The sequence below is a fragment of the Caballeronia sp. LZ034LL genome, from assembly GCF_031451215.1.
In the GTDB taxonomy this organism is placed as follows: Bacteria; Pseudomonadota; Gammaproteobacteria; order Burkholderiales; family Burkholderiaceae; genus Caballeronia.
Genome location: NZ_JARUXR010000001.1, coordinates 1 through 456,962 on the forward strand (window position 1 = coordinate 1; position 456,962 = coordinate 456,962).

The window sequence follows — 456,962 nt, forward strand, 5'->3', positions numbered from 1 at the left end:
TCCGGTCCGTTCGGTCACGTTCCCGAAACGGCCGGTCACGTTGCCGAAATCGCCGGTCACGATCCCGAAACGGCCGGTCACCTTCGTCCGAAATACGCAGTTCACGCCGATCCTGCGGCGCCAGGGGCGTCCCGTGCTGGACGGCGGCATGGTCGACAACGTGCCCGTCTCCGCGCTCGATGCCGCGCCGGGTCTCGTCCTCGTCATGGTCACGCGGCTCTATCCGCGCGAGCGCATGTTCGTCGTGCCGCATGGCGCGCAACGGCGCGTCTATATTCAGCCGTCGCGCAAGGTGCCGATTTCAAGCTGGGACTATACGAGTCCGTCCCAGATGCAACATGCTTACGACCTGGGCCGCGCCGACGCCGATGACTTTCTCGAACGCCTGCCGCGTCTCATGGAAACCGCATCGCAACCTGTCTGAGCATGAGGAGCACATCGTGGCGAAGCAGCACACGTATGAACTGACCGTCGACTGGACGGGCAACCTGGGTTCGGGCACCTCCGCCTACGACGCCTATTCGCGCGATCACCTCGTGCGCGTCGGCAGCAAGACGGCGATAGAAGGTTCGAGCGATCCCGCCTTCCGCGGCAATCCCGCGCGTCACAATCCGGAGGAGTTGTTCGTGGCGTCGCTGTCGTCGTGCCACATGCTCTGGTATCTGCATCTGTGCGCGACGAATGGCATCGTCGTGACCGGCTACGTCGATGAAGCCGTCGGCACCATGCAGGAGGAAGCGCAGGGCCACGGCCGCTTCGTCGATGTGTTGCTGCGCCCGCGCGTGACCATCGGCGCGGGCGGCGACCCGGCTCTCGCGGCGCGTCTGCATGAAGAGGCGCATCGCTATTGCTTCATCGCCAACTCGGTGAACTGTCCGGTACGTTGCGAACCGGACATCGACATCTCGACGCTATAACGTCGTTACCACGCCGCTCTAGCGCCGCCGCGCGTGCTGCAACGCTTCCTTGTTGGAGACGCTCGACGTGTCGCCCGCATCGAACGCGAGGATGTTCTTGAACGCGGCGCTGAAGTACAACTCGTAGCTCTCGCGCTCCACATACCCGATGTGCGGCGTGCAGATCACGTTCTCCAGCCGCAGCAGGCCATAGCCTTGCAGGATCGGCTCGCTCTCGAAGACATCCACCGCCACCATGCCCGGCCGGTTGTGATGCAGCGCATTCAGCAGCGCGTTGTCTTCCAGCAGTTCGGCGCGGCTCGTGTTGACGAACAGCGCCGTGGGCTTCATGCGCATCAGATCGTCTTGCTTGACCATGCCGGTGGTCTCTTCGGACAGACGCAGGTGCAGCGTCAGCACGTCGCTTTGTTCGAAGAGCGCTTCGCGGCTCTCGGCGACCGCATGACCATCTTCACGCGCGGCAGTCTGCGAATGCTCGCGGCCATACACGAGCACGTTCATGCCGAACGCCTTGCCATAGCCCGCCACCAGCTTGCCGATCTTGCCGTAGCCCCAGATGCCCAGGGTCTGGCCGCGCAACACCTGACCAAGACCGAAGTTCGGCGGCAGCGCCGAAGTCTTCAGCCCGGATTGCTGCCATGCGCCCTGTTTGAGATTGGCGACGTACTGCGGAATGCGTCGCTGCGCTGCCATGATGAGCGCCCACGTGAGCTCGGCCGGCGCGACCGGCGAACCCGTGCCCTCGAGCACCGCGATGCCGCGTTCGGTACAGGCATCGATATCGATGTGCCCGCCGCCCGCGCGTCCGGTCTGGCTGATCATGCGCAGTTTCGGGCACTTGTCGAGCAGTTGCGAACTGATGCGCGTGCGTTCGCGAATCAGCACCAGGGCGTCGACTTCCGAGAGTCTGCTGGCCAACTGTCCGAGTCCGCGCACCGTGTTATTGAAGACTTTTACCTCATGGTCATCGAGCAGATGGAAGCAATCGAGCTTCCGGACGGCGTCCTGGTAGTCGTCGAGGATGGCGATTTTCATGGGCATTGGTTGGCTTTTGTTAGGCATCAAACGTGCTGTATTTCGGGCAAGCGCGAGAATAGAGCACTTGAATTCGGGTTAATACCGACAAATTGTGCTCCGAAGGCCCTGCTGCGATGCATCACGGCACCCGCGCGATGCGATGTTATGCTTGACTCCCACATTTCAGGAGCCCTGTATCTCAGCGCCAAAAGAAAGAACTTCAGCGCAACTTGCGGAAACCACGGTAATCCGCGACGAGACCGGCCACTTAGTATCTCTTTTTAACAGTTTGTTCCTTCGCGACGCAAGCCGTGGAGCAGTACGGCACTTATGCTGAAGGATTCATGCCCGTGACGCCGCAACGGCTGGCGAACCGCATTTCGTGCGATGAATCCATCCATCGCGACCGCACGAAAACGCCCGGCGGTTCGACTCGCAAGCCTCTCGCACGCAGCGTCTGAGGGCCCAGGTTTTCATTGCAGAGAACGGAGACAAGCTCGATGAACCAGCCCGCAGTAGTCGAAGATCACAATAACAAGTCCGTCGAAGTTGACGCGCCGGCGCATGTCCGGCACCGCAAGCTCATCGAATGGGTGCAGCGCATCGCGGCCGTGACGAAGCCGGACCGTATCGAATGGTGCGACGGCTCGCAGGAAGAATACGACCGGCTCTGCCAGCAGATGGTCGATGCCGGCACGATGAAGAAGCTCAACCCGGAGAAGCGCCCCAACTCCTTCCTCGCGTGCTCGGATCCGTCCGACGTGGCGCGCGTCGAGGACCGCACGTTCATCTGCTCGCAGCGTCGTGAAGACGCCGGCCCCACGAACAACTGGATCGATCCGCAGGAAATGCGCGTCACGCTCGACGGCCTGTTCGACGGCTGCATGCGCGGCCGCACGATGTACGTCGTGCCGTTCTCGATGGGCCCGCTCGGCTCGCCGATCGCGCATATCGGCGTGGAGTTGTCGGACAGTCCGTACGTCGTGACGAACATGCGCATCATGACGCGCATGGGCCGCGCGGTGTACGACGTGCTCGGCGAGGAAGGCGAGTTCGTGCCGTGCGTGCATTCGGTGGGCGCGCCGCTGGCGGACGGCCGCAACGACGTGCCCTGGCCGTGCAACGATACGAAGTACATCGTTCACTTCCCGGAAACGCGCGAGATCTGGAGCTTCGGTTCGGGCTACGGCGGCAATGCGCTGCTCGGCAAGAAGTGCTTCGCGCTGCGCATCGCCTCGACGATGGGCCGCGACGAAGGCTGGCTCGCCGAACACATGCTGATCCTCGGCGTGACGTCGCCGCAGGGGCGCAAGTATCACGTTGCGGCGGCGTTTCCGTCGGCATGTGGCAAGACCAACTTCGCGATGCTGATTCCGCCGAGCGACCTGAATGGCTGGAAGGTGACGACCATCGGCGACGACATCGCGTGGATCAAGCCGGGCCGCGACGGCCGCCTGTACGCGATCAACCCGGAGGCGGGCTACTTCGGCGTCGCGCCGGGCACGAGCGAGAAGACCAACTTCAACGCGATGGCCACGCTGAAGGAGAACGTGATCTTCACGAACGTCGCGCTCACCGATGACGGCGATGTCTGGTGGGAAGGCATGACAGATACGCCGCCCGCACATCTGATCGACTGGCAGGGCCGCGACTGGACGCCGGCGATCGCGAAGGAAACGGGCGCAAAGGCTGCGCATCCGAATGCGCGTTTCACGGCGCCGGCGTCGCAGTGTCCGTCGATCGACGCGGACTGGGAGAATCCGGCCGGCGTGCCGATCGACGCGTTCATCTTCGGCGGCCGCCGTTCCAACACGGTGCCGCTGGTGACGGAAGCACGCGACTGGAACGAAGGCGTCTACATGGCCGCGACGATGGGCTCCGAAACCACGGCGGCCGCGGCGGGGCAGCAGGGCGTCGTGCGCCGCGACCCGTTCGCGATGCTGCCGTTCTGCGGCTACAACATGGCGGACTATTTCGGCCACTGGCTCAAGATGGGCGAGCGCCTGGACGCGATGAACGCGAAAGTGCCGAAGTTCTTCTGCGTGAACTGGTTCCGCAAGGGCGACGACGGCAAGTTCGTGTGGCCGGGTTTCGGCGAAAACATGCGCGTGCTGAACTGGATGATTGGCCGGATTGAAGGCACGGCGCAGGGCGAGGAGCACGCGTTCGGTATTTCGCCGCGTTACGAGGACATCGACTGGGGCGCGCTCGGTTTCTCGCGCGAGCAGTTCGAACAGGTCATTTCGGTCAATGACACGGCCTGGCGCGACGAACTTGCCCTGCACGACGAGCTGTTCACGAAGTTGCAGCAGGGTCTTCCGGGCGCCTTGCCGCAGGCCAAGGCGGGGATGGAGAAGCGTCTGGCGGCGTGAATCGGTTTGATCTGCGGGATGATGCGGCGAGGTTAAGTGCTGGATTGGTAACGCCGGTCAAATCAATCCCCAATATCGGGCCCGCTGCGTCGGGCCCGTTTTCTGCGCATCTACACTGTCAAAAACGGGTTTGCCAGCCCGGCCAAAATTCCGCTTACAGGAATCCAGCCGATCAAGCGTTGTGTGATCCGCAACAATCGGTGATCTTTCATCTGCGTAACAGCCTCCGCCGACCGTTTTTTTTCGACTTTTTCCGGTTTCCCGGCAACTTCTGCACGAAACGCCCAGTCCTAGGATAATCCTGAATTGCGTTGCAGCAGAATTCAAGCCGCATGGCGGCAGGAGTTGTCTTATGGATCATTTGCAGTCGATGAGAGTGTTCGTCCGCGTCGCCGATCTGGGGAGTTTTGCCCGGGCCGCGAGCGCGATGGACATCTCCAATGCAGTGGCGACGCGTCACGTTGCGGACCTCGAAGGCCGCCTCGGCACGCGTCTTCTGAATCGCACGACGCGCAGTCTCTCGCTCACCGAGTCCGGTCAGGTTTATCTGGAGCGGGCGCGGCAAATTCTCGACGAGCTCGAAGACGTCGAACAAATGGTGGTGGCGCGCAATCACGAACCGCTCGGTTCGCTGCGCATCGTCGCGCCGGTCGTCTTCGGCTTGCACAATCTCGCGCCGGTGTTGCAGACCTACGCCCAGCGCTATCCGAAAGTCATTCCGGACGTGACGCTGGTGGACCGTCAGGTCGATCTGGTTGAAGAAGGTTTCGATGTCGGCATCGTCATCGCGCGGCAGGTGAAGAGCGCGAGCGTCGTCACGCGGCGCCTGACGACGGGTTGCATGACCGTCTGCGCGACGCCCGCGTACCTGGAGAAACACGGTACGCCGACGCGCCCCGAGCATCTGCTCGAACATCCGTGCCTGAGCCTGCCTTCGGAATACTGGGGCGACGAGCGCGTGTTCACGGGTCCGGAAGGCGAGGTGCGCGTGCGGCCGCAGAACGTGATCATCGCGAACAATACGGAGATGCTGAGACAGTTCGCGCTGCTCGGCATGGGCATCGCGATCCTGCCGAGCTATCTGATCGGCAACGACACGACGCGCGGCCAGCTCGTGCGCCTGCTCGGCGACCATCAGTTGCCGCAGGTCGAGATCAATGTCGCGTATCCGAGCCGCCGTCACTTGCCGGCGAAGGTGCGTACCTTCATCGATCATCTGGTCGAGCATTTCAGCCAGACGCCGAATCACCAGCTCGGCGAGCAATGGATTCGCGACGGCCGTGGCCAGCCGGTCGCGCCAGCGGCTCAGTCGCACTACGAGCACGCCGACGACGAACCGGCCCCGCCTCCGCGTTCACGTCCGATCGATGGCGAACTGGGGCCCAAGCTCACCAAGCCCTCACGGACGCGGGGGCGGGTGCCGGCGGCATCGCCGTTCTGAAAAGCTCGCGCCTGGCGCGGATGAAAAAACAAAACCCCCGCGAAGAGGCTTCGCGGGGGGGTTTTGTTTGAAGCTGTCTAAATCAACCGGCTGAGCAGCCGAATGCAATCAGCTCGTCTTGCGCGCCGTGGTCTTCTTCGCGGCAGCTTTCTTCGCGGGCGCCTTCTTGGCGGCGGCCGGCTTGGCGCGCGTGGTCTTGGCGGCCACGGCGACATCGCTGTCGCCGGCATCGTCGCCGCTGTCCGCCTGCGCTTCCGCCGAAGCCGCGCCGCGCTTGGCTGCGGCCGACTTCGCCGCCGGCTTGCCTTCCTTCTTCTCGAATTCGAAGCCGATCTTGCCGTCCGGCTGCTTGACGAGAAACGCCTTGAAGTTACGTCCGGTACGCGACGACTTGAAGCCCGTCAGCAGATCCGTGCGGCCTTCGCCGAGCAGCTTCTGCATCTGCTCGCGCGCGATCTCCTGTTGCAGGATGACCTTGCCCGAACGGAAGTCGCAGGTCTTCGGATTCGCGACCGAGTTCTCGCAGACATAGCTCATGCCGTGCTCGAACACGCGCGACCGGCACTTCGGACACGCGCCGACCGGCGTCTGCTCGGAGAAATCGGGCGGTTCGCCGTCTTCGCCGCCGCTGTCCTGGCCGAAGTCGAATTCGAGCTTGTAGTTCTTGATCTCGTCGTCGAGCGCGAGTTTGAGAATGGCCGAGAACGGCCGGCCCATCTTGCTGCGGAAACCCGACAGCGGCCCGATGGTCTTCTCGCGCAACAACTCCTCGACTTCCGGAATCTCGAACTGCCGGCCGCCCGGAATCTTCGAGATGGAAAATTCGCACTTGGTGCAGGCGAAGCGGCGATAGTTCTCCTTCACCTGCGAGCCGCAGTGCGGGCAGGGCGTTTCGAGCGTCGCGTAATCGCCGGGGATCGTGTCGGAATCGTATTCCTTTGCCCGCTTGACGATGGTCTGCGTCATGCGCGCGATTTCCTGCATGAAGGCATCGCGATGCAGGTTGCCACGCTCCATTTGCGAGAGCTTGTGCTCCCATTGGCCGGTCAGCTCGGGCGCGGTGAGTTCCTCGACGCCGAGACCGCGCAGCAGCGTCATCAGCTGGAACGCCTTGGCGGTCGGAATCAGCTCGCGGCCTTCGCGCACCATGTACTTTTCGCCGAGCAGCCCTTCGATGATCGCCGCGCGCGTGGCCGGCGTGCCGAGCCCCTTCGCGGCCATCGCATCGCGCAGTTCCTCGTCCTCGACGAGCTTGCCCGCGCCTTCCATGGCCGAGAGCAGCGACGCTTCGTTATAGCGCGCCGGCGGCTTGGTCACGAGGCCGTGAGCGGCGACCTTCTCGACATCGACCTTCTCGTCCTTCTGCACCGGCACGAGATTGCCGTCCTCGCCCGCGGCTTCGCGGCCGTAGATCTGCAGCCAGCCCGGCTCGACCAGCACCTTGCCTTCGGTCTTGAAGTGATGCCCGGCGACCTCGGTGATACGCGTGGTCACGAGGAATTCCGCCGCCGGGAAGAACACCGCCAGGAAGCGCTTGACCACCAGGTCGTACAGCTTCTGCTCCGGCTCGGACAGCGCCTTCGGCGCCTGGAGCGTCGGGATGATGGCGAAGTGATCGCTGATCTTCGAGTTGTCGAAGATGCGCTTGTTCGGCTTCACCCAGCCCTTGTCCAGCACCTGCTTGGCGAACGGCAGATAGTTATTGCTGTCCTTGAGCATGGTCATGGTGTCCTTGACCGTGCTCAGGTAATCCTCGGGCAGCGCGCGTGCATCGGTACGCGGATAGGTGAGGACCTTGTGCTTTTCGTACAGCGCCTGCGCGAGACCGAGCGTGTTCTTCGCCGAGAAGCCGAAGCGGCTGTTGGCTTCGCGCTGCAGGCTCGTCAGGTCGAACAGCAGCGGCGACATCTGCGTGGACGGCTTCGATTCTTCCGTGACGGTGCCGGTCTTGCCGCGGCAGGCGGCCACGACTGATTCCGCCGCCGCGAGGCTCCACAGGCGCGAATCGCGCTGCTCGGGATCGTTCTCGACGCGCTTGAACTTCGGATCGAACCAGCGGCCTTCATACAGGCCCTTCGCGGCGATGAACTCGGCGCGCACTTCCCAATAGTCGCGCGGGACGAAACGACGGATTTTCTCTTCGCGTTCGACGACGATCGACAAGGTTGGCGTCTGAACGCGTCCGACGGTCGTCAGGAAGAAACCGCCGCCCTTGCTGTTGAACGCGGTCATCGCGCGCGTGCCGTTGATGCCGACCAGCCAGTCCGCTTCGGAGCGACAGCGGGCGGCGTCGGCGAGCGGTTGCATATCGGCGTCGCTGCGCAGGTTCGCGAAACCTTCGCGGATCGCGGCGGGCGTCATCGATTGCAGCCAGAGCCGCTGGACCGGATGCTTGGCCTTCGCGTGCTGCGCGATCAGGCGGAAGATCAGTTCGCCCTCGCGCCCCGCGTCACATGCGTTGATGAGACGGTCGACGTCCTTGCGCTTCATCAGCTTGGTCAGCACCTTGAGGCGCGACTCGCTTTTGGCGATTGGATTCAGGTCGAAATGCGGCGGAATGACCGGCAGATTGGCAAAGCTCCACTTGCCGCGCTTGACGTCGTATTCCTCGGGCGCGGCGATCTCCAGCAAGTGGCCGACGGCCGACGAGAGCACGTAGTCGTCGCTCTCGTAGTACTCGTCATGCTTGGTGAAGCCGCCCAGCGCCCGCGCGATGTCGTTCGCGACGGAGGGCTTCTCAGCGATGATCAGGGCTTTGGACATGACTCAATTAATTTGGTAACTGGCAGCGGCCCAGTTTGGGCTGCTTCAACGACCGCTTTATAGCACAGGCTTTGCGCGGTGGGCGCCGAAGCGCGATGGCGGCGTTGCAGCCGGCTGCCTGAAAAGGTGGATTGAACATGGCGCTGCGCGCAATTCATGCCCGCTTTTTGTCCGCTGCCTGTCCCTTTTTACGCGTTCGCTTCAAGTCCCGCGCCGGGCCGGGCGACGGTCACGCCATGGCAAGCGTGGGCCGCAGCTTGGGCGCGCCCGCCATATCGGGCAGCGCGGTGAGATCGGTCAGCAGACGCTGGACGATCGACGCTTGCGGCAGCACGGTTCCGAAGAAACGGGTCGTGACCGAATCTTCGATCAGAATCGTCGGAAAATTTTCCACGTCGAGGTCGTCGAGAAGGTCGGCATGATTTTCAATGTCGATCCACGCGAAACAGATTTCGGGATGGGCGTCGGCCAGCGCGTTGAAACCATCCAGATACTCGCGGCACGTCCCGCACCATTCGGCGCACAGGCAGGCGACGAACAGCGTGCCGGGCTCGGCGATGCGCTCAGCGATGCGCTCGGCATCGGTATCGAGATTCAGCGCGGGCATGGTTTCAACGAAATCCTCTTGTTCGACGGCGGGGGACGGCGCATTTTTTCGCGAATGTAGCATGACGCCGCGTTACGGTCGCTCTACTGCCATATAGCGGCCGCCCGGCAGCGGCGCCACGTGGCCGCTCATTTCGAGTTGCAGCAGCATGCCTTGCAACGCCGCGCCGTCGAACTGGGTGCGCGCTGCGAGTATTTCAAGGGTTGCCGGGGCGTGGCCCAAGGCAGCGAGTACGCGCGCGGCCTGTTCGCCGGGAGCGTTCTCCAGAGGCAAGCGCGCCGAAGCCCACGACGCGCTGACCGGCTTCGGTGCCGTGCGGCGGCTTGCAGCAGCGGTGCCTGGCGTCGGAAAGCCGAATTCCTCGAGGATCTCCTCCGGCGTTTCCACGAGCTTGGCGCCTTGCTTGATCAGCCGGTGGCATCCCTGGGCCAGCGGCGCGTGAATGGACCCGGGAAGCGCGAAGACGTCGCGCCCCATTTCGTTGGCGAGGCGGGCCGTGATGAGCGAGCCGGAGCGCATCGCAGCCTCGACGATCAGCACGCCGCCCGACAGCCCCGCAATCAACCGGTTGCGTTGCGGGAAGTTGGCGGACCGGGCGGGCGTACCGAGCGGCCATTCGGACAGGATGGCGCCGTCCCGGGCGATCTCGTGCGCGAGCGCGTGGTGCGCAGCCGGATAGACGAGATCGGCGCCTGTGCCGATCACGGCGATGGTGCCGGCGGCGCTGCCCAGCGCGCCGCGATGCGCTGCGGCATCGATCCCGAGCGCCAGTCCGGAAATCACGGCGAGCCCTGCGCCCGAGAGCGCGTGCGCGAACCGGCGCGCGTCTTCGAGACCTTGCGGCGTGGCATGCCGGCTGCCGACGATGGCCACCGCGCGCGCTTGAAGCCGCTCGAGCCGGCCTTTTGCGTACAGCAGCGCGGGCGGATCGGGCATGTTGAGCAGGGCTTGCGGATAGTCGCTGTCGGCGAGCGTCAGGATGCGGTTGCCGGGCTCGGCCGCCCACGCCAGCGCTCCTTCAATATAGTGGCCGAACGATGTCCCTTCGATTTCGGCCGGCGGCGCCAGCACGGCTTCGGCGGCGCCCGGGCCGGCGACCTGCGCGAGCGACGCGAAACTCTCCTCCAGCACTTCGCACGGCCCGCCGAAAGCCGCGAGCAACAGACGCAGAGCGAGTGGCCGCAATCCGCGGGCATGCGCGAGCCGCAGCCACGCGCGAAGTTCTTCGGCGGCGGGCGTCGAGGCGCTGGCCTCGGTCGGCGGGGCGACGGTCGTCATGTTAAGATTTTTGATCCGAAAGACATTGAAAGACGTCGCCTGGCCTTTTGCTCAGGCCTGATGCGACGCGTACGGGCCGCTTGCCGGCGGCGTTGAATCCAGCAGATTCACCCGCATATTTTTGGCAGGCCGCCCCTTCCCCGCAACCTGGCCGAATGGCCGATTTACACGCGTCGCGGCGCGCGTAGACAATCCGAATCATGGCTCTGCTCAAGATACTCAACTACCCGGACAAGCGCCTGAACAAGGTGGCGAAGCCTGTCGCCGTCGTGGACGACCGCATCCGCAAGCTCGTCGCCGACATGGCCGAGACCATGTACGCCGCACCGGGCGTCGGCCTTGCCGCCACCCAGGTAGATGTGCATGAGCGCGTGATCGTGATCGACACCTCGGACGCGCATGACGAGCTGATGGTCTTCATCAATCCGGAAATCGTCTGGTCGAGCGAGGGCAAGAAAGAGTGGGAAGAAGGGTGTCTGTCGGTGCCGGGCATCTATGACTTCGTGGAGCGGCCGGACAAGGTGCGCGTGAAGGCGCTCAACGAAAAGGGCGAGACCTTCGAGATCGATTGCGAGGGGCTGCTTGCCGTGTGCATCCAGCACGAAATGGATCACTTGGCGGGTCATGTGTTCGTCGAATACCTGTCTACGCTCAAGCAGACGCGCATTCGCGGCAAGATGAAGAAGCTGGAAAAGGCGCTGTAATCCATGAGCCAGTCGCTGCGTGTGGTTTTCGCCGGTACGCCCGAGTTCGCTGCCGCTGCGCTGGCGGCCATTCATGCAGCGGGCTTTGCCGTGCCTCTGGTGCTGACGCAGCCGGACCGGCCAGCGGGACGCGGCATGAAGCTGACTGCCAGCCCGGTCAAGCGTTTTGCCGTCGAGCACGACCTGGCCGTCGCGCAACCCGCTTCGCTGCGCCGCGCGGGCAAGTATCCGCAGGAAGCCGCCGAAGCCATCGATCTGTTGAAGGCCACGCCGCATGACGTGATGGTGGTCGCCGCCTACGGCCTGATCCTGCCGCAGGAAGTGCTCGACATTGCGCCGCGCGGCGCGATCAACATCCACGCGTCGCTGCTGCCGCGCTGGCGGGGCGCGGCGCCGATCCACCGGGCCATCGAGGCGGGCGACGCCGAAACCGGCATCACGCTGATGCAGATGGACGCCGGCCTCGACACGGGCGCGATGATCCGCGAAGGGCGCACGGCCATTCTTCCCGACGATTCCACCGCGTCGCTGCACGACCGGCTCGCGCAGATGGGCGCGGAACTGATCGTGGCGGCGCTGCGCGACCTGGAACGCGACGGCGCGCTGCCGTCCACGCCCCAGCCGGAAGAGGGCGTCACGTATGCCGAGAAGATCGCCAAGAACGAAGCGGCGCTCGACTGGCGACGCTCCGCCTCGGAACTCGGGCGCCAGATCCGCGCGCTCGATCCCTTCCCCGGCGCGTTCGGCACGCTGGACGGCGCGGCGATCAAGATCTGGGCGGCTCAGCCCGTCGAGTCTGCCGCGGTTCAGGGCGACGCCGGCACGATCGCGGAAGTCGGTCCGGACGGCATTGTCGTGACGTGCGGCAGCGGGGCGCTCAAGCTCATGCAACTGCAAAAGCCGGGAGGCAAACGTCTGCCCGTGCGCGAGTTTCTTGCCGGCGCACCGCTGGTGAAGGGGCAGCGTTTCACGCTGATCTGAAGGACGTTCAAACAGGCGCGGCGCTAAAATAAAGGGCTGTCAACACGCGTCTGTCTGTCTGGAGTTCCCGATGCTCGGCATTACCGGTTTCACCTTCTTCCTCATCGCTGTTTTCCTGCTGAACGTCACGCCGGGTCCCGACACGGCTTACATCGTCGGGCGGAGCGTCGCGCAGGGGCGCGGCGCGGGCGTCGTGTCGGCGCTCGGCATTTCCGCGGGCTGCATCGTGCACACGCTCGCCACCGCGTTCGGCCTGACGGCGATTCTCGCGGCATCGGCTACGGCTTTCACCGTCGTCAAGATTGCCGGCGCGATTTATCTGATTTATCTCGGCGTCCGTTTGCTGTTCGCGAAGCACGAGGACACGGCCGCATCCCCCGATCCGGAAGCGCCCCAAAAGTCCGCGCCGAAGCCGCTGCACCGCTTGTTCGCGCAAGGCTTCATCACCAACGTGCTGAATCCTAAAGTCGTGCTGTTCTTCGTCTCGTTCTTTCCGCAATTCGTTGCCGCCGATAGTCAGCACAAGACGCTCGCCTTCCTGACGCTCGGCATGGTGTTCATTGCCATGAGCACGGTCTGGAACAGCTTCGTTGCCTGGATTGCAGGCAGCGTGACTGAACGTTTCGCCGGCAAGACGGGTGTGCGCAAATGGCTCGACCGCACGGTCGGCGGCGCCTTTGTCGGGCTGGGCATCAAGCTCGCGACATCGCATCGATAAATCTCGCCCGGCCAATTGAATTATCGACGAACACCCCTATCTAACATTTTGCTTACAATCACTGTTCCGGCCGTCTGGGCCGGGAGCACCGCGCCTCGTGCGCACCGTACATAGGGAGAGGAGTTCCGCATATGTTCAACTGGGTCAAAACCGCGATGCTGATGGCTGCGATCACGGCCCTCTTCGCCGTGATCGGCGGCGTGATCGGCGGGTCGAAGGGCATGATGCTCGCGCTGCTCATCGCGCTGGGCATGAATTTCTTTTCATACTGGTTCTCGGACAAGATGGTCTTGCGCATGTACAACGCGCAGGAGGTGGACGAGACCACCGCGCCGCAGTTCTATCGCATGGTGCGGGAACTGGCCACGCGGGCGCAGCTGCCGATGCCGCGCGTCTACCTCATCAACGAAGACGCGCCGAATGCGTTCGCGACGGGCCGCAATCCGGAGCACGCGGCGGTGGCGGCGACCACGGGCATTCTGCGCGTGCTGTCCGAGCGTGAAATGCGCGGCGTGATGGCGCACGAACTGGCGCACGTGAAGCACCGCGACATCCTGATCTCGACCATCTCGGCCACCATGGCCGGCGCCATTTCCGCGCTCGCCAACTTCGCGATGTTCTTCGGCGGACGTGACTCGGAAGGCCGGCCGTCGAATCCCATCGCGAGCATTCTGGTGGCGATCCTCGCGCCGATCGCGGGCGCCATGATCCAGATGGCCATCTCGCGGGCGCGGGAATTCGAAGCGGATCGCGGCGGCGCCGAGATTTCGGGCGATCCGCAGTCGCTCGCGAGCGCGCTCGAGAAGATCCACGCGTATGCGTCCGGCGTGCCGTTCCCGGCGGCGGAAGCGCATCCGGCCACCGCGCAGATGATGATCATGAATCCGCTCTCGGGCGGCGGCATCGCCAATCTGTTCTCGACGCACCCGGCCACCGAAGAGCGCGTCGCGCGCTTGATGGAAATGGCGCGCACGGGCCGCTTCTGACGCTTCCAGGCGTGTGACGAAGGCCGTTCCGGTCATGCCGGAACGGCCTTTTTTTGCGCGTCGAATACGTCTTGCCGCCGCGGCTCCGGGCGCCCGAATCCTGCACGTTACAATCCCCGTTCCACGCAAGCTGTCCGCTTGCCGTCCGATCGTTTCCGTTTCCTCATGACCGAACAGCCTTCCCGCCGGCCCGCCGCCGCGCACGCACGCCTGAGCGCGCTTCGCCTTGCGCCCGATTCACTCGGGTTCGCGCTCGATTGCGCGGCGCAGGCCGTCGGCGCGGTGCGTGCGGGCTCAGCATTGCCGGCGGCGTTGCAGACGGTCATCGCGGCATCGAAGCAGGCGAGCGCGCGCGGCGCGGTGCAGGACATCGCGTATCGCACGATGCGCCGCCTCGCTCTCGCCGACGCCCTGCTGCGCAAGCTCGTGAAGAAGGCGCCGCCGCCGCACGTCGGCAACGTGCTGTGTTGCGCGTTCACGCTGCTCGCCGATGACGAAGCCCACGCCGCCTACGCGCCCTTCACCGTGGTCGATCAGGCGGTGGGCGCGATCGCGGCGCGCCGCGAATTCGCCTTCGCGAAGGGCCTGGTGAACGCAGTGCTGCGCAGCTTCCTGCGCGAGCGCGACGCGTTGATCGACGAAGCGCGCACGCAACCCGTCGCGCGCTGGAACTATCCGCAGTGGTGGATCGACGCGGTGCAGCGCGCGCAGCCCGAGGCCTGGGAGCACATTCTCGAAGCGGGCAATCATCAGGGGCCGCTGACCTTGCGCGTGAACGCGCGCCGGGCGAGCGTCGAAGCGTACCTGTCGCGCTTGCACGAAGCCCATCTCGAAGCCGATGTCGCCGGCCCGCACGCGGTGCGGCTGAGAACGCCGCTTGCCGTGGACCGCATTCCCGGTTTCGACGAGGGCGTCGTCTCGGTGCAGGACGCGGGCGCGCAAGTCGCCGCGCAACTGCTCGGCGTGCAGGACAGCATGCGGGTGCTCGATGCCTGCGCGGCGCCCGGCGGCAAGACGGGTCATATTCTCGAGCTGGCGAATGTCGATCTGATCGCGCTGGAGAGCGACGCCGAGCGGGCCAGGCGCATCGGAGAGAATCTCGTGCGTCTGAAACTCGAAGCGCACATCCAGACCGGCGACGCCGGCGAACCCGCGCACTGGTTCGACGGCAAGCCGTTCGACCGCATTCTCGCCGACGTCCCCTGTTCGGCCTCGGGCATCGTGCGTCGTCATCCGGACATTCGCTGGCTGCGGCGCGAGTCGGACATTGCCGCGCTCGTCGCCGAACAGCGGCGCATCCTGTCCGCGCTGTGGCCGTTGCTGGCGAAGGGCGGCGAGCTGCTCTACGTGACGTGCTCGATCTTCCCCGAGGAAGGCGAAGAGCAGGCCCGCTGGTTTGGAACGGTCCATGAAGATGCGGTACGATTGGACGCGCCGGGGCAATTGCTGCCGACAGCGGCGCACGCAAGCGCGGGCGCGGCGCACGGTTTACCGGACGGTACAAATCTCGCAGGCTCTGTTCCGGTCGAGGCGCCAGGCGCCGGTTCATCGTCCGGTCGGCACGCGGCGGCCATCGCGGATCACGACGGATTCTTCTACGCGCGCTTTCAGAAACGGTGACGATCAAACGCTTCCTTCCGCTCAGGCTCGCGGCTGTCATCTGGACTGCGCTGGCGTTCTGGCTGAGTTTCGCCGCGCCCGATGCCGCCCACGCCGAAACCATCGGCGTGCAGCGTGCATCGTTGCAGGCGGACAGCAACGGCTGGAGCCTCGACGCGCATTTCGACTTCGACCTCAACAGCAGCCTCGAAGAAGCCGTGAACCGCAGCGTGCCGCTCTATTTCACGATCGACTTCAATTTGTCGCGGCCGCGCTGGTACTGGTTCGACGAAGAGCCGGTCAACGTCTCGCAGAGCATTCGCCTGTCCTTCCAGCCGCTGACCAACGAATATCGGGTGTCCACGGGCGGCTTGCAGTTGCGTTTCGCGTCGCTCGACGAAGCCCTCGCGGTCATCAAGCATGTCACGTCGTGGCATGTGATCGACCGCAATCAGGTGCATGGCGGAGAAACCTATACCGCATCGGTGCGCATGCAACTCGACATCGCGCTGATGCCCAAGCCGTTCCAGATCGACGCAGTGAACAACCGCGACTGGAACCTCGCTTCCGACTGGAAGCGCTTCACCTTTACGGCGGCAGAACGTGCGAAATAGATTTCGACGCGGCCGCACGGACATGAAGAGTTTCGTTGTCCGCTTGCTGGTCTCCACGGTGGCGATCACGGCAGTGCTCCTGCTCGTGATGCTCGCGCTCGCGAGCGCGAACACGGAGTTCTTCGACCGCTACTACGGCTGGCTGTATGCGGCCAACGTCGCGGTGGCGATCGTCTTCATGCTGATCGTCATTGCCCTGTTCATCATCATCGTGACGCGGGTGAGACAGGGGCGCTTCGGCACACGGCTGCTGGCCAAGCTCGCGTTCATCTTCGCGCTCGTCGGCGTGGTGCCGGGCGCGATCATCTACGTGGTGTCGTATCAGTTCGTCTCGCGCAGCATCGAGTCGTGGTTCGACGTCAATGTGGAAACGGCCCTCACGTCGGGTCTGACGCTCGGGCGCGGCATGCTTGAAACCTCGCTCGCCGACTTCAAGAACCGCGGCCGGCAAATGAGCGAGCAGCTCGCGAGCGCGGATCCGTCGAGTCTTACGCTCGCGCTGCTGCGTCTGCGTGACCAGTACGGCGTGCAGGATGCGGTGGTGTTCGAGCGTCCGCGCGATCAGTACAACCGCGAGGACCTGTCGGTGAATGGCGGCTCGTCGCGCGTGGCGGGCTTGCGCACGGTCGCGCAGGCTTCGGGCAACTACTACGCGCTGCTGCCCGCCAACGAGCCCACCGGCACGATGCTCAAGCAGGCGCAGGATCATCCGTATGGCGCGATCGAAGGCGAGATCGACGGCGATCCAAGCTCGAACGGGCCAAAGGGCGCGCTGCGGCTACGCGTGGTCACGAAGATTCCCGATCCGTCCACCACCACGGAATTCCAGCACGTCGACCGCTTCCTGCAGATCGAGCAGCCCGTGAGCCAGGAGCTCGCGCGCAACGCGGATGCCGTGCAGCGCGCGTATCGCGAGTATCAGGAGAAGCGTCTCGGGCGCACCGGCCTGCGCAAGATGTATATCGGCACGCTGACGCTCGCGTTGTTCCTCGCCACCTTCATTGCGATGATGCTGGCGCTCGCGCTCGGCAATCAGCTCGCGCGGCCGCTGTTCCTGCTGGCGCAGGGCACGAAGGAGGTTGCGGAAGGCGACTACACGCCGAAGCGGGAAATCAATTCGCGCGATGAACTCGGCTTCCTCACGCAGTCCTTCAACGCGATGACGCGCCAGCTGTCCGAGGCGCGCGCGGCGGTCGAGAACAATCGCGTTGCGCTGGAACATTCGAAGGCTTATCTCGAAAGTATTCTCGCGAACCTGACAGCGGGCGTGTTCGTGTTCGATCGCCAGTTCCGTCTCACCACCGCGAATCGCGGCGCGGAACGCATCTTCCGCCAGCAGTTCGGCGCGCTGCTGAATCATCCGCTCGACCAGATCGGCGTGCTGGCCGAATTCGGCGCGATGGTCAGGAAGGCCTTCGCCGAACGCGATGCGGCGGCGGGCGGCAGCGATCATCGGATCGGCGACCGTGGCCACTGGCAGCAGCAGGTGGCGGTGACGGTGCCGGGCGAGAACGATCCGCTCACGCTGCTGGTGCGCGGCACGCAGTTGCTGGGGGTGACCGAGAGCGATTCCGACGACGCGGAAACCACCGGCTACGTGGTCGTGTTCGATGACATCTCCGATGTCATCTCCGCGCAGCGTTCGGTGGCGTGGGGCGAAGTCGCGCGGCGGCTCGCGCACGAGATCAAGAATCCGCTCACGCCCATTCAGCTCTCGGCCGAGCGTTTGCAGATGAAGCTCGCCGACAAGCTCGCGCAGCCGGATGCCGAGGTGCTGAAGCGCGCGTCGACCACCATCGTCAATCAGGTGCAGGCGATGAAACAGATGGTCGACGACTTCCGCGAATACGCGCGCACGCCGCCCGCGGTGCTCGGCAACCTGCAACTGAACGATCTCGTCGCCGAGGTGCTGACCTTGTATGGCATCGAAGACGGCAAGACGCCGATCAAGGTCGACCTCACGAAGCTGCCGGTGATCCGCGGCGATGCCACGCAGATCCGCCAGGTGATTCACAACCTGCTGCAGAACGCACAGGATGCGGTGGCGGACGTCGCGGAGCCGCGCGTGCTGCTGGAAACGAGAACAGTAGAATATGGCGAGCCCGATGCCTCCGGACATGCGCGTGTCGCGGTCCGCCTGACGGTATCGGACAATGGTCCGGGCTTTCCGGCGCGCATTCTGTCGCGCGCGTTCGAGCCTTACGTGACAACGAAGGCGAAAGGCACGGGCCTGGGACTTGCAACGGTGAAGAAGATCGTCGATGAGCACGGCGCGCGCATCGACATACGCAACCGCTCGAAGGCAGCGGATGTGGTTGAAGGCGCGCAGATATCGATCCTGTTTCTCCAGCTGGCGGATGATACCGCGGCGCCCGGCGCCACGGCATCGGGCGGCGGAGCGGCGGCGAGTCACGGAACGACAAAAGCAACAGTGCAGACAAGGGCAGCGTAAATGGCAACCATCCTGGTGGTAGACGATGAAATGGGGATCCGGGAACTGCTTTCGGAGATCCTGAGCGACGAGGGCCATGTCGTGGACGTGGCGGAAAACGCGCAGCACGCGCGCGACTACCGTCTGCAACAGACGCCCGATCTCGTGCTGCTCGACATCTGGATGCCCGATACCGACGGCGTCACCCTGCTCAAGGAGTGGGCCGCGCAGGGCAAGCTCACGATGCCGGTAATCATGATGTCGGGTCACGCGACCATCGACACGGCGGTCGAGGCGACGAAGATCGGCGCGCTCAATTTCCTGGAGAAGCCGATCGCGCTGCAGAAGCTGCTGAAGGCGGTCGAGCAGGGTCTGGCTCACGGCACGGCGCCGGCGCCGGCCGCGGTTCCGGCGAAGCCGCCGGCGGGCGCGGGCGCAGCGGGCGTGCCGGTGGCCGCGGCGCTGCCGAGCGCCTCGGGCACGGGCGCGGGTCTGTCGAGCGAGTCCGCAGCGGGCGCGGCGCAAGGGCAGGCGGGACAAACGGCATCCATCTCGTTCGACATCCCGTTGCGCGATGCCCGCGATGCCTTCGAACGCGCTTACTTCGAGTATCACCTCGCGCGCGAGAACGGCAGCATGACGCGCGTAGCGGAGAAGACCGGGCTGGAGCGCACGCACTTGTATCGCAAGCTGAAGCAACTGGGCGTGGACCTCGGCAAGAACAAGAACGAAGTCTGATTCCGCTGGCTTCGTCGTGTGCGCCGTGCATTCCGACGCCTCTTTGCACCGCAGCGAGCAAAAAGTTGCGTCAGGGGGCTTGAGGCGTGTGTCGGATGCTGCTATAGTTTCACCTCTTCGTTGGCCCGGTAGCTCAGTTGGTAGAGCAGCGGATTGAAAATCCGCGTGTCGATGGTTCGATTCCGTCCCAGGCCACCAGAATGCTAAAAGCCCGAGAGTCTTATCGCTCTCGGGCTTTTTCTTTGTGGCGTGTCGCAAGATGGTCCTCGATCGGATCCAGCGCGGTTGCTTTATCCGGCCCCGCGCCCAGCTCGGCGAATCCCTGCCTCGCGTGCTAAAATTCGCGCCGAATTAAGGACTTGCCTCGTCCTCGGACCCGCAAGTCCTTTTCTTTTCGACGCTCCGAGCCGGTCGCACCGTGCATCTCGCGGTATCACGCGAGCTTTCCCGTTCCGCTATCGACGGCATAAAAGGGCGTGCAGGTCCGGGCGCAGGTCGCCGGCCTATACTGGACGCGCGGGGCGTCGCCGCCCGTGCCGCTCATCGCGAATTCCGGTCATTCCGACTTCCTGACGGCGCGCGACGCCATTCTCATACACGCAGTACGGAGTTTTCACGGTGACTCGGACAGACGCTAAAGACAGTGCGCTCGTGCTGTTCTCGGGCGGCCAGGATTCGGCCACGTGCCTGGCCTGGGCGCTCGAACGCTACAGAACGGTCGAAACGCTGGGCTTCGATTACGGGCAGCGGCATCGCGTCGAACTGGAGTGCCGCGACGGTTTCCGCGCCGCGATCGCGCGCGAGTTTCCGCAGTGGAGCGAGCGTCTCGGCGAAGATCACATGGTCGATCTCTCGGTGCTCGGCGCGATCAGCGAAACCGCAATGACGCGCGAGATCGAGATCGAGGCCACCGCGAACGGCCTGCCGAACACCTTCGTGCCGGGCCGCAATCTGCTGTTCATGACGATTGCTGCGGCGCTGGCGTATCGGCGTGGATTGAAGGTGCTGGTCGGCGGCATGTGCGAGACGGATTTCTCGGGCTATCCCGATTGCCGCGACGACACCATGAAAGCGCTGCAGGTCGCGCTCAACCTGGGCATGGAGACGCGTTACGCGCTGGAGACGCCGCTCATGTGGCTCGACAAGGCCGACACCTGGCGTCTCGCGGAAACGCTCGGCGGCGAAGCGCTGGTCGAACTGGTGCGCGTCGAAACGCATACCTGCTACGTGGGCGAGCGCGCGGAACTGCATGACTGGGGCTTCGGCTGCGGCCAGTGTCCGGCCTGCAAGCTGCGCAAGCGGGGTTACGAGGCGTATCGCGCGGGCGAGCAGGTCACCGAAGCGCCGGTCTGATTTTTTATTCGAGGTTCACAGGGCAGTCATGACGTACGCGGTCAAGGAAATCTTCTACACGTTGCAGGGCGAAGGCGCCAACGCCGGGCGTCCGGCCGTGTTCTGCCGTTTCGCGGGCTGCAACTTGTGGTCGGGGCGCGAGGAAGATCGCGCGGAAGCCGTCTGCCAGTTTTGCGACACGGATTTCGTCGGCACCGACGGCGAGAATGGCGGCAAGTACCGCACGCCCGCCGACCTCGTCGCGAAGATCGCCTCGCTGTGGCCGGAAGGCGCGCAACACAAGTTCGTCGTGTGCACCGGCGGCGAGCCGATGCTGCAGATCGACGCGCCCTTCGTCGACGCGCTGCATGAAGCCGGTTTCGAGATGGCGATCGAGACGAACGGCTCGCTGCCCGTGCTGGAGAGCATCGACTGGATTTGCGTGAGCCCGAAGGCGGACGCGCCGCTCGTCGTGACGAAGGGCAACGAACTGAAGGTCGTGGTGCCGCAGGACAACCAGCGTCTTGCCGACTACGAGAAGCTCGACTTCGACTACTTCCTCGTCCAGCCGATGGACGGTCCGTCGCGCGACCTGAACACGCGGCTGGCAATCGACTGGTGCAAGCGTCATCCGAAATGGCGGCTGTCGATGCAGACCCACAAATACCTGAACATCCCCTGAAACGCCGTGCAGACGATCACCCGAAAACTCGAATTCGACGCGGGCCACCGCATTCCCGATCACCGCAGCCAGTGCCGTAATCTGCATGGCCATCGCTACGTGCTCGAAATCACGCTGCAAGGCGATCTCGTCGACGTGGAAGGCGCGCCGGACCGCGGCATGGTGATGGACTTCGCCGACGTCAAGGCGCTCGCGATGGAGCATCTCGTCAACCAGTGGGACCATGCGTTCATCGTCTATTCGGGCGATACCAAGGTGCGCGAGTTCCTGCAAACGCTGACGGATCACAAGACGGTCGTGCTGGACCGCATTCCGACGGTGGAGAACCTGGCGGCCGTCGCGTTCGACATCCTCGCCAACGTCTACGACGCGCATTACGGCGTCAATCTGAAGCTGAAGCGCCTGCGCCTGTACGAGACGCCGAACTGCTGGGCCGACGTCGAGCGCAGCTGAAGCGTCGCGCCGTCGCGGGCGAGAGCACGTCCGACGCCCGCGCTTGTGTCACGGTATGATCGTCCGGTAAGTCGCCACCCTCCACGGCGACACGACACGGAGCGCACGCATGCCGTCACTTCTTCCGTCGTTTCTCTCCCTGCGGCCGCGCGCGGCGTCTCTCTCACTCCACGAGGGAGCCGCGCGATGAGCACCCTCACGAATCCCATCAAGCAGCGGCTCGCCGAGCCGGGTCCCCTGTTCGGCCTGTGGCTGTCGCTCGGCAGCGCCGATGGCGCCGAAGCGCTCGCGCACGCGGGCTTCGACTGGCTCTGCATCGACATGGAGCACTCACCGAACGATAGCGTCGACGTGGTCGCGCAACTCCGCGCGATCGCCGCCGCGCATCTGCCGAGCGAACCGATCGTGCGCGTGCCGTCCGGCGAAGGCTGGCTCGTGAAGCGCGCGCTCGATGCCGGCGCGCGCACGCTGATGTTCCCCAACGTGCAATCGGCGGAAGAAGCGGCGCGCATCGTGCGCCTCACGCAATATCCGACCGAGGCGGCGCTCGACGGCCTGCGCGGCGTCGCGGGCGCGGTGCGCGCCGCGGCCTTCGGCATGCGGCGCGATTACGTGACCACGGCCAACGCGCAGATCGTGACCATCGTGCAGATCGAATCGGTGGCGGCGCTCGACGCCGTCGATGAGATCGCGGCGACGCCGGGCGTCGACTGTCTGTTTATCGGGCCGGCCGATCTGGCGGCGAGTCTCGGCCATCTCGGCGACGGCAGGCATCCCGACGTGCAGGCCGCGATCACGAAGATCGCCGACGCGGCGCAGCGCGCGGGCATCGCGAGCGGCATCTTCGCGATGGATGCCGCCAGCGCAAAGCAGTACGCGCAGGCGGGTATCAAGCTGGTGGCGATCGGCGCCGACGTGATGTGGCTGTTGAAGGCGACGCGCCAGGCGTTGCAGGAGGCGAGATCATGAACACTGCGCGGGCGTGGGTGATCGCGGCGATGAGTCTGTCGCTGGCGGCAGGGTGGGCGCATGCCGACACCGCGCCCAAGCCGACCGATCTCGCCACGCAGAACGCCGTCGCCGATTACAACGCCGGCAATCTGGTGGCGGCGCGATCGGAATTCCGGCGCGCGGCGCAGAAAGGCAGCCGTCTCGCCGAGTTCAATTACGCGATGATGCTGCTCAACGGCGAAGGCGGCCCGGCGGATGTGCCCGAAGGCAAGAAGTGGCTGCGGCGCGCGGCGGACGCCAACATGACGCACGCGCAATACGTGTACGGCAAGATGTACGACGATGGCCAGTTCGTCGAGAAGGATCCGGCGGAAGCGCATCGCTGGTTCCTGCGCGCGGCGAATCAGGGGCACGTGCAGGCGGAACTGGCGCTCGCCAACCAGTTTCTCGATGGCCGCGGCACCCCGCGCGACAACACGCAGGCGTTCACCTGGTACAAGAAGGCCGCGCAGGGCGGCGACATGACGGCGCAGTACGTGGCGGGATCGTTCTATGAACGCGGCGGCGATGGCGTCGAACGCAATTTGAACGTAGCACGGGCCTACTACGCGGCGGCGGCGGCACAGGGCGATCCGGCCGCGAAGCTCAAGTATCTGCAACTGAGCGCCGAACTCGAACAGCAAAAACCGCAATAAGGCGCGGCGCGGACTAGCTCTGCATCAACCGCTTCTGCCGCGCGACGCTCATGATCAGTCCGACCGCCACGCCGAGCGTCGCGAGCGCCGTTCCGCCGTAACTCATGAACGGCAGCGGCACGCCGACCACGGGCAGGATCCCGCTCACCATGCCGATGTTCACGAACGCGTAGGTAAAGAACGCGAGCGTGAGCGATCCGGCCAGCAAGCGCCCGAAGAAAGTCGCGCCGTTCGCCGCGATGAACAGCCCGCGCGCGACCAGCGCCATGTAGAGGAAGAGCAGCACGAGCCCGCCCGCGAGCCCGAACTCCTCGGAGAACACGGCGAAGATGAAGTCGGTGTGCTTCTCGGGAATGAACTCCAGGTGGGCCTGCGTGCCCTGCAGCCAGCCCTTGCCTAGCGTGCCGCCCGAGCCGATGGCAATGACCGCCTGAATGGTGTGGAAGCCCTTGCCGAGCGGGTCGGAAGTCGGATCGAGCAGCGTGCAGATGCGGTGCTTCTGATAGTCGTGCATCATCGGCCAGTTGACGTCCGGCTGGCAGATGCGGTCCTGGAACACCGCGACGCACGCGATCACCACGACACCCGCCGCGAGCACCGGCAGGATCAGCTTGAAGCTGAGACCCGCGAAATAGATGACGAACACGCCCGCCGCGAACACGAGCACCGCCGTGCCGAGGTCGGGCTGCTTGGCGATCAGGGCGACCGGCAGCATCAGGATCACGAAGCCGACCACGTAGTCCCACCAGCGGATGTTGCTCTCGCGTTTCTGGTAGTACCAGGCGAGCATCAGCGGCATCGCGATCTTCATGATCTCCGACGGCTGGATCACCACGCCGACATTGAGCCAGCGTTTCGCGCCCTTGCGCGTGAGTCCGAAGGTGGCGACCGCGATCAGCAGCGCGACGCCGACCGTATAGAGCGGCACGGCGAAGCGCATCAGCGTTTGCGGCGGGATATTGGCGAGCACCCACATCAGACCGAAGGTCAGCATGATGTTGCGCAGCTGGTCTTCCACGCGCCCGGGCACGTCGAGACTCGCGCTGTACAGCGTCACGATGCCGACGCACAGCAGCAGGAACACGATGAGCGCGAGCGGTTTGTCGAAACCCGCGAACATGCGCTTGGCGCGGTCGAGCCACTCGCGCTTGTCGAATTGCATGTGCAGTTGCATGACGGTTTCCTTTATTCGTCGATGCCGCCGGTCGGCGCAAGCACGCGCACGCCGTCGTTTTCGTTGCCGCGCACCATCGAGGGCGCGCTTTCCGCCGGGCGTTTCTTCGGCGCGGGCGTGCGGCCGGGCGCGGACGCGGGCAGGGCGGCGGCGGACGCGGCGCGCGGCTTCTGCGCTTTCGCCGCGGAGGCGGGCTGCGCCGGCGCCGAAGCCGCCTTCGCGACAGCGGGATTCGAGGCCGCCTGCGGCGAAAATGCCGGCGACGACTTCGCCACCGATGCGGGCAACGCGGCCGCGGCAGGCGACTCGGTGCCGCCGATCATCGGCAGGCCGGCATCGGTCGTGGCGGACGCCGCGGCGGCCACGGCAGCCGCTTCGGCGCCCGGCTTGAGGCGGTCGACGAGATAGTAGTCGAGCACCTTGCGCGCGATCGGCCCCGCTGATTCCGCGCCCCAGCCGCCGTTCTCGACGATCAGCGCAAGCGCGATCGTCGGATGGTCCGCCGGTGCGAACGCGGTGAACAGCGCGTGGTCGCGCAGATGTTCGGCGAGCGCGTGTCCCTTGTAGTTCGAGCCTTGCAGCGAATAGACCTGCGCCGTGCCGGTCTTGCCCGCGGCCTGATACGGCGCGCCCGCGAACACTTTCGCTGCCGTGCCGTTGTTGACGACGCCTTCCAGCGCGCGCTTGATGAAGTCGATGTCCTTCTGCTGCACGTTGATCTTGTTGCTCGGATCGCGCACGACGACGCGCATGGCCTTGCTGATCGGATTCTCGATGTCGCGCACAAGGTGCGGCTTCATCACGACGCCGTTGTTGGCCAGCGTGGCCATCGCGTGCGCGAGTTGCAGAATGGTGAACGAGTTGTAGCCCTGGCCGATGCCCAGGCTGATGGTTTCGCCCTCATACCAGCGCTGCTGTTCCGGCCGGCGATACGCCTTGCGCTTCCATTCGGTGGACGGCAGGATGCCGCGCGCCTCGCCCGCGATGTCGATGCCCGTGATCTGCCCGAAGCCCCACGGCTTCATGAAGTTGGCCATCGCGTTGACGCCGAGGTCGTGGGCCAGCATGTAGAAGTAGGTGTCGTTGGATACGACGATCGCGCGGTTCATGTCCACCCAGCCCTGACCCGAACGCACGTCGTTGCGGAAGGTGTGGCCGCCGAAGGTGTACGAGCCTGGATCCTGGAAGCCCCAGCCCGGCGTGCGCTTGTGCAGCGTGAGCGCGGCCAGCGCCATGAACGGCTTGTAGGTGGAGCCCGGCGGATAGGTGCCGTGCAGCGGGCGGTTCAGCAGCGGGTGATCCGGCGAGTTGTTGAGCGCGTCCCAGGTCTGCTGGTCGATGCCGTCGACGAAGGAATTCGGATCGAAGCTCGGCGCCGAGACGAACGCGAGCACGTCGCCGGTGGACGGCTCGATTGCGACGAGCGCGCCGCGCTTGCCCGCGAAGGCCTGCTCGGCCACCTGCTGCAAGCCGATGTCCAGCGACAGCACGAGATTGTTGCCGGGCGTGGCCTGCGTGCGCGACATCGTGCGCACCGGACGGCCGCCGGCCGTCACTTCCACTTCCTCGAAGCCGGTCAGGCCGTGCAGTTCGGTTTCGTAACTCTGCTCGACGCCGATCTTGCCGACGTAATCCGTGCCCTTGTAGTTGTTGGCGTCGAGGCGCGGATCGTAGTGGTCGGAGTTTTCGTCGTTGGCGTCGCTGGCGTCGTCGATGCGTTCCTGATCGCGCTGCGAAATGCGCCCGATGTAACCGATCACGTGCGCCGCCGTCATGCCGAGCGGATATTGCCGGAACAGCCGCGCGCGCACTTCGACGCCCGGGAAGCGGAAGCGCTGCGCGGTGAACTTGGCGACTTCGTCGTCGGTGAGGCGCGTGCGGATCGGCAAGCTTTCGAAGTTCTTCGAGTCTTCCAGCAGCTTCTTGAAGCGCCGGCGGTCGCGCGAGTCGATCGGGATGACTTGCGCAAGCTCGTCGATCACTTCGTCGAGCGTGCCGTTGATCTTCGATGGCGTGATTTCGAGCGTGTACGCCGAATAGTTCTTCGCCAGGATTACGCCGTTGCGGTCGGTGATGATGCCGCGATTCGGGACGATCGGCGCCACCGAGATGCGGTTCTCGTTCGCCTGCAACGAATACTTGCTGAAGTGCCAGACCTGCAGATACAGGAAACGCAAGCCGATCAGCCCGAAGCAGACGAACACGAACAGGCCCGCCGCCGCGACGCGGAGGCGGAACCTGGACAACTGCTGCTCGGTGTTCTTGATTTCGGTCATGCGCGTTGTGTGCTTCTCGTGTGCTTCTCGTGCGATTTGTTTCGCTCGGGTCTCGCGATTCAAGTGTAGTCCGCGCGCGGGCGCTGCATCGGCTGGCGCTCGATTGCGGCGGAGGGCCGGGTCAGATCGGGCGGGTGTCGTCCGGATCGGCGGCGCGGCGCTGCGGCATCAGCAGGAAGAAGCTCGCGACCGGCCACAGCAGCGCTTCCACGAACCCGTTGATCAGATAGCTCCAGCCCGGAAAGGCGGCGCCCGTCATCAGGCGGATCACGAACGGCACCAGATGCGCGCCGACCAGCAAAGGCGCCACGACGAACATCTGCACCGGCAGCGCCATCCACAGCACGCGGCGGTGAATGGTGATCGCGCCGTAGGACAGCAGCGTGTAGGCGAGCGCGTGCTCGCCCAGCAGGTTGGCGTTGTGGACGTCCATCAGGATGCCCAGCATGAATGCGATGCCCATGCCGACCTTGCGCGGCTGATGCACGTTCCAGAACAACAGCACGAGCGCGACGAAGTCCGGCACGCCGATCAGGCGTCCCCACGGCATCAGGTTCAGCAGGAAGGCGGCGGCCAGGCTGAAGGTGATGAAGTACGGATTGACCGGTTGCAGGATGTATTGCGGGCGGTTCATCGCGCGGCTCCCGATGACGCGGGCTTGGGCATGTGCGCTTTCTTCGACGGCCGCGCCGCCGGAGTCGATGCCGCCTTCGGCGCGGCGGCCTTCGCCACGGGTTTTTCAGCCGGCTTCTCGGCGGGTTTATCCGCCGCTGCGGGCGCGGAGCCCGCCGCCGGCGCCGATGCGCCGCTGGCCCCGGCTGCCACCGCCGCCGCCGCCGCCGATTTTGCCGCGGGCTTCTTCTTGCCCTTGTTTTCCTTCGCTTCCTTGGCGGCCGCCGCGGCTTCCACTTCGACCGGATTCGGCGGCTCGTTACGGTTGTAGTGCAGCACGAGCAGCTGGCGCGCGCCGCGCACCGCCGCCACCGGCACGCAGACCACGCGTGCGAACGCCGTGTCGGCCTGCTTGTCGACGCGCAGCACCTTCGCGACCGGCAGCCCCGGCGGATAGATGCCGTCGAGGCCGCTGGTCACGAGGTCGTCGCCGGCTTGCACGTCGGCGCTGATGGGCACGAAGCGCAGGTCGAGCGTGTCGCCCTTCGGCGTGCCGTAGATGACGCTGCGCAAGCCCGTGCGGGCGATCTGCACCGGCACGGCCTGATCCTTGTCCGTGAGCAAGGTGACTTCCGACTGCAACGGGAACACGCGCGTCACCTGACCGATCACGCCGTCTTCAGTGACCACCGGCGCGCCGTCCTGGATGTTCTGCTGCGAACCCTTGCCGATCACGACCTTCTGCGTGAAGGGATCGCGCGTGTCGTACTGGATCTCGGCGGGGGTTTCGTCGGTCGAGGCACGCGACTGCAGGTTCAGCAGCGCGCGCAGATGCGCGTTCTCGACGGCGAGTTGCGCCGCGTCGCCGGCCTTCACGGAGAGTTCGAGGTTCTTGTCGGCGAGCTTCTTGTTCTCGCTGCGCAGCGTGGCGCTGGTCACGGCGAGATCCGCCGCGCCCATGAAGATGTCGCGCGGCACGAGCGCGGCGCGCTGCAGCGGATAGAGACCCGCGCCGAGCATGCCGCGCACGATTTCCAGCGTGCTGAAACGCGCGTCCGAGACGAGCAATGCGATCGCGAGGACCACAAAGAAGATCAGGCGCGCGAGCGCGGAAGGGCCTTGCTTGAAAAGGGGCGGCGGACTGTATTCCATGGTCGGCGCCGAGGGCGTGAACGGATGGATCGATGCTGCAGGCTTGGCCGCTCGAAGCGGGGCCTGCCCTACGCGGGTTCGACAACGGCCCGGACGCCTGCCGGGCCGTGTTCGCGTCGCGTTACGCGGGACATTGTAGTGGCCGTGCCGGAGGCCGCGCAGATTGTCCGCGGACGGGTGTCCGCGCGGGTATCAGCGGGCGTTGCGGCGCTGCCACGGAGCGGCACGGAGCAGCTTACTCGTAGGAGAAGATGCTGCCGAGCTTGTCCATGCGCTCGAGCGCCATGCCCGAGCCGCGCACCACGCAGGTCAGCGGGTCTTCGGCGACGAGCACCGGCAGGCCGGTTTCCTCGGCGAGCAGGCGGTCGAGGTCGCGCAGGAGGGCGCCGCCGCCCGTCAGCATCATGCCGCGCTCGGCGATGTCCGCGCCGAGTTCCGGCGGCGTCTGTTCCAGCGCGATCTTCACCGACGACACGATCTGGTTCAGCGGATCCGTCAGCGCTTCGAGAATTTCATTGCTCGAAATAGTGAAGCTGCGCGGAATGCCTTCCGAGAGGTTGCGGCCCTTGACTTCCATTTCCTTGACTTCGGAGCCGGGGAAGGCCGAACCGATTTCCTTCTTGATGGCTTCGGCGGTTTGTTCGCCGATCAGCATGCCGTAGTTGCGGCGGATGTAGTTGACGATGGCTTCGTCGAACTTGTCGCCGCCCACGCGCACCGAGCCCTTGTACACGATGCCGCCCAGCGAGATGACGCCGACTTCCGTCGTGCCGCCGCCGATGTCGACGACCATGGAGCCGGTGGCTTCCGACACGGGCAGGCCCGCGCCGATGGCCGCGGCCATGGGTTCTTCGATCAGGTACACCTGGGAGGCGCCGGCGCCGTGCGCGGCTTCCTTGATGGCGCGGCGCTCGACCTGGGTGGAGCCGCACGGCACGCAGATGATGATGCGCGGCGACGGCGAGAACATGCGGGATTCGTGCGCGGTCTTGATGAACTGCTTGATCATCTGCTCGGTGACGGTGAAGTCGGCGATCACGCCGTCCTTCATCGGCCGGATGGCTTCGATGTTGCCGGGCACCTTGCCGAGCATCTGCTTGGCTTCCTTGCCGACCGCCTGGATGGTCTTCTTGCCGTTGGGACCGCCTTCCTGGCGAATGGAAACGACCGAGGGCTCGTCGAGGACGATGCCTTTGCCGCGCATGTAGATCAGCGTGTTGGCGGTGCCGAGGTCAATCGCCAGGTCGTTGGAGAAATAGCTGCGCAAAAAACCGAACATTCAAAAATCCTGTCTCGCTGGGGATGGCCGTTCGTCGCTCGGAGCGCCGGAAACGGCAGCGGAAAAGTAACGGTTTGCGGGGCGGCGAACCGACGCCGCAAGCTGCAAAACCGGGAGAAAATCTACCGCAGAACGGATGGTCCGATGCAAACGTTTCTCGCAAGGGACGAATCCAGGGAGAAAGCCGCTGACAGGCCGATCCAGAGGTGAGTCGAACGTGTAATGATACCTTATAATTTGGGGGCATCTACAGGAAATGGATGGCATCCGCCGTCATCCCAAAGCCTGCTTCCGAGGGCTCCTTCCAGATTCGTAACTGGCTGACGCAGCTAGAGTTTTCGCAACTGGGGCTGTCCACGCTTTTCTCCGGTGATCCCATGTCTTTGACCCTGACCGACGTAAAACGCATCGCGCATCTGGCGCGGCTCGAACTGCCCGACCACGAAGCCGAACCCACACTCGCGCGGCTCAATGACTTCTTCGGCCTCGTCGAGCAGATGCAGGCCGTCGATACGACCGGCATCGAACCGCTCGCGCATCCGATCGAACAGATCGAGGAAGTCGCGCTGCGTCTGCGCGACGACGCTGTCTCAGAGCGCGTTGATCGCCAAGAGTTCCAGCGTTCCGCGCCTGCCGTGCAGGACGGCCTGTATCTCGTGCCCAAGGTGATCGAATAAGTCATCGGCCGCCGGCGCCCTGCGCCGGACTGGGCGACACAGCGACATCGCGCGCGGCCACACCAGGACCGCGCCCATCAGGGAACTGCAATGCATCAAAAAAGCTTGACCGAATTGCGCGCCGCGCTCGACTCGAAGGACATCTCCGCAGTCGAGCTGGCGCAAACGTATCTGCAGCGCATCGAGGCCGCGAAGGACCTGAATGCGTTCATCGGCGTGGATCGCGAACTCACGCTCGAACAGGCGAAGGCCGCCGACGCGCTCATCGCCCAGGGCAATGCCGGCGCGCTGACCGGCGTGCCGGTGGCGCACAAGGACGTGTTCGTCACGCGCGGCTGGGCGTCCACGGCCGGCTCGCGCATGCTGGAAAACTACGCGAGCCCGTTCGACGCCACCGTGGTCGCGCGCCTGATGCAGGCCGGCATGGTCACGCTCGGCAAGACCAACATGGACGAGTTCGCGATGGGCTCGTCGAACGAGAACTCGTACTTCGGCGCGGTCAAGAACCCGTGGGACACGAAGGCCGTGCCGGGCGGCTCGTCGGGCGGCTCGGCGGCGGCCGTGGCCGCGCGTCTCGCGCCCGCCGCAACCGGCACCGATACCGGCGGCTCCATCCGCCAGCCCGCGTCGTTCTCGGGCATCACCGGCATCAAGCCCACCTATGGCCGCGTGTCGCGCTACGGCATGATCGCGTTCGCGTCCTCGCTGGATCAGGGCGGCCCGATGGCGCAGAGCGCCGCCGACTGCGCGCTCCTGCTCAACGCGATGTCCGGCTTCGACGAACGCGATTCCACCAGCCTCGAACGCGAGACCGAGGACTACACGCGCCATCTCGGCACGAGCTGGAACGGTTCGGACGATGCGAGCCAGCCGCTCAAGGGCCTGCGCATCGGCTTGCCGAAAGAGTATTTCGGCGCGGGCCTGGCCGACGACGTGCGCGCCTCCATTGACGCCGCGCTGAAGCAATACGAAGCGCTCGGCGCCACGCTCGTCGACGTCTCGCTGCCGAAGACCGAGCTCTCCATTCCCGTGTACTACATCATCGCGCCGGCGGAAGCGTCGTCGAACCTGTCGCGTTTCGATGGCGTGCGCTACGGGCATCGCGCGGCCGATTACCGCGACCTGCTCGACATGTACAAGAAGTCGCGCGCCGAAGGCTTCGGGCCGGAAGTGAAGCGCCGCATCCTGGTGGGCGCCTACGTGCTGTCGCATGGCTACTACGACGCGTACTACCTGCAGGCGCAGAAGATCCGCCGCATCATCGCGCGCGACTTCCAGGAAGCGTTCACGAAGTGCGACGTCATCATGGGGCCGGTGGCGCCGTCGGTGGCGTGGAATCTCGGCGAAAAGGCCGACGATCCCGTGCAGATGTATCTCGCCGATATCTACACGCTGTCCGTGAGTCTCGCGGGCCTGCCCGGCATGAGCGTGCCGTGCGGCTTCGGCGCGGGCGCGAACGCGCAGCGCCCGGTCGGCCTGCAGATCATCGGCAACTATTTCAACGAAGCCCGGATGCTCCAGGTCGCCGACGCGTATCAGCGCGCGACCGACTGGCACCGTAAGGCACCATCGGCAGCGGGAGTCTGATCATGCAGTGGGAAGTCGTCATCGGTCTGGAAACGCACGCGCAGCTTTCCACCGTCTCCAAGATTTTTTCCGGCACGGCCACGCAGTTCGGCGCGGCGCCGAATACGCAGGCCAGCCCCGTCGATCTCGCGCTGCCCGGCGTGCTGCCGGTGATGAACCGCGGCGCCGTGGAGCGCGCGATCCGCTTCGGCCTCGCCATCGGCGCGCACATCGCGCCGCGCAGCGTCTTTGCGCGCAAGAACTACTTCTATCCGGACCTGCCGAAGGGCTATCAGATCAGCCAGTACGAGATTCCGGTCGTGCAGGGCGGACAACTCACCATCCAGGTTCCGGCCAACGAAAAGGCCGGCAAGGAAGCCTATTCGAAGACCGTCAACCTGACGCGCGCGCATCTGGAAGAGGACGCGGGCAAGTCGCTGCACGAAGACTTCGCGGGCATGACGGGCATCGACCTGAACCGCGCGGGCACGCCGCTGCTCGAGATCGTCACCGAACCCGAAATGCGCAGCGCCGCGGAAGCGGTCGCGTATGCGAAGGCGCTGCACGGTCTAGTGATGTGGCTCGGCATCTGCGACGGCAACATGCAGGAAGGCTCGTTCCGCTGCGACGCGAACGTCTCGGTCCGGCCGGTGGGCCAAGCCGAGTTCGGCACGCGCGCCGAGATCAAGAACCTGAACTCGTTCCGCTTTCTCGAAGAAGCCATCCAGTATGAAGTGCGCCGCCAGATCGAACTGATCGAGGACGGCGGCACGGTGGTCCAGGAGACGCGTCTGTACGACCCGGACAAGCGCGAAACGCGCTCGATGCGCAGCAAGGAAGACGCGCACGATTACCGCTATTTCCCGGACCCGGACCTGATGCCGCTGGTGATCGACGCGTCGTGGATCGACCGCGTGAAGGGCGAGATGCCGGAGCTGCCGGCGGGCATGCAGCAGCGTTTCGTTGAATCCTACGGCCTCACGCCGTACGACGCGGGCGTGCTGACGGCATCGAAGGCGATGGCGTCGTACTTCGAGGCGCTCGTGCAGAAGGCCGGCGCGAGCCAGGCGAAGATCGCCGCGAACTGGATCATGGGCGATGTGTCGGCCCAGCTGAACCGCGAGTCGCTGGAGATCGGCGAGTCGCCGGTGTCGAGCGCGCAACTGGCGCTGATCATTCAGCGCATCGCGGACGGCACCATCTCGAACAAGATCGGCAAGGACATCTTCCTGTCGATCTGGGAAGAGAAGGCCACCGACGAAGGCGCGGCGGACCGCATCATCGAGGCGAAGGGGCTGAAGCAGATATCGGACACCGGCGCGCTCGGAGCGATCATCGACGACGTGCTTGCGGCGAACCAGAAGTCGGTCGAGGAATACCGCGCCGGCAAGGAAAAGGCGTTCAACGCGCTGATCGGCCAGGCGATGAAGGCGACAAAGGGCAAAGCCAACCCACAGCAAGTCAACGAATTGCTGAAGAAGAAGCTATCCTGAGCCTCCGAATCACGCATGAACGGGCTGCTGCCGGTTAAGCCTGGCCGCAGCCCGTTTTCATTGGCGACGCCAAAGAACAGACATGGCAAAGAAACCTGAACTGGACGACTTCCGCATCCCTTTCTTCGACGCGGACAAGAAGCTGAAGCCCTTCGACCTGAGCGCGGTCGATCCCGCCGCGAAGCCGTTTTCGCTCGGCTCGAAGGACGCGGACCGCGAGCGGCTCGCGGCGATCGGCGCGCAGCTCGACGACTTGCAGGAAAAGCTCCACGCGCAGCGTCGTCAACGTGTGCTGCTCGTGTTGCAAGGCATGGACACGAGCGGCAAGGACGGCACCGTGCGCGCGGTGTTCCACGACGTCGATCCGCTCGGCTTGCGCATCGTGCCGTTTCGCGCGCCGTCGGAACGCGAAGCCGCGCACGACTTCCTGTGGCGCGTCCATGCGCAGGCGCCGATGGCCGGCGAGTTCGCGGTCTTCAACCGCAGCCACTACGAAGACGTGCTCGTGCCACGCGTGCTGAAGACCATCGACGCCGACGAATGCGAGCGCCGTTATCGCCATATGCGCGACTTCGAGGCGCTGCTCGCGGACAGCGGCACGACCATCGTGAAATGCTTCCTGCATATTTCGAAGGACGAGCAGCGCGAACGGCTGCAGGCGCGCATCGACGATCCGACCAAGCACTGGAAGTTCGACGTTTCCGACCTCGAAGCGCGCAAGCAATGGGACGCGTATCAGGACGCCTACGCCGCCGCGCTCGGCGCGACCTCGACGGAAGAAGCGCCGTGGTACATCATTCCGGCCGACTCGAAGACGCATCGCAACCTGATGGTGGCGGAACTGCTGCTGCGCACGATGCAGGGCATGAAGCTGGAATTCCCGGCGGCGAAGGAATCGCTGAAGGGCGTGAAGGTCGAGTGAGCCGAGCCCAGGAAACAAACTCAAATAAAGGAAGCGTATGTTCCGCGTGATCACCGCCAATCTCAACGGCATCCGTTCGGCCGCGAAGAAAGGCTTTTTCGACTGGTTCGGCGAGCAGAAATCCGACGTCGTGTGCGTGCAGGAAATCAAGTGCTCGCAGGACGACCTGACGCCGGAATTCCTCGCGCCGCACGGCTTTCAAGGCTACTTCCAGCATGCGGAGAAGAAGGGCTACAGCGGCGCGGGCCTGTACACGCGCCATGAACCGGATGACGTGATCATCGGCTTCGGCTCGGCGGAATTCGATCCGGAAGGGCGCTATGTGGAAGCGCGCTTCGGCAAGCTCTCGGTCGTCTCCGTGTACGTGCCGTCCGGCTCCAGCGGCGACGAGCGCCAGCAGGCGAAGTATCGTTTCATGGACGAGTTCATGCCGCATCTCACCGCGCTTTCGCAAGAGCGCGAAGTGATCGTGTGCGGCGACGTGAACATCGTCCACAAGGAAATCGACATCAAAAACTGGAAGAGCAACCAGAAGAATTCAGGCTGCCTGCCCGAAGAGCGTGCGTGGCTCACGAAGCTCTTCGACGACGTCGGCTATGTCGATGTGTTCCGCACGCTCGACACGCGCCCCGAGCAGTACACGTGGTGGAGCAATCGCGGCCAGGCGTATGCGAAGAACGTCGGGTGGCGTATCGACTATCAGATCGCGACGCAGGAAGTGGCCGCCACGGCGAAGCAGACCTCGGTCTTCCGCGACATCAAGTTCAGCGATCACGCGCCGCTGACCGTCGATTACGACTGGAAGCTGGGCAAGAAGAAGTAGTGCGGGGGGGCTCGGCGGCGCTCAGCGGCCGGACTTCTTGAACCGCCCCAGCCCCGCATAGTTCGGCAACTGGTCGATGGTCTTGCCGACCGCCTTCGCATACAGCGGCATCATGTCCGGCATGCGCTTGAGCAGATCCTGCCTGCGGTCCGGCCCGTAGGGATGCAGCCAGATGAAGCCGTCGTCGCTGCGGCGCGTGCCGGTATCGATCTTGTTCCACAGTGTGACGGCCGCGCGCGGATCGTAGCCCGCGCGCGATGCAATCTCGCTGCCGATCACATCGGCTTCGGTTTCATCGGCGGGGGAATAGCGCATCGACATCAGCTGGTCGCCGATATCCGGCTGCTGCGACCCATAGTTCGACAGACCCAGATACTGCGGCATCGATCCTGCGCCCAGTTGCGCGGCCTGCTGCCTGCCGAGCCGCTCGCGCGCGTGCTCGCGCAGCGCGTGGGCGATGTCGTGGCCGATCATCATGCCGATCTCGTTGTCGTTCAGATGAAGCCTGTCGATCAGCCCGCTATACACGATGATCTTGCCGCCCGGCAGACACACCATGCGCTCGTCGGACGACTTGATGACGTTGATTTCCCACTTCCAGTTCTTCGCGCGGTCGTTCCACTTGAGCGCGAACGGAATTTCGTGATTTGCGATGTCGCGCACGCGCTTGACCAGCGGATTCGTGTCCGGCAGAAGCGTCTTGTCACGCTGGGCGTCGTGGATGACCTGCGCGTATTCCTGCGCGGATTGTGCTTCGAGCGTCGCGGGCGGAATCAGATTGCGAAACAGTGCGGTATTGCCGAAACGAATCTGGTTGTTCGGCGCGGTGTACGGCGCCGGCACGCTCTTCTCGTCCTGAGCGTGCGCGGACATGGGCGCGCAGCTCGCCCATGCCAGTACGCAAAGCAAGGCTCGGCGCGAGTAAGACACCATCATCGTTGAGTTCTCCAGGGCGCGATTTTGGGCAACAGTAACATGCCCGGCAGCGACAGCGCGACGCAGATCAGGAAGTACGGAAACCAGCCGGCCTCGCTCACGAGATAGCCGCTGCCCGCCGCGGCAAAGGTGCGCGGCACGGCCGCGAGGCTCGTGAAAAGCGCGAATTGCGTCGCGGTGTAGCGCGGGTCCGTGGTGCTCGCAATGTACGCGGTGAAGGTGGCGAGCGTGAGTCCGGTCGCGAAGGTTTCGAAGCCGTACAGCACGGCGAGCGCCAGCGGCGAAGGACCGATCTTCGCGAGCCACGCGAAGCCGAGCGTCGCGACGATCTGCAATGCGCCGAAGATCCACAGCCCGCGCGCGATGCCGATCTTCACCAGCGCAATGCCGCCGAGCAGGCCGCCCGCGATGCTCGCCCAGAACGCGACCGCCTTGGCGATCACGCCGATCTGCGTGAGCGAGAAGCCGATGTCGAGAAAGAACTTGGTGGCGAGCGCAGTCGCCATGGTGTCGCCGAGCTTGTACAGGAAGATGAAGCCGAGCACGAGCAGGGCGGCGCGCCAGCCGTCGCGCGTGACGAATTCGTGAAACGGCTCGACGATCGCTTCGCGCAGGCTCTTTGGCGGCGTGCCGTGGATCTGTGGCTCCTTGACGACGAGCGTCATGATGAGCCCCGGCAGCATGAACGCGGCGGTGATGATGAACACGGTCTTCCACGGCAGGAAACCCGCGAGGATCAGCGACAGCGAGCCGGGCACCAGCCCCGCGACCTTGTAGGCGTTGACATGAACAGCATTGCCGAGGCCTTGCTCGGTGTCGGCGAGCAGTTCGCGCCGGTAGGCATCGATGACGATGTCCTGGCTCGCGCCGAAGAACGCCACCAGCGCGGCCACTGCCGCGACGGACCAGATGTTCTGTTCCGGCGAGAAGAACCCGAACGAGCCGATCGCCAGCATGACGAGCACTTGCGTGACGAACATCCAGCCGCGCCGCCGGCCCGGACGCCAGCCCGGAAAGCGCGGGACGAAGCGGTCCATCAGCGGCGACCAGACGAACTTCCACGTGTACGGCAGACCGATCAGCGCGAACAGGCCGATCTCCTTCACATTGACGTGAGCGGTGGTGAGCCAGGCCTGCAACAGGCTGAACAGCGTGAACAGCGGCAATCCGGACGTGAAGCCGAGAAAGACGCAGATGAGGATGCGCGTGTTGAGAAACGCGCGCCAGCCTGGATGTTCTTCGTGAGCGGTTAGAGCGGGCGCCTCGTGTGGCGTATCGGGCATGTCGTGGTCGGGCAGTGGTCGATGCGTGAGCGCACCGGCGGCTTTTACCGGCGCTTCACGCGATAGACCGCAAGACTACCACGCCAGTTCGCGCCCCAACGGACCACCTGCCCGCCATGCAGCACCACGCGATCCAGGATCTCGATGCCCACTTCCGGCGCCAGCGCCTCGAAGTCCTCGATGGTCAGCACGCGCACATTCGGCGTGTTGTGCCATTGATAGGGCAGCGAGCGCGACACCGGCATGCGTCCCTGCAGCACCGAAAGCCGGTGCTGCCAGTAACCGAAATTCGGAAACGACACGATGCATTGACGCCCGACGCGCACCGTTTCACGCAGGATCGCGGCCGTCTGGTGAATGGTCTGCAAGGTCTGCGAGAGGACCGCGAAGTCGAAGCTGTCGTCCTCGAAGAGCCGCAGGCCGTCTTCGAGATTCTGCTGGATCACGTTCACGCCCTTCTGCGCGCACGCGAGCACGCCGGCATCGTTGATCTCGATGCCATAGCCCGTCACGTCGAGTTCCTCGCCAAGCAGCGAGAGCAACGAGCCGTCGCCACAGCCGAGATCGAGCACGGTGGAGCGCGGCTCCACCCAGCGCGCGATGGCGCGAAAATCCGAGCGCAGCGCGAGCGAATCGAGTGTGTTCTGGTTCATGCGCCGATCTCCGTGGCAATGCGCTCGTAATAGGCGCGCATCAGGTTGTGATAGCGCGCGTCGTCGAGCAGGAAGGCGTCGTGGCCGTGCGGCGCGTCGATTTCGGCGTAGCTCACCGTGCGCTTGTTGTCGAGCAGCGCCTTGACGATCTCGCGCGAGCGCGCCGGCGCAAAACGCCAGTCGGTCGTGAAGCTCGTGACGAGGTACTTGGCCTGCGTGTTGGCCAGCGCCTTTGTGAGATCGCCATCGAAAGCCTTCGCGGGATCGAAATAATCCAGCGCGCGTGTGATCAGCAGATAGGTGTTCGCGTCGAAGTATTCCGCGAACTTGTCCGCCTGATAGCGCAGATACGACTCCACTTCGAACTCGACGTCGAAGTTGAAGTTGTAGGCGTCGAGCGCACCTTCGGCTCGCCGCAGCGCGCGGCCGAATTTCACGGCCATGTCGTCGTCGGAGAGATAGGTGATGTGGCCGATCATGCGTGCGACTCTCAGGCCGCGGCGCGGCTTCACGTCGTGCGCGTAGTAGTCGCCGCCGTGGAAGTCGGGATCGGAGAGGATCGCGGAGCGCGCTGTTTCGTTGAACGCGATGTTCTGCGCGGAGAGCTTCGGCGTCGAAGCCACGACGATGCAATGCCCGAGCCGCTCCGGATACATCATGCTCCACGCCATCGCCTGCATGCCACCGAGACTGCCGCCCATCACGGCCGCGAAACGCTCGATGCCGAAGCGGTCGGCCACGCGGGCCTGCGCATGCACCCAGTCTTCTACGGTGATGACCGGAAAGCGCGCGCCGTAGGGTTTGCCGGTGGCGTGATCGAGGCTCATCGGGCCGGTCGAGCCGAAGCACGAGCCGAGATTGTTCACGCCGATGACGAAGAAGCGGTTCGTGTCGAGCGGTTTGCCCGGCCCGACCATGTTGTCCCACCAGCCGACGTTCTTCGGCTCGCCGGCATACACGCCCGCGACGTGATGCGAGGCATTGAGCGCATGACACACGAGCACGGCATTCGAGCGCGCGGCGTTGAGTTCGCCATAGGTTTCGACGACCAGTTCATAGTCGGCGAGCGACGAGCCGTTCTGCATGGCAAGCGGCTCGGTGAAGCGCAGGGTCTGGGGCGTGACGATGCCGATCGATTCCATTCATTCCGCCTTGTTCGAGCGGCTAAACGGGTGTCGGCGATGCGCGGGGGAAAGCGTGCGCGGCTGACGACCTCTTTAGCCGCATTTATAGTGAACCTCGCGATGATGCCCTGTGAGGTTCGCGCGCCCGCAATCGAGTCAGCAAATCGGCGCGTGTGAGTGATACGAGAAATCTCGTTAGCGAGGAAGTATAGCGGAAAACGTCATAAGGCCGCCGGGGCGGCGCTTGGGCCCATGAGTCCCGTTCAGCGCATCGCGCCGTTGCGCATGCCGAGCGTCAGTGCGCGCAGCGAACGCACCGTGCGGTCCACGTAATGCGGCCGTCCGATGCCCGGCAGGCGCGTCGACAAACCGCCGCTCGAGGTCTTCGCCACCGGCAGGTGCCCGACGATCCACACCGTGCGGATGCCGAGCCGCCGGTAACTCTTCAGATGGCCGCGCGTGTCCTCGACCAGGATCGCGTCGCGCAGATGCACGTGGGCGCGGCGCATTTCCCGGCGCAGCATCGTCGCGTCGGGCTTGGCGCGCCAGCGCTCGCCTTCGCGCATGTCCTCGATGGCGATCACGCGCTCGAACAGCCGGCCGATGCCCAGTTCCGCCATGACCGCGCGCGCATAGAGCGTCGGCGCGTTGGTGAGCACGATCTTGCGGCCGGGCAACGCGCGCAGCATGCGCGTGAGGCCGCGCTCGGCGCGCACCATCGAAGGCAGGTCGGGGAAGGTGTGCACCACGCGCAGGAAGTCGGCGGGATCGACGCCATGATGCTTGACGAGACCCAGCAGCGTCGCGCCGTAGCGCACCGTGTAGCCGACGCGCAGCCGGTTGGCTTCGTCGATGTCCACGCCCAGCCGGTCGATGATGTACTGCGTCATGCCGCGGTTGATCGCCGGAAAGATGGCGTGCGAAGCGTGATGGAGCGTGTTGTCGAGGTCGAAGAGCCAGACGGGGCCGCGCGTTTTCACGTGACGACGGCGAGCGGGACGTTGCGGGGTCATGGTGGGGTGCCGGGCGCCAAAGAAAACGCCCGCGCGGGGGCGGGCGTCGGGAGGGATGCGGTGCGGCTCAATGCGAGCGGATCATCGTGCCGAACGGCTGTTCGGTCAGGATTTCGAGCAGCACCGAATGTTCGATACGGCCGTCGATGATGTGCACCGAGCGCACGCCGCTCTTCGCGGCGTCGAGCGCGGAGGAGATCTTCGGCAGCATGCCGCCGGAGATGGTGCCGTCCGCGAACAGCGAGTCGATCTCGCGTGCGGACAGGTCCGTGAGCAGGTTGCCTTCCTTGTCCATCACGCCGGGGATGTTCGTCATCATGACGAGCTTTTCGGCGTTGAGCACGACGGCGAGCTTGCCCGCGACGAGGTCCGCGTTAATGTTGTACGAGAGGCCGTCTTCGCCGAAGCCGATGGGCGAGATGACCGGAATGAACGCGTCGTCCTGGAGCGCCTTCACGACGGCCGGGTTGATCGCCTCGACTTCGCCCACCTGGCCGATGTCGATGAACTGGCCCGGATTATCGCGATCCGGCATCATCAGCTTGCGTGCATGGATCAGGGCGCCGTCCTTGCCGGTCAGGCCCACCGCGTGTCCGCCGAAGTGATTGATCAGCGTGACGATGTCCTGCTGCACTTCGCCGCCGAGCACCCATTCGACCACTTCCATGGTTTCTTCATCCGTGACGCGCATGCCCTGGATGAAGGTGCCCTGCTTGCCGATCTTCTTCAGCGCCTGGTCGATCTGCGGACCGCCGCCGTGCACGATCACCGGATTGATGCCGACCAGCTTCAGCAGGATCACGTCGCGCGCGAAGCCCTGCTTGAGACGTTCCTCGGTCATGGCGTTGCCGCCGTATTTGATCACGACCGTCTTGCCGTGATACTGACGGATGTAGGGCAGCGCCTCGGCCAGGATTTCGGCCTTCAGGGTCGGGGCGATTTGCGTGAGGTCGGGAAGCTCGGACATGGCGGCAAATGAGGCGAGGAGCGTTTAAACACGCGGAATTGTACAGGACTGACGCGACGCAGCAGGACGAATTGCCGCGTGCCGCCTCAGCGTCTCCGGCGGGCTGCCGGGCATGCGATCATCGTTCAGGCAGAACCGTGACGAGATGATGAACATGGCTTCCGAAAAGATCGCCGCGCAGGCGCCGCCAGTCACGCCGGCCGGCGCACAGACCTGCGCCCTGTGTGGCGCGGCGTTCCGCTGCGGCGTGCTGGCCGGCGACACGGCCTGCTGGTGCGCGGCGCTTCCGGCACTGCCGCCCGACCGGCTGCAGGCGGGCGCTACGTGCCTGTGTCCGTCGTGTCTTGCGGCTGCGATCGAGCGTGCCGGTCTTCCCGGTTAGCAGAACGCATGCCGTGCCGCCCGGGTGCGACAAATCGCGCCAGATGCCGCTGCAAGCCTGATGCAAGCGGGATAATGTCGCCAGGGCGCGCGTCAGCGCCCGGCGTTCCGCCACGCGTCGACGGATACTCAATCAGATGCATCGCATAACCACCACCGGACGGGTCAATCTCGGTCATCTCTTCTGGCTTCGCTCGCTCGCGATCATCGGCCAGCTGACGAGCATCGCCGTCGTGCAGATCTTCTACGGCGCGAAACTGCCGCTGCCGGCCATGCTGCTCGTCATCGCGCTCGAAATGGTGTTCAACGGCCTCACGTGGCTGCGGGTCTCGCGGGCGCGGCCGGAAACCAACATGGAGCTGTTCGGGCAGATGTGCGTCGATCTCGGCGCGCTCTCCGCCCTGCTGTTTCTCTCGGGCGGCGCGACTAATCCGTTCGTCACGCTCTATCTGCCGTCGCTGGCGATTGCCGCCGCGATCCTGCCGTGGGTCATGATGACCTGCCTCGCGCTGTTCGCCGTCGCCTGCTACGCGCTGCTCAGCTACAACTACGTGCCGCTCAATATCGAGAACCCGGCCAACCTGTTCGACTACTTCCGCATGGGGCTGTGGGTCAATTTCATGGTGAGCGTCGGGCTGATCGGCTGGTTCGTCGCGCGCATGTCGCGGGCGCTGCGCGTGCGCGACGCCGCCCTCGCCGATGCCCAGCAGCGCCACTTGCGCGACGAACGGGCCGTGGCGCTCGGCGTCCAGGCCGCCACGGTGGCGCACGAAATGGGCACGCCGCTGTCGACCATCGCGATGCTGTCCGAGGAACTGCGCGATTCCGCCGCCCACGACCGCAACCTCGCGCCCTACGCCGCAGATTTCGAACTGCTCGAACAGCAGATGGCGCTGTGCACGTCGGCGCTCGCGCGCCTGCGCAGCCGCGCGACCGGACCGTCCAGCCGCCAGGCGCTGGACGAGTGGCTCGCCAGCTTCATCGAGCAATGGCGGCTGCGGCATCCGCAGGTGAAGTTCGCGCAGGTTGGCGCAGCGCCGGCGGAGGCGTCGATCGACGACCCGGTGGCCGTCGGCCAGATCCTCACCATCCTGCTCGACAACGCGGCGCGCGCGAGCAGCGAATCGGTGACCTTGCAGGCGAGCGCCGAAACCATCGATGCCGCGCCGTGCGTGCGTTTCGACGTCGCCGATCGCGGCCCCGGCATTCCGCCCGCGTTGCGCGTGGCGCTCGGCGCGGCGCCGGTGGACAGCACGCAGGGCGGACATGGCGTCGGCCTGTATCTGGCGTTCGCGGCGGCGGCGCGGCTGGGCGGATCGATCGAACTGCACGATGGCGAGCCGCACGGCACGCGCGCGGTGCTGCGCCTGCCGAATCGCGGCGCGGCGGCGCAGGCGGGACGAACTGAACGAAGCAAGGCGGCCTGAACTCGAATCGGGACGCTACGGGTGAATCACGGAGAAAACAGCATGAGCGATACCAACTTTCTGATCATCGACGACGACGAAGTCTTTGCCGGCATCCTCGCCCGCGGGCTGACGCGGCGCGGCTACACCGCGCATCAGGCGCACGACGCGGACGAAGCGCTGAAGCTCGCGAACCAGCACAAGTTCGGGCAGATCACGGTGGACCTGCATCTCGGCAACGATTCCGGCCTGCGGCTGGTGGCGCCGCTGCGCGATCTGCAACCCGACGCGCGCATTCTCGTGCTGACCGGTTACGCGAGCATCGCGACGGCGGTGCAGGCCGTGAAGGACGGTGCGGACAACTATCTGGCGAAGCCGGCAAACGTCGAAACGATTCTCGCGGCGCTTCACGAGCAGGCCAGCGAGCAGACGGCCGAGGAAGCCATCGAGAATCCGACGCTGCTGTCTGTGGCGCGGCTCGAATGGGAGCACATCCAGCGGGCGCTGGCCGAGAACAACGGCAACATCTCCGCGACGGCACGCGCGCTCAACATGCATCGGCGCACGCTGCAGCGCAAGCTGGCGAAGAAGCCGGTACGGCAGTAAGCGGTTTGGAGGGCAAGACTGTGGCGGTCTCACGCCACAGTCAAAGCGCGAACCGACCGCTCAAAAAAAAACGCCCAAGCTGGGGAAGCCATGGGCGGGAATCGGAGAGTTGCAACGACACCATGCGCGAACGGAATGTGCCAACTTCGTGCACGAACATCGACACACGCGCACAAACAGCATACGTGCCGCGTTTCCCCCTCCCTATCAGAGAACTCTTAATCAAGGGAAGGCCTCGACTTAACCGCTGCGATCAGATCGCAGCTGCCTGAAATCCCTGCTGCTGGGTCACTTGATTACAGGCGCCTTCCAGCGCGTATTTCGCCCGCGTTATCTCCTGCATACACGCTCAAGAACGTCCGACGCCCAGCCGTAACCACGCTGTGCGCGGACCGGCGTTCGCGCTGCGCTGTCCATGGACGCCGTCCGTGGAGCGTGCAAGAGGAGACATCGATGAAATGGTTTGACCGCCTGTCCGTGCTCAACAAGCTGTTGCTGTCATTCGCCGTGGTGATCCTGTTCACTGCATGCGTGGGCGCCACCGGCGTGGTGTCGCTCGCGAAGATGAACGGGTTGATCGGCGACATCGGCGAACGTCAACTGGACGGGCTGTATTGGGTCGAGGAAATCAACAAGCACAAGCTCGACACGGACCTCGCCGCCGCGAACCTGACTTTCGCCGACGACGCCGGCAAGACCAAACTCAAGGAAGGCATGTCGACGTCGCTCGACGACATGCACCGCGCCTTCGAACGCGTGCGCCCGACGATTCTCTCCGCCGAAGGCACGGCGCTCTACGATGCCGCGCATCAGTCGGTGTCGGCGTGGGAGGACATCGTGCTGATGCAGATGGGCAAAAAGCCCCTGCCGATCGACGTCGACCAGATGGGCCTCATTGGCCGCGCGATCGCGTCGAGCGAGAAAGCGCGCGCTTCGCTGGAGCAGCTCGCCGACTTCAAGCGCAAGCGCGCGACCGAAGCGCGCCAGCATGCGGCGTCGGAGTACGAGACGATGCGCGCCGTTATGTTGGCGCTGGTGATCGGCGCGATGGCCGCGGGCGCGTTGCTCGCGGTGCTGATCGGCCGGCGCCTGGCGGCGCAGCTCGGCGGCGAGCCCGGCTATGCGGCGGACATCGCCGACCGCATCGCGCGCGGCGACCTGACCACGCGTGTCGCCACGCGTCCCGGCGACGAGCGCAGCATGCTCGCGAGCCTCGGCAACATGAGCACAAAGCTGGCGGACATCGTCGGCGGAATTCGTCATTCGAGCGATTCGATCCTGCATGCGTCGCGCGAGATCGCGCAGGGCAACACGGATCTGTCGCAGCGCACCGAGGAACAGGCGGCGTCGCTCGCGGAAACGGCGTCGAGCATGGAGCAGCTCACGCAGACGGTGCGCCAGAACGCCGATCACGCGGACGAAGCCAGCGGTCTCGCTCGCGGCGCATCCGACATCTCGGCACGCGGCAGCGAACTCGTCGGCGACGTGGCCGGCACCATGCGCGAACTGGCCGCCGGGTCCAGGCGCATGACGGACATCATCGGCGTGATCGAGGGCATTGCGTTCCAGACCAATATCCTCCCGCTGAACGCGGCGGTGGAAGCGGCGCGCGCCGGAGAGGAAGGGCGCGGCTTCGCGGTGGTCGCGGGCGAAGTGCGGGCGCTCGCGCAGCGCAGCGCGACCTCGGCGAAGGAAATCAAGGAGCTGATCGAGGCGTCCACGGCGCGTGTCGACAGCGGCGCGGCGCTCGCCGAACGCGCCGGCACGACGATGGCTGAAGTCACCCACGCCGTGCAGCGCGTGACGGACATCATGGCGCAGATTTCGTCGGCGTCGCACGAGCAGAGTTCGGGCATCGAGCAGGTCAACCTGGCCGTCGCGCAGATGGACCAGGTGACGCAGCAGAACGCGGCGCTGGTCGAAGAGGCCGCCGCGGCCGCCGGCGCGATGGCCGATCAGGCCGAGCAGCTGAAGCACGCGGTGGCCGTGTTCACGTTGCAGCACGCCTGAGCGGGCGGGCGCGTGGCGGGCAGGCGACGCCCAAACGGCCGTATCATCGGCTCGCTTGCCACCCGACAGCCCGCTCCGTACACTCGCGCCTGATTTTTCATCAGAGCGCCGCACGGACGGCGCTTCATCGCCGCACAGGAGGCCCGCCCATGTCCGATTCCTTCTTCCCCCGCTGGCCGGTCCAGCCCGATGCCCGCGAGGGCCGCGTGGTGGCGCCCGACGAGCGTCTGCCCTGGCCGCAGATGATCGCGATGGGCGTGCAGCACGTCGTCGCGATGTTCGGCTCGACCGTGCTCGCGCCGCTCCTGATGGGCTTCGATCCCAATCTGTGCATCTTCATGTCGGGCATCGGCACGCTGCTGTTCTTCGTGCTCGTCGGCGGCCGCGTGCCGAGCTACCTCGGTTCGAGCTTCGCGTTCATCGGACTCGTGATCGCGGTGACGGGCTACGGCGGACACGGGCCGAACCTCAACATTCCGGTGGCGCTGGGCGGCATCATCGCGTGCGGCGTGGCTTACGCGATCATCGGCGTGATCGTCGCGGCAGTCGGCACGAAGTGGATCGAGGCCTTGATGCCGCCGGTGGTGACGGGCTCCATCGTCTGCGTGATCGGGCTGAATCTCGCGCCGATCGCCGTCAAGGGCGTGATGGGCAGCAGCTTCGAATCGTGGATGGCGCTGGTCACCGTGCTGTGCGTCGGCGCGGTCGCGGTGTTCGCGCGCGGCATGGCGCAGCGCCTCCTGATCCTGATCGGCCTCGCCATCGCGTATCTCATCTATGCGGCGCTGACCAACGGCATGGGCATGGGCAAGCCGATCGACTTCGCGGTGGTCGCGAATGCCGCCTGGTTCGGCATGCCGCACTTCACCGCGCCCGTGTTCGAAGCGCCCGCGATGACCCTGCTCGCGCCCGTCGCGATCATCCTGGTCGCGGAGAATCTCGGCCATATCAAGGCGGTCGGCGCGATGACCGGCAAGAGCCTCGACAAGTACATCGGCCGGGCGTTCATCGGCGACGGTCTCGCGACCATCGTCTCGGGCTTTGCGGGCGGCACCGGCGTGACGACGTATGCCGAGAACATCGGCGTGATGGCGGTCACCAAGATCTACTCGACGCTCGTGTTCGTGATCGCCGCGTTGTTCGCGATCGTGCTCGGGTTCTCGCCGAAGTTCGGCGCGCTGATCCAGACGATTCCGGGTCCGGTGCTGGGCGGCGTGTCGATCGTCGTGTTCGGGCTGATCGCGGTGACGGGCGCGCGCATCTGGGTCGTCAACAAGGTCGACTTCTCCGACAACCGCAATCTGATCGTCGCGGCGGTCACGCTCGTGCTCGGCACCGGCGATTTCACGCTGAAGCTCGGCGGCTTCGCGCTCGGCGGGATCGGGACCGCGACGTTCGGCGCGATCATTTTCTATGCGCTGCTGCGGCGGCGTGGGGCGGGGGTGGTCTGAAGCAGGTCGCTTGCCGGTCTGCGTATCCGCGCGGCCCGGCGGCATTTACCCCGCCGTCCCCCGCTTCCGGTTGACGATCGCCGTCTCCGACAGATCCACTTCCCGCAGCAGCTTGTTCAAGGTCTCGTCGTTGATGTCCTGCACGGCGCGCAGCCTGAGCAGCTCGGCCCGCTCCGCGCGCAGCGCCGCCATCTTCAGCCGCGTCTCCATCATCTCGCTCTTCTTCGCGGCCACGCGCGGCGCTTCGTCTTCGCCGAGCGACTCCAGCCTGCGCCGGTACATGCCCATCACGCGCGCCGTGGAATCGGCGCAGCGCGCGGAAGCGGCCGCATCCATTTCCTCGACCATTTCGTCATGACTTTCGTCGATGGCGTGAATCGCCGCCTGCGCCGCGCGGCGGCGCGCCATGCGTTCCTCCGCCGCGTGCGGATTACGCTCGCGCTCGATGCCGTTCAGCATGATCGGCAGACCGACCACCGCGATCAGCAGTGACACCAGAATCACCGCCGACGCAATGAAGATCGCCAGATCGCGCCCGGCGAGCGGCGCGCCGTTGTCGAGCGTCACCGGCAGCGAGAGCACGCCCGCGAGCGTCACTGCGCCGCGCACGCCGCTGATGGTCGTCAGCGCGAGCGTCCGAAAACCCGGCTCGGCGCTTTCCAGTCCCTGCTTCGCGGTCCGGCGCGCCGCGAGCCAGCGCAGCGAATACACCCACACGAAGCGCAGCGCATACAGCGCGACCAGGGTAGCGACCACATAACCGAGCAGCAGGCCGACCTGCGCGTTGCCGTCGCGATGCGCCTCGATCAGCGCCCGCCCGAGGATGTGCGGGAACTGCAACCCGAGCAGGATGAAGACCATGCCGTTGAAGACGAACTCGATCATCGTCCAGGTGCTGGTCATGCGCACCCGCACTGCGCTCGGGATGCTGGGGCGCAGGCTCTGGATGTTCATCACCATGCCCGCCGATACCGCCGCCAGGATGCCCGAGCAGCCCGCGCGCTCGGCGACCACATAGGCGGCGAACGGAATCAGGATGGTCAGGATGACGCCGGCGGCGGGGTCGTCGTCCTCGGAGAACTTGAGCAGACGCGCGGGAATCTCGGTCACGGCCCAGCTGATCACGGCGCCGATCGACAGCCCGCCCGCCGCGATGATGAAGAAGCTGATGGTGGCGTCGCGCATCGAGAACATGCCGGTCAGCGCGGCGGCGATCGCGAATTTCAGCGCGACGAGGCCGGACGCGTCGTTCATCAGCGCCTCGCCCTCGAGGATGTTCATGAGGCCCGCCGGAATGCGCTTGCGTCCGGCAATGCCCGTCAGCGCGACGGCGTCGGTCGGCGAGAGCACGGCGGCGAGCGCGAAGGCGACGGGCAGCGGCATCGACGGAATCATGGCGTGCAGGAAATAGCCGAGCACGCCGACGGTGAGGAACACGAGCCCGAGCGCCAGCATCAGGATCGCGCGGCGCTGCATATAGAGCTCGCGTTTCGGGATGCGCCAGCCGTCCGCGAACAGCAGCGGCGGGATGAACAGCAGCATGAACAGATCGGGATCGAACGTGACGTGCAGCCCGAACTTCGGCCAGGCGAGACACGCGCCGATCGCGATCTGGATCAGCGGCAGCGGCAGCTTGACCGGCAGCAGGCTCAGGCCGAGGCCCGAAAGCGCCACGGCCAGCAGCAGGATGAGGACGGTAAAGACGATTTCCATATGTGCGCTACAGCACGACGCCTGCGCCCGGCGGGCGCCCGCGGCGTCTAGCATTGTCGGGATGAGCCGAAAGTTTAGCCCGTGCGTGCGCTGCCAGCAGCGAAGGGGGCGCTCCGGCTTTTGCACCGATGCGGTGCGTTTGCACGACAAATCGCCTGCCGGCGGTGCATCCTGACGGCAAAAGCACGACGAAACCGGCCGCGGCCCGAGCATGGAGCTTGCTTTAACGAAAGCCACGGGACACCGAGACTCCCGACGAGATCATCGAGGGCTGTTCTTATGAAGACGTTACGGGACGGATCCGGCACGGGTCCGGCGGCAGCAACGACGCAAGGCACGCGCAGGTCGAGCGCGCTTCGCCGAACGCAGCAGGCGAGGGTATCGACATGGTGATCGCAAACCCCGAGAAGTCGACGATTTCCGCGCGCAGTTTTGAACTGGGCGTGATGTCGGGTTTCGACCGCTATTCGGTCGAACATGGCGACTGGACGCTCTCCAGCGTGTTCCAGCCGGTCTTCAGCCTGTCGCACATGCGCGCGGTCGGCTATGAAGGCTTGCTGCGCGCGCACGACAGCTTCGACCGACCGGTGTCGCCGCTCGACGTGTTCGGCCAGGCATCGCGCGTCGGCGAGGCGCTGCAGATCGACCGGCTCGCGCAGGCCCTGCACCTCGAGAACTTCAAGATGCTCGGCGCCCAGACCGAATGGCTGTTCCTCAACGTGCATCCCGGCGCGCTGACCGAGCCGTACCACGCCGCCGCGCTGATGGCGAACCTCAAGCGCCTGCACATCGAGCCGCGCCGCGTGGTGCTGGAAGTGCTGGAGCAGAGCGCGGAAGACATCGAGCGGCTCGCGCTCGCCGTGCAGCAGTTCCGCGAGCAGGGTTTCCTGATCGCGCTCGACGACTTCGGCGCCGGACACACCAACATTGAGCGCATCTGGCAACTCGATCCGGACATCGTCAAGCTCGACCGCGTGATGCTGTCGCACGCGGGCCATAACGTGCACGCGCCGCTGTCGCCGCGTTCGATCAAGCAGCGGCAGAACATGGAAGCGGTGCTGTCGGGCATCGTGTCGCTGCTGCACGAGGCGGGCAAGCTCGTGCTGATCGAAGGGGTCGAGACCGAGCATGAAGCGCAGCTCGCGCTCGCCAGCGGCGCGGACTTCGTGCAGGGCTTTTTCTTCGCGCGGCCGCATCCCGGGCTCGCGGACGGCGTCCACGCGCAGACGGTGATCGGCGAGCTGACAGAACGCTATCGCTTGCAGACGGAAGCGCGGGAACGGCGCGTCGCCACGCGGCTGCAACCGTATATCCGCGCCTTCGAGCGCGCGGCCGAACGGCTCGCGGCGGGCGAACCGCTCGACGAAGTCTGCTGGAACTTCCTGGCGCTCGACAACGCCGCGCGCTGTTTCCTGCTCGACCAGAACGGCAAGCAGAGCGGCCGCAACGTCGTGCTGCGCGCGGACCGCGCGGCGCACGAGGCGCGCTTCCTGCCGTTGATCGACGCGCAGGGCGCCAACTGGCTGCGCCGTCCGTACTTCCGGGCGGCGCTCGGCGACCCGGAGCGGGTCCACGTGACGAAGCCGTATCTGTCGATCAACGAGGCGATGCCGTGCGTCACGCTGTCGGTGGAGACACGTTCAGGAGGGCGGCGCTGCGTGCTGTGCGGCGACATCGACTGGCTGCCCGACGATCTCGCCGACTGAACCCGCGCCTTGCTTCGCTTACTTCGCCACCACGACTGGAATGCCCTTGAGCGACGCCGCGCCTTTCATCGTATCGAGGGCGGCGCGCACGGCGTCGCCCGTCACCGCCTCGATGCCGATGCGCGCCGCCACGTCGCGCTCGCTGCGCTTGACCATCGCGACGTTGGCCAGCTTCACGTGACCATAGCCGCGCACGCGTTCGTACAGTGACGCGAGGGCTTGCACGTCCTGGGCGTTCGCCGCATCGAGCCGGGCGAGCGCGCGCGTCATGGTGATCTCGAAGTCGTCGGCCAGACGGCGTTCCATGCTGCGTTCGAGCGTCCGTCCGAACACATCGAGCGGCGTGCCGCGCAGCATGCGCAGCTTCGCGAGTCCGCCGAAGACCGGCCACATCCACTGGCCGAACACTTTCTTCTTGGGCACGCCGCCATGCGCCGCGTGCGACAGCGCCGGCGGCGCGAGATTGAATTTGACGGTGTAGTTTTCGCCCGCCGTGCCTTCGAACTGCGCGGCCAGCGCGGCGCGGAACGACGGATCCGCATGCAGGCGCGCCACCTCGTATTCGTCCTTCACCGCGAGCAGCTTGTAGAACGAGATCGCGATGGCGCGCGCCAGCGCTTCGTTGCCCGCCGCCGCGTTCACCAGCTTGCGGAAACGCGCGACGGTTTTCGCGCCGCCGTAGGCGAGCAAGCGTTCTTCGCGATCGCGGATGAGTTCCGGCAGCGACATCTGTTCCATCGTCACGTGCGGGGCGCTCACCTGCGCCGTCAAGGCTTCGAGCGCCGTTGCGTCCGCGGCGGCCAGGCGGCCGATGGCAAACGCCAGCTTGTTCGCGCCGACCGCGACATTGTTCAGTTCGAGGGCGCGCATCAGCGCCGCGAGCGAGAGCGGCACGAGGCCGAGCTGCCATGCAAAGCCCAGCATCAGGATGTTCGCGCCGATGGTGTCGCCCAGGAAGCGCTGCGCCAGCGCCTGTGCATCGCAACTGCGCATGGCGTCGTGCGCGCCGGGACCGGCCGCGTGACGCAGCTTGTCGAGCAGGGCATCCGCGTGAAGGCTGGCCTCGGGGTTCTGCACGAACGTGGCGTTCGGAATCGCGTGCGTGTTCACGACGATCTTCGTGCGATCGTGCCGCACTGTCTGCAAGGCCTCCGGGCTCGCGCCGACCACGAGATCGCAGGCGAGCAGCAAGTCGGCCTGCTGGGTGTCGATACGCACCTGGTTGAGCAGTGCATCGGTGGCGGCGAAGCGCACGAACGACAACACCGAGCCGCCCTTCTGCGCAAAGCCCATGAAGTCGAGCACCGACGCGCTCTTGCCTTCCAGATGCGCCGCCATGCTGATCAGCGCGCCGACCGTCACGACGCCCGTGCCGCCGACGCCCGTCACGAGAATGTCGTAGGGCGCGTCGTCGAGCCGGGTTGCGGGCGGCGTCAACGCATCGACGCGGCGCGCGAGTTCCGCCGGATCGAAAGCGTGGCCTTCGGCCTTCTTCAGCTTCGCGCCTTCGAGCGTGACGAAGCTCGGACAGAAGCCGTTCACGCACGAATAATCCTTGTTGCACGACGACTGGTCGATGCGGCGCTTGCGTCCCAGCTCCGTCTCGACCGGCTCCACCGAAAGACAATTCGACTGCACGCCGCAATCGCCGCAGCCTTCGCAAACGGCCTGGTTGATGAACAGGCGCTTGTCCGGGTCGGGAAATTCGCCTTTCTTGCGGCGGCGACGCTTCTCCGCCGCGCAGGTCTGGTCGTAGATCAGCACGGTCACGCCGGGCGTGTCGCGCAGGCGGCGCTGGACCTCGTCGAGCTGGCCGCGGTGATGAAACGTCGTGCCGCGCGGAAACTGGTCCTCGTGGCCTTGGTACTTCTCCGGTTCGTCGCTCACGACCACCAGCAGCGCAATGCCTTCCGCTTCCACCTGACGCGCGATCTGCGGCACGGAAATGCTGCCGTCGACCGGCTGGCCGCCGGTCATCGCGACGGCGTCGTTGTAGAGGATCTTGTAGGTGATGTTGGCCTTCGCCGCCACCGCCTGACGGATCGCGAGAATGCCCGAATGGAAGTAGGTGCCGTCGCCGAGGTTCTGGAACACGTGCGGCGTTTTGGTGAACATCGAGTGCGACGCCCAGTCGACGCCTTCGCCGCCCATCTGGATCAGGCCGGTCGTGTCGCGCTCCATCCACGACGCCATGAAGTGACAGCCGATGCCCGCATGCGCAATCGATCCTTCCGGCACCTTCGTCGACGTGTTGTGCGGGCAGCCCGAGCAGAAGTAGGGCGTGCGCTTCACGGCGTCGGCGACGTTCGAGAGAATTTGCGGCGCAACCAGATCGACCACCTTGTCGCGGCGATCCAGCGCGGGCTTGTGATGCGCAAGCCATTGCGCGAACACCGGCAGCACACGCGATGGCCGCAGTTCGCCGAGCGCGCTCAGCAGCGCCGCGCCGTCTCGCGCATGCTTGCCGATCACCACCGGGCGCGCGCCGTCGGTGCGGTTGTACAGATGTTCCTTGATCTGCTGCTCGACGACCGGTCCTTTTTCCTCGATCACGAGCACTTCGCTCAGGCCGTCGACGAACTGTTCGAGGCGCGTCGTTTCCAGCGGATACGACAGCCCGACCTTGTAGATGCGCACGCCGGCGGCGTCGAGATCGGCGACGGTCAGGTCCAGGCGGCGCAAGGCTTCCATCAGGTCGAGATGCGCCTTGCCACAGGTGACGATGCCCACGTTGGCGCGCGGACTTGGCGCGATCCACTTGTCGATGCTGTTCGTGCGCGCGAAGTGGCGCACGGCGTCGAGCTTGGCGGCGAGGCGCGCTTCGATCGTCAGGCTCGGCAGGTCCGGCCAGCGGTTGTGCAGGCCGCCGGCGGGCGGGGTGAAGTCGCCGGGCGCGGTCCAGTCGCGGCGGACGGCGTCGAGATCGACGGTCGAACCGGACTCCACCGTCTCCGAAATCGCCTTGAAGCCGACCCACGCGCCTGAGAAGCGCGACAGCGCCCAGCCGTACAGGCCGAATTCCAGCATGTCCGCGACGTTCGACGGATTCACCACCGGCATGTGCCACGAGATCATTGTCTGGTCGCTCTGATGCGGCATCGACGACGACACGCAGCCGTGATCGTCGCCCGCCACGACCAGCACGCCGCCATGCGGCGACGAGCCGTAGGCGTTGCCGTGCTTGAGGGCGTCGCCGCCGCGATCGACGCCCGGTCCCTTGCCGTACCACATCGCGAACACGCCATCGACGGTGCGTTCCGGGTCGGATTCCACGCGCTGCGTGCCGAGCACCGCGGTGCCGCCGAGTTCCTCGTTGATGGCGGGCAGAAAACGTACGTCGTGCGACGCGAGCAGTTTCTTCGCCTTCCACAGTTGCTGGTCCACCATGCCGAGCGGCGAGCCGCGATAGCCGCTGATGAAGCCGGCGGTATTCAGGTTCGCCGCGCGGTCCTGTTCGCGCTGCATCAACACGAGGCGCACGAGGGCCTGCGTGCCGGTCAGGAAGATGCGGCCGTGCGTGGCGCTCAGGTTGTCGCCGAGTTGATAGTCCGACAGCACGGGAGCAAGGCAGGCATCGGCGGGGACGCGAGCGTTCATGGAATCTCCGGTCTCGTTTTGGTATGTGGGGCAATGCGTCATTCTTTGCCGCCGAAAGCGGAATGTTTTTGCGCACTGACCGGGTTTCGGCTGGAATCGAGAAGCAGATGGATCAATTGCCGCCGATCCGAGAGAAATCTTCTCGATCTGGCGCGCGTGCGCGTTAACCCGGATCGTTCAGACCACGTCGGATGGAGTTTTGGGACTAACCTGAACGACACTGAAACCAGAGAAGAAGACGAGACCGATGAAGCTCTACTACTGGCCGAAGACGCGCGCCTTTCGCGCGCTGTGGATGCTCGAGGAAATGCGTGTGCCGTACGAACTCGAGTACGTGAACATTCGCGCGGGTGCGCAGAACGGCGCTGACTTCAACCGCGTCAATCCGATGTCGAAACTGCCGGCGCTCGAGGACGGCGGCGTGCGCGTGGCGGAATCGGGCGCGGTGCTGCTGTATCTGGCGGATCGCTATCCGGACAGCGGGCTGGGCGTGCCCGTCGACGATCCGGCGCGCGGCCGTTTCCTGCAATGGATGTTCTTCACCGGCTCCTGCCTGGAGCCCGCGATGGCCGAGCGCATGACCGGCGCGCCGGGCAACACGGTGAGTTTCGGCTGGGGCGATCTGGCGCGGGTCGAGCACGCGATCGAAAGCGCGCTGGAGGAGGGGCCGTGGCTGCTCGGCGAGCAGTTCACCGCCGCCGATGTGCTCGCGGCGAGCACGCTGCAGATTGCGCTGGTCGCGAAGCTGATTCCGCCGGAGGGCGTGCTGTTCGAGTACGTCGAGCGCTCGCTGGCGCGCGAGGGGCATGAGCGTGCATTGGCGATCGACCGTCGCGAGGCCGCACGGCTCGCGCCCGCCACGCAGGCGGGCGTGGCCCATGCGTCACGCTGAGCGGGATCAGGGAAAGGCGCGCGGCTTCGGAATGCCCGCGCCGGCTTCGATATCCGCCACGCCGCGCTGATGCGCAAGCTCGACGGCTTCGGCGCGATCAACCAGCCCTTCGTCGCCGCCGACCGTCTGCCACGCCTGCACCGCCTTGTCGTGATGGCGGATTTCGTATTCCGCGTCCCAGCGCGAGCCTTGCAGCTCGACCGGTCTTACGTGGATCGCATAGACGCCGTAAAGGAAGATCTGCTCCGGCATGGTGTCCTCCATTGCAGTCGGCAGCGCCCACGAGGCGATGAGCCAGGCGCCGCCTGGCCGTTATAGTTCGATTGCCCCGAGGATGCGGTGCGCGAGCGCGCGCGCTTCGTTGAGCGCTTCTTCTTCGTTGCTGGAGGCGGCGTCCACTTCGTAGACCTTCGCCTCGGTGTCCTCGCCGTCGTCGCGCGTGAGCGAAACGAGGCCCTGGAACTGACCGTCGTCGATGGCGCGCACGCCGATCTTCGCGGTGTAGATGCCTTTCGTGTAGGTGGTGTCTTCCATGGTGGATACGCCTCCGGGCAAGGACGAATCCATGCTAGCACGCGGATATGCGACGCGTATGACGCCGTCCTGCCGCTTTATTTCAGCAGCGCTTCGACTTCCTCCAGCGAGGGCGAATGCGCGCCCGAATGACGACAGGCCGCCGCACCCGCCGCGAGCGCGAACTTCAGATGCTCCGGCCAGTCGCCATGGCGCGCCATCAGGCTGTAGAGCAATCCGCCGACGGACGCATCGCCGGCCCCGACCGTATCCGCCACTTCCACGCTCGGCGGACGCGCGCTGAATTGCTCGTCGCCGGCGTAGAGCGTGGCCTGCGCGGAGCCGCGCGTGACGAGAACGGTGGCTTGCGGATTCATCGCGCGGATCGCGGCAAGCGCGTCCGGCTCGGATTTGTCCTTGAACAGCATGTGCAGGTCTTCGTCCGACACCTTGATGAGGTCGGCGAGACCGGCCATGTTGCGCAGGATCGGCTCGTAGCCGTGCTCCATCAGATTGCGGTAGTTCGGGTCGAAGCTGATCTTCACGCCGTGCTCGCGCAACTGCCGGGCGAGCGCCGCCAGCGTGGCGCCGAGCGGCTGGCGCACGAGGCTGATGCAGCCGAAGTGCGCCCACTTCACCCGCTCCATCCAGCCTTGCGGCAGCCGCGACGGATCGAAGGCGAGATCGGCGCCGTTCTCGCCCATGAAGTAATAGGTAGGCGGCTGTGTCTTGTGGACGATGGCCAGCAGCGGCGGGCGCTCGACGCGCTGCATGAAGCGCATGTCGAGCCCCGACGCGACGCTGGCTTCCCACAGGTCGTCAGAAAAGTTGTCGGTGCCGAGCGAGCCCGCGCAGGCGGTCGGCAGGCCGAGGCGCGCGACCGCGCGGGCCACGTTCCAGCCCGCGCCGCCCGGACGCGAGAGCCAGCTCGACACGTCCGTGCGGATCATGTCGGTGAGGATGTCGCCCGCGGAGACGAATTGCGGAAAGGTGCTGTGCTCGCTTGCCATCGATTTCACCGTGAATGTTGTGACGGGGCGAGCGCGTTCAGCACTTCGTAGCACGCGCCCATGGTGTGATAGTCGGTCTTGCCCGCGGGACTTTTTTCGTCGCCGTACTTGCGGTTGTCGCAGGTCAGGATGCGATACCACGCGCCGTATTCGTGATCGACGAAATGCGCCCAGCTGTAGCGCCAGAGTTCGTCGTAGCAGTCCCAGAAACGCTCGCGGCCCAAGCGGGCGCCGAGCAGCGCCGCCGCCGCGAAGCTCTCCGCCTGGACCCAGAAATACTTGTCGTGGTCGCAGATCGTGTCGTCGGGACCAAAGCCGTAATACAGGCCGCCGTGCCGGCTGTCCCACGCGCGGTTGAAACCGGCGTCGAACAGTTCCACTGCACGCGGCGCGAGCCACGGCAGCGCGCGATGCCGCTCCAGGATCAGCAGCAGCTTCGCCCATTCGGTTTGGTGACCGGGCTGGAAGCCCCACGGACGGAAGATGTTCGAACTGTCCGACTCGTTGTAGTGCCAGTCCACCGACCAGTCGGGCCGGAAGTGCTCCCACACGAGCCCGTTCGACAGCCGGGCCTGGCGCAGCGTGATGTTGCCCGCGATCTTCTCGGCGCGGTCGAGGTAGACCACATGGCCGGTTGCCTCGTAGGCGGCCAGCAGCGCCTCAGTCGCGTGCATGTTGGCGTTCTGCCCGCGATAGTCGGAAAGACGCCAGTCAGGCGTGGCTTCGTCGGCGTACAGGCCGGCGTCGGCGTCCCAGAAACGGCGCTCCATCAGCGCGAAGGTTTCCTCGATCATCGGCCGGGCTTCGTCGATGCCCGCCATCGCCGCGTGCGCGCACGCGAGCAGCACGAAAGCCATGCCGTAGCAGTGCCGCGTGCCGTCGAGGGTGCGTTTCTGGCCGTCGCGCCACTCGATTTCCCAGTCGTAGCCTTCCAGCGCCGCGTCCCAGTGCGCCGCGCGCAGGAAGTCGAACGCGTGCCGCGCGTCGTCCTGATAGCGGGCGTCGCCGAACTGCCGGTACGCCATCGCGTAGTTGAAGACGAAACGCGTGCTGCTGACGAGGTGGCGCGTCGTGTGGTTGTAGACGCTGCCGTCGTCCTTGAAGAAGTGGAAGAAGCCGCCGGACGGGTCGCGGGCGTGGGGCGCGTAGAACGCGAGCGTGTCGCGCACGTGCGCGAGCAGGAAGTCGTGGCTGCGAAAGTCGATCGCGCGTTCTGCCGGCGCTGCTTCCGCGAGGGCGGGTGAGGCAGTCATGTTCATGGCGTGCTGATGTCCTGGTTCGCGTGCTGTCTTGATGCCGGTTTCCCCTGAGGGCCCGCGCCGGAGCTGGCGCGCGGGATGAAGTCGACTGCCACGAGCGTATCGGCCTGATTCGGCGGCCCCGACGTGTCCTCCAGCAGCAGTTCGACGCCGCGGCGCCCGAGCGCTTCCTTGTCGATGGCGACGGTCGAGAGCGGCGGCGTGCTCTGCGCGGCGGCGGGAATGTCGTCGAAACCCACGAACGCGATGTCTTCCGGCACGCGCAAGCCATGAGCGAGACAAACCCGCATCGCGGCGAGGGCCGCTGCATCGTTATAGGCGAAAACGGCGTCGGGCAGCGGCGCGGATTGCGCGCGTGCATCGGCGATCAGGCGTTCCATGGCGTCGGCGGCGGCGAGATCCGCCGGCAGGCCGGGCTGCGTCATGATTTCGAGCATCGGATCGAACAGGAGGCCGGCGTCGAAATACGCCTTGCGATAGCCCAGCGCGCGCTGCGCGATGCTGTGATGCGCGAGCGAGCCGCCAATGAACGCGATGCGCCGCCGTCCGGACGCGAACAGATGCTGCATTGCGAGCGAGGCGCCGCGGGCGTTGTCGATGTTGACGGAGCGGAAACCCGGCGCGCGCAGGTCGATGAGCACGGTCGGGCGCGCGAGGGCGTGCAGGTGCGCGAGCAATTCCGGCTCGACGAAACCCGCGACCGCGATGGCGTCGGGCGCATGGAGCCGCATTTGTTGCGCGAGATCCTGAGTGGGGCCGGCGGTGAGCACGGACGGCACCAGTCGGCGTTCGCGGCAGGCTTCCTCGAAGCCGTTCAGCACGTGCGAGAAGAACGGGCTGACGGCGAAGTTGTTGTGTTGCCGGTGCAGCAGGAAGGTCACGCGACGAATGCGCGTGCGCAATTGCGCGGAGTCATAGCCCAGTTGCTGCGCCACTTCGACGACGCGTACGCGCGTGGCCTCGGAGAGCCCGGGTTGATTCTTCAGCGCGCGCGAAACAGTGCCGATCGAGACGCTGGCGGCGCGTGCGACATCGCGAATGGTGGTGGCCATCGTAGTGTTCCTGTCTCCGCTATGACCGGCGCCGCTTCGTGTATGCGGTGTTTATCGCGACTGCCGGTTTATTCTGGTCTTGGCGATTGTATAGTAAAAATCGCGGAGGAAAACCCGAATCAAGCTAGGAGAAAACCACGATCACCCTGATGTATAAGCGATTCGTTGCAGTTTCTTTGTTTAGTAAAACCACAAAACATTACTCGAGACCTTCGCGTTCATGGACGGATCGGGCGTCCCGCGTCCAGACGTCGAGTACCAGGTCGTCGTCCTGATAGCGGCAAAGATGCGGCAGGTTCAGGCGGTCGCGCAGCGTGGCGTGCACGTCGTCGCCATTGCGCGGCCAGCCCGCGATGTTCTTGCGCCAGTGACACGCGACAACCGCGCCGGAAGCGGACAGGCGTTCGTGCAGGAAGTCGGCGACGCGCAGCAACTGCGGCTCGTCCAGGTAATAGCCGATCTCGCTCATCACGACGAGATCCATCGAGCCGGAAGGCCAGACGTCCGGCCAGTGCATCTGCTCGACGCTCACGTTCGCCAGGCGCGAGATGCGCTGGCGCGTGAGTTCCACGGCTTGTTCCGCGATGTCGGCGGCAAGAAGTTCGCCGCAGCGCGAGGCGAGCAGCGCGGTCAGTTCGCCGTTGCCGCAGCCCGGTTCGAAGGCACGCGCGTAATACTCATCGGGCAGCGCCGCGAGCGTGAGCGCCCGCTTGCGCCGTTCGTACCAGCGCTCTCTGATTTTCCAGGGGTCTTCGCTCTCCTGATACAGGGTGTCGAAGTGCTGCTTGCTCTCATGGCCGGGCGCGCTCATATGAGGACGACCTCGAAAGACCGAGTGAGCCGCGCCAGGACATGGTCGGGCAGGACCGGTGTGCGGCCCATGGCGGCATCGGGCTCGATCTGGCTGCGGAACGCCTGCACGGCCCGCAGCTTCCGCGCATGAGTTGCTTCGTCGAGCACGATCCGGCGCGCCCGGCTCCAGGGCACGCGCGTGTCGTCGGGCGACGCCCAGTGCCAGGTCCACAGCGGCACCTCGACACAGCGCAGCTCGAGCGCACCGGCTGCCGCGTGCACGGCACGCCCGGCGGCTTCGTGATCGGGATGGCCGTCGTTGCGCCAGGTGGTGAACACCACGTCGCCGGATTGCAGAAGCCGCGACAGGCGCTCCGCCAGCACCGGTTCGAACTGCCTGGCGCCGCCGTCCTGCAGTCCGAGCCGGACAACCTGCACTTGACGCAGATGCAGACGTTGCAGCGCGTCCTTGGTTTCCTGCGGACGTTCGCGTGCGAGCCGCTCGGCGGGCCAGCCGTGCGAATCGGGATGGCTGGCGGTGCCGTCGGTGACGGCGACGATCAGGATGCTCCGGCCGAGTTGCGACAGCCGCGCAAGCAGGCCGCCGGTGCCGAGGACTTCGTCGTCCGGATGAGGCGCGACGATGACTGCGCGCCCGCCAAACGGCACGAGCTCCGCTGGATCGACCTCCGGTAGCGCACTCAGGCGCGCCCAGCCTTGCCATGCGGATTCGGGCGTGCCGTGGCCGAAAATGGCGCGGTCGTTGTCGCGGGTGTCGTGTTCGGTTTCGGCCGGCGCTGTCGTGGTCACACTTGCCATGAAATCACTTCCTCCTCGATGACGCATTCAGCGAGCGCGGCTTCGTCGCGCTCTGCGTGGCTTTGTCGAATGAATACCGGTAGATCCGCCATCAGCAGCGCGAAGTGCGGGTCGCGACACAGCGGCCCGGCGCCCAGCGCACGGCCCGCGCGCTCGACGACGGACGCCGCCGCGCGTTCCGCAGCAAGCCGGGCGCGCATCGCGTGTGCCATGGCGTGCGCATGCGGTTCGTGATCGATGTACTTTGCGGTCTCGCGCAGCAGGGCGGCCGTTGCGCTGAGCGTCGTATCGATGGCGCCGAGATGGGCGAGCTTGTGAGGCGCGGGGCGCTTGCGCACGTCGCGCGCGACGAACTGCGCGATGGCCGCCGCAGCACCGAACCAGCATGCGGCAATGCCCGCGCCGCCCTGCCAGAAACCGGGACGCTCCAGATACGCGCGCGCGCCGCCGATGCGCCGCGCAGGAACGCGCTCGAAGCTCACTTCGACGCTCGCGCTGGCCCGCATGCCGACGGCGCTCCAGCCGGAGTCGGTGACCGTCACACCGGGATGATCGAGCGCGACGGCGGCGAGAATCGGCTCCCCCGCCTCGTTCCAGGCGGTCACGAGCGCGTGCGTTACGGATGCCGCCCCCGAGCACCAGGCCTTCGTGCCCTGCAACAGCACGGATTCGGCGCTTGCTTCGCCGAGGGCTGAGAGCCGTGCATCCGGTGGCTCGGCCGCCCACACGGCCCAGGCATTGCCTGCTTCGGGTTCGTGGTTATCGAGTTCGGCGAGGATGGCGACTGCATCCGTGTGGCCTTCGTACAGCTTGACGACCGAGAGGTCGAAGCCGGCAACTGCGCCAAGCGCGCGCCACCGCGCCGCGGTCTCACCTCGACCGGGCAGAGCCGGGCGGTCGAGCCGCGCGTCGATCAGTGCGCGCAGTGCCATGCCTGTGGCCTCGGCGCTGCCGCGTTCGAACGGCAGCGTGGCAAGGAACGCGCGCAAGGCGCCCGCTTCTGCGCGAGGCGTGCCGACTGTGTCTGCCCGATTCATTGTCTGCGCCCTGACTGGTACGGCGCGCGTGTTGTTTGCATGGTTCCCTCGTGGCTTCTGCTGCGTGTCTTGAACAGAAGTGTGGCAAGGGACATGCCCGGCCGCCATTCAGCCGGAAGGCATAGGCAAAAGCGCCGGACGTCGGTCAGCGAAGGTGTGCAGATGTTTGATGAAGCGCCGACGTTTCGGCCTATGCCATCCGGCCGAATCGACAGCGATGCGCGGCCGGCGTCAAATGACACAAAGGCCGCACGGGGCGGCCTTCGTCAGGAATGGAGCGGGGAATGGAACAGTTCAGCGTTGCGCGGGCGCTCCGGCGCTTTCGCTCTTGCGCACGGGTTCGGCGACGGTCTTGCGGGCGCCCCAGCGTTGCGCGAGCACGGCACAGACCATCAACTGGATCTGGTGGAACAGCATCAGCGGCAGGACCACCGCACCCACGGCGTGCGAAGCGAAGATTACTTTTGCCATCGGAATGCCTGAGGCAAGGCTCTTTTTCGAGCCGCAGAAAATGATGGTGATCTGGTCCGCCCGGCTGAAGCCCAACCGCTTCGCCGTGAATGCCGTGATGAAGAGCGCCGCCGCCAGCAGCAGGATGTTCACGGCCACGAGACCCGCGAGCGTGCCGAGCGAGATCGAATGCCAGATGCCTTCGTTGACGGCCTCGCTGAAGGCCACGTAGACCACCAGCAGGATCGAGCCCTGATCGACGAACTTGAGAATGGCGCGATGCGCGTCCACCCATCTGCCGATGGCCGGGCGCAGCAATTGTCCTGCGATGAACGGCACCAGCAGTTGCAGCGTGATATTGCCGACCGTGTGCCATGGCGAGCCTGTCGTTGCGCCGTGATTGCTCACCACGAGTCCGACGAGCGCAGGCGTGATGAAAATGCCGAGCAGGCTCGAGGCCGACGCACTGCATACGGCTGCCGGCACGTTGCCCTTGGCCATCGAAGTGAACGCAATGGAGGACTGCACCGTGGAGGGCAAGGTGCACAGGAACAGGATGCCGGTGTAGAGCGCGGGCGTGACGAGCGGCGTCAGCACCGGTTTGAGTACGAGTCCGAGCAGGGGAAACAGCGCGAAGGTGCTGAGCAGGACGACGACGTGGAGCCGCCAGTGCGTTGCGCCCGCGACGATGGCCTCGCGCGAGAGTTTTGCGCCGTGCAGGAAGAACAGCAATCCAATGGCGACGTTGGTGATCCAGTTGAACGCAACCGCTGCGCCGCCGCGGCACGGCAGGAGGCTGGCGAGAATGACGGGGCCGACGAGCGCCAGCGTGAAGTTGTCGGGAAGGAGTTTGGGCCGTGCCATTCAGAATTCTCGCGCGTGGGGAAGCCGGTCGGTCATGCGTCGCGGTTCCAGCGCCGTATTAGTGAAAACCATGATTTTCGCCCGGAGAGGATTGAAATGGCAAATTCATTTCCTGGACTCATTGATGCATGCAGCGCATGAAACGCCGTTGTTCACCGCTGCGGTGTAAGCGCAGCGGGTGGGCTAACGCGTCACTTCTAAGCACTAAAAAACCAGCGATTTTCCTCACATGATTAAGCGTCCAAAACGGCCGGTCGGAAGGAAAAACTCTGACGTAACATGGTGTTACAACCATCGAGCGGACATAACACTTTTTGGCTCGACTGCCGTCGCGGCGCCCAATAAATTGTTGAATACACCGGTTTGCAGGTCATGCCCATCCGTTTTCAACGGCATGAACTGACCGCTCCGACCAAAGCCGGTGGTTCGCTGAATGGGCACGTTCGAGGCGCAAGCATCGAGCCACCATCCACCTGTTTGCGAACGAGGATATCGGTCGGACCTTGGCTGTTTCGACATGACGCTCACAGGCTTTCGCAACACGACCCGGCTTTTCGCAACCGCTGCGCTCGGCGCACTCGCGGTGGCGGGTTCGCTCGCGCTCGCGGGGCCGCGTGTCGAATGGCTGTCGCCCGCGGTGTTCGACAACTCTGCCGCCAGCAGGCAATCGTTGCACTACACGCCTGTCTCGTCGAAAGACGGCCTGACGCCCGTCAGCGCCGAAGTCCGCACGGTCCCGCAGGTGGATCAGGCGGCTCCGCTGCACGGCGCCGGATCCATCCGCGCCGACATCACCCGCTACAACGAAGAGCGCAGCCTGCCGCGCCCGCCCGGACGTCCGTCGGATGCCGGCCGCGCGCCCGCCAACGGCAATTTCCGCAACTGATCGCTTGACGCTTCTTCACGCGTCCTTGAACCGGCACGTCGGGTGCGCTCGTCCGCGCGCGGAACGACAAAAAAATTGTCCGTCCAGTTCCGCTGTCATATTGACGCAATCTCGCCACAGTTAAGCGTCCGCTTTCTCATAAATATTTCCCTCCTTTATCCGCGCAAGGACAATGCGCCCTGCGCGGATGAATGTCGCATTTCAGTACTTCGCCAGGCTTGTTTTCCCTCGATCAGGCGCGCCCCACTTGGCCGCGCGCCGACATGATCCGCGAGCCCCGTGCGGCTGCGGCGTATGCACCTCGCATGCGTCCCGGTTGCGCACGGCATGAAGTATCCGAATCGCTATACCCGCAATAACCAAAAACATTTTTGACCGGAAAAATGGTCCGTAAAGATGGTGCCGCTCCACACGCGATGCCTCTCTCGCCCATTCACCGTCAACCGGTCAGACGAGGCGAGTGCAACGCTCCTCGCCCGCCAAGTATTCAATTTTCGACAAAGACAGGAGAGTTCATGAAGCCAACCGTCAACCGTGCGCCGAAGACTACGGTGAAAACAACGGTCAAGGCCACAGTGGTCGCCGCAGCGATGCTCGGCATGTTCGCGGCGGGATCCGCGCAGGCGCAGTCGAGTGTTTCGCTCTACGGCCAGGTCGACGAATGGGTCGGCGCCACCAAGTTTCCGGGCAGCGATCGCGCATGGAATGTGAGCGGCGGCGGCATGTCGACGTCGTACTGGGGCATGAAGGGCGCCGAGGATCTCGGCGGCGGCTACAAGGCCATCTTCACGTTGGAAAGCTTCTTCCGCGCGCAAAACGGCCAGTACGGCCGCTTCCAGGGCGACACCTTCTTCGCGCGTAACTCCTACGTCGGCATTCAAGGCCCGATCGGCACGTTCACGGCCGGCCGCCTGACCACGCAGCTCTTCGTCTCGACGATTCTGTTCAACCCGTTCGTCGATTCGTACGTGTTCTCGCCGATGGTCTATCACGTGTTCCTGGGCCAGGGCACGTTCCCGACCTACACGACGGACCAGGGTGTCACGGGCGACTCGGGCTGGAACAACGCGGTGCAGTACACGTCGCCTGACTTCAACGGCCTGTCGGGCAGCGTGATGTACGCGTTCGGCAACAACGCCGGCGATGGCCGCTCCAAGAAGTACAGCGCGCAGTTTCTGTATTTCCACGGCCCGTTCGCGGCCACCGGCGTCTACCAGTACGTCAACTTCAACAACGCGCCGGGCGACCTGCCGACTTCCAACGCCTTCACGATTCCCGGCTTCAAGAGCCAGAGCGTGGGCCAGCTGGGCGCGTCGTTCGACATGAAGTTCGTCAAGTTCTTCGCGCAGTACATGTACACGAAGAACGACATCGACGTCGGCACCTTCCACGTGAACACGGGGCAAGGCGGCGTGACCGTGCCGCTCGGCCCGGGCACGGTGATGGCGTCGTACGCGTACTCGCGCAGCAACGGTGGCCTCGACCAGACGCACAAGAGCTGGGCGCTCGGCTACGACTATCCGCTGTCGAAGCGCACCGATGTCTACGCGGCCTACCTGAACGACAAGTACACCGGCATCTCGTCGGGCGATACCTTCGGCGTCGGCATCCGCGCGAAGTTCTGACACGCGCGTTTTTCGCCTCGTCAAACGAAACACCGCGCCTCGTGGGCGGTGTTTCGTTTCCAGCAGCCGGGATCGAAACCGGAAGGCGCAACTCAGCCGATCGCCAGGCGCGCTTTGGCGTCGTCGTATTCGCTCTTCAGCCGGGCGACCAGCTCCGCGACGCTCGGCACGTCGCTCATCAGCCCGACGCCCTGTCCCGCGCCCCAGATGTCCTTCCACGCCTTCGCCTTGGGATCGGCAAAATTCATCGCGGTTTTGTCGGAGACGGGCAGCGCGTCGGGATCCAGTCCCGCGTTGACGATGCTCTCGCGAATGTAGTTGCCGTGCACGCCAGTGAAGAGATTCGTGTAGATGATATCGGCGGCATTCGCCTCGACGATCGCGCGCTTGTAGCTTTCCTGCGCATGCGCCTCCTGCGTCGCGATGAAGCGCGTGCCCATGTACGCGAGATCGGCGCCCATGGCCTGCGCCGCCAGAATCGAGCCGCCGTTGGCAATGGCGCCCGACAGCACGATGGGACCGTCGAACATGCGTCGCACTTCGCCGACGAGCGCAAACGGAGACGTCGTGCCCGCGTGTCCGCCCGCGCCGGCCGCGACGAGGATCAGCCCGTCGACGCCGGCTTCGAGCGCCTTCTGCGCGTGCCTGATATTGATGACGTCATGCAGGACGATGCCGCCATACGAGTGCACAGCGTCAATCATTTCCTTGACCGGCGCGCGCAGGCTCGTGATGAAGATCGGCACCTTGTGCTCGACGCATACGCGCACGTCCTGTTCGAGCCGTGCATTCGACTGATGCACGATCTGGTTCACCGCAACCGGCCCGATGACCGCGTCGGGATGGGCTGCCTTGTGCTCGGCGAGCGACGCCTGGATCTGCGTGAGCCATTCGTCGAGCATTTCGGCGGGACGGGCATTGAGCGCCGGGAATGATCCGACGATGCCGGCCTTGCATTGCGCCAGCACCAGTTCCGGATAACTGACGATGAACATGGGCGAACCGACGACCGGCAAGGCAAGGTGCTGCAGGATGGCGGGCAGGGCCATGGCACGAGTCTCCAGAAAGGGGCGCGAGCGGTGTTGAGTGATTTTACGAGCAAGGGTGGCGTTGCGGCACGCACGATCAAGTGCTGCGAACGGTCGTTCGATTGTAAATGAAGCAGGCTGCGTGACTACTCGGGGCGTTCCCGAAGAAGTCTTCGGTTTTCGGCTTTCATGGCGCTGCCGCCATCAGCCGCGGAGGCCCCGCGCCTACAATGTTCCGCAACGCCACGAGCCCACAACAACCATGTCTTTCGCAGACTACGAAACGTTCAGCGTTGCTGCAGGAGACGTCGATATCGTCGGAATGAAGGGCGGCGACGGTCCTCCGCTGCTGCTGTTGCACGGCCATCCGCAAACCCACGAGATCTGGCATCGATGTGCCGATGAACTGGCCCGCCATTTCACGGTGATCGCCACCGATCTGCGCGGTTATGGCGCATCGGGCAAGCCGCCGAGCGACGCGCGGCACACGCCCTATTCGAAACGCGCGATGGCCGCCGATCAGGTCGCGGTGATGCGCCATTTCGGCTTGGAACGTTTCCTGGTGTGCGCGCACGATCGCGGCGCGCGGGTCGCGCATCGCATGGCGATGGATTTTCCCGACGCCGTCGACCGGCTGATGCTGCTGGACATCGCGCCGACGCTCGCCATGTATGAAGCCACCGATCGCGCCTTCGCGACCGCGTACTTCCACTGGTTCTTTCTGATTCAGCCGGCGCCGTTGCCGGAGTTGCTGATCGGCGGCAATCCCGACGCCTATATCGAGCGCGTGATGGGCAACCGTCACGCAGGCCTCGCGCCGTTCGCGCCGCACGCGCTGCAGGCGTATCGCGATGCGCTGGCCTCGCCGGGCGCGATCTTCGGCATGTGCGAGGACTATCGCGCGGCGGCGGGCATCGACCTCGAACACGATCGCGCCGATCTCGAGCGCGGCCTGAAAATCGGCTGTCCATTGCGCGTGCTGTGGGGGCAGGAAGGCGTGATCGCCCAATGCTTCGATGCGCTTGCCGAATGGCGGCGCGTCGCACGCGACGTGAGCGGCCGCGCCTTGCCGTGCGGGCACTATATTCCCGAGGAACAGCCGGACGCGTTGCTCGCCGAGATGCTCGCGTTCTTCGCCGCCGAATCCGCCTGAAACGCGCAACGGAACCTCGTCTTACACGGGGTCAGGTGAGCGAAAAAGTTCTGTAGGGAAAGCACCGATGCACGTGAAAATGTGTCGCGCTACGATACGCTGGACGTTGATCACGTCCCTATGATTCCGCCGCTTGCCGTAGCTGACAAGCGGCTTTCTTTTTGAGCGCGTGATCTTGGCAATGCGCCTGTTCAGGCCGCCGACACACACTCGCCGCTCACCTTCACCGCACCGCTGCGCGCCAGTTCCCCGACGACCTTTTCAATCAGCGCCCGCAGTTGCGCGGCAGGCGCGAGCGCTTCGGCGGCGGCGCGCATCGCGCGGGCCTCCGCGGTCATCGCGACGATGGCGTCGAGCGTCATCGTGCGGACTTCCATCAGCCGGAACACGATCAGCACCTTGAGCGCGTTCTTCGCATTGCGCGCCGGGTCGGCTTGCAGATAATCGAGTCGCGACACGGCCGTGTCGAGCGCGCGCGCGACGTCCGTGAACGGCGCACCATGGCCCGGAATCACGACATCGATATCGAGCGTAGCGATCAGATCCAGCACCGCGCGCGCTTCCACGAAACCGCTCTCGCCTTCCAGTTCCGGAAAGATCACGCCGAAGCCGTTTTCCCACAACGCGTCGGCGCTGATCAGCACGCGCATTTCAGGGCAATACAGCATCAGCGAATGCGGATCGTGACCCGGCGCGCCGAGCGCGTTCCACGCGAAGCCGCCAAGTTCCAGCGTCGCGCCCTGTGCGAGCGTGCCGCTCAGGACGAAGCGCTCGCAATGCTGGCCGGTCGCGCGAAAGGACAGCGCCTCTTCGTCCCAGGCGCGCACGGCCTGCGCGTCGCCGGCGGGCACCAGCGTGTCGCACGCGTAGGTCCGTTGCAGCAGCGCGTTGCCGCCGCAGTGATCCGAATGGAGATGCGTATTGACGATCAGGTCGAGCGGACGCGCGCCCAGCGTCTGCTGCACCAGCGCGAGCGTCTGCGGCGCGTGCGCGGCATAGCCGGTATCGACGATGGCCGTGCCTGCGGCGCTCGCGAACAGCACGTTGTTCGACGAGAGCCAGCCCCGTTCGAACACCGTCATGGCTTCACGCAGCGGCTGCGGCAATGGGTTCATGTCGCGCGCTCCAGCGGCATCACGACGATGGTCGCGGTCGCCTCGATGACCGTCTCGCCGGACTGGTTGCGCGCGCCGCCTTCGAGCTTCACGAGGTCGCCGTTGAGGCTGGCTTTCCATTTCGCCTCGACGACCTGCCAGCGCATCGTCAGCGTGTCGTTCGCCTTCACCGCGCGCCTGAGGCGGATGCCGAACTCCAGGCCGAGCGGCTGCGCGAAGGTCGAGAAATGCGCGGCGATCAAGGCCATCAGATGCGCGGTCGGCTGCGTCCCCGACGCGATCAGCGAGCCGAAACGGCTGGCGCGCGCGTAGGCGTCGTCGTGATGCAGCGGGTTCGTGTCGTTGACGAGCGTGGCGAACTGCCGGATGGAGTCGGGCGGCAGCACGAGCCCGGTTTCGAACGAGGCGCCGATCGTTACGACCCGCGCACCCTGGCGACGGCTCTCCACGCGCGCCAGCACCGCGCGTTTCTCGCTGTCGTCGCACGACGCCCACGCGGCGATCTCGTCGATCGTGCGCAGGCAGCCTTCGCAGAAACCCGTTTCCGGGTTCATGCGGCAGACGTCCACGCACGGCGACGCCACGTCGCTCATGATTCCGCGGTTTCGCGCAGGGCGACGTCGGCCACCGGCGCGCCGGTCAGCTCGATCAGTTCCTGCGGCGACAGATTGAATACCGCATGCGGATGACCGGCAGCGGCCCACAGGCTGTCGAGCGCGAGCAGGTCGGCGTCGATCAGCGTGACGGGCTCGACCGCATGGCCGATCGGACAGACGCCGCCGATCGCGTAGCCGGTCTTCTCGCGCACGAACTTCGCGTCCGCGCGCGCCAGCTCGCCGACGCGCGCGGCCACCTTCGCTTCATCCACGCGATTCGCGCCGCTCGCGATCACCAGCACGGGCGCATCGTCCTTGCGCCGGCGAAACAGAATCGACTTGGCGATCTGCGCGACCGAGCAGCCGAGCCCGGCCGCCGCTTCGGCCGAGGTCTTGCCGGTCTCGGGCAGCATCACGACATCATGCGGATGGCCGCGTTCCTTGAGCAACAGCGCGACGCGGCGCGCGGATTCAGGCAATTGATCGATCATTGAGGTTTCCTGGGGGTTCCTGGAAATCAGGCACAGGCTGCGGCGCCGTCGCGTTTTTTGGTGAGGAGCGCACGGCCCGCGCGCGAAGAACTGGTCTTGCCGATCGCGCGTGAAATGAAGTCGCCGATCTCGATGAGTTCATCGAGGTCGATGCCCGTCTCGATGCCCAGGCCGTTCAGCAGATACACGACGTCTTCCGTCGCGACGTTGCCGGTCGCGCCCTTCGCGTACGGACAGCCGCCCAATCCCGCTACCGACGCGTGAAAGATCTCGATGCCTTCGAGCAGCGACGCATAGACATTGCCGACGGCCTGACCGTAGGTATCGTGGAAATGGCCGGACAAGCGTTCGCGCGGAAATGCCTTCGATGCCGCCGCCATCACTTCGCGCGTGCGCTTCGCCGTGCCGACGCCGATGGTATCGGCGATATCGATTTCGTCGCAGCCGAGCGCCTTAAAGCGCTCGACCACGTCCACGACGGACGCGACGCTCACTTCACCCTGATACGGACAGCCGAGCGCGCACGAGACGCTGCCGCGCAGGCGGATGCCGGCGTCCTTCGCGGCCCGCGCGACCGGTTCGAAGCGCGCGACGCTTTCCGCGATGCTGCAATTGATGTTCTTCTGCGAGAAGGCTTCGCTGGCCGCGCCGAAGATCACGATTTCGTCGGCTTTCGCTTCGAGCGCGCCTTCGAAGCCGCGCATGTTCGGCGTGAGCACGGAGTAGATCGTGCCCGGACGACGCTCGATGCCGGACATGACGGCGTTGGCATCGCCCATCTGCGGCACCCATTTCGGCGACACGAACGAGGTGGCCTCGACATTCACGATACCCGCCCGCGCGAGCCGGTTGACGAGCTCGATCTTGGTCTCGGTGGGCACGAACTCCTTCTCGTTCTGTAGGCCGTCGCGCGGCCCGACTTCGACGATCTTCACTTTGGCTGGAATCATGTCTGTCTCCTCCCTGGATAGGCGAATAGGCGATTGAGTGTCGGTCGGTGTCGTTCAGTAACCGCGCGTGATATCGACAATGCCGCTGATCGGTTCGCCGCGTGCCAGCGCCCGGATCTTGCCGGCGATCTGCACGATGCTCTCGTTCCGCAGCGTCTCCGCCGCAATGTGCGGCGTGACCGACACGCGCGGATGCGTCCAGTACGGATGATCCTGCGGCAGCGGCTCGGTGTGGAACACGTCGAGCGTCGCGGCGGCGACCTGGCCGCTGTCGAGTGCGGCGAGCAGGTCGGCATCGACGAGATGCGGGCCGCGCGCCAGGTTCACCACATAGGCGCCGCGCGCGAGCCTGCCGAACGTGCGAGTGTTCAGGATACCCTCGGTGTCCGGCGTGTGTGGCAACAGGTTGATGAGCACCTTCACGCCGTCGAGGAACGCGTCGAACTGCTCGTGCCCCGCATGGACCTGCACGCCATCGATGTCCTTGGGCGAACGGCTGTAGCCGCGTACCGGCACGCCGAGCGCGAGCAGCCGCCGGGCGACTTCCGCACCCAGCACGCCGAGACCCAGCACACCAACCGTGAACGATTCGCGCGCGTGCTGCTCCAGTTTCTTCCAGCGGCCTTCGCGCTGCAGCAGATCATATTCGTCGAAGCGGCGCAGATAGCGCAGCACGCAGTAGACCGCGTATTCGATCATCTGCTGCGCCATGCCGGTGTCTTCGAGACGCACGAGTTGCGCGTTCGGCGGCAGTGTGCCGGGCTGCTGGCGCTCCACGTCGAGGATCGCATCGACACCCGCGCCGAGGTTGAACACGGCCTTCAAATCCGGCCGGTTCGCGAACAACTCGCGCGGCGCTTTCCAGACGATGGCGTAATCCGCAGGCGCGGTATCGCCCGGTTGCCAGAGGCGCAGGTCGGCGTCAGGCAACTCGCGCTGCAGGCCGCCGAGCCATGCATCGACGTCCGTGCCTTGTTCGTAGAAGATGATTTTCATATCGCTCGAAGACGGGTGGGTGCATTTCGTGACATTTTATGCGAGGCCGCCCGGTTCGACGCCGATAAAGAAACAAGCCGGCCCATGGCGGGCCGGCCTGCTCGTGTGCTCGAAAGCGTCCGCGATCGGAAACCGAAGACGCGTTTGAACGAACTCAGAAGTTCACGGGAAGCGCTGCCGACAAGTCGGTCGATCCGGAGTAGCTCTCGGTAATGAGATGCAGGGGGTTACCGTTGGTCGCGAGGTTTTCCACCTCGATGCCCATGTCGCCCGCCGCGAACGACACAGCTGACGCCGCGATGCCGGCGTAGGTCTTCTTGCTCACGTCGTACTTGACGTCTGCCAGCGTGATGACGGTATCGCGATTGATTGCATCGACCAGGCGACCGGCGCCCGGACCGTCCGAATCGTCCCAGGTTTCGATGTAGCGGAAGTCATCGGTGTCCATGTTTCTTTCGAAGATGAGGGAAACAGGCTTGTCGCCGAGGAAGGCCGGAACACTGTAAGTGCCGAACCTGGCCTTTCTGCCGCCATCGACGCGTTCTTCTTCCGACGTCTTGAAGATGGGAACGAGATGTCCGTTCAGGAATAGCCATCCGCGGTCCATCGACGCGGAGATGCCATGGGAGGAGGGGCCCATGTCGATGGGCTGAGTCGCGGTGATGCGGATGATGTTGCGGTCCTCGGGATCGCGCGCTGTCAGCGCGAGCATGGCGAACTGCACGCCGAACGTGCTCTTGACCGACGCATTCAGAACGGTGGCGGTCGAACGGCTGATATCCACGCTGAGCACGTCCGGTTGCTCGGACGGATACGCAATGTAGTGACGAAGGAAGGACTTGTATTCCTCCGGGAAGTCCATGGCTGCAAACTTTGCTTCGTAAATCGTGTCGTTGATCTGCCGCAGCGGAAAGTAGATGTTCATGCCCGCGGCGAGCGCTGCCTGCGCGCCATTGGCGCGATACATGACCGCCTGCCTGACGGCGGCCGACAGCATGCGGCTCGCCTCCGGAACGATGTTGTTCGACGCGAGCCGGTCGGCGAACACGCCGAGGTCCACGGCCTCAATGGCGTTGTCCTGCCGGGTCGTGTCTCCGCCGAAGCTCGGCGTCAACGCGCGCTGTTCGGCCACGGCGACCCAGTTTGCCGGCGATTTCTGCACGTAGGCGCTCAGCGCCGTAGAGAAGGACTTCAGCGCACTGTCGACGGCGTTCATGCGGCTCAGATCGACCACGGAGAACGTGAGGAATTCGTCCTCGGCGGTGGCGTAGCCTTCTGCGCGTTGCTGCGCGGAGGACCGCTGCTGGAAGGCCACATAGCTGTCGGCGATGATGCGGCCCAATTGCTCGCTGCTCATCCCGGGATTCCGGGCGAGCGCGGACAGCACGGCCTGGTAATCCCAGCCCGAGCCGGGTTCGAGTTCCTCGGACGCGGCGAGATACCTGGCATAAGGCGCGAGTGCGTGGGCGACCTCGGTGCTGGCCATCAGGCATGCGTCGAAGCCGATCATGTCGAAATGAATGCCGGTGCGCGCACGCGCTTGTTCAAGCGCCGAGCGCATGACCGGCAATGACATGGTCTTGTACTTGTCGAAGTTCTCGTCGACGCCGAAGCCCGCGTAGCCGGCGCCGTGATCCCAGAAGATCAGGTGATAGGAGTTCGCGGGAAAGCTTGCTTTGGTCCAGACGATGAAATCGGTCAGCGTGTCCGCTTCCGTCATGTCTTTCTTGCCCAGATCCGCCAGCAACTCCAGTTTGCCGTTGCGCAGCGTGTAGCGCCGCAGGGTGCGCCAGTCGGATACGGGGTCGTTGGGGTCGGCCTTGTCGGCGCCGCCGGTCGTGATGATGACATTGACGTCGTCCGAGGACGTCGCCGCCATCATCTGCTTCAGATTGGCCGTGGCCGCCGCGCCCTTCGATTCAAGATCCGAGCCGTCCAGATAGATCATGACGGTGGTCGCGGCCACTTTTGCGTTCGGCCCGTTGCCTTTGTTGTCGACGGCCGGGTTATTGCCGTTGCTGTCGCCGCAGGCAGACAGCAACAGGGTGATCAGCAGGACGAGCAGCCATCCTGCAAGGTTATTTTTTCTCATCAATCCTCCTTTCATAAAAACTCGAATGCCCTTTCGCAGGGCATACAGCTTTTATCAGGAGGGATTTAACGCGATGAATCGGAATTCACTGAATGCGCCCCGCTCGGGGCGCGTTTTCGGAGATATGCATGGATGCGCTATCTACCCATGCCGAATCAGGAAATTCTCATTGCCGATGAGGGCGGGCCATGTATCAGCCCGCATCACCGTTATCGATGCAGGCACGGCGCTTAGTGCGCATTACTGCGCATGCACGGACATGCCGTCGCACGCATGCTTCTCTTGCGGCGCCGCCACCTCCCGATGTGCCTCCGCGCGCATGCCCAGTCGCTCGATCAGCTTGCGGTCGGCTTCCGCCTGCGGATTGCTCGTCGTCAGAAGCTGATCGCCGTAGAAGATCGAATTCGCGCCTGCTGCGAAGCACAGTGCCTGCAAGGCTTCGTCCATTTGTTCGCGGCCGGCGGAAAGGCGCACCATCGCCTTCGGCATCGTGATGCGCGCAACCGCGATCGTGCGCACGAACTCGAACGGATCCAGCGCTTCGGTGCCGGTGAGCGGCGTGCCCGCGACCTGCACGAGATTGTTGATCGGCACGGATTCCGGATACGGGCTCAGATTGGCGAGCTGCGAGATCAGCCCCGCGCGTTCGCGGCGCGATTCACCCATGCCCACGATGCCGCCGCAGCACACGTTGATGCCCGCGTCGCGCACGTGTTCGAGGGTATCGAGGCGGTCCTGATAGGTACGCGTGGAAATGATCTGGCCGTAGAACTCGGGCGACGTATCGAGGTTGTGGTTGTAGTAATCGAGGCCGGCGTCGCGCAGACCTTGCGCCTGATGCGCTTCCAGCATGCCGAGCGTCACGCAGGTTTCGAGGCCCATCGCCTTCACGCCGCGGATCATGTCCTTGATCGGTTCGAGATGGCGGTCCTTCGGATTGCGCCACGCGGCGCCCATGCAGAAACGCGTTGCGCCGTTGGACTTCGCGATTTCGGCCGACTTCAGCACCTCGTCGACATCCATCAGCTTCTCGGCCTTGAGGCCGGTGTCGTGATGCACCGACTGCGGGCAATAGGCGCAGTCTTCCTCGCAGCCGCCGGTCTTGATCGACAGCAGCGTGGACAGCTGCACGGCGTTCGGATCGAAGTGTTCGCGATGCACGGTCTGCGCGCGATACAGCAGGTCGTTGAACGGCAGGTCGTACAGCGCGACAACATCGGCGACGCGCCAGCGTTGCAGCGGTTGCGGAGTGAGCGTGGCGGTCGTCTCGGTGGCGGTGTGTTGGGTCATGAGATCAATCCTTGTGTTGAAGCGGGTGTGTCAGGGCGCTGATGTCGAGCGCAGCGGCGGCGCGGGCGGCATCGGCTGGCATGAGATGCGGAATCACGCCGAGCAGCGGCGCATGCAGGCGTTGTTTCAGCGTGGCGATGTTTTCGTCGGGGTAGAGCATGTCCGGGTCCACGCGGTTCGCGACCCAGCCGGCGAGCGTCAGGCCGCGCGCAACGATGGCTTCGGCGGTCAGCAGCGCATGGCTGATGCAGCCGAGCCGCATGCCGACGACGAGCACCACCGGCAGATTCAGCGCGACGGCGAGATCGGCGGTGTCATGCGTATCGTCGAGCGGCACCCGAAAGCCGCCGACGCCCTCCACCACGACGACATCCGCCTGCGTCAGCGCGAAGCGATGCGCCTCGACGATCCGCCCGATATCCAGCGCGATGCCTTCGCGCGCGGCGGCGATATGCGGCGCGATCGGCTCGCGCATCATGAACGGCGTGCGGATCTCGTTCGGCAACGCGACGTTCGCGGCGGCGTCCAGTTGATCGGCGTCTTCGTTGTGCAACACGCCGTCGCGCAGGACGGCGCCCGAAGCGATCGGCTTCATCGCGGCGGCGCGCAGTCCGGCGCGCGCGAAGCCGTGCAGCAGCGCGGCGGAGACGAGCGTCTTGCCGATCTCCGTGTCGGTTCCGGCGACGAAATAGGATAAGGCGGTCATAGCGTGGTCAAGGCGTGGTCGAGGCGCGCGACATCGTCCTCGCTGTGCGCGGCGGACAGTGAAATGCGTAGGCGCGAGGTGCCGGCGGGCACGGTCGGCGGACGGATCGCGGGCACCCAGAGACCGTGGCGGTCCAGCGCGGCGGCAAGCTCGAGGGTTTCGTCATTGCCGCCGATCACGAGCGGCTGAACGGCCGTATGGGAATCGACCGGCAGCCAGCGCGTGCGTGTCAGCATTGCGCGCGTGGTGTCGATGAGCGCGGCGAGATGCGCGCGGCGCGCGTCGCCTTCCTCGCCCGCGATGATCTTCACGCTCGCCGACACCGCATGCGCGACCGCCGGCGGCGACGCGGTCGTGAAGATGTACGGACGCGCGCGCTGCACGAGCCATTCGATCACCGTTTCGTGCGCGGCGACGAACGCGCCGGAGACGCCCGCCGCCTTGCCGAGCGTGCCGACATGGACGAGATGCGGCGAGCGGAGCGCGAGTGCCGCCAGCGCGCCGCGGCCTTGCGGGCCGAGCACGCCGAAGCCGTGCGCATCGTCGACGATGAGCCACGCGCCGTAGCGTTCCGCCAGCTCGACGAGACGCGCGAGCGGGGCGATGTCGCCGTCCATGCTGAACACGGTGTCGGTCACGATGAGCCGGGTCGCGGCTTCGTCGCGCGAGGCGTCGAGCATGGCGTCGAGCGCTTCCGTGTCGGCGTGCGGATAGATCTGTGTCTGCGCGCGCGCCAGCCGCACGCCGTCGATCAGCGACGCGTGGTTCAGCGCGTCCGAGAACACCAGCGTGCCGCGTCCGGCGAGCGCGGTGACGATCGCGAGATTGGCCATGTAGCCGGTGCTGAAGTACAGCGCGCGGGGATTGTCGACGAAGCCGCCCGAGAACTCGGCGAGCTCGTCCTCCAGGCGCGCGTGCGCCCGGGAGTGGCCGCCGAGCAGATGCGAGCCGCCGCTGCCCGCGCCATAGAGCGACGCGCCTTCCGCCAGCGCCGCCCGCAGCGCTTCATGCGCGGCGAGACCGAGATAGTCGTTGCTCGCAAATCCGATGATGTCGCGGCCATCCACGTTCAGATGCGCCGAGCACGCGCCGTCGATGATCTTGCGACGGCGCCGCAGACCGTGTGCGTCAATATCGGCGAGGCCTTGGTTCAGCGTGTGATAAAGCACCTGCGAGGTGTCCTTCATGCGGCCTCTCCGGCCAGCGTGGCTTCGAGCGTTTCGCGTGTGCGGCGTGCGAGCAGCAGCAACTCGTCATCGCTCAGGATGTACGGCGGCATCAGATAGACCGTCTTGCCGATCGGCCGCATCAGCAGTTCGCGCTGCAAGCCTTGCGCGAAGAAACGGCGCGAGAACGTGGGGTCGTTGGTGCTTACGTCGAATGCGAAGATCGTGCCGCGCTCGCGCAGTTTGCTCACGCGCGGATGCGCGGCGAGCGGCTGCAAGGCTTCGCGCAGCAGCGCCGACTTGCGGCGGTTCTCCGTCAATACGGCGTCGCGCTCGAACAGGTCCAGCGTCGCAAGTGCCGCGCGGCAGGCGAGCGGATTGCCCGTGTATGAATGCGAATGCAGGAAGCCGCGCGTGACGTCGTCGTCGTAGAAGGCGGCGTAGATCTCGTCGCGGGTCAGCACGATTGACAGCGGCAGGTAACCGCCGCTTATGCCCTTCGACAGGCAGATGAAATCCGGCCATATGCCGGCCTGCTCGCACGCGAAGAAAGTGCCGGTGCGGCCGCAGCCGACGGCGATTTCATCGGCGATCAGATGCACGTCGAAGGCGTTGCACAGCGCGCGCAGGCGCGTGAGATAGGACGCGTCGTACATCCCCATGCCGGCGGCGCACTGCACGAGCGGCTCGACGATCACCGCCGCCAGCTGCGGCGCGCGCTGCTCGAAGAGCGCGCGCATGGCGTCGAGCGCCGCGTCTTCGCCGACCGCCGCCGGCGACGCCACCACGTGCGCGTGGCGGATCAGCGGGTCGTAGGCGTCCTTGAAGAGAGCGACATCGGTCACGCCGAGCGCGCCGATGGTTTCGCCGTGATAGCTGTTCGCCAGACACGCGAACTCGCGTTTCTCGTCCCGGCCGCGATTGCGCCAGGCATGAAAGCTCATCTTCAGCGCGATCTCGACGGCCGAGGCGCCGTCCGATGCAAAGAAGGCGTGGCCGAGCGTGTGCTGCGTCAGCGCCGAGAGACGCTCGGCCAGTTCGATGGCGGGCTCATGCGTGCAGCCGGCGAGCATCGCGTGTTCGAGCGTGTCGAGTTGCTCCTTGAGCGCCCGGTTGATGTCGTCGTTCGCGTGGCCGAAGAGATTGACCCACCACGAACTGATCGCGTCGAGATAGCGCGTGCCCTGCGGATCGTAGAGCCACGCGCCCTTGCCGCGCGCGATCGGTACGAGCGGCACGCGCTCGTGATGTTTCATCTGGGTGCACGGATGCCACACGGCTGCGAGCGAGCGGGCAACCCAGTCCTGATTGGCTTCGATAGTCAAAAACAGCTCCAGGGCCCGCGCGCGCAGCGGGCCGGATACGTCGCGCAGGCGTCGGGCGCCTGCATGGCGGTTGAATGGCGGTTGAATTGCGGGGGAAACTGCGCCCGTCAATTATCGCTAAAAGCGCCGCCACCTTCCGTAATCGGAAGGTTTTTGGGCCGCGCAGCTGCGCGCAATGGAAATGCAAGAAAGCGCTATGGCCCGTAACTTCGCCGATATCGTCGCCTAAGCGGACGATCGGGCGCTGAAGATGTGAAAACGCCGGCACTGAGGCCGGCGTTCGAAAGACAGCAAAAGCAGTGGAGCTTCAGCGCGATGCGGTTTGCGTCTGGGCCTGCTGATCGTTCCAGACCACGCGGTTGTTCACCGCGTACAGCTTGCACGGGTCGGCGCTTTGCCGTTCGCAGCTTGCGATGGCCACGGCCATCGGGTCGTCGCCGCCTTCGGCCCACGACCACGCGCCGGAATCCGACACGGCGAACGCGCGGCTCGAGTACTGCGACAGGAAATTGCGATAGCCGGCACGGCCGTTTTCGTCGATGAACGGCACGGACTGCACCGAGTCGAGGTTGGCGAAGTCGCTGGCCTTCGGCATGCTCGGCTCCGACACCTGATACTGCACGGCGGTCGGCATGCCGATCTGCGTCAGGAAGGCCTTCACGCGCGGCCACCAGATCTGCACGCCGTCGCGGTCGCCGACCAGACGATGCGCGTCGTTCTTGTAGTTGCCGAAATCGATCAGGCTGGCGCGCGCGCCGTGCGACGTGAAGGCCGTGAACATCTGCGCCGAGAGATCGCCTTGCCAGACCGAGTCGTTGTCGCCGTAGAGCCACAGCGACGGCAGGCGCACGTTCTGGCCGTAGTCGCCGAACGCGCTGACGAGATTTTTCTGCCAGCCTTCGCATTCGTCCTGGCGCAGGCCACCGGAAAAGTTGATGAGGCCGCGCACGCCCGGGGCGGCGATGGCGTCGCGCGCGCCGTAGGCGATGGTCGTCAGGCCGCCGTGCGAGGTGCCCGCCACGACGATATGCGTCTTGTCGACATACGACTGCGCGCTCATGTAGGCGACTGTCGCGGCGACGTCCTCGGCTTGCGCGAAGCCGTTTGCTTCGACGTCGCAGCCATGGCCCGCGTAGGTGCCGTCCGAACCCGCGAAGCCGCGGCGGTTCGGCACGACCACGACATAGCCGTGACGCACGAATTCACGGGCCAGCGCGACCGGCCGGTTGCGCGGCTGCGCGTGCGAGTCGCCAGGAAGCTTGCCGTGATTGAAGACGATCATCGGGAACGGGCCCGCGCCGTCCGGCTTGAACACGGTGGTCTGGAGCGCGATGTCGGCTTCGGGGATGTCGATGACGGCTTCGTTCAGGCCGCTTGCGGCGGCGGGAAGGCCGGCATCGAGGGAATCGGGAATCTGCGGAAGCGCCTGGCCGAACGCGGGAGCCTGGAGACCTTCGGACTGACGCACCCCGCCGATGGGTTCGGCGCGCGCGCCGGATGTGACGAACGACGTCGCGAGCGAGCACACCACGCTGCATCCGACTAACCAGGTTCTGATCGCCATCCGTGAACTCCGACCGCACTTTCCAAAGAGACATTGATACGGCTTGGCCCCAACGTGCGTTTTGAAGTCACAAACCTGTCGCGCTGCTCTGCGTGAGCAGTATCGGTTGCGGTATCCGGGAGTCATGCCCTGAACAGGCATGACAAATGGCTTCAAAACAGGACTTCAGTACGGGGCTTCGCTGCGAGCGCCGGGCGCGAGAATGACTGCGCCCTGACCTGAGCAGATTAACTGTTCAAAATTGCGCTGCACAATAAGCGTTACCCCGTAACTGTTTAATCTGAAAGGATTATCAGGAAATAAATACCGTGGTATGGCGCACATTTCTTAAAGGCATATTTACTTTTCACTGACCTGGCCGTCGACGTAAATCCAGTCGCCGGCACTGTTCCGCTCGAAGCGGCTAGCCTCATGAAGACGATGCGCCCGGCCACCGGTCTTGTAGCGCGCGACGAACTCCACTTCCGCGTGCGCTTCGTCGATCTGCTGGTGGCGTCTGATCTGCAAGCCGAGCCAGCGGGTGTGGGTGGTGTCGGAGGCATCGAGGTCGGGCGGGCAGGTTGAAGCGGCCCAGGTCGCGCGCAGCCAGGCCGTGTTGCCGAGCACGTAGGCGGTGTAGCGCGAACGCATCAGTTCCAGTGCGGTGGCGGGCTTTTCTCCGCGTTCGATGAAGCGGCCGCAGCAGGTTTCGTAACGCGGCGCGGGCGCGTTCGATCGAGCATTTGGCGCCGCGCCGCCGCAGGGACATTCCACGGGGGCAATCATTCGACCCCCGGCATCGCGACGTAGCGCGGCTGCGCGCGCACGCGTTCAAGCCACGCGCGGATGGCCGGATAGCGCGACAGGTCCACGTTCGCTTCATCGGCGACATGCGTGTAGGCATAAAGCGCGATATCGGCGACCGTGTAGCGCTCGCCGACGAAGAACGTCCGCGTCGCGAGATGCTGTTCCATCACGTCGAGCGCGCGGTAGGAGCCGGCGATCCGGTCCGGAAGGCGCGCGTCGTCGGGCTGCTTCAGGAATTGCAGGATGAAGCGAGCGACCGCGATGTACGGCTCATGGCTGTATTGCTCGAAGAACATCCACTGCAAGGCCTGCGCGCGTTGCAGACGGTCATCGGGCAGGAGCGGCGTGCCATCGGCGAGATAGCACAGGATGGCGTTCGATTCGGACAGGATCGTGTGTTCGTCGATGACGAGCACCGGCACCTTGCCGTTCGGATTGAGCTTGCGAAACGCCTCGGTGCGGGTCGCGCCGTGCATCATGTCGACTTCATGCCAGACGTAGGGCAGGCCCAGTTGTTCGAGCGCGAGGCGCACCTTGTGGCAATTGCCGGACGGCGAGACGCCGTGTACTTGATAGGTCACGAGCGGGTTCCTTTCATTACCTTCGAATTCGTCTGATCACCACTCGAGCTTCGTGCCGTCGTACTGGACGAAGGTTCCGTTGAACTGATCGCGCATGGCGCCGGCTTCGGCGATCACGGCGCGCATGCCGGACACGCTGTGCGCGACGTCGATCGCCGCGCTCGATCCGCCCATCTCCGTGCGCACCCAGCCGGGATGCAGCGCGATGCAGGTCGAATGCCGCGATTCGAGCGACGCCGTCTTCAGTGCCGAATTGAGCGCCGCCTTGCTCGCGCGATACAGCCAGCCAGTCGTCCCGCTCGCCTCGCCGATGCTGCCCATCTTGCTCGACACGACCGCGAGCACGCCATGGGCGGCGTCGGTGAGCGGCAGGAGCACGGGGATCAACTGCATCGGGCCAAGGACGTTGGTGTGCATGACCTGATCGAAGTCGTCGGCGCTGATCGTCTCGACGCCTTCGCTGCGCGGTCCGTAGACGCCCGAGACGAGGATCGCGACATCGATGCGCTCTTCGTCGAGTTGCCACGCCAGCGCGCCGATCTGCTCGGGCTGGGTGACGTCGACGGAGAAGGTTTGCGCGCCGAGTGCGTCGAGGGCGGAGAGCGCGGCCTTGTCGCGGGCGGTGGCGAGTACGCGCCAGCCGTCGCGGCAATACTCGCGCGCGAATTCGTGGCCGAGGCCGCGGGAAGCGCCGACGATCAGGACGGTTTTCATGGGCGAAGTTTTCCTTGGAGAGTTGATTTTCGGAATATAGCGCGTGAGAAGCGCTTGCGCTTCGGCTAGGATGCGTCGGGGGATGAACGGGGCGGAACCTGGCCGTTCGGATGACTAGTCATGCTGATTGATTTCGCGAAAGATGAATCGTCCGGGGCCGCTTTGGAAGGAGGAAGGTGATGGATAGAGTGGAATTCAAGGTTGTGAAGAGTGAGTGGCCGGCTCACATCAGGAAGGAATGGGTCGAGGAGTTGCGCGCGGAGGTCAAAGCCGAGCGCGAAGCGCTGGCATTGGCTCGGAAAATTCTGGGCAAGGAGGATCCGCCGGATCTGAATGAGCGCTTCATCGACCATCTCATGAATTTTCCCGAGATCGATTGTGAAGACGACATCTTCGCGCGGTATCCGAATGAACTGTCCGTGGTTGCCACGGAAGGAGGAAAGTAATGGATAGAGTGGAATTCAAGGTTGTGCAGCATGAGTGGCCGTCCTGGCTCAGCAAGGAATGGGTTGAGGAACTTCGCGAGCGCGGGAAGGCAAGGCGTGAAGCGCTGGCATTGGCTCGGAAAATTCTGGGAAAGGAGGATCCGCCGGATCTGAACGCGCGCTTCATCGACGCGCTGTTGAATTTTCCCGAGATCGATTGTGAGGACGACATCTTTGCAAGACATCCCGGCCGGGGAGACTCGGATGTATCTGGCTGACACGAACGTCATCAGTGAGACCAGACGACTGCATCGCGCGAACAAAGGCGTTCGCGCGTTCTTCCGGCAGGCCAAGGTGGACCGCCGCGACATTCACTTGTCGTCCATTACTGTTGGAGAGCTTCGCCGCGGCGTCGAGCAGCTTCGTCGGCGCCGCGACGCTGCACAGGCCGAGAGAATTGAAGCTTGGTTGAAGGGCGTTCTGGCCGAGTACGACGGCAAGATTCTGCCGGTCGACAGGCGGATTGGTGAACTGTGGGGCACGCTTCGCGCACCGCACCCCGAGCCCGCGCTGGACAAGCTCATTGCGGCCACGGCCATTACTCACGGCCTCACCGTCGTCACACGCAACGTCCGGGACTTCGAGCGAACGGGCGTCGAGATGATCAACCCCTTCGACGACTGACGCGACCGCGGCCGGTCCGGCCCCCACTCCAACCAGACCGGCCCGCGACACTCAAACCATCTCCACGCCCATCGCCGTCGCTTCCCCGCCGCCGATGCACAGACTCGCCACCCCGCGCTTCAACCCGCGCGCCTTCAACGCGCCGAGCAGCGTCACCAGAATCCGCGCCCCGGACGCACCGATCGGATGCCCGAGCGCACACGCTCCGCCATTCACATTCACCTTGTCGTGCGGCAGATCGTGCTCGCGCATCGCGGCCATCGTCACCACGGCAAAGGCTTCGTTGATCTCATAAAGATCCACGTCCCCCGCGCGCCAGCCGTTCTTCTCGAACAGCGCGCGAATGGCCCCGACGGGCGCCGTCGTGAACAGCGCCGGCTGTTGCGCGAACGTGCTGTGCCCGACGACCCGCGCGAGCGGCGTGACGCCCAGCCGCTTCGCCGTCGATTCACGCATCATCACGAGCGCCGCCGCGCCATCCGAGATCGACGACGAATTGGCCGCCGTCACCGTGCCGTCCTTCGCGAACGCCGGCTTGAGCGACGGGATCTTCTCCACGTTCGCCTTGAACGGCTGCTCGTCGCGCTCGATCACCACGTCGCCCTTCCTGCCCTGCACCGTCACCGGCGCGATCTCCCAGCCGAACGAACCGTCTTCGTTCGCCCGCCGCGCGCGGCTCAGCGACTCGATCGCGAACGCATCCTGTGACTCGCGCGAGAACGCATACGACGACGCACATTGCTCCGCGAAGGTGCCCATCAGGCGGCCTTTCTCATACGCGTCCTCGAGTCCGTCGAGGAACATGTGATCCAGCACCTGGCCGTGTCCCATGCGCATGCCGCCGCGCGCCTTCGGCAGCAGATAGGGCGCGTTGGTCATGCTCTCCATCCCGCCCGCGACGATTACCTCGGCCGAGCCCGCCAGCAGCATGTCGTGCGCGAACATCGCGGCGCGCATGCCCGAGCCGCACATCTTGTTGATGGTCGTGCAGCCGGTGGCGAGCGGCAGGCCGGCGCCGAGCGTCGCCTGGCGCGCGGGCGCCTGTCCCTGTCCGGCGGGCAGCACGCAGCCCATGATCGCTTCCTGGATCTGCTCGGGGGCGATGCCGGCACGCTCGCGCGCCGCGGCGATCGCCGCCGCGCCCAGCTGCGCCGCCGTCAGCGACGCGAATTCGCCCTGAAACGCGGCCATCGGCGTACGCGCCGCTGCCACGATGACGACCGGATCAACTACCGGATCGACTGCCGGATCCCTGCGTGTCTCACTCATGTTTAAGCTCCTTGATGACGCCTTGAATGACGGCGGGAACGTCGCCCAGACGCGCGGCCTGCGCCGCATCGGACGCGAGGACGTCGTTCTCCGCGGAATGCGCGCCGCTGCGGCTCATCGCGGCGATGCACGACTGATACACCGGATCGACCTCGGCCGGCGCGCTGATCATCATGCCCATGTTGCGCAGCCGGCCGTCGTGCACGCCGTAGGTCCAGCCATGCACGGTGAGCGTCTGGCCGCGCGCCCATGCATCGCCGACGATGGTCGTGCGGCACACGTTGATGGCCTGCTCGATCGTGTTCAATTCCACCAGCCGGCGATGCCGCGCCTCGCCCATCGGCCATTCGTCGAGCAGCGCGGCGTGTTTCTCGCGCACGTCCTCGACGTGACGCAGCCAGTTGTCGGCGAGGCCCACGCGCCGGCCCACCAGCGCCGCGCCCACGCCCGAGCAGCCGTAGTGGCCGACGACCATGATGTGCTTCACCTTCAGCACGTCGACGGCGAACTGGATCACCGACAGGGCATTGAGATCCGAGTGCACCACCACGTTCGCGATGTTCCGGTGCACGAACACCTCGCCCGGCGGCAAGCCGATGATCTGGTTGGCCGGCACGCGCGAGTCCGAGCAGCCGATCCACAGATACTCGGGCGCCTGCTGGTGCGCGAGGCGCTGGAAGAACTCGGCGTCTTCGGCCAGCTTGCGCTCGACCCAGTTCTGGTTGTTCGAGAACAGATGGGCGAGGGGATTGGAAGCGTCGTGGTCGTCAGTGTGATTCATGTTCGATAGTCGATGCAGGGATGCGCGGCCGTCAGGCGCCGGGCGCATCCGTTCGACCGGATGTGCCGAACCGTTCCGGATAGCGGACGCAGAAGCGGACATCCCGGTCATAGGGAAAAAAGTCGGCGAGTTCGCCGCGCAGCAACTGGTCCTTGTGACGCTGCCAGAGCGCGGGATCGAAGAAATCCGCGTGATGGCGCATGAACGCTGCGCGCACGCGCGGATCGCCGAGCAGAAACGTGCCGTACGTCTCAGGAAAGATGTCGTGCGGCCCGACGGTATACCACGGTTCGCCGGACAGCTCGTCTTCCTCGTGGCGCGGCGGCGGCACGCGGCGGACGTTGCAGTCGGTCAGATACTCGATTTCATCGTAGTCGTAGAACACCACGCGGCCATGACGCGTCACGCCGAAATTCTTGTACAGCATGTCGCCGGGGAAGATGTTCGCCTGGATCAGCTGCTTGATCGCGTCGCCGTATTCCTTGATGCCGTGTTCGATCGCTTCGTCGCTGCCGTTCTGCAGGAACAGGTTGAGCGGCACCATGCGGCGCTCGATATACACATGGCGGATCACCAGGTTGTTCCCTTCGACTTCGATCATCGACGGCGCGTCGCGCTCCAGTTCGCGGATCAGCGCGTCGTCGAGGCGCGCGAGCGGCAGCGCGACGCTCGAATATTCGAGCGTGTCGGCCATGCGGCCGAGGCGATCGTGCCGTTTCACGAGCTGATAACGGTCCTGGATTTTCTCGCGCGTGGTTTCCTTCGGCGGCGGGAACGCGTCCTTGATGAGCTTGAACACATACGGAAACGAGGGCAGCGTGAAGACGATCATCACAAGCCCCTTGATGCCGGGCGCGATGATGAAGCGGTCGCTCGAATGCGACAGATGGTGCAGCAGGTCGCGATAGAAATCGTTCTTTCCCTGCTTCTGCAAGCCGACCGACGTATAGATCTCGGCCTTCGGCTTGCGCGGCATGATGGTGCTCAGGAACTGCACGAACGCGGACGGCACTTCCATGTCCACCAGAAAATACGAGTGCGAGAAGCTGAAAATGATCAGCACCTGCTCGGGCGACAGCAGCACGGTATCGAGCGCGAGCCGCCCCGGATGCGCATGACGGATGGCGATGGTGAACGGCAGCAGCGCATCGCCGTTGATGATGCGGCCGACGATATACGCGGCCTTGTTGCGGAAGAACAGCGACGACAGCACGTGAATCTGGAAGTTCGGCGCAGGCGTGAGCGTGCCGAATGCGTCGCGCAGCGCCGCCAGGATGCATTGCACGTCGCGCGTCAGGTCCTCGAACGGCGTCTCCAGCTGGAAGTTCGTGACGATGCGTTCAAGTGTCCCGGCAAGCCCGTCCTTCTCCGGGTAATACGCGCGATACGTGGGCTTCGCGGCGGGCTCGTCGTTCTCGATGTATTCGGTCGAGATTGCGGGCCGCACGAAGATGAAATCGTTGTTGAAGTACGAGCGATGCAGGATCTTGCAGCACACCGAGTTGAAGAAGGTCTCGGCGCACTCGGGCTGACGGTGCGTCGTCAACAGGCCGATGTAGTGCAGCTTGATCTGCTGCCAGACGTCGTCGTCGATGTTCTCGGCGTCGTATTCGTCTTCGAGCCGCATCACGCATTCCGCCACGCGCTCGTCGTAGGACGCGATGCGATCGCGCGCCAACTGCTGCAAGGCCGGCCAGTCGCCGCGCTCGAACAGCGGCTTGGCGCGGATGGCGGCGTCGCGGAACACGCGGTAATGGCGATCGAATCCTTCGAGCATCGTCTGCGCGACGTCGAAGCCTATTTGCGACGAGAGCAGCTTGGGGAAGTGATTCATGCCGGCCTGCGCCTCCGATGAGATCAGCTCATGCCGCCCTGGGCTTGCGCGGACGCTTTTCCGCGCCCGCCGTGAGCAGCGCGCGGCCCTGTTCTTCGTAGGCGGCGAGTTCGGCCAGCGTCGTGTTCAGGTCTTCCAGCTGACGTTCGAGCACTTCCCGGTGCGCGGCGATGGTATCGACGAAAGCCTGCAACTGCGTGTTCGTGCCGGTGGGCGAGTCGTACAGATCGAGCAGCGTGCGGATTTCCGAGAGCGTGAAGCCGAGGCGCTTGCCGCGCAACGTGAGCTTCAGCCGCGTGCGGTCGCGCGGCGAATACACGCGCCGCAAGCCGTTCGATCCCGCGCGCTGCGGTGCGAGCAAGCCCTGATCTTCGTAGAAGCGAATGGCGCGCGGCGTGACGTCGAACTCGCGCGCCAGGTCGGTGATGGTGTAGTGCGTCGGTTGAGTCATCGCGGCCGGCAGCGCAAAAGCGCACGCAACGTTAGAATGGACGTTTACGTTATCGTCAACTTCGCCAGATTGCAACGCGGCGCAAACCCGGAGGCAAGGACCGAATGAACGCACTCGAAAGCCAGCTCGACTATGTTTTTGCGGACGAATTGCCGGAGGCCGGCGGCGTCAAGGAAGTCGCGCCGGGTGTGTTCTGGCTGCGCATGCCGTTGCCGTTCGCGCTCGATCACATCAATCTCTGGCTGCTGCGTGACGAGATCGACGGCGAGCAGGGCTGGACCGTGGTCGATTGCGGGATTTCGAACGAGACCATTCGCGCGAACTGGGAACGGGTGTTCGATACCGTGCTCGATGGCCTGCCGGTGCTGCGCGTGATCGTCACGCACTGTCATCCGGATCATCTCGGTCTCGCCGACTGGATCTGCAAGGGTGGCGACAGGCAGCGCTGGAACGTGCGCTTGTGGATTTCGCTCGGCGAGTACGCGATGGGCCGCGTGATGGCCGCGGGCGACGGCTCGAATGCGGGCGGCGAGCGCGCGGCAGCGCATTTTGCGGCGCACGGCCTGACCGACGAAGCCTCGCTCGACGCGCTGCGCAAGCGCGACAGCTACTATCCGACGCTGGTGCCTTCCATTCCGCATGAATACCGGCGCATTCGCGACAACGATGTCATCCGCATCGGCGGGCGCGACTGGACGGTGGTGGCGGGCTTCGGCCATTCGCCCGAACATAGCGCGCTGTTCTGCGCGGCGGACAAGCTGCTTATTTCAGGCGACATGGTGTTGCCGCGCATCTCGACGAACGTCTCCGTGTTTGCACTGGAACCGGAAAGCAACCCGCTGGCGTTGTTTCTGGAATCGCTTGACCGCTACGAGCCGATGCCCGCGGAGACGCTCGCGCTGCCGTCACACGGCAAGCCGTTTCGGGGCGTGCGGACGCGCATCGGGCAACTGCGCGACCATCATCGCGCGCGGCTGGCGGAAGTGCGCGAGGCGTGCACGGAGAAGCCATGCAGCGCCGCCGATATCGTGCCGATCATGTTCAAGCGCAAGCTCGACATTCATCAGATGACGTTCGCGCTCGGCGAGGCGCTTGCGCACCTGCATGTACTGTGGCTCGACGGAACGCTCAAGCGCCAGACCGGCGGCGACGGTGTGATCCGCTTCGCGCCGGCCTGACTTTAACGGCGCCTGGCTTACTGCACCGACACGCCGCCCAGGTTCAGCCGCCCGAACGGGCTCACGTTGAAGCCGCTGACGTTGGCGCGCGTGAGTGCGGCGGCGGTCGGATAGACGAGCGGAATCCACAGCGCCTGGTCGTGAATGATCTTCTGCGCGCCGTCGTATGACTGCGTGCGCTTGGCGATATCCGGCGTTGCCTTGCCGTCGGCGATGAGCTTGTCGAGTTGCGGGTCGCAGTAACGCGCGAAGTTGATGCCGGACTTCACCGCGTTGCAGCTGAACAGCGGCGACAGATAGTTGTCGGGGTCGCCGTTGTCGCCTGCCCAGCCCATGAAGAGCATGTCGTGCTGGCCGAGCTTCGCCGAGCGGATCAACTCGCCCCATTCGATCACCTTCACCTGCGCCTTCACGCCGATCTTCGCCAGGTCCGCCTGCAGCAACTCGGCGCCGACCTTCGGATTCGGGTTCAGCACGCTGCCGTTCGGACGCACCCAGATGGTCGTGTCGAAGCCGTTCGGAAAGCCCGCGTCGGCGAGCAGCTTCTTCGCGGCATCGGGCGAGTATTTGTAGGCGGCGATGTTCTTGTCGTAGCTCCACGTGTTCGGCGGATACGGATTCACTGCGGCCGTGCCGGTGTTGTCGAACACGGTCTTCATGTAGGTCGTGCGATCGAACGCCATGTTGATCGCCTGCCGCACCTTGGGATTGTCGAGCGGCTTCTTCTCCGTATTGAGCGCGACGAAAGCGGTCATGAAGGCTGGCGTTTCGCTCACTTTCAGCGCGTGGTCCTTCTTCGCGTCGGTGACGTCCTGTGGCTTCGGCGAGAGCGCGATCTGGCATTCGCCCGCCTTGATCTTCTGCGCGCGCACGGCGGCGTCCGGCGTGATCGCGTAGATCAGCCGGTCGATCTTCGGCTTCGGTCCCCAGTAGGCCGGGTTCACGTCGTAACGGATCACCGAGTCCTTCGTATAGCTCTTCAGCGCGAACGGACCGGTGCCCACCGGCTTGCTGTTCAGGTCGGTCTGCTGGTTCGCCTTCAGCAGCTTGTCGGCGTATTCGGCCGAATAGATGGAGGCGAAGCCCATCGTGAGAATCGGCACGAAGGTGGCGTTGGGCTCGTTGAGCTCGAATTTCACGGTGTGGTCATCGACCTTCGTCACGGCCTTGATGAGCTTCACGAGACCCATCGACTGTGCGTGCGGAAAGCCGCTTGCGCCCGCGACCTTGTGCCACGGATTGCCGTCGTCGAGCATGCGCGAGAAGGTGAACACGACGTCGTCGGCGTCGAGCGCCCGCGTCGGCTTGAACCACTCAGTCGTCTGGAACTGCACGTTCGGACGCAGATGGAAGGTGTACGTGAGGCCGTCGCTGCTCACGTCCCACTTCTCGGCGAGCGCGGGCGCGACTTTCTTCGCGGCTTCGTCGTAGGCGACGAGCGTGTTGAAGACGACATCGGCGGACGCGTTGGTGGTCACGAGCGAATTGAACTGCACGACGTCGAAGCCGTCAGGGCTCGCTTCGGTGCAGACGGTGAGCGGCTTCGACAGCGCGATGCCCGGCGCGGCGAGCAGGATGGCCGCAGTGGCGGCGGCGACGAGTGTCAGGCGCATGAGATCTCCCGTGACCCGATGGTCACACGGCGTTTCGTTCTTGTTGGCGGATCAGGTCCGATGACGGTCGGCAGGTGCAGCAAGCAGCGCGCCCGGCGCGGCCAGCATAGCGAATGCTCGTTGCACCGACAACGATTCGATCCGCATACGCATATTCCTGCAATGAGCCTGGCGAGAAGGCGCGGCTTGCCGAAACCGGAGGCATCGGGCTACACTTGCGCCGTCTTTGGGGAGTAGCCTTCCTTCGTGCGCTTTGTGTGTGTCGTGCGAAGGAGAACGCGTCAACATCCTCGGCCCTGCTGCCGTGGCGCGTTCGACCGGACCGGTTTGGCGAGACCATCGATGCACTGCGTCGTTCCTGGCCGGACGGCGCGTGGTGCATCGTGGTTCGCTCAGCGTCCGGCCGTGGAAAGATCGTGTCCCTACAACTACAACGTCTCCTTCTCACGCGTCTTTCGGCGCTTCCGTCGCGTTCGTCGCATTGCTTCATGCGAGGTGCCGCATGACGATGCTCTTCATCGAACTCGCGCTGATGCTCGCGATCATCCTGATTGCGTCGGAACTCTTCACCAACGCGCTCGAACATCTCGGCGAGCGGCTCGGCATTTCCGAAGGCGTGACCGGCTCGCTGTTCGCCGCCGTCGGCACCGCGCTGCCCGAAACCACTGTGCCGATCATCGCCTTGCTCGGCGGCACGCCCAGTCGCGCGGTCAACGAGGAAATCGGCGTCGGCGCGATTCTCGGCGCGCCGCTGATGCTCGCGACGCTCTCCACCTGCCTGATGACGATCGCGGTGCTCAAGTCGCGCGGCCTGCAAGGACGGATCGTGCCGGAGCGCAGCGGCTTCACGCGGGATCTCAACTTCTTCCTGTTCGCGTTCCTGATCGCGTGCGCGGCGATGTTCGTCCCGCATCACGCGTGGCCCGTGCGGGCGATGTTCGCGGCGGGTCTCGTCGGGCTCTACGTCTTGTATGTGATCTCGACGTTCAGGGCCTCGGCGAACCTGGTCGAAAGCGGGCACGGCACCGAAGCCCCTGAAGCGCTGTTTGCTTCACGGCTGGGTTTGAAGACGTCCATGGGCAGCATCATGCTGCAGTTCCTGGTCGGCATCGTGTTGCTGGTGGGCGGCGCGAAGGGCTTCATTCACGGCGTCGAAGGGGTGTCGCAGGCGCTCGGGATTTCGGCGCTGCTGCTGTCGCTGATCATCATTCCGATCGCCACCGAACTGCCCGAAAAGGTGAACAGCATCCTGTGGGCGCGCAGGGGGAAGGACACGCTGGCGTTCGGCAACATCACCGGCGCGATGGTGTTCCAGGGCACCTTGCTGCCCGGGATCGGCATCATGCTGACGCCGTGGGAACCGCGTGTCGAAGTGCTGACCGGCGTGTTGATCACGCTGGCGGCGGCAGCGTGGCTGCGCTTCAACGCGAAACCGAATGGCGTAGTGTTGTGGGCGCTGCTCGGGAACGGCGTGCTGTATGCGGCGTATCTGGCGCTGACGTTGGGTCGATAGAGCCCGACGGCTCGAGCCCCGCCGCAAATAAGAATGCCCGCGCGAGGCGGGCATCAAGAGCGAAGCAGCGCGCCCGACATCGGCGCGTTGTTCTTGTTGTTCTTGTGTTATCGGCGTGGCAGCAGAGAACTTTAGAAACGCGCAGCTTGTTGATAACGGCTTGCGGCTTTGGCGCCGTCCATCGAACGGCGGTAGTTTGCAGCGAGCGCCGTCTGCGCCATCTGCGCGCGCGATGCGACGGCATCGATGCTCGCCTGGATCTTGCGGATGACCGCGAGCGACTCCGCCGGCTGCTCGGCCCGCAGCGCCATGACGAGCGGTGCGCGCGCTTCGGTCAGCTCGGCGGCGCGCGCCCAGTCTTCGTTGCCCACTGCCGCTTCGATGGCCTCGGTCAGCGACCAGGCTTCCTGAATCAGTTCGTGCTGGTTCATGTCCGGTCCTTAGCTCTTGTTGGTGGCCAGCGCGCCGGCGCTGTTGGTGCCGCCGAAGAGGGCGGTCAGATAGCTCGACTGCGTCGCCATCGAGGACATCAGCGAGTTGAGCGCCGTGAACTGGTCGTTGTACGAGGTGGTCAGCTGCGCGGTGTACGCGGTGAGCTGCGTCTGCTGATCGGCGATGCTGGTCAGGTCATCGTTGAGCGCGGTTGTGCGCGTGTCGATGATGCCGCCGGTCTGCAGGAACGCCGTCAGGCTCGTGTTCAGTTGCGCGGCGACGCCGTCGGTCGTGTTGAAGAGCGAGGCGACCGTGCCGCTGCTGTTGGTGAGCGCGTCTTCGTCGGTCGAAAGCGTGCCGTCCGGCTGCAGCGTGATGCCGATCGACGCCAGGTTCACCTTGCCCGTGCCGACGCCGATGCCCTTGCTGATCGTGCTGGAGATCGTGTTCTTGATGGTGTTCATCATCGAGTCGCCGAGCAGCGCGCCTTGCGAGCTGGCGGTCGAATCGAACGACGTCAGCGACGACGCCGTGCTGATGAAGTTGTTGTAGGCGGTGACGAAGGCATCGATGGCGGTCTTCTGGCCGGTGACGTCCTGGCCGATCGTGAGCGTCTGCGTCGTGCCGACGGAGTCCGCGGTGATGTTCATCGTGACGCCCGTTACCGCTTCCTTGATCGTGTTGCTCGAACTCGTGACCGGCGTGCCGGCCACCGTCAGATGCGAGTCCAACCCCGCGCTGGATTGCGTCCAGCCGCTGGTGCTGCTGACGGTGGTGTGCTCGGGGACGGTGATGGTCTTGGTCGGGTCGGTCGGGTCCGGATCGGTGGTCGTGGTGGACGAGCTGACCTGAAGCTTGTTGATGGCGGAGGTGCTGTCGTCCGCCGTGACATCGACGCCGATCTGGTTGCCGAGACCCGTCGACGTGGAGCGCAGCACGAGGTGCGCGCCGTCCGAGCCGTTGACGATGGTCGCGGTGACGCCGGGATTGTCGGACGCCGAGTTGATCGCCGACACGATGCCCGACAGCGTGTTGTTGCTGCTGTCGAGCTTGATCGTGCTGCTGTTGTTGCCGACCTTCAGCGTGATCGAGCCGGTGCCGAGCGCGTCGGTGGTCGAGAACGTGCCGGACGTGATCGATTGCGCCGAGGCGATGTTCTGTACGTTGACCGCGTAGCTGCCGGCCACGGCCGTGGTGTCGGCGCTGCCGGTGAGGCCCTTGCCGTCGGCGGTGGCGGTGAACGAGCCGAGCGTCTTGCCGTTGGCGAGATTCGTGATCGAGCTTTGCAGCAGCGACAGCACGGACTTCAGGGTGCCGATCGCGGTGAGCTGCGTGTTGTCGGCGGTCTTCTTGTTGTTGAGCGCGTCAGTCTGGCCTGCGACCTTCGCGTTGACGATCGCGGTGACGAGCGAGTTCACGTCCATCGTCGAGTTGGTCGAACCGCTGATGATCGACTGTGCGGCCTGCTGGACGGCGCTGGTCGGATCGACAGTGGAAGCCGATGTCGTGGCTACGGTGGTCATGTGTGCTCCGCTCGTGTTACTTCGCGATCGTTTGGAAAAGGGCGGAAGTCGTCATCTTCCGAAAACGCGCATAGGGAGACGAGCTCCCTTTGCGCTGACTGCTTTGTTGCTTCCGGCGCGCATTGTACTGGCTGATGCGCGCCGGTTACAGCGTCGGCCGTGATGCTTAGCCGAGGAGCTTCAGAACTTGCTGGGGCATCGAGTTCGCTTGAGCCAGCACCGAGATACCGGCTTGTTGCAGCACTTGAGCCTTCGACAGGTTCGCGGTTTCCTGCGCGAAGTTCGCGTCGGTGATCTGCGACTGTGCCGACGACAGGTTGGTCGACTGAGCCGTCTGCGTGGCAGCGATCGACGAGAAGCGGTTCTGCGCGGCGCCGAGGTCAGCTTGAATCGAGTTGACGTCGTTCAGTGCGTTGTCGATCGATTCGATCGCGAGGTTCGCGCCATTGGCCTTCGTCAGGTCGATGTCGGAAACCTTCGGCGGGACGTTTTGCGCGTTCGCTTGAGCGATGCCGGCAGTGGCAGCGGTGGCGTTGGGGTTGGACGTGTCGAAGCCGGTCGGCGTCGTGCCGAGGGCGCCGCCAGCCTTGAACGTGACCGAGCTTCCCTTCGTGTTGTCGGCGTTCGCCGTGACGGTGAACAGGGCCGCGCCAGCCGTAGCAGCATCATTGCCGTTCTGGTCGGTGTACGTCATCGTGCCATCGGACTTCTGCGTGATGGTGATCGACGTGATCGTGCCCGCGCCGGCCGCAGCGGCAGCGCCAGTGGCGTCCACGTTCAGGCCCGAGATCGTGCCGAACACTGCGGTGTTGCCCGTCGTCGGAAGCGTTGCAGCAGCGCTGGTCGTGTTCAGTGCGTCCAGTGCGGTTTGAGCCGTCGTCTTTGCGCTCGCTTGCGTCGATGCTGACAGTGCGCCCGTCGTGTTCGCGGCCAGCGTCAGCGACGTACCCGTGCCGGTCGTCGTGCCTTGGAACAGCGCGGTCGTTGCTGCGCTCGACAGTGCCTGGTTGTTCTGGTCGGTGAACGTGAAGCCGCCCTTGCCGTCAGCCAGCACGTTGATCGACGTGATGTCAGCCTTGGTTGAGCCCGTTGCTGCAGCGCCGGCGCTCGTCAGGCTCAGGCCCGAGAGCGTACCGATCGTCGCGCCTTGTTGCGGCAGACCGCCACCGAGTTGAGCAGCCGACACGCCGTTGCTCAGATCGATACCGATGGTCTGGCCGACGTTCGCGCCAACCTGGAACGACACCGTGCCAGCCGAACCGTCGAGGACGTTCGTGCCGTTGTAGGTCGTTTGCGAAGCGATACGGTTCACTTCAGCGATACGCTGCGTCACTTCCTTTTGCAGCGAAGCCTGGTCGCTCGACGAGAGCGAGCCGCTCGAAGCCTGCACCGCCAGCTGGCGAATACGTTGCAGGTTGTCGGAGATCTGCGACAGGCCCGAAGCAGCCGTCTGGGTCATCGAGACGCCGTCGTTGGCGTTCGACACACCTTGGTTCAAACCGTTGATCTGCGAGGTCATGCGCGAAGCGATGGCCTGGCCCGCTGCATCGTCGGCCGCGCTGTTGATGCGCTTGCCCGACGAGAGGCGGGTGATCGCCGAAGACAGCGCGCTTTGCGTGCTGTTGAGGTTCTGCTGAGCAACCAGCGAGTTGATATTGCTATTGATACCGATCATTTGTTCTCTCCTGGGAGACTAATCTGGCTTTGGCTAATGGCACCGAGTTGTTGCCTGGCGGTCCTGCGCTCGGTGATAGCCGGCCGCCTACTTGAGGTTATCGGGCCACTCGAAAAAAACTTAAGGCCGGGCTAACCGATTTGTGTAACGAATAGTGTCGAAAGCCTTCGAAGGCCCACCCAGCAAGCCTTCCGAATCACGCGTATGCTTTTTAGTCCCTCTTCCACGCGGATTCGGAGCATTCATGCAGACACGTAATGTCGGTATATCGGAATTGAAAGTCGCGCCTTTAGTTTTTGGCGGCAATGTATTTGGCTGGACCGCCGATGAACGCACGTCGTTTTCCATCCTCGATGCATTTGTCGATCACGGTCTGAATTTCATCGATACCGCCGACGTTTATTCCGCCTGGGTCGAAGGTCATCAGGGCGGTGAATCCGAGACGATCATCGGCAAGTGGTTCAAGGAGAGCGGCAAGCGCCACAAGATCGTGCTCGCGACGAAAGTGGGCAAGCTCAGCACGCGCCCGGGGCTGACGGCCGCGAACATCGCCGCAGCCGTCGACGATTCGCTCCGACGCCTGAAGACCGATTACATCGATGTCTATTTCTCGCATTACGACGACGAACCCACGCCGCTCGACGAGACGCTCAATGCCTATCAGAAGCTGATCCAGGCGGGGAAGGTGAGGGTGATCGGCGCGTCGAACTATACGGGCGAGCGCCTGGAGGAAGCCTTGAAGGTCGCGAAGGATTCGGGCCTGCCCGCCTACCAGATCCTTCAGCCGGAATACAACTTGTACGATCGGGAAGCCTATGAAACCGGACTCGAGCCGGTCGTGCAGCAACATGACGTGGCGGTCGTGCCTTACTACGCGCTGGCGAGCGGCTTTCTGTCGGGCAAGTACCGCTCGAAGGCGGACACGCAGAACAAGGCGCGCGGTTCGCGCGTCGAGAAATATCTGGATGCACGCGGCCTGAAGATCCTCGATGCACTCGACGAAGTCGCGAAGCGCAACGACACGACACCCGCGACGATCGCGCTCGCGTGGCTGATCGCGCGGCCCAGTATCACGGCGCCGATCGCGAGCGCCACGTCCGTCGCCCAACTGGATAGCCTCGCGGCCGCGACGCGCCTCGCGCTGTCGGGCGAGGATGTCGGGCTCCTCGACGAAGCCAGTGCGTGGCAGAAATAATCTGTCACATCAAGGAGTTGGGCGGTGCGAGGTGTTGGCAGCGGCGCGCTGTTCTGGTAACATCGCGCCCGAATCGAGAAATGTGCCCGATTTCCTGCCTTCGCAGCCGAATGACACCGTCAAGATCGACAACGTCACACTCCGGCGGCGAACGGCTCCGAAACGCGCGTTCACGTCGTTCTTTCGAATGCGCATGCCGCTTCGGCGGCTGAATCCCAACTCTCTCTGTTCCGGCCTCCGTGGCCGCTTTGCTCGTGTCCGTCGCGGCGCGCTGGCTGGTGTCATCCAGTGCCGCGTCCGGCGGACGATCGGAGTGCCGGGGCGCGGCGGTTTTGTCGTCGCGCGCTTAGAAATACGTTTAGCAAACCAGGATTTACATGACCACTATCGTCCTCAAAGAAAACGAGCCGTTCGATGTCGCGATTCGGCGTTTCCGCCGCACCATCGAGCGCAACGGCACCATCGCCGAACTGCGCGAGCGCCAGTCGTACGAAAAGCCGACCACCGCGCGCAAGCGCAAGAAGGCAGCTGCCGTCGCGCGTCTGCGCAAGCGCCTGCGCAGCCAGATGCTGCCGAAGAAGATGCACTAAGCATCGCGTGCAAGCCGGGGACGCAATTCCTCGGCGTGCATGGCAAAAAGGCGGTGCGACCCGTGAGGGCGCACCGCCTTTTTGCTTTGTGTACGTGAGGAAGACTGGCTTCAGACGAACGCGTGCCGCTTGCCGAGCGCGGCCAGCAGATGCGGCCACTCATCCACGTCGGCGTCGTCGTGAACCTGCTCGAGTTCGATCAGCAAATCGATGATGTTGGGATCGTAGGCGTTCACATTCGACGCGTAGAGCGCGCGCATCAGCTCGCCGTCCTGCGCATGCCGGTAGTAGGAAATGCCGACACCTTCCAGCGCCGCCTCGTACAGATCGTCACGCACGAGCGAACCAATCGCGCACTTGCGGCCTTCCGGGCTGCGCAGGCGGCAGGAACCATTGTCATCTTCGGACACCGCGCGCTGGGTCAGCAAATGCGTGCTGACGCGTTCGTAAATGTCCTTAGGGCTCAACATCTTCATCGGGCTCAACATCACTACACCTACTGTACTCAGGCAGCCGTTTTCAGAAGTTCGGCGGAAAGCCCGAACTGACGCGCGATCGACGACAGACGCTCGCGCCATTCCCACTTGCCGAAGACGTCATGGACGTTTTGCAGGCAAGAAAGCAATTCGACGGTATTGGGATCGAACACGTTGATGCGCGCACGAAGCAGCGCGCGCTTGAGCGCCGCGACGCCGACATCCATATAGGCCGGCACATGCTCGGGCGGTTTTGCGATGTAGCGGATAGGCACGCCTTCCATCGCCGTGACGTAGTCGCGCGGCCTGATGAAACGGCCGACAGGGCAGCCGCCGCAGTAACCGCGATAGGCGCCGCCGCCATGCGGGAGCAATGCGGCCTGTCCCTGCACGAACAGATGCTGTACGGCGCTGTTGAAAATCTCCTGATGGGTCAGGAAGTTCAGGCTTTTCATGATCTTCTCCCCTGCGCCCCTGCGCAGCGGCCATGCGTTTGAATTCGAGAACCTGCACCTGCTGCTCCGGAACGGCGGCGTTGTTGCGATGCTCAGCAACATCAAAAAACGCTGATGCCTTCCGGTCACTGCTTCGAACACGGCGCTTTTCCCGGCCTGGGCGTTCGGTCTCACTATCGCCCTGTGTGCTCGCATCGGATTTCTACACTCGATGAACGATCCGTACACCGTCTTTATAACGGTTCGGCCCGGTAAAAAGGTGCGCCAGCGCACGCGAGGACGCCATTTTTACACGTACCGTACGTTCGTGCAGTGCGGAAAACCCGGTCTGATGCCTTGCTGTTCGGGGTTTTGCGCGTGCTTCACTGCAAAAAAACATGCTTCCATCAGGACTTTCCCTAGCAAGGGACAATCGCACTCGAAAATGTGGCCAAAAAACTAAAACTCTCTGCGCTTCGAGTCCTTCACTTCGATCTCGGCGACGCGCGCTTGCGCCGGGTTCCGGCAGAGGTTCGCGCAATGCATCCGGCCGCGTGATCGTTGACCATGCCGGTTGCCTGCATGAACGCATAGCAGATGGTCGTGCCGACGAACTTGCAACCGTACTGCTTGAGGGCGCGGCTCAGGGCATCCGATTCGGGCGTCGAGGCGGGCGTGGGATGCTTCGCGTCGCGCGGGGTATCGATGGTGACACCGTCGACAAACGACCAGACGAAGTCCGCGAACGATCCGTGCTCCTGCTGGATCTGCTGGACCGCGCGCGCGTTGAGCACCGCTGATGTCACCTTCGCGCGATTGCGCACGATGCGCGCGTCCTGCACTAGCCGCTCGATGTCCTCGTCGGTGAAGCGCGCCACGCGACCGATGTCGAAATTCGCGAACAAGGCGCGGTATCCCTCGCGCTTGTTGAGGATGGTCGACCACGAGAGCCCAGCCTGCGCGCCTTCGAGCACCAGCATCTCGAACAGATGCTGGTCGTCGTGGGACGGCACGCCCCATTCATGGTCGTGGTAGTCGATCATCGCGTCAGTGGTTGCCCACGTGCAGCGGGCCAGTTGGGTGTCTGCCATGTGCGGTTCCCGGTGGTCATCAAGGTCGCTTCAGCATAGCGGAACGTTCTCGTCGCGCCACCTCGTCCATTTGGCTAATTGGCGCAGGCCGCCGCGGCCGGTAAGCTGGCGTCCATGAAATCCATTCCGACTTTGACTTCCCCCACCGCAGCAACAGACGCCTTCCTGCTCGGCATTGACGGCGGCGGCAGCGGTACACGCGTGATCCTCGCGGACGCGCAGGGCGTTGAGCTCGCACGCGCCAGCGGCGGCCCGTCGGGTCTCGGGCTCGGCGTCGAGCGAGCCTGGCAGTCCATCGAGGACGCGTGCCGCAGCGCGTTCGCCAGCGCGGCGCTGCCGTTTGACTGGCGTGCCTGTGCGCTCGGCTGCGGTCTAGCGGGCGTGAACAATGCCGACTGGCTCGCGGCCTTTCTTGCGGCCGCGCCCGAAGTGCGCGCGTTGCGCGTCGAGAGCGACGCCTACACCACGGTGGTCGGCGCACATGGCGGCGAACCTGGCGTGATCGTCGCATTGGGTACGGGCAGCATCGCGGCTGTGCTGGCCCAGGACGGGGTATGCCGCATCACCGGCGGCTACGGTTTTCCGAGCGGCGATGAGGCCAGCGGAGCCTGGCTCGGGCTGCACGCCGTGGTTCATCTGCAGCGCGTGCTCGACGGTCGCGCCGCAGAAGACGGCTGGTCCCGTGAATTGCTCGCCCGGACCGGCGCGACGGATCGCGACAGTCTCGTCGTGTGGCTGTGCAACGCGAACCAGACCGCCTACGCCACGCTCGCACCCAGCGTCTTCGCGTTTCGCGATCACCCTGGTGCCGCACGGTTGCTCGCGCAGGCCGGCCAGGAAATCGAAGCGCTCGTGGCTGCGCTCGACCCGCACGGCGCCTTGCCCATTGCCTTGTGCGGCGGGCTCGCCGTTCCGTACGAGCCGTTCGTGCCGCCTGGTCTGCGCGAGCGGATGCGCGCGCCGCGTGCAGATTCGGCCGCGGGCGCGCTCGAACTGGCGCGCCGGGCGGCGTCCGGGTCCAGAGAGGCTGCGGGCACTGCGCGATAAAATGGCGCACTTCGCGGCAGGTTCCTCCGCTCATCGCTCCGCACAGGGCGCGCGCAACCAGGTAGGCAGTGTACGCAGCGCACCCGGCGCCTGAGCCCACGACAAAGGCAGGCATGTACTCGGCCATCGCAACCGATCTCGACGGCACGCTTCTGAATAGCGACCACCAGCTCGATCCCTTCACCGCCGAAACCGTGCGCACGCTGGCGGCGCGCGGCGTGCCCGTCGTCATCGCGACGGGACGGCATTATCGCGATGTCGCCGGCATTCGCGACGTGCTCGGTGTCGACGCCTATCTGATTACATCGAACGGGGCGCGCGTGCATGCGCCGGGCGATCAGCGCATCTATTCGCGCGATCTCGACCCGGCCGCCGTGCGGCGCCTCGTGCAACCGGATCTCACGGGCACGCATGGGCGCGTCATCGTCAATCTGTTCGCCGACGACGCCTGGCTGATCGACCGTCATGCGCCCGAACTGCTGGTCTTCCACCAGGACTCGGGATTCAAATATGAAGTGATGGATCTGCGCGAGCACGACGGCGAGAACATCGCGAAGGTGTTGTACATCGGCGAGCCGGCGGATCTCAAGGAAGTCGCGGCGAATCTGGAACGCGAGTTTGGCGACTCGCTGTATGTCACCTATTCGCTGCCGGATTGTCTCGAAGTCATGACCTCCGACGTCTCGAAAGGCCGCGCGCTGCGTTTCGTGCTGGAACGGCTCGACGTCGATCCATCACAGTGCGTTGCTTTCGGCGACAACATGAACGACATCGATCTGCTCGAAACTGCAGGGCATCCGTTCATGATGAACAACGCCAATCCGGACCTCATCAAGCGGCTGCCTGATGTGCCGCGCATCGGCAACAATTTCGAGGCGGGGGTTGCGCATCAGCTGCGCAAGCTGTTCGGGATTCGCGACGAACTGGCTTCGCCGGGTTACCCGCAGGACTGACGCTGGTTCGAGCAAAACGCAAGACGGGCGGCTGGTGTGGTCCAGCCGCCCGTCGCGTTTTAGTGGTCTCCCGCGAGCGGGGCATGCGCGTGCTTAGCCGCGATGTCCCCAGTTGTTGCCATAACCGCGATGATCCCAGCCGGTGCGATTCCAGTGGCCTTGATCACGGCCGTCGTGCCAGCGCGGTGCTTCGTGACGGTAGTACGGTGCGCGATACATCGGCGCCGCCGGGCGGACATAAACGGGAGCCGGGGCCACATAGGCCGGCGCGCCGAGCGACACGCCGATGTGCAGATCGCTGTGAGCCTGAGCTGCGCCGACTGCACCCATGGCAAGACCGGCGGCGACGAGCATGTGAGTGACGATGCGCTTCATTGTGTTTCTCCTTGAAGGCGACGTGTATGTCGCATGAGTCCAATGTACGGGCGCAGCGTCTTACACGCTTCGACGACTTGTTACCGTATGCAAGGACGAAGTAAGGAGAAACGGAAACGCTCTGATTCGGAGAGCGTGCGTGTGAGCCCCGTCAGACGGGCCTCACACGCAAGTGGTTTGCAACAGATGCTTAACGGCGCGGCAAATCATAAGCAAGCTTCGTAATTCGGCATTACATTTGTCGCGCCGGTTTAATCATTCGAGTCTTCAAAGAGCGTGTCCATCAGCCTTAGTTGGCTGCCTTAATCGGCCTCGCGAGCAGTCTCCGCGAGCGGAAAACCCACCGTTTTCGGGTTGCCGCGAACCTCGGAAGGCTCCTGCCGGAATGCCTGACGCGTAAGCGACGGATAGACCAGCCCTGCGATGATCGCGCCCACGATAGGCGCAATCCAGAACAGCCACAGCTGATCCAGCGCCCAGCCGCCGACGAAGAACGCCTGGCTCGTCGAGCGCGCAGGATTGACCGACGTATTGGTGACCGGAATCGAGATCAGGTGAATGAGCGTCAGGCACAGGCCGATGGCAAGCGGCGCGAAACCCTTGGGCGCCCGGTCGTCAGTGGCGCCGAGGATCACGAAGACAAAGAAGAAGGTCATGGCGATTTCGCAGATCAGCGCGGCGATCATCGTGAAATGTCCCGGCGAGTGCTCCGCAAAGCCATTGGCGGCAAAGCCGCTCAGCGAGAAATCGAAACTCGGGCTGCCGATGGCGATCAGGTAGAGAACCCACGCCCCCAAGGTCGCGCCGATCACCTGCGCAACGATATACGGCACGAGATCGCGCACGGGGAAGCGCCCCGCGGTTGCCAGGCCGATGCTCACTGCCGGATTCAGATGGCAGCCGGACACGTGACCGATGGCATACGCCATGGTCAGCACGGTGAGACCGAATGCCAGCGCAACCCCCGCGAACCCGATGCCAAGCTCAGGGAAAGCAGCGGCAAGCACGGCGCTTCCACAGCCGCCCAGAATCAGCCAGAACGTGCCGAAGATTTCGGCCCCAAGACGTTTCGATAAATTCATGTTTCCGCCTTCGTGAAATGTGAATTGCCGGTGTTTCGAAAAGAGCACTTAATGAGCGCATCGAGCGCAGTTTAAGCGCGCTTTCTTTTGCAAATTGTCAAAATTGATCGATAAATCGGCGGATTCAACACGTGCGGAAGAATTTTAGGATTGTTCGGCCACGACAGTCTCAATAAGCTCGAGACGAAAAAAAACCGCCCCGAAGGGCGGTTCTCGTTGCGGTCACCGAAGACCGCATGCATGGAAGGGCGGCTTAGCCGACGGCAACCTGGCGCAACACCGGGCGCTTGGCGGCCTGGAGCATGGCGGTGTAGCTGTCGACGTAATTCTGCGCCATCGTCTGCGCGCTGAAACGGCGTTCGAACTGCGCGCGAATCTCGGTGCGCGAGAGTTCGTCCAGACGCTGCAACGCGCCCACGGCACCCTGCACGTCCTCGCAGATGAAGCCCGTCACGCCATGATCGATCACCTCGGGCACCGAACCGCGATTGAACGCGATCACCGGCGTGCCGCAGGCCATCGATTCGATCATCACCAGGCCGAACGGCTCGTTCCAGTCGATCGGGAACAGCAGGGCCTTCGCGCCCGACAGGAAATCCGGCTTCTGCGCCTCGTTGATCTCGCCGATGAACTCGACATCCGCATGCGACAGCAGCGGCTCGATCGTGGTCTTGAAATACTCCTGGTCGACCTTGTCCACCTTGGCGGCGATCTTCAGCGGCAGGCCGCTTTGCGCCGCGATCTTGATGGCCAGATCGGCACGCTTTTCCGGGCAGATACGGCCCAGGAACGCCAGGTATTCCGGCTTCTTGTGCGTTTGCGGCGTCAGCAGTTTGTTCGGCAGGCCGTGATACACGGTGTTCAGCCAGTTGGCCTGCGGCAGCGGTCCGCGCTGGTTGTCGGAGATCGAAATCACGTTCGCCTTGGTGAACGTGTTGAAGATCGGCTGCAGCTCCGGCAGGTCGAGACGGCCATGCAGCGTCGTCACGAACGGCGTGTCCAGCTGTGTGAACAGCGGAAACGGCATGTAGTCGAGGTGGAAATGCAGCACGTCGAACTCGTGCGCACGGCGGCGGACGGTTTCGAGCAGCAGCATGTGCGGCGCGAGGGCGTCGCGGATCGTCGGATCCAGACGCAGGGCGCGCGGCCATGCGGCTTCCAGGGTCGCCTTGGTTTGCGAATCGCCGCTGGCGAACAAGGTGACGTCGTGGCCCAGATCGACGAGTGCGTCGGTCAGGTACGACACTACCCGCTCAGTGCCGCCGTAGAACTTCGGGGGTACTGCTTCGTGCAACGGTGCAATTTGTGCGATTCGCATAACGTGACTCTCCTGTTTCGGGCGGAGCGGGCGCTTTCGCGTCAGGCTCAGGTCCCATGCCGGTGAAGGCGTCATTTAAGGCATCGCAGTCACGCTCCGGTCGAGCGCTCAACACATGCCATTTCGGGCGGGCCGCGCAGGTAAGACGCCGCCCGAGATCGGCCCGGAGATGAAGATTACATCGCGACCGGGTTATCCCTTACTGCTCATTATCGGGATCGGGAGCGGCATTTCACGTCATTTTTCAATCGCTTATCGTTGTTACAGCGCGAAACAAACGCTGTTACGAAGTCAGAAATTGCAGTGTTGTCAGCAATGTAGACGAATCACACATCTGGAAAAATGACCGCGCGGCAGTGTGTAGCACGGAGCGTTCCCGGCCGCCGAACCGGACGTTCGGGCGCCTCTGGCACGCCGTCATACCGAATAAACTTGCCGAATCTCCATTAAGTCAGACGAATAGCTGCCGATATCCGGTTCTTGCATCCACAGGTGCGCTGCGTTCCGTTTTCGCGCCGTGTAGGAAAAATTCCTACACACAACCTCCTCGAAATCCTGCGATGCTTCGGACACGTTCTCCGACAGCCGCGCCTTCGCGCATCGGCGACAATCGTCTGGCACAAGAGAACACGTGCGGGGCCGGTTTCGTCGCGTCTGCAGCGAACCGAGCAAACGTTCCCCCGCCGGCCTGACCAGCCACGTAACGATTCGGGGAAAAAGATGACGAACAGCGCTACGAGTACGCTCGTGGAAATCCGCGAGGTGAATCTGTCGTATGTGCTTCTCGCCCAGCGGCTTCTGCAGGAAGACCGCGTCTCGGCGATGTACCGGCTCGGCCTGTCCGAGCAGGTGGCGCAGGTGCTGTCCTCGCTGACGCTCGCGCAGGCCGTGAAGGTGGCGTCGTCGAGCCATCTGCTGTGCCGTTTCCGCTTCGACGACCACACCATCCTTTCGTCACTGGCCGACAAGGACAAGAGCGCGGCCCTCACGCAGGCGCACGCGGCGATCCTGCTGGCCGACAGTCCTGTCGCGCAGATCGGCTGACGCACGAAGCGAACGGCCGATGGCAACCAGAAGCGTAGTGGCGGAAGTCCGCGAGATCACGCTCGCGATCGAACTGATCGGGCTGGGCGCGCGCCTGCAACTGCTCGAAGCAGAGACGAGCCTGTCGCGCGACCGGCTCATCAAGCTCTACAAGGAGCTGAAGGGCGCTTCGCCGCCGAAGGGCATGCTGCCGTTCTCGACCGACTGGTTCATGACCTGGCAGCCGAACATCCATTCGTCGCTGTTCCACGGCATCTATCGTTTCATCCATGAGCACGGCGGCGCCGACGGTACGCAGAGCACGATCCAGGCGATCGTGAAAAGTTACCGGCTCTATCTCGAACACGCCGCCCTCTACGGCGACGAACCCGTGCTCTCGCTCACGCGCGCGTGGACCCTGGTGCGCTATTTCGAATCCGGCATGCTCCAGACCAACGCGTGCACCCGCTGCGGCGGACGTTTCGTCGCGCATGCGTACGAACTGCGCGCAGGCTACGTGTGCGGCCTGTGCCAGCCGCCGTCGCGCGCCGGCAAGACGCGCAAGACGCTGGCAGCGGCCGCGGCGGCGGAGCCCGCCCGGAGCCTTGCGGCCTGACGCCGCACCCGCCCGGGCCCGTTCTGCGGCGCGGGTTGCAACGTTTGCCGGCGGCGCGGACACGCCATCAAAGTTTTCCAGTCGAGTGCCGTAAACCACCTAACGGCGGTCTTACCGCATCAAAAACGTGAGGACTCGACTGTGCTGATTTTTGTTGGAGCGCTCGTGACATTGTTGTCAGTGTTCGGCGGCTATGCCATCGAAGGCGGACACCTCGGCGCGCTCATGCAGCCCGTCGAGATCCTGATGATCGTGGGCGCGGGCGTCGGCGCGTTCATCCTCGGCAACAACGTCAAGACCATCAAGGCGACCATCCAGGTCCTCCCGACGCTCTTCAAGGGCGCGAAGTACAACAAGGGCATGTACATGGAGCTGATGGGCCTGCTCTACGTGCTGCTCGCGAAGGCCCGCAAGGAAGGCACGCTGGCGCTCGAGGGCGACATCGAGGATCCGTCCAAGAGCCCGGTCTTCAGCCAGTACCCGCAGATTCTCGCGGATCACCACATCGTCGAATTCCTGACCGACTATCTCCGTCTGATGGTCAGCGGCAACATGAATGCGTTCGAGATCGAAAGCCTCATGGACGAGGAAATCGAAACGCATCACGTCGAGGGCGAAGCCCCCGCGCACGCGCTGACCAAGGTCGGCGACGCGATGCCTGCGTTCGGCATCGTCGCGGCCGTGATGGGCGTGGTGCACACCATGGCCTCCGCGGACCAGCCGCCCGCCATTCTCGGCGAGATGATCGCGCAGGCGCTGGTCGGCACCTTCCTCGGCATTCTCCTTTCCTATGGCTTCATCGGGCCGCTCGCCAACGTGGCCGAGCAGCGCGTGGCCGAGCAGACCAAGATGTTCCAGTGCATCAAGGTCACGATCCTCGCGAGCCTGAACGGCTATGCGCCCGCGATCGCGGTGGAGTTCGGCCGCAAGGTGCTGTTCTCGACCGAACGTCCGTCGTTCGCCGAACTCGAGGAACACGTCCGCCGGGTCAAGTCGAAGTGATGCCACGCTTCGCGCACGATCCATCGGTCAGGACCCAGCCATGAGCAACGACAGCGAACGTCCCATCTTCATCAAGCGTGTCGTCGGCAAGGGTGCCAAGGGCCATCACGGCGGCGCCTGGAAACTCGCCTATGCGGACTTCATGACCGCGATGATGGCGTTCTTCCTGCTCATGTGGCTGCTCTCCTCGACCTCGCCCGTGCAGCGCCGCGGCATCGCCGAATACTTCAACATGCCGCTCAAGGCGGCGATGGTCGGCGGCAAGACCGTCGGCATGGACAACAGCATCCTGATGGGCGGCGGCCGCGATATCTCCAGCGAAGAGCCGGGCGCCGCGCGCCGCTCGGAAGGCAGCACGCGGCTCGCGCAGCGCGCGTCATCCACGACCGACGAAGAACTCCTCAAGGCCGCGCAGGGCGAACTCGAACGCCGCGAGCAGGCGCGTCTGCATGATCTGCAGGTCAAGCTGATGGCCGCCATCGAAGCCAATCCGACCTTGCGCCAGTTCAAGCAGCAGATCCGCATCGAGGCGACGCAGCAGGGCTTGCGCATCGAGATCGTCGATACGCAGAAGCGCCCGATGTTCGCGCTCTCCAGCAACGCCGTGCAGCCCTACATGCGCGACATCCTGCGCGAGATCGGCCGGACGCTGAATGACGTGCCGAATCGCATCGTCGTGCAGGGCCACACCGACGCCGTGAAATACGCGGGCGGCGAGAAGGGCTACAGCAACTGGGAACTGTCGGCGGATCGCGCGAACGCATCGCGTCGCGAGCTGGTCGCGGGCGGCATGGACGAAGTCAAGGTGATGCGCGTGCTGGGTCTTGCGTCCACGCAGAATCTGAACAAGAAGGATCCGTTCGATCCGGAGAACCGGCGCATCAGCGTCATCGTGCTCAATCGCAAGACGGAACTGGCGATGCTGCGCGACGACGGCGGCGCGGGCGCGACGCTCGACAACGGCACGGACGCGAACGGCGCGCCGGCGACGCTCGGGCAACTGATTCCGGGCATCGCGGCGAGAAGCGCGGCGCACTGAGCGCATGAGCCCGCGATAAAGCGGCCTCATAACGCAGCCTCAAAAACAGCCTCGAAAACAGCCTCAAGACCGGACCCGTTTCGACCGTCAACACGGCAACGGCAAGAGACAAACATGATCAAGAACATTCTGGCAATCGATGACTCGGCCGCGATGCGGCAAATCATCTCGGCGACGCTGGCGGTGGCCGGCTACGAAGTGACGGTCGCATCCGACGGCGACGAAGGGCTGGAATGCGCGCTCGCCGAGCGCTTCGATCTCGTCCTGACCGACCATCATATGCCGGGCAAGAGCGGGCTCGATCTCATCATGGCCTTGCGCGCGAACCACGCGTACCGTGCGACGCCGATCCTGGTGCTCACGACCGAAGACGGCGAACCGTTCAAGAACGCGGCGCGCAGCGCGGGCGCGACGGGCTGGATCGAGAAGCCGCTCGATCCGGACTTGCTGACCGAACTGGTCGCGGCGCTCTCGGAAGACGCGCAGCACTGAAAACGTCGCAAACAGCAGCATTGAAACGCGCGCAGCACGGCGCCGATTGAACAGCATTCCAGCGGTGACTCAAGCATGACACTCGACATTACCCAGTTCTATCAGACGTTCTTCGACGAAGCCGATGAACTGCTCGCGCAGATGGAGCAACTGCTGCTCGTTCTCGACATCGCGAATCCGGATCCGGAAGACCTCGCGGCGATTTTCCGCGCGGCGCATTCCATCAAGGGCGGCGCGGCGACCTTCGGCTTCACCGCGCTCACCGAAACCACGCACATTCTCGAATCGCTGCTGGACCGCGCGCGCAACAACGAGCTGGTCCTGCGCCGCGACATGATCGACACCTTCCTGGCAACCAAGGACGTGCTCTCCGATCAGCTCGCGGCCTACCGCGCCAGCGAGGAGCCGGATGCCGCCGCGGCGTCGGCGATCTGCGCGAAGCTCGAACGCCTGAAGAACGAGAGCGCTGACGCCAGCGTGGCGGCCGTAGCGCCGGTAGCGGCGCACACCGAGCCGCCCGCGTTGCCGGGCACCGTGCATGGCGAGGCCGCAGCGCCGGCGTACGACGGCCCGAACGCACCGCCCGCGCACGTGCTCGCGCAGGCCATGGACATTCTCGAAGACGACGGCAACTGGGACGGCGCATTCGAACTCGCCGACAGCGGCAACGGCGTCACACATGCAGGAACCGTCGCTGAAGCGACGCCGGGACACACCGGCGCGCCGCGCGCGGAAGTTGGACCCCACCTGAAAATTACGCTACGGGGGGTGGGCGAGAAGGACCTGACGACTCTGATCGAGGAGTTGGGGAATCTGGGAAGCATCGTCGGGGAACAGAAGGCGGATGCCGAGTACGTCGTATGGCTCGACTCGGACGTTCCCGCCGACGACATCGTTGCCGTGTGCTGCTTCGTGATCGATGAAACGCAGATCACGATCGGCCGGGGCGACGGCGCGGCGCAAGCCATCGAGGCGCAGCCGGCAGCGGCCGCGCCGCACGCGGTGCAACCCACGCTACAGGAAGAGCAGAAGCAATCGCAGGCGGAACCGTCGCCTGCATCCGTGGCCGCTCACGAAGCAGTACCACAAGAAGCGGCAACGGCGGCGGGACAGCCCGCCGCCCAGCCGTCCAGGGCCGCAACGGGCGACGCCGAGAAAAAGGCGCGGCCGCAAGCCGCCGCATCGGCGGAAGGCAGCTCGATTCGCGTCGGCGTGGAGAAGGTCGATCAGCTCATCAACCTGGTGGGCGAGCTCGTGATTACGCAGGCCATGCTCGCGGAAACCACCAGCACGTTCGATCCCGCCTTGCACGACCGTTTGTTCAACGGCATGGCGCAGCTCGAGCGCAACGCGCGCGACCTGCAAGAGGCCGTCATGTCCATCCGCATGATGCCGATGGATTACGTATTCAGCCGATTCCCGCGCCTCGTGCGCGACATCGCCGGCAAGCTCGGCAAGGAAGTGGAACTCGTCACGTTCGGTCAGGCGACCGAACTCGACAAGAGCCTGATCGAACGCATCATCGATCCGCTCACGCACCTCGTGCGCAACTCGCTCGACCATGGCATCGAAACCATGGAAGCGCGCCGTGCGGCGGGCAAGTCCGCGACCGGCCAGCTCGTGCTGTCGGCAGCGCATCACGGCGGCAACATCGTGATCGAAGTGAGCGACGACGGCGCCGGCCTGCGCCGCGACAAGATTCTCGCGAAGGCGCAGAAGCAGGGCATGCAAGTGTCCGAATCGATGAGCGACGAAGAAGTCTGGCAACTCATCTTCATGCCGGGCTTTTCGACCGCCGAACAGGTGACGGACATTTCCGGCCGCGGCGTCGGCATGGATGTGGTCAAGCGCAACATCCAGTCGATGGGCGGTCACGTCGAGATCAGCTCGCGCCAGGGCGCGGGCACGACGACGAAGATCGTGCTGCCGCTCACGCTCGCGATCCTCGACGGCATGTCGGTCAAGGTGGGCAACGAGATCTTCATCCTGCCGCTCAACTTCGTGATGGAGTCGCTGCAGCCGGTGGCCGAGGACATCTACACGGTCGCCAACGGCGAGCGCGTGGTGCGCGTGCGCGGCGAATACCTGCCGCTGGTCGCGCTGCACAGCGTGTTCGACGTCGAAGGCGCGCGCACCGAACCGACCCAGGGCATCGTCACCATCATGCAGACGGAAGGGCGCCGCTTCGCGATGCTGATCGACGAACTCGTCGGCCAGCAGCAGGTGGTGGTCAAGAACCTCGAAACGAATTACCGCAAGGTGCACGGCATTTCCGCGGCGACCATCCTGGGCGACGGCAGCGTTGCGCTGATCGTCGACGTGGCCGCGCTCAATCGCGAGTCGCGCGTCCAGCACGGCGCGCACGCACATTAACACTACCCGACCAGACGAAAGACACAGGGAGCTCTCGTGGCAGACATTCAATCGATCAACGCAGCGCCGTCGAGCGTCACGCGCCGCGACGCGCAACAGGCCGAAGCCGCCGGACAGGAATTCCTCGTCTTCACGCTCGGCGCCGAGGAATACGGCATCGACATTCTCAAGGTGCAGGAGATCCGCGGCTACGACAACGTCACGCGCATCGCCAACGCGCCCGCCTTCATCAAGGGCGTGATCAACCTGCGCGGCATCATCGTGCCGATCGTCGACATGCGCATCAAGTTCAACCTCGGCCGGGTCGACTACGACAACCAGACCGTCGTGATCATCCTGAACGTCGCGCATCGCGTGGTCGGCATGGTGGTGGACGGCGTCTCCGACGTGCTCACGCTCACCGCAGAGCAGGTGATGCCCGCGCCGGAATTCGGCGGCACGCTGGCCACGGAATACCTGACGGGCCTCGGCACCGTCGAAGGCCGCATGCTGATCCTGATGGACATCGAGAAGCTCATGACGAGCCGCGAGATGGAATTGATCGACGCCGTCGGCGCATGAAACGCACTTAGCCAAGCAGGAACGAAGCCATGCTGAAGAAGTTGTCGATCCGCACGACGCTCACGCTCGTCGGTCTGTTGTTCGCCGGCTGCGCAGCGGTGATCGGCGCGCTCGCGCTCACCGGTCTCAACGCTGCGAACTCCGCGCTCACATCGCTCGCGCAGCAGGACATGACCGCGATGCGCGCGCTGTCCGAAACCTCGTCGTATCTGCTGCGCTCGCGCGTCACGCTCGACCGCGTGCGTTCGCTCGCCGAGGCGGGCAACGATGCGGAAGCGCAGAAGGCGATCGAACGCGGCCAGTATCTGCTCGGCAAAAGCAACGAGAACTGGAAGCTCTATCTCGACACGTCGAAGCCGACGCTGCCGAAGGACATTCTCGACGCGCTCGTCACGCAGCACGACGCGCTGCTCAACACGGGCGTGGAGCCGGAGTTCGCCGCGATCCGCGCCAAGGACATGGCCGCGTATCACGCGATCGCCGACACGAAGATCAGCCCGATGTTCGTCGCCTTCGACCAGGCCGTGACGACCGCCGTCGCCGCGCAACAGGATCATGCCGAGCGTGCGCGTGCGAGCACGGCGTCGCAGGTCGCCGCGCTCAACGTGACGATCGGCGCGGTGCTTGCGCTGGCGGTGCTGATGCTGATCGGCACGCGCATGGCGCTGGCGAGCCTGATCGTCAAGCCGATCAACGAGGCGGTCGAGCATTTCGACCGCATCTCGAACGGCGACCTCACGCACACCGCGCACAGCAACCAGGGCAATGAGATCGGCCGCCTGTTCGCGGGCATCGAACGCATGCGCGGCAATCTGACCACGATGGTGGGCGCGGTGCATCGCGGTGCGGAATCGATCGATGTCGGCGCGCACGAGATTGCGAGCGGCAACACGGATCTGTCGCAACGCACGGAAGAGCAGGCGGCATCGCTGCAGGAAACGGCGTCGAGCATGGAGCAGCTCACCAGCACGGTGAAGCAGAACGCCGACAACGCACGCCAGGCGAGCCAGCTGGCCGTGAATGCATCGGATATCGCGTCGCGCGGCGGCGAGGTGGTCGAGCAGGTCGTCGACACCATGCATGCGATCGCGTCGAGTTCGAGCAAGGTCGTCGACATCATCGGGGTGATCGAGGGCATCGCGTTCCAGACCAACATCCTCGCGTTGAACGCGGCCGTGGAAGCGGCGCGCGCCGGCGAGGAAGGCCGCGGCTTCGCGGTGGTCGCGGGCGAAGTGCGTTCGCTCGCACAGCGCAGCGCGGCGGCGGCCAAGGAAATCAAGGCGCTGATCGGCGACTCGTCCGCCAAAGTGGACAGCGGCACGGAACTCGTGGCGCGCGCCGGCGCGACGATGGGCGAGATCGTGCAGGCCGTGCGTCGCGTGACCGACATCATGGGCGAGATCAGCGCGGCGTCGGAGGAACAGTCCGACGGCATCGAGCAGGTCAACCGCGCCGTCACGCAGATGGACAGCGTGACCCAGCAGAACGCCGCGCTCGTCGAGCAGGCGGCGGCCGCCGCTGCGTCGCTCGAAGAGCAGACGCGTCAGTTGAAGGGCGTCGTCGCGCAATGGCGTGTCGACGGTGCCGCGCCCGTGCGCAGCAGCGCCACGACGGCCGCCGCCCGGCTCGCGCCGGCTGCGCGCATCGAGCCGACGCGGCCTGCTGTCCTGAAAAGCGCGTTCAAGCCGTCGAAGCCGGTTCAGTCCGCGAAAGTTGCGGCAGAGCCTAACGTCGTGACGGAAGCGGCCGTTATCAAGGAAGTTGCAAAGGTAGCCGCGAAGGAACCGGCAAAGAAAGTGGCCGCTCCCGCGCCGCGCAAAAGCGCACCGGCCGCAATGCCCGCGCCGCGCGTCAAGGCGACGACCGCCGACGACGGCGACTGGGAAACCTTCTAAGCCTTCATTCAATCAAGTGCGAAACGGAACGACCATGCAGGCAGCGCGCGACATTATCGACGAGCAGCGTTTCTTCGGAACGCCGGGACGTCGCGCGGGCGCAGGGTCTTCCCACGCCACGCAGTTTGCGAGCGCGACGGACACGCCACATCAGGCATCGGCAGCGATGCCGGGGAAGCACGAATCATCATGACGGCCACGCGCAACCCGCGCCTCGATCTGCCCGCCCCGGTGCGCGGCGAAGTCGAGCGCGATTTCGAATTCACGGCGGCGGACTTCGCCCGCATCCGCGAGCTGATTCACCGGCGCGCGGGCATCTCGCTCTCGGACCACAAGCGCGACATGGCCTACAGCCGTCTGGCGCGCCGTCTGCGGGCCTGCGGCATCGACACGTTCAAGCACTATCTCGACCGCCTCGAAACCCACGAGGACAACGCCGAGTGGGAAGCGTTCGTCAATGCGCTGACCACGAACCTCACCGCGTTCTTCCGTGAGTCGCATCACTTTCCGATCCTGTCCGAGTTCGTCAAGCGCCGCCAGCAGCCGTTCTCGGTGTGGTGCTCGGCGGCGTCCACCGGCGAGGAGCCGTATTCGATCGCGATGACGCTGGTCGAGGCGCTGGGCGAACACGCGGCGCGCCAGTGCACGGTGTTCGCCAGCGACATCGACAGCCAAGTGCTGGCCAAGGCAGATGCCGGCGTGTATTCGCTGGACCAGGTCAAGACCATGCCGGTCGAGCGCCTGAAGCGCTTCTTCCTGAAGGGCACGGGTTCGCATGCGGGCCTCGTGAAGGTGCGTCCCGAGCTGCGCGCGATGGTGAACTTCGGCCGCGTGAACCTGACCGATGCGCGCTACGACGTGAAAGGCCCGTTCGACGTCATCTTCTGCCGCAACGTGATGATCTACTTCGACAAGCCGACGCAAGGTCAGGTGCTGTCGCGCTTCGAGCCCTTGATGAAACCGGGTGCGCTGCTGTTCGCGGGGCATTCGGAAAACTTCACTTATGTGTCGCAGGCCTTCAGGCTGCGCGGCCAGACCGTGTACGAACTGGCGCGCGACGCCAAGCCGGGCGCGGCGTCGAAGAGCGCACGCGCGCTGGCGGGAGAGGCGGCATGAGCGGACTGCCTATCGCGTCGAATCTCTATTACGACAATCACTTCAAGAAGCCGGGCGTCAAGCTGCTGCCCAACGAGTTCTACATGACGAGCGAGGACATGGTCCTCGTCACCGTGCTCGGCTCGTGCGTGGCGGCGTGCATCAACGACCGCACGGCGGGCATCGGCGGCATGAATCATTTCATGCTGCCCGACGACGGTTCCGATGCGTCCCATGCGTCCTCCGACTCGATGCGCTACGGCGCCTACGCGATGGAAGTGCTCATCAACGAACTCATCAAGCGCGGCGGGCGGCGCGAGCGCTTCGAGGCGAAGGTGTTCGGCGGCGGCGCGGTGCTTGCGGGCATGACGACGATCAACATCGGCGACCGCAACTCGGAGTTCGTGCGCCGCTATCTCGCGCTGGAAAAGATCCGCATCGTCGCGGAAGACCTGCAGGGCATGCATCCGCGCAAGGTCGCGTTCATGCCGCGTTCGGGTCAGGTCATGGTCAAGAAACTGAAGACGCAGCACGACCCCGTGGTGGTCGAGCGCGAGCAGGCGCTGGTGCAGCGCACGCCGGAAGAGCGCGCCGAACGGCTCGCCCGGGCGCGTGCCCGTGTCGAACTGTTCCAGTCGAATGCCGGTGCTGCAAAACCGCGCGTCGAACTCTTCACCAGTTCGGCAAGCACGCTCGCGAAGCCGCGCGTGGAACTGTTCGGCCATGCGGCCCGCAGCCTGCGCGGCACGAAAACGCCGGAGGAAGCATGAGCCTGAATCACGCGATCCCCGCAAAAACATCCGCTGCGCCGAAGATCAAGGTGCTGTGCGTCGATGACTCCGCGCTCGTGCGCAGCCTGATGACCGAAATCATCAATTCGCAACCCGACATGCAGGTGTGCGCGACCGCGCCGGACCCGCTGGTCGCGCGCGAACTCATCAAGCTGCATAACCCGGACGTGCTGACGCTCGACGTCGAAATGCCGCGCATGGACGGTCTCGATTTCCTCGAGAAGCTGATGCGCCTGCGGCCGATGCCGGTCGTGATGGTGTCGTCGCTGACGGAGCGCGGCAACGAGATCACGCTGCGCGCGCTCGAACTCGGCGCGGTCGATTTCGTGACGAAGCCGAAGGTCGGCATTCGCGACGGCATGCTCGACTATGCCGAGAAGCTCGCCGACAAGATCCGCGCCGCGTCGCGCGCACGCGTCAGGCAGCACGCGCATCCGGCGAGCGCGCCGGCGCAGGCGAGCCCGCACAAGCCGGCGCCGCATTTCAACAATCCGCTCGTTTCGACGGAAAAGCTCGTGATCGTCGGCGCCTCGACGGGCGGCACCGAGGCGATCCGCGAAGTGCTGACGCCGCTGCCGCCCGACGCGCCCGCGGTCATGATCGCGCAGCACATGCCGCCGGGTTTCACGAAGTCGTTCGCGCAGCGTCTGAACGGTCTGTGCCGCATCACCGTGAAGGAAGCGGAGCACGGCGAGCGCGTGTTGCCGGGCCATGCGTACATCGCGCCGGGTCATGCGCACCTCGTGCTTGCGCGCAGCGGCGCGAACTATGTCGCGCATCTTTCGGATGCGCCGCCGGTGAACCGGCACCGGCCATCGGTCGACGTGCTGTTCCATTCGGCGGCGCAGCACGCGGGCAAGAACGCGATCGGCGTAATCCTGACCGGCATGGGCCGCGACGGCGCCGCCGGTCTGCTCGAGATGCAGCAGGCGGGCGCGTACACGCTGGCACAGGACGAAGCAAGTTGCGTGGTGTTCGGCATGCCGCGCGAAGCAATTGCAATGGGTGGCGCGAGCGAAGTCGCGCCGCTGACGGAAATAAGCCGCCGCGTCATGGCGCGGCTCGCCTCGATGGGCGAACGCGTGCAGCGCGTCTGAGTTTTTTTGGATTGAGCGGCGCAGCCGCATTGAGAACACACGGGAGTAATGATGGACAAGAACATGAAGATCCTCGTCGTCGACGATTTTCCGACGATGCGCCGTATCGTGCGTAACCTGCTCAAGGAGCTGGGCTACGGCAACGTCGATGAAGCCGAGGACGGCGCGGCCGGTCTTGCGCGTCTGCGCGGCGGCGGCTTCGACTTCGTGATCACCGACTGGAACATGCCGAACCTCGACGGCCTGGCGATGCTGCAGCAGATCCGCGCCGACGCGGCGCTCGCGCATCTGCCGGTGCTGATGGTCACGGCCGAGTCGAAGAAGGAGAACATCATCGCGGCGGCGCAGGCCGGCGCGAACGGTTATGTGGTGAAGCCCTTCACCGCCGCGACGCTCGACGAGAAGCTGTCCAAGATTCTCGAGAAGATGGCCAAAGCGGGGAGCTGATCGTGAACGATCTGACCACTGAACTGGCAGCCGCGGTCGCCTCCGCGGCCGAAGCCGAGGGCGACGCGTCGAGCGACCGCATTCTCGCGCGCATCGGCCAGCTGACGCGCACACTGCGCGACTCGATGCGCGAGCTCGGTCTCGACAAGCAGGTCGAAGCCGCGGCGCAGGCCGTGCCCGACGCGCGCGACCGCCTGAAGTACGTCGCGACGATGACCGAGCAGGCCGCCGAGCGCGCGCTCAACGCCATCGAACTCGCCAAGCCGATGCAGGAAGCGATGCAGGGCGAAGCCCAGGCGCTCGACGCGCGCTGGGCCCGCTGGTACGAGGCGCCGCTCGCCCAGGCCGAAGCGGGCGCGCTGCTCGCCGAAACCCGCACGTTCCTGCAGAGCGTGCCGGAACGCACGCAGGCAACCAACGCGCAACTGCTGGAAATCATGCTCGCGCAGGATTTCCAGGATCTCACCGGTCAGGTAATCAAGAAAATCACGGACGTCGTGTATCTGATCGAGCAACAATTGCTGGGCGTGCTGCTCGAAAACATCGCGCCCGAGCGCCGCGAGCAGTTCGCGGCATCGGCGGCGGCGTTGATGTCGTCGGCGAGCGGCAGTCCGGAAGGCCTTCTCAACGGGCCGCAGATCAACCCGGAAGGACGCAGCGACGTCGTGCAGGATCAGTCGCAAGTGGACGATCTGCTGGCCAGCCTCGGCTTCTGACGGTCTTTTACGGGGTGTCGGCCCGACGGGCCCGGTCCTTGCGATAACGCGGAGCGCATCTCTTTGCGCTCCGCGTTTTTTAATGTGCGCGTCCGCGAACGCTAGGCCTATTCCTCCCGGCTGGCATACTGACGGTAGTCACGTCGCAAGTTTGGGCGTGTAAAAACAGTGGCGTATCAGTCACTCTATTGTCACGAGGCCAGTCGCTTCTGAGAGGGCGGCAGGCCGGAAATCCGACAGGAGGCCCAGTGAAGGCACCGAAACAAACCCGTCATGGGCGTCTGACAAAGGTATTGGCTGGCGCGGTCGGCGCGCTGTGCGTATGGGCAGCCGCACCCGCCTATGCCGTACTCGGCGGCTCAGCGATGCCCCCGCCGCAAGGCTCCACGACCCCCACCGTGAAGGCAGTCGCGCGCGCGGCCACGGCCAGCGGCGCATCTTCGAGCTCCGCAACCGGCTACACCGTGCGGTCCACGCTGCTCCCGAGCGGCACCACCATCGACGAATATCTGTCGGCGCAGGATGTGGTGTTCGGCATCGCCTGGAAAGGGCCGCGCATGCCCGACCTCGTCTCGCTGCTCGGCAGCTACTTTCCCCAGTACCAGCAAGGCCTGAAGGCGCAACGCGCCGCGCGCGGCGGCCGGGGGCCGGTAAGTGTGCAAGGCAGCGGTCTGGTCGTGGAATCCGGCGGTCACATGGGCGCCTTCCAGGGCCGTGCGTATCTGCCGCAATCCTTGCCCGCCGGCGTCAACGCCAGCGACATCCAGTAGACGACGGGAGATACCGGCATGCAGCGCACGACACTCGGCTTCCCCGCCCTCAACCTGCAACGCACCGGCGGCTTCGTCCGCTGGATGAGCGCGTTGTTCCTTTCGATCATGCTGGCAGCCTGCGGCGGCGGCAGCGACAACAACTCCAGCTCGAACAACGGCGGCTCGTCCGGCGGCGGCGGATCGGGCGGCGGCAGCACCCCCACCAGCACGGCGACGGCCCAGCCCATCCAGCCCAACGGCACCAACGCCGTGCCGATCAACGTCAATTCGGGCGTGGCCGGCTTCGTCAACATTCCGAATGTCTCGGTCACCGTCTGCGCACCCGGCACCACGGTGTGCCAGACGATCAACAACATCCAGGTGGATACCGCATCGTATGGCCTGCGTCTGCTTGGCTCGGCCGCGCAGTCGGTCATCACGAGCCTGCCGGGCGTGGCCGCGGCGAATGGCGGCCAGCTCGCGGAATGCGCGGGCTTCGCGGACGGCTACACCTGGGGCACGGTCCGCACGGCCGACGTGAAGATCGGCTCCGAAGTGGCGTCGAGCGTGCCGGTCCAGATCATCGGCGACCTGAGCGCATCGGCCGCGCCGACGGGCGACAACGGCTGCCCGTCCGGCAACGACGAGAACTCGACGGATCAGATCGGTGCGAACGGGATTCTCGGCATCGGGCCGCAGGCGGCGGATTGCGGCAGCCTGTGTACGACGTCGGCGCTCAACCAGATGTACTACTCGTGCAACAACGGCACGAACTGCACGGGCACCACGGTGCCGGTGGCACAGCAGGTCACGAATCCCGTCACCCGGTTCGCGGCCGACAACAACGGCGTGATCGTGCAGTTGCCGCCGGTGCCTGACGGCGGCGCAGCCAGCGCGACCGGCGTGCTGATATTCGGCATAGGGACGCAAAGCAACAATGCGCTCACGGGCGTGACGAAGTACGGTACCGACCCGTACGGCAACCTGACCGGCATCTACAAGGGCAACACCCTCGCGACCTTCTTCGATTCGGGATCGAACGGCAACTTCTTCCCGGACAACTACACGTTGTGCTCGAATGACAACGCGTTCTACTGTCCGGGTTCGGAGCAATCGCTGTCGGCGAAGATCGCCGGCAGCGAAGGCAATGCCGCGATCGTGCCGTTCCAGCTCGTCAGCGCGCGCACGCTGACGGCGGATGGCTCGAAGTACGCGTTCGACAGCCTCGGCGGCCAATTGGGTCTGAGCAACATGTTCGACTTCGGCCTGCCGTTCTTCTTCGGCCGGCACGTGTATGTGGGGTATGAGGTGTCGAACGGCGCGGCGTTCGTGGCGTTCTGATTCCCGATGTGCGCTTGAAGTGAAACCGGCTGCGTGTAAGCGCAGCCGGTTTTTTTATGACTCGTGGGTACGCGGCGTGCGCGGCTTGCGTGGCGCGCGTTCAAAGAGCCTGTCGTAGAGCCAGCGCGGCAGCGCGTGCAGCAGCATGCCGGCAACGCGCATCTGCCACGGGAAGGTCGCATAAGGCACGCCGCGCTCGATCGCCCGCGCAGCCTTCCCGGCGAAACGCTTGGCATCCATGAGGAAGGGCATCGGATAGGGATTGTGCGCGGTCATTTCAGAGCGCACATAGCCCGGCGCGATCGTGACGACGCTCACGCCAAGCGGACGCATCTCCACGCGCAGCGACTCCAGATATTTCGCCGCCGCGGCCTTGGAGGCGCTGTACGCGCCCGAGCCCGGCAGCCCGCGTACGCCCGCGACGCTCGCGATGCCCACGAGCGTGCCATGTCGCGCGGCCGTCATCGAGGCGATGAACGGTTCGAAGGTCGCGACCATGCCGTAATAGTTGATGTCCATCACGGCGCGGAAGGTGTCGAGATCGCCTTCGCCGGTCAGCACGCCGCGGCTCACGCCGGCATTGGCGATGACGACGTCCGCCGGGCCGTGCTCGTCGATGAAACGGCGCGCGGCATCGGCGAGCGCGGCGGCGTCGCGCACGTCGACGGGATACAGCGAAAGGGAGGCTTGCGGGAACCTGGCGGCGAACGCCGCGAGGGAGTCGGCGCGCCGGGCGACCAGACCGACCACGGCGCCGCGCCGCACATAATGCTCGGCCAGCGCCTGGCCGATGCCGCTCGATGCGCCGGTGATGAAGACCTTCAGGCGAACTGCATTCATACCGGCGTGCTTGACGAGGGAATCAGAGCTTCTTGTCGCGAACTTGCTGGACCAGGAAGTCCATCACCTGCGTCGTGCCTTGCAGGCTGTTGGTCATGGCCGGGCCGGTTTCATACTTGCCCTGCACGACGACCGTCGGCACGCCGTCGATCTTGTAGTCCTGCAACAGCTTGTTGTCGCGCTGGATGGCGCTTTGCGTCGAGAACGAGTTGTAGGCGTCCAGGTACTTCTTCTTGTCGATGCCTTGCGTGGCGAGGAAGTCCGCCTGCGCCTGCGGCGTCAGCAGGTAGTTCTTCTTCACGTGGATCTCGTTGAACACGGCCGGCGTGACCTTCTCGGCAACGCCCAGTGCGTCCAGCGCGTGATACATCTTCGAGTGCGGGATGAAGTCGTCGCGGAACGCCACCGGCACGCGCTTGAACACGACGTCCGGCCCTTGCTTCTTCTCCCATGCCTCGATAAACGGCTCGAACTCGTTGCAGTGCGGGCAGCCGTACCAGAAGAACTCGATGACTTCCACCTTGCCGGCGGGCGCGCCGACCGGCTGGGCCGCCTGCAGCACGGAGTAGTCCTTGCCGGCGGTGGGGTCGGCCATGGCCGAACTCGCGACGCTCATCGAGGCGGCAGCAATGCCGAGGGACAGGGCGAACGCGCTAAACAGTTTTTTCATGATGGGAGAGTGAAAGCAAAAGAGTCGCGGAGGCTAAAAAAAAGAGGCCCTCAAGTGGGACACACGATGCTTAAGCCGTGCTTAAACCATGCTCGGGCGAAGTCCGGCGCCGCCGATCCTCGCGTTCGCCCACGCCATGGATCGACAACGGCGCAGGCGCCCGACCCCGATGCGCTGCTTACTGCCGCGAGAAACGGATCACGGCGGTATCGACGCCGGCATCGGACAGACGCTGGCGCGCCGTGTTCATGTCCTCGAACTTGGCGAACGGACCAATCCGCACGCGATAGTACGTCACACCGCCCGCATCGCGCTGCGTGACGCGCGATTCGAAACCCTGGAAGCCGAGACGCGCGCGCTGCTGTTCGGCGTCGGCCTGAGTCTTGTACGCGCCGACCTGCAAGAAGTAGCCGGTGTTCACGTCGCCCGGCGCGGGCGGCGTGGTCTTGGCGGTGGCCGGTGCGGAACCGCCCTTCGGCGGCGTGGCGGCGGCGTTGCTGGTGGCGTTCGGCGCGTTCTCGGGCTTCTTCACGGTGGCCGAGCTCGCGGCCTTCGGGTTCGAATCGGTCCCGCCCGAAGGCGGCACTTCGACGATCTGCGGTTCGTCGAGCATGCCCGACGACTGCGTCTGGTTGTTGGTCTGGCCCGGCGCGGTATTCGGCGGCGTGGGCTGCGCGGCTTGCGGCACCGGCTGGCCCGGCGTCTTGCCCTGCAGCGGACGGTTCGGGTCATACGGCTGCGCGGCGGCGGGCGCGGAGTTGGCATCCGAGGCCGGCGGCGCGACCTTCGCGACGAACGGCGTGGGTGCGCGGGTGATGTACAGCGCGACGATGACGGCGATGGCCAGGCCGACGATCAGCCCCAGCACGATGCCGATGAAGGTTCCCCCGGTTTGCTTCGACTGCTTGGATTGACTGGTCGTGCGACGTGGTTTTGCCATCGTTTGGATCACCTGCGAGAAAGTCTTCTGGTTTGGCCGACGATTATAGCCGTGGCTTAATACCGATCCGCGCCAGCCTCCCGTCCGCGCACGCCGAAAAGTCCGATTTCGCAGGGCGCGCGGTGCCGGGGGCGGCAGACATCACATCTTTTGGGGAGCGGAGACGCCGATCGTCGCGAGACCGTTCTCGAGCACCTGGCGGGTAGCGGCCAGCAGCGCGATACGTGCGCTGCGTTCTTTCTCGTCGTCCACGAGCACGCGCTCCGCATTGTAGAACGAGTGAAATTCGCCGGCGAGATCGCGCAGATAGAAGGCCACCGCATGCGGCGCGAGCTCGAGGGCCGCGTGCTGGAGCATGTCCGGGTACTCGGCGAGCTTGTTGAGCAGGGCCATCGCGCGGTCGCTCGACAACGGCGAGAGATCGGCGCGCGCGGCTTGCGACAGATCGCCGGCGTAGCGCTCCTTCCAGTCGTTGAGGATCGTGCAGATGCGCGCGTGCGCGTACTGCACGTAGTAGACCGGATTTTCGTCGTTCTGCTTGAGCGCGAGATCGATGTCGAAGACGAACTCGGTGTCCGCCTTGCGCGAGATCAGGAAGAAGCGCACGGCGTCGCGGCCGCGGCGGATCGTGGCTTCGTCGATCTGGTCCGGCGCGGTCTCGTGGCCGGGCGCGAGGCCGCCGGACCATTCGATCAGGTCGCGCACCGTCACATAGCTGCCCGCGCGCTTGGAGATCTTCACTTCCTCGCCGTCGCGCATGACGGTCACCATCTTGTGCAGCACGTAGTCGGGATAGCCCTTCGGAATGCCGACGCCCAGTCCCTGCAGCCCGGCCCGCACGCGCGCGATGGTGCCGTGATGGTCCGAGCCCTGCACGTTGATGACCTTCGTGAAACCGCGCTGCCACTTGGTCACGTGATAGGCGACGTCCGGCACGAAGTACGTGTAGGTGCCGTCGGACTTCTTCATGACGCGGTCCTTGTCGTCGCCGTCGTCGGTGGTGCGCAGCCACAGCGCGCCGTCCTGCTCGTAGGTCTTGCCGGCGTCGATGAGCGCCGCGACCGTCTTCTCGACGCGCCCTTCCTTGTACAGCGACGACTCCAGATAGAACTGGTCGAACTTCACGCCGAACGCGGTCAGATCCATGTCCTGCTCGTGGCGCAGATACGCGACCGCGAAGTGACGGATGGCTTCGAGGTCTTCGACGTCGCCCTTGCCCTTCACCGGATCGCCGTCCTTCGCCGCGACGGTTTCGCCCGACAGATAGTCGCGCGCGATGTCGGCGATGTACTCGCCGTTATAGGCCGCGTCGGGCCATTCCGCGTCGCCCGGCTTGAGGCCGCGCGCGCGCAGCTGCGTGGAGATGGCGAGGTTGTTGATCTGCACGCCCGCGTCGTTGTAGTAGAACTCGCGGTGCACGTCGTAGCCCTGCGTGCCGAGCAGGTTGGAGAGCGCGTCGCCGAGCGCCGCCTGACGGCCATGGCCGACGTGCAGCGGCCCGGTGGGATTCGCCGAAACGAACTCGATCAGCACGCGCCGGCCGGCGTCGCGGGTGGAGCGGCCATAGGCGGCGGCTTCGTCCAGCACGGCCGGGATCACGGCTTGCTTCGCCGTCGCGGCAAGACGCAGATTGATGAAGCCGGGACCCGCGACTTCCGCGCTCTCGACCAGCCCTTTGGCCAGCTCGGCGCCGAGCAAGGCATCGACGATCTGCTGCGCAAGCTGGCGCGGATTGGCGCGCAGCGGCTTGGCGAGCTGCATCGCGACGTTCGAGGCGACGTCGCCGTGCGCGGCGACCTTCGGCCGTTCGAGCACGATGGCCGGCGCGACGAAGGCCGCTTCGCTGGCGCCCTGGGTGGCTTGCGCGACCTGCTTGACCGCGTCGGTGAGGAGCGTTTCGAGAGTGTGTTTGTGTGCGGGCAGCATGCTGAAAGTGATCCAGTGGAGCGGGTCCGGAAGGGTGCGACGTCGTGACAATGAACCGCGGGTGAACCGCGCGTTCGCGATCCGCGATGCGAGCGGCGCCGCTTGCCATGTTCATCGCTCAGCGCACCCTTCGTTGACGCGCGGAGCGGCAGTTGGCCCGGTTTTAACCCTGTGAAGTGGGGATTTTAGCAGGTGCTAATATGTCGAATCAGGGTGTTGTCACGTTGTCAGGGAGACCGGCTCATCGGCGCGTTGCTTGCAAACCGCCTTCTTGCAAACCGCCTATAACCCAACATAAAGCAAAGGACCATGCCATGCTGATCACATTCAAATCACCCGCCGCACCGGACGTCATGATGCTGGAGAACCTGGCGGAATACCTGCTCGGCATCATCGGGAAACAGCTCACGGAGCGCGGCGTCATCACGCACGAGGACTTGCCCTCGTCCATCGAGAAGCTCGAAGCCGCAGTCAGCAGCGACAAGAAAGAACGCGCCGAGCACGACGGCCACTTCCACGAAGGCGAGGAAGGCCACGAGCCGCATGAAATTCCCATCGGACTCGCGCAGCGTGCGTATCCGTTCCTCGACATGATGCGGCTCGCGCAGAAGGACGGCAAAGATATTCTCTGGGGCGTCTGAGCGCGCTTATTCTGCGTTTGACCGCGTTTGACTGTTTGCTGAAAACGAAAAACCCGCATCGCGTGATGAACGATGCGGGTTTTTTTCCAACGGGTGTTTCTGCTGCGTCGAACGGTTATCGTCGCGTCGATGCCGGCCTACTGCGACTGCCCGTTGGTCGCCGACTTGGGCTTCCTGGGCTTCTTGGGCTTCTTCTTGTGCTCGGTCTGCGGCGGCGAATACGACGATGCGGTGGTGCTGGACGATTGCGCGAAGGCAACCGGACTCGACGCGAGAACGGCGGCTGCGATCGCTAGGGTGGCGGCGGACGTCAGCTTTTTCATGCGACTTTCTCCGAGACGAATTATGCGTGTCCGTCGTCGTGACGGCGTATCGCAGCGACAGTCTACGGAAAGACAAAATTTCCCGCCGATAGCCTGCCGCTTTTTCGCGCCTTTTTCCCTTTATAACGCTGCGCGTATGGTTTTTCGCCACACGCTGCGTGCAAGTCCGACTGGTCAGCCGCGCGGCCGGACGCTAGTTCAGCGCTGCGGCGCGAGCGCGCGTTCGGCGTCGGTCAACGGCATGTTCATGCGCTGCGCATAGCTCGCCAGCTGATCGTCGCCAATCTTGCCGACCGAAAAATACGTGCTGTCCGGATGCGCCAGATAGAACCCGGACACGCTGGCGGCGGGCGTCATCGCCAGCGATTCGGTCAGCTCCATGCCGATCTCGTCCGCCTGCAGCACGTCGAACATGTCGCGCTTGACGAGGTGATCCGGGCACGCCGGATAGCCCGGCGCCGGCCGGATGCCGACGTACTTCTCGGCGATCAGCGCATCGTTGTCGAGCGCCTCGTTCTGCGCATAGCCCCACAGCTCGCGACGCACGCGCGCGTGCAGCGCTTCGGCGAAGGCTTCGGCGAAACGGTCGGCGAGCGCCTTCAGCATGATCGCGCTGTAGTCGTCGTGATCCGCCTCGAACTGTCGTTCCTTTTTGTCGACGCCCAGACCCGCCGTCACCGCGAACAGGCCGATGTAGTCCTTCACGCCCGAATCCTTCGGCGCGATGAAATCGGCGAGCGAGCGGTTCGGACGCATCACGCCGTCCACCACCGGACGCACGCTCTGCTGGCGCAGGTTGCGCCAGGTCATCGCGACCTGCGTGCGGGATTCGTCGGTGTAGATCTCGATGTCGTCGTCGTTCACCGTGTTCGCGGGCAGCAGCGAAATCACGCCGTTCGCCGTCAGCCAGCGGCCCTGGATGAGGCGCGAGAGCATCGACTTGCCGTCGGAGAACACGCGCCGCGCCGACTCGCCGACGATCTCGTCGTTCAGGATCGCCGGATACGGACCCGCGAGATCCCAGGTCTGGAAGAACGGACCCCAGTCGATATAGTTCGCCAGCTCGGCCAGGTCGTAGTTGCGGATCACGCGGCGGCCGATGAAGCTCGGCTTCTTCGGCGTGTACGCGCTCCAGTCGATCTTCGTGCGGTTGGCGCGCGCTTCGTCGTAGGTGACCATCGGCTGCGCTCTCTTGTTCGCGTGCTGGGTGCGGATGCGGTCGTAATCGTTCTTCAAATCGTCGAGATACTTCGCCGCGCCTTCGTCCGACAGCAGGCTCGACGCCACCGACACCGAGCGCGACGCATCCGGCACATACACCACCGGGCCTTCGTAATGCGGCGCGATCTTCACGGCGGTGTGCACGCGCGAGGTCGTTGCGCCGCCGATCAGAAGCGGCGTCTGCTTGCCGCGGAAATAGTCGTCGCGCTGCATTTCGGCGGCGACGTAGGCCATTTCCTCGAGACTCGGCGTGATCAGCCCCGACAGCCCGATGATGTCCGCGCCTTCTTCCTTCGCCTTCTGCAGGATGGTCGCGCAGGGCACCATCACGCCCATGTTGACCACTTCGAAGTTGTTGCACTGGAGCACGACGGAGACGATGTTCTTGCCGATGTCGTGCACGTCGCCCTTCACGGTCGCGATGACGATCTTGCCCTTCGAGCGCACGTCCGCGCCGGCTTCGGCGAGCCGCTGCTTCTCTTCCTCGATGAACGGGATCAGATGCGCGACGGCCTGCTTCATCACGCGCGCCGACTTAACCACCTGCGGCAGGAACATCTTGCCCTGGCCGAACAGGTCGCCGACGATGTTCATGCCGTCCATCAGGGGGCCTTCGATCACGTTGATCGGGCGGCCGCCGGCGGCGTCGATCTTCTGCCGGACTTCTTCCGTATCCTCGACGATGAAGTTCGTGATGCCGTGCACCAGCGCGTGCGACAGCCGCGCCTCGACCGGCTGGTTGCGCCACTCGAGGTTCTCTTCCTTCTTCGCTGCGCCGGTCTTGAACTTGTCGGCGATTTCGAGCAGCCGGTCCGTGCCGTCTTCGCGGCGGTTCAGCACCACGTCTTCCACGCGGTCGCGCAGCTCGGCGTCGAGATCGGCATACACGCCCAGCTGGCCCGCATTGACGATGCCCATGTCCATGCCCGCCTGGATGGCGTGATACAGGAACACGGTGTGGATCGCCTCGCGCACCGGATCGTTGCCGCGGAACGAGAACGACACGTTCGACACGCCGCCGCTCACCTTGGCATACGGCAGGTTCTGCTTGATCCAGCGCGTCGCGTTGATGAAGTCGACCGCGTAGTTGTTGTGTTCCTCGATGCCGGTCGCGATGGCGAAGATGTTCGGATCGAAGATGATGTCTTCCGGCTCGAAGCCCGCTTCGTTCACCAGGATGTCGTACGAGCGCTTGCAGATCTCGGTCTTGCGCTGGAAGGTGTCGGCCTGGCCGTGCTCGTCGAAGGCCATCACGACCGACGCCGCGCCGTAGCGGCGAATCAGCTTCGCGTGATGCAGGAACTGCTCCTTGCCTTCCTTGAGCGAGATGGAATTGACGATGGCCTTGCCCTGCACGCACTTGAGGCCCGCTTCGATCACCTCCCACTTCGACGAGTCGATCATGATCGGCACGCGCGCGATGTCCGGCTCCGACGCGATCAGATTCAGGAAGCGCACCATGGCGGCTTTCGAATCGAGCATCGCCTCGTCCATGTTGATGTCGATGACCTGCGCGCCGTTTTCCACCTGCTGGCGCGCGACGGCCAGCGCCTCGTCGAACTGGCCGTTCAGGATCATGCGCGCGAACGCCTTCGAGCCGGTCACGTTGGTGCGCTCGCCGACGTTGATGAAGAGCGAACCCTCGTTGACGTTGAACGGCTCGAGGCCGGAAAGACGCATCGTGTGATCGGTCATGGTGTGCGGGGTCGTATGAGTTTCGGTGTCAGGCTGCGTCGCGATACTGCGACGGGAACGCGCGCGGCTTCACGTCGGCAAGCGCCTTCGCGATCTCGGCGATGTGTTCCGGCGTCGTGCCGCAACAGCCGCCGGCGAGGTTCACGAGACCGGCGGAAGCGAACTCCTTCAGCAGGCCCGAGGTCACGTCCGGCGTTTCATCGAAGCCGGTGTCGCTCATCGGATTCGGCAGGCCGGCGTTCGGATAGCAGGACACGTAGGTATCGCACAGCTTCGAGAGCTCGGCGATATACGGACGCATCAGCGCCGCGCCGAGCGCGCAGTTCAGCCCGAAGGTCAGCGGCTTCGCATGCCGCAGCGAATTCCAGAAGGCCTCGACCGTCTGGCCGGACAGGATGCGGCCCGAGGCGTCGGTGACGGTGCCCGAGATCATGATGGGCAGCAGTTCGCCGGTGTCGTCGAACAGCTGGTCCAGCGCGAACAGCGCGGCCTTGGCGTTCAGCGTGTCGAAGATGGTTTCGACCAGGAACAGGTCGCAGCCCGCGTCGAGCAGCGCCTTGGCCTGTTCGTAGTACGCGTCGCGCAGTTCGTCGAAGGTGACGTTGCGCGCGCCGGGATCGTTCACGTCCGGCGAGATGCTCGCGGTCTTGGGCGTCGGTCCGATCGCGCCCGCGACGAAGCGCGGCTTGTCGGGGGTCGAGTAACGGTTGCAGGCTTCGCGCGCGAGCTTCGCCGATTCGACGTTCATCTCGGCGGCCAGCTTTTCCATGCCGTAGTCGGCCTGCGCGACGCTCGTCGCGCCGAAGGTGTTTGTCTCGATGATGTCCGCGCCCGCCGCCAGATACTGCTCGTGAATCTCGCGGATCACCTGCGGCTGCGTGAGCGACAGCAACTCGTTGTTGCCCTTGATGTCGCGGTCGTAGTCCTTGAAGCGCTCGCCGCGATAGGCGGCTTCGTCGAGCTTGTAGCGCTGGATCATCGTGCCCATCGCGCCGTCGAGGATCAAGATGCGCTTCTGCAGCAGTTCGGGTAGCACTGCGCCGCGCGTGTAGGCGCGCGCGGTGGTTGGAATGGCGTTCTGGGTCATGACGGACGAGGCCTGCACCAATGGGGAGAGCCTGACATTGTAGCGGCAGCGCGGGGCGGCCGCCCCGGCGCGCCGCGCGCCTGGCGGGGCAGGACGAGGCATTGTCGGCAAAAAAGAACCCCGCCGGTTGCGTGGCTGATTGCATGCCACTGGCGGGGTCTTCGGGGAGGCGAGTGTCGCCGGAGCCGCATGACCGTGCGGCGGCGGGCGCGGCCGGCGTTAGGCCGGCACGCGCGAACGGCGCATCAGTGAAGTACGACGGGCTGGTTCATCAACATGTCGAACTGGCCGAGGAATTCGTCCACGTCCTCAAGCGACGGTTCTTCCTCGATCAGCTTTTGCACGGTCTCGCGAAACTTCGCGGCGAGCGCGCCGTCGATGAAGATCTCGCGCTGCGTGTTCTTGTCGACGATCTCGTAACCGCCGGCGCGCATCGCGAGGTGGTTGTCCTGCGGCGGAAACTCGACGACGCAATAGTTGGGGCTGTTGTAGATCATTTGCATGGCGACACTCCTTATTCCTTGATTGCTCCTGCAGCCTGAAACCTTAAGTGGAGCGAGAGAGTGGGAATTCAAGGGGTGGCCCCGATGTGATGCCGTGGTATCGAGGCTTTCTTTTGCAGCAGCTACGGTAAGAATCACGCGGAATCGCGTAGGAAGTTTCCTAGAAGCGCGCTGAAACGTTGCGATTCCTCGACTGGCGTGAGGTGCGCGGCGTCGAGTGTTTCGAATTGCGCGTCCGGGATCGTGTCCGCGATCACTCTGGAAGCAGCAGGTGTCGTGCCAACATCGCTCGAACCCGCGATGACCAGTGTTCGTTTCGCTACGGTTGACAATCCCTCGCGGGCGTCGAAACCGCTAACGGCTTCCGCGGCCCGTGCGAAACCCTCGGCTGGCGTACGCGCAATGGTTTCCGCGATCGGCTCGACGACTTCAGGGTGGGCCCGGCGAAACCCGGGCGTGAGCCAGCGCTCGAGCGTCGCTTCCACGATACTCGCGGTGCCGTTTTCGCGCACGGACGCTGCCCGTTGTGCGAAGACGGGGCGCGCGTCGTCGGGAATGAAGGCGGGCGCGCCGGCCACGGTCAGCGTGGCGACCTTGTCCGGATGGCGGATGGCCAGCTTCTGCGCGACCATTCCGCCGATCGACAGCCCCACCACATGCGCCGACGGCGCGCCGAGCCGGTCGAGCAGTTCGGCGAGGTCGTCGGCGAGATCGTCGATGGTGAAGCTGTCGGGCGATGCCGTGGTCTCGCCATGGCCGCGCAGGTCATAGCGCAGCACGGTGAAATCGTTGCGGAAATATCCGGCCATCTGATCCCAGACGGACAGATCGCCCGCCAGTTGATGAATGAAGACGATCCACGGGCCGCCTCCTTCGTTGTCGAGAACATAGCGGGTGTCGATGCGATTGATGGTCAACTGCATATCGGCTCCGTCAAGACTGCGGTTTGCGATGTTGTCGAAAGACTGCGCTCTGGTGCGTTCTGGTGCGTTCAATACCTGCGCGCGGCGTCCGGATGTCACGGCGTGTTACGGCCCTGAACCGCGAACGTTACGTCGCCGTTACGGCTTGGCCGCGTCCTGGGCGTCCGGCGCGGATTCCTCTGACGCATCTGGCGTGCCCGCACCGGCGCCTTGATCCGGCGCGGCGGGCGCGGGGGGCACCGTGAGCTTGCCGGCCCACAGCAGTTCCAGCTGCATGCCGTTCGGCTCGGTTTGCAGAATCCGCACGGGCAGCCAGCCAATCGACGGCGCGAGCCAGATGTCGAGCTTGCGGCGGTCGCCTTCCTTGCGCGGCAGGCGGGTGAAATGGCGTGCGTTGGTGAAACCGCCGCGAGTCTGCACGGGTTCGTCGCCGACGGTTTCGATCGACCAGATCTCGCTGCTGTCGTTGTCCGCAACGCTGAACTGCCGGGTCACGCCCGGCTTGTACCGGTCCGGCGCGCCGCGCACGAGACTCGACAACTGCATGACGACGCTGAAACGGTCCTGCGCGCCGTCGGCGAGCGGCTGCGCTTGCGGCGTTTTGGTGTAGACGATCTGCTTCGTTTCGCGATTGAAAATGGCGACATCGGCGGCGCGGCGGCCGCGTTGCTCGGAGTACTGCTCCGGCGCAATGCCGAAGCCATCGACATGGCCTTTGCTCGAATACACATACGGACCGACGAAAGGCAGCGGAATCGACACGACCATCTCGTAATGCGGGCCGTCGTGGGTCCAGTGGATCGTGCCGGTCTGATTCATCATGCCGTTCACGAGCGTGTCATAGCGCAGTTCGCCGCTGGGTGGGACGTTGAACGTGTCGCCCGAGGCGGGGGTTTGCGCTGCCGATGCCGATGCCGATGCCGGCGCGGGCGCCGCCGGCTGCGCGGGACCGGAAGCGGCGGCGGCCGGCGCCGAAGCCGCCACGCCCGATGCAGCGGCGGGCGCATCGGGTTGCGGTGTCGCCGCGCTCAGGATCGGCGCGGGCGGCGGGGCAGAAGGCGGTGCAGGCTTCGGCGCAGGGACGGCGGGCTTCGGCGCTGGCGTTGGCGCCGGAGCAGGCGTCGGCGCGACCGGTTTCGGCGTGAGCAATTCGATCTGCACCGGCGGCGTCTCCGGCGGCGGATTCTCGGGCTGCCGGTGCCGCTCGAACCATCGCACCGCGCTCCAGTGCAGGCCCGCGACGATCAGCACGGCCAGCGTCCAGCGTCCCCAGCGGCGCGGCGCGGCGGACTGCGGGGCGGCATCGGACGGCTCGCCGGCGTTCGGGCGAGGACGGCGGAACGGAAAGAATGGCATCGGGCGAAGGGTAAGGCGCGCGTATGACAGTCAACGCAACGAGAAACGCGAAACGACTACGACACGCGCGGCCGAACCGATGTTCCTCGGCGCGCGTTTTCAGCGTTCGCCTTCCTTGTACCCCAGTTCGTACGACAGACTGCGGGCGCAGTCGCGCAGCGCGGTATCGATTTCACCGCCCCAGTGCGTGTCGAAAGCGCCTTCGTGCCCGAGCGCGATGAGGCCCAGCGCGAGTTCGCCGGTGGCATCGAACACCGGCGTGCAGAACGCGTGGATGGTCGGCAGCAGCATGCCTTCGACGCGCGCCGCGCCATGTTCACGCACCTCGGCCAGCAGCGGCTCGACATCGGCGAGGCGCTGCTTCGTCGCGGCGAGTTCGCGCTCGAGCATCGGCTGCGTCTTGCTGCGCGGCAGGTACGCGGCGAACAGCAGGCCAGTGGCGGACGACAGCAGCGGCATCACGTCGCCGAGCTTGAGCGACGCCTTCGCCGGATAGCTCGATTCCATCCAGTGCACGACCGTCGGCCCCTGATTGCCCCACACCGCGATGCCGACCGTCTGGTCCAGCCGGTCGCGCAGTTCCGCGAGCGCGATCCGCGCGAGCCGCACGCCGTCCACGCGCGCGAGCCGCGCCAGACCCATTTGCAGCGCGAAGCCGCCGAGTTCGTAGCGCCCCGACACCGGATCCTGCGACGCCACGCCCAGCCGCACGAAACTCACGAGATAGCGATGCGCCTTCGCCGGACTCATGCCGGCGCGCTGCGCGAGATCGCGCAGCATCATCGCGCGGGGTTCGTTGGTGAGCACGTCGAGCAGACGGAAGCCCACCTCGATCGACTGAATGCCGGAGCGCGTCTTCTCTTCGGCGGTGTCGGGATCGCTGATGTCGAGCGTGTCGTCGTCGTCGGGCGCGGCGGAGCGGGTCGATGGCATGAATAACAAACGCAGGGAAAGCGCGGCGTTGGGGATTCACCATCGTAAAATACATTTCCCCTAACGTCATCCACGTCACTTCCCCGCTCTATGAAACTCGCCACGCTGAAGGACGGCACGCGCGACGGCCAGCTCGTCGTCGTTTCGCGCGATCTGCGCACGGCGGCCATCGCCGACGGAATCGTCTCCACGCTGCAGCGCGCGCTCGACGACTGGACCTTCTACGCGCCGCAACTGCTCGATCTATACGAGGCGCTGAACCTCGGCCGCGCGCGCAACACGTTCCCGTTCGATCCCAAAGCCTGCATGGCGCCGCTGCCGCGCGCGTTCCAGTGGGCCGACGGCTCGTCGTACGTGAATCACGTCGAACTCGTGCGCCGCGCGCGCAATGCCGAGATGCCGCCCGAGTTCTGGACCGATCCGCTGATGTACCAGGGCGGCAGCGACGACTTCATCGGCCCGGCGGACGACATCGTCTGCGCGACGGAATCGTATGGCATCGACTTCGAGGCCGAAGTCGCCGTGATTACCTCGGACGTCCACATGGCCGCGATGCCCGACGAAGCCTTGAAGAGCGTTCGTCTGCTGATGCTGGTGAACGACGTGTCGCTGCGCAACCTGATTCCCGCCGAACTGGCGAAGGGCTTCGGCTTCTTCCAGAGCAAGCCCGCGACCGCGTTTTCGCCGGTGGCCGTGACGCCCGACGAACTCGGCGATGCCTGGCGCGAGGGCCGCGTGCACCGGCCGATGACCGTGCACTGGAACGGCAAGAAAGTCGGCCATCCGGATTGCGGCACGGACATGGTGTTTCACTTCGGCCAGCTGATCTCGCACGCCGCGAAGACGCGCAATCTGCGCGCGGGCGCGATCGTCGGCTCCGGCACGATCTCCAACAAGGACGCGACGCGCGGCTACTGCTGCATCGCCGAGAAGCGCTGCCTGGAGACCATCGAGCACGGCGCGCCGCAGACGGACTTCATGAAGTTCGGCGACAGCGTGAAGATCGAGATGTTCGACGCCGACGGCAAGTCGATCTTCGGCGCCATCGATCAGGCGGTGGTGCAGCCGGAGCACTGAAGCGCCGCGCGCCGCAACGGGTTTCGCCCGATGCGGTGCGCGCGAGCCGCGCCTTACACTTTGCCGGGCTGCATTCAGGCAGCGATCAAGGCAGCGATCAGAACGAACAAGAAAAGGAGACTCGGATGGCGGCAGGCAAGTGGAAGTTTCTGGTGGGCGCGGCAATGACGCTGGCCGCGACGGCAACCTTTGCGCAGAGCGCGCAGCACGTGAAAATCGGCCTCGTGCTTTCGTTGACAGGACCGGCCGCGTCGCTCGGGATTCCGGCGCGCGATACCGTCGCACTGCTGCCGAAGGAGATGGGCGGCCGGCCGGTCGACTACATCGTCCTCGACGACGCCTCGGACACCACGCAGGCCGTGCAGAGCACCAAGAAGCTCATCAGCGAGGACCAGGTCGACGCGATCATCGGCTCGTCCATCACGCCGAACTCGCTCGCGATGATCGACGTCGTCGCGCAGGGACAGACGCCGATGATCTCGCTGGCGTCGTCGGCGAAGATCATCGAGCCCGTCGACGACAAGCGCCGCTGGGTCTTCAAGACGCCGCAGACCGACGCGATGATGGCCTCCGCTATCGCCGAACATGCGAGCAATCACGGCGTGAAGACGCTGGCCTACATCGGCCAGGCGGACGCGCTCGGCGAGACCTTCTATGCCGAAGTCGCGAAGTTCGCCGAACTGCACAAGATCCGCGTCGTCGCGAACGAGCGCTTCAACCGCACCGATCCGAGCGTGACCGGACAGATTCTCAAGATCCTCGCGACCAAGCCGGATGCGGTGGTGGTCGGCGCCGCCGGCACGCCCGCCGCGCTGCCGCCGAAGACGCTGGCGCAGCGCGGCTACAAGGGGCTGGTCTATCACAATCACGGCGTCGGCAACCGCGACTTCCTGCGCGTGTGCGGCGCGGACTGCAACGGCACCTTCCTGCCGACGAGCCCCGTGCTGGTCGCCGCGCAATTGCCCGACGATCATCCCGCGAAGCGCCTCGCGCTCGACTACATCAAACTGTACGAGGCGAAGCAGGGTGCGGGCACGGTATCGGCGTTCGGCTCGTACACGTGGGACGCGGGCATGCTGCTGAACCGCGCGGCGCCCATCGCGATGAAAGCGGGCGCGCCCGGCACGCCGGCGTTCCGCAGCGCGCTGCGCGACGCGCTCGAAGGCACGAAGCAGTTCGCCGACACCAACGGGCAGGTCAACATGTCGCCCAACGACCACATCGGCCTCGATCAGCGCGCGCGCGTGATGGTCGAGATTCGCGACGGCAAGTGGATCTACCAGCCGCGCTGACTCTTCATCTGACAGGATCATGAGCGACCTCTCCATGTACTCGGGCTATCGATCGCTCGAACTGCGCCGCCATCCGCACGGCGTGCTCGAAGTGGTGATGCCCGGCACGGGCGCGAACAAGAGCGGCCTCTCGACCGCCGACGCCAACATGCATCGCGAACTCGCCGACATCTGGCGCGACATCGATCGCGATCCCGAGACGCGCGTCGCGCTGATCCGCGGCGAAGGCAAGGGCTTCTCGGCGGGGGGCGATCTCGGGCTCGTCGAGGAGATGGCGAACGACTTCGACGTGCGCGCGCGCGTCTGGCGCGAGGCGCGCGATCTCGTGTACAACGTGATCAACTGCGGCAAGCCGATCGTCTCCGCGATGCACGGCCCGGCGGTCGGCGCGGGGCTGGTGGCGGGATTGCTGGCGGATATCTCGATCGCGTCGAAGTCGGCGCGCATCATCGACGGGCACACGCGGCTGGGCGTCGCGGCCGGCGATCACGCGGCGATCGTCTGGCCGCTCCTGTGCGGCATGGCCAAGGCCAAGTACTATCTGCTGCTGTGCGAGCCGGTGAGCGGCGAGGAAGCGGAGCGCATCGGACTGGTGTCGCTCGCGGTGGACGAGAGCGAGCTGATGCCGAAGGCGATCGAAGTGGCGAACCGGCTGGCGCAGGGCTCGCAGACCGCGATCCGCTGGACCAAGTACGCGCTCAACAACTGGCTGCGCTCGGCCGGGCCCACTTTCGATACGTCGCTCGCGCTCGAATTCATGGGCTTCGCCGGTCCCGATGTGCACGAAGGCATGCGCTCGCTGCGCGAGCGGCGCGCGCCGGACTTTCCCGGCGGCGCGCCGTTCTGAGTCTGGGCGTCGAGCGCGAACACACACGCAAAACTAGGAGAGTCGAATGACCGATCATTCTGGCGGAACGCCGCCCTACACGATTCCCGGTTTTCCCGGATTTGGTCAGGCGGACATGATGGGCAAGATGTGGGAACTGATGCGCCTGAATCCGTTCGCCGCCGCGATGCCGGGCGGCGGGCAGGGCGTGGGACCTTCTCTCTCGATGATGTCGGACATGCTCGCGCCGCTCACGAATATCGAGGAACTCGACAAGCGCGTGACCGACATGCGCGCGGTCGAGCAATGGCTGAAGCTCAATCTCAACATGCTGCAGTCGGCGATCCAGGCGCTCGAGGTGCAGCGCGCGACGCTCGCCACCTTGCGTGCGTTCGGCGCGTACGCGCAGACGTCGGTGGAAAGCGCGCAGCAGGCGGCGGAACAGTCGCGCGGCGCGGCTGCCGGCTGGCCGATGGGCGGAGCGTCCGCCGCGAAACCTGAAGCGCGGGCACAGCAAGAGGCCGCGCCTCAGGCTCCCGCCGATGTAGCCGAGCCACAAGACCGGGAACCGGCCGCGCCGCCGCCCGGCTTCGATCCGTCGGGCTGGTGGAATGTGCTGCAGTCGCAGTTCAACCAGCTCGCACATCTGGCGATGCTGCAGCCCGGCATGACGCCGCCGCCCGGCGCGGCGGGCGCGGGCGAGCCGCCGGCTGCGGAAGCGGGCGCGCAGGCGTCGGCTGACGATGAGCAGACGCCGTCGGCCGCAGCGGCGAAGAAGGCGCCGCCGCGGAAAACCCCGCCGAGGAAGAAGCCTGCCTGAGTCCCTGTATTGGACAATTGATCCGACCAAACGAACGGCGACGCATCTTGCGTCGCCGTTTCTTCTTCCGGTGCTGAAGGCTCTTCAGCGATACACGCCTTGCGCCGGCTTGCCTGCATTCATCCCGTAGAACACTTTTTGTCCTGTACGCATCCGAACGCCTCCCAGCGTCGTATCGAAAAAGGCAGCAGGGCGTTTCGACGCAGCCAATCGCTCAAATTCTGTCTATGATGAAAAGTAGACAGTGTTGAACTTTGTCCATGCAGAGGGTCGAAAAGGCAAGCTATTTCGACCTGATCAGAATTGCTTCATCCAATTTGTCCATGACAACTTCGCCACAGCAAGAACTCGTTCCAAAACCGCTCCCGGATGGCGCCGGCCTTCCCGAGCCCATGCCACGGTCCGCAGCAGCCGCCGCGGGCGTGGGCATCGGCATTGGCGCGATCGCGCAGGAGATTGGTCTGACCAAGGACACACTGCGTGTCTGGGAACGCCGCTACGGCTTTCCGCAACCCATGCGGTCGCCGGGCGGCGAGCGGCTCTATCCGCAGGAACAGGTGACCAAGCTGCGGCTCGTCAAGCGTCTGCTCGACGCAGGGCATCGTCCGAGCAAGGTGCTCGGACAGTCGATCGATACCTTGCAGCACCTCGCCGAAAGCTCGGGCATCGGCCAGGATGCGCCCGACGCCGAACTCGATCATCTGATCTCGCTGCTGCGCGCCAGCAAATACGACGACTTCCGTTTTGGCCTGCTCAAGCGCGCCACCCGCGACGGCCTGGAACGCTTCGTACTGGATGTCGTGGCGCCGTTGTCCGCGCGTGTCGGCAATGCGTGGGCCGCCGGGACCTTGCAGGTGTTCCACGAACACCTGTTCAGCGAATCGATCCAGACCACACTGCGCAATCTGATGCGTCCGCTCGCCGAAGCCACGCGCGGGCGCGGCAGCCGTCCGCGCGTGCTGCTCACGACGCTTTCGGGCGAAGGACACGGCCTCGGCATCCTGATGGCCGAGGCGATGTTCGTGCTTTCCGAATGCGAGTGCGTCCAGCTGGGCTTGCAGACGCCGTTGCACGACATCGCGGCCGCGGTCACGGCGCATGACGTGGATATCGTCGCGCTGTCGTTCACGGCGGTGATGCCGGCGCAGTCTGTCGCGAATGGCCTGAACGACTTGCGCAAGCTCTTGCCGCCGAATGTGCGCATCTGGGCGGGAGGCAGCAGTCCTGCGCTGCGCCGCAAGATTCACGACGGCGTGCAGCACGTGGGCGGACTCACGCCCATCGACGAAGTGGTCGCCGAATGGCGAGAGTCCGCCGTGCTATGATCAACGACGCTCGTTCAGGCGAGCGTCGGCACGCAAAGCAGGCCCGGCATGGGCGGACGGTCAGGTCCGCCAGTCTGACCCGCATGATTTAAGCGATTGCGGGCGTATTCAGCCAGCGTCACGTGAACTGTCACATGGATACGCCATACTGCGTCGCCGGCACGCAGGCGCCGGCAGGCTCGACGCCACTTGACCATACCTCAGGCACAGGTTTCGCTCCTCACCCACGGTAGAAGAAGACGTACGACACGCGACATTTGCACGGGGAAGTGCAGTGTTTCAGGCGGGACGCGACGCGTTGCCGCAGCGCAGATCACGGCGCGTCGTTGTCGCTTTTTGTCTTTGGCCGACCGAATCCCGCGTAAAATTGAAAGCTTCGTCGGTTTGCGGCCTGATTTCAGGCACGCGAGAACCGGCAGTCATTACAGATATAACGTCGCATAAGTGGCATCAGGGGTGGACAATGAACACCATGCTTTATCCGGAACTTTATAAATCGCTGGAATCGGTCCGTTGGGACATGGAGAAGGACATTCCATGGGACAGGTTCGATGCGTCCCTGCTGACCGACGAGCAGGCCAAGACCATCAAGATGAACGCGATCACCGAGTGGTCCGCGCTTCCCGCAACCGAGATGTTCCTGCGCGACAACCACAATGACAGCGACTTTTCCGCGTTCATGAGTGTGTGGTTCTTCGAGGAACAGAAGCATTCGCTGGTGCTGATGGAATATCTGCGCCGCTTCAAGCCCGAGTTCGTGCCTAGCGAAGAAGAACTGCACGCGGTGCGCTTCGAGTTCGACCCGGCGCCGCCGCTCGAGACTTTGATGCTGCATTTCTGCGGCGAGATCCGCCTCAACCACTGGTATCGCCGCGCGGCCGAATGGCATACCGAGCCGGTCATCAAGCATATCTACGAAACCATCTCGCGCGACGAAGCGCGTCATGGCGGCGCGTATCTGCGCTACATGAAGAAGGCGCTCATGAATGCGGGCGACACGGCGCGCGCCGCGTTTGCGAAGATCGGCGTCCTGATGGCGTCGGCGCGGCGCACGGAAAAGCCGCTGCATCCCACCAATTTGCACGTCAACCAGGCGCTGTTCCCGCGCGACACCGTGCAATCCCGCCTGCCTGACCCGGACTGGCTCGAACGCTGGCTGGACGACCAGATCCGCTTCGACGACAGCTGGGAACGCAAGGTCGTCGAACGCATCCTGCACAACCTGTCCATTCTGTTCGAGCGTTCGTTCGTTACGGCGCAGGAATTGAATCGCTATCGCAAGGAAGTAGTGCAGCGTCTGCAGGCCAGCACGGGCAGCGGATCGGCTGAACAGCCTGCCTGATTCATCGGCTGCGCGCGCATCGCGTAGTGATTCGTGAACGGCCCGCCGGCACTTGTCGGCGGGCCGTTTTCTTTGGTGCCGCGCACCGTCGCGCACGCTGGCGCACGTCATCCGTGGCCGAGCCGCCGTGGCACAATGCGCGCTTTCAGAAACCCGCAGCGAGTCCCGTCATGTCCGCCATCTTCGAACGCAAGATCACTACGCGCGAGGCGCTCGCCGCGCTGCGCCCAGGCTTGACCGGTCCGGTCGTGTTCACCAACGGCGTGTTCGACATTCTGCATCGCGGCCACGTGACCTATCTCGCCGATGCCAAGGCGCTGGGCGCAACGCTCATCGTCGGGGTGAACAGCGATGCGTCGGTGCGCACGCTCGGCAAGGGCGACGACCGCCCGATCAATCACGAAGACGACCGCATGGCCTTGCTGGCCGCACTGGAAAGCGTGGACTGGGTCGTGAAGTTCGGGGAATCGACGCCGCTCGAATTGATCGGTGCGCTGCGCCCGGACGTGCTCGTGAAAGGCGGCGACTACGACATGGACAAGCTCGCCGAAGCGGCGCTCGTTCGCGGCTGGGGCGGCAAGGCGCTGGCCATCGAGTTCGAGCACGACCGCTCGACCACCGCGCTGCTCAGAAAGGTCCGCGCGCAGTCCTGACGCGCCCCGGTTTCATTGTCCGAGCGGCGTGGACTGCACGTTGGCAGCCGGCGCCGGACCGCCGACGCGCGGCTGGTCGAACGCTTCTTCCGGGTGGATCGGGCGCGTGTTCAGCGCCTCGGGATGCACCTGCTGCAACAGGTGATGCGGCTCGCGCGCGCCCGCGGCGGGCAGCGGCCCCACCATGCCGCGCATCACCGCGAACATCAGAAGGTTGGCGAGTATCAGTAGGGCGATCAGCCAGCGCAGCATTCGTGGGCTCCGTCCGTCGAATCAGCGAATCAGGATGAATGGCGTGCAGCGGCGTCGCGCGCGATGAGCGCGAGACCGGACAGCACGAGTGAATCATGGCGCGTGTAAGGCGCCTCGAGCGCGTCCGCGATTTCGTGCGCCGCGCCGCCGCTCAGTAAGAGACGGACATCGGCGCGCCAGTCTGCTTGCAGGTCGCGCCAGGCACGTTCGATCAGGCTCGCCTGCGCCAGCCGGCAACCGGACGAGAGCGCGGCGGCCGTGTCCGTGGCGAACTGGCTGCGGGTCCGGTCCAGCGCGGCGCGCGCGGCGGCGGCATCGAGGGTGGGCAACTGCGCCGTGTGGCTGCCGAGCGATTCCATCATCAGCGACCAGCCCGGCGCGATCAGCCCGCCGGTGAACATGCCGTCGGCGCGCAGGGCTTCGAGCGTGGTCGCGGTGCCGAAGGTCGCGACCAGCAGATGTTCGCCGGGATAGGCAGCCCGGGCGGCGATCAGGCCGCACCAGCGGTCGCTGCCGAGCCGCGAGGGGTCGGTGTAGCCGTTGCGCACGCCGCATTGCTCGGCCTGCGCCTTGACCACGGTGCGCGGAACGCTGGGCCAGCGCGCGTCGATCAGGCGCTGGATACGGTTCTGCACCGGCAAGCCGGCGACGTTGGAGATCCAGACACCCGACGGCGCGGCGAGCGCGGACCAGGCGTCGAGCGCGGCGTCATCGGTGGCGGTGGAATGGTGCGCGTGCTCGAATGCGCCGTTCGCGAGCGGCGCGCCGTCTGCACTGACGAGCGACCACTTGATGCGGCTGTTGCCGGCATCGATCAGCAAGTACGGCGCATCGCTCACGGACGCTCCCTCGCGAGCCGCAGCGTAAGTTCGCCGGTCGTAACGGTGCGCGGACCTTCGGGCGCGTCGATCAGCAACTGGCCGCTTTCGTCGACGCCCGATGCAATGCCGCGCGTCACTTCCAGACCTTGGTCGAGCAGCGCGACTTCGCGGCCGGCCCAGGCGTGCGCGTCGAGCCAGCGCTGCCGGAACGGCCGGAATCCTTCAGCCTCGAAGCGCGGCAGCGCGGTGTCGAGCGCGTTGAGCAGGGCCGCGAACATTTCGGTCAGGTTCGCGTCGGGCCATGCGCGCGCGAGGGCGGCCGGCGCGGCGCCGGGCGTGGACGACGAGGCCGCCGTGGACGACCGGTTCGCGTCCTCGACCTGGGTGGCGAGTTGTTCGGCGCCGTGCAGGTTCGTGCCGATGCCGATCACGACGGCCGTGGCGCCGGGCGTGTTCCACGCCGTTTCGATCAGAATGCCGGCGAGCTTGCCGTCATCAAGCAGGACGTCGTTGGGCCACTTCAGCGCGGGGCGCGCGGACGGCGTGAGCGGCAGGCGCGAAAGCGCGTCGAGCACGGCGGTGCCGATGGCGAGACTCAGCCCGGAGAGCCCTTCGACCGGCCGCTTCAGCACGCAGCCGACCGACATCAGCAGCGCATTGCCCGGTTCGGCGAACCAGGCGCGGCCGCGCCGCCCGCGTCCGGCGGTCTGCGAATAGGCGACGCGCACGCAGGGCGCCGGCGTGCTGTTGCGGGGCAGGGCGCGCAGTTGCGCCATCAGGTCGGCGTTCGTCGAGCCGGTTTCGTCGACGATATCGATGGTCCAGTCGCGGGCGGGACGCTCGGCGAGCGTCGCAAGCCGTGTGAGGTCGATGCGCCAGGGCGCGTCGGGGGCGAAGGGAGTCGGGTTCATGGTGGCTATTGTAGCCGCGCGCCGCGCGCCGCCACGGCCGGGAACGCTTAGACGAAAGCGATGTTCAATGTCTTGCCGCAGGCCGCCGCATACTTGCGGAGCGTGGCAATGGATGGCGAATGTGTTTCGCTGACCAGCAGGCTTTCGAGGCCCGCGACTGCCCACCCGGTCATGCCCATGCGTTCCCCGATCTGCGCTTGATCGAGACCGGCTTCCCGGCGAGCTTGCAGGAGAGCGTCGCGGACTTCATACCCAGCGTTCGAGATCTGATTTGTGAAGGCAGTCAAATTTCGTTCTCGCGGGGATAACGGATTCGGGCATGCAATACGTTCAGCACGGTGACGCGGTCGCTGACTCGATAAATCACAAGGTAATTCGGGTGGACGACCATTTCACGTGTGTTGGGAACGCGTCCACGGCGATAAATGTAAGGATTCTCTGCCAAGGTGATGACGGCTTCCCTGATCAATCCAACCAGGCTTTCAGCCGCCGCCGGGTCACGCTCTTCGATGTATTCGTAGATTTCCTTGAGCCGCCTGCGTGCGCGCGGCCTCCAGTCAACGAGCATGCCGAGCCTTGCGCTTCGCGGCGATCAATGCGTCCATGTCCGCGAACACCTCGTCGTGCGGAATGGACGGCGCGGCCTCCGCAAGTGAAGCCTCAATCTCCTCGCGGAACCATTTTTGATAGCGTTCGGCGTCCTCGAAGGACTCGAATTCAGAAATACGCGGATCCAGTTTTCCGTCCATGTCATGCACCCTCGAATTGGTGAAGCCATCATAGCGCGACGCCTTGAACGCATGGCAAGCCGAAAACTCCCAGTTTCACGTGCCTTGTGATGGGTGCCCGCAAACCCCCATCCAACCCCCATCCCACGCCCCCAAACCAACCTTCGCTACAATGTCCCTTCACCCTTAACCGCGTCTTACCGCGCCATCGATCCTTGGACTTCGACACGCCGCCGCGCCTGAGAGTGGAAGCCGGTCAGCAGGGCAAGGTGGTCCGGCTCTCGGGTCAGTGGACCGCGCTCGCGCTCGCGCGCGACCGGGCCAAGAGCGGCGTCACGCGGCGGCTGCGGGCCATCGGGCGGGAAGCGATCGGCGAATGGGACCTGCTGGCCATCGAGCGTCTCGATCACGTCGGCGGCCAGGCGCTCTGGCGCATCTGGGGGCGCAAGATGCCCGCCGCCATCGAACTCTCCGACACCCAGCGCGAAATCTTCGAGCGCGTCGCGCTGCTCGACGCCGAGCGCGAGGAGCCCGAACCGGTCCACCGCATCGATCCCGTCACGCGGCTCGGCCAGTTGATCTTCATGTTCTTCGACCACCTGCACGGCGGCCTCGCGATGTTCGGCGCCTTCGTGCTGGACCTGTTCGGTCTCGTGCGCCGTCCGCGCCGCATCCCGTGGACCGAAATCTCCGCCAACATCTACAGCGCCGGCGCCCAGGCGCTGCCGATCACCGCGCTCGTCGCGTTCCTGATCGGCATCGTGCTGAGCTATCTGTCCGCGCAGCAGCTGCGCGCGTTCGGCGCGAACCAGTACATCGTCAATATCCTCGGCCTCTCGGTGATCCGCGAACTCGGGCCGGTGCTCTCGGCCATTCTGGTCGCCGGCCGTTCGGGCTCCGCGATCACCGCGCAGATCGGCGTGATGCGCGTCACCGAGGAGCTCGACGCCATGCAGGTCATGGGCATCCCGCACGGCCTGCGGCTCGTGCTGCCGCGCGTGATCGCGCTCGGCGTCGCGATGCCGCTGCTCGTCATGTGGACCAACATCGTCGCGCTGCTGGGCGGCGCGCTCGCCGCGAAGCTCGTGCTGTCCATCGACATGAATTTCTTCATCCGCTCGCTGCCCTCCGTCGTGCCGATCGCCAATCTGTGGATCGGGCTCGGCAAGGGCGTCGTGTTCGGCATGCTGATTGCGCTGACCGCCTGCCACTTCGGTTTCCGCATCAAGGCGAATTCGCAGAGTCTCGGCGAAGGCACGACCACGTCGGTGGTGACGTCGATCACCGTGGTGATCCTCGCCGACGCCGTGTTCGCCATCCTGTTCCAGAACGTGGGGCTGTAGACGCACATGTCCACGACGCTCGCCACCGCCGTCCGCCATCAGCCGCCGCCCGTCATCGCGGAGCCGGTGATCGAAGTGCGCGACCTGACCAAGCGCTATGGCCGCACGGTCATCCACGAGCATCTGGACCTCGACGTGCGGCGTGGCGAAATCGTCGCGCTGCTGGGCGGCTCGGGTTCGGGCAAGACCACGCTCGTGCGGCAGATGCTCGGGCTCGAAGCGCCGACGTCGGGCACCATCCGCGTGCTCGGCGAAGAGTGGACGCGCATGGACGAAGACACCGCCAAGATGCTGCGCACGCGCTCGGGCATGATGTTCCAGCAGGGCGCGCTGTTCTCGTCGCTGACGGTGTACGACAACATCGCGCAGCCGTTCCGCGAACTCGGCAAGATTCCCGAGGACCTGATCCGCGAATTCGTGATGCTCAAGCTGGAGATGGTCGGGCTGTCGTGCAAGCACGCGACCAAGATGCCTTCGGCGCTGTCGGGCGGCATGGTCAAGCGCGTCGGCATCGCGCGCGCGATCGCGCTCGAGCCGGAACTGCTGTTTCTCGACGAACCCACGGCCGGCCTGGATCCGAAGGCCTCGGACGAGTTCGTCGATCTGATCGCCACGCTGCATCGCGCGCTCGGCCTGACCGTCGTGCTGGTCACGCACGATCTCGATACGATGGTGGCGCTGTCCACCCGCGTCGCCGTGCTGGCGGACAAGCATGTGCTCGTCGCGGCGCCGGTGGAGGAAGCCTGCGCGGTGGATCATCCGTTCATCCGCGAGTATTTTCTCGGGCGGCGCGGCCGCCGCGCGCTGCAGGCGCTGCCGCCGGAGCGCCGCGCGAAGCTGCCCGCGGCGGCGCTCGAGGACGCGCCGATCACCGTCAACAAGTAGCCGCATTACGCATGGACGAAGCCGGCGCCGCCGCGGAGTCAAAGGAACCTGCCGATGGAAAACAAATCACATGCGTTCTGGACCGGGCTGTTCACGATCGCCCTCGTGCTGGCCATCGCGTTCGCCGTGTTCTTCTTCAACGTGGACCGCACGGTGCGCGTGCCGTACGACCTGATCGCGCGCACCAACGTGACCGGCCTCTACACGGATGCCGCCGTGCGTTATCGCGGTCTGGGCGTGGGCAAGGTGCAGTCGATCAGCTTTGACAAGGCCCATCCGGGGCAGATCCGCATCCGCATTCTCGTCGACCAGAATGCGCCGATGACGCACTCGACCTTCGCCACGCTCGGCTTCCAGGGCGTCACGGGCATCGCCTTCGTGCAGCTGGACGACACCGGCAAGGACACGAGCCCGCTGGCGTCGTCGGCGCAGCACATTGCCGAAGTGCCGATGCATCCCGGCCTGTTCGAGCAGTTGCAGCAACGCGGGGACGTCATTCTGAAGCGCTTCGAACGCCTCTCCGAAGACGCCGACAAGTTCCTGTCCGACGACGTCCGCAACCAGTTGATGGCGACCACGAAGAGCCTGCAGGGCGCGGCCGACGGCATCGCGACGCTCGCGAGCCAGGTGCAGCCGGCGACGGCGCAACTGCCGCAGACGCTCAAGCAGCTCGACACCACACTGGCCTCGACCAATCAGCTGGTGCAGAACCTGAATCGCCCGGACGGTCCGCTCGTCACCAATCTGAACAAGGCGGGCAAGGCCGCCGAGGACGCGAGCGCCTCGCTCGCCGACATGAACGAATCGCTGCGTTTCGTCACGGCGCGGGTGGGTTTCGAGGCCTTGCCGCGCTTCTATTCCTTCAGCGACGACGTGAGCGCCGCCGCGCGTTCGGTGGACCGCGCCGCCGATGCCTTCAGCACCAATCCGCGCAGCGTGCTGTTCGGCGCGCCGAAGCAGGCGCCGGGACCGGGCGAAGCGGGGTTCACGTGGCCCGCGCAGCCCGCGCATTGAGTGAGAGAACGACATGCCAGACATCGACACGAAGACCGCCTGGGTGACTCGGCTGTGCATCGGCGCGTGCGCCTGCGTCACGCTGCTGGCGGGCTGCGCCTCGACGCCGGACGCGATGCCGAATGCCCGCTACGACCTGGGCGCGCTGCGGATCAGGAATGCGTCGGCGGGGGCGTTGCCGCTGCCGCCGGTCAAGGTGCTGGCCGTGGCCGCGCCGCGCAATCTCGAAACGGACGCGTTCGCCTATCGCCTGAGTTACGTCGACCCGCAGCGCATCGCCACTTATTCCGACAGCCACTGGACGATGCCGCCCGCGCGCCTGCTGACGCAGCGCCTGCGCGACGCGCTCGCGGCGCACGGTCCAATCCTGTCGGGCGCCGATCCGGTGCGCGCCGTGCCGCTGCTCGAAGTCGAGCTGACCCGCTTCGAACAGGACTTCGACGCGCCGGAGCAGAGCCATGGCGTCGTCGACGTGCGCGCGACGCTCACGCAGCAGGGCCGCGTGGTGGGCCAGCGCAGCTTCAGCGCCAGCGTGCCCGCGAGCAGTGCGAACGCGGCGGGCGGCGCGCAGGCGCTTGCGGCCGCCTCGGACGATGTGATCGCGCAGGTCTCCGCGTGGCTCGCCGCACAACCGCTCGCCGCCGCGCGATGACGCGCGGCGGTCCGCTCTTCCGCCCAGCACGGAGGCATCCGGGCGGCTCATGACGATCAAGCAATGGCAGCGCCGCCCGTCGGCGTTTTCCCGGCAGGCGCTCGCCGCGTATGCGGCGCTCGTCGTGTATGGCTCGCTGTATCCGTTTTCCGGCTGGCGTTCGCTCGGCCTGAGCCCGTTCGCCTATCTCACCGATCCGCTGCCGCAATACCTGACGGTCTTCGACGTCGTCACCAACGTGCTCGGCTACATGCCGCTCGGCGCGCTGATCGTGCTCGCGCTGTATCCGCGCTGGCGCGGCACGCTCGCGGTGGGCGCGGCGCTGGCGGGCGGCACGCTGCTGTCGGGCGCGATGGAAGCCATCCAGACCTATCTGCCGACGCGCGTCGCCTCGAACCTCGATCTCGCGGCCAACGCGTTCGGCGCGCTGCTCGGCGGCGTGCTGGCCGCGCCCGCCACGAGCGCGCTGCTCGACCGCGGCCTGCTGCGGCGCATCCGCTTCACCTGGTTCGAGCGCGACGCGGCCTATGTGATCGGGCTGACGGCGCTGTGGCCGTTCGCGGCGATGTTTCCGGCGCCCTATCTGTTCGGCGGCGGCGATCTGCCGCGCGTGCTGTGGGACACGCTCGATCCGGCGATGCAGGACGCGATCCTCGCGTGGACGCCCGTCGCCTGGGACGTGGAAAGCTGGCCGGACCGGCTCGGCGCGCTGCTGCCCGACGACGCCTGGGAAGCGCTGATCACGTCGAGCAGCCTGTTCGGCGCGCTCGTGCTGGCGACGCTGCTGACGCGCACCCGTGCGCCACGCATGCGCCTGATGCTGGGCCTCGTCGCGCTGACGCTGTTCGCGAAGGCGGGCGCGACCTTCCTGCAGTCGCGCGCCGGCCTCACGTTCGACTGGGCCACCGACGGCGCGCTCGAAGGCGTCGCCATCGCGATGCTGGCCGCGCTGCTCTCGGTGTCGCTGCCGCGCGGCCTGCGCGCGGCGCTCGCCGGGGCGGCGCTGCTGATGTCGCTCGTGCTCGTCAACCTGCTGCCGGTGAATCCGTACTTCGATATCGTCCTCGCCGACTGGCGGCAGGGCCGCTATGTGCATTTCAACGGGCTGGCGCACTGGCTGTCGTGGGTGTGGCCGTACGCGGCGCTCGGCTGGCTCGCGTCGGCGGCGGAGCATGCTTGGCTCGCGCGGCGGCGGGCACAGCGCGGGCGTTGAGCTTGCGTGAAACCGCCCGGAGCGGGCACGAACATCGCTGGCTATAATCGGCCGATACTCTCAGCGTGCCAGACTCATGGATTCCTTCTACAAGTATCACGTGTTCTTCTGCCTGAACCAGCGCGAAGCAGGCGCCGCGCGGCCGAGCTGCGCCAACTGCAACGCGCAGTCCATGCAGGAATATGCCAAGAAGCGCGTCAAGAAACTGGGCCTCGCGGGCGAAGGCCAGGTGCGCATCAACAAGGCGGGCTGCCTCGACCGCTGCGAGCTGGGTCCGGTCGTGGTCGTATATCCGGAAGGCACGTGGTACACGTATGTCGATGAAACCGATATCGACGAAATCGTGGACTCGCATCTGGCCAACGGCAAGATCGTCGAACGCCTGCTGATCGATCAACCGGCATGAACGCGCAAACCGAGAAGTTCCTGATCGACGGACCGGTCGGCAAGATCGAATGCGCGCTCGACCAGCCGGACACGGCGCCGCGGGGCATCGCGCTCGTGGCGCACCCGCATCCGCTGTTCGGCGGCACCATGGACAACAAGGTCGCGCAGACGCTCGCGCGCACCTTCGTGCAGCTCGGCTATACCACCTACCGTTCGAACTTTCGCGGCGTCGGGCAGACGGGCGGCGAGCACGACAACGGCATCGGCGAACAGGACGATTTGCTCGCGCTGATCGACCACATGCGCGCGCAGCCCGGCCAGTCCGACGTGCCGATCGTCCTCGCGGGCTTTTCCTTCGGCACCTTCGTGCTGTCTCATGTGGCAAAGCGTCTGCTCGAAGCGGGCAAGCCGATTGAACGCATGGTGTTCGTCGGCACGGCGGCGAGCCGCTGGGAAGTCGCGCCGGTGCCGGAGAGCACGCTGGTGATCCACGGCGAAGTGGACGACACCGTGCCCATCCAGTCGGTCTACGACTGGGCGCGGCCGCAGGAATTGCCGGTGGTCGTGATCCCCGGCGGCGAGCACTTCTTCCATCGCAAGCTGCATATCCTCAAGCGCGTGATCGTCGACGCCTGGCGCTGATCGTCCTTTCCTGCGATGCACCCGCGAGCCCTGCCGCGCAGGGTTCGAAACACTCGAAAAACGCCGAAGCCGCCCCGGAAAAACGTTAAAACACGCGGCCGGCACGCAGATTCGAAGGAAGACGCAAGCAGCCCGCGCGTATAATGGCGCAGAATTTTTTCGCTGCTCCCGGCCGCACGACGCCTTCCGGCGCGCGTCGCGGCCTTCGGGAACACCGGCTCCCGAGAACCGATTTCGCTTCCGTCTGTCGAACGAGCGCTTTTTGCCGCAGCGCCGCTGCCATGGCCGCTGTCATCGCGAAAGGCCCGACCAACAGCGACGGTCTGCCTGTTCAACCCGTGCTTCGCCGATCATCCGATCCCCGATCGCCATCGTCGCAGCCTGCTTTTTCCGCCGATCGATCCTATGCGCTTTGTCCCTTCCGGTCTGTCTCTTCCGTCTGTCTCCGTTGCCACGAAAGCCGCTCTCGTCCTGCCCGCCGTGCTGGCCGCGGCGAGCGCGTACGCGCAGGTCCCGCCGCCCGATGTGACGGCGAACTCGTGGGTGCTCGTCGACGCCACCAGCAACCAGGTGCTCGCGTCCGGCAATCCCGACGAACGTGTCGAGCCCGCTTCGCTCACGAAGCTGATGACCGCCTACCTCGTCTTCGACGCGCTCAAGGCGAAGAAGATCAACATGGACCAGACCGTCATGCCGAGCGAGGCCGTGCGCCGCGTGAAGACCGACGAGTCGCGCATGTTCATCGAGGCGAACAAGCCGGTCACCGTGCACGATCTCGTGTACGGCATGATCGTGCAGTCGGGCAATGATGCGGCCATCGCGCTGGCGGAACTGGTCGGCGGCAGCGAGAGCAACTTCGTGCAGCTGATGAACGCCACGGCGAAGCGCATCGGCATGACGCACACCAACTATGCCGACGTGAACGGCATGCCGGACGCGCAGCACTACACGACCGCCGGCGACCTCGCGCTGCTGTCGGCGCGCCTGATCCGCGACTTCCCCGAGTACTACAGCATCTTCTCGGTAAAGGACTTCACCTACAACAAGATCAAGCAGCCGAACCGCAACCGCCTGCTGTGGCTCGATCCGACCGTCGACGGCCTGAAGACCGGCCACACGAAGGCCGCCGGCTACTGCCTGATCGCTTCGGCGAAGCGTCCGCTGGCGGGCGTCCCCGATGCGAGCCGCCGTCTGGTGTCGGTGATGATGGGCGAGCCGAAAGAACACAACCGGGTGCAGGACAGCCTGAAGATGCTCAACTACGGCTACACCGCGTATGACGCGCTGCGCCTGTACAAGGCGGATCAGGTGATCGCGTCGCCGCGCGTCTACAAGGGTTCGGCCAACAACGTGCAGGCCGGCGTGACGACGGATCAGTACATCACCGTGCCCAAGGGCCTCGGCGACAAGGTCAAGCCGACCGTCACGCAGGACCAGCTGATCGTCGCGCCGATCAAGAAGGGCCAGCAGATCGGCTCGGTGAAAATGATGGCCGACGGCAAGGAAGTCGCGCAGTTCCCGCTGGTCGCGCTGCAGGACGTGCCGGAAGCCGGCATGGTCGGCCGTCTGTGGGATTCGGCGCTGCTGTGGTGGCAAAAGCGCAAGTAAAGCCGGAACGAACGAGGAGCGGTATCGATGAGCCAGTCTGACGATTTCGATCCGACGGTGTACCTGAACGGCGCATGGGGCCCGCTTTCCGAAGCGCGCATTCCCGTGCTCGACCGGGGTTTCATCTTCGGCGACGGCGTCTATGAAGTCGTGCCGCTCTACGCGCAGGCCGAAGGTCCGCGCCTGCCGTTCAGGCTGAAGCAGCATCTCGCGCGGCTCGAGCGCAGCCTGGGCAAGATCCGCATCGGCAATCCGTTCGACGAAGCGGGCTGGCGCGTGCTGATCGACCGCGTGGTTGCCGAGAATCCGGGCGAGGGCGATGCGCTCGTCTATATCCAGGTGACGCGCGGCGTTGCCAAGCGGCGCGGCCATGCGTTCCCGGCGGGCATCACGCCGACCGTGTTCGTCATGCTCGGCAAGCTCGTGTTCCCGAGCGCGGCCGAACGCGCGCAAGGCGCCGTGGCCGTGACCGCCGAGGACAAGCGCTGGCTGCATTGCGACATCAAGTCGACCTCGCTGCTCGGCAACGTGCTGATGGCGCAGCACGCGGCCGAACACGATGCGCTGGAAACCATCCAGCTGCGCGACGGGCTGCTGACCGAAGGCTCGTCGTCGAACGTGTGGATCGTGAAGCAGGGTGTGCTGCTGGGCGCGCCGCGCGGGCCGCGCATTCTGGAAGGCATCCGCTACAGCCTGATCGAGACGCTGGCGAAGGACGCCGGCATTGCCTTCGAGGAGCGCGACATCAGCGAAGCCGAACTGCGTTCCGCCGATGAAATCATGATCAGCTCCGCGACCAAGGAAGTGATGCCGGTCACGACGCTGGACGGAGCGCGCGTCGGCGACGGCCGTCCCGGTCCGGTCTATGCTGCGTTGTATGAGGCCTACCAGCGGGCCAAGGCGCGCGAATTCGCCGACGAGGCGCCGCGCGCGAAGTGAAGGAGAACATCATGTCCGATACGAAACCAGACTCGAAGCCCCAAGCCACTGATCCCACCGACTCCGCCGCGCACAGCGCCGACGAGCTGTTCGACTTCCCGTGCGACTTCCCGATCAAGGTGATGGGCAAGTCGCATCCCGAGTTCCAGGACACGATCGTCAACGTGCTGAAGCAGTTCGACCAGGACTTCGATGCCTCGCGCGTCGAGACCCGGCCGTCGTCGGGCGGCAATTACACGGGCCTCACCTGCACGGTGAAGGCACAGAATCGCGCCCATCTCGACGACATCTATCGCGCGCTGACCGGCCATCCGATGGTCAAGATAGTGCTTTGAGCTTGCCGGCGGGGGCGTCGCAAACAGCGGGCGTGCGCTCGTAGAGCTGCCTGAACTGCTCGGCCTCGTCGAACACCCAGTTCCTGAATGCCTGCACCCGCGCCGTTTCGAGCAGCGCGGGCGGGCACACGAAGAAATACTTCCACGGGCTCGGTCCGTCCACGTTGAACAGGCGCACGAGCCGTCCCGCGAGAATCTCCTGCATCGACAGCGAACGGCGCACGAGTGCGATGCCCTGACCGTCGATTGCCGCCTGCAGCAGATTCGACGAATCCTCATACAGTACGCCACGCTTCGGCTCCGCGAGGTCGGTGAGCCCGGCCGCGTCGAACCATGGCCGCCACAGTTCTTCATCCGAGCGCAGCAGCGGCAGGCTGGCCAGATCGGCCGGCACGCGCGGCAGGTCGCCGCCGCGGAAGTTCGGCGAGCACGCCGGAAAGAACACTTCGTCCAGCAGTTCCTCCGTGTGGATGCCGGCGTACTTGCCGTAGCCGAAGCGGATCGCGACGTCCACGTCGTCGCGGTTGAAGTCGGTGAGCGCGTTCGTCGACAGCAGTTCGAGGTCGATCTCCGGATGCTTTTCGATGAAGCGGCCCACGCGCGGCGTCAGCCAGCGCGCCGCGAACGACGACAGCATCGACACGATCAGCCGCCGGTCGCGGTCGCCGGAGCGGATGCGGCGGGTGGATTCCGCCAGCGCGAGCAGCGCCGCGCGCACTTCGGCGGCGTACTGCCGGCCGCGATCCGTGAGCCGCACGCGCTTGCCGTCGCGGGCAAACAGCGGTACGCCAAGCTCGGCCTCCAGCGCGCGAATCTGATGACTGACGGCGCCGTGCGTGACGAAGAGGTCGTCGGCGGCGCGGGAAAAACTCTCGTGACGCGCGGCGGTCTCGAAGGCGCGCAGGGCGTTCAACGCAGGAAGCTGTCGCAGGTCCATATGCAGGGTCGCCGGGTCCGTTGTCAAATTGGCTCACATAGCGGTGAAAATTGATCGTTTTGCCTGATGCCTTGCCACGCCTAGGATTGTAGTCATCGAAACGTTCCTTTGGCGGAGTCGGTCATGCGAGAAATTTCAACAAGCGTCACCTTCGAAATCAAGCCCGGCGAAACCGTGCCGATGCGCATTGCCCGCGGCACACGCCTCGCGGTGCAGGGCAACGCCGTCTGGGCGACGCGCAGCAACGACATCGACGACTACTGGCTCGAACCCGGCGACAGCCTGAAGCTGCGCGAACGCGAGCGGCTCTGGCTGTCGGTGGAGGGCACACAGCCGGCGTACGTCGTCTTCACGATCGTGCCGCGTTGCGATGAACGCGCTATCCAGTGGCTGTCGGCAGGCATCGAAAGGCTCGCGCAGCGTTTCCGGTCCGGCTGGCGCACCGTCTGAGCGTGCTGCAACTATTCGGTTTTGTCATCGCAAGCATGCGAATTCACCATCGGCGGGCATGATCCACTTTCGGTAAACTACCGGGATCATGTCCGCCACACCGCTCGCCCTCCCACAAGACACAGCCGACACGTCCGACACCGCCCTCGATGCCGGTGAATGGCCGGTCACGCTGCGCTGGCTGGGGCTCGAATCCTACGATCACAGCTTCGACGCGATGCGCGTGTTCACCGACGCCCGCACGCCCGACACGCCCGACGAAATCTGGCTCGTCGAGCATCCGCCGGTGTTCACGCTCGGCCTCGCAGGCAATCCCGCGCACTTGCTGCTCGCCGACAGCGGCATTCCGCTCGTCAAGGTGGATCGCGGCGGACAGATCACGTATCACGGCCCGGGGCAGGTGGTGGCCTATCTGCTGATCGATCTGCGCCGGCGCAAGCTGATGGTGCGCGAGCTGGTGCGGCGCATCGAGGAAGCCGTGATCGAAACGCTCGCGACGTATAATCTCGCGACCGACCGCAAGGCCGGCGCGCCCGGCATCTATGTGGCGCAGCCCTCCGGACGTCCGGAGGCGCAGGGCGCGAACGGTCGTCTGCACGAACAGCACGCACTGCATGAGGGCGCGAAGATCGCGGCGCTCGGACTCAAGATTCGCAACGGCTGCAGCTACCACGGCGTGAGCCTGAATGTGAACATGGACCTGCAGCCCTTTCTCGCGATCAACCCGTGCGGCTACGCGGGGCTCGAAACGGTCGACATGGCGACGCTCGGCGTCGCGGCCGACTGGCGCGACGTAGCCTTTACGCTGGCCGAACGGCTGGCGCATCAAATCGGCGGCCTCCCCGCATTTGCCGCTGCAACCACCGGATCGACCGAATGACTGACGCAACCGCAAACCTGGCCGGCGACACCGCCGCTGCTTCGGCCTCTCCCGCGCCCTACGACGCCACCGCGAAGCAGAAGGCGCAGGCCAAGACCTCGCGCATTCCGATCAAGGTGATCCCGATCGAGAAGCTCAAGAAGCCGGAATGGATCCGCGTGCGCACAGCGACCGGCAATTCACGCTTCAACGAGATCAAGCAGATCCTGCGCGAACACAACTTGCACACGGTGTGCGAAGAGGCGAGCTGCCCGAACATCGGCGAATGCTTCGGCAAGGGCACCGCGACCTTCATGATCATGGGCGACAAGTGCACGCGCCGCTGCCCGTTCTGCGACGTCGGTCACGGCCGCCCGGATCCGCTCGATGCCGACGAACCGGCGAACCTCGCCCGCACCATCGGCGCGCTGAAGCTGAAGTACGTGGTGATCACGTCGGTGGATCGCGACGATCTGCGCGATGGCGGCGCGGCGCACTTCGTCGAATGCATCCGGCAGGTGCGGGAGCAGTCGCCGGACACGCGCATCGAAATTCTCACGCCGGACTTCCGCGGCCGCCTGGATCGCGCGATCAACATCCTGACCGCCGCGCCGCCCGACGTGATGAACCACAACCTCGAAACCGTGCCGCGCCTGTACAAGGAAGCGCGTCCGGGCTCGGACTATCACCATTCGCTCAAGCTGCTGAAGGACTTCAAGGCGCTGCATCCGGAAGTAGCGACGAAGTCGGGCCTGATGGTCGGACTGGGCGAGACGGAAGAGGAAATCCTCCAGGTGATGCGCGACCTGCGCGCGCACGACGTGGACATGCTGACAATCGGCCAGTATCTGCAACCGTCGGAGCATCACTTGCCGGTGCGCGCATACGTGCATCCGGACACGTTCAAGATGTACGAGGAAGAGGCCTACAAGATGGGCTTCACGCATGCGGCGGTCGGCGCGATGGTGCGGTCGAGCTATCACGCAGATTTGCAGGCGCATGGGGCAGGCGTGGTTTAAGGCTCTTTCTGCGCTTCGGGAGAAACCCACGGGAAACCGTGGGTTTTTTGTTTGTGTGGAGGAAGCCCGGCACGCAACGCATTTGACCGTTGAATCCTGTCCGGATCGCCGGACGCCTTGATTCCGGATTTCCGGAATCCCGGATTCCGCGCACGGCGCATCCAAAAATAAACGATAGAAATCAGCGGCTTATCGAAGAATCAATCCTGGCATCACCCTTGCAATCAGAAAGGCACGGCCCATGAGCCGCCCATAAAAGTCAAGGAGACAAGCCGATGACCCCTCTCGCATCCCAACGTCCCTGAATCCGTCGACGAAGCGGCTAAACGCCCTTGCGGCGCGATTCACCTGGCGCATCCCTCGAAGCATCACCGCGCACGGACGAATCCTCCCGCACGTCACGCTCGCCGCTGGCTGACTTCCCGCCAACTGCTGGTTATTGCCTGGAAACATCGTGAAAAAACCTCTCCATAAAATCCTGTACGTGCAGGTGATCGTGGCCATCATCATCGGCATCGCGCTCGGGCACTTCTATCCCGCGCTCGCCACCGACATGAAGCCGCTCGGCGACGCTTTCATCAAGCTCATCAAGATGGTGATCGGTCCGATCATCTTCTGTACCGTCGTGACCGGCATCGCCGGCATGGAAGACATGAAGAAGGTGGGACGCGTCGGCGGCAAGGCGCTGCTGTACTTCGAAATCGTCTCGACTTTCGCGCTGATCCTCGGCCTCGCCGCGACGCATCTGCTGCGTCCGGGCGTCGGCTTCAACGTCGATCCGGCCACGCTCGACCACAAGGCCGTCGATTCCTTCGCGACCAAGGCGCACGGCCAGAGCACCGTCGACTTCTTCATGCACATCATCCCGGACACGCTGGTCTCGGCGTTCTCGCAAGGTGAAATCCTGCAGATCCTGCTGATCGCGCTGCTGTTCGGCGCGGTGCTGACGCACGTCGGCGAGCGCGGCAAGGTGGTGACGAACTTCATCGAAGGTCTGTCGAGCATTCTGTTCGGCATGGTCGGCATCATCACGAAGCTCGCGCCGATCGGTGCGTTCGGTGCGATGGCGTTCACCATCGGCAAGTACGGCATCGGTTCGCTGCTGCCGATGCTCAAGCTCATCGGCACCTTCTATCTCACCTCGATCGTGTTCGTGGTCTTCGTGCTCGGCGCCATCGCCCGCATGGTCGGCTTCAACATCCTGAAGTTCGTTGCGTACATCAAAGAAGAGATGCTGATCGTGCTCGGCACGTCGTCGTCGGAAGCCGCGCTGCCGCAACTGATGCTCAAGCTCGAAAAGCTCGGCTGCTCGCGTTCGGTGGTGGGACTCGTCGTGCCGACCGGCTACTCGTTCAACCTCGACGGCACCAACATCTACATGACGATGGCCGTGCTGTTCATCGCCCAGGCCACCAACACGGATCTCTCGTGGGGCCAGCAATTGACGCTGCTCGCGGTGACCATGCTGACCTCGAAGGGCGCGAGCGGCGTGACCGGCGCGGGCTTCATCACGCTGGCGGCGACGCTGGCCGTCGTGCCGACCATTCCGCTCGCGGGCATGGTGCTGATTCTCGGCATCGACCGCTTCATGTCGGAGTGCCGCGCGCTGACGAACATCGTCGGCAACGGCGTGGCGACGGTGGTCGTGTCGGCATGGGAAAAGGAGCTCGACCGCAGCAAGCTGAAAGCGGCCTTGTCCCGTGACGTCGACGTGACCGACGTCGAAGAAGCGAAGTCCGTCTAAGCCGGCCCAGGCGCGTCTGGCATTCCAGGCCTCCTTCCTCCGGACGACATCATCATGCAAGCGGCGAAGCCTCACTCCACGAGCGCTTCGCCGCTGTCGTCTGCGGGTCCGGAACTCGCCGGCGCGTATGCCACAATGGTTGATCCTCTTTCGCGGGACTCAGCCCACGTGACGCGCCGCATCCTCGTGTTCTTCGTGCTTTTCGCGGCGCTCATGGCGTGCTGCGCGCTCACGTGGCACGTGGCCTGGCAACGCGGCACCGACGAATTGCGGCTGAATGCGGCCGCGCGCGTCGATCGCACCACCAATACCCTCAAGAGCACGCTCGACCGCTACGAATACCTGCCGTACCTGCTGTCGCGGCATCCGGTCGTGCAGGAGGTGCTCGATCATCCCGATGCGGCGCGCGTCGAACGTGCCGACCGCTATCTCGAAGACCTCAACGCGCGCGCGCACGCCACCGTCACCTATCTGATCCGCGCCAACGGCATCTGCGTGGCCGCCAGCAACTGGCACGGGGCCGACAGTTTCGTCGGCGTGGACTACAACTTCCGGCCGTATTTCATCGATGCGATGAAGGGCGGCGTCGGCCGCTTCTTCGGCATCGGCACCATCTCGACCGAACCCGGCTACTACATCTCGCAGCCGGTGTATCGCGAAGGCACGAAGGACGTCATCGGCGTCGTGGTCGTGAAGCTCAATCTGGAGTGGCTGCAAGGCGCGGATGCCTCGGAGCCGCTCATCGTCACCGACGATCACGGCGTCATCTTTCTTTCGTCGGTGCCGGGCTGGAAGTACCACACGGTGCGGCCGCTGCCGCAGAACGTCGAGGCCTCGGTGTACGCGACGCGCCAGTACGCGCAGCAGGCCATCACGCCGCTGCCGCTCAGCATCGTGAAGACGCTCGAAGGCGGCGCGCAGATCGTGCGCGTGGGCGGAGGCCGCAATGCGCCGGCGTTCCTCGCGACCCATCGTTCGATCGGCGAGCCCGACTGGCAGCTCATCACAATGGCCGCGCTCGATCCCGTCGAAAGCGCCGCGCAGAACGCGGTGATCGTCACGGCGCTCGTGTTCGTCTCGCTATGTCTGCTCGCGTTCTACTGGCGCATGCGGCGCGCGCGCGTGCGCGAGATGATCCGCAGCCGCGGACTGCTGCAGACCGCTTATGCCGAACTGAACCAGCGCGTCGCGGAACGCACGGCGGACCTCTCGCAGGCCAACGCGCAACTGACGAAGGAAGTAGCCGAGCGCACGCGCGCGGAACAGGACCTGCGCGCCGCCCACGACGAGCTTATCCAGGCGAGCAAGCTCGCCGCGCTCGGCCAGATGGCGGCGGGCATCACGCATGAACTGAATCAGCCGCTTGCCGCGTTGCGCAGCTTTTCCGACAACACCCGCGTGCTGATCGAACGGGGCGAGCAGGTGGCGGCACGCGAGAATCTCGAAGCGATCGCCGCGCTGACGGAGCGCATGGGCAACATCACGAACCAGCTCAAGCTGTTCGTGACCAAGGCGCGGCCGAAGAACGCACGCGCCGACGTGGCGCGCGCGCTGCGCAACGTGTTCTCGATGCTGCGTCCGCGCATGAAGCACGTCACGGTCGACATCGCCCCGGAACTCGACGGCGACGGCCCGCCGCTGTTCGTGCGCTGCGAGGACCTGCGGCTGGAGCAGGTGCTGATCAATCTGGTCGGCAACGCGCTGGACGCGGTGGCGTCGTGCGACCGGCCGCGCATCGTCATCGAGCTCGATGCGCGCGCCGAGTCGATCGAACTCACGGTGCGCGACAATGGTCCCGGCATTCCCGCCGACGCCCTGCCGCGCCTCTTCGAGCCGTTCTTCACGACCAAGGAAATGGGCCAGGGGCTGGGCCTCGGCCTGGCGATTTCATCGGCGATCGCGCGCGATTACGGCGGCACGCTGGCCGCGCGCAATCGCGAGGCGCCGATCGTCGCGGACGGTCCCGAGGGCGGCACGCAGGCCGATGCCGATCATTCGCATGGCGCGGAGTTCGTGCTGACGCTGCGGCGCGCGTGAGCGTGCCGCGCAATCTCTAGCTGGAGCAAGACATGACCACCGGTTTGCAGGTGATCTTCATTGAAGACGACGAACTCGTGCGGCGCGCCAGCGTGCAGAGTCTGCAACTCGCGGGCTTCGACGTGACCGGGCACGGCAGCGTCGAGGCTGCGGAGCGCCTGATCGTCGCGAACTTTCCCGGCGTGATCGTCAGCGACATTCGCCTGCCGGGCGCAAGCGGTCTCGACCTGCTCGCGCAATGCCGCGAGCGCGCGCCGGAAGTGCCGGTGATTCTCGTCACCGGTCACGGCGACATTTCGATGGCCGTGCAGGCGATGCGCGATGGCGCCTACGATTTCATCGAGAAGCCATTCGCCTCCGAGCGCCTGATCGAAGCGGTGCGCCGCGCGCTGGAGCGGCGTTCGCTGGTGCTCGAAAACCAGGCGCTGCGGCGCGAGCTGGCGGGACAGAGCCGCATCATCGGGCGCAGTCCGGCGATCGGACAGGTGCGCCAGCTGATCGCGAACATCGCGCCGACGGACGCGTCCGTGCTCATCAACGGCGATACCGGCGCGGGCAAGGAGCTGATCGCGCGCAGCCTGCACGAGATGTCGCCGCGTCGCGACAAGCCCTTCATCGCGGTGAATTGCGGCGCGTTGCCGGAGCAGATGTTCGAGTCGGAGATGTTCGGCTACGAGGCAGGCGCCTTCACGGGCGCGCAGAAGCGGCGTATCGGCAAGCTGGAAGCCGCCTCGGGCGGCACGCTGTTTCTCGACGAAATCGAAAGCATGCCGCTCTCGCTGCAAGTGAAGCTGCTGCGCGTGCTGCAGGACGGCGTGCTGGAGCGGCTCGGCTCGAACCAGCCGGTGCGAGCGAACCTGCGCGTCATCGCGGCGGCGAAGGGCGACATGAACGAACTCGTCGCCGACGGCACGTTCCGGCGCGACTTGCTGTACCGGCTGAACGTCGTGACCATCACGCTGCCGCCGCTCAACGAACGGCGCGAGGACATCGTGCCGCTGTTCGAGCATTTCCTGCTCGATGCCGCCGTGCGCTACGAGCGGCCCGCTCCGCTCATCACGGATCGGCAGCGCGCGGAACTGATGCAGCGCGACTGGCCCGGCAACGTGCGCGAGCTGCGCAACGCGGCGGACCGCATGGTGCTGGGCATTCTCGACGACGGCGGCGCGGCCGCGCTGGAACCGTCGACGCAATCGCTGAAGGAGCGCACCGAGTTGTTCGAACGCGCGGTGATCACGGAAGCGCTGGAGCATTGCGGCGGCGTGGTCGCAGTGGCGGCGGACCGGCTGCAACTCGGCAAGGCGACGCTCTACGAGAAGATCAAGCGGTATGGGATCGTCGTGAAAGGGGAGGCGGCGGAGCGCTGAAATGAAAAACGCCCGCTGGACTTCAGCGGGCGTCGCATGTCAGGCGGTGGCTCTGCTCAGGCTGCGCTGAGCGCCTTGTCGAGCAGTTGATCCAGTTCCGCGAAAGTCGGCTCGCCGACATAGCGCTTGAGGATCTTGCCGTTCTTGTCGATGACGAAGGTGGTCGGCGTCAATTGCACATTGCCGAACTGCTTGGCGACGCTGCCGTCGTCCATCGCCACCTTGAACGGCAGATTGCGCGTCTGCGCGTAGTTGGTCACGTACATCGGCGCGTCGTAGTTCATCGCGACCGCGACGAATTCCAGTCCCCGTCCCTTGAACTTGTTATACGTGTTGATCATGTCGGGCATTTCCTTCATGCAGGTCTCGCAGCTCGTCGCCCAGAAGTTGACGAGATAGACCTTGCCTTTCAGATCGCCCTGAGTGGAAACCTTCTGCCCGGACAGCAGCGTGAAGGTCGCGTCCGGCACCTTCTGCTGGCCGCCGAAGGCGAAATAGCCGGTGCCGGCGATGACGCCCGCGACGAGCGCCATCGCGATATAGCGCAGCGGGCCTTTGGCGCGCCTGGATGAGTCTTGCGTGGCTTGGGACATGTGAACCTCGGATTGCCGGAAACGGCGCCGGAGACAGGCGCGGCCGCACGGGGAAGTGCTGCGTATTCTAGCGCCGTTTTCGGGATGGAGTCGTGACGCGCCGATAGGCCGGGAATCAGCGCGAGATAATGATGGTTTTCACGCACGAGTCTCCACGAGTCTTCCATGAAGCGAGTTTTCCCTCTGTCCGGCAGGTTTTCTCTTTCGAATTTCTGTTATACGAATCTCTTCGCTGCCCGGACGATGCGCGCCGTGGTGTGCGCTTCTGTCGCATGCGGCGCGCTGCTGGCCTGCACGCCGGCCTACGACTGGCGCACCATCATGAACAACGACGATGGCTACGAAGTCACCCTGCCCGCGAAGCCGCGGTCGGACGAACGCAAGATTGAAATTGCCGGCCAGGCCATGACGATGCGCATGCAGACCGCCGAGGCCAACGACGCCGTGTTCGCCGTCGGCACCGTGGTGCTGCCGAGCTCGGATCCTGCGCTGCAGCGCGCCGCGCTGGACTTTCTTCAGGCCGGACTGGCGCGCAACGTGAACGCCCGGCCCGCCACGCGCGACGCGCAAATCGACCTCGCCATGGGCGGACACGTCCCCGGAAGCGAGATCGAAGTGCAGGGCGAGAGCGGGGCCAAGCGCGAGGCGCGGACCATTCACGCCCGTTTCGTGGCGCGCGGCGCCCACGTCTATCAAGTTGCGATCGTCGGGGACAAAATGCCGCCGGCCGAGCAGTCAGATCAGTTCTTTTCGTCGTTCAAGCTGTTTTAGAGGGAACCCTCGAATTCAGCATCCGCTGACATCGGAGGCGGCTTGGTTCCACTTCCGGACCGAAGGTTCCGTCGCAGGTTTGGAAGCTAATCGACGGATTCATATAGGTTTTTCAGACTATCCACAGTGTCTGTGGATAACTATGTGGAAAAGACCGAGCGTTTACGCGCGCATGCCCAATTCATACGGTTTACGTTACTTTGCCCGCGTTCTTGGCAAGTTAAATAATTCAATAAAATCAACACTCTGTGGATTAACGTGCTTTCAGGGGTTTGATCAGGTGAAAATCGGTCCCGGATCGCCCGAATGTGCATAAGTCAAGTCTTGACAAGCATGTTTCTGCCTCGCGAGGCCTGAACCAGAGCGTTTCAGCGGGTTCAGGCCAGCGAAAGGGCGCGCCGGTATTGCACTGCTTCGGCCACATGCGCGGCGTCGGGCCGGTCGGCGCCGGCCAGATCGGCGATCGTCCGCACGACTTTCAACACGCGGTAGTACGCACGGGCCGACCATCCGAACCGTTCGCCGGCCGTGCGAAGCAGCGCTTCGCCGTCGGCGTCGGGGCGGCAGAACGCGTCGGCTTCGCGGCCGCTCAGTTCGCGGTTGGTCTTCCCCTGGCGACGCAACTGGATCTCGCGGGCCGCCGCCACGCGTGCCGCCACCACGGCGCTGGATTCCCCGCGCGTAGTTCTTCGCGCCGACAATTCCGCCGGCGACAGCGCGGGCAGCTCGATCTGAATGTCGATGCGGTCCATCAACGGCCCCGACAGCTTGCGCAGATAGCGCGTGGCGACGTCCGGCGAGCAGCGGCAGCGTCCGCTCGGATCGCCGCGCCAGCCGCAAGGGCAGGGATTCATCGCCGCGATCAGCTGGCATGCGGCGGGAAAGTCGGCCTGCTGGGCGGCGCGCGAGATGGTGATGTGCCCGACTTCGAGGGGCTCGCGCAGGGTTTCGAGCACCTTGCGGTCGAACTCGGGAATTTCATCGAGGAACAGCACACCGAGATGGGCGAGCGTGATCTCGCCCGGCTGCGGCGGATTGCGGCCGCCCACGAGCGCAGCCGAACTGGACGAGTGATGCGGCGCGCGAAACGGCCGTTGCCGCCACTGCTCGGGTGCAAAGCCGATCGAACTGGCGGAAAGAATCGCGGCGGAGGTGAGCGCTTCGTCGTCGCTCATCGGCGGCAGGAGGCCGGGCAGACGGGCGGCGAGCATCGACTTGCCCGCGCCGGGCGGTCCCACCATCAGCAGATGATGTCCGCCGGCCGCGGCCACTTCGAGCGCGCGGCGGGCGGCCGGGTGACCGATGACGTCGGCGAGGTCGGGACCGGGTGCCGCCGTCTGTTCGAGCGATGCCGCCTGCACCGGACGCAGGCGCGCGCCGGGCACGCCGTTCAGGTGCGCGCAAAGCGCGGGCAAGTCAGCGGCGCCGAACACCTCGATGCCCGGCACGAGCGCCGCTTCCGCCGCGCTCGCGAGCGGCACATAGATTTCCGGCACGCGTTCGCCCCGCTCGTGTGCGGACGCATGCTGGCGCGCGGCGCCGCAGACCATGGCGAAGGCGCCGCGCATCGGGCGCAGCGCGCCGGTGAGCGACAGCTCGCCCGCGAACTCGCGGGATTCGAGCGATTCAACGGGAATCTGGCCGCTGGCGGCGAGAATGCCGAGCGCGATCGGCAGGTCGAAGCGGCCCGTCTCCTTCGGGAGATCGGCGGGCGCGAGATTGACGGTGATCCTGCGTACGGGAAAGTCGAAGCCGCAGTTCTGCAGCGCGGCGCGCACGCGCTCGCGGCTTTCGCGGACTTCGAGATCGGGCAGACCGACGATGGAGAACGACGGCAACCCGTTGGCGAGATGGACTTCGACGACGACTTCCGGCGCGCGCCCAGGAGCGGGCGCGCGGCTGCGTACCACGGCAAGCGACATGATTTCACCTGAAACGGCGCGGCACACGCGCCGGCAACACATCTGGGAACTGACGGCTCGCTGGCCGGGATACGCGGATGAGGAGTGAGGAGCCTCAGTCCTGCGCGGTACTGCCTCCACCCCCGCCGGCAAGACGCTGCTCGAGTTGCGCGACGCGCTTCTCGAGTTCTTCCAGCCGCGCGCGCGTGCGCATCAGCACCTGCGTCTGCGTGTCGAATTCCTCGCGGGTCACGAGATCAAGCTTCGAAAAGCCCTGCGACAGCATGGCCTTCATGTTCCGTTCGACGTCCTTGGCCGGCGAATTCTTGAAGAGATCGCTCATCTTCTGCTGCAGATCGTTGAAAACGTCGTTGGGCTGTTTCATCGTTGCTCCCTTCTTTGCACAGAAATAGTGCATTCATTGTTAGGTCAGTGCCCCGAATAATCGAATGGTCGATTTTGGTGCGTGCCGGCTTTCACGCCGCCACGCCTCGGCGCACCTTCAAGGCGCCGCGATTTTAGCGCCGCAGTGCCTCGCGTATCCCGCCCGTGCCCCTTTTTGCGGGACTTCGAGGCCACTCTAGCAATGAACCCACCTCGACGCCAGCAGGCGCGGCGCGCGCTGGCCGTTCGGCCGAGACTTTGCCCTCGCGTTTCGAAAAATCGCGCAAACCCGCATGAACACTCGCATGGCATACGAGTTGCATAACTGGCGCGACCTTTTCGGCACGCTGCTCCCGGCGGCGTGGACCTGCGGACATGGCGGTAACACCCGGCGCATCCCGCTTCAGAAGGCAACGAAGGATCAGCACACCACCTCGAGGGATACATGAAGCTCATTACCGCAATCATCAAGCCGTTCAAGCTGGACGAAGCGCGCGAAGCGCTCTCGGCCATCGGCGTCTCGGGCATCACGGTGACCGAGGTGAAAGGCTTCGGCCGGCAGAAGGGCCACACCGAGCTTTACCGTGGCGCGGAATACGTCGTCGACTTCCTGCCGAAAGTGAAGATCGAGGCCGCCGTGTCGGACGACATCGTCGACCAGGCGATAGAAGCCGTCGAACGCGCCGCGCGCACCGGCAAGATCGGCGACGGCAAGATCTTCGTCACCGCAATCGAACAAGTTATCCGCATCCGCACCGGCGAGACCGGCGCCGACGCGCTCTAAGAAGAAATTGGCGATAAGAGGAACCAGAAGAATGCGTAATTTTTTGATGTCACTGATGGTGGCGGGCGCGCTGATCGGCGCGAATGTCGGCACCGCTCTCGCGCAGGACGCGTCGGCTCCGGCCGCGACCTCGGCTCCCGCGTCGTCGGACACCGCCGCCAGCGCACCGGCTTCCGCCAACACCGCGATGGCCTCGTCGGCTGAAGCGGCCGCGGCGGCTTCCGGCGCCTCGGACGCCGCACCTGCCGCGCCGACCGAACCGTTCATGGTCGATTCGTCGAAGATCAGCGCGGGCGACACCGCGTGGATGCTGACTTCGGTGGCCCTCGTGCTGTTCATGACGATTCCGGGCCTCGCGCTGTTCTACGCCGGCATGGTCCGCAAGAAGAACGTGCTCGCGACCGTGATGCAGAGCTTCGCGATCTGCTGCCTGATCACGATCATCTGGACCGTGGTCGGCTACAGCATCGCGTTCACGCCGGGCGGCTCGTTCCTGGGCGGGTTCTCGCGCGTGTTCCTGCACGGCATGGCCTACATCAAGGGCGACAAGGCAACGACGCTCACCGTGAGCCACCTCGCCTCGACGATTCCGGAGTCGGTCTACTTCGCGTTCCAGCTGACCTTCGCGATCATCACGCCGGCGCTCATCACCGGTGCGTTTGCGGACCGCATGAAGTTCTCGGCGATGCTCGTGTTCATGACGCTGTGGTCGCTGATCGTCTACTCGCCGATCGCCCACATGGTCTGGGAACCGACCGGCTGGCTCGCGTCGGCGGGCGTGCTCGACTTCGCCGGCGGCACCGTGGTCCACATCAACGCCGGTATCGCGGGCCTGATGTGCTGTCTGGTGCTCGGCAAGCGCGTCGGCTACGGCCGCGAAGTGATGGCGCCGCACAACCTGGTGCTGTCGCTGATCGGCGCATCGATGCTGTGGGTGGGCTGGTTCGGCTTCAACGCGGGTTCGGCGGTCGCGGCTGACGGCCGTGCCGGCTTCGCGATGCTCACGACGCAGATCGCCACCGCCTTCGCCGCCTTCGGCTGGATGTTCGCGGAGTGGATTACCAAGGGCAAGCCGTCCGTGCTGGGCATCATCTCGGGCGCGGTTGCCGGCCTGGTGGCGGTGACGCCGGCATCGGGCTTCGTCGGCGTGACGGGCGCGATCGTGATCGGCATCGTGGCCGGCGTGGTCTGCTTCTGGTCGGCCACCTGGCTCAAGCACAAGTTCAACTACGACGACTCGCTCGATGCGTTCGGCGTGCACGGCGTGGGCGGCATCATCGGCGCGTTGCTGACGGGCGTGTTCGCGGTGAAGGACATCGGCGGCTTCGACGGCAGCCTGCTGGTCCAGGCCAAGGGCGTGCTCGTCACGCTGATCTACAGCGGCGTGGTGAGCTTCATCCTGCTGAAGGTCATCGACATGACCATGGGCCTGCGCGTCACCGAAGAACAGGAACGCGAGGGTCTCGACGTTACGTTGCACGGCGAACACGTCGAGTAAGAACGAGGTTTGCCGGACGTCGCGAGAGGGCGTCCGGCCAGCGCGAAGGTATGAGCGCAGCGACTTTGCCCGCCTGTTCCGGCGGGCATTTTTTTGCCTGGAGCGCGCGTCGGGGTTTCGTCCATGGGAGCGGGGCGGATCGTGGCGCATCGGGCCCGGAAGGCCGACGCATCAAGCCCGGGAAACCTTGCCAATTGCCGGTTCATCCCCAATTGGGCAAGGCAATTGCTCTACAATCTTCGCTCCCCTGTATCCGGCCGGCGGGGGCTTGAGCGCCTTTCCGGTCACATGCAAAACGCACTGCGAGTACTACATGGTTCCGCATTTAGTCACGGCGTTGAATGGCCCGCTGCTCGACCTCGAGCGGAAAATCCTCGAGGCCATGCCCGCCATCGAACGGTGGTTCCGGCTCGAATGGCAGGAGCACACGCCGCCGTTTTACTGTTCGGTCGACCTGCGCAACGCGGGGTTCAAGCTCGCGCCCGTCGACACCAACCTGTTCCCCGGCGGCTTCAACAATCTCCCGCAAGAAGTGCTGCCGCTGGCGGTGCAGGCGGCGATGGCGTCGATCGAGAAAATCTGTCCGGACGCGAAGAATCTGCTCGTGATTCCCGAGCGCCACACGCGCAACGCGTTCTATCTGGAGAACGTCGCGCGTCTCGCGCTCATCATGCGTCAGGCCGGGCTCAACATCCGCTTCGGCACGCTCGATGAAAACATTCATGGTCCGGTGACCATCGCGCTCGCGGACGGCCAGAAGATCGTGCTCGAACCGCTCGAACGCACGCCGCGCCGTCTGGGCCTGAAGAATTTCGACCCGTGCTCGATCCTGCTCAACAACGATCTCTCGGCCGGCATCCCGCCCGTGCTGGAGAACCTGCACGAGCAGTACCTGCTGCCGCCGCTGCACGCGGGCTGGGCGGTGCGGCGCAAGTCGACGCACTTTTCCTGCTATGACGACGTCGCGAAGAAGTTCTCGAAGCTGGTCGAGATCGATCCGTGGATGGTGAATCCGTACTTCGCGCACGTGGAAGGCGTGGATTACGAGGCGCGAACCGGCGAGGAAGCGCTCGCCGACGCCATCGACGGCGTGCTCAAGAAGATCGCGAAGAAGTATCGCGAGTACGGCATCAGCGAGAAGCCGTACGTGGTCATCAAGGCGGATGCCGGCACCTACGGCAAGGGCGTGATGACGGTGCACGACGCCAGCGAGGTCGCGGCGCTGACCAAGCGCGAGCGCGTCCGCATGAACGACGCGAAGGAAGGCTTGCAGGTGCATGACGTGATCGTGCAGGAAGGCGTGCACACCTTCGAGCGCGTCGAGAACGCGGTGGCCGAGCCGGTCGTGTACATGATCGACCGCTATGTGGTCGGCGGCTTCTACCGCGTGCACGAATCGCGCGAGCGCGACCAGAACCTCAACGCGCCGGGCATGCATTTCGTGCCGCTCGGCTTCGAGCACACGGCGCTGCCGGACACTCACGCGAAGCCCGGCGCCGCGCCGCCGAACCGCTTCTACATGTATGGCGTGGTGGCGCGGCTGGGGCTCCTGGCCGCATCGGTCGAGCTGGAAAAGACCGACCCGGAAGCCATTCAGGTGTGATCGGGCGGCTTGCGGTAAGCTCGCAGGCCGCGCACCGAACCCGCAAATCGTCATGAACATTCTCTTTATCGCCGACCCGCTCGACCGCTTCAAGATCTACAAGGACACGACCTACGCGATGATGGCCGAAGCCGCGCGGCGCGGCCACGTGCTGTACGCGTGCGAGCCGCAGCATCTCGCGTGGACCGGCACGAAGGTCGAGGCGGGCGTGCGGCGCATTGCGATCGTCGGTGACGAGGCGAACAGTGACCGCTGGCCGTGGTTCGCGGCCGAACAGGCCGAGCATCTCGCGCTCACCCATTTCGATGCGGTGCTGATGCGCAAGGATCCGCCCTTCGACATGGAGTATGTGAACGCCACGTGGCTGCTGGAGATCGCCGAGCGCAACGGCGCGCGCGTCTTCAACAAACCGCAGGCGATTCGCGATCACTCGGAGAAGCTCGCCATCGCGGAATGGCCGCAGTTCGTCACGCCTACTCTGGTCACCCGCGACGCCGCACGGCTACGCGCGTTCCACGCCGAGCATGGCGACGTCATCCTGAAACCGCTCGACGGCATGGGCGGCATGGGCGTGTTCCGCGTGAAGGCGGACGGCATGAATCTCGGGTCGATCGTCGAGATGCTGTCGGAGGACGGCGCGCGCACGGTGATGGCGCAGCGCTTCATTCCCGAGATCAAGGACGGCGACAAGCGCATTCTGGTGATCGGCGGCCAGCCGGTGCCTTACTCGCTCGCGCGCATTCCGCAGGGCAGCGAAGTGCGCGGCAATCTGGCGGCGGGCGGGCTCGGCCGCGCGCAGCCGCTGTCGGCGCGCGATCGCGAAATCGCGGAAACGCTCGGGCCGGTGCTGCAGGAACGCGGCCTGTTGCTCGCGGGTCTGGACGCCATCGGCGACTATCTCACCGAGGTCAACGTCACGAGCCCCACGTGCTTCCGCGAAATCATGGATCAGACGGGCTTCGACGTCGCGGGCATGTTCATCGACGCACTGGAGCGCGCGGTTCACTGAGCGGGATACCGTGGTGGAACGGGTGGGCAGCGGCCAGAAACGAGTCGGGAGAGACTGTTACAATTGGTTCCCCTGCGCTTTAAAGCTGTCTTAAGCCAGCACGCGCAGGGTGATGTAACAGTATCGAAGCAACGGGCGCGTGGATTGCATGCTCGTTGATATTCGCAGTCTTGAGCCCATTTGGGTGATATGGCCGCGCCGCTCGCGCGCTTTCGAGCGAACTCTGACGATTCCGTCTGATTTTTGCTGAGATGGCATTCCTGACATGGCTGGCATTCTGATCATCGCGCACGCACCTTTCGCCACCGCGCTACGCGAGTGTATTGCTCATATCTACGGTGGTTTGCCCGCGCGCATCGGCGTCATCGATGTCACGCCGGACTGCGATCCGGTCGAGGTGCGGGCCTTCGCGCGGTCGGAGATCGATCGTCTGAAGGAAGACAACGGTGCGATCGTGCTGACGGACGTTTTCGGTGCGACGCCGGCGAACATCGCCGCCAGCCTGCACGATTCCGACGTGCGCGTGCTCGCCGGCTGCAACCTGCCGATGCTCGTGCGCGCCGTCTGCTACCGCGCCACGCCGCTCGACACGCTCACTGAAAAGATTCTCCAGGGCGGCTCGAAGGGCATCCAGGAGCTGGACGCATCCACGCCGATGAACCCCTGCGCGCTCGCCGCCAAAGCCGCCGGTTCGCCCGATCCGGCCTGTTCCGCGAGCGCCGATCTCGAGAACGCCAAGGCCGCCGCCAGCCACTGACGCCGCTCACTTTTTCTACCTAGCGTTCGGAGCATCATGCTGCAACAAGAAACAACAATCGTGAACAAGCTGGGTCTCCACGCACGCGCTTCGGCGAAGCTCACGCAACTGGCGGGCAACTTTCAATGTGAGATCTGGATGAGCCGGAACGGCCGCCGGATCAATGCCAAGAGCATCATGGGCGTGATGATGCTGGCGGCGGGGATCGGCAGCACGGTCACCATCGAGACCGAAGGCGCCGACGAAGCCGAAGCCATGCAGGCCATCCTGGCGCTGATCGCCGACAAATTCGGGGAAGGTCAGTAACACGCTTTCACCCGTCATGGAAATATCCGAAAGAAGATCCGAAAAAGCCGCGCACCGTCGCGGCTTTTTTGCATCTGCGCCGTTTGCAGCAACGACGCCACAACCGTGCCGGCCTTGCTGCGACCCGCTGTTCCGGGACTGGACAGCAGTTTCGAATTTATAATGAGCGAGCGGCTGGCGCCCACCGAGGGGCGCTCGAGGGGCTGCGACATCACAACTAGAGGAGGTGCGCGTGTCGTTCACGCTGCATGGAATTCCCGTCTCGCGCGGCATTGCCATCGGACGCGCCTATCTGATCGCGCCGGCGGCGCTCGACGTGGCGCATTACCTGATCGACCCCGATCAGATCGACGCGGAAATCGAACGGTTTCTTGCGGCGCAGGCCGCTGTCGTCGCGGAACTCGCGGAACTGCGCAGCGACCTCGCCGCCGATGCGCCCAGCGAAATGGGCGCCTTCATCGATGTCCATACCATGATCCTGAACGACGCCATGCTCGTGCAGGAAACCATCGACCTCATCCGTACACGCCGCTACAACGTCGAGTGGGCGCTGACCGAACAACTGGATATTCTCGGCGGCTATTTCGACGACATCGAAGACGAATATCTGCGCGAGCGCAAGGCAGACATCGAGCAGGTGGTCGAACGGCTGCTGAAGGCGCTGGCCGGCGCGCCCACCGCTGCTTCGCTGGTCGTGCATACGGCCGCGAGCAACGGTCACAACGAAATGATTGTCGTCGCGCACGATATCGCGCCGGCCGACATGCTCCAGTTCAAGACGCAGGCGTTCAAGGGCTTCGTGACGGATCTCGGCGGGCGCACGTCGCATACGGCGATCGTCGCGCGCAGTCTGGGGATTCCGGCGTCGGTCGGCGTGCAGCAGGCGAGCGTGCTGATCCGTCAGAACGATCTGATCATCGTCGACGGCGACCATGGCATCGTGATCGTCGATCCGGCGCCGATCGTCCTCGAAGAGTATTCCTATCGCCAGAGCGAAAAGCAGCTGGAACAGCGCAAGCTCCAGCGCCTCAAGTTCTCGCCGACCCAGACGCTGTGCGGCACGAAGATCGAGCTGTGCGCGAACATCGAATTGCCGGAGGACGCGAAGGTCGCCGTGGAGGCAGGCGCAATGGGCGTCGGCCTGTTCCGCACCGAGTTCCTCTTCATGAATCACAAGAACCGGCTGCCGGAAGAGGAGGAACAGTTCGAAGCGTACAAGCGCGCGGTCGAGCTGATGAACGGCAAACCCGTGACGATCCGCACGATCGACGTCGGCGCCGACAAGCCGCTCGATTCGATGAGCGGCGGCGACGGCTACGAAACCGCGCCGAACCCGGCGCTCGGCTTGCGTGCAATCCGCTGGAGCCTGTCCGAGCCGCAGATGTTCATGACGCAGCTGCGCGCGATCCTGCGTGCATCGGCGTTCGGCCCGACCAAGATCCTGATTCCGATGCTCGCGCACGCGCAGGAAATCGACCAGACGCTGGACCTGATCCGCGAGGCCAAGCGCCAGCTCGATGACGCGGGCATTGGCTACGACCGTCAGGTGCAGGTCGGCGCGATGATCGAGATTCCCGCTGCGGCCATTGCCGTGCGGCTGTTCCTGAGCCGGCTGGATTTTCTGTCGATCGGCACGAACGATTTGATCCAGTACACGCTCGCGATCGATCGCGCGGACAATGCCGTCGCGCATCTGTACGATCCGCTGCATCCGGCGGTGCTGAACCTGATCGCGTTCACCTTGCGCGAGGCGAAGCGCGCAGGCGTGCCGGTGTCGGTGTGCGGGGAAATGGCCGGCGATCCGTCGACCACGCGGCTGCTGCTCGGACTCGGGCTGACCGAGTTCTCGATGCATCCGAGCCAGTTGCTCGTGGTGAAGCAGGAGATCCTGCGTTCGAACCTGAAGGCGTTCGACAAGCCGGTCGCCGACGTGCTCGCGGCCTACGAGCCCAATGAACTGCTGGCCGCGCTCAACGTGCTGCAGAAGGTCTGAAGTTCTTCAAGCCTTGCGATGCGCGCCGCAGACCGGACAGTCCGGCTGTCGCGCGATCTTCATCGTGTTCCATTCCATGCGCAGCGAGTCGAGCATCATCAGCCGGCCCGCGAGCGTCTCGCCAAAGCCGCCGATCACGCGCAGCGCTTCCGCCGCCTGCATCGCGCCGATGATGCCGACCGTCGGCGCGAACACGCCCATCGTCGAGCAGGCGACTTCCTCGAACGCCTGGTCCGGCGGAAACACACACGCGTAGCAAGGCGAGTCCGGCGAGCGCAGATCGAAGGTGCTGATCTGGCCGTCGAAACGCAGCGCCGCGCCCGACACGAGCGGCACCTTGTGCTCGACGCAGGCCGCGTTGATGGCGTGGCGCGTGGCGAAGTTGTCGCTGCAATCGAGCACGACCGAGGCGCCGGGCACATTGAGCGCGAGCCACGCAGCGTCGGCGCGCGCGTTCACCGCAATGACGTTCACCTCCGGATTGAGCGCGTTCAGCGTCTCACGCGCCGATTCCACCTTGGGCGTTCCGACCGAGCGCGTCATGTGCACGATCTGCCGTTGCAGGTTGGTGAGGTCGACGGTATCGGCATCGACCAGCGTGATCCTGCCGACGCCTGCCGCCGCCAGATACATCGCCGCGGGCGCGCCCAGACCACCCGCGCCGACGATGAGCGCATGCGCATCGAGGAAGCGCTGCTGCGCCTCGATGCCGATCTCATCGACGAGAATATGGCGGGAATAGCGGAGGAGTTGATCGTCGTTCATCGAGCTCGCGCTGTGGAATGCGCTGTGAGTGCCGCGAAGGGACGCCGGTGAGAACGGCGCGCTGGAACCGGATATTTTAAGCGCACCAAAGACGAAGGGCTTCGCGGCGCGATGCCGCGAAGCCCTTCGTGTACGACGCTGACTCGCTTACTTCGACTGCTGCGCGGTCGGCGAAGAGGCAGGCTGCGCACCCGACGCCGGCGCGGAGCCCGGCGTGGCCGGCAGTGCCGGCGGCGCGACGACCGGCGCCGAAGCCGAACGTCCCGGCTTGTTCTGCGCGAGCTTGCGTTCGCTGTACGACTTCGACTCGACCACCGTCTTGCCTTCCAGCTTGTTCAGAGCCTGTTGCAGCATGAAGTCGTCCGAGCTGCCGAACTCGACCGGCTTGCGCTCGCGATCCTTGCGGCGCTGCTCGGGGGTCTTCTTGTCGTTCTGCTCTTCGAGAATGCGCAGTTGCTCGAGACGGTCCGCCTCGCGTTGCTCCTGCTCCTTCTTCTCGTTCGGATCCTGCGTGTTCGCGAGGTGGTTCGAGTAATCCACTTCGCGCGTGACGAGCGCGTCGTCCGGATCGCCGTCCGCGTACTGGTCGACCGGCACGTCAGGACGCACGCCCTGGTTCTGGATCGACTTGCCGCTCGGCGTGTAGTAGTACGCCGTGGTGAGACGCAGCGCGGTGTCCGCGGTCATCGGGCGCACGGTCTGCACCGAGCCCTTGCCGAACGTGGTCTTGCCGACGATCAGCGCGCGGTGATGATCCTGCAGCGCACCCGCGACGATTTCCGACGCCGACGCCGAGTAGGCGTTGGTCAGCACGACCATCGGCACCTTCTTGAAGATTTCCGGCACGTTCTTCAACGGGTCGGAATCGAAGGACGGCAGACGGTAGTTGTCATAGGTGTCGCGGAAGGTCTGCTTCGCGTCCGCGATCTGGCCGTTCGTGGAGACGACCACGGAGTTGTCCGGCAGGAACGCGCCCGCAACGCCGACCGCGCTTTGCAGCAGTCCGCCGCCGTTGTTGCGCAGGTCGAGCACGAGGCCCTTCAGGTTCGGTTGCTGGCGCGCGAGGTCTTGCAGCTTCGCGGCGAGGTCCGGCACCGTGCGTTCCTGGAAGCTCGTAATGCGGATGTAGCCATAACCCGGCTCGGCGATCTTCATCTTCACCGACTGCACGCGGATCACGGCGCGCGTGACGGTGAGCGGGAAGGTGCGGTCGTCGCTCTTGCGGAAGATGGTCAGCGTGACCTTGGTGCCCGGCTCGCCGCGCATCTGCTTGACGGCCTTGTCGAGCGTCATGCCGCGCACCGGCTTGTCGTTGATGCGCGTGATCAGGTCGCCCGGACGGATGCCGGCGCGGAACGCGGGCGTGTCTTCGATCGGCGAGATGACCTTGATGAGCCCGTCTTCCGACGAGATCTCGATGCCCAGCCCGGCGAAGCGGCCCTTGGTCTGTTCCTGGAGTTCCTCGTAGTCGGTCTTGTCGAGGTAGGACGAGTGCGGGTCGAGGCTCGACACCATGCCCTTGATGGCGGCGGTGAGGAGCTTCTTGTCATCGACGGGTTCGACGTATTCGTGCTTGATCTGACCGAAGACTTCGGCGAAGAGCCTCAGTTGGTCGAGCGGCAGAGGCGACGATGCGGCTTGTTGCGCGAAGGCAGAGATCTGCAGGGTTGCCAGTGCGCCGGCAGCAACGCCAACGGCGACCAGGCTGAAGTTTTTCAGGTTCTTTCGCATAGAGGGGGTGCGGTCGGAATCGGATGGGCTGCATCGTGGTGACGGGCCAGTATACCTGCTCGTCTCAAATGGCGACTTAATCGCAACTTAAATGCCCGGGGCTCGCATGCCCACCAGCAGGGGATGAGCCCGGTCATGGACGTTGCTGTCGATGCGGCCCGCGAGGCGTCAGCGGGGCGTCATATGCGGCAAGGGACGCGCCCCCCGAAAGTGCCTCTGCCTGCGCGATGGGCGCGACGCGAGCGACGCGAGCGATAAACGCGACGCGCAGGCCAGTTCGCGAGCGTCCGGCCGAAGCCGGGATGGCCGGCGAGCCCCGTGTGCGTCAGCCCGCCTTGCCCTGCTTGGCGACCGCGGCCTGCGCGGCGGCGATGGCTTCCGGATCGCCCAGGTAGTAATGCTTGATGGGCTTCAGTTCGCTGTCCAGTTCATAGACGAGCGGCACGCCGTTCGGAATGTTCAGCCCGACGATGTCCTGATCCGAAACGTTGTCGAGATACTTGACCAGCGCGCGGATGGAATTGCCGTGCGCCGAGATCACGACCTGCTTGCCCGACTTGATGGCCGGCGCAATGGATTCGTTCCAGATGGGCAGGACGCGCGCGACCGTGTCCTTCAGGCATTCGGTGAGCGGCAGTTGCTCGCGCGGCACCTTGGCGTAGCGCGGATCGTTGAACGACGCGCGCTCGTCCGACGGCTCCAGCGCGGGCGGCGGGGTGTCGTAGCTGCGGCGCCAGACGAGGACCTGATCATCGCCGTACTTCTTCGCGGTCTCGGCCTTGTTGAGGCCCGCGAGCGCGCCGTAGTGGCGTTCGTTCAGGCGCCACGAGTGCACGACCGGGATATACATCTGGTCCATTTCGTCCTGCACGTGCCACAGCGTGCGGATGGCGCGTTTCAGAACCGAGGTGTAGGCAATGTCGAACGCATAGCCTGCTTCCTTCAGCAGCACGCCGGCCTGGCGGGCTTCGCGCTTGCCTTGCTCGGTCAGGTCGACGTCGACCCAGCCGGTAAAGCGGTTTTCCTTGTTCCACGTCGATTCGCCGTGGCGGATGAGCACTAGCTTGTACATGATTTCGGTCGGTCAGTTGGAAAAGCGGGTGCGCCGATCGCACCCCGTCATCCTGCCTGCGCGCGCGTCGCGGCGCCATTGGCCGAATGGCAGAGGCCATCGCGGGAAACGGTTATTTTATAATGCCCCGATTGCCCTCATTTCTGTTTCTCCCTTTTTCACTCAATTTCGGCGGCCCTCGACGTGAAGTTTTTCACTGAATACCAGAACATCGCACTCATCGTCATCGCGCTCGTGTCCGGCGCGCTGCTCCTGTGGCCGGCCATCATGCGGCGCGGCCGGGGCGGCATTTCCGCCGCCGAGGCCACCACGCTGATCAACCGCCGCAACGCCGTCGTGGTGGACCTGCGGCCGGCCGCGGAATTCGCCAACGGCCACCTGCCGTCCGCGCGCAATCTCGAAGTCTCCGAGCTCCAAGCAAAAATTGGCCAGATCGCAAAGAATAAGAGTAATCCGGTCGTGCTCGTCTGCCAGACTGGTCAACAATCGCAACGTGCGAGCCGCAGCGTGTCCGAAGCAGGCTACGCCGAAGTCCATGTCCTGGAAGGCGGCGTCGATGCCTGGCAGAAAGCCGGCATGCCGGTGGTGAAACAAGGAGCAGTGAAGTGAAGAAAGTTGTCATGTACAGCACCGTCGTGTGCCCGTATTGCCAGATGGCCGAACGTCTTCTAAAGTCCCGCGGGGTCGAAGCCATCGAGAAGATCCTGATCGACCGCGAACCCGGCCGCCGCGAGGAAATGATGACGCGCACCGGCCGTCGCACCGTGCCGCAGGTGTATATCGGCGAAACGCACGTCGGCGGCTATGACGACCTTTCCGCGCTCGACCGCAAGGGCGGCCTCGTGCCGCTGCTCGAATCGGCCTGACGCAGCTCGCATTCCGGCGCGCGGTTCATCCTGACACCGCGCGTCCATACCGAATCACCTAGGAAATTACTATGTCCGACGAGAACAACCAGCCGTTTTTCAACATCCAGCGCATCTATCTGAAGGACATGTCGCTCGAGCAGCCGAATTCGCCGGCCATCTTCCTCGAGCAGGAAATGCCCTCGGTGGAAGTCGAAGTCGACGTGAAGGCCGACCGTCTCGCGGAAAGCGTGTTCGAAGTGCTGGTCACGGGCACCGTCACGGCCAAGGTCACGAGCAAGGTGGCGTTCCTGATCGAAGCGAAGCAGGCTGGCATCTTCGACATTCGCAACATTCCGGCTGAACAGATCGATCCGCTCGTCGGCATTGCGTGCCCCACCATCCTGTTCCCGTACCTGCGCTCGAATATCGCCGACGCCATCACGCGCGCCGGTTTCCCCCCCATTCACCTCGCGGAAATCAATTTCCAGGCGCTGTACGAACAACGCATGGCTCAGCTCGCCACCGCGCAGGAAGGCGCGGCGAACGGCGCCACGCATTAAATTCCCGCGACTTCTGCCGACCGGAGCCGGGCAATGAAAGTAGCCGTTCTCGGCGCCGGCGCGTGGGGCACCGCATTGGCGGGCCACCTCGCGGCGCGGCACGACACGACCTTGTGGGCGCGCGACGCCGCGCTCATCGAAACACTCTCCCGCACGCACGAAAACACGCGCTATCTGGCCGGCGTGAGCTTGCCTTCGTCGCTGGCGTTCGAGACGAATCTCGCCGCCGCGCTGCGGCACGCGTGCGCGGATGACGCGCTGTGCGTCGTCGCCGCACCGGTCGCGGGGCTGCGCCAGTTGTGCCGCGCCATGCATCAGGAAGGCATCGTTCCGGCGCATGTGGTGTGGCTCTGCAAGGGCTTCGAGGCCGACACGCAGTGCCTGCCCAATGAAGTCGTCGCGGCCGAACTGCCCGGGCACCGGAGCAACGGCACGCTGTCCGGCCCGAGCTTCGCGCGCGAAGTGGGGCAGGGCCTGCCGGTCGCGCTGACGGTTGCGAGCGCATCGGCGGAACTGGCCGCGCGCACGGTTTCGGCGTTTCATCACGGCGCCATGCGCATCTATACGGGCGACGATGTCATCGGCGTGGAAGTCGGCGGCGCGGTGAAGAACGTGCTCGCCATCGCCACCGGCATCTCAGACGGTCTCGGTCTCGGTTTGAACGCGCGCGCCGCGCTGGTCACGCGCGGGCTGGCCGAGATGTCGCGGCTGGGCGTCGCGCTCGGCGGGCGGGCGGAGACCTTCACGGGCCTGACCGGCCTGGGCGACCTGATCCTTACCGCGACGGGCGACCTGTCGCGCAACCGTACCGTCGGCGTGCAGCTGGCGAGCGGCCGCACGCTCGACGAGATTCTCACCGCGCTCGGCCACGTCGCGGAAGGCGTGCGTTGCGCACGCGCTGTCCTGTCGCTCGCGCAGTCGCGCGGCATCGAGATGCCGATCACGCAGGCGGTATGCCGTGTGCTTTTCGAGCAGATAGCGCCGCGCGATGCCGTGCAGGCGCTGCTCAATCGGGACGCGAAGGCGGAATAGGTCCGCGCAGGAGCGGACAGGCGCGTCTTCAACGTTCCTGAAGTCCCCGAACCGGAGGCGCGCCATGGCCCAGCTCGAAGCCCGAAAGGTCGACATCACGACGCTGCAAGTCGATGCCATCGTCAACGCGGCGAACAAATCGTTGCTGGGCGGCGGCGGTGTCGACGGTGCGATTCATCGCAAGGCGGGGAAGAATCTGCTGCGCGAATGCGAAACGCTCGGCCGCTGTGAAACCGGCGACGCGAAGCTCACCGCAGGCTATGACCTGCCGGCGAAACACGTGATTCACGCTGTCGGGCCGCGCTGGAGCGGCGGCAACAAGAACGAGCCCGAACTGCTTGCAAGCTGTTACCGGCGCGCGCTCGAACTGGCGGCTCAGGCCGGCTGCGAGTCGATCGCGTTCCCGGCCATCAGTTGCGGCATCTATCACTTTCCCGTCGAGCAGGCCGTGCCGATCGCCGTGCGCACAGTCATTCAAACCCTGCCCGCCGCGCCTGGCATCCAGCGCGTGATCTTCGCCTGCTTCCAGGACGACATGCTCGCGCGCTATCAGGCCGAACTCCAGGCCGCACTCCAGTCTCAACCCGACCCTCAGGCGCCGCCTTCGAAACCGGCCTGACGCCAGGCCTCGAACGTCACGATCGCCACCGTATTCGACAGGTTCAGGCTGCGGTTGCCGGGCCGCATCGGCAGGCGCACGCGCTGTTCGTTCGGAAAGCGTTCCAGCAGCTCAGGCGCGAGTCCGCGCGTTTCGGCGCCGAACACGAACCAGTCGCCGGGTCTGAATGCGTGATCGAAGAACGGCGTCGAGCCGCGCGTCGTGAACGCGAACATGCGCGCCGTGTCCGGCGCTTCCTTCCCGATGAACGCGTCCCAACTGGCATGCACGTTCATCTCGGCATACTCGTGATAATCGAGGCCGGCGCGGCGCATCTTGGTGTCGTCGAGCGGGAAGCCGAGCGGCTCGATCAGATGCAGCCGCGCCCCGGTGTTGGCGCACAAGCGGATCACGTTGCCGGTGTTCGGCGGAATTTCGGGTTCGACGAGTACGACGTTGAACATGACAGTCTGAAGATGAAATGAGTTAATCCTGCGGCGTGCGCAACGCCACGAAGTTGGTGACGCGGCGCGCGCCGGCTCGCTTGAGCGTATGGGCGAGCGCGTCGAGCGTTGCGCCCGAGGTCATCACGTCATCCACCACGCCGACGTGCAGGCCGCGCACCGCTCGCGAAATCGAAAACGCCTCGGCAACATTGCGGCGGCGTGTCTCCTGATCGAGCCGCGATTGCGCCGGCGTGTGCCGATTGCGCACCACGAGTGCCGCATCGCTTTGCACGCCCATCAGGCGCCCGAGCGGACGCGCGATCGCCCAAGCCTGGTTATAGCCCCGTTCGACGAGCCGCCTGCGCGACAACGGCACCGCAACGAGCACGTCCGGCCGGGGCAGGCCGCTGTCCTCGAACACGCCATGCAGATGCCGCGCGAACGCCGTGGCCGCCGCGAGCTGGCCACGAAACTTGAGTCCGACGGCCAGCGTATCGAGCGGCGCGCGATAGTCGGCGAGCGCGAGCGTATCGTTGAAGGCTGGCGGTTTGTCGAGGCACGCGCCGCAATGACAACGCGTATCGTCGCTGCTGCGGCGGAGCTGAAACACGGTCAGCGGCAGGGCGCACGTGGCGCAGCGCATCCGCGGCTCGTTCCAGACTTGCGCATCGCATCCCGGGCACAACAGGCTTTGCGACAAATTGCCGCATAGCGCGCACTGTCCCGGCAGCGCGGCCGAGACGAGGCGCTTCAACGTTGTGCCGAGTGCGCGCAGGCGCATGACGCCGCTGGCAGCCGGCGATGGACGAATCGTGTTGGCGTTCAAGGCCGCTTGCCCGGAAAAATGATGGCTCGACCCGGCTGCTTTCCACGCAATCGTTATGCGTTCTGCGGCCTTTATGCCTCGTATCAGCACTTCGCATGGGTCGTTTTCGAGACGACCGAGTATACTTCGCACTCTTCGCAAATAGATCGACATGTCCCCAACCTCCTCCGAAACCAGCCGTCCGGCCTATGATTCGCGCCGTTTGCGCGCGATCTTCGACGACCGCGCCGCTGCCTTCGACGAGGTCGCATTCCTGCCGCGCGAGATCGCGGAACGGATGCGCGAGCGGCTCGACTACATCAAGGTTGCCCCGTTGCGCGTGCTCGACGCGGCATGCGGCATGGGCGCCGATCTACCCGGCCTGCGGGAACGTTTCGCCGAAGCTTCGGTGACAGGCGTCGATCTTTCGTCTGCAATGCTCACACGCGCGCACGCCGCCGAGGCCGCCGATGGCGATGCCGGCGCAGGCTGGCGGCGCTTCCTCCCTGCGACACTCGCCAAGGCGCTCGGCGCGCGCGGTCCGCAACTCGCTCAGGCTGATTTCTCCGAGCTGCCGTTCGCATCGGGCGCCTTCGAATTGCTCTGGTCGAATCTCGCGCTGCACTGGCACGCGCGCCCGGACCTCGTGTTCCCGGAATGGCAGCGCGTGCTGAAGGTCAACGGCCTGCTCATGTTCAGCACCTTCGGCCCCGACACGCTGCGCGAGCTGCGAGCCGCGTATCGCGAAGCCGAGCGCACGCTGGGTCTCGCGCCCGTGCCGCACACGATCGATTTCGTCGACATGCATGATCTCGGCGACATGCTCGTGGAGAGCGGCTTCGAAATTCCGGTGATGGATCAGGAAGTCCTGACCATTACCTACAAGTCCCCTGATTCCTTGCTGGCCGACGTGACGCGCTGGGGCGCGTATCCGTCCGTCCGGGTTTACGCGGCAGGCCGCGCGGATCCGCAAGCGGTGCGCGGCGCGGTGCACCAGGCGCTGGAGGCGCTGCGCCGCGACGACGGCACCATTCCGCTGACCTTCGAGGTGATCTACGGCCACGCATGGAAGGGCGTGCCGCGCACTACGGCTGAAGGACACGGCATCGTGCGGCTCGAGGATATCGGGCGAGGACCGAAAAGGAAGTTGTAGGGAGAAGCGCTGAGCCGTAAATAGGGCTCAGGTTATGTCTGAAATTTGCGTGGAAAAGCTGCGCAAAAAGGTGCGTCAAAAGGGCGCAGAAGCTTGTGGCGCTTGGCTTTCCAGCGTTACGACCCTTGCTTGTGGATGCCCCTCAAGACGCCTATAATGCGTCAGTTTGTCGCCCGGGCTGACACAATTTTGGGCGAAATCCGAGCAAAAGTATGCGATTGCGTGCGGATTGATGGAGGCAGCGATGCAAGCCAGCCAGACGCTGACGGATACCGAGCCGGTCATCAAGGACTGGCTCATGAAGCGCAACTGTTCGGTATCGCCGCGTCAGTTCGTGGGCTTCTATCTGTCGCTTGCGTTGTTTTCGCTGGCAATCGCAACGCCGCTGTTCCTGAATGGCGCCTGGCTGGTGCTGCCGTTCACCGGAATCGAACTGACGGTCACAGGCATTGCGTTCGTGATTTACGCGCGTCATGCGGTGGACTACGAGCGAATCCGGCTGTATCAAAACCGGTTGTTGATCGAGCAGATGAACGCCGAAGAGCTGACGCAGTTCGAGTTCAATCCGCGTTGGGTGCGGGTCGAAGCGGGCGCGACACCGAGGGAACCGCTCACGATCATCTCGCGCGGTCAATCGGTGAAAATCGGACAACACCTTGCACAGCATCGTCGCCAACACTTTGCTGCCGAGCTGCGGGCGTCGCTGAGATGTCTTTGAGATGTCTCCGGGCGCGCCTGCGAAAGGAGCCGGCCGATGCTTGATGCCACGGGGGTCGAGGGTTTGAATGGAAAATTTGGGTAAGGATGCTATGAAAACAATCAAGCGAGCCCTCTCGGGCGTGCTGGCGGCAGGCGCACTGCTTTCCGCCGGCGCAGCCCTGGCGGTCGAAAACAGTCCAGGCGGTCCCGCTGTCAACGAGATCAACTTTCAGCCGCCCGTGACGAAGATCGCCGAGGAGCTCTACGGCCTCCATATCTTCATGCTCATCATCTGCACCGTCATCTTCGTTGGCGTGTTCGGGGTGATGTTTTATTCGATGTTCGTGCATCGCAAGTCGAAGGGCTTCAAGCCCGCCAACTTCCACGAAAGCACCACGGTCGAAATCATCTGGACCATCGCGCCGTTCATCATCGTGATCCTGATGGCGCTGCCCGCCACCAAGGCGGTCGTTGCGATGAAGGACACCTCCAACGCCGACCTCACCGTGAAGGTCACCGGCTATCAGTGGAAGTGGGGCTATGACTACGTGAAGGGTCCGGGCGAAGGCATCAGCTTCCTGTCCACCCTGTCCACGCCGCGCAGCGAGACCAACGGCCAGAAGCCCATCTCCACGCTGTATCTCCAGGAAGTCGACAACCCGCTGGTCGTGCCGGTCGACAAGAAGATCCGCATCATCACCACGGCGAACGACGTCGTGCACTCGTGGTATGTCCCGGCCTTCGGCGTGAAGCAGGACGCGATCCCCGGCTTCGTGCGCGACACCTGGTTCAAGGCGGAGAAGGTCGGCACCTACCGCGGCTTCTGTACGGAACTCTGCGGCAAGGAGCACGCGTACATGCCGGTGGTGGTGGAAGTGCTGTCCACCGACGACTACGCGAAGTGGGTCGACGGCCAGAAGAAGAAAATGGCCGCAGGCCAGGACGATCCGCTCAAGACCTACACGAAGGATGAGCTGATGGCGCGCGGCCAGCAGGTCTACACGTCGAACTGCGCGGTCTGCCACCAGCCGACCGGCAAGGGCGCGGGCCAGTTCCCGGCGCTCGACGGCTCGAAGATCGCCAACGGTTCGATCGCCGAGCATCTGAATCTCGTGCTGCACGGCAAGGGCGCGATGCCTTCGTGGCAGGGCGTGCTGAACGACGTCGAGATCGCTTCGGTCGTGACCTTCGAACGCAATAGCTGGAGCAACCACACCGGCGACGTGCTGCAACCGAAGCAGGTCATCGACGCCAAGGCCGGCAAGATGCCCGAAGGCGGCGGCACGGCAGCGGCGGCATCGGCCTCCGCGCCGGAAGCGGCGAGCGCCGCGCCTGCCGCGGCCGAAGCGAGCGCCCCGGCGGCATCGGGCGCGGAAGCCGGCAGCGCGACGCAGGCCGCCGGCCTGCCCGCCAGCATCTATTTCGAGACGGGCAAGGACACGCTGCCCGCCGACGCGAAAAACGCGGTCGACGCCGCAGCGGCCTACGCCAAGGCGCATCCGGACGCGAAGATCGCGTTGTCCGGCTTCACCGATGCCACCGGCGGCGCCGACCTGAACGCCGACCTCGCCAAGCGCCGCGCGCAAGCCGTGCGCGACGCGCTGAAGGCAGCGGGCGTAGCGGAAGACCGTATCGTGTTGAAGAAACCGGAAACCATCACGGGGGGCGCCGACAACAAGGAAGCCCGTCGCGTTGAAATCAGTCCGGCTGCTTGACGTGCCTGGCGTGCTGTTTTCCTTCGCCGCATCGAACGATGCAACCTGGCAACGGAAAACCACGCGTCATTGCCAAGTGCCCCGAGTATTCGCTTTAGGAGATGATTGTCATGTCTAGCATCGGACACGATGTAGGCGCAGGCCACGACCACGCGCACGATGACCATGCGCACGAGCTGCCGCATGGCTGGCGCCGCTGGCTTTTCGCCACCAACCACAAGGACATCGGTACGCTGTACCTGTTGTTCTCCTTCATCATGTTCCTCTCCGGAGGCGTGATGGCGCTCGGCATCCGTGCCGAGCTGTTCGAGCCGGGCCTGCAGATCATGCGCCCCGAGTTCTTCAATCAGCTGACCACCATGCACGGCCTCATCATGGTGTTCGGCGCGATCATGCCGGCGTTCGTCGGCTTCGCGAACTGGATGGTGCCGCTGCAGATCGGCGCATCGGACATGGCGTTCGCGCGGATGAACAACTTCAGCTTCTGGCTGCTGCCGGCCGCCGCCGTGCTGCTGGTCGGTTCGTTCTTCGCACCGGGCGGCGCGACCGCCGCGGGCTGGACGCTGTACGCGCCGCTCTCCACGCAGATGGGCCCGGGCATGGACTTCGCGATTTTCGCGGTCCACATCATGGGTGCGTCTTCGATCATGGGCGGCATCAACATCGTCGTGACCATCCTCAACATGCGCGCGCCGGGCATGACGCTCATGAAGATGCCGATGTTCGCATGGACCTGGCTGATCACCGCGTACCTGCTGATCGCCGTGATGCCGGTTCTGGCGGGCGCCATCACCATGGTGCTGTTCGATCGTCACTTCGGCACGTCGTTCTTCAACGCGGCAGGCGGCGGCGATCCGGTGATGTACCAGCACATCTTCTGGTTCTTCGGTCACCCCGAGGTGTACATCATGATCTTGCCGGCGTTCGGGATCGTGTCGCAGGTGATCCCGGCGTTCTCGCGCAAGCCGCTGTTCGGCTATAGCTCGATGGTGTACGCAACGGCTTCGATCGCGATCCTGTCGTTCATGGTGTGGGCGCACCACATGTTCGCGACCGGCATGCCGGTGACGGGCCAGCTGTTCTTCATGTACGCGACGATGCTGATCGCCGTGCCGACGGGCGTGAAGGTCTTCAACTGGGTGGCCACCATGTGGCGCGGCGCGCTGTCCTTCGAAACCCCCATGCTGTTCGCGATCGGCTTCCTGTTCGTGTTCACGATGGGCGGCTTCACGGGCCTGATCCTCTCGATGGCTCCGCTCGACATCCAGATGCACGGCACCTACTACGTGGTGGCGCACTTCCACTACGTGCTGGTGGCGGGTTCGCTGTTCGCGCTGTTCTCGGGCTGGTACTACTGGGCGCCGAAGTGGACCGGCTGGATGTACAACGAGATGCGCGGCAAGATCCACTTCTGGGCGTCGATGATCTTCTTCAACATCACGTTCTTCCCGATGCACTTCCTGGGTCTCGCGGGCATGCCGCGCCGCTATGCGGACTACCCGGCGCAGTTCACCGACTTCAACCAGATCGCGACCATCGGCGCATTCGGCTTCGGCTTGGCGCAGGTGTACTTCCTGTTCGCGGTGGCGCTGCCGACGTATCGTGGCGGCGGCGAGCTGGAGAAGGCGAGCGACAAGCCGTGGGATGGCGCGGAAGGCCTCGAATGGACCGTGCCGAGCCCGGCGCCGTTCCATACCTTCGAGCATCCGCCGACGGTCGAGTAATCAGTCTGAATGTTTCGCGGGGCGGCTCTCTCGAGCGCCCCGCGAATCGAGAGCAAGGAAAGCCAAGGAAAGCATGGCCCCGGATCCACAAAAAAGACGCACGCCCGAAGAAATCCGCGCGGGCAACAAGCGGCTCGGAATCATCATGGTGTTGATTGCCGCCGTTTTCTTTGTGGGTATCGTCGTCAGGCAGTACCTGTTGTCACGAGGGTAGGAAAGCCAAGTGTCTGCTCCGCAGGAAAATTCGCATGTCGACCGGTCGTTCAACCGGTCGATGCTCGTCAAGCTGTTCGTCGTGGCCGCGCTGATGTTCGGCTTCGGCTTCGCGCTGGTGCCGATGTACAAGGCCATCTGCGAAGTCACCGGCATCAACAACCTCGTGCAGCGCGACGTCAGCGCGCGCGAGGCGAAGAACACGCAGGTGGATGCGAGCCGCACGGTGTCCATCGAGTTCGATGCGAACGCACGCGGTCCGCTGCAGTTCAAGCCGGAGCAGAACACGCTGGACATCCACCCCGGCGAAGTGATGACGGTGATGTACCAGGTGACCAATCAGCAGGGTCGCACGGTGAAGGCGCAGGCCATCCCGAGCTATGCCCCGAAGCAGGCCACCGAGTATTTCAACAAGATCGAATGTTTCTGCTTCACGCAGCAGACGCTCGGCCCGAACGAAACCAAGCGCCTGCCGGTGGTGTTCGTCGTCGACCCGAAGCTGCCGAAGGACATCAGGACGATCACCCTGTCGTACACGTTCTTCGAGCTGGATGCGCCGAAGACGGTAGAAAAAGGAACCTGAAGCCATGAGCGCGGATTCGCCGAAGGGTGGTTTCCTCAAGCTCATGAAGGCCGTGTTCTGGTCGTTCTTCGGCGTACGCCGGCGCGCGGACCTGGAAAGCGATGCGGCCCAGCTGAACCCGCTGCATCTGATCGCGGCAGGCGTCATCGGCGCGGTGCTGTTCATCGTCGTGTTGCTGCTGATCGTGCGCGCGGTAGTGGGATAGACGGAACGCCGGGACGTGGCCCAGCCATGCGCCCGGCGGGAAAAGAAAATTCAAGCAACTGGATCGAAGTGGAGAATCAACAATGAGCGGTCAAAACGAGAGCCCGTACTATTTCGTGCCGCATCCGTCGCGGCATCCGGTGATGGCTGCAACCGGCCTGCTGATCATGCTGGCGTCTCTGGCATCGTGGGTGAACGGTCATAGCTTCGGGCCTGCGGGCACGTTCATCGGCCTGCTGTTCGTGCTGTTCGTGCTGTGGCACTGGTTCGGCGACGCCATCTCCGAATCCGAAGGCGGCATGTACGGCAAGCGCGTGGATGTGTCGTACCGCTGGAGCATGAGCTGGTTCATCTTCTCGGAAGTCATGTTCTTCGCGGCCTTCTTCGGCGCGCTGTTCTACGCGCGGCAGATCGCGCTGCATGAGCTCGGCAGCCTCGACTACAAGCTGATCTGGCCGGACTTCAGCGCCGTCTGGCCGAACAACGGTCCCGCCGCGCTCGTGCCGCATTTCCGCGCGATGGTGCCGTGGCCCCTGCCGACCATCAACACCGCGCTGCTGCTGTCTTCCGGCGCCACGCTGACGGTGGCTCACCACGCGCTGCGTGAAGACCACCGCAAGAAAGCGATCATCTGGCTGGGCGCCACCGTGCTGCTGGGCCTGATCTTCCTGTTCTGCCAGGGCTACGAATACTTCCACGCGTACAACGAACTGAACCTGACGCTCAATTCCGGCGTGTATGGCTCGACGTTCTTCCTGCTGACCGGCTTCCACGGCTTCCACGTGTTCCTCGGCGGCACGATGCTGGCGGTGGTGATGATCCGTCTGATCCGCGGCCACTTCACGGCGGAGCATCACTTCGCTTTCGAAGGCGCCGCGTGGTACTGGCACTTTGTCGACGTCGTGTGGCTGGGTCTGTACGTCGTCGTCTACTGGCTGTAAGAAGACTGGAGCGGACCGCGCGCTGCGCCGTCCGCGATGCGCGACCGGTGGCAACGCCGGTCGAAGAGAGCATAGAAGCAGTGACCAACACGCCGCCCTCGAAGTCCACAGGGGCGGCGTTGTCGTTTGAAGCGCAGTGAGCAGGACAGGACGAAGGGGCGCGACACTAAGCCTCGCGAGCGAGGGCCCGCAACGGCGTTATCGTCCGATCGGCACGCCCGAGGATTGAATCCAGCCCATCCAATGAGCGAACAGGATGAAGAGGAACAGCGAGATGGACAGTCCGACGCGCGCGGCGAGCGACCAGACCATCCGCTTGGTGCGGCCCTTGTCGGTCATCATGAAGTAGAGCGCCGAGCCCAGGCTGCCGATGATCAGGATGAATGCGATAGCAACGAAGATGTGCATGAAACCAGCCAGCCTTGTTTGCTCGTGGGTCCGGTTGGCGGCACTTCAGGCCATGTCAGGAACCACCTTGAGCAGTATGGAATCGAAACATCCCATTATCTCACTCGACGGATTGTGCCGTGCGCCGCTCAAGCGGATGCCGGCGGTAAGGCTTGCCGCATGAAGATTCGTTTCTGGCCCACGCTGCTCATCCTGATCGTCGTCGCGGTGACGGTGCGGCTGGGCTTCTGGCAGCGCGACCGCGCCCATCAGAAGGAGGCGCTCAATGCGCATATCCTCGCCTTCGAACATGCGCCGGCGCAGACTGTCGGCGTCGAACCGCTGCCGCTGAAGTCGATCGAATTCCATCGCGTCGAGGCGCGCGGGGAGTTCATGCCGGAACGCGTCGTGTATCTGGACAATCGTCCGTATAACGACCAGCCGGGCTTTTATGTCGTGATGCCGCTTAAACTCGAGGACGGCGGCTACGTGCTCGTGAATCGCGGCTGGCTGCCGCGCAACATGGCGGACCGTACGGGCATCGAGGCGTACGACACGCCGAAAGGGGTCGTCGACGTACAGGGCATCGCGCGAGCCAATGCGTCGCAGGCTTTCGAACTGGGTCATGGCGGCTCGGCCGCGCACAAGGAGATCCGCCAGAATCTGGACATCCGCGCGTATGCCGCCGAAACCGGTCTGTCGTTCCAGCCGTTCGTGATCCAGCAGACCAACGACACCGGCGACAAGCTCGTGCGCGACTGGCCCGCGCCGACCTTGGGCGTCGAGCGCAACTATGGCTACATGTTCCAGTGGTGGGGCATGGCGGCAGCGGCGGTCGGCTTCGGCCTGTACGCCGCGCGGCGCGCCGCGAAGAAGGGCACGACACGCGACACGCTCGACGAAGAAGCCGAACACCACGCCTGACAACCGAAGAACCGAGGCACGTTTCATCGATGCAAACACAACGCTCCACCGCCGCCGACACCGATCCCGACAAGAATCCCCGCGCCCGGCAACGCACGGCCAAGCAAGGCTCCTGGATCAGCGGACGCTGGATGCTGGTCTTGCTGGCGCTCGTGTGCGCGGCGCCGGTGATCGCGTCCTATCTGATGTACTACGTGTTCAAGCCGGCGGGCGGCACGTCGAGCTACGGCGCGCTGGTCGAACCGCAACGGCCCATTCCTTCGCAGCTGGTCGTGACGAACGAGCAGGGGCAGAGCGTGCCGCTCAAGTCGCTCGAAGGCAAATGGCTGATGATCACCGTGAATGGCAGCGCGTGCGACGAGCAATGCGTGACGCGCCTCTACTTCATGCGCCAGGTGCGCGTGCTGCAGTCGGGCGAGCGCGAGCGCGTGGTCAACGTCTGGTTGCGCACCGATGACAAGCCGGTCTCCGACGTCATCAAGGCCGCGTATCCGCAACCCGACACGCGCATGCTGGTCGCCGACGAAAAAGCGGTGGCCGCGTGGCTGCCCGTCGATGACGGCACGAAGCTGACGGACCACATCTATCTGGTCGATCCGAACGGCAATCTGATGATGCGTTTCCCGAAGAATCCCGATCCGAAGAAGATCAACGGCGACGTGGCCAAGCTGTTGAAGTGGTCGCGGATCGGTTGATGCGTGCCTGATACTGAAGTGCAAAGGTAAGAGAGCATGTTCCTACTGCAACTGGGGCTGATCGGCGTGTGCATCGCGCTGCTGCCGCTGTCCTATGTGTGGGTCAAGGCCGATGACAGCAAATTCCGCAAGCTCGTCTGGCTCACCACTTTTCTGACGCTCGACCTGATCATGTTCGGCGGCTTCACGCGCCTGACCGATTCGGGCCTCGGCTGTCCCGACTGGCCGGGCTGCTACGGCACGTCGTCGCCGTTCATTGCGCACGCGCAGATCGCCGCTGCGTACCAGGCAATGCCCACCGGTCCCGTCAGCATGATGAAGGCGTGGATCGAGATGCTGCACCGTTACTTCGCGATGGCGATCGGCGTGCTGATCATCGCGCAGACGATCATCGCGTGGACGGCGCGCATCAGGAAGCGGCCGCTGCACGTGTCGCCGTGGTGGCCGACCGGCATCCTCGCGCTGATCCTGCTGCAAGGCGCGTTCGGCGCATGGACGGTCACGCTCAAGCTGCAGCCGGTGATCGTCACCACGCATCTGCTGCTCGGACTGGCGCTGCTCGGCGTGCTCGGCTGGCTGGCCGCGCGCATGACGCCGATTCCGTCGCTCGACACCGCCGCCGCGCGCTGGATGCCCGCCGCGATGTTCGGCTTGCTGTTGCTGATTGTGCAGATCGCGTTGGGCGGCTGGGTCAGTACGAACTACGCGGTGCTCGCGTGTACCGACTTCCCGCTGTGCAACGGCCAATGGATTCCGCCGATGAACTTCGAGCACGGCTTCCATCTGTGGCGCGCGCTCGGCATGACCGGCGACGGCGACGTGATCTCGCAGGACGCGCTGGTCGCGATCCACTGGACGCACCGCACCTTTGCGATCGTCGTGGTGTTGTATCTGCTGTGGCTCGCGAGCCGCCTGCGACGATTCGAATCGCTGCGCAAGCCCGCGAACGGCGTATTGTTCGTGATCGTGATCCAGTTCCTGACCGGCCTCTCGAACATCGTGCTGCAATGGCCGCTGCCCATTGCCGTCGCGCACAACGGCGGCGCCGCGATCCTGTTGCTGCTACTCGTTATGCTAAACTTTCGAATCTCTTCCAGCCGTCCCGGCCGCGCCACGCTTCCCGCGCGCGACGTCGTTTCAGCGTGACTCCACATCATGGACAGCACGACTCTCAACTCCCCCATCGGTAGCCGCGCGGCGCAGTATCTCGCGCTGACCAAGCCGCGCGTTACGCAACTCGCGGTGTTCTGTGCCGTCATCGGCATGTTCCTGTCCACGCCCGGCATGGTGCCGTGGGACAAGCTGATCGGCGGCGCGGTCGGCATCTGGCTGCTGGCAGGCGCGGCCTTCGCCATCAACTGTCTCGTCGAGCAAAAAGTCGATGCCAAGATGCGCCGCACCGCATGGCGTCCGTCCGCGCGCGGCCAGATCACCACGGCGCAGATCCTGTGGTTCTCGGCGGTGCTGGGCGGCATCGGCATGTGGACGCTCTACCGCTTCACCAATCCGCTCACGATGTGGCTCACGCTCGCCACCTTCGTCGGCTATGCGGTCATCTATACGCTGCTGCTCAAGCCGTACACGCCGCAGAACATCGTGATCGGCGGCGCGTCCGGCGCCATGCCGCCCGCGCTCGGCTGGGCCGCGGTGACGGGCGCCGTGCCCGGCGACGCGTGGATTCTCGTGCTGATCATCTTCGTCTGGACGCCGCCGCATTTCTGGGCGCTCGCGCTGTATCGCCGCAAGGACTATGAGAACGCCGGACTGCCCATGCTGCCGGTCACGCATGGCGAGAAGTACACGCTGCTCAACATTTTCCTGTACACGCTGGTGCTGTTCGCCGTCACGCTGATGCCGTACATCTCCGGCATGAGCGGCGTCGTCTATCTGGCGAGTGCGATCGCGCTCGGCGCGGGCTTCATCGGCTATGCGTGGAAGATGTACCGCGACTACTCCGATGCCCTCGCGCGCAGGACCTTCCGCTATTCCATCGTGTATCTGTCGCTGCTGTTCGGCGCGCTGCTCGTCGACCATTACGTGCGCACGGTGATCGGGGCATGATGGCCGGTCTGCGTCGTCTGTTCGCGCTGCTGTTCATCGCGGCGCTGCTTTCCGCCTGCGAGAAAGCGCCCGATTTCAAGAATCTCGACATCACCGGCAACAAGCAGTTCGGCAGCGCCTTCTCGCTGCCCGACACGCACGGCAAGACCCGCACGCTCGGCGATTTCAAGGGCAAGGCCGTCGTGCTGTTCTTCGGCTACACGCATTGCCCCGACGTCTGCCCGACCACGCTCGCCGAACTTTCGCAGGCGCTGCAGCAACTCGGCGACAAGGCGAAGGATGTGCAGGTGCTGATGGTGACCGTCGATCCCGCACGCGATACGCCTGAATTGCTGGGTCAGTACGTCGCGGCCTTCAATCCATCGTTCATCGGCCTGAGGCCTGATAACGACGCGCAACTCGCGCAGGTCGCCAAGGACTTTCGCGTGTACTACGCGAAGTCGGCGGGCAAGACCGCCGACGACTACACGATGGATCACACCGCCGCCAGCTACGTCTTCGACAAGGACGGCAAGCTGCGTCTCTTCGCGCGCGACGGCCAGGGCGTCGAGCCCTGGGTGCACGACCTGAAGCTGCTGATCGACTGAATCTGCAAACGGCCCGCTCGACGGGCCGTTTTCTCATGCGTCGGCTGAAGGCTCCGGCAGGTTCAGCCCGGGCGCAAGCCGCGTGGCCTTGAACTCGGTGATCTCGTAGTGTGCGAGGTTTTGCTGCGTGAACGGGTCCTCGGCGAGGATCGCGTCGAGCCGCTCGCGTTCGATGTTCGACACCAGAATCACGCCGCCCTCGCGCGGCACCTTCGGCCCCGCGATGACGAACACGCCCGCCGCGAAATAACGTTCGAGGAAGAGCCGGTGAGCATCGAGTGCGTCGTCGATTTCGGCCAGCGCGCCGGTATAGCGCAGGTTGATCAGATACATGTCGAGGCTCGCCTCCTGCGAGAGCGCAATGGTGATCTTCTGTCGCGATTCTAGCTGCGTCTCGATGCGCGTGATAAAGACATGAGCAAACGGTATTTCGGTTTGCACCAGCGCTGTGCGAACATCCGTGACCCTGGCGCGTCACTCACCAGCGCCTACCTGCAAGCCACGCATCATCGAAACAAGGAACACCATGCAGCGCAGAAATTTGCTCAAAGCTCTTACCGCTCTTACCGCCCTCACGTCCGCCGCGCTGTTCGCGAGCGTCGCCGCGCGCGCGGATGACAAGGTCATCAAGGTCGGCACCATCAGCGGCCCCGACGCGCAGATCTGGCAAGTCGTGCAGAAGGTGGCGAAGCGCGAAGGGCTGAATGTGAAGGTCATCGAATTTAACGACTACGTGCAGCCGAACGCCGCGCTCGACGCAGGCGATCTCGACGCCAACAGTTTCCAGCACCAGCCTTACCTCGACAGCCAGGTGAAGCAGCGCGGCTACAAGATCATCAGCGCGGGCCTGACCTATATCTCGCCGCTCGGCGTGTATTCGAAGAAGCTGAAGTCGTTGAAGGACTTGCCGCAGGGTGCGAAGGTGGCGGTGCCGAATGATCCGTCGAACGAGAACCGCGCGCTGCTGCTGCTTCAGACGCAGGGCGTGATCAAGTTGAAGGCGGGCGCCGGCACGAACGGCAACAACGCGACCGCGCTCGACGTGGCGGCGAATCCGAAGAAGATCAAGCTGGTCGAACTCGATGCAGCGCAGTTGCCGCGCACGCTCGCCGACGTCGATGCTGCTGTCATCAACACGAACTTCGCGCTTGCTGCGGGACTTCAGCCGACGAAGGACGCGATTGCACTCGAAGACGTGCATAGCCCGTACGCGAACCTGATCGCCGTGCGCGCGCAGGACAAGGACCAGCCGTGGGTGAAGAAACTCGTGGCCGCCTACCAGTCCGACGACGTGCGCCAGTTCCTGAAGAGCGAGTTCAAGGGCTCGATGGTGCCGTCGTTCTGAGGGCGCTCGAAGGCCAGACGCCTTCGCCCGTCATTGCCCGGCAACGGCGTCCTGCGGGACGCCGTTGTGCCTTTCATGCCGTGCCGGTTCATTCGACGAACAACTGCTGCAGTTCACGTTGCCAGATCAGGGTGGTCGAGTCGTCCTGCACGGGCGTGAAGCCGGTGTGCAGGAACAGTCCGCACAGATCTTCCTGCGCTTCCTCGAGACGGCAGATCACCTGTCCATAGCCGGCGCCGTGCGCGAAGTTGGTGGCGGCGGCCAGCATCCGTTCTCCGAGCCCACGACGGCGCGCGCCCGGCTCGACGAACAACATGTCGATGCTCGCCTGCGTGTGCGACGCCTCGGTCAGCATGGCTGCGCCAACACGCGTGCAATTGTCCTGTTCGGCCACCCAGCAGGCGATGCGCGGCGTGTTCGCCTGCATGGCCGTCAGAAAGCGCGCGACCCGTTTCGCGGCGAACGCCTCGTGCTGCAACTTCGGCCGTCCGCCCACGCACAGGTGTGCATGGCGCTCGATCATCCAGCCGAAGTCACCACCGCGCGGACCACGCAGACGCGTCTCGACATCGGGACGCACCGGCGACAGCAGGCGTTCGACATCCGCCATGGCCGCGCACAACTGCTCGATCTCGGCGCACGTGAGCTTCTTCAGCAACGTGGCGGTGTCGCCGGAAACATGCAGGTCGATCTCGTCGACCTTGGCCTTTGCCTCGGGCGTGATGGACAGCAGATGCGCGCGTCCGTCCGCCTCGTTCTTGCGGCGCGCGATCAGTCCGAGCTTCTGGAAGTTGCTGATCAACCGGCTGAGATAGCCGGTGTCCAGTCCGAGATTGCGCGACAGGTCCGCGGCCGTGCTGGCCTTGTGCTGTGCCAGCTCGTGAAGGATGCGAATCTCGGTAAGGGAAAGCGAACTCTTGTGAAGCCGCTCATGGAGCGCGCCGGTATGGCGCGCATAGAAGCGGTTGAAGCGACGCACTGCTTCAACGGCCCGGCTCGGATCTGGATGGCCCATCGCGTAGTCTCTCAAAAATTTTTGATTGAATTTAGTTTTGAATCCGAATTAGCGACAGCATTGTGCCAAGAAGGATTGGTCATGCGAATACGAAAATGCCCGAAAGTTGAATGAATTCAACATTGCAAACCACTTGTAAAAGTGGAATGCCGCTACGGGTAAATCCTGATGTTCGTCAAATTCGAACAAGCGTGAAAAAAATTACATAACTCATTGATTTGCAACAGGGTATATCGCCTTGACAGGGGCATTGCGCAAGCGTTGACTGGTATTATGTTGGTTATATAATGGGCTCCGTTCAAGGTTTTCGGGAGCCCAGATGGGTGACGATTGGCAGGCATTGACGCCGGATGCACGGAGCGCAACGCCGCTCTACCTGCAGCTTGCGTCGCGTCTTGCCAGCGCCATTCATGCGGGCACCTGGAGCGCAGGCGAGGCGTTGCCGGCGGAGCGCACGTTATCGGAAGCAGTGGGCGTCTCGCGCATCACGGCGCGCAAGGCACTGGCGCTGCTGGTCGAGCAAGGCTTGATCCGGCGCGCGCGCGGCGCCGGCAGTTTCATCACGCCGCGTACCGAAGATCCGCTGTCCCGTCTGACCGGCTTCACGCGAAAAATGGAGCAGCGCGGTTTCAAGTCCGATTCCGTCTGGCTGGATCGCAGACTTCGCACAGCGAATCGGGAGGAAACGGTGCGTCTTGGCCTGTCTCCGGGCGCGGCCGTTGCGAGCCTGAAGCGTCTGCGCCGTGCGGACGGCATCGTGATGGCCGTGGAGCAATCCACCCTGCCGGTGGCCGTCGTACCGGATCCGGACGCAGTCGGGCTGTCGCTGTATCGCTATCTGGAGGAGCGCGGACTGTCGGTGGTGCGCGCGCTGCAGCACTTTCGCGCGGTAAATGCGAGCGTGGACATCGCCCGTCTGATGGGTGTCGCGCCGCGCGCCGCGTTGCTCGTGATCACGCGGATCGGCTATTCGGCGGATCAACGCGCAATCGAACTGACGGATACCTATTGCCGCGACGACTACTACGACTTCGTCGCGGAACTGCACCGATGAATGTCCGCTGGCAAAACCAGCAGCAAGCCCCGCATTACCTGCACCACCCGCAGCAAAGAACAGAACGAGAGGACCCAAGGAAGCCGTCCGCCTTTCCATCCGATGGAAGCCTGCTCGCAGCAGCGTGCGGACGACACTGAACCTCATTCAAGCATCGCGTACTTCCAGAGAACTTCATGCTGAAAGGAAACATACTCACGACCGATGGCTGGATCCACGGCTCGGTGCGTTTCGAGAACGGCCGCGTGACGGCGCTCGAAGGGCACATCGTCGATCCGCTCGCGAACGATTCCCCGTACATCCTGCCGGGTTTCATCGACCTGCACGTGCATGGCGGCGGCGGGCGCGACATCATGGAAGGCGGCGACGCCGCCGACACCGTGACGCGCCAGCACGCACAACACGGCACGACGAGCCTGCTCGCCACGACCATGACCGCGCCGCGCGACGAACTCATGCAAGTCGTGGCCGGCCTGGGCGAACAGGCGAAACGGCGCGCAACGGGCGGCGCACGCGTGCTCGGCGTGCATCTCGAAGGGCCGTACATCAACCCGGGCAAGCTGGGCGCGCAACCTGACGCGGCAGCCGTCGCGGTGCGCAGCGAGGTGCTGAAGTACCTCGAACTCGCGCCGATCCGCGTGGTGACGATCGCGCCGGAAATCTCCGGCCACCTCGACATCATTGCCGACATGGCGGCGCGCGGCGTGCGCGTGCAGCTCGGCCATTCGCTCGGCACCTACGACGACGCCGTCAACGCGCTCAAGCACGGCGCCCGCGGTTTCACGCATCTGTTCAACGCCATGTCGCCGCTGCATCACCGCGATCCGGGCATGGTCGGCGCGGCGCTCGCACATGCCGAATACGCCGAGCTCATTCCCGACCTGCTGCACGTGCATCCGGGCGCGATCCGCGCCGCGCTGCGCGCGATCCCGCGCCTGTACGTGGTCACCGACAGCACCTCGGCGGCCGGCATGCCCGACGGCGAATATCGCCTGGGCAGCCAGCACGTGACCAAGTGCATGGGCGGCGTGCGTCTCGCCGACGGCACGCTTGCCGGCAGCACGCTCACCATGGACCAGGCGCTGCGCAATCTCGTCTCGCTGGGCATTCCGCTCGCGGACGTCTCGAATCGCCTGTCGCGCTATCCCGCCGATTACCTCGGACTCGAAGATCGCGGCCGCATCGCGCGCGGCGCATGGGCCGATCTCGTCGTGCTCGACCGGGACCACGCGCTGACTGCCACGTATGTCGAAGGAGAATCCATTGTCGAATATGCTTAACGAAGCGCTGGAAGCCGCGGATGTCGTCGCGGCCCAGCTCGCCGATACCTCGCGCGTCGAAGCGCTCGCCGTGAAACTGGCGGAGCAGCCGCGTCACGTCGCGCTGACCGTGGCGCGCGGCAGTTCGGATCACGCCGCCAGTTATTTCGCAAGCCTGACGATGAGCCGCCTCGGCGTGCCGGTCGCTTCGCTGCCGATGTCGGTCGCCACGCTGCAACAGGCGCCGCTGCGCGTGTCGGGCCAACTGGCCGTCGCGTTCTCGCAATCGGGCAAGAGCCCGGATCTCGTCGGCACGATGCAGGCGTTGCGCAACGCGGGCGCGTTCACGGTCGCGGCCGTCAATGTCGAAGGTTCGCCGCTCGAAAGCGCCTGTGAATACTTCCTGCCCTTGCTCGCGGGTCCTGAACTCTCGGTGGCCGCGACCAAGAGCTATATCGCGATGCTGTCGCTTTCGGCCATCGTGGTCGCTCACGTGCAACGCGACGCCGAACTGCTGAAGGCGCTCGACTCCCTGCCGGACGCCCTGCGCGCCGCGGGCCGTCTCGACTGGACGCGCGCGGTGACGGAGCTGACGAACATCGACCGGATGATCGTGATCGGACGGGGTCTCGGTCTCGCGATCGCCCAGGAAGCCGCGCTCAAGCTCAAGGAGACCTCGGGCATCCAGGCCGAGGCGTTCTCCAGCGCCGAAGTGCGTCATGGTCCGATGGAAATCATCGACCGCGACTATCCGCTGCTCGTGTTCGCGCCGCGCGGGCCTGAACAAGCGGGGCTGATCCAGCTTGCCGCCGACATGCGCGCACGCGGCGCGCGCGTGCTGCTCGCCGCGCCGGACGACGTCGCGGACGCGGAGCTGCCGCTCGTCGCCACGGATCATCCGGCGCTGGATCCGATCGCCGCGATCCTTTCGTTCTACGTGATGGCCGCGGGTCTGGCCGCCGCGCGCGGGCGCAATCCCGACGCGCCGCGCCACCTGAACAAGGTCACCGAAACCCACTGAGTGAGAAAGCCGATGCGCCGTGCCGAGGAGTCCCTGTTGAATCATTCCACCGATAACCCGAGCGATGTCGTGCTGCTCGCGCCGTTCACCGGCCCGATCGTCCCGCTCGCCGACGTGCCGGACCCTGTGTTCGCGCAGGGCATGTTCGGCGACGGCATCGGCATCGATCCGCTCGACAACGTGCTGGCCGCGCCCTGCGACGGCACCGTCACCCATCTCGCGCGCACCCATCACGCCGTGACGTTGCGCACGAAGGAAGGCGCGGAAATTCTCGTGCATATCGGCATCGACACGGTCGAGCTGGGCGGCGAGGGCTTCGCGCCGATGGTCGAGCAGGGCGCCGAGGTGCGCGCCGGCCAGCCGCTGATCGAGTTCAATGCGGATTTCGTTGCGCAACACGCGCCGAGCCTCGTTTCCGTGATCGCGATCGCCAACGGCGACGCGTTCGATGTCATCGAGCGCGCCGGGCGCGGTGTGCTGAAGTCCGGTGCGCGCTTGCTGGTCTTGCGTGCGAAAGCCGGCGAACAGGCCGAGACGGCGCGTTCCGGCGCGCTCGTGATGGAAGAGGCGCGCCGCCGCCTGACGCTGGCGAGCGCGGGCGGTCTGCATGCGCGGCCGGCGGCGCGGGCGCGCGAAGCCGCGCGCGGTTTCGACGCCAAGGTGGAAGTGCGCTACGAAGGCAAGAAGGCGCCGGTGGAGAGCGTGGTCGGCTTGCTCAGCCTCGGTGCGGGCGAAGGCGTGACGGTCGAACTGGTCGGCATCGGCGCGCAGGCGCAGCAGGCCGTGGATGCCGTCGCCGCCGAATTGCTGCGCGAGGCGCATGGCGAAGTCGAGGAATCGCGGGCGCAAACGCGTTCGCCGGCGCCTGCCGCGTCGGCTGCGCGGACGGCCGACGCGGGTCAGCCGCTGCCGCCCAACACGCTCGCGGGCGTGTGCGCCGCGCCGGGCATCGCGGTCGGCAAGCTGGTGCGATGGGACGACCAGGACATCGTGCCGCCGGAACAGGCGAGCGGTTCGTCGGCGGCGGAAAGCCGTGCGCTCGATCGCGCCATCGCCCAGGTCGATGCCGAACTCGGCGAGACCGTGCGCACCGCCTCGCAGCGCGGCGCTGTGGGCGAGGCGGGGATTTTCGCGGTGCATCGCGTGCTGCTGGAAGACCCGACCCTGGTCGATGCCGCGCGCGATCTGATCAGCCTCGGCAAGAGCGCGGGCTTTGCGTGGCGCGAAGCGATCCAGACGCAGATTGCGTTGCTCTCGAACGTGCAGGACGATCTGCTCGCCGAGCGCGCCGCCGATCTGCGCGATATCGCCAAGCGCGTGCTGCGCGCGCTCGGGCTGACCAATACAGCGGCAGCGGAATTGCCGCCGGAAGCCGTGCTCGCGGCAACCGAATTCACCCCGTCCGACCTGGCCTCGCTTGACCGCACGCGCGTCACGGCGCTCGTGATGTCGCGCGGCGGCGCAACTTCGCACGCGGCGATCATCGCGCGGCAGATCGGCATCCCGGCGCTGGTCGCCATCGGCGATGCGCTGCACGCGATTCCGGAAGGCACGCAGGTCGTCGTCGATGCCTCGGCGGGCCGCCTCGAGCATGCGCCCACCGACGTCGATGTCGAACGCGCCCGCGCCGAGCGCGATCGTCTGGCCGGCGTGCGCGAAGCGAACCGCAAGCTGTCGCAAGAGGCGGCTTCGACGAAGGACGGCCGGGCGATCGAAGTCGCCGCCAACATCGCAACGCTCGACGACGCGAAGGCGGCCGTCGAGAACGGCGCCGACGCTGTCGGCCTGCTGCGCACCGAACTGCTGTTCATCCATCGCCAGTCGGCGCCGACGGCGACCGAGCACGCGGAGAGCTACCAGGGCATCGTCGATGCCTTGCAGGGCCGCACGGCCATCATCCGCACGCTGGACGTAGGCGCGGACAAGGAAGTCGATTACCTCACGCTGCCGCCTGAAGAAAATCCGGCGCTGGGCTTGCGCGGCATCCGGCTTGCGCAAGTGCGCCCCGATCTGCTCGATGACCAGTTGCGCGGCCTGCTGGCCGTCAAGCCGGCGAGCGCGGTGCGCATTCTCCTGCCGATGGTCACCGATTCCGGCGAGCTTCAGCGCCTGCGCGCGCGCATCGACGAACTGGCGCGCGAAGCGGGACGCACGGAGCCGGTGGAAGTGGGCGTGATGATCGAGGTGCCGTCGGCGGCGCTGCTCGCCGACCAGCTCGCGAAGTATGCGGACTTCCTCTCCATCGGCACCAACGATCTGACCCAGTACACGCTCGCGATGGACCGCTGCCAGCCCGATCTCGCCGCGCAGTCGGACGGTCTGCATCCGGCCGTCCTGCGCCTCATCAAGACGGCGGTGCAGGGCGCGGAGAAGCACGGCAAGTGGGTCGGCGTGTGCGGCGCGCTCGGCGGCGATCCGGTTGCGGCGCCGTTGCTCGTCGGACTCGGCGTGACCGAACTGTCGGTCGATCCGGTGTCAGTGCCCGGCATCAAGGCGCGCGTGCGCAATCTCGACTATCAGCTTTGCCGTCAGCGCGCCGAGGATTGCCTCGCGCTCGAATCGGCACAGGCAGTAAGAGCGGCAAGCCGCGAAATCTGGCCGCAGGACTGATCGTCCCCTGCGGTCCGTCGCGCGCAAGCCATTTTTGGCCATCCCCGAAGCAGTAACGACAAGACCTATATTTTTGGAGAACCCGATGGACGCCAACCCGTTTGCGAAAATGCAGCGACTAGGTCGCGCGCTGATGCTGCCGATCGCCGTGCTACCGGTGGCCGGCCTGCTTCTGCGGCTCGGCCAGCCCGATGTCTTCAACATCAAGATGATCGCCGACGCCGGCGACGCCATCTTCACGAATCTGCCGCTGCTGTTCGCCATCGGCGTGGCGGTGGGCTTCGCGAAGGACAACAACGGCACGGCGGGCCTGGCCGGTGCGATCGGCTATCTGATCGAGATCGCCGTGATGAAGGACATCAACGACAAGCTCAACATGGGCGTGCTGTCGGGGATCATCGCCGGGATGGTGGCCGGCTATCTGTATAACAAGTACAAGGACATCAAGCTGCCCGAGTACCTCGCGTTCTTCGGCGGCAAGCGCTTCGTGCCGATTGTCACCGGCGTCGCCTGCCTGATACTCGGCATCGTGTTCGGCTATGTCTGGCAGCCGGTGCAGGCGGCCATCGACAGCGCGGGCAACTGGCTCACGACGGCGGGCGCGCTCGGCACCTTCGTGTTCGGCGTGCTGAACCGGATCCTGCTCGTCACGGGCCTGCATCACATCATCAATTCGCTGGCGTGGTTCGTGTTCGGTTCGTTCACGCCGCCCGACGGCGGGGCGATCGTGCACGGCGACCTGCATCGTTTTTTCGCCGGCGACAAGACCGCGGGCGGCTTCATGACCGGCTTCTTCCCGATCATGATGTTCGGCCTGCCGGCCGCGTGCCTCGCGATGTTCCACGAAGCGCCGAAGGACCGCCGTGCCGTGGTGGGCGGCCTGCTGTTCTCGATGGCCCTGACCGCGTTCCTGACCGGCGTGACCGAGCCGATCGAATACAGCTTCATGTTCCTGGCGCCGGTGCTGTACGGCATCCACGCGGTGCTGACGGGACTGTCGCTGGCGATCTGCTCCGCGCTCGGCATCCATCTGGGCTTCACGTTCTCGGCGGGCGCGATCGATTACGTGCTGAACTACGGCCTGTCGCAGCGCGGCTGGCTGGCGCTGGTGATCGGCGTGATCTATTTCGTCATCTACTACGGGCTGTTCCGCTTCTTCATCCGCCGCTTCAACATGGCGACGCCGGGCCGTGAGCCGGCCACGACCGACGCCGAAACCGATGCCACGCAAACCGTGGAAGGCGGCCTGATTCCGCCGCTGCCGGGCACGGTGGCCGCGTCGGCCGCGAGCTCGCGCGCGGCGAAGTACATTGCCGCGCTGGGCGGTGCGTCGAACCTGACGCTCGTCGATGCCTGCACAACGCGCCTGCGTCTCTCGGTCGTCAACTCGGAGAAGGTCTCGGAAGCGCAGTTGAAGGGGATCGGCGCGCGTGGCGTGCTCAAGCGCGGCGCGACCAACGTGCAGGTGATCATCGGGCCGGAAGCGGATCTCATCGCCGATGAAATTCGCGGTGAACTGGAGCATTCGTCGGTCCGCGGCGCGACGCCGGCATCGTCAGCGCCGGCGCAACCGGCGGCGGCTGTTGCGGCATCGGCTGCGGCTACCGCGACGTCTACTTCCAGCGATCAGACGGCCGGCCCGCTCGATCCGGATCCGCTGCGCTGGCTCGCGGTGTTCGGCGGCGCGACCAATGTGGCCTCGCTCGATGCCGTCGCGGCGACGCGCCTGCGTGTCGTCGTGCGCGATCCGTCGTCGGTGGATCGGCAGCGGCTGTCGGCGCTGGATGTGGCATGGGTGTCGGCGGATACGTTCCACATCGTCGTGGGCGCGGCGGCGCAGCGTTATGCCGCGCAGATGGCGACGCGTCTGTCGAACAATGGCGGCGGTGCGGCGCCGCTGCCGGCGTGATGCGGTGATGGACCTGTCGTAACGTAACGGCGCCTGCGGGCGCCGTTACTTTTGCTGCACTCCGGGCACAAAAAGAAAAGGCCGGCCGTCTTGCGACGGCCGGCCTTGCCGTTCCTGCTTAAGGCACAGTCAGGCGTTACGCGTAGTCGTGCAGCGCGGAACGCATCTTCTTCATGGCGCTGGCCTCGATCTGGCGAATGCGCTCCGCCGAGACGCCGAATTCATCGGCCAGTTCGTGCAGCGTCTTGCCGCCCGAGCCGTCGTCCTGCACGTCGAGCCAGCGCGCCTCGATGATGCGGCGGCTGCGCTCATCGAGCGACTCCAGCGCGTCGGCCAGGCCGTCGCTTTGCAGCTTGTCGAACTGGCGCGCGGCGATCACGTTGGTCGGCTCGTTGTGCGAGTCGGCCAGATAGGCGATGGGCGCAAAGGCTTCCTCGCCGTCTTCCACCTGGCCTTCGAGCGCAATGTCGCCGCCCGACAGACGCGTCTCCATCTCCGCGACTTCCTCGCGCTTCACGTTCAGTTCGCTTGCCAGGCCTTCGATTTCGTCCGGCGTGAAAGCCGCATGGCTCGTCTTGTGGCTGCGAAGATTGAAGAACAGCTTGCGCTGCGCCTTCGTGGTCGCGACCTTGACCATGCGCCAGTTGCGCAGGATGTATTCGTGAATCTCGGCTTTGATCCAGTGCATGGCGTACGACACCAGGCGCACGTTTTGCTCTGGATCGAATCGCTTCACGGCTTTCATCAGACCGATGTTGCCTTCCTGGATCAGGTCCGCGTGCGGCAGTCCGTAGCCAAGATAGTTGCGGGCGATCGACACGACCAGCCGCAGGTGCGACAGCACCAGCTGACGCGCTGCGTTCAGGTTGCCCTGTTCGCGGAATTCGGTGGCGTACTGACGTTCCTCTGCTTGCGAGAGCATCGGAATACGGTTCACGGCTTGTATGTAGGAATCGATGTTGCCGATCTGGCCGGTCAGCATCGACGACTGTGCGTACGTCAGCGCGCCTGCCGAAGATGCCTTGGCAGGTGCCGAGCTCAGTACATTCGGAAGGGTCATCGCATTGGACACGCTCATAAGCTCCTTATCAACAATTGCTGGTTGCCTGGGCCTTCTGTTGACTCCGGCCACGGCAAGTCAAGCACGATATTAGCACTCCGGTTCAACGAGTGCTAAGTGTTAGAGGAGAGGGATATGCGGGAGTTCCCACAAATGCTATCGAATTTGCGGGTTTAATAGGACAGCCTGTTGCGGCGTATAAGGTCAGACTTACCGAAGTGGGTGGCAGTGTCGAATCTATTTCCAGTTTTAACCTGTCAGACGAAAGAAAATTCAACGAAAAGTGTAAGGCGTCAGCAAATCCTGCAATTGTTTTAAAACGTCTCTAGAATCCGCCAGACAACTGTCGTCTCGTGAACCCGCCTTTCCTTGGAGCATATGGGGTGCCCATGCATAAAAAAAAGAGTTCCTGGCTGTCCCGTCTGGTTGTTTGCGCCGCGTTTGGCCTGGCCTCGGCCGCCGCGCATGCTGACCGGTTCGGCGTGCAGTTTGCCGGCGGCGTCGCGGATCGCGACATCAAGAAAGCCGATCTCGGCCTGGTCTGGGATCCCGGCCTCACGTGGTGGGAGATCGGCGGCTTCCATTTTACGGTCGTCGGGGAGGGCCACGTGTCGTACTGGCATACCACTGAAGACAACGCCGTGCACCCGAACATCTGGGAATTCGGTCTCACGCCGGTGCTGCGTTTCGTGAAGAGCGCGGGCTACTTCCGGCCGTTCATCGAGGCGGGCGTGGGCGTGCGGCTGCTGTCGCACACGCGCATCACGCAGGACTTCACCGTGTCCAGCGCGTTCCAGTTCGCCGATATGGTCGGCGTCGGCATGATCTTCGGCGAGAAGCAGAACTATCAGGCAGGCTTCCGCTTCCAGCATCTCTCGAACGCCAGTATCAGAGAGCCGAATCCTGGTATAAATTTCAGCCAGCTCTATCTGCAATACAACTTCTGACGAGGCGCCGGCGCAGCGGTTCCTCGACTCAAGAGGACCGACAGATGCCGGCAAAAACCATTGAGGCCATCCGCGGCCTCGAGCGCGACCGCTTCCGGGCCATGGTCGAAGGCGATGGCCCGGCGCTCGACGCGCTGCTGGCCGAGAACGTCTGCTATGTCCACACCAACGGCAAGCGGGAAACGAAGCGCCAGTTCATCGACGCGATCACCGCGGGCCGGCGGCGGTATCGGCAGATCGAGATCCAGTCGCAGGACGTCTTCGCAGCAGGCCGCGACACCTGCCTGGTGTCGGGGCGGGCGCTGATCGAAATGGAATCGAAGAACGGCGCGCTGCTGTTTCCCATCGCCTATACCGCGGTCCACGTCCAGAGCGAAGGGCAGTGGCAGCTGCTGGCGCTGCAGGCGACGCGCGTTGCACTCGAATAGCTGTCGCGCGCCGCCCTCCACCCGGCGTTAAGCCGTCTCCACCGTCTCGTCCTGCCGCTCCACCTGTCCGATACGCTCCGAGCGGTTCACCGCGCTCACGACCGCATCGGCGACCGCCAGCGCCGGATTCGCATGCACCGCGACGCCGAAGCGCGTCTGCCCGTCGCCGACCCGGCAGCCGACGAACGCCGCCGTATCGCCGCCCGCCGTCACGGTCGTTTCGAACCAGTTGACGCTGGCGTCGATGCCGAGCACCGACGCGACCGTCCGCGCCCACGCATCGCCGCTTGCCGCATTCGAGGCACTCGCCGCGCCCGGCACCGTGACGCGCTTGCCGAATACCGACAACGTCGCTGCGTCCACGCGCGACACCGGCCCGCCCGCGTCGAAATACTCGCGCTTGAAGAGTTCGCAGATCGCCTCGCCGCCGATTTCCGCGCCCGAGGCATCGGTGACCTGCTGCACGGCGTGGCTGAATTCGATCTGCACACGGCGCGGCGGCGTGAAACCGAGGCCGCGTTCCAGCAGATAGGTCGCGCCGCCCTTGCCGGACTGGCTGTTCACGCGGATGACGGCGTCGTAGCTGCGGCCGAGATCGGCGGGATCGATCGGCAGATAGGGAATTTCCCAGACGGTGCCCGGCTCGCGCTGCGCGAAGCCCTTGCGGATGGCGTCCTGATGCGAACCCGAAAACGCGGTGAACACGAGGTCGCCGGCGTACGGATGACGCGGATGCACCGGAATCTGGTTGCAACGCTCGACCAGCCGGCGCACGGCGTCGATGTCCGAGAAATCGAGGCCCGGATCGATGCCTTGCGTGTAGAGATTGAGCGCGAGCGTCACGAGATCGACGTTGCCGGTCCGCTCGCCATTGCCGAACAGGCAGCCTTCGACGCGGTCCGCGCCCGCCAGCACCGCGAGTTCCGCGGCGGCGACCGCCGTGCCGCGATCGTTGTGCGGATGCACCGACAACACGATGCTGTCGCGGAAGCCCATGTTGCGGTCCATCCATTCGATCTGGTCGGCGAAGACGTTGGGCGACGCGGCCTCGACCGTGGCGGGCAGGTTGACGATCATCTTGTGATCGGGCGTCGGCCGCCACATCTGCGCGACGGCGTCGCACACTTCGCGCGCGAAGGGCAGCTCGGTCATGCTGAAGGTTTCGGGCGAGTACTGATAGGTCCAGTGCGTGCTGGGCCGGGTGGCCGCGCATTCCTTGATCATGCGCGTGCCTTCGACCGCCAGCGCCTTCACCTCGTCCTTCGACTGATTGAACACGATCTTGCGGAACGACGGCGCGATCGCGTTATAGAGATGCACGATCACCTTGCTCGCGCCTTCGACCGCCTCGAACGTCCGTTCGATGAGTTCGCGCCGTGATTGCACCAGCACTTCGATGGTGACGTCGTCCGGAATGCGCTTTTCGTCGATCAGCTTGCGGACGAAATCGAAATCCGTCTGCGATGCCGAAGGGAACCCCACTTCGATTTCCTTGAATCCGATCTTCACCAGCATCTCGAAGAATTCGAGCTTCGCGGCGATGCTCATAGGCTCGATCAGCGACTGGTTGCCGTCGCGCAGGTCGGTGCTCATCCAGATGGGTGCGCGTTCGATCGTGCGATTGGGCCAGCGGCGGCCATTGAGGCGGACTTGCGGGAACGGGCGGTATTTCTCGGCGGGGCTCGGCATCATGATCGTCGACCTCTTTTCGGACGGTTTGCGTAGCGCCTGCGAGAGCGGCCGGCACCGGCGGCTGGCCGGGCACGGCGGGATGCACGAGAAACCGGGCGGCGCGCGCGTTCGCGGGGATCACCAGCGATGGTGACGCCTGCGACCAACGTGAACGTGCGCGAAGCAGCGTGCATGTGACCCTCGCGTTTCCGTTTCGCGGGATGCGCGAACGAAACACTGACGACTACAGGTGGTGAGAAAGGAACTGCGGGAACGGCGAAAAACGGGCGGAGGACCGGGCGCCTTGCGACGCACGGCGCTACGTCTGGCGACTTACGCTAGACGTAGCGATAGGGGCCGCGCTAGGCGGCCCGAAATAATTCGGAGGGAGGTGTTCGGGGTGAAGCTCATGCGCTCGACTTTAAACCACCGTTGAATACCGTGTCAAATGGCGATCTCGATGAAGCTCGGCCGCTCAGGCGCTCCGGCGCACCACGTCGCTGATCACTTCCACCTGCCGGGCGACCGCCGGCGGCACCGGAATATCGCCGCGCAGCACGCATTCGGTCCAGCGCGCGGTGGTGGCCGCGTCCAGCGCTTCGGGCAGATCCACATGCGGCGCGTGTGCCTGCGAATGCTCCGGGGAAAGCAGCGTTTCGACGCGGCCGTCGTGGAACCAGTCCACCTGCACCTGACGGCGCGTGTCCGCGACGGCCTCGCCTTCCGTGCCGCGCGCCAGCAGCGCGCCGCCCGCCGCGGCTTCCGGATGCGCGGTGAACAGGCCGGTGAGGCTGTCGCGATATTCCGGATGCGTGTAGTTGACGAGTCTCAGCCCCGGCTCCGCGAACGGCTGGAGAATCTTGACGAGCGTATGGGTCGAATTGCGCACGCCCATCCGGCGCCGCAGCGCCAGCAGCCGCGCGAGCTTCGGCGCGAGCACGGTAATGGGCGCGAACGCCAGGCGGCGCGAGGCGAGACTGTCTTCGATTTCGTCATGCGAAGCGGCATGCGCGATGCCGAGCTCGGCGAAGATCTCGGCGCTGGTGATGCGGCCGGGATCGTCGCTGACGCCGTGCACCAGCACGGGCACACCCTCGCGCGCCAGCAAGTGCGACAGCAGCGGCACGAGATTCGGGGTCTTGCGCGCGCCGTTGTAGCTCGGAATGGAAACCGGCCGCGCGTGTTCGCGGCCATCCTGGACGTGCAGCGGCTCGAACGACCGATGCGCGGCCGCCAGCATGGCGTTCAGTTCGGCGGACGTTTCGCCTTTCACGCGATACGCGAGCAGCACGGCGCCGAGTTCGAGCTCGGGCACGCGCTCGTCGAGCATCGCTTCGTAGAGTGCGTAGGTGTCGTCGTGCGAGAGGGCGCGCGCGCCGTTCGGTCCACGGCCGATTTCCTTGATATAGCGTGCGCAGGGGAAGACGGGAAGAGCAGAGTCGGTCATCGGAGAGGGGCGCGGGCCGGGCGCTCACGTGAGTGTTCGGATGCGTCTTTGTGAGCGATGCCGCCGCGCATTTTCAGGGTGCAGGAATAACATTCAGTACCGCATTTGGCGGGCGTACGCAAGTTGCGACGGCCTTCGGTCAGCCGCGCCATTTGTCTGACGGCTTGCTGCCATCCTCTTCCGGCACGCTTCGCGCCAGCGCGCCGAAAGCTCTGAAAGCCGCGCCGCACAAGGCGCACCGGCCTCGCCACGAGTTGCGCGGGCACGTTAAACTCCTTCTTTTCACGCAGCGTGCGGCCGAACCGCGCGTTCAAGCTTTGCCAATCCAGAATCAGCTAAAGGAGAGCGGGATGACTTTTGTGTTTCCTCCGGCGTCGGCCGCGGCCGTGCCCGTCGACGGTTCGAACGAGCAGTTTCCCGTGCGCCGCATCTACTGCGTCGGACGCAACTACGAGGCCCACGCGCGTGAAATGGGTCACGACCCGGATCGCGAGCCGCCGTTCTTCTTCAGCAAGCCGGCCGACGCCGTGCTGAATGTCGCGCCCGGCGCCACCGGCGAGTTTCCGTATCCGTCGCAGACCAAGAACCTGCATTTCGAGATGGAACTGGTCGCGGCGATCGGCAAGCAGGGCAAGGACATTCCCGCCGAACGCGGGCTCGATTACGTCTACGGCTACGCGCTCGGCCTCGACATGACGCGCCGCGACCTGCAAGCCGAAGCCAAGAAGCTCGGCCGTCCGTGGGACACCGCGAAGGGCTTCGACCACTCCGCGCCGATCGGTCCCATTCACCCGGTGTCGAAGGTCGGACACCTGGAAAAGAGCGCGATCTGGCTGACCGTCAACGGCGAGGAAAAGCAGCGCTCGGATATCTCGCAGCTGATCTGGTCGGTGGGCGAGACGGTGGCCTACCTGTCGACGCTGTTCGAGCTGTTCCCCGGCGACCTCATCTTCACCGGCACGCCCGAGGGCGTCGGCGCGGTCGTGAAGGGCGACTTGCTGAAGGGCGGTGTGGACGGCATCGGCGAATTCTCGGTGCGTGTGGTCTGAGCCCGCGGCCATGAAGCTCTACAGCTATTTCCGCAGTTCGGCGGCGTATCGCGTGCGCATCGCGCTGAACCTCAAGGGGCTCGACTACGAGTACGCCGCCATCCACCTGCTGCGCGACGGCGGCGAACAGCTCAAGGCCGACTATCGCGCGGTGAATCCGGACGGCATCGTGCCGGCGCTGGTCGATGGCGACGACACGCTCACGCAGTCGCTCGCGATCATCGAATATCTGGAGGAGACGCATCCGGAGCCGCCGCTGCTGCCGAAGCATCCCGCCGATCGCGCGTTCGTGCGCTCGGTGGCGCTGCAGGTCGCATGCGAAATCCATCCGCTCGACAATCTGCGCGTGCTCAAGTACCTGAAGCACCAGGTCAAGGTGCCCGACGAATCGAAGGATGCGTGGTATCGGCACTGGGTGGAAACCGGCTTCGAATCGTTGGAACAGCGGCTCTCCACGGACCGGCGCGTCGGCGCGCTGACCTTCGGCGACACGCCCACCGTCGCCGATCTCTGCCTCGTGCCGCAGGTGTTCAATGCGCGGCGTTTCGGCATCGACGTGAGCCGTTATCCGACCATCGAGCGCATCGCCGATCACGCAGGCACGCTGGACGCCTTCGCCCGGGCCGCGCCGGCGCAGCAGCCGGACGCGGAATGACGGCGGCGGTTGCGGCCGGAGCGCTGCCGGGTTTCCTGTCGGGCGCGGGACTCGGCGCGAGCCTCATCATGGCAATCGGCGCGCAGAATGCCTTCGTGCTGCGGCAAGGGCTGAAGCGCAGGCATGTCGGCGTCGTCGTGACGATCTGCGCGGCGATCGACGTGCTGCTGATCGCGCTGGGCGTCGGCGGCATGGGCGCGCTCATTTCGCGGGCGCCCGTGCTGCTCGACGTGATCCGCTTGGCGGGCGCGATTTTCGTGTTCCTGTACGGCGTGCGCGCGTTCCTCGCGGCCTGGCGCGGCCCCGGACATCTGCATGCCACGGACGGCGAAACGCAGACGGCGCTCGGCGCGGCGTCGACGGTGCTGGCGCTGTCGCTGCTCAATCCACACGTTTATCTCGACACCGTCGTGCTGCTTGGCGGCATCGGCGCGCAACGCGGCTGGCCCGGCAATGCGTGGTTTGCAGCGGGCGCCATGTGTTCGTCGATTATCTGGTTCACCGCGCTCGGCTATGGCGCGCGCTTGCTGGAGCCATGGTTCGAGAAGGACGTCTCGTGGCGCGTGCTGGATGTGATCGTGGGCTGCGTGATGTGGTGGATCGCGGCGTCGCTGCTTCTGGCACGATGAAAAAAGGGGCGTTCGCAACGAACGCCCTCTCTCTTTCGGCAGGCCCCGCATTCAACCCAGCAATGCGTCCGCGAATTCCTCCGCGCTGAACGGCTGCAGATCCTCGACCTTCTCGCCCACGCCGATGAAATAAACCGGAATGGGCCGCTGCCGTGCGATGGCCGCGATGATGCCGCCCTTCGCCGTGCCATCCAGTTTCGTGACGATCAGGCCGGTGAGGCCGAGTGCGTCGTCGAACGCCTTCACTTGCGCGAGCGCGTTCTGGCCGGTGTTGGCATCGATCACGAGCAGCACTTCGTGCGGCGCATCGGGCATGGCCTTCGCGATCACGCGGCGCACCTTGCGCAGCTCTTCCATCAAGTGCAATTGCGTGGGCAGGCGTCCGGCGGTGTCGGCCATCATGACGTCGATCTTGCGGGCGCGCGCCGCACCGACCGCGTCGAAGATCACCGCGGCGGCATCGCCGCTTTCCTGCGCGATCACGGTCACGTTGTTGCGTTCGCCCCAGACCATCAACTGCTCGCGCGCGGCGGCGCGGAAGGTGTCGCCGGCGGCCAGCAGCACCGACTGGTTGAAGCGCTGCAGATGCTTGGCCAGCTTGCCGATACTCGTCGTCTTGCCGACGCCGTTCACGCCCGCGATCATCATCACCAGCGGCTGTGCGCGGCCGAGCATCAGCGATTTTTCGAGCGGACGCAGCAGGTCGATCAGCAGTTCACGCAGCGCGGCCTTGACCTGCGATGCCTCGGTCAGACGTTCCGAGCGCACTTTCTCGCGCAGCGATTCGAGCAGGAACTCGGTGGCGTCGATGCCGGCATCGGACATCAGCAGCGCGGTCTCGAGTTCTTCGTACAGATCCTCGTCGATCTTCGCGCTGACGAAGATGCCCGTCAGGTTGGAGCTCGTCTTCGACAGGCCGTGACGCAGGCGCGAGAGCCAGGATTTCTTCGCGGCGGGGTCGGCATCGGGCGGCGGGACGATTTCCTCGCTCGCCTGATCCGTTTCCGGGCCGCGCGACCATTGCGACTGCGTGCGGCCTTGCCAGTAGGGTTTTGCGTCCTCGGCGTGCGCTGACGGGACAGGTGCAGGTGCGGGTGCAGGTGCCGGCGTAGGGGCGGGCGCAGGCTCAGCAGGCTCATCCTGTGGCGCTTCTTCCGCCGCGAGCGCTTGCCGTTCGAGTTCGGCGTCGGATACTTCTTCCTCGCCGGACGCCTCGGGCGACAAGTCCTCGGGCGTGTCGAGCGGCTCGTCAGCCGGCTTTTTGAATTTCTTGAAGAAGCTGAACATGGGTGCGTGGCGATGATGCGCGCGTCATCCGTCGGCCTGTCGCGTGCGCCCGCCGGGCGCCTCGCCGGCAAGCCCGCGCGAAGGAATGGAAGCCGCGTATTTTATCAGGCGCGCCGAGCCCTTTCCGGGGCGCAAGCGCACGGTTCGCGGCACCATGGGCCGCTGTGGTAACGTGGGCGCTCGATGCGCACGAAAACCAAACGCAAACAAGCGTAAACAAACGCAAGCCTGACCAAGACTGCGCGCCCGAAATCGAATCCCGTTGCCTCATGCCTCGCTCCCCAGTTCCTCGCTCCGTTCTGCCCAGCCATACGCCTTCGCGCGGCGGCAAACCTCACACCATCCGCATCATCGGCGGCGACTGGAAGCGCACGCCGCTGCCGGTGCTCGATCTCGACGGCCTGCGTCCCACGCCCGACCGTGTGCGCGAGACGCTCTTCAACTGGCTCGGACAGGACATGAGCGGACAGCATTGTCTCGACCTGTTCGCCGGCAGCGGCGCGCTCGGCTTCGAAGCGGCGTCGCGCGGCGCTGCCCGCGTGCTGATGGTCGAGCGCAACGCGAAGGCCGCCGCGCAGATGCGCGCGAACCAGGCGAAGCTCGGCGCGCGCAACATCGAGATCGCTGAAGCCGACGCGCTGCACCTGGCCGCCAGTCTCGCGCCCGGCAGCTTCGACGTCGTCTTCCTGGATCCGCCGTTCGGCGATCAGGCGCTGCTCTTGCGCGCGCTCGAACTGGCGGCGCCGCTCGTCAATGCCGATGGCGCGCTCTACGTCGAATGCGGCGATTCGCTGGATGCGTCGCAGATCGAAGCGCTGGCCGGCTGGTCGGTGGTGCGCGACGGCAAGGCAGGTGCGGTTCGCTATCATTTGCTGCGCCGCCAAAATGAGGAATAATGCGCGTTCCCCAGACTGGCGCAGCCGGTGATGAGGGACGTGAAGCAGAACAGGTCGTCGCAACGACGCGGCCCAAGGTCAATTGGAAGAGGAGAAGCCCATGGTTGTCGCCGTGTATCCGGGAACGTTCGACCCGCTGACTCGCGGGCATGAGGACATCGTCCGGCGCGCATCGAGCATCTTTGATCAGCTCGTCGTGGGCGTGGCGGACAGCCGGGCGAAGAAGCCGTTTTTCTCGCTGCAGGAAAGGCTCGATATCGCGCACGACGTGCTCGGTCACTATCCCAACGTGCAGGTGAGCAGCTTCACCGGTTTGCTTAAGGACTTCGTGCGCAAGAACAACGCGCGCGTCATCGTGCGCGGCCTGCGCGCCGTGTCGGACTTCGAATACGAATTCCAGATGGCCGGCATGAACCGCTATCTGCTGCCCGACGTCGAGACGATGTTCATGACGCCGTCGGATCAGTACCAGTTCATCTCGGGGACGATCGTGCGCGAGATTGCGCAGCTGGGCGGCGATGTCAGCAAGTTCGTGTTCCCGTCGGTGGAAAAGCGGCTGACCGATAAAGTGGTTATCCTGTCTCAGAAGGATTCCGCGGCGCCCTGAAGCGCCGGACCCGCCACCCGGATGACCGGGCGCGCGGGTTTCATGCCGGTGCGAGAACCGGCGCAAGAGAGTGAAGCATGTCTTTGATCATCACCGACGAGTGCATCAACTGCGACGTTTGCGAGCCCGAGTGCCCGAACGACGCCATTTCGATGGGTCCCGAGATCTACGTGATCGACCCGAACAAATGCACGGAGTGTGTCGGCCACTACGACGAGCCGCAGTGCCAGCAGGTCTGTCCCGTCGAATGCATTCCGCGCGATCCGGCGCACGTCGAAACGCCGGAACAGTTGCTCGTCAAATACCGCGCGTTGATGGCGGCGAAGGGCGAATAAGCCCTTCCTCCGCGCTCAGCCGATCACTTCCTTCAAGGCCGCGACCAGCGAATCGCATTCAGCCGGCGTGCCGATCGAGATCCGCAGATGCTGGTCGATGCGCGGCAGCCTGAAGTGACGCACGAAGATCTCCCGAGTCTTGAGCGCGGCGGCGAGCGTCGCGGCGTCGTGCGCGGGATGCTTCGCGAACACGAAATTCGCAGCCGACGGCAGCACATCGAAACCCAGTTCCTGTAGCTGCGCCACGAGCGTTTCACGGCTCGCCACGACCTTCGCGCAACATTGTTCGAACCACGACGGATCTTCGTAGGACGCCTGCGCCGCAACTTGTGCCAGCCGGTCGAGCGGATACGAGTTGAAGCTGTCCTTCACGCGCGTCAGCGCTTCGATCAACCCGGCATCGCCGAATGCGAAGCCCACGCGCATGCCGGCCAGCGAGCGCGCCTTCGACGTCGTCTGCACGACCAGCAGGTTCGGATAGGCGTCAATCAGACTCACGGCCGATTCCGCGCCGAAATCCACATACGCTTCATCGACGATCACCGGCGCGTCCGGATTCGCCTTCAGCAGCACCTCGATCTCGGACAGCGGCAAGGCGCGGCCGGTCGGCGCGTTCGGATTCGGCAGCAGCACGCCGCCGCTCGGCGCACGGTAATCGTCGACATCGATGGCGAAGTCCGCGTTCAGCGGAATCGTCCGGTACTCGACGCCGTACAGCTGCGCATACACCGGATAGAAGCTGTAGGTGATGTCGGGGAAGGCGATCGGCCGCTCATGCTTCAACAGCGCCTGAAACGCATGCGCCAGCACTTCGTCCGAACCATTGCCGACGAACACCTGCTCGACGCGCAGACCATGATGCCGCGCGACGGTTTCACGCAGCGCGCGCGCGGTCGGATCGGGATACTTGCGCAACGACGCGCCGTCCTCGCCGAGTTCGCGGCGAATGGCCTCGAGCACGCGCGGCGACGGCGGATAGGGATTCTCGTTGGTATTCAGCTTGACGGGATGCCCCAGCGCGGGCTGTTCGCCCGGCACATACGGCGTCAGTCGATGAACGATGTCGCTCCAGAAACGGCTCACGATCGGCTCCAGTCAGGGGTTACGGTGCAGGTTCATCATCGCGCGCTCGGTTTCCCCGGCGACGACGAAAGGCATCACGGCGAGCGCGCGCTCGATCGACTGATCGATCACGTCCTGCTCTTCGCGACGCGGCGGCTTCAGCACGAAGTTCGCGACATCGGGCTTGGCGCCCGCGCGCGCGCCTTCGGGAATCAGATCGCGCGGATGCCCGATGCCGATACGCAAGCGCCAGTACTGCTGCGACGACAGATGCGCGGAGATGTCCTTGAGGCCGTTGTGGCCGCCGCTGCCGCCGCCGAGCTTCATCTTGACGGTGCCGGGCGGCAGGTCGAGTTCGTCGTGCGCGACGAGGATTTCATCGGGCAGGATCTTGAAGAACTGCGCGAGCGCGACCACCGATTGCCCCGAACGGTTCATGAAGGTCTGTGGTTCCAGCAGATGCACTTCGTGGCCGTGCAGGCGTCCCTTGCCGTAGAAACCGTGGAAGCGGCGTTCGTCGCGCAGCGTGGCGCCGGCGTCGCGTGCCAGTTGGTCGACGAACCAGAAGCCCGCGTTATGCCGCGTCGCGGTGTATTCGGCGCCCGGATTGCCCAGGCCGACGATCAGCTTGATCATGTCGAATCAGCGCAAGCCCGAAGGCCCGCTTGGTCAGAAGCCAAAAAAAACCCGCCGGGCTTGCGCACCGGCGGGTCACGTCGACCGCCCTTGCGGACGGATCGAGAGGATAGCGATAAAGACGCTTATTCGGCAGCCGGCGTTTCGCCTTGAGCTGCTTCGCCAGACTCTTCCGACACGACGGCAGCCGGAATGGTCGCCGAAGCCACCACCGGGTTTTCTGCGTCGACGGCGATCGTCAGGCTCACGCCCTTCGGCAGCGCGATGTCCTTGGCGTGCATCGTCTGGCCGGCTTCGATCTTGGCCAGATCGATTTCCAGGAACTCAGGCAGGTCTGCCGGCAGGCATTCCACTTCCAGTTCCGTCACGACGTGGCTGATCACCGCGCCCGACAGCTTCACGGCCGGGTTGGTTTCCTGGTTCATGAAGTGCAGCGGCACCTTGGTGTGCAACTTCTTGTTCGCGTCAACGCGTTGGAAGTCCACGTGCAGCACGTACTGCTTGAACGGGTGGTATTGCACGTCGCGCAGGAGAACCTGTTGCGACTTGCCGGCCACTTCCAGTTCCAGGATCGACGAATGGAACACTTCTTTCTTCAGGGCATGCCACAGGGCGTTGTGATCGAGTTCGACCAGTTGAACGTCCGCAGCACCACCGTACACGATACCCGGGGTCTTGCCCGAGTTGCGCAGGCGGCGGCTCGCACCCGTACCTTGCTTGCTACGCTCGAAAGCGACGACTTTCATGTTTGACTCCTCTATCTGCCCGCGACCAGGCAGGGAAACCGGGATCATCGAAAAGGTGTGATCCCACAACAAGCGATGCGAACCTTCGTACGTTCGCACCGATCATGCAAAAAGACGCGAAGCTTGAGGGCTTCGCGTCTTTTCGCCAATTCTGCTTAACCTTCGGCGAACAGCGAGATCACCGAGTCGCCGCGCCGGATGCGGGAGAAGGTCTCCGCGAGCAGGCCTGCGCTCGACAGCGGGCGGATCTTCGCGCACGCCAGGGATTCGGCCGAGAGCGGAATGGTGTCCGTCACGACGAGTTCATCCAGTTCCGACGCCGTGATGCGCGCCGCCGCGCCGCCCGACAGGACCGGGTGGGTGGCGTAGGCGAACACCTGCTTGGCGCCGCGCTGCTTCAGCACTTGCGCGGCCTTGCACAGCGTGCCGGCGGTGTCGACCATGTCGTCCATGATGACGCAGGTACGGCCTTCGACTTCACCGATGATGTTCATCACTTCGGCGACATTCGCCTTCGGACGACGTTTGTCGATGATCGCCAGATCCGTGTTCAACTGCTTCGCGAGCGCACGCGCGCGCACCACACCGCCGACGTCCGGCGACACGACCAGCAGATGGTCATGATTCTGCTTGCGCAGATCGCCGAGCAGCACGGGCGTCGCGTAGATGTTGTCGACGGGGATGTCGAAGAAACCTTGAATCTGGTCGGCGTGAAGGTCCATGGTGATCACGCGATCGACGCCGGCAATTTCCAGCATGTTCGCGACGACCTTCGCCGAGATGGCCACGCGCGCCGAACGCGGACGGCGGTCCTGGCGTGCATAACCAAAGTAGGGGATGGCTGCGGTGATCCGGCCAGCGGATGCGCGCTTGAGCGCATCGACCATGATCATCAGTTCCATCAGATTGTCGTTCGTGGGAGCGCAGGTGGACTGCAGCACGAACACGTCCTTGCCCCGAACGTTTTCCTGAATCTCGACCATGATCTCGCCGTCGGAGAAACGGCTGACCATCGCTTTGCCAAGTGGGATTCCAAGGATTTTGACGACTTCCTGTGCAAGCGCGGGATTGGCGTTGCCAGTAAAAACCATCAGGCCGTCACTGCTCATCGTGCACCTGTCTGCGGCTGGGGGCGAGAGGAAAAACGCGAGAAAAAGAATGGCAGGGGAGGAAGGACTCGAACCCTCGCATGCCGGAATCAAAATCCGGTGCCTTGACCAACTTGGCGACTCCCCTACACTAACTTTGAGCTTCGCCGGGAAGTGTAGGACATGCCCGGCAAAACAAAACCTTATGACGCGAAAGCGAAGAGAGGATGAGAATCCAGACTTGCCGTTACCACACTCTTCCAGCTTGCCGGCAGTTTGACTTGCGCCATTTCTGCTTCGGCTCGGCTGGGGAAAGCGGCAAACACGCTTGCTCCAGATCCGGTCATTCGCGCTGGCGCGAGACTGGAAAACCACTCGAGCACTTGCGCAACTTCCGCGTACTTTCCTGCAACTACAGCTTGCATGTCATTTCGACCGAAGCTGTCTGGCCAGTTAGTGTCTGACCTTTGCTGTGCAAGAAAGTCCATCATTGTGGCGACTTTCGTATCCCGTGTCAAGCTTTTTTCGGAGAAAATCGCCGCGGTTGGGACGTGGACAGCAGGATTCACCACCAGGAAGAAACGTTGCGGCAGTTTTACTGCTTGCAGCGCCTCGCCCACTCCTTCTGCGAATGCATTTTGCCCAAAGACAAAAAACGGCACGTCCGCGCCGAGTTGCAGGCCGAGATTCTGCAGAATCTCACGCGAAAGATCAACACCCCAGAGACGATTCAACGCCAAAAGAGTCGTGGCCGCGTCGGAACTGCCTCCGCCGAGGCCCGCGCCCATCGGCAGGCGCTTGTCGATCTCGATGTCCACGCCATGCTGCACGCCCGTGTGCTGCTGGAGCAGGCGGGCGGCGCGTACCACGAGGTCGTCGGATTCGGCGACGCCCGGCACGTCCGTCTTGCGGCGGATGACGCCGTCATCGCGCCGCGTGAAGTGCAGGCGGTCGCCCCAGTCGAGCAGCTGGAAAACCGTCTGCAACGAGTGATACCCGTCCGGACGGCGTCCCGTGATGTGCAGGAAAAGGTTCAGCTTCGCCGGCGCGGGACAGTCACGGAGCGAATCGTGGGGTGCGGACATGCGGAGTATTCAAACAAGTGCGAAAACGTTACTGGTCGAGCACCAGCTTGATGTCGAGCGGCGGCTCGCTGCGCGAGAGATTCACGCGCTTGACGCCGGTGGCGGGCGCATCGGCATAGGCCAGATAGTCGATCGTCCAGCCGTCCTGCTTGATCTCCTTCGGACGGCCATTGTTGGCTTCGGGATCCAGCGTGGTCTGCGCGCGGGAAGTGGGCGCGGCCGACGGCTGCAGCCAGTAGCGCAGACCTTCCACCGGCAGCCCGAAGCCAAGCGTGTTCTGCATGAGCTGCGACACGTTGTCGGCGCTGGCGGGCTGCCGGTTCGGCAGTTCGAGCGTGGCGAGCGACGGCGACGACGTCACGATCGCCATCGTCTGGCCGAGCGGATTGCGCAGTTGCAGCGTGACGGTGTCGCCGGTTTCCTGCCAGTCGAAGTTGCCATACGCGTTGCGCTGCACGCCGTTCTGGTCGTTGTACTGCACCGAGAACCGGCCGTGGTACTCACGGCTCGTCTGCGTCGAGAGGGACGTGCTGGCGTTGGACGTCGTGGGAAGCCGCGGCTGGAGCGCGCAACCGGACATCGCGAGTACGGTTGCGAGGCCGAGCGCACCGCGTCGAAGGGATGCGCCGGCGAGAAAGTCGAATGCCATCAAAGATCGTTTACCTGGAGTCGTTTGAGCGTTTTGACGAGCGTGTCGTTGTCCGGTTCGAGTTTTTGCGCCTGGCGCCACGTGGCGCGCGCCTCGTCCTGCTGGCCGGACTTCCACTGGACTTCGCCCAGATGCGCGCCGATCTCCGCGTTCGGCTGGATCTTGTACGCGCTCGACAGGATCTTTTCCGCTTCCGCCGCATTGCCCTGACGGAAGCGCGCCCAGCCGAGGCTGTCCATGATGAAGGCGTCATTGGGCGCGAGCGCCACCGCTTTCTCGATCAGCTTCACCGCTTCGTCGAGCCGCTGGTTGCGATCGACCAGCGAGTAACCGAGCGCGTTGTAGGCCTGCGGATTGTTCGGCTGCGTGCGCATCAACGTGCGCAGCTGCGTTTCCATCACGTCGTAGTGGCCGTTCTTCTCGGCGGCCATTGCGTAGTCGTAGATCAGATCGGGATCATCGGGAAAGGCCGCGACAGCCTTCGCGAGGTTCGCTTCCGCTTCCGGATAGCGATGCGCCTCGAACAGAATGGCCGAGTCCGTGCGCGCGAGCAACGCGAGGTCGCGCGGGTCGGAGCTCTGCAGGTTGCCGAGCAGCGCGCGCGCTTCATCGACCTTGCCCTGCTTCGCGAGGATCTGCGCACGCGTGATCTGCGCGGGCAGGTATTGCTGGCTCGTGCGCGGAATGCGGTCGAGCCACTGGCTCGCGACGTCGTCGTTCTTCTGTTCCAGCGCCATCTGCGCCAGATAGATGTACGCCTGTCCCGGGTCCGCGCCGGGCGTGTTCTCCGCAGCCTTCGCGTACTGGTTCAGGTAGTCCTGCGCCTTGTCGAACTGCTTCTTCTGGATGTTGATCAGCGCGAGCGCCATCAGCGGCGTCAGGTCCTTCGCGTCGTTCTTGCGCATGATTTCGAACTGCTTCTGCGCGTCGTCGAGCCGGTCGGCCGACAGATACAGCTGCGCCAGCGCAAGCCGTGCGTCATGCGATTTCGGGTTCTTGTCGACGTACTTCTCGAACGAAGCGATCCCTTCCTGACGTTCCTGCGGACCCATGCGCGCCAGCGTCAGTGCGGCGGGCAGATAGTCCGGCTTGAGCTGCAGCGCCTTTTCGAGCGACGCCTTCGCGCCCGGCTGATCGTCGGCGAGCAGTTGCTGGCGTGCGAGTGCGAGTTGCGCTTCGGGCCGGTCCTGATCGTTGGCGATCAGGTCCTTCAGGACATTCAGACCGCCCACCCGATTCGGCCCGCGCGCCAGCAGCGCCTGCAACGACAACAGCGCTTCGCCGCGCTGCGCGGGCGCCACTTTCGCGAGTTCGCGTTCGAGCGTGGGCTTCGCGTCTTCCGGCTTGCCGGCAACGATCTGCAGCGACGCGCTCAACTGCGAGGCGCGTTCCGAATGCGGTGCGAACTGTTGCCAGAGTTGTGCCGAGGTGAGCGCGTCGTTCGGGCTCTGCGCGGCGATGGCGATCTCGGTCGCGCGCTGCGCGAAACGCGGATCGTGCGTGTCGCGGGCCAGGGCGAGATAGGTCTGGAAGGCGGGCGCGGGCTGACCGCGCTGCAAGGCGACTTCCGCGGCCAGAACCTGGAACACGATCTGGCTGGACATCGATACGTTCGGCAGGTCCTGCGTTTCACTGCCGCTGACCGGCGCGGTGAGCAGCTCGGCGGCGTTCTGCGCGTCGGCCTGGTCGTCGCTGCCTGGAGCGGAGGTTGCGCCTGGAACGGGTGAAGCATTGGGTTCCTGAGCGTGTACGGGCGTGAACGCAAGCGCCGACATCGCAAGCGCGACGGCGCCGGCGATGCGCGACATGGGCATGGCGAACGAATGCGCCAAGCCGGCCTGACGCTTCGCAAACAGCTTCATGACGAACGGGTTCATGGAATTCCAGACGATGTTTCGGTCGATTGTAACGCGGTCGCTAAAATACCGGCACAACGCTCCAGCAAGTCTCACTCCACACAAATGCCCGAACTGCCAGAAGTCGAAGTCACCCGCCGGGGAATCGAACCGTATGTCGCCGGAAGGCGCGTCGAGCATGTCGATGTCCGCACGCCGGCCTTGCGCTGGCCCATCCCGGCGCACCTGCCGAAGACACTCGATCGTCTGAAGATCGAACGGGTCGAGCGGCGCGGCAAGTATCTGTTGTTCGAAACCGTGGAGGGCTGGCTGATCGTTCATCTCGGCATGACCGGCACGTTGCGCGTCCTGCGCCACACGCCGCGTCCGCCTGAGGCCGCGAAGCACGATCACGTCGATATCGTGTTCGACGATTTCATCCTGCGCTTTCGCGATCCGCGCCGTTTCGGCGCGATTCTCTGGCATCCCCGCGCCGATGGCGACGTCTTCGATCACCCGCTGCTCGCGAGTCTCGGCGTCGAGCCGTTCTCGCCGGAGTTCTCGGGCGCGCTGCTGTTCCGGGAGACGCGCGGACGCAAGGTGTCGGTGAAGCAGGCGCTGCTGGCGGGCGGGATCGTCGTGGGCGTGGGCAACATCTACGCATCGGAGAGCCTGTTTCGCGCCGGCATCCGCCCGACGACCGCCGCCGGACGGATCTCGCTCGTGCGCTACGATCTGCTCGCCGACGCGGTGCGCGTGACGCTCGCCGCCGCCATCGAAAAGGGCGGCAGCACGTTGCGCGATTTCGTCGGCAGCAATGGCGAATCGGGCTATTTCCAGCTCGACTACTTCGTCTATGATCGCGCGGGCCTGCCGTGTCACGTCTGCGGCACGCCGATCAGACAGATCGTCCAGGGGCAACGCTCCACCTACTTCTGCCCGCGCTGCCAACGCTGATTCCGATGCTCGCTCTCACCGATTTCTCCACGCGCCTGATCGCGTGGCAACGCATTCACGGCCGCCACGACCTGCCGTGGCAAAACACGCGCGATGCGTATCGCATCTGGCTGTCGGAGATCATGCTGCAGCAGACGCAGGTGTCCACCGTGATCCCGTATTACGCGCGCTTTCTCGAACGGTTTCCTTCGGTGACGGCGCTCGCCGATGCCCCGCTCGACGACGTCATGGCGCTCTGGGCCGGTCTCGGCTACTACTCGCGGGCGCGCAACCTGCATCGTTGCGCGCAGGCCGTCGCGTACGAGCACGGCGGCGCGTTTCCCCAGACGGTGGACGAACTGGCCGAACTGCCGGGCATCGGCCGCTCGACGGCGGCGGCCATTGCGTCGTTTGCGTTCAGCGCGCGCGCGACGATTCTCGATGGCAACGTGAAGCGTGTGCTGGCGCGGGTATTCGGCGTCGAAGGCTTTACAGGCGAAAAGCGCGTCGAAAACGCGCTATGGACGCTTGCCGAATCGCTGTTGCCGGATGCCGCGAAACCGGATGAAGTCACCGCGTACACGCAAGGTCTGATGGATCTCGGCGCGACGCTGTGCGTGCGCGGCAAGCCCGATTGCGCGCGTTGTCCGTTCATGGCGGACTGCGTCGCGAAGGTCGAGGGGCGGCAGCGCGAGTTGCCCGCCGCCCGGCCGAAGAAGACCGTGCCGACGCGCAAGACCTGGATGCTGGTGCTGAAGGACGGCGATTCCGTGCTGCTGGAAAAGCGCCCGCCCACGGGTATCTGGGGCGGCCTGTGGAGCCTGCCCGAAGCGGCCGACGAGACGGCGCTCGCGACGCTTGCGCAGAGCTTCGGCGGCGATGAGTCCTTGCAGCGGCTCGCACCGCTGACCCACACGTTCACTCACTTCAAGCTCGATATCGAGCCGCGTATCGGCGTGGCGCGTGGTGCGCCGCTCGAGGCGATGAACAGCGAAACCGTGTGGGCGCCGCTTGCGCGCATCGATGCGTACGGCGTGCCCGCGCCCGTGCGCAAGCTGCTCGACGCGCTGAGCGGTTCGCTGCTCTGAGGCGAAGCGACGCTTCAGAGCAGCTGATGATGCTGCATGTAGTGATGCACGACATCGATGCGGGCGCCGGCGTCCATCAGTTCCATGAGCTTCTGGCGGGCGCGCATCGGGATCGGCAGGATTTCGGAGAGGCGGTTGGACACCCAGGTGGGATCGTCGAACAGGAAGGGTTCGACGAACGGCAGATTCTGCGGCTCGCGCTCCCGGATCGTATCGATGATGCGCTCCAGCACTTCCGCGCACGCGCCGAACTTGGCCAGCGTTTCCGTGCCCTGCAACGGCTGGTCGTCGCCCAGCAACTGCACGGTGCCGACCAGCAGGTTGCTCGGCTCGACCCGATGATCGATCAGCTTGAAACGCGCCGTGCCGCGCGCCTGCACGAGCAGAAGGCCGAAGGTATCGACATCGCATTCGGCGATCTCGGCCAGACAGCCAATCGGCTCAGGCACCGACGGATCGCCCGGCGAGGCAACTTCATGCCCGCTTTTCAGCAGGCAGACGCCGAACGGCGATTGCTCGCGCAGACAGGCGCGCGCCATGTCCAGGTAGCGGGCCTCGAAGATCTTGAGCGGCAGCAGGCCGCCGGGAAACAGCACGGTGTGAAGCGGAAACAGCGGCAGATCGTCCAGAACCGGATTCGCGGGAATCGAAGACATCGCGTCCCTCCAGGGTGGATCGCCGGCGTGGCGATCAGGTTCGCGCGTGAACCGCGTCGCCATCCACCGGGATGGGCGCGTCACGATGCCGCACGATCACATTGGCCTGGTCGCGAAAACGCGCGGCAAGCGCCTCCGCGATGAACACCGAACGATGCTGTCCGCCCGTGCAGCCGACCGCAACGGTCAGATAGCTGCGATTGTCGTCGCGAAAACGCGGCAGCCATTTGCCGACGAACGCCCCAATGTCCTCGATCATCTCGCCGACCAGCGGCTGCGCCGAGAGGAAGTCGATGATGGGCTTGTCGCGGCCCGTGAAGGGGCGCAGTTCCCGATCGTAGTACGGATTGGGCAGGGTGCGGACATCGAACACGAGATCGGCATCGAGCGGCACGCCGCGCTTGAAGCCGAACGATTCGAACATCAGCGTGAGATCGGCCGCGTCGGTTTCGACGAAGCGCTTGACCCACGCGCGCAGCACGTTCGCGCGCAGATTACTGGTGTCGATCTGATGTCCGTATTCAGCAAGGCCGGCGACGAGTTCACGCTCGCGCTCGATGGCCTCGGCCAGCGAGTTCAGCAAGCCGACATCGGCTTCGCGCATCGGCGGACCGGACAGCGGATGACGCCGGCGTGTTTCGGAAAAGCGCTGGATGAGCGACTGCGTGCTCGCGTTCAGGAACAGCACGCGCAGGTCGTATTCGGCCGAGAGCGTGTGGATGATGCTGGGGACTTCATCGAGCGAAAGGCTGGAGCGCGCGTCGATGGCGACGGCCAGGCGGGTCTGTCCTTCCTTCGCGAGATGGGCGGCAAGTTCGGGCAGAAAACGTGGCGGCAGGTTGTCGACGCAGTAGTAGCCGCCGTCTTCCAGCGCGTTCAAGGCTACGGACTTGCCGGAACCGGAGATGCCGGTAATCAGGATGATACGCATGGGAATCGGCTCGTTCGCTTAATCTTAGCACCTGCTCTTGATTCGAATCCGGACGCGAAATGATCGCTGCGGTCGCTGCAATCCACGTTACGCACATTGCGTACGTTACGCGACCGCCTCAGATCAGCTTGCCGGGAAACTGGCTGTCCGGATCCTGCATGGCGAGCCGCTGACGATCCATGAAGTCGCGCAAGGTATCGATGCCGCGCAGTTGCAGGATCGTGTTGCGCACCGCGGCTTCCACCAGCACAGCAAGGTTGCGGCCTGCTGCCACCTGGATGGTCACTTTGCTGATCGGCAGGCCGAGGACGTCGACGGTCTGGCTCTCCAGCGGCAGGCGCTGGAATTCGCCGTCGGGACGGCGCACCAGCTGCACGATCAGCTTCAGTTTCATCTTCCGGCGCACGGCGGTCTCGCCGAAGATGGTCTTGATGTCGAGCAGGCCCAGGCCGCGCACTTCAAGCAGGTTCTGCAGCAGTGGCGGGCAGCGGCCTTCGACGAAATCCGGGCCGAGCCGCACGAAATCGACGGCGTCATCCGCCACCAGGCCGTGACCGCGGCTGATGAGTTCCAGGCCCAGTTCGCTCTTGCCGAGACCGGAGTCGCCGGTGAGCAGCACGCCCATCCCGAGGATGTCGATGAACACGCCATGCAAGGTCGCGCGCGGCGCAAGGATGCGCGACATGTAGGCGCGCAGGCTGTCGATGACCGCCGCCGCCGACATGCGCGTCGTGAACAGCGGCGTCGACGAGCGCGTGCAGCGCAGGACCAGTTCCGGCGGCGCGCCGACTTCGCCCGCGACGACCAGGAACGGCGGTTCGAGCGCGATCAGTTCGGCCATGTGGCGCGAACGATCTTCGTCGGATTGGCGCTGGTAGTAGTTGATCTCGGCGTCGCCGAGCACCTGGATACGGTTCGGGTGGATCAGGTTCAAATGGCCGACGAGGTCGGCGCTCGACGTCGCGTTCGCTACGGTTTCGCTCGAGAAACCGCGCTCCCAGCCTTCATGCCCTGTGAGCCAGCTGAGCTTCAGAGTGGCGGCGTTGTCGTCGAAAATGCTTTGGGCGTTGATGCTGGACGTATCCATGAGGCCGGAACTCCGTTGGAAGCCGGGAGCAGCCTTCGCTTGACGACGAAGCGGGTTGCTTCGATACGCCGCATGGCGCTGCTTTTGACCGATTGTGCCCCAGAAGCCTGACGTAAGCGAGGCGCGTCCAATGCGGGAGCGGGACGGACGCGAATAGGACGGACGCGCTCTGGACGCGTATCCGCCCGGGTCGTGCGGCTATTACGGTTGCCACTGCGTGAGCACTTGATAGAGCGCCTCACGATTTTCTTCCTTGTGCAGACGCTCGCGCGCGTCGCTGTCGGAGAGCAGTTGCGCGATCTCCGAGAGAATTTCCAGATGCTGCTGGGTGGCCTGTTCGGGCACGAGCAGGAAGATCAGGAGAGAGACCGGCTGGCCGTCGGGGGATTCGAACGCGACGGGTTCGGACAGGCGCACGAACGCGGCGAGCGGCTGCTTGAGTCCCTTGATGCGGCCATGGGGAATGGCGACGCCTTCGCCGAGGCCGGTCGAGCCGAGTCTTTCACGAGCGAAGAGGTTGTCGGTGACGATACTGCGGGCGATACCGTTCTGATTTTCGAAGATCAGGCCCGCTTGCTCGAATACACGTTTCTTGCTGGTAACGGACAGTCCGAGAACGACGTTCTCGATGGGAAGAAATTTGGCTAAACGATTCATGTTGGCAGGCTGATGCGTGGCCTGATAGCTCCTCATCGTGGCTGCTGTCTGAAAGCGCTCACGGCGATGTGAAACGGAAGTGCGCTGACGGCGGTTCCCTGCAGCGTGCCTGTCGTGTGGCCCCGAAAAATTACCGGACCATTATAGAACAGGCCTTACTGCGATGGTGCGCCGCGCAAACGTACGGTTGACGATCCAATGTGCAGTACAAAACACTGAAAATCAATGGCTTGGGCGAATCACGGCCAAAATGCAACAAAAAAGCCGCCAGGCAAGGCGGCTTCTGTTCGATGCAACTCCGTCAGGCGCGTGTCAGAAGATTCGAGGTTTTCCTCCAAATGCACCCGCGCACCCGCCGTGGTTCGGACGGCGGGCCTGCGGTGCATCGGTCAGTCTCACGGCGACGGCGCCTCGATGCTCTGCGGCTCCGCGTGGTACTTCACGGATTCATGCGCGTGGCCCTGGATCTTGTCCTTGTGCTTGATGACCTGGCGGTCGAGCTTGTCGACCATCAGGTCGATTGCCGCGTACATATCAGCGTCACAACTCTCGATGAAAATGTCCTTACCCTTGAGGTGCAGGTTGATTTCAGCCTTTTGCCGCTTGTCCTTTTCCCTATGATTGTCGACCGAGAGGACAACGTTGCCGTCGATAACTTGATCGAAATGACGGAGCACCCTGTCCAGCTTCGTGATCACGTACTCGCGCAACGCAGGCGTCAATTCGAGGTGATGTCCGCTGATCTTCAGATTCATAGTTGCTCTCCAAGCTAGTGGCCGTATGCCACGAAGCTCGTCCGATGCCGGTCGCGGTGCGATCCCTCAGCGCTTCAACTGAACGCGCTTGAAAAACGGGTCGCATCGGCCGGCTCGTGCGCGCATTCGCGGGACGGCCGGTCAACGTCCATCGCAATATGCAATGGACTACAGAGACGGGTCATAGAGACTTGCGCAGATTCACTGCCGGAATTCGGAGCGCTTCGCGGTATTTCGCAACGGTGCGCCGCGCGACGACAAAACCTTGTTCCGCCAGCAATTCGGCGATGCGGCTGTCTGAAAGAGGAGTTTTGGGTTCTTCCGCTCCTATCAGTTGCTTGATGAGGGCCCGGATCGCCGTGGACGATGCCGCGCCTCCTGTGTCAGTCGAGACGTGTGAGCCGAAGAAGTACTTGAACTCGAGCGTCCCGAACGGGGTGAGCATGTATTTCCCGGTGGTCACACGAGAAACCGTCGACTCGTGTAAACCCAGCGTATCAGCAATCTCCCGCAAAACCAAGGGGCGCATGGCGATTTCGCCATGTGCAAAAAAGTTCTTCTGACGCTCGACAATAGCCTGTGCAACACGCAGGATCGTCTCGAATCTTTGCTGAATATTCTTGATCAGCCAGCGCGCTTCCTGCAGCTGTTGCCGCAGCGATCCGCTGCCCGGATCGCCCCGGTTGTTACGCAGGATATTCGCGTACAAATGATTGATGCGCAGCTTCGGCACGATCTCCGGATTCAGTTCGGCCGTCCAGCCGCCGGTGGTCTTCCTGACCAGTATGTCCGGCACCACGTAGTCCGCTTCGCTCTTGCCATACGCCGCGCCGGGAAACGGCTCCAGCGACTTGATCAGCACGTGCGCGTCGCGCAGGGCGTCGTCGCTGGCCTTGAGTTGCTTGCGCAGACGCGTGAAGTCGCGCGCGGCGAGCAGTTCGAGATGGTTCGTGACGATGTCTAGCGCCAGTGTGCGTGTGGGCGACGCATCCAGCCGCAGCAATTGCAGCTTCAGACATTCCGACGCCGACCGCCCGCCGACGCCCGGCGGATCGAAACTCTGCAGCAACGCGAGTGCCGCGCTCAGTTCGTCGACTTCGACTTCGAGTTCGTCCGGCAGATCAGCCTGGATTTCGTCGAGCGATGAAGTCAGATAGCCGTCTTCGTCGAGCGACTCGATCAGGAACGTGATCAACGCCCGATCCCGCTGATTCGCCGAAGTCATGCGCAACTGCGCGGTCAGGTGGTCGCGCAGCGTGGTGGTGGATTCATGGATCTGCAGCGGCGGAAGATCGTCGTCGTCCGAAGCGTTGCTCGCGCGGCCGTAGTCTTCCAGGTTCCACGAGCTCGTATCCGTACCGCCGTCCGAGCCCATGCCGTTGTATTCGTCGACGCCCTGAGGCTCGCTATTTTCCGAGCGTTCGGAGCTGGACGTGCCAGAGGACGAGCCGTTGCTCATCATCGAGTCGCCCGGGGGGCTGGACGACGCGGGCGCCGCGATCAGCGAACCGTCGGCCGCCACCCGCAGCGGGCTGGCGATCCAGTCGTCTTCGTTCTCGAGGAGCGGGTTCTGGGAGATCGCCATGGCGACCTCCTGCTGCAATTCGAGCGTGGACAACTGCAGCAGCCGGATCGACTGCTGCAGTTGCGGTGTCAGCGCAAGATGCTGCGAGAGGCGGAGTTGGAGGCTGGCTTTCATGGCAAGGTTTTCTTCATTGTAGAGAGTTTGCCACGCGCGCGAAACCTCGCGGCGAATCCAGAATGACGCGTGCCGCCCCGAGGGCGGCACGTAAGTTTTGCTGCTTGCGCTTCATGCTGCGCACGTCATGCGGTCACATGCGGAAGTGTTCGCCGAGGTACACGCGCCGCACGTTCTCGTTCTCGATGATCTCGCTCGGCGCACCGGCCGCGAGCACGCTGCCGTCGCTGATGATATACGCGTGATCGCAGATGCCGAGCGTTTCGCGGACGTTATGGTCGGTGATCAGCACGCCGATGTTGCGCTGCTTCAGGAACTTCACGATCTTCTGGATTTCCAGCACGGCGATCGGATCGACGCCCGCGAACGGCTCGTCGAGCAAAATGAAGCTCGGATTGGTTGCGAGCGCGCGCGCGATTTCCACACGCCGGCGTTCGCCGCCCGACAGCGACAGCGCCGGGTTCTCACGCAAATGCGCGATCTGCAGTTCGTCGAGCAGGGCTTCGGCGCGCTGCGAGATGGCGTCCTTGGACAGGCGCTTGCCGGACTCGTCGGTCTGCAGTTCGAGCACCGCACGAATGTTCTGCTCGACCGTGAGCTTGCGGAATACCGATGCTTCCTGAGGCAGATACGACAGGCCAAGATGGGCGCGCTGATGAATGGGCAGCAGGCTGATCGAGTTGCCGTCGAGGTCGATTTCGCCGGCGTCGAGCGGCACCAGGCCGACGATCATATAGAACGAAGTCGTCTTGCCCGCGCCGTTCGGCCCGAGCAGGCCGACCACTTCGCCGCTCTTGACGTCGAGCGAGACGTCCTTCACGACGGTGCGCGAACCGTAGCGCTTCTTCAGATTGCGGACGACGAGCGAGCTCGACTGGCCTTCCGGCTGACGGTGGGGCATGGCGGGCGCGTTCACTGCTGCGGCGTTCCTTGAATGGTGTTCGACGGCGTCAGCGTGGCCGGCGGGCCGTTCAGCGGCGCGGCGCCGCCGGAGCGCGGCGCGAGCATCGCGCGCACGCGGCCGCTCGGATTGCCGGGTCCCGCGACGTCCTTGCCGGCGCTCGCCGTGTAGAAGTCTTTCTGGCCGTCGTAGGTGATGACGCTGCCGTGCACTTCGTCCTGTACGTTCGTCAGGCCTTGCAGGCGGCGCACGGTGGCGCGCGTCGTGAGTTTCGTGAAGTCGTTCTTGCCGTCGTAATCGATGCGCACCGCATTGCCGTCGATGTACTCGTTCACGCCGTCGCGCTTCTGGCGGAAGTACGAGAGATTGTTGCCGGTGGAGGTGCCGGTAGCGTACTGATACCCCTGCGGATCCTGCGTGACCTCGACGCGGTCGGCCTTGATGACGATCGTCCCTTTGGTCGCGACGACGTGGCCGGTGAAGATGTTCTTCTGGTTGAGGTCGTCATACGACATGTTGTCCGCTTCGATGTTGAGCGGCTTGTCCTGGTCGGCCTTTTCCGCATGCGCGGGCGCTGCCGTCAACGCGATGAAGGACGCGAGGGCGGCGCACAGCACGGCTCCCGGAAGTCGCGGGAAGCGCGAGAAGGGGCGCACCATGCGGCGCGCGTGCGTGGCGCGCGCGGAGCCGCCATCAGGACGGGGGAACCTTTCGTTCATGCAGTCACAATTCGGATGGGAGTGCCGGGTCACTTGGAAGCGCCGGAAGCGCCGCCCTTGATGTCCGAGGCGGCGATCGAGCCGCGCACGTTGCCGAAGAGCTTCATTTCCCGGGTCACGTTGTTGTAGTTCATGCCATCGGCTGTCATTACGGACGGGCCGCGCTGAAGTCTAACCGGTTTTTCCGTTTCGATGACATCGTCGTTCACCAGCACGCGAAAATGCTGCGAATCCGCCTGCATCTGCGGATCTCCGTAACCAGCGGCGCGCAGGATGCGGGCATTGTCATAGAGATTGACGACCGAGACGTCGCCGTTCACCGTGCCGCGCTGCGCGGTGGCCGTGACCGTCGGCTTCTGCGGCTGGAACATGCGCAGCGCGGGCAGCGTCAGGTCGCTGATTTCGTCGTCTTCATAGTGAACCATCGACTTCGCCGTCAGACGATATTGCGTCGTGCCGGTGGCGTCGAGTTCGGAGACCGAGAAGTTGTTCGCGAAATAATCGGGTGTATGGCGCTTCGGCTGTTCCGGCGCCTGCGCCGCCGGCGGCAGCGTGGCCTGCAACAGCCAGTACGTGACACCCGCGAGCGCGGCCATCGCGAGGAGCGGCAGCAGCGAGGCGAGTTTTCCTGGGCGCTGCATGACGTCAGCCCCCGAGCGCCGCGGCGAGCAGATCGTCGTAGCGGTGTTGCGCGCGCAGGATGGCGTCGCAGACTTCGCGCACCGCGCCATGGCCGCCGCGCGACTGCGCAACCCAATGCACGCGCTGGATCACGTCCGGATGCGCGTTCGCCGGCGCGGCCGCGAAGCCGCAGCGGCGCATCACCGCGAGATCCGGCCAGTCGTCGCCCATGTAGCCGCAGTCGCCGGCCAGGATCCCGGTCTTCTCGAGCAGTTCAGCCAGCGCGACGGTTTTGTCCGCCACGCCCTGATACAGATGCGTGATGCCCAGTTCCTTCGCGCGCGCCGCGACGATGCCGGACTGGCGTCCCGTGATGATCGCCGTCTGCACGCCGACTGACTGCAGCATCTTCACGCCGTGGCCGTCGAGCGAATTGAACGACTTCATCGTGTCGCCTTCGGCGGTGAAGTAAAGACTGCCGTCAGTGAAGACGCCGTCGACGTCGAACACCATCAGACGGAGGCGGCTGGCGCGCTCGGCGGCGCTTGCGCCGGCCGACGGCATGGAAGACGGCTGCTGCGCCATCAGATCACCTTCTTGGAAAAGAGGTCGTGCATGTTCAGTGCGCCGATCAGCGTCGCATCGGCGTCGACGACCAGCATCTGATTGATGCGATAACGCTCCATCAGTTCCACGGCCTCGACCGCGAGATGATCCGGCGCGATGGTCTGCGGGTGACGGGTCATGACATCGGCGATGCGCAGCGAACGGAAGTCGCCGTCGCGTTGCAGGATGCGGCGCAGGTCGCCGTCCGTGAAGATGCCGTGCACGCGCTGTTCGTCGTCGATCACGGCGGTCATGCCCATGCGCTTGTCGGTGATCTGGAACAACGCGTCCGAAACGGTTGCATCGAGTGAAACCCGCGGCACTTCGTCGCCGGTGCGCATGACGTCGCGCACATAGGTCAGCAGCCGCCGGCCGAGTGCGCCGCCCGGATGCGAGCGCGCGAAGTCCTCGGGGCCGAAGCCGCGCGCGTCGAGCACGGCGACGGCGAGCGCGTCGCCGAGCGCCATGGCAGCGGTGGTGCTGGCGGTGGGCGCGAGATTCATCGGGCACGCTTCCTTGTCGACGCGTGCGTTGAGATGCATGTCCGCCAGTTGCGCGAGACTCGATTCGGGACGGCCGGTGATGGCGATCAGTTTTGCGCCAAGACGCTTGATGAGCGGCAGAATGGCAACGAGTTCTTCCGTTTCGCCGGAGTTCGACAGCGCGATGAAGATGTCGTCGGCGGTGACCATGCCGAGGTCGCCGTGGCTGGCTTCGGCCGGATGCACGAAGAAGGCGGGAGTGCCGGTGCTGGCGAGCGTCGCGGCGAACTTGCGCGCGACATGGCCCGACTTGCCGATGCCCGACACGACCACGCGGCCGCGGCAGCCGAGCAGGACTTCGACCGCGTTGATGAAGTTTTCGTCGAGGAGAGGAGAGAGGCCGCGAACGGCGTCGGCTTCGATCTGAATTACATCGCGAGCCAGCGCCAGCGCCCGGTCGCCATTGATTTTCGCTATCATGCGCGGAGTATAGCAAAGGCGATTCTCTGCCGCGCCGCCCGGCGCGCGGCGCGCCGCCGCCTATCCGCCCCCGCGAGTCCGGCCGTCCCGGGCTCTTCCAAGACGCCGCAGCGCAAGGTCGCACGCGCTGCCGCACACTGCCGAACGAGGACGCTAGACGGATGATTTCTCCGCTTGAAATGACGTTGCTGCTGCTGCTGTGTTCAGTGGCGGGCGTCGTGGTATTTCGCTATTTCAATCTGCCGCCGATGCTCGGCTATCTGACGGTCGGCATCATCGTGGGCCCGCACGCGGCGGGCATCGCGCCGGATACGGACCGCGCGCAGCACCTCGCCGAATTCGGCGTCGTGTTCCTGATGTTCTCCATCGGGCTCGAGTTTTCGTTGTCGAAATTGCGCTCGATGCGGCGCATCGTGTTCGGCCTCGGCGCGAGCCAGGTCGGGGCCACCATTGCGCTGGCCATGATCTTCGGCTGGATCGCGCATTTCTGGATCGAGATGTCGTGGGAGGCGAGCTTCGCGCTGGGCGGCGCGCTGTCGATGTCGTCCACGGCGATCGTCAGCAAGCTGCTCGCCGAGCGGCTCGAACTCGAATCGGAGCACGGCCGCAACATCTTCGGCGTGCTGCTGTTCCAGGATCTGGCCGTGGTGCCGCTGCTCATCATCATCGCGGCGCTCGGCAACGGCAACTCGTCCCAGCTGGCGATGTGGCTGGGCATCGCGGCGGTGAAGATCGTCGTTGCGCTGACGGTGCTGCTGTTCATCGGCCAGAAGTTCATGACGCGCTGGTTCGACCTGGTCGCGCGGCGCCGCTCGCAAGAGCTGTTCATGCTGAACCTCCTGCTGGTGACGCTCGGCGCGGCCTTCATCACGGATAAATTCGGGCTGTCGCTCGCGCTCGGCGCGTTCATCGCCGGGATGCTGATTGCCGAAACGCCGTACCGGCATCAGGTGGAAGAAGACATCAAGCCGTTCCGCGACGTGCTGCTCGGTCTGTTCTTCGTGACCACCGGCATGCTGCTGAACCCGCGCGTGATCTGGGAGCATCCGTTCCTGGTGCTCGGCTTCTTCGTCGTGCCGATCCTGCTCAAGGCCGTGATGATCACGGCGCTGTCGCGCGCCTTCGGCGCGCCGCAGGGCGTCGCGATGCGCACGGGTCTCGGTCTGGCGCAGGCGGGCGAATTCGGCTTCGTTCTGCTGAACCTGATCCTGGATTCGCATCTGGTCGACTCCACCATCCTCCAGGCAATCCTCGCCGCGATGCTGCTGTCCATGCTCGCCGCACCGTTCATCATCCAGAACGCCGACCGCATCGTGCTGCGGCTTTCGTCGACGGAGTGGATGCTGCAGTCGTTGCAGATGACCAAGATCGCGACGCAGAGCCTCAAGCAGAGCGGCCACGTGATCATCTGCGGTTATGGCCGGGCCGGGCAGAATCTCGCGCGCATGCTGGAGCAGGAAGGCATTTCGTACGTGGCGCTTGACCTGGATCCGGACCGTGTGGCGGCGGCCGCGGCGGCGGGCGAATCGGTCGTGTTTGGCGATGCCGGGCGGCGCGAGTCGCTGCTGGCGGCGGGTCTGCATCGTGCTGCGACGGTGGCGATCACGTATGCGAACACGCCGTCGGCGATGCGCGTGCTGCACAACATCCATGAACTCGCGCCGACCTTGCCGGTGATCGTGCGCACCGTCGACGACGCCGATCTCGAGAAGCTCACGGCCGCGGGCGCGACCGAGGTGATTCCGGAGATCGTGGAGGGCAGCCTGATGCTGGCGTCGCACACGCTGGTGCTGATGGGTGTGCCGATGCGGCGCGTGGTGCGGCGCGTCGAGGAAATGCGCGATGCGCGCTACAGCCTGCTGCGCGGCTACTTCCACGGCGCCGACGATGCCGACGACGACGATGGCCACGAGCAGGTCCGGCTACAATCCGTACCGATCGACGCGAACTCGGAGGCCGTCGGCCATTCGCTCGACGATCTGGGGCTGGTCGGCCGCGGAGTCGAGGTGACCGCGATCCGGCGCCACGGCATCCGGGGTGTCGCGCCCGATCCCGAAACCAAGTTGCGCGCCAATGACATCGTCGTGCTGCGCGGCCTGCCCGAAAAGCTGGCACAGGCCGAGGAACGGCTCTCGCGACATCGCCGGGCGGCGTAATTTCCTTTTGCTGTTCCTTTCTGTCACGGGCGAGCGCGGCCTCAAGGCGCGAACACCGGAGAAACCATGTCCATTTCCTCTTCGAACGCCGAGCGCGACGCCGCGCGTTTCATCAAGGAGCGCGTGCGCACCGTCGAGAACTGGCCGCAGGCCGGCGTGCAGTTCCGCGACATCACGCCCGTGCTGCAGGACCGCCGCGCGCTGCGTACGCTGATCGACCTGTTCGTGCAGCGTTACATCGACGAGGACATCAATGTCATTGCCGGCATGGACGCGCGCGGTTTCATCATCGGGCCGATTCTGGCGTACGAGCTGAGCCTCGGCTTCGTGCCGATCCGCAAGCAAGGCAAGCTGCCGTACCGGACGCTGTCGCAGTCGTACGAGCTCGAGTATGGCCGCGCGACCGTCGAGATCCACGAGGACGCCTGCAAGCCGGGCGACCGCGTCGTGATCGTGGACGATCTGGTTGCCACCGGCGGCACGATGATGGCAGGCAAGATCCTGCTCGAACGGCTCGGCGCCGAAGTGGTCGAGGCGGCGGCGATCATCGACCTGCCGGACTTGGGCGGCTCGAAGCTCCTGCGCGACAACGGCGTGCCGCTCTACACCGTGTGCGAGTTCGGGGGCCATTGACATGCCCCACTTCCTGCTGTTTCTCGCGGCGTCGGTGGCGATCACCGTCGCGCCGGGACCGGACAACCTGCAAGTGCTCGCACGCGGCATCTCGCAAGGACGGCTCGCCGGAGTCGTCGCCGCGCTGGGCTTCGCCTGCGGCGTGCTGTTCCACACGACGCTCGCGGCGCTCGGTGTCGCCGCGCTGCTGCGCTCGTCGCCGCTCGCGTTCCAGGCCGTCAAGCTCGCGGGCGCGGCGTATCTCGTGTGGATCGGCATCAAGGCATTGCGCAGCCATGGTCTCGCCAATGCACATGAACGTCCGCGCCAGCCGCTTGCAACCGTCTTCCGCCAGAGCGTGATCGGCAATCTGCTGAATCCGAAGGTCACGCTGTTCTTCATCGTGTTCCTGCCGCAGTTCGTCGATCCGCACGGCGCGCAAAGCGTGATGCTGCAAATGTTCGAACTCGGCGGCGTGTTCATGCTGCAGACGGTGGTCGTGTTCTCGCTGTTCGGCATCGGCGCGGGCCTGATCGGTGCGTGGCTGGCGCGCCGGCCGCGCGTCGGCGTGTGGCTCGACCGCCTCGCCGGCGTGACCTTCATCGCGCTCGGCATTCGCGTCGCGCTGCGCGACTGACCCGCTTATTTCTCGCTCATGACCCTGCCCGCCATCCACGCGGCGCGCCGTTTCGACGCCGCCGCGCACGCTCCATTCCTTATCGGCGATGAACGAGTCGGCTGGATTCGCCATGCCGATGTCGCCGCGCTGCGCCGCTGGCCCGAAGTCTTCCAGTTCGACGCCGCCGCGATACGCCTGCACCCCGCGCTCGCCGATGTGAACGCACGCAGCGCGGCGCTCGGCGCGGTGATCGGCGCGCTGTACGCCGAAGGCAAGATTCCCGGCTGGCGCGACGAAACCTACGCGATCCGCAATGACTTCGACGCCGCGCCGCTCGCGTTCATCGAACGCGCGGCGTCGCGCTTCTTCGGCACGATGACCTACGCGGTGCATCTGAACGGCATCGTAAAATACGCGGACCGCGCGCCGGAACTGTGGATCGCGCGCCGCAGCGACACCAAGGCGACCGATCCCGGCATGCTCGACAACGTCGTCGCGGGCGGCATCGGCTGGGGGCTCGGTCTGATGCCGACGCTCGTGAAGGAATGCTGGGAAGAAGCCGGCATGAGCGCGGAACTCGCCCAGACCGCCAAGCCCGGCCGCACGCTGCACGTGCTGCAATCCCTGCCCGAAGGCACGCAAGCCGAACAGATCTTCGTCTACGACCTCTTTCTGCCGCCCGATTTCGCGCCGCGCAACCAGGACGGCGAAGTCGGCGAACACCGGCTGGCGCGCATCGGCGAAGTCGCGCGCTGGATAGAAGAGGGCGCGTTCACGGTCGATGCCAGTCTCGCCACGCTGGATTGCATGCTGCGCCGCCAGTGGATCGACGAGGACGCGTGCGAGGGCATCGCCGCGCTGTTCGCGCCGCCCGCCGTGGACAGCACTCGGTGAACATCAAGAATCCAATGAACGAGGACAGGTCATGTCGACCGAACATAGCTTTTATCTGAAACTGTCGTGCCCGGATCGCCCGGGGATCGTCCATGCCGTGTCGGGCTTCCTGTTCAATCTCGGCGCCAATATCCTCGATTCCGCGCAGTTCGGCGACAGCCGCACCGGCGAATTCTTCATGCGCGTGCATTTCCAGGAAGTCGGCGGCGATCCGGGCATCGATGCGCTGCGCGCCTCCTTCAGCACGCTCGCCGACGAGTTCGGCATGCGCTGGGAGCTGCACGACGCGTCGGTGAAGCCGCGCGTGGTCATCATGGTGTCGAAGATCGGCCACTGCCTGAACGACCTGCTGTTCCGCTATCGCACCGGCCAGTTGCAGATCGAGATTCCGGCGATCGTCTCCAATCACAAGGATTTCTATCAGCTCGCGGCGAGCTACGACATTCCGTTTCATCACCTGCCGCTGCTGAAGTCGACGCCCGAAGGCAAGGCCGCGCAGGAAAAGCGCGTGCTGGAAATCGTCGAGCAGCACAACACCGATCTCGTCGTGCTCGCGCGCTACATGCAGATTCTTTCGCCCGAACTGTGCGACCAGCTCGCCGGCCGCGCGATCAACATCCATCACTCGTTCCTGCCGAGCTTCAAGGGTGCGAAGCCGTATTACCAGGCCTTCGACCGCGGCGTGAAGCTGATTGGCGCGACCGCGCACTACGTGACGTCGGATCTCGACGAAGGCCCGATCATCGAGCAGGAAGTGGAGCGCGTGGACCACAACATGACGCCGGAGCAACTGACGGCGATCGGCCGCGACGTCGAATGCGTGACGCTCGCGCGCGCGGTGAAATGGCATGCGGAGCATCGCATCCTGCTCAACGGTCACAAGACGGTCGTGTTCCGCTGATTCGGCGGCTGGCTCCAGAAAGCACAACGCCCGCAAGGCATGTCTTGCGGGCGTTGTCTTTTTGGGGCTCGGAGATTACACGAGCCGCAGATAGATCAGTTCGCGCTTGATGTAGCCATAGAAGATCGGCGCGGCGATCACGCCCGGAATGCCGAAGGCGGCTTCCATCGCGAGCATGGCGAGCAGCAGTTCCCACGCGCGCGCCTCGATCTGGCCGCCGATGATGCGCGCATTCAGGAAGTATTCGAGCTTGTGGATCAGGATCAGGAACGCCAGCGACGCCACCGCCGTGCCGAACGACACCGACAGCGAAATCCCGACGATGATCGTGTTCGAGATCAGATTGCCGATCACCGGCAGCAGGCCGACGATGAAGGTGAGCAGGACAAGGGTTTTGGACAGCGGCAGCCGTTCATGAAACAGCGGCAACGCGACCAGCAGATAGAGCGCGGTGAAGACGGCGTTGATCGCCGAGATCTTGATCTGCGCGAACACGATGCGGCGGAAGGCGTCGGAGAAGCGCGACACGCGTGCGACGAGCGCGGTGGACAGCGGCAGCCGATGATGCGTGGTGCGCGGCGCGCTGACCGCGATGATCGCCCCGACGATCATGCCGATCACGATATGCCCGAAGCCGCGCGCCATTTCCTTGCCGCCCTGCTGGAGCATTTCGGCGTGCTTGTGCATCAGCTCGGTGGCCTTGTCCTTCATTTGCCCGGCATCGACCGGAAGATAGTTCGCGAGCCAGTCCGGCACCGAAAGGCGTGCGCTCGACGTGATGCTCATCAACTGGTCGAGGAGTTTTTGCAGGCTCGGGAAATCGTGTTCGAAATGCTGGATGGTGGCCATGGTCGCGCCGGTCAGCGCGCCGACGATGATCGCCGAGATCAGACCGACCGCGATCAGGCGCGCGCCGCGGCTCACGACATGACGCTCGATCACCGGCGCGATCATGTGAACCAGCTGGAACACCAGCATGCCGGCGAGCAGCCCGCCGAGCAGTTGCAGCTTGAGTGTAAAAAACAGTGCCGCGAGCGCCAGCAGATAGCTGCCGATCTCGACCGCCGACAGCTTCGGCAAACTCATGTCGCTTGTCAGCCTGACGTGGCGCGTGGGCAGGTCCCGGACCCGCGCTTCCTCGTTGGCCGCTTCGTTGCGCTTCGCCATGACTGCGTTCCTTATCCCCAGCTGCTTACGACGGTTGTCCGCGCCGCGGCGTGCGCGGCTGATTCGACGGCCTGTTGCGCGAGCGGCGCGGCCCCCGGCGCCGTGGCCCGGGGGCGAAACTCACGCCGCCGATTTGGGCCGTTGCAGCAAAGGTGCCAGGTACCTGCCGGTAAAACTCGCCTTCGACTTCGCGACCTGCTCGGGCGTGCCCTGGGCGATGATCTGCCCGCCGCCCGCGCCGCCTTCCGGACCGAGGTCGATGACCCAGTCGGCGGTTTTGATCACGTCGAGATTATGCTCGATGATGACCACCGTGTTGCCCTGATCTCGCAAGCGGTGGATCACTTCGAGCAGCAGCGCGATGTCATGAAAGTGCAATCCCGTCGTGGGTTCGTCGAGGATATACAGCGTCCGACCGGTGTCGCGCTTGCTCAGTTCCAGCGAAAGCTTGACGCGCTGTGCTTCGCCGCCCGACAGCGTGGTCGCCGACTGCCCCAGCCGGATGTAGCCGAGACCGACATCGAGCAGCGTCTTCAGCTTGCGCGCGACCACCGGCACCGCCTTGAAGAACTCGTGCGCCGCTTCCACCGTCAGGTCCAGCACCTCGTGGATGTTCTTGCCCTTGTACTGGACTTCCAGCGTCTCGCGGTTGTAGCGCTTGCCGTGGCAGACGTCGCAGGGCACGTAGACATCGGGCAGGAAGTGCATTTCCACCTTCAGCACGCCGTCGCCCTGACAGGCTTCGCAGCGTCCGCCCTTGACGTTGAACGAGAAGCGGCCGGGATCGTAGCCGCGTTCCTTGGCCGCCGGCACGCTCGCGAACAGTTCGCGGATCGGCGTGAACAGGCCTGTGTAAGTGGCGGGATTCGAACGCGGCGTGCGGCCGATCGGGGATTGATCGACGGCGATCACCTTGTCGAAATGCTCGAGACCTTCGATTGATTCATACGGCGCCGGCTCCGTCGCCGAGCCGTACAGATGCTGCGCCACCGCATGCTGGAGCGTGTCGTTGATGAGCGTGGACTTGCCCGAGCCCGACACGCCGGTCACGCAGGTCAGGAGACCCACGGGCAGATCCAGCGTCACGCGTTTCAGATTGTTGCCGTGCGCCTCGACGATGCGCAGCCGCCGTTCGTCCGGCACGGCGCGCTCGGCCGGATAGCCGATCGTCCGTTTGCCGGAGAGATACTGGCCGGTGATCGAGTTCGGATCCTTCTGCACCTGGACGGGCGTGCCTTGCGCGACCACCACGCCGCCGTGCACGCCGGCGCCCGGCCCCATGTCGACGACGTAGTCCGCCATGCGGATCATGTCCTCGTCATGCTCGACGACGATCACCGAATTACCGATGTCGCGCAGATGCTTGAGCGTATGGATGAGGCGGTCGTTGTCGCGCTGATGCAGCCCGATGGACGGCTCGTCGAGCACGTACATGACGCCGGTCAGTCCCGAGCCGATCTGCGAGGCCAGCCGGATGCGCTGGGCTTCGCCGCCGGACAGCGTTTCCGCGCTGCGTTCCAGCGACAGGTAATCCAGCCCGACGTTGTTCAGGAACGAAAGCCGCGCGACGATTTCCTTGACCACCTTGTCCGCGATCTCGCCCTTCGCGCCTTCGAGGCGCAGCGTCTGGAAGTAGCCGAGCGTGTCGCGCAGCGGCCAGCCGCTGATTTCGTAGATGCCGCGCGCCTGATCGTCGGCGCCGACCTTCACGAAGCGCGCCTCGCGGCGCAGCCGGGTGCCGTCGCAGGCCGGGCAGGGCTGGTTGTTCTGGTACTTGGCGAGCTCCTCGCGCACGGCGGCCGAATCCGTCTCGCGGTAACGCCGCTCGAGGTTCGGGATGATGCCCTCGAACGCATGCTCGCGCACCGAGGCGCGCCCGCGCTCGTTGATGTACGAGAACGGAATCGACTGCTTGCCCGAGCCGTACAGCAGGATCTTGCGCACCTTTTCGGGCAGATCCTCGAAAGGCGCGTCGATGTCGAACTCGTAGAACGCCGCGAGGCTCTGCAGCATCTGGAAGTAAAACTGGTTGCGCCGGTCCCAGCCCTTCACGGCGCCCGCCGCCAGCGACAGCGACGGATGCGCGACCACCCGCTTCGGATCGAAGAAGGTGATCTGGCCGAGGCCGTCGCATTCGGGGCAGGCGCCCATCGGGTTGTTGAAGGAGAAGAGACGCGGCTCGAGCTCCGGCAGCGAGTACGAGCAGATCGGGCACGCGAACTTCGAGCTGAAGAGCTTTTCCTTCTCGGTGTCCATTTCGAGCGCGATGGCGCGGCCATCGGCGAGGCGCAGCGCCGTCTCGAACGACTCCGCGAGCCGCTGCTTCACGTCCGGCCGCACCTTCAGGCGGTCGATCACCACGTCGATGGTGTGCTTGTCGGTCTTCTTGAGCTTCGGCAGCGAATCGACTTCGTAGATCTTCGCGACGCCTTCGTTCGCGGTGCCGCCGCCGGAGCGGATCCGGAAGCGGATGAAGCCCTGCGCCTGCATTTCCTCGAACAGCTCGACGTGCTCGCCTTTGCGGTCCGCCACGACGGGCGCGAGGATCATCAGCTTGGTTTCCTCGGGCAGCGCGAGCGCGGCGTCGACCATTTGCGACACGCTTTGCGCTTCGAGCGGAATCAGGTGGTCCGGGCAATACGGCGTGCCGACCCGCGCGTAGAGCAGACGCAGGTAATCGTGGATTTCCGTGACCGTGCCGACCGTGGAGCGGGGATTGTGCGACGTTGCCTTCTGTTCGATGGAAATGGCGGGCGAGAGACCTTCGATCAGATCGACGTCCGGCTTTTCCATCAGTTGCAGGAATTGCCGGGCATAGGCCGACAGGCTTTCCACGTAGCGCCGCTGGCCTTCCGCGTAGAGCGTGTCGAACGCAAGCGACGACTTGCCGGACCCGGACAGCCCGGTAATCACGATCAGCTTGTGGCGCGGCAAGTCGAGACTGACATTCTTCAAATTGTGGGTGCGGGCCCCACGAATGCGAATTTCTTCCACGAGTATGTTCCGGGGTTCTTCGAGTGGTCCAGCAGCGGGTTCAGCGTTCTCCGGCGGCCCGGGGCAGGCATGCGGGCAAGCCCGGGAGGGCAAGCTGCGCTGGCGGCGCCGGACGGAAAGGGAGGGGGGCCAAACCTGCTACTATAACGACTTTTGACGGGCGCGGCCCGGGCTCCCGGAGTGGGAAACTCGGGGAAAAGCCGCCGCCGGAAGCCCGCCAGCAGGCCAAGCAGGCCGGCGCGGGGATTTGCCGGACTGCAGCGCTGTTCAGCGCCCGCGACGGCAAGCCAAGCAAGCAATGCGTTCCATATAGTGCCGTTTCAAGCAAGAACAAGGCGGCCGTGCCTGGCTGCGCCCCGGGCCAGACCAGACCCGACCCCTCACCTTTCCGTTCCTGATGTCCAATCCGTCTGCCACGTCCACACGTCTCTCCGCGCCGGAGTTGCGCGCGACCGTGTCGCTCGCCGCCATCTTCGCGCTGCGCATGCTCGGACTCTTCATGATCATGCCGGTGTTTTCGATCTACGCGAAAACCATCCCCGGCGGCGACAACGTGCTGCTCGTCGGCATTGCGCTCGGCGCCTACGGCGTCACCCAGTCGATGCTCTACATCTTCTACGGCTGGGTCTCCGACAAGCTCGGCCGCAAGCCGGTCATCGCCTTCGGGCTGCTGGTGTTCGCGCTCGGCAGCTTCGTCGCGGCGGTGGGGCATTCGATGGCCTGGATTATCGCGGGACGGGTGATCCAGGGCATGGGCGCGGTGTCGTCGGCGGTGATCGCCTTCATTGCGGACCTGACGCATGAAGAGAACCGCACCAAGGCCATGGCGATGGTCGGCGGCAGCATCGGCGTGTCGTTCGCGGTGGCGATCGTCGGCGCGCCGATCGTGTTCCAGTGGGTCGGCATGAGCGGGTTGTTCACGGTGATCGGCGCGCTGTCGATCGTCGCGGTCGGCGTGGTGCTGTGGATCGTGCCCGATCCGCCCGCGCACCCTGTCCACGTCAAGGCGCCGTTCGCGGAAGTGCTGCACAACGTCGAACTGCTGCGCCTGAACTTCGGCGTGCTGGTGCTGCACGCCACGCAGACGGCCCTCTTTCTCGTGGTGCCGCGCATTCTCGAGGCCGGCGGCCTGCCGGTCGCGTCGCACTGGAAAATCTACCTGCCGGTCATGGGGCTCGCCTTCGTCATGATGGTTCCGGCGATCATCGTCGCCGAGAAACGTGGAAAAATGAAAGCCGTCATGCTGAGTGCGATTGGTCTTATCCTGATCGGCCAATTGTTATTGGGCGTGGCTCCGCATACGCTGTGGTCCGTGGCCGCCATTCTGTTCGTGTACTTCCTCGGCTTCAACGTGCTGGAGGCTTCGCAGCCGTCGCTGGTTTCGAAGCTCGCGCCCGGCACGAGGAAGGGCGCGGCAGCGGGCGTGTACAACACGACGCAGTCCATCGGGCTCGCGCTGGGCGGCGTCATCGGCGGCTGGCTGCTGAAGCTGGACGGGCCGAGCGCGGTGTTCTACGCGTGTTCCGCTCTGGTGTGCGCCTGGCTGCTGGTCGCGGCCTGGATGAAACCGCCGCCGCGCCGGAACCAGCAGGCGGCCCGAGCGCAGTGACGTAGCCGAATCAGCGAATTATCGAATCATCGAATCATCGAATCTGGCCGGCGCGCGGCAACCGGATCCGCCTGAAGCGGAATCGCCCGGTGCAGTGCGCGGCCGACAGCAAGCAAGGTATCTACCGGAGAAATCATGGCATCAGTCAACAAGGTCATTCTCGTGGGCAATCTGGGCGCCGACCCCGAAACCCGCTACCTCCCGAGCGGCGACGCCGTGGCCAACATCCGTCTCGCCACGACGGACCGCTACAAGGACAAGGCATCCGGCGAGTTCAAGGAATTGACGGAGTGGCACCGCGTCGCGTTCTTCGGCCGGCTGGCGGAAATCGTCAACGAGTATCTCAAGAAGGGCTCGTCGGTGTATATCGAAGGGCGCATCCGCACGCGCAAGTGGACCGATCAGGCGGGACAGGAGCGCTATTCGACCGAAATCGTCGCCGACCAGATGCAGATGCTCGGCGGACGCGGCGGCGCGGGTGGCGGCGATGACGGCGGCTACAGCCGCAGCGCGCCGGCAGAACGCTCGGGCGGCGGCGGACGTGCGCCTGCGGGCGGCCGCGCGGGCGGTGCCGGCGGCGGCGGCGGCGGCTCGGGCCGTCCGGGCGCGCCGGCCGGCGGCGGCTTCGACGACATGGACGACGACATCCCCTTCTGACATCGCGTCGCCGATCTGCAGAAAACAAACCCCGCCTGGCGCGGGGTTTTTTTTAGCGGCGCTTCGCGTGAGCGGCTAAGCGCCGCGGATACACGCGGTATGGCTGTTACCTGTCGAATTCGCTTGAGAAATGGCAAGCCGCCAGAACACGGATTTTTTTCCTTTTTGCGCCGTCCTCTGAATTTAGGCCTGACTTCTCCCTTTTTTTATCGGGCCGTATTAATCTGTAACTCAGCGACGATGAAGCGACGCACATAACGCCAATATCGGAAAGTAAATCCGGTCAATCGGAATAATCTGATGGTCGTCGGCATACGTGCACTCTATCTTGAAAGCTAACACGCTGTAACTACTGAAGGAACGGACATGTCTGCTTTCAATGCGGCTATTCAGCGCTGTTTGCTGCACAGAGCGGCGGCTAATAATTTTTTTAACAGCAATGACTTCCGATTGATTCCGAAATTCAGGTAAAGCATTGACTTTGATGCATTCTAAAAGCTCGTTCAGACAAGAGCAGTTAATCAGATAAACAGTATGAGGGCCCTTTGAAACTTCGCGTAATGCTGGCCGACGATCATCCCTTCGTCCTAGTCGGGATGAAAGCGTTGCTTGATTCAGACGAGGCAATCGAAGTCGTCGGTCAGGCGAATAACGCGAGCACCTTATTGGCTGAACTCAAGCGTGTCGCATGCGACGTGCTCGTCACCGACTTCGCCATGCCGGAACACGGCGCGGACGCCAAGGATGGGCTTCGTCTCATCCGCACCGTGCGGGACGAGTTTCCGCAAGTCAATGTCGTCGTGCTGACGAGCGTCACGAACGTCGCCATCCTGCGTTCCATTCTGAACGCCGGCGCGATGGGCCTCGTGAACAAGGCCGAGCCTATCGAATACGTGGCGAGCGCCGTGCGTCATGCCAGCGTGGAGCGGCGATACGTGAGCGCGTCGTTCGCGGCGTCGCTGGCTGAGGCGGGAGCCGAAACCGACTTTCCTTCCGAGACTTTGCCGCTTTCGCCGCGGGAAATCGAAGTCGTGCGTTTGTTCGCGCAGGGTCATTCGATCACCGAGATCGCCCGGGAACTCGACCGCGACGTCCGCACGATCAGCAGGCAGAAGCGCGACGCCATGAACAAGCTCGGCGTGCGCAACGATCCCGGCCTGTTCGCCTTCGTGCGCGCACGCGGTTTGAACTGACCGCGCGGCTTTTCCGTTCGGCTCTTCTGTTCGAGCTCTTCCCTGGAGGTTCAGATGCACTATTCCTATCACCATGCTTCGGCATCTGATGCAGGATTTCCGGCGCGTGCGGCGGAGGCGGACGTGCGCGATGCAAGAACGTCGGTCGCGGCGCATCTCGTCGACCAGGCGAAGGTGTTCGCGCACGGCGACCGCATCCGCCTCGCGATTGCGGACGACCATCCGCTCGTCATTCTCGCGGTCGAGCGGCTCGCCGCGCAATTCCCCAACGTGGAGGTGATGAGCCGCAACGCGAATTCCACCCAGCTCGACGAGTCGCTCGCACGAACCCACTGCGACGTGGCGATCGTCGATTTCTACATGCCGGGAGGACGCTTCGGCGAAGGCGTCGAGATGATCCGGCATCTGGCAGAGCGCTATCCCGCGGTGCATCTCGTCGTCCTGTCGCGCAACGGCGACGCGGCGCTCGTCAAGCAGGCGCTGGAAGCCGGCGCGCACGCCTTCCTCAGCAAGGAAGACCGGCTCGATCTCATCTATCTGGCCATCGTGTCGGTGCTGGCCAACGAGATTTATCTCGGGCCCACGATCCGCCGCGTGCTGACGCTTGCCGACACCGAAAAGCAGGCGCGTTTTATCCGGCAGCGCCTGACGAACCGCGAACTCGACGTCATCGAGCGGTATGCGCGCGGTGCGAACATCACCGAGATCGCGCGGGATCTGGAGCGCAGCGTGAAGACAATCAGCGCGCAGAAATGCGCGGCCATGCGCAAGCTGGATCTGGCCTCGGATGCGGCGCTGTTCCGCTTCATCGCGGACAGCGGCCTGATCTGAAGCACGGCACTGAAGCACGGCACTCAAGCAGGGCGCGCCGGGAAACACGCTGTCACCGGGACAGGTGCTCGTCCTCGAGGTGCGCGCCAGAGGTCCTCAGGATATTGCTGGAAGCTATGAGAATCACCACGCCGATCCGCGCGATCGTTGCGGACGACCATCCGGTCGTCGTGAAGGGCGTTCAGGCATTTCTCGAACGGGACGGACGATTCGAGGTCGTCGCGACCGCACAGGACACGCAGGAACTGGCGGAGCGGCTGGACGCGACGCCATGCGACTACGTGCTCTCGGACATCGGCATGCGCGGCATGGCGGGGGAGAGCAGTTCCATCGGCTTTCTGAAACATCTCTTCTGGCGCAAGGCGCGCCCGAAGGTCATCGTGATGACCATGATCTCGCAACCGCGGATGCTCGCGGGACTCATCCAGCTCGGCGTGGACGGCGTGATCGACAAACGGGACGGGCTGCCGTGCCTGAGTCAGGCCATCGCGATGGCCGCAACGGGAAAGCGCTTTCTGTCGCCCGGCATCGAAGCTGCGCTGCGCGGCGTGCCGGTCGCCGCGCCCGCCCGCGCGGGCGTGTTGAGCTGCCGCGAATGGGAAGTCTTCCAGATGGTTGCGCGCGGCCTGCTGGTACACGAAATCGCCACACATTTCGGGCGCAGCCGCAAGACCATCGCGACTCAGAAACGCAGCGGCATGCGCAAGCTGGGGCTCGAATGCGAAGCGGATCTCATCGTATTTTTCCGTCAGGTAGGACTGGTCTGAATTTTGGGTGAGGCATGCACGGCGTAGCCGCACGTCATTTGGGAGGGTTCTGATTCGGTGCACGGCGAAGACCCGTCAGACTAGAAGGGCATCGTTCCGACGCCGCGCCACATCGAGCATCGGCGGGAACAATGCCTGGCCGTGGCGCGAACCAGCCGGCCTGCTTGAGAGAGGATCGAATTGAGAGTGCCGTCAGTGTCGTTTGCCCGTTGTCTGGTGCTCCTGTGTTCATTGACGCCGCTGGCCTGCCATGCCGCGGACACCGGCCTGAGCATCACCGACCTGCGCCTGTTGCCCATGCTCATCGGCGTCGTGGCGGTGTTTTTCGTGACATTGCGTGCGCTCATCCTCTTGCAACGGGAAATGGCGAAGCGAATCGAAACCGAACAGCGGCTCGGCACCCAGCTCAGCTTCCAGCAAACCATGATGGAAGTCGTGCCGTATCCGCTCGTCGTGAAGGACATGGAGAACCGCTACATCGCGGTGAACCGCGCCTTCGAGCAAGCGCTGGGCGTGCGGCGCGGAGACATTCTCGGCCACACCAGCCTCGAAGTCGCGGCGTGGGGACATGAACAAAGCAAGGTGCTGCACGAACTCACCAGCACCACGCTCGCCACGGGCCAGCGTCAGGAACTCGAGGCACAGTTTTGCGACAACCTGAAGAATCCGCGCTGTGGCCTCTTCTGGACGGGCGCGTTCGCAGCGTCGAACGGCGAATGGGCCGGCGTGATCGGCACCATGATCGACATCACGGACATCCGCAACGCCGAAACGCGCGCGCGGCAGACCGAGCGGCGCCTGCATGACGTCACGCGTTCGCTGCCGGCCGTCGTGTTTCAGCTGCGCCGCGCGAGCCGGGGCAAATACAGTCTTCCGTATATTGACGGCGACACGCGGCAGCTGCTCGGTCTGGACGTCGCGGTGCTGGCCGACGAGCCCATCCACGCACTGACCCACGTGCATGCGGAAGACAGTGCGCGTCTGGTCGAGGAGATCGAGATGTCGGCGCGTACGCTCGAACCGCTGCATACCGAGTTCCGGTCCACCGTGCAGGGCGTCACGCGCTGGATTCGCGCCGACCTCGTCGCGCATCGCGAGGAAGACGGCGCGGTGGTATGGAGCGGCTATTGGGCCGATGCCAGCGTCGAGCATGCGCGAGCCGAGGAGCTCGCGCGGGCGCGTGATATCGCCGAAGCCGCCTCGCGCGCCAAGGACGACTTCCTGGCCATGATGAGCCACGAAATCCGCACGCCGATGAACGGCGTGCTGGGGCTCGTCGAGGTGCTGGAAAACACGCCGATGAATTCGGACCAGTCGCAGATGCTCGGCATGATCCAGGATTCGGCGAGCGCGCTGCTGCACATTCTCGACGACCTGCTCGACTACTCGAAGATCGAGGCGGGACGTCTGTCGATCGAAGCCACGCCCATCGACCTGCGCGAGCTCGTGGACAGCGCGGTCGGCCTGCTCGCCACGCGTGCGCATGAGAAAGGCTTGCGGGTGCGCGTGGACGTCGCGCCGGAAGTGGCGGCCATCGTGCGCGGCGACAGCGTGCGGTTGCGGCAGATTCTGTTCAACCTGATGAGCAACGCCATCAAGTTCACGATCAAGGGCGATGTCTCGCTGCATGTGTACACGGTCGAGCAGCGCGAGACGGAGCAGGTGATCGAGCTGTGCGTGAAGGACACCGGCATCGGCATCGCAGCCGAGGCGCAGGAGAGCCTGTTCGAGCCTTTCGTGCAGGCCGAGACCTCCACCACACGACGCTTCGGCGGAACCGGGCTCGGGCTCACCATCTGTAACCGGCTGGTCGAACTGATGGGCGGCACGATGACGCTCAAGAGCGCGGTCGGCGTCGGCACGGCCATGACGGTGCGCCTCAGCATGCCGGTCGACACCCGGCAGTATCAGGTGGGAGGACTGCGCGGCAAGCGCGGGATCGTGGCCATCGACGACGACCGGCTGGCACAGGCGCTCCTCAACTATGGCCAGGCGCTCGGCCTGCAACTGCAACGCCGCGCGCCGGCGGAACTCGTGGCGTCCGGGTTCGAGGCGTGCAGGCACACGGACATCGTCTTCCTCAGCGACGCGCACAGAACGTCCATGCCTCGGGGCGCCTGCGTGATCCACCTCACCGAGAAGCCCAAGCCCACCGGCTATCGCATTCTCGACGACGACATTCGCGTGAGCGTGAATCCCATATCCTGGCACGGGCTCGGCGCGGCATGCGTGGCGGCCTGCACCGGCATGCCGCAAGTCGCCGTGCGCGCCCAGGCGCACGCCGCCCACGCCGTGTTCGGCGGCGTGTCGAAGATGGCGGCGCCGGATCGCGCGGATGCGCTGCGCAGCGGCAAGCTCGTGCTCGTCGCCGAAGATCATCCGGTCAACCAGGAATTGATCCGGCATCAGCTGGCGCTGCTGGGTTTCGCCTGCGACGTCGTGCACGACGGAGTCGAGGCCTTCGCGGCGCTAGCGGACACGCGCTATGGCTTCCTCATCACGGATTGCCACATGCCGAACATGACGGGCTACGAACTGGCGCGCCGGGTGCGGTCGGCTGAGCGCGAGACGGCGCACCGCCTGCCGATCCTCGGCATCACGGCCAGCACCGCCCCCGACGAATTGCGACGCTGTCGCGAAGCGGGCATGGACGATTGCCTCGTGAAACCTACGCGGCTGGCCACGCTGCGTGAGCATCTGAATCGCTGGCGCGTTTCGGCAGCCGTAATCACCGAGACGCAGACGCTCGCACCACCGAGCCGTGGCGTCTCGCTGGAAGACAGGGATGAACTTGATCTTGCCGCCATGGCTCAGGTATGGGGCAGCGAAGTCACCGTGCGGGCGCTGCTCGATGCATTCGCCTCCTCATTCCGCGAGGACCTGCTCGCACTGCGCAAGCTGCTGTTTCACGGCACGCTGGACGAACTGCGTGACTGGCATCATCGGGTCGTCGGCGCCGCCAGTGTGTTGCAGTACCGGCCGCTGCTCGACGCGCTCGAAGTGTTCCGTCGCGAGCTGCCCGCCCAGTCGGCCGAAATCCGGCAACGCGAAGGTCTTGCGCTGATCGAACGATGTGAGCAACTTGTCGAGCGCATTCACACGCAGGGCGCTGCGCTGATCTGAGGGTTCCTCTCTGTACCGGGTACAGGTGACAAAGCCTCAGGAACCGGATGGCTACACTACGTCGCGCTTTTCACCCGATGGTTCATGGCTGCGAAAATAGTCGAGCGCGAAATCGACGAAAGAACGTGTCTTGGCCGAAACGTGACGACGCCCGGGATAAACAATCGACACTTCCTTGTCGGCGTCCTTGATGGTGTAGTCCGGCAACAGGCGCAACAGCGAACCGTCCCGCATGTCCTGCCTGACATGGCTCTCCGGCAACACGGCGATGCCCATGCCGAACAGCGCCGCTTGTCGCAGCATGGTCATGCTGTTCACCGTGTAAGTCGGATCGAGCGCGACACTTTCCACTGCGCCCGAGGGGCCCGAAAACGACCAGGTCGAACCGTGAATGTCCGCCGACGGCGCAAGGAAAGCGTGGCGGCTCAACGCGGCCGGCCGGTCCGGAACGCCGCTCCTGCCCAGATAGGCGGGCGAGGCCACCAGCGTTGCCCCGATCCTGAACAACGGCCGGTTGATCAGCATGCCGCTGTTGACCTGATGCGCGGTGACGATGCCGACATCGAAACCTTCGGCGACGAGATCCACCGGACGATGCAGCAGCGTCAGACGAAGCTTCACGCCTGGAAAGCGGTCGTGAAAATGTCCGAGCATCGGCGTGAGACCGAGCAGCGCGAACGAGGCCGATGCTACGAGCTTGAGCGTGCCCGAAGGATCGGCGGAACTGTTCGTCACCGAAGCCTCGACTCCCTCCACTTGCTCGATGACCGCGCGGCATCCTGCTGCGTAGAGACGGCCGGCCTCGGTCAGGGACACGCTGCGCGTGGTCCGGTTCAACAGGCGCGTATTCAGATGCGATTCCAGTAATGAAACATAACGGGTGACCACGGCATTGGAGAGATCCAGCGCGGCGGCGGCGCGTCCGAACGATTCGGTTTCCGCGACCTTCGAGAAAACGCGCATGGCGTGGAGAAGATTCATGACAGGAAGAACAAGCGGTCGAACGCGGAGCGAATGTCGAATCAACGCGAAACCAGCGCGCTGATTGATTCGGCTCCGCGCTTACCGGCGTGATAAGCGTGCGCGATGTTATGAGCGTGATTCGACACAAGGCAATCGGATCAATCCGAAGCTATAGCGGTGTCGGGATACGACCACGGCGTGGCCACTACGCAGCGAAAGGCCGGTCACTGTCGCATGCGCGCAACTTCAAGACCTCGGACGGTCGTGGCGCTTCAGACAACGCCTTGGATAAGTGCGCGCAACCCAAGGGTTTTCCCATATCGAAAATGGGCTTTTCGAATTATTCGAAAAGCCTTTTGCGATTCCTTTGCCGGCTTCTCAAAAAAAGCGGGCCATAAACTTTGCCGTGCCGAATTTCGGACAGAGGCTAAACGAGCAATGTGTTGATCCGCTCGACAAGCGTTCAGCCGAAGCAACCCATCGGGTCCGCAGGACTCACACAAAGGAATACGCATGAAAAAGAATCTCATCGGAGCGGCCGTGGCGGCCATCGCTGCATCTTTTGCGACGGCGGCGAGCGCGCAAAGCAGCGTCACGCTGTACGGTGTGCTCGACGTGGGCATGACCTTCGTGAACAACGTTGCCACCGGTGCGCCGGCCGGCCAGCCGCAAAAGGGGAGCTTCCGCGGCCTCACCAGCGGCAACCTGCAGGAAAGCCGTTGGGGTTTGCGCGGTTCTGAAGATCTGGGCGGCGGCATGAAGGCCATCTTCACGGTGGAAAGCGGCTTCAGCGTCAACAACGGCCAGACGAACGACAACGGCGCGACCTTCGGCCGCCAGGCATGGGTCGGGATGCAGTCGGGCTTCGGTACGGTCACGTTCGGCAAGCAGTTTGATTCCGTCGTCGACTACCTCGGTCCGCTGAGCGCGGCAGGCACGTGGGGCGGTACGTATTTCGGTCACGTCGGCGGCAACGACAACCTGAACAGCGACTTCAGCATCGCCAACTCCATCAAGTACCAGAGCCTGAACTACGCCGGCCTGTCGTTCAGCGGCCTCTATGGCTTCTCGAACAACGCCAACGGCTTCGCCGACAACCGCGCGTACAGCTTCGGCGCCGGCTACACGAATGGTCCGCTGAAGCTGGGCGCGGCCTACATGCAGGCCAACGGCGTGAACTCCACGACCAATGGCGCAGTGACGGGCGAACAGTTCACCAACACGTTCGGCTTCGGTCCGGCCACCGGTCAGCGTCAGCGTACGTTCGGCGCAGGCGCTGCGTACTCGATCGAGGCCATGACGTTCGGCGGCGTGTGGACGCAAAGCCGTCTGGACAACACGGCGCTGGAAAGCGGTTCGCTCGTGATCAACAACTACGAAGTGAACGGCCGCTATCTGCTGACCCCGGCGCTCGCGCTCGGCGCGGCCTATACGTTCTCGACGGCCAAGGCCAGCGGCTACGGCAAGAGCACGGACACGGTCAAGTACCACCAGTTCGGCGTGCAGCTTGACTACGCGCTGTCGAAGCGCACGGACTTCCACGTCGAAGGCGTGGCGCAGATCGGCTCGGGCGGTGCGGAAGGCTTCTACCCGACCGCGGCAATCGCCAACTACAACAACGCGTTCGGCGCGTCGTCGAGCAGCCGTCAGGTGCTCGTGAACACGGGCATCCGCCATCGCTTCTGATATCCGCACGAAGTGAAGCGGCGCGCCTCGCTGCGAAAGCAGCGCAGCGCATGATCAAAGGGCACCTCCGGGTGCCTTTTGTTTTGCTGTGCGCCGCACCGCGTGGCCACCTGCGCCGTCGAGGGGAATTGCACTACCATGGCATGCACCGGGCGCAGGAGCGAAGACCATCGATGCGCCGCTCGGGTCGCCACCAGGAGCGCAAACATGATTTCGACACGCCGATCCCCTGTCCGCTGGACCGCTGCATGGGCGTTGCTGTTGCTGGCATCGGGTGCGGCCCATGCGGATGCCGTCGCGCTGAAAGCCAACCTGCAACCCTCGAGCGAAGTCCCGCCGCGCGTGAGCAAGGGTCATGGCACGCTCGACGCGACCTTCGACACCGACACGCACGTCCTCGCCTGGACCGCGACCTATGCGGAGCTGTCCGGCCCGGCGACGATGGCGCATTTTCATGGCCCGGCGCCTGTCGGGCAAAACGCCAAGGTGCAGGTGCCGGTCGACAAGAAAGCGCTTGCCAGTCCCATGAAGGGCCAGGCGACGCTCAACGAGCAACAGGTCTCGGACCTGATGTCCGGCCAATGGTACTTCAACATTCACACGCAAGAGAACCCGACCGGGGAGATCCGCGGTCAGGTCATGCCGTCGAACTGAGCGCACGTCGATGAGCTGGCAGCGCGCGCTGGCCTGCTGGGCATTGCGTACGCGTATCCGTCCGCATACCTTGCGGCCTGAACTTGACGTCGAACTGGCTCGCTCTTATGCGTCGCGTCGGGTGTGGACGCCGCGCGTGCCGAAGGGCTGGCGGCTGACGGTCCGCGCGTCCGGTGACGAATGGCTCACGAACGAGGCGCACTCGCCGCGGACCATCCTCTATCTTCACGGCGGCGGTTACTACTTCTGCTCGCCGCGCAGTCATCGTGCGATTACGTTCAGGCTCGCGGCGCAGGCGCGCGCCAGCGTGCTGTCGCTCGATTACCGGCTGGCGCCCGAACATCGCTTTCCCGCTGCCGTGGATGACAGCATCGCGGCGTATCGACGCTTGCTCGAGGAAGGCACGCCCGCACATTCGATCGTCCTCGCCGGCGACTCGGCGGGCGGCGGCCTCGCGCTCGCAACCTTGCTCGCGTTGCGTGACGCCGGCACGCCGCTGCCGGCAGCGGCGGTCCTGTTTTCTCCGTGGACAGACCTGACCTGCGGCGGTGAGTCGATGCGGACGAACGAAGGCCGCGATCCGATGTATCACGCAGCGGTGTTTCCGCGTGTCGCCGCGCAGTATCTCGGCGGCGCCGATGCGCGCCATCCGTATGCGTCGCCGCTGTTCGGCGAATTTGCCGGCCTGCCGCCGTTGCTGATCCAGGTCGGCGACACGGAACTGCTGCTGGACGACTCGACGCGCGTCGCCGAGCGGGCGCGCGCCGCGGGCGTCGCGGTGAAGCTGGATGTCTGGCGCAACGTGCCGCACATCTTCCAGATCTGGGCGCCGTTCATGCCCGAGGCGAGCGCGGCGCTGAAGCGCGCGGCGGCGTTCATCGAAGAGGCAACGGCCTCACGCGAAGCTCATCGGCCGCCCATCACCTCGATGGTCTGATACGCGCGCTCGACGGCCGCGCCACCATAACGGCGTTCCAGCCTGCGCACGGTGAAGTGTCCGTGCGCCATTTGCTGGAAGTGATCGATGAACACGGTATTGACCATGGCGCCGAGCACTGCGCCGATCGCCGGGATCGACTTGGCGGCCACCTGCTCGCTGACCTGCACCGAGAAGCGCGACGCGATGGTCTGCAGGAACTTGAGAAGCGCCGTGGAGCCGTGGCTGCCCAGGCCCTTCGCCGCGATCTCGCTGGTCGCGCGCGAGACCGACTGCGCCAGCGCGCCGCGCACGATGAAGTAGCCGAGATCGGCGTTGTCGTCGCTGGCTTTCGTGCCGCCCATGCCGAGCACCATCAGACATTGCAGTTGCGTCTCGACGCGCTGCAGGTCTTCGCCCTCGCTGCGCGCGATGTCGCAGATCGAGCGGAACATCAGCGTCGTCGTGACCGGCAATTCCACGGGCAGCGCGAACAGGCCGAACGCGCCGCCCGCCGCGCCCGTCGTCGCGACGGCAAGCTTGTGCATCAGGTTGTGCGGCTTGTCGGGCGGCGGCGCCAGCAGCGATCCGGACGGCGCACTCTTGCCGATCGTCCGCAGCGCCAGTTGCAGGCACTTCCGGAGTGCGAGCTGGGTCGCTTCGTCGACTTTTTCCTGCGCGGCCCCCGGCAGCCTTCCGAGCAGCTTCTCGATCGGCGCGCCGACGACGCTCGCCAGTTTCATGGTCAGTGACGGACTCTCCAGCAGCTCCTTGGCGCGGGACAGGGCGGCGAAATCGTCGGTGGAAAGCGGGGAGGTGATGATCGGCGTCGGTTCCATTGCGATATGTTCGGTACGTAGCGTAAGCAGTAGAGTGCCACGCGGATTGGATGATCACAGCGTGCTATGATTCCCGTTCCGTTGACTAGTCAATCGTTGCGCTCACAAAGATGGCCGTACATACCGCCGCGCATCACTCCAGCGGACAGGTTCTGCCCTTCCGCGAATCGCTCATGGCGATGCTGGGCGTCTCTTTCGTCACCATGCTGGTGGCGCTCGATCAAACCGTGGTGGGCACCGCGCTGCCGACCATCGTCGCTGAACTCAAGGGCTTCGACCTCTACGCCTGGGTTGCCACTTCCTACTTGCTGACCTCCGTCATCACGGTGCCGATCTTCGGACGGCTCGGGGACTATTACGGGCGCAAGCCGTTCGTGATTGCATCGATCGTGGTGTTCACGGTCGCCTCGGTGCTGTGCGGGCTCGCCAACAGCATGATGTTCCTGGTGCTCGCGCGCGGCCTGCAGGGGATCGGCGGCGGCATGCTGGTGGGCACCGCGTTCGCCTGCATCGCGGATCTGTTTCCGGACAACGTCGTGCGCCTGCGCTGGCAGGTGCTGATGAGCTCTGCGTTCGGCATCGCCAATGCGGTCGGGCCGTCGCTGGGCGGCTTTCTCACGCAGTACTACGGCTGGCGCTCGGTGTTCTACGTCAACCTGCCGGTGGGCGTGATCTCGCTGTTCTTCGTGTGGCGCTTTCTGCCGCATCTGCGTCACGTCGTCCACAAAGGCAAGATGCGGCTGGACTGGCCCGGTGCGCTGCTGATCGCGGCGTCGCTGGGCGCGCTGCAACTGTTCGTCGAGATGCTGCCCAAGCACGGCTTCGGCGTGGCAACGGCGGGCCTGCTCGTCGTCGCCATCGCGGCGAGCTTTGGCTTGTGGCGCTGGGAAAAGCGCTGCGACTACGCCATCCTGCCGATCGACATGTTCCGCAACCCGGCGCTCGCCGCGCTCTTCACGCTGGCGATCCTCGGCGGCTTCACGATGTTCTCGCTGCTGTTCTACGCGCCGCTGTTGTTCCAGGGCGGCTTCGGCATGTCGCCGAAGGATGCGGGCGTGATGATCACGCCGCTCGTGGTGTTCATCACGATCGGCAGCATCGTGAACGGACGCATCGTGACGCGCCTGAAGAACGCCAACCTGATGCTGTATGCCGGCTTTTCGCTGCTGGCGCTGTCGTGCCTGGGCGTCGTCGTGGCCACGCACAACATGCCGCGTTCGCTGTTGCTGGTGGTCATGCTGCTCGGCGGCCTGGGCCTCGGCTTCGTGATGCCGAACCTCACCGTGTTCGCCCAGCAGACGGCAGGCCGCGCGCATCTCGGTATCGCGACCGCGCTGCTGCAATCGCTGCGCATGATCGGCGGGATGATCGGCACGGCGCTCACCGGGACGCTTGTGAGCCAGCTGTATGCGAGCGGCGTGAACCTCGCGCTCGACAAGGCGCATGCGCTGCGCTGGGCCGGCGATCTCTCGGATCCGCAGATCCTCATCAACCAGGACGGGCAACAGGCGCTGCTCGCGCAACTGAGCGCCGCAGGCCACGACGGCGCGATGCTGCTCGAGTCCGCGCGCGAGTCGCTGGTGGCGGCGATCCACATCGGGCTGGCGCTGGCGGCGCTGATCGCGGTGGTATCGGTATGGCAGTCGCGGCGTGTTCCTCCGGTGCGCCTGAAAGGGCCGCAGGAACCGGTCATCCTCGCCGAATGAGCACGGAAATCACAGCATGAACGAACAAGACCGTATCGCCGTCATCCAGCAGTTCGGACGCACTTATCGGGCATTCATGTCGGCGTTCGAGACGGCCGTCGGTCAGCCGATGCCCCGCTGGCGCATCCTGCTCGCGCTGCACGAGCATGCGGGCGTGCTGTCGCAGAAGAAGCTCGTCGAGCACCTCAAGGTCGATCCCGGCGCGCTGACGCGGCAGTTGAAGACGCTCGAAGGACTCGGCTGGATAATGCGCAGCGTGGACGCGCGCGACAATCGCGTGTCGAATGTCGCGCTGACGGCGCAAGGCCGGGCGATCGCGCAGGAAGGCCTGCCGCGCCGCAACGCGTTCCTGCACGACACGATGGCATCGCTGCCCGACGAGGCCATCGAGGCGTTGTCTAGCGCCTTGCACATGTTCGAGGGACGCATCCAGGACGTGGCGGCCGCCAGTGCATCGCAGGCGGCCGCGCTCGAGGCGAAGGTTTAAAAGAACGTTTCGATCACTTCGGTGACGCGATACTTCGGATCGACGACGAGAATCTGACGCCACTTGTCGAAGGTGAGGCAGGGGTGCGAGATGTCGAACGCGATCATGTCGCCCACTTTCAGATCGTCGCCCGGACGGATGCGCAGATACGCGTGCTGATCCATCAACCCGAAAATTTCCCAGCCTTCTTCAGTCGCGATGTCGCGTGGCGCGTCGTTGCCCGGACGATAGTGCTTCGCCGGTTCCGGCATGCCTGCGTCGAAGGCGGAATCGCGCTTGCCGAGCCCGATGATTGCGCGGTCCGGCTCCGGAATCGACTGCACGTACGCCCACAGTTGCAGCGCCGGCTTCAATCCCTGGCCCATTTTCTTCGCGATCGGATTGCGCGCGAAGATCTCGTTCTGGGCCTTCTTGTAGATGCCGACATCGTGCGTCAGATAGCAGCCCGGACGCAGCACGACTTCGATGGCATCGCTATGGGCCTTGGCGAACTCGTCGGCGACCACGTCGTACCACGCAGAGCCCGCGCCGGAGAGGATCGCCGGCTGGCGCGCGATCTTGCCGTCGGCGATCAGCGCGCGCGTGACATCGACGGCGCCTTTCAGGAACTCGCGCACCCGCGCTTCGTCCTGCAGCACGCCTTCATACAACTCGATGCCCGCCAGTTCGATCGTGCTCGGCCAGCGCGCGATGGCGGCGAGCACGGCGTCGCGCTGGGCGTCGTCACGCACGCCGGTGCGGCCGCCCGGCACGCCGAGCTCGATCAGCACATTGAGCTTCTTGCGCACCGAGCTGAAGAATTCACCGAGCTGATCGACGCCGTCGGCTGAATCCACCAGGCAGAAGAATTCGAAATTCGGATCGGTGAGCAACTCGGCGATCATGCCCATGTTGCGCTTGCCGACCAGCTGGTTCGCCATCAGCACGCGATGCACGCCGCCGCGATACGCCGCGCGCACCTGATGCGCGGTGGCCAGCGTGATGCCCCACGCGCCGGTTTCCAGCTGACGGCGGAAGAGTTGCGGCGCCATCGTGGTCTTGCCGTGCGGCGCGAGCTTGACGCCGTATTCGCCGACGAACGCCTGCATCCACTTCAGGTTGTGCTCGATGCGGTCCGCGTACAGCACGGCGGCAGGCAGGCTGACATCTTCCTCGAGCAGGTTCCATTGCAGGCGCGCCGCGTCCTGCAACTGGATGCCCGTGCCCGGCACCATGCCGAGGCCCTTGCCGAACGGGTCGATCGCGGGGCTTTGATAGTTTGTAACTTTCATGCGCTGCTGCTCCATCGTCCATTTAAATAGATCCGGGCACCGTCTCACGTGCTCCGAGGTTGACGCTAGGATAGTAACCAAAGTAGCATCCGGGATGGAAATGTTATTTAGTAACATCGTCGCGAATCAAATCGTGAGCCGAATCGTGAGTCAAATCGTGAATCAAGTGCGCACGCCATGAACGGCCCGTCTCATTCCATCGGTATCGACATCGTCGCACGCATTGCGGAGCGCGCGCCCGAACTGCGCGACGCGGAACGCAAGGTGGCGGCGCTGATTCTCGACGACATCGTGGCCGCGTCGCGCGCGAGCATTGGCGCGCTGGCGGACAAGGCGGCAGTGAGCGTCGCGACCGTCACGCGGTTCGCGAAGGCTGTGGGCTGCGAGGACGTGCGCGAATTGAAGCTGCGGCTCGCGCAGGCGGCGGGTGTCGGCCAGCGCTTCCTGACGCGCGATGCCGACGCCGTGCCGGCTTCGCTGGCGGCGCGCATCTTCGAGGAAGTGCAGGGCACGCTCGCGCAGAACCAGGGCGCGCTCGCGGCGGCGCCGGTGGCCGAGGCCGCCGATGCGCTTTCCGCCGCCGCGATGATCTACGTGTTCGGCATGGGCGGCGGCTCGACCGCGCTCGCCGATGAAATGCGCTTTCGCCTCGTGCGGCTCGGCCGGCCGGTGGCGTCGTATCAGGACGGACTGCTGCAACGGATGGTGGCGTCGACCTTGTCGAAGGAACACGTCGTGGTCGCGCTCTCGGTGACTGGGCAGACGCCGGAGATGGTCGAAAGCTGCCGGCTCGCGAAGCAGTACGGCGCGCGCGTGATCGCGCTGACCGCGCCGGCGTCGCCGCTCGGCGTGCTGGCCGACTGGCTGATCCCGGTCATCGCGATGGAAAGCGACTTCATCTACAAGCCGTCGTCGTCGCGCTACGCGATGATGATGGCGCTCGACCTGCTCGTCACCGAACTCGCCGTCAAGCAGGCCGACACCAGCCGCGAACTGCTGCGCCGCATGAAACATGCGCTCGACGCGCATCGCGGCGGCGGCGAACGTCAACCCTTGGGAGACTGATGATGGAACAGGCCGATACGCTGATCGTCGGCGCGCGTGTGATCGACGGCACGGGTGCGCCCGCTGTCGCGCGCGATGTCGCGGTGCGCGACGGACGCATTGTCGCGATCACGGCGCCCGGCGGCTTGTCCGGCTGGCGCGCCGACGACACCTTCGATGCCACGGGCAAGGTGCTCGCGCCGGGCTTCATCGATGTCCATACGCACGACGACACCCACGTGATCCGCGCGCCGCAGATGATGCCGAAGATCACTCAGGGCGTGACGACGGTGATCGTCGGCAATTGCGGGATCAGCGCGTCGCCGGTGACGCTGAAGGGCGCGCCGCCCGACCCGATGAACCTCCTCGGCGACGCCGCCGCGTTCCAGTATCCGACCTTTGCCTCCTATGTCGCGGCGGTGAACGGCGCGCGTCCGGCGGTGAACGTCGGTGCGCTGATCGGCCATACGGCGCTGCGCAGCAATCACATGGACCGGCTCGACCGTGCCGCCACCGGCGACGAAATCGCCGGCATGCGCGCGCAGCTGGAAGAGGCGCTGGCGCACGGCGCGCTCGGTCTGTCGAGCGGTCTGGCCTATGGCTCGGCGTTCAGCGCGCCGCCCGAGGAAGTGCAGGCGCTCGCCGAACCGCTGGCGCAAGCGGGCGCGCTCTACACGACCCACATGCGCACCGAGTTCGACGCCATCCTCGATGCAATGGACGAGGCCTATCGCGTCGGCCGCCATGCGCGCGTGCCGGTGGTGATCTCGCATCTGAAGTGCGCGGGGCCGTCGAACTGGGGGCGCAGCACGGAAGTGCTGAAGTCGATCGACACCACGCGCGCGGGGCAGCCGGTGGCGTGCGATTGTTATCCGTACAACCGCAGTTCGTCGACGCTCGATCTCAAGCAGGTCACGGGCGACATCGACATCACGATCACCTGGTCGACGCCGCATCCCGAGATGGCGGGCAAGCTGATCCGCGAAGTGGCCGACGCGTGGCAGGTGACGCAGCAGGAAGCCGCGAAGCGCTTGCAGCCGGCGGGCGCGGTGTATCACAACATGTCGGAAGACGACGTGCGGCGCATCCTCTCGCATCCCGCGACGATGGTCGGTTCGGACGGCTTGCCGAACGATCCGTTGCCGCATCCGCGTCTGTGGGGCGCGTTTCCGCGCGTGCTCGGGCACTACGCGCGCGACACGGCGCTGATGCCGCTCGAGGAAGCGGTGCGCAAGATGACGAGTCTTTCTGCGCGGCGCTTCGGTTTGACCGAGCGCGGTGAAGTGAAGGTGGGCCATCACGCCGATCTGGTCGTGTTCGATCCCGAGCGCGTGCGCGATGCCGCCACTTTTGCGCAGCCGCAGCAGGCGGCGGACGGCATCGACGCGGTGTGGGTGAATGGGGTGCTGACGTATCGCGAGCGGGCCGTGACCGGCGCGCGCGCGGGACATTTCGTTGCGCGCGGCGCGGCATCTAAGCTCGATGCGCGCGGTGCGTTCTAACACTGTTTTTGAATCAAGGAGTGAAGCGATGAAGCGTTATGGCGTGGAAGGCGGCAAGGGACAAGGCGGCGCGCATATGCCGTTCGCACGCGCGGTCGAGGCCGATGGCTGGCTGTTCGTGTCGGGCCAGACGCCGATGGAAAACGGCGAGGTGATCAACGGCGGCATCGTCGAGCAATCGCACAAGGCGATTCAGAACGTGCTCGCGATCCTGCAGGAAGCGGGCTACGGCACGGAGCACGTCGTGCGCTGCGGCGTGTGGCTGGACGATCCGCGCGACTTCGCGTCGTTCAACAAGGTGTTCAAGGAGTATTTCGGCGCGAACCCGCCGGCGCGGGCGTGTGTCGTGTCGTCGATGGTGATCGATTGCAAGGTCGAAGTGGATTGCGTCGCTTATAAGAAGGCGGCTGCGTGAAGTATTCCTGAGTTCGTTTCGCTCGTGCGCGAGCAAAACGCATGCGGTCGTCTAATTAAGACTTTTCTTAGTCGGCCTGCTTCCAGTTAAGCATATTCTTAGTCCGCGCCGCAGATCCGTTCGTAACGGATGGGCGGCGCGAGCCGTTCGACCTTCCTGACGGCTGTGACTCCCGAACAACGCACTCGCATGAGATGTTTAGCCATGCAGATGACGTTGCTCGTCATGTGAAACTGACTGGAGGCAGGAATGAAGCGCAATCTATGGGGTGTTGGGCTGGCGATGCTGACCGCCGGCTCATCGGTTCAAGCGATGGTGATCGACGAGGCCACCTTCACGTATTACGGCGGAAGCACCGCGGACGTACCTAACAGTATCAAGACAGGTAACGACAAACTACGCGCCTTCAGTTACGAGGAGCCGTGGCTCGTTGTCGGAAACCTCGGCTCGTGCACCGCGACGTGGCTGGGCGACAAGGATGGCTGGAGCTATGTGCTGACGGCCGCGCATTGCTTCGGGTATCAAGCGACCGAGACCGCGGTCAACCTGACACTCACATTGCCTGACGGTGTCGTGGCGGCATCGGGGGCCGGCACCGCGTATGTGCCGCAGGAGCGGATCAAGATTCCGCCGGGCATGGGTCGCGCATCCACGGACATCGCCATCCTGAAGCTGCCGTTACGCAAGGCGATGCTCAACGCTGCCGGCAGGCCTGTCGAACGTCCCATTCTGAACGACTCGCTGGACGAGAAGGGACTTGATGTCATTTACGTCGGCTATGGCAGCTGGGGCGTCGGCCTGAACGGCAGCGGCGCCTACCAGCCGGCCAAAGGTGAACGACGGCTCTACGGACGCAGCCGGATCGACTCCATTTTTGAACGCGACTACGGCATGAGCGCGAGTTACCAGCCCGTGGGGCCCTCGGCGTTCTGGGCTCGGTTATCGCCAGGTGACAGCGGATCGGCTTGGTGGCAGATGCGTAACTTGAAGCCGGTCATCATCGCGACGTCCTATGGCATAACCGACACGAACACCATTGGCGCGCGAGTCGCCAAGTACGCAAGCTGGATCAAGTCCATCTACCCCGAGGCGCGCTTCCTGTCCTCCGAGCAGCCGCAAGGTTGCATTGTCAGCGTGGCGAACGGCGCGAGGTATTGCTTGCCCGCCGGTCAGAGCGCGGGCTACTCGCTGCCGTCCTGGATCATCGGACAAGACGTTTATGTCGACGCAGCGCCAGGAACCGCGGTAAAGCTGTCGGACTACGACAACCTCTCCTACGGGCGTGTGGCGAAGTTCGTCGGAAGCGTTGAGAATGCTTCGCTCAAGAAGATCAAAGCGGATAACGGCCAGATGCTCGATTTCTCCCGGCCGAGATCGATGAGCGTGATCGCCGATGCGACGCCGCTCGGTTGCATCGTCAGCTTGACGTCCGGCACCGAGTATTGCCTGCCGGGGGGACAGCGCGCCGGCTATGCGCTGCCGCCCCGGATCTACGGTCAGGAAGTGCAGGTCCAGGCAGCGCCCGGCCTCGCAGTCAAGTTGTCGGACTATGAAAACCTGTCCTACAACCGGGTCGCCACTTTTCCCGGCGTGGTGCAGAACTGGGAACTCAGGGACGTAAAGGCGTGGGACGGTCAGAACCACGATTTCTCGCGGCCTCACTCGATGGAGGTCGTCCAGCAATAACGGGTCTTTCGGGAAGGCGCCGGCGGGGCAGGCTCCCTGCATCGAGGGAGCCTGACGCGTTCATTGCCGCGCCAGCCGCGCATTATCCGGCATCGGCAGATTGAAGTTGGTGCGGAACGGGTTGATATCGAGCCCGCCGCGCCGCGTATAACGCGCATACACCGCGAGCCGTTCCGGCTTGCACTCCCGCATGATGTCCATGAAGATGCGCTCGACGCATTGCTCATGAAACCCCGTATGCCCGCGATAGGACACGATGTAGCGCAACAGGCCCGCGTGATCGATCTGCGAGCCGTAGTAGCGGATCTGCACGCTGCCCCAGTCCGGCTGGCCCGTCACCGGGCAGTTCGATTTCAACAGGTTCGAGAACAGCGTCTCGTCGACGGGCGTCTCACCGTGCGCCGCGCTCAGCAATGACGGATCGGGCGAGTACACGTTGCAATCGAGGTCGAGCCGGTCGAGCGACAGGCCGTCGAACTCTTCCATCACGAGCTTGCCGAAATCCGCGGGCGCGCTGAGCTGCACGGACACCGTCGCGCCGCAGATCGCCGACACGTCGCGCTTGATGGCGGCGCGCACGTCGTCGATGGAATCGAACGGCGTCTGCGCGAACGATCCCAGATACAGCTTGAACGACTTCGATTCCACGATGTTCGGCGCATCCGCCGGCACGAAGAACGTGGCGACCGCAATCTGCGGCTTGCCGTTGCGGTTCAGCCACGAGAGCTCGTAGGCATTCCAGATGTCGGTGCCGAAGAACGGCAGCCGTGCAGGGACGCCGATCGCATCGCGCGCGCGCTTGCGGTCGATCGCGAACAGCAGCGACGCATCGTACTGTTCGGTGTAGTGGACGGGCTTGCCAAGCGGAGATTGATCGGGTGTCATGTGGCGTTCGCTATGCCGCTGAGAACGTGTCCCGTGACCGTGACGTCGCGGGCCGATTCGCAATGGCGAATTTGATCGTCGAAGAAAAAGTCGGGCTCGAATTCCCGCAGGAAGTCGCCCTTGTCGAGGCCGCCCAGGAACATCGCTTCGTCGATCTCGATGTTCCAGGCCATCAGTGTCCGGATCGCGCGCTCGTGTGCAGGCGCCGAGCGGGCAGTGACCAGCGCGGTGCGGATGTGCATCGGCGGGCTGCCGTTCGCGGGCGTCGTGCCTTCGCGCTCGCCTTGCGCGGCAATGCGCTGCAGCTTGTGAAGGGCGGCGAGCAGCGGTTTGAGCGGTCCGCCCGGCAAGGGCGAATCCTTCTTGTCGAGTTCGTGGCCAATGAACGCCGGCAGGCCGCTCTCCTGAAAGACGCGCTCGGCTTCGTCGGAAAAGATCACGGCGTCGCCGTCGAAGGCGATGCGAATCTCATGGGCGTAATGGCTCGCCGCGACGACCGTTTCGGGCAGAACGCCGGCGGCGGGGAAGCCGGCGTCGAGCGCTGCCCGCACATCCTCCGGATTCGCCGACAGAAACAGCGAAGCGCGCAGCGGCCGCAGATAGCGGAACGGCGAGCGCCCGCGCGTGAAGACGCCGCGCTCGATCGCCAGGCCATGCTCCTTGCACGAGCGAAACGCGCGCAGGCCGCTGATGGGATCGCTGCGCGACAGGATCACGACCTCGACACGTTGTTCCTGTGTGTTGAGCGCGAGCAGCTTGCGGATCAGGCTGAATGCGACACCGGGTTTCGCGGGCGTATCGAGCCGCGAGCGTTGCAAGGCTTCGTAACGCGCAAGATCGCCGGTTTCGAAGACGCTGTTCTCTTCTTCGAAATCGAACAGCGCGCGCGACGAAATCGCGACGACGAGCTTGTCTTCGAGCGTGAACGCCATCGTGGTCAGCCGAGGAACAGCCGGTACACCGGATTCGCGCCTTCGTCCCACCACGGATAACCGAGCGTCGCGAGGAAACGCTCGAACTCCGCGTTGTCCGTCTGCGGCACCTGGATGCCGACCAGAATCGAGCTATAGTCCGCGCCCTGGTTACGGTAATGGAACAGGCTGATGTTCCAGTCCGGCGCCATCGACGACAGGAACTTCATCAGCGCGCCCGGCCGCTCCGGAAATTCGAAGCGCAGCAGGCGTTCGTCGCGCGCGAGCGGCGAGCGGCCGCCCACCATGTAGCGGATGTGCTGCTTCGAGAGTTCATCGTGCGACAGGTCCACGGTCGCGAAACCATGTTCGACGAAGGCCGTCATCATCTGCGCCGTTTCCTTGCGCGACTTGATCTGCACGCCGACGAAGATATGCGCGGCTTTTTCATCCGCGATGCGATAGTTGAACTCGGTCACGCTGCGGGTGCCGACCAGTTCGCAGAAGCGCCTGAAACTGCCGCGCTCCTCGGGAATCGTCACGGCGAACACCGCCTCGCGCGCTTCGCCCACTTCCGCGCGTTCCGCGACGAAGCGCATGCGGTCGAAGTTCATGTTCGCGCCCGAGGTCACCGCGATCAGCGTCTTGCCCTCGATGCCTTCGCGCTCCGCATACAGCTTCGCGCCCGCCACTGCCAGCGAGCCCGCCGGTTCGAGCACCGAGCGCGTGTCCTGGAACACGTCCTTGATGGCGGCGCAGAGGGCGTCGGTATCGACGGTGATGATGTCATCGAGCAGTTCCCGGCATAGGCGGAAGGTTTCCTCGCCGACCAGCTTCACCGCGGTGCCGTCCGAGAACAAGCCGACCTCGCTCAACGTGATGCGCTCGCCCGCCTTGACCGACTTCGCCATCGCGCAGGAATCCTCGGTCTGCACGCCGATCACCTTGATCTCCGGACGCACGGCCTTGATGTAGGCCGCCACGCCGGCCGCCAGACCGCCGCCGCCGATCGGGCAGAAGATCGCGTGGATCGGGCCCTGATGCTGGCGCAGGATTTCCATCGCGACGGTGCCTTGCCCGGCGATCACGTCGGGATCGTCGAACGGATGCACGAAGGTCAGGCCGCGTTCTTCCTGAAGCTGCACGGCGCGCGTGTAGGCGTCGCTATAGGATTCGCCCGCCAGCACGATTTCGACCGTCGGGCCGCCATGCGTGCGGATCGCGTCGATCTTCACTTGCGGCGTGGTGGTCGGCACCGCGATCACCGCGCGGCAGCCGAGCCGCGCCGCCGACAGCGCCACGCCCTGCGCATGATTGCCCGCCGAGGCCGTAATCACGCCGCGCGCGAGTTCGTCGGCAGAGAGGTTCGCCATCTTGTTATAGGCGCCGCGAATCTTGAAGGAGAACACCGGCTGGTTGTCCTCGCGCTTCAGGAACACGGCATTGCGCAGGCGCGCCGACAGATTGTTCGCGGGTTCGAGCTCGCTCTCCCGCGCGACGTCGTACACACGCGCGGTCAGCACTTTCTTCAGGTAGTCGGGATGTGTCATGCGGGAAATCGTCACGCGGCACGCATGCGTGCGGGTTTTGAGGGCGAAAGCATCCATGATAGCGCCTGTCGCGCTCGTCGCCGCTCCCCCATATGTTCCGACCGTCCGGACGGTCGTGCAAAAAAGCGTCGAAAATGCCATGAACGCGTCGCGAATGTACTAGCAAAAAGCCCTTCCGCCTGCTAGCGCCCGGCAACGCGCGTCATGATCCTGGGTTAGAATTTCCTTTTACGTATCAGCAATCAGGATCGGCAGATGCACCGGCAGCTTCGGATCGATTTTCTGGCGCATGTCCCCCGCGCGTCGCACGCGGCGGCCGAGCGGCATGCGCGTCACGCGCGATCGTGGCGTTGATCCCGGGCACACCGAAGGCGTCGTGATGACGTCCGCCTCGCAGCACGTTGCGCAGGGCGGTTCCGGCGGCCTTCGCCAAGATAAGTCTCACTCGAAAATTTGCGCCCCCACGCGCATCGTCGGCGTTCCGCTTAGCAGAGCGCCCGCCGGCACACCGAACCGTCGAACATGAACGCACCTCAAGCCTTCGATCCGAACGGCGCCCATGCCGCCTTGGCGCTCGATATCGAACCCCGTCTGCGCGAAATTCCCTATAACTACACGTCGTTTTCCGATCGTGAAATCGTGATGCGGCTTCTGGGCGACGAAGCCTGGGCCGTCCTCGACGAACTCCGCAACGAGCGCCGCACCGGCCGCTCGGCGCGCATGCTTTACGAAGTGCTCGGCGACATCTGGGTCGTGCGCCGCAATCCGTATCTCCAGGACGACCTGCTCGACAACCCGAAGCGCCGCGGCATGCTGGTCGACGCGCTGAATCACCGTCTCGCCGAAATCGAGAAACGCCGCAGCGCGGACCTCTCCGCTCACCACGACGAGGCCGGCAGCCAGGAACGCGCCGGGCGCGTGCAGTTGCTGGTGGCCGCAGCGCGCCGCGCCGTCGACGACTTCGCCGCCGAATTCGCCCGCATGGCCGACCTGCGCCGCCGCGCGTCGCGCGTGCTGGGCCGGCAGACGCAGAAGGACAACATCAAGTTCGACGGCCTGTCGCGCGTCGCGCACGTCACCGACGCCACCGACTGGCGCGTCGAATACCCATTCGTCGTGCTCACGCCGGACACCGAAGCCGAGATCGCGGGCCTCATCAAGGCGTGCTTCGAACTCGGCCTCACGGTCATTCCGCGCGGCGGCGGCACCGGCTACACCGGCGGCGCGATTCCGCTGACGCCGTTCTCGGCCGTCATCAACACGGAAAAGCTCGAACAGCTCGGGCCGGTCGAGATGACCAGCCTGCCGGGCGTCGAGCACAAGGTCGCGACCATCTTCTCGGGCGCGGGCGTCGTCACGCGGCGCGTGACCGAAGCAGCAGAGCAGGCGGGCTTCGTTTTCGCGGTCGATCCCACTTCGCTGGATGCGTCCTGCGTCGGCGGCAACGTGGCGATGAACGCGGGCGGCAAGAAAGCTGTTTTGTGGGGCACGGCGCTGGACAATCTCGCGTGGTGGCGCATGGTCGATCCGGAAGGCAACTGGCTCGAAGTCACGCGCCTGGATCACAACTGCGGCAAGATCCACGACATCGAAGTGGCGCGTTTCCGGCTCGACTGGTTCGACGGCAATCGCGCGCCGGGCGAGAAGCTGATCCGCACCGAGAATCTCGACATCGCCGGCCGCACGTTCCGCAAGGAAGGGCTCGGCAAGGACGTCACCGATAAATTCCTCGCCGGCCTGCCCGGCGTGCAGAAGGAAGGCTGCGACGGCCTCATCACGTCGGCACGCTGGATCCTGCACAAGATGCCCGCGCACACGCGCACCGTCTGCCTTGAATTCTTTGGCCAGGCGCGCGATGCGATTCCGAGCATCGTCGAGATCAAGGACTATCTGTTCGAAACGTCGAAGCAGGGCGGCGCGATCCTCGCCGGCCTCGAGCATCTGGACGAACGCTATCTGCGCGCGGTCGGCTATGCCACCAAGAGCAAGCGCAACGCGTTCCCGAAGATGGTGCTGATCGGCGATATCGTCGGCGACGACGCCGATGCCGTTGCCGCCGCCACGTCGGAAGTCGTGCGCATGGCGAACGGCAAGAGCGGCGAAGGCTTCGTCGCGGTCAACGCCGAGGCGCGCAAGCGCTTCTGGCTCGACCGCTCGCGCACGGCCGCCATCGCCAAGCATACGAACGCGTTCAAGATCAACGAAGACGTCGTGATTCCGCTCAATCGCATGGGCGAGTACACGGACGGCATCGAGCGCATCAATATCGAGCTGTCGATCAAGAACAAGCTGGAACTCGTCAATGCGCTCGAAGCGTTCTTCCGCACCGGCAAGCTGCCGCTCGGCAAGACCGACGACGCCAATGAAATCCCCAGCGCCGAGCTGCTCGAAGACCGCGTGCAGCAGGCGCTGGATCTGCTGAAGCGCGTGCGCGAGCGCTGGACCTTCGTCGGCGAGCACCTCGACATGCCGCTGCGCGAGGCCCAGCACCAGTTGCTTCAGCTCGGCTACGAGGCGCTCGCGGAGAAGTTCGCGGACCGCGTCGACGTGCAGCCGGATGCCAACGTCTTTCACGTCGCGCAGGACCGCACGGTGCGCATCTCGTGGAAGCAGGAGATCCGCGCCGAGTTGCGCCAGATCTTCAACGGCGGCGAATTCAAGCCGATCCTCGACGAAGCGCAGGCCATCCACAAGCAAGTGCTGCGCGGCCGCGTGTTCGTCGCGCTGCACATGCACGCCGGCGACGGCAACGTGCACACCAACATCCCCGTCAACTCCGACAACTACGCGATGCTGCAGGACGCGCATCACGCGGTGGCGCGCATCATGAAGCTGGCGCGTTCGCTCGACGGCGTGATCTCGGGTGAGCACGGCATCGGCATCACGAAGCTGGAGTTTCTGACGGAAGAAGAGATCGGCGATTTCCGCGCCTACAAGCAGCGCGTCGATCCGCATGGCCGCTTCAACAAGGGCAAGCTGTTCGACGGCGCCGACTTGCGCAACGCCTACACGCCGTCGTTCGGGCTGATGGGCTACGAGTCGCTCATCATGCAGCAGTCGGATATCGGCGCGATTTCCGAGTCCATCAAGGACTGCCTGCGCTGCGGCAAGTGCAAGCCGGTCTGCGCGACCCACGTGCCGCGCGCGAACCTGCTCTACAGCCCGCGCAATAAAATTCTCGCCACGTCGCTGCTGGTCGAGGCGTTCCTGTATGAAGAGCAGACGCGCCGCGGTGTCTCGATCAAGCACTGGGACGAGTTCAACGATGTCGCCGATCACTGCACCGTCTGCCACAAGTGCGTCACGCCGTGCCCGGTGAAGATCGACTTCGGCGACGTCACCATGAACATGCGCAACCTGCTGCGCAAGATGGGCAAGAAGAAGTTCAACGCGGGCAATGCGGCGGGCATGTTCTTCCTGAACGCGACCAATCCGCAGACCATCAATCTCGCGCGCACCGCGATGATGGGCGTCGGCTACAAGGCGCAGCGCCTCGGCAACGACGTGCTGAAGAAGTTCGTCAGGAAGCAGACGGCGAAGCCGCCCGCAACCGTCGGCAAGCCGCCGGTCGTCACGCAGGTGATCCACTTCGTCAACAAGAAGATGCCGGGCAACCTGCCGAAGAAGACGGCGCGCGCGTTGCTGGATATCGAGGACAACAAGATCGTCCCGATCATCCGCAATCCGCAGACAACCACCGTCGATTCCGAAGCGGTGTTCTACTTCCCGGGCTGCGGTTCGGAGCGGCTGTTCTCGCAGGTCGGCCTCGCCACGCAGGCCATGCTGTGGGAAGCGGGCGTGCAGACCGTGCTGCCGCCGGGCTATCTGTGCTGCGGCTATCCGCAACGCGGTTCCGGCCAGTTCGACAAGGCCGAGAAGATCGTCACCGACAACCGCGTGCTGTTCCACCGCGTCGCGAATACGCTGAACTATCTCGACATCAAGACCGTGGTGGTGTCGTGCGGCACCTGCTACGACCAGCTCGCGGGCTATGAATTCGAGAAGATCTTCCCGGGCTGCCGGATCATCGACATTCACGAGTTCCTGCTCGAGAAGAACATCAAGCTCGATGGCGTCAGCGGCACGCGCTACATGTATCACGACCCGTGTCACTCGCCGATCAAGACCATGGATCCGGTCAAGCTGGTCAATCAGCTGATGGGTTCCGAGAACGACGGCTACAAGATCGAGAAGAATGACCGTTGCTGCGGCGAGTCGGGCACGCTCGCGGTGACGCGGCCGGACGTCTCCACGCAGGTGCGCTTCCGCAAGGAAGAGGAGATCCGCAAGGGCGCGGCCAAGCTGCGCGGCATTCCGCTCGTCGCGGAAGCGGGCGCGAACGCGATCAACATCGCGAATGCGTCGGCGGGTGCGGCGGGCGCGCAGCCCGGCTCCGTGCTCAAGGCCGGCGACGGCCCGCAGCCGGTCAACGGCGCCGCGCCGCAGGACGTCAAGATCCTGACGAGCTGCCCGTCGTGCCTGCAAGGCCTGTCGCGCTACAACGAGGACGCCAATGTCGAGGCGGACTATATCGTCGTGGAAATCGCGCGCAAGGTGCTCGGCGAGAACTGGATGGAACAGTACGTCGAACGCGCGAACAATGGCGGTATCGAGCGCGTGCTGGTGTAATAGCGACATCGAGGACGATTCGCTAGAGGTTCGAGATGGACTGTGTGTTTTGCCGTGAAGACGGCGGCGAAGTACTGTGGCAGGACGGCGCGTTGCGCGTCGTCCTCGCCGATGAGCCCGACTGGCCCGGCCTGTGCCGCGTGATCTGGGGGGCGCATGTCGCCGAGATGTCGGATTTGCCGGACCCGGATCGCGTGCGCGTGATGGCCGCCGTGAATGGCGTCGAACGCGTGATGCGCCGCGTGCTGGTGCCCGAGAAGATCAATCTCGCGAGCCTCGGCAACCAGGTGCCGCATGTTCACTGGCACGTCATCCCGCGCTTCTCCAACGACTCCCGCTTTCCGCTGCCGATCTGGGCGCCGCGCCAGCGCACCGTGTCCGAATCGCAGCTGTCGAAGCGGCGCGCCCAGGCAACGCTCCTGCGCGAGCAGGTACGCAACGAACTGAACCAGCAGTTTGGTCATCCATAAGACGAGATCATGAGCGGACTCACTTCAACGACGCCGATTCCCACCGGCGTCGTCGTGCATTCGAAATCACACGTGCTGGAACTGCAATACGGCGACGCGTCGTATCGTGTGCCGTTCGAGCTGCTGCGCGTGTATTCGCCGTCGGCGGAAGTGCAGGGCCACGGACCGGGACAGGAAACGCTGCAGACCGGCAAGCGCGAGGTGACGATCATCGGCATCGATCCGGTCGGGCACTACGCGCTGCAACTCAATTTTTCAGACGGCCACAACACCGGCATCTACTCCTGGGACATCCTTCATGATCTCGCGACGCGCCAGGACGAACACTGGCGCGACTATCTGGCGAGACTGGAGGCGGCGGGCGTCGACCGCGACACGCCGATGGCCGTCAAGACCTCCGGCGGCGGTCATTGCCACTGAAATCAGTCGATATACAGCTGCGGCATATCGCCGCGCACCCGGCGCAGCAATTGCGCGGCTTGGAAAGAACAACAGGTGAGGAAAGAGCGCGATGAGCAAGACCCACTTCGGATACGAAACGGTCGACGAGCAGGACAAGGCGAAGAAAGTAGCGGGCGTGTTTCACTCTGTCGCGAGCAACTACGACTTGATGAACGACCTGATGTCCGGCGGACTGCATCGGATCTGGAAGCATTTCACGATCGGGCAGGCGAAGGTGCGGCCGGGCTACAAGGTGCTGGACATCGCGGGCGGGACCGGCGACCTGGCGATGGCGTTTGCGAAGCAGGCCGGCGAGACGGGTGAAGTCTGGCACACGGACATCAACGAATCGATGCTGCGCGTGGGCCGGGATCGCCTGGTGGACAAGGGCGTCATGACGCCCACGCTGCTGTGCGACGCCGAGAAGATTCCGTTCCCGGACAATTATTTCAATGTCATTACAGTTGCCTTCGGTCTTCGTAACATGACCCACAAGGACCGCGCGCTCGCCGAGATGACGCGCGTGCTGAAGCCGGGCGGGCGCTTGCTGGTGCTGGAATTCTCGAAGGTGTGGGATCCGCTCAAAAAGCCGTACGATCTATACAGTTTCAAGATTTTGCCGTGGCTGGGCGAGAAAGTGGCCAAGGACGCGGAGAGTTATCGGTACCTGGCAGAGTCCATCCGGATGCATCCCGACCAGGAAACTTTGAAAACAATGATGGAACAAGCGGGCCTGGATCGAGTCGAATATTACAATTTGTCAGGTGGCGTGGTAGCGTTACACGTCGGGACCAAATTCTAGTGTTCCACTCTTCAAAGGATTCGACATGTCCGATTCGCGCATACCCCAACCCCGGGGTTTCCTGAACGTCTTCTTCAGGAAGGCCGGAATACTGGCGCTCGCTGGCGTTATTGCGGCCGGCGCACTCTTCGCGGAAACGGCGGACGCCAAGCGCATGGGCGGCGGCCGCAGCATGGGCCGTCAGTCGGCCACCGCCACGCAGCAACATCAGGCGACGCCGCCGTCGCAATCCATGCAGCAGGGTCAGGCCGCGCAGGCACAACGGGCGCAACCCGCGCCCGCCACGCCGGCCGCCGCCGCGCAACCGGCGCGCAACCGCTGGCTCGGACCCATCGCCGGTCTGGCGGCGGGCCTCGGCATCGCGGCGCTCCTGTCGCACTTCGGCCTGGGCGAAGCCTTCGCCGGCGCCATGGCGAACATGATCATCATCGCGCTCATCGTGCTCGCCGCGGTCATGCTGTTCCGCTTCATCATGCGCAAGCGTCAGGGCGCCCAGGGCGGCAATACGCCGGCTTACGCCGGTGCAGGCTCGTCCTCGGGTTCGCCGTACGGCGCAAGCGCGCGCACGGGTCTGGACCCGGCGCCGGCGCAAGTGCCGCAGCAATCGGGCGGTTACGGCGCGACGTACATCGAATCGGCGCCGCAGCAGCAAATGGTCAATCCGAACGTGCCGGCGGGCTTCGATACCGAAGCGTTCGTGCGTAACGCAAAGGTCTACTTCGTGCGCCTGCAGGACGCCTGGGATCGCGGCAACACGAACGACATCCGCGAATTCACCACGCCCGAAATGTTCGCGGAAGTGAAGCTCGACGTCGAAGCGCGCGGCAGTGCGCCGAACCGTACCGATGTCGTGCAGCTCAACGCCGACGTCCTCGGCGTGGAAGACCGCCCGCAGGAATATCTGGCGAGCGTGCGCTTCCATGGCCTGATTCGCGAGTCGGAAGGATCGGCGGCCGAGCCGTTCGTCGAGGTTTGGAACCTGTCCAAGCAGAAGTCCGGCAACGAAGGCTGGCTGCTGGCAGGCATCCAGCAGGTCAGCTGAGCGACGCCGCGCGCCGGACGCGGTCAGCGCGTCGCGGCGCGGGTGCCGTCGCCGGAAACCGGCAAGCGTCAGTGTGATCGCCGGTGGCGGCGGTAGAATATGAACCCGCGCGAGAAGCGTCTCGCGCGGGTTTTTTCATCTCACAGCCGATGACGAACGCAGACGAATTCGCCCGTCCCGCAGCAATCCCCGCCTTGAAGACCGCCTCCGGCGCATTCGCGGCCGCCGTGAATCATCTGCTCGTGCGCGAGCCGTGGGCGCTCGAGCGCCTGAAACCCTATGCCGCCAAACGCGTGAAACTGTCGTGCGCGCCGGTTTCCATCGCCCTCATGGTGCAACCGGACGGCCTCTTCGCCGCGACCACCGAAGCCGAAGCCGCCCAGTTCGACGTCACCATCGCCGTGCCGCTCGACGCGCTGCCGGCCTTCGTGCAGGGCGGCCAGGCGGCCGTGATGAAGCATGTCCGGATCGAGGGCGACGCCGAATTCGCCACCACGCTGGCGAAACTTGCCGAACATCTGCGCTGGGATCCGGAGGAAGACCTGGCGCGCGTGATCGGCGACGCGCCCGCGCATCGGCTGGGCATCGTCGCGCGGTCGGTGCAGGAGCAGGCGCAGCGCACCGGACGCAACCTGCTGGACACCTTCAGCGAATTTTTCCTCGACGAACGTCCGCAGCTCGTGCGCCGCAGCGCACTCGCGGCCTTCGACGCCGAGTTGTCGAAAGCGCGCGATGCGCTGGCACGCGTGGAAAAGCGCATCGAAAGAATCGAACGTGCCGGCGTGAACGCAGGCGAACCCAAGCATCCGGCAAGCGGCGCTTCAGCGCGACCCGGCGGCGAGTCAGTGCGCGACTCGCACGAATAACGAGCTGAAGCGAATCCGAACCATGCGTTTTCTGCGTTTTCTCAAGATATTTTTCACGATCGTCCGCTTCGGGCTCGACGAGCTCGTCATGAGCGGCATCAACGATCGTCGCGTGCGCTACCTGATGCGCATCACGACGTTCGGCCGCCGTTTCGACATCGAGCGCGGCATCCGCCTGCGTCTCGCGCTGGAAAGTCTCGGGCCGATTTTCGTGAAGTTCGGCCAGGTGCTCTCGACGCGCCGCGATCTGCTGCCCGTCGACGTCGCCGACGAACTCGCCAAGCTCCAGGATCAGGTGCCGCCGTTCGATTCGGCGGTCGCGGTGGCGATCATCGAGAAGTCGCTCGGCGCGCCCATCGACGAGTTGTTCGACGATTTCGAGCGCGTGCCGGTGGCGAGCGCGTCGATCGCGCAGGTCCATTTCGCCAAGATCAGGAATGGCGAGCACGCGGGCAAGGCGGTGGCGGTGAAGGTGCTGCGGCCGGGCATGTTGCCGGTGATCGATTCGGATCTCGCGTTGCTGCGCGACGTCGCGATCTGGGCCGAACGGCTGTGGCCGGACGGCCGGCGCCTGAAGCCGCGCGAAGTGGTGGCCGAGTTCGACAAATACCTGCACGACGAACTCGACCTGATGCGCGAGGCCGCCAACGGCAGCCAGTTGCGCCGCAACTTCCAGGGCCTCGATCTGCTGCTGGTGCCGGAAATGTACTGGGACCTGTCCGCGCCGACCGTGCTGGTCATGGAGCGTATGGTCGGCGTGCCGATCAGCCAGGTCGAGACGCTGCGCGCGGCGGGCGTGGACATTCCGAAGCTGGCGCGCGAAGGCGTCGAGATTTTCTTCACGCAGGTGTTCCGCGACGGCTTCTTTCACGCCGACATGCATCCGGGCAACATCCAGGTGAGTCTCGATCCGGCGACGTTCGGCCGCTATATCGCGCTGGATTTCGGCATCGTCGGGGCGCTATCGGACTTCGACAAGAATTACCTCGCGCAGAACTTCCTCGCGTTCTTCAAGCGCGATTACCACCGCGTCGCCACGCTGCACCTCGAGTCCGGCTGGGTGCCGCCGAGCACGCGCGTCGAGGAACTGGAGAGCGCGATCCGCGCCGTCTGCGAACCCTATTTCGATCGCGCGCTGAAGGACATCTCGCTCGGCCAGGTGCTGATGCGGCTGTTTTCCACCTCGCGCCGCTTCAACGTCGAAATCCAGCCGCAGCTCGTGCTGCTGCAAAAGACGATGCTGAACGTCGAAGGGCTCGGGCGCTCGCTCGACCCGGAACTCGATCTGTGGAAAACCGCCAAGCCGTATCTGGAACGGTGGATGAACGAGCAGATCGGCTGGCGCGGCTGGTACGAGCGCCTGCAGATGGAGGCGCCGCAGTGGAGCAAGACGATTCCGCAGCTGCCCCGCCTGATCCATCATCTGCTGGCCGAACATCACGACGCGCCCAAGGGCGGCAATGAAGAAACGATGCGCCAGCTGCTGGCCGAGCAGAAGCGCACCAATCGTCTGCTGATGACGCTTCTGGGCGTCGGACTGATCGCGATAGCGGGTGCGGGCATCGTGATCGCGCAAATGTTGTGGCTCGGCCATCCCTGACCGATTCTCCGGCGCACCCTTTTCAGCGAGCCCCCATCATGAGCGATCCGACCCAGCCCGCCGTTCCGGACTTCGAGAACCGCGATCCGAACTCGCCCGGTTTCTGGGACGAGCGTTTCGCCGAGCGCTTCATGCCGTGGGACCAGTCCGGCGTCCCCGAGGCGTTCAAGACTTTCGTCGCGGCGCGGGATGCGCAGAACGTGCTGATTCCGGGCTGCGGCAGCGCTTATGAAGTGCTGTATCTTGCGGAACGCGGCTGGCCGGTCCGGGCGATCGATTTCGCACCGGGCGCGGTCGACGCCGCGCGCAAGCAACTCGGCGCGCACGCGGCGGTGGTGGAACAGGCGGACTTCTTCGCGTATCAGCCGCCATTTGCCATCGACTGGATGTACGAGCGCGCCTTTCTCTGCGCCTTGCCGCGCGATCGCTGGCGGGATTACGCCGAACGGATGGCAGCGCTGCTGACGCCGGGTGCGCTGCTCGCCGGCTTCTTCTTCATTGGCGCGACGCCCAAAGGGCCGCCGTTCGGCATCGAGCGCGGCGATCTGGATGCGCTGCTCTCGCCGCACTTCGAGCTGATCGAGGAGCGCGAGGTCGGCGACTCTATTCCTGTCTTCGCGGGCCGCGAACGCTGGATGACCTGGCGGCGTTCCTGATCCTCGCCCCTTGAATTCACCGTAACGGCCCAGACCTATCAGGCGCTTCACGTCGCGTCCCGGGTTCCTGAAAATCGCGGGGCAATATTGGTTTGCGGCTATAATTCAAGGCTTTGGTGCGACACGCACGCTCGTGTCCGGGCAGTCCCAACGTAAGGGACATCGACTAGCGGTCCGATGCAACGTCTGTTCGAGTTCATCGGCTGCGATAGGCATGGTGTAGAGCATCTCGATGGGGCGCGAGTCCCGGGAAGCAACTGCTCAAGATCATTGTGCCTAATTGACGTAGTAGATGTGCGCCTTTTAGGGCACACCTTGTAGCGAAGTTGATAGCTGATCGAACTCGCTCGGCTACATGTTGCATTGCCCTGGTTACCATCAGGTCCCGCCCCGTCAGCGGCTTCATCTCCGCCGACCGGGCGGAGTGACGTTTGCAATACCTGAGCCTCCAGCTCAGGCGTCGCTAGAGGATACGAGCGCAAGCTCGGTGTGTCATTGTTCGGCTCGCCGGCATCATCGGCGGGAAAGTGAACCTGTTGTACGACCAACAGTAGCCTAGGAGGACATGCGCCACTGGTAACGGTGGAGTGTGAAGCTCTTCCAACAATAGGTCCCATGTTTGTCGTGGCGGTCGGTGGTCGTGAGACCACCAGCTGGAGACTCCTAGCAGCGAGGGGGTCAAGACTTTAGGCTGACTGATACGGTTAACGAATGTGAACTGCTGATAAACCCCGTAAGAATTGCGGTGCCAAAGCTGCTGTCAGGCATCAACCAAAAGGTGTGCGGTCGGTTACCCCGCTCAAAGCTCGGGTTACGTCGTCGTGAGACCGTCGGGGGAGAGGCAGAACCTAAGTCAGTCGTGTGACATGCCGGGAACGTGGTAAGCCCGTATGGTCGCCCCAGCACACCGTGGGCAGGCGGACCGCAAGGGACGCTGTTGATTGTGCGGGTATAGGAGGACGGAAAAAGCGAATGGTGTCCTGTAATGGGACGCATAGGGGTTGAAACATCACCTCACGCGAAAGCGGGCAGACTTCCGTCTGGTCTACCGTCGCAAGACGGCTGACTACCCTCTAGCAAATAGTGATTGCTGGCGACTTTCGAGTCGTCAGTGTTGGCTTTAACCCCCTTGCGGGAGCAAAACGCTCCCGCAAGGGGTGTGTTGCTCAACGCTTGGGATTCACTTCTTAGCGGGAGAGCAGCATGAGAGTATCTAGTCGGAAGACTGGGTCTGCGCTTTCACACGCGCCGGACACTTGGCACGCCGTTGATTGGCGTCGGGTTGAACGGAACGTGAGAGGGATGCAGATTCGAATTGCGAAGGCGACGCGGGAATGCGACTGGCGCAGGGTGAAGACCCTGCAACGGATGCTGACTCGCACGTTGTCTGCAAAGCTGTATGCAGTACGACGTGTTACGCAGAACCAGGGTGCGCGAACGGCTGGAGTCGATCGCGAACTGTGGGATTCGCCTGAGAGCCGATGGAAAGCTGTCGGCAGGTTGAAGCGGCGTGGGTACAAGCCTCTGCCTTTACGGAGAGTTTTTATCCCCAAGGCCAATGGAAAGGAGCGCCCTCTGGGCATCCCGACCATGCGGGACAGGGCGATGCAAGCCCTGTACCTGCTGGCTCTGGAACCAGTGGCAGAATCGACGAGCGACCCGAACTCCTATGGTTTTCGGATTAATCGCTCGACGGCAGATGCCATGTCTCAGATTTTCGTCACTATGTCCCAGAAGAGTTCGGCTCCATGGGCGCTTGAGGCGGACATCAAGGGATGCTTCGACTGGATCAACCATGACTGGCTGCTTGCCAATGTCCCGATGGACAAGGGCGTCCTTCAGAAATGGTTGAAGGCTGGCCTGATTTACGACGGTCAGCTACAGGCGACAACGGCCGGTACGCCGCAGGGAGGTATCATCTCCCCGACGCTGGCAAACGTGACGCTGAACGGGTTGGAACGTGAACTGATCACGCACCTCGGTGCGAAGTTCGGGATCGTGAAAGCCAAGAGGCTGAAAGTGAATGTGGTGCGGTACGCGGATGATTTCGTGATCACTGGCGACTCGAAGGAGGTGCTGGAAAGCGAGGTCAGGCCTTGGGTGGAAACATTCCTCGCTGTTCGGGGGCTGCAACTGTCAGAGGCCAAAACGCGGATCACCCACATTGACGAAGGCTTCGATTTCCTTGGGTGGAATTTCCGGAAGTACTCGGGAAAGCTGCTCATCAAGCCGAGCAAGAAGAACGTGCAGACGTTCTACCGCAAGGTGGCGGATACGATCAGCGGCAATAAGACGGTAAAGCAGGTGGATCTGATCCGACTGCTGAACCCGATGCTACGGGGTTGGGCACAATATCACAGCCCTGTAGTAGCCAAGCAGGCGTACACCCGTATGGAGTACCTGATATTTGGGCGACTCTGGCGGTGGTCAAAGAGGCGGCACCCGCAAAAGAACACCGCATGGGTGAGGGAGAAATATTTCCACCCCATCGGAAATCGGAGTGGTGTGTTTGCCTGTCCCATCGTGACGCCGGACGGTAGTCAGGGAATGCTTGAGCTGTACCAACTCAGCGGTACGACGATCAAGCGTCACCAAAAGATCAAGGGTGATTTCGATCCCTTTGATCCGAAGTGGGAACAGTACGGCGAACAGTTGCGGCAGGAGCGCATGTGGAACTCGATGCGCTACCGGAAACAATGGGCGACGCTGTATATGTCGCAGGGCGGCTTATGTGCGCACTGCGGTTGTGCTCTCACGGACGAGACTGGTTGGCACGACCATCATCTGGAATATCGGATGCATGGCGGCACAGACTCTCTGTCCAACCGGGTACTTCTCCACCCTGTCTGTCACCAGCAGGTGCACATTCACGGTCTTGCTGTAACTAAGCCGGTCTTGCCTTAAGAGTAAGGCTTTGTAATTTTGTAGGCTCGAGCTGTATGCGGGGAAACTCGCACGTACAGTTCCTAGGGGGCCCCTCTTCCGCAAGGAAGGGGGGCTACCCTACCAAGCGTCGAAAGATCATTGTAGGAACAGTGCCATGCCGATTTACGCCTACCGCTGCGCAGACTGCGGCCACGAAAAAGATGTGTTGCGCAAACTGAGCGATCCGCCGCTCACGCAATGTCCCGCGTGCGGAAAGGAATCGTTTTCGAAGCAAGTGACCGCCGCCGGTTTCCAGCTGAAGGGCTCAGGCTGGTACGTCACTGATTTCCGCGGCGGAAACAGCAACGGCAATGGCAACAACGGCAAGGCCGGCAACGCCGAATCGAACGCCGCGAATGCGAACGGATCGGATGCTGCGGCGTCGAAAGCGGAAGGCGGCACGGTATCCGGCGGCGGCACGACGGCTCCGGCGAGCGCCGCTCCGGCATCGGAAGCGGCCAAGCCCGCGGCGGGCACGTCCGCTTCGTCGGGCAGCGCCGCCTGAGGACGCTACCTGAGGACGCTGTCTGCACTTCCCGAGCGCCCCGAACGGCCCGAACCTGATGGGCCTTGCAATGACCTCGCCGAGCGCGCTCCATCGGGCGCGGCTCGCCCGCCAAGCCGAATCTCCCCTGTTTTCGAGAGCCGGCGCAGCCTTCGCCCCGTGTAAATGACGACGAAAAAGACTACGCTGAAATCCGTGTTCCTCACCGGCCTCCTGGTGCTGGTCCCGCTCGCCATTACGCTCTGGGTGCTGGGCCTCGTCATCGGCACCATGGACCAGACGCTGTTGCTGCTGCCGCAGGCCTGGCAGCCGGAACGCATCGTCGGGTTCCATTTGCCGGGCGTGGGCGCGGTGCTGACGCTGGCCTTTATCTTCATCGTCGGGCTGCTGACACAGAACTTTGTCGGGCAGAAGCTCGTCGGATGGTGGGACGCGGTCCTGCGGCACATTCCCGTAGTCGGCCCGCTGTACACGAGCGTGAAGCAGGTGTCGGACACGCTGCTGTCGTCGAGCGGCAATGCCTTCCGCAAGGCGCTGCTGATCGAGTATCCGCGCAAGGGCTCGTACACCATCGGGTTTCTCACCGGGATTCCGGGCGGCGACGTGCTGAATCATCTCGATGAAGAACACGTGAGCGTCTATGTCCCGACCACGCCGAACCCGACATCCGGCTTCTTCCTGATGATGCCGAAAAGCGAGGTCGTCGAACTGGACATGACCGTCGACGCCGCACTGAAATACATCGTCTCGATGGGCGTGGTGGCCCCCGCGCCCAGCGCGCCGGCGCAAGTAGCGCCTGCCCGCCGCCCCACCGAGCCGCCGATGTAATGCCGGCGCGCGCGCCCCGTGAGTCCGCCGAGCGAAAGAGCGAGACCCGAACGCGCGAGCCGTTGATCAACGAACAACGAAAGACACAACATCATGTCGATGCGATCTGAATACTGCGGTCTGGTGACCGAGGCCCGCCTGGGGCAAACCGTCTCGCTGTGCGGCTGGGTGCATCGCCGTCGCGATCACGGCGGCGTTATCTTCATCGACTTGCGCGATCGCGAAGGGCTCGTCCAGGTCGTCTGCGACCCGGACCGCGCCGACATGTTCAAGGTCGCCGAAGGCGTGCGCAACGAGTTCTGCGTGCAGGTCAAGGGCGTCGTGCGCAACCGTCCCGAGGGCACGGTCAACGCGAACCTGACGAGCGGCAAGATCGAAGTGCTGTGTCATGAACTGACGGTGCTGAACGCGTCGGTGACGCCGCCGTTCCAGCTCGATGACGACAATTTGTCGGAAACCACGCGCCTCACGCATCGCGTGCTCGACCTGCGCCGCCCGCAGATGCAGAAGAACCTGCGCCTGCGCTATCGCGTCGCGATGGAAGTGCGCAAGTATCTCGACGAGCAAGGCTTCATCGACATCGAAACGCCGATGCTCACCAAGAGCACGCCGGAAGGCGCACGCGACTACCTGGTGCCGTCGCGCGTGAACGCGGGCCAGTTCTTCGCGCTGCCGCAGTCGCCGCAGCTGTTCAAGCAGCTGCTGATGGTCGCGAACTTCGACCGTTACTACCAGATCACCAAGTGCTTCCGCGACGAAGACCTGCGCGCGGACCGTCAGCCGGAATTCACGCAGATCGATTGCGAAACGTCGTTTCTTTCGGAACAGGAAATCCGCGATCTGTTCGAGAACATGATCCGCCACGTCTTCAAGGAGACGATGGACGTCGCGCTACCGGAGCAGTTCCCGGTGATGCTGTATTCGGAAGCGATGCGCCGCTTCGGCTCGGACAAGCCCGACCTGCGCGTGAAGCTCGAATTCGCCGACCTCACGGATGCCGTGAAGGACGTGGATTTCAAGGTGTTCAGCATGCCGGCCAACTCGAAGGACGGCCGCGTCGCGGCGCTGCGCGTGCCGAAGGGCGGCGAGCTGTCGCGTGGCGATATCGACGGTTACACGGAGTTCGTGCGCATCTACGGCGCGAAGGGTCTCGCGTGGATCAAGGTCAACGACACGACGCGCGGCCGCGACGGCCTGCAAAGCCCGATCGTCAAGAACCTGCATGACGCGGCGCTGGCCGCCATCATGGAGCGCACCGGTGCGCAGGACGGCGACATCATTTTCTTCGCGGCGGATCGCGCGAAGGTCGTGAACGACAGCCTGGGCGCGCTGCGCCTGAAGATCGGCCATTCGGAATTCGGCCGCACGACGGGCCTGCTCGAAACCGGCTGGAAGCCGCTGTGGGTCATCGACTTCCCGATGTTCGAATACGACGAGGAAGAGAACCGCTACGTGGCCGCGCATCACCCGTTCACGAGCCCGAAGGACGAGCATCTCGAGTATCTGGAAACGGATCCGGGCCGCTGCCTCGCGAAGGCCTACGACATGGTGCTGAACGGCTGGGAAATCGGCGGCGGTTCGGTGCGGATCTTCCAGGAAGACGTGCAGAGCAAGGTGTTCCGCGCGCTGAAGATCAGCGCCGAGGAAGCGCGCCTGAAGTTCGGCTTCCTGCTCGACGCGCTGCAGTACGGCGCGCCGCCGCATGGCGGTATCGCGTTTGGTCTGGATCGTGTGGTCACGCTGATGTCCGGCGCCGATTCGATCCGCGACACCATCGCCTTCCCGAAGACGCAGCGCGCGCAGGATTTGCTCACGCAGGCGCCGAGCGAAGTCGACGAGCGCCAGCTGCGCGAGTTGCACATCCGTCTGCGTTAGCCGGAGCAGAAGACGCACTAAGCACGACAGTAAGCACGGCACCAAGCACGTGACTTTGTCGGTGTGATGAAAAAGGCGCTCAATGCGCCTTTTTCGCTTTTTGCGTTACAGTCTTTGGGCCAAAGACAAAACAGAGCAACACGCGTTCACACCGACATGCAGAAGCCGCCCAAAATCCCCGAATCCGTGTTGGTCGTCATTCATACACCGGAGCTCGATGTGCTCGTCATCGAGCGCGCGGATCACAAGGGTTTCTGGCAATCGGTGACGGGCTCGAAGGACCGCATCGACGAGCCGATCGCGGAGACCGCCACGCGCGAAGTGGCGGAAGAGACGGGCATCGTGATCGGTGGAAGTCTCGTGCCGGAGCAGGCGCTGCTCGACTGGCATCACAGCATCCAGTACGACATCTATCCGCAGTGGCGGCATCGCTACGCGGAAGGTGTCGTGCGCAACACCGAGCATCAGTTCAGCCTGCTCGTGCCGCATTGTCTCGAAGTGATCATCGCCCCGCGCGAACACACCGCGCACCGCTGGCTGCCGTTGCGCGAGGCCGCCGACGCCTGCTTCTCGTGGTCGAACCGGGAAGCGATCCTGCAATTGCCCGAACGCCTCGCGGCGCATAACCGATGATCGGCATGCGTCCCACGCGCAGTTTCAAGCGGCTGCGCCAGGCCATGTTCTCCGGCCGTCGCCCGCCGCGCTTCTGCTTTACCGCCGGCAACCACGTGCGCATCTTCAAGGGCGGCGTGCAGTTCTTTCCGGCGCTGATCGAACGGATCGATGCGGCGCGCCAGTCGGTCTCGCTCGAAACCTACATCTTCGCCAACGACGACATGGGCCGCGCCGTGTCCGACGCGCTCATTCGCGCCGCGGATCGCGGCGTCAAGGTGCGCGTGATTACGGACGGCATCGGCACCGAAAGCAAGCTGCCGATGTTCACGCTGTGGCAGGAACGGAGCGTCGAGCATCGCATCTACAACCCGCATCTGCTGTTCGGGCCGCAGGGCTGGTCGCGCACGCATCGCAAGCTCGCGCTGATCGACGACACCTACGCGTATTGCGGCGGCATCAACATCGTCGACGATTACGACCAGAACGGCACGCAACTGGAACGTCCGCGCTGGGACTTCGCGATGGAAGCGCAAGGTCCCGTGGTGAAGGACGTGCGCGAGGCGTTCGAGACGCAATGGCAGCGCATCCGGCTCGGCGTGAAGCCGCCGCAAAAGGAAACGCCGCCGGGCTGCGAACCCGAGGCGCAGCCGACCCGCTGGAGCGCGAAACGCGCGATGGTGGCGCGCCGGCGGGCGCGTCTCGGCGAAATCCACGCGGTGGACCGGCCGTGCGTGGCGTTCGTCGCGCGCGACAACCTGCTGAACCGGCGCGCGATCGAAAAGGCTTATTTGCGCGCCATTGCCCACGCCGAACGCGAAGTGTTGCTTGCGAATCCTTATTTCATGCCGGGCCGCCGGCTGCGCCGCGCGCTCGTGTATGCGGCCAGGCGCGGCGTGCGCGTGTCGCTGGTGATCGGGCGCAAGGAGTTCGTCGCGCTGGATTACGCGACGCCGTTTCTCTACGGCAATCTGCTGAAGCACGGCGTGCGGATCGCGGAATACGAGAAGACCATGCTCCACGGCAAGGTGGCCGTCGTCGATGCAGACTGGGCGACCATCGGCTCATCGAACCTCGATGCGCTCTCGCTCGTGCTCAACAACGAAGCCAACATGGTCCTCGTCAATCATCCTGAAATTGCCGGATTGCACGATGCCATTCTGAAAGCCTTCGATGAAGGCCGGCGCATCGACGAAAAGCATTATGTGGCGCGTCCCGTTACGGAGCGGGTGCTTAATTGGTTTGCGTATAACACGTATCGTCTGATGATGAAGGTCATCACCATTGGGCAGTACGATTAATCTGCCATTTCGCAACGATTGCGCAAGAATAACCATTTTAGAAACGCGCACGTGGCTCCCACGAACTGGGAAGTCGGGCAGTCACTTACAGGCAGTCCGTATTTAAAACGCGACAATGTGCGCGGGCAATGTTGAGACTTATCCTAAAGACATTGTTCGACTATTTTTAGATACGCGTTTCTAAAAAATTGCTTGTTTCACCTTGGTCCGGCCATAATAATAGAACGGCCGTTCGATTTCACGGGTCACATAAGAACGGTAGGGACATCATGCGAAAAGGCGAACAGACGCGGGCCGCGATTCTCGACGCAGCGCTGGACTTGGCAAGTCGGGACGGTCTGGAAGGGCTGACCATCGGCCTTCTGGCCGAGCGGATGCAGATGAGCAAGAGCGGTGTGTTTGCGCATTTCGGGTCGCGCGAGGATTTGCAGGTGGAGGTGGTGCGCGAGTACCACCGGCGCTTCGAGGACGAAGTGTTCTTTCCGAGCCTGCGCGAAGCACGCGGCCTGCCGCGCTTGCGCGCGATGATGAATCGCTGGATGGAGAAGCGCATCCAGGAAGTGACCACGGGTTGTATCTATATCAGCGGAGCGGTCGAGTACGACGACCGCGCCGCGAGCGCAGTGCGCGAGCAACTGGTGCACAGCGTGAGCATGTGGCGCGAGGCGTTGTTGCGCGCGATCCGCCAGTCGAAGGACGAGGGGCATCTGAAAGCGGAGACGGATCCGCAGCTGATGCTTTTCGAGCTGTACAGCTTTACGCTCGGCCTGCATCACGACGCGCGCTTCCTGCATCTTCCGGAAGCCGTGCAACTGACGCGGGACGCGCTGGAAAAGACGATCGTCTCGTATCAGTTGCCGCGTACGGCCGTCGAAACCGGCGTGCCGCCGGTCGCGAACAGGACGGTCAATCTGACTTCGCAACATACCGACACGCGTTAGCGGCGCCGCTCAAAAGAGACAGGCTGGAGGCACAGGCTGGAGCGGTGAGGCGGCGCGCAACGAGAAGCCTGGAAACCTGGAGAGACTCATGGGACAGTACGCCGCCCCCCTTCGCGACATGCAATTCGTGCTGCACGAGGTGCTGAACGTCGAAGCCGAACTGAAAAGCATGCCCAGCCATGCGGACCTCGACGCCGACACCATCAACCAGGTGCTCGAGGAAGCCGGCAAGTTCTGCTCGGAAGTGGTGTTTCCGCTCAACCAGAGCGGCGATCGCGAAGGCTGCACCTACGAGGGCGACGGCGTCGTGAAGACGCCGTCAGGTTTCAAGGAAGCCTACCGGCAGTATGTGGAAGCCGGCTGGCCGGCACTGGGTTGCGATCCCGAGTACGGCGGCCAAGGTCTTCCCGCGTTCGTCAATAACGCGCTCTACGAGATGCTCAACTCCGCTAACCAGGCCTGGACGATGTACCCCGGCCTGTCGCACGGCGCGTACGAATGCCTGCACGCGCACGGCACGCCGGAGCAGAAATCGGTGTATCTGGCGAAGCTCGTCTCGGGCGTATGGACCGGCACGATGTGCCTGACCGAACCGCAATGCGGAACGGACCTCGGCATTCTGCGCACGAAGGCCGAACCGAATGCCGACGGCTCCTACGCCCTCACCGGCACGAAGATCTTCATTTCGAGTGGCGAGCACGACATGGCCGAGAACATCGTCCATCTGGTGCTGGCGCGTCTGCCGGGCGCGCCGACGGGCACCAAGGGCATCTCGCTCTTCATCGTGCCGAAGTTCGTGCCGGACGCGCACGGCGCGCCGGGCGCACGCAACGGCATCAAGTGCGGCTCGATCGAGCACAAGATGGGCATTCACGGCAACGCGACCTGCGTGATGAATCTCGACGGCGCGCAGGGCTGGCTCGTCGGCGAAGAAAACAAAGGCTTGAACGCGATGTTCGTGATGATGAATGCCGCGCGCCTGGGTGTCGGCATGCAAGGGCTGGGTCTCACTGAAGTCGCGTATCAGAACTCGCTCGTGTACGCGAAGGAGCGCCTGCAAATGCGCTCGCTGACCGGACCGAAGGCGCCGGACAAGCCCGCCGATCCGATCATCGTGCATCCCGACGTGCGCCGCATGCTGCTCACGCAAAAGGCCTATGCCGAAGCAGGCCGCGCGTTCAGCTACTGGGCGGCACTGAACATCGACAAGGAACTCTCCCATTCGGACGAAGCCGTGCGCCGCGAGGCCGCGGATTTCGTCGCGCTGCTGACGCCGGTCATCAAGGCCTTCCTGACCGACAACGCCTTCGAAGGCACCAACATGGGCATGCAGATCTACGGCGGCCACGGCTTCATTTCCGAGTGGGGCATGGAGCAGTACGTGCGCGACGCGCGCATCAACATGATCTACGAGGGCACGAATTCGATCCAGGCGCTGGACCTGCTGGGCCGCAAGATCTTGGGCGACATGGGCGCGAAGCTCAAGCGCTTCGGCAAGCTGGTGGCGGACTTCGTCGAGCAGGAAGGCGTGAAGCCGGAGATGCAGGAGTTCATCAACCCGCTCGCGGATATCGGCGAGAAGGTACAGAAGCTGACGATGGAAATCGGCATGAAGGCGATGCAGAACCCCGACGAAGTGGGCGCGGCCGCGGTGCCGTATCTGCGCACGGTCGGCCATCTGGTGTTCTCGTACTTCTGGGCGCGCATGGCGCGCGTCGCGCTGGACAACGCCGCATCGGGCGATGCTTTCTACAAGGCCAAGCTCGCCACCGCGCGTTTCTATTTCGCCAAACTGCTGCCGGAAACGGCTTCGACCATCCGCGCCGCGCGCGCCGGCGCCAAGCCGATGATGGACTACGACGAAGCGCTGTTCTGAGCGAGCCTCACGCACGCCGCGAGATCCATGATGGAACGCGGCGTGCGCCACGCCTTTCATTTCGAAGCAAACCCGTAATCCCGGAGGCTTACCCGTGAGCACCCTCAACATTCGCAAAGTCGCCGTGCTCGGCGCGGGCGTGATGGGCGCGCAGATTGCCGCGCACCTGATCAACGCGCGCGTGCCCGTCCTGCTCTTCGATCTTCCCGCGAAGGAAGGCCCGAAGAACGGCATTGCGCTGAAGGCCATCGAGAACCTGAAGAAGCTGTCGCCCGCGCCGTTCGGCATCAAGGAAGACGCGCACTACATCGAGCCGGCGAATTACGACGACGACATCGCGAAGCTCGCTGAATGCGATCTCGTGATCGAGGCGATTGCCGAGCGCATGGACTGGAAGCACGATCTCTACAAGAAGGTGTCGCCGCACATCGCGCCGCACGCGATCTTCGCGAGCAACACCTCGGGCCTGTCGATCACGGCGCTGTCGGAAGGCTTTTCGGATGAGCTGAAGGCGCGCTTCTGCGGCGTGCATTTCTTCAATCCGCCGCGCTATATGCATCTGGTCGAACTGATCCCGACCGCGGCGACGCAACCGGTCATCCTCGACCAGCTCGAAACCTTCCTGACGAGCGTGATCGGCAAGGGCGTGGTGCGCGCGAAGGACACGCCGAATTTCATCGCGAACCGCGTCGGCGTGTTTTCGATTCTCGCGGTGATCGCGGAAGCGGAGAAGTTCGGCCTGCGTTTCGACGAAGTCGACGACCTCACTGGCGCGCGCCTGGGCCGCGCCAAGTCGGCGACCTTCCGCACGGCGGATGTCGTCGGGCTCGACACCATGGCGCACGTCATCAAGACGATGCAGGACAACCTGCCGGACGACCCGTTCTTCTCCGTCTACAAGACGCCGCCCGTGCTGGAAGCGCTGGTCAGGAACAGCGCGTTGGGCCAGAAGACGGGCGCGGGTTTCTATCGCAAGGAAGGCAAGTCGATCAAGGTGCTCGATCCGAAGACGGCGCAATACGTCGAGGGCGGCGCAAAGGCCGACGAGCTGATCGGCCGCATTCTCAAGCGTCCGCCCGCCGAGCGCTTCAAGCTGCTGCGCGAGACCGACAACAAACAGGCGCAATTCCTGTGGGCGATCTTCCGCGACGTATTCCACTACATCGCGGTGCATCTGGAATCGATCGCGGACAACGCGCGCGACGTCGATCTCGCCATCCGCTGGGGCTTCGGCTGGAACCAGGGGCCGTTCGAGAGCTGGCAGGCAGCGGGCTGGCAACAGGTCGCGCGCTGGGTGCAGGAAGACATCGACGCAGGCAAGGCGCTCTCGAACGCGCCGCTGCCGGCGTGGGTGCTCGACGGTCCCGTCGCGGAAAAGGGCGTGCATTCGGACGAAGGATCGTGGTCGCCCGCCGAACGCCGCTTCGTGCCGCGCTCGACGCTGCCGGTCTACGGCAAGCAGGTGTTCCGCGCGCCGCTGGTCGGCGAGACGGGCGCCGATCCGAAGACCTACGGCAAGACGCTGTTCGAGACCGAAAGCGTGCGCGCATGGCTCGACAGCGAGCAGGGCGACATCGTGATCGTCTCGTTCAAGACGAAGATGAACACGATCGGGCCGGGTGTCATCGACGGCCTTACGCAAGCCATCGAACTCGCCGAGAAGGACTATCGCGGCGTGGTGATCTGGCAGCCGACCTCGCTGCAACTCGGCACGCCGGGCGGCCCGTTCTCGGCGGGCGCGAATCTTGAAGAGGCGATGCCCGCGTTCATGATGGGCGGCGCCAAGGGCATCGAGCCGTTCGTCGCGAAGTTCCAGCAAGGCATGCTGCGCGTGAAGTACGCGAACGTGCCGGTCGTGGCGGCGGTGTCCGGCCTCGCGCTGGGCGGCGGCTGCGAGCTGCTGTTGCAGTCGGCGAAACGCGTGGCGCACGTCGAAAGCTATATCGGGCTGGTTGAAGTGGGCGTCGGCCTGGTGCCGGCGGGCGGTGGCCTGAAGGAAGCGGCCTTGCGCGCGGCGGAAGCGGCGGCCGCCGTCAATGCCACCAGCGATCTGCTCAAGTTCCTGCAGAAGCCGTTCGAGAACGCGGCGATGGCGAAAGTCTCGTCCTCCGCCTTCGATGCCCGCGCGATGGGTTATCTGAAACCCACCGACACCATCGTCTTCAACGTCCACGAACTGCTCGACATCGCGAAGAAGGAAGCGCGCGCGTTGAGCGATGCCGGCTACCGGCCGCCGCTGCGCGTGAAGCCGGTGCCGGTGGCGGGCCGCTCGGCGATCGCGACGATCAAGGCGTCGCTCGTCAACATGCGCGACGGCCGCTTCATCAGCGACCACGACTATCTGATCGCGAGCCGCATCGCGGAAGCGGTGTGCGGCGGGGAAGTGGAGGCGGGCAGTCTCGTCGACGAGGAATGGCTCCTCGCGCTGGAGCGCCGCGCCTTCGTCGAGCTGCTCGGCACGCAGAAGACGCAGGAGCGGATCATGGGCATGTTGCAGACCGGCAAGCCGGTCCGCAACTGACGCGCGCGACATAGCGACATACAGGAGCTGCACACAATGAGCAAACAACTGCAAGACGCATACATCGTCGCCGCGAGCCGCACGCCGATCGGCAAGGCGCCGCGCGGCGTGTTCAGGAACACGCGCCCGGACGAGCTGCTGGTCCACGCGATCAGGAACGCCGTCGCGCAAGCGCCCGGACTCGACACCAGCGTGATCGAGGACGCCATCATCGGTTGCGCGATTCCCGAGGCCGAGCAGGGCCTCAACGTGGCGCGCATGGGCGCATTGCTGGCGGGCCTGCCGAATACGGTCGGCGGCGTCACGGTGAACCGCTTCTGCGCGTCCGGCCTGACGGCGCTCGCGATGGCGGCCGACCGCATCCGTGTCGGCGAGGCCGATGCGATGATCGCGGGCGGTTGCGAATCGATGAGCATGGTGCCGATGATGGGCAACAAGCCTTCGCTGTCGCCGCATATCTTCGAGCGCAATGAGGACGTCGGCATTGCGTACGGCATGGGCCTGACGGCGGAGAAGGTCGCGGAGCGCTGGAAGGTGAGCCGCGAGGCGCAGGACGCGTTCGCGGCGGAATCGCATCGGCGCGCGCTGGCCGCGCAACAGGCAGGCGAATTCGCCGACGAGATCGCCGCCTATACGCTCAACGAACGCTTTCCGGATCTCGCCTCGGGCCAGGTGCGCATCAACGCGCGCGAGATCGCTCTCGACGAAGGTCCGCGCGCCGAGACCTCGGTGGAAGGACTCGGCAAGCTGCGCCCCGCGTTCGCCAATAAAGGCTCGGTCACGGCGGGCAACAGTTCGCAGACGTCGGACGGCGCGGGCGCGTTGATCGTCGTGTCGGAGAAGATCCTGAAGCAGTTCAACCTGACGCCGCTGGCGCGCTTCGTCAGCTTCGCCGTGCGCGGCGTGCCGCCGGAGATCATGGGCATCGGGCCGAAGGAAGCGATTCCGGCCGCGCTGAAGGCCGCGGGCCTGAAGCAGGACGATCTCGACTGGATCGAACTGAACGAAGCCTTCGCGGCGCAGGCGCTGGCGGTGATCGGCGATCTCGGTCTCGACACTGCGAAGGTCAATCCGCTCGGCGGCGCGATCGCGCTGGGCCATCCGCTCGGCGCGACCGGCGCGATTCGTGCGGCGACCGTCGTGCACGGCCTGCGCCGGCGCAAGCTGAAGTACGGCATGGTGACGATGTGCGTCGGCACCGGCATGGGCGCGGCGGGGATCATCGAACGGCTTTGATGCGAACGGTGCGCGAGCCGGCGTTCTGCAACGGCTCGCGCACGGTACACGCACGGTACAAGGAGGCAGCGCATGGAGATTCAGATCGAACGCGCGGACGGCGTGTTGAGCATCGTGCTCAATCGTCCGGACAAGAAGAACGCGATCACCGCGCCGATGTATCAGGAAATGGCCGACGGCCTGTACGAAGCCGAGATGGACCCGACCGTGCGCGCGGCGCTGATTCGCGCGAACGGCGGCGTCTTCAGCGCGGGCAACGATCTCGACGACTTTCTGAACGATCCGCCCAAGGGGCTCGACGCGCCCGTGTTCCAGTTCCTGCGGCGCCTAAGCGGCTTCCCGAAGCCGCTCGTTGCGGCGGTGGGCGGCACGGCGGTGGGCATCGGCACGACGATGCTGCTGCATTGCGACCTCGTCTACGCCAGTCCGGACGCGAAGTTCTCGCTGCCGTTCGCGCAGCTCGGCTTGTGTCCGGAAGCGGCGTCGAGCCTGCTGTTGCCGCGCGTGGCGGGCTATCAGCGCGCGGCGGAAAAGCTGCTGCTGGGCGAGGCGTTCGACGTGAACGAGGCGATCGCCATGGGCTTCGTGAACGGCGCGCTCGATGCCGCGCAACTCGATTCCTATGCCTTCGACAAGGCGCGGCGGCTCGCACTGCTGCCGGCGTCGTCGCTGCGTGTGACCAAGTCGCTGATGAAGGGCGCGCAGTCCGGTGAAGTGGTCGCGCGCATGGCGGACGAAGCCGCGCACTTCGCTCGCATGCTGGCTGCGCCCGAGGCACGCGAGGCGTTCCAGGCGTTCTTCGAGAAGCGCAAGCCGGACTTCAGCAAGTTCGAGTGAGCCGCTTTACTCGACGTCGTATTCGACGAAGCTGTTTTCGCGCGCGAAGCTGACGAGCCGCAAGCCCGCCTGCTTCGCGATGGCGATGGCCAGTGAAGTGGGCGCGGAGATGGTCGCGATCATCGGCACGCCGACGCGCGCCGACTTGCGCACGAGCTCGTAGCTCGCGCGGCTCGACAGGAACACGAAGCCTTGGGTCGTGTCCTGCCGTTGCAGGACCAGATGGCCGATGAGCTTGTCGAGCGCGTTGTGACGGCCGACGTCCTCGAACGCGCAGCGGATCGCGCCCGTTTCATCGCACCAAGCGGCCGCGTGCAGGCCGCCTGTCAGCTTCGACAGCACCTGATGCTTGGACAGGTCGCGGGCCGCGCGTTCGATGGCATCCGGCGCGAGACGCGCGAGAAAACCGGTGTCGGGCACGCGTTCGGGCTGCAGATCCAGCAACTCGATGCTCTCGATCCCGCACACGCCGCAGCCGGTCCGGCCGGCCATGGCGCGGCGCTTGTCCTTCAGCGCCATGAACGACTGCTGGACGACTTGCAGCTGCACTTCGGCATGCGGCAGCACGTCGCTGTGATCGTGAAACGTGACTTCGATGTCGTGGATGTCGCTGCCGCGTTCGATGATGCCCTCGGTCAGCGAGAAGCCCACGGCGAACGCTTCGAGATCGCGCGGCGTACACATCATGACCGCGTGCGAGATGCCGTTGTACACCAGCGCGACCGGCCATTCCTGGCCGACCTGATCGGCCGCCACCGAGCTTGCGCCCGCGCGATGCCGGCGCACCGGACGCTCGACGAAGCCGGGTTGATCGTCGGTTTCGAGTTGACTCACTTTTACTGCTCCTGACCGCTTCTTCGAGTAAAGTCGGGTATGCGACTTGCTGCTTCACTGTGCTGTGCGCGCCTTTTAACATGCGCCCAGCGGCTCGTTTGCAACGGTTCCAGCCAGATCCAAGGCCCTACAATAACTTAAGGCGGCACTGCGCGTCGCGCACGCCCTCAATCCAACGAGGCTTGTTATGGGACTTTATGACGCCGCGCGACTCTTTGGATTCGAAGTCGAATCTTCGGAGAATCTGCGCTTCATTCCGCTTGCCGTGCGCTTCAATCTCGATCGCTTCGGCATGCGCATCACGCTCGATGAGTGGCAGCGGCTTCCGTATGACGATCGCGTGCTGCTTGCGCGCTTTCCCATCGAAGACGAAGCCGAAGTCGAGAAGAACTTCGACCTCGCGCTCGAAGAGATGATGAAGACGCATGCGAACACCGCGCCCGAGAAGATCGAGCGCGATCCGGATCCGGTCTGGGCTCACGCCGATGCCGTGCCCGAGACCGTCATCCGGCAAAGCAGCCTGTGCGGCGTGAGCGCGCCGAGCCTGTCGCACTGGGGCAAGCTCGACGGCTTCCAGCGCTACGCGCTGGCGAAACTCTCGCGCAACACGGACAAGGTCAATCACGATTTCCTGCCGGCCATGCGCGAGTTCGGCCTCGTGGAATGACGATCCATGCTCGCAAACGTTTTGCTTGCGCATTGATCATATTATTCGACAACAAGCCCTAAATACGGGGCCGTTGCTGTCGATATTGGGCGTTATCCAATAGTCGCGATGTGAGCGTTTCTCACAAAGCGAAACCGCGTGGGTGCGTCTCTTCGAGGCGCGTCCGACGCGCACCAAAGGGATACGCCCGCCGCATGACTCGTTTCCTCTCCAGGGGTTTGCTCGTCAACATCGCCGTGGTGCTGGCCGCGCTCGGCGCAAACGCTTTCGTCGCCTGCGAGCGCATTGGCGGACTGCGCGAAAGCGATGCGCACACCCTGCGCTCGATGAGCCTCATGCGCGATCTGGGCGCCTATCGCAGCACGCTCGGCGAGGCGCTGCCCGAACTCAGCCGCTTCGAAGCCACCGGCGTGGCCGAGACCGAAGCACGGCACCTGGAGCGCGAAGCCCACCTCGATGCCCTCGAAAGCGGACTGCGCGCGCAGATCTCGATGGCGCCTGGCATGAGCGGCGCGTTCGAGGCGCTGGCCACGCGCGCTTCCGTGTTGCGGCGCGACGCCAATCAGGCGTTCGAACACGCCCGTCACGCGCCTCCCGACGCTTCCCGTGCCTGGGCCGACGCCGCCTTCGTGACGCTCGGCGAAGACCAGCAGGCCGTGGATGAAGAACTCTCGGCGGTGCGCACGAGAATCGACAACGCGACCATCGCGGCGCTCGACGAATCCGCGCAGGCGTCCAGCGGCGCGATGCTGCTGCTGATCTTCACGATGCTCGCCGGCAGCGCAGTGCTCATCTATCTGTTCGCCAGCAACGAGCGCCAGTCGCGCGAGAAGCTCGGCATCGAGCGGGCGCGGCAGCGCAGCAACGAGCGCTTTCGCAGCATGTTCGAGGCGCATCCGGTGCCGATGTGGATCGTCGATCGCGAGACCATGCGTTTCATCGCGGTGAATCCCGCGGCACTCGCCCACTTCGGCTTCGATGAACCGGCGTTCCTCGGCATGACGCTGCGCGACCTGCATCACGCCGACGACTTCGACAGCTTCGCCGCCCGGCTCGCGCGCAGTGCGGGCGAGACCGGCGAGCGGGCGAATGCGGGACAGGCGTCGGCGGGGGTGTGGCGCTATCGGCGCAAGGATGGTTCGATCGTCGCCGCCGATGTCTCGCATCACTCGCTCGTGTATTCGAACCGGCCGGGCATCTTCATGCTGGCCAACGACGTGACCGACCGCATCAACGCGGAAGCCGAGGCGCGCCGTTCGAACGAGATGCTCGAAGCCGTCATCGACAACATTCCGCAGCGCGTGTTCTGGAAGGATCGCGACCTGCGCTATCTCGGCTGCAACAACGCGTTCGCGCGCGATGCGGGTCTCGCCTACAACGAGCAGGTCATCGGCAAGACGGATTACGAACTGCCGTGGGGCGCGCTCGCGGATCTCGTGCGCGCCGACGACGAAGAAGTCATCGTCACGACGGTGCCCAAGATGCACTTCGAGCGCGACATCGTGATCGGCGAGCAACTTCGTACGCTCGTCACCAGCAAGCTGCCGCTGCTCGACGGCGAAGGACAGACCATCGGCGTGCTCGGCTCGTATCACGACGTCACCGACCACAAGCGCGCCGAACTGGCGCTGCGCCTGCAAAGCCGCGCGCTCGACGCCAGCGTCAACGCCATCCTGATCACGGGCGTGGTGGATGGCGCGAATGTCATCGAGTATGCGAATCCGGCGTTCAAGCGCATCACCGGCTATGACCCGAGCGAGGTCATCGGCCAGGACTGCCGTTTCCTGCATGGTCCGGACGGCGAGCAGGAAGGCCTCACCGCGATCCGCCGCGCGCTCGATGTCAACCTCGAAGCGAGCGTCGTGGTGCGCAACTATCGCAAGGACGGCGCGCTGTTCTGGAACCAGCTGTTCGTCGCGCCCGTGCCGAATGCGCAAGGACTGACGACGCATCACATCGGCATCATCAACGACGTGACCGACCTGATGCGCTATCAGGAAGAGCTCGAATACCAGGCGAACTACGACACGCTCACGCGCCTGCCGAACCGCAACCTGCTGAAGGACCGCCTGCAGCACGCGATCGAAGCGGCGCGGCGGCGCGAGACCAAGATCGCGGTCGTGTTCATGGACCTCGACGGCTTCAAGAACGTCAACGACAGCCTGGGCCACAGCGTCGGCGACCGCCTGCTCGCGGTGATCGCGGAGCGGCTGGCACGCACGGCGCGCACCAGCGACACGGTGGCGCGCCATGGCGGCGACGAGTTCGTGATCGTGCTGCCCGACCTGACGGACGAAGCCGGCCTGATCGCGTGGATGGAGCGTACGCGCGCGGCCATCTCGGAGCCGGTGTGGATCGACGACACCGAGCTGTACGTGGGCTGCAGCATGGGCGCGAGTCTCTATCCGCAGGACGGCGACGACGCCGAGACCGTGATGAAGAAGGCCGACCTCGCGATGTACCGCGCGAAGGACATGGGCCGCAACACCTATCAGTTCTATCAGCCGGAGATGAATGCGAGCGTCGGCGCGCGCATGAATCTCGAACGCCGTCTGCGGCGTGCGCTGCGCGACGGCGAGTTCCTGCTGCACTATCAGCCGCAGGTGGACATGACGACGCGGCAGATTGTCGGCATCGAGGCGCTCGTGCGCTGGCACGACCCGGAACAGGGGTTGGTGTCGCCGGCGTCGTTCATCCCGGTCGCGGAAGAGAGCGGCCTGATCGGGCCGCTGTCGGAGTGGGTGCTGCGCGAGGCGTGCCGTCAGAACAAGGCCTGGCAGGACGCCGGCTTGCCGGCCGCGCGGGTGTCGGTGAATCTGTCGGCGCGTCATTTCCAGCAACGCGACATCGCGCGGCTGGTCACCTCCGTGCTGGATGAAACCGGACTGGAGCCGCGCTATCTCGAACTCGAACTCACCGAAAGCGCGATCATGCGCAACGCCGAGGAAGCGATCACGATGCTGTCCGAGCTATCCGCGCTCGGGATCGGCATTGCCATCGACGACTTCGGCACCGGCTATTCGAGCCTGTCCTATCTGAAGCGCTTCCCGGTGCACCGGCTGAAGATCGACCGCTCGTTCGTCGCGGACATCGGCGCGTCGAGCGACGATGAGACCATCACTTCGGCGATCATCGCGCTCGCGCATTCGCTGGAGTTGCAGGTGATCGCGGAAGGCGTCGAAACCTCCGCGCAACACGAATTCCTGCGCGCTCGCGACTGCGACGAAATGCAGGGCTTCTTCTTCTCGCGCCCGATGCCGCACGAGGCGATTCCGGGCCTGCTGCAACAGGGCGTGCTGCCGAACTGAGGCGTGTCAGTCGAGCGGCGGCAGGACGCGCGGACGGCGGTCGCGGTCGGTGGCGACGTAGGTGAGGGTCGCTTCCGTCACCTTGACGACCTCTTCGGCGAGGCTCATGCGCTGCGCATAGACCTCGACCGACACGGTGACCGACGTGTTGCCGGTCTTCACGATGTCGGCATAGAAGCTCAGCAGGTCGCCGACGAATACCGGATGCTTGAAGAGGAACGAATTCACCGCCACGGTCGCGACGCGTCCGTTGGCGCGGCGGCTCGCGGGAATCGAGCCGGCGATGTCCACCTGCGCCATGATCCAGCCGCCGAAGACGTCGCCGTGGACGTTGGCGTCGGCGGGCTGCGGCACGACGCGCAGCGCAACCTGCTTCTGGGGAAGATTCGATTGGTCGGTCATGGCAGGTTTCCGGTTGGCGAGAGAGGAGCGGGCGGCCGGCGCAAGCGGCCCCTTGGGCCTTCTGCGACAATGCCGTTAGATGGATGCGCTTCCGGCCGCGCGGCAACATGCAGCGGCGCCGGGCGCTTGCCATAAATTGTACGGGAAAGCCTGCGCGAGACCGGCTCCCGTTCCGCCGACTGATGCGTTACCCGGCGCCGCATTCCGGCTGGAAGCGGCGCGCTTGCCCCACGATACTCATGCGCCGCACGTCCAACCGAGAGCCCGGGCCCGTGCCCCAGGGCCCGCGCAACGACTGGCAGACGATCCGTTCGCTGCTGCCTTATCTCACCACGTACAAATGGCGCGTCGCGTTCGCGCTGACCTGCCTGATCGGCGCGAAGGTCGCGAACCTGGGCGTGCCGATCGTGATGAAGAAGATCGTCGATGGCCTGTCTTCCGTGCAGCATCTGACCGCGCTCGGCCGCGCGACGGATGCGCCGGGGATCGTGCTGATCGGCGGCATCGGGCTGCTGGTGGTCGCTTATGCGGCTGCGCGGCTCTCTACCTCGCTGTTCACCGAACTGCGCGAACTGCTGTTCGCCAAGGTCACCGAAAGCGCCGTGCGGCAACTCGCGCTGCGCGTGTTCCGGCATCTGCATTCGCTGTCCCTGCGCTTTCACCTGGAGCGGCAGACGGGCGGCATGTCGCGCGACATCGAACGGGGCACGCGCGGCATCCAGCAACTCGTGTCCTATTCGCTGTACAGCATCCTGCCGACGCTCGTCGAAGTCGGCCTCGTGCTGGCGTTCTTCGTGACCAAGTACGAAGCGTATTACGCGATCGTCACGGGGATCGCGCTGGTGACGTACATCGTCTTCACCGTGAAGGTGACCGAGTGGCGCACGCATTACCGCCGCACGATGAACGATCTCGATTCGAAGGCGAATTCGCGCGCGATCGATTCGCTGCTCAACTACGAGACCGTCAAGTACTTCGGCAACGAAGAATGGGAAACGCGCCGCTACGACGAGAATCTGCAGCGCTATCGCGCGGCCGCGATCAAGTCGCAGCGCTCGCTGTCGATGCTCAACTTCGGCCAGCAGACGATCATCGGCGTCGGGCTCGTGTTCATCCTGTGGCGCGCGACGCAGGGCGTGGTGGCCGGCCGTCTGACTCTCGGCGATCTCGTGCTGATCAACACCTTCATGTTGCAGCTCTATATACCGCTCAATTTCCTGGGCGTCGTGTATCGCGAGCTCAAGCAGGCGCTGACCGACATGGACCGCATGTTCACGCTGCTCGGTGCGGGCCGCGAAGTGCCCGACGCGCCGGATGCGCAAGCGCTCGCGGTGCGCGGCGGCGAAGTGCGCTTCGAGCACGTGAGCTTCGCCTATGAACGCAAGCGGACCATCCTGCATGACGTCGATTTCACGATTGCCGCCGGCACGACGACCGCGGTAGTCGGGCACAGCGGCTCGGGGAAGTCGACGCTCGGACGCCTGCTGTTCCGCTTCTACGATCTCGAGCGCGAGCAGGGCGGCGCCATCCGCATCGACGGACAGGACATTCGCGACGTCACGCAGGATTCGCTGCGAGCGGCGATCGGCATCGTGCCGCAGGACACCGTGCTGTTCAATGACTCGATCTCTTACAACATCGCCTATGGACGTCCTTCCGCGAGCCGCGACGAAGTGATCGCGGCGGCGCGTGCGGCGCATATCCACGATTTCATCGAGGCCTTGCCGGCGGGTTACGACACGCCGGTCGGCGAACGCGGGCTGAAGCTCTCAGGCGGCGAGAAACAGCGCGTCGCCATTGCGCGCACGCTGCTCAAGAACCCGCCGATCCTGATCTTCGATGAAGCCACGTCCGCGCTCGATTCGAAGTCCGAGCGCGCCATCCAGCGCGAACTGGATTCGATTGCGCGGGAGCGGACCACGCTGATCATTGCGCATCGGCTGTCGACGGTCGTGCATGCGCAGCAGATCATCGTGATGGATCACGGGCGCATCGTGGAACGCGGCACGTTCGCCGAGTTGCTCGATGCGGGTGGTCTGTTCGCGCAGATGTGGGCGTTGCAGCAGCAGAAGACAGGAGAAGCGGCGGCGGATCAGCGCGATGCGGTCAGGATCTGAAGACGAAAAATTGCAATAATCGCGCTCGGGATGAACGGTCAGTCATCTATAGTCAGCGTTGCATCATTCAGGTATTCCCGCTGCCTGGCGGGAGCACGAAAAGGATCAACGCGATGGCTTCGGTCGACAGCAAATTCGATTTCAAACTGGATAACCTCCACACGGAGTTCGGCCTGGTCTCCTTGCTTACGCTGCTTGCGTTCGCCGTCATCACGCTCTACCCGTATGTGCGCATCGTCCGGCGCGCGGGATTCTCGGGTTGGTGGGTGCTCTTCGGTTTCGTTCCTGTGCTGAACCTGATCATGCTCTGGGTGTTTGCCTGCTCGAAATGGCCGGCAATCGGCAGGGAACAGCGGGCCTGAGTCGCCGCCGCAGTGCAGGTGTATCGCTAAAATGCGTGTTTTGCCGCCACAGGCGCATTGCGCGCCCGACGAAGCATGGAACTCAAATGGCTCGAAGACTTCGTTTCGCTCGCGGAGACGCGCAGCTTCAGCCGCTCCGCTGAATTACGGCATATCACGCAACCCGCCTTCTCACGCCGCATCCAGGCGCTCGAAGCGTGGCTCGGCACCGAACTGATCGACCGGTCCGTCTATCCGACGCGCCTCACGCAAGCCGGCCAGGTCTTCTACGAGCAGGCGCTCGCGATGCTCTCGCAGTTCCACGAGGCGCGAACGCTGTTGCGCGGGCAGGGCGGCGTGCCGGCGGCGACCATCGAGTTCGCCGTGCCGCATACCTTGTCGCTGACCTATTTTCCGCGCTGGCTGGAGCATATCGAAGCGCGGCTCGGGCGTATCCGCACCCGCCTGCGCGCGCTCAACGTGCACGACGCGGTGCTGTCGCTGGTGGAAGGCGGCTGCGATCTGGTGATGGGCTACCACCATCCGAGCCATCCGGTCGCGCTCGATCCCGCGCGCTACGACATGCTCACGCTCGGCACCGAACCGATCAGCCCGTTCTCGGCAGTGACGAAAGGCGGCCGCGCGCGCTTCACGCTGCCGGCGTCCGCCGAGTCGCCGGTGCCGTATCTGTCGTACACGCCGAACGCGTACCTCGGCCGCATGACCGAGACGATCATCGCGACCTCGCCGGTACGCCTGTATCTCGACAAGGTCTATGAAACCGACATGGCCGAGGGACTCAAGGCGATGGCGATCGCGGGCCACGGCATCGCCTTTCTGCCGCACAGCGCCGTGGAGGATGCGGTGGAAGAGGGCCGCCTCATCCGTCTCGACCGGGGCACGCGCGGCATGCCGGCCGGCCAGTTTACGCTGACCATGGACATCCGGCTGTATCGCGACAAGCTGGCGTCGGTGGGTGAGGAACCGCGCCAGGCATTGATGCGCGCGCTGTGGGACGCGGTCAACGAGGAGCTGCTCAAGGCGGCTGAAACCGCTGCCACGTAAGGCTTTCGAACGTTATGCACAAAACGCATGACGGGATAAAAATCCGGCATTGGATTTGCAGAGGCCGTTTTTCGACAATGGCTGCATTCCTTCACCGCTGGAGCATCAATGTCTTCGTCGAACGCGCAAACGCCGGACGCCAAACATGCCATCCCGTCGTACCTCAATGCCGATGATCTCGGTCCTTGGGGAAACTATCTGAAGCAGGTCGATCGCGTCGCTCCCTATCTCGGTTCTCTCTCCCGCTGGCTCGAAACCCTCAAGCGTCCCAAGCGCATCCTCGTCGTCGACTGCCCGATCGAACTCGATAACGGCACCGTCGCGCACTTCGAAGGCTATCGCGTGCAACACAACACGTCGCGCGGTCCGGGCAAGGGCGGCGTGCGTTACCACCAGGACGTGACGCTCTCGGAAGTCATGGCGCTGTCCGCGTGGATGTCGGTGAAGAATGCCGCCGTGAACGTGCCGTACGGCGGCGCGAAAGGCGGCATCCGCGTGGATCCGCGCACGCTGTCGCGCGGCGAGCTCGAACGGCTGACGCGCCGCTACACCAGCGAGATCGGCATCATCATCGGGCCGAACACGGACATCCCCGCGCCCGACGTCAACACCAACGAGCAGATCATGGCGTGGATGATGGACACCTACTCCATGAACCAGGGGCAGACGGCCACCGGCGTCGTCACCGGCAAGCCGATCTCGCTCGGCGGCTCGCTCGGCCGCCGGGAAGCCACCGGACGCGGCGTGTTCGTGGTCGGCAGCGAAGCGGCGCGGCGCATCGGCATGGAGATCGCAGGCGCGCGCATCGCGGTGCAGGGCTTCGGCAATGTCGGCGGCATCGCGGCGAAGCTGTTCCAGGAAGCGGGCGCGCGCGTGATCGCCGTGCAGGATCACACCGGCACGCTGCATAACTCGAAGGGCATCGATACCGTCGCGCTGCTCGAGCACGTCGCGCAGAACGGCGGCGTAGGCGGCTTCGCGGGCGCGGACCCGGTGCAGGCCGACGAATTCTGGATGATCGAGAGCGACATCCTGATCCCGGCGGCCCTCGAAAACCAGATCACCGAGAAGAACGCCGGCAAGATCCGCACGAAGATCGTGGTGGAAGGCGCGAACGGCCCCACGACCACCGCGGCGGACGACATCCTGACCGACAAGGGCGTCCTCGTGATCCCCGACGTGATCGCCAACGCGGGCGGCGTGACCGTGTCGTACTTCGAGTGGGTGCAGGACTTCTCGAGCTTCTTCTGGACCGAGGACGAGATCAACCAGCGGCTGGAGCGCGTGATGCGCGAGGCCTTCGCCGGCGTGTGGCAGGTGGCGAGCGAGCATCAGGTGTCGGTGCGCACGGCGGCGTTCATCGTCGCGTGCTCGCGGATCCTCCAGGCGCGCGAGATGCGCGGCCTGTATCCCTGATCCGCTACGCGATCCACCCGTGAGCGGTCCGCAGGAGGCGGACCAACGCTTCGCTCACTGATTCATGCGTGCGACATTCGACGGAATGCCGCACGCATTTGCATGAAAACTACAGGCGGGCGCGGCAGATGTAACACGCCATGCGTTAGTCAAAAAACGCCAGTAATATGCGCCGGCACAATCGGGCGGCCATCCGTCTTAAAAATAAGACAGCGTGGGTTAACAATCATTCTTTCAGAATAATTACCCTGCTAAACTTGGCCCGGTTTTTCGCCACAGGAGATCGAACACATGAAGATTAAAAAGGCTGCGCTGCTGGTTGCCGCGCTCGGTTTCATCGCAACGGGCGCCTACGCGCAAGACGCCGGCACGCTGAAGAAGATCAAGGACACGGGTGTCATCTCGCTGGGGCATCGCGAATCGTCCATTCCGTTCTCGTACTACGACGACAAGCAACAGGTCGTCGGCTATTCCCACGAATTCGCACTGAAGGTGGTCGAAGCCGTCAAGACGAAGCTCGGCATGTCCGACCTGAAGGTCAAGCTGACGCCGATCACCTCGCAGAACCGCATTCCGCTCGTGCAGAACGGCACGGTGGACATCGAGTGCGGCTCGACCACGAACAACGCCGAACGCCAGCAGCAAGTGGCCTTCTCGAACACGATCTTCGTGATCGGCACGCGTCTCATGACCAAGAAGGATTCGGGCGTGAAGGACTGGGCCGACCTGAAGGGCAAGACTGTCGTGACGACCGCCGGCACCACGTCCGAACGCCTGCTTCGCAAGATGAACCAGGACAAGAACATGGGCATGAACATCATCAGCGCGAAGGATCACGGCGAGTCGTTCCTGACGCTGTCGACCGGCCGCGCGGTGGCCTTCATGATGGACGATGCGCTGCTCGCCGGCGAACGCGCCAAGTCGAACAACCCGGGCGATTTCGTGATCGTCGGTGCGCCGCAATCGCATGAAGCGTACGGCTGCATGATCCGCAAGAACGATCCGGAGTTCAAGAAGGTCGTGGACGATGCGATCGCCAAGGTCGAAACCTCGGGCGACGCCGACAAGATCTACAAGAAGTGGTTCGAAAGCCCGATCCCGCCGAAGGGCCTCAACCTCAACTTCCCGGAAAGTGATGACATCAAGGCTCTCTACAAGAGCCCGAATGACAAGGCAATCGACTAAACGGTTCGAGTTTTGAGCGAACGAGACGGAAGGAGCTTGCTTCTTCCGTTTCTTTTTGGAGTGAGTCCATGTCTTATCACTGGAACTGGGGCGTTCTGCTCAGCCCCGTTTCGACCGGCGAGCCCACGACCTATCTCGGCTGGCTGATCTCCGGCTTCTGGGTGACGATCACCGTGTCGCTCGCCGCCTGGGTGATCGCGCTGGTGGTCGGCTCGCTGTTCGGCATTCTGCGCACGGTCCCGAACCGCACGCTGGCGGCCATCGGCACTGTTTATGTCGCGATCTTCCGCAATATCCCGCTGATCGTGCAGTTCTTCGTCTGGTATCTCGTGATTCCGGAGCTGCTGCCCGTGTCCTGGGGCAACTGGTTCAAGCAACTGCCGCCATCGGCGCAGTTCTTTTCATCGTCGATCATCTGTCTCGGGCTCTTCACCGGCGCGCGCGTGTGCGAACAGGTGCGCTCGGGCATCAACGCGTTGCCGCGCGGCCAGCGCAACGCAGGCCTCGCGATGGGCTTCACCGAATGGCAGACCTACCGCTACGTGCTGATGCCGGTCGCGTACCGCATCATCGTGCCGCCGCTCACGTCGGAATTCCTCAACGTGTTCAAGAACTCGGCGGTAGCCTCGACCATCGGTCTGCTCGATCTCTCCGCGCAGGCGCGCCAGCTCGTCGACTACACGGCGCAGACGTATGAGTCGTTCATCGCGGTGACGATCGCCTACATGCTCATCAACCTGATCGTGATGCAGCTGATGCGCTGGCTCGAAGCCAGAACACGCCTGCCCGGCTACATCGGAGGCAAGTAATGCATTACAACTGGAGTGACATCCTCGCGTCCTGGCCGACGCTGATGACCGGCGCGAAGATCACGCTGCAGATCACGGTGCTGGCCATCGTGATCGGGATCATCTGGGGCACGGTGCTCGCGCTGTTCCGGCTCTCGGGCGTGAAACCGCTGCAATGGTTCGCGAGCGCCTACGTCACGCTGTTCCGCTCGATCCCGCTCGTGATGGTGCTGCTGTGGTTCTTCCTGATCGTGCCGCAGTTGCTGCAGAACGTGCTCGGATTGTCGGCGGACATCGACATCCGCCTCGCCTCGGCGATGGTCGCGTTCTCGCTGTTCGAAGCCGCGTACTATTCGGAAATCATCCGCGCCGGCATTCAGGCCGTGCCGCGCGGCCAGGTGAACGCCGCGTTCGCGCTCGGCATGACCTACGGCCAGGCCATGAAGCTGGTGGTGCTGCCGCAGGCCTTCCGCGCGATGGTGCCGCTGCTGCTCACCCAGGCCATCGTTTTGTTCCAGGATACGTCGCTCGTGTACGTCATCAGTCTCGCGGACTTCTTCCGCACGGCGACGAACATCGGGGACCGCGACGGCACGTCCGTCGAAATGATCCTGTTCGCGGGCGCCTGCTACTTCGTGATTTGCGTGGTGGCGTCGGCCCTCGTCAAAAGTCTTCAGAAAAAGGTCGCAAGATGATCTCTATCAAGAATGTTTCCAAGTGGTACGGGCAGTTTCAGGTGCTGACGGACTGCACGACCGAAGTGAAGAAGGGCGAAGTGGTCGTGGTGTGCGGTCCGTCGGGCTCGGGCAAGTCGACGCTCATCAAGACGGTGAACGGTCTCGAACCGTTCCAGAAGGGCGAGATCACGATCAACGGCCAGTCGCTCACCGACAAGAAGACCAATCTGTCGAAGCTGCGCTCGAAGGTCGGCATGGTGTTCCAGCATTTCGAGCTGTTCCCGCACCTGACCATCACGCAGAACCTGACGCTTGCACAGGTCAAGGTGCTCGGCCGCTCGAACGAGGAAGCGACGCAGAAGGGGCTCAAGCTGCTGGATCGCGTGGGTCTGCGCGCGCATGCCGACAAGTTCCCGGGCCAGCTGTCGGGCGGTCAGCAGCAGCGCGTGGCGATTGCACGTGCGCTGTCGATGGACCCGATCGCGATGCTCTTCGACGAACCCACTTCCGCGCTGGATCCGGAGATGATCAACGAAGTGCTCGACGTGATGGTCGAACTCGCGCAGGAAGGCATGACCATGATGTGCGTGACGCACGAAATGGGCTTTGCGAAGAAGGTGGCGAACCGCGTGATCTTCATGGATCGCGGGCTGATCGTCGAGGACGACCAGAAGGAAGCGTTCTTCGCGAATCCGAAGTCGGACCGCGCGAAGGACTTCCTCGCGAAGATCCTGCATTGAGCTTGATTGCGTGATGCGGAATGAGAACGGCGCTTTCGAAGCGCCGTTTTTTTAACTCACTCGATTCCGAGTTCCGATTCGACCGTGGCCGTGCTGCGCATGGCCTCGATCTGCAGCGCTGAGCCGACGCAGGCTTTCGCAAGCGGCTCGGCGGCCTTTCTGGCGACTTCCTCCGGCACCGGCACGTTCACCGTGCGCGCCAGCGCGCCGCACTGGAACATCGCGAGATCGCCGGGGGCGAAGCGGGTCCAGATTTCGTCGTCGGTGAGCGGCGACGTGGCGATCACCGCCACGCGATCTTCCGGCGTCGTGTACTTGGCGAAGTCGATGGACATGTCGGCGTCGATCAGATGCGCCGTCGAGAACGGCCAGCTGCGCACCAGATAGTACAAATGGGTGGAGCAGTGCGAGAACAGCGCCTGGCCGTTCGACATCAGGAAGTTGAACACGCCGTATTGCGTGATGTCGCGCGTGAGTTCGGCCAGGGCGTCGAACAGTTCGTCGAGCGGCGGCTGCGAGCAGGGGAACTGGCGGCGCAGGCCTTGCAGCAGCGCGCAGAAAGCGAGTTCGCTATCCGTGGTGCCGACCGGCTGATAGACGCCGGTGAGTTCCGGTGCATGGCCTTTCAGGTCGCCGTTGTGCGCGAAGATCCAGTGGCGGCCCCACAGTTCGCGCATGAACGGATGGCAGTTCTCCAGCAGTATGTGCCCTTGCGTCGCCTTGCGGATGTGGGCGATGGTGTTCTTTGACTTGATCGGGTAGCGCTTGACCATGTCCGCCAGTGGCGAACTGGCCGAGGACTGATGGTCGATGAACAGCCGGCAGGCCTTGTCCTCGAAGAATGCGATGCCCCAGCCGTCGGCGTGATGATCGGTTACGCCGCCGCGCGCTGCAAACCCGGTGAACGAGAACGTCACGTCCGTGGGTTCGGCGCAATTCATTCCGAGAAGTTGGCACATGTCGCTGAGGCAGGCGGGCGGTCGCCCTGAACGGGTTGTTACAATACGTCCGACAAGCATATCACCGAGGCAAGCGCGAAAAAATCGCCCAACCGCTCATAACAGCGCGCGTTGTGCAATTTCCACGGCGGATTTTTCCTGCGCTCGCGTGGCTTGCGCCATTCCAACGTTCCCCGTCATCTCGCCATGTCCGCTACCTCTTCCTCGCCTCAGTCGCTCACCCTCGCGCGCCCCGACGACTGGCACCTGCACGTGCGCGACGGCGCCACCCTCGCGGCCGTGCTTCCGCACACGGCGCGGCAGTTCGGCCGCGCGATCATCATGCCGAACCTCAAGCCGCCGGTCACCACGACCGAGCTGGCCGCCGCTTACCGCGAACGCATCCTGGCGGCGCTGCCGAAAGACGGCGCCGGTGCGCGTTTCGAGCCGCTGATGACGCTCTATCTCACCGACAACACGCCGCCCGACGAAATCCATCGCGCGAAGGCGAGCGGCTTCGTGCATGGCGTGAAGCTGTATCCGGCGGGCGCGACCACGAACTCCGACGCGGGCGTCACGAGTCTCGCGAAGTGCGCAAAGACGATCGAGGCGATGCAGGAAACCGGCATGCCGCTGCTGATCCACGGCGAAGTCACCGATGGCGACATCGACGTGTTCGATCGCGAGAAGGTGTTCATCGACCGGGTGATGACGCCGCTGCGCCGCGATTTTCCGGCGCTCAAGGTGGTGTTCGAACACATCACGACGAAGGACGCCGCGGACTATGTGCGCGAGGCCGAGGGGCCCATCGGAGCAACCATCACTGCGCATCACCTGCTCTATAACCGCAATATCATGCTGGTCGGCGGGATGCGGCCGCATTACTTCTGCCTGCCGGTGCTCAAGCGCGAGACGCATCGCGTCGCGCTGGTCGAGGCGGCGACGTCGGGCAATCCGCGCTTCTTCCTTGGCACGGACAGCGCGCCGCATCCTAAAGGACTGAAGGAGCATGCCTGCGGCTGCGCGGGCTGCTACACGGCGCTGCACGCGCTGGAACTGTATGCCGAGAGCTTCGACAAGGCCGGCGCACTCGACAAACTCGAAGGTTTTGCGAGCTTCCACGGCGCGGACTTCTACGGCCTGCCGCACAGCACGGAAACCGTGACGCTGGAACGCGGTACGTGGACGCTGCCCGCGGAATTCACCGCCGGTGATGCGACCATCGTGCCGTTGCGCGGCGGCGAGACCATCGGCTGGCGCTTCGCGGACGCAAGCTGAAGCGTCGGTTGTGAGCGCCGGTTTCGCCGACATCGACTGGACGCGGCCGTGGCTCGCGTCCAACGAGCCGCGCGGCAGGCGCTGGCAGGCCGCGGCGCTTGCCGGCCATGCCGACTATCTCGCGGTGCTGAACGCGGACGCATTGAACGCTCCGCACGTAACGGGACGCGGCGCACGGCTCGCGTTCATCGGGCAGGACGCCTTGCCGGCGGGCGCGTCCTACGAAGGTCACATTGCCGAGACCGGCTGCGTGCCCACGCGCCACAACCTGCACGATTTCTTCAACGCGTCGATGTGGTTCGCGTATCCGCGCATCAAGGCGGCGCTCAACGCGCGCCAGGCGGAGCAGATCGCGGCGCTCGGCATCGGGCCCACGCGCGGCGCCGTGCGGGATGCGCTGACGCTCTTCGACGAAAACGCCGTCTTCTTCATCTCCGCCGATGCCGCGCTCACCGATGCCCTGCGCGCCTTCGACTGGCGCGCGCTGTTCGTCGCCGGGCGCGCGGCATGGGGCACGCGTTGCGAGGCGCGCATCTTCGGCCATGCGTTACTGGAGAAGCTCGTCGCGCCGTACAAGGCGTGTACGGGGCATGCGTGGATCGTCGAGGTTCCGGCGCGCTACTTCTCCCTCGACGATGACGGCCGTCGCGCGCTCATCGACGAAAGCGTCGCGGCGCGACTTGCCTCCGGGCCGTTCGATAGCCGCGCCTTTGCGCCGCTGCCGGTGCTGGGTGTGCCGGGCTGGTGCGAGGCGAATGCGGACGCCGCGTTCTACGACGATTCCACGGTGTTCCGGCCGGGCCGCCGGACGATCCGGCGCTAGCCGGATGTTAGAATCGATGCCGCAAAGCGGGCCAGGCAATCGCGGCCTCGACGGTTTCGATCGAAGAGGGCGAGGAAAGTCCGGACTCCACAGGGCAGGGTGATGGCTAACGGCCATCCGTGGCAACACGCGGAACAGGGCAACAGAAAGCAAACCGCCGATGGCTTCGGGCGCGAGTCCGGAGATCAGGTAAGGGTGAAACGGTGCGGTAAGAGCGCACCGCGGACGTCGCGAGGCGTTCCGGCACGGTAACCTCCACCCGGAGCAATTCCAAATAGGCAGGCAAGCATCTTCGCGATGCAGGACGGGGCCCCCGTTCGTCTGCGGGTAGGAAGCTTGAGCGCGTCAGCAATGGCGCGTCTAGAGGAATGATTGCCACGTGCGCCGGTTTCGGCCGGTGCGTGCACAGAATCCGGCTTATCGGCCCGCTTTGTCGTCATTCAAAAGGAAAGAGCCGGCGTCTCGCGACGTCGGCTCTTTTTGTTTGCGCTTGGCCGATCCGGCTGGGACTACGCTTCGACGATGTCGAACGAATGCGTCAGTTCCGTGCCGCTCTTCGCCAGCATGATCGACGCCGAGCAGTACTTGTCGTGCGACAGGTTGATGGCACGCTCGACCGTCGCCGGGTTCAGGTTCTTGCCGGTCACGGTGAAGTGGAAGTGGATCTTCGTGAAGACCTTCGGATCTTCGCTGGCACGGTCGGCCTTGAGAGTGACGGAGCAGTCCTGGATTTCCTGGCGGCTCTTTTTGAGGATCATCACCACGTCATAGGCGGTACAGCCGCCGGTGCCGAGCAGCACCATTTCCATTGGCCGCGGCGCGAGGTTGCGGCCGCCGCCTTCCGGCGCGCCGTCCATGTTCACGAGGTGGCCGCTGCCCGTTTCGGCGGCGAAGGCCATGCCGTCCTGTCCCATCCAGCTCACTTTGCATTCCATGCTCAGGCTCCAGCTGCTCAACACTTCGTTACAGAGGGATTCATTGTAGCCGGTCACGGCGATCGCCCTGCAGGCGGCTTACGCACATTTCCGGGTTGACGGGCAGGAAAGGGCGCTAATGGACACGGAGCGCCCATGAAAAAAACAAGTCGAGGACAAGCTCTAGACGTGAAGAATGGCGATTTTTCGCGCAGGGAAAAGACTCAAGATATTGATTTAAAAGAGAAATTCAGGAATGACGCAATCAAGTTATTCATTTCGAATAATGAAATGAAATTTCATGATGCAAATCTGCTTGCTTCGCAGCATGAGCGTGCCTATACTCGGTTTTGTCTCCTCCACCTCCTCCTTTGGTGGATTAAGCCCGAGCCTCAGTTGCCCGGGCTTTTTTTCGTCCCTCGATTCCGCAGCACCTCTGCTTCTTCAGCCCTTTTGCGAGCGACGCGCGTCCTTGTCAAGACCGCCCCTTTGACGCAGCGCCTGATTTCCCTATATAATTCAAAGTTCTCTTCGCCACACGCCCGCGGAGAGAGGCTTGTGAGAGCCTGCAGGCGTCGTGGGAAGGCATCAACGTTCCGCGAACGCACCCAATAAGCAGGGCCGAACAACGCAAAGTTCAAGGGCAATTCAATTTTTGGATCGATCATGAAGACGTTTTCCGCAAAAGCCGAAGAGGTGAAGCGCGAATGGTACGTGATTGACGCGACGGATAAGGTTCTCGGCCGTGTCGCCAGCGAAGTGGCACGCCGTCTTCGCGGCAAGCATAAGCCTGAGTTCACCCCGCACGTCGACACTGGTGATTTCATCATCATCGTCAATGCCGGCAAGTTGAAGGTCACCGGCAACAAGACCACGGACAAGAAGTACTATCGTCACTCGGGCTACCCGGGCGGCATCTACGAAACGACGTTCGGCAAGATGCAAGAGCGCTTCCCGGGCCGTGCGCTCGAGAAGGCCGTCAAGGGCATGCTTCCGAAGGGTCCGCTCGGCTACGCGATGATCAAGAAGCTGAAGGTCTACGCCGAAGCAACGCATCCGCATACGGCTCAACAGCCTAAAGCGCTCGAGATCTAAGGGGAGCCCACATGATCGGTAACTGGAACTACGGTACGGGCCGCCGCAAGAGCGCCGTCGCTCGCGTCTTCATCAAGTCGGGCAAGGGCGAGATCATCGTCAATGGCAAGCCCATCGCCGACTACTTCTCGCGTGAAACGTCGCTGATGATCGTGCGTCAGCCGCTCGAACTCACGAACCACGGCACCACGTTCGACATCAAGGTCAACGTGAACGGCGGCGGTGAAACGGGTCAAGCCGGTGCGGTTCGCCACGGCATCACCCGCGCGCTGATGGACTACGACGCAACGCTCAAGTCGCAACTGTCGAACGCTGGCTTCGTCACCCGTGACGCGCGTGAAGTGGAACGTAAGAAGGTCGGTTTCCACAAGGCACGTCGCCGGAAGCAATTCTCGAAGCGTTAAGCGCTCGGAGTTTCCGGGTTTCGCATCGGGGGCCGGTTTTCGGCCTTGCTGCGAAGCTGCTGCAAAGGCCGCCCGCACCGCTGTGCCGGCGGCTTTTTCTTTTTGTGGCGCATGTCAGGGCAGGCCGTCGAAATTTCAACCAGCCCATTGATTTCATGGGCTTTCGGCACGATATCGAGATCAGCCCTACAATAGCGGTTAGAAGCTTAATTGGAGAGTTCGAATGAGCGCTGTCAGCGACACCCCCACGACCGAAATGCCGTTGCCATTCGTCTTCACCGACGCAGCGGCGGACAAGGTCAAGCAATTGATCGACGAAGAAGGCAATCCGGACCTGAAACTGCGCGTGTTCGTGCAGGGCGGCGGATGCTCCGGTTTCCAGTACGGTTTCACGTTCGATGAAACCGTGAACGAAGACGACACCGTGACGGAAAAGGGTGGCGTGCAGCTGCTGATCGACTCGATGAGCTATCAGTATCTGGTCGGCGCGGAGATCGACTACAAGGACGATATCAACGGCGCGCAGTTCGTCATCAAGAACCCGAACGCCTCGACCACCTGCGGTTGCGGATCGTCGTTCTCGGTCTGAGCGCACAGAACCGTGCATGAAAAAACGGAGCCTGCGGGCTCCGTTTTTTTTGTTTCGATGCCGCCGTCAGTGCGGATAGATCGCGCCAAGAACCCGCTCACCCGCCGCACCCGTCACCGCCGGAAGATTGCCCGGCTCACGCGCGACGCAGCGCATCGCGAGCCAGGCGAAGGCCAGCGCCTCCACCTGCTGCGGCGGCACGCCGAGCGCCTCGGTCGTCATGACGGGTACGCCGTTCACGCCGCCGTCCTCCAGCGCCTGCTGCAGCATCTTCAGCAAGACCGGATTGCGCGCGCCGCCGCCGCAGACATAAACCGCGCGGCTGTCCGATGCATGCCGGGCAATCTCGCGGGCAACCGTTGTTGCGGTGAGCGCAGTGAGGGTCGCCTGGACATCGGCGGGCGAGAGTTGCGCGAACGCGCCGAGCTTCGCGTCCATCCACGCGGGATTGAACAGGTCGCGTCCGGTGCTCTTGGGCGGCTGGAGATCGAAGAACGGTTCGTCGAGGAGCGCGTTCAGCAACGCCGGATTCACCTGCCCCTGCGCCGCGAATTGTCCGCCTTCGTCGTAGGGCTTTTGCAGGTGACGCAGCGTCCATTCGTCGATCAGCGCATTTGCCGGCCCGCAATCGAAGCCGCGCACTTCCCCGCTAGCCGCGAGGATCGTGATATTGCTGATGCCGCCCAGGTTGCACACCACCCGCGTTTCGTTTCTCGCGCCGAACACCGTCGCGTGAAAGGCGGGCACGAGTGGCGCACCCTGGCCGCCGGCGGCGACATCGCGGCTGCGGAAATCCGCGACGACATCGATGCTGGTCATCTCCGCCAGCAACGCCGGGTTGTTGATCTGCCGCGTGTAACCCTTCTCCGGCCGATGCCGCACCGTCTGCCCATGCACGCCAATGGCGCGCACCTTCGCCGCTGAAAACCCGCTCATGCTCTGCAGTTCGTGGCAGCACACGGCATAGCGTGTCGCGAGCGCGTTGGCGGCGAGGGCTTCGCGCTCGATCTCGTTCTCGCCAGGCGCTTGCAACGCGAAGAGTGCGTCCCGCAAGCCTTTCGAAAACGACACGTGTGCCTCGCCGAGCACGACCGGCGGCTTGCCGGCGGCGAACTGCACGGCCACGCCGTCGACGCCGTCCATGCTGGTGCCGGACATCAAGCCGAAGTACACGCCATCTGCCTTGCCGGTTTCGATTGCTTCGGCTTTCTTTCCCACGCTGCTCTCCTCGTCGATGCGATGCCGCCGGATTCCTCGATTCAGCGGCGATTATCCGGGTTACGGACCGAATCGTTAAGATGCGTCTGAAACGATCTGTCTCGTGCGGCACATTCGCGTTGCGTCTGGACGTGCGCAGGCCGCCCCCGAACGGTGCAAATCCATACGAAACGGCACGAATAGCCGCCTGATCGCGTAAAATTGCCGGCTTGAAGCATTCAATGCGCGCGATTCCGTCATTCGCCGCGCGCGCCGCGGCCCGACGCGGCGACCCATCCGGCCAGCCCGGACCGCGGCCAAGGCGCGCACGAGCCGCCGCCAACGCCAGCCATCGAACCTTTTGACTTCACAAGCCGCAAGCATGACCACAGACTCCAACGCTTCCTCCGCGCCTGCCGCCCAGAGCTTTCCGATTACCGACGAAGTGAAGAGCGCGCTCGCCATCGCGAAGCGTGGCTGCGACGAACTGCTGCTCGAAGACGAATTCGCGCAGAAGCTCGCGAGGAGCGCCGCGACGGGCAAGCCGCTGCGCATCAAGCTCGGCCTCGATCCGACGGCGCCGGACATCCACATCGGCCATACGGTCGTGCTGAACAAGATGCGCCAGCTGCAGGATCTCGGCCATCAGGTGATCTTTCTGATCGGCGATTTCACTTCGCTGATCGGCGATCCGTCCGGCCGCAACGCCACGCGTCCGCCGCTCACGCGCGAACAGATCGAGACCAACGCGAAGACCTATTTCGAACAGGCGGCGCTCGTCCTGGACCGCGACAAGACCGAGATCCGCTACAACAGCGAATGGTCGATGCCGCTCGGCGCCGACGGCATGATCAAGCTGGCCTCGCGCTACACGGTCGCGCGCATTCTGGAGCGCGAAGACTTCACCAGGCGTTTCCAGGGCGGCGTGCCCATCTCGATCCACGAATTCCTCTACCCGCTGATGCAGGGCTACGACTCCGTCGCGCTGAACGCGGATCTCGAACTCGGCGGCACGGACCAGAAATTCAACTTGCTCGTTGGCCGTGAACTGCAGAAGCAGTATGGCCAGGAACAGCAGTGCATCCTGACCATGCCGCTGCTCGAAGGTCTCGACGGCGTCGAGAAGATGTCGAAGTCGAAGAACAACTACATCGGCATCAGCGAGAAGCCCACCGACATGTTCGGCAAGCTGATGAGCATCTCGGACGTGCTGATGTGGCGTTACTTCGAGCTGCTGTCGTTCCGGCCGATGAGCGAGATCGAAGGCTACAAGCGCGAAGCCGAGGGCGGACGCAATCCGCGCGACTTCAAGGTGATGCTGGCGCAGGAAATCGTCGCGCGCTTCCATTCGCAGGCGGATGCCGAGCGTGCGCTCGACGACTTCAACCATCGCGCGAAGGGCGGCGTGCCGGACGACATCCCGAGCATCACGCTCGCGGGCGCACCGCTTGCCATTGGCCAACTGCTCAAGCAGGCGGGCCTCGTGCCGTCGACCAGCGAAGCTTTGCGCAATATCGAGCAGGGCGGCGTGAAGATCGACGGTACGACTGTCTCCGACAAGGCCGTGAAGATCGAAGCGGGCGAGTTCATCGTGCAGGTGGGCAAGCGCCGCTTTGCGCGCGTCACGCTGACCGCCTGAGCCGATGATCGCGCTGATCCAGCGGGTCCGGCGCGCCGACGTGCGCGTGAACGAACGCGTGACGGGCGCGATCGAAGCGGGCCTGCTAGCGCTGGTCTGCGCCGAGCGCGGCGACAACGAAGCCGCCGCGGACAAACTCCTCGCGAAAATGCTGGCGTATCGCGTGTTCAGCGATGCCGCCGGCAAGATGAATCTGCCCGTCTCCAACATGGATGGCGCGGGGCGTGCGGGCGGCGTGTTGCTGGTGTCGCAATTCACGCTGGCCGCCGATACCTCGAGCGGCCTGCGCCCGAGTTTCACGCCGGCCGCGCCTCCGGACGAAGGCAAGCGGCTCTTCGACTACTTCGTGACGCAGGCGCGCGCGAAGCATCCGATCGTCGAGACGGGCGAGTTCGGCGCCGAGATGCAGGTGTCGCTCGTCAACGACGGTCCGGTCACCTTCTGGCTGCAAGTGCGGCCCTGATATCAGGAAGCCTATGACGACGCAGGTCCTCTTCATTCGACACGGCGAAACCGACTGGAATCGCCTCAAACGCATTCAGGGACACGTCGATATTCCGCTGTCGGCGCACGGTGTGCAGCAGGCGGAGCAGTTGGGCGCGCGGCTTGCCCGTGAAGGGCGACTCGATGCCGTGTATTCGAGCGATCTGCAACGCGCGCGCCAGACCGCGCAGCCTTTTGCCGATGCACTCGGACTCGAGATTCGTTTGTCGGAAGGACTGCGCGAGCGTTTCTTCGGCGCGTTCCAGGCGCACGACAGCGACGAGATCAACGAGAAATTCCCCGCCGAATATATCGAATGGCAGACGCGCGATCCGGGCTTCTCGCCGCCCGGCGACGGCGAATCGCAGCGTGTGTTCTATCACCGCGTGGTGCATGCGATGGAGCCGATCGTGGCCGCGCATGCCGGCGGCCGGATTGCGGTGGTCGCGCACGGCGGCGTGCTGGACTGCATCTACCGGTTCGCGATGAAACTGCCGTTGCAGGAGCCGCGCAACTGGCCGCTGCTTAATTGCAGCATCAACATCGTGGATTACAGCGCGGACGGCGCTACCGTGGTTTCGTGGGGTGACGTCGCGCATCTTTCCACCGATACCGACGACGACAACCTCCGCAAACGCGCCTAGCCGTTATTGGCGTCCCACATGTCGCGCACCGGACCGGCGTCGGGCGCGACGAGCCCGAAGTGGCGATACGTGAGCATCGTGGCCACGCGTCCGCGCGGCGTGCGCTGCAGGAAGCCCTGCTGGATCAGATAAGGCTCCAGCACGTCCTCGATGGTGTCGCGTTCTTCGCCGATGGCCGCCGCCAGGTTGTCCACCCCGACCGGACCGCCGTCGAACTTGTGCAGGATTGCTTCAAGCAGCTTGCGGTCCATCAGGTCGAAGCCGACCGGATCGACGTCGAGCATTTTCAGGGCTTTGTCGGCGACGTCGGCGGTGATCATGCCGTCCGCTTTCACTTCGGCGTAATCGCGCACGCGCCGCAGCAGGCGGTTGGCAATCCGCGGCGTGCCGCGCGAACGCTTGGCGATTTCGAGCGCGCCTTCATTGACGATATCCGCCTTCAGCAGCGACGCCGAGCGCGCGACGATACGCGCCAGCTCGTTCGCGTTATAGAACTCCAGCCGCGACACGATGCCGAAACGGTCGCGCAACGGATTCGTCAGCATGCCCGCGCGCGTAGTTGCGCCGACCAGCGTGAACGGCTGCAAATCCAGCTTCACGCTGCGCGCGGCCGGACCTTCGCCGATCATGATGTCGATCTGGTAATCCTCCAGCGCCGGATACAGGATTTCCTCGACGACCGGCGAGAGCCGGTGGATTTCGTCGATGAACAGCACGTCGTTGGCTTCGAGATTGGTGAGCAACGCCGCGAGGTCGCCCGCGCGCTCCAGCACCGGCCCCGAGGTCTGCCGCAGATTCACGCCCATTTCCCGCGCGATGATGTGCGCAAGCGTGGTCTTCCCGAGGCCCGGCGGCCCGAACAACAGCACGTGATCGAGCGCTTCGGAACGCCGCTTGGCGGCTTCGATGAAGATTTCGAGCTGCCCGCGCGCCTTCTCCTGCCCGATGTATTCGTCCAGCTTGTGCGGGCGCAAAGCGCGCTCGAACGCTTCCTCGTTGGGCGAGACGGGCGAGGCCGAGATGACGCGTTCGGCGGCGAGTTTGTCGGTTTCGATCATGGTCCGATTGTACAGCGAGCTTTTGCGCGGCGAAGCTGGCCGGATGGCCTAGGAAGAATCCCGCTTTACGCCTTCGACAACGCCTTCAACGCCAGCTTGATGCCTTCCGACACACCCGTTCCGGCCGGCACGTTCTTGATGGCGGCGAGCGCTTCCTTCTCGGAATAACCGAGCGCGAGCAGTGCATTGAGAATGTCCGACGCGTGATCCGACTGCGAAGCGGCGCTCGCCATCGCGCCGAGATCGGCGCCGAGCTTGCCTTTCAGTTCGAGCAGCAGGCGCTCGGCAGTCTTCTTGCCGATGCCCGGCACGCGCGTCAGGCGCGCGGCGTCCTGGGTCGTCACGGTCTGCGAGAGTTCGTGCACGCTCATGCCGGACAGCACGGCCAGCGCCATGCGTGCGCCAATGCCGCTGATCTTCAGCAATTCACGGAAAGTGGAGCGCTCCTGCGCCGTGAGAAAGCCGTACAGCAGATGCGCGTCTTCACGGACGATCATCTGCGTGAGCAGCACGACCTTGTCGCCGGTGTTCGGCAGGTTGTAGAACGTGCTCATCGGCACGTCGATTTCATAGCCGACGCCATTGCAGTCGACGAGCAGATGCGGCGGATTTTTTTCCAGCAGAACGCCGGCGATGCGACCGATCATGGATATCTATGCGTGTGAGGTGTTCTAGCCAATTTCTAGCCAATAAGCCGCCCGCGACGGACACGGAGGCCTTTCTTCGCGAGCCCCGGCGCAATCTCGCCCAGCGTCGCGAGCCCGCCGCCGCCGTGCGCGTGACAGATGGCCATGCCGAGCGCGTCGGCGGCGTCGGTGCTCGGCACGCCCGTGAGGCTCAACAGGCGCACGACCATCTGCTGCATTTGTTCCTTGGTCGCGCGGCCGTAGCCGACCACGGCCTGTTTCAGTTGCAACGCGGTGTATTCGGCGACCGGCACGCCGCCTGCCACCAGCCCGCAGATCGCGGCGCCGCGCGCCTGACCCAGCAGCAGCGTGGATTGCGGATTGACGTTGACGAAGACCTTCTCGACGGCCGCCTGATCCGGATTGTGCTGCGCGATGAGCGTCGAGATGCCGCTGAAAATGGTGTTCAGGCGCGAGGGCAGGTCGGCATCGGCGGTCTTGATGACGCCGCTCGTCACGTAGCTGAGCGTATGTCCGTGCTTCTCGATGATGCCGAAGCCGGTCACGCGCAAGCCGGGGTCGATGCCTAGGATTCTCATTCGTTCGCGATGCGGGTCGTCGACCGGGTAGTCGATATCAAAAAGGCCTGTTTGCGCCGTGTGGTGCGCAAACAGGCCCATCTTAATGGAAGCGTCCGGATTTAATGGCGGAAATGACGCGTGCCGGTGAGGATCATCGCAATATTGTGCTCGTCGGCGGCGGCGATCACTTCGTCGTCGCGCATCGAGCCGCCCGGCTGGATCACGCAGGTTGCGCCCGCATTCACGACCACGTCGAGGCCGTCGCGGAACGGGAAGAACGCATCCGACGCCACGGCCGAGCCGTTCAGCGTCAGGCCGGCGTTCTGCGCCTTGATGCCCGCGATGCGCGCCGAGTCCACGCGGCTCATCTGGCCCGCGCCGACGCCCATGGTCATGCCGTTCGCGCAGAATACGATGGCGTTCGACTTGACGAACTTCGCGACGCGCCACGCAAACATCAGGTCGTCCATTTCCTTCGGTGTCGGGTGGCGCTTCGTCACCACGCGCAGTTCATGCGGCTGCACGTTCTTCGCGTCCAGTGACTGCACCAGCAGACCGCCGCCGACACGCTTCAGATCGAACGTGTTGTGACCGTCGCCGAGCGCGATCTGCAACAGGCGCACGTTCTGTTTCGCGGCGAACACCGCGCGCGCCGCGTCGCTGAACGACGGCGCGATCAGCACTTCGACGAACTGCTTCGCGACTGCCTGGGCCGCCGCTTCGTCGACTTCGCGATTGAACGCGATGATGCCGCCGAACGCCGAGGTCGGATCCGTCTGGAACGCCTTCGCGTACGCTTCGTTCGCGTCCGCGCCGAGCGCCACGCCGCACGGGTTCGCGTGCTTGATGATCACGCAGGCGGGCGCGTCGAAGGTCTTCACGCATTCCCACGCCGCGTCCGAATCCGCGATGTTGTTGTACGACAGTTCCTTGCCCTGCAACTGCGTGTAGTTGGCGAGCGCGCCGGCCGGAACCGACAGATCGCGGTAGAACGCGGCGCTCTGGTGCGGGTTTTCGCCGTAGCGCAGGTCCTGCACCTTCTCGAATGCGAGGTTGAACGTGGCCGGATACGTGTTGCGGCTCGAATGCTTCAGCTCTTCGGTCAGGCTCGTCAGGTAGTTCGTGATGGCGCCGTCATACTGCGCGGTGTGCGCGAACACCTTGGTGGCCAGACGGAAGTTGGTCGTGTAGCCGACCGTGTTGCCGTTCGCGCGCATTTCCTCGAGCACGGTGTCGTAGTCGGCCGGGTCGACTACGACAGTCACGTCGCGATGATTCTTCGCCGCCGAGCGCAGCATGGTCGGCCCGCCGATGTCGATGTTCTCGATCGCGTCTTCCAGCGAGCACTCTTCCTTCGACACCGTCTGCACGAACGGATACAGGTTCACGACCAGCAGGTCGATGGTCGGAATCTCGTGCTGCTCCAGCGCGGCCATGTGCTCGGGCAGGTCGCGGCGGGCGAGGATGCCGCCGTGCACTTTCGGATGCAGCGTCTTCACGCGTCCGTCGAGCATTTCCGGGAAACCGGTGTAGTCGGCGACCTCGGTGACGGGCAGGCCCGCGTCGGCGAGCAGTTTCGCCGTGCCGCCGGTCGAGAGGAGCTTGACGCCGAGCGCCGACAGCGATTTCGCGAAATCGACGATGCCGGATTTGTCGGAGACGGAAAGGAGCGCTTGCTTGATCATGATGAACACTGAAACCGAGAAAAAAGAACCAGGCCGGACCGAGGCGGCGCCTCGGTCCGAAGAATCAAATCAATCCGTGCTGCTGCAGCTTTTTGCGGAGCGTGTTGCGGTTAATGCCGAGATATTCAGCCGCGAGCGACTGGTTTCCCCCGGCCTGCTCGAGCACCACTTCCAGCATCGGTTTTTCCACGCACGAGATCACCATGTCGTAGACGTCGTGCGGATTGGAGCCGTCCAGGTCCTGAAAATAGTTGTCGAGGCTCTGGCGGACGCATTGTTCGATGTTATGTCTGCTCATGCGGCAATCAGTCGGTCTGTCGTGTTGTTGAGCCCGCCGCACGATTCTTCTTCGGCTGCGCCGTCCGCTTCCCCGGCCTCGTCCACATAGACGAGACGGTCGGACAACGCCTTTTGTGCGTCGAAGAATTCGTTGACTGCGAGCAATTGTTCTTTGGTCGTGTCCAGCGTATTCATCCGGTGCCGGAAGGTGTTGGCGCCGGAAAGGCCGCGAGTGTACCAGCCGATATGCTTGCGCGCCGTCCGAACGCCCGTGAATTCCCCATAAAAGGCGTAGTGATCTTCGAGGTGCTCGTTCATCACCTGCTGGATCTCGATGATGCGCGGCGGCGGCATGTGCTCGCCGGTCTTCAGGAAATGTTCGATTTCGCGAAACAGCCACGGGCGGCCTTGCGCGGCGCGACCGATCATGATGGCGTCGGCGCCAGTGAGGGCGAGCACGTCGCGGGCTTTTTGGGGCGTGGCGATGTCGCCGTTCGCGACCACCGGGATCTTCACCGCGGCCTTCACGGCGGCGATGGTTTCATATTCCGCATCGCCCTTGTAGAGATCGGCGCGGGTGCGGCCGTGCACGGTGAGCATGGCGATGCCCGCGTCCTGCGCAATTCGTGCAATGGTCAGCGCGTTCTTGTTGTCGCGATTCCAGCCGGTGCGGATCTTGAGCGTGACGGGCACGGCGTCGGGCCCCACGCCGACCGCCTGCACGACGGCTTCCACGATGCGCGCGACCAGCGGTTCGTTCTGCAGCAGCGCGGACCCCGCGGCCACGTTGCAGACCTTCTTGGCCGGGCAGCCCATGTTGATGTCGATGATCTGCGCGCCGTTCGCGACATTGTGTCGCGCGGCTTCGGCGAGGATCTGGGGATCAGCGCCGGCGATCTGTACGGAGATGGGTTCGACCTCGCCCGCGTGATTGGCGCGGCGCATGGTCTTTTCGCTTTTCCACAACTGCGCGTTCGACGCGACCATCTCCGACACCGCATAGCCCGCGCCCATGCGCTTGCAGAGCTGACGGAACGGGCGGTCGGTGACGCCTGCCATCGGGGCGACGAACAGGTTGTTGCGCAGAACGTGTGAACCAATGGTGGGCATGAAGGCTCGGGCATCCGCATGGCAGAGTCCGGCCGATGGCGGCCGCAAACGCGTCTGGCGGAGGCAATGTCACAGAAGGGGAAACGCGTATTTTAACGCGAAGCGCGTGCTGAATTTAAGGGCAATCGCGTGCAAGTCATTAAATCTTCTATGAAAGAACGCGCGTTCATAGAGGATAAGTCGATCGCATGACGCAAGCGATTGCCTTTGGACGGGCTAGCGGCGCTGACCGAACATCATCTGGCGGGCGAGCGCAGTTTTTACCGGCGGCAGGAATTCGAGCGCGGTGAGCGCGAGCCCGCGCATGGCCGCGAGCGGCGCGAAGTCGGACGTGAAGAGGCGCGCGAGGGTGTCGGTGGCGCCGATGGTCAGGCGCCGGTCGAGCGCGCGGCGCTGCGCGAAGCGGGCGAGGGCGAGCGGGCGCGGGCCGTCGGCGGAAAGCGCGTCGGTGAGCGCGAGCGCGTCGCGCAGGCCGAGATTCAGCCCTTGCCCGGCGACCGGATGCAGTGTCTGCGCGGCATTGCCGATGGCGACGGTGCGCTGGTCGACCAGCACCTCCAGCGCCGAGAGACCGAGCGGAAACGCGGCACGGCTCGCGATGCGCGTGAACCGGCCCATGCGCGTACCGAAGGCCGCGCCGAGTTCCGTGAGAAAGCTGGCTTCGTCGATTTGCATGCGGCGCGCGGCTTCCTCGGGCGTGCAGCACCAGACCAGCGAGTAGTCTGCGTGGCGCGGGCCGCCACACGGCAGCAACGCGATGGGGCCTTCGTTCGTGAAACGTTCCCACGCGACGTTCGGGCGCGGATCCGACACGCTTACCGTCCCGACGATGGCTGTCTGACCATAGTCGCGCGCGCGACGCTCGCCGGGCGTGCTGATTTCGCTCGTCTTCTCGGTCTTCTCGTTCTTCTGGTAAAGCCCGCCTTCGGCGTTGACCAGCACTTTCACGCGGATCGCGCGTTCGCCGTCCGCCGTTTGCAGCGGCAGGGTGATGCCGTCGTTGTCCTGGAGCGGCGCGAGCGCGGCGGTGTCGGTGAGCCAGTGAACGGGCGTGGCGCGCACGGCGGCTGCCAGCGCGCTGACCAGCGAACCGTAGCGCACCACGTAACCGAGTTCGGGGAGCGCGTGCTCGTCATGCTCGATCAGCGTGCGGCCGAAATGCCCGCGCTGCGACACGTGAATGCGGCGGATGGACGTGGCATCGCCGGGGAAGCCGAGCGGCTGGAGCATGACGCGGCTGCCGTGCGACAGCGCGAGCGAGCGCGGATCCTGTACGGCGGCTTCGGGCGTGCGTGCGTCGATCAGCGCGATCGACAGCCGCGAGGTTGCGCTGCGCCGCGCGAGCCAGCCCGCGAGCGCAAGCCCGACCGGCCCCGCGCCGACGATGGCGATGTCGTAGTCGAAATGCGGTGTGACGGCTTGAATGTCGCTCATGGCCGATCCGGGTCAGGATGCGCGCATCAGCGCTTCGATTTCATCGGCGGCGACCGGCACTTCGCGCGTGATCAGCTCGCAGCCGGTGTCCGTCAGGATGGCGTCGTCCTCGATGCGGATGCCGATGTCCCAGTAGCGCTCGGGCACGTCGCCGGACGCGCGCACGTAGAGTCCCGGCTCGATCGTGAGCGCCATGCCGGGCACCAGCGTGCGCCAGGGCCGCGCGCCTTGTTCGTCGAGCGGACCGCCGGCCTCGCGATACTCGCCCGCGTCATGCACGTCCATGCCGATCCAGTGCCCCGTGCGATGCATGTAGAAGGGCGCATAGGCGCGCTGGGCGAGGACGTCGTCGAGTGAGCCGACCTTCGTCTTGTCGAGAATGCCGGTGTCGAGCAGCCCTTGCGACAGGACCTTGAGCGCGGCCTGATGCGGTGCGTCGAAACTTGCGCCGGGACGCGTGGCCTCGACGGCGGCGGCTTGCGCGGCGAGCACGATGTCATAGAGCTCGCGCTGCGCCGGCGTGAAGCGGCCGCCGGCGGGAAAGGTGCGCGTGATGTCGGACGCGTAGCCGTCGAGTTCGCAGGCTGCGTCGATCAGGATGAGATCGCCCTCGCGCGCGATGGCGTTGCCCGCCGGGTAATGCAGCACGCAGGCGTTCGCGCCCGCCGCGACGATCGAGCCATACGCCGGCGCCTGGGCGCCATGGCGGCGGAACGTGTAGAGCAGTTCGGCTTCGATCTCAAATTCACGCATGCCGGGACGGCACGCTTGCATGGCGCGGCGATGCGCTTCAGCGGAGATGGACGCGGCGCGGCGCATGATGCCGATTTCATGCTCGTCCTTGACGAGGCGCATTTCGTCGAGCAGCGGCAACAGATGGTGCACGGTTGCCGGGGCGCGCACGCCGCTGCGGCCCTGCGCGCGGACTGCCGCGAGCCAGCCGCGCACTTGCGCGTCCAGTTCCGCCGAGGTGCCGAGCGCGTAATGCAGCGCGGGTGAGTCCGCGATCAGGCGCGGCATCTCGTCGTCCAGCGCGGCGACCGGCAGCGCGGCGTCCAGGCCGAACGCGTCAAGCGCGCCTTCGGGGCCGAAGCGGAAGCCTTCCCAGGTTTCCCGCTCGGCGTTCTTCTCGCGGCAGAACAGGATGGATGCGGGCTCGCCGTCCTGCGCGTCCGCGTCGAGCACGAGGACTGCCTCGGGTTCGTTGAAGCCCGTCAGATAGTAGAAGTAGCTGTCGTGACGGAACGGGTAGTCCGTGTCGCGATTGCGCATGACTTCCGGCGCCGTGGGCAGGATGGCGATGCCGCCACCTTGCGCGCGCAATGCCGCGAGCACGCGCTCGCGACGGGCGCGATACACGCCGACGGCAATGGGCTGGACGAGTTCGGTGAGAGAGTTCATGCGCCGATTGTAGCGCCGGCTTCGCGCCGGCGTGACTCGGCCATTCGGCCTATTGCGCCGTCGCGAGGCCGCGGGGCATGCTTACTCGTCAGCGGGACGATTGCGCACGCTTCCGGCAATCAGGTCGAAGCGGAACAGGCGGCATTCGAGCGCGCCGTTGAAGAGCGGCGTCTTGGTGGATTCGCGCAGGCGCAGCAGGCCGGGCAGCTTGCGGTCGGACGTGAGCACATAGGCGCGCCAGCCGGGGAAGCGCTGCTTGAGCGCGTTGCCGAAGTTGATGAAGAACTCGGTGTCCGCGGGATCCGGCTGGGCGCGTGCGAAGGCGTCTTCCTCGTCGCGGCGGCTGCGCGGCGTCTCGCGAATCTCGCCGCGCGGACCGCGGCCGCGCACTTCGATACGCTCGCCGTACGGCGGGTTGGCGAGCAGGATGCCGGGGGCATCGGTGGGCGGCACCATGTTGCGGGCATCCACCTGCTTGAGCGACAGGTTGGAGACGCCCGCGCGGCTCAGGTTGGCGCGCGCCTTCTCGAGCATGTCGCCGGAGATGTCGCTGCCGAAAATGTTCAGCTCGTTCTGTGATGCGCGCGCGGCGCGGCGTTGTTCGGTCGCGGCCTGCTTGAGCTTCTGCCACATGCCCGGATGGAAGGGCTTGAGCTTCTCGAAGCCGAAGCGCCGCTCGCTGCCCGGCGCAATGCCGAGCGCGGTTTGCGCCGCTTCGGCGAGGAACGTGCCGCTGCCGCACATCGGATCGAAGAGCGGTGTGCCCGGCGTCCAGCCGGTCAGGCGCAGGATGCCCGCCGCGAGGTTTTCACGCAGCGGCGCCGCGCCCTTGTCGAGCCGCCAGCCGCGTTTGAAGAGCGGCTCGCCCGAGGTGTCGAGATACAGCGTGCATTCGTTCAGCGTGAGGAACGCGAACACGCGCACGTCCGGCTGCGCGGTGTCGATGCTGGGGCGCGCGCCCGCCACGTCGCGCAGGCGGTCGCAAACGGCGTCCTTCACGCGCAGCGTGGTGAATTCGAGGCTTTTCACCGGCGACTTGATGGCGGTGAGATCGACACGCATGGTCTGGCTCGGCGTGAACCAGTTCTCCCAACGCTGCCGGTGCGTCAGTTCGTAGATGTCATGTTCGTTGCGATACGGGCCTTGCGCGACCTTCAGCAGCACGCGGCTGGCAATGCGCGAATGCAGATTCGCGGCCATGCCGGCAACCCAGCCGCCGCGGAAATGCACGCCGCCCGGCACCTGGGCGCCGACGGTCAGCGCGCCGCCGCCCGAGAGCGGCGCAGCGGACACATGCCGTTCCCCGATCTCCGTGAGTTCGGCGGCAAGCGGTGCTTCAAGACCACGCGGGCAGGGGACGAACCAGTCGAAGAGAGGGGAGGACATGAGGGCAGCGTATCGATCATTCAAACCGCGCATTGTACGCTGGCCGTCTTGCAATTCGGACTAAGTGACTTGTGGGGCGGGTGCGCGGAGGGATATTGTCGGGATCGCTTGGGGGCGGGGATTTGTCGAACTCAACCGAAGAGAGTAGTTATGCGAAGACAGCAGTCAACCCGAATTGAACCATGCTCATTGTCACTTTCTACATTGAAGCAGTCAGCTTGTTGGCCGTTGAGAGGGACGTCCACTTGAACAAGCATGAACTCGAGCTCCAGCGGCTCACGCTCAGTTCAGTGAACCTCCGGGAGTGGTTAGGTTTGGCGAGACATATCATCACCGTGATCGGCCTGATTTGGTGCGCGCGCCTGATGTTCGCCGGGATTGAGAACATTTCCACGGCCAATCCCGAGTCGCTGAAGGCGCTTGCTCGCGTCGTGGAACACATGCATCTCGGCAGCCTGATGGGTTACCTGGTTGCTGCCATGACCGGAGTCGGCTGGTTTGTCGAACGCACCGGCAAGAAACGAGCAATCCGCAAGCTTGGCGAGAGTCGGCGGCAACTGGAATGTGATGATCCCTGCCGCTCAAGCAGCGGGTTGACGGCAACGGGCGAGACGCCCATTCGATAGAAAGGTGATGACAATGCAGATGTTCCTGCTTGGATTGGGCTTGCTGCTGTTCATGAGCGTGTGGCACTACGCGTTGCGGAGGAGCATTCTCGATCATTACCGGGACCAGCTTTTCGACTTGCGCGACGAACTGCGCGAAACGTACTTGCTGCGCGGCTGGGACCTGAACAGTCCGCTGTACGCGCGGCTGCGCCGACTCGCCAACGGCTACCTGCGGTCTACCGAGGCGTTTTCGTTGATCCCGTTTCTGTATCTGGAGATCCGGATTCGAGCCAACCCCCCACTGTTCAGCGCAATGAGAACCGGCCTCGAGCAGCAGTTGGATGTTGAGGACGAGGCGCTCAAGGGGTTCGTCGTCGATTACCGCAGGCGTGCGTTCGACATCATGTTGAGGTACATGATCAATGGCTCGCTTCTCATGGTCTTGATCTACTCCGTGATGGTGTACCTCACGACGATCCGTACATTGCTTCGCTCACTTCACAAGGGCGCGTTCCAATGGGCGAGGCGGACAGTCGCCGAATGGTTCTTCACGAAAGATCTGGTCGAGGAGCATTCGTATCGCCTGGGCACGCAGCAGCGCGTCGAAGGTACGTACAAGCCCGCATCCTGATTGCTCGTGCGCCCTGCTCCAACAAAAAGGGCCCGCATTCCGCGGGCCCCCCGTCACGACTCCGGCATGCATCCTCATCCGGCAGTGGACATCACTCCACCGCCTTCATCATGTCTTCCACCACCTTCTTCGCGTCCCCAAACACCATCATCGTCTTGTCCATATAGAACAGCTCGTTATCGAGGCCGGCATAACCCGCCGCCATCGAGCGCTTGTTCACGATGATCGTCCGCGCCTTGTACGCTTCGAGAATCGGCATCCCTGCGATCACGGATTTCGGATCGGTCTTCGCGGCCGGATTCACCACGTCGTTTGCCCCCAGCACCAGCACCACGTCCGTCTGACCGAACTCGCTGTTGATGTCCTCCATCTCGTGGACCATCTCGTAAGGCACCTCGGCTTCCGCCAGCAGCACGTTCATGTGCCCCGGCATGCGTCCGGCCACCGGGTGAATCGCATAGCGCACGTCGATACCCTTCTCGACCAGCTTGTCCGTCAGTTCCTTCAACGCATGCTGTGCGCGCGCCACGGCCAGACCGTAACCCGGCACGATCACCACGCTCTCGGCGTTGCCGAGCATGAACGCGGCGTCATCGGCGGAACCGGATTTCACCGGCCGCTGCTCCTGCGCTCCGCCTGCCGCAGCGCCGCCCGCTTCGCCGCCGAAGCCGCCCAGAATCACGTTGAAGAAGGAGCGGTTCATCGCGCGGCACATGATGTACGACAGGATCGCGCCCGACGATCCCACCAGCGAGCCCGCGATGATCAGCATCGGATTGTTCAGCGAGAAGCCGATGCCCGCCGCCGCCCAGCCCGAGTACGAGTTGAGCATCGACACCACCACCGGCATGTCCGCGCCGCCGATCGGGATGATGATCAGCACGCCCAGCGCGAACGCGATGAGCGTCATGATGATGAACGGCAGCCACGATTCGGTGAGCATGAAGATCACGCCGAAGCCGATCATCGCGATGGCCAGCAGCAGGTTGATCAGATGCTGCCCCGAGTACACCACCGGCGCGCCCTGGAACAGCCGGAACTTGTACTTGCCCGAAAGCTTGCCGAACGCGATGACCGAACCCGAGAACGTGATCGCGCCCACGAACGTGCCAATGAACAATTCGACGCGATTGCCATACGGAATCGGCTCGCCGAGCGGCGCGAGGCCGAACGCGGCGGGCTCGGCGACGACGCCGTAGGCAATGCACACCGCCGCCAGACCGATCAGCGAGTGCATGGCTGCGACGAGCTCGGGCATCTTCGTCATCTCGACCTTCGCCGCGATGTACGCGCCCGCGCCGCCGCCCACGATCAGCGCGACGAACAGCAGCGACAGGCCCAGCGCGAGATTCGCTTCGAGGAAGGCGGCCTGTTTCACGATCAGCGCGAGCGTCGTGAGAATGGCGATCGCCATGCCCGCCATGCCGAACGTGTTGCCGATGCGCGCGGTCTTCGGGTTGGACAAGCCTTTCAGCGCCTGGATGAAGCACACCGAGGCGACGAGATACAGGAGGGTGACGACGTTCATGCTCATTTACGCGCCCTCCTTGTGCGTGATCTTCTTCGGCTCCTTCTTCTTGAACATTTCGAGCATTCGCCGCGTGACGAGGAAGCCGCCGAACACGTTCACCGCCGCGAGCAGCACCGCCAGCGTGCCGAAGAACTTGCCGGCCACGCCGACCGTCAGGCCCACCGCGAGCATCGCGCCGACGATGACGATCGCCGAGATCGCGTTGGTCACGGCCATCAGCGGCGTATGCAGCGCGGGCGTGACGTTCCACACCACGTGGTAGCCCACGTAGATGGCCAGCACGAAGATGATGAGATTGATCACCGTGTGATTGATGACGTCCATGTTCGTCTCCGTGTCAGGCCGGGGCGCGGGCGGGCTGACCATCGCGGCACTGGAGCGTGGCCGCGACGATGTCGTCCGCGAGGTCGATGTTGAGCGTGCCTTCCTTGGTCAGGATCAGCTTCAGGAAGTCGAGAAGATTGCGGGCGTAGAGCGCGGAGGCATCGGCGGCGACCATCGACGCGAGGTTCGTATGGCCGACGATATGGACGCCGTGTTTCATCACCACCTGATCGACTTCGGTGAGCGGGCAGTTGCCGCCTTTGCGGCCTTCGAACTCGGGGCCGCGTCCGGCGGCGAGATCGACGATCACCGAACCCGGCTTCATGTGCTTGACCGTTTCGACGGACAGCAACGTCGGCGCGGGACGGCCCGGGATCAGCGCCGTCGAGATGACGATGTCCGCCGCCTTGGCGCGCTCGTGCACCTGCGCCGACTGCCGCGCGAGCCAGCTCGGCGGCATCGGGCGCGCATAGCCGCCGACGCCCACCGCCGCCTCGCGTTCCTCATCGGTTTCGATCGGCACGTCGACGAACTTCGCGCCCAGCGATTCGATCTGCTCCTTCACGGCCGGCCGCACGTCCGACGCCTCCACGACCGCGCCTAGCCGCTTGGCCGTCGCGATGGCCTGCAGGCCCGCGACGCCCGCGCCCAGCACGAGCACGCGCGCGGCTTTCACGGTGCCGGCGGCGGTCATCAGCATCGGCATGAAGCGCTGGTAGTACTGGCAGGCCATCAGCACGGCCTTGTACCCGGCGATGTTCGCCTGCGATGACAGCACGTCGAGACTCTGCGCGCGCGTCGTGCGCGGCGCGGCTTCGAGCGCGAACGCCGTCACGCCCGCCGACGCGAGCCGCGCGGTGTTGTCGGTATTGAAGGGATCGAGCATGCCGATGAGCACGGCGCCCGGTTTCAGCATCGCCAGCTCGCTTTCGGACGGCGACTGAACCTTGAGGACGATCTCGGCGGAAAAGGCGGCGGCGGCATCGACGAGATCGGCGCCTGCCTGGGCGAAGGCGTCGTCGATATAGCTCGCCTGCAAGCCCGCGCCGCTCTGCACCGAGATCCGGTGCCCCTGTGTGACGAGCTTCTTGACCGTTTCGGGCGTGGCGGCGACGCGCGCCTCGTTCGCCCGCGTTTCAGCGGGTACTCCGATATGCATCTTCGAATCCTCCTGTCTTTGTGCCGTCTCTTGCCCGTGGGCAGGGCTGGAACGACCAAGGCCGAGTCTTGTTTCAAATGCTGGAATGGACGGCTCTCGCCACTGTAACCGAAGAACGCCCGCGCAAATATCCGATCCGGCACTTGTTACTGATTATGGTCATCAGCGCTTACCCTTAGGCGTTCAGGGCCGTCTGCCAGGCGCGGCAGGCGTAATCGATCGCGTGACGGTAAAATAACGGACCATGAAATCAGACACTTGGGCGCCTCACGTGACGGTGGCGGCGATCGTCGAGCGCGACGGACGCTTTCTCGTCATCGAGGAGCACACGTCGGCAGGGCTGCGAATCAACCAACCGGCCGGTCATCTCGAAGCGGGCGAAACGCTCGTTCAGGCGGTCATCCGCGAAACCTTCGAGGAAACCGCGCATCGCTTCGAACCCGAGGCGCTGGTCGGCGCGTACATGACGCACTTCCAGCGGCCCGACGGCGACGTCACGTATCTGCGCTTCACGTTCTGCGGCAAGTCGGCGGGCGAAGAGGCCGGACGCGCGCTCGACGAAGGCATCGTGCGCGCCATGTGGCTCACCGCCGACGAGTTGCGCGCGTCCGCCGGGCGGCATCGCACGCCGATCGTTCTGACGTGTCTCGAGGATTACCTGTCCGGGCGGCGCGTGCCGCTCGATTTCATTCATACGCATTCGGTCGCGCCGGCGCTGCGGGCTTGACGCCTTTCGCAGCGGCGCCAGATTCAGAACCGCCCCGGGCGGTGCACTTCCCGCACGTCTTCGGCGCTGTGCGGGTCAACGCGGTATCCCTATGAGCAAGCAAAGAGTCGTGGTGGGCATGTCGGGCGGCGTGGATTCGTCGGTGACGGCGTGGCTGTTGAAGGAACAAGGCTACGAGGTGGTCGGCCTCTTCATGAAGAACTGGGAAGACGACGACGACGGCGAATACTGTTCGACGCGGCAGGACTGGATCGACGTGGTGTCGGTCGCGGATCTGATCGGCATCGACGTCGAAGCGGTCAACTTCGCCGCCGAGTACAAGGACCGCGTGTTCGCGGAGTTCCTGCGCGAGTATTCGGCGGGCCGCACGCCCAATCCCGACGTGCTGTGCAACGCCGAGATCAAGTTCAAGGCGTTCCTCGACCACGCGATGTCGCTCGGCGCGGAGTCCATCGCGACCGGTCACTACGCGCGCGTGCGCGAACGCGACGGCTTGTTCCAGCTGCTCAAGGCCACGGATTCGACCAAGGACCAGTCGTACTTCCTGCATCGGCTGAATCAGGCGCAGCTGTCGAAGACGCTGTTTCCGCTCGGCGAGATCCCGAAGACCCAGGTGCGCGAGATCGCGGCCCGGATCGGTCTGCCGAACGCCAAGAAGAAGGACTCGACCGGCATCTGCTTCATCGGCGAACGGCCGTTCCGCGACTTCCTGAACCGCTATCTGCCGACCAAGCCGGGCCCGATGAAGACGGCCGAAGGCAAGCTTGTCGGCGAACATATCGGGCTTGCGTTCTATACGCTCGGTCAGCGCAAGGGCATCGGCATCGGCGGCGCGAAGGACGGCAGCGGCGAGCCGTGGTTCGTCGCCGGCAAAGATGTGGCGAGCAACACGCTGTACGTCGTGCAGGGCCACGACCATCCGTGGCTGCTGTCGCCGGCGCTGGTCGCGGGCAACACGAGCTGGGTCGCCGGCTTCGCGCCGGACGAAGGCGTGGCGTGCGGCGCCAAGACGCGCTACCGGCAGCAGGACGCCGCATGTCATTTCTCACGCGCCGACGACGGACGCTTCGAGCTCCGTTTCGACGACGCGCAATGGGCCGTCACGCCGGGCCAGTCGGCCGTGCTCTATCAGGACGACGTCTGCCTGGGCGGCGGCATCATCGAACAGGCATCGATGGGGCATGAACCATCACAGACGGCTGCCGTTGCTGCGGGTGCGCGCTAGGCTTTCCAGCTGCGCTGTGATCGCAAGCCCTGACTCCGGTCAGGGCTTTTTATTTCAAAAATTGACACTTCACCGCGTTACGTTTCAGAAAAAACTTTTTTTGATACAAGTGCTTGACCGTCTATCTAGCGATAGATAAGTTAAACGGGTCGCTGGCCAGGCCAAACCTCAAATGGACAAGAACACCGTACGCGAAGCGCTTCTGGAACACGCTCAGACTCTGCTGATGACGCGCGGCTATAACGCGTTCAGTTATCGCGATCTGGCGGAATTGGTCGGCGTGAAGACGTCGAGCATTCACTACTACTTCCCGGCGAAGGAAGATCTCGCGCTCGAAGCGGTGAACGCCTATAGCGCGGACCTGATGTCGTCGGTGTACGCCATCGACAGCTCCGCGCCCGCCGACAAGAAGCTCGACCGCTACGCCAAGGTGTTCGGGCGGATCCTCGGCGGCGGCAATCAGATTTGCCTGTGCGGCATGCTGGCGGCGGATATCGAATCATTGCCGGACAAGGTGCGGCAGGCGGTACAGGCGTACTTCAAGGCGAACGAGAACTGGCTGGCGAAAGTGCTGGCCGAGGGTGAGGCGCAGGACACGCTCGATGCCGGTGGAAAACCCGAGGCCGCCGCGCGGACGCTTTACGCCGCGTTCCAGGGAAGCTTGCTGGCAAGCCGTCTGTTCCAGGTACGGGCGCGTCTGGAGGAGATCGCCGATTCGGTACGGCGGTAGATAAGCCTGTGGATAACCCTGTGAAAAACACAGGAATCGGGCGCTGATTGTCTATCTTTGGATAGATAGATTTTGGCGGGCCGGAACACGCCGGCGGTCTTCCGAAACGGCCTGACGGGATTCACGCGCAATTCATGCGAAATTCGTGCGTATTTTGTCGTCATCCGGCATGCCGATACGTCGAAGGTCTGTCTCACCTGTCGGCTTGAGAAAGCTTACGTCTATCTAGTAGTAGATTTAAATTGAAACGCCCCGCGCTGCATCTTCATGCAGGCGGAGGTGAACGGGTCAGACCGGCACCGTGTCGATGAACGACTGCCGCTGCGACAAACGCGCGTAGTACTTGTCGAGACTCGGATGGGCGTCGCGCCAGTTCAGATCGGGCAAGCGCAGGTCGAGATAGCCGAGGGCGCAGCCGCACGCGATATCAGCCAGCGTGAAGCGATTCGCCGAACACCACTGCTTGGAACCCAGACCGCGCGACATCGCGCGCAAGCCGTCGTCCACCTTGTGCCGCTGCCGCGCGATCCACGCTTCGCTGCGATGCTCTTCCTCGCGCAACACGCCTTCGAGGCGGATCAGCACGGTGGCGTCGAGCATGCCGTCGGCGAGGGCTTCCCAGCAACGCACTTCGGTGCGCTCACGACGCTCCTGCGGGAGCAGTTTGCCGACGGGCGTCAGGGTGTCGACGAATTCGCAGATCACACGGGAATCGAACACGGCATCGCCGTCGTCGAGAAGCAGGCAGGGCACCTTGCCGAGCGGATTGAAGTCGTGGATTTTTGTGCCGGCTGCCCAGACATCTTCGAGAACCAGTTCGCAATCGATCTTTTTCTCTGCCATGACGATTCGTACCTTGCGGACGAACGGGCTGGTGTGCGAACCGATTAGTTTCATCATCTTGTCTTCGCGTGGCTGCGTGTTTCGGGCGACGATGATCTTAACCGGGCGACCCCGCGCCCCATGCCAGATTCGGCGCGCGTGTCGTCTGTCGACAACACGGCGCGCCGGGGCTCACGACGCGCTGGCCGTGGCCGGCGCGCCCGACGACGGACAGGGCGACAGCGGCGCCTTCGCGGGCCGGGCGACGACAGCGGACTTGCCTTTCGCCGCAACGCCCGATGCCGCCGATGCAGCCGATGCACCCGTAGCAGCCGGCGCATCAGGCGGCAGCGAAGCCACGCTGCGCATGCCGGCCGAGATGGCCGAAGCCAGTTCGTCGACGGCCTTGCGATGTCCGTCCACCAGCGCGTCGTAGCCTGAGCCCACGGGTTCCTGCGCAACGGTCCGGCACGTCAGCACGTTCGACGACCCCGCGGCGCGCACGCTCCAGACCGCGTCGAGTACGGCGCGCTCGCCGGGCCACGACTCGAAGCGCTGCACGTTGACCTTCACGCGATACACCGGCACCGACTCCGGATGCGGCGTGTTGTAGACGTCGATGGCGCCGAGCTGCTGGGTGAGATCGGCGGACAGCGCACGGCGCACTTCATCGGACGGCAGCGAGGACCAGCGATCCTGTTCCAACACCTGGACCTGCGCCGGGCTCGTCTGCACGACCAGCTGGTTGCGCGTGACCTGCTGCGGCATGTCGACGGGCGCGAGTTCGAAATAGAACGCGACGGGCGACGAAGGCACGGGCCGCGCCTCGCCGCCGGCGAGCGTATAGAAACGGCTCGTCGGCGAGGCGCAGGCGGCGAGCATGCCGGCCGCGCCCAGAGTCAACATCAACGGGCCGAACTTCATGGTTTGTCTCCCGATTTACCGCGCAACAGCGATTCCGGATGGCGTTCCAGATAATCCGCGAGCGCATTGAGCGATTGAAGCGTGCGCGTGAGTTCCTGCATGGCCTGGCGCGTGTCCGATTGAATCGGCGAATCGGATTGCAGCGTGGCCTGCGCCGCGCTGAAGGTCTTCTTCGCTTCGTCGAGCGTGCCGCGCATGTCTGGCAGGACTTCCTTGTCGAGCTTGTCGAACAGCGCGTTGGCGTTCTTCAGCGAGCCGTTCAGATTGTTGCCGATCTGGTCGAACGGAATCTTGTCGATCTTGCGCGCGATGTCGGCAATCTGCAGTTGCAACTCGTCAAGCGTGTTCGGCACGGTTGGCAGCTCGATCGGATCGTTGCTGGCGGACACCTGCGCCGGCGGCGCCTTCGGGAAGAAGTCGAGCGCGACGTACAGCTGGCTCGTCAGCAGGTTGCCGGTGCGCAACTGGCCGCGCAGGCCGCGCTTAACGAGCAGTTCCAGCATGTCCTGGCTCGCCGACGATCCCTGTTCCGGCAGCGCCTGCTTGGCGCGCTTGCCGAGCCGGTCCGGATACAGGTCGATGGTCACCGGCATCATGAACGCATGCGTCTTCTGATCGTATTGCACGCCGATGCCCGTGACCTGGCCCAGCACGATGCCACGGAAATCGACCGGTGCGCCCACCGCGAGACCGCGCAGCGACTGATTGAAGTTCATCACGACATGCACGGCTTGCCCGTCCGGATCGCGCATGGCGTCGGACTGGTCGGAGGCGAGGCGGAAGGTGGCGTTGTTCTGCGCCTGCGGCCCGGACTGCTGGTTGGCCGGCGTCTGGAAGGCGATGCCGCCGAGCACGACCGTCGCGAGCGATTGCGTGTTGAGCGTGAAGCCGCTCGAATCGAGGCGCAGATCCACGCCGCTCGCATGCCACCAGCGCGAATTCGTGCCGACATACTGGTCGTACGGCGCGTTGACGAACACCTGCAAGGTGACGCCGGTGCCGTCCTTGTCGAGCGAGAACGCCGCGACCTGACCCACCTGCACGCGCCGGTAGTAGACCGGGGAACCGATGTCGAGCGAGCCGAGCGATTCGCCGTGCAGCGTGAAGGTGTGGCCCTTCTGGTCGCCGGTGACGGCGGGCGGCGTCTCCAGGCCGACGAAATAGCTCTGGTCTTCAGTGGACTTGCCCGCATCGACGCCGATGAACGCGCCGGACAGCAAGGTGGACAAGCCGGTCACGCCGCTCGCGGCCACCCGCGGACGGACGATCCAGAAGCGCGTGTCCTTCACGGCGAAATCGGTGGCTTCCTTGGTGAGCTGCACGTCGACGAGCACGCGCGAATGATCCTTCGACAACGTGATGCCTTTGACCGTGCCGATATCCACGTCCTTGAACTTCACCTTGGTCTTGCCGGTTTCCAGGCCTTCGGCGCTAGCGAAGCTGATGGTGACCGTCGGTCCGCGGCTCGACACCGTCTTGACGACCAGGATCACGCCGATCAGCGCCGCGACGAGCGGAATCACCCAGACGAGCGAGGGCAGCCAGCGGCTGCGCGGCTCGATCACGGGCTCCGGAAGGTTCGGCGGCAGGCCGCCGCCTTTACTGGCACCTGCGCTGCCACCTGCGCTGCCACCTGCGTTGCTACCTGCGCCGGCGCCGGTGTCGGCGGGCGGCGCGGGCTGCTTCGGGTCGTTCGGACCTTGGGCACTAGTCATGTTTCTTTCCTGACGGTTCGATGTTGTCCCACATGAGGCGCGGGTCGAATTGCATGGACGCGATCATCGTCAGCACGACGACCGACGCGAACGCGAGCGCGCCCGGTCCCGGCGTGATGACGGCGAGCGACTTGAAGCGCACCAGCGCGATGGTGAGGGTGATGACGAAGACATCGAGCATCGACCAGCGCCCGATGCCCTCGACGATGCGGAACAGGGTGGTGCGCTGCCGCGGCCGCCAGGTGGAACGGCGCTGCACGCTGATGACGAGGAAGCTGAGGGTCGCGAGCTTGAGCATCGGCACGAGAATGCTGGCGATGAAAATCACCGCCGCCAGCGGATAGTCACCGTCGTTCCAGAAGAGCGCGACGCCGCTCATGATGGTGTCGTCCTGCGAGCCGAGGATCGACGACGTGTGCATGATCGGAAACAGGTTCGCCGGAATATAGAGGATCGCGGCGCTGATGAGCAGCGCCCACGTACGTGCGATGCTGTCCGGATGACGCCGGTGCACGACGGCGTCGCAGCGGGTGCAGCGCTGTTTCTCGATGGTGTGCGCGAGCGGCTGCACGAGTCCGCAGGCGTGGCACGCCACGACCTGCGCGCGCGATGCCGTGGTGTAGTGGATGGCGGGCGGATCGGGTTGATCGGGTTGCGCGGGCTGACCGGCTGCCTGCTCGATGGCGTCGCTCATGATTTCTGCCTGTTGGTGGGCACGGGCCTGGCTTGACGCCGGCGCCTGGCCGGGCGCGGTTCGAGGCGGCTCGCGATGGCCCACAGCGCGCGCGGGTCGAAGCTCACCACCACGGCGAACATCAGTGTCAGTGCGCCGAAAGCGAACAGCGCGGCTTCGGGAATCACGCGCGCGATGCTCACCATTTTCACGAGCGTAACGAGGACGCCGAGCATGAACACTTCGATCATCCCCCACGGCCGCACGAACTGAATGCCGCGCAGCACCGTGTTGAAGCCCGGCGGAATATACCCCGAGCGCAGCGGCAGCAGCACGTAGAGCAGCGCGAGCAGTTCGCACAGCGGGAACAGGACGGTGGAGCAGAAGACCAGCACCGCCATGATCTCCATCTGCTCGCTCCATAGCGCAACGATCGCGCCGATCAGCGTGGTTTCCGACGTCAGCCCGTTGGCCTCCAGCTCGACGATGGGAAAGCCCTGCGCGATCAGGAACGTGACCAGCGCCGCGAGCGTCATCGCGCAGACCTTGTCGAGGTTCGACGAAATGCTGCGATAAAGCAACGAGCCACAGCGCGGACATTTCGCCGACGCATGCTGGGGCAGGTCACATTTTCGGGAGAGCGCGTCGCATTCGTGACACGCGATCAGGTCGTCCGGTTGATTGGCATTCATGGTCGAAGCCCGAGCCGTGTCGAGCGGAATTGGCGGGCGTTGCGGGGACCGCGGGGACCGGCTCCGGTGGAGCATAGCAAGCAGCGGGCCAGCGCAAAAGCAATCAGCATGGTATCAAATGGCGCCTCGATGGCGGATGAAGCAGGACGCTTCTTCACATCCGGGAATGAATCGGCCGGTTCATCCGTTAAGTCTCCGAGGCGACATCGAGCCCGGAATGCACGGCGGTTGATGCCGCGAGGTTGCGCAGACATCGACCGTTGCATGCATGGAATAGTTCGTTGCACGGGTGGAGCGGAGCCTCGCCCAGGCACCCTTCGACCGGGCGCAAACCCGCGTGGAATATGACTTTCGGCTATCCTGCACGGACTTTTGGCAGGCGCTGGCGGTTGAGCGGCGTTGAGGTAGCATGGCGGCCTTGAGTCCCCTCATTGCATGTCCTTGCATGAAGGCGGGCCGTTACCGCGTCATGCCGTTACACACAGCACTCTCTGGATGAAAGCACTATGGAAAGTACCGCACACGTCGCGGCAGCCGCGCCGCAACCGCGTTACAGCGCCACGGCGATCGGCCTGCACTGGATCATTGCGTTGCTGATCGTGGGCGGTTTCTACCTCGGCTGGATCATGACGGACATCCCCGGATTCACGCCGACCAAGCTCAAGTATTTCTCGTGGCACAAGTGGATCGGCGTGACGGTGTTCGCGCTCGCCGTGCTGCGCCTGCTGTGGCGCGTGACGCATCCGGCGCCGCCGCTGCCCGGCGGCATGCCGCGCTGGCAGAAGGGCGCGGCGCATCTCGGACACCTCGCGCTGTATGTGCTGATGCTCGTGATCCCGGCCTCCGGCTATCTGTACAGCTCGGCGGCGGGCCTGCAGGTCGTGTATCTCGGCGTGCTGCCGCTGCCGACCATCATCGGTCCGGACAAGGCGCTGAAGGTCACGCTGCGCCTCGTGCACATCGCGCTGAACTACACGCTGCTGTTCTTCGTCGTCATGCACGTGCTGGCTGCGCTGAAGCATCATTTCGTCGATCGCGACGGCCTGCTTGGCCGCATGCTGCCGTTCCTGCGCTGAGCGCGCATTGTTTCCTCGCCGTTGGCAGGGCGTTTCCCGGCGGCTGATTGTTATCGCGGTCTTTTGATTTCCAATACCGGTTTTGTTCCGGAACCGTCGTTCGCAAGGATGGTTCAGGTTCGTACCGTCTGAACAGGGCACACATGAAAGTGAAACTGAATCGCTGGATGATGGCAACGGGCGCCGCGTTCGCGCTGGTCGCGGCGGCGCATGCGCAGGTCGACCTGGGCAAGAGCTCGGTGGTGGCGACGTCGAAGCAGATGAACGTGCCCACCGACGGCAAGTTCAACAAGTTCAGCGCGCAGATCGCCTTCGATCCGGCGAAGCCCACGGCGGGCACCGCGAACATCACGATCGACACCGGCAGCTACGACCTCGGCGACGACGACTACAACAAGCAGGTGCGCGGCGCCGAATGGTTCGACGCCGGCAAGTATCCGACCGCGACCTTCGTGTCGAGCGCGATCGCGCCGGCCGGCGGCAACAAGTACAACGTGACCGGCAAGATCACGATCAAGGGCAAGTCGCAGACGGTCACCGTCCCGGTCACGGTCACGCAGCAGGGCGCGACCGAAACCTTCGACGGCGCGCTGCCGATCAAGCGCACCCAGTTCGATATCGGCACGGGTGAGTGGAAGGATACGTCGATCGTGGCGGACGACGTCGTCATCAAGTTTCATATCGTCGCCGCGAAGAAGTAAGCGGCGCGTCAACCTTTTTGCACACGCTTTGTGTATCTAGTCAGGAGAAGAACTTGAAAAAGCTTTCGATCATCGCTGCGGGCGCGCTCGCACTCGGCACGCTCGGCATGTCCTTCGGCGCGCTGGCCGCCGACACCTACAAGCTCGACCCGAACCACACCTATCCGAGCTTCGAGGCCGACCACTTCGGCGGCGTGTCGACGTGGCGCGGCAAGTTCAACAAGAGCAGCGGCGAAGTGACGCTCGACCGTGCGGCGAAGACCGGCACGGTGAACGTGACGATCGACATCGCGTCGGTCGACACCGGCAACGACAAGCTCAACGAGCATCTGCAGAAGGCGGAGTTCTTCGACGCGTCGAAGTATCCGACGGCGGAGTACAAGGGCACGTCGATGAAGTTCGACGGCGATGCGCCGAGCGAAGTGATGGGCACGCTGACGATGCACGGCGTCACCAAGCCGCTGAACCTGAAGGTCGAGCACTTCAAGTGCTTCGTGAACCCGATGATGAAGAAGGAAGTGTGCGGCGTGGAAGCGACGGCGACGTTCGATCGCGGCGACTTCGGCATGGACTACGGCAAGTCGTATGGCTTCAGCCTGAAGACGGTCCTGCATATCCAGGCGGAAGGCGTGAAGCAGTAAGCGTTTCAGCGCTCCAAGGCAAAGCGGCCGGTCTGTGAAGACCGGCCGCTTTTCATTGCGCCTTCGGAAGGGGCGAGGCTCAGACCTGAGCGCCCGCGTTCGGGTCGTTCGGATCGTACTTGTCCTTCTTGTCCTTCACGAGATCCTCGCGCTTCACGCCGAACCACATGGCGAGCGCCGCGGCCACGAACACCGACGAATAGATACCGAACAGGATACCCACGGTCAGTGCCAGCGCGAAGTAATGCAGCGTCGGGCCGCCGAAGAAGAACATCGACAGCACCATCATTTCCGTACAGCCGTGGGTAATGATGGTTCGCGACATGGTGCTGGTGATCGCGTGATCGATCACTTCCATGACGGTCATCTTGCGCTGCTTGCGGAAGGTTTCGCGGATCCGGTCGAAGATGACGACGGATTCGTTCACCGAATAGCCGAGCACCGCGAGAATCGCCGCCAGCACCGAGAGCGAGAACTCCCACTGGAAGAACGCGAAGAAGCCGAGGATGATCACCACGTCGTGCAGGTTGGCGATGACGCCCGCCACCGCGTACTTCCACTCGAAGCGGAACGACAGGTAGATCACGATGCCGACCACCACGCACGCCAGCGCGAGCAGGCCGTTGGTGACGAGTTCCTTGCCCACCTGCGGACCGACGAACTCGACGCGCTGCAAGCTCACCTGCGGGTTGTCGGCCTTGAGCGCGCTCATCACCTGGTCGCTCTGCTGCGCCGAGGTAAGGCCCTGCTTGATCGGCAGGCGGATCAGCACGTCGCGCGAGGTGCCGAAGTTCTGCACCTGGGCGTCGGCATAGCCGAGCTTGGTCATGGTCGCGCGCACCGGTTCGGGCGACACGGCCTGCGGATACTGTACCTCGACGACCGTCCCGCCGGTGAACTCCACCGACAGATGCAGCCCGCGATGCACGAGGAAAAATACGGCCGCGAGGAAGGTCACGAGCGAAATCACGTTGAAGATCAACGCGCGCTCCATGAACGGAATATCGCGACGGATGCGGAAGAATTCCATGATCTAGCTCTCCGGGTTCAGCGGGACTGGCCCGGTTTCTGTTGATCGACGCCCGGCCCCGAACGGCGGCGCACCGTCGGCTTGCCGCTGCGTGCCTGAGCCTGGGCCTGAGGTTGAGCCTGAGCCGGCGCACGCGGCGCGGCGGTCTTGGTCTTGCCCTTGGCCGTCTTGACTATTTCGTCGACCGGCGAGTCGTCGCCGCGCTGGGCCGCCAGATAGGCCGCCGCAGCGGCTTCGGCGTTGCCGCCGTCCGGACGCCACACTTGGCCGATCGCCAGCGACTTCAGCTTCTTCTTGCCGCCGTACCACAGGTTCACGAGGCCGCGCGAGAAGAACACGGCCGAGAACATCGACGTCAGGATGCCGATACAGTGCACGACCGCGAAGCCGCGCACCGGACCCGAGCCGAACGCGAGCAGCGCCAGGCCGGCAATCAGCGTGGTGACGTTCGAGTCGAGAATCGTCGCCCAGGCGTGCTTGAAGCCTTCCTGGATCGCGGTCTGCGGCGGCGCGCCGTTGCGCAGTTCCTCGCGGATCCGTTCGTTGATGAGCACGTTCGCGTCGATTGCCATACCGAGCGCCAGCGCGATAGCGGCGATGCCCGGCAAGGTCAGCGTGGCTTGCAGCAGCGACAGGATGGCGACCAGCAGCAGCAGGTTGACCGACAGCGACAGCATCGAGAACAGGCCGAACAGCAGGTAGTACGCGATCATGAAGACGGCGATCGCGGCGAAACCGTACTGCACCGAGTCGAAGCCCTTCTTGATGTTGTCCGCGCCGAGGCTCGGGCCGACGGTGCGTTCCTCGATGATGTCCATCGGCGCCGCGAGCGAGCCCGCGCGCAGCAGCAGCGCGAGATCGGCGGCGGCTTGCGGCGTGGGCTGGCCGGTAATCTGGAAGCGGTCGCCCAGTTCCGACTGGATGGTCGCGACCGTCAGCACTTCGCCCTTGCCCTTCTCGAACAGCACCATGGCCATCGGCTTGCCGATGTTGTCGCGCGATACCGCCGACACCGCGCGGCCGCCGGCCGAATCCAGACGAATATTGACGGACGGGCGCTGATGTTCGTCGAAGCCCGCGGAGGCGTCGATGATGCGGTCGCCGGTGAAGATCACCTGCTTGCGCAGCAGCACGTTGCGGTCGCCCTGCTTGAAGGCTTCGTCGCCGGGCGGGACCGGATCGTTCAGGCCGATGTAGGTATTGACCGGGTCGGCCAGGCGCGCTTCGAGCGTCGCCGTACGGCCGATGATGTCCTTCGCCTTCGCCGTGTCCTGCACGCCCGGCAGCTCGACCACGATACGGTCCGAGCCCTGCTGCTGGATCACCGGCTCGGCGACGCCCAGTTCGTTGACGCGGTTATGCAGCGTCGTGATGTTCTGCTTGAGCGCACCGTCCTCGACGGTTCGCTGTGTCGCCGCCGAGAACGTGCCGACCACCTGATAGCCGTCGCCGCCCTGGCGCGTGCTCCATTGGAGTTCGTTGACGCCGGTCTGGAGCAGGGTGCGCGCGTTGTCGGCGGCGCTCTGGTCCGAGAAATTCACGACGACCGATTGCCCGACGCGGTTCACGCCGCCGTCGCGGACGTTGCGGTCGCGCAGGTAGGTGCGGGCGTCGGCGGCGTCGGAATCGAGCTTCTTGTTGAGCGCGCCGGCCATGTCCACTTGCAGCAGGAAGTGGACGCCGCCGCGCAGGTCGAGACCGAGATACATCGGCAACGCGTGCAGGGCCGTCAGCCAGCGCGGCGAGGCGCTCTGCAGGTTCAGCGCGACGATGTACTGAGGATCGCTCGGGTCGCTGTTGAGCGCGTGGCTCAGCAGGTCCTTCACGCGCAATTGCGTGTCGGTGTCCTTCAGGCGCACGCGAATGTTCGCGTTCAGCTGGGAGTTGTCGAACGTGACTTCATCGGCGGTGACGTGGTTCGCGGCGAGCGCGCTCTCGACGTTCGCGAGCGTGGCGGAGTCGAGCTTGACCGTGGCCTTGCCGCTCGATACCTGCACGGCCGGCGCTTCGCCGAAGAAGTTGGGGAGCGTGTACACGAGGCCGATGACGAGCGCCATCAGCATCACGACATACTTCCAGAGGGGATAACGATTCATGGGGATGGCCGACCGTCAAGTTGGCTTCGGGGAGAGGGCGTCCGGCGGTGTGCGCGGAAGGGCGTCGGGGGAATCCGACGCCCGGCGGCGAGGCCGCGCCGGACGCGGCGGAACAGGTGGCCTTACAGCGACTTGATCGTGCCCTTCGGGAGGATGGTGGTCACGGATGCCTTCTGGATGGTGATTTCCGTGCCTTCGGCGATTTCCACGCCCACGTATGCGTCCGTCACCTTCGTGATCTTGCCGACGATGCCGCCGTTCGTCACCACTTCATCGCCCTTGGCCATGGCGGCGAGCATGTTGCGATGCTCCTTCTGACGCTTCATCTGCGGGCGGATCATGATGAAGTACAGCACCGCGAACATCAGGATGAGCGGCAGGAAGCTCATCAGGCTCGATTCCGCGCTGCTCGCGGTGGTGCCTTGTGCAAAGGCATTGGAAATGAACGACACGTTGGTCTCTCCGTTATGACGCAAAAAAAGCGTTCGATGAATACGTTCGATAATCTCGAATGAAATTAGCCGGCTATTCTACCACCCGCATTTGTCGCGAGACTTCAGGAATGCGCTTTGTCTTCAAGCTGTTATCCGGCGATGAAGAGGCGATTTCCTTGGCCTTCGCGGCATAAACCGCAAGCAATAGCAAGCAGATTGTAATGCTTGGGCGTGCGTTTCCGGTCCGGGTCAATCCACGCCGCGCGCGCGATTCTCCGCGAAAGTCTTGCGGAACGCCTCGAACGTATGGTTTTCGATCGATTCGCGCACTTCGCCCATCAATTCAAGGTAGTAGTGCAGGTTGTGGATCGTATTGAGTTGCGCGCCCAGAATCTCGCCCACGCGATGTAGGTGATGCAGGTAGCCGCGCGTGAAATTGCGGCAGGTGTAGCAGCCGCAGCTTTCGTCGAGCGGTTTCATCGAATTCTTGTGGCTCGCGTTCTTGATCTTGAGATCGCCGAAGCGCGTGAACAGCCATCCGTTGCGCGCGTTGCGGGTGGGCATCACGCAATCGAACATGTCGACGCCGGCCGCCACGCCCGCCACCAGGTCTTCCGGCGTGCCGACGCCCATCAGGTAGTGCGGCTTCTCGGCCGGCAGCTTCGGGCCGATATGGTTCAGCACGCGCATCATGTCTTCCTTCGGCTCGCCCACCGACAGCCCGCCGATCGCGAGCCCATGGAAGCCGATCTCGGACAGTCCCGCGAGCGACTCGTCGCGCAGGTCCTCGAACATGCCGCCCTGCACGATGCCGAACAGCGCATTCGGATTGCCGAGCCGGTTGAATTCGTCGATCGAGCGTTTGGCCCAGCGCATCGACATGCGCATGGAATCGGCGGCGTCCTGGTGCGAGGTCGGCACGCCCTGGGTGGCGTAGGGCGTGCATTCGTCGAACTGCATGACGATGTCCGAGTTCAGCACCTTCTGGATCTGCATCGACACTTCGGGCGACAGGAACAGCTTGTCGCCGTTGATCGGCGACGCGAAGGTGACGCCGTCCTCGGTGATCTTGCGCAGGTCGCCGAGCGAAAACACCTGGAAGCCGCCCGAGTCCGTCAGGATCGGGCGATTCCAGCCCATGAAGCGGTGCAGGCCGCCGTGCGCGCCGATCACTTCCAGCCCCGGCCGCAGCCAGAGGTGAAAGGTGTTGCCGAGGATGATCTGCGCGCGGATCTCTTCGAGCTCGCGCGGCTGAATGGCCTTGACGGTGCCGTAGGTGCCGACCGGCATGAAGATCGGCGTTTCGACCACGCCGTGATTCAGCGTGAGACGGCCGCGGCGCGCCTGGCCGTCGGTGGTGAGCAATTCGAACTTGAGCCCGTTCTCGGGCGGGGTGGCGTGACCTTCGGTCATCGATGAGACTCCGCTGCAACCGGAAAACAGTCCGGCGCAAAGTGTGGTTGAGGAATTCAGTCTTGCCGCGTCAGCAGCATCGCGTCGCCGTAGCTGAAGAAGCGGTAGCGCTGCTCGATCGCGTGACGGTACGCGTCGCGGATCGTGTCCATCCCGGCAAACGCCGAGACGAGCATCATCAGCGTCGACTTCGGCAGGTGGAAGTTCGTCACGAGCCGGTCGACCACGCGGAAGGCGTAGCCCGGCGTGATGAAGATATCCGTTTCTGCCTGGGTGGCCGCGAGCGGGCGGCCGGCCTCGGCGGCGTCGCGGGCGGCGGCTTCGAGCGCGCGCATGGAGGTCGTGCCGACCGCGATCACGCGGTTGCCGCGCGCCTTGACGGCCGCGATCCGGTCCACGAGCGTCTGCGGCAGGTCGTACCACTCGCTGTGCATCGTGTGCTCGGCGATATTTTCCACGCGCACCGGCTGGAACGTGCCCGCGCCGACGTGCAGCGTGAGCGTCGCGCGCTCGACGCCGCGTGCGTCCAGCCCGGCAAACAGCGCTTCGTCGAAGTGCAGACCCGCGGTCGGCGCGGCCACGGCGCCCGGATTGGCCGCGTAGACGGTCTGGTAGCGGGTTTCGTCGTAGGCGTCGGCGTCGTGCTCGATGTACGGCGGCAGCGGCAGACGGCCGTATTGCTCGATGAGCGTCAGGCAATCGGCGGGGAAATGCAGCGTGTAGAACGGCTCGACACGCTCGCCCACGGTGACGTCGAACGCGTCCGCCAGGCGGATCGTGCTGCCTTCCGGCGGGCTCTTGCTGGCCCGGATCTGCGCCAGCGCCGTCGTTGCGCCCGTCAGCCGTTCGACCAGCACCTCGACGCGGCCGCCGCTGGCCTTCTGGCCGAAGAAGCGCGCCTTGAGCACTTTGGTATCGTTGAAGACGAGCAGGTCGCCGGCGTCGAGCAGGGCCGGCAGTTCGGCGAAACGGCGGTCGGTGAAACGGGCGGGCGCGGCGTGGTTGTCCACCTCGAGCAGACGGCTCGCACTGCGCTCGGTGAGCGCGCTCTGCGCGATCAGCTCGGGCGGCAGATTAAAATCGAAATCGGAAAGCGTGAACATGGGCGTGAAGAAAGGCACGAACGCGGCAAAAGCGCGCCGAACAAACCTCATATTGTACTTGCGAAGAGATTAGATGCCCTTGTCCGACCGCCGCGTCACCTCGACCGATCCGCTGTCCGTGGAGGACGGCGAAGCGCCGCGCGCCGTCGCGCCCGCGCGCAAGCGGGCCAAGGCGGAGCCGAAGGCCAAGGCCGACGAGAAGCCGAAGACCATCGTCAAGACCGCGGACAAGCTCGCCAAGCTCGGCCTGAAGTCCGACATTGACCTCGTGCTGCACCTGCCGATGCGCTACGAGGACGAAACCTCGCTCACGCCCGTCGGCGAACTCATTCCTGGCGACAACGCGCAGACCGAAGGCGTCGTGTTCGACAACGAGATCGCCTACCGTCCGCGCCGCCAGTTGCTCGTGAAGATCCACGATGACGCCGGCGACGAACTCACGCTGCGCTTCCTCAACTTCTACGGCTCGCAGGTCAAGCAGATGGCCATCGGCGTGCGCCTGCGGGTGCGCGGCGACGTGCGCGGCGGCTTCTTCGGCATGGAGATGGTGCATCCCACGGTGCGCCCGGTGGATGAAGACACGCCGCTGCCGCAGGCGCTGACGCCAGTGTATCCGTCGACGGCGGGCATCTCGCAGGGTTACTTGCGCAAGGCCATCGATTCCGCGCTCGGGCGCGTGTCGCTGCCGGAACTGCTGCCGGAGCCGATCGCGCGCGCGCATCTCGCGCCGCTCAACGTGCCCGGGCTGCTCGATGCCGTGAAGACGCTGCATCACCCGCGCGCGGATTCCGACGAGACCGCGCTGATCGACGGCACGCATCCCGCCTGGACCCGCATCAAGTTCGAGGAACTGCTCGCGCAGCAGCTTTCGCTCAAGCGCGCGCACGAGGAACGCCGCCGCCGCTCCGCGCCCGCCATGCCGCGCCGCGCGCCTGCCGACGAAGCGTCGCTCGTCACGCGCCTGTTGCAGGCGCTGCCGTTCGCGTTGACCGGCGCGCAGCAGCGCGTGGTCGCGGAAATCGCCACGGAGCTGACCCTGCCGCATCCGATGCAGCGTCTCCTGCAGGGCGATGTCGGCAGCGGCAAGACGATCGTCGCGGCGCTCGCGGCGGCGCAGGCCATCGACGCCGGGTATCAGGCCGCGCTCATGGCGCCCACCGAAATCCTCGCGGAGCAGCACGCGCGCAAGCTGCGCGGCTGGCTGGAGCCGCTCGGCGTGTCGGTCGCGTGGCTCGCCGGCAGTCTCAAGGCGAAGGACAAGCGCGCCGCGCTCGAAGCAGCGGCGCTCGGCACGGCGCAACTGGTGATCGGCACGCACGCGATCATCCAGGACGCGGTGGAATTCGCGCGGCTCGGACTCGTGATCGTCGACGAACAGCATCGCTTCGGCGTGGCGCAGCGGCTCGCATTGCGCGCCAAGGCGCAGAACGCAGCCGACGGCGCGCGCGACTTCCAGCCGCACCAGCTGATGATGTCCGCCACGCCGATCCCGCGCACGCTCGCGATGACCTATTACGCGGACCTCGACGTCTCGACCATCGACGAACTGCCGCCCGGCCGCACGCCGATCCTGACCAAGATCGTGTCCGATGGCCGCCGCGACGAGATCATCGGCCGGGTGCGCGAGGCAGCGCTGACCGGACGGCAGGTGTACTGGGTCTGTCCGCTGATCGAGGAAAGCGAGACCTTGCAGTTGCAGACGGCCGTCGAAACCTTCGAGACGCTGGTGGCCGCGCTGCCGGAACTGCGCGTGGGACTCGTGCATGGCAGGCTCGCGCCCGCCGAGAAAGCAGCGGTCATGGACGCGTTCGCGCGCAACGAAGTGCAGTTGCTGGTCGCGACGACGGTGATCGAAGTGGGCGTCGACGTGCCGAACGCCTCGCTGATGGTGATCGAACACGCCGAGCGCTTCGGGCTGGCGCAGTTGCATCAGCTGCGCGGGCGCGTCGGGCGGGGCAGCACCGCGTCCGTGTGCGTGCTGATGTACGCCAATCCGCTGTCGCAGACCGCCCGCGCGCGCCTCGCGACGATGCGCGAAACCACCGACGGCTTCGAGATCGCACGGCGCGATCTCGAGATTCGCGGGCCGGGCGAGTTCCTCGGCGCGCGGCAGTCGGGCGAGGCGATGCTGCGCTTCGCGAGCCTGGAGAACGACGGCTGGCTGATCGAGCCCGCCCGCCAGGCCGCCGACGCGATGCTCGCCACGTTCCCCGATGCCGTCACGCGCCATCTCGCCCGCTGGCTCGGCGTGCGCGAACAGTATCTGAAGGCGTGATTTATAAGACATGAACGTGAACTCGCCGGCGTCATGTCGGTCCCTATTTGGCCGCATCGGAGCGGCGAACCGGCAAAGGTTGTCGAATCGGCGCCGGCAGGTGTATAACTCAAACCTATTGAATCAATGTCTTCCATTGGCCCCCAATGACGCTCACTGAACTGAAGTACATCGTCGCGGTCGCGCGCGAACGGCATTTTGGCCGCGCGGCGGAGGCGTGCTTCGTCAGCCAGCCGACGCTGTCGGTGGCAATCAAGAAGCTCGAAGACGAACTGAATGTGCAGATCTTCGAGCGCGGCACGAGCGAAGTCAGCGTGACGCCCATCGGCGAGCAGATCGTGACGCAGGCGCAGCGCGTGCTCGAACAGACGCTCGCCATCAAGGAAATCGCCAAGCAGGGCAAGGATCCGCTGGTCGGGCCGCTGCGGCTCGGCGTGATCTACACCATCGGGCCGTATCTGCTGCCGACGCTGGTCAAGCAGATGATCAAGGCGGTCCCGCAAATGCCGCTGATGCTCCAGGAAAACTACACGCTCAAGCTGATCGAGCTCCTGAAGCAGGGCGAAATCGATGTCGCGATCATGGCGCTGCCGTTCCCCGAAACCGGGCTCATGGTGCGCGCGCTGTACGACGAGCCGTTCGTCGTCGCGATGCCGTCCGGTCACGCGTGGGAGAACCGCGCGAAGATTGATGCCGACGATCTCAAGCAGGAAACCATGCTGCTGCTCGGCAGCGGACATTGTTTCCGCGATCACGTGCTCGGCGTGTGTCCGGAGCTGATGCGCTTTTCGCAGAACGCCGACGGCATCCAGAAGACCTTCGAGGGTTCGTCGCTGGAAACCATCCGCCATATGGTGGCGAGCGGCGTGGGCATCACGGTGCTGCCGCGCATGTCGGTGAGCGAGGTCAAGCCGCACGCGCCGGGCATCGACTCGGGGCTGCTGAGCTACGTGCCCTTCGACGAACCCGTGCCCGACCGCCGCGTCGTGCTGGCCTGGCGCAAGAGTTTCACGCGGCTGCCGGCCATCGACGCCATTTCCGACGCCATCGCGCAATGCGACCTGCCGGGCGTGAGAAAGCTGGACATGCCGGTGGCGGTCAACTAGGCCGCACACGCCTGCTGCATCTGACGCGCCGCGTTCCGAAAGGGACGCGGCGCGTTGTCATTTGGGCGGCCGCACTGCGCCTCACTGCACCTATCAGATAGATAAAATTAATCAAATTATAAAAATCGATAGCATTAGTTAAGCTCCTTCCATCGGTCCCCAACAACGGTGGACGCCCGAACCGGAGAAAGTCGATGACCCGCCCATTCACCTTCACCGCGCGCTTCGAGACCTGGCGTCGCGTTGCGGTCAGCGTACTCGCCGACTTCGCCCGCGCCGCAGCCTGAGTCAAAGCCTGAGTCAGAGCCCGGCCGACCGATCCCATTCGAACCACAACAAGGAACACCACGATGACGACCCAACGACTCACGACCGCCGCAGGCGCGCCCGTCGGCGACAACCAGAATGCGCAGACCGCCGGCCCGCGCGGTCCGGTGACACTGCAGGACTTCTGGCTCGTCGAGAAGCTCGCGCACTTCGACCGCGAAGTGATTCCCGAGCGCCGCGTGCATGCGAAGGGTTCGGGCGCGTTCGGCACGTTCCGCGTGACGCACGACATTTCGCGCTATACGAAGGCCAAAGTGTTCTCGGAAGTCGGCAAGGAAACGCCGGTCTTCATGCGCTTCTCGACCGTTGCCGGCGAACGCGGCGCGGCGGACGCCGAGCGCGACGTGCGCGGCTTCTCGATCAAGTTCTACACCGAGGAAGGCAACTGGGACGTGGTCGGCAACAACACGCCGGTGTTCTTCATCCGCGATCCGCTCAAGTTCCCCGACTTCATCCATACGCAGAAGCGCGACCCGTACACCAACATGCGCAGCAACGTGGCCGCGTGGGACTTCTGGTCGCGTCATCCGGAGTCGCTGCATCAGGTGACGATCCTCATGAGCGACCGCGGCATTCCGAAGAACTATCGGCAGATGCATGGCTTCGGTTCGCACACGTTCTCGTTCATCAACGCAGACGGCGAGCGCTTCTACGTCAAGTTCCACTTCAAGTCGCAGCAGCCGATCGAGAACTACACCGACGCGCAAGCCGCGGCCGTGATCGCGCAGGATCGCGAGAGCGCGCAGCGCGATCTGGTGCAGAGCATCGATGAAGGCCAATTCCCGCGCTGGAATTTCCGCATCCAGGTGATGACGGAAGAGCAGGCGGCCGAATCGCGGATGAATCCGTTCGACATTACCAAGGTCTGGCCGCACAAGGACTATCCGCTGATCGATGTCGGCACGCTCGAGTTGAACCGCAACGCGCAGAACTACTTCGCGGACGTTGAGCAGGCGGCCTTCACGCCGGCCAATGTGGTGCCGGGCATCGGCTTTTCGCCTGACCGGCTGTTGCAGGGGCGCTTGTTCTCGTACGGCGATGCGCAGCGTTATCGCCTCGGCATCAATCATCACCAGGTGCCGGTGAATGCGCCGCGCGCGCCGGTTGGCCAGTCGTTTCACCGCGATGGCGCGATGCGCACCGACGGCAACCTCGGCGGCCGCGTGAACTACGAGCCGAACCGCTACGGCGAATTCGCGCAGGATGCGGCAGCGAACGAGCCGCCGCTCGCGGGCGGCACGGTGTACCGCTACGACCATCGGGAGGACGACGATTACTACAGCCAGCCGGCGGCGCTGTTCGCCCTCTTCGATGACGCGCAGCGCGAACGCTTCTTCGGCAACATCGCGCGGCACATTCATGGCGTGCCGAACGATATCGTCGCGCGGCAGATCGAGCATTTCCGCCGTATCAATCCGGCGTACGCGGAAGGTGTCGTCGCCGCGCTGGCGCAACTTGGCCAGACCCTCGATGTGACGGACGAAGCCGCTGTCTGACAGCGGTAGTTAGCAATACCGGGAGAACTCATCATGTCTCAAGCGTTGAACCATATCGCCCAGGCGGTCGATCACATCGAAGCCGTCAGCGTGAACGCCTCGCGCGGCGTGCGTGTCGCGCTGGCGTTCGGGATGGTCGCGGCGGCGTATGGCGTCGTCGTGGCAAGTGGGATTGCCGCAGCATGAGAAGGCGGGAAGCGCATCACGCGTCATGAAGCGCTCCCCATTTCTACGCTAAACTGTCGAGCGCTCGCGACGCCGGGTATTCAGGCCGATGCCCGGTGTCCGCACCGTTCGAACCACGCTCTCACGGAGTCATCATGGCGAAGAAAGGCACTGCACCTGCCGTCAACATCGGCATCAGCGACAAGGACCGCAAGAAGATTGCCGACGGCCTGTCCCGTCTGCTGGCCGATACGTACACGCTGTACCTGAAGACCCATAACTTCCACTGGAACGTCACGGGTCCGATGTTCAACACGCTGCACCTGATGTTCGAGACGCAATACAACGAACTCGCGCTGGCCGTCGATTCGATCGCGGAACGCATCCGTGCGCTGGGCGTGCATGCGCCGGGCAGCTACAAGGACTTCGCGAAGCTGTCGTCGATTCCGGAAGCGGACGGCGTGCCGGCTGCGGAAGAGATGATCCGCCAGCTGGTGGAAGGCCAGGAAGCGGTGGTGCGCACGGCGCGCGAAATCTTCCCGGCGACGGAAGCCGCCAACGACGAGCCGACCGCCGACCTGCTCACGCAACGCATGCAGACGCACGAAAAGACCGCGTGGATGCTGCGCGCGATGCTCGCCTGAGCGTCGAAGCACGCTGCGACGTCACGCTTCAACATCACGCTTCGACATCACGCAAACCCCGCTCTCATGCGGGGTTTGTGCTTTTGGATGGGTTCGAACGCGCTGCTCTAAAATAGCCGCATCGCGTTTGCCGTCTCTCCTGTCCCGACTTCCGCCATGTTCGCCCGACTTCCGCTCTTCATGCGCCTCGTGCGCCTCGACAAGCCCATCGGCAGCCTGCTGCTGCTGTGGCCGACGCTCAACGCGCTGTGGATTGCGTCGGACGGCCGGCCGCAGCCGATGCTCCTCGTCATCTTCATCGTCGGCACGATCCTGATGCGCTCGGCGGGCTGCGCGATCAACGACTATGCCGACCGCGACTTCGACCGCCACGTGAAGCGCACTGCCGAGCGTCCCATCACCTCGGGCAAGGTCAAGGCGTGGGAAGCGGTGGCGCTGGCGGCGGCGCTCGCGCTCGTCGCTTTCCTGCTGATCCTGCCGCTCAACACGCTCACCAAGGAACTGTCGGTGTTCGCGCTGTTCGTCGCGGGCAGCTATCCGTTCACCAAGCGGTTCTTCGCGATTCCGCAGGCGTATCTCGGCATCGCGTTCGGCTTCGGCATTCCGATGGCCTTCGCCGCCGTGCAGAACCATGTGCCGATGCTCGCGTGGATCATGCTCGCCGCCAACGTGTTCTGGTCGGTGGCCTACGACACCGAATACGCGATGGTCGATCGCGACGACGACATCAAGATCGGCATCCGCACCTCCGCGCTCACCTTCGGCCGCTTCGACGTGACCGCTGTCATGCTGTGCTATGCCGCCACGCTGGCGATCTATGTGGGCATCGGCGTGGCGCTCGGCTTCGGCTGGCTCTACTGGCTCGGCTGGCTGGCGGCGGCGGCCTGCGCCGTCTATCACTATGGCCTGATCCGAAACCGCGAGCGCATGGCGTGCTTCGCGGCGTTCAAGCATAACAACTGGCTCGGCGGGATGTTGTTCGCGGGCATCGCGCTGCATTACGCGATGACGTAAAAGAAAAAACGGCAGCCTCGGCTGCCGTTGTCATATCGGGCGGATTGAACGGTAACGCCTCAGGCCGCGCCCAGTTCGTCGCCCATTTCCTTCGCACGCGCCTCGGCCGCCAGCGCGCCGCGCACGATCGCTTCATTCACGCCTTGCGCGTCGAACGACGCGAGCGCCGCCGCCGTCGTGCCGCCCTTCGAGGTCACGCGTTCGCGCAACACGCTCGCGGGTTCCCCCGATTGCGCCGCCAATTGCGCCGCGCCCGTGAAGGTGGCGACGGCGAGCGCGCGGCCTTGTTCATCGTCGAGGCCGAGACGGCGCGCCGCTTCCTGCATCGCCTCGATGAAATAGAACACGTAGGCCGGGCCGCTGCCCGAGATCGCGGTGACGGCGTCGAGCTGCGCTTCGTCGTCGAACCAGACGGCCGTGCCGACCGCTTCGAGCACCTGCGACGCCAGCGCCTTCGCGGCCTCGCTCACGCCCGGCAGCGCGGCGAGACCCGTGACGCCCATGCCGATCAGCGCGGGCGTGTTCGGCATCGTGCGCACGATCTGCGTGTAGCCGTTGAGCCAGCGCGACAGGTCCGTCGCCCGGATGCCCGCGGCGATGCTGATGACGGTCTGCTTCGACAGATGCGGCGCGAGCGCTTCGCCCACGCTCTTGAGGACTTGCGGTTTCACGGCGAGCACGATGGCGTCGAAGCCGGCGAGCTGCCCGTCGATGGCGGCGCCGGTCGCCACGCCGAACTGCTTCGCGGTGCGCGCGCGGGCTTCGTCGTTGATGTCGATGGCGAAGATGTCGGCGGGCGCCGTGCCGCGCTTGATGAGTCCGCCGATGAGCGCCGCGGCCATGTTGCCGCCGCCGATGAATGCGATTTTCATGATGAGAAGAGAGTCAGTGAGAGGTGGTGCGCCTGCCGAAGATCGCGGTGCCGATGCGCACCAGGGTCGCGCCTTCGAGCACGGCGGCTTCGAGATCGGCGGACATGCCCATCGAGAGCGTGTCGAGCGTGAGGCCGTCGGCGCGCAAGGCGGCCATCAGCTCGCGCAAACGCGCGAGCGGCCGGCGTTGTGCGTCGAGTGTTTCCGCGGCTTCGGGAATCGCCATCAGGCCGCGCAGCCGCAGGCCGGGCAGCGCCGCGACCGCATGCGCGAGCGCGGCGGCCTCGTGCGGCTCGACGCCGCTTTTCGAGGCCTCGCCGCTGACGTTCACCTGGATGCAGACATTGAGCGCGGCCGAGCCTTCGGGACGTTGCGCGGAGAGCCGTTCGGCGATCTTCAGCCGGTCGATGGAATGCACCCAGTCGAACTGCTCGGCGACCACGCGGGTCTTGTTCGATTGCAGCGGCCCGATGAAATGCCATTCGATGTCGCGGCGTAAATCCGCGAGTTCGGCGATCTTGCCGGTGCCTTCCTGCACGTAGTTCTCGCCGAAGGCGCGCTGGCCGGCTTCGAAGGCGGCGCGCACGTCGGCGGCGGGAAAGGTCTTGGTGACGGCGAGCAGCGCGACCGACGAGGCATCGCGCGATGCGTCATGCGCGGCCTGGGCGATGCGCTGCCGGACTTCTTCGAGATGGTGGGCGATGGACATGCTTTGAAACGGCCTTTGTCAGGCTCGATGTTTGATCCGTCATTATACGAACGCCTTATCCGTAGATCAGGTGCTCCACCAGCTGGATCCAGTGCGTAACGGGCGTGGACGTGCCGCTCTGCAGATGCGCAATGCAGCCGACATTCGCCGACACGATCAGCTGCGGCTCGAGTTTCTCGAGCCGGTCGAGCTTCTGGTTGCGCAGCGTATAGGAGAGCTTCGGCTGCAGCACCGAGTAGGTTCCCGCCGATCCGCAGCACAGATGAGCGTCGGCGGGCAGGCGCACGTCGAGGCCGAGCGAGGTCAGCAATTGCTCGACATGCCCGCGGATCTGCTGGCCGTGCTGCAGCGTGCAGGGCGGATGAAACGCCACCGTATGCACGCTGCGCCGCCGCGCCAGCGCGACGAGCTCTTCCTCGTAGATCGGCAGGATCTCGGCCAGGTCGCGCGTCATGTCGACGATACGCCGCGCCTTCTCCGCGTATTTCGGATCATGGCGCAGCAGGTGCGCATATTCCTTCACCGTCGCGCCGCAGCCGGAGGCATTCATGATGATCGCCTCGACGCCGTCTTCCACGTACGGCCACCACGCATCGATGTTGTTGCGCACGTCGTCGAGCGCGTCGTCGTTGTAGCCCAGATGCAGGCGAATCGCGCCGCAGCAGCCCGCGTCCGGCGCGGTCACGATCTCGATGCCGAGCGCATCGAACACGCGCGCCGTGGCCGTGTTCACGTTCGGCATCATCGCGGGCTGCACGCAGCCGGACAGCATCAGCATCTTGCGTTCGTGCTTGCGCGTGGGCGCGGCGAGCGGCCGTTCGGGCACCGGAATCTTCGCGCGCAGCGAGCGCGGCAGCAGGCTGCGGAACTGCTGGCCCAGCTTCATGGCCGGCGTGAACAGCGTGCTGTTGGGCAGGAAACTCGCGAGCAGGCGCCGTTGCAGGCGGCTCCGCAGCGGCCGTTCGACCTTCTGCTCCACCACCTTGCGGCCGATCTCGACCAGCCGTCCGTACTGCACGCCCGAAGGGCAGGTGCTTTCGCAGTTGCGGCACGTGAGGCAGCGGTCCAGATGCAGCTGCGTGCTGCGCGTGACCGGCGCGCCTTCGAACATCTGCTTCATCAGGTAGATGCGTCCGCGCGGTCCGTCGAGTTCGTCGCCGAGCAGTTGATAGGTCGGGCAGGTCGCCGTGCAGAAGCCGCAATGCACGCACTTGCGCAGGATGGCGTCGGCTTCGTCGCCGTCAGCGGTGCCGCGGATGAATTCGGCGAGATTCGTTTGCATCGTTCAGTTCCGGTTCGGCCAGCGATGCGTCTAGAAATCGGGATACAGCCGCGCGCGATTGAAGATGCGCGCCGGATCGAAGGCCGCCTTCAGCCCGCGATGAATCTTCATCAGCGGCGCGGGCAGCGGCGTGAACACACCGGCATTGCGGTCATAAGCGGAGCCCGCGCGGAAGATCGTGGCGTGGCCGCCGGCCTGCTTGGCGCTGATGCGTACGGTCTGCGGATCGGTGTCGGTGATCCACCAGCGCTGCGCGCCGCCCCATTCCATCAGCTGTGCGCCCGGCAGATGCAGCGGCTCCGCGATCGACGGCAACGCGAGCCGCCACAGCGCCGAGCGCGGCTCGATCACCGCGAAGAACGGATCCGTCTGCTCGCGCATGCCGATCCAGAAGCGGTCTGCTTCGACCGCGTCGACCACTTCGCCGCCGAGCGCGGTGCGTGCGGTCTTCACGGCCGCTTCCGCGCCGGCGAGACGCAGCGCGAGCGTGCCGTCGCGCCATGCGCTGCCGCAGATCGGCAGCGCATGGCCGCCCCATTCGTTGAGCTTGCGCACGCCGTCGGTGGCGTGCATGTCGAACTTGAGCGTGGCTTCGGCAACGGGACGCGGCAGCACCTTGATCGAGAGTTCGAGGATCAGGCCGAGCGTGCCGAGCGAACCGGCGAGAAGCCGCGCGACGTCGTAGCCCGCGACGTTCTTGACCACCTGGCCGCCGAAGCGCAGCGCCTGGCCGTGGCCGTTCATCACGACGGCGCCCAGCACGAAGTCGCGCGGTGCGCCGGTCCAGGCGCGGCGCGGGCCGGCGAGTCCCGCGGCGATGCAGCCGCCGAGCGTTGCATTGCGGCCGAAGTGAGGTGGTTCGAACGGCAGCATCTGGCCGTGTTCGCGCAGCGCCGTTTCGATCTCGACGAGCGGCGTCCCGGCGCGCGCGGTGATGACGAGTTCAGCCGGATCGTAGGCGATGATGCCGCGGTACGCGCGTGAGTCGAGGATCTCTCCCTGGAGCGTCTGGCCGTACCAGTCCTTCGTGCCGCCGCCGCGGATGCGCAGCGGCGTGCCGTTGCCGGTGGCCCGGGCGATCCGTTCCGACCAGCCGGCGACGATGTCGTCCTGTTCCATGAGTGTTCCGTCTGAGCGTCGATGTCGTGATTCGACTTGTCTGATTCAGCGTGCTGACTTCTGACGGCTGTCCGATCGATTGTACCGGCCGCTTAACGCCGCCGCACTCGGAGAAACATGGATAGCGGAACGCGCGCCGCACACGCGGCGCGCGGGAAAGGGCATGCCGGCGCTTCAGAAGCGCTCGAGTTCGGGATGCGGCAGCAGGCCGCCTCGGACGTGCATCTTGCCGTACTCGGCGCAGCGCGTACGCGTCGGGATGCCCTTGTCGGGATTGAGCAGGCCGGGCGGGTCGAAGGCGCGCTTCACGGCGAAGAAAGCGTCGCGCTCTTCCGGCGAGAACTGCACGCACATCGAATTGATCTTCTCGATGCCCACGCCGTGTTCGCCCGTCACCGTGCCGCCCAGCTCGACGCAGCATTCGAGAATGTCGGAGCCGAAGGCCTCGGCGCGATGCCATTCGTCGAGGTCGTTGCCGTTGAAGAGAATCAGCGGATGCATGTTGCCGTCGCCGGCATGGAACACGTTGATGCAGCGCAGCGCGTACTTCTTCTCCATCTCCTCGATGCGTCTCAGCAAGGGGCCGATGGAGCGGCGCGGCACCGTGCCGTCCATGCAGTAGTAGTCGGGCGAGATGCGGCCCGCGGCCGGGAACGCGTTCTTGCGGCCCGACCAGAACTTGAGCCGTTCGGCTTCGGAGCGCGAGATCTGGATGCGCGAGGCGCCGTGTTCGCGCAGCACGGCCGTCATGCGGACGATTTCCTCGGCGACTTCGTCGTGCGTGCCGTCGGACTCGCACAGCAGGATGGCGGCGGCGTCGAGGTCGTAGCCCGCGTTGACGAACTGCTCGACGGCGCGCGTCGCGGGTTTGTCCATCATTTCGAGGCCGGCCGGGATGATGCCGGCGGCGATGATCGCCGCGACCGCATCGCCGCCTTTCACGACATCGTCGAAGCTGGCCATGATCACCTGCGCGGTCTGCGGCTTCGGAATCAGCTTGACCGTGATCTCGGTGACGATCGCGAACATGCCTTCGCTGCCGATCAGCACCGCGAGCAGATCGAGGCCCGGCGCGTCTGGCCCGAGCGAGCCGAACTCGACGACATCGCCGTCCATGGTCACGGCGCGCACACGCAGCACGTTATGCACGGTCAGGCCGTACTTCAGGCAATGCACGCCGCCGGAATTCTCGGACACGTTGCCGCCGATGGTGCAGGCGATCTGCGACGACGGATCTGGCGCGTAGTAGAGCCCGTAAGGCGCGGCGGCTTCGGAGATGGCGAGGTTGCGCACGCCCGGCTGGACCGTGGCGGTGCGCGCATACGGATCCACTTCGACGATCTTGCGAAAGCGCGCCAGCGACAACACGATGCCGTGGCGAATGGGCATGGCGCCGCCGGAGAGGCCGGTGCCCGCGCCGCGCGGCACGATGGGAATGGCGAGGCGGTTGCAGATCTGCACCACGCGCTGCACCTGCGCTTCGGTTTCCGGCAGCGCGACGGCGAGCGGCAGGCGCCGGTAGGCGGCGAGACCGTCGCATTCGTACGCGGCGGTGTCTTCGTCGCGAAACAGCAGGCAATGCGTGGGAAGCACGGCCATCAGCGCCTGCACCACTTCACGCTGACGCACGGCGAGTTGGTCTTCGGTCAGTTCAGGCGCGTCTTCGTGTGACAGTTCCGGCACTACGTGCCCGGGCTTGAGCTCGTCGGGGGCGTTCATGTCTCCTCCTTGTGATGCCTGGTGATGCCTTGCGATGCCTGCGCTGTGAGTGCGCTTTCGTGCGCGCCGTTCTGCGTGCGCTCAGGTCATCCGTGCATCTTGCGCGACTTCGTCAGCCTTCGAAAGTGAAGATTTTCCCCGGATTCATCAGGTTTTTGGGATCGAGCGCCTGTTTGATCGCACGCATCACGCCGATCGCATCCGCGCCGTGCTCTTCCAGCATGAAGCCCATCTTGTGCAGCCCGACGCCGTGTTCGCCGGTGCAGGTGCCAGCCATATTCAGCGCGCGGCTGACGATCCGGTGGTTGATGCGCTCGGCTTCCTCCAGTTCTTCGGGCTTGTCCGGGTCGAGCAGCATGGCGACGTGGAAGTTGCCGTCGCCGACGTGGCCGACGATCGGGCACGGCAAGGTCGAGGCGATCAGGTCCTGTTCGGTTTCGTCGACGCATTCGGCGAGACGCGAAATGGGCACGCAGACGTCGGTGGTGACGGCGCGGCAGCCCGGCTTGAGCTGCAGCATCGCGAAGTAGGCGCTGTGGCGGGCGTTCCAGAGGCGGCTGCGGTCCTCGGGACGGGTTGCCCATTCGAAGTCTTCGCCGCCATGTTCCGCGACGATGTCCTGCACGGTGCGCGCCTGTTCCTGCACGCCGGATTCGGTGCCGTGGAACTCGAAGAACAGCATCGGGGCTTCGCGCAGGGTCAGGTTCGAGTGTCGGTTGATGGCGCGCACGGCGAGCGTGTCGACGAATTCGACGCGGGCAATCGGCACGCCCATCTGGATGGTCTCGATGACGGCGCGCACGGCATTGCCGATCGACGGAAACGCGCACACGGCGGCGGAGATGGCTTCGGGCTGCGGATAGAGCCGCACGGTGATTTCGGTGATCACGCCGAGCGTGCCTTCCGAGCCGACGAAAAGCCGCGTGAGGTCGTATCCTGCAGACGATTTGCGGGCGCGCGTGCCGGTCTTGACGACGCGGCCGTCCGCGGTGACGACCGTGAGGCCGAGGACGTTCTCGCGCATCGTGCCGTAGCGGACGGCGTTGGTGCCGGAGGCGCGCGTCGCGGTCATGCCGCCGATGCTGGCGTCCGCGCCGGGATCGATCGGAAAGAACAGGCCGGTGTCGCGCAGCGCTTCGTTCAGCTGCTTGCGCGAGATGCCCGGCTGGACCGTGACGGTGAGGTCTTCGGCATTGATGGAGACGACCTGGTTCATCTCGGACAGGTCGATGCTGACGCCGCCCTGGACCGCGAGCAGATGACCTTCGAGCGACGAGCCGTTGCCGTAGGGAATGACCGGCACATCGTGCTGCGCGCAGAGTTTGACGATGGCCTGCACTTCCTCGGTGCTGCGCGCGAAGACGACGGCGTCGGGGAGTTGCGGATCGAACGGCGATTCGTCGCGGCCGTGATGTTCGCGCACGGCCTGGGCGATGGAGACGCGTTCGGCAAATTGCTGTTGCAGGGCTTCGAGCAGCGCGGCGGGGAAGGGGCGCTTCTGGAAGACGTGGGGTTCGTTCGGATGGTTCACGGGCGGGGTCTCCGGGCGGCGCGAGTTGTCGTGCGGTGGGTTCGGTGTGTCTCCGGCGCGCTGGGTACGGACGTTGCGTTTTTCGCTTTTTCGCTCGACGGTCCGATGCGGCCGACAGGGCTCGGCGTGGATGGCCGTGCTTTTCGTGTGCGGCCATGCGCCCTGTTTGTTTCATTTTACGCTTTTGGGGCGCGGCTCGACGGGGCGGATTGGAGGTCCGGGCGCGCGTTCTTGCGTGCCTATAATGGGCCGGCAGGTTTCTTGAGGCTTCGGGAGCAGATGATGGGAAATCGTTTGAGCAAGATCGCGACGCGCACCGGTGACGACGGCACCACGGGTCTGGGCGATGGCCGCCGCGTGTCGAAGGACGATGCGCGCATTGCGGCGATCGGCGACGTCGATGAACTGAATTCGACGCTCGGCGTCCTGCTGTGCGAGCCGATGCCCACCGACGTACGCGACGCGCTGACGCGGATCCAGAACGATTTGTTCGATCTGGGCGGTGAGCTGTCGATTCCGGGGCATTCGATGATCGAGGAGGCGCATCTGGCGCAACTCGATGCGTGGCTCGCCGAGTACAACGCGACGCTGCCGCCGTTGAAGGAATTCATTCTGCCGGGCGGATCGCGCGCGGCGGCGGTGGCGCATGTCGCGCGGACGGTGTGCCGGCGGGCGGAACGGGCGATCGTGGCGTTGGGACGGGTGGAAAGCGCGGGCGTGAATGACGCGCCGAGACGGTATGTGAACCGGTTGTCGGATTTGTTGTTCGTGCTGGCGCGGGTGTTGAATCGGGTGGATGGCGGGACGGATGTGTTGTGGAAGAGGGAGGCGAAGGAATAGCCGTCTGCTCCACGCGGGCCAACGTCCATGAGCGCTCATGACGTCGACCCGCGCTCACTCCTTAATTCCCCCCACCCCGCGCCACCCGGCGCAGCTTGACCGACTCCGCCAGCCCTTCGAGCACCCCAACACTCTCGTCCCACCCGATGCACGCATCGGTGACGCTCTGCCCGTAGGTCAGCTCGCACCCTTCCTTCAGGTCCTGCCTTCCGGCGACCAGATGCGATTCCACCATCACGCCGACAATCCGTTCATCGCCCGCAGCCAGCTGACGCCCGATGTCCGCGCACACCGGAATCTGGTTCTCATGCTTCTTCGAGCTGTTCGCGTGGCTCGCGTCGATCATCAGACGCGCCGCCAGACCCGCTCGGCCGATGTCGCTGCAGGCGGCATCGACGCTCGCCGCGTCGTAGTTCGGCGTCTTGCCGCCGCGCAGAATGATGTGGCAGTCCTCGTTGCCGGCGGTGGAGACGATCGCCGAATGGCCGCCCTTCGTCACCGACAGGAAATGGTGCGGCTGTGACGCCGCCTTGATCGCATCGACGGCGATCTTCACATTGCCATCCGTGCCGTTCTTGAAGCCGACCGGGCAGGACAGCCCCGAAGCCAGCTCGCGATGCACTTGCGATTCCGTGGTCCGCGCGCCGATCGCGCCCCAGGAAATCAGGTCCGCGATGTACTGCGGGCTGATCATGTCGAGGTATTCCGTGCCGGCGGGCAGCCCGAGCTCGTTGATGTGCATCAGCAGCTCGCGCGCGGCGCGCAGGCCGTCATTGATCTTGAAGCTGTTGTCCATGTACGGGTCGTTGATGAGCCCCTTCCAGCCCACCGTCGTGCGCGGTTTCTCGAAGTACACGCGCATGACGATTTCCAGCTCGCCCTCGAAGCGCTTGCGCTGCTCGATGAGGCGTCCGGCGTACTCGATCGCCGCCTTCGGATCATGAATGGAACACGGCCCGATGATGACGATCAACCGGTCATCCATGCCGTGGAGAATGCGGTGCATCGACTGCCGCGCGTTGTAGATGAGTTCGGAAACCGGTTCGGCGCAGGGGAATTCGCGGATCAGATGCGCGGGCGGGGTCAGCTCTTTCAACTCGCGGATGCGGACGTCATCGGTATTGTGCGGGGGCATTTCGTTTCTCCAACAGGACAGTTCCAGCGCTATTCGGCACGGCGGCAAGGCGAAAAAAAACCGCCAGACTCGCTGGCGGTTTTCGGGAATTTGGTTTGTTCAACCGGTACTCACCCCTCTCCATCCGCCAGCGGCTTGAGATGCCAAAAGAAATAAAAATAAAACTTGGCGGACATGGCGGAATCAGTACGGGCGAAAAAGTAGTGTCTGCGTTTATAACCTCTGGCACGCGAGGCTGGCAAGCCCGCGCGGGGAAGAACGCGGAAAATCCGCATCGTTTTCAGTCAAGGCGCATGTTTCGAGCCCAGACGACGCGGAAATCCCGCACGTTCTTCGCATAATCAGACGGTGCCGCCGACGGTCATCTTCTCGATGCGCAGCGTCGGCTGGCCGACGCCCACCGGCACGCTCTGGCCTTCCTTGCCGCACACGCCGACGCCGCTGTCGAGCGACATGTCGTTGCCGATCATCGTCACGTACTTGAGCGATTCCGGGCCGCTGCCGATCAGCGTCGCACCCTTCACCGGATACGTGACCTTGCCGTTCTCGATCATGTACGCCTCGGAGGCCGAGAACACGAACTTGCCGTTGGTGATGTCGACCTGGCCGCCGCCGAAGTTCACCGCGTACAGGCCGTTTTTCACGGACCCGATGATCTCCTGCGGATCCTTGTCGCCGTTGAGCATGTAGGTGTTGGTCATGCGCGGCATCGGCAGCGCGGCGTAGGATTCGCGGCGCGCATTGCCGGTCACCGGCATCTTCATCAGGCGCGCGTTGAGCGAGTCCTGGATGTAGCCCTTGAGAATGCCGTCCTCGATCAGCGTCGTGCACTGGGTCGGATTGCCTTCGTCGTCGATGTTGAGCGAGCCGCGGCGGTTCGGCAGCGTGCCGTCGTCGACCACGGTGACGCCCTTCGCCGCGACCTGTTCGCCAATCCGTCCCGCAAACGCCGACGAACCCTTGCGGTTGAAGTCGCCCTCCAGGCCATGGCCGATCGCCTCGTGCAGCAGCACGCCGGGCCAGCCCGGCCCGAGCACGACGGTCATCGCGCCGGCCGGAGCGGGGCGCGCTTCCAGGTTCACGAGCGCGGCATGCACGGCGTCATCGACGTATTTCTGCAGGACGGCGTCGGTGAAATAGCCGTAGTCGAAGCGTCCGCCGCCGCCGCCCGTGCCGATCTCGCGGCGGCCGTTCTGTTCGGCGATCACGGTCACCGAGACGCGCACCAGCGGGCGCACATCGGCGGCGAGCGCGCCGTCGCTGCGCGCGACCAGCACGACGTCGTATTCGCCGGCCATGCCCGCCATCACCTGCGTGATGCGCGGGTCCTTGCTGCGCGCCATCTGCTCGACGCGCTCCAGCAGCTTGACCTTGGCGTGCGCCTCGAGCGAGTGCAGGGGATCGGCGGGCAGGTACAGATCGCGGCCGGAGACGCCCGTCAGCGCGCTGGCCGACTTGATCTTGTGCTTGCCGCCGCCGGCTTTCGCGATCGCGCGGGTCGCGATGGCCGCCTGGCGGATGGAGTCGGCCGAGAGATCGTCGGAGTAGGCGAAGGCGGTGCGTTCACCGGAGACGGCGCGCACGCCGACGCCCTGATCGATGCTGAAACTGCCGGATTTGACGATGCCTTCCTCCAGGCTCCACGCTTCGCTGCGCGTGGACTGGAAATAGAGGTCGGCGTAATCGATGCGATGCTCGAAGATTTCCGCGAGCGTGCGGGTGATCAGCCCTTCGTCGAGGCCGTACGGCGTGAGCAAAACGTCTTTTGCCGTGACCAGGTTGCGAATGCCGGGTTCGATGATGTTCATGCGGTGCCTGTTCGGTGCCTGTTGCGTCGGTGACGACGCGTTCGGTGATAATTCAGACGAATCAAAGACTATTCTAAGGTCTGATTCTGTCAGTTCATGTGCGGGGAGAAACCCGCATCTTTAAGTCTTCTACGCGACTTCTACGCAAGCACGCGGTGCCGGTACGCCGGCAGACTCTGTCGCACGGCGGCGATGCGCTGCACATCAATGCCGCCGAGCACGACACCCGGCCCTTCGTCCTTCACGTCGACGATCTCGCCCCACGGATCGATCAGCATGCTGTGACCCCAGGTGCGGCGGCCGTTCTCGTGCGTGCCGCCTTGCGCCGCGGCCAGCACGTAGCACTGGTTTTCGACGGCGCGCGCCTTCAGCAGCGTTTCCCAGTGCGCCTTGCCGGTGGTCCAGGTGAAGGCCGAGGGCACGACCATCAGCGCGCAGTCGCCGAGTTCCCGGTACAGCTCCGGAAAGCGCAGGTCGTAGCACACCGACAAGCCGACGCGTCCGAACGGCGCCTCGAACGTGCGCACTTCGCTGCCGGGACAGATGGTGCGCGCTTCGTCGAACGATTCCTCGCCCTTCTCGAAATTGAACAGATGAATCTTGTCATAGCGCGCGACCTGCTTGCCGTGCGGATCGAAGACGAGCGTCGTGTTGAGCACGCGCTCCGCTTCCGGCGATTGCAGCGGCAACGTCCCGCCGATGATCCACACACGATGCTCGCGGGCCGAGTCGGCCAGAAACTGCTGGATGGGACCGCTGCCGGGCTGCTCGCGGATCGCGAGCTTGTCCGTGTCCTTGAAGCCCATGAAGCAGAAATACTCGGGCAGGAGAACCAGTTGCGCGCCACGGCGGACGGCTTCTGCGATGAGTTGACCGGCGGCGGCCAGATTGCGCTCGCGGTCCGGCGTGCTGACCATCTGCAGCGCGGCGACCTGGAACGGGGCCGCGCCTTCGCTCGATGTTTCGCTCATGTCCTTGGGTGCGCTGAAGGAAAAAGGGGACGAATTGAAGGGGGCGAATTCAGCGCCGCCGTGACCGGCGCACGTCCGTGTTGTTACTGGACGGCGCTCGGCGCGACGGCGGCCGCGGGTGTTTCGATCTTACCCTGATCGCCCTTGAGTCGCTGGACGACCGGTTTAGTCCAGGAACCGGTGATGGCGTAGTCGACGGCGAAGGCCTTGCGGATCGACGCCGACAGCGCGATGTCTGCTGCCAGCACGCCGAGGCCCAGCAGCGGGTTGATGACCGCGGCGGGAATCGCGGCTACGCCCGCGCCGACGGTCGGGATCACCTTCAGGTGCAGGTCCTGCGTCTGCTTGGGCAGATCGACGAGACCTTGCATCTGCACGCGCGCGGGCGACGTGACCATCAGGAAGTCGTCCGTGCGGCCGATCCCGTCGGCGATGCGCGCGTTGCCCGTGATCTTCTCGAACGGCAGCCCCTTGCCGACGACGTCCTCGAAATGCAGGGTCAGCAGGTTCGCGAGGCTGCGCAGGCTGAAGATGCCGAGCCATTTCGCCGCGCCCGGCGCGCGCAGGATCTGGCCGTGATGCAGATCCACGGCGAGCTTGCCTTCGAGCGTGGCCGGATCGGGCGTGGTCGGGCCGCCGTTCCAGGCCGCCTCGCCGGAAACGGTGCCGTTGCCCGCGTTCACCACATGCGGCGCGCCAAAGCGGTCGACCAGCTGGCCGCCGTTCCTGACGTCGAGACGGAAGTCGAGCGACGTGCGGCGCGCGAGGCCGTCGTCGGTGTCGTAGGGCAGGGTGTCGGGCGGCACGGCCTGCGCGGTCGGTGTCATGGTGCCCGGCAGCGTGCGCCAGGTCGCGCGTGCGGTGAGGGTGGCGTCCGGGTTGTCGAGTTCGAGCTTGTCGAGCGTCCAGATCGGTTCGTCAGCCACGACTTCGTTGTGTGCATCCACTTCGAGCCGCCCGAGGCTGTGACCGCGGAACACCAGTTCGTTGACGATGAGATCGATCGTCGGCATGTTGCGCGGCGGCTTGCGGATCACCCGGCCGACGAGATCGTTCTCGGTCTTCTCCGGAATCACGACCTTGGCGAAGCGCGCCTGCAAGGTGCCGGGGCTCGCCTTCGTAGCGCCGGGCGTCCAGGCGAGATAGCCCGATACCTGGTTCGACGCCACGTTCGCCTGCCACTTGCGATCCGTCTCGCTTGCGCCGATCACGACGTTTTCCCATTTCCGGTCGAGCAGCCTGAGCGTCGTGAAGTGGATGGCGGCGCGCGTCGGAATGAACTGCCGTACGTTTTCGCTCATGGGCGGACGCGGCGCGTCGGGTTCCGCATTGGCGGCGGCCGCGCTTGCCGGCGTCGCCGCGCTGATTTCGGCAAAGGTCTTGCGCCAGGCATCGGCGTCGAGTTCGTCGAGATCCACGACGGCGCTCACGCCCTCGGCCGGCAGATCGGCAGGCTTGTTCACGGCGATCGCGCCGCGCGCCACCTTCAGCTGCGCGCGCATGTTCATCGGTTGCGCGGCGTTCTGCGGATCGATCTTCACCTGCGCGCGGCCGATCTGCTGCAGCACGTAGTGCGCGTGCACCGGCCCGAGGGTGAATTCGGCGTCGTGCAGGTCGGACGGTCCGCCCGGCGTCGGCTCGAAGCTGAACGAGAACGGCATCGGCGTGCCTTGCGCCTTGCCGAACGGCGCCGGCAGATCGATCGAGAGGCCCGCGAGATCCGAACTCGCCTGCACGTTCGGCAGCGCGTTCTTCGTGCCGCGCACGTGCATTTCGTAGGGCGCGCTGCCGTTGATGCGCTTCATGAACTGCACTACCTGCGGGCTGATGTGCGTGTTCAGCCGTTCCGCTGCGTCCGCGCCGAGACGGCCGTTCACGTCGATCGCATAACTGCCGTCCGGCTGCACGCCGCCTTTCGCGCGCACGTCGCCGCCGAGCAGTTCCGCGGTCAGTCCATCGAGCCTGACGGTCTTCGCGCCGAAGTCGGCGCGCCCGCGCAGATGCGTGAGCGGCGGCAGCTTGCCGTAGGCCACTTCGTTGTCGGCGAAGGTGAGGGAACCCTTGTAGTCGGTCTTGAGCGGCGGCTGCGGCGCGGGCGGACGGTAGCGCGGAATGCCGAGCGTCAGGTCGAGCAGGGCGTCGCCCTTTGCGGCGATATTGCGCGTGCGGTGCTTCGCCATCAGGCCGAGCGAGCTGTCGTCCACGTACTGGAGCATGTCGGCGAGCGGGCCGCGCGCTTTCCCGTCGATCCACAATCTGGTCTCGCGATTGCCGGTGTCGTCGATACGCCCGATCACCTTCGACACCTTCACGCCACGGTAATGGCCGTGGTCGATGTCGAAGCCGAGCTTGTTCTGCGCGAGCGTAAAGGTGCCGTCGATGCCCTCGAACGCCGGCCAGAAATTCGGCAGGCCGTTGGCCATCGTGCGCGGCGGGAACGGCGTGGGATCGAACTTGCCGCCGGTGAAGGGCGCGTTGATGCGGAACACGCCGTCGTTCGGGAACTTGGCGTACGGGAAGCGCGTGAGGTCGCCATGCACTTCGATCGTGCCGTTCTTCGCGGTGCCCGCTTGCAGCGCGTGGCCGAGATACACGCGCACGCGCTCGTTCAGGCTGGTCGGCAGATAGCGCACCAGCCGCGTGACCTTCAGGTGCGCGACCTTCGCCTTCAGGTCCAGATTGCCGCGCCCGTGCCCCTGGTTCCAGTAGTCGGCGGTGGCTTCGGCTTCGGCGTCGGCGTTGCGGATGCGCAGCGTATCGACATGAATCTTGAAGGCGCGGCGCTGCTCGCCGGGCGCGATGGCGTTGGCGACGCTCCAGTTCGCCTTGCCCTGCAGCGTGTCGAACGTGAGGCGCGGGTCGTCGAAGGCGCCGGGAATGATGATCGCCGCGTTCTTCGTGTCGAGAGTGATACGGCCTTCCTTCTCGTTGGCGTCGACCGTGCCCCACAGGTTCTCGACACCCGGAATGCCCGCGCGCGGATGGTTGTTCACCGTGAGGCCCGGCGGCGGTTCCTGGGCCTGCACGCTGAGTCCCTGGAGATCGCCCTTGAAGGCGTAGTGCAGCAGCGGGGCGTCGCCCTTCTTGTGCTGCTGGGCGGCTTCTTCCTCGGTTTTCGGCGCGGCCCGTTCTGTGTAGATCGTGTAGTTCGATACCTGGCCGCGCGGATTGAAGCGCACCAGCTCGTGGAGGACCTTCGCCGGCACCGGCAGCGCGCGCACGAATTCCGCGAGGATGCCGATGTCGACGGTATCGCCCGTCAGCCGCAACAGCTGTCCCTTGCCGACGCTCGCAGGCCGGTAGGTGGCCGTGAGCAGACGCGACACCAACAGGCGCGACACCGGCGTGTTGTCGTCGAGCGGCATCTGGCCGAGTTCGGCGTGCAGGTTGCGCAGTTCGAGCGTGTAGGCGGTGTCGTCCTTGGCGACCGTCCAGCCGAAGCGGGCGATCGGCAGGTCGAGGCGCGGCTGCGTGGGGTGCACGCGCAAGCTGATGTTCGAGCCGGTCAGTTCGCCGGTCGCGTTCTGCAACTGACCGCCCGCGAAGTTGAGCCAGATCTCGTTGTTGATCTGGCCGCCGAACATCTGGAAGGGCAGCTTCACATAGCGCGCGAGCATCGGCAGATCGACCGGCCCGGTGGACGCGTACAGCCGGCCGGTCCAGTTCGCGGGCGCGCCCATCGCGGAGAACGGCTGATGGCGGAAGTCGGCGCGCAGGTCGAGCGGCCCGTGCAGCACGTCGCCGTCGGCGGGCGCCTGGAGCGCGGCGCGATGGCGCGTGCCCTGGTTGAGGATCACGAATTGCAGGCGCTTGAACGCGATCTCGGGCGCCGCGCGCTGCGCATCGCGCCAGCGCAGCGTGCCGTCGCGCAGAAGGATGCGGTCCTGGCCGAGCAGCCAGGTCGTGAACGCGTTCGAGCCGGTGCGGTGCGTGGGAAGCGGCACGCCCGCGACGCTCAGCGCGCCGTCCGGATTGCGCGCGATGATCACGTCCGGTCCGTCGACGATCAGGTCGGCGAGCTTGGGCCGCAGCCGCACCAGCGAACTCCACGCGATGCTCGCGCTGGCGTGCGGCACGGCGAGTCCGGGCGAGCCGTCGGCGGCGTCGATGCGCAGGTTGTCGATGTCGAGTGTCGGCGAGAGCCCTGACCAGCGTGCGGAAATGCGCCCGATATGCAGCTGCGCGTGGATCTTCGACGAGACCATCTGCTCGATGCGCGGCCGGAACGAATCGACCTGCGGCAGCACGATGTAACGCAAGCCGATGTAGAGGGCCGCGACCGCGAAATAGAGCACCGCCGCGAGGACCAGAACGATTCTGAAGACGCGTGAAAGCACGCGCTCGGCGTTGCCGCTGGGCTGGGCTTGTCCAACTTCGTTCGGGTCGACGGATCGTCTGCTGTCGGACATGCTGCGGCTAATCGGCGATATGGTAGTTTTGCGTGTTTGACGCTGAAATGTAACACGGGCATGGTGTTGACCGCCGCCGTCCGTGCGCTCGTGAAAGCGCGCAGAGCCGCGCCCGGCAAGACTCTGACGGCAGTGCGCGGGGTCCGGGACATTTCAGAAAGTAATGAGCAGAAGCAATGAGCGAACCCAACCTTTCATGACCGACGCCACTCTCCTCAGTTCCGACTATTCCAACTATGCAGCGCGCGCCTATGCCGCGCGTCCCGAACTGGCGTCCAGCGTGGCGGAGTGGAAGCAGGCGCCCGTCACGCGGCAATGGATCGAAGCGCGGCTCGATGCGCACTGCGCGCCGCGCGCTGCACACGGCACGCTCGACGAAGCCGCGCTCAAGACCGCGCTGCGGCGCGTGCGGACGGAAGTGTTCTGCACGGTGATGGAACGCGATCTGGCGGGCGCGGCGGATGTTGCCGAAGTCACCGGCGCCATGACCGATCTCGCTGAAGTGACGGTGCAGCGCGCGCTCGCCGTGCTCACGGCGGATCTCGAAGCGCTGTTCGGCGAGCCGCGCGGACCGGAAGGCGAGCGGCTGACGCTCGGCGTGGTCGGCATGGGCAAGCTCGGCGGGCGCGAACTGAACGCGTCGTCGGACATCGATTTGATCTTCGTCTATGAGGAAGACGGCGAGACCGCCGGCGGCACGCGCGCGGCGCTCACCACGCAGGAATTCTTCACACGGCTCGGCCGGCGGCTGATCGGCGCGCTCGCGGAAATCACCGCGGACGGCTATGTGTTTCGCGTGGACATGCGGCTGCGTCCCAACGGCGACTCCGGACCGCTCGTGTGCAGCCTCGGCATGCTCGAGGAATATTTCTACGTGCAGGGCCGGGAATGGGAACGCTATGCGTGGATCAAGGGACGGCTCGTCTCGGAGACGCAGAGCGAATCGGGACAGCGCCTCGTCCGGCAGCTCGAAGCCATCGCGACGCCGTTCATCTATCGCCGCTATCTCGACTACGGCGTGATCGCGGCGATCCGCGCGCTGCATCAGCAGATCCGCCAGGAAGCGCGGCGCCGCGCCTCGATGCGTCCCGACAAGGCCGACGACATCAAGCTCGGTCGCGGCGGCATCCGCGAGATCGAGTTCAGTGCGCAGGTGTTCCAGTTGATTCGCGGCGGACAGGCAGCGGACTTCCGCATTCGTCCGACGCTGGCCGTGCTCGAACGCGCCGAGGCGCATGCGCTGCTCGCGCCGGCCGTGTGCGAGGCGTTGTCGGAGGCGTATCTGTTTCTGCGCACGGTCGAGCATCGGCTGCAATATCGCAACGATGCGCAGACGCACGCGATGCCCGTCGACGATGACGAACGCGCGCGCCTCGCGGCCTCGCTCGGCTTCGCGGATTACGCGGCGTTGATGGAAAAGCTCGATGCGCATCGCGAGTTCGTCGAACAGCAATTCGACGCGATCTTCGCCGACAAGGTGAGCGGCCAGGGCGGCTGCGGCGTGTCGGACGATTCGGCGGCGTCGTGGATCTGGAGCAGCGCGCTTGCCGACGATTCCGCACAGGAAGAACTCGGCGCGCGGCTCGTCGAACTGGGTTTCGCGGACCCGGCGCCGGTGCTCTCGCGCCTGACCGCCGTGTGGAATTCGAGCCGCTACGCCAGCCTGCCGCCGCAGAGCCGCGAACGTTTCGACATCGTCGCGCAGCGGGCGCTCGAAGCCGTGCAGTCGATCGATGCCGTCCGCCGCGCCGATACCATCGCGCGCCTGTTCGACCTGCTCGAAGGCATCGGGCGGCGCGGCGCCTATCTGGCGCTGCTGACCGAGTATCCGGCGGCGCTGGAGCGCGTGCTGTCGGTGCTGTCCGGCTCGCGCTGGGCGGCGGGCTATCTGATCCGTCATCCGCAACTGCTCGATGAATTGCTCGACGACGAAGCCATCGCGAGCCCGTTCGACTGGACGCAGTTCAAGCGCTCGCTGACGGCCCGGCTGCAGGCGGCCGAGGACGCCGAGCATCAGATGGATCTGCTGCGCCACGCGCATCAGGCCGAAGTGTTCCGGATCCTGCTGATCGACCTCGCGGGGCGTCTGACGGTGGAGCACGTGAGCGACCGTCTGTCCGAACTTGCCGACGCCGTGCTCGACGTCACCGTGCAGACCGTCTGGCAGCAATTCCCGAAGCGGCATCGCGAGACGCCGCTGTTCTCGGTCATCGCCTACGGCAAGCTCGGCGGCAAGGAACTGGGCTATGCATCGGACCTGGATCTCATCTTCCTGTATGACGATCCGCATGACGCCGCGTCCGAGATCTACGCGATGTTCACCCGCCGCCTGATCACCTGGCTCACGTCGGCGACCGGCGCGGGCACGCTGTTCGATGTCGATCTGCGGCTGCGTCCGAACGGCGAATCCGGCCTGCTCGTGACCGACCTGGACACCTTCCGCCGCTATCAGATCCGCGAAGGCGACGCCGCCAATACGGCTTGGGTCTGGGAGCATCAGGCGCTGTCGCGCGCGCGTTTCAGCGCGGGCGATGAGGGCATCGGCGCGCAGTTCGAGGCGATCCGCGCGGACGTGATGGTGACGGAGCGCGATGCGGCGGCGCTGGCGCGCGAGATTGCGTCGATGCGTCAGCGTGTCGCCGACGGCCATCCGAACCGGAGCGCGCTGTTCGACCTGAAGCACGATCGCGGCGGCATGGTGGATATCGAGTTCGTCGTGCAGTACTGGGTGTTGCTGCATGCGCGCGAGCATCGCGAGTTCGTGCGCAACGCGGGCAACATCTCGCTGCTCAGGATTGCCGCGCAGAGCGGCCTCATTTCTCCCGACGAAGCGGACACGATCGGCGCCATCTACCGACACTATCGCAAGCTGCAGCACCGGATGCGGCTCGATGGCATGGAAAAGGCGCGCGTGGCGCCCGACGAAGTGCAGGGCGAGCGCGAGGCGGTGACGGCGTTGTGGGAACGGGTGTTTGCCGTGGCTTCCTGACTTGGCTTCCTGAGTCAATGTTCTGAAGGCGCGGCTTCGGAGCCGCGCCGTTTGCTCAGGCCGCGAGCATTTCCTTGGCGTGCTTGCGGGTGGTCGCGGTGATTTCCAGGCCGCCGAGCATGCGCGCCACTTCCTCGATGCGCTTCGGCTTGTCCAGCGGCGTGACCGTGCTGACGGTGCCGCCGGCGTCGTCGGAGGCCTTGGCGACCTGGAAATGCTGGTCGCCGCGTGCCGCGACTTGCGGCAGGTGCGTGACGCACAGCACCTGACGATGCTGTCCGAGCTGATGCAGCAGACGCCCGACCACTTCCGCCACGCCTCCGCCGATACCGGTGTCCACTTCGTCGAAGATCAGCGTGGGCGTCGGGCTCGCGGTGCTGGCAATGACGGCCAGCGCGAGACTGATACGCGCCAGTTCGCCGCCTGACGCGACCTTCGCGAGCGGCCTGAGCGCGACGCCCGCATGACCCGCGACGCGGAACTCGATCTGCTCCAGACCGTTGGCGCCGCCTTCCGCGAGCGGAACGAGCGCCACCTCGAAGCTGCCGCCTGCCATCGACAGTTCCTGCATGCCTTCGGTGACCGCCTTCGACAGGTTCTTCGCCGCCTTCGTGCGCGCCTTCGACAAGCCCTTCGCCTGTTCGAGATAGACGCCGCGAGCCTTTTCGGCGGCGGCGGCGAGCGCGTCGAGGTCGCCGGCGGCGTCCAGTTCGGCCAGCTGGCGGCGGCGTGCCTCGTGCTCTTCAGGCAGATTCTCCGGCTGAAGACGGAACTTGCGCGCGGTGGAGTGCAGCTGATCCATGCGCCGGTCCACTTGCGCCAGCCGGTCGGGATCGAGTTCGAGCCGCTGCGCGTAGTGCGACAGCGAATACGCCGCCTCCTGCAACTGGATCTCGGCCGGTTCGAGCGACGCGAGCACGTCGTTCAGCGCCGGATCGATATCCGCGAGGCCGCGCAGCTTCGACGTGATGGCGCCGAGCTGCGAGATCATCGCCTCGTCGGACTCGGACAGCGCGCCGAGTGCGCCCTGCACGCCGTCGATGAGACTCGCCGAATGCGACAGCCGATGCTGTTCAGCGCTCACTTCTTCCCATTCGCCCGGCTGCGGCGCGAGCTTGTCGAATTCGCTCAACTGCCACGCGAGGCGCTCGCGTTCCAGCTGCAGCTCGCGATCGCGGCTCTGCGCGCTTTCCAGCGCCTGCTGGGCCTCGCGCCAGGCGCGCCACGCGCGATTCACCGCGCCGGCGGTGTCCAGCAACTGCGCGTGGGTGTCGAAGAGTTCGCGCTGCGCGTCGGGACGCATCAGCAACTGATGCGCGTGCTGGCCGTGGATATCGACCAGCATTTCGCCCACTTCACGCAGCTGCGCGAGCGTCGCCGGCGTGCCGTTGATGAACGCGCGCGAGCGGCCATTCGAGTCGATCACCCGTCGCAACATCACGGTGTCGGCGCCTGCTTCGCCGAGCGCGTGCTCCTCCAGCCAGGTCAAGACCAGTGCATGCGTGGAGAATTCGGCGGTGATGTCGGCGCGCGGCTGGCCGGTGCGCACGACGCCCGCGTCGCCGCGCGCGCCGAGCGTGAGCGCGAGGGCGTCGATGAGGATGGATTTGCCGGCGCCGGTTTCGCCCGAAAAGACCGTGAAGCCGGAGTCGAACTCGATGTCGAGCGCGGCGACGATGACGAAGTCTCGAATGGAGAGGTGTCGGAGCATGGATGCTTCGCGGAAGAGGGTCGGGCGAATCGGATCAGAGAGGGGAGGTGTCCTGCGACGGATGCTCGTTCCAGTGCAGCTTCTTGCGCAGCGTCGCGTAGGTGCTGTAGCCGACCGGATGCAGCACCGGCACCGTATGCTTCGAGCGGCGGACCTCGATGGCGTCGTTGAGCTCGACGGCGGTGAAGGACTGCATGTCGAAATTCACGTTCACGTCCCGCCCGCCGATGATCTGGATGGTGACCTTGGAGTCGTCGGGCAGCACGATCGGACGGTTCGACAGCGAATGCGGCGCGATCGGCACGAGCACGAAGCCTTGCAGCTGCGGATGCAGGATCGGTCCCGCCGACGACAGCGCGTAGGCCGTCGAGCCGGTGGGCGTGGCGACGATCAGCCCGTCCGAACGCTGGTTGTACATGAAGTGCCCGTCCACCGAGACGCGCAACTCGGCCATGCCGGAAAAGCCGCTGCGATTCACCACGACGTCATTGAAGGCGAGCGCGTGATAGATGGGCTTGTCGTTGCGCACGATGCGCGCTTCGAGCAGGGTGCGTTCCTCGCGCTCGAACTGCCCGGCGAGCATTTGCGGGATGATCTCGCTCATTTCCTTGAGCGGAATGTCCGTGATGAAGCCGAGGCGCCCGTGATTCACGCCGATGAGCGGCGTCCTGTACGGCGCGAGCTGCCGGCCGATGCCGAGCATGGTGCCGTCGCCGCCGAGCACGATGGCGACGTCCGCGCGGGCGCCCATCTCGGCGATGGAGAGCGCCGGGAACTCCGTCACGCCGACCTCCTTCGCGGTGCCCGCCTCGAACACGACTTCGAAGCCTTGCTGCGCGAGGACATCGGCGAGCGCTCGCAGCGGCGGCTCGATGCCTGGCGTATTGGGGCGCCCGACGAGGGCGACCGTCTTGAATTGACCGATTTCCATGCCGGCATTACACCATAGTCAGTGAGCGAAAAGAACCGTGGGTCCTGCGCCGCAAGCGCTCGCACGGGCCGGCGACGAGTGTGCGCGACAGGTGCGCGAGCAAGCCCATTGTTTCTCGCTAGAATGGAGCGGACGTTGAACGCGATGCACTGCGCCGCTCATGGAACGCCAACCCGCTGCCATTTCCTGACCCGTGAGCCCGACCCGTGAGCCGCGGCGCGCCGCCACCCGACTCGTTGAGCTAAAATCCGGCCATGCTAGACCCACGTGCACAAACCCTCCTCAAGACGCTGATCGAGCGCTACATCGCCGAAGGTCAGCCGGTCGGTTCGCGCACGTTATCACGGCACTCCGGCCTGGAGCTGAGCCCCGCAACAATCCGCAATGTGATGTCGGACCTCGAGGACCTGGGCCTCGTGGCGAGTCCGCATACCTCGGCGGGACGCATTCCGACGCCGCGCGGCTACCGCCTGTTCGTCGACACGATGCTGACTGTGGAAGCGCCGCAAGACGAAGCGATGACAACCGCGGTGAAGACCCGCTTGCAGGGCGAGGAACCGCAAAAGATTGTCGCGGCCGCGGCGAGCGTGCTGTCCAGCCTGTCTTCGTTCGCGGGTGTCGTGCTGACGCCGCGCCGCAGCCACATGTTCAAGCAGATCGAGTTCATGCGGCTGTCGGACAAACGCATTCTGCTCATCATCGTGACGCCCGAGGGCGACGTGCAGAATCGCATGATGGCGACCCAGCGCGATTACTCGCCGTCCCAGCTCACCGAAGCCTCCAACTACATCAACGCGCATTTCGCGGGCCTGTCCTTCGACGAGGTGCGCCGCCGCCTGCGCGAGGAAATCGACCAGCTGCGCGGCGACATGACCACGCTGATGCAGGCCGCCGTGGTGGCGACCACCACCGAGACGGACCCGATGGACACCGTGCTCATTTCCGGCGAGCGCAACCTGCTGGAAGTGGCCGACCTCTCCTCCGACATGGCGCGGCTGCGCAAGCTCTTCGACCTGTTCGACCAGAAGACCTCGCTGCTGCAACTGCTCGATGTGTCCAGCCACGCGCAGGGCGTGCAGATCTTCATTGGCGGCGAATCGAACCTGGTGCCCATCGAGGAAATGAGCGTGGTCACCGCGCCGTACGAAGTGAACGGGAAAATCGTGGGCACGCTCGGCGTGATCGGCCCGACGCGCATGGCCTACAACCGCGTGATCCCGATCGTGGATATCACCGCGCGGCTGCTCTCGATGTCGCTCAGTCATCAGTGACGTCCTCAGTGACGTCCTCGTTGCGCTCATCTTGACGGGTGTCGACGGGCGGCGCCACTCGGCCATTCGGCCGATGATGCGGCCGAAAGCGCGCCGCTATAATGGTCCTCACCTTTTAGCCACCGCCTCCGGCCCGCCTGCCCTATGCGTTTCGACCTCGAGTTGCCCTCGCAGCCCAGCGCTTCTCATCGCGTCGCGGTGCTGCTGATCAATCTCGGCACGCCGGACGCGCCCACGCCGCGGGCCGTGCGCAAGTATCTGGCGCAGTTCCTGTCGGACCCGCGCGTGGTGGAGATTCCGTCGCTGGTCTGGCAAATCATCCTGCGCCTGTTGATCCTGCCGCTGCGCGGGCGCGCCTCGGCCCGCAAGTACGCGCAGGTGTGGATGCCGGAAGGCTCGCCGCTGCGCGTGCATACCGAGAAGCAGGTGGAAGGATTGCGGCGGCTGTTCGCGGCGAACGACTATCGCGTGATCGTGGACTATGCAATGCGCTACGGCACGCCCGGCATCGGCGCCATGCTGAATCAGCTCAAGCTCGAAGGCGCGGAGCGCATCCTGCTTCTGCCCATGTATCCGCAGTATTCGTCCTCCACCACGGCCACCGCCTTCGACGACGCCTTTACCGCCCTGAAGCGCGTGCGCAACCAGCCCGAGATCCGCACGGTGCGCCATTACGCGGATCATCCCGCGTATATCGCCGCGCTCGCCGAGCAGGTGCGCGACTACTGGCGGCATCACGGCGCGCCGGATTTCGCGGCCGGCGACAAACTGGTGCTGAGCTTCCACGGCGTGCCCAAGCGCACCATGGACCTCGGCGATCCGTATCACGACCAGTGCCAGCAGACCGGCTCGCTGCTCACCGCCGCGCTCGGGCTCACGCCGGTCGAGTGCCGCGTGACCTTCCAGTCGCGCTTCGGCCGCGCGGAGTGGCTGCAGCCCTACACCGCGCCCACGCTCGCGGAACTGGGTGCGGGCGGCGTGACGCGCGTCGACGTGTTTTGCCCCGGTTTCACGGCGGATTGTCTGGAGACCATCGAGGAAATCGGTATCGAGGTGCGCGACGAGTTCCTGAAGGCCGGCGGCAAGCACTTTCACCGGATTCCCTGCCTGAACGCGTCGCCTGCGTGGATCAAGGGCATCGGCGAAATCGCGGCGCAGCATCTGCAAGGCTGGCCCGTGCAGGCCCCGCAGCCGCTCAGCGCGGTTGCGTGAATCCGGCTTCAACCAGCATGCAGCGATGAACTACAAGATATCGACGGAACCCGGCGCGCGCCTGCGCATCGACAAATGGCTGTGGGCGGCACGCTTCTTCAAGACGCGTTCGCTCGCGAGCGACGCGGTGGAGAAGGGCCGCGTGAAGATCGGCGGCGCGGGCGTGAAGCCGTCGAAGGAAGTGCGCGTGGGCGATCTCGTCGAGATCGATATCGAGCGCATTGTCTGGCAGGTCGAGGTGCTGGGCGTGTGCGACGTGCGCGGTCCGGCCAGCGTGGCGCAGACGCTTTATGCCGAGACAGAGGACGGACGCGCGCAGCGCATGGCCGAAGCCGAACGGCGCCGGACCTTCCGCGAGCCGGCCGCCCAGTTGCAGGGCAGGCCGACCAAGCGCGACCGGCGCGTCATCGACAAACTTTCTGGTTCGGATTGAAGTAGCGTTCCATGGTGGCGTGAACGCCGCCGTATTCGGTGGTGCGGTCGGTGACCGCGCCTGACATGCAGATGGTGGTTGTGCCCGCGACGAGTACCAGGGCGACCACCGCGATAGCAAAGGTCAGTTTCATGGTACCCCCGGTAATGGGTTTCCCCGGCCGCGAGGCACATGCAGGCGTATGCGGGCGCATGCAGGCACTACGGGGCAGGGTCAGGAAACGGGCAAAGGCTGAAGCGGGTTTGAAGCATTCGTAGGATTAGGGTTAACGTGCGTCCTGCGGGTGCTTCTCTGGAGTGTAGGAGACCGAGGGCTTTCCCTCAATCTCATTCTGCGCGGTGCGGCAAAACGCGCGTTACCACTCGTTTCAGGCGTCAGCGCTTCGTCTGCGCGCTGAAATTCGTCCGAAAAGTTCGTTGCGGCGGCTTGAAAATCCCCCTGACGCCCCAACTTCCGCGGCTAGTGCAGAAAACAGCGCCAATGCGCCGTTTTCTCATCCGATTCAACTCACAGCAATACACATTCAGCGACATGGAAAACACGCAAGAGAATTCAGCGAGCCAGAACCCCACGCCCGCCGACGAAACCGCGCGCCAGGCCGCCGATGCCACTCCTGGCCAGCCCGCAGCCGAAACGGCGCAGTCCGCACAGCCCAACGCAGCGTCTGCCGCGCAGCCCGCGCCGGACGCGGCCGATGCCGCGCTCGCCGAGGCGCAGGCCACCATCGTCGCGCTGAAAGAAGACTTTCTGCGCGCGAAGGCGGAGACGGAAAACGTCCGCCGCCGCAGCCAGGAAGATGTGTCGAAGGCGCATAAATTCGCGATCGAAAGCTTCGCGGAGAACCTGCTGCCGGTGCTGGACAGCCTGGAAGCCGCGCTGGCCGACCAGTCGAGCGATCTCGCCAAGGTGCGCGAGGGCGTCGAACTGACGCTCAAGCAGCTCACGGGCGCGCTCGAAAAGGGCCGCGTCGTGGCGTTGAATCCGGTCGGCGAGAAGTTCGATCCGCATCGTCATCAGGCCATTTCGATGGTGCCCGCCGAGCAGGATGCCAACACGGTCGTGTCGGTGCTGCAGAAGGGTTATGTGATCGCCGACCGCGTGCTGCGTCCGGCGCTCGTGACCGTCGCGGCCCCGAAGTAAGGCGCGCTCACGTTACGCATGAGTTACGCATGAGTCGCGCCTGAGCGATCCGGCCGGCGCGGCGGCGCGGGCTGGACGGTGCGTCCGTCCAGTTGCCGCGCAAGCCGCAAGCCGCCGGCCGCTTCGCAAAAAAACTATAGACCGCATCGGTTTCAGGGTCTTGAAATCGAAACTGGCGCACTTATCTTGCGTACAGGTATGAATTTTGGGCGTTCGGCCCGGTAAATCGGCGAATGAGCCGGCGACAGCCGCCGGCATCAGGCGATCCAACTGGCCGCCGCAACGCCACTGCGATCAAAGCTAGGAGAGGATAAAAAATGGGCAAAATCATTGGCATCGACCTCGGCACCACGAATTCGTGCGTGGCGCTGATGGAAGGCAATCAGGTCAAGGTCATCGAGAACTCGGAAGGCGCGCGCACCACGCCGTCGATCATCGCGTATCTCGACGACAACGAAATTCTCGTCGGCGCGCCGGCGAAACGTCAGTCGGTCACCAATCCGCGCAACACGCTGTACGCGGTCAAGCGCCTGATCGGCCGCCGTTTCGAAGAGAAGGAAGTGCAGAAGGACATCAACCTGATGCCCTACAAGATCGTCAAGCACGACAACGGCGACGCATGGGTCGAAGCGCACGGCAAGAATCTCGCGCCATCGCAGGTGTCCGCGGAAGTGCTGCGCAAGATGAAGAAGACCGCTGAAGACTACCTCGGCGAGCCGGTGACGGAAGCCGTCATCACGGTTCCGGCGTACTTCAACGACAGCCAGCGTCAGGCTACCAAGGACGCGGGCCGCATCGCCGGCCTGGAAGTCAAGCGCATCATCAACGAACCGACGGCAGCCGCGCTCGCCTTCGGTCTCGACAAGGCCGAAAAGGGCGACCGCAAGATCGCCGTGTTCGACCTGGGCGGCGGCACGTTCGACATCTCCATCATCGAAATCGCGGACGTGGACGGCGAGAAGCAGTTCGAAGTGCTCTCCACCAACGGCGACACGTTCCTCGGCGGTGAAGACTTCGACCAGCGCATCATCGACTACATCATCGGCGAGTTCAAGAAAGAGCAGGGCGTCGACCTCTCGAAGGACGTGCTCGCGCTGCAACGCCTGAAGGAAGCGGCTGAAAAGGCCAAGATCGAACTGTCGTCCACGGCGCAGACCGACATCAACCTGCCGTACATCACGGCAGACGCGTCGGGTCCGAAGCACTTGAACCTCAAGTTCACCCGCGCCAAGCTCGAAGCGCTCGTCGAAGAGCTGATCGAGCGCACGATCGAACCGTGCCGCATTGCCATCAAGGATGCGGGCGTGAAGGTCGGCGAAATCGACGACGTGATCCTGGTCGGCGGCATGACGCGCATGCCGAAGGTGCAGGAAAAGGTGAAGGAGTTCTTCGGCAAGGATCCGCGCCGTGACGTGAACCCGGACGAAGCCGTGGCGGTTGGCGCTGCGATTCAAGGCCAGGTGCTGTCGGGCGACCGCAAGGACGTGCTGCTGCTCGACGTCACGCCGCTTTCGCTGGGCATCGAAACGCTCGGCGGCGTCATGACGAAGATGATCAACAAGAACACCACGATCCCGACGAAGCACGCGCAAGTGTATTCGACGGCGGATGACAACCAGGGCGCCGTGACCATCAAGGTGTTCCAGGGCGAGCGTGAAATGGCCGCGGGCAACAAGCTGCTCGGCGAATTCAATCTCGAAGGCATTCCGCCGGCGCCGCGCGGCACGCCGCAGATCGAAGTGACCTTCGACATCGACGCGAACGGCATCCTGCACGTCGGCGCGAAGGACAAGGCAACCGGCAAGGAAAACAAGATCACCATCAAGGCGAACTCGGGCCTGACGGACGCTGAAATCGACAAGATGGTGAAGGACGCCGAAGCCAACGCCGACGAAGACCGCAAGCTGCGCGAACTGGCCGACGTCCGCAACCAGGGCGACGCTCTGGTCCACAGCACGAAGAAGGCCGTTGCCGAATACGGCGACAAGGTGGACGCGTCGGAGAAGGAAAAGATCGAAGCCGCGTTGAAGGACCTTGAAGACGCGCTGAAGGACAGCGCAAGCGACAAGGCCGCGCTCGAGGCGAAGGTCGAGGCGCTGGCTACGGCATCGCAGAAGCTCGGCGAAAAGATGTACGCCGACATGCAGGCGCAGCAAGGCGCCGCGGGTGCGGCAGCCGGAGCGGCGGGTGCAGCGGGCGCGTCGGCGGATGCGGGCGCGAGCCAGCAGCACGACGACGTCGTCGACGCCGACTTCAAGGAAGTCAAGAAGGACTAAGCCGCAAGGGCGCGTGGATGGCAACGTCCCGCGCCCGCGGTGGTTTGACCGGGACGCGGGACGCGTCTGACGTGTAACGCGCCTGGCGGGCCTTGCGGCTCCCCGGGCACGTTGTTTTTTCAGCGTGTCATGCTCGAGGGCCTTATTCGGCGCGTTCGGGCACGGCGCGAAAGTTTCAAAGCGCGGGCCTTGGCGGTCCGGGCATCTGACAGGAACTGCCGCTTCAGCGCGGCGGCATTGAACCGATATGGCGAAACGGGATTACTACGAGGTTCTGGGCGTCGCGAAAAACGCGAGCGACGACGAGATCAAGAAGGCATATCGCAAGCTCGCGATGAAGTATCACCCTGACCGCAATCCGGACAACAAGAAGTCGGAAGAGAGTTTCAAGGAGGTCAAAGAGGCCTACGAAATGCTCTCCGACCAGCAGAAGCGCGCCGCCTATGACCAGTACGGCCATGCGGGCGTGGATCCGAACATGGCGGGCGCGGGTGCGCAGGGCTTCGGCGGCTTCGCGGATGCCTTCGGCGACATCTTCGGCGACATCTTCGGTCAGGCCGCGGGCGGCGGCGCAGGCGGCGCCCGTGGGCGCGGCGGCCCGCAGGTGTATCGCGGCGCGGACTTGCGCTACAGCATGGAAATCACGCTGGAGCAGGCGGCGCACGGCTACGACACGCAGATCCGCGTGCCGAGCTGGGCCAACTGCAACGTCTGCCACGGCTCGGGCGCGAAGCCGGGCACCAAGCCCGAAACCTGCCCGACCTGTCATGGCCAGGGCCAGGTGCGCATGTCGCAGGGCTTTTTCAGCATCCAGCAGACGTGCCCGAAGTGCCACGGCACCGGCACGTATGTCCCCGAGCCGTGCACGAACTGTCACGGCCAGGGCAAGGTGAAGGAAACCAAGACGCTGGAAGTGAAGATTCCGGCGGGCATCGACGACGGCATGCGCATCCGTTCGGCAGGCAACGGCGAACCGGGCATCAACGGCGGGCCGAGCGGCGACCTGTATGTGGAAATCCACATCAAGCAGCACTCGGTGTTCGAGCGCGACGGCGACGACCTCCATTGCCAGATGCCCATTCCGTTCACCACGGCGGCATTGGGCGGCGAGATCGAAGTGCCTACACTGGCCGGACGCGCCAGCTTCACGGTGCCGGAAGGCACGCAGTCGGGCAAGACGTTCCGTCTGCGCGGCAAGGGCATCAAGGGTTTGCGTTCAAGCATTGCGGGCGATCTCTACGTGCACGTGCAGGTGGAAACGCCGGTCAAGCTCACGGACCAGCAACGCGATCTGCTGCGGCAGTTCGAGAAGTCGCTGGTGGAAGGCGGCGCGCGGCATAGCCCGCAAAGCAAGAGCTGGTTCGACCGTGTGAAGAGCTTCTTTGACTGATGCGATCGACGGACGCGCGAGCACTGTCATGAAGACTGAGGAGCGCAGCGCGGTATTCGCGCTGCTCGATGATCACGGCTCGACCGCCCAACGGCGGTCGAGCCGTTTATACACGAATTTAGCGCACGAACGCACGTGTGTGGACCCGCTTGCGCTTGACACGGTGTGCGGCGAAATCGAACGGGATCTGCAAGCGGGACTGCATGCGGTGGTCGTTGCGGATTACGAGTTCGGTCGCGATCTGCAATTCAAACGCAGCGACCGTAGCGAAGATCACGCCTTGCGGGTGTTGATGTTCCGCACCTGCCAGCCTCTTTCGCGCGATGAAGCGAGCGCGTGGCTCGCGTCGCAGGACGCCGGGAGCGCGCAGCCTTCGGTAGCGGGCATCGCGGACATCGAGCCGAGCGTCACGCGCGCCGAGTTCGATAGCGCCGTCGCCGCCGTGCAGCAGGCCTTGCGCGAAGGCGAGTCCTATCAGATCAACTACACGTTTCGCCTGAATTTCGACGTATTCGGTTCGCCGCTCGCGCTGTACCGGCGTCTGCGCGAGCGCCAGGCCGTGCACTATGGCGCGTTGATCGCGCTGCCGGACGGCAGATCGGTGGTGTCGTGTTCGCCGGAACTGTTCTTCGAGAAACGGGGCGACCAGCTGCGCACGCGGCCGATGAAAGGCACCGCGCCGCGCGACACCCCTCCGGACGCACTCAGCAACGACCCGAAGAATCGCGCCGAGAACGTGATGATCGTCGACTTGCTGCGCAACGACATGTCGCGCGTCGCGGTCACGGGTTCGGTGCACGTGCCGGCCTTGTTTTCCGTCGAGCCCTATGGGTCCCTGTGGCAGATGACCTCGACCATCGAGGCCCGCGCGATTCCCGGCACGAGCTTCGCCGGCCTGATGCGCGCGCTGTTTCCATGCGGCTCGATCACCGGGGCGCCGAAGTATCGGACGATGCAGTTGATCGACGAAATCGAGACTTCGCCGCGCGGCCTCTACACCGGCGCGATCGGCTGGCTCGATGCCAACGGCGACTGCCGTCTGTCGGTCGCGATCCGTACGCTCGTCGTCGATGCCGCAGAGCGGCGCGGCGTGCTGGGCATCGGCGCGGGCATCGTGCTCGACAGCGTCGCCGCGGACGAACACCGGGAGTGCCTGTTGAAAGCCCATTTCCTCACCGGCGCGGATCCGGGTTTCGAACTCTTCGAAACGACGTACGCGACCCGCGTCGATGGCATCCGTCATTACGCCCGGCATATCGCGCGCTTGCAACGCAGTGCGGCCAGCCTGGGTTTCCCGTTCGACGAGGCCGCACTGACCGCGCATGTCGCGCAGCACTGCGCCGGCTTCGATGAGAACACGCCGTACCGCTTGCGAATCGCACTCGACAAGAGCGGGCAGTTCGCGCTCACGAGCGCGCCGCTCGGCAGCCTTCCTGAACCCGGCGTCGCCGTGCTGCTTGCGTCGGAGCGTGGCTTTGCGCCGCGCGCGTCGGCCGATCCGCTGTTGCGCCACAAGACCACGCACCGGGCCGACTACGACCGCGCGTGGAAGGCCGCCGAAGCGGAAGGCGCGTTCGACATGCTGTTCTGCAACGAACGCGGCGAGCTGACCGAAGGCGGCCGGACCAGCGTGTTCGCGCGGTTCGATGGCGAGTGGTGGACGCCGCCCATCCATGCAGGCGTCCTGCCGGGCGTGATGCGCGCGGTGTTGATGGAAGAACTCGGCGCGGTTGAACGCACGCTGAAGCCAGCGGACCTGGACCGCGCCGAAGCGCTGCTCGTGAGTAACGCGCTGCGCGGCGCGTTAGAGGCGACGCTCAAACACTGACGCCGCCCCCTCACAGCAAGAGGATCACCACTCGGCCACGCTGCCATCCGCATGACGCCACACGGGGTTGCGCCAGCGATGGCCGACCTTTGCCATCTCGCGCACCTTCTCCTCGTTCACCTCGATCCCGAGGCCCGGTCCCTGCGGAATCGACACCATGCCGTCTTCGTACTTGAAGACTTCAGGATTCTTGATGTAGTCGAGCAGGTCGTTGCCCTTGTTGTAGTGAATGCCGAGGCTCTGTTCCTGAATGAACGCGTTGTAGCTGACGGCGTCGATCTGCAGGCAGGTCGCGAGCGCGATCGGCCCGAGCGGACAATGAAGCGCGAGTGCGACATCGTAGGCTTCGGCCATCGTCGCGATCTTGCGGCATTCGCTGAGACCGCCCGCGTGCGACGCGTCCGGCTGGATGATGTCCACGTAACCGCCGGCCAGGATGTGCTTGAAGTCCCAGCGCGAATAGAGCCGCTCGCCGAGCGCGATCGGCGTGCTGGTCTGGCTGACGATGTCGCGCAGCGCCTCGACGTTCTCCGACAGCACCGGCTCCTCGATGAACATCAGCTTGTACGGGTCGAGCTCCTTCGCGAGCACCTTGGCCATCGGCTTGTGCACGCGGCCGTGAAAGTCCACGCCGATGCCCACGTTCGGACCCACCGCCTCGCGCACGGCGCGCACGTTGTCGATCACGCCCTGCACCTTGTCGAAGGTGTCGATGATCTGCAGTTCTTCCGAGCCATTCATCTTCACGGCCTTGAAGCCGCGTTCGACCACGGCGCGCGCGTTGTTCGCGACGTCGCTCGGACGATCGCCGCCGATCCACGAGTACACCTTGATCCGGTCGCGCACCTGGCCGCCGAGCAGCGCATGCACCGGCACGCCGTGAAACTTGCCCAGAATGTCCCACAGCGCCTGATCGACGCCCGCGATCGCGCTCATGCCAATCGGCCCGCCGCGATAGAAGCCCGAGCGATACATCACCTGCCACAGGTCCTCGATATGACGCGGATCCTTGCCCACCAGATAGTCCGACAGTTCGTCGACGGCGGCGGCCACCGTATGCGCGCGGCCTTCGACGACGGGTTCACCCCAGCCGGTGATGCCTTCGTCGGTTTCGATCTTGAGGAAGCACCAGCGCGGCGGAACGATGAAGGTCTCGAGTTTCGTGATTTTCATAGAGCGTCTCCAGGGGGATTCCGCATGGTAGCAAAAAGCGTGTGAGTGAGCATATTAATAGTATTATTCAGAGACAGCGCAAATCTGTTGGCACATCAGACAAATACCGGATAATCCTGCCAGAACTCAATCGGAGGCCATCATTCATCGAGATCTGCATGGCCGCGTCGCCCATGAACTGGGGTTGGCGATTCTGCGCGGCGATATCGCGCCCGGGGCAGCCTTGCCGCGCGAGGCGGAATTGATGGAGCGCTTCGACGTCAGCCGCACGGTGCTGCGCGAGGCCTTGCGCACGCTGACATCGAAAGGGCTGGTCGAGTCGCGGCCCAAGGTGGGCACGCGCGTGCGGGCAAGACATGCGTGGAACCTGCTCGATACCGACATGCTCGACTGGTATTCGCGCGTGGCGCCGCCGCTCCAGTTCGCGCTCAAGCTGCAGGAAATGCGCGAGATGATCGAGCCGTACGCGGCCGCGCTCGCCGCCGACAACCACGACGACGACACCCTCGCGTGTCTCTCGCGCGCGCACCAGGCCATGGCCGACGCGCAGAACATGGACGAGTGGGTTCGTGCCGACCTCGAATTTCACCTGTGCGTGCTGGCGGCATGCAGCAACGAGTTGCTGATTCCGCTCGGCGCGCTGATCGAGCGGACCCTCGAAGGTCAGCTGCGGCTCAACGCGAAACGGGCGGATGTGTACAACGCGTCGCTCGCGGAACATACCGCCGTGTTCGATGCGATCGTCGCCCGCGATGCCGCCGCCGCCCGCCGCGCAATGGCGGATCTGCTCGGCGTGACGCGCGGACGGATCGAGGCCTGAGCGCGCTCAGAAGGTATTGAGCGGAAGCTTGAGATAGGTCGTGCCGTTGCCAGAAGGATCCGGGAATCGGCCGGCGCGAATGTTGACCTGAATCGCGGGAATGAAGAGCGTCGGCATGCCGAGCGTCGCGTCGCGGGCCTCGCGCATCGCGACGAACTCCGCCTCGCTCTTGCCGCCGCCCACATGAATATTGCGTTCGCGCTGCTCGCGCACGGTCGCCTGCCAATGGGCGGCGCGTGATTCGGGCGGATAGTCGTGGCAGACGAATAGCGGCGTGTCGGGCGGCAGCGCCAGCAGGCGTCCGATCGAGCCATACAGCGTGCGCGCGTCGCCGCCCGGGAAATCGCAGCGCGCGGTGCCGGCGTCCGGCATGAAGAGCGTATCGCCGACGAATACCGAATCGCCGATCCGGTACGCCATGTCGGCGGGGGTATGGCCGGGCACGAAGAGCGCATCGGCGGCCAGCTCGCCGATGGCGAAGCGCTCGCCGTCACTGAACAGATGGTCGAACTGGGAGCCGTCGAGCCGGAAGGCGGGCTCGAGATCGAAGATCTTCCTGAACACGTGCTGCACGGTCCGGATGGATTCGCCGATGCCGATCTTCCCGCCGAGCCGCCGCTTCAGATACGGCGCGGCCGACAGATGATCGGCGTGCGCATGGGTTTCGAGAATCCACTCGACGGCGAGCCGCTGCGCACGCACGAAAGCGATGACGGCATCGGCGGAGCGGGTCGAGGTGCGGGCGGCCTTCGGGTCGTAGTCGAGCACGGAATCGATGATCGCCGCCGCGGAACCGGGCCGCTCGAACACCACATAGGTCATGGTGCCTGTGGCGTCGTCGTGGAAGGGCTGAATGATCGGTTGCATGACGATGCTCCCTGTTCCCTTGCATGGCGTTTCATTGCCCGCATATATACGGTTCTGCCGATGCTGACAGACCCATTGGGCGGGTTTGCCGGGATCGGGATAAAGTGTAACCCTTTGCGCCGTCGCCGCTCATCGCGTCATTTGTCGCGTCACGTGTCGCGCAAGCAGAAGCTTCTTCGAGAAACCAAATGCCGCACGTCCCGACCTCGCTTGCAACGTCGTGGGGCGCGTGGGCCGTCTTCGTCAGCGTCCTCGCGACGCAACTCGGCGTGCCGGTCCCCGCCGCGCCGATGCTCATCCTGGCTGGCACGCTCGTCGCCTCCGGCGCGGCGTCGTTCTGGCAAATGCTGCTGGCCGCGGTGCTCGCGGTGCTGATCGCCGATTCCCTGTGGTTCGCCGCCGGCCGTCTGTATGGCCGGCGCTTCCTCAACTCGCTGGTGCGCTTCTCCCTGTCGATCGACTCGACGCTGCGCACCGCGCGCCGCTGGTTCGAGCGCTTCGGCGTGCCGCTGCTCGCGGTGTCGAAGTTCGTGCCGGGGCTCGGGCTCGTGTCCGCGCCGCTGCTCGGCACCACGCAGATCGAAATCCGCGTGTTCGTGCTGTGGGATCTGATCGGCGCGACCGCGTGGGCGAGTTTCTGGATGCTCGGCGGCGCGGCGCTGCAGGAGCAGATCGGCCGGCTCATCCTGCTGGTGCGCGCCAACGGCACGACGGTCATCGACATCCTGGCGATGTTCGCGCTCGGCTTCCTGCTGTATCGCTGGATCCGGCGCGTGCAGTTCCGTCAGTGGCTCGAGAAGTATCACATCACGCCCGGCCAGCTCGACGAGATGATGCGCTCCGCCATACCGCCCGTTATCTACGACGCGCGTCCGCCGGAAGTGCGTCGCAAGGAGCCGTACCGGATCGCCGGGGCCGTCGCGCTGGATCTGGATTCACCGGACCGCGTCGATCAGCTCTATGCGGAGCACGAGGTGGTCGTGTACTGCGTGTGTCCGAACGAGGCGACGGCGAAGGTCATCGCCCGGCAGTTGCGCGACAAGGGCTTCCGGCATGTGCGGCCCTTGAAGGGCGGGCTGGACGCGTGGGAGAAACACGGCTATCCCGTCGAGCCGATCCCCGCCGAACACCTGCACCTGCCCGCCGATCGCGACGATATCGATCACGACATGGTGACGATCCGCGCTACCGCGCCGGAGTGAGCCGGCGCTTCGTCAGGTGCGGCGCCGCGGCGTCCGGTTCACCAGCGCGATGCCGGCGAGCACCATCGCGGCGGCGGTCATGAACCGCACGCTGACGTGCTCGCCCAGCAGCAGCACGGCAAAGCCGACGCCGAAGATCGGCGTGAGAAAAGAGAACACGGACAAGCGCGACGCCAGATAGCGTGTCAGCAGCCAGAACCAGGTCAGATAGCTGATGAACGAGACGATCACCGCCTGGTACGCGAGACTCGCGAGGGCGAGCGGCGACACCTCGTTCACCTGCGTCTGTCCCGCGCCCACCGCCAGCGCAAGCAACAGTACCGCCGACACCGCCAACTGATAGAACAGCGTCTTGCTCGCGCTCGCATGCGACAGCGAGGACGCGCGAATCAGCACCGTCGTCGCGGCCCACAGGATGCCGCCGAGCACGCCGAGCGCATCGCCCGCGACGCCTTGCATGACGGACGCGCCCTGCGGATGACCGTGCAGGAAGCCGTCCGCGAACGCGAGCGCAATGCCGCAAAACGCCAGGACGATGCCGCTCCACTGGGCGCGCGCAAGCTTCTCGCCCGCCACGAACCAGTGCAGGCCGAGCGCGGTGAAGCACGGCGCGATGTACAGGAACACGGCCATGCGCGTGGCATTGGTGAGGCTCAGGCCGAAGAAGATGCAGACGAACTCGCCGCCGAACAACAGCCCGGCGAGCAGGCCGGCGGTCAGGGTGTCATCGCGCGTGAAGATCGGCACGCCGCGCGTGCGGGTCCAGATCCACAGCAGCAGGGTGCCGATCAGCGAACGGATGCCGGCCTGCAACAGCGGCGGAATCGACGCGTTCGCTTCCTTGATCGCGACTTGCTGGAAACCCCACGCGCCGCACAGCGCGATCATCGTGATGACGGCGGTGACGTCCAGCGGGCGACGCGCGGTGAAGGAAGGGGTGCTCATCGGCGGGTTTGGTGGCGTAGGTGCATACGGCCGGCGCGAAACGCGCATCGGTCATGCACTGATTTGGAGCGTCGATTGTGCCAGCGAACGGGCAAGACAACGGAAAGGCCGGGACGTGCCCGTGGAGATTGGGCGCGGAAGGCGCGTCGCAGCGAACGTGCGGCGCGTGGGGTCATGCCTGCATCAGGAATGCTTTTCGATCAGTTCGACCTTGTAGCCGTCCGGATCTTCGACGAACGCAATCACGGTTGTGCCGCCCTTCACGGGACCGGCTTCGCGCGTGACCTTGCCGCCTGCCTGGCGGATGCGCTCGCAGGCATCGGCGGCGCTGTCGACTTCCAGCGCGATATGGCCATACGCCGTGCCCATGTCGTACTTCTCGGTGCCCCAGTTGTAGGTGAGTTCGAGCACGCTGTTCTCGCTTTCGGGACCGTAGCCGACGAAGGCGAGCGTGTACTTGTACTCGGTGTTTTCGCTTTGACGCAGCACGTGCATGCCGAGAATGCGCGTGTAGAAATCGATCGAACGCTGCAGGTCGCCGACGCGCAGCATCGTGTGAAGGAGTCGCATGATGGGGTTCCTGTTGTGGGGGAGATGCCCGCGCGGCGCGATTTGTAGCGATTGTGTCCGGGCGGGGCCCGGTGCGCCTGCGGCGGGGATGCGGATGAAATTGTACCGTCGGCGCCGCGGCCTTGCCGGAGCCCTCAGAGCGCCGGCAGCAGGTCCGGCGGATGATGCTTGAGCGTGTGCCGCGCTTCGCGGAACTCCGGGAAGATCGACTCGACCGTCTGCCAGAAACGCGGGCTATGGTTCATCTCGCGCAGATGCGCGAGTTCGTGCGCGACCACGTAGTCGATGATCGACAGCGGAAAATGAATCAGCCGCCAGTTGAGGCGGATCTTGCCGTCGCTCGAACAACTGCCCCAGCGCGTCGCCGCCGAGGACAGCGCATACGCGCGATACTCGACGCCAAGCTTCGCCGCATACACCACGAGCCGTTCCCCGAAGATGCGCTTCGCTTCCGATTGCAGCCAGCCCTGCACGCGATCCTTGATCTGCTGAGCATCCGCGTTCGCGGGCAGCGGCAGCGAGAGCAGGCTCGTCGCGTCATCGAAGGACAGCGACGCGGCCGCACCGAGCGCCACGCGGATGGTCTTGCCGAGATAAGGAAACTGCGCGCCGTCCTTCCATTCGATACGCGGCAGCGCACGCTGCTCGACCCGTGTCTGCCATTCGGTGAGCTTGTTGACGATCCAGGTTTGCTTGTCGAGGATCGCGGTTTCGATATCGGCGATCGTCACCCAGCGCGGCGCCGTGATGGCGAGACCGGTGCCGTCGATGCAGAAGCCGATCGTGCGCCGCGACGAGCGCTTCAGCCGGTAATCGAGCGTGCCTGCCTTCAGCGTGATGCGGCGCAGACGCACGCCTTCGGGCAGCGGCGCGGGCGGTGCGCTTGGTGTGAGGACGGGCGCCGGTTCGGCATGCGGAATGTCGCCGCGCAGCGGCGCGGGACCGCTGGCGGGCGGCGCGCCGGAATAGGCGGGCGCATGCTCGAACGGGAGATCGAGTTGCAGGGTATCGAGCGCGACGGCGGGACGCTGCCGCGATGGGGGCTTCTGCATCGGTTCGGCTTTGCGCTCGCGGCGCAGGAATGACGAGAAGAACGAATAGGGCACGCCGCGGCTCGACCTGATGCCCGGCCGCTCAGCGGCCTGCGCCCGCGGCGCCGGCTCGACCCGGCGGTGCGTACGGCGCGGTGTAGGCGTGCGGATCGATGCGGCGCATTTCAGTTTCGATCCAGCTTTCGACACGCACGTTGACTTCTTCGGGCGTGAGACCGGCGGTGTCGATAGGCTTGCCAATCGACACCGTGACTATACCCGGATATTTGATGAACGAATGGCGCGGCCAGACCCGTCCGGCGTTATGCGCGATCGGCACGACCGGTGCGCCCGTCGCCACCGCGAAGCGCGCGCCGCCGGTCTTGTACTTGCCCTGGCTGCCCGTGCGTATGCGCGTGCCTTCGGGAAACATGATGACCCACGCGCCTTCGTCCATGCGCGCACGGCCCTGGCGCGTCACCGACGTGAAGGCGTCGCGGCCCTGCTTGCGATCGATATGCACCATCTTCAACAGTCCCAGCGCCCAGCCGAAGAACGGCACATAAAGCAGTTCGCGCTTGAAGACGTAGCAGAGCGGGCGCGGCATCAGCGCGGGGAACGCGAGCGTCTCCCACGCGGACTGATGCTTCGAGAGCAGCACGGCCGGACCGGCTGGCAGATTCTCCATGCCTTCGATCGTATAGCGGATACCAATCAGATGACGCAGCACGACGATGGTCGACTTGCACCATCCGGCGGCCATCCAGTAACGGCGGTCAGCGCGCATGAACGGAAACGCGATGAAACAGGCGGTCGCGTACGGCACCGTGTACACGATGAAATAGATCAACAGCAACAACGAACGGATGAAGCGCATGGAGTCTCTGTAATACGAACGGCGGGTCAGTCGTGATGCCGTGCAATCAGGTCGAGCGCAAACGCGCGCAGGTCCTTGTGAACGACGGTGCCTTCCGGCAGATTGCCTTCCTTGAGGGTTTTCTCGCCCTTGCCGGTCAGCACGAGATGCACGGGAAAGCCGAGCGTCTCGCCGGCCTGGAGATCGCGCAGCGAATCGCCGACGAGCGGCGTGTCTTCCGGATCGATCTCGAACCGGTCGATGATCTGCTGCAGCATGCCGGGCTTCGGCTTGCGGCAGTCGCACTGGTCTTCGGCGGTATGCGGGCAGAAGAACACGGCGTCGATCCGGCCGCCTACGGCCGCTGCGGCGCGGTTCATCTTCTGATGCATCGCGTTGAGCGCGGCCATGTCGAACAGGCCGCGTCCGATGCCCGACTGGTTCGAGGCGATGGCCACGCGATACCCCGCCTGGTTCAGCCGCGCGATGGCTTCAAGACTGCCGGGAATGGCGACCCATTCGTCCGGCGACTTGATGTACGCGTCGGAATCGACGTTGATGACGCCGTCGCGATCCAGCACCACCAGTTTCTTGTTCACGCCCATGGTGCGTCCTTTTTACTCTCTTCAGGCCGCGAGCTTGGAGATGTCCGCGACGCAGTTCATCTGCTGATGCAGCGCATGGAGCAACGCCAGGCGATTGTTGCGCAAAGCCGGATCTTCCGCGTTCACCATGACGTCGTTGAAGAAGGTGTCCACCGCTTCGCGCAGCGCGGCGAGCGCTGTCAGCGCTTCGGTGTAGTTGCGCGCGGCGAGCGTGCTCTGGACGCGCGGCGTCACTTGTTCGATCTGCGCGTACAGATTCTTTTCCGCCGCTTCGACCAGCAGCGCCGGGTTCACCGCGCCAGGCGCGCCCTGTTCCGACTTCTTCAGGATGTTCGAGATGCGCTTGTTGGCCGCGGCAAGCGCTGCGGCTTCCGGCAGCGCGGCGAACTCGCGCACGGCGTCGAGGCGTGCGACGATGTCGTCGAGACGCGTCGGGTTCAGGCTCAGCACCGCTTCGATGTCGTTGGCTTCGAAACCGCGTTCGCGCAGCAGGCCGCGCAGACGGTCGAGGAAGAACGCGTACACGGCTTCCTGCGAATCCGCGACGTGCGGCATGTTCGCGAACTGGCGCTGCGCGGCGGCGACGAGTTCGCGCAGGTCGACGGGCAGCTTCTTCTCGAGCAGGATGCGCAGCACGCCCAGCGCGTGACGGCGCAACGCGAACGGATCCTTCTCGCCGGTTGGCGCGAGACCGATGCCCCAGATGCCGACGATCGTCTCCAGCTTGTCCGCGAGCGCGACCGCGGCGCCCACGCCGGTGGACGGCGTGTCGTCGCCGGAGAAACGCGGCTGATAGTGCTCGGAGCACGCGAGCGCGACTTCTTCCGGCTCGCCGTCGTGGCGCGCGTAGTACGTGCCCATCGTGCCCTGCAGTTCCGGAAACTCGCCGACCATGTCGGTCAGCAGGTCGGCCTTCGCGAGCCGCGCGGCGCGGCGCGTCAGCGCGGCATCGACGCCGACCATCGGCGCGATCTCGCCGGCCAGCGACTCGAGGCGCTCGACGCGTTGCAAGGTGGAACCGAGCTTGTTGTGATAGACGACGTTCGCCAGCAGCGGCACGCGGTCTTCGAGACGTTTCTTCTTGTCCTGCGTGAAGAAGAACTTCGCGTCGGCGAGACGCGGACGCACGACGCGCTCATTCCCTTCGACGATCTCGCCCGGCGTCTTCGTATCGATGTTCGACACGATCAGGAAGCGCGAGCGCAGGCGGCCATTCTGGTCGGTGAGCGCGAAGTACTTCTGGTTCGTCTGCATCGTGAGGATCAGGCATTCCTGCGGCACTTGCAGGAACTCCTCGTCGAAGCGGCATTCGTAGACCACCGGCCATTCGACCAGCGCGTTCACTTCGTCGAGCAGTGCTTCGGGCATCACGACGCGGTCTTCACCCGCGAACGCCTGCAACTGCGTGCGGATGGATTCGCGGCGGTCGTCGAAGTTCGCGACCACGCGGCCCTTCGTGCGCAGTGTCTCGGCGTAGTCGTCGGCGTGCGTGATGGCCACCAGGCCTTCCGACATGAAGCGATGCCCGAGCGTCGTGTCGCCGGCATCGATGCCCAGCGCGCTGACCGGCACCGCCTCGCGGCCGTGCAGCGCGATCAGGCGCTGCACCGGACGCACGAACTGCACGCTGGTGCCGTCCGGGCGCTGATAGGTCATGAGCTTCGGAATCGGCAGCTTGCCGAGGGTTTCGTCGAGCGCGGCCTGCAGGCCTTCGCTCAGGGTCGCGCCGGGTGCGGCGTAACGCAGGAAGAAGGCTTCAGCCTTGCCGTCCTGCGCGCGTTCGAGATCGGCGAGCGGGAAGTCGGGGAAGCCGAGCGCCGCCAGCTTCTTCGCGAGCGGCGGCGTGGGATTGCCTTCCTTGTCGAGCGCGACCGTCACGGGCAGCACTTTCTCGCGCACCTGTTTTTCCGGCGCGACATCGCGCACGTTGCGGATCAGCACCGCGAGACGACGCGGCGTCGCGTATTTCTCGAACTCAGGCGTGCCGTCGATCAGATCGCGCGCGGCGAGACGCTCCACGATGCCATCGGCGAAAGCGGTGCCGAGACGCGCGAGCGCTTTCGGCGGAAGTTCCTCGGTCAGCAGTTCGACGAGCAGGGAAGCGTGATTGGATTGCGTCATTGTTCTGTCGAGCCTCGTCAAACCTGTTCGTTGTTGCTGCGTTCGCCCGGCGGCGTGCTTTCCGGCTTGAGCGGCGGCGTCCAGGCGGGACGCTGCGCTTCCTGTTCGTCGGTGACGAGGTCGCGGTCGCCCTTCACCGGATTGCCGAGCATCGGGAAGCCGAGCGCCTCGCGCGACTCGTAGTAAGCCTGGGCGACGAGACGCGACAGCGCGCGAATCCGGCCGATATACGCCGCGCGTTCCGTCACAGAAATCGCGCCGCGCGCGTCGAGCAGATTGAAGGTGTGGCCGGCCTTCAGCACGAGTTCGTACGCCGGCAGCGCGAGCTTCGCCTCGATCATCTTCTTCGCTTCTTCCTCGTAGCTCTTGAAGAAGGTGAAGAGCAGATCGACGTTCGCGTGCTCGAAGTTATAGGTGGACTGTTCGACTTCGTTCTGGTGATACACGTCGCCGTAAGTCAGGCGGCGCAGCACCTTGCCGCTCGGGCCGTCTTCTTCCCACTCGGTCCAGACCAGGTCGTACACGTTCTCGACCTTCTGCAGATACATCGCGAGACGTTCGAGACCGTAGGTGATTTCGCCCAGCACCGGCTTGCAGTCGATGCCGCCCGCCTGCTGGAAATACGTGAACTGCGTCACTTCCATGCCGTTGAGCCACACTTCCCAGCCGAGGCCCCAGGCGCCGAGCGTCGGGTTTTCCCAGTCATCCTCGACGAAGCGCACGTCGTTCTGCTTCAGGTCGAAGCCGAGCGCTTCGAGCGAGCCGAGGTACAGATCGAGGATGTCTTCCGGCGCCGGCTTGAGCACGACCTGATACTGGTAGTAGTGCTGCAGGCGGTTGGGGTTCTCGCCGTAGCGGCCGTCCTTCGGGCGGCGCGAGGGCTGGACATAGGCGGCACGCCATGGTTCGGGACCGATCGCGCGCAGGAACGTGTGGACGTGCGAGGTGCCCGCGCCGACTTCCATGTCGATCGGCTGGAGCAGCGCGCAACCCTTCTCGTTCCAGTAGGACTGCAGCGTCAGAATGATTTGCTGGAAAGTGAGCATGATTGCCTTGTGCGGGGCGCGGCCATCGTCGTGAAGACGCGATTCAGTGAACCGGCCGAAGCGCTAAAACATTGAATTTTATCCGAACGGGGAACGGGTGCGGCTTTTTGGCCGGCCCGTGTCCCGGGGAAGCAAGTGTGCAGGCCACGTGGTGCGGCCTTCGGGCGGGCGCGTGCGGGGGTGCGCGTTCGGGGGTGCGCGTTCGGGGATGCGTTAAGGACGCCTGCGGCTCGGCGCGAACGCGAAGCCGAATGCGAGCAGGATCAGCGAGACGGCGATCACCGTCATGTTGCCGCTCGTCACGTAGGGCGTGCTGCCGGAGGTGCCTTGCACGGTCGTTTCGAGCACGCCGGTGGTGAAGACCGGCAGCTTCGACACGATATCGCCATTGGCCGCGATCGCCGCCGTCATGCCGGTGTTGGTGGCGCGCAGCATCGGCCGGCCGGTTTCGATCGAGCGCATGCGGGCAATCTGCAAATGCTGGTCGAGCGCGATGGTGTTGCCGAACCACGCGAGGTTCGTCGAGTTCACGAGAATGCCCGCGGGCGTTTCCTGTTCGCGGATGGTGCGCGCGATTTCCTCGCCGAAGATGTCCTCGTAGCAGATGTCGACGGCGACCGGCTGGTTGTGCACGATGAAGGCCTTCTGCGCGATCGGGCCGCGCGCGAGATCGCCGAGCGGGATGCCCATCAGGCGCACGAACCAGTGGAAGCCGTAGGGCACGAATTCGCCGAAGGGCACGAGGTGATGCTTGTCGTAGCGATAGACGCCGTTCACGCGCGGCGTGACGCCGAACAGGCTGTTGGTGTAGTCGGTCGCGCGGCCGTCGGGCAGGATCGTGACGCCGATCGCGCCGAACAGGATCGACGAGTTGGTGGTGTCGGCGAAATTGCGGATGGCCACGGCGAAGTCCTGCGGAATCTGCACCGACAGCACCGGCAGCGCGGTTTCCGGCGTGACGATCAGATCGGCGGGCTTCTCGGTGATGAGACGCTTGTAGAGCGCGAGCGATTCATCGACGCCGGCCTGCTCGAACTTCATTTCCTGCTTCACGTTGCCTTGCAGCAGACGCACGGTGAGCGGCGCGTTGGCGGGCGTGGTCCATTGCACGAGCGACAGCAGCATGCCCGCCGCCAGCAGCGCGACGGCCACGACCGCCGGGATCAGCGCACGCGCGCCCAGACCCGTGCGGCGCCAGTGATGAATGGCCTGCACGGCCAGCGCGGCAAACAGCGCGAGCACCCATCCGACGCCATACACGCCGACGACCGAGCCGAAGCCCTTCAGCGGACCATCGACCTGCGCATAGCCGCTCGCGAGCCACGGGAAGCCGGTGAACACGAGGCCGCGCAGCCATTCGCCCAGCGCCCAGGCGCTCGCGAAGGCGAACGCGCCGTGCCAGGTCGGCGCATGGCGTGGCGAGGCGTCGATGTCGCGCGCGGTGGCGGCGTCTTCATCGCCGAAGCGGGCCCGGCCCGCGACCAGCGACCAGACCACGCTCGACAGCGCCGGATACACGGCGAGATACAGCGAGAACAGCGCGACGGCTGCCGCAGCGAGCGGCGCGGCCATGCCGCCATAGACGTGCATGCTGACGTACAGCCACCACACGCCCGTGACGAAGTTGCCGAAGCCGAACGCCCAGCCGGTCATGGCTGCGCTGCGCCAGCCGCGGGTGCGCGTGAGCCACGCGAAGAACAGCGCGAAGATGACGAGTTCGAGCCAGCCGCCATGCGGCGTCGGCGCGAACGAGAGCGTGTTCGCCGCGCCGAGCACGGCGGCGGCGAAGTAATGCCAGAAGGGCAGGGCGCGCGGCGCTTCGGCGGCTGCCGGCGTCACGGATGCGTTGCGCTTGCGGGACAGGAGGCGGGACGATGAATCGGCCATTGATGACGGTCGAGATGAAACGGAGGCGGGGTCACGGATGAGAGTAGGCGCGGCGTGGCGTACTGCGATGCCGCGCCGTTCGCGCTGCGATCGCGGCGATCGCGGCGATCAATCGCGCAGTTCGTCTTCGTCGTCGCCCGCGTGATGATGCTGCTGCGTGAGATTCGGCACGCGCCGCACGAGCAGGACGTGAATTTGCCGCGCGTCGCCGCGCAGGATCTCGAAGGCGAAGTCGTCGATGCGCACCTTTTCGCCACGATGCGGCACGCGTCCGAAACGATGCGTGACGAGACCGCCGATGGTGTCGACTTCGTCATCGGAGAAATCGGAGCCGAAGGCCTCGTTGAACTGCTCGATGCCGGTGAGCGCGCGCACGCGATGGCGGCCGTCGGGCGTGGCGATGATGTTGCCGGCTTCTTCGTCGAAGTCGTATTCGTCCTCGATGTCGCCGACGATCTGCTCCAGCACGTCCTCGATGGTGATGAGGCCCGCGACGCCGCCGTACTCGTCGACGACGAGCGCGATGTGGTTGCGGTTCACGCGGAAGTCGTGCAGCAGCACGTTCAGGCGTTTCGATTCGGGGATGAAGACGGCGGGGCGCAGCATGCCGCGCACGTCGAATTCCTCTTCGGCGTAATAGCGCAGCAGGTCTTTCGCGAGCAGCACGCCGATGACGTTGTCGCGATTGCCTTCGTAGACCGGATAGCGCGAGTGCGCTTTTTCGAGCACGAAGGGAATGAATTCGGCGGGCGTGTCCGCGATATTGATGGCGTCCATCTGCGCACGCGGAATCATGATGTCGCGCGCGCAGAGATCGGAGACCTGGAAGACGCCTTCGATCATCGAGAGCGAATCGGCGTCGAGCAGGTTGCGCTCGTGCGCGTCCTGCAGCACTTCGAGAAGTTCGTCGCGCGACTCGGGTTCGTGCGAGATGAAATCGGTCAGGCGTTCGAGAAGCGAGCGCTTTTCCGGCGGTTTGTCGGTATGGCGTCGACTGGGATAGGGTTCGTTCATAGTGAAGCGCCCAGGCGTTCCCGGGCGCAATTTAGCGGAAAGTTAAGCATACACCAAGGTAAAACGCCGGCCGGTCGGCGCGGCGTGTGCAATGGAAACCATGCTAGCGGAAAAATATGCGACGAGTGTGTCCGGTGTCCGGCGCTGGCCGAATGGCACGCGAAAGTGACCCTTCATACGTAAAACCGCAAGCGACGCGGATGTCATCCGGCGCCCTGTTGGGACCGGCAGCGTTTCAGCAAGGCTTCGAGCGCGCGGTCCGGCATGCCGCTCTCCCGCAGCGCCTCGACGGTCCGGCTCACGTAGTCGAGCGTCGTGCCGTAGCGCCCGCTGGCGCAGCCGAGCACGGTGCGCACCACGGGATCGGGAAGCTTGCCGGTGTAGGAGCTGGCCTCGCGCCGCATCACGAAGGCGAGGGCCTCGACGCGCCGTCCGTCGGCGAACGTGCAGGGCAACCACGCCGGCCGGTACGAACCCATCGCCATTTCGCGGCGCCACAGGACTTCGAGGTGCTCGGCGGCGTCGGCGCCCGCGAGCCGGAACGCCATGCCGGAGCACGATCCGCCACGGTCGAGCGCGAGCACGAGGCCCGGCTGCTCCGGCGTGCCGCGGTTCACGCGCGACCACAGATACAGCCCGCGATGGTAGCCGTGCACGCGGGCGCGCACCGCTTCGAGCGTCGGCAGGCCGGGGTTCCAGATCAGCGAGCCATAGCCGAACAGCCACAGGTCGGAACGTCCGTCCCAGCCCGCGAGCGCCGCTTCGCGCGACGCGGCGAGTTGCGCATCGGTCCAGAGCGCCGAGTCTCCGAGCATGGGCGGATAGTTAGCGTCCGCGTCAGCGGCGACGACGGGCGTGGCGGGCGGGAATTGCGCGGGATCGGGTGTCTTGTCGTTCACGTTGCGTGAGAGGGCGTCGGACCGGCTTCAGGTCAGCGGCACGTAAGGATCGGGAAAACCCAGAGACTGCATGATATCCGTCTCGATCGATTCCATCTCCTGCGCCTCGCTTTCGTCCTCGTGGTCGTAGCCCTGCGCATGCAATGTGCCGTGGACGATCAGATGCGCGTAGTGCGCGGCGAGCGGCTTGCCCTGCTCGGCGGCCTCGCGCTCGACGACCGGACAGCACAGGATCAGATCGCCCGTCACCGGATCGTCTTCCGATTCCGCGTAGGCGAAGGTCAGCACGTTGGTGGCGTAATCCTTCTGCCGGTACGTGCGATTGAGCTCGCGCCCTTCTTCTTCACCGACGAAGCGCACGGTGAGTTCGGCGTCCGCGAACAACGCGGCCTTGATCCAGCGCGCGACCGTCGCACGCGGCAGCACGGCCTTGTGCGACGGATACGCCTTGGCGGCGGGGAACTGCATCGACAGGGTGAGGCGCGGACTCATTCAGGCCGGTTCGCGTGTTGTGCCTGACGGGCCGCTTCGGCGAGCGCGGCGTCCTTCTGCGACTGCGCGTCGTACGCCTCGACGATGCGCGCGACCAGCGGATGCCGCACCACGTCCGCCGAGGTGAAATGCGTGATGGCGATGCCGCGCACTTCCGACAGCACATGCTGCGCCTCGATCAGCCCGCTCTTGTGGCCGCGCGGCAGATCGACCTGCGTGGTGTCGCCGGTGACGACCGCCTTCGAGCCGAAGCCGATCCGCGTCAGGAACATCTTCATCTGTTCGGGCGTGGTGTTCTGCGCCTCGTCGAGAATGATGAACGCGTGATTCAGCGTGCGGCCGCGCATGTAGGCGAGCGGCGCGATCTCGATCATCTGGCGCTCGAACATCTTCGCGGTCTTGTCGAAGCCGAGCAGGTCGTAGAGCGCGTCATACAGCGGGCGCAGATACGGATCCACCTTTTGCGCGAGATCGCCCGGCAGGAAGCCGAGCCGCTCGCCTGCCTCGACCGCCGGCCGCGTCAGCACGATGCGCTTGACCTGGTCGCGTTCGAGCGCGTCGACCGCGCAGGCCACCGCGAGATAGGTCTTGCCGGTGCCCGCCGGACCGATGCCGAAGGTCACGTCGTGCGACAGGATCTGCTTCAGATAGTCGCGCTGCGCGGGCGTGCGGCCGCGCAGGTCGGCGCGGCGCGTATAGAGCTTTGGGCCGTGGTCTTCGTCGTCGCCGAGATCGAGCGTGGCGCTGGGTTCGTCGAACGGATGATCCAGGTCGCCGCGAAAACGCGGATCCGCTTCGCCTTCCTCGCCGCCGGCCGTGCGCGCGTCCTTCGCGCGCCGCGTGGCGTGACGCGCCTCGACCAGCGCGAGCTGGATGTCATCGACGGAAATTGGATCGCGCGCGCGGTTGTAGAAGTTTTCGAGCGCCGCGAGCGCGACCTTGGCGCCGCGTCCGCGAATCGAAATTTTGTGGCCGCGGCGGGACAGCGTGACGTCGAGCGCCTGCTCGATCTGCCGCAGGTTTTCGTCGAGCGGGCCGCAGAGGTTGGCGAGCCGCGCGTTGTCCTCGCGCGGGGCAGTGAATTCCAGATGCTGCGTGGGAGCGTTCTTCAAAGTGAACCAGGTGTCCTTTATTAAGCCATCCCGTGAGCCAGCGCGCGCGAGTCCGCCACCATCACCAGTTCGCCGCGCAACGAGTGCGGGTACGCGTGCACGATCTTCACGTCGATCATCTGGCCGATCAGCCGGGCATGCGTCTCCACCGGCGCCGGGAAGTTGACGACGCGATTGTTCTCGGTGCGGCCCGCGAGTTCGTTCGGATCCTTGCGCGCCGGGCGTTCGACGAGAATCCGCTCGATCTTGCCGACCATCGACGCGCTGATGCGCTGCACGTTTTCCTCGATGGTCGCCTGCAGATGTTGCAGGCGTTTGAGCTTGACCTCGCGCGGCGTGTCGTCGTGCAGGTTCGCGGCGGGCGTGCCGGGACGCGGGCTGTAGATGAACGAAAAGCTCGTGTCGTAGCGCATCTCGTCGACGAGCGCCATCATCCTGTCAAAGTCGTCCTCGGTCTCGCCGGGGAAGCCGACGATGAAGTCGGTGGACAGCGACAGGTCCGGACGGATCGCGCGCAGCTTGCGGATGACCGACTTGTATTCGAGTACGGTGTAGCCGCGTTTCATCGCCATCAGGATGCGGTCCGAGCCGTGCTGCACAGGCAGATGCAGGTGCGAGACGAGCTTCGGCACCTTCGCGTAGGTGTCGATGAGGCGCTGCGTGAATTCCTTCGGATGCGACGTGGTGTAGCGAATGCGTTCGATGCCGGGCACGTCGGCCACGTACTCGATCAGCGTCGCGAAGTCGGCGATCTCGTCCGAGCCGAGCGTCAGCGCGCCGCGGTAAGCGTTCACGTTCTGGCCGAGCAGCGTGACTTCGCGCACGCCCTGGTCGGCCAGGCCGGCGACTTCGGTGAGGACGTCGTCGAGCGGGCGGGAGACTTCCTCGCCGCGCGTGTACGGCACGACGCAGTAGCTGCAATATTTCGAGCAGCCTTCCATGATCGACACGAACGCGCTCGGTCCGTCGACCCGGGCGGGCGGCAGATGGTCGAACTTCTCGATTTCCGGGAACGTGATGTCGACCTGGGCGCGGCCCGTGGCGCGGCGCTGATCGATCATGGCGGGCAGGCGGTGCAGCGTCTGCGGGCCGAATACGAGATCGACGTACGGCGCGCGCGCGACGATCGACGCGCCTTCCTGGCTCGCGACACAGCCGCCGACGCCGATCAGCAGGTTGGGATTGGCTTCCTTGAGCTCGCGGACGCGGCCGAGATCGGAGAAGACTTTCTCCTGGGCCTTTTCGCGCACCGAGCAGGTGTTGAACAGAATGACGTCCGCGTCTTCGGGCGTGTCCGTCTTGACGAGTCCTTCCGCTGCGCCGAGCACGTCGACCATCTTGTCGGAGTCGTACTCGTTCATCTGGCAGCCAAAGGTCTTTACATAAACTTTCTTGGTCATGAATCGTCGCCGGTCACAGTGGTTGATCTGGGGGCGCTGGTTAGGAGTTGAAAGAGGACTTCGCGGATCTTTTTAATTCGCGTGGCTTTTCTGTTCCGATCTGCCCGCTTTTTACCGCATTTGAGGGCGATATTATAGCGCCGCGGGCCCATCCCGACCTTCCACGGCCCGACGCGGCGGAAAGGCGAGATCGCCGAGCAGCGCGGCGGTGGTTTCGTCGAAGCGCGCCACCAGGAAATCCAGCACCGCCCGCACGCGCGGCGCCATGTAGCGGTTCGCGTGAAACAGCGCGTGCACGGGCGCCTCGTGCGTGCACCAGTCGGGCAGCACCATGCGCAGCCTGCCGGCGCGGACGTCGGCGGCGATGTCCCAGATCGATTTGTGCGCGATGCCATGTCCCGCCAGCGCCCACGCGTGGACCAGCGCGCCGTCGTTGGCTTCCCAGGAATTGGCGACCGGCATCGAAAACGTGTAGCGCTCCTCGCCGCGCGTGAAGTCGAGTTCGCTGAGCGGCCCGTTCGACGTGACGACCACCACGAATTCGTGACCGACCAGCCCGGCCGGCGTGAGCGGCGTGCCGCGCCGCGCCAGATACTCCGGCGCGGCGCACAGCACGCGGCGGTTCGGCGCCAGCACGCGGGCCGCGAGGCCGCTGTCGGGCGGGGCGCCGAAGCGGATCGCGAGGTCGATGTCCTCGTGCAGCAGGTTCGACACCGAATCCGACAGCGTCAACGCAAAGCTGACCTCGGGGTGCAGCGCGCGGAATGCGTCGAGCCAGCCGCGCAGCATGTTGCGCCCGAAATCCGACGTCGCCGAGATGCGCACCTTGCCGCGCACGACGTTCTGGCCTGCCTGCAAGGCGGCTTCGCCGTCGTCGATGGCCTGCAACGCGATCCGGCAATGTTGCAGATAGACGCGCCCTTCGTCGGTGAGGCGTAACTGGCGCGTGGTGCGCTCGAACAGCCGCGCCTGCAAGGCCTTCTCCAGCTTGATCAACCGCGCGCTCGCCGCCGCCGGCGACAGTCCGAGCTTGCGGCCCGCTGCGGACAGGCTTCCGGCCGTTGCCGTTTCCACGAACAGGCGCATGTCGCCCAGCCGATCCATCGCCATTTTCAAATTCCATTTGAGAATGATTCAAAGACTAGCCCAATTCTCAAACGCATGCGCGAACCGGAGAATGCGCCTTTCTGTGGTCACGGAGGTTCGGATCATGCAGATGGATCACGTCACGATCGTCGCGCCGCATTGCGATGCGTTGATGCGCTTCTTCGTCGATATCGCCGGAATGGAGGTCGGAGCGCGGCCGCCGTTCGGCGTCGGCGGCTACTGGCTGTATCTCGGCGGGCGGCCGGTGGTCCATCTGGTCGCGGCGGGCATCGATGCGCCCGCGCAGCGGCCAAGCACAGCGCGCATCGACCACGTTGCATTGCGGATCGATGACGCCGACGAGTGGCGCTCGCTGCTGAAGCGTCTGGACTGCCACGGCTATGCCTATCAGCTCGCCGACGTTCCGCTGTCCCGCGAACGGCAACTGTTCGTGCGCCTGGCGCCGGCCGTCGTCGTGGAATTCGTGACCACTCAATCCTGAACCGGAGCCATCATGCCCCTGCCTCTTCTTGCGCTGGCCATCAGCGCTTTCGCCATCGGCACGACGGAATTCGTCATCATGGGCCTGCTGCCCAACGTCGCGCACGATCTCTCGGTGTCGATTCCATCAGCCGGCCTGCTCGTCACCGGCTATGCGCTCGGCGTCGCGGTCGGTGCGCCGCTGCTCGCCGTGCTGACGGCGCGCATGCCGCGCAAGCTCGCCTTGCAGTTGCTGATGGCCGTGTTCATCGTCGGCAACGTGTTGTGCGCAGTCGCGCCGGGTTACGGCCTGCTGATGATCGCGCGCGTCGTCACCTCGTTCGCGCACGGCTCGTTCTTCGGAATCGGGGCGGTGGTGGCGGCATCGCTCGTGTCGGCCGAGAAGCGCGCGAGCGCGATTGCGCTGATGTTCACCGGCCTCACGCTCGCCAACGTGCTGGGCGTGCCGTTCGGCACCTTCGTCGGCCAGGAACTGGGCTGGCGCGCGACGTTCTGGATTGTCGCGGGGCTGGGCGTGCTGTCCGCGCTGGGCGTGACGCTGCTGGTGCCGAACCGTCACGACGCCGCGCCGAGCGGTCTGGGCCGAGAAGTGCGCGTGCTGCGCGATCCGCAAGTGTGGCTGGCGCTGACGATGACGGTGCTCGGTTTCGGCGGCGTGTTCATCGTGTTCACCTATATCGCGCCGACCCTCGAACAGGTGGGCGGCTTCTCGCCGCGCGCGGTCACGCTGATCCTGGTGCTGTTCGGCGTGGGCCTGACGATCGGCAATACGATCGGCGGCCGGCTCGCCGATCGCGCGCTGATGCGCTCGCTGATGGGCATTCTGTTCGCGCTGGCCATCGTGATGGCGGTGTTCGCGAAGACGAGTCATAGCCAGACGGGCGCGATCCTGACGATCTTCGTGTGGGGCATCGCGGCGTTCGCGACGGTGCCGCCCTTGCAGACGCGCGTCGTGGAGAAGGCGAAGGACGCGCCGAACCTGGCTTCGACGCTGAACATCGGCGCGTTCAACGTGGGCAATGCCGGCGGCGCGTGGCTGGGCGGCGCGGTGCTGACGCATGGCCACGGTCTCGATGCGCTGCCGTGGGCCGCCGCCGTGGTCGCGCTCGCCGCGCTTGGGGTCACGTGGTTCGCGGCGCGTCTGGATGCGCCGCGGCGTGCTGCGGATCGTTCCGATCGTTCTGACATAAACGCTGCCGACGCCTGCTGAACGCTTATCATGTTGGCTCAACGTAATTCGAGCCAACATGATCGATCATCTCATCTGCGATTGCGACGGCGTGCTCGTCGATAGCGAAATCATCGCGGATCGCGTGATGCTGGACGTGCTCACCGAGACGTTCCCCGGCATCGACTTCAAACCGGTCGTCAAGACGGCCTTCGGTCAGCAGACTTCCCGTTTCCTGGCGCAGCTCGAAAGTCGGTTCGGCATCCTGATGCCGCCCGGTTTCGTCGATACGATCGAAGCGCGGGTGGCCGTGGAACTCGCACGATCGGTCGGTCCTATCGCGGGCGTGCGTGCGGCGCTCGAAGGCTGCGGGCTGCCGGTCGCGGTGGTGTCGAACAGCCGCCTCGAGCGTGTGCGCGCTTCCGTGCGCCGCGCGGGGCTGGAGGAGATCGTCGGGACTCGGGTGTTCAGCGCCCAGCAGGTCGAGCGGCCGAAGCCCTATCCGGATGTCTATCTGCTGGCGGCACGTACGCTCGATGTCGATCCGGCGCGCTGTCTCGTCGTGGAGGACAGCGTGGCCGGTCTGACCGCGGCACGCGCGGCGGGCATGAAGACCATTGCGTTCGTGGGCGCGAGTCATATTCCTTCCGGATATGCGCAAGTGCTGCGCGAGACAGGCATCACGCGGATCATGGAGCATATGGACGAACTGCCCGAGTTGGTTGCCGCCGGGGTGCGTGGGGATTTTGGGGACGTGCTTTCCTGATTGGTTGGGGGTTTGCGGATTGCGGCCGGCAGCGAGCGCGCGGCCGGGCGGCCGGGAGCGGCGCGCGGCGCGTGACATCCACCGGTTCTCACGCGAATTGAACTCACCCGTCCGCCCAAGCCTTGGCCGCCCCGACCGCCCGTTGCCAGCCCGCGAGACGCGAGGCGACTTCCTCAGCCGGCATGGAGGGCGTGAAGCGCCGTTCGAGTTGCCATTGCGCCCTGAGTTCGCCGACATCCTTCCAGTACCCGACAGCCAGCCCCGCAAGATACGCCGCGCCAAGCGCTGTGGTTTCGACGATGCGTGGCCGCGCGACCTCCACGCCAAGCAGATCGGCCTGGAACTGCATCAGCAGGTCATTGGCGCATGCGCCGCCATCGACACGCAGCTCTGCGATGCGCAGGCCCGAGTCCGCTTCCATGGCTTTCAGGACGTCGACGGATTGATAGGCGATGGCGTCGAGCGCTGCGCGTGCAATGTGGCTCGCGGACGTGCCGCGCGTCACGCCGAACAACGTGCCGCGTGCGCGCGGCGTCCAGTGCGGCGCACCGAGCCCGGCAAAGGCCGGCACGAGATACACGCCGTCGCTGTGCGGCACCTGACGGGCGAGCGTCTCGATCTCGCGTGCATGGCGGATGAGACCCAGGCCGTCGCGCAGCCATTGCACGACGGCGCCGGCAATGAAGATGCTGCCTTCAAGCGCGTAGTTGACCTGGTCGCCGATCTGCCACGCAATGGTGGTCACGAGGTTGTTGCGCGATTCGATTGGCTGTTCGCCGGTGTTCATGACGAGAAAGCAGCCTGTGCCGTAAGTGTTCTTGACCATGCCTGACTCTGTACACATCTGGCCGAACAGCGCGGCATGCTGGTCGCCCGCCATCGACGCAAGTGGCAGATCCTGCGCGAACACGGTGCCGCGCGTGGCGCCGTACACCTCCGATGAACTGCGGACTTCGGGCAACATGCTGCGCGGGATCTCGAGCGCGTCGAGCAGTTCGTCGTCCCAGCGCCGTTCGTGAATGTTGAAGAGCATCGTGCGCGAGGCATTCGTGATGTCGGTGACATGCAAGCCTCCGCGCGTGAAATTCCACATCAGCCAGCTGTCCACGGTGCCGAAGGCGAGGCGCCCCTGGCGCGCCTTGTCTTGCGCGCCCTCTACGTTGTCCAGGATCCAGCGGATCTTCGTGGCCGAGAAATACGAATCGATGGGCAGGCCGGTCTTGGCGCGCACCATGGCTTCGAGACCACGATTCTTGAGTTCGTCGCAGAACGACGCCGTGCGCCGGTCCTGCCAGACGATTGCGTTGTAGAGCGGCGTACCGGTCTCGCGATCCCAGACGATGGTGGTCTCGCGCTGGTTCGTGATGCCCACGGCGGCAATCGACGACGCGCTCACGCCCGCGCGCGTGACGGCTTCAGCGGCCACGCCGGCCTGCGTGGACCAGATTTCGCGTGGGTCATGCTCCACCCAGCCCGACTGCGGATAAATCTGCTGAAACTCCTTCTGCGCGACCGCAACGATGTTGCCGCGGCGGTCGAACAGCATGGCGCGCGAACTGGTGGTTCCCTGGTCGAGCGCGAGAATGGTCTGATCCTGCATGGTCATCTCCGGGTTCGGGCGTACATCGTGCCTTGAATGTCGTCCGGGCAAATCTAACGGAGCCGGCCGGCGCGGACAACTCGGCCGAACGGCATAGGACGCGCGGACATTCCGGAGAGAAAGTCGCAAACGGCCCGATGCCTATGCCATTTGGCCGAGTGGCGCGCCGGTGCGCTTGGGCCGATACTGGCGTCAGTCAATCGGAAAGGGGTGAGGGCAATGCGAGTGCGGGTAGCTTCGGGGGTGCTGGGCGTGGCGTTGCTGGCGGGGTGCGTGAGCACGCCAAATCTCGATGGATCGCTGGGCGCGCCGTCGTTCAGCGCGCTGCAGGACATGTGCGGGGCCGCACCGGGTGACTACGGCGCGGACGCTCAGTCAGTGTACTCGGCGTTCTTCGACGCCTACGTGGCCGAGCGTCGTGGCGGCCTTTCCAGGGAACGCTTCTGCGCGTTCCAAACGGGCATCGGAGAGCGCTACCGGGCGTGGAAGGCCAATCCCGGGCCGGAATCACAAAGTGCGTGGGCGACTTTCTTCCTGGATCAGCGCGCTCGCGCATTGAGCTGGCGCGCCGCCGTCGATCCGACCTTGCGCGCCGGATGACGCGCCGGAAGCCTCGGGAATTTCTGAAAGGGGAACATGAAACGGACGCGGCTGCAGACCGCGTCCGGAGTCCTGCCGCGCGTGCTACGAGTAGCGCTTGAAAGCCTTGACGGTGGAGTCGCCGGTTGCGGTGAGACGCCATTGTTGGCGTCCCGAGGCGAGGCTTTCGAGTTGAACGAGTTGGCGTTCCAGCAGGGCGTCGAGTTCCTGACGCTCCATGTCCACCTGATTGGGTGCTTCCTGAACCAGTAGCAGCGTGGCAAATTCGTGCGGACTCAGCATTGTGTTCTCCATGACGACCGAACGGCACAAGCAGCCGGCCTTGTAAGCCGGATCTTTTTGCTTCGAAACGTTGTACGGGGAAACTGAACAAGCGCCGGAACGCGCTGTGGTTGTGCGGCGGGTTCCGGGAATTGGGATTGTAGGCAAGGGTCTGACGAGTGCCAAACTCGCAATGAAAATTTTGGCTTTGACTTTTGTTCTCGTCGGAAGCGGTCCTTTGCCGAGGGGAATTTGAAGAATCTACTTGAAGTTCTTGTCGCATCGCACCATGGATAGAGGCTCACAAACAAACTTGCCAGGGATTAAGTGCACAATGCAAACTTACCCCTTTGTATGACTCCCCACGCCCTTTCGCTCAACACGGAAGCGCAGGTATTTCGGATTCGACTCAATGACTCGCTTCAACTGGCAAAACCCTTATCCCACACCGCGTCTGCCGGTGTTCGCCCGCAATATCGTGTCCACTTCGCATCCGCTTGCCGCGCAGGCCGGCCTGCGCATGTTGTGGAAAGGCGGTAACGCAGTCGATGCCGCCATCGCGGCGGCGGCGGCCATCACCGTGGTGGAGCCCGTTTCGTGCGGCCTGGGCGGAGACGCGTTCGCACTGGTCTGGGACGGCGCGAAGCTGCACGGCCTCAATGCGTCGGGCGTTTCGCCGGCGGCATGGAACCTCGACTATTTCCGCCGCAAGTACGGCGAGGACAACGGCCTGGCACGGCAGCCGAAGCGCGGCTGGGATGCGGTCACGGTGCCGGGCGTCATCGCCGGATGGGAAGCGCTGCATGCGAAGTTCGGCACCTTGCCATTCGCGGATTTGATGGAGCCTGCGATCGAAATCGCCGAACGCGGTCATGCCGTGGCGAGCGTCGTGGCCTACAAGTGGGCGGCGGCCGTGCCCGAACTCAGGAATCAGCCCGGCTTCGCGGATGTCTTCATGCCGCATGGCCGCGCTCCGGAAGTGAGCGAACTCGTGCGCTTTCCCGGTCACGCGAAGACGCTGCGCATGCTCGCCGAACAAGGCCCGCGTGCGTACTACGAAGGCGAGATCGCCGAGCGCATCGCCGCGTTCGCGCGTGAAGGTGAAGCGGCGCTGACTCTGGAGGATCTCCGCAACTATCGCGCGGACTGGGTCGAGCCGATCAGCAAGGACTATCGCGGCTACACGGTCCACGAGATCCCGCCGAACGGACAAGGCATCGCGGCGCTGATCGCGCTCGGGATTCTCGACAAGTTCGATGTCCGCGCATTGAGTGTCGACGGCATCGAGTCGCAGCACTTGCAGATCGAGGCGATGAAACTGGCCTTCGCGGACGTCTATCGTTACGTGGCGGATCCGCGAGCAATGGAAGTGACGCCGGAACAGATGCTCGACGACGCCTATCTCACCGAGCGCGCCAAACTCATCGATCCGTCACGCGTAAGGCATTTCGACGCCGGCATGCCGAAGTCAGGCGGCACCATCTACATGTCGGTGGCCGATGAAGGCGGGATGATGGTCAGCTTCATCCAGTCGAATTACATGGGCTTCGGGTCGGGCGTCGTGGTGCCCGGCATGGGCATCTCGTTGCAGAACCGTGGCTGCGGTTTCTCGATGGACCCGAAGTCGGCGAATGTTGTCGCGGGTGGAAAGCGCCCGTTCCATACGATCATTCCCGCGTTCCTCACGCAACAGGTCGAAGGCCGGCAGGAAGCCGTCATGAGCTTCGGCGTCATGGGCGGCGACATGCAGCCGCAAGGGCATCTGCAATCCATCGTACGCATGCTCGACTACGGCCAGCAGCCGCAGGCCGCATGCGATGCGCCGCGCTGGAAGGTCAATCACGACTTCACGATCGACATCGAGTCCACGCTGGACGTTGGCACGGCGCGCGCGCTCGAAGGGCTCGGGCATCGGATCAAGTCGGTGGACGATCCGTACATGGATTTCGGTTCCGGGCAATACATCTGGAAGCTTGATAGAAACGATCCGGAACGCGGTTATGTTGCGGCTAGCGATAGTCGACGTGACGGACTCGCCGCCGGTTTCTAAGCAGTAAGGAAGCCGCATCGTTGCGGTTTCCACATTTGGCGGAACGCCGCTCTCATGCGGCGGCGGTCCTGTGCACCAAGCCCCGCATGGCTGTGCGCGGGCTCACGGCTGCCAGCCTCCAGACACGCGCCCCGCATCGACATTTCCATTACGCGCGCCGGCACGTTTCATGCTGCATAGCAGCGATGCGCGTCGGCATTCGAGTCGTGGAAATTCTGCACATATGGAACCGATGCAGCCACGCGCGAGTCTGTCCCCCATGCCTGCAAACTCGCGGCAGGGCGGCTAAGATGCAAAACAAGCTGCTAACACATGAAGTTGAAGATGCCATGACGCAGCCGGTCATGGCATCGCCTGAAAACCTCGGCCGTCCCTTATTGGCCGAAGGCGCGTTCAGTCCAGCCAGGAGCGCGATACATGCACACTGAAACGAGCCACGTCATGCCGTGGCGCATCGAAGACATCGATCTGTCCCGGATCGACCTTCAAAAGGCGCAATCCAACGAGCATCTTCTCTTGCTGCTGTGCGCCTGCTCGTTCATCGAGAGCGGCACGGATCTCTACACGAGCAACCTCAGCAAGTACTTTCACGACGATCCTGAGATCTCCGCCTGGCTCAACACCGAATGGGAGCCCGAGGAGATGCAGCATGGCAGGGCGCTCAAGACCTACATCAATTACGTCTGGCCGGAATTCGACTGGGACACGGCGTTCAAGAGCTTCTTCGACGAATATTCGCTGACCTGCTCTTACGAAGCTTTCGAAAAAAAGCGCGCGCTGGAAATGGTGGCGCGCTGTGTCGTCGAAACCGGCACGGCCACACTTTATCGTGCCATCAACGATTGCTCGGACGAACCGGTGTTGAAGGAGATCACCGACAACATCCGCACCGACGAAGTGCGCCACTACAAGCACTTTTTCCGCTTCTTCAAGAAGTGGAACAAGATCGAGGGTAATGGCCGCATCGCGGTGCTCGGTGCGTTGATTCGGCGTGTCGCCGAACTGAAAAGCGAGGATTCCGAAATCGCGCTGCGGCACGTGTTCGCCGTCCGCTATCCGGAGCACGCACAGGATTCGAACTACAACCGGGAACTCTCCGCGCGGGTGAACGCGCTGGTGAGGCGCAACCTGTCGGCGGATCAGGCCATCAAGATGCTGCTCAAGCCGCTGGACCTGCCCGCACGCATCCAGCCCGGCGTTCACTACCCGCTTTCCAAGATGACGCAGTTATTCTTCCGCTAGACCGCAACGCAACCCATGATGCCGGCTCCAAGCCGGCATTTCCTTATGTCATCCACCTCATCGAAACCCGCTCTGTCGGCGCATGCCTTGTTCGACGCCTGGCCGCCGGCCTTGCGCGCGTGCTTCGACGGCACGCATGTCACGGCGGCCGATCGTCTCACGGCGTCGCTGTGTGTAGCCGATGCCGATGCCCGCTGCGTGCGGACCGCGCTGCTGAGCACCGGCGAACTGTTTGCTCCCGACGAGCGCACGCTCGCGTTCGCGTTATGGCCGTCGTCGCGTACGGCGCGGGCCATCGCTGGCAGCGGACGCGCGACGCTGACCTTCGTGTTCGACGAAGCGTTCCATCAGGTTCATCTGGAAGTGCGGCACGTGCCGCTCGACGACGTGCCCCTCGCGTGTTTCGTCGGGACGATCGAAAGCGGCGAAACGGAGCGCGTGCCTTATGCGCGACTCACGCATGGCATTGCATTCGAACTCGAGGAAGAGGCCACGGTGCTCGCGCGCTGGTGCGAGCAGATCGAGTGGCTGAAGCGGGCGGCGAGCACCGCCGCGTGAAGAAGGGCTGACCCGGGAGCCCGGGCCAGCAAAAGCGCAAGAGCCTTAGCGGCTGCGATCGCCCGAACGCTGCGGATCGCGGCGGCCGCCGAGCAACGCGCCCGGATTGCCGCCGGGCTTGCGCCGGTTGTCGGCGTGGCCGGCTGTTGCCGTTGCCGATTCGGCACGACGCGGCGCCGAACCGTTGCCCGTGTTCGGCTTGGCAGCGGGCTTGCCGTTGCCGTGGTTGCGTCCGTCGCGCGCGGGTTGGCCGCCGTTGGCGCCATTGGCCGGCCGCGCCGCACGCGGCGCTTCACCGCCCGGACGGCCTCCGTCGCGACGAGGCTGCTCGGCCGGACTGCGCCGCGCTTCGCTCTTCGGACGGGCTTCGCCACGCGGCGCCTGCCCCTGCCGGCCCTGACCCTGGCCTTGACCTTGTCCCTGACCGCGCCCGCCGCCTTGGCTGCGGCGCTGGATCGGCTCGGGCTTCGCATTCGGATCCGGCTCGAAGCCGGGAATCACTTCCTGCGGAATAGGCCGCTTGATCAGGCGTTCGATATCGCGCAGGAGCTGATGCTCGTCGACACACACCAGCGACACCGCCTCGCCATCCGCGCCCGCGCGTCCGGTGCGGCCGATGCGGTGCACATAGTCTTCCGGCACGTTCGGCAGATCGAAATTGACGACGTGCGGCAGTTGATCGATATCGATGCCTCGCGCCGCGATATCGGTCGCGACCAGCACCTGCAGCGTCTGGTCCTTGAACTCCGCGAGCGCGCGCGTGCGGGCCGACTGGCTCTTGTTGCCGTGAATGGCGAGCGCGCTGATGCCGTCCTTGCCGAGCTGCTCGGCAAGCCGGTTGGCGCCGTGCTTCGTGCGCGTGAACACCAGCACCTGGAACCAGTTGTGCGTGCGGATCAGGTGCGTGAGCATCTCGCGCTTGCGATCACGATCGACCGGATGGATCTTCTGCTCGACCGTTTCAGCCGTCGTATTGCGGCGCGCCACTTCGATGAGCGCGGGCGAGGCGAGCAGACTGTCGGCGAGGGCCTTGATTTCGTCGGAGAAGGTGGCCGAGAACAGCAGGTTCTGGCGCTTCGCCGGCAGGCGCGCCAGCACGCGCTTGATGTCGTGGATGAAACCCATGTCGAGCATGCGATCGGCTTCGTCGAGCACGAGGATCTCGAGCTGCGAAACATCGATCGTCTTCTGCTGCATGTGATCGAGCAGCCGTCCCGGCGTCGCGACGACGATGTCCACGCCGCGGCGCAGCGCGTCGATCTGCGGATTGATGCCGACGCCGCCGAACATCACGGTCGAGCGCAGTTTCAGATATTTGCCGTAGGCACGCACGCTTTCCTCGACCTGCGCCGCGAGTTCGCGCGTCGGCGTGAGGATCAGCGCGCGCACCGGGCGCTTGGTGCCGCCCGCGGCCGGCGCGAGTTGCGACAGACGTTGCAGGATCGGCAGCGTGAAGCCGGCGGTCTTGCCCGTGCCGGTCTGGGCGCCCGCGAGCAGGTCGCCGCCCTTCAGGACGGCGGGAATCGCCTGGAGCTGAATGGGAGTGGGGCTGGAGTAGCCGAGTTCGTTGACGGCGCGAAGCAGGGGTTCGGACAGGCCGAGTGAATCAAAAGACATAGATGGACATTCACTTCGTTGTGTCGAACGGCGCGCATGCGAATCGAGGCTGCGGCGAACCGGAGTCCGGCCAGCAGAGCGCATGCGTGACGCTCGGAGAAATCGGGCGGCGGGCCGATTGGCGGTCAATGACTGCCCGGCAATACCGCAAGGGTCGACGTGCTATCAAGACACGTCATCTGGCGCTAAGTTGCATCGACGATAGTGCGATGCCGCGGCATCCGTCCCGCCGGAGCTCACGCGACATAGCGCGCGACGCTCACGAACTGGCACAGGCTGCCTGCCAGCACGAACAGATGCCAGATGCCATGTCCGTGCCGGATGCGCTCGTCGTTGATGAAAAACCAGATGCCGGCGGTGTAGACCAGACCGCCCGCCACCAGCCACGCGAGTCCCGCGGGCGGCAGCGCCGTCACGAGCGGATGAACGGCTACGAGCGCGAGCCAGCCCATCAGCACATAGAGCACCATCGAGACACTGCGGGTTCGGCGCCCGAGCGTCAGTTCCTGCGTGATGCCGAACACCGCGAGGCCCCAGCTCACGCCGAACAGCGACCAGCCCCACGGCCCACGCAAGGTGACCAGCGTATAGGGCGTATAGCTGCCGGCGATCAGCAGGTAGATCGCCGAGTGATCGCACTTCTGGAGTATGGCCTTGACGCGCGGCGTGCGCGCCCAGTGATACAGCGTGGAGATGACGTACAGCGCGCAGAGCATCGCACCGTATATCGCAAAGCTCACGACCTTGTAGGCATCGCCTTCGAGCGCACCGAGCGTGACCAGCGTCGCCAGGCCCGCCACCGACAGCAAGGCGCCAATCAGATGGCTGATGCTGTTGAAACGCTCACCGACATGCATAGGAAATCCACGCGACAGGGCCGCACACGCGGCAAACACAAAACGGCCCAGCCAAAAGACAAGGGGCGCGGCCCCAACTACGAAGGCTGCGCCCCATGGCGTATTGTACGCTGTCTCGGCGGATGACCGCCGGACATGTCAGTCGAACATCAGTCCAGCGGCGCCGAACGCAGGTTGCTGACCTGTTGCGGCGACACCGGCGTACCGTGGTTGCCCCACGACATACGGATGTACGTCACGACCGAAGCCACTTCCGTATCCGACAGCGCCTGTGCGAAAGGCGGCATGCCGTGCGGCATCGGGTTGCCTTCCGTACTCGGCGGATAGCCGCCGTTGAGCGTCATGCGGATCGGGTTGACGGCCGACGGCATCTGGATGGACTGGTTGTTGGCGAGCGGCGGGTAAGCCGGCGGCTTGCCGAGACCGTTCTCCGCGTGGCACTTCGCGCAGTTCTCGGTGTACACCTTCTTGCCCAGCGTCAGCAGTTCGCCGCCGAACTTCTCGGAGGTCTCGAGCTGCATGACTTCCGGCGCTTCCTTCTTCTGCGGGATCGACTTGAGGTAGGTCGAGATCGCGTTGATGTCGCCGTCGGTCATGTACTGCAGGCTGTTGTGGACCACTTCGGCCATCGGGCCGAACACCGCGCCGCGCTGCGACACGCCGGTCTTCAGCAGGTCGTTGATGTCCTTCAGGTCCCAGTCGCCGAGGCCGGCTTCCTTGTTCGACGTCAGCGACGGCGCATACCAGTTCTGCAGCGGGATCAGGCCGCCGGCGAAGGCCGCCGAGCTGACCGGGCCGCCCATCGCGTTGATCGAGGTGTGGCACATGCCGCAGTGGCCAAGGCCTTCGACCAGGTACGCGCCGCGGTTCCATTCGACCGACTTGGTGGGATCCGGCTTGTACTCGCCTTCCGAGAAGAACAGCGTGCGCCAGCCGATCAGCAGGTTGCGGTTGTTGAACGGGAAGCGCAGTTCGTGCGGACGGCTCGGCTCATTGACCGGCGCAACCGAGCGCAGGTACGCGTAGATCGCGTCCGAATCGGCGCGCGTGACCTTCGTGTAGCTCGTGAACGGGAAGCCCGGGTAGAGCAGGCTGCCGTCCTTCGAACGGCCCGTGTGCATCGCGCGGTAGAAATCGTCCGACGTCCACTTGCCGATGCCGTATTGATCGTCCGGCGTGATGTTCGGCGTGAACATGGTGCCGAACGGCGTGGCCATCGGCAGGCCGCCGCCGAACTGCTTGCCGCCGCGCACCGTATGGCAGGCGATACAGTCGCCGGCGCGGGCCAGATACTCGCCTTGCTTGATGAGGGCGGCTTTGTCGGCCGGCGTCGCCGCGACGGCGCCGCCCGAATGCAGGTTGTCGCCGCCCGACCAGAGGACGGCGCCGGCTGCGACGGCTGCCACCACGACAGCCGAGGAAAGTGCGAACAGGGACTTGCGTTTCATTGTGTTGTCGCTCCAGACGCCTTATTGCGGTTCGCTGCCGCAGGTGAGCGGCATCTTCAACGAGCCAGCGGGCGCGGGCACCGGGTTGGCGGGTGCTTGTTGCGTGGAGAGCCAGGCGGCGACGGCAGTGACGTCGTCGTCCGTCAGGCGCGAGGCGATCTGCTGCATGCAGTCAGGAGCCTTCGCGTGACGCGTGCCCGACTTCCATGCGCCGACCTGCGCGCTGATGTAATCCGAATGCAGGCCGACGAGACCCGGAATGGCCGGCTGCATGCCGGTCAGACCCTTGCCGTGGCAGGCCGCGCACGCGGGAATGTTCTTCGAGGGGTCGCCGTTCAGCACGATCTGCTGGCCGCGCGCGAGCGTGCTGCTCGACACGTTCGACTTGGCAGGCGGCGGATACGGAGGACGCTGGTTCGAGAAATACGTGGCGATCTGATGAAGGTAGTCGTCCGAGAGATACGTGACGAGGTAGTTCATCGGCGGATACTTGCGCCGGCCTTCGCGGAAATTCTGGAGCTGGTTGTACAGATAGTCGGCAGGCTTGCCGGCCAGACGCGGGAAGTAGTCGTTGTCCGTGCCTTCGCCGTGAACGCCGTGGCACGCGGTGCAGCCTTGCACGCGCGCGGCCATGCTGTCGGTCGCCGGCTGATTGGCCGTCTGGGCTTGCGCTTGTGCGCCAAAAACGCCGGCGCTGCTAATGAGAGCCAAGGCAAGCAGCGGACGGAAGATGCGTCTTGAAAACACGCGACACTCCATGAAATTCGGGGACCTGCCGAGCTTCGTGCGGCTCGGTGCGAAGGTGGCGAACCACGGCCACGCAGGGGACTGACAGTGGCGACAGGTGGCGGACCACGGCCACAGCGGCTCGACGAGCCTCTGATGCGACGCGGCATTCTATCATCGATGCATGATGATGACTATTTGACACAATCGCGCCGTGAGTCCGGTTGCAGCGCATTCGCGACAATTTGCCGCGCAGCAGCGAACGGCTCAAAACGCGGGCCTTGTCATTCGACAAAGACTCGACTCGGAAGCACGCTTCAGCCCATACGATCAATGCAGTTTCGGAAGTGCATGGGCAAATTGCAAGGCGTTTTGCAGGCAATCGATGCTGTGCCGCACCGTGATCTGTCCGATCGGGTTCGTCGGCTTGGTTTAGACTCGCCCCGGTTTCTCTCCGCGATCACCCATTCGGCCATGCGCCTCGCCTCTGCTCTTACCCTCGCATCCAACCCCGCACGATGAGTGACGATTTCCTCTGGTTCGCGCAGACCGCTTTCGCGGCGGCAGCGAATATTGCCTTCGCCTGCGCGCTGGGCGCCCTGATGTTCCGCGTCTGGCTGTCCCGCGAACAGGCCTTTGCGCCGCTGTCGCCGGCGCTCGCCGGCTGGCGGCGAGCCGCGCGCCTCCGGGCCGGCGCAGCGAGCGTGCTCGTGCTGTGCGGCTTCGCGTCGCTCTGGCTGGAAGCGGTGGCGATGAGCGGCGCGCCGCTTCTCGAGGCCGGCGCCTCGCTGTGGCCCGTGGCCACGGGCACGCATGCGGGTATCGGCGGATCGGTCAGTCTGGCGGGCAGCGTGCTGTTGTGCCTTGCCGCCGTGTCGGACCGGCCGGCATCGGCCGCTCGGACGAGACTGGCTGCGTGCGCGGTGCTGATCGTGGCGGCGGGCAAGTCGGCGGTCGGACATGCAGCCGACGCCGGCGCATTCTCCGCGGCCGAAGCCGTGCAGGCGCTGCATCTGCTCGCAACGGCTGGATGGGGCGGCGTGGTCATCGCGGGCGCGTGGGTGTTGCCGGCGCTGGATACGTCGACGGCGCGCGCAACGCTGATCCGCCTTACGGCGCGCATGTCACGCGCGGCGATGGTCGCGGTGGCGCTGGTCATCGCGACGGGCGCGTTCAACGCGTGGCGCGGCACCGGCGGCTCGCCGGGCGTGCTGATGTCGAGCGTCTGGGGTCACGCGCTGCTCGTCAAACTCGGCTTGATCGCGGCGGCGCTGCTGCTCGGCGCGCTGAACCGCTGGTCGGGATTGCCGCGCTTGCAACGCAGCGCGGCGACAGCGGATGCGCACACGGTCATCAACGTCCTGCGCCTCGAAGCATTGCTGATGGCCGGCGTGTTCGTGGCCGCGGCCGTGCTGTCTCACAGCGTGCCGGGCGCGTCGCTCGCTGGATGAGCGGCGGACCGAGCCTATTCGTACCCGAGCCGGTGACTGACGATCGGCGCACAGAACAGCGCCACCGCGCAGCCGATGACCTTCCCCTGCAATTCGACGAAGGCCTGGTGCGAGTCGCTATAAAAGATGACTTCGAGCAGTTGCGGCAAGCAGAACACCGCCGCCGCGCCGATGAAACAGCGCGTCACCCGCGTGATGCGCCATCCGCGCTGGGCGCCGATGCCCGCCGCCACCACGCGCGCCACCCCGAGCGCGACGAGTGAACCGACTGCCAGCTGGGCCCGAACGTACTCGTCGGGAAGAACTTGCCACATGATCGTTCTCGCTGTTTTTTAGTGACTGTTGTCGAGCGTAGCCGCAAGAAGCTCGCCAGTATGTACGAGAAAACGCAATTCGTGGGCAGGATATGCGGGGCCGGAGCGTGCGGCCCGCAGCGCGTCAGAAGGTGTGTTCCGGACCGGGGAAGCTGCCGTCCTTGACCGCGCGGACGTAGGCCTCGACGCCGGCGAAGATGTTCGGCTGGCCCTGCATGAAATCCTTGACGAAGCGCGGACGCTTGCCGTGGAAGATGCCGAGCATGTCGTGCAGCACGAGCACCTGTCCGGAACAGTCGATCCCCGCGCCGATGCCGATCGTCGGAATGGCAAGGCCCTGCGTCACGTCACGGGCGAGCAAGGTGGGCACGGCTTCGATCACGAGCAGTTGCGCGCCCGCTTCCTGGAGCGCGAGGGCGTCGCGCTTCATGCGTTCGGCCGCGGCGTCCGATTTGCCCTGCACCTTGAAGCCGCCGAACGCATGCACCGATTGCGGCGTCAGGCCAACATGCCCGCACACCGGAATCGACCGTTCGACGAGAAAGCGCACCGTTTCCGCGAGCCACTCGCCGCCTTCGATCTTCACCATCTGCGCGCCCGCGCGCATCAGCTTGACGGCGTGCCCGTAGGCTTCTTCCTTCGAGCCGATCGTGCCGAACGGCATGTCGGCGACGATCAGCGCGCTCTTGTTGCCGCGCGTCACCGAGGCCGTGTGATAGGCGATGTCGTCCACCGTCACCGGCAGCGTCGTGCCGTGACCTTGCAGCACGTTGCCGAGCGAGTCGCCGATCAGCAGCACATCGACGCCCGCGCGGTCGAGCAGCGCGGCGAAGCTCGCGTCGTAGCAGGTCAGCATCGCGATGCGTTCGCCTGCCTCGCGCATGGCCTGGAGCTTGGGGACGGTGATCGTCGAGCGATTCGATTCCTGCAGGTACGTCATGATGGTTTCACTGGAGAGAAGAAAGGGCGCCGTTGCGTCGGCACGCCGTCATGCGCTCACGCCGACACGCCTTTGACAAAGAATTCCTTGCGCCCGCGCATGCTGTCGATGCGTTCCAGAAGCAAGGCGAGATCTTCATCCGACGCGAGCGGATTCAGATGTTCCGCGTTCACGGTGAGCAGCGGCGTCGCGTCGTAGTGATAGAAGAACTCGTTGTAGGCGTCGCACAGCGCGCGCAGATAGGCGTCGGAGATCTGCAGTTCCATCGGCAGCGCGCGCTTCTGAATGCGCGAGAACAGCACTTCGGGACTGGCCTGCAGATAGATGACGAGATCGGGCGCGGGACCGCTGGCGTGCAGACGGCCCGCGATGTCCTTGTACAGCTGGAACTCCTCGTCGCTCAGCGTGAGGCGCGCGAACAGTTCGCTCTTCTGCGTGACGAAGTCGGCCATCAGCGGCGTACCGCTCGCGACGATGTCGGCGGCCTCCGCAGCCTGCGCCGTGCGCTGCAACGCGAAGCTCAGTTGCGTGGCGAGCGCATGGCGCGTCGTGTCGCGATAGAAGCGTTCGAGAAACGGATTGTCCTGCGGACGCTCGAACAGCGTGCGCATCGACCAGCGTTCGGCGAGCAGCGTCGCGAGCGTGGTCTTGCCGACGCCGATCGGCCCTTCGATCGCTATGTAGCGATGCGGCGGCTTGAGTTGCGGCGCGGTGACGGTCAGAGGCGGGACGCTCATCGGCAATCGGTCTTGTTGGAGGCGGCGGGATTCGCGCCGCGTGCGGGTGAGCCGGCCATGCACTGGCAGGCGGCGACTTTCTCGATGCGCTGCTCGACGACGGCCGCCATGAAGGCATCCGCGCGGCCGCGCTGCGGCAGGATGAGATCGGGTTCGAGTTCGATGAGCGGCACCAGCACGAAGGCGCGCTCGGTCATGCGCGGATGCGGCACGACGAGATCCGGCTCGTCGATGCTCGATGCGCCGTACAGCAGGATGTCGAGATCGAGCGTGCGCGGCGCATTGCGATACGGCCGCTCGCGTCCGAACTGTTCTTCGATGCCGTGGCACAGACGCAGCAGCGCACGGGCGGGCAGGCTGGTCTCGAGCTTGACGACGCAATTGAAGTAGTCGTCGCCGGTGGCGTCGATGGGCGCAGTCCGGTAGAGGCTCGACTTCGCGAGCACGGTGATCGTGTGCTGCTGGGCGAGACACACGACGGCGTCTTTCAGGGTCTGGCGCGCATCGCCGAGATTCGCTCCCAGGCCCAGATAAGCAATCGTCATGGCAGAAGTCCTACGCGTGGGTCTCAGCAAAAGCAGAAGCGGACAAGCGACACACTCAGGCGATGTCGCTCTGCGCTACTTTAACCAAAACCTGCGTCATGCGTTGTCCGCGTCTTCGCGCCTGCTTGCGTTGTCCGGTGCGGGGCCGTCAACACTGCCTGAATTCATTTCGGTTTGCGGACCGGCTGCGGCGGCATCGCCCGAACGGCGCTTCGCGTTGCTGCGGCGGCGCCGCTTCTTCGGGCCGCTGCTTTCCTTGCCGCCTTGCGTGAGTAAGCCTTCACGTGCAACGTGATCGCTCTCGATGAAGTCGGTCCACCATTGACCGATCTCCGCATCGAGCTCGCCCGATTCGCAACGCAGCAGCAGGAAATCATACCCCGCCCGGAAGCGCGGGTGTTCCAGCAGCTTCAGCGCACTGCGGCCGCGTTTTTCCAGCCGGTGCTGAAGACCCCAGATCTCGCGCATGTCGGACGAGAAACGCTTGTGGATCGCGAGCTTCTCGGTCTGCATGTCGAGCACGTCGTCCATCGCGCGATGCAGCGCCGGCACCGGATACTCGCCGTTCGCCGTGTATTGCTGCCAGCGGGTCTGCACGTCGTGCCACAACAGCGTGGCGAACAGGAAGCCCGGCGACACCGGCTTGCCCGCGCGCACGCGTTCGTCGGTGCTGGTGAGCGCGAGCGTGACGAACTTCTCGCCGTGCGGCTGTTCGAGCACCACGTCGAGCAGGGGCAGCACGCCATGATGCAGACCTTCCTGGCGCAGCCGCGTGAGACACGCGAGCGCATGACCGGACAGCAGCAGCTTGAGCATTTCATCGAACAGACGCGCGGCCGGCACGTTGTTCATCAGGTCGGCGAGTTCCTTGATCGGCGCGCGCGTGGCTTCGTCAATCTCGAAACCGAGCTTCGCCGCGAAGCGCACCACGCGCAGCATGCGCACCGGGTCCTCGCGATAGCGCGTGGCCGGGTCGCCGATCATGCGCAGCAGGCGCGCGCGGATGTCGGCCATGCCGTCGTGATAGTCCAGCACGGTCTGCGTGGCCGGATCGTAGTACATCGCGTTGATGGTGAAGTCGCGGCGCGTGGCGTCCTCGTGCTGCTCGCCCCAGACGTTGTCGCGCAGCACGCGGCCGCTCGCATCCACCGCATGCGTGCGGCTGTCGAGTTCGCCGCGCTTCAGGCGGCGCGGCGGTTCGGCCGCGGGCTCGGGCGGCGCGTCCATCAGCGCGCGGAAGGTCGAGGTCTCGATGATGTCCTGGCCGAACTGCACGTGCACGATCTGAAAGCGCCGGCCGATGATGCGCGCGCGGCGGAACAGCTTCTGCACCTGGTCGGGGGTCGCGTCGGTGGCGACGTCGAAATCCTTGGGCGCGACGCCCAGCAACAGGTCGCGCACCGCGCCGCCGACGATGAACGCGCGATGCCCCGCATGCTGCAGGCCGTCGGTGACGCGCACGGCGTTCTTCGAGATCAGCGACGGATCGATGCCGTGGATCTCAGAAGACAGGATGACGGGCACGCTCGGATCGCGCCGGGGCGGCGCGGCGGCTTTCTTGCGCGGGCGTCTGCTGGCGGGGCGGGCAGGGCGGGCGTCGGGCGAAGCTGTCGGCGTGTCGTTGGGCGCGGTCCCGATGGATTCGGCGCTTTCTTGCCCGAACAGCTTGCGGATGAGTTTTTTAATCACGTGTGTCGAAGAGATTCAGAATGCGCCAGCCTCGGGCTTGCGCATGCGCGCGCAGGGTGTCGTCGGGATTGGTGGCGACGGGGTCGGTGACGCGCTCGAGGAGCGGGATGTCGTTATGCGAGTCGCTGTAGAAGAAGCTGTGCTTGAAGTCGTCGAGCGTCTTGCCGAGCGTGGCGAGCCACTGCTCCACGCGCACGATCTTGCCCTCGCGATAGCTCGGCGTGCCGGTGGGCTTGCCGGTCAGCGCGCCGTGCGGATGATCGTCGACGGTTTCGACTTCGCAGGCGATCAGCGTTTCGATGCCGAAGGCCTCGGCGATCGGCGCGGTGATGAACGCGTTGGTCGCGGTGACGAGACAGCAGAGGTCGCCGTTGTCCTGATGCTCGCGCACCAGCGTGACGGCGGACGGCACGATGCGCGGGTTGATCACTTCCTGCATGAACTGCGCGTGCCAGTCGGTGAGCTGCGCGCGCGAATATTTCGCGAGCGGCGCGAGCATGGCATGCAGATAAGCGTTGATGTCGAGCACGCCCGCCTTGTAGTCGGCGTAGAAGGCATCGTTCTGGCGCGCGAAGGAATCCGCGTCGACGATGCCCAGCTTCACCATGAAGCGGCCCCATTCGTGGTCGCTGTCGGTGGGGATGAGCGTGTGGTCGAGATCAAAGAGGGCGAGGTTCATGGGTGCGCATTTTACTTGAAGCGGGTCGGATCGTTGTCCGGGGCGGCGGGCGGCGTATCCGGACCGGACGACTCGCCGGGCAGGTCGGCCGGCGCGCCGCGTCCGCCCTGTTGCAGCATGGCGCGCAGCAGCGGACGCGTCACCGCGCGTTTCTGCTCGAGCGAGAAGCGGTCGAGTTCGTCGAGCAGCGCCATCAGGCTCGGCATGTCGCGGCGGAAATGCGTGAGCAGGTAGCCCGGCACGTCGTCCGCCAGCACGATGCCGCGCTCGCGCGCCGCGTGCTTCAGCACGGCGGCCTTGGCATCGTCGGAAAGCGGCTGGAGATGGAACACGAGACCCCAGCCGAGCCGCGTGCGCAGGTCTTCGCGCACCATGAGCGCGAGCGGCGCGTCGTTGCCGGTGGCGACCAGCGCGCTCACCGGATGCGCGCGCACTTCGTTGAACAGGTTGAAGAGCGCGATTTGCTGGGCCGGCGAAAGGAGATCGCAATCGTCGACGGCGTAGAGCGTCACGCGCGGATCGAAGTTGAACGCATTGAGGGCGCTTTGCGGGCTCAGGTAGCGCGCGTGGCCGCTGGCTTCGTGGATCAGCGCCTGCAGCAAGTGACTGCGGCCGCTGCCCGGCTCGCCCCAGATATAGAACGTGCGGTCGGCGACCGGTCCGGCCGCGAGTGCGCCTTCGAGTTCGCGCAGCCGCGAAATCAGTTCGTGATTGCCGGCGGCGAAAAAGTTGGCGAAGGTGGCGGGCGGCGGCGTGCCGAGATCGAGCGTCAGTTGGCGTTGCACGGGAATCGGAGTCGTCGGGCCTGGGGTCGGGCAGGTTTCGAAACGTGCGGCCAGGCCGCGCGGGTGCGCGACGCGGGCAAGCGGCGCCGTTGCCGCAGCGATGCTCGCGCGTGGCAACAGCGTGAGAATCGGTCGGCGGGTCATCATCGGGTAAAATCGCATTTTACCGACCTTCTCGCACCTTCCCCATGAATCAGCCGAAATCCACCCCGGAAACCCAAGGTTTGTCTTACCGCGACGCGGGCGTGGACATCGACGCCGGCGACGCGCTCGTCGACCGCATCAAGCCGTTTGCCAAGAAGACGTTGCGTGACGGCGTGCTGGGCGGCATCGGCGGATTCGGGGCGCTCTTCGAAGTGCCGAAGAAGTACAAGGAGCCGGTGCTCGTGTCGGGCACGGACGGCGTCGGCACCAAGCTGCGTCTCGCGTTCACGCTGAACCGCCACGACACCGTGGGCCAGGATCTCGTCGCGATGAGCGTCAACGACATCCTCGTGCAAGGCGCCGAGCCGCTGTTCTTCCTGGATTACTTCGCCTGCGGCAAGCTGGATGTGGATACGGCCGCGGACGTCGTGAAGGGCATCGCGCAGGGTTGCGAACTGGCGGGTTGCGCGCTGATCGGCGGCGAGACGGCGGAAATGCCGGGCATGTATCCCGACGGCGAATACGACCTCGCGGGTTTCGCGGTGGGCGCGGTCGAGAAGAGCAAGATCATCGACGGCAGCACGATCAAGCCGGGCGATGTCGTGCTGGGGCTGGCGTCGAGCGGCATCCATTCGAACGGCTTTTCGCTGGTGCGCAAGATCATCGAGCGCGCGAATCCGGACCTGAACGCCGACTTCGACGGCCGCACGCTCGCTGACGCGCTGATGGCGCCCACGCGCATCTACGTGAAGCCGCTGCTGCACGCGATGCAGAGCATCACGGTGAAGGGCATGGCGCACATCACCGGCGGCGGCTTGGTTGAGAACATTCCGCGCGTGCTGCGCGACGGGCTGACGGCGGAACTGGATCACCGCGCGTGGCCGTTGCCGCCGCTGTTCGCGTGGCTGCAGAAGCATGGCGGCGTCGCGGATGCGGAAATGCATCGGGTGTTCAACTGCGGTATCGGCATGGCGGTCATCGTCGCGGCGGAAGACGCGGAAGCGGCCATCGGTCTGTTGTCGGGCGCGGGCGAGCAGGTCTGGAAGATCGGCGTCGTGCGCGAGAGCCAGGCGGGAGAGGCGCAGACGGTGGTGGTTTGAGGCTGGGCTGTTCAGTCTGAATGAGAGAAACCCTCGCGGTGTGCGAGGGTTTTTTGTTTGTGCAGCTAGATTCCCGCCGCCCGCTCCAACGCCTCCATCGCCCTTTCCGTCGCCTCCCCCGCGCAACAATCCACGACGACGCGCTCCGGCATCCCGCGCAGCCAGGTCAACTGCCGCTTGCACAGTTGACGCGTCGCGAACACGCCCTTGTCGCGCATCTCGTCGTAGGGCGTCGCGCCATCGAGGTATTCCCAAGCCTGCCGATACCCGACGCAGCGCATCGACGGCATCGACAGATCGAGATCGCCGCGCGCGCGCAGGCGCTTCACTTCGTCGATGAAACCGTGCGCCAGCATCGCATCGAAGCGCGCCGCGATGCGCGCGTGCAGCACCGTCCGGTCCGACGGCTCCAGCGCCACCGGCACGAAGCGCCAGCGCATGTCCTGCTCGACCACGCGCGGCGCTGCGAGCAACGCGGACATCGGCTGGCCGGTCAGCATGTGAATTTCGAGCGCGCGCTGGATGCGCTGTGAATCGTTCGGCGCGAGCCGCGCGGCCGTGTCCGGATCGAGCGCTGTGAGACGTGCGTGCAGCGCGGGCCAGCCGTCGCGTGCGGCGTCGGCATCGAGCGCGGCGCGCACTGCGGGATCGGCGCCCGGCAGATCGTTGAGGCCCTGCGTCAGCGCCTTGAAGTAGAGCATCGTGCCGCCGACCAGCAACGGCAGCCTGCCGCGCGCGACGATCTCCTCGACGAGCCGCAGCGTATCCGCGCGAAACTGCGCGGCGGAGTACGACTCGGCCGGATCGATGATGTCGATCAGATGATGCGGCGCCGCCGCGCGCTCTTCGACGCTCGGCTTTGCCGTGCCGATATCCATCTCGCGATACACCAGCGCCGAATCCACACTGATGATCTCGACCGGATGCCGCGCCGCGAACGCGAGCGCGGCGGCGGTCTTGCCGGACGCCGTCGGTCCGAGCAGACAGGCTACGGGCAGGGCGGCAGCGCTCATTGTCCGCGCATGAAGAGGCGGTCGAGATCCGCGAGCGTCAGCTGGAACCAGGTCGGCCGCCCGTGATTGCACTGATCCGCGCGCTCCGTCGCTTCCATCTGGCGCAGCAGTGCGTTCATTTCGTCGAGCGTCAGGCGTCGGTTCGCCCGCACCGCGTTGTGGCACGCAAGCGTGCCGAGCAGCTCGTGCTGGCGTTCGGTCAACACGCGCGAGCCGCCGTAGGCATGCAGGTCGGCGAGCACGGCGCGCGCGAGCGCCTGCAGATCGGCGTCCTTCAGCAGCGCGGGCACGGCGCGGATCGCGATGGAAGTCGGCGAGAGCACCGCGAGATCGAAGCCGAGCGCATCGAGCGTCTCTTTCTCTTCCTCGACGATGCCGATTTCCACCGGTTCTGCCGTCATCGACACCGGAATCAACAGCGGCTGCACCGCGATGGTGTGATCGGCGAGGGCATGCTTGAACTGTTCGTAGAGAATGCGTTCGTGGGCCGCGTGCATGTCGACGAGGACGAGCCCGCGCGCGTTCTGCGCCAGCACATAGATGCCGTGAATCTGCCCGACCGCGAAGCCGAGCGGCTGGTCGTCGGCATGCGTGGAAGCGGCGGGTCCATAGGCGGGCGTAGCGCTGTCGCTGGCCCAGACGGGCGCTTGCGCGGAGGTCGGGTAGGGCGTGTCACGGGTCTCCGGCGGCGTCGTTGTGCTCGAGGTGCCCGCATCCTTGCGCCCGAACAGCGCGTCGTACAGCGCCAGCGGCTGCGCGACCGGCAGCGTGCCCTGCGTCATGCGCGACTGGCGCAGCCAGTTCGTGCCGTTCTCGCTGGTGCCGCTGGTTCCGCCCGTACCCCGCGCGGCGAGCGGATCGCTGCCGGCGAACGGCTTCGCGCTGAACGACGCCGGACCGGTCGCCTGCAATTGCGCGGCGTGTCCGCCCGAGGTCGTTTCCGGCGATGCGCCCGCGTGCCGCGCCAACGCCCGCTGCACGGCATGGAACACGTACTGGTGAATCGAGCGTGAATCGCGGAAGCGCACCTCGATCTTCGACGGATGCACGTTCACATCGACCGATTCGGGCGGCAGATCGAGAAACAGCACGTAGGCCGGGTAACGGTTGCCGTGCAGCACGTCTTCGTAGGCGGCGCGCACTGCGTGGGTCAGCAGCTTGTCGCGCACGAAACGGCCGTTGACGAAGAAGTATTGCTGGTCGGCGCGGCCGCGGCTGGCGGTGGGCAGGCCCGCGCAGCCGTAGACGGCGAGCGGTCCGGCGCGTTCGTTGAGCGGCAGGTGCGCGGTTTCGAAGACCTCACCCAGGATCTTCGCGACGCGCGTCTGCGGATCGGTGGCGTTCCAGTGTTCGACGGCGCGGCCGTTGTGCATCACCGAGATCGCGACGTCCGGGCGCGCCAGCGCAGTGCGGCGGATCACGTCGAGGCAATGGCCGAGTTCGGTCTGTTCGCTTTTCAGAAACTTGCGGCGCGCGGGCGTGTTGAAATACAGCTCGCGCACTTCCATGGTCGTGCCGGTCGTGCCCGCCGCGGGCGACAGCACGCCCGTCTGGGCATCGATGCGGGTGGCGTGCGGACAGGCGTCGGTGCGGCTCGTGATGAACAACTCGGCCACCGATGCAATCGACGCAATCGCTTCGCCGCGAAACCCGAGCGTGGCCACGGCTTCGAGGTCGGCGAGCGAGCGGATCTTGCTGGTCGCATGGCGCAGCAGCGCGAGCGGCAGCTCGCCGGGCGGCATGCCGCAGCCGTCATCGGCTACGACGATGCGCTTGACGCCGCCTTCGTCGAGCGTGATGCGCAGCGTCCGGGCGCCGGCATCGAGGGCGTTTTCGAGCAGTTCCTTGACCACCGACGCCGGCCGCTCCACCACTTCGCCCGCGGCGATCTGGCTGATGAGCTGGTCGGGCAGCGGCGCGATGCCGCGCGAACGGCGCGGAGCATCCGCGGTCAAAGCGGCGGCGGAGGGTTCGTTGAGGTCGGCCATGGCGAAATTATAGCGATTCGCCCGCGGCCGCCCCGGCGCGGACCGTTTCGCCCAGGCGCCCCTGGACGTGTCCCACTGCGTGCTTTTTAACTGACGCGACGCGGCACTTCGGTATCATGGCGCGACTCCCTTTTCTGACCCCCGGATGCGCCGCTCGCCGCGGCCGCTGGACTTCTTTCGAGGAACGCTTTTGGACACGCTGCTGCAATTCCTGGGACTCATCCTGCACATCGACAAGTCGCTGGGGGTCTTCATCCAGAGCTACGGCGCCTGGGTCTACGCGGTGTTGTTCCTGATCGTATTCTGCGAGACCGGGCTTGTCGTATTCCCGTTCCTGCCGGGCGATTCGCTGCTGTTCATCGGCGGCGCGTTCGCCGCGTCCCACGAGATGAATCTGCTGGCGCTGATCGCGCTGCTGCTGATCGCCGCCGTCACCGGCAACACGCTGAACTACTGGATCGGCCGCGCCATCGGGCCGAAGGTCTTCGACACCAATATCCCTGTGCTTGAACGCTTCCTCGACCGCGCCGCGCTGCAGAAGACGCACAACTTCTACGAGCGTCACGGCGGCAAGACCATCGTCATTGCGCGTTTCGTGCCGGTGGTGCGGACTTTTGCGCCGTTCGTCGCGGGCGTCTCCGGCATGAGCCACGCGCGCTTCCAGTTGTTCAACGTGCTGGGCGCGCTGTTCTGGGTGCTGCTCCTCGTATTGCTCGGCTATTTCTTCGGCAACATCCCGTTCATCAAGCAGTATCTGAATGTGATCGTGCTGGTGGGGATCGGCGCGGCGATCGTGCCGGTGTTGCTCGGCGCATTGTGGAAAATGAGCCGGCGTAACTCCAAGGCCTGAGGGCCCGGCAAGCGCTCACGGAGCCGGACGATGCGTATCGTTTGGCTCATTTGAACGAATTCGCTCCGCCAATGTTTTATGCTGGCGAAGTTTGTGCTGTTCCAGCAATCGGGATCCGCGCGGCGCAGGCAGGATGAGCGGCGCACGGCAGGAAGCCGCGTGCCGACGCGGACGCATAGTCAGAAAAGATCAAGACGAAAAGCATGAGAAAGCAGGTGGTGATGCACATGGAAGCGTTCGGAATGCAGGCGGCACGGGGATCGGACACACAGCGTTCGATCATGAGAACGCTGCTCGCAGCGGGGATGGCGGCCGGTCTGGCCGCGTGTTCGTCGACGCCGCGCACGCCGGCGCCGATCGTCGAAAGTTCGGTGAGCAGTGCGCCGCCGGTCGTGCAGAGCCCGTCTGCGGGCGTGACGACCGCGCCAGCCGTGCCGCTCGCGGCGCCCGCCGCCGCGCCGGTCGCGTCGACTGCGCCGGTTGGAGCGGGTTTCTATCGGGTCCTGCCGGGCGACACGCTCTATGGCATCTCGCGCACCTTCAAGCAGCAACCCGCCGATCTGATCGCGTGGAACCATCTGCCCGAGAGCAAGCAGGTCAACATCGGACAGGTGTTGCGCGTCGCGCCGCCGGGTTCGACCGGCGCGGCTTCGGCAACTGCGTCTTCATCGACGGCGAAGTCGGCGCAACCGCCGCTCCTGTCGACGCCCGACAAGTCAGCGGCCGCGAAGCCTGCCCAGGCTCCGGCCCCGGCCACGGAACACGCGAGCACCAGCAGCGCGCCCGTGGGCAAGGGCACCTTCGCGTGGCCCGCGCACGGCGATGTCGTCCGCAAGTTCGGGGCGAGCGGCAACAAGGGTATCGACATCGAAGGCAAGGTCGGTCAGCCGGTCAAGGCCGCGGCGGCCGGCAAGGTCGTGTATGCGGGCAGCGGCTTGCGCTCGTATGGCCGCATGATCATCGTCAAGCACGGCAACGACTATCTCACCGCCTACGCCTACAACGAGAAGCTGCTTGTGAAGGAAGGCGATACCGTCAAGCAGGGCGCGACGATCGCCGACATGGGAACGGGCCCGAGCGGCACGCCGGCGCTGCACTTCGAAGTGAGAAAGGCGGGCGCCGCCATCGATCCGATGCCGTTGCTGGGCTCGGCCGGCGGCTGATTCCGCGCGTGGACACGCGGGCGAGGGGAGCGGAGATGAGAAAGATCGTGTGCAGCGTGTTGGTCGCGGTATCGGCTGCGGCGCTGCTGTCGGGCTGCGATCAGCAATCTGGCGAGGATGCAGTGAACAAGCTCAAGGCGTTCTTCAATGCGGTGAAGCCGGACACGCTGCTGCTCAAGAACCTGCAGCCGGGCGTGACGACCGAGGCGCAGATCCGCGACCAGATGGGCGAGCCCGAGACCGAGCGGAATTTCACCGACGGCAGCAAGCGCCTCGAATATCCGCGCGGTCCCGCTGGCACGAATACCTATATGGTCGACCTCGATGCCAACGGCCGCTTCGTATCCGTCACGCAGGTCCTGACGGCCGCGAACTTCGCGAAGGTCCGTCCCGGCATGACCATGGACGAAGCCCGCAGGCTGCTGGGCAAGCCGACGACCATCGCCGAGTATCCGCTCAAGAAGGAACGCGTGTGGAGCTGGCACTGGCTGGAGGACGGCGTGAACCAGGACGCGATGTTCAATGCGCACTTCGGCACGGACGGCACGGTGGTGACGACCTCGCGCTCCGAGTCGATCCGCGGCGGTCAGCACTGACCACTCCCTTGCACGCCATGGCACGCCCGGACAAGCGCAACGCGTATCGTCAGCCGATGGCGGCAGCGGCGCGCTATCGGGAACGCGCGGCGAGCGGCGAAAACCCGGATGCCTCCGTGCTGTGGACATGCGCGTGTGGACATGCGTGGGATGCATCGGCCGAATCGGCGCAGAACGTGCGGTGCATGAACTGCGCATTGCAGCGTCGCGATGCAGCGACGCGACGCCTGCGCGACATGGCGCAGGCACGCGGCGGCGTGCTGCTCTCGCCGGGCTATGTCGACGACGCCACGCCGCTTCAATGGCAGTGCGCGTTCGGTCATGTGTGGAGCGCCCGCGCGGAGCTTGCGCCGCGTCTCTGGTGCGCGGAGTGCGCGCGGCGGGTCTTTTCGCGATATCGCTGAATTCTTTTGGTCGTTCAGCGTTGGACTTGAGCGTGACAGCAAAAGAAAAAGCCGGCGTGAGCCGGCTTTTGAACATCGTGTTGTCGGAGCGTCGGCTTGTTTGCCTGCGACTCACAGGGCCGTTGTCAAAAGCATGCGCGTGTTGTTGTTGTGATCCGGCTTGTGCGCGTTGCTTCCATCAACGAACCGTTCGAGTGCCGCCCATCCTGTTTCTCGGTCTCTCAGCGCGCCGTACTGCTTCCCCCCGTGCGCTAAGGACAAGTATCGTGAGCGTTCATTCGTCTGACTGTACGGTCGCAAACATTTGTTCCGGTTGCTGCCTGTTTTCCGGGAAAGTACGGATGTCATGTGTTGCGAACACGCCACCGTTCTTTTTCCATCACGCAGGTTGAGCGCGTCTGACACCTGAACGCATGCTCGCCGCGAGCAGCGATTGCGTGACCATCCGGGCTTCCGCCTGGGCGATGTGCTCGAGCGTCGCTTCCTCCAGTTGCTGACCGAAGAGCGCGAGCGCGGTGCAGAGTTGAGCGTGGGCGTCGGCATCGAGGATCCACGCGCCTTCGGTGGAGTGTCGCGTATCGACCGCGACGAGCGCTTCGTGCGCGACCGTGATGGCGTCGGCGCAATCGGCTGCGTGGCCGAGCTGACACAGTTCCTCGGCGACCAGAAGGTGACGGCACAGCGTCATGAAGAGCGTCTGCGAGCCGTGGCCGCGATCGAACGCATCGAGTGCGGCATAGCACTGCAACAGCATGCCGTCGATCATCGGCTCGCGCGACGCGCGGCTGTACGTCAGCGAACGGAGCAACGGCGACATGGCCGGACGGCTGGGTTTCATGCTGGTCGATTTCTTCTTCACAGAAGCACTCCCGATAGGGTTTCTCGCGTGGGCCGACGCGCTGCGCGACGCCGGGACGCGGGTTGCGCGGATGCATCCGACATGGAATGCATCTTCGCACCGGAAAATTAGGCTTGTCTTAAGCGTTGAGTCTTTTGTCTCAGGCGGGCGTCAAGGTCTCGCCCGACACGTGCACCTTCTGGCCGACGGCCACGCCCGGCGCGGCGTCGTAGTTGAAGCTGCGCACATTGCCGTCGTTCATGCGGACCTGCACCTGATAGGTGGTGGTCTTGTGGACGACGTGCTCGATCTGGTTGCCCGCGAGGCCTCCGCCGATCGCGCCGAGAATCGTCGCCGCCGTGCGGCCGCGGCCATTGCCGATCTGCGTGCCCGCCAGGCCGCCGACCACCGCGCCGCCGATCGCGCCGATGCCCGTCGTCGGCTGCGCGGTCTGCACGGCGTGGACGGCGGTTACTTGGCCGGCGTACGGGTCGTAGGCGGGGACGGGATTTTGTGCAGGCTGGACCGTCTCGCGGACCGGTTCGACGGCGCGCGCGGGGTTCACGTGATGTCCGCGTACTGCGCGCGGCAGGGGGGTGTTTTTCTGGCTCGCCGACGGCGCGGGTGACGATGCCGCTTTGGCCACCTGCGTGTCGACGAGCGGCGAGGCGGTGACCGTGTTGGCCGTTGCTTTCGACGACGGCAGCAGCCCGGTCATCGCCGCGATGCCGGTGCCGCACGCAAGGATCACCGACACGGCCGCAGCCGCGACCAGCGGATGAATGCGCGACGCTTTCGTCGGGACGTCGGACGGGATCTGGGGAAGGGCGTTCATGGCGGTGACTCCGGTTGTCGGCATGCGAAGCGCGGGTGCCTGTCTGCCATAAACGCGATGCGACGCGCGCGGTGGACGCGAGAGGTGTGACATTTGTAAGCAAACTTCGTGGGGATGCCTTTGCGATCGCTTCATTCGTTGGTTCGTATCAGCGTGCGAGAATCGAGCGCGGCAGTGATGTGCGCCAACTGGAACGACTGACACCGAACTTCAAAACATGTCAAAGCACGAAGAAGACGAGTTTGAGATTTACGAGAACCCCGTGTACGTCCGGGTCATGCCTGAGTACGCGTCGAACGGCATTTGGCATTTCGATGGCATGCACATGGATCCGGAAGAACTTCCGGTGTCAGATGATCTGAAGGCGCGGCTTGCGCAGTGGGCCGACTGGTACAACATCAACGATGATTTCAAGCCGCCGGAGGAGCGTCAGAACCGGTTGGATTGGGGAAAGTTCAGTGCTGAGGGTTTGCAGATTGCTCAGGCGATCAAGCGTGAACTGTTGCACTGGACAGTCGTCTGGAGCGATGAGGAAAGACGCATTGCGCTTGGCCATATCGACGGTGAAACACCACCGCGCGCCTCGTTTGAATTTGAGGTGATGTCGGATGGAGCGCTCGTTCCGATATCCGAATCTAAGAAGATCGGGTAGACGGCTGCATTCGAGTGCTTGTTGCCCGCCTAAGAAGTCAACCGTGGCGTGCAGCACCCGAAACCGGCAAGCTGCCTTGTCTCGCGGTTTGTCGACCCGGCAAAAACAAAAAAGCCGCTGTCCTTTCGGAACAGCGGCTTCTTCTTGAAGCTGGTGGCGAATCAGGGATTCGAACCCCGGACCTGCGGATTATGATTCCGTCGCTCTAACCGACTGAGCTAATTCGCCGAAAGACGAGATTATGCAGAGGGCCGTTCGGGCTGTCAAGCCTTTCCCTGCGATTTATTAAAACAGCCCGACCCGGCCTCCTCAATCCTCGTGATACACGTTCGACTTGCGCGTGTCCTTCACGAACAGCATGCCGATCACGAACGTCGCCAGCGCAATCACGATCGGATACCACAGCCCCGAGTAGATGTCGCCCTTGGCCGCGACGATCGCGAAGGCCGTCGCCGGCAGGAAGCCGCCGAACCAGCCATTGCCGATGTGATACGGCAGCGACATCGACGTATAGCGGATCCGCGCCGGGAACATCTCGACCAGCATCGCCGCGATCGGCCCATACACCATCGTCACGAAGATCACGAGGATGGTCAGGACCACGATCGCCATCGGCCAGTTGATCAGCGCCGGATCGGCCTTCGCCGGATAGCCCGCGCTCTTCAGCGTGCCGGCGAGCGTCTTGTCGAACGCGGCGCCCTGGGCCTTGGCGTCGGCGCCCTTGCCGTCATAGGTGTTGACGACCGTTTCGCCCACCTTGATCTGCGCCAGCGTGCCGGCCGGCGCCGCCACGTTCTCATAGTTCAGGCCGGCCTTTGACAGCGCGCCCTTCGCGATATCGCACGACGACGTGAACTTCGACGTGCCCACCGGATTGAACTGGAACGAGCACTCGTCCGGATTGGCGATCACGACGATCGGCGACTTGAGCGTCGCGGCCTCGAGCGTCGGATTCGTGTAGTGGGCGAGCGCCTTGAACAGCGGGAAGAACGAGAGCGCGGCGATCAGGCAGCCGGCCATGATGATCGGCTTGCGTCCGATGCGGTCCGACAGCGACCCGAAGAACACGAAGAACGGCGTGCCGATCAGCAGCGCCACCGCAACCATGATGTTCGCGCTGGTGCCGTCCACCTTGAGCGTCTGGGTGAGGAAGAACAGCGAATAGAACTGGCCCGTGTACCACACGACCGCCTGGCCCGCCGTCAGACCGAACAGCGCCAGCAGCACGATCTTCAGGTTCTTCCACTCGCCGAATGCTTCGGTGAGCGGCGCTTTCGAGGTCTTGCCTTCGGCCTTGATGCGCTCGAACACCGGCGATTCATGCAGCTTCATTCGGATCCACACCGAAATGGCAAGCAACAGGATCGACACGAGGAACGGGATGCGCCACGCCCATGCGCCGAACTGTTCCTCACCGACCGCCGTGCGCACCGCGAGAATCACGATCAGCGAGATGAACAGGCCGAGCGTCGCCGTGGTCTGGATCCACGCCGTCCACGCGCCGCGCTTGTTCGAGGGCGCGTGCTCCGCCACATAGGTGGCCGCGCCGCCGTACTCGCCGCCGAGCGCGAGGCCCTGCAACAGACGCATCGCAATGAAGATGACCGGCGCCGCGATGCCAATGGTCGCGTAACCCGGCAGGAAGCCGATCAGGAACGTCGACAGGCCCATGATCACGATCGTCACGAGGAACGTGTACTTGCGTCCGACCATGTCGCCGAGCCGCCCGAACACGATCGCGCCGAACGGGCGCACCGCGAAGCCCGCCGCGAAGCCGAGCAGGGTGAAGATGAAGCCGGCTGTCGGGTTCACGCCCGAGAAGAAGGTCTTGCTGATGTAGACGGCGAGCGAACCCGCCAGATAGAAGTCGTACCACTCGAACACCGTCCCGAGCGACGAAGCGAAGATGACCTTCTTTTCCTCTGCCGTCATCGGTGCGTGCGAAACGCGCCCTTCAACCGTAGCCATGTACCGCCTCCTGTCCTGATTTGATTTTTCGAATACGTCGGTCCGCGACTGGGCGGCTCCGGTGCAACGATTATTGGAACGAAAACTTACGGCGTTCTGACGCGCGGCGTCAGGCCTTCAGAGGTGCTTTTGCTGGCTGAACACAGCGATTTGACGGGATCGTGGTGCAAACGATCGTTTAATTTCGGGCAACGTCGGGCTTCGAGCGCCCGAGCAAGGAAGACTCGATCCTGACGCTCAGGGTTTGTCCCGGGCAGGATAAACCCGCTGGAGACTGACTCGCACCAGGGTTCCGGCCAACCTGGGACTGTCCTGATACACGTGATCTTCGATCGCGAGCGTGCCGCCATGCATCGTCGCGATCTCCTTGACGATCGCCAGTCCCAGCCCGCTGCCGTCGCCTTCGCGCCCGAGAATCCGGTAGAAGCGCTCCACCACGCGCTCGCGTTCCGCCGCCGGAATGCCCAGCCCCGAGTCCTCTACTTCGAGATGCACGAGATCGAGGTCGTCCTCGTCCGCCCTCACGCGCACGGTAATGCGTCCGCCCGCGGGCGTGTAGCGGATCGCGTTGTCGATCAGGTTCGAGAGCATCTCCCGCAGCATCACGACATTGCCTTCCACCTCCACCGGATGAGGCGGCTCCTCGTAGCCCAAGTCCATGCCCTTGGCGAGCGCGGGCTGCACCCAGTCGCGCACCGCGAGCCGCGCGAGCGCCGTCAGCTCGATGCGCGCAAAGATCCCGCCCGCCGCGCGATTCTCCGCGCGCGCCAGCGCCAGAAGTTGCGTGACGAGGCGGGCGGCATGTTCGGAGCTCGTCGCGATCTGTTCCAGCGAGCGCTGCACTTCCGCCGGCACCTCCTGGCGCATCGCGAACTCGGCCTGCATGCGCAAGCCCGCGAGCGGCGTCTTCATCTGATGCGCGGCATCGGCGATGAAACGCTTCTGGAACTCCATGTTCTGTTCGAGCCGCGTGAGCAGATCGTTGAACGAGGCGACCAGCGGCGCGATCTCGGGCGGGGCGCGGTCCGCTTCCAGCGGAGAGAGATCGTCCGGACGGCGCGCCCGGATGTTCGATTGCAGCGCATGCAGCGGCGCAAGCCCGCGCGACAGTCCGAACCACACCAGGATGATCGCGAGCGGCAGGATCACGAACTGCGGCAGGATCACGCCCTTGATGATGTCGTTGGCGAGCTGGCTGCGCTTGTCCAGCGTCTCGGCGACCTGCACCAGCACCGGCTGAGTGCTCGCCGGATCGCGTCCGGGCGCGAGTCCGGGCAGATCCACCGTCGTGTACGCAACGCGGATGTCGTTGCCGCGCAGCACGTCGTCGCGGAATTCGACGATGCCGGGCTGCGGCCGGTCATCGTCGTGCGGCAGCGGCATGTCGCGGTCGCCGCCGACGAGCTCGCCGCGCGTGCCGAGCACCTGGAAGAACACGCTGTCGACGTTGTCGGCGCGCAGGAAATCGCGGGTGGCGTCGGGCAGGCGCAACTCCGCGACGCCGTTGACCGGCTGGATCTGCCGCGCCAGCACGTAGGCGTCGGCTTCGAGCGCGCGATCGAAGGGCCCGTTGGCGATCGATTTGGCGACGAGATACGTGACCGCGATGCTCATCGGCCAGAGCAGCAGCAGCGGGGCCAGCATCCAGTCGAGAATCTCGCCGAAGAGCGAGCGCGGATGCGCGTGCGCATCGGGCTCGAGCTCGTCGGGCGGCGCGAACGGGTTGGCGTAGCGCGCGTCGCGCTGGGTGTCGGAGTCGGCGGAGGCTTCAGCGGATGGCTTCGGCGCGCGCGATTCGGTGGAAGCCGACGACGCCATGCCGCCTACTTGTAGTGATGGCTGGCGGGCATCGGATCGGCCGGCGGCTGCGGGCCCGCGCCGTTCGGCGACGCGCCCGCTTTCTCCAGCGTGTAACCGAGTCCGCGTACCGTGATGATCTTCGCGCCGCTCGGCTCGATCTTCTTGCGCAGCCTGTGCACGTAGACCTCGATGGCGTTGTTGCTCACTTCCTCGCCCCACTCGCACAGATGATTGACGAGCTGTTCCTTCGACACGAGCCGGCCGCTTCGCTGCAGCAGCACTTCGAGCACGCCGAGCTCGCGCGCGGACAGGTCGATGACCTGCTCGCCGATCGTCGCGATGCGCCCGACCTGATCGAAGCTCAACGCGCCATGCTTCACGACCGTCGGGCCGCCGCCCGCGCCGCGCCGCGTCAGCGCGCGCACGCGCGCTTCGAGCTCGTTGAGCGCGAACGGCTTGGCCATATAGTCATCCGCGCCGAGGTCGAGTCCCTTGACGCGTTCGTCGACGCTGTCGGCGGCGGTGAGGATCAGCACGGGCATCTGCGAATTGCGTGCGCGCAGGCGGCGCAGCACCTCCAGGCCGGGCATCAGCGGCAGGCCGAGATCGAGGATCAGGAGGTCGAAAGTCTGGAGCGAAAGGGCGGTATCCGCCTCGACGCCATGCTTCACATGATCAACGGCATAGCCCGATTGGCGGAGTGATCGGACGAGACCGTCCGCGAGTATGCTGTCGTCTTCGGCAATGAGGATTCGCATCGTCGTGTGCGCCTTGGTACGCCCGCATGCGCGGCGAAGCGCAGCGGCATTGCCGGCACCGAATGTCGCCCGGCGCGGCGGTCTCCAGGTGTGTCGCGGTTCTTGCGCAGGGTGTGCGACTCGCGTGGCGCGGAAAAAAAGCAGCGCCGCGTTGTTACCCGCTTGCAAAAACTACTGTTTTTTTATACAGTCTCTGCGTGCGTGTGAAAAGGCCTTTCGAGAAGCTCGTTCGAGCAGCGGAAATGCCCGTGAACACTGCCTCAGACGCCGTTCATCATAGCAAAGGACGATTCATGGAAGAAAGCAAGAAAGGCCCGGCTGGAATGACTGCGGAGAAGAGCAAGGCCCTGGCCGCCGCGCTCTCGCAGATCGAAAAGCAATTCGGCAAAGGGTCGATCATGCGGCTCGGCGCAGGTGAGGCGGTCGAAGACATTCAGGTGGTGTCCACCGGTTCGCTCGGTCTGGACATCGCGCTCGGCGTCGGCGGTTTGCCGCGCGGCCGTGTGGTGGAAATCTACGGTCCGGAATCATCGGGCAAGACCACGCTCACGCTGCAGGTAGTTGCCGAAATGCAGAAGCTCGGCGGCACGGCGGCCTTCATCGACGCGGAACACGCGCTCGACGTTCAGTACGCAGGCAAGCTCGGCGTGAACGTGCCGGAACTGCTGATCTCGCAGCCGGACACGGGCGAGCAGGCACTCGAAATCGCGGACGCACTGGTGCGCTCCGGTTCCATCGACATGATCGTCATCGACTCCGTGGCGGCCCTCGTGCCGAAGGCGGAAATCGAAGGCGAAATGGGCGATTCGCTGCCGGGTTTGCAGGCGCGTCTGATGTCGCAGGCGCTGCGCAAGCTGACCGGCACCATCAAGCGCACGAACTGCCTGGTCATCTTCATCAACCAGATCCGCATGAAGATCGGCGTGATGTTCGGCAACCCGGAAACCACCACCGGCGGCAATGCGCTCAAGTTCTACTCGTCCGTGCGCCTGGATATCCGCCGCATTGGCTCGATCAAGAAGAACGACGAAGTCATCGGCAATGAAACGCGCGTCAAGGTCGTGAAGAACAAGGTCGCGCCGCCGTTCCGCGAAGCCATCTTCGACATCCTGTACGGTGAAGGCATCTCGCGTCAGGGCGAAATCATCGACCTGGGCGTGCAGGCCAAGCTGGTCGACAAGGCCGGCGCCTGGTACAGCTATAACGGCGAGCGGATCGGTCAGGGCAAGGACAACGCGCGTGAATTCCTGCGCGAGAATCCGGACATCGCACGCGAGATCGAGAACAAGATCCGTGAATCGCTGGGCGTGGCTGCGCTGGGTGAAGTGGTCGCCGTCAAGGCCGAAGTGGCCGACGACGAATAAGCGTCGAGCCTGAAGGACGATGCTCAGGCGCCGGCCCGGTTCGAAGACGGCTTCGAAGGCTGATTCGGAGGCTGGTTCGGAGCCCGGTCTGGCGGATGAGGCAACCGAGGAAGGTTGCGCATCCGTCGATCGCTACGAAAGAAGCAGCGAACGGCGCGGAGTCTCGCCCAAGAGCACATTCCCACGCGGTGACAAAAAACGCGCCGACGCGAAAAGGTCTTTCGCGTCGGCGCGTCGCGTTTCCGGGGCAAGCATGGGCGGTCGGTCGGACGAGCCAGCTTCGGGATCGGACATCTCGAACGCATCCCAAGCTCAATCCGATCCAACCGACGCAACCCCCCGTTCAACGCGTCTCGCACACGCTCGCGCGCTGCTGAAGCAGGCGACCGAGCAGCCCCCGGCACAGCGCGCCAAACGCACGCCCGCTCCCGTCGAGCCGCCGTCCGCGTCCGCACCCCGGCTCGCTCAGCCCGCGCCTCCCTCCTTCACAGACCCCTTCGAAGACGCCGACCCGTTCGAGCCATTCGAGCAATGCGCGCCGGCCGAAGCACCATCGGCTGCGGCGGAAGACGCCGTGTTTACCCGCACGAGCCAGCGCACTCGCAAGACTTCGGTTGCCGAAGCGAACGACCCAAGGCGTCCGAAGCGCTCGTTGAAAGGGCGTGCGCTCGCGGCGCTGTCGCGTCGCGAGTACAGCCGGGCCGAGTTGTCGCGAAAGTTGAGTCCGTATGTCAGCGAAACCGATTCCCTCGACACCGTGCTGGACGACCTGGAGCGCGACGGCTGGCTGTCGAACGAACGCTTCGTGGAAAGCGTCGTGCATCGGCGGGCCGCGCGCATGGGCGGCAGCCGGATCATCAACGAACTGAAGCGCCATGCGGTCGGCGAGTCGCTCATCAGCGAGACCGCCGACAAGCTCGCGCAAACCGAGACCGACCGCGCCCGCGCCGTCTGGGAGAAGAAGTACGGCACCTTGCCGGACACGCCCGCCGAACGCGCCCGGCAAGCGCGCTTCCTGGCGGCGCGGGGTTTCTCCGGCGGCACGATCGGCAAGATCCTGAAGGGCGGCGACGAGGACTGGAGCGAAGAGATCGTCGACGACTGAGCACGCCGCTCGAACCCGCATCGCGCCACACGGCGCACACGCATGCACCCGTGCTCGGGGCATGTCCGGCTGGAAATACCCAATATGCTAAAATCGCACGGTTTTCTCCGTACCGGCTCACTTCCAGCATGCCTCTTTCGCCTCCCGCTCCCCGACACTTGCGCCATCGACGCGCAATTCGGCTGGAAGCCTTCGAGCGCGAAGACGGTCTGTGGGATATCGAAGCCTGTCTGACCGATGAGAAGCCGCGCGACTTCACCCTCGCGACGGGCGTCCGGCCGCTCGGCCTGCCGATCCATGAACTCTGGCTGCGCATCACCATCGACCGCAATTGCACCATCGTCGGCGCCGAAGCATCGTCCGACTGGTCGCCCTATGGCGGTCTGTGCGCCGAGTCCAACACGGCCTACCGCAAGCTCATCGGCCTCAACCTCCTGCAGGATTTCCGCCGCGAAGCCAATCAGGTGCTGCGCGGCACAGCCGGCTGCACGCATCTCACGGAACTGTGCGGCGTGCTGCCGACCGCGGCCGTCCAGGCCTTCGCGGGCGACGTCTGGAAGATCGAGAACGGCAACCCCTTCAAGCGGTCCGACGCCAACGCGTCCGGCGGCAGCGCGCCCGAAGAGCCGCCGTTCCAGCTCGGCCGCTGTCACGCGTTGCGCTTCGACGGCCCCGCGGTCAAGGAACACTACCCGCGCTGGTTCGGGTACGCGCCGGCAGAAAAAGAACCCACGGTCGCCACGCATGATGCAAGCGCGCAAACCAGCGAGCAAGCGGACCCGAAAGACAGGCGGGAGACATAGTTCGCCTCGTGCAGCGCACGCGCTCACGCGGTCGCAAGGCATTCAAACAAGAATCGAAGAATCAGCGGTTCAAACACTAAGAAGTTCACTCCAACTCTCAGACTGAAGGAATCACGCATGAAGATTCACGAGTACCAGGGTAAGGAAATCCTGCGGAAATTCGGCGTCGCGGTCCCGCGCGGCACACCCGTGTTCTCGGTGGATGATGCGGTCAAGGCCGCGGAAGAGCTGGGCGGCCCGGTTTGGGTCGTCAAGGCGCAGATCCACGCTGGCGGCCGCGGCAAGGGCGGCGGCGTGAAGGTCGCGAAGTCGATCGAGCAGGTCCGCGAATACGCGAACCAGATCCTCGGCATGCAGCTCGTCACGCACCAGACCGGCCCGGAAGGCCAGAAGGTGAACCGCCTGCTGATCGAAGAAGGCGCGGACATCAAGAAGGAACTGTACGTCGGCCTCGTGCTGGATCGCGTGACGCAGAAGGTCGTCGTGATGGCGTCGAGCGAAGGCGGTATGGACATCGAGGAAGTCGCGGAAAAGACGCCGGAACTGCTGCACAAGTTCGCCGTCGAGCCGTCGACCGGCCTGCAGGACAAGGACGCGGACGACCTGGCCCGCAAGATCGGCATTCCGGACGCATCGATCCCGCAAGCGCGCGCGATCCTGCAAGGCCTGTACAAGGCATTCTTCGAAACCGACGCATCGCTCGCGGAAATCAACCCGCTGATCGTGACCGGCGACGGCAAGGTCATCGCGCTCGACGCCAAGTTCAACTTCGACGCGAACGCGCTGTTCCGTCATCCGGAAATCGTCGCGTACCGCGATCTGGACGAAGAAGATCCGGCTGAAGTCGAAGCGTCGAAGTTCGACCTCGCGTACATCTCGCTCGACGGCAACATCGGCTGTCTGGTGAACGGCGCGGGCTTGGCGATGGCCACGATGGACACCATCAAGCTGTTCGGCGGCGAGCCGGCCAACTTCCTCGACGTCGGCGGCGGCGCCACGACCGAGAAGGTCACGGAAGCCTTCAAGCTGATGCTGAAGAACCCGAACCTGAAGGCGATCCTCGTGAACATCTTCGGCGGCATCATGCGCTGCGACGTGATCGCGGAAGGCGTGATGGCGGCCTCGAAGGCGGTGGACCTGAAGGTGCCGCTGGTCGTGCGCATGAAGGGCACGAACGAGGACCTCGGCAAGAAGATGCTGGCGGACTCGGGCCTGCCGATCATCTCGGCCGACAGCATGGAAGAAGCTGCGCAGAAGGTCGTCGCGGCGGCCGAAGGCAAGTAAGCGCACGCGCTGCCTGCCTTAGAAGAGCGTTCCACCAGATACGAATGGCGGCGCGGGGCTCGAGCCTTGGCGACGCCAAACGAACAGAGGTCACTACATGTCGATTCTGATCAACAAAGACACGAAGGTCATCACGCAGGGCATCACCGGCAAGACCGGTCAGTTCCATACGCGCGCCTGCCGCGAATACGCGAACGGCCGTGAAGCCTACGTCGCGGGTGTGAACCCGAAGCGCGCGGGCGAGGATTTCGAAGGCATCCCCATCTATGCGTCCGTCAAGGAAGCAAAGTCCGAAACCGGCGCCACGGTTTCGGTGATCTACGTGCCGCCCGCGGGCGCTGCCGCGGCGATCTGGGAAGCCGTCGAAGCCGATCTCGATCTCGCGATCTGCATCACGGAAGGCATTCCGGTTCGCGACATGCTCGAAATCAAGGACCGCATGCGCCGCGAAAACCGCAAGACGCTGCTGCTCGGACCGAACTGCCCCGGCACGATCACGCCGGACGAGCTGAAGATCGGCATCATGCCGGGTCACATCCACAAGAAGGGCCGCATCGGCGTGGTGTCGCGCTCGGGCACGCTGACGTATGAAGCAGTCGGTCAGCTGACGGCGCTGGGTCTTGGCCAGTCGTCGGCGGTCGGTATCGGCGGCGATCCGATCAACGGTCTGAAGCACATCGACGTGATGAAGATGTTCAACGACGATCCGGATACGGACGCCGTCATCATGATCGGCGAGATCGGCGGTCCGGACGAAGCCAATGCGGCTTACTGGATCAAGGACAACATGAAGAAGCCGGTGGTCGGCTTCATCGCGGGCGTCACGGCGCCCCCGGGCAAGCGCATGGGCCACGCAGGCGCGCTGATCTCGGGCGGTGCGGACACGGCGGACGCCAAGCTCGAAATCATGGACGCGTGCGGCATCAAGGTCACGAAGAACCCGTCGGAAATGGGCCGTCTGCTGAAGTCGGTCATCTAAGACCGATGCGGACAAACTACGCGAGGGTTTGGTACTCTTACTGATTCCTTTCGTATGAGCCGATACCAAGCGAGGGAGCGTTGCTTCCTCGCTTTTTTTTCGGCCTTTGTTTTCGCTTTCGCTTTCGCTCCGCACCATGCTCGAATTCTTCTCCACGCTTCACTGGGGTGCCGTCGTCCAGATCATCGTGATCGACATCCTCCTCGGCGGCGACAACGCCGTCGTCATCGCGCTGGCGTGCCGCAATCTGCCCGACCGGCAGCGCACGCGCGGCATCGTGCTCGGCACGCTCGGCGCCATCATCCTGCGCGTCGTGCTGATCGCCTTCGCGGTGCTGCTGCTGGACATTCCCTTTCTCAAGTTCGTGGGCGGGCTGCTGCTGCTGTGGATCGGTATCAAGTTGCTGCAGCCGGATCACGACGAGCACGAAATCAACGCATCCGATCGCCTCTGGGCCGCGGTGAAGACCATCATCGTCGCGGATGCCGTGATGAGCCTCGACAACGTGATCGCCATCGCGGGCGCGGCGGAGGCGGCGGATCCGCGCCACCGGCTGACGCTGGTGATCTTCGGGCTGGTCGTCAGCATCCCGCTGATCGTGTGGGGCAGCACGCTGGTGCTGAAGCTGATCGACCGTTTTCCGATGGTCGTGCTGCTCGGCGCGGGGCTGCTCGGCTGGATCGCGGGCGGCCTGATCATCGACGATCCCTTCATCGACCGCTGGCCCGCGCTCAACACCGATTTCGCGACCTATGCGGCGCGCGTGGCGGGCGCGGTGCTAGTGGTGGCACTGGGATGGCTGCTCAAGCGCCGCGCGCTCGAAGCGGGGAGACGCGCGGCCGGCTGAGGCCTGGTTGGACCTAGGCCATCCGGCTGACTGTCGCCTGAGGCGTGCTCTGAATACGATCGAAGTGTCCTGTCCGCATTGCGCGGCAGGGCGCTTTTTTCGTTTTTCCGGGAGCTGAGATGACAACGTTGGTGCTGGGTGTGATGCACGCGCCGCGCGAGGCGCGCGTGTGGTGGTTGGGACGGGCAAGGGACATGCTGGTGCGGGGCTTCACGCTCATCGAGCTGATGATCGTGCTGGCCATCGTGGGCGTGGTCGCGGCCTATGCGATTCCTGCCTATCAGGATTATCTGGCGCGCAGCCGGGTGGGCGAGGGCATCGCGCTGGCGGCATCGGCGCGGCTGGCGGTGGCCGAGAACGCGGCCAGCGGGGCGGATTTCGCGGGCGGCTACGCGTCGCCGCCGGGTACGCGCAATGTCGAATCCATTCACGTCGATAGCGACACGGGGCAGATCACGATCTCGTATTCGACCCGCGTCGCGCCGGCGGGCTCGAACACGCTCGTGCTGGTGCCGTCCACGCCGGACAACGCCGAGACTCCCACCGCACGCGTGACGCTCAGTCGCGGCGTGGTGCAGGCGGGCTCGGTCACGTGGGAATGCTTTGCGGCGGCGAAGACTGTCTCGTCCTTGCCGGCGCCGGGCTCGGGGCCGTTGCCGGTCGATCCGGCCACCTTGCCGGCCAATCTTGCGCCGCCAGAGTGCCGCGCGTGAGGGGCCTATGAGTCGGGCGGCGCGAAGCGGGACACCGCAGTAAAGAGAGCAGCGAAGCGCGGCGGCAGCATTTACGGGGCCGCCGCGCCCTGCGGGTCGTTTTTGCGGCAAAGGCGGGGTTTTCGTCGTAAATCCGTTCGTTCGACGGACAGCGGGGACAAAGTTTTGTATAGTGCGCCGGTTCCCGACGTTCCCAGTCCCTCATGCCTTCCCAATTCGCGCGTTACCTTTGTTTTGCGGTCCTGTGTCTGGCGTTGACGATCCCTTTCGCCGTCGTCAACCACACGTATCCGATCCCGACTTTCTACGCCGAATACAGTGCGCTCGCGCTCTACCTGGCGCTCGGCGCAACCGTGGCGCTGCTGGTGCGCGTGGCGGAGCCGAAGGTGTCGTTCGCCTCGCCCGTCGTCGCGTTGATGCCGCTTGCCTTCGGCGTGCTGCTGGTCGCCCAGACGGTGCTGCTGCCAATCGCACAGCCCTCCATGAACTGGCTGGGCGGCGCCTATCTGCTGGCGTCGTTCGTCGCCGTGCATACGGGCTTCGGGCTGGTGCGCGCGGGGCTCGGCGAGAAGGCGCTGCGCGTGGGCGCGGCGGCGCTGATGCTCGGCGGACTGTTTGCGGTGTTCTGCCAAGCCGTGCAGCTGCTGCATCTCGAGGTGAAGTTCACGCCCTTCGTGGTGGCCTACAACGTCATGATCGAGCGGCGTCCGTTCGGCAACATGGCGCAGGCGAATCACCTGGCCACGGTCATTGCCTTCGCCATGGCGGGCGCGCTGTTCTTCGTGCAGACGCGTCGGCTGCCGCTCGTGGTGTGGGTGGCGGTGTCGGTGGTGTACTCGCTCGGACTGGCCTTGACGGTGTCGCGCGGGCCGTGGCTGCAGACGGCGGTGATCGTCGTCGGCGGCTTGTGGATGGCGTGGGTGCAGGGAAGGCCGCGCGCGTCGGACGGCTTCGACGGACCGGGCAAGCGCGACCTGCGCGCGTGGCTCGTGCCGCTGCTGCTCGCCGTCGTGTTCTTCGCGGTCAATGCGGCGGTGCGCTGGGCCAATACCCGCTACGACTTCGGTCTTGCGCAGTCGGCGGCGGAACGCATGCAGGACGCCAACCAGATCGCGCCGCGTCTTGCGTTGTGGAAGTACGGCTGGACGATGTTCAGGACGCATCCGCTGCTGGGCGTCGGCTGGGGGGAATTTCCGCGCTATCAGTTTGAGATTGTCCGCGAGCTCGGCGGCGTCGAGATTGCCAACAATGCGCACGACATTTTCATCGACCTGCTTGCGAAGACGGGTGTGCTCGGCGTGGCGATACTCGTCGCGGGCGTCGTGTTCTGGTTGATTCGCGTGCTGCGGGCGCCGCATACGCCGGCGCGGATTTTCGGGCTGTCGCTGCTCGGCGTGCTGATGATGCATGCGCTCGTCGAATATCCGCAGCAGTACATGTTCTTCCTGATGCCGGCGATGCTCGTCATCGGCCTGCTGGACACGCGGCCGTTACGGCTCGTCGCGCGGCCGGTGTCGTACGGCGTGTATGTCGTGCTGGTGCTGGGCGGGCTGGCCGCGCTGTATCCGACACTGCGCGACTACAACCGCGCCGAGGTGCTGTACTACGGGTCGCGGCCGGCGGAGCAATATCGTGACGCGCCGTCGTTCCTGTTCACGGCGTGGGGCGAGTATGGGGCGGCGACGCTCTTGCCCATCAACGCGCAGAACGTGCAGGCGAAGCTTGCGGCGCATCGTAAGGCAATCGCGCTGTTGCCGGGCGAGACGGTGTTGCGCCGCTATGCGGTGCTTCAGGCGCTCGCCGGACAGAAGACCGAGGCGCTCGATACGATGGCCCGTCTCAAGATCTTCGCGACCGAGCTGCACGACTGGCCCAAGCAACTGGCGGCGGTGTATGGATTGATCGATGAGGCGGGCACGCCGCTTACCGCGTTCAAGGCGGATCTGGTCAGGCTATACGGGGTGCCGAAGGACGAGCCGGCCTCGGCGGACGGGGATGATGAGGATGGTGATTGAGCGTTTCACGGGCCGAGGCGACGAAGGGCGGCTTTTCACCGTAAAGCGATCGAAATCAGTATAAAGCGTATGAAAATTTCAATTTATGCGTCAATGAGTTAATGAAATTCGATATTTCGATCTAAAGGTCCGATTCGGGTTAATCTAGGCGATTGGAGCATTTCGCGATCGCCTGGAAGCCGGGACGAATCAGCGAGAGCGCCTTCGTACAAGCCTCACGGTCGGACGTGGCACATGGAATCCGAGTCCAACCGGACCGGATGATTGACATCGCGCCGCCTGTCGGGTGTGGACATTCCACACGGACCTCTTCATGGCGCCTATTCAAGACCGCTTTCGTCGTGACTTTCTTCGGCGCCTGCTCGAAGTGGGCGGCGCGCTTTCACTGTGGGGGTGCGGGCACACGAGTCCCGCCGACTCCCTCAGAGGCGGGGGCGGGCAGTATGACTACATTGTCGTCGGCACGGGCTCGGCCGGTTCGGTACTGATTCGCCGAATCGTCGACGCGGGCTTTAGCGTGCTTGCATTGGAGGCCGGTCCAACGGATGCGCTGCCCGCCATCCATGACCCGTCGCTCGTCACGCAGTTGTATGGCAGCACAGTGGACTGGAGTTTCGAGACCACGCAGCAGGTGTTCTCGGCCGATCAACGGATCGGCTGGTCGAGGGGCAAGACGTTCGGCGGCAGCAGTTCGATCAACGGCATGATGTACGTGCGTGGCTTACCCGCGGACTTCGACCATTGGGCCAGCGAGGGCGCGACGGGATGGGCGTGGCGTGACGTGGAGCCCTATTTCCGCAGGATGGAGAATTTCAGGCTCGACGATCCCTCAGGCGTCCACGGGCATGATGGACCCTTGCAGATTGGACGTCCTGCCATGACCGCCCTCGCGCAGGATTTCGTGTCGGCGGCGGCGGCTTCGGGAATGCCCGCTCCCGCGGATTACAACGACGGCACGGACAACACGGGTGCAAGCCTGTCACAGCTGACCATCCTTCCCGATGGTCAACGTGCGAGCGCCTGGACGTGCTACGTCGCTCCGCTGCTGCCGTGTCCGAAGCTCACGGTTCTGACGAACGCGCGCGTGTTGGATCTGGAGATGCAGGGTGCGCGGGTGCTCGGTGTGCGTTTCACGTGCCGTGGCGAGACCTTCGTCGCATATGCGGGCCGGGAGACGTTGTTGTGCGCCGGATCCATCATGACACCCGCAGTGTTGCTGCATTCGGGTATCGGGGCGCGACCTCATCTGGAAACGCACGGTATCCGCACAGTGGTCGATCTGCCTGGCGTGGGTGAAAATCTTCACGATCAACTGACGTGCTGGACCGTATGGCAGACGGCTCGGAAAAATACGCCGTCCGTGACCACGGGAATGGAGGCAACGGTTTTTTTCAAGAGCGCGCCGTCACAGGAAGGACCAGACGGCCAGGTTCTTCTCTCCACGAACACCTTTCCGATCGACGGCTATCCCTCGGTGACGCAGGGATTCACGCTCGTTCCCACTGTGTTGGCGCCAAAGAGCCGTGGCAGTGTGCGCCTTGCGAGCGCCGATCCTCTCGCCTATCCGCTGATGAACCCGAATGCCTGCGCCGATCCCTACGACGTCGAAGTCGTAGCACGCTATGCGCTGCAGGTCCGGGAAGTGATGCGCCAGCCGGAATTCGAGTCGTGGCATGCCGTGGAAGTCGCACCGGGACCATCAGTGACGACTCAGGCGGAAATGGAAAGCTTCGTCAAGAAGACCGGGACGACGGCCGCGCATCAAGTCGGCACGGCCAGAATGGGCAACGACGCGTTATCGGTCGTGGATCCGGAACTCCGGGTGCACGGCGTAAGCGGGCTGCGTGTGGTGGATGCCTCAGTGATGCCGGTCGTGACGAGCGGCAATACCAACGCGCCGACAATCATGATCGCGGAACGCGCGGCGGATCTGATCCTGAAGGGCGCGTGAGCGTATTGCCGTTCGCTTACGCCGCCACCCAATCCCCCGACTTCCCCCCATGCTTCTCCATGACCCGCACGTTGTTGATGGTCATGCCGCGATCGACCGCCTTGCACATGTCATAAATCGTCAGCAATCCGACCTGCACGGCGGTCAGCGCTTCCATCTCGACCCCGGTGCGCCCGACCGTCTCCACGCGCACTTCGCAATGCACGCCGGGCAGCGTCTCGTCGATCGAAAAATCCACCGCAACCCGCGTGAGCGCGAGCGGATGGCATAGCGGAATGAGATCGGCGGTGCGCTTGGCGCCCTGGATCGCCGCAATGCGCGCGACGCCCAGCACATCGCCTTTCTTCGCGCGCCCTTCGCGAATCAGCGTGAGCGTGGCATCGAGCATCACAATCGAACCGCGCGCAACCGCGACACGGCGCGTCTCGTCCTTTGCGCCGACATCGACCATGTGCGCCTCGCCGGCGGCATCGAAATGGGTGAGTCCGGACATGGCGTCTCCTTCGAAATGGGCGCCTATCATAACAGCGTGAAGACGCGCGGTTCCCGGCCCGCGGACCCCGTTTGCATCAACACTCATGCAGCAGGCAGGCCGCAAATCCGGCCGCCGCGCGCCCTACACTTGATACGATAAGCCCGTTCCCTTTTTCCAGCCGGCCGCCGGTTCCGCATCGCCTTCGCGTCATGCCTTCGACACGTCCGAGCCGCGTGCTCGTCTTCCTGCTGTGCGTAGTCCTCGCCGCGCCGCCCGCCGTGCTGGCGCAATCCGCCACGCCCATCAGAAGCGCGAACACCGCCAACACTACGAACACGATCGGCGGCACCGGGACGCTGGCTGCGTCGCAACTCCGTTCGGCGCAGGAAGGCAGCAACCCCGGCGACGTACCCGGCAACGTCGCGGAAGGCGTCTTCGGCGTCTATGGCGGCGCGGAAAGCCGCTTCGCCAATCGGCCGGGCACGATGTCCGGCCTGCGCGCACCGCTCTCGTCGGTGCAATTGCCCGATCTCGGCGACGGCTCCGGCGGCTCGCTGACGCCGCAAGCCGAACGCCGCGTCGGCGAACGGGCGATGCGCGAAGTACGCGCCGATCCCGACTATCTCGACGACTGGCTGATCCGCGACTACCTCGATTCCGTCTCCTCCAAACTGTCCGCCGCGGCCGCGACGCAGTATCTCGGCGGCTATCGGCCGGACTTCGACCTGTTTGCCGTACGCGACGCCCAGATCAATGCGTTTTCGATGCCCGGCGGTTTCATCGGCGTGAATACGGGGCTGATCGCGGCGACCCAGACCGAATCGGAACTGGCGTCGGTCATCGGTCATGAAATGGGGCACGTGCTCCAGCGGCACATCGCGCGCATGCTCGGCGCACAGGAAAAGAACAGCTACACCGCGCTCGCCGGCATGCTGGCCGGGCTGCTCGCGGGCCTGCTCGCGCACAGCGGCGATCTCGGCATGGGGCTCGCGATGGGCGGCCAGGCGCTGGCCGTCGACAACCAGTTGCGCTTCTCGCGCGCAGCCGAGCACGAGGCCGATCGCGTCGGCTTCCAGATGCTGGCGGCGGCAGGCTACGATCCGTATGCGATGGCCGCGTTCTTCGAACGTCTCGACCGCTCGACGATGGCCGACAACGGCGTGCCGCCCTATGTGCGCACCCACCCGCTCACCACCGAGCGCATCGCCGACATGGAAGGCCGCGCGCGCCGCGTGCCGTACCGGCAGCCGCGCCAGTCCGCCGAGTATGCGTTCGTGCGTGCCCGCGCCCGCGTGCTGCAAGTGAATTTCGCAAGCGACTATCGCGAGGTGGCGAGCCGCCTGAAGGCCGAAATCGACGATCAGACCGCGCTCAATCCCGCCGCGAACTGGTATGGCATTGCGCTGGCGCAAACCCTGACCGGCGATTACGCCGCCGCCGACGAAGCGCTCGCCCGCGCGCGCAAGCTCTTCGAGGGGGAGGAAGCGAGCAGCGCGGCGGCGTCGGCGCAGGTTCGGCAGGAGAACGCGAAGGGGACGGGCACGGCGGCATCGGGCGTCAGGCCTGCGCCGCCGCCACCGCGTACCGCAACCGCCGCCGATGCGAGCCCGTCGCTGCGCAACGCGGATTCGCTGACGACCGCGACACCGCTCGACCGCACGCACGCGTCGCTCGATCTCGGCCGCGTGGCCGCTCAGCCGAAGCCTGCGTCCGTGCCTCAGGCGCGGTCCGTCGGCGATATCGCGCTGGCGCCGGTGCGTATCGAAGGCGGCGCCGCGCCCCCACCGAAAACGCCGGCCGCTCCGGCGCCCGTTCGCAGTTCGCCGAGCCTGGACGTGCTCGCCGCCGACATCGCACGGCGCGCCGGCCGGCTGGACGATGCCATCCGGCTGGCGGCGAACGCAAGAAAGCGCTGGCCCGAGTCGCACGCCGCGCTGGATGTGGAATTGCAATCACTGCTGGCCGCGCACCGCTATGGCGAAGCGCAGACGCTCGCGCGCCAGGAAACCCGCGCGGAGCCGACGCGCCCCGACTGGTGGCTCTATCTCGCGCAGGCGAGCAAGGGGCTCGACGACCCGTTGCAACAGCATCAGGCCATGGCGGAAAAGCTCGCGCTGGACGGCGCGTGGCCGTCCGCGATTCGTCAGCTGAAGGAGGCGCGCGACGTGAAGAACGCCAGCTTCTACGATCTGTCCGCCATCTCGGCGCGTCTGCATGACTTCGAGGCGCGCTACAAGGAAGAGCGCGAACAGGAGAAGAACGGCTAGTCAGCCCGCCGCCGCGGCCCGCGCCGCCGGACTCGTCACGAAGCCGAAGCGTTCCGCGACCTGTGCGCGTGCAATCGGGCTGACGGGGAGATCAGCGCCGGCGCGCCAGTGGAACACGCCGCTCGCGCCGGCTTCATCGAGCGATGCGTGGTTCGCGAAGAGTTCGAGATCATGGTCGTGCAGCGCCGCGATGCGCGCGGGCGTGGCGTCGTCCGAGAACAGGATGTTGCCTTCGTCATCGAGCCACACGCGCGCCGGCTCGAAGTCGGCGCCGGCCTGATCCGTCAGGCGCAGGCGCCCGTCCACGTCCAGCAGACGCACGATCCACGGCGTATAGCCCAGCTCGACATACACCCGCTGCGGCCCGTTCTGGAAGAACCACTGACCATCGGCGTCGCATTCGTAGTTGCGGTTGATGAAGCCGAGCAGCGCGTCGTGGCGGATCGGCGTGCCGGGTTCTCCGGCGGCTTGCGCGGCGTCGTCGCGCATGCGCCACTGGCCGCGCCGGTCCAGCATCAGCCAGCCCGTGCAATGCGGAACGTTGGGCCATTTGGCGAGTGCCTGCCTGACGATGTCATCCATGATCGGTCACGAAACGAATTGCTCCAGATAGCCGAACACGCGCAGCGACAGCCAGTCGATGCGGCCCGGAAACGGCCCGGTCATGAAGCCGACGTGCCCGCCATGATTCGGCTGATCGAGCGTGACGCACGCCGAGACTTCCGCTTGCGACGGCAGCGCGAATTCCGGCAGGAACGGGTCGTTGCGCGCGTTCAGCAGCAAGGCGGGCACGTCCACATGCTTCAGATGGGCGCGGACCGTCGCCGTCGACCAGTAGTGGTTGGTGTCGCGGAAGCCGTGCACCGGCGCCGTGACCACGTTGTCGAACTCGTACAGCGTACGGGCGGCGAGCACGGCCTCGCGGTCGTACAGCCCGGGATACTGGCCGAGCTTCGCGAGCGCCTTCTTCTTCAGCGACTTGAGGAAGCTGCGCGTGTACACCATGCCGAAACCGCTCGAGATCGCTTCGCCGCCCGCGTGCACGTCGAGCGGCGCGGAGATGGCCGCCGCCGCGCGGATGATCGACGCGTCGCTGCCGCGTTCGCACAGCCAGTGCAGCAGCACGTTGCCGCCGAGCGACACCCCCGCCGCGACGATCGGCCCGCGATGCCGCTGCGCGAGCCGCCGCAGGATCCAGTCGGCCTCGGCGCCGTCGGCGAGGTGATAGAAGCGCGGCAGCAGGTTCAACGGCCCGCTGCAGCTGCGGAAATGCGGCACCACGCCGTGCCAGCCGCGCGCCTGGGCGGCGGCCATCATCGTGCGGGCGTAGTGGGAGTCGGAATTGCCTTCGAGGCCGTGGAACAGCACGAAGAGCGGGGCGGTCGCGGCGGGTGCGGAGGCCGGGTCGTGCGCGAGAAAGTCGAGGTCGATGAAATCGCCGTCCGGCGTGTCCCAGCGTTCGCGCCGGTACTGCACGGCGGGTTTGCGGCCGAACAGCGCGGGCACGATGGTCTGCGCATGGCTCGTCGGCAGCCAGCGCGGCGCGCTGTAGAGCCAGTCCGCCGCGCCCGGCGTGAGCGCCCGTGCGGCATCGCGCAGTGCCATCGCAGGCGCCTTGTCCACGAACGACGAATCGTGTGTCAACAACGGATCGCGCTTCATGGCCCCTCCCCGACAAACGTCTTGTTCAGCGCTTCATTTTTCTTAATGCAGCGGTCCCTGACCGTGCCGCAGCCTGGCCGCGTACTGTCCCGCTGTTTCCATCGGCATGGCGCTCGCGTGGATGTGCGCGATGCGCCATTCGCCGCGCTCGTGAACCATCACGTAGGTCGCGTAGACCATGCGCGGCACGCCATTCGACGCCGCCGCCGGCTGATGCGCCTCCGCAATCGCGTAGACGACCGTGCCGAGGCTGTCGTACACGCGGATGTCGAGCGGCTCGATGGTCACCGGCTGCGCTTCGAACTGCTTGCCGAGACCCGCGCGGATGCTCTCCAGCCCGTGCAGATGCGTCCCGTCCGGGCACACACACGTGGCGAATTCCTCGTCGAGCCACAACGACATGACCGCGTCGATGCTGTTGTCCGCGACGGCCTGATAGTAAGCATTGAGAGTATCGGCGGCGGCTTCGAAGAGGCGGGCGAAACGTGGCATGGCTCGTGGGTCTCTGGCATTCGATGCGGGCGCCGTCCGTGTTGCCGTGCTGCCGCGGGTAGCGGCAGGGCGGCGCGCTGCATCGGTCATTGGTCAAAGCATGCCCCCGTTCGGAGACATTCGCGTGTCCGCGCCCGCACACACACGGCGGCTAACCGCCGAAACCGCCGTTATGGGGGATCTCAGCGATGCGCGAGCAGCATGCCGCGCAAGTCGCCGAAAACCTGTTCGGCGGTGAGTTCGCGAAGGCAGTTCAGATGGCCGAGCGGACACTCGCGGGCAAAGCACGGACTGCATTCAAGATGCAGCCATTGTACCTTTGCGAGATCGGACAAGGGCGGCGTATGGCGCGGGTCGGTCGAGCCGTAGACCGCGACCAGCGGCCGTCGCGACGCCGCCGCGACGTGCATCAGGCCGGAATCGTTGGTGACGACCGCGCTCGCCCGCGAAATCAGCGCGCAGGCCTCGCCGAGCGAGGTCTGGCCGCACAGGTTGCGCACGTTGGGCGCGCGGTCCGCGATGGCCTGCGCGATCGGCGCATCCTTCTTCGAGCCCAGCGCGACGATGCGGGCATACGGGAACGACTGCGCGATGAACTGCGCGAGCGAGGCAAAGTGCTCGGGCGGCCAGCGCTTGGCCGTGCCGTACTCGGCGCCCGGGCAGAACACGACGAGCGGCGTGCGCGTATCCAGATTGAAGCGCGCCGAGACGCGCGCGGCTTCGTTCGGATCGGCTTCGAGGCGCGGCACCGGCAGCGTCTGCGCGTCGGGGCGGGCGGCGGCCTCGGGCTGCGCGAAGCGGTCGACGAACGGCAGCTTCGCGCCGGGCGCGTAGGCGAGCGCCGCGTAATGCGCGGTCATTGGCGGGCGCTCGGTCTTGGGCGGATTCGCGTGCCGCACGTTCAGCAGGCCGTAGCGGCTCTCGCCCTTGTAGCCGATGCGCAGGTTGATGCCCGCCATCCACGGAATCAGCGCGGACTTCACGGAGTTGGGCAGCACGTAGGCGGCGTCGTAGCCGACGTCGCGCAGGTCGCTCGCCAGTTGCCAGCGGCGCAGCAGCTGCAGCTTGCCGTGCGCCAGGTCAGTGGCGTAGACGTCGCGGATCTCGGGCATGCGCTCGAGCACAGGCGCGACCCACGTCGGCGCGACGGCATCGATCGCGATGCGTGGATGCAGCTTTCGCAGGAGCGTGAAAAGCGGCTGCGCCATCAATGCGTCACCGATCCAGTTCGGTGCTATAACCAGCGCGCGGCGCATCTGTCTTTATCCGATCTCAAAAAAGAAACGCGGCCCGTCGTCTTGGGGCGGGTCGTCGGGTGTCGTGGGTTGCGTGGGAGCGCGGGCATGTGCCCGCGCGGAGGCTGTCGAAGGCGTCAGTGGCCGCCCTTGATCACTTCGCCGTCTTTCAGCTTGTAGCGCGTGCCGCAGTAGGGGCAGCGTGCTTCGCCGTGCGTCACGTCGATGAACACGCGCGGGTGCGTGCTCCAGCGCTGCATTTTCGGGTTCGGGCAGAAAGCGGGCAGATCCTTGGCGGTCAGTTCCACCAGCGGCATTTCCTTCAGGTCGCTCATTGCTATCTCGTGTCAGGTGTCGTGCGTTGCGTTGCGTTTGCGTTTGCGTTGCGTCTGCGGGCCGGGGCCGGGAGTACACGGCGGACGCGCGCCCGCCGTTTCGGTGAAAGCCTCGCTCAGACCTTCGAGAGCCAGCTCGCGTACTTCTCGTTCTTGCCGCCGACCACGTCGAAGAAGGCGCTTTGCAGCTTCTCGGTGATCGGGCCGCGCTTGCCGGCGCCGATGGTGCGGTTGTCCAGTTCGCGGATCGGCGTCACTTCGGCGGCCGTGCCGGTGAAGAAGGCTTCGTCGCAGGTGTAGACCTCGTCGCGCGTGATGCGCTTCTCGATCACCGGAATGCCGAAGTCGCGCGCCAGCGTGATGACCGTGTCGCGCGTGATGCCGTCCAGGCACGAGGCCAGGTCGGGCGTATAGATCTTGCCGTTGTTCACGAGGAAGAAGTTCTCGCCCGAGCCTTCCGAGACGTAGCCGTCGACGTCGAGCAGCAGCGCTTCGTCATAACCGTCCGTGACGGCTTCCTGGTTGGCGAGGATCGAGTTCACGTACCAGCCGGAGGCCTTGGCGCGCACCATCGACACGTTGACGTGATGGCGCGTGAACGACGACGTTTTCACGCGAATGCCCTTGGCCAGGCCGTCTTCGCCGAGATACGCGCCCCACGGCCACGCCGCGATGGCTACATGGATGGTGTTGCCCTTGGCCGAGACGCCGAGTTTTTCCGAGCCGACCCAGATGATCGGGCGCAGGTAGCACGACTCCAGGTTGTTTTCCTTGACGACTTCGAGCTGCGCGGCTTCGAGCGTGGCCTGGTCGAACGGCACGTCCATCTGGAAGATCTTGGCCGAGTTGAGCAGGCGCTTCGTGTGTTCCTTCAGGCGGAAAATGGCGGTGCCTTGCGCGGTCTTGTACGCGCGCACGCCTTCGAATACGCCCATGCCGTAGTGCAACGTATGGGTCAGCACGTGGATCTTGGCATCACGCCAGTCGATCAGCTTGCCATCCATCCAGATCTTGCCGTCGCGGTCGGCCATTGACATACGGTTCTCCTAGCTCTCGTTCAAGTGGGGTCGGGCAGGCCGCCCGGCGGTGAGGGACGGCGCTCGTGCGCGGGTTTGCGTGCGGGTTTTCGTGCGATTCCTGCCGCGCCGAGCGGGACATGCCGGCGGAGGAACGCGCGCCCGAGGCGCAAAGGCGGCGAAAGAGCGTCATTTTAGCGTCTTTTCGCAACGAAACCGATCTGGGCGCGCCTTTCACGACGCTATAATTTGCCTTTCGCCGCGGCTTGCCCGGCTCGTCGATCGCCGCAGCCGAACCGCGCGGTCGAAAACCTCCGGCGGCTTGTCCGGGCCCGCGCCTGCAACCCGAGCCCCGGGATTCGAGGCCCGCCGTCCGGCTTTTCCTCCAGGCCTTGCCCCGATCCATGTTCGACCGGCTGTCCGACACCAATCGCCGCGCCTTCTTCGAGGGCATGCGCACGTTCTCTCCCGCCGTCCTGGCAACGCTCTCCTGGGGCCTCGTGACCGGCATCGCAATGACCAAGTCCGTCCTGACGGTGCCCCAGGCGCTCGGCATGACCGTGATGGTGTACGCGGGCTCCTCGCAACTGGCCGTGCTGCCGCTCTTCGCCGCGAAGCTGCCGCTCTGGACCATTCTGCTGACCGCCGGGATGGTCAATCTGCGTTTCGTGATCTTCAGCGCCGGGCTCGCGCCGCATTTCGCCTATCTGCCGCTGAAGCGCCGCCTGATGCTCGGCTATTTCAACGGCGACATCGTCTACCTGATGTTTTCGAAGCGTAACTTCGCGACCGGCTGGCAGCCCGGCAAGGAAGCATTCTTCTGGGGGCTGGTCGCGTGCAGCTGGGGTTCCTGGCAGATTTCCTCGGTGCTGGGCATCCTGCTGGCGAGCCTGATTCCCGACAACTGGGGCCTGGAACTGGCCGGCACGCTGGCACTGCTGCCGCTGATCGTCTCGGCGATCGCCACGCGCTCGACCTTCGCGGCGGTGGCCGTGGCGAGCGTGGTGGCGCTGCTGTCGTTCGACCTGCCGTACCGGCTGGGCCTGCCGCTGGCGGTGTTCGCCGCGCTGATCGCCGGGACGTTGGCGGACCTGATCGCCGACCGCGCGCGCCCGAAAGCGCCGGAAACGTCAAACGCCCCGCAAGCCTCGACCGCCCCGAAAGCCGACCCCGCGAGGACCGTCCGATGAGCGCGCTGCAAATCTGGCTGGCGATCATCGCGATGTGCATCGTCACCGCGCTGACGCGCACGCTGTTCCTGATCGGCGGCGAGCGCATGGTGCTGCCGCCCGCCGTGCAGCGCGCGCTGCGCTACGCGCCGGCCGCGGCGCTGACCGGCGTGGTCGTGCCGGATCTGCTGGAAACGTCCACGGGCATCTCGCTGGCGCTGTCGAACCATGCGCTGTGGGCGTCGGTGGCCGCGCTCGCGTATTACCTGTGGCGGCGCGGCATGATGGGCACGATCGCCGTCGGCATGCTCGTGTTCACGCTGCTGCGGCTCGTCGCCTGAGGCGAAGAGGCCCCGCCAAATACGGGTCATCATCGATTGCCAGCTAAAAGCATTCAGGGTGATCGGTTAAAATGTGCGTCTTTTCCGAGTGAGCGAGGTCGAAAGTGTGTCCGGCAGTCACCCCGCTACGGTTGTCCACCTCGTCGCGCACGCTTCGGCCGCACCGGCTGCCGTGTCCGCATGACGGCGGCCCGCGCCGGATGCCCCTGTCCGACTCCTTCCTCCCGTCCATGGTCCGCGCCTCCGCTTTCGACGCGCGGCCCTCGCCGCCAGCCTGATCCGCGCGCGAGCCGTCCTGCCCGGCGGCCCGTGCGCGGCGACTCCAC

At 64.8% G+C, this 456,962-nt stretch carries 427 protein-coding genes, 3 tRNA genes, 1 other RNA gene, 1 pseudogene and 1 riboswitch; of the genes and pseudogenes, 233 read left to right on the forward strand and 199 right to left on the reverse strand.

Translation table 11 applies throughout. From position 1 onward, the window contains the following. Positions 1-424 (forward strand): annotated as a pseudogene (locus tag QCE83_RS00005) (hypothetical protein); the annotation flags it as partial. Positions 425-440: 16 nt separating this feature from the next. After that, positions 441-917, forward strand: coding sequence for an OsmC family protein (locus tag QCE83_RS00010; RefSeq protein ID WP_309806918.1), 477 nt, complete (start codon positions 441-443; stop codon positions 915-917). An 18-nt stretch (positions 918-935) separates the two neighbouring features. On the opposite strand, the gene QCE83_RS00015 is transcribed toward QCE83_RS00010, so the two are convergent. Continuing rightward, positions 936-1,952, reverse strand: coding sequence for a D-2-hydroxyacid dehydrogenase family protein (locus QCE83_RS00015; RefSeq protein ID WP_309806919.1), 1,017 nt, complete (start codon positions 1,950-1,952; stop codon positions 936-938). 482 nt (positions 1,953-2,434) lie between these two features. On the opposite strand from QCE83_RS00015, the gene QCE83_RS00020 reads away from it, so the two are divergent. Then, complete coding sequence (locus QCE83_RS00020) at positions 2,435-4,306, forward strand: phosphoenolpyruvate carboxykinase (GTP) (RefSeq protein ID WP_309806920.1); 1,872 nt, start codon at positions 2,435-2,437, stop codon at positions 4,304-4,306. Between the two features lie 352 nt (positions 4,307-4,658). After that, positions 4,659-5,747: a LysR family transcriptional regulator gene (locus tag QCE83_RS00025; protein WP_309806922.1), complete on the forward strand. Its 1,089-nt coding sequence runs from the start codon at positions 4,659-4,661 to the stop codon at positions 5,745-5,747. 108 nt (positions 5,748-5,855) lie between these two features. Here the strand turns inward: QCE83_RS00025 and QCE83_RS00030 are convergent, their stop codons facing one another. The 3 genes from QCE83_RS00030 to dprA all read right to left on the reverse strand — a co-directional run bounded on the left by QCE83_RS00030 (position 5,856) and on the right by dprA (position 10,395). Beyond that, the gene (locus tag QCE83_RS00030) at positions 5,856-8,510 is read right to left on the reverse strand and encodes a DNA topoisomerase III (protein ID WP_309806923.1); all 2,655 of its coding nucleotides are present in this window, start codon (positions 8,508-8,510) and stop codon (positions 5,856-5,858) included. Between the two features lie 229 nt (positions 8,511-8,739). Further along, positions 8,740-9,117 (reverse strand): thioredoxin family protein, encoded by a 378-nt coding sequence (locus QCE83_RS00035; protein ID WP_309806924.1) that lies wholly within the window; start codon positions 9,115-9,117, stop codon positions 8,740-8,742. A 72-nt stretch (positions 9,118-9,189) separates the two neighbouring features. After that, positions 9,190-10,395 carry a DNA-processing protein DprA gene (gene dprA, locus QCE83_RS00040; RefSeq protein WP_309806925.1) on the reverse strand — a complete coding sequence of 402 codons (1,206 nt, stop codon included), beginning with the start codon at positions 10,393-10,395 and terminating at the stop codon, positions 9,190-9,192. A gap of 200 nt (positions 10,396-10,595) precedes the next feature. Between dprA and def the strand changes: the two genes are divergently transcribed. The 14 genes from def (at position 10,596) to QCE83_RS00110 (ending at position 23,279) form a co-directional block, all read left to right on the forward strand. After that, on the forward strand, positions 10,596-11,099 hold the full coding sequence (gene def, locus QCE83_RS00045; RefSeq protein ID WP_309806926.1) for a peptide deformylase: 504 nt from the start codon (positions 10,596-10,598) through the stop codon (positions 11,097-11,099). Between the two features lie 3 nt (positions 11,100-11,102). Next, positions 11,103-12,080: a methionyl-tRNA formyltransferase gene (gene fmt, locus QCE83_RS00050; protein ID WP_309806927.1), complete on the forward strand. Its 978-nt coding sequence runs from the start codon at positions 11,103-11,105 to the stop codon at positions 12,078-12,080. Positions 12,081-12,150: 70 nt separating this feature from the next. Continuing rightward, complete coding sequence (locus tag QCE83_RS00055) at positions 12,151-12,798, forward strand: LysE family translocator (protein ID WP_309806928.1); 648 nt, start codon at positions 12,151-12,153, stop codon at positions 12,796-12,798. 131 nt (positions 12,799-12,929) lie between these two features. Continuing rightward, complete coding sequence (htpX, locus tag QCE83_RS00060; protein WP_309806929.1) at positions 12,930-13,784, forward strand: zinc metalloprotease HtpX; 855 nt, start codon at positions 12,930-12,932, stop codon at positions 13,782-13,784. A gap of 165 nt (positions 13,785-13,949) precedes the next feature. Then, positions 13,950-15,404 carry a 16S rRNA (cytosine(967)-C(5))-methyltransferase RsmB gene (gene rsmB / locus QCE83_RS00065; protein ID WP_309806930.1) on the forward strand — a complete coding sequence of 485 codons (1,455 nt, stop codon included), beginning with the start codon at positions 13,950-13,952 and terminating at the stop codon, positions 15,402-15,404. After that, on the forward strand, positions 15,401-15,997 hold the full coding sequence (locus QCE83_RS00070) for a DUF4390 domain-containing protein (protein ID WP_309806931.1): 597 nt from the start codon (positions 15,401-15,403) through the stop codon (positions 15,995-15,997). Before rsmB ends, QCE83_RS00070 begins: the two co-directional genes overlap by 4 nt. 22 nt (positions 15,998-16,019) lie before the next feature. Next, a complete protein-coding gene (locus QCE83_RS00075; RefSeq protein ID WP_309806932.1) occupies positions 16,020-18,449 on the forward strand; it encodes a PAS domain-containing sensor histidine kinase in 2,430 nt (809 codons plus the stop codon). Then, complete coding sequence (gene esaR / locus QCE83_RS00080) at positions 18,450-19,166, forward strand: response regulator transcription factor EsaR (RefSeq protein ID WP_309806933.1); 717 nt, start codon at positions 18,450-18,452, stop codon at positions 19,164-19,166. Between the two features lie 122 nt (positions 19,167-19,288). After that, positions 19,289-19,364 (forward strand) — tRNA-Phe (locus tag QCE83_RS00085). 420 nt (positions 19,365-19,784) lie between these two features. Further along, on the forward strand, positions 19,785-20,519 hold the full coding sequence (queC, locus tag QCE83_RS00090) for a 7-cyano-7-deazaguanine synthase QueC (RefSeq protein ID WP_309806934.1): 735 nt from the start codon (positions 19,785-19,787) through the stop codon (positions 20,517-20,519). Positions 20,520-20,547: 28 nt separating this feature from the next. Then, positions 20,548-21,180 carry a 7-carboxy-7-deazaguanine synthase gene (queE, locus tag QCE83_RS00095; RefSeq protein WP_309806935.1) on the forward strand — a complete coding sequence of 211 codons (633 nt, stop codon included), beginning with the start codon at positions 20,548-20,550 and terminating at the stop codon, positions 21,178-21,180. Positions 21,181-21,186: 6 nt separating this feature from the next. Next, the gene (queD, locus tag QCE83_RS00100; RefSeq protein ID WP_309806937.1) at positions 21,187-21,633 is read left to right on the forward strand and encodes a 6-carboxytetrahydropterin synthase QueD; all 447 of its coding nucleotides are present in this window, start codon (positions 21,187-21,189) and stop codon (positions 21,631-21,633) included. A 186-nt stretch (positions 21,634-21,819) separates the two neighbouring features. Beyond that, on the forward strand, positions 21,820-22,602 hold the full coding sequence (locus tag QCE83_RS00105; protein WP_309806938.1) for an aldolase/citrate lyase family protein: 783 nt from the start codon (positions 21,820-21,822) through the stop codon (positions 22,600-22,602). After that, positions 22,599-23,279 (forward strand): tetratricopeptide repeat protein, encoded by a 681-nt coding sequence (locus QCE83_RS00110; RefSeq protein ID WP_309806939.1) that lies wholly within the window; start codon positions 22,599-22,601, stop codon positions 23,277-23,279. The genes QCE83_RS00105 and QCE83_RS00110 overlap by 4 nt, the downstream gene beginning before the upstream one ends. Positions 23,280-23,292: 13 nt before the next feature. Here QCE83_RS00110 and rodA read toward each other — a convergent pair whose 3' ends face one another. From rodA to QCE83_RS00135, 5 genes are all read right to left on the reverse strand, one after another. Then, entirely contained in the window at positions 23,293-24,441 is a 1,149-nt protein-coding gene (gene rodA / locus QCE83_RS00115) for a rod shape-determining protein RodA (protein ID WP_309811303.1), read from the reverse strand. A 23-nt stretch (positions 24,442-24,464) separates the two neighbouring features. Beyond that, positions 24,465-26,729 (reverse strand): penicillin-binding protein 2, encoded by a 2,265-nt coding sequence (gene mrdA, locus QCE83_RS00120; protein ID WP_309806940.1) that lies wholly within the window; start codon positions 26,727-26,729, stop codon positions 24,465-24,467. Positions 26,730-26,850: 121 nt separating this feature from the next. Further along, the gene (gene mreD, locus QCE83_RS00125) at positions 26,851-27,363 is read right to left on the reverse strand and encodes a rod shape-determining protein MreD (protein ID WP_309806941.1); all 513 of its coding nucleotides are present in this window, start codon (positions 27,361-27,363) and stop codon (positions 26,851-26,853) included. Then, the gene (mreC, locus tag QCE83_RS00130; protein WP_309806942.1) at positions 27,360-28,493 is read right to left on the reverse strand and encodes a rod shape-determining protein MreC; all 1,134 of its coding nucleotides are present in this window, start codon (positions 28,491-28,493) and stop codon (positions 27,360-27,362) included. Before mreC ends, mreD begins: the two co-directional genes overlap by 4 nt. A gap of 235 nt (positions 28,494-28,728) precedes the next feature. Then, positions 28,729-29,772 (reverse strand): rod shape-determining protein, encoded by a 1,044-nt coding sequence (locus QCE83_RS00135; RefSeq protein ID WP_004189550.1) that lies wholly within the window; start codon positions 29,770-29,772, stop codon positions 28,729-28,731. A 377-nt stretch (positions 29,773-30,149) separates the two neighbouring features. Between QCE83_RS00135 and gatC the strand changes: the two genes are divergently transcribed. The 5 genes from gatC to QCE83_RS00160 all read left to right on the forward strand — a co-directional run bounded on the left by gatC (position 30,150) and on the right by QCE83_RS00160 (position 35,253). Next, positions 30,150-30,449, forward strand: a complete 300-nt coding sequence (gene gatC / locus QCE83_RS00140) for an Asp-tRNA(Asn)/Glu-tRNA(Gln) amidotransferase subunit GatC (protein WP_309811305.1) — start codon at positions 30,150-30,152, stop codon at positions 30,447-30,449. 90 nt (positions 30,450-30,539) lie between these two features. After that, a complete protein-coding gene (gene gatA / locus QCE83_RS00145) occupies positions 30,540-32,036 on the forward strand; it encodes an Asp-tRNA(Asn)/Glu-tRNA(Gln) amidotransferase subunit GatA (RefSeq protein WP_309806943.1) in 1,497 nt (498 codons plus the stop codon). Then, on the forward strand, positions 32,036-33,508 hold the full coding sequence (gene gatB / locus QCE83_RS00150) for an Asp-tRNA(Asn)/Glu-tRNA(Gln) amidotransferase subunit GatB (RefSeq protein ID WP_309811308.1): 1,473 nt from the start codon (positions 32,036-32,038) through the stop codon (positions 33,506-33,508). Before gatA ends, gatB begins: the two co-directional genes overlap by 1 nt. A gap of 82 nt (positions 33,509-33,590) precedes the next feature. Beyond that, positions 33,591-34,430: a PPK2 family polyphosphate kinase gene (locus QCE83_RS00155; protein WP_309806944.1), complete on the forward strand. Its 840-nt coding sequence runs from the start codon at positions 33,591-33,593 to the stop codon at positions 34,428-34,430. 37 nt (positions 34,431-34,467) lie between these two features. Beyond that, positions 34,468-35,253, forward strand: coding sequence for an exodeoxyribonuclease III (locus QCE83_RS00160; RefSeq protein ID WP_309806945.1), 786 nt, complete (start codon positions 34,468-34,470; stop codon positions 35,251-35,253). A gap of 21 nt (positions 35,254-35,274) precedes the next feature. Here QCE83_RS00160 and QCE83_RS00165 read toward each other — a convergent pair whose 3' ends face one another. The 6 genes from QCE83_RS00165 to argB all read right to left on the reverse strand — a co-directional run bounded on the left by QCE83_RS00165 (position 35,275) and on the right by argB (position 41,229). Next, on the reverse strand, positions 35,275-36,126 hold the full coding sequence (locus tag QCE83_RS00165) for a M48 family metallopeptidase (RefSeq protein WP_309806946.1): 852 nt from the start codon (positions 36,124-36,126) through the stop codon (positions 35,275-35,277). Positions 36,127-36,185: 59 nt separating this feature from the next. Beyond that, positions 36,186-37,472, reverse strand: a complete 1,287-nt coding sequence (locus tag QCE83_RS00170) for an AmpG family muropeptide MFS transporter (protein WP_309806947.1) — start codon at positions 37,470-37,472, stop codon at positions 36,186-36,188. 44 nt (positions 37,473-37,516) lie between these two features. Continuing rightward, positions 37,517-38,125: a methionine biosynthesis protein MetW gene (gene metW, locus QCE83_RS00175; protein WP_309806948.1), complete on the reverse strand. Its 609-nt coding sequence runs from the start codon at positions 38,123-38,125 to the stop codon at positions 37,517-37,519. Beyond that, a complete protein-coding gene (locus tag QCE83_RS00180) occupies positions 38,122-39,267 on the reverse strand; it encodes a homoserine O-acetyltransferase (protein WP_309806949.1) in 1,146 nt (381 codons plus the stop codon). The genes metW and QCE83_RS00180 overlap by 4 nt, the downstream gene beginning before the upstream one ends. A 245-nt stretch (positions 39,268-39,512) precedes the next feature. After that, positions 39,513-40,262, reverse strand: a complete 750-nt coding sequence (locus QCE83_RS00185) for a pyrimidine 5'-nucleotidase (RefSeq protein ID WP_309806950.1) — start codon at positions 40,260-40,262, stop codon at positions 39,513-39,515. 67 nt (positions 40,263-40,329) lie between these two features. After that, positions 40,330-41,229 (reverse strand): acetylglutamate kinase, encoded by a 900-nt coding sequence (gene argB / locus QCE83_RS00190; RefSeq protein WP_309806951.1) that lies wholly within the window; start codon positions 41,227-41,229, stop codon positions 40,330-40,332. A gap of 154 nt (positions 41,230-41,383) precedes the next feature. On the opposite strand from argB, the gene QCE83_RS00195 reads away from it, so the two are divergent. The 5 genes from QCE83_RS00195 to QCE83_RS00215 all read left to right on the forward strand — a co-directional run bounded on the left by QCE83_RS00195 (position 41,384) and on the right by QCE83_RS00215 (position 47,083). Further along, a complete protein-coding gene (locus QCE83_RS00195) occupies positions 41,384-41,611 on the forward strand; it encodes a cysteine-rich CWC family protein (protein WP_309806952.1) in 228 nt (75 codons plus the stop codon). Positions 41,612-41,747: 136 nt separating this feature from the next. Further along, a complete protein-coding gene (locus tag QCE83_RS00200) occupies positions 41,748-43,037 on the forward strand; it encodes an ATP-binding protein (protein ID WP_309806953.1) in 1,290 nt (429 codons plus the stop codon). Positions 43,038-43,079: 42 nt separating this feature from the next. After that, positions 43,080-43,622 carry a response regulator transcription factor gene (locus tag QCE83_RS00205; protein ID WP_309806955.1) on the forward strand — a complete coding sequence of 181 codons (543 nt, stop codon included), beginning with the start codon at positions 43,080-43,082 and terminating at the stop codon, positions 43,620-43,622. Between the two features lie 453 nt (positions 43,623-44,075). Continuing rightward, on the forward strand, positions 44,076-45,632 hold the full coding sequence (locus tag QCE83_RS00210) for a methyl-accepting chemotaxis protein (RefSeq protein WP_309806956.1): 1,557 nt from the start codon (positions 44,076-44,078) through the stop codon (positions 45,630-45,632). 149 nt (positions 45,633-45,781) lie between these two features. Then, complete coding sequence (locus QCE83_RS00215) at positions 45,782-47,083, forward strand: solute carrier family 23 protein (protein ID WP_309806957.1); 1,302 nt, start codon at positions 45,782-45,784, stop codon at positions 47,081-47,083. Positions 47,084-47,128: 45 nt separating this feature from the next. Here QCE83_RS00215 and QCE83_RS00220 read toward each other — a convergent pair whose 3' ends face one another. Beyond that, a complete protein-coding gene (locus tag QCE83_RS00220) occupies positions 47,129-48,796 on the reverse strand; it encodes a Na+/H+ antiporter (RefSeq protein ID WP_309806958.1) in 1,668 nt (555 codons plus the stop codon). A 386-nt stretch (positions 48,797-49,182) separates the two neighbouring features. Between QCE83_RS00220 and QCE83_RS00225 the strand changes: the two genes are divergently transcribed. Continuing rightward, the gene (locus QCE83_RS00225; protein WP_309806959.1) at positions 49,183-50,502 is read left to right on the forward strand and encodes an EAL domain-containing protein; all 1,320 of its coding nucleotides are present in this window, start codon (positions 49,183-49,185) and stop codon (positions 50,500-50,502) included. Positions 50,503-50,520: 18 nt separating this feature from the next. Here QCE83_RS00225 and QCE83_RS00230 read toward each other — a convergent pair whose 3' ends face one another. Next, positions 50,521-54,099 (reverse strand): indolepyruvate ferredoxin oxidoreductase family protein, encoded by a 3,579-nt coding sequence (locus tag QCE83_RS00230; protein ID WP_309806960.1) that lies wholly within the window; start codon positions 54,097-54,099, stop codon positions 50,521-50,523. A 247-nt stretch (positions 54,100-54,346) separates the two neighbouring features. Between QCE83_RS00230 and QCE83_RS00235 the strand changes: the two genes are divergently transcribed. Beyond that, complete coding sequence (locus QCE83_RS00235) at positions 54,347-54,991, forward strand: glutathione S-transferase (protein ID WP_309806961.1); 645 nt, start codon at positions 54,347-54,349, stop codon at positions 54,989-54,991. Between the two features lie 6 nt (positions 54,992-54,997). On the opposite strand, the gene QCE83_RS00240 is transcribed toward QCE83_RS00235, so the two are convergent. The 9 genes from QCE83_RS00240 to QCE83_RS00280 all read right to left on the reverse strand — a co-directional run bounded on the left by QCE83_RS00240 (position 54,998) and on the right by QCE83_RS00280 (position 62,787). Continuing rightward, positions 54,998-55,243, reverse strand: a complete 246-nt coding sequence (locus QCE83_RS00240; RefSeq protein WP_309806962.1) for a hypothetical protein — start codon at positions 55,241-55,243, stop codon at positions 54,998-55,000. A gap of 60 nt (positions 55,244-55,303) precedes the next feature. Then, on the reverse strand, positions 55,304-55,525 hold the full coding sequence (locus QCE83_RS00245; protein ID WP_309806963.1) for a hypothetical protein: 222 nt from the start codon (positions 55,523-55,525) through the stop codon (positions 55,304-55,306). Positions 55,526-55,602: 77 nt separating this feature from the next. Then, positions 55,603-56,514, reverse strand: coding sequence for a carbohydrate kinase (locus QCE83_RS00250; RefSeq protein WP_309806964.1), 912 nt, complete (start codon positions 56,512-56,514; stop codon positions 55,603-55,605). Positions 56,515-56,519: 5 nt separating this feature from the next. Beyond that, positions 56,520-57,773: an AGE family epimerase/isomerase gene (locus QCE83_RS00255; RefSeq protein WP_309806965.1), complete on the reverse strand. Its 1,254-nt coding sequence runs from the start codon at positions 57,771-57,773 to the stop codon at positions 56,520-56,522. Further along, positions 57,770-58,825, reverse strand: a complete 1,056-nt coding sequence (locus QCE83_RS00260; protein ID WP_309806966.1) for a LacI family DNA-binding transcriptional regulator — start codon at positions 58,823-58,825, stop codon at positions 57,770-57,772. The genes QCE83_RS00255 and QCE83_RS00260 overlap by 4 nt, the downstream gene beginning before the upstream one ends. Positions 58,826-59,024: 199 nt before the next feature. Beyond that, the gene (locus QCE83_RS00265; RefSeq protein ID WP_309806968.1) at positions 59,025-59,636 is read right to left on the reverse strand and encodes a class I SAM-dependent methyltransferase; all 612 of its coding nucleotides are present in this window, start codon (positions 59,634-59,636) and stop codon (positions 59,025-59,027) included. Beyond that, positions 59,633-60,436, reverse strand: a complete 804-nt coding sequence (locus QCE83_RS00270; RefSeq protein WP_309806969.1) for a PIG-L family deacetylase — start codon at positions 60,434-60,436, stop codon at positions 59,633-59,635. Before QCE83_RS00270 ends, QCE83_RS00265 begins: the two co-directional genes overlap by 4 nt. After that, on the reverse strand, positions 60,424-61,473 hold the full coding sequence (locus QCE83_RS00275; protein WP_309806971.1) for an acyl-CoA dehydrogenase: 1,050 nt from the start codon (positions 61,471-61,473) through the stop codon (positions 60,424-60,426). Before QCE83_RS00275 ends, QCE83_RS00270 begins: the two co-directional genes overlap by 13 nt. Before the next feature lie 294 nt (positions 61,474-61,767). Beyond that, complete coding sequence (locus QCE83_RS00280) at positions 61,768-62,787, reverse strand: bile acid:sodium symporter family protein (RefSeq protein WP_309806972.1); 1,020 nt, start codon at positions 62,785-62,787, stop codon at positions 61,768-61,770. Positions 62,788-63,304: 517 nt separating this feature from the next. On the opposite strand from QCE83_RS00280, the gene QCE83_RS00285 reads away from it, so the two are divergent. Further along, positions 63,305-63,673, forward strand: coding sequence for a hypothetical protein (locus QCE83_RS00285; RefSeq protein ID WP_309806973.1), 369 nt, complete (start codon positions 63,305-63,307; stop codon positions 63,671-63,673). 515 nt (positions 63,674-64,188) lie between these two features. Next, the gene (locus tag QCE83_RS00290; RefSeq protein WP_309806974.1) at positions 64,189-65,298 is read left to right on the forward strand and encodes a porin; all 1,110 of its coding nucleotides are present in this window, start codon (positions 64,189-64,191) and stop codon (positions 65,296-65,298) included. Positions 65,299-65,390: 92 nt separating this feature from the next. On the opposite strand, the gene QCE83_RS00295 is transcribed toward QCE83_RS00290, so the two are convergent. Further along, a complete protein-coding gene (locus QCE83_RS00295; protein ID WP_309806975.1) occupies positions 65,391-66,347 on the reverse strand; it encodes a nitronate monooxygenase family protein in 957 nt (318 codons plus the stop codon). Between the two features lie 241 nt (positions 66,348-66,588). Between QCE83_RS00295 and QCE83_RS00300 the strand changes: the two genes are divergently transcribed. After that, positions 66,589-67,479, forward strand: coding sequence for an alpha/beta hydrolase (locus tag QCE83_RS00300; RefSeq protein WP_309806976.1), 891 nt, complete (start codon positions 66,589-66,591; stop codon positions 67,477-67,479). A gap of 191 nt (positions 67,480-67,670) precedes the next feature. Here the strand turns inward: QCE83_RS00300 and QCE83_RS00305 are convergent, their stop codons facing one another. The 14 genes from QCE83_RS00305 to QCE83_RS00370 all read right to left on the reverse strand — a co-directional run bounded on the left by QCE83_RS00305 (position 67,671) and on the right by QCE83_RS00370 (position 81,851). Beyond that, positions 67,671-68,594 carry an MBL fold metallo-hydrolase gene (locus QCE83_RS00305; protein ID WP_309806978.1) on the reverse strand — a complete coding sequence of 308 codons (924 nt, stop codon included), beginning with the start codon at positions 68,592-68,594 and terminating at the stop codon, positions 67,671-67,673. Then, a complete protein-coding gene (locus QCE83_RS00310; RefSeq protein ID WP_309811311.1) occupies positions 68,591-69,148 on the reverse strand; it encodes a DUF1289 domain-containing protein in 558 nt (185 codons plus the stop codon). The genes QCE83_RS00305 and QCE83_RS00310 overlap by 4 nt, the downstream gene beginning before the upstream one ends. Positions 69,149-69,183: 35 nt before the next feature. Further along, complete coding sequence (locus QCE83_RS00315) at positions 69,184-69,681, reverse strand: YbaK/EbsC family protein (RefSeq protein ID WP_309806979.1); 498 nt, start codon at positions 69,679-69,681, stop codon at positions 69,184-69,186. A 26-nt stretch (positions 69,682-69,707) separates the two neighbouring features. Next, positions 69,708-70,631: a hydroxymethylglutaryl-CoA lyase gene (locus tag QCE83_RS00320; protein WP_309806980.1), complete on the reverse strand. Its 924-nt coding sequence runs from the start codon at positions 70,629-70,631 to the stop codon at positions 69,708-69,710. A 54-nt stretch (positions 70,632-70,685) separates the two neighbouring features. Beyond that, a complete protein-coding gene (locus tag QCE83_RS00325) occupies positions 70,686-71,627 on the reverse strand; it encodes a glyoxylate/hydroxypyruvate reductase A (protein ID WP_309806981.1) in 942 nt (313 codons plus the stop codon). 154 nt (positions 71,628-71,781) lie between these two features. Then, entirely contained in the window at positions 71,782-73,719 is a 1,938-nt protein-coding gene (locus QCE83_RS00330) for a clostripain-related cysteine peptidase (protein ID WP_309806982.1), read from the reverse strand. A 240-nt stretch (positions 73,720-73,959) separates the two neighbouring features. Further along, a complete protein-coding gene (bioB, locus tag QCE83_RS00335) occupies positions 73,960-75,009 on the reverse strand; it encodes a biotin synthase BioB (RefSeq protein ID WP_309806983.1) in 1,050 nt (349 codons plus the stop codon). 4 nt (positions 75,010-75,013) lie between these two features. Next, positions 75,014-75,715 carry a dethiobiotin synthase gene (gene bioD / locus QCE83_RS00340; RefSeq protein ID WP_309806984.1) on the reverse strand — a complete coding sequence of 234 codons (702 nt, stop codon included), beginning with the start codon at positions 75,713-75,715 and terminating at the stop codon, positions 75,014-75,016. Next, positions 75,712-76,902: an 8-amino-7-oxononanoate synthase gene (gene bioF / locus QCE83_RS00345; protein ID WP_309806985.1), complete on the reverse strand. Its 1,191-nt coding sequence runs from the start codon at positions 76,900-76,902 to the stop codon at positions 75,712-75,714. Before bioF ends, bioD begins: the two co-directional genes overlap by 4 nt. Next, the gene (locus QCE83_RS00350; RefSeq protein WP_309806986.1) at positions 76,899-78,206 is read right to left on the reverse strand and encodes an adenosylmethionine--8-amino-7-oxononanoate transaminase; all 1,308 of its coding nucleotides are present in this window, start codon (positions 78,204-78,206) and stop codon (positions 76,899-76,901) included. Before QCE83_RS00350 ends, bioF begins: the two co-directional genes overlap by 4 nt. A 307-nt stretch (positions 78,207-78,513) precedes the next feature. Next, positions 78,514-79,770: an alpha/beta fold hydrolase gene (locus QCE83_RS00355; RefSeq protein ID WP_309806987.1), complete on the reverse strand. Its 1,257-nt coding sequence runs from the start codon at positions 79,768-79,770 to the stop codon at positions 78,514-78,516. Between the two features lie 339 nt (positions 79,771-80,109). Next, positions 80,110-80,535 (reverse strand): YchJ family protein, encoded by a 426-nt coding sequence (locus tag QCE83_RS00360; protein ID WP_309806988.1) that lies wholly within the window; start codon positions 80,533-80,535, stop codon positions 80,110-80,112. Beyond that, the gene (locus QCE83_RS00365; protein WP_309806989.1) at positions 80,532-81,137 is read right to left on the reverse strand and encodes a glutathione S-transferase family protein; all 606 of its coding nucleotides are present in this window, start codon (positions 81,135-81,137) and stop codon (positions 80,532-80,534) included. The genes QCE83_RS00360 and QCE83_RS00365 overlap by 4 nt, the downstream gene beginning before the upstream one ends. A 36-nt stretch (positions 81,138-81,173) precedes the next feature. Next, positions 81,174-81,851 (reverse strand): SDR family oxidoreductase, encoded by a 678-nt coding sequence (locus tag QCE83_RS00370; RefSeq protein ID WP_309806991.1) that lies wholly within the window; start codon positions 81,849-81,851, stop codon positions 81,174-81,176. Positions 81,852-82,030: 179 nt separating this feature from the next. On the opposite strand from QCE83_RS00370, the gene QCE83_RS00375 reads away from it, so the two are divergent. From QCE83_RS00375 to QCE83_RS00385, 3 genes are read left to right on the forward strand one after another with little or no spacing between them, the layout of a single operon-like run. Beyond that, complete coding sequence (locus tag QCE83_RS00375; protein WP_309806992.1) at positions 82,031-82,297, forward strand: hypothetical protein; 267 nt, start codon at positions 82,031-82,033, stop codon at positions 82,295-82,297. After that, positions 82,297-82,554, forward strand: coding sequence for a hypothetical protein (locus QCE83_RS00380; RefSeq protein WP_309806993.1), 258 nt, complete (start codon positions 82,297-82,299; stop codon positions 82,552-82,554). Before QCE83_RS00375 ends, QCE83_RS00380 begins: the two co-directional genes overlap by 1 nt. After that, positions 82,541-82,960, forward strand: coding sequence for a type II toxin-antitoxin system VapC family toxin (locus tag QCE83_RS00385; RefSeq protein ID WP_309806994.1), 420 nt, complete (start codon positions 82,541-82,543; stop codon positions 82,958-82,960). Before QCE83_RS00380 ends, QCE83_RS00385 begins: the two co-directional genes overlap by 14 nt. Before the next feature lie 51 nt (positions 82,961-83,011). Here the strand turns inward: QCE83_RS00385 and QCE83_RS00390 are convergent, their stop codons facing one another. From QCE83_RS00390 to QCE83_RS00405, 4 genes are read right to left on the reverse strand one after another with little or no spacing between them, the layout of a single operon-like run. Next, the gene (locus tag QCE83_RS00390; protein ID WP_309806995.1) at positions 83,012-84,229 is read right to left on the reverse strand and encodes an acetyl-CoA C-acetyltransferase; all 1,218 of its coding nucleotides are present in this window, start codon (positions 84,227-84,229) and stop codon (positions 83,012-83,014) included. Further along, a complete protein-coding gene (gene can / locus QCE83_RS00395) occupies positions 84,222-85,010 on the reverse strand; it encodes a carbonate dehydratase (RefSeq protein WP_309806996.1) in 789 nt (262 codons plus the stop codon). The genes QCE83_RS00390 and can overlap by 8 nt, the downstream gene beginning before the upstream one ends. Before the next feature lie 31 nt (positions 85,011-85,041). Next, on the reverse strand, positions 85,042-86,844 hold the full coding sequence (gene aceK, locus QCE83_RS00400; RefSeq protein WP_309806997.1) for a bifunctional isocitrate dehydrogenase kinase/phosphatase: 1,803 nt from the start codon (positions 86,842-86,844) through the stop codon (positions 85,042-85,044). Between the two features lie 28 nt (positions 86,845-86,872). Next, complete coding sequence (locus QCE83_RS00405) at positions 86,873-87,295, reverse strand: MerR family DNA-binding transcriptional regulator (protein ID WP_309806998.1); 423 nt, start codon at positions 87,293-87,295, stop codon at positions 86,873-86,875. Positions 87,296-87,399: 104 nt separating this feature from the next. On the opposite strand from QCE83_RS00405, the gene QCE83_RS00410 reads away from it, so the two are divergent. Then, positions 87,400-88,473 carry an MBL fold metallo-hydrolase gene (locus tag QCE83_RS00410; protein ID WP_309806999.1) on the forward strand — a complete coding sequence of 358 codons (1,074 nt, stop codon included), beginning with the start codon at positions 87,400-87,402 and terminating at the stop codon, positions 88,471-88,473. 17 nt (positions 88,474-88,490) lie between these two features. On the opposite strand, the gene QCE83_RS00415 is transcribed toward QCE83_RS00410, so the two are convergent. Beyond that, positions 88,491-90,086, reverse strand: a complete 1,596-nt coding sequence (locus QCE83_RS00415) for an ABC transporter substrate-binding protein (RefSeq protein WP_309807000.1) — start codon at positions 90,084-90,086, stop codon at positions 88,491-88,493. A gap of 211 nt (positions 90,087-90,297) precedes the next feature. Further along, a riboswitch (yybP-ykoY riboswitch) is annotated at positions 90,298-90,491 on the forward strand. Between the two features lie 97 nt (positions 90,492-90,588). Between QCE83_RS00415 and QCE83_RS00420 the strand changes: the two genes are divergently transcribed. Next, positions 90,589-91,599, forward strand: a complete 1,011-nt coding sequence (locus tag QCE83_RS00420) for a sodium:calcium antiporter (RefSeq protein ID WP_309807001.1) — start codon at positions 90,589-90,591, stop codon at positions 91,597-91,599. Between the two features lie 131 nt (positions 91,600-91,730). Here the strand turns inward: QCE83_RS00420 and QCE83_RS00425 are convergent, their stop codons facing one another. From QCE83_RS00425 to QCE83_RS00435, 3 genes are all read right to left on the reverse strand, one after another. After that, positions 91,731-92,030, reverse strand: a complete 300-nt coding sequence (locus QCE83_RS00425; protein WP_309807002.1) for a flagellar protein FliT — start codon at positions 92,028-92,030, stop codon at positions 91,731-91,733. 9 nt (positions 92,031-92,039) lie between these two features. After that, entirely contained in the window at positions 92,040-93,554 is a 1,515-nt protein-coding gene (fliD, locus tag QCE83_RS00430; protein ID WP_309807003.1) for a flagellar filament capping protein FliD, read from the reverse strand. Positions 93,555-93,720: 166 nt separating this feature from the next. After that, positions 93,721-95,229, reverse strand: a complete 1,509-nt coding sequence (locus QCE83_RS00435; protein ID WP_309807005.1) for a flagellin — start codon at positions 95,227-95,229, stop codon at positions 93,721-93,723. A 244-nt stretch (positions 95,230-95,473) separates the two neighbouring features. Between QCE83_RS00435 and QCE83_RS00440 the strand changes: the two genes are divergently transcribed. Then, positions 95,474-96,424 (forward strand): aldo/keto reductase, encoded by a 951-nt coding sequence (locus QCE83_RS00440; protein ID WP_309807006.1) that lies wholly within the window; start codon positions 95,474-95,476, stop codon positions 96,422-96,424. A 377-nt stretch (positions 96,425-96,801) separates the two neighbouring features. Continuing rightward, positions 96,802-97,014 carry a 30S ribosomal protein S21 gene (rpsU, locus tag QCE83_RS00445; RefSeq protein WP_309807007.1) on the forward strand — a complete coding sequence of 71 codons (213 nt, stop codon included), beginning with the start codon at positions 96,802-96,804 and terminating at the stop codon, positions 97,012-97,014. Positions 97,015-97,124: 110 nt separating this feature from the next. Here the strand turns inward: rpsU and QCE83_RS00450 are convergent, their stop codons facing one another. The 3 genes from QCE83_RS00450 to QCE83_RS00460 form a co-directional block, all read right to left on the reverse strand. After that, on the reverse strand, positions 97,125-97,490 hold the full coding sequence (locus tag QCE83_RS00450) for a hypothetical protein (RefSeq protein ID WP_309807008.1): 366 nt from the start codon (positions 97,488-97,490) through the stop codon (positions 97,125-97,127). A gap of 29 nt (positions 97,491-97,519) precedes the next feature. Then, positions 97,520-97,945 (reverse strand): hypothetical protein, encoded by a 426-nt coding sequence (locus tag QCE83_RS00455; RefSeq protein ID WP_309811313.1) that lies wholly within the window; start codon positions 97,943-97,945, stop codon positions 97,520-97,522. 464 nt (positions 97,946-98,409) lie between these two features. Then, a complete protein-coding gene (locus QCE83_RS00460; RefSeq protein ID WP_309807009.1) occupies positions 98,410-99,015 on the reverse strand; it encodes a DNA-3-methyladenine glycosylase I in 606 nt (201 codons plus the stop codon). A 114-nt stretch (positions 99,016-99,129) separates the two neighbouring features. Here QCE83_RS00460 and QCE83_RS00465 point away from each other — a divergent pair, with 114 nt between their 5' ends. Then, positions 99,130-100,062, forward strand: coding sequence for a BadF/BadG/BcrA/BcrD ATPase family protein (locus QCE83_RS00465; RefSeq protein ID WP_309807010.1), 933 nt, complete (start codon positions 99,130-99,132; stop codon positions 100,060-100,062). A 113-nt stretch (positions 100,063-100,175) separates the two neighbouring features. Further along, positions 100,176-101,015 (forward strand): Cof-type HAD-IIB family hydrolase, encoded by an 840-nt coding sequence (locus QCE83_RS00470; protein ID WP_309807011.1) that lies wholly within the window; start codon positions 100,176-100,178, stop codon positions 101,013-101,015. 93 nt (positions 101,016-101,108) lie between these two features. Here QCE83_RS00470 and QCE83_RS00475 read toward each other — a convergent pair whose 3' ends face one another. The 3 genes from QCE83_RS00475 to QCE83_RS00485 form a co-directional block, all read right to left on the reverse strand. Beyond that, positions 101,109-101,390: a hypothetical protein gene (locus QCE83_RS00475; protein ID WP_309807012.1), complete on the reverse strand. Its 282-nt coding sequence runs from the start codon at positions 101,388-101,390 to the stop codon at positions 101,109-101,111. Positions 101,391-101,692: 302 nt separating this feature from the next. After that, on the reverse strand, positions 101,693-102,472 hold the full coding sequence (gene aqpZ, locus QCE83_RS00480) for an aquaporin Z (protein ID WP_309807013.1): 780 nt from the start codon (positions 102,470-102,472) through the stop codon (positions 101,693-101,695). Positions 102,473-102,725: 253 nt separating this feature from the next. Beyond that, complete coding sequence (locus QCE83_RS00485; protein ID WP_309807014.1) at positions 102,726-103,790, reverse strand: glycosyltransferase family 4 protein; 1,065 nt, start codon at positions 103,788-103,790, stop codon at positions 102,726-102,728. A gap of 720 nt (positions 103,791-104,510) precedes the next feature. Here QCE83_RS00485 and flhD point away from each other — a divergent pair. From flhD to QCE83_RS00560, 15 genes are all read left to right on the forward strand, one after another. Then, positions 104,511-104,834 carry a flagellar transcriptional regulator FlhD gene (flhD, locus tag QCE83_RS00490; protein ID WP_309807015.1) on the forward strand — a complete coding sequence of 108 codons (324 nt, stop codon included), beginning with the start codon at positions 104,511-104,513 and terminating at the stop codon, positions 104,832-104,834. A gap of 19 nt (positions 104,835-104,853) precedes the next feature. After that, positions 104,854-105,429 carry a flagellar transcriptional regulator FlhC gene (gene flhC, locus QCE83_RS00495; RefSeq protein WP_309807016.1) on the forward strand — a complete coding sequence of 192 codons (576 nt, stop codon included), beginning with the start codon at positions 104,854-104,856 and terminating at the stop codon, positions 105,427-105,429. A 141-nt stretch (positions 105,430-105,570) separates the two neighbouring features. After that, on the forward strand, positions 105,571-106,431 hold the full coding sequence (gene motA / locus QCE83_RS00500; protein ID WP_309807017.1) for a flagellar motor stator protein MotA: 861 nt from the start codon (positions 105,571-105,573) through the stop codon (positions 106,429-106,431). A gap of 40 nt (positions 106,432-106,471) precedes the next feature. Continuing rightward, positions 106,472-107,470 (forward strand): flagellar motor protein MotB, encoded by a 999-nt coding sequence (gene motB, locus QCE83_RS00505; RefSeq protein WP_309807018.1) that lies wholly within the window; start codon positions 106,472-106,474, stop codon positions 107,468-107,470. A 114-nt stretch (positions 107,471-107,584) separates the two neighbouring features. Further along, entirely contained in the window at positions 107,585-107,962 is a 378-nt protein-coding gene (locus QCE83_RS00510) for a response regulator (RefSeq protein ID WP_309807019.1), read from the forward strand. A 75-nt stretch (positions 107,963-108,037) separates the two neighbouring features. Beyond that, complete coding sequence (gene cheA, locus QCE83_RS00515; protein ID WP_309807020.1) at positions 108,038-110,335, forward strand: chemotaxis protein CheA; 2,298 nt, start codon at positions 108,038-108,040, stop codon at positions 110,333-110,335. A gap of 36 nt (positions 110,336-110,371) precedes the next feature. Further along, the gene (gene cheW / locus QCE83_RS00520) at positions 110,372-110,896 is read left to right on the forward strand and encodes a chemotaxis protein CheW (protein WP_309807021.1); all 525 of its coding nucleotides are present in this window, start codon (positions 110,372-110,374) and stop codon (positions 110,894-110,896) included. Between the two features lie 29 nt (positions 110,897-110,925). Continuing rightward, a complete protein-coding gene (locus tag QCE83_RS00525; RefSeq protein WP_309807022.1) occupies positions 110,926-112,791 on the forward strand; it encodes a methyl-accepting chemotaxis protein in 1,866 nt (621 codons plus the stop codon). A gap of 189 nt (positions 112,792-112,980) precedes the next feature. Beyond that, complete coding sequence (locus tag QCE83_RS00530) at positions 112,981-113,907, forward strand: CheR family methyltransferase (protein ID WP_309807023.1); 927 nt, start codon at positions 112,981-112,983, stop codon at positions 113,905-113,907. Next, positions 113,904-114,656 (forward strand): chemoreceptor glutamine deamidase CheD, encoded by a 753-nt coding sequence (gene cheD / locus QCE83_RS00535; RefSeq protein ID WP_309807024.1) that lies wholly within the window; start codon positions 113,904-113,906, stop codon positions 114,654-114,656. Before QCE83_RS00530 ends, cheD begins: the two co-directional genes overlap by 4 nt. Continuing rightward, positions 114,653-115,774 carry a chemotaxis response regulator protein-glutamate methylesterase gene (locus tag QCE83_RS00540; RefSeq protein WP_309807025.1) on the forward strand — a complete coding sequence of 374 codons (1,122 nt, stop codon included), beginning with the start codon at positions 114,653-114,655 and terminating at the stop codon, positions 115,772-115,774. Before cheD ends, QCE83_RS00540 begins: the two co-directional genes overlap by 4 nt. 51 nt (positions 115,775-115,825) lie before the next feature. After that, a complete protein-coding gene (gene cheY / locus QCE83_RS00545) occupies positions 115,826-116,221 on the forward strand; it encodes a chemotaxis response regulator CheY (RefSeq protein ID WP_309811315.1) in 396 nt (131 codons plus the stop codon). 23 nt (positions 116,222-116,244) lie between these two features. Continuing rightward, a complete protein-coding gene (gene cheZ, locus QCE83_RS00550; protein ID WP_309811318.1) occupies positions 116,245-116,937 on the forward strand; it encodes a protein phosphatase CheZ in 693 nt (230 codons plus the stop codon). A 248-nt stretch (positions 116,938-117,185) separates the two neighbouring features. After that, positions 117,186-117,707: a DUF2844 domain-containing protein gene (locus QCE83_RS00555; RefSeq protein WP_309807026.1), complete on the forward strand. Its 522-nt coding sequence runs from the start codon at positions 117,186-117,188 to the stop codon at positions 117,705-117,707. Between the two features lie 18 nt (positions 117,708-117,725). Then, the gene (locus tag QCE83_RS00560; RefSeq protein ID WP_309807028.1) at positions 117,726-119,030 is read left to right on the forward strand and encodes a DUF3443 domain-containing protein; all 1,305 of its coding nucleotides are present in this window, start codon (positions 117,726-117,728) and stop codon (positions 119,028-119,030) included. Positions 119,031-119,084: 54 nt separating this feature from the next. Here the strand turns inward: QCE83_RS00560 and QCE83_RS00565 are convergent, their stop codons facing one another. From QCE83_RS00565 to argS, 4 genes are all read right to left on the reverse strand, one after another. Then, entirely contained in the window at positions 119,085-119,870 is a 786-nt protein-coding gene (locus tag QCE83_RS00565; protein WP_309807029.1) for an SDR family oxidoreductase, read from the reverse strand. 22 nt (positions 119,871-119,892) lie between these two features. After that, positions 119,893-120,540, reverse strand: a complete 648-nt coding sequence (locus tag QCE83_RS00570) for a thiol:disulfide interchange protein DsbA/DsbL (protein WP_309807030.1) — start codon at positions 120,538-120,540, stop codon at positions 119,893-119,895. 178 nt (positions 120,541-120,718) lie between these two features. Continuing rightward, positions 120,719-121,480: an SPOR domain-containing protein gene (locus QCE83_RS00575; RefSeq protein ID WP_309807031.1), complete on the reverse strand. Its 762-nt coding sequence runs from the start codon at positions 121,478-121,480 to the stop codon at positions 120,719-120,721. 141 nt (positions 121,481-121,621) lie between these two features. Continuing rightward, positions 121,622-123,406: an arginine--tRNA ligase gene (argS, locus tag QCE83_RS00580; protein WP_309807032.1), complete on the reverse strand. Its 1,785-nt coding sequence runs from the start codon at positions 123,404-123,406 to the stop codon at positions 121,622-121,624. A gap of 314 nt (positions 123,407-123,720) precedes the next feature. Here argS and QCE83_RS00585 point away from each other — a divergent pair, with 314 nt between their 5' ends. Then, entirely contained in the window at positions 123,721-124,047 is a 327-nt protein-coding gene (locus QCE83_RS00585) for a DUF1840 domain-containing protein (protein WP_309807033.1), read from the forward strand. A 137-nt stretch (positions 124,048-124,184) separates the two neighbouring features. Here QCE83_RS00585 and QCE83_RS00590 read toward each other — a convergent pair whose 3' ends face one another. The 7 genes from QCE83_RS00590 to QCE83_RS00620 all read right to left on the reverse strand — a co-directional run bounded on the left by QCE83_RS00590 (position 124,185) and on the right by QCE83_RS00620 (position 132,088). Beyond that, complete coding sequence (locus QCE83_RS00590; protein ID WP_309807034.1) at positions 124,185-124,370, reverse strand: hypothetical protein; 186 nt, start codon at positions 124,368-124,370, stop codon at positions 124,185-124,187. A gap of 198 nt (positions 124,371-124,568) precedes the next feature. Further along, the gene (gene metH, locus QCE83_RS00595; RefSeq protein ID WP_309807035.1) at positions 124,569-127,286 is read right to left on the reverse strand and encodes a methionine synthase; all 2,718 of its coding nucleotides are present in this window, start codon (positions 127,284-127,286) and stop codon (positions 124,569-124,571) included. Positions 127,287-127,314: 28 nt separating this feature from the next. Then, positions 127,315-128,373, reverse strand: a complete 1,059-nt coding sequence (locus QCE83_RS00600) for a homocysteine S-methyltransferase family protein (RefSeq protein WP_309807036.1) — start codon at positions 128,371-128,373, stop codon at positions 127,315-127,317. Positions 128,374-128,618: 245 nt separating this feature from the next. Next, positions 128,619-128,876 carry a DUF3567 domain-containing protein gene (locus QCE83_RS00605; protein WP_309807037.1) on the reverse strand — a complete coding sequence of 86 codons (258 nt, stop codon included), beginning with the start codon at positions 128,874-128,876 and terminating at the stop codon, positions 128,619-128,621. 134 nt (positions 128,877-129,010) lie between these two features. Continuing rightward, entirely contained in the window at positions 129,011-129,799 is a 789-nt protein-coding gene (locus QCE83_RS00610) for an alpha/beta fold hydrolase (protein ID WP_309811321.1), read from the reverse strand. Between the two features lie 138 nt (positions 129,800-129,937). Then, positions 129,938-131,155, reverse strand: coding sequence for a DUF3108 domain-containing protein (locus tag QCE83_RS00615; protein ID WP_309807038.1), 1,218 nt, complete (start codon positions 131,153-131,155; stop codon positions 129,938-129,940). 99 nt (positions 131,156-131,254) lie between these two features. Then, positions 131,255-132,088: an IclR family transcriptional regulator gene (locus QCE83_RS00620; RefSeq protein WP_309807039.1), complete on the reverse strand. Its 834-nt coding sequence runs from the start codon at positions 132,086-132,088 to the stop codon at positions 131,255-131,257. Positions 132,089-132,178: 90 nt separating this feature from the next. On the opposite strand from QCE83_RS00620, the gene QCE83_RS00625 reads away from it, so the two are divergent. The 7 genes from QCE83_RS00625 (at position 132,179) to rfaE2 (ending at position 139,423) form a co-directional block, all read left to right on the forward strand. After that, positions 132,179-133,165 (forward strand): fumarylacetoacetate hydrolase family protein, encoded by a 987-nt coding sequence (locus tag QCE83_RS00625; protein ID WP_309807040.1) that lies wholly within the window; start codon positions 132,179-132,181, stop codon positions 133,163-133,165. Positions 133,166-133,290: 125 nt separating this feature from the next. Continuing rightward, positions 133,291-134,457 (forward strand): ABC transporter substrate-binding protein, encoded by a 1,167-nt coding sequence (locus QCE83_RS00630; RefSeq protein WP_404984103.1) that lies wholly within the window; start codon positions 133,291-133,293, stop codon positions 134,455-134,457. 19 nt (positions 134,458-134,476) lie between these two features. After that, positions 134,477-135,304, forward strand: coding sequence for an enoyl-CoA hydratase/isomerase family protein (locus QCE83_RS00635; RefSeq protein WP_309807041.1), 828 nt, complete (start codon positions 134,477-134,479; stop codon positions 135,302-135,304). Positions 135,305-135,350: 46 nt separating this feature from the next. After that, complete coding sequence (locus QCE83_RS00640; protein ID WP_309807042.1) at positions 135,351-136,103, forward strand: PhaM family polyhydroxyalkanoate granule multifunctional regulatory protein; 753 nt, start codon at positions 135,351-135,353, stop codon at positions 136,101-136,103. 392 nt (positions 136,104-136,495) lie between these two features. Further along, on the forward strand, positions 136,496-137,428 hold the full coding sequence (locus QCE83_RS00645; protein ID WP_309807043.1) for a MerR family transcriptional regulator: 933 nt from the start codon (positions 136,496-136,498) through the stop codon (positions 137,426-137,428). Between the two features lie 463 nt (positions 137,429-137,891). After that, a complete protein-coding gene (locus QCE83_RS00650) occupies positions 137,892-138,770 on the forward strand; it encodes a ferritin-like domain-containing protein (protein ID WP_309807044.1) in 879 nt (292 codons plus the stop codon). Between the two features lie 170 nt (positions 138,771-138,940). Then, positions 138,941-139,423 (forward strand): D-glycero-beta-D-manno-heptose 1-phosphate adenylyltransferase, encoded by a 483-nt coding sequence (rfaE2, locus tag QCE83_RS00655; RefSeq protein WP_309807046.1) that lies wholly within the window; start codon positions 138,941-138,943, stop codon positions 139,421-139,423. 12 nt (positions 139,424-139,435) lie between these two features. Here the strand turns inward: rfaE2 and QCE83_RS00660 are convergent, their stop codons facing one another. The 6 genes from QCE83_RS00660 to QCE83_RS00685 are packed head-to-tail and all read right to left on the reverse strand — an operon-like array spanning position 139,436 to position 142,156. Continuing rightward, positions 139,436-139,675, reverse strand: a complete 240-nt coding sequence (locus QCE83_RS00660; RefSeq protein ID WP_309807047.1) for a hypothetical protein — start codon at positions 139,673-139,675, stop codon at positions 139,436-139,438. 29 nt (positions 139,676-139,704) lie between these two features. Further along, positions 139,705-140,514, reverse strand: a complete 810-nt coding sequence (locus QCE83_RS00665; protein ID WP_309807048.1) for a type III pantothenate kinase — start codon at positions 140,512-140,514, stop codon at positions 139,705-139,707. Beyond that, on the reverse strand, positions 140,511-141,407 hold the full coding sequence (locus QCE83_RS00670; protein WP_309807049.1) for a biotin--[acetyl-CoA-carboxylase] ligase: 897 nt from the start codon (positions 141,405-141,407) through the stop codon (positions 140,511-140,513). Before QCE83_RS00670 ends, QCE83_RS00665 begins: the two co-directional genes overlap by 4 nt. Positions 141,408-141,454: 47 nt before the next feature. After that, positions 141,455-141,694 (reverse strand): helix-turn-helix domain-containing protein, encoded by a 240-nt coding sequence (locus QCE83_RS00675; protein WP_404984104.1) that lies wholly within the window; start codon positions 141,692-141,694, stop codon positions 141,455-141,457. Beyond that, positions 141,691-141,975 carry a type II toxin-antitoxin system RelE/ParE family toxin gene (locus QCE83_RS00680; protein ID WP_309807050.1) on the reverse strand — a complete coding sequence of 95 codons (285 nt, stop codon included), beginning with the start codon at positions 141,973-141,975 and terminating at the stop codon, positions 141,691-141,693. Before QCE83_RS00680 ends, QCE83_RS00675 begins: the two co-directional genes overlap by 4 nt. Beyond that, complete coding sequence (locus tag QCE83_RS00685; protein ID WP_309807051.1) at positions 141,965-142,156, reverse strand: antitoxin; 192 nt, start codon at positions 142,154-142,156, stop codon at positions 141,965-141,967. The genes QCE83_RS00680 and QCE83_RS00685 overlap by 11 nt, the downstream gene beginning before the upstream one ends. Before the next feature lie 194 nt (positions 142,157-142,350). On the opposite strand from QCE83_RS00685, the gene QCE83_RS00690 reads away from it, so the two are divergent. The 10 genes from QCE83_RS00690 to QCE83_RS00735 all read left to right on the forward strand — a co-directional run bounded on the left by QCE83_RS00690 (position 142,351) and on the right by QCE83_RS00735 (position 151,153). After that, positions 142,351-143,478 (forward strand): ABC transporter permease, encoded by a 1,128-nt coding sequence (locus QCE83_RS00690; RefSeq protein ID WP_309807052.1) that lies wholly within the window; start codon positions 142,351-142,353, stop codon positions 143,476-143,478. Between the two features lie 6 nt (positions 143,479-143,484). After that, positions 143,485-144,363 carry an ATP-binding cassette domain-containing protein gene (locus QCE83_RS00695; RefSeq protein WP_309807053.1) on the forward strand — a complete coding sequence of 293 codons (879 nt, stop codon included), beginning with the start codon at positions 143,485-143,487 and terminating at the stop codon, positions 144,361-144,363. A 54-nt stretch (positions 144,364-144,417) separates the two neighbouring features. Then, on the forward strand, positions 144,418-145,377 hold the full coding sequence (locus QCE83_RS00700) for an MlaD family protein (RefSeq protein ID WP_309807054.1): 960 nt from the start codon (positions 144,418-144,420) through the stop codon (positions 145,375-145,377). Positions 145,378-145,390: 13 nt separating this feature from the next. After that, complete coding sequence (locus QCE83_RS00705; RefSeq protein ID WP_309807055.1) at positions 145,391-146,029, forward strand: ABC-type transport auxiliary lipoprotein family protein; 639 nt, start codon at positions 145,391-145,393, stop codon at positions 146,027-146,029. A 49-nt stretch (positions 146,030-146,078) separates the two neighbouring features. After that, positions 146,079-147,242 (forward strand): VanZ family protein, encoded by a 1,164-nt coding sequence (locus QCE83_RS00710; RefSeq protein WP_309807056.1) that lies wholly within the window; start codon positions 146,079-146,081, stop codon positions 147,240-147,242. A 76-nt stretch (positions 147,243-147,318) separates the two neighbouring features. Beyond that, complete coding sequence (locus QCE83_RS00715) at positions 147,319-147,648, forward strand: (2Fe-2S) ferredoxin domain-containing protein (protein WP_309807057.1); 330 nt, start codon at positions 147,319-147,321, stop codon at positions 147,646-147,648. Further along, on the forward strand, positions 147,645-148,271 hold the full coding sequence (locus QCE83_RS00720; RefSeq protein WP_309807058.1) for an alpha/beta hydrolase: 627 nt from the start codon (positions 147,645-147,647) through the stop codon (positions 148,269-148,271). Before QCE83_RS00715 ends, QCE83_RS00720 begins: the two co-directional genes overlap by 4 nt. 405 nt (positions 148,272-148,676) lie before the next feature. Continuing rightward, a complete protein-coding gene (locus QCE83_RS00725) occupies positions 148,677-149,879 on the forward strand; it encodes a D-alanyl-D-alanine carboxypeptidase family protein (protein ID WP_309807060.1) in 1,203 nt (400 codons plus the stop codon). A 27-nt stretch (positions 149,880-149,906) separates the two neighbouring features. Further along, positions 149,907-150,818, forward strand: a complete 912-nt coding sequence (locus QCE83_RS00730; RefSeq protein WP_309807062.1) for a D-amino acid aminotransferase — start codon at positions 149,907-149,909, stop codon at positions 150,816-150,818. 11 nt (positions 150,819-150,829) lie between these two features. Next, positions 150,830-151,153, forward strand: a complete 324-nt coding sequence (locus QCE83_RS00735; protein WP_309807063.1) for a DUF493 family protein — start codon at positions 150,830-150,832, stop codon at positions 151,151-151,153. Here QCE83_RS00735 and QCE83_RS00740 read toward each other — a convergent pair. Continuing rightward, positions 151,137-152,090 (reverse strand): transcriptional regulator GcvA, encoded by a 954-nt coding sequence (locus QCE83_RS00740; RefSeq protein ID WP_309807064.1) that lies wholly within the window; start codon positions 152,088-152,090, stop codon positions 151,137-151,139. The two genes, QCE83_RS00735 and QCE83_RS00740, sit on opposite strands and share 17 nt — an antisense overlap. Before the next feature lie 123 nt (positions 152,091-152,213). Here QCE83_RS00740 and QCE83_RS00745 point away from each other — a divergent pair, with 123 nt between their 5' ends. From QCE83_RS00745 to QCE83_RS00770, 6 genes are all read left to right on the forward strand, one after another. Beyond that, entirely contained in the window at positions 152,214-152,540 is a 327-nt protein-coding gene (locus tag QCE83_RS00745) for a DUF2917 domain-containing protein (RefSeq protein WP_309807065.1), read from the forward strand. Between the two features lie 88 nt (positions 152,541-152,628). Continuing rightward, positions 152,629-153,420 (forward strand): lipoyl(octanoyl) transferase LipB, encoded by a 792-nt coding sequence (gene lipB / locus QCE83_RS00750; protein ID WP_309807066.1) that lies wholly within the window; start codon positions 152,629-152,631, stop codon positions 153,418-153,420. After that, complete coding sequence (gene lipA, locus QCE83_RS00755) at positions 153,417-154,418, forward strand: lipoyl synthase (RefSeq protein WP_309807067.1); 1,002 nt, start codon at positions 153,417-153,419, stop codon at positions 154,416-154,418. Before lipB ends, lipA begins: the two co-directional genes overlap by 4 nt. 454 nt (positions 154,419-154,872) lie before the next feature. After that, positions 154,873-156,162, forward strand: a complete 1,290-nt coding sequence (locus QCE83_RS00760) for a dicarboxylate/amino acid:cation symporter (RefSeq protein ID WP_309807068.1) — start codon at positions 154,873-154,875, stop codon at positions 156,160-156,162. A gap of 54 nt (positions 156,163-156,216) precedes the next feature. Beyond that, positions 156,217-158,199 carry an ATP-binding protein gene (locus QCE83_RS00765; RefSeq protein ID WP_404984105.1) on the forward strand — a complete coding sequence of 661 codons (1,983 nt, stop codon included), beginning with the start codon at positions 156,217-156,219 and terminating at the stop codon, positions 158,197-158,199. Between the two features lie 32 nt (positions 158,200-158,231). Continuing rightward, the gene (locus QCE83_RS00770) at positions 158,232-159,566 is read left to right on the forward strand and encodes a sigma-54 dependent transcriptional regulator (protein WP_309807070.1); all 1,335 of its coding nucleotides are present in this window, start codon (positions 158,232-158,234) and stop codon (positions 159,564-159,566) included. 56 nt (positions 159,567-159,622) lie between these two features. Here the strand turns inward: QCE83_RS00770 and QCE83_RS00775 are convergent, their stop codons facing one another. Continuing rightward, on the reverse strand, positions 159,623-160,159 hold the full coding sequence (locus tag QCE83_RS00775; protein ID WP_309807071.1) for a TlpA disulfide reductase family protein: 537 nt from the start codon (positions 160,157-160,159) through the stop codon (positions 159,623-159,625). Positions 160,160-160,480: 321 nt separating this feature from the next. Between QCE83_RS00775 and QCE83_RS00780 the strand changes: the two genes are divergently transcribed. Then, the gene (locus QCE83_RS00780) at positions 160,481-160,930 is read left to right on the forward strand and encodes a hypothetical protein (RefSeq protein WP_309807073.1); all 450 of its coding nucleotides are present in this window, start codon (positions 160,481-160,483) and stop codon (positions 160,928-160,930) included. Positions 160,931-161,307: 377 nt separating this feature from the next. Here the strand turns inward: QCE83_RS00780 and QCE83_RS00785 are convergent, their stop codons facing one another. Together QCE83_RS00785 and QCE83_RS00790 are read right to left on the reverse strand one after the other, a co-directional pair. Continuing rightward, positions 161,308-162,852 carry a YifB family Mg chelatase-like AAA ATPase gene (locus QCE83_RS00785; protein ID WP_309807074.1) on the reverse strand — a complete coding sequence of 515 codons (1,545 nt, stop codon included), beginning with the start codon at positions 162,850-162,852 and terminating at the stop codon, positions 161,308-161,310. Positions 162,853-162,946: 94 nt separating this feature from the next. Continuing rightward, positions 162,947-163,216, reverse strand: coding sequence for an accessory factor UbiK family protein (locus tag QCE83_RS00790; RefSeq protein ID WP_309807075.1), 270 nt, complete (start codon positions 163,214-163,216; stop codon positions 162,947-162,949). Positions 163,217-163,660: 444 nt separating this feature from the next. Between QCE83_RS00790 and QCE83_RS00795 the strand changes: the two genes are divergently transcribed. The 7 genes from QCE83_RS00795 to ptsP (QCE83_RS00825) all read left to right on the forward strand — a co-directional run bounded on the left by QCE83_RS00795 (position 163,661) and on the right by ptsP (QCE83_RS00825) (position 171,165). Continuing rightward, positions 163,661-163,999, forward strand: a complete 339-nt coding sequence (locus tag QCE83_RS00795; RefSeq protein WP_014190273.1) for a P-II family nitrogen regulator — start codon at positions 163,661-163,663, stop codon at positions 163,997-163,999. Between the two features lie 31 nt (positions 164,000-164,030). Further along, complete coding sequence (locus QCE83_RS00800; RefSeq protein WP_309807076.1) at positions 164,031-165,497, forward strand: ammonium transporter; 1,467 nt, start codon at positions 164,031-164,033, stop codon at positions 165,495-165,497. Positions 165,498-165,810: 313 nt separating this feature from the next. Further along, positions 165,811-167,100 (forward strand): glutamate--cysteine ligase, encoded by a 1,290-nt coding sequence (gshA, locus tag QCE83_RS00805; protein ID WP_309807077.1) that lies wholly within the window; start codon positions 165,811-165,813, stop codon positions 167,098-167,100. Between the two features lie 52 nt (positions 167,101-167,152). Next, complete coding sequence (gshB, locus tag QCE83_RS00810; RefSeq protein ID WP_309807078.1) at positions 167,153-168,109, forward strand: glutathione synthase; 957 nt, start codon at positions 167,153-167,155, stop codon at positions 168,107-168,109. Between the two features lie 265 nt (positions 168,110-168,374). Further along, positions 168,375-168,866: a PTS sugar transporter subunit IIB gene (locus tag QCE83_RS00815; RefSeq protein WP_309807079.1), complete on the forward strand. Its 492-nt coding sequence runs from the start codon at positions 168,375-168,377 to the stop codon at positions 168,864-168,866. 36 nt (positions 168,867-168,902) lie between these two features. Further along, on the forward strand, positions 168,903-169,172 hold the full coding sequence (locus QCE83_RS00820; protein ID WP_008351787.1) for an HPr family phosphocarrier protein: 270 nt from the start codon (positions 168,903-168,905) through the stop codon (positions 169,170-169,172). Between the two features lie 232 nt (positions 169,173-169,404). Continuing rightward, positions 169,405-171,165, forward strand: a complete 1,761-nt coding sequence (gene ptsP, locus QCE83_RS00825; RefSeq protein ID WP_309807080.1) for a phosphoenolpyruvate--protein phosphotransferase — start codon at positions 169,405-169,407, stop codon at positions 171,163-171,165. A gap of 6 nt (positions 171,166-171,171) precedes the next feature. Here ptsP (QCE83_RS00825) and QCE83_RS00830 read toward each other — a convergent pair whose 3' ends face one another. The 3 genes from QCE83_RS00830 to gpmA form a co-directional block, all read right to left on the reverse strand. Beyond that, entirely contained in the window at positions 171,172-171,930 is a 759-nt protein-coding gene (locus tag QCE83_RS00830; protein WP_309807081.1) for a molybdopterin-synthase adenylyltransferase MoeB, read from the reverse strand. Positions 171,931-172,077: 147 nt separating this feature from the next. Then, the gene (locus QCE83_RS00835) at positions 172,078-173,661 is read right to left on the reverse strand and encodes a S41 family peptidase (protein WP_309807082.1); all 1,584 of its coding nucleotides are present in this window, start codon (positions 173,659-173,661) and stop codon (positions 172,078-172,080) included. A gap of 325 nt (positions 173,662-173,986) precedes the next feature. Next, entirely contained in the window at positions 173,987-174,733 is a 747-nt protein-coding gene (gene gpmA, locus QCE83_RS00840; protein ID WP_309807083.1) for a 2,3-diphosphoglycerate-dependent phosphoglycerate mutase, read from the reverse strand. Positions 174,734-174,916: 183 nt separating this feature from the next. Between gpmA and QCE83_RS00845 the strand changes: the two genes are divergently transcribed. The 5 genes from QCE83_RS00845 to QCE83_RS00865 all read left to right on the forward strand — a co-directional run bounded on the left by QCE83_RS00845 (position 174,917) and on the right by QCE83_RS00865 (position 177,792). Then, positions 174,917-175,342: a rhodanese-like domain-containing protein gene (locus QCE83_RS00845; RefSeq protein ID WP_309807084.1), complete on the forward strand. Its 426-nt coding sequence runs from the start codon at positions 174,917-174,919 to the stop codon at positions 175,340-175,342. Then, on the forward strand, positions 175,339-175,599 hold the full coding sequence (grxC, locus tag QCE83_RS00850; RefSeq protein ID WP_309807085.1) for a glutaredoxin 3: 261 nt from the start codon (positions 175,339-175,341) through the stop codon (positions 175,597-175,599). Before QCE83_RS00845 ends, grxC begins: the two co-directional genes overlap by 4 nt. Positions 175,600-175,670: 71 nt before the next feature. Further along, on the forward strand, positions 175,671-176,141 hold the full coding sequence (secB, locus tag QCE83_RS00855; RefSeq protein ID WP_309807086.1) for a protein-export chaperone SecB: 471 nt from the start codon (positions 175,671-175,673) through the stop codon (positions 176,139-176,141). A gap of 33 nt (positions 176,142-176,174) precedes the next feature. Then, positions 176,175-177,173 (forward strand): NAD(P)H-dependent glycerol-3-phosphate dehydrogenase, encoded by a 999-nt coding sequence (locus tag QCE83_RS00860; protein WP_309807087.1) that lies wholly within the window; start codon positions 176,175-176,177, stop codon positions 177,171-177,173. 64 nt (positions 177,174-177,237) lie between these two features. Then, positions 177,238-177,792 carry an O-acetyl-ADP-ribose deacetylase gene (locus QCE83_RS00865; RefSeq protein ID WP_309807088.1) on the forward strand — a complete coding sequence of 185 codons (555 nt, stop codon included), beginning with the start codon at positions 177,238-177,240 and terminating at the stop codon, positions 177,790-177,792. Here QCE83_RS00865 and trmL read toward each other — a convergent pair. Together trmL and QCE83_RS00875 are read right to left on the reverse strand one after the other, a co-directional pair. After that, positions 177,765-178,235: a tRNA (uridine(34)/cytosine(34)/5-carboxymethylaminomethyluridine(34)-2'-O)-methyltransferase TrmL gene (gene trmL / locus QCE83_RS00870; RefSeq protein WP_309807090.1), complete on the reverse strand. Its 471-nt coding sequence runs from the start codon at positions 178,233-178,235 to the stop codon at positions 177,765-177,767. The two genes, QCE83_RS00865 and trmL, sit on opposite strands and share 28 nt — an antisense overlap. 22 nt (positions 178,236-178,257) lie before the next feature. Beyond that, a complete protein-coding gene (locus QCE83_RS00875; protein ID WP_309811328.1) occupies positions 178,258-178,998 on the reverse strand; it encodes a ComF family protein in 741 nt (246 codons plus the stop codon). A gap of 196 nt (positions 178,999-179,194) precedes the next feature. On the opposite strand from QCE83_RS00875, the gene QCE83_RS00880 reads away from it, so the two are divergent. The 8 genes from QCE83_RS00880 (at position 179,195) to QCE83_RS00915 (ending at position 186,254) form a co-directional block, all read left to right on the forward strand. Beyond that, positions 179,195-180,175: a methyltransferase domain-containing protein gene (locus tag QCE83_RS00880; RefSeq protein WP_309807091.1), complete on the forward strand. Its 981-nt coding sequence runs from the start codon at positions 179,195-179,197 to the stop codon at positions 180,173-180,175. A 244-nt stretch (positions 180,176-180,419) separates the two neighbouring features. Beyond that, positions 180,420-180,893, forward strand: coding sequence for a DUF2244 domain-containing protein (locus tag QCE83_RS00885; protein ID WP_309811333.1), 474 nt, complete (start codon positions 180,420-180,422; stop codon positions 180,891-180,893). Positions 180,894-180,960: 67 nt separating this feature from the next. Continuing rightward, positions 180,961-182,589: a cytochrome c oxidase subunit II gene (gene coxB, locus QCE83_RS00890; RefSeq protein ID WP_309807092.1), complete on the forward strand. Its 1,629-nt coding sequence runs from the start codon at positions 180,961-180,963 to the stop codon at positions 182,587-182,589. Between the two features lie 110 nt (positions 182,590-182,699). Continuing rightward, positions 182,700-184,313 (forward strand): cytochrome c oxidase subunit I, encoded by a 1,614-nt coding sequence (gene ctaD / locus QCE83_RS00895; RefSeq protein ID WP_309807093.1) that lies wholly within the window; start codon positions 182,700-182,702, stop codon positions 184,311-184,313. A gap of 73 nt (positions 184,314-184,386) precedes the next feature. Beyond that, complete coding sequence (locus tag QCE83_RS00900; protein ID WP_309807094.1) at positions 184,387-184,527, forward strand: cytochrome oxidase small assembly protein; 141 nt, start codon at positions 184,387-184,389, stop codon at positions 184,525-184,527. Positions 184,528-184,536: 9 nt separating this feature from the next. After that, positions 184,537-185,109: a cytochrome c oxidase assembly protein gene (locus QCE83_RS00905; protein ID WP_309807095.1), complete on the forward strand. Its 573-nt coding sequence runs from the start codon at positions 184,537-184,539 to the stop codon at positions 185,107-185,109. Between the two features lie 4 nt (positions 185,110-185,113). Further along, positions 185,114-185,314: a DUF2970 domain-containing protein gene (locus tag QCE83_RS00910; protein WP_309807096.1), complete on the forward strand. Its 201-nt coding sequence runs from the start codon at positions 185,114-185,116 to the stop codon at positions 185,312-185,314. 82 nt (positions 185,315-185,396) lie between these two features. Continuing rightward, on the forward strand, positions 185,397-186,254 hold the full coding sequence (locus tag QCE83_RS00915) for a cytochrome c oxidase subunit 3 (RefSeq protein WP_309807097.1): 858 nt from the start codon (positions 185,397-185,399) through the stop codon (positions 186,252-186,254). A 198-nt stretch (positions 186,255-186,452) separates the two neighbouring features. On the opposite strand, the gene QCE83_RS00920 is transcribed toward QCE83_RS00915, so the two are convergent. Next, complete coding sequence (locus tag QCE83_RS00920) at positions 186,453-186,662, reverse strand: twin transmembrane helix small protein (protein WP_309807098.1); 210 nt, start codon at positions 186,660-186,662, stop codon at positions 186,453-186,455. 159 nt (positions 186,663-186,821) lie between these two features. Here QCE83_RS00920 and QCE83_RS00925 point away from each other — a divergent pair, with 159 nt between their 5' ends. Genes QCE83_RS00925 through QCE83_RS00945 form a run of 5 tightly spaced genes read left to right on the forward strand, consistent with a single transcriptional unit; the run spans position 186,822 to position 190,908 of the window. Beyond that, positions 186,822-187,565, forward strand: a complete 744-nt coding sequence (locus tag QCE83_RS00925) for an SURF1 family protein (protein WP_309807099.1) — start codon at positions 186,822-186,824, stop codon at positions 187,563-187,565. A 29-nt stretch (positions 187,566-187,594) separates the two neighbouring features. Next, positions 187,595-188,260, forward strand: coding sequence for a cytochrome C oxidase subunit I (locus tag QCE83_RS00930; protein ID WP_309807100.1), 666 nt, complete (start codon positions 187,595-187,597; stop codon positions 188,258-188,260). Positions 188,261-188,296: 36 nt separating this feature from the next. Next, positions 188,297-189,406: a COX15/CtaA family protein gene (locus QCE83_RS00935; RefSeq protein WP_309807101.1), complete on the forward strand. Its 1,110-nt coding sequence runs from the start codon at positions 188,297-188,299 to the stop codon at positions 189,404-189,406. A 9-nt stretch (positions 189,407-189,415) separates the two neighbouring features. Continuing rightward, on the forward strand, positions 189,416-190,321 hold the full coding sequence (gene cyoE, locus QCE83_RS00940) for a heme o synthase (protein WP_309807102.1): 906 nt from the start codon (positions 189,416-189,418) through the stop codon (positions 190,319-190,321). Further along, a complete protein-coding gene (locus QCE83_RS00945; RefSeq protein WP_309807103.1) occupies positions 190,318-190,908 on the forward strand; it encodes an SCO family protein in 591 nt (196 codons plus the stop codon). The genes cyoE and QCE83_RS00945 overlap by 4 nt, the downstream gene beginning before the upstream one ends. Before the next feature lie 33 nt (positions 190,909-190,941). On the opposite strand, the gene QCE83_RS00950 is transcribed toward QCE83_RS00945, so the two are convergent. Next, positions 190,942-191,241: a YciI family protein gene (locus tag QCE83_RS00950; protein ID WP_309811337.1), complete on the reverse strand. Its 300-nt coding sequence runs from the start codon at positions 191,239-191,241 to the stop codon at positions 190,942-190,944. 193 nt (positions 191,242-191,434) lie between these two features. Here QCE83_RS00950 and QCE83_RS00955 point away from each other — a divergent pair, with 193 nt between their 5' ends. Further along, positions 191,435-192,253, forward strand: coding sequence for a MetQ/NlpA family ABC transporter substrate-binding protein (locus tag QCE83_RS00955; protein WP_309807104.1), 819 nt, complete (start codon positions 191,435-191,437; stop codon positions 192,251-192,253). A gap of 88 nt (positions 192,254-192,341) precedes the next feature. Here QCE83_RS00955 and QCE83_RS00960 read toward each other — a convergent pair whose 3' ends face one another. After that, on the reverse strand, positions 192,342-193,268 hold the full coding sequence (locus tag QCE83_RS00960; protein ID WP_309807105.1) for a bifunctional helix-turn-helix transcriptional regulator/GNAT family N-acetyltransferase: 927 nt from the start codon (positions 193,266-193,268) through the stop codon (positions 192,342-192,344). Positions 193,269-193,587: 319 nt separating this feature from the next. On the opposite strand from QCE83_RS00960, the gene QCE83_RS00965 reads away from it, so the two are divergent. The 5 genes from QCE83_RS00965 (at position 193,588) to nagE (ending at position 201,121) form a co-directional block, all read left to right on the forward strand. Then, on the forward strand, positions 193,588-194,322 hold the full coding sequence (locus QCE83_RS00965) for a GntR family transcriptional regulator (protein ID WP_309807106.1): 735 nt from the start codon (positions 193,588-193,590) through the stop codon (positions 194,320-194,322). 176 nt (positions 194,323-194,498) lie between these two features. Continuing rightward, positions 194,499-195,602, forward strand: a complete 1,104-nt coding sequence (nagA, locus tag QCE83_RS00970) for an N-acetylglucosamine-6-phosphate deacetylase (protein ID WP_309807107.1) — start codon at positions 194,499-194,501, stop codon at positions 195,600-195,602. Continuing rightward, positions 195,595-196,602: an SIS domain-containing protein gene (locus QCE83_RS00975; RefSeq protein WP_309811340.1), complete on the forward strand. Its 1,008-nt coding sequence runs from the start codon at positions 195,595-195,597 to the stop codon at positions 196,600-196,602. Before nagA ends, QCE83_RS00975 begins: the two co-directional genes overlap by 8 nt. Before the next feature lie 12 nt (positions 196,603-196,614). Then, entirely contained in the window at positions 196,615-199,212 is a 2,598-nt protein-coding gene (gene ptsP, locus QCE83_RS00980) for a phosphoenolpyruvate--protein phosphotransferase (protein WP_309811343.1), read from the forward strand. An 85-nt stretch (positions 199,213-199,297) separates the two neighbouring features. Next, positions 199,298-201,121 (forward strand): N-acetylglucosamine-specific PTS transporter subunit IIBC, encoded by a 1,824-nt coding sequence (nagE, locus tag QCE83_RS00985; protein WP_309807108.1) that lies wholly within the window; start codon positions 199,298-199,300, stop codon positions 201,119-201,121. Between the two features lie 136 nt (positions 201,122-201,257). On the opposite strand, the gene rpoH is transcribed toward nagE, so the two are convergent. Continuing rightward, positions 201,258-202,193: an RNA polymerase sigma factor RpoH gene (gene rpoH / locus QCE83_RS00990; RefSeq protein ID WP_309811346.1), complete on the reverse strand. Its 936-nt coding sequence runs from the start codon at positions 202,191-202,193 to the stop codon at positions 201,258-201,260. 377 nt (positions 202,194-202,570) lie between these two features. Between rpoH and QCE83_RS00995 the strand changes: the two genes are divergently transcribed. After that, on the forward strand, positions 202,571-203,128 hold the full coding sequence (locus tag QCE83_RS00995) for an acyloxyacyl hydrolase (protein ID WP_309807109.1): 558 nt from the start codon (positions 202,571-202,573) through the stop codon (positions 203,126-203,128). A gap of 44 nt (positions 203,129-203,172) precedes the next feature. After that, positions 203,173-203,556, forward strand: coding sequence for a nuclear transport factor 2 family protein (locus tag QCE83_RS01000; protein ID WP_309807110.1), 384 nt, complete (start codon positions 203,173-203,175; stop codon positions 203,554-203,556). A gap of 27 nt (positions 203,557-203,583) precedes the next feature. On the opposite strand, the gene leuA is transcribed toward QCE83_RS01000, so the two are convergent. Together leuA and ybiB are read right to left on the reverse strand one after the other, a co-directional pair. After that, the gene (gene leuA, locus QCE83_RS01005) at positions 203,584-205,248 is read right to left on the reverse strand and encodes a 2-isopropylmalate synthase (protein WP_309807111.1); all 1,665 of its coding nucleotides are present in this window, start codon (positions 205,246-205,248) and stop codon (positions 203,584-203,586) included. Positions 205,249-205,702: 454 nt separating this feature from the next. Beyond that, positions 205,703-206,674, reverse strand: coding sequence for a DNA-binding protein YbiB (gene ybiB, locus QCE83_RS01010; protein WP_309807112.1), 972 nt, complete (start codon positions 206,672-206,674; stop codon positions 205,703-205,705). Positions 206,675-207,024: 350 nt separating this feature from the next. Between ybiB and QCE83_RS01015 the strand changes: the two genes are divergently transcribed. Genes QCE83_RS01015 through QCE83_RS01025 form a run of 3 tightly spaced genes read left to right on the forward strand, consistent with a single transcriptional unit; the run spans position 207,025 to position 209,007 of the window. Continuing rightward, on the forward strand, positions 207,025-207,723 hold the full coding sequence (locus tag QCE83_RS01015) for a fumarylacetoacetate hydrolase family protein (RefSeq protein WP_309807113.1): 699 nt from the start codon (positions 207,025-207,027) through the stop codon (positions 207,721-207,723). Positions 207,724-207,733: 10 nt separating this feature from the next. After that, on the forward strand, positions 207,734-208,378 hold the full coding sequence (gene maiA / locus QCE83_RS01020; RefSeq protein WP_309807114.1) for a maleylacetoacetate isomerase: 645 nt from the start codon (positions 207,734-207,736) through the stop codon (positions 208,376-208,378). Next, entirely contained in the window at positions 208,375-209,007 is a 633-nt protein-coding gene (locus QCE83_RS01025; RefSeq protein WP_309807115.1) for a LysE/ArgO family amino acid transporter, read from the forward strand. Before maiA ends, QCE83_RS01025 begins: the two co-directional genes overlap by 4 nt. A gap of 51 nt (positions 209,008-209,058) precedes the next feature. Here the strand turns inward: QCE83_RS01025 and ftsY are convergent, their stop codons facing one another. Next, a complete protein-coding gene (ftsY, locus tag QCE83_RS01030; protein ID WP_309807116.1) occupies positions 209,059-210,294 on the reverse strand; it encodes a signal recognition particle-docking protein FtsY in 1,236 nt (411 codons plus the stop codon). Between the two features lie 269 nt (positions 210,295-210,563). Between ftsY and rsmD the strand changes: the two genes are divergently transcribed. The 3 genes from rsmD to QCE83_RS01045 all read left to right on the forward strand — a co-directional run bounded on the left by rsmD (position 210,564) and on the right by QCE83_RS01045 (position 212,132). Further along, positions 210,564-211,190 carry a 16S rRNA (guanine(966)-N(2))-methyltransferase RsmD gene (rsmD, locus tag QCE83_RS01035; RefSeq protein ID WP_309807117.1) on the forward strand — a complete coding sequence of 209 codons (627 nt, stop codon included), beginning with the start codon at positions 210,564-210,566 and terminating at the stop codon, positions 211,188-211,190. Positions 211,191-211,290: 100 nt separating this feature from the next. Further along, positions 211,291-211,797, forward strand: coding sequence for a pantetheine-phosphate adenylyltransferase (gene coaD / locus QCE83_RS01040; RefSeq protein ID WP_309807118.1), 507 nt, complete (start codon positions 211,291-211,293; stop codon positions 211,795-211,797). Positions 211,798-211,874: 77 nt separating this feature from the next. Then, complete coding sequence (locus tag QCE83_RS01045; RefSeq protein ID WP_309807119.1) at positions 211,875-212,132, forward strand: YfhL family 4Fe-4S dicluster ferredoxin; 258 nt, start codon at positions 211,875-211,877, stop codon at positions 212,130-212,132. A 15-nt stretch (positions 212,133-212,147) separates the two neighbouring features. Here QCE83_RS01045 and hisC read toward each other — a convergent pair whose 3' ends face one another. From hisC to QCE83_RS01085, 8 genes are all read right to left on the reverse strand, one after another. Continuing rightward, positions 212,148-213,215: a histidinol-phosphate transaminase gene (gene hisC, locus QCE83_RS01050; protein ID WP_309807120.1), complete on the reverse strand. Its 1,068-nt coding sequence runs from the start codon at positions 213,213-213,215 to the stop codon at positions 212,148-212,150. Positions 213,216-213,227: 12 nt separating this feature from the next. Continuing rightward, positions 213,228-213,830 carry an aminoacyl-tRNA hydrolase gene (gene pth, locus QCE83_RS01055; RefSeq protein WP_309807121.1) on the reverse strand — a complete coding sequence of 201 codons (603 nt, stop codon included), beginning with the start codon at positions 213,828-213,830 and terminating at the stop codon, positions 213,228-213,230. 125 nt (positions 213,831-213,955) lie between these two features. Next, positions 213,956-214,576, reverse strand: a complete 621-nt coding sequence (locus tag QCE83_RS01060) for a 50S ribosomal protein L25/general stress protein Ctc (RefSeq protein WP_309811349.1) — start codon at positions 214,574-214,576, stop codon at positions 213,956-213,958. A gap of 155 nt (positions 214,577-214,731) precedes the next feature. Then, a complete protein-coding gene (locus QCE83_RS01065; protein WP_309807122.1) occupies positions 214,732-215,685 on the reverse strand; it encodes a ribose-phosphate pyrophosphokinase in 954 nt (317 codons plus the stop codon). 50 nt (positions 215,686-215,735) lie between these two features. Continuing rightward, positions 215,736-215,812: transfer RNA gene (locus tag QCE83_RS01070), tRNA-Gln, on the reverse strand. 55 nt (positions 215,813-215,867) lie between these two features. Continuing rightward, a complete protein-coding gene (ispE, locus tag QCE83_RS01075; protein ID WP_309807123.1) occupies positions 215,868-216,749 on the reverse strand; it encodes a 4-(cytidine 5'-diphospho)-2-C-methyl-D-erythritol kinase in 882 nt (293 codons plus the stop codon). A 28-nt stretch (positions 216,750-216,777) separates the two neighbouring features. After that, the gene (gene lolB / locus QCE83_RS01080) at positions 216,778-217,398 is read right to left on the reverse strand and encodes a lipoprotein insertase outer membrane protein LolB (protein WP_309807124.1); all 621 of its coding nucleotides are present in this window, start codon (positions 217,396-217,398) and stop codon (positions 216,778-216,780) included. After that, entirely contained in the window at positions 217,398-219,275 is a 1,878-nt protein-coding gene (locus QCE83_RS01085) for a tetratricopeptide repeat protein (protein WP_309807125.1), read from the reverse strand. Before QCE83_RS01085 ends, lolB begins: the two co-directional genes overlap by 1 nt. Before the next feature lie 84 nt (positions 219,276-219,359). Here QCE83_RS01085 and mutM point away from each other — a divergent pair, with 84 nt between their 5' ends. Together mutM and mutY are read left to right on the forward strand one after the other, a co-directional pair. Beyond that, positions 219,360-220,190, forward strand: a complete 831-nt coding sequence (gene mutM, locus QCE83_RS01090) for a bifunctional DNA-formamidopyrimidine glycosylase/DNA-(apurinic or apyrimidinic site) lyase (protein ID WP_309807126.1) — start codon at positions 219,360-219,362, stop codon at positions 220,188-220,190. A 5-nt stretch (positions 220,191-220,195) separates the two neighbouring features. Continuing rightward, positions 220,196-221,257 (forward strand): A/G-specific adenine glycosylase, encoded by a 1,062-nt coding sequence (mutY, locus tag QCE83_RS01095; protein ID WP_309807127.1) that lies wholly within the window; start codon positions 220,196-220,198, stop codon positions 221,255-221,257. Between the two features lie 14 nt (positions 221,258-221,271). Here mutY and QCE83_RS01100 read toward each other — a convergent pair whose 3' ends face one another. The 11 genes from QCE83_RS01100 to kdsD all read right to left on the reverse strand — a co-directional run bounded on the left by QCE83_RS01100 (position 221,272) and on the right by kdsD (position 230,851). Next, on the reverse strand, positions 221,272-221,913 hold the full coding sequence (locus QCE83_RS01100; protein WP_309807128.1) for an LON peptidase substrate-binding domain-containing protein: 642 nt from the start codon (positions 221,911-221,913) through the stop codon (positions 221,272-221,274). A 34-nt stretch (positions 221,914-221,947) separates the two neighbouring features. After that, positions 221,948-222,844, reverse strand: coding sequence for an RNase adapter RapZ (gene rapZ, locus QCE83_RS01105; RefSeq protein ID WP_309807129.1), 897 nt, complete (start codon positions 222,842-222,844; stop codon positions 221,948-221,950). 118 nt (positions 222,845-222,962) lie between these two features. Next, a complete protein-coding gene (gene hprK / locus QCE83_RS01110; RefSeq protein ID WP_061172712.1) occupies positions 222,963-223,931 on the reverse strand; it encodes an HPr(Ser) kinase/phosphatase in 969 nt (322 codons plus the stop codon). A 201-nt stretch (positions 223,932-224,132) separates the two neighbouring features. Further along, the gene (gene ptsN, locus QCE83_RS01115) at positions 224,133-224,588 is read right to left on the reverse strand and encodes a PTS IIA-like nitrogen regulatory protein PtsN (RefSeq protein ID WP_309807130.1); all 456 of its coding nucleotides are present in this window, start codon (positions 224,586-224,588) and stop codon (positions 224,133-224,135) included. 395 nt (positions 224,589-224,983) lie between these two features. Beyond that, positions 224,984-225,343: a ribosome hibernation-promoting factor, HPF/YfiA family gene (gene hpf / locus QCE83_RS01120; protein ID WP_309807131.1), complete on the reverse strand. Its 360-nt coding sequence runs from the start codon at positions 225,341-225,343 to the stop codon at positions 224,984-224,986. A gap of 181 nt (positions 225,344-225,524) precedes the next feature. Further along, positions 225,525-227,042: an RNA polymerase factor sigma-54 gene (locus QCE83_RS01125; RefSeq protein ID WP_309811351.1), complete on the reverse strand. Its 1,518-nt coding sequence runs from the start codon at positions 227,040-227,042 to the stop codon at positions 225,525-225,527. Positions 227,043-227,175: 133 nt separating this feature from the next. Continuing rightward, positions 227,176-227,943: an LPS export ABC transporter ATP-binding protein gene (lptB, locus tag QCE83_RS01130; RefSeq protein ID WP_309807133.1), complete on the reverse strand. Its 768-nt coding sequence runs from the start codon at positions 227,941-227,943 to the stop codon at positions 227,176-227,178. Positions 227,944-227,954: 11 nt separating this feature from the next. Then, positions 227,955-228,662 (reverse strand): lipopolysaccharide transport periplasmic protein LptA, encoded by a 708-nt coding sequence (gene lptA, locus QCE83_RS01135; RefSeq protein ID WP_309807134.1) that lies wholly within the window; start codon positions 228,660-228,662, stop codon positions 227,955-227,957. 29 nt (positions 228,663-228,691) lie between these two features. Continuing rightward, complete coding sequence (gene lptC / locus QCE83_RS01140; RefSeq protein WP_309807135.1) at positions 228,692-229,303, reverse strand: LPS export ABC transporter periplasmic protein LptC; 612 nt, start codon at positions 229,301-229,303, stop codon at positions 228,692-228,694. Positions 229,304-229,307: 4 nt separating this feature from the next. Continuing rightward, positions 229,308-229,847 carry an HAD family hydrolase gene (locus tag QCE83_RS01145; RefSeq protein ID WP_309811354.1) on the reverse strand — a complete coding sequence of 180 codons (540 nt, stop codon included), beginning with the start codon at positions 229,845-229,847 and terminating at the stop codon, positions 229,308-229,310. Between the two features lie 20 nt (positions 229,848-229,867). Continuing rightward, on the reverse strand, positions 229,868-230,851 hold the full coding sequence (gene kdsD, locus QCE83_RS01150; protein ID WP_309807136.1) for an arabinose 5-phosphate isomerase KdsD: 984 nt from the start codon (positions 230,849-230,851) through the stop codon (positions 229,868-229,870). A gap of 161 nt (positions 230,852-231,012) precedes the next feature. Between kdsD and QCE83_RS01155 the strand changes: the two genes are divergently transcribed. The 5 genes from QCE83_RS01155 to purU all read left to right on the forward strand — a co-directional run bounded on the left by QCE83_RS01155 (position 231,013) and on the right by purU (position 236,033). Beyond that, entirely contained in the window at positions 231,013-233,007 is a 1,995-nt protein-coding gene (locus tag QCE83_RS01155) for a cation:proton antiporter (RefSeq protein WP_309807137.1), read from the forward strand. 66 nt (positions 233,008-233,073) lie between these two features. Further along, positions 233,074-233,640 carry an adenine phosphoribosyltransferase gene (locus QCE83_RS01160; protein WP_309807138.1) on the forward strand — a complete coding sequence of 189 codons (567 nt, stop codon included), beginning with the start codon at positions 233,074-233,076 and terminating at the stop codon, positions 233,638-233,640. A 1-nt stretch (position 233,641) separates the two neighbouring features. Then, positions 233,642-234,256, forward strand: coding sequence for a LysE family translocator (locus QCE83_RS01165; RefSeq protein WP_309807139.1), 615 nt, complete (start codon positions 233,642-233,644; stop codon positions 234,254-234,256). A gap of 18 nt (positions 234,257-234,274) precedes the next feature. Beyond that, positions 234,275-235,132 (forward strand): DUF4743 domain-containing protein, encoded by an 858-nt coding sequence (locus QCE83_RS01170; protein WP_309807140.1) that lies wholly within the window; start codon positions 234,275-234,277, stop codon positions 235,130-235,132. A gap of 31 nt (positions 235,133-235,163) precedes the next feature. Beyond that, on the forward strand, positions 235,164-236,033 hold the full coding sequence (purU, locus tag QCE83_RS01175) for a formyltetrahydrofolate deformylase (protein ID WP_309807141.1): 870 nt from the start codon (positions 235,164-235,166) through the stop codon (positions 236,031-236,033). Positions 236,034-236,108: 75 nt separating this feature from the next. Here the strand turns inward: purU and QCE83_RS01180 are convergent, their stop codons facing one another. Together QCE83_RS01180 and uvrA are read right to left on the reverse strand one after the other, a co-directional pair. Then, the gene (locus QCE83_RS01180) at positions 236,109-237,200 is read right to left on the reverse strand and encodes a hypothetical protein (RefSeq protein ID WP_309807142.1); all 1,092 of its coding nucleotides are present in this window, start codon (positions 237,198-237,200) and stop codon (positions 236,109-236,111) included. A 120-nt stretch (positions 237,201-237,320) separates the two neighbouring features. Next, complete coding sequence (gene uvrA / locus QCE83_RS01185; RefSeq protein WP_309807143.1) at positions 237,321-240,194, reverse strand: excinuclease ABC subunit UvrA; 2,874 nt, start codon at positions 240,192-240,194, stop codon at positions 237,321-237,323. Positions 240,195-240,591: 397 nt separating this feature from the next. On the opposite strand from uvrA, the gene QCE83_RS01190 reads away from it, so the two are divergent. The 6 genes from QCE83_RS01190 (at position 240,592) to QCE83_RS01215 (ending at position 248,374) form a co-directional block, all read left to right on the forward strand. Beyond that, positions 240,592-241,803: an MFS transporter gene (locus QCE83_RS01190; RefSeq protein ID WP_309807144.1), complete on the forward strand. Its 1,212-nt coding sequence runs from the start codon at positions 240,592-240,594 to the stop codon at positions 241,801-241,803. 135 nt (positions 241,804-241,938) lie between these two features. After that, positions 241,939-242,460, forward strand: a complete 522-nt coding sequence (locus QCE83_RS01195; RefSeq protein ID WP_309807145.1) for a single-stranded DNA-binding protein — start codon at positions 241,939-241,941, stop codon at positions 242,458-242,460. A gap of 560 nt (positions 242,461-243,020) precedes the next feature. Beyond that, on the forward strand, positions 243,021-243,653 hold the full coding sequence (locus QCE83_RS01200) for a response regulator transcription factor (protein WP_309811357.1): 633 nt from the start codon (positions 243,021-243,023) through the stop codon (positions 243,651-243,653). A gap of 54 nt (positions 243,654-243,707) precedes the next feature. Next, complete coding sequence (locus QCE83_RS01205; protein ID WP_309807146.1) at positions 243,708-244,484, forward strand: response regulator transcription factor; 777 nt, start codon at positions 243,708-243,710, stop codon at positions 244,482-244,484. A 116-nt stretch (positions 244,485-244,600) separates the two neighbouring features. Beyond that, a complete protein-coding gene (locus QCE83_RS01210) occupies positions 244,601-245,251 on the forward strand; it encodes a response regulator transcription factor (RefSeq protein WP_309807147.1) in 651 nt (216 codons plus the stop codon). A 195-nt stretch (positions 245,252-245,446) separates the two neighbouring features. Further along, positions 245,447-248,374 (forward strand): ATP-binding protein, encoded by a 2,928-nt coding sequence (locus QCE83_RS01215; protein WP_309807148.1) that lies wholly within the window; start codon positions 245,447-245,449, stop codon positions 248,372-248,374. 51 nt (positions 248,375-248,425) lie between these two features. Here QCE83_RS01215 and QCE83_RS01220 read toward each other — a convergent pair whose 3' ends face one another. Beyond that, entirely contained in the window at positions 248,426-249,355 is a 930-nt protein-coding gene (locus tag QCE83_RS01220) for a LysR family transcriptional regulator (protein WP_309807149.1), read from the reverse strand. A gap of 495 nt (positions 249,356-249,850) precedes the next feature. On the opposite strand from QCE83_RS01220, the gene QCE83_RS01225 reads away from it, so the two are divergent. The 3 genes from QCE83_RS01225 to QCE83_RS01235 all read left to right on the forward strand — a co-directional run bounded on the left by QCE83_RS01225 (position 249,851) and on the right by QCE83_RS01235 (position 252,614). After that, positions 249,851-251,023, forward strand: coding sequence for a porin (locus tag QCE83_RS01225; RefSeq protein WP_309807150.1), 1,173 nt, complete (start codon positions 249,851-249,853; stop codon positions 251,021-251,023). Between the two features lie 207 nt (positions 251,024-251,230). Beyond that, positions 251,231-251,677: a CHRD domain-containing protein gene (locus QCE83_RS01230; RefSeq protein ID WP_309807151.1), complete on the forward strand. Its 447-nt coding sequence runs from the start codon at positions 251,231-251,233 to the stop codon at positions 251,675-251,677. Between the two features lie 10 nt (positions 251,678-251,687). Continuing rightward, positions 251,688-252,614 carry an alpha/beta hydrolase gene (locus QCE83_RS01235; protein WP_309807152.1) on the forward strand — a complete coding sequence of 309 codons (927 nt, stop codon included), beginning with the start codon at positions 251,688-251,690 and terminating at the stop codon, positions 252,612-252,614. Here the strand turns inward: QCE83_RS01235 and QCE83_RS01240 are convergent. After that, the gene (locus QCE83_RS01240; RefSeq protein ID WP_309807153.1) at positions 252,584-253,432 is read right to left on the reverse strand and encodes an EcsC family protein; all 849 of its coding nucleotides are present in this window, start codon (positions 253,430-253,432) and stop codon (positions 252,584-252,586) included. The two genes, QCE83_RS01235 and QCE83_RS01240, sit on opposite strands and share 31 nt — an antisense overlap. Positions 253,433-253,542: 110 nt before the next feature. On the opposite strand from QCE83_RS01240, the gene QCE83_RS01245 reads away from it, so the two are divergent. Both QCE83_RS01245 and QCE83_RS01250 read left to right on the forward strand, forming a co-directional pair. Then, positions 253,543-255,138 carry an MFS transporter gene (locus QCE83_RS01245; RefSeq protein ID WP_309807155.1) on the forward strand — a complete coding sequence of 532 codons (1,596 nt, stop codon included), beginning with the start codon at positions 253,543-253,545 and terminating at the stop codon, positions 255,136-255,138. A gap of 16 nt (positions 255,139-255,154) precedes the next feature. After that, complete coding sequence (locus tag QCE83_RS01250; RefSeq protein WP_309807156.1) at positions 255,155-255,625, forward strand: MarR family transcriptional regulator; 471 nt, start codon at positions 255,155-255,157, stop codon at positions 255,623-255,625. Here the strand turns inward: QCE83_RS01250 and QCE83_RS01255 are convergent. After that, the gene (locus QCE83_RS01255) at positions 255,622-256,896 is read right to left on the reverse strand and encodes an amino acid deaminase (RefSeq protein ID WP_309807157.1); all 1,275 of its coding nucleotides are present in this window, start codon (positions 256,894-256,896) and stop codon (positions 255,622-255,624) included. The two genes, QCE83_RS01250 and QCE83_RS01255, sit on opposite strands and share 4 nt — an antisense overlap. 177 nt (positions 256,897-257,073) lie before the next feature. On the opposite strand from QCE83_RS01255, the gene QCE83_RS01260 reads away from it, so the two are divergent. The 4 genes from QCE83_RS01260 to QCE83_RS01275 all read left to right on the forward strand — a co-directional run bounded on the left by QCE83_RS01260 (position 257,074) and on the right by QCE83_RS01275 (position 261,543). After that, positions 257,074-257,961, forward strand: a complete 888-nt coding sequence (locus tag QCE83_RS01260; RefSeq protein ID WP_309807158.1) for a MurR/RpiR family transcriptional regulator — start codon at positions 257,074-257,076, stop codon at positions 257,959-257,961. A 2-nt stretch (positions 257,962-257,963) separates the two neighbouring features. Further along, positions 257,964-259,442, forward strand: coding sequence for a D-aminoacylase (locus QCE83_RS01265; protein ID WP_309807159.1), 1,479 nt, complete (start codon positions 257,964-257,966; stop codon positions 259,440-259,442). A 28-nt stretch (positions 259,443-259,470) separates the two neighbouring features. Beyond that, positions 259,471-259,857 (forward strand): RidA family protein, encoded by a 387-nt coding sequence (locus QCE83_RS01270; RefSeq protein ID WP_309807160.1) that lies wholly within the window; start codon positions 259,471-259,473, stop codon positions 259,855-259,857. 249 nt (positions 259,858-260,106) lie between these two features. After that, on the forward strand, positions 260,107-261,543 hold the full coding sequence (locus QCE83_RS01275; protein ID WP_309807161.1) for a trypsin-like serine protease: 1,437 nt from the start codon (positions 260,107-260,109) through the stop codon (positions 261,541-261,543). A gap of 60 nt (positions 261,544-261,603) precedes the next feature. On the opposite strand, the gene queF is transcribed toward QCE83_RS01275, so the two are convergent. Genes queF through ilvA form a run of 3 tightly spaced genes read right to left on the reverse strand, consistent with a single transcriptional unit; the run spans position 261,604 to position 264,889 of the window. Then, complete coding sequence (queF, locus tag QCE83_RS01280; protein WP_309807162.1) at positions 261,604-262,428, reverse strand: NADPH-dependent 7-cyano-7-deazaguanine reductase QueF; 825 nt, start codon at positions 262,426-262,428, stop codon at positions 261,604-261,606. Next, positions 262,425-263,360, reverse strand: coding sequence for a 5'-nucleotidase (locus tag QCE83_RS01285; RefSeq protein WP_309807163.1), 936 nt, complete (start codon positions 263,358-263,360; stop codon positions 262,425-262,427). Before QCE83_RS01285 ends, queF begins: the two co-directional genes overlap by 4 nt. 5 nt (positions 263,361-263,365) lie before the next feature. Beyond that, positions 263,366-264,889 carry a threonine ammonia-lyase, biosynthetic gene (gene ilvA / locus QCE83_RS01290; RefSeq protein WP_309811361.1) on the reverse strand — a complete coding sequence of 508 codons (1,524 nt, stop codon included), beginning with the start codon at positions 264,887-264,889 and terminating at the stop codon, positions 263,366-263,368. A 522-nt stretch (positions 264,890-265,411) separates the two neighbouring features. Here ilvA and QCE83_RS01295 point away from each other — a divergent pair. The 19 genes from QCE83_RS01295 to QCE83_RS01385 all read left to right on the forward strand — a co-directional run bounded on the left by QCE83_RS01295 (position 265,412) and on the right by QCE83_RS01385 (position 290,852). Next, positions 265,412-269,518: an FAD/FMN-binding oxidoreductase gene (locus QCE83_RS01295; protein ID WP_309807164.1), complete on the forward strand. Its 4,107-nt coding sequence runs from the start codon at positions 265,412-265,414 to the stop codon at positions 269,516-269,518. A 35-nt stretch (positions 269,519-269,553) separates the two neighbouring features. Further along, entirely contained in the window at positions 269,554-269,988 is a 435-nt protein-coding gene (locus QCE83_RS01300; protein WP_309807165.1) for an HIT family protein, read from the forward strand. A 9-nt stretch (positions 269,989-269,997) separates the two neighbouring features. Then, on the forward strand, positions 269,998-270,408 hold the full coding sequence (locus tag QCE83_RS01305) for a DUF971 domain-containing protein (protein WP_309807166.1): 411 nt from the start codon (positions 269,998-270,000) through the stop codon (positions 270,406-270,408). Positions 270,409-270,499: 91 nt separating this feature from the next. Beyond that, on the forward strand, positions 270,500-271,231 hold the full coding sequence (gene ubiE, locus QCE83_RS01310) for a bifunctional demethylmenaquinone methyltransferase/2-methoxy-6-polyprenyl-1,4-benzoquinol methylase UbiE (protein ID WP_309807167.1): 732 nt from the start codon (positions 270,500-270,502) through the stop codon (positions 271,229-271,231). A 25-nt stretch (positions 271,232-271,256) separates the two neighbouring features. Further along, complete coding sequence (locus QCE83_RS01315) at positions 271,257-272,273, forward strand: Tim44-like domain-containing protein (protein ID WP_309807168.1); 1,017 nt, start codon at positions 271,257-271,259, stop codon at positions 272,271-272,273. A 194-nt stretch (positions 272,274-272,467) separates the two neighbouring features. Further along, positions 272,468-273,139 (forward strand): SCP2 sterol-binding domain-containing protein, encoded by a 672-nt coding sequence (locus tag QCE83_RS01320; RefSeq protein WP_309807170.1) that lies wholly within the window; start codon positions 272,468-272,470, stop codon positions 273,137-273,139. 22 nt (positions 273,140-273,161) lie between these two features. After that, a complete protein-coding gene (gene ubiB, locus QCE83_RS01325; protein ID WP_309807171.1) occupies positions 273,162-274,739 on the forward strand; it encodes a ubiquinone biosynthesis regulatory protein kinase UbiB in 1,578 nt (525 codons plus the stop codon). Positions 274,740-274,777: 38 nt separating this feature from the next. Further along, entirely contained in the window at positions 274,778-275,395 is a 618-nt protein-coding gene (locus QCE83_RS01330) for a methyltransferase domain-containing protein (protein ID WP_309807172.1), read from the forward strand. Positions 275,396-276,598: 1,203 nt separating this feature from the next. Next, complete coding sequence (gene ltrA, locus QCE83_RS01335) at positions 276,599-278,299, forward strand: group II intron reverse transcriptase/maturase (protein WP_309807173.1); 1,701 nt, start codon at positions 276,599-276,601, stop codon at positions 278,297-278,299. Between the two features lie 136 nt (positions 278,300-278,435). Beyond that, positions 278,436-278,825, forward strand: coding sequence for a zinc ribbon domain-containing protein (locus QCE83_RS01340; protein WP_309807174.1), 390 nt, complete (start codon positions 278,436-278,438; stop codon positions 278,823-278,825). Positions 278,826-278,990: 165 nt separating this feature from the next. After that, positions 278,991-279,653: a DUF502 domain-containing protein gene (locus QCE83_RS01345; protein WP_309807175.1), complete on the forward strand. Its 663-nt coding sequence runs from the start codon at positions 278,991-278,993 to the stop codon at positions 279,651-279,653. Between the two features lie 93 nt (positions 279,654-279,746). Beyond that, positions 279,747-281,528 carry an aspartate--tRNA ligase gene (gene aspS / locus QCE83_RS01350; protein WP_309807176.1) on the forward strand — a complete coding sequence of 594 codons (1,782 nt, stop codon included), beginning with the start codon at positions 279,747-279,749 and terminating at the stop codon, positions 281,526-281,528. Positions 281,529-281,684: 156 nt separating this feature from the next. Then, on the forward strand, positions 281,685-282,161 hold the full coding sequence (nudB, locus tag QCE83_RS01355; RefSeq protein ID WP_309807177.1) for a dihydroneopterin triphosphate diphosphatase: 477 nt from the start codon (positions 281,685-281,687) through the stop codon (positions 282,159-282,161). A 44-nt stretch (positions 282,162-282,205) separates the two neighbouring features. After that, positions 282,206-283,441: a phospholipase D-like domain-containing protein gene (locus QCE83_RS01360; protein WP_309811364.1), complete on the forward strand. Its 1,236-nt coding sequence runs from the start codon at positions 282,206-282,208 to the stop codon at positions 283,439-283,441. 269 nt (positions 283,442-283,710) lie between these two features. Beyond that, positions 283,711-284,382, forward strand: a complete 672-nt coding sequence (locus QCE83_RS01365) for a TetR/AcrR family transcriptional regulator (protein ID WP_309807179.1) — start codon at positions 283,711-283,713, stop codon at positions 284,380-284,382. Between the two features lie 88 nt (positions 284,383-284,470). After that, positions 284,471-286,258, forward strand: coding sequence for an acyl-CoA dehydrogenase C-terminal domain-containing protein (locus QCE83_RS01370; protein WP_309807180.1), 1,788 nt, complete (start codon positions 284,471-284,473; stop codon positions 286,256-286,258). A 94-nt stretch (positions 286,259-286,352) separates the two neighbouring features. Continuing rightward, positions 286,353-288,779 carry a 3-hydroxyacyl-CoA dehydrogenase/enoyl-CoA hydratase family protein gene (locus tag QCE83_RS01375; protein ID WP_309807181.1) on the forward strand — a complete coding sequence of 809 codons (2,427 nt, stop codon included), beginning with the start codon at positions 286,353-286,355 and terminating at the stop codon, positions 288,777-288,779. A gap of 36 nt (positions 288,780-288,815) precedes the next feature. Further along, complete coding sequence (locus tag QCE83_RS01380; protein ID WP_309807182.1) at positions 288,816-290,015, forward strand: acetyl-CoA C-acyltransferase; 1,200 nt, start codon at positions 288,816-288,818, stop codon at positions 290,013-290,015. Between the two features lie 72 nt (positions 290,016-290,087). Continuing rightward, a complete protein-coding gene (locus tag QCE83_RS01385; protein WP_309807184.1) occupies positions 290,088-290,852 on the forward strand; it encodes an enoyl-CoA hydratase in 765 nt (254 codons plus the stop codon). 6 nt (positions 290,853-290,858) lie between these two features. On the opposite strand, the gene fdhD is transcribed toward QCE83_RS01385, so the two are convergent. After that, on the reverse strand, positions 290,859-291,686 hold the full coding sequence (gene fdhD, locus QCE83_RS01390; protein ID WP_309807185.1) for a formate dehydrogenase accessory sulfurtransferase FdhD: 828 nt from the start codon (positions 291,684-291,686) through the stop codon (positions 290,859-290,861). Positions 291,687-291,873: 187 nt separating this feature from the next. On the opposite strand from fdhD, the gene QCE83_RS01395 reads away from it, so the two are divergent. Both QCE83_RS01395 and QCE83_RS01400 read left to right on the forward strand, forming a co-directional pair. After that, positions 291,874-292,353, forward strand: coding sequence for a nitrate reductase associated protein (locus QCE83_RS01395; protein ID WP_309807186.1), 480 nt, complete (start codon positions 291,874-291,876; stop codon positions 292,351-292,353). Positions 292,354-292,547: 194 nt separating this feature from the next. Continuing rightward, positions 292,548-295,661 carry an EAL domain-containing protein gene (locus tag QCE83_RS01400; RefSeq protein WP_309807188.1) on the forward strand — a complete coding sequence of 1,038 codons (3,114 nt, stop codon included), beginning with the start codon at positions 292,548-292,550 and terminating at the stop codon, positions 295,659-295,661. A gap of 6 nt (positions 295,662-295,667) precedes the next feature. Here QCE83_RS01400 and QCE83_RS01405 read toward each other — a convergent pair whose 3' ends face one another. Further along, positions 295,668-296,063, reverse strand: coding sequence for an acyl-CoA thioesterase (locus QCE83_RS01405; RefSeq protein ID WP_309807189.1), 396 nt, complete (start codon positions 296,061-296,063; stop codon positions 295,668-295,670). Between the two features lie 239 nt (positions 296,064-296,302). Here QCE83_RS01405 and QCE83_RS01410 point away from each other — a divergent pair, with 239 nt between their 5' ends. From QCE83_RS01410 to QCE83_RS01445, 8 genes are all read left to right on the forward strand, one after another. Beyond that, positions 296,303-298,180: an ABC transporter ATP-binding protein/permease gene (locus QCE83_RS01410; protein ID WP_309807190.1), complete on the forward strand. Its 1,878-nt coding sequence runs from the start codon at positions 296,303-296,305 to the stop codon at positions 298,178-298,180. 113 nt (positions 298,181-298,293) lie between these two features. Next, complete coding sequence (locus tag QCE83_RS01415; RefSeq protein WP_309807191.1) at positions 298,294-298,542, forward strand: hypothetical protein; 249 nt, start codon at positions 298,294-298,296, stop codon at positions 298,540-298,542. A 75-nt stretch (positions 298,543-298,617) separates the two neighbouring features. Further along, positions 298,618-299,586, forward strand: a complete 969-nt coding sequence (locus tag QCE83_RS01420) for a LysR family transcriptional regulator (RefSeq protein WP_309807192.1) — start codon at positions 298,618-298,620, stop codon at positions 299,584-299,586. Between the two features lie 108 nt (positions 299,587-299,694). Continuing rightward, a complete protein-coding gene (locus tag QCE83_RS01425) occupies positions 299,695-301,002 on the forward strand; it encodes a Glu/Leu/Phe/Val dehydrogenase (protein WP_309807194.1) in 1,308 nt (435 codons plus the stop codon). 291 nt (positions 301,003-301,293) lie between these two features. Further along, a complete protein-coding gene (locus QCE83_RS01430) occupies positions 301,294-302,187 on the forward strand; it encodes a glutamate/aspartate ABC transporter substrate-binding protein (RefSeq protein WP_309807195.1) in 894 nt (297 codons plus the stop codon). Between the two features lie 68 nt (positions 302,188-302,255). Further along, positions 302,256-302,996 (forward strand): amino acid ABC transporter permease, encoded by a 741-nt coding sequence (locus QCE83_RS01435; RefSeq protein WP_309807196.1) that lies wholly within the window; start codon positions 302,256-302,258, stop codon positions 302,994-302,996. Next, entirely contained in the window at positions 302,996-303,670 is a 675-nt protein-coding gene (gene gltK / locus QCE83_RS01440; protein WP_309807197.1) for a glutamate/aspartate ABC transporter permease GltK, read from the forward strand. Before QCE83_RS01435 ends, gltK begins: the two co-directional genes overlap by 1 nt. Then, complete coding sequence (locus QCE83_RS01445; protein WP_309807198.1) at positions 303,667-304,392, forward strand: amino acid ABC transporter ATP-binding protein; 726 nt, start codon at positions 303,667-303,669, stop codon at positions 304,390-304,392. The genes gltK and QCE83_RS01445 overlap by 4 nt, the downstream gene beginning before the upstream one ends. Before the next feature lie 56 nt (positions 304,393-304,448). Here QCE83_RS01445 and QCE83_RS01450 read toward each other — a convergent pair whose 3' ends face one another. Beyond that, entirely contained in the window at positions 304,449-305,351 is a 903-nt protein-coding gene (locus QCE83_RS01450) for a class II glutamine amidotransferase (protein ID WP_309807199.1), read from the reverse strand. Between the two features lie 186 nt (positions 305,352-305,537). On the opposite strand from QCE83_RS01450, the gene pyrC reads away from it, so the two are divergent. The 3 genes from pyrC to rnpB all read left to right on the forward strand — a co-directional run bounded on the left by pyrC (position 305,538) and on the right by rnpB (position 307,867). After that, positions 305,538-306,608 (forward strand): dihydroorotase, encoded by a 1,071-nt coding sequence (gene pyrC / locus QCE83_RS01455; protein WP_309807200.1) that lies wholly within the window; start codon positions 305,538-305,540, stop codon positions 306,606-306,608. A 10-nt stretch (positions 306,609-306,618) separates the two neighbouring features. Then, positions 306,619-307,431 (forward strand): DUF3025 domain-containing protein, encoded by an 813-nt coding sequence (locus QCE83_RS01460; RefSeq protein ID WP_309807201.1) that lies wholly within the window; start codon positions 306,619-306,621, stop codon positions 307,429-307,431. A 23-nt stretch (positions 307,432-307,454) separates the two neighbouring features. Further along, positions 307,455-307,867, forward strand: an RNA gene (gene rnpB / locus QCE83_RS01465) — RNase P RNA component class A. 73 nt (positions 307,868-307,940) lie between these two features. On the opposite strand, the gene QCE83_RS01470 is transcribed toward rnpB, so the two are convergent. Next, positions 307,941-308,366: an OsmC family protein gene (locus QCE83_RS01470; protein ID WP_309807202.1), complete on the reverse strand. Its 426-nt coding sequence runs from the start codon at positions 308,364-308,366 to the stop codon at positions 307,941-307,943. A 135-nt stretch (positions 308,367-308,501) separates the two neighbouring features. Here QCE83_RS01470 and QCE83_RS01475 point away from each other — a divergent pair, with 135 nt between their 5' ends. From QCE83_RS01475 to erpA, 4 genes are all read left to right on the forward strand, one after another. After that, positions 308,502-308,960: a hypothetical protein gene (locus QCE83_RS01475; protein WP_309807203.1), complete on the forward strand. Its 459-nt coding sequence runs from the start codon at positions 308,502-308,504 to the stop codon at positions 308,958-308,960. Positions 308,961-309,011: 51 nt separating this feature from the next. After that, a complete protein-coding gene (rplM, locus tag QCE83_RS01480; protein ID WP_309807204.1) occupies positions 309,012-309,440 on the forward strand; it encodes a 50S ribosomal protein L13 in 429 nt (142 codons plus the stop codon). A gap of 11 nt (positions 309,441-309,451) precedes the next feature. Continuing rightward, a complete protein-coding gene (rpsI, locus tag QCE83_RS01485) occupies positions 309,452-309,844 on the forward strand; it encodes a 30S ribosomal protein S9 (RefSeq protein ID WP_035497678.1) in 393 nt (130 codons plus the stop codon). A gap of 223 nt (positions 309,845-310,067) precedes the next feature. Further along, the gene (gene erpA, locus QCE83_RS01490) at positions 310,068-310,433 is read left to right on the forward strand and encodes an iron-sulfur cluster insertion protein ErpA (RefSeq protein WP_309807205.1); all 366 of its coding nucleotides are present in this window, start codon (positions 310,068-310,070) and stop codon (positions 310,431-310,433) included. Positions 310,434-310,499: 66 nt separating this feature from the next. Here the strand turns inward: erpA and QCE83_RS01495 are convergent, their stop codons facing one another. Beyond that, complete coding sequence (locus QCE83_RS01495) at positions 310,500-311,630, reverse strand: anhydro-N-acetylmuramic acid kinase (RefSeq protein WP_309811369.1); 1,131 nt, start codon at positions 311,628-311,630, stop codon at positions 310,500-310,502. 382 nt (positions 311,631-312,012) lie between these two features. On the opposite strand from QCE83_RS01495, the gene tyrS reads away from it, so the two are divergent. Genes tyrS through QCE83_RS01510 form a run of 3 tightly spaced genes read left to right on the forward strand, consistent with a single transcriptional unit; the run spans position 312,013 to position 314,396 of the window. Further along, entirely contained in the window at positions 312,013-313,269 is a 1,257-nt protein-coding gene (tyrS, locus tag QCE83_RS01500; RefSeq protein WP_309807206.1) for a tyrosine--tRNA ligase, read from the forward strand. A 4-nt stretch (positions 313,270-313,273) separates the two neighbouring features. After that, positions 313,274-313,732 carry a D-aminoacyl-tRNA deacylase gene (dtd, locus tag QCE83_RS01505; RefSeq protein WP_309807208.1) on the forward strand — a complete coding sequence of 153 codons (459 nt, stop codon included), beginning with the start codon at positions 313,274-313,276 and terminating at the stop codon, positions 313,730-313,732. 13 nt (positions 313,733-313,745) lie between these two features. Then, a complete protein-coding gene (locus tag QCE83_RS01510) occupies positions 313,746-314,396 on the forward strand; it encodes a histidine phosphatase family protein (RefSeq protein WP_309807209.1) in 651 nt (216 codons plus the stop codon). Here the strand turns inward: QCE83_RS01510 and ruvB are convergent. The 9 genes from ruvB to QCE83_RS01555 form a co-directional block, all read right to left on the reverse strand. After that, positions 314,393-315,454, reverse strand: coding sequence for a Holliday junction branch migration DNA helicase RuvB (gene ruvB / locus QCE83_RS01515; RefSeq protein WP_309807210.1), 1,062 nt, complete (start codon positions 315,452-315,454; stop codon positions 314,393-314,395). The genes QCE83_RS01510 and ruvB overlap by 4 nt on opposite strands. A 65-nt stretch (positions 315,455-315,519) precedes the next feature. After that, entirely contained in the window at positions 315,520-316,101 is a 582-nt protein-coding gene (ruvA, locus tag QCE83_RS01520) for a Holliday junction branch migration protein RuvA (protein WP_309807211.1), read from the reverse strand. A gap of 35 nt (positions 316,102-316,136) precedes the next feature. Continuing rightward, positions 316,137-316,679 (reverse strand): crossover junction endodeoxyribonuclease RuvC, encoded by a 543-nt coding sequence (gene ruvC / locus QCE83_RS01525; protein ID WP_309807212.1) that lies wholly within the window; start codon positions 316,677-316,679, stop codon positions 316,137-316,139. A gap of 101 nt (positions 316,680-316,780) precedes the next feature. Further along, on the reverse strand, positions 316,781-318,346 hold the full coding sequence (gene purH, locus QCE83_RS01530) for a bifunctional phosphoribosylaminoimidazolecarboxamide formyltransferase/IMP cyclohydrolase (protein WP_309807213.1): 1,566 nt from the start codon (positions 318,344-318,346) through the stop codon (positions 316,781-316,783). A gap of 64 nt (positions 318,347-318,410) precedes the next feature. Further along, positions 318,411-318,644, reverse strand: a complete 234-nt coding sequence (locus QCE83_RS01535) for a Fis family transcriptional regulator (RefSeq protein ID WP_008351548.1) — start codon at positions 318,642-318,644, stop codon at positions 318,411-318,413. Continuing rightward, positions 318,641-319,735, reverse strand: coding sequence for a tRNA dihydrouridine synthase DusB (gene dusB / locus QCE83_RS01540; RefSeq protein WP_309807214.1), 1,095 nt, complete (start codon positions 319,733-319,735; stop codon positions 318,641-318,643). The genes QCE83_RS01535 and dusB overlap by 4 nt, the downstream gene beginning before the upstream one ends. A 216-nt stretch (positions 319,736-319,951) precedes the next feature. Next, the gene (locus tag QCE83_RS01545; protein ID WP_309807216.1) at positions 319,952-321,169 is read right to left on the reverse strand and encodes a UbiH/UbiF/VisC/COQ6 family ubiquinone biosynthesis hydroxylase; all 1,218 of its coding nucleotides are present in this window, start codon (positions 321,167-321,169) and stop codon (positions 319,952-319,954) included. A gap of 12 nt (positions 321,170-321,181) precedes the next feature. Then, positions 321,182-322,570, reverse strand: coding sequence for an aminopeptidase P N-terminal domain-containing protein (locus tag QCE83_RS01550; RefSeq protein ID WP_309807217.1), 1,389 nt, complete (start codon positions 322,568-322,570; stop codon positions 321,182-321,184). An 81-nt stretch (positions 322,571-322,651) separates the two neighbouring features. After that, complete coding sequence (locus tag QCE83_RS01555; protein WP_309807218.1) at positions 322,652-323,956, reverse strand: class I SAM-dependent RNA methyltransferase; 1,305 nt, start codon at positions 323,954-323,956, stop codon at positions 322,652-322,654. Between the two features lie 182 nt (positions 323,957-324,138). Between QCE83_RS01555 and QCE83_RS01560 the strand changes: the two genes are divergently transcribed. Both QCE83_RS01560 and QCE83_RS01565 read left to right on the forward strand, forming a co-directional pair. Further along, positions 324,139-324,582, forward strand: coding sequence for a hypothetical protein (locus QCE83_RS01560; RefSeq protein ID WP_309807219.1), 444 nt, complete (start codon positions 324,139-324,141; stop codon positions 324,580-324,582). A gap of 13 nt (positions 324,583-324,595) precedes the next feature. Next, positions 324,596-325,195 carry a hypothetical protein gene (locus QCE83_RS01565; RefSeq protein WP_309807220.1) on the forward strand — a complete coding sequence of 200 codons (600 nt, stop codon included), beginning with the start codon at positions 324,596-324,598 and terminating at the stop codon, positions 325,193-325,195. 91 nt (positions 325,196-325,286) lie between these two features. Here QCE83_RS01565 and QCE83_RS01570 read toward each other — a convergent pair whose 3' ends face one another. From QCE83_RS01570 to QCE83_RS01580, 3 genes are read right to left on the reverse strand one after another with little or no spacing between them, the layout of a single operon-like run. Beyond that, positions 325,287-326,729: an NAD(P)(+) transhydrogenase (Re/Si-specific) subunit beta gene (locus tag QCE83_RS01570; RefSeq protein WP_309807222.1), complete on the reverse strand. Its 1,443-nt coding sequence runs from the start codon at positions 326,727-326,729 to the stop codon at positions 325,287-325,289. Further along, entirely contained in the window at positions 326,730-327,050 is a 321-nt protein-coding gene (locus QCE83_RS01575) for an NAD(P) transhydrogenase subunit alpha (protein WP_309807223.1), read from the reverse strand. 13 nt (positions 327,051-327,063) lie between these two features. Next, positions 327,064-328,209 carry a Re/Si-specific NAD(P)(+) transhydrogenase subunit alpha gene (locus tag QCE83_RS01580; protein ID WP_309807224.1) on the reverse strand — a complete coding sequence of 382 codons (1,146 nt, stop codon included), beginning with the start codon at positions 328,207-328,209 and terminating at the stop codon, positions 327,064-327,066. 244 nt (positions 328,210-328,453) lie between these two features. Between QCE83_RS01580 and QCE83_RS01585 the strand changes: the two genes are divergently transcribed. The 3 genes from QCE83_RS01585 to QCE83_RS01595 all read left to right on the forward strand — a co-directional run bounded on the left by QCE83_RS01585 (position 328,454) and on the right by QCE83_RS01595 (position 330,891). Continuing rightward, positions 328,454-328,936, forward strand: coding sequence for an NUDIX hydrolase (locus QCE83_RS01585; RefSeq protein WP_309807226.1), 483 nt, complete (start codon positions 328,454-328,456; stop codon positions 328,934-328,936). Between the two features lie 91 nt (positions 328,937-329,027). Next, positions 329,028-330,161 (forward strand): tRNA 2-thiouridine(34) synthase MnmA, encoded by a 1,134-nt coding sequence (mnmA, locus tag QCE83_RS01590; protein ID WP_309807227.1) that lies wholly within the window; start codon positions 329,028-329,030, stop codon positions 330,159-330,161. 172 nt (positions 330,162-330,333) lie between these two features. After that, positions 330,334-330,891, forward strand: a complete 558-nt coding sequence (locus QCE83_RS01595; protein WP_309807228.1) for a TetR/AcrR family transcriptional regulator — start codon at positions 330,334-330,336, stop codon at positions 330,889-330,891. Positions 330,892-331,179: 288 nt separating this feature from the next. Here the strand turns inward: QCE83_RS01595 and QCE83_RS01600 are convergent, their stop codons facing one another. The 5 genes from QCE83_RS01600 to QCE83_RS01620 form a co-directional block, all read right to left on the reverse strand. Then, on the reverse strand, positions 331,180-331,791 hold the full coding sequence (locus QCE83_RS01600; protein WP_309807229.1) for a glutathione S-transferase C-terminal domain-containing protein: 612 nt from the start codon (positions 331,789-331,791) through the stop codon (positions 331,180-331,182). Between the two features lie 114 nt (positions 331,792-331,905). Beyond that, positions 331,906-332,637, reverse strand: coding sequence for a PqiC family protein (locus QCE83_RS01605; RefSeq protein ID WP_309807230.1), 732 nt, complete (start codon positions 332,635-332,637; stop codon positions 331,906-331,908). Continuing rightward, positions 332,634-334,352: an MlaD family protein gene (locus tag QCE83_RS01610; protein ID WP_309807231.1), complete on the reverse strand. Its 1,719-nt coding sequence runs from the start codon at positions 334,350-334,352 to the stop codon at positions 332,634-332,636. Before QCE83_RS01610 ends, QCE83_RS01605 begins: the two co-directional genes overlap by 4 nt. Next, a complete protein-coding gene (locus tag QCE83_RS01615; protein ID WP_309811372.1) occupies positions 334,345-334,980 on the reverse strand; it encodes a paraquat-inducible protein A in 636 nt (211 codons plus the stop codon). The genes QCE83_RS01610 and QCE83_RS01615 overlap by 8 nt, the downstream gene beginning before the upstream one ends. A 62-nt stretch (positions 334,981-335,042) precedes the next feature. Continuing rightward, the gene (locus QCE83_RS01620) at positions 335,043-335,717 is read right to left on the reverse strand and encodes a paraquat-inducible protein A (RefSeq protein WP_309807232.1); all 675 of its coding nucleotides are present in this window, start codon (positions 335,715-335,717) and stop codon (positions 335,043-335,045) included. 506 nt (positions 335,718-336,223) lie between these two features. On the opposite strand from QCE83_RS01620, the gene QCE83_RS01625 reads away from it, so the two are divergent. From QCE83_RS01625 to QCE83_RS01635, 3 genes are all read left to right on the forward strand, one after another. Further along, entirely contained in the window at positions 336,224-336,793 is a 570-nt protein-coding gene (locus QCE83_RS01625; RefSeq protein ID WP_309807233.1) for a cytochrome b, read from the forward strand. 143 nt (positions 336,794-336,936) lie between these two features. Continuing rightward, positions 336,937-337,494: a YceI family protein gene (locus tag QCE83_RS01630; protein ID WP_309807234.1), complete on the forward strand. Its 558-nt coding sequence runs from the start codon at positions 336,937-336,939 to the stop codon at positions 337,492-337,494. Positions 337,495-337,601: 107 nt separating this feature from the next. Next, complete coding sequence (locus QCE83_RS01635; RefSeq protein WP_404984698.1) at positions 337,602-338,135, forward strand: YceI family protein; 534 nt, start codon at positions 337,602-337,604, stop codon at positions 338,133-338,135. A 79-nt stretch (positions 338,136-338,214) separates the two neighbouring features. On the opposite strand, the gene secF is transcribed toward QCE83_RS01635, so the two are convergent. From secF to queA, 5 genes are all read right to left on the reverse strand, one after another. Continuing rightward, on the reverse strand, positions 338,215-339,165 hold the full coding sequence (gene secF, locus QCE83_RS01640) for a protein translocase subunit SecF (protein WP_309807236.1): 951 nt from the start codon (positions 339,163-339,165) through the stop codon (positions 338,215-338,217). A 17-nt stretch (positions 339,166-339,182) separates the two neighbouring features. Further along, positions 339,183-341,261 carry a protein translocase subunit SecD gene (gene secD / locus QCE83_RS01645; RefSeq protein ID WP_309807237.1) on the reverse strand — a complete coding sequence of 693 codons (2,079 nt, stop codon included), beginning with the start codon at positions 341,259-341,261 and terminating at the stop codon, positions 339,183-339,185. Between the two features lie 122 nt (positions 341,262-341,383). Then, positions 341,384-341,713: a preprotein translocase subunit YajC gene (yajC, locus tag QCE83_RS01650; protein ID WP_309807238.1), complete on the reverse strand. Its 330-nt coding sequence runs from the start codon at positions 341,711-341,713 to the stop codon at positions 341,384-341,386. Positions 341,714-341,944: 231 nt separating this feature from the next. After that, the gene (tgt, locus tag QCE83_RS01655) at positions 341,945-343,108 is read right to left on the reverse strand and encodes a tRNA guanosine(34) transglycosylase Tgt (RefSeq protein WP_309807239.1); all 1,164 of its coding nucleotides are present in this window, start codon (positions 343,106-343,108) and stop codon (positions 341,945-341,947) included. A gap of 56 nt (positions 343,109-343,164) precedes the next feature. Further along, positions 343,165-344,211: a tRNA preQ1(34) S-adenosylmethionine ribosyltransferase-isomerase QueA gene (gene queA / locus QCE83_RS01660; RefSeq protein WP_309807240.1), complete on the reverse strand. Its 1,047-nt coding sequence runs from the start codon at positions 344,209-344,211 to the stop codon at positions 343,165-343,167. A 73-nt stretch (positions 344,212-344,284) separates the two neighbouring features. Between queA and recG the strand changes: the two genes are divergently transcribed. The 6 genes from recG (at position 344,285) to ubiA (ending at position 351,238) form a co-directional block, all read left to right on the forward strand. Beyond that, a complete protein-coding gene (recG, locus tag QCE83_RS01665; RefSeq protein ID WP_309807242.1) occupies positions 344,285-346,486 on the forward strand; it encodes an ATP-dependent DNA helicase RecG in 2,202 nt (733 codons plus the stop codon). Between the two features lie 146 nt (positions 346,487-346,632). Next, the gene (locus tag QCE83_RS01670) at positions 346,633-347,592 is read left to right on the forward strand and encodes a LysR substrate-binding domain-containing protein (RefSeq protein ID WP_309807243.1); all 960 of its coding nucleotides are present in this window, start codon (positions 346,633-346,635) and stop codon (positions 347,590-347,592) included. Positions 347,593-347,942: 350 nt separating this feature from the next. Beyond that, positions 347,943-349,415: a catalase gene (locus QCE83_RS01675; RefSeq protein ID WP_309807244.1), complete on the forward strand. Its 1,473-nt coding sequence runs from the start codon at positions 347,943-347,945 to the stop codon at positions 349,413-349,415. Positions 349,416-349,448: 33 nt separating this feature from the next. Next, positions 349,449-349,601 carry a hypothetical protein gene (locus QCE83_RS01680; protein ID WP_309807245.1) on the forward strand — a complete coding sequence of 51 codons (153 nt, stop codon included), beginning with the start codon at positions 349,449-349,451 and terminating at the stop codon, positions 349,599-349,601. A 134-nt stretch (positions 349,602-349,735) separates the two neighbouring features. Beyond that, positions 349,736-350,224 (forward strand): Dps family protein, encoded by a 489-nt coding sequence (locus QCE83_RS01685; RefSeq protein WP_309807246.1) that lies wholly within the window; start codon positions 349,736-349,738, stop codon positions 350,222-350,224. A gap of 156 nt (positions 350,225-350,380) precedes the next feature. Then, positions 350,381-351,238, forward strand: coding sequence for a 4-hydroxybenzoate octaprenyltransferase (gene ubiA, locus QCE83_RS01690; protein WP_309807247.1), 858 nt, complete (start codon positions 350,381-350,383; stop codon positions 351,236-351,238). A gap of 59 nt (positions 351,239-351,297) precedes the next feature. Here ubiA and proC read toward each other — a convergent pair whose 3' ends face one another. The 6 genes from proC to QCE83_RS01720 all read right to left on the reverse strand — a co-directional run bounded on the left by proC (position 351,298) and on the right by QCE83_RS01720 (position 358,470). Then, on the reverse strand, positions 351,298-352,110 hold the full coding sequence (proC, locus tag QCE83_RS01695; protein WP_309807248.1) for a pyrroline-5-carboxylate reductase: 813 nt from the start codon (positions 352,108-352,110) through the stop codon (positions 351,298-351,300). Positions 352,111-352,123: 13 nt separating this feature from the next. Continuing rightward, complete coding sequence (locus tag QCE83_RS01700) at positions 352,124-352,819, reverse strand: YggS family pyridoxal phosphate-dependent enzyme (RefSeq protein ID WP_309807249.1); 696 nt, start codon at positions 352,817-352,819, stop codon at positions 352,124-352,126. A 55-nt stretch (positions 352,820-352,874) separates the two neighbouring features. Beyond that, positions 352,875-354,101, reverse strand: a complete 1,227-nt coding sequence (gene glcF, locus QCE83_RS01705) for a glycolate oxidase subunit GlcF (RefSeq protein WP_309807250.1) — start codon at positions 354,099-354,101, stop codon at positions 352,875-352,877. A gap of 30 nt (positions 354,102-354,131) precedes the next feature. Continuing rightward, entirely contained in the window at positions 354,132-355,220 is a 1,089-nt protein-coding gene (gene glcE / locus QCE83_RS01710) for a glycolate oxidase subunit GlcE (protein ID WP_309807251.1), read from the reverse strand. Between the two features lie 174 nt (positions 355,221-355,394). Further along, the gene (locus tag QCE83_RS01715) at positions 355,395-356,939 is read right to left on the reverse strand and encodes an FAD-linked oxidase C-terminal domain-containing protein (RefSeq protein ID WP_309807252.1); all 1,545 of its coding nucleotides are present in this window, start codon (positions 356,937-356,939) and stop codon (positions 355,395-355,397) included. Between the two features lie 112 nt (positions 356,940-357,051). After that, positions 357,052-358,470: an FAD-linked oxidase C-terminal domain-containing protein gene (locus QCE83_RS01720; RefSeq protein WP_309807253.1), complete on the reverse strand. Its 1,419-nt coding sequence runs from the start codon at positions 358,468-358,470 to the stop codon at positions 357,052-357,054. Between the two features lie 282 nt (positions 358,471-358,752). Between QCE83_RS01720 and QCE83_RS01725 the strand changes: the two genes are divergently transcribed. Next, a complete protein-coding gene (locus QCE83_RS01725) occupies positions 358,753-359,310 on the forward strand; it encodes a cob(I)yrinic acid a,c-diamide adenosyltransferase (protein WP_309811376.1) in 558 nt (185 codons plus the stop codon). A 61-nt stretch (positions 359,311-359,371) separates the two neighbouring features. Here QCE83_RS01725 and aroG read toward each other — a convergent pair whose 3' ends face one another. The 4 genes from aroG to QCE83_RS01745 form a co-directional block, all read right to left on the reverse strand. Continuing rightward, positions 359,372-360,445, reverse strand: coding sequence for a 3-deoxy-7-phosphoheptulonate synthase AroG (gene aroG, locus QCE83_RS01730; protein ID WP_309807254.1), 1,074 nt, complete (start codon positions 360,443-360,445; stop codon positions 359,372-359,374). A gap of 341 nt (positions 360,446-360,786) precedes the next feature. Continuing rightward, positions 360,787-362,253, reverse strand: coding sequence for a metalloprotease TldD (gene tldD / locus QCE83_RS01735; protein WP_309807256.1), 1,467 nt, complete (start codon positions 362,251-362,253; stop codon positions 360,787-360,789). A gap of 140 nt (positions 362,254-362,393) precedes the next feature. After that, positions 362,394-363,224 carry a carbon-nitrogen hydrolase family protein gene (locus tag QCE83_RS01740; RefSeq protein WP_309807257.1) on the reverse strand — a complete coding sequence of 277 codons (831 nt, stop codon included), beginning with the start codon at positions 363,222-363,224 and terminating at the stop codon, positions 362,394-362,396. Positions 363,225-363,307: 83 nt separating this feature from the next. Continuing rightward, positions 363,308-367,633, reverse strand: coding sequence for an AsmA-like C-terminal region-containing protein (locus tag QCE83_RS01745; protein WP_309807258.1), 4,326 nt, complete (start codon positions 367,631-367,633; stop codon positions 363,308-363,310). Between the two features lie 163 nt (positions 367,634-367,796). Between QCE83_RS01745 and glnE the strand changes: the two genes are divergently transcribed. Further along, on the forward strand, positions 367,797-370,622 hold the full coding sequence (gene glnE, locus QCE83_RS01750; RefSeq protein WP_309807259.1) for a bifunctional [glutamate--ammonia ligase]-adenylyl-L-tyrosine phosphorylase/[glutamate--ammonia-ligase] adenylyltransferase: 2,826 nt from the start codon (positions 367,797-367,799) through the stop codon (positions 370,620-370,622). 55 nt (positions 370,623-370,677) lie between these two features. Here the strand turns inward: glnE and recN are convergent, their stop codons facing one another. Together recN and QCE83_RS01760 are read right to left on the reverse strand one after the other, a co-directional pair. Then, positions 370,678-372,333 (reverse strand): DNA repair protein RecN, encoded by a 1,656-nt coding sequence (gene recN / locus QCE83_RS01755; RefSeq protein ID WP_309807260.1) that lies wholly within the window; start codon positions 372,331-372,333, stop codon positions 370,678-370,680. Positions 372,334-372,367: 34 nt separating this feature from the next. Next, positions 372,368-373,264: an NAD kinase gene (locus QCE83_RS01760; protein ID WP_309807261.1), complete on the reverse strand. Its 897-nt coding sequence runs from the start codon at positions 373,262-373,264 to the stop codon at positions 372,368-372,370. A 254-nt stretch (positions 373,265-373,518) separates the two neighbouring features. Between QCE83_RS01760 and hrcA the strand changes: the two genes are divergently transcribed. The 3 genes from hrcA (at position 373,519) to QCE83_RS01775 (ending at position 376,180) form a co-directional block, all read left to right on the forward strand. Then, complete coding sequence (hrcA, locus tag QCE83_RS01765) at positions 373,519-374,535, forward strand: heat-inducible transcriptional repressor HrcA (RefSeq protein ID WP_309807262.1); 1,017 nt, start codon at positions 373,519-373,521, stop codon at positions 374,533-374,535. Between the two features lie 144 nt (positions 374,536-374,679). Further along, the gene (gene hemH, locus QCE83_RS01770) at positions 374,680-375,747 is read left to right on the forward strand and encodes a ferrochelatase (RefSeq protein ID WP_309807264.1); all 1,068 of its coding nucleotides are present in this window, start codon (positions 374,680-374,682) and stop codon (positions 375,745-375,747) included. Between the two features lie 25 nt (positions 375,748-375,772). Then, positions 375,773-376,180: an RNA-binding S4 domain-containing protein gene (locus QCE83_RS01775; protein ID WP_309807265.1), complete on the forward strand. Its 408-nt coding sequence runs from the start codon at positions 375,773-375,775 to the stop codon at positions 376,178-376,180. On the opposite strand, the gene QCE83_RS01780 is transcribed toward QCE83_RS01775, so the two are convergent. After that, positions 376,152-376,313 (reverse strand): hypothetical protein, encoded by a 162-nt coding sequence (locus tag QCE83_RS01780; RefSeq protein ID WP_309807266.1) that lies wholly within the window; start codon positions 376,311-376,313, stop codon positions 376,152-376,154. The genes QCE83_RS01775 and QCE83_RS01780 overlap by 29 nt on opposite strands. A 398-nt stretch (positions 376,314-376,711) precedes the next feature. Between QCE83_RS01780 and grpE the strand changes: the two genes are divergently transcribed. The 4 genes from grpE to pabB all read left to right on the forward strand — a co-directional run bounded on the left by grpE (position 376,712) and on the right by pabB (position 382,814). Then, positions 376,712-377,320: a nucleotide exchange factor GrpE gene (gene grpE, locus QCE83_RS01785; RefSeq protein ID WP_309807267.1), complete on the forward strand. Its 609-nt coding sequence runs from the start codon at positions 376,712-376,714 to the stop codon at positions 377,318-377,320. Between the two features lie 317 nt (positions 377,321-377,637). Then, on the forward strand, positions 377,638-379,596 hold the full coding sequence (gene dnaK / locus QCE83_RS01790) for a molecular chaperone DnaK (protein ID WP_309807268.1): 1,959 nt from the start codon (positions 377,638-377,640) through the stop codon (positions 379,594-379,596). 247 nt (positions 379,597-379,843) lie between these two features. Continuing rightward, positions 379,844-380,986, forward strand: a complete 1,143-nt coding sequence (dnaJ, locus tag QCE83_RS01795; RefSeq protein WP_309807269.1) for a molecular chaperone DnaJ — start codon at positions 379,844-379,846, stop codon at positions 380,984-380,986. 28 nt (positions 380,987-381,014) lie between these two features. Next, a complete protein-coding gene (gene pabB, locus QCE83_RS01800; protein ID WP_309807270.1) occupies positions 381,015-382,814 on the forward strand; it encodes an aminodeoxychorismate synthase component I in 1,800 nt (599 codons plus the stop codon). A gap of 24 nt (positions 382,815-382,838) precedes the next feature. Here pabB and dgoD read toward each other — a convergent pair whose 3' ends face one another. Then, a complete protein-coding gene (gene dgoD / locus QCE83_RS01805) occupies positions 382,839-383,987 on the reverse strand; it encodes a galactonate dehydratase (RefSeq protein ID WP_309807271.1) in 1,149 nt (382 codons plus the stop codon). 103 nt (positions 383,988-384,090) lie between these two features. On the opposite strand from dgoD, the gene QCE83_RS01810 reads away from it, so the two are divergent. Beyond that, positions 384,091-384,807 (forward strand): FadR/GntR family transcriptional regulator, encoded by a 717-nt coding sequence (locus QCE83_RS01810; RefSeq protein ID WP_404984700.1) that lies wholly within the window; start codon positions 384,091-384,093, stop codon positions 384,805-384,807. A gap of 6 nt (positions 384,808-384,813) precedes the next feature. Here the strand turns inward: QCE83_RS01810 and QCE83_RS01815 are convergent, their stop codons facing one another. After that, a complete protein-coding gene (locus tag QCE83_RS01815; protein WP_309807272.1) occupies positions 384,814-385,674 on the reverse strand; it encodes an MBL fold metallo-hydrolase in 861 nt (286 codons plus the stop codon). A gap of 188 nt (positions 385,675-385,862) precedes the next feature. Between QCE83_RS01815 and QCE83_RS01820 the strand changes: the two genes are divergently transcribed. Next, positions 385,863-386,876: a DedA family protein/thiosulfate sulfurtransferase GlpE gene (locus QCE83_RS01820; RefSeq protein ID WP_309807273.1), complete on the forward strand. Its 1,014-nt coding sequence runs from the start codon at positions 385,863-385,865 to the stop codon at positions 386,874-386,876. Between the two features lie 12 nt (positions 386,877-386,888). On the opposite strand, the gene QCE83_RS01825 is transcribed toward QCE83_RS01820, so the two are convergent. From QCE83_RS01825 to QCE83_RS01890, 14 genes are all read right to left on the reverse strand, one after another. Beyond that, positions 386,889-387,821, reverse strand: a complete 933-nt coding sequence (locus QCE83_RS01825) for a DMT family transporter (RefSeq protein ID WP_309807274.1) — start codon at positions 387,819-387,821, stop codon at positions 386,889-386,891. 183 nt (positions 387,822-388,004) lie between these two features. After that, the gene (gene gloA, locus QCE83_RS01830) at positions 388,005-388,391 is read right to left on the reverse strand and encodes a lactoylglutathione lyase (RefSeq protein WP_309807275.1); all 387 of its coding nucleotides are present in this window, start codon (positions 388,389-388,391) and stop codon (positions 388,005-388,007) included. A gap of 134 nt (positions 388,392-388,525) precedes the next feature. Beyond that, positions 388,526-389,443 carry a SprT family zinc-dependent metalloprotease gene (locus tag QCE83_RS01835; RefSeq protein WP_309811383.1) on the reverse strand — a complete coding sequence of 306 codons (918 nt, stop codon included), beginning with the start codon at positions 389,441-389,443 and terminating at the stop codon, positions 388,526-388,528. Positions 389,444-389,525: 82 nt separating this feature from the next. Next, positions 389,526-390,299 carry a lysophospholipid acyltransferase family protein gene (locus QCE83_RS01840; RefSeq protein ID WP_309807276.1) on the reverse strand — a complete coding sequence of 258 codons (774 nt, stop codon included), beginning with the start codon at positions 390,297-390,299 and terminating at the stop codon, positions 389,526-389,528. Positions 390,300-390,325: 26 nt separating this feature from the next. Then, on the reverse strand, positions 390,326-390,883 hold the full coding sequence (gene gmhB, locus QCE83_RS01845; protein WP_309807277.1) for a D-glycero-beta-D-manno-heptose 1,7-bisphosphate 7-phosphatase: 558 nt from the start codon (positions 390,881-390,883) through the stop codon (positions 390,326-390,328). 21 nt (positions 390,884-390,904) lie between these two features. After that, the gene (gene glyS, locus QCE83_RS01850) at positions 390,905-393,004 is read right to left on the reverse strand and encodes a glycine--tRNA ligase subunit beta (RefSeq protein WP_309807278.1); all 2,100 of its coding nucleotides are present in this window, start codon (positions 393,002-393,004) and stop codon (positions 390,905-390,907) included. A 17-nt stretch (positions 393,005-393,021) separates the two neighbouring features. Next, positions 393,022-394,050 carry a glycine--tRNA ligase subunit alpha gene (gene glyQ / locus QCE83_RS01855; RefSeq protein WP_309807279.1) on the reverse strand — a complete coding sequence of 343 codons (1,029 nt, stop codon included), beginning with the start codon at positions 394,048-394,050 and terminating at the stop codon, positions 393,022-393,024. Between the two features lie 213 nt (positions 394,051-394,263). Then, positions 394,264-395,937 (reverse strand): apolipoprotein N-acyltransferase, encoded by a 1,674-nt coding sequence (lnt, locus tag QCE83_RS01860; protein WP_309807280.1) that lies wholly within the window; start codon positions 395,935-395,937, stop codon positions 394,264-394,266. Positions 395,938-396,045: 108 nt separating this feature from the next. Continuing rightward, complete coding sequence (locus QCE83_RS01865) at positions 396,046-396,951, reverse strand: transporter associated domain-containing protein (protein WP_309807281.1); 906 nt, start codon at positions 396,949-396,951, stop codon at positions 396,046-396,048. Positions 396,952-397,154: 203 nt separating this feature from the next. Continuing rightward, the gene (locus tag QCE83_RS01870; protein ID WP_309807282.1) at positions 397,155-397,850 is read right to left on the reverse strand and encodes a gamma-glutamylcyclotransferase; all 696 of its coding nucleotides are present in this window, start codon (positions 397,848-397,850) and stop codon (positions 397,155-397,157) included. A gap of 27 nt (positions 397,851-397,877) precedes the next feature. Next, positions 397,878-398,342: an rRNA maturation RNase YbeY gene (ybeY, locus tag QCE83_RS01875; RefSeq protein ID WP_309807283.1), complete on the reverse strand. Its 465-nt coding sequence runs from the start codon at positions 398,340-398,342 to the stop codon at positions 397,878-397,880. After that, complete coding sequence (locus tag QCE83_RS01880) at positions 398,339-399,454, reverse strand: PhoH family protein (protein ID WP_309807284.1); 1,116 nt, start codon at positions 399,452-399,454, stop codon at positions 398,339-398,341. Before QCE83_RS01880 ends, ybeY begins: the two co-directional genes overlap by 4 nt. Before the next feature lie 20 nt (positions 399,455-399,474). Then, complete coding sequence (gene miaB, locus QCE83_RS01885) at positions 399,475-400,854, reverse strand: tRNA (N6-isopentenyl adenosine(37)-C2)-methylthiotransferase MiaB (RefSeq protein ID WP_309807285.1); 1,380 nt, start codon at positions 400,852-400,854, stop codon at positions 399,475-399,477. 132 nt (positions 400,855-400,986) lie between these two features. Continuing rightward, positions 400,987-401,964, reverse strand: a complete 978-nt coding sequence (locus tag QCE83_RS01890) for a LysR family transcriptional regulator (protein ID WP_309807286.1) — start codon at positions 401,962-401,964, stop codon at positions 400,987-400,989. 100 nt (positions 401,965-402,064) lie between these two features. Here QCE83_RS01890 and QCE83_RS01895 point away from each other — a divergent pair, with 100 nt between their 5' ends. From QCE83_RS01895 to QCE83_RS01905, 3 genes are read left to right on the forward strand one after another with little or no spacing between them, the layout of a single operon-like run. Further along, positions 402,065-402,442: a VOC family protein gene (locus QCE83_RS01895; protein ID WP_309807287.1), complete on the forward strand. Its 378-nt coding sequence runs from the start codon at positions 402,065-402,067 to the stop codon at positions 402,440-402,442. Between the two features lie 12 nt (positions 402,443-402,454). Next, on the forward strand, positions 402,455-403,651 hold the full coding sequence (locus QCE83_RS01900; RefSeq protein ID WP_309807289.1) for an MFS transporter: 1,197 nt from the start codon (positions 402,455-402,457) through the stop codon (positions 403,649-403,651). Between the two features lie 37 nt (positions 403,652-403,688). Continuing rightward, positions 403,689-404,375 (forward strand): HAD family hydrolase, encoded by a 687-nt coding sequence (locus tag QCE83_RS01905; RefSeq protein WP_309807290.1) that lies wholly within the window; start codon positions 403,689-403,691, stop codon positions 404,373-404,375. A 103-nt stretch (positions 404,376-404,478) separates the two neighbouring features. On the opposite strand, the gene glpK is transcribed toward QCE83_RS01905, so the two are convergent. After that, complete coding sequence (gene glpK / locus QCE83_RS01910; RefSeq protein ID WP_309807291.1) at positions 404,479-405,975, reverse strand: glycerol kinase GlpK; 1,497 nt, start codon at positions 405,973-405,975, stop codon at positions 404,479-404,481. Between the two features lie 219 nt (positions 405,976-406,194). On the opposite strand from glpK, the gene QCE83_RS01915 reads away from it, so the two are divergent. Further along, a complete protein-coding gene (locus tag QCE83_RS01915) occupies positions 406,195-406,575 on the forward strand; it encodes a hypothetical protein (protein ID WP_309807292.1) in 381 nt (126 codons plus the stop codon). A gap of 84 nt (positions 406,576-406,659) precedes the next feature. Here the strand turns inward: QCE83_RS01915 and QCE83_RS01920 are convergent, their stop codons facing one another. Then, entirely contained in the window at positions 406,660-406,857 is a 198-nt protein-coding gene (locus QCE83_RS01920; protein WP_309807295.1) for a hypothetical protein, read from the reverse strand. 391 nt (positions 406,858-407,248) lie between these two features. Between QCE83_RS01920 and QCE83_RS01925 the strand changes: the two genes are divergently transcribed. The 3 genes from QCE83_RS01925 (at position 407,249) to QCE83_RS01935 (ending at position 410,686) form a co-directional block, all read left to right on the forward strand. After that, complete coding sequence (locus tag QCE83_RS01925; RefSeq protein WP_309807297.1) at positions 407,249-408,886, forward strand: gamma-glutamyltransferase family protein; 1,638 nt, start codon at positions 407,249-407,251, stop codon at positions 408,884-408,886. Between the two features lie 417 nt (positions 408,887-409,303). Continuing rightward, positions 409,304-410,128: a ferritin-like domain-containing protein gene (locus tag QCE83_RS01930; RefSeq protein ID WP_309807298.1), complete on the forward strand. Its 825-nt coding sequence runs from the start codon at positions 409,304-409,306 to the stop codon at positions 410,126-410,128. 45 nt (positions 410,129-410,173) lie between these two features. Further along, the gene (locus QCE83_RS01935) at positions 410,174-410,686 is read left to right on the forward strand and encodes a hypothetical protein (RefSeq protein ID WP_309807300.1); all 513 of its coding nucleotides are present in this window, start codon (positions 410,174-410,176) and stop codon (positions 410,684-410,686) included. A 45-nt stretch (positions 410,687-410,731) separates the two neighbouring features. On the opposite strand, the gene QCE83_RS01940 is transcribed toward QCE83_RS01935, so the two are convergent. The 4 genes from QCE83_RS01940 to QCE83_RS01955 all read right to left on the reverse strand — a co-directional run bounded on the left by QCE83_RS01940 (position 410,732) and on the right by QCE83_RS01955 (position 415,367). Then, positions 410,732-412,303, reverse strand: coding sequence for a DEAD/DEAH box helicase (locus tag QCE83_RS01940; protein WP_309807301.1), 1,572 nt, complete (start codon positions 412,301-412,303; stop codon positions 410,732-410,734). 236 nt (positions 412,304-412,539) lie between these two features. Continuing rightward, a complete protein-coding gene (locus QCE83_RS01945) occupies positions 412,540-413,160 on the reverse strand; it encodes a hemolysin III family protein (RefSeq protein WP_309807302.1) in 621 nt (206 codons plus the stop codon). A gap of 149 nt (positions 413,161-413,309) precedes the next feature. Continuing rightward, entirely contained in the window at positions 413,310-414,608 is a 1,299-nt protein-coding gene (locus tag QCE83_RS01950) for a cytochrome c (RefSeq protein WP_309807303.1), read from the reverse strand. A gap of 21 nt (positions 414,609-414,629) precedes the next feature. Beyond that, positions 414,630-415,367, reverse strand: coding sequence for a c-type cytochrome (locus QCE83_RS01955; protein WP_309807306.1), 738 nt, complete (start codon positions 415,365-415,367; stop codon positions 414,630-414,632). Positions 415,368-415,852: 485 nt separating this feature from the next. Between QCE83_RS01955 and QCE83_RS01960 the strand changes: the two genes are divergently transcribed. Next, positions 415,853-416,785 (forward strand): CopD family protein, encoded by a 933-nt coding sequence (locus QCE83_RS01960; RefSeq protein ID WP_309807307.1) that lies wholly within the window; start codon positions 415,853-415,855, stop codon positions 416,783-416,785. 14 nt (positions 416,786-416,799) lie between these two features. On the opposite strand, the gene QCE83_RS01965 is transcribed toward QCE83_RS01960, so the two are convergent. The 7 genes from QCE83_RS01965 to hda form a co-directional block, all read right to left on the reverse strand. Continuing rightward, complete coding sequence (locus QCE83_RS01965) at positions 416,800-417,099, reverse strand: hypothetical protein (protein WP_309807309.1); 300 nt, start codon at positions 417,097-417,099, stop codon at positions 416,800-416,802. 124 nt (positions 417,100-417,223) lie between these two features. Then, positions 417,224-418,039 carry a 3-methyl-2-oxobutanoate hydroxymethyltransferase gene (gene panB, locus QCE83_RS01970; RefSeq protein ID WP_309807310.1) on the reverse strand — a complete coding sequence of 272 codons (816 nt, stop codon included), beginning with the start codon at positions 418,037-418,039 and terminating at the stop codon, positions 417,224-417,226. 56 nt (positions 418,040-418,095) lie between these two features. After that, complete coding sequence (locus QCE83_RS01975; RefSeq protein WP_309807311.1) at positions 418,096-418,776, reverse strand: deoxynucleoside kinase; 681 nt, start codon at positions 418,774-418,776, stop codon at positions 418,096-418,098. Continuing rightward, a complete protein-coding gene (gene folK / locus QCE83_RS01980) occupies positions 418,773-419,321 on the reverse strand; it encodes a 2-amino-4-hydroxy-6-hydroxymethyldihydropteridine diphosphokinase (protein ID WP_309807312.1) in 549 nt (182 codons plus the stop codon). The genes QCE83_RS01975 and folK overlap by 4 nt, the downstream gene beginning before the upstream one ends. Positions 419,322-419,417: 96 nt before the next feature. Next, positions 419,418-421,010, reverse strand: coding sequence for a polynucleotide adenylyltransferase PcnB (gene pcnB, locus QCE83_RS01985; protein WP_309807313.1), 1,593 nt, complete (start codon positions 421,008-421,010; stop codon positions 419,418-419,420). Further along, positions 421,003-421,689: an HAD family hydrolase gene (locus QCE83_RS01990; RefSeq protein ID WP_309807314.1), complete on the reverse strand. Its 687-nt coding sequence runs from the start codon at positions 421,687-421,689 to the stop codon at positions 421,003-421,005. The genes pcnB and QCE83_RS01990 overlap by 8 nt, the downstream gene beginning before the upstream one ends. A gap of 11 nt (positions 421,690-421,700) precedes the next feature. Further along, positions 421,701-422,480 (reverse strand): DnaA regulatory inactivator Hda, encoded by a 780-nt coding sequence (gene hda, locus QCE83_RS01995; RefSeq protein ID WP_309811386.1) that lies wholly within the window; start codon positions 422,478-422,480, stop codon positions 421,701-421,703. Positions 422,481-422,662: 182 nt separating this feature from the next. Between hda and purM the strand changes: the two genes are divergently transcribed. After that, positions 422,663-423,718 carry a phosphoribosylformylglycinamidine cyclo-ligase gene (purM, locus tag QCE83_RS02000; protein WP_309807316.1) on the forward strand — a complete coding sequence of 352 codons (1,056 nt, stop codon included), beginning with the start codon at positions 422,663-422,665 and terminating at the stop codon, positions 423,716-423,718. 65 nt (positions 423,719-423,783) lie between these two features. Here the strand turns inward: purM and miaA are convergent, their stop codons facing one another. Both miaA and mutL read right to left on the reverse strand, forming a co-directional pair. Further along, positions 423,784-424,731 carry a tRNA (adenosine(37)-N6)-dimethylallyltransferase MiaA gene (gene miaA / locus QCE83_RS02005; RefSeq protein WP_309807317.1) on the reverse strand — a complete coding sequence of 316 codons (948 nt, stop codon included), beginning with the start codon at positions 424,729-424,731 and terminating at the stop codon, positions 423,784-423,786. Beyond that, the gene (gene mutL / locus QCE83_RS02010) at positions 424,728-426,719 is read right to left on the reverse strand and encodes a DNA mismatch repair endonuclease MutL (RefSeq protein ID WP_309807318.1); all 1,992 of its coding nucleotides are present in this window, start codon (positions 426,717-426,719) and stop codon (positions 424,728-424,730) included. The genes miaA and mutL overlap by 4 nt, the downstream gene beginning before the upstream one ends. A gap of 190 nt (positions 426,720-426,909) precedes the next feature. On the opposite strand from mutL, the gene QCE83_RS02015 reads away from it, so the two are divergent. The 4 genes from QCE83_RS02015 (at position 426,910) to QCE83_RS02030 (ending at position 429,732) form a co-directional block, all read left to right on the forward strand. Continuing rightward, positions 426,910-427,569, forward strand: coding sequence for a DedA family protein (locus tag QCE83_RS02015; RefSeq protein WP_309807319.1), 660 nt, complete (start codon positions 426,910-426,912; stop codon positions 427,567-427,569). Positions 427,570-427,850: 281 nt separating this feature from the next. Continuing rightward, a complete protein-coding gene (locus tag QCE83_RS02020) occupies positions 427,851-428,732 on the forward strand; it encodes a peptidoglycan DD-metalloendopeptidase family protein (protein WP_309807320.1) in 882 nt (293 codons plus the stop codon). A gap of 35 nt (positions 428,733-428,767) precedes the next feature. Next, complete coding sequence (locus QCE83_RS02025; RefSeq protein ID WP_309807322.1) at positions 428,768-429,328, forward strand: hypothetical protein; 561 nt, start codon at positions 428,768-428,770, stop codon at positions 429,326-429,328. Between the two features lie 17 nt (positions 429,329-429,345). Continuing rightward, the gene (locus QCE83_RS02030; RefSeq protein WP_309807323.1) at positions 429,346-429,732 is read left to right on the forward strand and encodes a hypothetical protein; all 387 of its coding nucleotides are present in this window, start codon (positions 429,346-429,348) and stop codon (positions 429,730-429,732) included. A 379-nt stretch (positions 429,733-430,111) separates the two neighbouring features. Here the strand turns inward: QCE83_RS02030 and QCE83_RS02035 are convergent, their stop codons facing one another. Next, positions 430,112-430,591, reverse strand: a complete 480-nt coding sequence (locus QCE83_RS02035; RefSeq protein ID WP_404984106.1) for a hypothetical protein — start codon at positions 430,589-430,591, stop codon at positions 430,112-430,114. 139 nt (positions 430,592-430,730) lie between these two features. Next, positions 430,731-431,405, reverse strand: coding sequence for a glycine zipper 2TM domain-containing protein (locus QCE83_RS02040; RefSeq protein ID WP_309807325.1), 675 nt, complete (start codon positions 431,403-431,405; stop codon positions 430,731-430,733). A 217-nt stretch (positions 431,406-431,622) separates the two neighbouring features. Here QCE83_RS02040 and QCE83_RS02045 point away from each other — a divergent pair, with 217 nt between their 5' ends. After that, the gene (locus QCE83_RS02045) at positions 431,623-432,057 is read left to right on the forward strand and encodes a hypothetical protein (RefSeq protein ID WP_309807326.1); all 435 of its coding nucleotides are present in this window, start codon (positions 431,623-431,625) and stop codon (positions 432,055-432,057) included. A 151-nt stretch (positions 432,058-432,208) separates the two neighbouring features. Here QCE83_RS02045 and QCE83_RS02050 read toward each other — a convergent pair. The 4 genes from QCE83_RS02050 to QCE83_RS02065 form a co-directional block, all read right to left on the reverse strand. Then, positions 432,209-432,285: transfer RNA gene (locus QCE83_RS02050), tRNA-Met, on the reverse strand. 81 nt (positions 432,286-432,366) lie between these two features. Beyond that, positions 432,367-434,025 carry an MFS transporter gene (locus QCE83_RS02055; RefSeq protein ID WP_309807327.1) on the reverse strand — a complete coding sequence of 553 codons (1,659 nt, stop codon included), beginning with the start codon at positions 434,023-434,025 and terminating at the stop codon, positions 432,367-432,369. A 237-nt stretch (positions 434,026-434,262) separates the two neighbouring features. Then, positions 434,263-435,843: a sensor histidine kinase N-terminal domain-containing protein gene (locus QCE83_RS02060; RefSeq protein WP_309807328.1), complete on the reverse strand. Its 1,581-nt coding sequence runs from the start codon at positions 435,841-435,843 to the stop codon at positions 434,263-434,265. Positions 435,844-435,848: 5 nt separating this feature from the next. Next, the gene (locus QCE83_RS02065) at positions 435,849-436,583 is read right to left on the reverse strand and encodes a response regulator transcription factor (RefSeq protein WP_309807329.1); all 735 of its coding nucleotides are present in this window, start codon (positions 436,581-436,583) and stop codon (positions 435,849-435,851) included. A 293-nt stretch (positions 436,584-436,876) separates the two neighbouring features. Here QCE83_RS02065 and recA point away from each other — a divergent pair, with 293 nt between their 5' ends. The 9 genes from recA to QCE83_RS02110 all read left to right on the forward strand — a co-directional run bounded on the left by recA (position 436,877) and on the right by QCE83_RS02110 (position 447,644). After that, on the forward strand, positions 436,877-437,947 hold the full coding sequence (gene recA, locus QCE83_RS02070) for a recombinase RecA (protein WP_309807330.1): 1,071 nt from the start codon (positions 436,877-436,879) through the stop codon (positions 437,945-437,947). Between the two features lie 574 nt (positions 437,948-438,521). Continuing rightward, positions 438,522-439,052, forward strand: a complete 531-nt coding sequence (gene recX / locus QCE83_RS35080) for a recombination regulator RecX (protein ID WP_404984107.1) — start codon at positions 438,522-438,524, stop codon at positions 439,050-439,052. Positions 439,053-439,180: 128 nt separating this feature from the next. Next, positions 439,181-439,855, forward strand: coding sequence for a DUF2889 domain-containing protein (locus QCE83_RS02080; protein WP_309807332.1), 675 nt, complete (start codon positions 439,181-439,183; stop codon positions 439,853-439,855). Positions 439,856-439,957: 102 nt separating this feature from the next. Further along, positions 439,958-441,139, forward strand: a complete 1,182-nt coding sequence (sucC, locus tag QCE83_RS02085) for an ADP-forming succinate--CoA ligase subunit beta (protein ID WP_309811388.1) — start codon at positions 439,958-439,960, stop codon at positions 441,137-441,139. A 97-nt stretch (positions 441,140-441,236) separates the two neighbouring features. Continuing rightward, positions 441,237-442,118 carry a succinate--CoA ligase subunit alpha gene (gene sucD / locus QCE83_RS02090; protein WP_309807333.1) on the forward strand — a complete coding sequence of 294 codons (882 nt, stop codon included), beginning with the start codon at positions 441,237-441,239 and terminating at the stop codon, positions 442,116-442,118. A 136-nt stretch (positions 442,119-442,254) separates the two neighbouring features. Continuing rightward, a complete protein-coding gene (locus tag QCE83_RS02095; protein WP_309807334.1) occupies positions 442,255-442,965 on the forward strand; it encodes a TerC family protein in 711 nt (236 codons plus the stop codon). A gap of 119 nt (positions 442,966-443,084) precedes the next feature. Continuing rightward, on the forward strand, positions 443,085-443,678 hold the full coding sequence (locus QCE83_RS02100; RefSeq protein ID WP_404984108.1) for a pilin: 594 nt from the start codon (positions 443,085-443,087) through the stop codon (positions 443,676-443,678). Between the two features lie 203 nt (positions 443,679-443,881). Then, a complete protein-coding gene (locus QCE83_RS02105) occupies positions 443,882-445,693 on the forward strand; it encodes a Wzy polymerase domain-containing protein (RefSeq protein WP_309807336.1) in 1,812 nt (603 codons plus the stop codon). A gap of 313 nt (positions 445,694-446,006) precedes the next feature. Next, positions 446,007-447,644, forward strand: a complete 1,638-nt coding sequence (locus tag QCE83_RS02110) for a GMC family oxidoreductase N-terminal domain-containing protein (RefSeq protein ID WP_309807338.1) — start codon at positions 446,007-446,009, stop codon at positions 447,642-447,644. 16 nt (positions 447,645-447,660) lie between these two features. On the opposite strand, the gene moaC is transcribed toward QCE83_RS02110, so the two are convergent. Beyond that, positions 447,661-448,137 carry a cyclic pyranopterin monophosphate synthase MoaC gene (moaC, locus tag QCE83_RS02115; protein ID WP_309807340.1) on the reverse strand — a complete coding sequence of 159 codons (477 nt, stop codon included), beginning with the start codon at positions 448,135-448,137 and terminating at the stop codon, positions 447,661-447,663. Between the two features lie 191 nt (positions 448,138-448,328). Here moaC and QCE83_RS02120 point away from each other — a divergent pair, with 191 nt between their 5' ends. Then, complete coding sequence (locus tag QCE83_RS02120; RefSeq protein WP_309807341.1) at positions 448,329-450,386, forward strand: M48 family metalloprotease; 2,058 nt, start codon at positions 448,329-448,331, stop codon at positions 450,384-450,386. On the opposite strand, the gene QCE83_RS02125 is transcribed toward QCE83_RS02120, so the two are convergent. From QCE83_RS02125 to QCE83_RS02150, 6 genes are all read right to left on the reverse strand, one after another. Continuing rightward, positions 450,387-450,968, reverse strand: a complete 582-nt coding sequence (locus tag QCE83_RS02125) for a DUF2946 family protein (protein WP_309807342.1) — start codon at positions 450,966-450,968, stop codon at positions 450,387-450,389. Positions 450,969-450,974: 6 nt separating this feature from the next. Next, on the reverse strand, positions 450,975-452,048 hold the full coding sequence (locus tag QCE83_RS02130; RefSeq protein WP_404984109.1) for a YheT family hydrolase: 1,074 nt from the start codon (positions 452,046-452,048) through the stop codon (positions 450,975-450,977). Positions 452,049-452,090: 42 nt separating this feature from the next. After that, a complete protein-coding gene (locus QCE83_RS02135; protein ID WP_309807343.1) occupies positions 452,091-452,540 on the reverse strand; it encodes a nuclear transport factor 2 family protein in 450 nt (149 codons plus the stop codon). A gap of 182 nt (positions 452,541-452,722) precedes the next feature. After that, positions 452,723-453,796, reverse strand: coding sequence for a lipopolysaccharide heptosyltransferase II (gene waaF / locus QCE83_RS02140; RefSeq protein WP_309807344.1), 1,074 nt, complete (start codon positions 453,794-453,796; stop codon positions 452,723-452,725). 116 nt (positions 453,797-453,912) lie between these two features. Further along, on the reverse strand, positions 453,913-454,110 hold the full coding sequence (locus tag QCE83_RS02145) for a zinc-finger domain-containing protein (protein ID WP_309807346.1): 198 nt from the start codon (positions 454,108-454,110) through the stop codon (positions 453,913-453,915). Positions 454,111-454,226: 116 nt separating this feature from the next. After that, a complete protein-coding gene (locus QCE83_RS02150) occupies positions 454,227-455,147 on the reverse strand; it encodes a branched-chain amino acid transaminase (RefSeq protein ID WP_309807347.1) in 921 nt (306 codons plus the stop codon). A 383-nt stretch (positions 455,148-455,530) separates the two neighbouring features. On the opposite strand from QCE83_RS02150, the gene QCE83_RS02155 reads away from it, so the two are divergent. Both QCE83_RS02155 and QCE83_RS02160 read left to right on the forward strand, forming a co-directional pair. Then, a complete protein-coding gene (locus QCE83_RS02155; protein ID WP_309807349.1) occupies positions 455,531-456,316 on the forward strand; it encodes an AzlC family ABC transporter permease in 786 nt (261 codons plus the stop codon). Then, positions 456,313-456,636, forward strand: a complete 324-nt coding sequence (locus QCE83_RS02160) for an AzlD domain-containing protein (protein ID WP_309807350.1) — start codon at positions 456,313-456,315, stop codon at positions 456,634-456,636. The genes QCE83_RS02155 and QCE83_RS02160 overlap by 4 nt, the downstream gene beginning before the upstream one ends. Positions 456,637-456,962 lie beyond the last annotated feature (326 nt).

Coding starts and splice junctions, on each gene's coding strand:
- QCE83_RS00015 (WP_309806919.1), bottom strand. CDS start 1,952: ATGAAAATCGCCATCCTCGACGACTACCAGGACGCCGTCCGGAAGCTC.
- QCE83_RS00020 (WP_309806920.1), top strand. CDS start 2,435: ATGAACCAGCCCGCAGTAGTCGAAGATCACAATAACAAGTCCGTCGAA.
- QCE83_RS00025 (WP_309806922.1), top strand. CDS start 4,659: ATGGATCATTTGCAGTCGATGAGAGTGTTCGTCCGCGTCGCCGATCTG.
- QCE83_RS00030 (WP_309806923.1), bottom strand. CDS start 8,510: ATGTCCAAAGCCCTGATCATCGCTGAGAAGCCCTCCGTCGCGAACGAC.
- QCE83_RS00035 (WP_309806924.1), bottom strand. CDS start 9,117: ATGCCCGCGCTGAATCTCGATACCGATGCCGAGCGCATCGCTGAGCGC.
- dprA (WP_309806925.1), bottom strand. CDS start 10,395: ATGACGACCGTCGCCCCGCCGACCGAGGCCAGCGCCTCGACGCCCGCC.
- def (WP_309806926.1), top strand. CDS start 10,596: ATGGCTCTGCTCAAGATACTCAACTACCCGGACAAGCGCCTGAACAAG.
- fmt (WP_309806927.1), top strand. CDS start 11,103: ATGAGCCAGTCGCTGCGTGTGGTTTTCGCCGGTACGCCCGAGTTCGCT.
- QCE83_RS00055 (WP_309806928.1), top strand. CDS start 12,151: ATGCTCGGCATTACCGGTTTCACCTTCTTCCTCATCGCTGTTTTCCTG.
- htpX (WP_309806929.1), top strand. CDS start 12,930: ATGTTCAACTGGGTCAAAACCGCGATGCTGATGGCTGCGATCACGGCC.
- rsmB (WP_309806930.1), top strand. CDS start 13,950: ATGACCGAACAGCCTTCCCGCCGGCCCGCCGCCGCGCACGCACGCCTG.
- QCE83_RS00075 (WP_309806932.1), top strand. CDS start 16,020: ATGAAGAGTTTCGTTGTCCGCTTGCTGGTCTCCACGGTGGCGATCACG.
- esaR (WP_309806933.1), top strand. CDS start 18,450: ATGGCAACCATCCTGGTGGTAGACGATGAAATGGGGATCCGGGAACTG.
- queE (WP_309806935.1), top strand. CDS start 20,548: ATGACGTACGCGGTCAAGGAAATCTTCTACACGTTGCAGGGCGAAGGC.
- QCE83_RS00105 (WP_309806938.1), top strand. CDS start 21,820: ATGAGCACCCTCACGAATCCCATCAAGCAGCGGCTCGCCGAGCCGGGT.
- QCE83_RS00110 (WP_309806939.1), top strand. CDS start 22,599: ATGAACACTGCGCGGGCGTGGGTGATCGCGGCGATGAGTCTGTCGCTG.
- rodA (WP_309811303.1), bottom strand. CDS start 24,441: ATGCAATTCGACAAGCGCGAGTGGCTCGACCGCGCCAAGCGCATGTTC.
- mrdA (WP_309806940.1), bottom strand. CDS start 26,729: ATGACCGAAATCAAGAACACCGAGCAGCAGTTGTCCAGGTTCCGCCTC.
- mreD (WP_309806941.1), bottom strand. CDS start 27,363: ATGAACCGCCCGCAATACATCCTGCAACCGGTCAATCCGTACTTCATC.
- mreC (WP_309806942.1), bottom strand. CDS start 28,493: ATGGAATACAGTCCGCCGCCCCTTTTCAAGCAAGGCCCTTCCGCGCTC.
- QCE83_RS00135 (WP_004189550.1), bottom strand. CDS start 29,772: ATGTTCGGTTTTTTGCGCAGCTATTTCTCCAACGACCTGGCGATTGAC.
- gatC (WP_309811305.1), top strand. CDS start 30,150: ATGTCTTTGACCCTGACCGACGTAAAACGCATCGCGCATCTGGCGCGG.
- gatA (WP_309806943.1), top strand. CDS start 30,540: ATGCATCAAAAAAGCTTGACCGAATTGCGCGCCGCGCTCGACTCGAAG.
- QCE83_RS00155 (WP_309806944.1), top strand. CDS start 33,591: ATGGCAAAGAAACCTGAACTGGACGACTTCCGCATCCCTTTCTTCGAC.
- QCE83_RS00160 (WP_309806945.1), top strand. CDS start 34,468: ATGTTCCGCGTGATCACCGCCAATCTCAACGGCATCCGTTCGGCCGCG.
- QCE83_RS00165 (WP_309806946.1), bottom strand. CDS start 36,126: ATGTCCGCGCACGCTCAGGACGAGAAGAGCGTGCCGGCGCCGTACACC.
- QCE83_RS00170 (WP_309806947.1), bottom strand. CDS start 37,472: ATGCCCGATACGCCACACGAGGCGCCCGCTCTAACCGCTCACGAAGAA.
- metW (WP_309806948.1), bottom strand. CDS start 38,125: ATGAACCAGAACACACTCGATTCGCTCGCGCTGCGCTCGGATTTTCGC.
- QCE83_RS00180 (WP_309806949.1), bottom strand. CDS start 39,267: ATGGAATCGATCGGCATCGTCACGCCCCAGACCCTGCGCTTCACCGAG.
- QCE83_RS00185 (WP_309806950.1), bottom strand. CDS start 40,262: ATGACCCCGCAACGTCCCGCTCGCCGTCGTCACGTGAAAACGCGCGGC.
- argB (WP_309806951.1), bottom strand. CDS start 41,229: ATGTCCGAGCTTCCCGACCTCACGCAAATCGCCCCGACCCTGAAGGCC.
- QCE83_RS00195 (WP_309806952.1), top strand. CDS start 41,384: ATGGCTTCCGAAAAGATCGCCGCGCAGGCGCCGCCAGTCACGCCGGCC.
- QCE83_RS00200 (WP_309806953.1), top strand. CDS start 41,748: ATGCATCGCATAACCACCACCGGACGGGTCAATCTCGGTCATCTCTTC.
- QCE83_RS00205 (WP_309806955.1), top strand. CDS start 43,080: ATGAGCGATACCAACTTTCTGATCATCGACGACGACGAAGTCTTTGCC.
- QCE83_RS00210 (WP_309806956.1), top strand. CDS start 44,076: ATGAAATGGTTTGACCGCCTGTCCGTGCTCAACAAGCTGTTGCTGTCA.
- QCE83_RS00215 (WP_309806957.1), top strand. CDS start 45,782: ATGTCCGATTCCTTCTTCCCCCGCTGGCCGGTCCAGCCCGATGCCCGC.
- QCE83_RS00220 (WP_309806958.1), bottom strand. CDS start 48,796: ATGGAAATCGTCTTTACCGTCCTCATCCTGCTGCTGGCCGTGGCGCTT.
- QCE83_RS00225 (WP_309806959.1), top strand. CDS start 49,183: ATGGTGATCGCAAACCCCGAGAAGTCGACGATTTCCGCGCGCAGTTTT.
- QCE83_RS00230 (WP_309806960.1), bottom strand. CDS start 54,099: ATGAACGCTCGCGTCCCCGCCGATGCCTGCCTTGCTCCCGTGCTGTCG.
- QCE83_RS00235 (WP_309806961.1), top strand. CDS start 54,347: ATGAAGCTCTACTACTGGCCGAAGACGCGCGCCTTTCGCGCGCTGTGG.
- QCE83_RS00240 (WP_309806962.1), bottom strand. CDS start 55,243: ATGCCGGAGCAGATCTTCCTTTACGGCGTCTATGCGATCCACGTAAGA.
- QCE83_RS00245 (WP_309806963.1), bottom strand. CDS start 55,525: ATGGAAGACACCACCTACACGAAAGGCATCTACACCGCGAAGATCGGC.
- QCE83_RS00250 (WP_309806964.1), bottom strand. CDS start 56,514: ATGGCAAGCGAGCACAGCACCTTTCCGCAATTCGTCTCCGCGGGCGAC.
- QCE83_RS00255 (WP_309806965.1), bottom strand. CDS start 57,773: ATGAACATGACTGCCTCACCCGCCCTCGCGGAAGCAGCGCCGGCAGAA.
- QCE83_RS00260 (WP_309806966.1), bottom strand. CDS start 58,825: ATGGCCACCACCATTCGCGATGTCGCACGCGCCGCCAGCGTCTCGATC.
- QCE83_RS00265 (WP_309806968.1), bottom strand. CDS start 59,636: ATGAGCGCGCCCGGCCATGAGAGCAAGCAGCACTTCGACACCCTGTAT.
- QCE83_RS00270 (WP_309806969.1), bottom strand. CDS start 60,436: ATGGCAAGTGTGACCACGACAGCGCCGGCCGAAACCGAACACGACACC.
- QCE83_RS00275 (WP_309806971.1), bottom strand. CDS start 61,473: ATGAATCGGGCAGACACAGTCGGCACGCCTCGCGCAGAAGCGGGCGCC.
- QCE83_RS00280 (WP_309806972.1), bottom strand. CDS start 62,787: ATGGCACGGCCCAAACTCCTTCCCGACAACTTCACGCTGGCGCTCGTC.
- QCE83_RS00285 (WP_309806973.1), top strand. CDS start 63,305: ATGACGCTCACAGGCTTTCGCAACACGACCCGGCTTTTCGCAACCGCT.
- QCE83_RS00290 (WP_309806974.1), top strand. CDS start 64,189: ATGAAGCCAACCGTCAACCGTGCGCCGAAGACTACGGTGAAAACAACG.
- QCE83_RS00295 (WP_309806975.1), bottom strand. CDS start 66,347: ATGGCCCTGCCCGCCATCCTGCAGCACCTTGCCTTGCCGGTCGTCGGT.
- QCE83_RS00300 (WP_309806976.1), top strand. CDS start 66,589: ATGTCTTTCGCAGACTACGAAACGTTCAGCGTTGCTGCAGGAGACGTC.
- QCE83_RS00305 (WP_309806978.1), bottom strand. CDS start 68,594: ATGAACCCATTGCCGCAGCCGCTGCGTGAAGCCATGACGGTGTTCGAA.
- QCE83_RS00310 (WP_309811311.1), bottom strand. CDS start 69,148: ATGAACCCGGAAACGGGTTTCTGCGAAGGCTGCCTGCGCACGATCGAC.
- QCE83_RS00315 (WP_309806979.1), bottom strand. CDS start 69,681: ATGATCGATCAATTGCCTGAATCCGCGCGCCGCGTCGCGCTGTTGCTC.
- QCE83_RS00320 (WP_309806980.1), bottom strand. CDS start 70,631: ATGATTCCAGCCAAAGTGAAGATCGTCGAAGTCGGGCCGCGCGACGGC.
- QCE83_RS00325 (WP_309806981.1), bottom strand. CDS start 71,627: ATGAAAATCATCTTCTACGAACAAGGCACGGACGTCGATGCATGGCTC.
- QCE83_RS00330 (WP_309806982.1), bottom strand. CDS start 73,719: ATGAGAAAAAATAACCTTGCAGGATGGCTGCTCGTCCTGCTGATCACC.
- bioB (WP_309806983.1), bottom strand. CDS start 75,009: ATGACCCAACACACCGCCACCGAGACGACCGCCACGCTCACTCCGCAA.
- bioD (WP_309806984.1), bottom strand. CDS start 75,715: ATGACCGCCTTATCCTATTTCGTCGCCGGAACCGACACGGAGATCGGC.
- bioF (WP_309806985.1), bottom strand. CDS start 76,902: ATGAAGGACACCTCGCAGGTGCTTTATCACACGCTGAACCAAGGCCTC.
- QCE83_RS00355 (WP_309806987.1), bottom strand. CDS start 79,770: ATGGCGATCAGAACCTGGTTAGTCGGATGCAGCGTGGTGTGCTCGCTC.
- QCE83_RS00360 (WP_309806988.1), bottom strand. CDS start 80,535: ATGATTGCCCCCGTGGAATGTCCCTGCGGCGGCGCGGCGCCAAATGCT.
- QCE83_RS00370 (WP_309806991.1), bottom strand. CDS start 81,851: ATGAAAACCGTCCTGATCGTCGGCGCTTCCCGCGGCCTCGGCCACGAA.
- QCE83_RS00375 (WP_309806992.1), top strand. CDS start 82,031: ATGGATAGAGTGGAATTCAAGGTTGTGAAGAGTGAGTGGCCGGCTCAC.
- QCE83_RS00380 (WP_309806993.1), top strand. CDS start 82,297: ATGGATAGAGTGGAATTCAAGGTTGTGCAGCATGAGTGGCCGTCCTGG.
- QCE83_RS00385 (WP_309806994.1), top strand. CDS start 82,541: ATGTATCTGGCTGACACGAACGTCATCAGTGAGACCAGACGACTGCAT.
- QCE83_RS00390 (WP_309806995.1), bottom strand. CDS start 84,229: ATGAGTGAGACACGCAGGGATCCGGCAGTCGATCCGGTAGTTGATCCG.
- can (WP_309806996.1), bottom strand. CDS start 85,010: ATGAATCACACTGACGACCACGACGCTTCCAATCCCCTCGCCCATCTG.
- aceK (WP_309806997.1), bottom strand. CDS start 86,844: ATGAATCACTTCCCCAAGCTGCTCTCGTCGCAAATAGGCTTCGACGTC.
- QCE83_RS00405 (WP_309806998.1), bottom strand. CDS start 87,295: ATGACTCAACCGACGCACTACACCATCACCGACCTGGCGCGCGAGTTC.
- QCE83_RS00410 (WP_309806999.1), top strand. CDS start 87,400: ATGAACGCACTCGAAAGCCAGCTCGACTATGTTTTTGCGGACGAATTG.
- QCE83_RS00415 (WP_309807000.1), bottom strand. CDS start 90,086: ATGCGCCTGACACTCGTCGCCGCCGCCACTGCGGCCATCCTGCTCGCC.
- QCE83_RS00420 (WP_309807001.1), top strand. CDS start 90,589: ATGACGATGCTCTTCATCGAACTCGCGCTGATGCTCGCGATCATCCTG.
- QCE83_RS00425 (WP_309807002.1), bottom strand. CDS start 92,030: ATGAACCAGCACGAACTGATTCAGGAAGCCTGGTCGCTGACCGAGGCC.
- fliD (WP_309807003.1), bottom strand. CDS start 93,554: ATGACCACCGTAGCCACGACATCGGCTTCCACTGTCGATCCGACCAGC.
- QCE83_RS00435 (WP_309807005.1), bottom strand. CDS start 95,229: ATGATCGGTATCAATAGCAATATCAACTCGCTGGTTGCTCAGCAGAAC.
- QCE83_RS00440 (WP_309807006.1), top strand. CDS start 95,474: ATGCAGACACGTAATGTCGGTATATCGGAATTGAAAGTCGCGCCTTTA.
- rpsU (WP_309807007.1), top strand. CDS start 96,802: ATGACCACTATCGTCCTCAAAGAAAACGAGCCGTTCGATGTCGCGATT.
- QCE83_RS00450 (WP_309807008.1), bottom strand. CDS start 97,490: ATGAAGATGTTGAGCCCTAAGGACATTTACGAACGCGTCAGCACGCAT.
- QCE83_RS00455 (WP_309811313.1), bottom strand. CDS start 97,945: ATGAAAAGCCTGAACTTCCTGACCCATCAGGAGATTTTCAACAGCGCC.
- QCE83_RS00460 (WP_309807009.1), bottom strand. CDS start 99,015: ATGGCAGACACCCAACTGGCCCGCTGCACGTGGGCAACCACTGACGCG.
- QCE83_RS00465 (WP_309807010.1), top strand. CDS start 99,130: ATGAAATCCATTCCGACTTTGACTTCCCCCACCGCAGCAACAGACGCC.
- QCE83_RS00470 (WP_309807011.1), top strand. CDS start 100,176: ATGTACTCGGCCATCGCAACCGATCTCGACGGCACGCTTCTGAATAGC.
- QCE83_RS00475 (WP_309807012.1), bottom strand. CDS start 101,390: ATGAAGCGCATCGTCACTCACATGCTCGTCGCCGCCGGTCTTGCCATG.
- aqpZ (WP_309807013.1), bottom strand. CDS start 102,472: ATGAATTTATCGAAACGTCTTGGGGCCGAAATCTTCGGCACGTTCTGG.
- QCE83_RS00485 (WP_309807014.1), bottom strand. CDS start 103,790: ATGCGAATCGCACAAATTGCACCGTTGCACGAAGCAGTACCCCCGAAG.
- flhD (WP_309807015.1), top strand. CDS start 104,511: ATGACGAACAGCGCTACGAGTACGCTCGTGGAAATCCGCGAGGTGAAT.
- flhC (WP_309807016.1), top strand. CDS start 104,854: ATGGCAACCAGAAGCGTAGTGGCGGAAGTCCGCGAGATCACGCTCGCG.
- motB (WP_309807018.1), top strand. CDS start 106,472: ATGAGCAACGACAGCGAACGTCCCATCTTCATCAAGCGTGTCGTCGGC.
- QCE83_RS00510 (WP_309807019.1), top strand. CDS start 107,585: ATGATCAAGAACATTCTGGCAATCGATGACTCGGCCGCGATGCGGCAA.
- cheA (WP_309807020.1), top strand. CDS start 108,038: ATGACACTCGACATTACCCAGTTCTATCAGACGTTCTTCGACGAAGCC.
- QCE83_RS00525 (WP_309807022.1), top strand. CDS start 110,926: ATGCTGAAGAAGTTGTCGATCCGCACGACGCTCACGCTCGTCGGTCTG.
- QCE83_RS00530 (WP_309807023.1), top strand. CDS start 112,981: ATGACGGCCACGCGCAACCCGCGCCTCGATCTGCCCGCCCCGGTGCGC.
- cheD (WP_309807024.1), top strand. CDS start 113,904: ATGAGCGGACTGCCTATCGCGTCGAATCTCTATTACGACAATCACTTC.
- QCE83_RS00540 (WP_309807025.1), top strand. CDS start 114,653: ATGAGCCTGAATCACGCGATCCCCGCAAAAACATCCGCTGCGCCGAAG.
- cheY (WP_309811315.1), top strand. CDS start 115,826: ATGGACAAGAACATGAAGATCCTCGTCGTCGACGATTTTCCGACGATG.
- QCE83_RS00560 (WP_309807028.1), top strand. CDS start 117,726: ATGCAGCGCACGACACTCGGCTTCCCCGCCCTCAACCTGCAACGCACC.
- QCE83_RS00565 (WP_309807029.1), bottom strand. CDS start 119,870: ATGAATGCAGTTCGCCTGAAGGTCTTCATCACCGGCGCATCGAGCGGC.
- QCE83_RS00570 (WP_309807030.1), bottom strand. CDS start 120,540: ATGAAAAAACTGTTTAGCGCGTTCGCCCTGTCCCTCGGCATTGCTGCC.
- QCE83_RS00575 (WP_309807031.1), bottom strand. CDS start 121,480: ATGGCAAAACCACGTCGCACGACCAGTCAATCCAAGCAGTCGAAGCAA.
- argS (WP_309807032.1), bottom strand. CDS start 123,406: ATGCTGCCCGCACACAAACACACTCTCGAAACGCTCCTCACCGACGCG.
- QCE83_RS00585 (WP_309807033.1), top strand. CDS start 123,721: ATGCTGATCACATTCAAATCACCCGCCGCACCGGACGTCATGATGCTG.
- QCE83_RS00590 (WP_309807034.1), bottom strand. CDS start 124,370: ATGAAAAAGCTGACGTCCGCCGCCACCCTAGCGATCGCAGCCGCCGTT.
- metH (WP_309807035.1), bottom strand. CDS start 127,286: ATGACCGATCACACGATGCGTCTTTCCGGCCTCGAGCCGTTCAACGTC.
- QCE83_RS00600 (WP_309807036.1), bottom strand. CDS start 128,373: ATGACCCAGAACGCCATTCCAACCACCGCGCGCGCCTACACGCGCGGC.
- QCE83_RS00605 (WP_309807037.1), bottom strand. CDS start 128,876: ATGCAAATGATCTACAACAGCCCCAACTATTGCGTCGTCGAGTTTCCG.
- QCE83_RS00610 (WP_309811321.1), bottom strand. CDS start 129,799: ATGCAGTTGACCATCAATCGCATCGACACCCGCTATGTTCTCGACAAC.
- QCE83_RS00615 (WP_309807038.1), bottom strand. CDS start 131,155: ATGCCATTCTTTCCGTTCCGCCGTCCTCGCCCGAACGCCGGCGAGCCG.
- QCE83_RS00620 (WP_309807039.1), bottom strand. CDS start 132,088: ATGCCATCGACCCGCTCCGCCGCGCCCGACGACGACGACACGCTCGAC.
- QCE83_RS00625 (WP_309807040.1), top strand. CDS start 132,179: ATGAAACTCGCCACGCTGAAGGACGGCACGCGCGACGGCCAGCTCGTC.
- QCE83_RS00630 (WP_404984103.1), top strand. CDS start 133,291: ATGGCGGCAGGCAAGTGGAAGTTTCTGGTGGGCGCGGCAATGACGCTG.
- QCE83_RS00635 (WP_309807041.1), top strand. CDS start 134,477: ATGAGCGACCTCTCCATGTACTCGGGCTATCGATCGCTCGAACTGCGC.
- QCE83_RS00640 (WP_309807042.1), top strand. CDS start 135,351: ATGACCGATCATTCTGGCGGAACGCCGCCCTACACGATTCCCGGTTTT.
- QCE83_RS00645 (WP_309807043.1), top strand. CDS start 136,496: ATGCCACGGTCCGCAGCAGCCGCCGCGGGCGTGGGCATCGGCATTGGC.
- QCE83_RS00650 (WP_309807044.1), top strand. CDS start 137,892: ATGAACACCATGCTTTATCCGGAACTTTATAAATCGCTGGAATCGGTC.
- rfaE2 (WP_309807046.1), top strand. CDS start 138,941: ATGTCCGCCATCTTCGAACGCAAGATCACTACGCGCGAGGCGCTCGCC.
- QCE83_RS00660 (WP_309807047.1), bottom strand. CDS start 139,675: ATGCTGCGCTGGCTGATCGCCCTACTGATACTCGCCAACCTTCTGATG.
- QCE83_RS00670 (WP_309807049.1), bottom strand. CDS start 141,407: ATGAACCCGACTCCCTTCGCCCCCGACGCGCCCTGGCGCATCGACCTC.
- QCE83_RS00680 (WP_309807050.1), bottom strand. CDS start 141,975: ATGCTCGTTGACTGGAGGCCGCGCGCACGCAGGCGGCTCAAGGAAATC.
- QCE83_RS00685 (WP_309807051.1), bottom strand. CDS start 142,156: ATGGACGGAAAACTGGATCCGCGTATTTCTGAATTCGAGTCCTTCGAG.
- QCE83_RS00695 (WP_309807053.1), top strand. CDS start 143,485: ATGTCCACGACGCTCGCCACCGCCGTCCGCCATCAGCCGCCGCCCGTC.
- QCE83_RS00700 (WP_309807054.1), top strand. CDS start 144,418: ATGGAAAACAAATCACATGCGTTCTGGACCGGGCTGTTCACGATCGCC.
- QCE83_RS00705 (WP_309807055.1), top strand. CDS start 145,391: ATGCCAGACATCGACACGAAGACCGCCTGGGTGACTCGGCTGTGCATC.
- QCE83_RS00710 (WP_309807056.1), top strand. CDS start 146,079: ATGACGATCAAGCAATGGCAGCGCCGCCCGTCGGCGTTTTCCCGGCAG.
- QCE83_RS00715 (WP_309807057.1), top strand. CDS start 147,319: ATGGATTCCTTCTACAAGTATCACGTGTTCTTCTGCCTGAACCAGCGC.
- QCE83_RS00720 (WP_309807058.1), top strand. CDS start 147,645: ATGAACGCGCAAACCGAGAAGTTCCTGATCGACGGACCGGTCGGCAAG.
- QCE83_RS00725 (WP_309807060.1), top strand. CDS start 148,677: ATGCGCTTTGTCCCTTCCGGTCTGTCTCTTCCGTCTGTCTCCGTTGCC.
- QCE83_RS00730 (WP_309807062.1), top strand. CDS start 149,907: ATGAGCCAGTCTGACGATTTCGATCCGACGGTGTACCTGAACGGCGCA.
- QCE83_RS00735 (WP_309807063.1), top strand. CDS start 150,830: ATGTCCGATACGAAACCAGACTCGAAGCCCCAAGCCACTGATCCCACC.
- QCE83_RS00740 (WP_309807064.1), bottom strand. CDS start 152,090: ATGGACCTGCGACAGCTTCCTGCGTTGAACGCCCTGCGCGCCTTCGAG.
- QCE83_RS00745 (WP_309807065.1), top strand. CDS start 152,214: ATGCGAGAAATTTCAACAAGCGTCACCTTCGAAATCAAGCCCGGCGAA.
- lipB (WP_309807066.1), top strand. CDS start 152,629: ATGTCCGCCACACCGCTCGCCCTCCCACAAGACACAGCCGACACGTCC.
- lipA (WP_309807067.1), top strand. CDS start 153,417: ATGACTGACGCAACCGCAAACCTGGCCGGCGACACCGCCGCTGCTTCG.
- QCE83_RS00765 (WP_404984105.1), top strand. CDS start 156,217: ATGCAAGCGGCGAAGCCTCACTCCACGAGCGCTTCGCCGCTGTCGTCT.
- QCE83_RS00770 (WP_309807070.1), top strand. CDS start 158,232: ATGACCACCGGTTTGCAGGTGATCTTCATTGAAGACGACGAACTCGTG.
- QCE83_RS00775 (WP_309807071.1), bottom strand. CDS start 160,159: ATGTCCCAAGCCACGCAAGACTCATCCAGGCGCGCCAAAGGCCCGCTG.
- QCE83_RS00780 (WP_309807073.1), top strand. CDS start 160,481: ATGAACAACGACGATGGCTACGAAGTCACCCTGCCCGCGAAGCCGCGG.
- QCE83_RS00785 (WP_309807074.1), bottom strand. CDS start 162,852: ATGTCGCTTGCCGTGGTACGCAGCCGCGCGCCCGCTCCTGGGCGCGCG.
- QCE83_RS00790 (WP_309807075.1), bottom strand. CDS start 163,216: ATGAAACAGCCCAACGACGTTTTCAACGATCTGCAGCAGAAGATGAGC.
- QCE83_RS00795 (WP_014190273.1), top strand. CDS start 163,661: ATGAAGCTCATTACCGCAATCATCAAGCCGTTCAAGCTGGACGAAGCG.
- QCE83_RS00800 (WP_309807076.1), top strand. CDS start 164,031: ATGCGTAATTTTTTGATGTCACTGATGGTGGCGGGCGCGCTGATCGGC.
- gshA (WP_309807077.1), top strand. CDS start 165,811: ATGGTTCCGCATTTAGTCACGGCGTTGAATGGCCCGCTGCTCGACCTC.
- gshB (WP_309807078.1), top strand. CDS start 167,153: ATGAACATTCTCTTTATCGCCGACCCGCTCGACCGCTTCAAGATCTAC.
- QCE83_RS00815 (WP_309807079.1), top strand. CDS start 168,375: ATGGCTGGCATTCTGATCATCGCGCACGCACCTTTCGCCACCGCGCTA.
- QCE83_RS00820 (WP_008351787.1), top strand. CDS start 168,903: ATGCTGCAACAAGAAACAACAATCGTGAACAAGCTGGGTCTCCACGCA.
- QCE83_RS00830 (WP_309807081.1), bottom strand. CDS start 171,930: ATGAACGACGATCAACTCCTCCGCTATTCCCGCCATATTCTCGTCGAT.
- QCE83_RS00835 (WP_309807082.1), bottom strand. CDS start 173,661: ATGCGAAAGAACCTGAAAAACTTCAGCCTGGTCGCCGTTGGCGTTGCT.
- gpmA (WP_309807083.1), bottom strand. CDS start 174,733: ATGTACAAGCTAGTGCTCATCCGCCACGGCGAATCGACGTGGAACAAG.
- secB (WP_309807086.1), top strand. CDS start 175,671: ATGTCCGACGAGAACAACCAGCCGTTTTTCAACATCCAGCGCATCTAT.
- QCE83_RS00860 (WP_309807087.1), top strand. CDS start 176,175: ATGAAAGTAGCCGTTCTCGGCGCCGGCGCGTGGGGCACCGCATTGGCG.
- QCE83_RS00865 (WP_309807088.1), top strand. CDS start 177,238: ATGGCCCAGCTCGAAGCCCGAAAGGTCGACATCACGACGCTGCAAGTC.
- trmL (WP_309807090.1), bottom strand. CDS start 178,235: ATGTTCAACGTCGTACTCGTCGAACCCGAAATTCCGCCGAACACCGGC.
- QCE83_RS00875 (WP_309811328.1), bottom strand. CDS start 178,998: ATGCGCCTGCGCGCACTCGGCACAACGTTGAAGCGCCTCGTCTCGGCC.
- QCE83_RS00880 (WP_309807091.1), top strand. CDS start 179,195: ATGTCCCCAACCTCCTCCGAAACCAGCCGTCCGGCCTATGATTCGCGC.
- QCE83_RS00885 (WP_309811333.1), top strand. CDS start 180,420: ATGCAAGCCAGCCAGACGCTGACGGATACCGAGCCGGTCATCAAGGAC.
- coxB (WP_309807092.1), top strand. CDS start 180,961: ATGGAAAATTTGGGTAAGGATGCTATGAAAACAATCAAGCGAGCCCTC.
- ctaD (WP_309807093.1), top strand. CDS start 182,700: ATGTCTAGCATCGGACACGATGTAGGCGCAGGCCACGACCACGCGCAC.
- QCE83_RS00900 (WP_309807094.1), top strand. CDS start 184,387: ATGGCCCCGGATCCACAAAAAAGACGCACGCCCGAAGAAATCCGCGCG.
- QCE83_RS00910 (WP_309807096.1), top strand. CDS start 185,114: ATGAGCGCGGATTCGCCGAAGGGTGGTTTCCTCAAGCTCATGAAGGCC.
- QCE83_RS00915 (WP_309807097.1), top strand. CDS start 185,397: ATGAGCGGTCAAAACGAGAGCCCGTACTATTTCGTGCCGCATCCGTCG.
- QCE83_RS00920 (WP_309807098.1), bottom strand. CDS start 186,662: ATGCACATCTTCGTTGCTATCGCATTCATCCTGATCATCGGCAGCCTG.
- QCE83_RS00925 (WP_309807099.1), top strand. CDS start 186,822: ATGAAGATTCGTTTCTGGCCCACGCTGCTCATCCTGATCGTCGTCGCG.
- QCE83_RS00930 (WP_309807100.1), top strand. CDS start 187,595: ATGCAAACACAACGCTCCACCGCCGCCGACACCGATCCCGACAAGAAT.
- QCE83_RS00935 (WP_309807101.1), top strand. CDS start 188,297: ATGTTCCTACTGCAACTGGGGCTGATCGGCGTGTGCATCGCGCTGCTG.
- cyoE (WP_309807102.1), top strand. CDS start 189,416: ATGGACAGCACGACTCTCAACTCCCCCATCGGTAGCCGCGCGGCGCAG.
- QCE83_RS00945 (WP_309807103.1), top strand. CDS start 190,318: ATGATGGCCGGTCTGCGTCGTCTGTTCGCGCTGCTGTTCATCGCGGCG.
- QCE83_RS00950 (WP_309811337.1), bottom strand. CDS start 191,241: ATGTATCTGATCAACCTGCGCTATACCGGCGCGCTGGCCGAAATCGAC.
- QCE83_RS00955 (WP_309807104.1), top strand. CDS start 191,435: ATGCAGCGCAGAAATTTGCTCAAAGCTCTTACCGCTCTTACCGCCCTC.
- QCE83_RS00960 (WP_309807105.1), bottom strand. CDS start 193,268: ATGGGCCATCCAGATCCGAGCCGGGCCGTTGAAGCAGTGCGTCGCTTC.
- QCE83_RS00965 (WP_309807106.1), top strand. CDS start 193,588: ATGGGTGACGATTGGCAGGCATTGACGCCGGATGCACGGAGCGCAACG.
- nagA (WP_309807107.1), top strand. CDS start 194,499: ATGCTGAAAGGAAACATACTCACGACCGATGGCTGGATCCACGGCTCG.
- QCE83_RS00975 (WP_309811340.1), top strand. CDS start 195,595: ATGCTTAACGAAGCGCTGGAAGCCGCGGATGTCGTCGCGGCCCAGCTC.
- ptsP (WP_309811343.1), top strand. CDS start 196,615: ATGCGCCGTGCCGAGGAGTCCCTGTTGAATCATTCCACCGATAACCCG.
- nagE (WP_309807108.1), top strand. CDS start 199,298: ATGGACGCCAACCCGTTTGCGAAAATGCAGCGACTAGGTCGCGCGCTG.
- QCE83_RS00995 (WP_309807109.1), top strand. CDS start 202,571: ATGCATAAAAAAAAGAGTTCCTGGCTGTCCCGTCTGGTTGTTTGCGCC.
- QCE83_RS01000 (WP_309807110.1), top strand. CDS start 203,173: ATGCCGGCAAAAACCATTGAGGCCATCCGCGGCCTCGAGCGCGACCGC.
- leuA (WP_309807111.1), bottom strand. CDS start 205,248: ATGATGCCGAGCCCCGCCGAGAAATACCGCCCGTTCCCGCAAGTCCGC.
- ybiB (WP_309807112.1), bottom strand. CDS start 206,674: ATGACCGACTCTGCTCTTCCCGTCTTCCCCTGCGCACGCTATATCAAG.
- QCE83_RS01015 (WP_309807113.1), top strand. CDS start 207,025: ATGACTTTTGTGTTTCCTCCGGCGTCGGCCGCGGCCGTGCCCGTCGAC.
- maiA (WP_309807114.1), top strand. CDS start 207,734: ATGAAGCTCTACAGCTATTTCCGCAGTTCGGCGGCGTATCGCGTGCGC.
- QCE83_RS01025 (WP_309807115.1), top strand. CDS start 208,375: ATGACGGCGGCGGTTGCGGCCGGAGCGCTGCCGGGTTTCCTGTCGGGC.
- ftsY (WP_309807116.1), bottom strand. CDS start 210,294: ATGTTCAGCTTCTTCAAGAAATTCAAAAAGCCGGCTGACGAGCCGCTC.
- rsmD (WP_309807117.1), top strand. CDS start 210,564: ATGCCTCGCTCCCCAGTTCCTCGCTCCGTTCTGCCCAGCCATACGCCT.
- coaD (WP_309807118.1), top strand. CDS start 211,291: ATGGTTGTCGCCGTGTATCCGGGAACGTTCGACCCGCTGACTCGCGGG.
- QCE83_RS01045 (WP_309807119.1), top strand. CDS start 211,875: ATGTCTTTGATCATCACCGACGAGTGCATCAACTGCGACGTTTGCGAG.
- pth (WP_309807121.1), bottom strand. CDS start 213,830: ATGATCAAGCTGATCGTCGGCCTGGGCAATCCGGGCGCCGAATACACC.
- QCE83_RS01060 (WP_309811349.1), bottom strand. CDS start 214,576: ATGAAAGTCGTCGCTTTCGAGCGTAGCAAGCAAGGTACGGGTGCGAGC.
- QCE83_RS01065 (WP_309807122.1), bottom strand. CDS start 215,685: ATGAGCAGTGACGGCCTGATGGTTTTTACTGGCAACGCCAATCCCGCG.
- ispE (WP_309807123.1), bottom strand. CDS start 216,749: ATGTCCGCACCCCACGATTCGCTCCGTGACTGTCCCGCGCCGGCGAAG.
- lolB (WP_309807124.1), bottom strand. CDS start 217,398: ATGGCATTCGACTTTCTCGCCGGCGCATCCCTTCGACGCGGTGCGCTC.
- QCE83_RS01085 (WP_309807125.1), bottom strand. CDS start 219,275: ATGAACCCGTTCGTCATGAAGCTGTTTGCGAAGCGTCAGGCCGGCTTG.
- mutM (WP_309807126.1), top strand. CDS start 219,360: ATGCCCGAACTGCCAGAAGTCGAAGTCACCCGCCGGGGAATCGAACCG.
- mutY (WP_309807127.1), top strand. CDS start 220,196: ATGCTCGCTCTCACCGATTTCTCCACGCGCCTGATCGCGTGGCAACGC.
- QCE83_RS01100 (WP_309807128.1), bottom strand. CDS start 221,913: ATGTCTTCGATTCCCGCGAATCCGGTTCTGGACGATCTGCCGCTGTTT.
- rapZ (WP_309807129.1), bottom strand. CDS start 222,844: ATGCGTATCATCCTGATTACCGGCATCTCCGGTTCCGGCAAGTCCGTA.
- hprK (WP_061172712.1), bottom strand. CDS start 223,931: ATGGATACGTCCAGCATCAACGCCCAAAGCATTTTCGACGACAACGCC.
- ptsN (WP_309807130.1), bottom strand. CDS start 224,588: ATGAATCGTTTAGCCAAATTTCTTCCCATCGAGAACGTCGTTCTCGGA.
- hpf (WP_309807131.1), bottom strand. CDS start 225,343: ATGAATCTGAAGATCAGCGGACATCACCTCGAATTGACGCCTGCGTTG.
- QCE83_RS01125 (WP_309811351.1), bottom strand. CDS start 227,042: ATGAAAGCCAGCCTCCAACTCCGCCTCTCGCAGCATCTTGCGCTGACA.
- lptB (WP_309807133.1), bottom strand. CDS start 227,943: ATGCCCCACCGTCAGCCGGAAGGCCAGTCGAGCTCGCTCGTCGTCCGC.
- lptA (WP_309807134.1), bottom strand. CDS start 228,662: ATGAACGAAAGGTTCCCCCGTCCTGATGGCGGCTCCGCGCGCGCCACG.
- lptC (WP_309807135.1), bottom strand. CDS start 229,303: ATGCAGCGCCCAGGAAAACTCGCCTCGCTGCTGCCGCTCCTCGCGATG.
- QCE83_RS01145 (WP_309811354.1), bottom strand. CDS start 229,847: ATGCCGTCGGCCGGCGCAAGCGCCGCCGAGCGCGCCAGCCGCCTCCGT.
- kdsD (WP_309807136.1), bottom strand. CDS start 230,851: ATGATAGCGAAAATCAATGGCGACCGGGCGCTGGCGCTGGCTCGCGAT.
- QCE83_RS01155 (WP_309807137.1), top strand. CDS start 231,013: ATGATTTCTCCGCTTGAAATGACGTTGCTGCTGCTGCTGTGTTCAGTG.
- QCE83_RS01160 (WP_309807138.1), top strand. CDS start 233,074: ATGTCCATTTCCTCTTCGAACGCCGAGCGCGACGCCGCGCGTTTCATC.
- QCE83_RS01165 (WP_309807139.1), top strand. CDS start 233,642: ATGCCCCACTTCCTGCTGTTTCTCGCGGCGTCGGTGGCGATCACCGTC.
- QCE83_RS01170 (WP_309807140.1), top strand. CDS start 234,275: ATGACCCTGCCCGCCATCCACGCGGCGCGCCGTTTCGACGCCGCCGCG.
- purU (WP_309807141.1), top strand. CDS start 235,164: ATGTCGACCGAACATAGCTTTTATCTGAAACTGTCGTGCCCGGATCGC.
- QCE83_RS01180 (WP_309807142.1), bottom strand. CDS start 237,200: ATGGCGAAGCGCAACGAAGCGGCCAACGAGGAAGCGCGGGTCCGGGAC.
- QCE83_RS01190 (WP_309807144.1), top strand. CDS start 240,592: ATGTCCAATCCGTCTGCCACGTCCACACGTCTCTCCGCGCCGGAGTTG.
- QCE83_RS01195 (WP_309807145.1), top strand. CDS start 241,939: ATGGCATCAGTCAACAAGGTCATTCTCGTGGGCAATCTGGGCGCCGAC.
- QCE83_RS01200 (WP_309811357.1), top strand. CDS start 243,021: ATGCTGGCCGACGATCATCCCTTCGTCCTAGTCGGGATGAAAGCGTTG.
- QCE83_RS01205 (WP_309807146.1), top strand. CDS start 243,708: ATGCACTATTCCTATCACCATGCTTCGGCATCTGATGCAGGATTTCCG.
- QCE83_RS01210 (WP_309807147.1), top strand. CDS start 244,601: ATGAGAATCACCACGCCGATCCGCGCGATCGTTGCGGACGACCATCCG.
- QCE83_RS01220 (WP_309807149.1), bottom strand. CDS start 249,355: ATGAATCTTCTCCACGCCATGCGCGTTTTCTCGAAGGTCGCGGAAACC.
- QCE83_RS01225 (WP_309807150.1), top strand. CDS start 249,851: ATGAAAAAGAATCTCATCGGAGCGGCCGTGGCGGCCATCGCTGCATCT.
- QCE83_RS01230 (WP_309807151.1), top strand. CDS start 251,231: ATGATTTCGACACGCCGATCCCCTGTCCGCTGGACCGCTGCATGGGCG.
- QCE83_RS01235 (WP_309807152.1), top strand. CDS start 251,688: ATGAGCTGGCAGCGCGCGCTGGCCTGCTGGGCATTGCGTACGCGTATC.
- QCE83_RS01240 (WP_309807153.1), bottom strand. CDS start 253,432: ATGGAACCGACGCCGATCATCACCTCCCCGCTTTCCACCGACGATTTC.
- QCE83_RS01245 (WP_309807155.1), top strand. CDS start 253,543: ATGGCCGTACATACCGCCGCGCATCACTCCAGCGGACAGGTTCTGCCC.
- QCE83_RS01250 (WP_309807156.1), top strand. CDS start 255,155: ATGAACGAACAAGACCGTATCGCCGTCATCCAGCAGTTCGGACGCACT.
- QCE83_RS01255 (WP_309807157.1), bottom strand. CDS start 256,896: ATGAAAGTTACAAACTATCAAAGCCCCGCGATCGACCCGTTCGGCAAG.
- QCE83_RS01260 (WP_309807158.1), top strand. CDS start 257,074: ATGAACGGCCCGTCTCATTCCATCGGTATCGACATCGTCGCACGCATT.
- QCE83_RS01265 (WP_309807159.1), top strand. CDS start 257,964: ATGGAACAGGCCGATACGCTGATCGTCGGCGCGCGTGTGATCGACGGC.
- QCE83_RS01270 (WP_309807160.1), top strand. CDS start 259,471: ATGAAGCGTTATGGCGTGGAAGGCGGCAAGGGACAAGGCGGCGCGCAT.
- QCE83_RS01275 (WP_309807161.1), top strand. CDS start 260,107: ATGAAGCGCAATCTATGGGGTGTTGGGCTGGCGATGCTGACCGCCGGC.
- queF (WP_309807162.1), bottom strand. CDS start 262,428: ATGACACCCGATCAATCTCCGCTTGGCAAGCCCGTCCACTACACCGAA.
- QCE83_RS01285 (WP_309807163.1), bottom strand. CDS start 263,360: ATGGCGTTCACGCTCGAAGACAAGCTCGTCGTCGCGATTTCGTCGCGC.
- ilvA (WP_309811361.1), bottom strand. CDS start 264,889: ATGACACATCCCGACTACCTGAAGAAAGTGCTGACCGCGCGTGTGTAC.
- QCE83_RS01295 (WP_309807164.1), top strand. CDS start 265,412: ATGAACGCACCTCAAGCCTTCGATCCGAACGGCGCCCATGCCGCCTTG.
- QCE83_RS01300 (WP_309807165.1), top strand. CDS start 269,554: ATGGACTGTGTGTTTTGCCGTGAAGACGGCGGCGAAGTACTGTGGCAG.
- QCE83_RS01305 (WP_309807166.1), top strand. CDS start 269,998: ATGAGCGGACTCACTTCAACGACGCCGATTCCCACCGGCGTCGTCGTG.
- ubiE (WP_309807167.1), top strand. CDS start 270,500: ATGAGCAAGACCCACTTCGGATACGAAACGGTCGACGAGCAGGACAAG.
- QCE83_RS01315 (WP_309807168.1), top strand. CDS start 271,257: ATGTCCGATTCGCGCATACCCCAACCCCGGGGTTTCCTGAACGTCTTC.
- ubiB (WP_309807171.1), top strand. CDS start 273,162: ATGCGTTTTCTGCGTTTTCTCAAGATATTTTTCACGATCGTCCGCTTC.
- QCE83_RS01330 (WP_309807172.1), top strand. CDS start 274,778: ATGAGCGATCCGACCCAGCCCGCCGTTCCGGACTTCGAGAACCGCGAT.
- ltrA (WP_309807173.1), top strand. CDS start 276,599: ATGAGAGTATCTAGTCGGAAGACTGGGTCTGCGCTTTCACACGCGCCG.
- QCE83_RS01340 (WP_309807174.1), top strand. CDS start 278,436: ATGCCGATTTACGCCTACCGCTGCGCAGACTGCGGCCACGAAAAAGAT.
- QCE83_RS01345 (WP_309807175.1), top strand. CDS start 278,991: ATGACGACGAAAAAGACTACGCTGAAATCCGTGTTCCTCACCGGCCTC.
- aspS (WP_309807176.1), top strand. CDS start 279,747: ATGTCGATGCGATCTGAATACTGCGGTCTGGTGACCGAGGCCCGCCTG.
- nudB (WP_309807177.1), top strand. CDS start 281,685: ATGCAGAAGCCGCCCAAAATCCCCGAATCCGTGTTGGTCGTCATTCAT.
- QCE83_RS01360 (WP_309811364.1), top strand. CDS start 282,206: ATGTTCTCCGGCCGTCGCCCGCCGCGCTTCTGCTTTACCGCCGGCAAC.
- QCE83_RS01365 (WP_309807179.1), top strand. CDS start 283,711: ATGCGAAAAGGCGAACAGACGCGGGCCGCGATTCTCGACGCAGCGCTG.
- QCE83_RS01370 (WP_309807180.1), top strand. CDS start 284,471: ATGGGACAGTACGCCGCCCCCCTTCGCGACATGCAATTCGTGCTGCAC.
- QCE83_RS01380 (WP_309807182.1), top strand. CDS start 288,816: ATGAGCAAACAACTGCAAGACGCATACATCGTCGCCGCGAGCCGCACG.
- QCE83_RS01385 (WP_309807184.1), top strand. CDS start 290,088: ATGGAGATTCAGATCGAACGCGCGGACGGCGTGTTGAGCATCGTGCTC.
- QCE83_RS01395 (WP_309807186.1), top strand. CDS start 291,874: ATGGGACTTTATGACGCCGCGCGACTCTTTGGATTCGAAGTCGAATCT.
- QCE83_RS01400 (WP_309807188.1), top strand. CDS start 292,548: ATGACTCGTTTCCTCTCCAGGGGTTTGCTCGTCAACATCGCCGTGGTG.
- QCE83_RS01405 (WP_309807189.1), bottom strand. CDS start 296,063: ATGACCGACCAATCGAATCTTCCCCAGAAGCAGGTTGCGCTGCGCGTC.
- QCE83_RS01410 (WP_309807190.1), top strand. CDS start 296,303: ATGCGCCGCACGTCCAACCGAGAGCCCGGGCCCGTGCCCCAGGGCCCG.
- QCE83_RS01415 (WP_309807191.1), top strand. CDS start 298,294: ATGGCTTCGGTCGACAGCAAATTCGATTTCAAACTGGATAACCTCCAC.
- QCE83_RS01420 (WP_309807192.1), top strand. CDS start 298,618: ATGGAACTCAAATGGCTCGAAGACTTCGTTTCGCTCGCGGAGACGCGC.
- QCE83_RS01425 (WP_309807194.1), top strand. CDS start 299,695: ATGTCTTCGTCGAACGCGCAAACGCCGGACGCCAAACATGCCATCCCG.
- QCE83_RS01430 (WP_309807195.1), top strand. CDS start 301,294: ATGAAGATTAAAAAGGCTGCGCTGCTGGTTGCCGCGCTCGGTTTCATC.
- QCE83_RS01435 (WP_309807196.1), top strand. CDS start 302,256: ATGTCTTATCACTGGAACTGGGGCGTTCTGCTCAGCCCCGTTTCGACC.
- gltK (WP_309807197.1), top strand. CDS start 302,996: ATGCATTACAACTGGAGTGACATCCTCGCGTCCTGGCCGACGCTGATG.
- QCE83_RS01445 (WP_309807198.1), top strand. CDS start 303,667: ATGATCTCTATCAAGAATGTTTCCAAGTGGTACGGGCAGTTTCAGGTG.
- QCE83_RS01450 (WP_309807199.1), bottom strand. CDS start 305,351: ATGTGCCAACTTCTCGGAATGAATTGCGCCGAACCCACGGACGTGACG.
- pyrC (WP_309807200.1), top strand. CDS start 305,538: ATGTCCGCTACCTCTTCCTCGCCTCAGTCGCTCACCCTCGCGCGCCCC.
- QCE83_RS01470 (WP_309807202.1), bottom strand. CDS start 308,366: ATGGAATGCAAAGTGAGCTGGATGGGACAGGACGGCATGGCCTTCGCC.
- QCE83_RS01475 (WP_309807203.1), top strand. CDS start 308,502: ATGAAAAAAACAAGTCGAGGACAAGCTCTAGACGTGAAGAATGGCGAT.
- rplM (WP_309807204.1), top strand. CDS start 309,012: ATGAAGACGTTTTCCGCAAAAGCCGAAGAGGTGAAGCGCGAATGGTAC.
- rpsI (WP_035497678.1), top strand. CDS start 309,452: ATGATCGGTAACTGGAACTACGGTACGGGCCGCCGCAAGAGCGCCGTC.
- erpA (WP_309807205.1), top strand. CDS start 310,068: ATGAGCGCTGTCAGCGACACCCCCACGACCGAAATGCCGTTGCCATTC.
- tyrS (WP_309807206.1), top strand. CDS start 312,013: ATGACCACAGACTCCAACGCTTCCTCCGCGCCTGCCGCCCAGAGCTTT.
- dtd (WP_309807208.1), top strand. CDS start 313,274: ATGATCGCGCTGATCCAGCGGGTCCGGCGCGCCGACGTGCGCGTGAAC.
- QCE83_RS01510 (WP_309807209.1), top strand. CDS start 313,746: ATGACGACGCAGGTCCTCTTCATTCGACACGGCGAAACCGACTGGAAT.
- ruvB (WP_309807210.1), bottom strand. CDS start 315,454: ATGATCGAAACCGACAAACTCGCCGCCGAACGCGTCATCTCGGCCTCG.
- ruvA (WP_309807211.1), bottom strand. CDS start 316,101: ATGATCGGTCGCATCGCCGGCGTTCTGCTGGAAAAAAATCCGCCGCAT.
- ruvC (WP_309807212.1), bottom strand. CDS start 316,679: ATGAGAATCCTAGGCATCGACCCCGGCTTGCGCGTGACCGGCTTCGGC.
- purH (WP_309807213.1), bottom strand. CDS start 318,346: ATGATCAAGCAAGCGCTCCTTTCCGTCTCCGACAAATCCGGCATCGTC.
- QCE83_RS01535 (WP_008351548.1), bottom strand. CDS start 318,644: ATGAGCAGACATAACATCGAACAATGCGTCCGCCAGAGCCTCGACAAC.
- dusB (WP_309807214.1), bottom strand. CDS start 319,735: ATGCCCACCATTGGTTCACACGTTCTGCGCAACAACCTGTTCGTCGCC.
- QCE83_RS01545 (WP_309807216.1), bottom strand. CDS start 321,169: ATGAGCGACATTCAAGCCGTCACACCGCATTTCGACTACGACATCGCC.
- QCE83_RS01550 (WP_309807217.1), bottom strand. CDS start 322,570: ATGAACTCTCTCACCGAACTCGTCCAGCCCATTGCCGTCGGCGTGTAT.
- QCE83_RS01555 (WP_309807218.1), bottom strand. CDS start 323,956: ATGTCCTCCCCTCTCTTCGACTGGTTCGTCCCCTGCCCGCGTGGTCTT.
- QCE83_RS01560 (WP_309807219.1), top strand. CDS start 324,139: ATGCTCATTGTCACTTTCTACATTGAAGCAGTCAGCTTGTTGGCCGTT.
- QCE83_RS01565 (WP_309807220.1), top strand. CDS start 324,596: ATGCAGATGTTCCTGCTTGGATTGGGCTTGCTGCTGTTCATGAGCGTG.
- QCE83_RS01570 (WP_309807222.1), bottom strand. CDS start 326,729: ATGAGCATGAACGTCGTCACCCTCCTGTATCTCGTCGCCTCGGTGTGC.
- QCE83_RS01575 (WP_309807223.1), bottom strand. CDS start 327,050: ATGGACGTCATCAATCACACGGTGATCAATCTCATCATCTTCGTGCTG.
- QCE83_RS01580 (WP_309807224.1), bottom strand. CDS start 328,209: ATGCATATCGGAGTACCCGCTGAAACGCGGGCGAACGAGGCGCGCGTC.
- QCE83_RS01585 (WP_309807226.1), top strand. CDS start 328,454: ATGAAATCAGACACTTGGGCGCCTCACGTGACGGTGGCGGCGATCGTC.
- mnmA (WP_309807227.1), top strand. CDS start 329,028: ATGAGCAAGCAAAGAGTCGTGGTGGGCATGTCGGGCGGCGTGGATTCG.
- QCE83_RS01595 (WP_309807228.1), top strand. CDS start 330,334: ATGGACAAGAACACCGTACGCGAAGCGCTTCTGGAACACGCTCAGACT.
- QCE83_RS01600 (WP_309807229.1), bottom strand. CDS start 331,791: ATGATGAAACTAATCGGTTCGCACACCAGCCCGTTCGTCCGCAAGGTA.
- QCE83_RS01605 (WP_309807230.1), bottom strand. CDS start 332,637: ATGAAGTTCGGCCCGTTGATGTTGACTCTGGGCGCGGCCGGCATGCTC.
- QCE83_RS01610 (WP_309807231.1), bottom strand. CDS start 334,352: ATGACTAGTGCCCAAGGTCCGAACGACCCGAAGCAGCCCGCGCCGCCC.
- QCE83_RS01620 (WP_309807232.1), bottom strand. CDS start 335,717: ATGAATGCCAATCAACCGGACGACCTGATCGCGTGTCACGAATGCGAC.
- QCE83_RS01625 (WP_309807233.1), top strand. CDS start 336,224: ATGGAAAGTACCGCACACGTCGCGGCAGCCGCGCCGCAACCGCGTTAC.
- QCE83_RS01630 (WP_309807234.1), top strand. CDS start 336,937: ATGAAAGTGAAACTGAATCGCTGGATGATGGCAACGGGCGCCGCGTTC.
- QCE83_RS01635 (WP_404984698.1), top strand. CDS start 337,602: ATGTCCTTCGGCGCGCTGGCCGCCGACACCTACAAGCTCGACCCGAAC.
- secF (WP_309807236.1), bottom strand. CDS start 339,165: ATGGAATTCTTCCGCATCCGTCGCGATATTCCGTTCATGGAGCGCGCG.
- secD (WP_309807237.1), bottom strand. CDS start 341,261: ATGAATCGTTATCCCCTCTGGAAGTATGTCGTGATGCTGATGGCGCTC.
- tgt (WP_309807239.1), bottom strand. CDS start 343,108: ATGACCGAAGGTCACGCCACCCCGCCCGAGAACGGGCTCAAGTTCGAA.
- queA (WP_309807240.1), bottom strand. CDS start 344,211: ATGTTCACGCTTTCCGATTTCGATTTTAATCTGCCGCCCGAGCTGATC.
- recG (WP_309807242.1), top strand. CDS start 344,285: ATGCCCTTGTCCGACCGCCGCGTCACCTCGACCGATCCGCTGTCCGTG.
- QCE83_RS01670 (WP_309807243.1), top strand. CDS start 346,633: ATGACGCTCACTGAACTGAAGTACATCGTCGCGGTCGCGCGCGAACGG.
- QCE83_RS01675 (WP_309807244.1), top strand. CDS start 347,943: ATGACGACCCAACGACTCACGACCGCCGCAGGCGCGCCCGTCGGCGAC.
- QCE83_RS01680 (WP_309807245.1), top strand. CDS start 349,449: ATGTCTCAAGCGTTGAACCATATCGCCCAGGCGGTCGATCACATCGAA.
- QCE83_RS01685 (WP_309807246.1), top strand. CDS start 349,736: ATGGCGAAGAAAGGCACTGCACCTGCCGTCAACATCGGCATCAGCGAC.
- ubiA (WP_309807247.1), top strand. CDS start 350,381: ATGTTCGCCCGACTTCCGCTCTTCATGCGCCTCGTGCGCCTCGACAAG.
- proC (WP_309807248.1), bottom strand. CDS start 352,110: ATGAAAATCGCATTCATCGGCGGCGGCAACATGGCCGCGGCGCTCATC.
- QCE83_RS01700 (WP_309807249.1), bottom strand. CDS start 352,819: ATGTCCATCGCCCACCATCTCGAAGAAGTCCGGCAGCGCATCGCCCAG.
- glcF (WP_309807250.1), bottom strand. CDS start 354,101: ATGCAAACGAATCTCGCCGAATTCATCCGCGGCACCGCTGACGGCGAC.
- glcE (WP_309807251.1), bottom strand. CDS start 355,220: ATGGAACAGGACGACATCGTCGCCGGCTGGTCGGAACGGATCGCCCGG.
- QCE83_RS01715 (WP_309807252.1), bottom strand. CDS start 356,939: ATGAACGCCCCCGACGAGCTCAAGCCCGGGCACGTAGTGCCGGAACTG.
- QCE83_RS01725 (WP_309811376.1), top strand. CDS start 358,753: ATGGGAAATCGTTTGAGCAAGATCGCGACGCGCACCGGTGACGACGGC.
- aroG (WP_309807254.1), bottom strand. CDS start 360,445: ATGCCCCCGCACAATACCGATGACGTCCGCATCCGCGAGTTGAAAGAG.
- tldD (WP_309807256.1), bottom strand. CDS start 362,253: ATGAACATCATCGAACCCGGCATTCGCAACCTGGTCACGGCAAAAGAC.
- QCE83_RS01740 (WP_309807257.1), bottom strand. CDS start 363,224: ATGAGCGAAACATCGAGCGAAGGCGCGGCCCCGTTCCAGGTCGCCGCG.
- QCE83_RS01745 (WP_309807258.1), bottom strand. CDS start 367,633: ATGTCCGACAGCAGACGATCCGTCGACCCGAACGAAGTTGGACAAGCC.
- glnE (WP_309807259.1), top strand. CDS start 367,797: ATGAGCAGAAGCAATGAGCGAACCCAACCTTTCATGACCGACGCCACT.
- recN (WP_309807260.1), bottom strand. CDS start 372,333: ATGCTCCGACACCTCTCCATTCGAGACTTCGTCATCGTCGCCGCGCTC.
- QCE83_RS01760 (WP_309807261.1), bottom strand. CDS start 373,264: ATGGAAATCGGTCAATTCAAGACGGTCGCCCTCGTCGGGCGCCCCAAT.
- hrcA (WP_309807262.1), top strand. CDS start 373,519: ATGCTAGACCCACGTGCACAAACCCTCCTCAAGACGCTGATCGAGCGC.
- hemH (WP_309807264.1), top strand. CDS start 374,680: ATGCGTTTCGACCTCGAGTTGCCCTCGCAGCCCAGCGCTTCTCATCGC.
- QCE83_RS01775 (WP_309807265.1), top strand. CDS start 375,773: ATGAACTACAAGATATCGACGGAACCCGGCGCGCGCCTGCGCATCGAC.
- QCE83_RS01780 (WP_309807266.1), bottom strand. CDS start 376,313: ATGAAACTGACCTTTGCTATCGCGGTGGTCGCCCTGGTACTCGTCGCG.
- grpE (WP_309807267.1), top strand. CDS start 376,712: ATGGAAAACACGCAAGAGAATTCAGCGAGCCAGAACCCCACGCCCGCC.
- dnaK (WP_309807268.1), top strand. CDS start 377,638: ATGGGCAAAATCATTGGCATCGACCTCGGCACCACGAATTCGTGCGTG.
- dnaJ (WP_309807269.1), top strand. CDS start 379,844: ATGGCGAAACGGGATTACTACGAGGTTCTGGGCGTCGCGAAAAACGCG.
- pabB (WP_309807270.1), top strand. CDS start 381,015: ATGAAGACTGAGGAGCGCAGCGCGGTATTCGCGCTGCTCGATGATCAC.
- dgoD (WP_309807271.1), bottom strand. CDS start 383,987: ATGAAAATCACGAAACTCGAGACCTTCATCGTTCCGCCGCGCTGGTGC.
- QCE83_RS01815 (WP_309807272.1), bottom strand. CDS start 385,674: ATGCAACCGATCATTCAGCCCTTCCACGACGACGCCACAGGCACCATG.
- QCE83_RS01820 (WP_309807273.1), top strand. CDS start 385,863: ATGCCGCACGTCCCGACCTCGCTTGCAACGTCGTGGGGCGCGTGGGCC.
- QCE83_RS01825 (WP_309807274.1), bottom strand. CDS start 387,821: ATGAGCACCCCTTCCTTCACCGCGCGTCGCCCGCTGGACGTCACCGCC.
- gloA (WP_309807275.1), bottom strand. CDS start 388,391: ATGCGACTCCTTCACACGATGCTGCGCGTCGGCGACCTGCAGCGTTCG.
- QCE83_RS01835 (WP_309811383.1), bottom strand. CDS start 389,443: ATGCAGAAGCCCCCATCGCGGCAGCGTCCCGCCGTCGCGCTCGATACC.
- QCE83_RS01840 (WP_309807276.1), bottom strand. CDS start 390,299: ATGCGCTTCATCCGTTCGTTGTTGCTGTTGATCTATTTCATCGTGTAC.
- gmhB (WP_309807277.1), bottom strand. CDS start 390,883: ATGGGCGTGAACAAGAAACTGGTGGTGCTGGATCGCGACGGCGTCATC.
- glyS (WP_309807278.1), bottom strand. CDS start 393,004: ATGACGCAATCCAATCACGCTTCCCTGCTCGTCGAACTGCTGACCGAG.
- glyQ (WP_309807279.1), bottom strand. CDS start 394,050: ATGCTCACTTTCCAGCAAATCATTCTGACGCTGCAGTCCTACTGGAAC.
- lnt (WP_309807280.1), bottom strand. CDS start 395,937: ATGGCCGATTCATCGTCCCGCCTCCTGTCCCGCAAGCGCAACGCATCC.
- QCE83_RS01865 (WP_309807281.1), bottom strand. CDS start 396,951: ATGAACGAACCCTATCCCAGTCGACGCCATACCGACAAACCGCCGGAA.
- ybeY (WP_309807283.1), bottom strand. CDS start 398,342: ATGAGTCCGCGCCTCACCCTGTCGATGCAGTTCCCCGCCGCCAAGGCG.
- miaB (WP_309807285.1), bottom strand. CDS start 400,854: ATGACCAAGAAAGTTTATGTAAAGACCTTTGGCTGCCAGATGAACGAG.
- QCE83_RS01890 (WP_309807286.1), bottom strand. CDS start 401,964: ATGGCGATGGATCGGCTGGGCGACATGCGCCTGTTCGTGGAAACGGCA.
- QCE83_RS01895 (WP_309807287.1), top strand. CDS start 402,065: ATGCAGATGGATCACGTCACGATCGTCGCGCCGCATTGCGATGCGTTG.
- QCE83_RS01900 (WP_309807289.1), top strand. CDS start 402,455: ATGCCCCTGCCTCTTCTTGCGCTGGCCATCAGCGCTTTCGCCATCGGC.
- QCE83_RS01905 (WP_309807290.1), top strand. CDS start 403,689: ATGATCGATCATCTCATCTGCGATTGCGACGGCGTGCTCGTCGATAGC.
- glpK (WP_309807291.1), bottom strand. CDS start 405,975: ATGCAGGATCAGACCATTCTCGCGCTCGACCAGGGAACCACCAGTTCG.
- QCE83_RS01915 (WP_309807292.1), top strand. CDS start 406,195: ATGCGAGTGCGGGTAGCTTCGGGGGTGCTGGGCGTGGCGTTGCTGGCG.
- QCE83_RS01920 (WP_309807295.1), bottom strand. CDS start 406,857: ATGCTGAGTCCGCACGAATTTGCCACGCTGCTACTGGTTCAGGAAGCA.
- QCE83_RS01925 (WP_309807297.1), top strand. CDS start 407,249: ATGACTCGCTTCAACTGGCAAAACCCTTATCCCACACCGCGTCTGCCG.
- QCE83_RS01930 (WP_309807298.1), top strand. CDS start 409,304: ATGCACACTGAAACGAGCCACGTCATGCCGTGGCGCATCGAAGACATC.
- QCE83_RS01935 (WP_309807300.1), top strand. CDS start 410,174: ATGTCATCCACCTCATCGAAACCCGCTCTGTCGGCGCATGCCTTGTTC.
- QCE83_RS01940 (WP_309807301.1), bottom strand. CDS start 412,303: ATGTCTTTTGATTCACTCGGCCTGTCCGAACCCCTGCTTCGCGCCGTC.
- QCE83_RS01945 (WP_309807302.1), bottom strand. CDS start 413,160: ATGCATGTCGGTGAGCGTTTCAACAGCATCAGCCATCTGATTGGCGCC.
- QCE83_RS01950 (WP_309807303.1), bottom strand. CDS start 414,608: ATGAAACGCAAGTCCCTGTTCGCACTTTCCTCGGCTGTCGTGGTGGCA.
- QCE83_RS01955 (WP_309807306.1), bottom strand. CDS start 415,367: ATGGAGTGTCGCGTGTTTTCAAGACGCATCTTCCGTCCGCTGCTTGCC.
- QCE83_RS01960 (WP_309807307.1), top strand. CDS start 415,853: ATGAGTGACGATTTCCTCTGGTTCGCGCAGACCGCTTTCGCGGCGGCA.
- QCE83_RS01965 (WP_309807309.1), bottom strand. CDS start 417,099: ATGTGGCAAGTTCTTCCCGACGAGTACGTTCGGGCCCAGCTGGCAGTC.
- panB (WP_309807310.1), bottom strand. CDS start 418,039: ATGACGTACCTGCAGGAATCGAATCGCTCGACGATCACCGTCCCCAAG.
- QCE83_RS01975 (WP_309807311.1), bottom strand. CDS start 418,776: ATGAGCGTCCCGCCTCTGACCGTCACCGCGCCGCAACTCAAGCCGCCG.
- folK (WP_309807312.1), bottom strand. CDS start 419,321: ATGACGATTGCTTATCTGGGCCTGGGAGCGAATCTCGGCGATGCGCGC.
- QCE83_RS01990 (WP_309807314.1), bottom strand. CDS start 421,689: ATGAACCTCGCCCTCTTTGATCTCGACCACACGCTCATCCCCACCGAC.
- purM (WP_309807316.1), top strand. CDS start 422,663: ATGAATCAGCCGAAATCCACCCCGGAAACCCAAGGTTTGTCTTACCGC.
- miaA (WP_309807317.1), bottom strand. CDS start 424,731: ATGAGCGCTGCCGCCCTGCCCGTAGCCTGTCTGCTCGGACCGACGGCG.
- mutL (WP_309807318.1), bottom strand. CDS start 426,719: ATGGCCGACCTCAACGAACCCTCCGCCGCCGCTTTGACCGCGGATGCT.
- QCE83_RS02020 (WP_309807320.1), top strand. CDS start 427,851: ATGAGAACGCTGCTCGCAGCGGGGATGGCGGCCGGTCTGGCCGCGTGT.
- QCE83_RS02025 (WP_309807322.1), top strand. CDS start 428,768: ATGAGAAAGATCGTGTGCAGCGTGTTGGTCGCGGTATCGGCTGCGGCG.
- QCE83_RS02030 (WP_309807323.1), top strand. CDS start 429,346: ATGGCACGCCCGGACAAGCGCAACGCGTATCGTCAGCCGATGGCGGCA.
- QCE83_RS02040 (WP_309807325.1), bottom strand. CDS start 431,405: ATGAACGCCCTTCCCCAGATCCCGTCCGACGTCCCGACGAAAGCGTCG.
- QCE83_RS02045 (WP_309807326.1), top strand. CDS start 431,623: ATGTCAAAGCACGAAGAAGACGAGTTTGAGATTTACGAGAACCCCGTG.
- QCE83_RS02055 (WP_309807327.1), bottom strand. CDS start 434,025: ATGGCTACGGTTGAAGGGCGCGTTTCGCACGCACCGATGACGGCAGAG.
- QCE83_RS02060 (WP_309807328.1), bottom strand. CDS start 435,843: ATGGCGTCGTCGGCTTCCACCGAATCGCGCGCGCCGAAGCCATCCGCT.
- QCE83_RS02065 (WP_309807329.1), bottom strand. CDS start 436,583: ATGCGAATCCTCATTGCCGAAGACGACAGCATACTCGCGGACGGTCTC.
- recA (WP_309807330.1), top strand. CDS start 436,877: ATGGAAGAAAGCAAGAAAGGCCCGGCTGGAATGACTGCGGAGAAGAGC.
- QCE83_RS02080 (WP_309807332.1), top strand. CDS start 439,181: ATGCCTCTTTCGCCTCCCGCTCCCCGACACTTGCGCCATCGACGCGCA.
- sucD (WP_309807333.1), top strand. CDS start 441,237: ATGTCGATTCTGATCAACAAAGACACGAAGGTCATCACGCAGGGCATC.
- QCE83_RS02095 (WP_309807334.1), top strand. CDS start 442,255: ATGCTCGAATTCTTCTCCACGCTTCACTGGGGTGCCGTCGTCCAGATC.
- QCE83_RS02100 (WP_404984108.1), top strand. CDS start 443,085: ATGACAACGTTGGTGCTGGGTGTGATGCACGCGCCGCGCGAGGCGCGC.
- QCE83_RS02105 (WP_309807336.1), top strand. CDS start 443,882: ATGCCTTCCCAATTCGCGCGTTACCTTTGTTTTGCGGTCCTGTGTCTG.
- QCE83_RS02110 (WP_309807338.1), top strand. CDS start 446,007: ATGGCGCCTATTCAAGACCGCTTTCGTCGTGACTTTCTTCGGCGCCTG.
- moaC (WP_309807340.1), bottom strand. CDS start 448,137: ATGTCCGGACTCACCCATTTCGATGCCGCCGGCGAGGCGCACATGGTC.
- QCE83_RS02120 (WP_309807341.1), top strand. CDS start 448,329: ATGCCTTCGACACGTCCGAGCCGCGTGCTCGTCTTCCTGCTGTGCGTA.
- QCE83_RS02125 (WP_309807342.1), bottom strand. CDS start 450,968: ATGGATGACATCGTCAGGCAGGCACTCGCCAAATGGCCCAACGTTCCG.
- QCE83_RS02130 (WP_404984109.1), bottom strand. CDS start 452,048: ATGAAGCGCGATCCGTTGTTGACACACGATTCGTCGTTCGTGGACAAG.
- QCE83_RS02135 (WP_309807343.1), bottom strand. CDS start 452,540: ATGCCACGTTTCGCCCGCCTCTTCGAAGCCGCCGCCGATACTCTCAAT.
- waaF (WP_309807344.1), bottom strand. CDS start 453,796: ATGCGCCGCGCGCTGGTTATAGCACCGAACTGGATCGGTGACGCATTG.
- QCE83_RS02145 (WP_309807346.1), bottom strand. CDS start 454,110: ATGAGCGACCTGAAGGAAATGCCGCTGGTGGAACTGACCGCCAAGGAT.
- QCE83_RS02150 (WP_309807347.1), bottom strand. CDS start 455,147: ATGTCAATGGCCGACCGCGACGGCAAGATCTGGATGGATGGCAAGCTG.
- QCE83_RS02155 (WP_309807349.1), top strand. CDS start 455,531: ATGTTCGACCGGCTGTCCGACACCAATCGCCGCGCCTTCTTCGAGGGC.
- QCE83_RS02160 (WP_309807350.1), top strand. CDS start 456,313: ATGAGCGCGCTGCAAATCTGGCTGGCGATCATCGCGATGTGCATCGTC.